The sequence below is a fragment of the Aeromonas sp. FDAARGOS 1417 genome (assembly GCF_019046985.1).
GTDB lineage: Bacteria > Pseudomonadota > Gammaproteobacteria > Enterobacterales > Aeromonadaceae > Aeromonas > Aeromonas veronii.
In genome coordinates, this window is sequence record NZ_CP077221.1 from 4,084,023 (window position 1) to 4,545,395 (window position 461,373).

Annotated in this window: 406 protein-coding genes, 4 tRNA genes, 8 pseudogenes, 1 riboswitch and 1 other annotated feature (2 of these 420 running past the window's edge); of the genes and pseudogenes, 226 read left to right on the forward strand and 192 right to left on the reverse strand. The window is 58.8% G+C overall.

What is annotated here, in order from left to right; translation table 11 throughout:
* From I6L47_RS19050 to I6L47_RS19065, 4 genes are all read left to right on the forward strand, one after another.
* Positions 1-285: the 3' portion of a prepilin-type N-terminal cleavage/methylation domain-containing protein gene (locus I6L47_RS19050; RefSeq protein WP_216948107.1), read on the forward strand. 108 nt of this gene lie to the left of the window's left edge; 285 of the gene's 393 nt are visible here — the last part of the coding sequence; the start codon falls outside the window, past its left edge; its stop codon occupies positions 283-285.
* Positions 279-839 (forward strand): PilW family protein, encoded by a 561-nt coding sequence (locus I6L47_RS19055; RefSeq protein ID WP_216948108.1) that lies wholly within the window; start codon positions 279-281, stop codon positions 837-839. The genes I6L47_RS19050 and I6L47_RS19055 overlap by 7 nt, the downstream gene beginning before the upstream one ends.
* Entirely contained in the window at positions 836-2,467 is a 1,632-nt protein-coding gene (locus tag I6L47_RS19060; protein ID WP_216948109.1) for a hypothetical protein, read from the forward strand. Before I6L47_RS19055 ends, I6L47_RS19060 begins: the two co-directional genes overlap by 4 nt.
* A gap of 94 nt (positions 2,468-2,561) precedes the next feature.
* Entirely contained in the window at positions 2,562-2,963 is a 402-nt protein-coding gene (locus I6L47_RS19065) for a VOC family protein (protein WP_160881887.1), read from the forward strand.
* Positions 2,964-3,064: 101 nt separating this feature from the next.
* Here I6L47_RS19065 and I6L47_RS19070 read toward each other — a convergent pair whose 3' ends face one another.
* The 4 genes from I6L47_RS19070 to I6L47_RS19085 all read right to left on the reverse strand — a co-directional run bounded on the left by I6L47_RS19070 (position 3,065) and on the right by I6L47_RS19085 (position 6,653).
* On the reverse strand, positions 3,065-4,543 hold the full coding sequence (locus tag I6L47_RS19070) for a carboxypeptidase M32 (RefSeq protein ID WP_216948110.1): 1,479 nt from the start codon (positions 4,541-4,543) through the stop codon (positions 3,065-3,067).
* 138 nt (positions 4,544-4,681) lie between these two features.
* Positions 4,682-5,263, reverse strand: a complete 582-nt coding sequence (smrA, locus tag I6L47_RS19075) for a DNA endonuclease SmrA (protein WP_216948111.1) — start codon at positions 5,261-5,263, stop codon at positions 4,682-4,684.
* 186 nt (positions 5,264-5,449) lie between these two features.
* The gene (locus I6L47_RS19080) at positions 5,450-5,629 is read right to left on the reverse strand and encodes a DUF3149 domain-containing protein (protein WP_005338733.1); all 180 of its coding nucleotides are present in this window, start codon (positions 5,627-5,629) and stop codon (positions 5,450-5,452) included.
* A 121-nt stretch (positions 5,630-5,750) separates the two neighbouring features.
* Entirely contained in the window at positions 5,751-6,653 is a 903-nt protein-coding gene (locus tag I6L47_RS19085; RefSeq protein ID WP_216948112.1) for a TraB/GumN family protein, read from the reverse strand.
* Positions 6,654-6,741: 88 nt separating this feature from the next.
* Between I6L47_RS19085 and I6L47_RS19090 the strand changes: the two genes are divergently transcribed.
* Positions 6,742-7,074, forward strand: coding sequence for a DUF1904 family protein (locus I6L47_RS19090; RefSeq protein ID WP_129504603.1), 333 nt, complete (start codon positions 6,742-6,744; stop codon positions 7,072-7,074).
* A gap of 92 nt (positions 7,075-7,166) precedes the next feature.
* On the opposite strand, the gene I6L47_RS19095 is transcribed toward I6L47_RS19090, so the two are convergent.
* The 6 genes from I6L47_RS19095 to I6L47_RS19120 all read right to left on the reverse strand — a co-directional run bounded on the left by I6L47_RS19095 (position 7,167) and on the right by I6L47_RS19120 (position 14,486).
* Positions 7,167-7,994 carry an SDR family oxidoreductase gene (locus I6L47_RS19095; protein WP_005338730.1) on the reverse strand — a complete coding sequence of 276 codons (828 nt, stop codon included), beginning with the start codon at positions 7,992-7,994 and terminating at the stop codon, positions 7,167-7,169.
* A 141-nt stretch (positions 7,995-8,135) separates the two neighbouring features.
* Positions 8,136-9,584 (reverse strand): OprD family outer membrane porin, encoded by a 1,449-nt coding sequence (locus I6L47_RS19100; protein WP_005338723.1) that lies wholly within the window; start codon positions 9,582-9,584, stop codon positions 8,136-8,138.
* 502 nt (positions 9,585-10,086) lie between these two features.
* The gene (locus I6L47_RS19105; protein WP_216948113.1) at positions 10,087-12,024 is read right to left on the reverse strand and encodes a methyl-accepting chemotaxis protein; all 1,938 of its coding nucleotides are present in this window, start codon (positions 12,022-12,024) and stop codon (positions 10,087-10,089) included.
* 105 nt (positions 12,025-12,129) lie between these two features.
* Positions 12,130-13,014, reverse strand: coding sequence for a DMT family transporter (locus tag I6L47_RS19110; protein ID WP_216948114.1), 885 nt, complete (start codon positions 13,012-13,014; stop codon positions 12,130-12,132).
* Positions 13,015-13,204: 190 nt separating this feature from the next.
* Positions 13,205-13,281: transfer RNA gene (locus I6L47_RS19115), tRNA-Arg, on the reverse strand.
* A 50-nt stretch (positions 13,282-13,331) separates the two neighbouring features.
* The gene (locus I6L47_RS19120) at positions 13,332-14,486 is read right to left on the reverse strand and encodes a flagellar assembly protein FlgT (RefSeq protein WP_019446850.1); all 1,155 of its coding nucleotides are present in this window, start codon (positions 14,484-14,486) and stop codon (positions 13,332-13,334) included.
* Positions 14,487-14,692: 206 nt separating this feature from the next.
* Here I6L47_RS19120 and I6L47_RS19125 point away from each other — a divergent pair, with 206 nt between their 5' ends.
* Entirely contained in the window at positions 14,693-15,313 is a 621-nt protein-coding gene (locus I6L47_RS19125; RefSeq protein ID WP_005338718.1) for a FlgO family outer membrane protein, read from the forward strand.
* 10 nt (positions 15,314-15,323) lie between these two features.
* Positions 15,324-15,749: an LPP20 family lipoprotein gene (locus I6L47_RS19130; RefSeq protein ID WP_033135929.1), complete on the forward strand. Its 426-nt coding sequence runs from the start codon at positions 15,324-15,326 to the stop codon at positions 15,747-15,749.
* Between the two features lie 77 nt (positions 15,750-15,826).
* On the opposite strand, the gene pheA is transcribed toward I6L47_RS19130, so the two are convergent.
* The gene (gene pheA, locus I6L47_RS19135; RefSeq protein WP_005338715.1) at positions 15,827-16,999 is read right to left on the reverse strand and encodes a prephenate dehydratase; all 1,173 of its coding nucleotides are present in this window, start codon (positions 16,997-16,999) and stop codon (positions 15,827-15,829) included.
* A 38-nt stretch (positions 17,000-17,037) separates the two neighbouring features.
* Positions 17,038-17,159 (reverse strand) — a sequence feature (Phe leader region).
* A gap of 170 nt (positions 17,160-17,329) precedes the next feature.
* On the opposite strand from pheA, the gene I6L47_RS19140 reads away from it, so the two are divergent.
* The 17 genes from I6L47_RS19140 to I6L47_RS19220 all read left to right on the forward strand — a co-directional run bounded on the left by I6L47_RS19140 (position 17,330) and on the right by I6L47_RS19220 (position 30,369).
* A complete protein-coding gene (locus I6L47_RS19140; RefSeq protein WP_216948115.1) occupies positions 17,330-17,941 on the forward strand; it encodes an HAD family phosphatase in 612 nt (203 codons plus the stop codon).
* Between the two features lie 18 nt (positions 17,942-17,959).
* Positions 17,960-18,238 carry a DUF6482 family protein gene (locus I6L47_RS19145; protein WP_005338699.1) on the forward strand — a complete coding sequence of 93 codons (279 nt, stop codon included), beginning with the start codon at positions 17,960-17,962 and terminating at the stop codon, positions 18,236-18,238.
* A gap of 79 nt (positions 18,239-18,317) precedes the next feature.
* A complete protein-coding gene (locus tag I6L47_RS19150; RefSeq protein WP_042080710.1) occupies positions 18,318-19,154 on the forward strand; it encodes a hypothetical protein in 837 nt (278 codons plus the stop codon).
* A gap of 106 nt (positions 19,155-19,260) precedes the next feature.
* Positions 19,261-19,833, forward strand: coding sequence for a DUF3157 family protein (locus I6L47_RS19155; protein ID WP_216948116.1), 573 nt, complete (start codon positions 19,261-19,263; stop codon positions 19,831-19,833).
* Positions 19,834-20,022: 189 nt separating this feature from the next.
* Entirely contained in the window at positions 20,023-20,664 is a 642-nt protein-coding gene (locus I6L47_RS19160) for an autotransporter (protein WP_042080712.1), read from the forward strand.
* Positions 20,665-20,844: 180 nt separating this feature from the next.
* Complete coding sequence (locus I6L47_RS19165; protein ID WP_005338692.1) at positions 20,845-21,792, forward strand: DUF523 and DUF1722 domain-containing protein; 948 nt, start codon at positions 20,845-20,847, stop codon at positions 21,790-21,792.
* Positions 21,793-21,861: 69 nt separating this feature from the next.
* On the forward strand, positions 21,862-22,749 hold the full coding sequence (locus I6L47_RS19170; RefSeq protein ID WP_216948117.1) for a MerR family transcriptional regulator: 888 nt from the start codon (positions 21,862-21,864) through the stop codon (positions 22,747-22,749).
* Entirely contained in the window at positions 22,746-24,167 is a 1,422-nt protein-coding gene (gene phrB, locus I6L47_RS19175) for a deoxyribodipyrimidine photo-lyase (protein WP_216948118.1), read from the forward strand. Before I6L47_RS19170 ends, phrB begins: the two co-directional genes overlap by 4 nt.
* A 1-nt stretch (position 24,168) precedes the next feature.
* The gene (locus I6L47_RS19180) at positions 24,169-24,597 is read left to right on the forward strand and encodes a nuclear transport factor 2 family protein (protein WP_201943172.1); all 429 of its coding nucleotides are present in this window, start codon (positions 24,169-24,171) and stop codon (positions 24,595-24,597) included.
* Positions 24,594-25,328, forward strand: a complete 735-nt coding sequence (locus I6L47_RS19185) for an SDR family NAD(P)-dependent oxidoreductase (RefSeq protein WP_216948119.1) — start codon at positions 24,594-24,596, stop codon at positions 25,326-25,328. Before I6L47_RS19180 ends, I6L47_RS19185 begins: the two co-directional genes overlap by 4 nt.
* The gene (locus I6L47_RS19190) at positions 25,325-26,584 is read left to right on the forward strand and encodes an NAD(P)/FAD-dependent oxidoreductase (protein ID WP_216948120.1); all 1,260 of its coding nucleotides are present in this window, start codon (positions 25,325-25,327) and stop codon (positions 26,582-26,584) included. The genes I6L47_RS19185 and I6L47_RS19190 overlap by 4 nt, the downstream gene beginning before the upstream one ends.
* The gene (locus I6L47_RS19195; protein WP_216948121.1) at positions 26,581-27,363 is read left to right on the forward strand and encodes a DUF1365 domain-containing protein; all 783 of its coding nucleotides are present in this window, start codon (positions 26,581-26,583) and stop codon (positions 27,361-27,363) included. Before I6L47_RS19190 ends, I6L47_RS19195 begins: the two co-directional genes overlap by 4 nt.
* Positions 27,363-28,619 (forward strand): cyclopropane-fatty-acyl-phospholipid synthase family protein, encoded by a 1,257-nt coding sequence (locus I6L47_RS19200; RefSeq protein WP_216948122.1) that lies wholly within the window; start codon positions 27,363-27,365, stop codon positions 28,617-28,619. Before I6L47_RS19195 ends, I6L47_RS19200 begins: the two co-directional genes overlap by 1 nt.
* A gap of 2 nt (positions 28,620-28,621) precedes the next feature.
* Entirely contained in the window at positions 28,622-29,098 is a 477-nt protein-coding gene (locus I6L47_RS19205; protein WP_021230328.1) for a DUF2878 domain-containing protein, read from the forward strand.
* The gene (locus I6L47_RS19210; RefSeq protein ID WP_005338671.1) at positions 29,095-29,316 is read left to right on the forward strand and encodes a TIGR02450 family Trp-rich protein; all 222 of its coding nucleotides are present in this window, start codon (positions 29,095-29,097) and stop codon (positions 29,314-29,316) included. The genes I6L47_RS19205 and I6L47_RS19210 overlap by 4 nt, the downstream gene beginning before the upstream one ends.
* On the forward strand, positions 29,273-29,815 hold the full coding sequence (locus I6L47_RS19215; protein ID WP_216948123.1) for a chalcone isomerase family protein: 543 nt from the start codon (positions 29,273-29,275) through the stop codon (positions 29,813-29,815). The genes I6L47_RS19210 and I6L47_RS19215 overlap by 44 nt, the downstream gene beginning before the upstream one ends.
* Before the next feature lie 14 nt (positions 29,816-29,829).
* A complete protein-coding gene (locus tag I6L47_RS19220; RefSeq protein WP_216948124.1) occupies positions 29,830-30,369 on the forward strand; it encodes a DUF3833 domain-containing protein in 540 nt (179 codons plus the stop codon).
* A 73-nt stretch (positions 30,370-30,442) separates the two neighbouring features.
* Here the strand turns inward: I6L47_RS19220 and nqrM are convergent, their stop codons facing one another.
* The 9 genes from nqrM to I6L47_RS19265 all read right to left on the reverse strand — a co-directional run bounded on the left by nqrM (position 30,443) and on the right by I6L47_RS19265 (position 38,302).
* The gene (gene nqrM / locus I6L47_RS19225; protein WP_005338668.1) at positions 30,443-30,667 is read right to left on the reverse strand and encodes a (Na+)-NQR maturation NqrM; all 225 of its coding nucleotides are present in this window, start codon (positions 30,665-30,667) and stop codon (positions 30,443-30,445) included.
* A 9-nt stretch (positions 30,668-30,676) separates the two neighbouring features.
* The gene (locus tag I6L47_RS19230; protein ID WP_005338666.1) at positions 30,677-31,714 is read right to left on the reverse strand and encodes an FAD:protein FMN transferase ApbE; all 1,038 of its coding nucleotides are present in this window, start codon (positions 31,712-31,714) and stop codon (positions 30,677-30,679) included.
* A 3-nt stretch (positions 31,715-31,717) separates the two neighbouring features.
* A complete protein-coding gene (gene nqrF / locus I6L47_RS19235) occupies positions 31,718-32,941 on the reverse strand; it encodes an NADH:ubiquinone reductase (Na(+)-transporting) subunit F (protein ID WP_005338656.1) in 1,224 nt (407 codons plus the stop codon).
* A 32-nt stretch (positions 32,942-32,973) separates the two neighbouring features.
* Positions 32,974-33,570: an NADH:ubiquinone reductase (Na(+)-transporting) subunit E gene (gene nqrE, locus I6L47_RS19240; protein ID WP_005338645.1), complete on the reverse strand. Its 597-nt coding sequence runs from the start codon at positions 33,568-33,570 to the stop codon at positions 32,974-32,976.
* A 3-nt stretch (positions 33,571-33,573) separates the two neighbouring features.
* Positions 33,574-34,206 (reverse strand): NADH:ubiquinone reductase (Na(+)-transporting) subunit D, encoded by a 633-nt coding sequence (locus tag I6L47_RS19245; protein ID WP_005338644.1) that lies wholly within the window; start codon positions 34,204-34,206, stop codon positions 33,574-33,576.
* Positions 34,199-34,987, reverse strand: a complete 789-nt coding sequence (locus tag I6L47_RS19250) for a Na(+)-translocating NADH-quinone reductase subunit C (RefSeq protein ID WP_005338643.1) — start codon at positions 34,985-34,987, stop codon at positions 34,199-34,201. The genes I6L47_RS19245 and I6L47_RS19250 overlap by 8 nt, the downstream gene beginning before the upstream one ends.
* Positions 34,977-36,206 (reverse strand): NADH:ubiquinone reductase (Na(+)-transporting) subunit B, encoded by a 1,230-nt coding sequence (locus I6L47_RS19255; protein ID WP_005338642.1) that lies wholly within the window; start codon positions 36,204-36,206, stop codon positions 34,977-34,979. Before I6L47_RS19255 ends, I6L47_RS19250 begins: the two co-directional genes overlap by 11 nt.
* Positions 36,207-36,209: 3 nt before the next feature.
* Positions 36,210-37,553, reverse strand: a complete 1,344-nt coding sequence (locus tag I6L47_RS19260) for a Na(+)-translocating NADH-quinone reductase subunit A (protein ID WP_005349684.1) — start codon at positions 37,551-37,553, stop codon at positions 36,210-36,212.
* Between the two features lie 434 nt (positions 37,554-37,987).
* Positions 37,988-38,302 (reverse strand): BolA family transcriptional regulator, encoded by a 315-nt coding sequence (locus tag I6L47_RS19265; RefSeq protein ID WP_042053239.1) that lies wholly within the window; start codon positions 38,300-38,302, stop codon positions 37,988-37,990.
* Positions 38,303-38,506: 204 nt separating this feature from the next.
* On the opposite strand from I6L47_RS19265, the gene I6L47_RS19270 reads away from it, so the two are divergent.
* From I6L47_RS19270 to I6L47_RS19290, 5 genes are all read left to right on the forward strand, one after another.
* Positions 38,507-39,640, forward strand: coding sequence for a methyltransferase (locus I6L47_RS19270; RefSeq protein WP_216948125.1), 1,134 nt, complete (start codon positions 38,507-38,509; stop codon positions 39,638-39,640).
* A 17-nt stretch (positions 39,641-39,657) separates the two neighbouring features.
* Complete coding sequence (locus I6L47_RS19275; protein WP_005349692.1) at positions 39,658-40,242, forward strand: YajG family lipoprotein; 585 nt, start codon at positions 39,658-39,660, stop codon at positions 40,240-40,242.
* Between the two features lie 2 nt (positions 40,243-40,244).
* Complete coding sequence (locus I6L47_RS19280; RefSeq protein ID WP_216949389.1) at positions 40,245-40,832, forward strand: peptidylprolyl isomerase; 588 nt, start codon at positions 40,245-40,247, stop codon at positions 40,830-40,832.
* A 173-nt stretch (positions 40,833-41,005) separates the two neighbouring features.
* Positions 41,006-42,385 carry an MFS transporter gene (locus I6L47_RS19285; protein ID WP_216948126.1) on the forward strand — a complete coding sequence of 460 codons (1,380 nt, stop codon included), beginning with the start codon at positions 41,006-41,008 and terminating at the stop codon, positions 42,383-42,385.
* Between the two features lie 156 nt (positions 42,386-42,541).
* A complete protein-coding gene (locus I6L47_RS19290; protein WP_005338635.1) occupies positions 42,542-43,363 on the forward strand; it encodes an outer membrane protein OmpK in 822 nt (273 codons plus the stop codon).
* A gap of 107 nt (positions 43,364-43,470) precedes the next feature.
* Here I6L47_RS19290 and I6L47_RS19295 read toward each other — a convergent pair whose 3' ends face one another.
* Positions 43,471-43,953 (reverse strand): YajQ family cyclic di-GMP-binding protein, encoded by a 483-nt coding sequence (locus I6L47_RS19295; protein WP_005338634.1) that lies wholly within the window; start codon positions 43,951-43,953, stop codon positions 43,471-43,473.
* 200 nt (positions 43,954-44,153) lie between these two features.
* Here I6L47_RS19295 and I6L47_RS19300 point away from each other — a divergent pair, with 200 nt between their 5' ends.
* Both I6L47_RS19300 and I6L47_RS19305 read left to right on the forward strand, forming a co-directional pair.
* Positions 44,154-45,107 (forward strand): ketopantoate reductase family protein, encoded by a 954-nt coding sequence (locus I6L47_RS19300; protein ID WP_216948127.1) that lies wholly within the window; start codon positions 44,154-44,156, stop codon positions 45,105-45,107.
* A 37-nt stretch (positions 45,108-45,144) separates the two neighbouring features.
* Positions 45,145-45,705 (forward strand): DJ-1 family glyoxalase III, encoded by a 561-nt coding sequence (locus I6L47_RS19305; protein WP_139732941.1) that lies wholly within the window; start codon positions 45,145-45,147, stop codon positions 45,703-45,705.
* A gap of 111 nt (positions 45,706-45,816) precedes the next feature.
* Here I6L47_RS19305 and I6L47_RS19310 read toward each other — a convergent pair whose 3' ends face one another.
* Entirely contained in the window at positions 45,817-46,023 is a 207-nt protein-coding gene (locus I6L47_RS19310) for a hypothetical protein (protein ID WP_005338629.1), read from the reverse strand.
* A gap of 131 nt (positions 46,024-46,154) precedes the next feature.
* Between I6L47_RS19310 and dinB the strand changes: the two genes are divergently transcribed.
* The 6 genes from dinB (at position 46,155) to rlmM (ending at position 52,770) form a co-directional block, all read left to right on the forward strand.
* Positions 46,155-47,210 (forward strand): DNA polymerase IV, encoded by a 1,056-nt coding sequence (dinB, locus tag I6L47_RS19315; protein WP_216949390.1) that lies wholly within the window; start codon positions 46,155-46,157, stop codon positions 47,208-47,210.
* Positions 47,211-47,276: 66 nt separating this feature from the next.
* Entirely contained in the window at positions 47,277-49,418 is a 2,142-nt protein-coding gene (locus I6L47_RS19320; RefSeq protein WP_064338581.1) for a methyl-accepting chemotaxis protein, read from the forward strand.
* Positions 49,419-49,702: 284 nt separating this feature from the next.
* Entirely contained in the window at positions 49,703-50,623 is a 921-nt protein-coding gene (locus tag I6L47_RS19325) for a transcriptional regulator GcvA (RefSeq protein ID WP_005338622.1), read from the forward strand.
* Positions 50,616-51,245, forward strand: a complete 630-nt coding sequence (locus tag I6L47_RS19330) for an alpha/beta family hydrolase (RefSeq protein ID WP_216948128.1) — start codon at positions 50,616-50,618, stop codon at positions 51,243-51,245. The genes I6L47_RS19325 and I6L47_RS19330 overlap by 8 nt, the downstream gene beginning before the upstream one ends.
* 51 nt (positions 51,246-51,296) lie before the next feature.
* Entirely contained in the window at positions 51,297-51,683 is a 387-nt protein-coding gene (locus I6L47_RS19335) for a DUF423 domain-containing protein (RefSeq protein WP_058052208.1), read from the forward strand.
* Positions 51,676-52,770 (forward strand): 23S rRNA (cytidine(2498)-2'-O)-methyltransferase RlmM, encoded by a 1,095-nt coding sequence (gene rlmM / locus I6L47_RS19340; protein ID WP_124930037.1) that lies wholly within the window; start codon positions 51,676-51,678, stop codon positions 52,768-52,770. The genes I6L47_RS19335 and rlmM overlap by 8 nt, the downstream gene beginning before the upstream one ends.
* Positions 52,771-52,852: 82 nt before the next feature.
* Here rlmM and I6L47_RS19345 read toward each other — a convergent pair whose 3' ends face one another.
* The 7 genes from I6L47_RS19345 to queF form a co-directional block, all read right to left on the reverse strand.
* Positions 52,853-53,311, reverse strand: a complete 459-nt coding sequence (locus I6L47_RS19345) for a hypothetical protein (protein ID WP_005349721.1) — start codon at positions 53,309-53,311, stop codon at positions 52,853-52,855.
* Between the two features lie 117 nt (positions 53,312-53,428).
* Entirely contained in the window at positions 53,429-54,436 is a 1,008-nt protein-coding gene (locus I6L47_RS19350) for an isocitrate dehydrogenase (RefSeq protein WP_005349723.1), read from the reverse strand.
* Positions 54,437-54,595: 159 nt separating this feature from the next.
* The gene (gene xni, locus I6L47_RS19355) at positions 54,596-55,396 is read right to left on the reverse strand and encodes a flap endonuclease Xni (protein ID WP_216948129.1); all 801 of its coding nucleotides are present in this window, start codon (positions 55,394-55,396) and stop codon (positions 54,596-54,598) included.
* Positions 55,397-55,531: 135 nt separating this feature from the next.
* On the reverse strand, positions 55,532-56,887 hold the full coding sequence (ppnN, locus tag I6L47_RS19360) for a nucleotide 5'-monophosphate nucleosidase PpnN (RefSeq protein WP_005338611.1): 1,356 nt from the start codon (positions 56,885-56,887) through the stop codon (positions 55,532-55,534).
* A gap of 148 nt (positions 56,888-57,035) precedes the next feature.
* Positions 57,036-58,652, reverse strand: coding sequence for a diguanylate cyclase (locus I6L47_RS19365; protein WP_040068492.1), 1,617 nt, complete (start codon positions 58,650-58,652; stop codon positions 57,036-57,038).
* 83 nt (positions 58,653-58,735) lie between these two features.
* Entirely contained in the window at positions 58,736-61,018 is a 2,283-nt protein-coding gene (locus I6L47_RS19370; protein ID WP_005338609.1) for a hypothetical protein, read from the reverse strand.
* A gap of 210 nt (positions 61,019-61,228) precedes the next feature.
* The gene (queF, locus tag I6L47_RS19375; protein WP_216948130.1) at positions 61,229-62,077 is read right to left on the reverse strand and encodes an NADPH-dependent 7-cyano-7-deazaguanine reductase QueF; all 849 of its coding nucleotides are present in this window, start codon (positions 62,075-62,077) and stop codon (positions 61,229-61,231) included.
* 204 nt (positions 62,078-62,281) lie between these two features.
* Here queF and syd point away from each other — a divergent pair, with 204 nt between their 5' ends.
* Positions 62,282-62,830, forward strand: a complete 549-nt coding sequence (gene syd / locus I6L47_RS19380; protein ID WP_103251878.1) for a SecY-interacting protein — start codon at positions 62,282-62,284, stop codon at positions 62,828-62,830.
* A gap of 104 nt (positions 62,831-62,934) precedes the next feature.
* On the opposite strand, the gene I6L47_RS19385 is transcribed toward syd, so the two are convergent.
* The 5 genes from I6L47_RS19385 to I6L47_RS19405 all read right to left on the reverse strand — a co-directional run bounded on the left by I6L47_RS19385 (position 62,935) and on the right by I6L47_RS19405 (position 65,867).
* The gene (locus I6L47_RS19385) at positions 62,935-63,720 is read right to left on the reverse strand and encodes a Zn-ribbon-containing protein (RefSeq protein WP_216948131.1); all 786 of its coding nucleotides are present in this window, start codon (positions 63,718-63,720) and stop codon (positions 62,935-62,937) included.
* 3 nt (positions 63,721-63,723) lie between these two features.
* Positions 63,724-64,020 carry a DNA-binding protein gene (locus I6L47_RS19390; protein ID WP_120414968.1) on the reverse strand — a complete coding sequence of 99 codons (297 nt, stop codon included), beginning with the start codon at positions 64,018-64,020 and terminating at the stop codon, positions 63,724-63,726.
* Positions 64,021-64,104: 84 nt separating this feature from the next.
* A complete protein-coding gene (locus I6L47_RS19395) occupies positions 64,105-64,341 on the reverse strand; it encodes a DUF2789 family protein (RefSeq protein ID WP_005338602.1) in 237 nt (78 codons plus the stop codon).
* A gap of 74 nt (positions 64,342-64,415) precedes the next feature.
* A complete protein-coding gene (locus I6L47_RS19400) occupies positions 64,416-64,715 on the reverse strand; it encodes a DUF3301 domain-containing protein (RefSeq protein WP_216948132.1) in 300 nt (99 codons plus the stop codon).
* Positions 64,716-64,826: 111 nt separating this feature from the next.
* Positions 64,827-65,867 (reverse strand): DUF3549 family protein, encoded by a 1,041-nt coding sequence (locus I6L47_RS19405; protein ID WP_216948133.1) that lies wholly within the window; start codon positions 65,865-65,867, stop codon positions 64,827-64,829.
* A 276-nt stretch (positions 65,868-66,143) separates the two neighbouring features.
* On the opposite strand from I6L47_RS19405, the gene I6L47_RS19410 reads away from it, so the two are divergent.
* The 6 genes from I6L47_RS19410 (at position 66,144) to ptsG (ending at position 72,553) form a co-directional block, all read left to right on the forward strand.
* A complete protein-coding gene (locus I6L47_RS19410; RefSeq protein ID WP_005338596.1) occupies positions 66,144-66,479 on the forward strand; it encodes a YqcC family protein in 336 nt (111 codons plus the stop codon).
* Positions 66,476-67,249 carry a tRNA pseudouridine(65) synthase TruC gene (gene truC / locus I6L47_RS19415; RefSeq protein WP_019445213.1) on the forward strand — a complete coding sequence of 258 codons (774 nt, stop codon included), beginning with the start codon at positions 66,476-66,478 and terminating at the stop codon, positions 67,247-67,249. Before I6L47_RS19410 ends, truC begins: the two co-directional genes overlap by 4 nt.
* Positions 67,250-67,339: 90 nt before the next feature.
* Complete coding sequence (locus tag I6L47_RS19420; RefSeq protein ID WP_194496545.1) at positions 67,340-67,780, forward strand: flavodoxin; 441 nt, start codon at positions 67,340-67,342, stop codon at positions 67,778-67,780.
* A 542-nt stretch (positions 67,781-68,322) separates the two neighbouring features.
* Positions 68,323-69,636, forward strand: a complete 1,314-nt coding sequence (locus I6L47_RS19425) for a maltoporin (protein WP_005349751.1) — start codon at positions 68,323-68,325, stop codon at positions 69,634-69,636.
* Positions 69,637-69,727: 91 nt separating this feature from the next.
* Positions 69,728-70,699 carry a MalM family protein gene (locus I6L47_RS19430; protein WP_042055101.1) on the forward strand — a complete coding sequence of 324 codons (972 nt, stop codon included), beginning with the start codon at positions 69,728-69,730 and terminating at the stop codon, positions 70,697-70,699.
* A gap of 423 nt (positions 70,700-71,122) precedes the next feature.
* On the forward strand, positions 71,123-72,553 hold the full coding sequence (gene ptsG / locus I6L47_RS19435) for a PTS glucose transporter subunit IIBC (RefSeq protein ID WP_005338586.1): 1,431 nt from the start codon (positions 71,123-71,125) through the stop codon (positions 72,551-72,553).
* A gap of 262 nt (positions 72,554-72,815) precedes the next feature.
* Here ptsG and I6L47_RS19440 read toward each other — a convergent pair whose 3' ends face one another.
* The 4 genes from I6L47_RS19440 to map form a co-directional block, all read right to left on the reverse strand.
* Entirely contained in the window at positions 72,816-73,199 is a 384-nt protein-coding gene (locus I6L47_RS19440) for a DUF3461 family protein (protein ID WP_005338583.1), read from the reverse strand.
* Between the two features lie 127 nt (positions 73,200-73,326).
* On the reverse strand, positions 73,327-74,154 hold the full coding sequence (gene dapD / locus I6L47_RS19445) for a 2,3,4,5-tetrahydropyridine-2,6-dicarboxylate N-succinyltransferase (RefSeq protein WP_005338581.1): 828 nt from the start codon (positions 74,152-74,154) through the stop codon (positions 73,327-73,329).
* Positions 74,155-74,328: 174 nt separating this feature from the next.
* Positions 74,329-76,965: a bifunctional uridylyltransferase/uridylyl-removing protein GlnD gene (gene glnD / locus I6L47_RS19450; protein ID WP_216948134.1), complete on the reverse strand. Its 2,637-nt coding sequence runs from the start codon at positions 76,963-76,965 to the stop codon at positions 74,329-74,331.
* A gap of 86 nt (positions 76,966-77,051) precedes the next feature.
* Positions 77,052-77,840, reverse strand: coding sequence for a type I methionyl aminopeptidase (map, locus tag I6L47_RS19455; RefSeq protein ID WP_005338579.1), 789 nt, complete (start codon positions 77,838-77,840; stop codon positions 77,052-77,054).
* Positions 77,841-78,211: 371 nt separating this feature from the next.
* On the opposite strand from map, the gene rpsB reads away from it, so the two are divergent.
* The 17 genes from rpsB to accA all read left to right on the forward strand — a co-directional run bounded on the left by rpsB (position 78,212) and on the right by accA (position 97,534).
* On the forward strand, positions 78,212-78,940 hold the full coding sequence (rpsB, locus tag I6L47_RS19460; protein WP_005303470.1) for a 30S ribosomal protein S2: 729 nt from the start codon (positions 78,212-78,214) through the stop codon (positions 78,938-78,940).
* A gap of 104 nt (positions 78,941-79,044) precedes the next feature.
* Positions 79,045-79,926, forward strand: a complete 882-nt coding sequence (gene tsf, locus I6L47_RS19465) for a translation elongation factor Ts (protein WP_005338578.1) — start codon at positions 79,045-79,047, stop codon at positions 79,924-79,926.
* Positions 79,927-79,998: 72 nt separating this feature from the next.
* Positions 79,999-80,733 (forward strand): UMP kinase, encoded by a 735-nt coding sequence (gene pyrH, locus I6L47_RS19470; RefSeq protein WP_005338577.1) that lies wholly within the window; start codon positions 79,999-80,001, stop codon positions 80,731-80,733.
* Between the two features lie 101 nt (positions 80,734-80,834).
* A complete protein-coding gene (gene frr / locus I6L47_RS19475; RefSeq protein WP_005338576.1) occupies positions 80,835-81,392 on the forward strand; it encodes a ribosome recycling factor in 558 nt (185 codons plus the stop codon).
* Between the two features lie 72 nt (positions 81,393-81,464).
* Positions 81,465-82,241 (forward strand): polyprenyl diphosphate synthase, encoded by a 777-nt coding sequence (uppS, locus tag I6L47_RS19480; protein ID WP_005338574.1) that lies wholly within the window; start codon positions 81,465-81,467, stop codon positions 82,239-82,241.
* A 57-nt stretch (positions 82,242-82,298) separates the two neighbouring features.
* Positions 82,299-83,126 (forward strand): phosphatidate cytidylyltransferase, encoded by an 828-nt coding sequence (locus I6L47_RS19485; RefSeq protein WP_005338571.1) that lies wholly within the window; start codon positions 82,299-82,301, stop codon positions 83,124-83,126.
* Complete coding sequence (gene ispC, locus I6L47_RS19490; protein WP_216948135.1) at positions 83,126-84,322, forward strand: 1-deoxy-D-xylulose-5-phosphate reductoisomerase; 1,197 nt, start codon at positions 83,126-83,128, stop codon at positions 84,320-84,322. Before I6L47_RS19485 ends, ispC begins: the two co-directional genes overlap by 1 nt.
* Positions 84,322-85,674, forward strand: a complete 1,353-nt coding sequence (rseP, locus tag I6L47_RS19495; RefSeq protein WP_005338567.1) for a sigma E protease regulator RseP — start codon at positions 84,322-84,324, stop codon at positions 85,672-85,674. Before ispC ends, rseP begins: the two co-directional genes overlap by 1 nt.
* Positions 85,675-85,708: 34 nt before the next feature.
* Positions 85,709-88,240, forward strand: a complete 2,532-nt coding sequence (bamA, locus tag I6L47_RS19500; protein WP_216948136.1) for an outer membrane protein assembly factor BamA — start codon at positions 85,709-85,711, stop codon at positions 88,238-88,240.
* Between the two features lie 149 nt (positions 88,241-88,389).
* Complete coding sequence (locus I6L47_RS19505) at positions 88,390-88,902, forward strand: OmpH family outer membrane protein (protein WP_005338563.1); 513 nt, start codon at positions 88,390-88,392, stop codon at positions 88,900-88,902.
* Positions 88,903-88,905: 3 nt separating this feature from the next.
* Entirely contained in the window at positions 88,906-89,925 is a 1,020-nt protein-coding gene (lpxD, locus tag I6L47_RS19510) for a UDP-3-O-(3-hydroxymyristoyl)glucosamine N-acyltransferase (protein ID WP_005338561.1), read from the forward strand.
* A 63-nt stretch (positions 89,926-89,988) separates the two neighbouring features.
* Entirely contained in the window at positions 89,989-90,411 is a 423-nt protein-coding gene (gene fabZ, locus I6L47_RS19515; protein WP_013724020.1) for a 3-hydroxyacyl-ACP dehydratase FabZ, read from the forward strand.
* A 5-nt stretch (positions 90,412-90,416) separates the two neighbouring features.
* A complete protein-coding gene (lpxA, locus tag I6L47_RS19520; RefSeq protein WP_005338557.1) occupies positions 90,417-91,208 on the forward strand; it encodes an acyl-ACP--UDP-N-acetylglucosamine O-acyltransferase in 792 nt (263 codons plus the stop codon).
* Complete coding sequence (gene lpxB / locus I6L47_RS19525; RefSeq protein WP_040098041.1) at positions 91,201-92,340, forward strand: lipid-A-disaccharide synthase; 1,140 nt, start codon at positions 91,201-91,203, stop codon at positions 92,338-92,340. The genes lpxA and lpxB overlap by 8 nt, the downstream gene beginning before the upstream one ends.
* A gap of 119 nt (positions 92,341-92,459) precedes the next feature.
* Positions 92,460-93,050 carry a ribonuclease HII gene (gene rnhB / locus I6L47_RS19530; protein WP_043818967.1) on the forward strand — a complete coding sequence of 197 codons (591 nt, stop codon included), beginning with the start codon at positions 92,460-92,462 and terminating at the stop codon, positions 93,048-93,050.
* A 38-nt stretch (positions 93,051-93,088) separates the two neighbouring features.
* Positions 93,089-96,568, forward strand: a complete 3,480-nt coding sequence (dnaE, locus tag I6L47_RS19535; RefSeq protein ID WP_216948137.1) for a DNA polymerase III subunit alpha — start codon at positions 93,089-93,091, stop codon at positions 96,566-96,568.
* 15 nt (positions 96,569-96,583) lie between these two features.
* Positions 96,584-97,534, forward strand: a complete 951-nt coding sequence (gene accA, locus I6L47_RS19540; RefSeq protein ID WP_005338549.1) for an acetyl-CoA carboxylase carboxyl transferase subunit alpha — start codon at positions 96,584-96,586, stop codon at positions 97,532-97,534.
* A 286-nt stretch (positions 97,535-97,820) separates the two neighbouring features.
* Here the strand turns inward: accA and I6L47_RS19545 are convergent, their stop codons facing one another.
* On the reverse strand, positions 97,821-98,003 hold the full coding sequence (locus tag I6L47_RS19545; protein ID WP_216948138.1) for a DUF3545 family protein: 183 nt from the start codon (positions 98,001-98,003) through the stop codon (positions 97,821-97,823).
* 160 nt (positions 98,004-98,163) lie between these two features.
* Positions 98,164-99,114, reverse strand: coding sequence for a transaldolase (gene tal / locus I6L47_RS19550; protein ID WP_005358707.1), 951 nt, complete (start codon positions 99,112-99,114; stop codon positions 98,164-98,166).
* Between the two features lie 701 nt (positions 99,115-99,815).
* On the opposite strand from tal, the gene I6L47_RS19555 reads away from it, so the two are divergent.
* A complete protein-coding gene (locus tag I6L47_RS19555) occupies positions 99,816-101,246 on the forward strand; it encodes a sodium:alanine symporter family protein (protein ID WP_115521372.1) in 1,431 nt (476 codons plus the stop codon).
* Positions 101,247-101,308: 62 nt separating this feature from the next.
* Here I6L47_RS19555 and I6L47_RS19560 read toward each other — a convergent pair whose 3' ends face one another.
* Genes I6L47_RS19560 through I6L47_RS19570 form a run of 3 tightly spaced genes read right to left on the reverse strand, consistent with a single transcriptional unit; the run spans position 101,309 to position 105,226 of the window.
* Positions 101,309-103,324 carry a DUF3488 and transglutaminase-like domain-containing protein gene (locus tag I6L47_RS19560; protein ID WP_216948139.1) on the reverse strand — a complete coding sequence of 672 codons (2,016 nt, stop codon included), beginning with the start codon at positions 103,322-103,324 and terminating at the stop codon, positions 101,309-101,311.
* Positions 103,311-104,306: a DUF58 domain-containing protein gene (locus I6L47_RS19565; protein WP_216948140.1), complete on the reverse strand. Its 996-nt coding sequence runs from the start codon at positions 104,304-104,306 to the stop codon at positions 103,311-103,313. Before I6L47_RS19565 ends, I6L47_RS19560 begins: the two co-directional genes overlap by 14 nt.
* Positions 104,306-105,226 (reverse strand): MoxR family ATPase, encoded by a 921-nt coding sequence (locus I6L47_RS19570; RefSeq protein WP_216949391.1) that lies wholly within the window; start codon positions 105,224-105,226, stop codon positions 104,306-104,308. Before I6L47_RS19570 ends, I6L47_RS19565 begins: the two co-directional genes overlap by 1 nt.
* A gap of 376 nt (positions 105,227-105,602) precedes the next feature.
* On the opposite strand from I6L47_RS19570, the gene I6L47_RS19575 reads away from it, so the two are divergent.
* The 3 genes from I6L47_RS19575 (at position 105,603) to dtpB (ending at position 109,972) form a co-directional block, all read left to right on the forward strand.
* On the forward strand, positions 105,603-106,775 hold the full coding sequence (locus tag I6L47_RS19575) for an MFS transporter (RefSeq protein WP_216948141.1): 1,173 nt from the start codon (positions 105,603-105,605) through the stop codon (positions 106,773-106,775).
* Between the two features lie 18 nt (positions 106,776-106,793).
* Positions 106,794-107,756: an HTH-type transcriptional regulator YidZ gene (gene yidZ / locus I6L47_RS19580; protein WP_216948142.1), complete on the forward strand. Its 963-nt coding sequence runs from the start codon at positions 106,794-106,796 to the stop codon at positions 107,754-107,756.
* Between the two features lie 710 nt (positions 107,757-108,466).
* Positions 108,467-109,972 (forward strand): dipeptide/tripeptide permease DtpB, encoded by a 1,506-nt coding sequence (dtpB, locus tag I6L47_RS19585; protein WP_216948143.1) that lies wholly within the window; start codon positions 108,467-108,469, stop codon positions 109,970-109,972.
* Between the two features lie 60 nt (positions 109,973-110,032).
* On the opposite strand, the gene ruvX is transcribed toward dtpB, so the two are convergent.
* The 7 genes from ruvX to metK form a co-directional block, all read right to left on the reverse strand.
* Positions 110,033-110,455: a Holliday junction resolvase RuvX gene (gene ruvX / locus I6L47_RS19590; protein WP_005343821.1), complete on the reverse strand. Its 423-nt coding sequence runs from the start codon at positions 110,453-110,455 to the stop codon at positions 110,033-110,035.
* A gap of 43 nt (positions 110,456-110,498) precedes the next feature.
* Entirely contained in the window at positions 110,499-111,053 is a 555-nt protein-coding gene (locus I6L47_RS19595; protein ID WP_005349793.1) for a YqgE/AlgH family protein, read from the reverse strand.
* 200 nt (positions 111,054-111,253) lie between these two features.
* Entirely contained in the window at positions 111,254-112,204 is a 951-nt protein-coding gene (gene gshB / locus I6L47_RS19600) for a glutathione synthase (protein ID WP_216948144.1), read from the reverse strand.
* A 93-nt stretch (positions 112,205-112,297) separates the two neighbouring features.
* Positions 112,298-113,029 carry a 16S rRNA (uracil(1498)-N(3))-methyltransferase gene (gene rsmE / locus I6L47_RS19605; protein ID WP_216948145.1) on the reverse strand — a complete coding sequence of 244 codons (732 nt, stop codon included), beginning with the start codon at positions 113,027-113,029 and terminating at the stop codon, positions 112,298-112,300.
* Between the two features lie 126 nt (positions 113,030-113,155).
* Positions 113,156-113,860: an endonuclease gene (locus tag I6L47_RS19610; RefSeq protein ID WP_216948146.1), complete on the reverse strand. Its 705-nt coding sequence runs from the start codon at positions 113,858-113,860 to the stop codon at positions 113,156-113,158.
* 74 nt (positions 113,861-113,934) lie between these two features.
* Positions 113,935-114,462: a SprT family zinc-dependent metalloprotease gene (locus I6L47_RS19615; protein WP_216948147.1), complete on the reverse strand. Its 528-nt coding sequence runs from the start codon at positions 114,460-114,462 to the stop codon at positions 113,935-113,937.
* Positions 114,463-114,530: 68 nt separating this feature from the next.
* The gene (gene metK, locus I6L47_RS19620; protein ID WP_005338519.1) at positions 114,531-115,682 is read right to left on the reverse strand and encodes a methionine adenosyltransferase; all 1,152 of its coding nucleotides are present in this window, start codon (positions 115,680-115,682) and stop codon (positions 114,531-114,533) included.
* Positions 115,683-116,031: 349 nt separating this feature from the next.
* On the opposite strand from metK, the gene tkt reads away from it, so the two are divergent.
* Both tkt and I6L47_RS19630 read left to right on the forward strand, forming a co-directional pair.
* A complete protein-coding gene (tkt, locus tag I6L47_RS19625; RefSeq protein ID WP_216948148.1) occupies positions 116,032-118,023 on the forward strand; it encodes a transketolase in 1,992 nt (663 codons plus the stop codon).
* Positions 118,024-118,158: 135 nt separating this feature from the next.
* The gene (locus I6L47_RS19630; RefSeq protein WP_181269114.1) at positions 118,159-118,692 is read left to right on the forward strand and encodes a transcriptional regulator; all 534 of its coding nucleotides are present in this window, start codon (positions 118,159-118,161) and stop codon (positions 118,690-118,692) included.
* Positions 118,693-118,871: 179 nt separating this feature from the next.
* Here I6L47_RS19630 and I6L47_RS19635 read toward each other — a convergent pair whose 3' ends face one another.
* Entirely contained in the window at positions 118,872-119,900 is a 1,029-nt protein-coding gene (locus I6L47_RS19635; RefSeq protein WP_216948149.1) for an NAD(P)H-quinone oxidoreductase, read from the reverse strand.
* Positions 119,901-120,034: 134 nt separating this feature from the next.
* Between I6L47_RS19635 and I6L47_RS19640 the strand changes: the two genes are divergently transcribed.
* From I6L47_RS19640 to I6L47_RS19650, 4 genes are all read left to right on the forward strand, one after another.
* A complete protein-coding gene (locus I6L47_RS19640; protein WP_144714732.1) occupies positions 120,035-120,907 on the forward strand; it encodes a LysR family transcriptional regulator in 873 nt (290 codons plus the stop codon).
* A gap of 145 nt (positions 120,908-121,052) precedes the next feature.
* On the forward strand, positions 121,053-121,538 hold the full coding sequence (locus tag I6L47_RS22560; RefSeq protein WP_254204774.1) for a hypothetical protein: 486 nt from the start codon (positions 121,053-121,055) through the stop codon (positions 121,536-121,538).
* Positions 121,538-121,915, forward strand: coding sequence for a hypothetical protein (locus I6L47_RS22565; protein WP_254204775.1), 378 nt, complete (start codon positions 121,538-121,540; stop codon positions 121,913-121,915). The genes I6L47_RS22560 and I6L47_RS22565 overlap by 1 nt, the downstream gene beginning before the upstream one ends.
* Positions 121,912-122,634 carry a PA1136 family autoinducer-binding transcriptional regulator gene (locus tag I6L47_RS19650; RefSeq protein ID WP_216948150.1) on the forward strand — a complete coding sequence of 241 codons (723 nt, stop codon included), beginning with the start codon at positions 121,912-121,914 and terminating at the stop codon, positions 122,632-122,634. The genes I6L47_RS22565 and I6L47_RS19650 overlap by 4 nt, the downstream gene beginning before the upstream one ends.
* 72 nt (positions 122,635-122,706) lie before the next feature.
* Here the strand turns inward: I6L47_RS19650 and I6L47_RS19655 are convergent, their stop codons facing one another.
* On the reverse strand, positions 122,707-123,972 hold the full coding sequence (locus I6L47_RS19655; RefSeq protein ID WP_216948151.1) for a RidA family protein: 1,266 nt from the start codon (positions 123,970-123,972) through the stop codon (positions 122,707-122,709).
* A gap of 1,168 nt (positions 123,973-125,140) precedes the next feature.
* Between I6L47_RS19655 and I6L47_RS19660 the strand changes: the two genes are divergently transcribed.
* Positions 125,141-126,013 carry a hypothetical protein gene (locus I6L47_RS19660; RefSeq protein ID WP_005338512.1) on the forward strand — a complete coding sequence of 291 codons (873 nt, stop codon included), beginning with the start codon at positions 125,141-125,143 and terminating at the stop codon, positions 126,011-126,013.
* Positions 126,014-126,035: 22 nt separating this feature from the next.
* On the opposite strand, the gene I6L47_RS19665 is transcribed toward I6L47_RS19660, so the two are convergent.
* Both I6L47_RS19665 and I6L47_RS19670 read right to left on the reverse strand, forming a co-directional pair.
* Complete coding sequence (locus tag I6L47_RS19665; protein WP_216948152.1) at positions 126,036-127,157, reverse strand: anhydro-N-acetylmuramic acid kinase; 1,122 nt, start codon at positions 127,155-127,157, stop codon at positions 126,036-126,038.
* A 313-nt stretch (positions 127,158-127,470) separates the two neighbouring features.
* Positions 127,471-128,796, reverse strand: coding sequence for a peptidoglycan DD-metalloendopeptidase family protein (locus tag I6L47_RS19670; protein WP_216948153.1), 1,326 nt, complete (start codon positions 128,794-128,796; stop codon positions 127,471-127,473).
* Positions 128,797-128,905: 109 nt separating this feature from the next.
* Between I6L47_RS19670 and tyrS the strand changes: the two genes are divergently transcribed.
* Positions 128,906-130,105: a tyrosine--tRNA ligase gene (tyrS, locus tag I6L47_RS19675; protein ID WP_005347884.1), complete on the forward strand. Its 1,200-nt coding sequence runs from the start codon at positions 128,906-128,908 to the stop codon at positions 130,103-130,105.
* 42 nt (positions 130,106-130,147) lie between these two features.
* On the opposite strand, the gene I6L47_RS19680 is transcribed toward tyrS, so the two are convergent.
* Positions 130,148-131,083 (reverse strand): LysR family transcriptional regulator, encoded by a 936-nt coding sequence (locus tag I6L47_RS19680; RefSeq protein WP_194496529.1) that lies wholly within the window; start codon positions 131,081-131,083, stop codon positions 130,148-130,150.
* A gap of 108 nt (positions 131,084-131,191) precedes the next feature.
* On the opposite strand from I6L47_RS19680, the gene budA reads away from it, so the two are divergent.
* On the forward strand, positions 131,192-131,986 hold the full coding sequence (budA, locus tag I6L47_RS19685; protein ID WP_005338506.1) for an acetolactate decarboxylase: 795 nt from the start codon (positions 131,192-131,194) through the stop codon (positions 131,984-131,986).
* 18 nt (positions 131,987-132,004) lie between these two features.
* Entirely contained in the window at positions 132,005-133,675 is a 1,671-nt protein-coding gene (gene alsS / locus I6L47_RS19690) for an acetolactate synthase AlsS (protein WP_042081073.1), read from the forward strand.
* A gap of 114 nt (positions 133,676-133,789) precedes the next feature.
* Here alsS and I6L47_RS19695 read toward each other — a convergent pair whose 3' ends face one another.
* Together I6L47_RS19695 and I6L47_RS19700 are read right to left on the reverse strand one after the other, a co-directional pair.
* Positions 133,790-135,202, reverse strand: a complete 1,413-nt coding sequence (locus tag I6L47_RS19695; RefSeq protein WP_216948154.1) for an MATE family efflux transporter — start codon at positions 135,200-135,202, stop codon at positions 133,790-133,792.
* A gap of 73 nt (positions 135,203-135,275) precedes the next feature.
* Entirely contained in the window at positions 135,276-136,214 is a 939-nt protein-coding gene (locus tag I6L47_RS19700) for a LysR family transcriptional regulator (protein ID WP_216949392.1), read from the reverse strand.
* 498 nt (positions 136,215-136,712) lie between these two features.
* Here I6L47_RS19700 and I6L47_RS19705 point away from each other — a divergent pair, with 498 nt between their 5' ends.
* The gene (locus I6L47_RS19705) at positions 136,713-138,005 is read left to right on the forward strand and encodes an HAAAP family serine/threonine permease (protein ID WP_005338498.1); all 1,293 of its coding nucleotides are present in this window, start codon (positions 136,713-136,715) and stop codon (positions 138,003-138,005) included.
* 91 nt (positions 138,006-138,096) lie between these two features.
* Here the strand turns inward: I6L47_RS19705 and I6L47_RS19710 are convergent, their stop codons facing one another.
* Together I6L47_RS19710 and I6L47_RS19715 are read right to left on the reverse strand one after the other, a co-directional pair.
* Positions 138,097-138,816, reverse strand: a complete 720-nt coding sequence (locus I6L47_RS19710) for an ABC transporter substrate-binding protein (RefSeq protein ID WP_216948155.1) — start codon at positions 138,814-138,816, stop codon at positions 138,097-138,099.
* Between the two features lie 91 nt (positions 138,817-138,907).
* Positions 138,908-139,930 (reverse strand): MBL fold metallo-hydrolase, encoded by a 1,023-nt coding sequence (locus I6L47_RS19715; protein WP_136501484.1) that lies wholly within the window; start codon positions 139,928-139,930, stop codon positions 138,908-138,910.
* A gap of 154 nt (positions 139,931-140,084) precedes the next feature.
* Between I6L47_RS19715 and I6L47_RS19720 the strand changes: the two genes are divergently transcribed.
* The 6 genes from I6L47_RS19720 to pdxY all read left to right on the forward strand — a co-directional run bounded on the left by I6L47_RS19720 (position 140,085) and on the right by pdxY (position 149,556).
* A complete protein-coding gene (locus tag I6L47_RS19720) occupies positions 140,085-140,984 on the forward strand; it encodes a LysR family transcriptional regulator (protein ID WP_216948156.1) in 900 nt (299 codons plus the stop codon).
* A 101-nt stretch (positions 140,985-141,085) separates the two neighbouring features.
* Entirely contained in the window at positions 141,086-142,366 is a 1,281-nt protein-coding gene (yjeH, locus tag I6L47_RS19725; RefSeq protein ID WP_216948157.1) for an L-methionine/branched-chain amino acid transporter, read from the forward strand.
* Between the two features lie 392 nt (positions 142,367-142,758).
* Positions 142,759-144,306: a lysine decarboxylation/transport transcriptional activator CadC gene (gene cadC, locus I6L47_RS19730; RefSeq protein WP_216948158.1), complete on the forward strand. Its 1,548-nt coding sequence runs from the start codon at positions 142,759-142,761 to the stop codon at positions 144,304-144,306.
* 751 nt (positions 144,307-145,057) lie between these two features.
* Positions 145,058-146,392 carry a cadaverine/lysine antiporter gene (gene cadB / locus I6L47_RS19735; RefSeq protein WP_216948159.1) on the forward strand — a complete coding sequence of 445 codons (1,335 nt, stop codon included), beginning with the start codon at positions 145,058-145,060 and terminating at the stop codon, positions 146,390-146,392.
* 77 nt (positions 146,393-146,469) lie between these two features.
* Positions 146,470-148,602, forward strand: a complete 2,133-nt coding sequence (locus I6L47_RS19740; protein ID WP_042079860.1) for a lysine decarboxylase CadA — start codon at positions 146,470-146,472, stop codon at positions 148,600-148,602.
* Positions 148,603-148,695: 93 nt separating this feature from the next.
* Entirely contained in the window at positions 148,696-149,556 is an 861-nt protein-coding gene (pdxY, locus tag I6L47_RS19745) for a pyridoxal kinase PdxY (protein ID WP_216948160.1), read from the forward strand.
* 76 nt (positions 149,557-149,632) lie between these two features.
* Here the strand turns inward: pdxY and I6L47_RS19750 are convergent, their stop codons facing one another.
* Positions 149,633-150,070 carry a PliI family lysozyme inhibitor of I-type lysozyme gene (locus I6L47_RS19750; protein WP_040066645.1) on the reverse strand — a complete coding sequence of 146 codons (438 nt, stop codon included), beginning with the start codon at positions 150,068-150,070 and terminating at the stop codon, positions 149,633-149,635.
* 58 nt (positions 150,071-150,128) lie between these two features.
* Positions 150,129-152,162, reverse strand: coding sequence for a M13 family metallopeptidase (locus tag I6L47_RS19755; protein WP_216948161.1), 2,034 nt, complete (start codon positions 152,160-152,162; stop codon positions 150,129-150,131).
* A gap of 180 nt (positions 152,163-152,342) precedes the next feature.
* Between I6L47_RS19755 and tilS the strand changes: the two genes are divergently transcribed.
* A complete protein-coding gene (gene tilS / locus I6L47_RS19760; protein ID WP_216948162.1) occupies positions 152,343-153,707 on the forward strand; it encodes a tRNA lysidine(34) synthetase TilS in 1,365 nt (454 codons plus the stop codon).
* Between the two features lie 84 nt (positions 153,708-153,791).
* Here the strand turns inward: tilS and I6L47_RS19765 are convergent, their stop codons facing one another.
* Positions 153,792-154,694 carry a GGDEF domain-containing protein gene (locus tag I6L47_RS19765; protein ID WP_216948163.1) on the reverse strand — a complete coding sequence of 301 codons (903 nt, stop codon included), beginning with the start codon at positions 154,692-154,694 and terminating at the stop codon, positions 153,792-153,794.
* A 118-nt stretch (positions 154,695-154,812) separates the two neighbouring features.
* Between I6L47_RS19765 and I6L47_RS19770 the strand changes: the two genes are divergently transcribed.
* Positions 154,813-156,765: a monovalent cation:proton antiporter family protein gene (locus tag I6L47_RS19770; RefSeq protein ID WP_216948164.1), complete on the forward strand. Its 1,953-nt coding sequence runs from the start codon at positions 154,813-154,815 to the stop codon at positions 156,763-156,765.
* A 28-nt stretch (positions 156,766-156,793) separates the two neighbouring features.
* On the opposite strand, the gene I6L47_RS19775 is transcribed toward I6L47_RS19770, so the two are convergent.
* The 4 genes from I6L47_RS19775 to I6L47_RS19790 form a co-directional block, all read right to left on the reverse strand.
* Positions 156,794-157,939, reverse strand: a complete 1,146-nt coding sequence (locus tag I6L47_RS19775) for a patatin-like phospholipase family protein (RefSeq protein ID WP_005347843.1) — start codon at positions 157,937-157,939, stop codon at positions 156,794-156,796.
* A 112-nt stretch (positions 157,940-158,051) separates the two neighbouring features.
* Positions 158,052-158,930, reverse strand: coding sequence for an alpha/beta hydrolase (locus I6L47_RS19780; RefSeq protein ID WP_216948165.1), 879 nt, complete (start codon positions 158,928-158,930; stop codon positions 158,052-158,054).
* A gap of 81 nt (positions 158,931-159,011) precedes the next feature.
* Positions 159,012-159,608 (reverse strand): TetR/AcrR family transcriptional regulator, encoded by a 597-nt coding sequence (locus I6L47_RS19785; RefSeq protein WP_139493617.1) that lies wholly within the window; start codon positions 159,606-159,608, stop codon positions 159,012-159,014.
* Positions 159,609-159,721: 113 nt separating this feature from the next.
* Entirely contained in the window at positions 159,722-160,366 is a 645-nt protein-coding gene (locus I6L47_RS19790) for a response regulator transcription factor (protein WP_005338467.1), read from the reverse strand.
* Between the two features lie 170 nt (positions 160,367-160,536).
* Here I6L47_RS19790 and I6L47_RS19795 point away from each other — a divergent pair, with 170 nt between their 5' ends.
* A complete protein-coding gene (locus tag I6L47_RS19795) occupies positions 160,537-161,163 on the forward strand; it encodes a glutathione S-transferase (RefSeq protein WP_040066653.1) in 627 nt (208 codons plus the stop codon).
* Positions 161,164-161,238: 75 nt separating this feature from the next.
* Here the strand turns inward: I6L47_RS19795 and I6L47_RS19800 are convergent, their stop codons facing one another.
* The 5 genes from I6L47_RS19800 to I6L47_RS19820 all read right to left on the reverse strand — a co-directional run bounded on the left by I6L47_RS19800 (position 161,239) and on the right by I6L47_RS19820 (position 166,737).
* A complete protein-coding gene (locus I6L47_RS19800; RefSeq protein WP_216948166.1) occupies positions 161,239-163,350 on the reverse strand; it encodes an alpha-amylase in 2,112 nt (703 codons plus the stop codon).
* A gap of 232 nt (positions 163,351-163,582) precedes the next feature.
* Positions 163,583-164,749 carry a hypothetical protein gene (locus I6L47_RS19805; protein WP_042079851.1) on the reverse strand — a complete coding sequence of 389 codons (1,167 nt, stop codon included), beginning with the start codon at positions 164,747-164,749 and terminating at the stop codon, positions 163,583-163,585.
* The gene (locus tag I6L47_RS19810) at positions 164,749-165,120 is read right to left on the reverse strand and encodes a GtrA family protein (RefSeq protein WP_005338463.1); all 372 of its coding nucleotides are present in this window, start codon (positions 165,118-165,120) and stop codon (positions 164,749-164,751) included. Before I6L47_RS19810 ends, I6L47_RS19805 begins: the two co-directional genes overlap by 1 nt.
* A complete protein-coding gene (locus tag I6L47_RS19815) occupies positions 165,117-166,136 on the reverse strand; it encodes a glycosyltransferase family 2 protein (RefSeq protein WP_005338462.1) in 1,020 nt (339 codons plus the stop codon). Before I6L47_RS19815 ends, I6L47_RS19810 begins: the two co-directional genes overlap by 4 nt.
* A 55-nt stretch (positions 166,137-166,191) precedes the next feature.
* The gene (locus I6L47_RS19820; RefSeq protein WP_216948167.1) at positions 166,192-166,737 is read right to left on the reverse strand and encodes a hypothetical protein; all 546 of its coding nucleotides are present in this window, start codon (positions 166,735-166,737) and stop codon (positions 166,192-166,194) included.
* A 316-nt stretch (positions 166,738-167,053) separates the two neighbouring features.
* Between I6L47_RS19820 and I6L47_RS19825 the strand changes: the two genes are divergently transcribed.
* The 4 genes from I6L47_RS19825 (at position 167,054) to I6L47_RS19840 (ending at position 170,403) form a co-directional block, all read left to right on the forward strand.
* Complete coding sequence (locus tag I6L47_RS19825; protein WP_216948168.1) at positions 167,054-167,818, forward strand: ABC transporter substrate-binding protein; 765 nt, start codon at positions 167,054-167,056, stop codon at positions 167,816-167,818.
* 92 nt (positions 167,819-167,910) lie between these two features.
* On the forward strand, positions 167,911-169,395 hold the full coding sequence (locus I6L47_RS19830) for a murein L,D-transpeptidase (protein WP_005358830.1): 1,485 nt from the start codon (positions 167,911-167,913) through the stop codon (positions 169,393-169,395).
* 163 nt (positions 169,396-169,558) lie between these two features.
* Positions 169,559-170,104 (forward strand): DUF882 domain-containing protein, encoded by a 546-nt coding sequence (locus I6L47_RS19835; RefSeq protein ID WP_216949393.1) that lies wholly within the window; start codon positions 169,559-169,561, stop codon positions 170,102-170,104.
* A gap of 47 nt (positions 170,105-170,151) precedes the next feature.
* Positions 170,152-170,403 carry a hypothetical protein gene (locus I6L47_RS19840; RefSeq protein ID WP_005338457.1) on the forward strand — a complete coding sequence of 84 codons (252 nt, stop codon included), beginning with the start codon at positions 170,152-170,154 and terminating at the stop codon, positions 170,401-170,403.
* A gap of 85 nt (positions 170,404-170,488) precedes the next feature.
* On the opposite strand, the gene I6L47_RS19845 is transcribed toward I6L47_RS19840, so the two are convergent.
* A complete protein-coding gene (locus I6L47_RS19845) occupies positions 170,489-171,103 on the reverse strand; it encodes a trimeric intracellular cation channel family protein (protein WP_005338456.1) in 615 nt (204 codons plus the stop codon).
* A 189-nt stretch (positions 171,104-171,292) separates the two neighbouring features.
* Between I6L47_RS19845 and I6L47_RS19850 the strand changes: the two genes are divergently transcribed.
* Positions 171,293-172,512 (forward strand): IS3 family transposase gene (locus I6L47_RS19850; protein WP_216948169.1). Its coding sequence is split into 2 segments (ribosomal slippage): positions 171,293-171,641 and positions 171,641-172,512, totalling 1,221 coding nucleotides; the frame shifts between segments, so codons are not numbered across the junction.
* Between the two features lie 62 nt (positions 172,513-172,574).
* Here I6L47_RS19850 and cysZ read toward each other — a convergent pair.
* Positions 172,575-173,339, reverse strand: a complete 765-nt coding sequence (gene cysZ / locus I6L47_RS19855) for a sulfate transporter CysZ (protein ID WP_005338455.1) — start codon at positions 173,337-173,339, stop codon at positions 172,575-172,577.
* Between the two features lie 213 nt (positions 173,340-173,552).
* Here cysZ and I6L47_RS19860 point away from each other — a divergent pair, with 213 nt between their 5' ends.
* The 3 genes from I6L47_RS19860 (at position 173,553) to ligA (ending at position 180,218) form a co-directional block, all read left to right on the forward strand.
* Positions 173,553-176,927, forward strand: coding sequence for an AAA family ATPase (locus I6L47_RS19860; protein WP_216948170.1), 3,375 nt, complete (start codon positions 173,553-173,555; stop codon positions 176,925-176,927).
* 15 nt (positions 176,928-176,942) lie between these two features.
* A complete protein-coding gene (gene zipA, locus I6L47_RS19865; RefSeq protein WP_040066671.1) occupies positions 176,943-178,112 on the forward strand; it encodes a cell division protein ZipA in 1,170 nt (389 codons plus the stop codon).
* Positions 178,113-178,211: 99 nt separating this feature from the next.
* Positions 178,212-180,218 carry an NAD-dependent DNA ligase LigA gene (ligA, locus tag I6L47_RS19870; RefSeq protein ID WP_216948171.1) on the forward strand — a complete coding sequence of 669 codons (2,007 nt, stop codon included), beginning with the start codon at positions 178,212-178,214 and terminating at the stop codon, positions 180,216-180,218.
* An 81-nt stretch (positions 180,219-180,299) separates the two neighbouring features.
* On the opposite strand, the gene I6L47_RS19875 is transcribed toward ligA, so the two are convergent.
* Positions 180,300-181,274 (reverse strand): ABC transporter substrate-binding protein, encoded by a 975-nt coding sequence (locus I6L47_RS19875; RefSeq protein WP_005338444.1) that lies wholly within the window; start codon positions 181,272-181,274, stop codon positions 180,300-180,302.
* 445 nt (positions 181,275-181,719) lie between these two features.
* Between I6L47_RS19875 and nrdD the strand changes: the two genes are divergently transcribed.
* The 4 genes from nrdD (at position 181,720) to I6L47_RS19895 (ending at position 185,251) form a co-directional block, all read left to right on the forward strand.
* Positions 181,720-183,837, forward strand: coding sequence for an anaerobic ribonucleoside-triphosphate reductase (gene nrdD, locus I6L47_RS19880; protein WP_021229151.1), 2,118 nt, complete (start codon positions 181,720-181,722; stop codon positions 183,835-183,837).
* Positions 183,838-183,937: 100 nt separating this feature from the next.
* Positions 183,938-184,447, forward strand: a complete 510-nt coding sequence (gene nrdG, locus I6L47_RS19885; protein ID WP_216948172.1) for an anaerobic ribonucleoside-triphosphate reductase-activating protein — start codon at positions 183,938-183,940, stop codon at positions 184,445-184,447.
* Positions 184,448-184,511: 64 nt separating this feature from the next.
* The gene (locus tag I6L47_RS19890) at positions 184,512-184,682 is read left to right on the forward strand and encodes a YqaE/Pmp3 family membrane protein (RefSeq protein WP_005338440.1); all 171 of its coding nucleotides are present in this window, start codon (positions 184,512-184,514) and stop codon (positions 184,680-184,682) included.
* A 176-nt stretch (positions 184,683-184,858) separates the two neighbouring features.
* Positions 184,859-185,251, forward strand: a complete 393-nt coding sequence (locus I6L47_RS19895) for a TonB family protein (RefSeq protein ID WP_216948173.1) — start codon at positions 184,859-184,861, stop codon at positions 185,249-185,251.
* Between the two features lie 57 nt (positions 185,252-185,308).
* On the opposite strand, the gene I6L47_RS19900 is transcribed toward I6L47_RS19895, so the two are convergent.
* From I6L47_RS19900 to I6L47_RS19920, 5 genes are all read right to left on the reverse strand, one after another.
* Complete coding sequence (locus I6L47_RS19900) at positions 185,309-185,665, reverse strand: MliC family protein (RefSeq protein ID WP_042058536.1); 357 nt, start codon at positions 185,663-185,665, stop codon at positions 185,309-185,311.
* Positions 185,666-185,808: 143 nt separating this feature from the next.
* A complete protein-coding gene (locus tag I6L47_RS19905; protein WP_254204776.1) occupies positions 185,809-186,537 on the reverse strand; it encodes an ABC transporter substrate-binding protein in 729 nt (242 codons plus the stop codon).
* 210 nt (positions 186,538-186,747) lie between these two features.
* Positions 186,748-187,845 (reverse strand): DUF2955 domain-containing protein, encoded by a 1,098-nt coding sequence (locus I6L47_RS19910; protein WP_204797096.1) that lies wholly within the window; start codon positions 187,843-187,845, stop codon positions 186,748-186,750.
* Positions 187,835-188,890, reverse strand: coding sequence for an HlyD family secretion protein (locus I6L47_RS19915; protein WP_216948175.1), 1,056 nt, complete (start codon positions 188,888-188,890; stop codon positions 187,835-187,837). Before I6L47_RS19915 ends, I6L47_RS19910 begins: the two co-directional genes overlap by 11 nt.
* Entirely contained in the window at positions 188,887-189,402 is a 516-nt protein-coding gene (locus I6L47_RS19920) for a MarR family transcriptional regulator (RefSeq protein WP_216948176.1), read from the reverse strand. Before I6L47_RS19920 ends, I6L47_RS19915 begins: the two co-directional genes overlap by 4 nt.
* A 298-nt stretch (positions 189,403-189,700) precedes the next feature.
* Between I6L47_RS19920 and I6L47_RS19925 the strand changes: the two genes are divergently transcribed.
* The 5 genes and pseudogenes from I6L47_RS19925 (at position 189,701) to I6L47_RS19945 (ending at position 195,564) form a co-directional block, all read left to right on the forward strand.
* Complete coding sequence (locus tag I6L47_RS19925) at positions 189,701-189,871, forward strand: hypothetical protein (protein ID WP_162838752.1); 171 nt, start codon at positions 189,701-189,703, stop codon at positions 189,869-189,871.
* Positions 189,872-190,388: 517 nt separating this feature from the next.
* A pseudogene (locus tag I6L47_RS19930) lies at positions 190,389-191,705 on the forward strand (2-hydroxycarboxylate transporter family protein).
* Positions 191,706-191,728: 23 nt separating this feature from the next.
* A complete protein-coding gene (locus tag I6L47_RS19935) occupies positions 191,729-193,279 on the forward strand; it encodes an NAD-dependent malic enzyme (RefSeq protein WP_216948177.1) in 1,551 nt (516 codons plus the stop codon).
* Positions 193,280-193,296: 17 nt separating this feature from the next.
* On the forward strand, positions 193,297-194,865 hold the full coding sequence (locus I6L47_RS19940; protein ID WP_216948178.1) for a sensor histidine kinase: 1,569 nt from the start codon (positions 193,297-193,299) through the stop codon (positions 194,863-194,865).
* A gap of 3 nt (positions 194,866-194,868) precedes the next feature.
* Positions 194,869-195,564: a response regulator gene (locus I6L47_RS19945; RefSeq protein WP_139410036.1), complete on the forward strand. Its 696-nt coding sequence runs from the start codon at positions 194,869-194,871 to the stop codon at positions 195,562-195,564.
* 76 nt (positions 195,565-195,640) lie between these two features.
* Here I6L47_RS19945 and I6L47_RS19950 read toward each other — a convergent pair whose 3' ends face one another.
* On the reverse strand, positions 195,641-196,540 hold the full coding sequence (locus I6L47_RS19950; protein WP_042055263.1) for a DMT family transporter: 900 nt from the start codon (positions 196,538-196,540) through the stop codon (positions 195,641-195,643).
* 233 nt (positions 196,541-196,773) lie between these two features.
* Here I6L47_RS19950 and I6L47_RS19955 point away from each other — a divergent pair, with 233 nt between their 5' ends.
* The 12 genes from I6L47_RS19955 (at position 196,774) to I6L47_RS20010 (ending at position 207,251) form a co-directional block, all read left to right on the forward strand.
* The gene (locus I6L47_RS19955; protein WP_216948179.1) at positions 196,774-197,577 is read left to right on the forward strand and encodes a helix-turn-helix transcriptional regulator; all 804 of its coding nucleotides are present in this window, start codon (positions 196,774-196,776) and stop codon (positions 197,575-197,577) included.
* A gap of 148 nt (positions 197,578-197,725) precedes the next feature.
* On the forward strand, positions 197,726-199,006 hold the full coding sequence (locus I6L47_RS19960; protein WP_216948180.1) for a GGDEF domain-containing protein: 1,281 nt from the start codon (positions 197,726-197,728) through the stop codon (positions 199,004-199,006).
* A 63-nt stretch (positions 199,007-199,069) separates the two neighbouring features.
* Positions 199,070-199,480 (forward strand): VOC family protein, encoded by a 411-nt coding sequence (locus I6L47_RS19965; RefSeq protein WP_216948181.1) that lies wholly within the window; start codon positions 199,070-199,072, stop codon positions 199,478-199,480.
* Positions 199,481-199,581: 101 nt separating this feature from the next.
* A complete protein-coding gene (phoB, locus tag I6L47_RS19970) occupies positions 199,582-200,271 on the forward strand; it encodes a phosphate regulon transcriptional regulator PhoB (RefSeq protein ID WP_005338414.1) in 690 nt (229 codons plus the stop codon).
* 8 nt (positions 200,272-200,279) lie between these two features.
* Complete coding sequence (gene phoR, locus I6L47_RS19975) at positions 200,280-201,575, forward strand: phosphate regulon sensor histidine kinase PhoR (RefSeq protein ID WP_021229135.1); 1,296 nt, start codon at positions 200,280-200,282, stop codon at positions 201,573-201,575.
* A gap of 178 nt (positions 201,576-201,753) precedes the next feature.
* Positions 201,754-202,728, forward strand: coding sequence for a PstS family phosphate ABC transporter substrate-binding protein (locus I6L47_RS19980; RefSeq protein WP_005338411.1), 975 nt, complete (start codon positions 201,754-201,756; stop codon positions 202,726-202,728).
* Between the two features lie 181 nt (positions 202,729-202,909).
* Positions 202,910-203,716 (forward strand): M48 family metallopeptidase, encoded by an 807-nt coding sequence (locus I6L47_RS19985; protein ID WP_005358873.1) that lies wholly within the window; start codon positions 202,910-202,912, stop codon positions 203,714-203,716.
* Entirely contained in the window at positions 203,704-204,210 is a 507-nt protein-coding gene (locus I6L47_RS19990; RefSeq protein ID WP_005338408.1) for a GNAT family N-acetyltransferase, read from the forward strand. The genes I6L47_RS19985 and I6L47_RS19990 overlap by 13 nt, the downstream gene beginning before the upstream one ends.
* A 106-nt stretch (positions 204,211-204,316) precedes the next feature.
* A complete protein-coding gene (locus I6L47_RS19995; protein ID WP_213390069.1) occupies positions 204,317-205,219 on the forward strand; it encodes an ROK family protein in 903 nt (300 codons plus the stop codon).
* Positions 205,220-205,260: 41 nt separating this feature from the next.
* Positions 205,261-205,986 carry a copper homeostasis protein CutC gene (locus tag I6L47_RS20000; protein ID WP_216948182.1) on the forward strand — a complete coding sequence of 242 codons (726 nt, stop codon included), beginning with the start codon at positions 205,261-205,263 and terminating at the stop codon, positions 205,984-205,986.
* Between the two features lie 150 nt (positions 205,987-206,136).
* The gene (locus I6L47_RS20005) at positions 206,137-206,748 is read left to right on the forward strand and encodes an FKBP-type peptidyl-prolyl cis-trans isomerase (protein WP_005338405.1); all 612 of its coding nucleotides are present in this window, start codon (positions 206,137-206,139) and stop codon (positions 206,746-206,748) included.
* A 188-nt stretch (positions 206,749-206,936) separates the two neighbouring features.
* Positions 206,937-207,251 carry a DUF2845 domain-containing protein gene (locus I6L47_RS20010; protein ID WP_005338404.1) on the forward strand — a complete coding sequence of 105 codons (315 nt, stop codon included), beginning with the start codon at positions 206,937-206,939 and terminating at the stop codon, positions 207,249-207,251.
* A 52-nt stretch (positions 207,252-207,303) separates the two neighbouring features.
* On the opposite strand, the gene I6L47_RS20015 is transcribed toward I6L47_RS20010, so the two are convergent.
* Complete coding sequence (locus I6L47_RS20015) at positions 207,304-207,522, reverse strand: DUF1107 family protein (protein WP_005338403.1); 219 nt, start codon at positions 207,520-207,522, stop codon at positions 207,304-207,306.
* Between the two features lie 203 nt (positions 207,523-207,725).
* Between I6L47_RS20015 and yfcD the strand changes: the two genes are divergently transcribed.
* Positions 207,726-208,208: an NUDIX hydrolase YfcD gene (gene yfcD / locus I6L47_RS20020; RefSeq protein ID WP_216948183.1), complete on the forward strand. Its 483-nt coding sequence runs from the start codon at positions 207,726-207,728 to the stop codon at positions 208,206-208,208.
* Positions 208,209-208,291: 83 nt separating this feature from the next.
* Here yfcD and I6L47_RS20025 read toward each other — a convergent pair whose 3' ends face one another.
* Positions 208,292-209,218, reverse strand: a complete 927-nt coding sequence (locus tag I6L47_RS20025; protein ID WP_139399529.1) for a phenylacetate--CoA ligase family protein — start codon at positions 209,216-209,218, stop codon at positions 208,292-208,294.
* A gap of 155 nt (positions 209,219-209,373) precedes the next feature.
* Between I6L47_RS20025 and I6L47_RS20030 the strand changes: the two genes are divergently transcribed.
* Together I6L47_RS20030 and I6L47_RS20035 are read left to right on the forward strand one after the other, a co-directional pair.
* Positions 209,374-209,847 (forward strand): peroxiredoxin, encoded by a 474-nt coding sequence (locus tag I6L47_RS20030; RefSeq protein WP_216948184.1) that lies wholly within the window; start codon positions 209,374-209,376, stop codon positions 209,845-209,847.
* Between the two features lie 126 nt (positions 209,848-209,973).
* Positions 209,974-210,942, forward strand: coding sequence for a calcium/sodium antiporter (locus tag I6L47_RS20035; protein WP_005343920.1), 969 nt, complete (start codon positions 209,974-209,976; stop codon positions 210,940-210,942).
* Between the two features lie 88 nt (positions 210,943-211,030).
* On the opposite strand, the gene I6L47_RS20040 is transcribed toward I6L47_RS20035, so the two are convergent.
* Positions 211,031-212,182: a type III PLP-dependent enzyme gene (locus I6L47_RS20040; RefSeq protein WP_216948185.1), complete on the reverse strand. Its 1,152-nt coding sequence runs from the start codon at positions 212,180-212,182 to the stop codon at positions 211,031-211,033.
* 507 nt (positions 212,183-212,689) lie between these two features.
* Positions 212,690-212,805: riboswitch (glycine riboswitch) on the forward strand.
* Between the two features lie 107 nt (positions 212,806-212,912).
* On the opposite strand from I6L47_RS20040, the gene I6L47_RS20045 reads away from it, so the two are divergent.
* The gene (locus I6L47_RS20045) at positions 212,913-214,289 is read left to right on the forward strand and encodes a sodium:alanine symporter family protein (RefSeq protein ID WP_005338391.1); all 1,377 of its coding nucleotides are present in this window, start codon (positions 212,913-212,915) and stop codon (positions 214,287-214,289) included.
* A 114-nt stretch (positions 214,290-214,403) separates the two neighbouring features.
* On the opposite strand, the gene I6L47_RS20050 is transcribed toward I6L47_RS20045, so the two are convergent.
* Positions 214,404-215,120, reverse strand: coding sequence for a protein ligase (locus I6L47_RS20050; protein WP_216948186.1), 717 nt, complete (start codon positions 215,118-215,120; stop codon positions 214,404-214,406).
* A 100-nt stretch (positions 215,121-215,220) separates the two neighbouring features.
* On the reverse strand, positions 215,221-216,618 hold the full coding sequence (locus I6L47_RS20055) for a nucleobase:cation symporter-2 family protein (RefSeq protein WP_058056701.1): 1,398 nt from the start codon (positions 216,616-216,618) through the stop codon (positions 215,221-215,223).
* A 246-nt stretch (positions 216,619-216,864) separates the two neighbouring features.
* Here I6L47_RS20055 and I6L47_RS20060 point away from each other — a divergent pair, with 246 nt between their 5' ends.
* Positions 216,865-217,986, forward strand: a complete 1,122-nt coding sequence (locus I6L47_RS20060) for a GGDEF domain-containing protein (protein ID WP_216948187.1) — start codon at positions 216,865-216,867, stop codon at positions 217,984-217,986.
* 33 nt (positions 217,987-218,019) lie between these two features.
* Here the strand turns inward: I6L47_RS20060 and I6L47_RS20065 are convergent, their stop codons facing one another.
* Positions 218,020-218,268: a YciN family protein gene (locus I6L47_RS20065; RefSeq protein WP_005338382.1), complete on the reverse strand. Its 249-nt coding sequence runs from the start codon at positions 218,266-218,268 to the stop codon at positions 218,020-218,022.
* A 123-nt stretch (positions 218,269-218,391) separates the two neighbouring features.
* Positions 218,392-219,771, reverse strand: coding sequence for an MATE family efflux transporter (locus I6L47_RS20070; protein ID WP_216948188.1), 1,380 nt, complete (start codon positions 219,769-219,771; stop codon positions 218,392-218,394).
* 120 nt (positions 219,772-219,891) lie between these two features.
* Here I6L47_RS20070 and I6L47_RS20075 point away from each other — a divergent pair, with 120 nt between their 5' ends.
* Positions 219,892-220,749, forward strand: coding sequence for an AraC family transcriptional regulator (locus I6L47_RS20075; protein WP_040066718.1), 858 nt, complete (start codon positions 219,892-219,894; stop codon positions 220,747-220,749).
* Between the two features lie 69 nt (positions 220,750-220,818).
* Positions 220,819-222,513, forward strand: coding sequence for an NAD-dependent malic enzyme (locus tag I6L47_RS20080; RefSeq protein ID WP_021229121.1), 1,695 nt, complete (start codon positions 220,819-220,821; stop codon positions 222,511-222,513).
* 85 nt (positions 222,514-222,598) lie between these two features.
* Here the strand turns inward: I6L47_RS20080 and I6L47_RS20085 are convergent, their stop codons facing one another.
* The 4 genes from I6L47_RS20085 to I6L47_RS20100 all read right to left on the reverse strand — a co-directional run bounded on the left by I6L47_RS20085 (position 222,599) and on the right by I6L47_RS20100 (position 227,098).
* Positions 222,599-223,636 carry an OmpA family protein gene (locus tag I6L47_RS20085; protein WP_123173541.1) on the reverse strand — a complete coding sequence of 346 codons (1,038 nt, stop codon included), beginning with the start codon at positions 223,634-223,636 and terminating at the stop codon, positions 222,599-222,601.
* A 232-nt stretch (positions 223,637-223,868) separates the two neighbouring features.
* On the reverse strand, positions 223,869-224,867 hold the full coding sequence (gene ompA, locus I6L47_RS20090; protein ID WP_216948189.1) for a porin OmpA: 999 nt from the start codon (positions 224,865-224,867) through the stop codon (positions 223,869-223,871).
* Between the two features lie 306 nt (positions 224,868-225,173).
* On the reverse strand, positions 225,174-226,193 hold the full coding sequence (gene ompA, locus I6L47_RS20095; RefSeq protein ID WP_013723997.1) for a porin OmpA: 1,020 nt from the start codon (positions 226,191-226,193) through the stop codon (positions 225,174-225,176).
* Between the two features lie 308 nt (positions 226,194-226,501).
* Entirely contained in the window at positions 226,502-227,098 is a 597-nt protein-coding gene (locus I6L47_RS20100; RefSeq protein ID WP_042052636.1) for a hypothetical protein, read from the reverse strand.
* A gap of 258 nt (positions 227,099-227,356) precedes the next feature.
* Between I6L47_RS20100 and I6L47_RS20105 the strand changes: the two genes are divergently transcribed.
* Together I6L47_RS20105 and I6L47_RS20110 are read left to right on the forward strand one after the other, a co-directional pair.
* Positions 227,357-227,623 carry a DNA-binding transcriptional regulator gene (locus I6L47_RS20105; RefSeq protein ID WP_005338367.1) on the forward strand — a complete coding sequence of 89 codons (267 nt, stop codon included), beginning with the start codon at positions 227,357-227,359 and terminating at the stop codon, positions 227,621-227,623.
* 199 nt (positions 227,624-227,822) lie between these two features.
* The gene (locus I6L47_RS20110; protein WP_005338365.1) at positions 227,823-229,163 is read left to right on the forward strand and encodes an APC family permease; all 1,341 of its coding nucleotides are present in this window, start codon (positions 227,823-227,825) and stop codon (positions 229,161-229,163) included.
* 71 nt (positions 229,164-229,234) lie between these two features.
* On the opposite strand, the gene I6L47_RS20115 is transcribed toward I6L47_RS20110, so the two are convergent.
* Together I6L47_RS20115 and I6L47_RS20120 are read right to left on the reverse strand one after the other, a co-directional pair.
* Positions 229,235-230,110, reverse strand: coding sequence for a patatin-like phospholipase family protein (locus I6L47_RS20115; RefSeq protein ID WP_005338362.1), 876 nt, complete (start codon positions 230,108-230,110; stop codon positions 229,235-229,237).
* 45 nt (positions 230,111-230,155) lie between these two features.
* Positions 230,156-231,694 (reverse strand): sensor domain-containing diguanylate cyclase, encoded by a 1,539-nt coding sequence (locus tag I6L47_RS20120; RefSeq protein ID WP_216948190.1) that lies wholly within the window; start codon positions 231,692-231,694, stop codon positions 230,156-230,158.
* Between the two features lie 197 nt (positions 231,695-231,891).
* Here I6L47_RS20120 and I6L47_RS20125 point away from each other — a divergent pair, with 197 nt between their 5' ends.
* The 3 genes from I6L47_RS20125 to I6L47_RS20135 all read left to right on the forward strand — a co-directional run bounded on the left by I6L47_RS20125 (position 231,892) and on the right by I6L47_RS20135 (position 238,583).
* The gene (locus tag I6L47_RS20125) at positions 231,892-232,941 is read left to right on the forward strand and encodes an efflux RND transporter periplasmic adaptor subunit (protein ID WP_216948191.1); all 1,050 of its coding nucleotides are present in this window, start codon (positions 231,892-231,894) and stop codon (positions 232,939-232,941) included.
* A complete protein-coding gene (locus I6L47_RS20130) occupies positions 232,941-236,057 on the forward strand; it encodes an efflux RND transporter permease subunit (protein WP_150390426.1) in 3,117 nt (1,038 codons plus the stop codon). The genes I6L47_RS20125 and I6L47_RS20130 overlap by 1 nt, the downstream gene beginning before the upstream one ends.
* Positions 236,058-236,231: 174 nt before the next feature.
* A complete protein-coding gene (locus I6L47_RS20135; RefSeq protein ID WP_216948192.1) occupies positions 236,232-238,583 on the forward strand; it encodes a YgiQ family radical SAM protein in 2,352 nt (783 codons plus the stop codon).
* An 84-nt stretch (positions 238,584-238,667) separates the two neighbouring features.
* Here I6L47_RS20135 and I6L47_RS20140 read toward each other — a convergent pair whose 3' ends face one another.
* The 4 genes from I6L47_RS20140 to I6L47_RS20155 form a co-directional block, all read right to left on the reverse strand.
* Positions 238,668-240,179, reverse strand: coding sequence for a hypothetical protein (locus I6L47_RS20140; protein WP_216948193.1), 1,512 nt, complete (start codon positions 240,177-240,179; stop codon positions 238,668-238,670).
* Positions 240,180-240,565: 386 nt separating this feature from the next.
* Complete coding sequence (locus tag I6L47_RS20145) at positions 240,566-242,065, reverse strand: histidine-type phosphatase (protein WP_216948194.1); 1,500 nt, start codon at positions 242,063-242,065, stop codon at positions 240,566-240,568.
* Positions 242,066-242,353: 288 nt separating this feature from the next.
* Positions 242,354-242,932 (reverse strand): hypothetical protein, encoded by a 579-nt coding sequence (locus I6L47_RS20150; protein ID WP_254204779.1) that lies wholly within the window; start codon positions 242,930-242,932, stop codon positions 242,354-242,356.
* 421 nt (positions 242,933-243,353) lie between these two features.
* On the reverse strand, positions 243,354-243,962 hold the full coding sequence (locus I6L47_RS20155; RefSeq protein ID WP_005347588.1) for a short chain dehydrogenase: 609 nt from the start codon (positions 243,960-243,962) through the stop codon (positions 243,354-243,356).
* Positions 243,963-244,067: 105 nt separating this feature from the next.
* Here I6L47_RS20155 and I6L47_RS20160 point away from each other — a divergent pair, with 105 nt between their 5' ends.
* Positions 244,068-244,949, forward strand: a complete 882-nt coding sequence (locus I6L47_RS20160) for a LysR family transcriptional regulator (RefSeq protein ID WP_069526313.1) — start codon at positions 244,068-244,070, stop codon at positions 244,947-244,949.
* A gap of 128 nt (positions 244,950-245,077) precedes the next feature.
* Entirely contained in the window at positions 245,078-245,992 is a 915-nt protein-coding gene (locus I6L47_RS20165) for a Gfo/Idh/MocA family protein (RefSeq protein ID WP_216948196.1), read from the forward strand.
* 113 nt (positions 245,993-246,105) lie between these two features.
* Here the strand turns inward: I6L47_RS20165 and I6L47_RS20170 are convergent, their stop codons facing one another.
* The 3 genes from I6L47_RS20170 to I6L47_RS20180 all read right to left on the reverse strand — a co-directional run bounded on the left by I6L47_RS20170 (position 246,106) and on the right by I6L47_RS20180 (position 249,552).
* Entirely contained in the window at positions 246,106-246,456 is a 351-nt protein-coding gene (locus I6L47_RS20170; RefSeq protein ID WP_019446869.1) for a TusE/DsrC/DsvC family sulfur relay protein, read from the reverse strand.
* A gap of 24 nt (positions 246,457-246,480) precedes the next feature.
* Positions 246,481-248,646, reverse strand: a complete 2,166-nt coding sequence (yccS, locus tag I6L47_RS20175) for a YccS family putative transporter (RefSeq protein WP_216948197.1) — start codon at positions 248,644-248,646, stop codon at positions 246,481-246,483.
* Between the two features lie 249 nt (positions 248,647-248,895).
* Complete coding sequence (locus tag I6L47_RS20180) at positions 248,896-249,552, reverse strand: Bax inhibitor-1/YccA family protein (protein ID WP_005338308.1); 657 nt, start codon at positions 249,550-249,552, stop codon at positions 248,896-248,898.
* Positions 249,553-249,760: 208 nt separating this feature from the next.
* Between I6L47_RS20180 and I6L47_RS20185 the strand changes: the two genes are divergently transcribed.
* Positions 249,761-249,848, forward strand: a tRNA-Ser gene (locus I6L47_RS20185).
* Positions 249,849-249,932: 84 nt separating this feature from the next.
* On the opposite strand, the gene chbG is transcribed toward I6L47_RS20185, so the two are convergent.
* The 25 genes and pseudogenes from chbG to I6L47_RS20310 form a co-directional block, all read right to left on the reverse strand.
* Positions 249,933-250,697, reverse strand: a complete 765-nt coding sequence (gene chbG, locus I6L47_RS20190; protein ID WP_216948198.1) for a chitin disaccharide deacetylase — start codon at positions 250,695-250,697, stop codon at positions 249,933-249,935.
* 53 nt (positions 250,698-250,750) lie between these two features.
* The gene (locus I6L47_RS20195; protein ID WP_216948199.1) at positions 250,751-252,097 is read right to left on the reverse strand and encodes a 6-phospho-beta-glucosidase; all 1,347 of its coding nucleotides are present in this window, start codon (positions 252,095-252,097) and stop codon (positions 250,751-250,753) included.
* 145 nt (positions 252,098-252,242) lie between these two features.
* Positions 252,243-253,070: a transcriptional regulator ChbR gene (gene chbR / locus I6L47_RS20200; protein WP_108540997.1), complete on the reverse strand. Its 828-nt coding sequence runs from the start codon at positions 253,068-253,070 to the stop codon at positions 252,243-252,245.
* Between the two features lie 54 nt (positions 253,071-253,124).
* Complete coding sequence (chbA, locus tag I6L47_RS20205; RefSeq protein ID WP_005350025.1) at positions 253,125-253,478, reverse strand: PTS N,N'-diacetylchitobiose transporter subunit IIA; 354 nt, start codon at positions 253,476-253,478, stop codon at positions 253,125-253,127.
* Between the two features lie 36 nt (positions 253,479-253,514).
* Entirely contained in the window at positions 253,515-254,897 is a 1,383-nt protein-coding gene (locus I6L47_RS20210) for a glycoside hydrolase family 1 protein (RefSeq protein ID WP_216948200.1), read from the reverse strand.
* Positions 254,898-254,965: 68 nt separating this feature from the next.
* Entirely contained in the window at positions 254,966-256,327 is a 1,362-nt protein-coding gene (gene chbC, locus I6L47_RS20215; protein ID WP_216948201.1) for a PTS N,N'-diacetylchitobiose transporter subunit IIC, read from the reverse strand.
* A gap of 10 nt (positions 256,328-256,337) precedes the next feature.
* A complete protein-coding gene (locus I6L47_RS20220) occupies positions 256,338-256,658 on the reverse strand; it encodes a PTS sugar transporter subunit IIB (protein WP_005350034.1) in 321 nt (106 codons plus the stop codon).
* 631 nt (positions 256,659-257,289) lie between these two features.
* Positions 257,290-258,057 carry a GspN family type II secretion system protein ExeN gene (gene exeN / locus I6L47_RS20225; RefSeq protein ID WP_216948202.1) on the reverse strand — a complete coding sequence of 256 codons (768 nt, stop codon included), beginning with the start codon at positions 258,055-258,057 and terminating at the stop codon, positions 257,290-257,292.
* Entirely contained in the window at positions 258,054-258,545 is a 492-nt protein-coding gene (gene exeM, locus I6L47_RS20230; protein ID WP_216948203.1) for a GspM family type II secretion system protein ExeM, read from the reverse strand. The genes exeN and exeM overlap by 4 nt, the downstream gene beginning before the upstream one ends.
* A complete protein-coding gene (gene exeL / locus I6L47_RS20235; protein WP_216948204.1) occupies positions 258,542-259,726 on the reverse strand; it encodes a GspL family type II secretion system protein ExeL in 1,185 nt (394 codons plus the stop codon). Before exeL ends, exeM begins: the two co-directional genes overlap by 4 nt.
* 122 nt (positions 259,727-259,848) lie before the next feature.
* A complete protein-coding gene (exeK, locus tag I6L47_RS20240; RefSeq protein ID WP_216948205.1) occupies positions 259,849-260,850 on the reverse strand; it encodes a GspK family T2SS minor pseudopilin variant ExeK in 1,002 nt (333 codons plus the stop codon).
* Positions 260,851-260,956: 106 nt separating this feature from the next.
* Positions 260,957-261,604, reverse strand: a pseudogene (gene gspJ / locus I6L47_RS20245) (type II secretion system minor pseudopilin GspJ); the annotation flags it as partial.
* On the reverse strand, positions 261,601-261,960 hold the full coding sequence (gene exeI, locus I6L47_RS20250; RefSeq protein ID WP_058057786.1) for a GspI family T2SS minor pseudopilin variant ExeI: 360 nt from the start codon (positions 261,958-261,960) through the stop codon (positions 261,601-261,603). The pseudogene gspJ and the gene exeI, both read right to left, overlap by 4 nt.
* Entirely contained in the window at positions 261,957-262,529 is a 573-nt protein-coding gene (exeH, locus tag I6L47_RS20255; protein ID WP_123173527.1) for a GspH family T2SS minor pseudopilin variant ExeH, read from the reverse strand. Before exeH ends, exeI begins: the two co-directional genes overlap by 4 nt.
* 38 nt (positions 262,530-262,567) lie before the next feature.
* Complete coding sequence (exeG, locus tag I6L47_RS20260; RefSeq protein WP_005338297.1) at positions 262,568-262,999, reverse strand: GspG family T2SS major pseudopilin variant ExeG; 432 nt, start codon at positions 262,997-262,999, stop codon at positions 262,568-262,570.
* Between the two features lie 97 nt (positions 263,000-263,096).
* Positions 263,097-264,317 (reverse strand): GspF family T2SS innner membrane protein variant ExeF, encoded by a 1,221-nt coding sequence (exeF, locus tag I6L47_RS20265; RefSeq protein WP_005338296.1) that lies wholly within the window; start codon positions 264,315-264,317, stop codon positions 263,097-263,099.
* Between the two features lies 1 nt (position 264,318).
* A complete protein-coding gene (exeE, locus tag I6L47_RS20270) occupies positions 264,319-265,824 on the reverse strand; it encodes a GspE family T2SS ATPase variant ExeE (RefSeq protein WP_040065841.1) in 1,506 nt (501 codons plus the stop codon).
* Positions 265,824-267,863: a GspD family T2SS secretin variant ExeD gene (gene exeD / locus I6L47_RS20275; protein ID WP_216948207.1), complete on the reverse strand. Its 2,040-nt coding sequence runs from the start codon at positions 267,861-267,863 to the stop codon at positions 265,824-265,826. Before exeD ends, exeE begins: the two co-directional genes overlap by 1 nt.
* Positions 267,864-267,884: 21 nt before the next feature.
* Complete coding sequence (gene exeC, locus I6L47_RS20280) at positions 267,885-268,724, reverse strand: GspC family type II secretion system variant ExeC (protein WP_302056606.1); 840 nt, start codon at positions 268,722-268,724, stop codon at positions 267,885-267,887.
* A 221-nt stretch (positions 268,725-268,945) separates the two neighbouring features.
* On the reverse strand, positions 268,946-269,641 hold the full coding sequence (exeB, locus tag I6L47_RS20285) for a GspB family T2SS assembly factor variant ExeB (RefSeq protein ID WP_216948209.1): 696 nt from the start codon (positions 269,639-269,641) through the stop codon (positions 268,946-268,948).
* Positions 269,641-271,209 carry an ExeA family protein gene (locus tag I6L47_RS20290; RefSeq protein WP_216948210.1) on the reverse strand — a complete coding sequence of 523 codons (1,569 nt, stop codon included), beginning with the start codon at positions 271,207-271,209 and terminating at the stop codon, positions 269,641-269,643. The genes exeB and I6L47_RS20290 overlap by 1 nt, the downstream gene beginning before the upstream one ends.
* A gap of 327 nt (positions 271,210-271,536) precedes the next feature.
* Positions 271,537-272,982 (reverse strand): HD domain-containing phosphohydrolase, encoded by a 1,446-nt coding sequence (locus I6L47_RS20295; RefSeq protein WP_139472650.1) that lies wholly within the window; start codon positions 272,980-272,982, stop codon positions 271,537-271,539.
* Between the two features lie 49 nt (positions 272,983-273,031).
* A complete protein-coding gene (locus I6L47_RS20300; RefSeq protein ID WP_216948211.1) occupies positions 273,032-274,153 on the reverse strand; it encodes a beta-ketoacyl-ACP synthase III in 1,122 nt (373 codons plus the stop codon).
* 54 nt (positions 274,154-274,207) lie between these two features.
* Positions 274,208-275,371, reverse strand: coding sequence for a VWA domain-containing protein (locus tag I6L47_RS20305; protein ID WP_216948212.1), 1,164 nt, complete (start codon positions 275,369-275,371; stop codon positions 274,208-274,210).
* A gap of 3 nt (positions 275,372-275,374) precedes the next feature.
* Complete coding sequence (locus I6L47_RS20310) at positions 275,375-276,217, reverse strand: MoxR family ATPase (protein WP_216948213.1); 843 nt, start codon at positions 276,215-276,217, stop codon at positions 275,375-275,377.
* 159 nt (positions 276,218-276,376) lie between these two features.
* Between I6L47_RS20310 and cysK the strand changes: the two genes are divergently transcribed.
* From cysK to crr, 4 genes are all read left to right on the forward strand, one after another.
* Positions 276,377-277,345 (forward strand): cysteine synthase A, encoded by a 969-nt coding sequence (cysK, locus tag I6L47_RS20315; RefSeq protein ID WP_047440293.1) that lies wholly within the window; start codon positions 276,377-276,379, stop codon positions 277,343-277,345.
* Between the two features lie 440 nt (positions 277,346-277,785).
* Positions 277,786-278,043, forward strand: coding sequence for an HPr family phosphocarrier protein (locus I6L47_RS20320; RefSeq protein ID WP_005338266.1), 258 nt, complete (start codon positions 277,786-277,788; stop codon positions 278,041-278,043).
* Between the two features lie 46 nt (positions 278,044-278,089).
* Positions 278,090-279,817 carry a phosphoenolpyruvate-protein phosphotransferase PtsI gene (gene ptsI, locus I6L47_RS20325; protein ID WP_216948214.1) on the forward strand — a complete coding sequence of 576 codons (1,728 nt, stop codon included), beginning with the start codon at positions 278,090-278,092 and terminating at the stop codon, positions 279,815-279,817.
* Between the two features lie 42 nt (positions 279,818-279,859).
* Complete coding sequence (gene crr, locus I6L47_RS20330; RefSeq protein ID WP_005338264.1) at positions 279,860-280,369, forward strand: PTS glucose transporter subunit IIA; 510 nt, start codon at positions 279,860-279,862, stop codon at positions 280,367-280,369.
* A 98-nt stretch (positions 280,370-280,467) separates the two neighbouring features.
* Here crr and I6L47_RS20335 read toward each other — a convergent pair whose 3' ends face one another.
* The 5 genes from I6L47_RS20335 to pykF form a co-directional block, all read right to left on the reverse strand.
* Positions 280,468-281,400, reverse strand: coding sequence for a GGDEF domain-containing protein (locus tag I6L47_RS20335; protein WP_139429278.1), 933 nt, complete (start codon positions 281,398-281,400; stop codon positions 280,468-280,470).
* Between the two features lie 339 nt (positions 281,401-281,739).
* Positions 281,740-283,770 (reverse strand): M13 family metallopeptidase, encoded by a 2,031-nt coding sequence (locus I6L47_RS20340; protein WP_216948215.1) that lies wholly within the window; start codon positions 283,768-283,770, stop codon positions 281,740-281,742.
* Positions 283,771-283,824: 54 nt separating this feature from the next.
* Positions 283,825-284,229, reverse strand: coding sequence for a hypothetical protein (locus I6L47_RS20345; protein WP_042052664.1), 405 nt, complete (start codon positions 284,227-284,229; stop codon positions 283,825-283,827).
* A gap of 409 nt (positions 284,230-284,638) precedes the next feature.
* Positions 284,639-287,968, reverse strand: a complete 3,330-nt coding sequence (mscK, locus tag I6L47_RS20350) for a mechanosensitive channel MscK (protein ID WP_005359039.1) — start codon at positions 287,966-287,968, stop codon at positions 284,639-284,641.
* A 150-nt stretch (positions 287,969-288,118) separates the two neighbouring features.
* The gene (pykF, locus tag I6L47_RS20355) at positions 288,119-289,531 is read right to left on the reverse strand and encodes a pyruvate kinase PykF (protein ID WP_031227651.1); all 1,413 of its coding nucleotides are present in this window, start codon (positions 289,529-289,531) and stop codon (positions 288,119-288,121) included.
* A 308-nt stretch (positions 289,532-289,839) separates the two neighbouring features.
* Here pykF and I6L47_RS20360 point away from each other — a divergent pair, with 308 nt between their 5' ends.
* Both I6L47_RS20360 and I6L47_RS20365 read left to right on the forward strand, forming a co-directional pair.
* The gene (locus I6L47_RS20360; RefSeq protein ID WP_216948216.1) at positions 289,840-290,082 is read left to right on the forward strand and encodes a hypothetical protein; all 243 of its coding nucleotides are present in this window, start codon (positions 289,840-289,842) and stop codon (positions 290,080-290,082) included.
* Positions 290,083-290,247: 165 nt separating this feature from the next.
* Positions 290,248-291,012, forward strand: a complete 765-nt coding sequence (locus tag I6L47_RS20365) for a class III extradiol ring-cleavage dioxygenase (RefSeq protein ID WP_047440603.1) — start codon at positions 290,248-290,250, stop codon at positions 291,010-291,012.
* 93 nt (positions 291,013-291,105) lie between these two features.
* Here the strand turns inward: I6L47_RS20365 and I6L47_RS20370 are convergent, their stop codons facing one another.
* The 3 genes from I6L47_RS20370 to I6L47_RS20380 form a co-directional block, all read right to left on the reverse strand.
* A complete protein-coding gene (locus I6L47_RS20370; RefSeq protein WP_216948217.1) occupies positions 291,106-294,858 on the reverse strand; it encodes an AAA family ATPase in 3,753 nt (1,250 codons plus the stop codon).
* Positions 294,855-296,081 (reverse strand): exonuclease SbcCD subunit D C-terminal domain-containing protein, encoded by a 1,227-nt coding sequence (locus I6L47_RS20375; protein WP_216948218.1) that lies wholly within the window; start codon positions 296,079-296,081, stop codon positions 294,855-294,857. Before I6L47_RS20375 ends, I6L47_RS20370 begins: the two co-directional genes overlap by 4 nt.
* A gap of 103 nt (positions 296,082-296,184) precedes the next feature.
* Positions 296,185-296,613: a GNAT family N-acetyltransferase gene (locus tag I6L47_RS20380; RefSeq protein WP_005338252.1), complete on the reverse strand. Its 429-nt coding sequence runs from the start codon at positions 296,611-296,613 to the stop codon at positions 296,185-296,187.
* Between the two features lie 177 nt (positions 296,614-296,790).
* Between I6L47_RS20380 and rdgC the strand changes: the two genes are divergently transcribed.
* Together rdgC and ggt are read left to right on the forward strand one after the other, a co-directional pair.
* Entirely contained in the window at positions 296,791-297,702 is a 912-nt protein-coding gene (gene rdgC, locus I6L47_RS20385; protein ID WP_005347467.1) for a recombination-associated protein RdgC, read from the forward strand.
* Between the two features lie 177 nt (positions 297,703-297,879).
* Positions 297,880-299,661, forward strand: a complete 1,782-nt coding sequence (gene ggt / locus I6L47_RS20390) for a gamma-glutamyltransferase (RefSeq protein ID WP_216948219.1) — start codon at positions 297,880-297,882, stop codon at positions 299,659-299,661.
* A 144-nt stretch (positions 299,662-299,805) separates the two neighbouring features.
* Here ggt and I6L47_RS20395 read toward each other — a convergent pair whose 3' ends face one another.
* The 7 genes from I6L47_RS20395 to I6L47_RS20425 form a co-directional block, all read right to left on the reverse strand.
* Positions 299,806-300,276: an FKBP-type peptidyl-prolyl cis-trans isomerase gene (locus tag I6L47_RS20395; protein ID WP_005338245.1), complete on the reverse strand. Its 471-nt coding sequence runs from the start codon at positions 300,274-300,276 to the stop codon at positions 299,806-299,808.
* Between the two features lie 174 nt (positions 300,277-300,450).
* Positions 300,451-301,599 carry a Na/Pi cotransporter family protein gene (locus I6L47_RS20400; protein ID WP_216948220.1) on the reverse strand — a complete coding sequence of 383 codons (1,149 nt, stop codon included), beginning with the start codon at positions 301,597-301,599 and terminating at the stop codon, positions 300,451-300,453.
* Positions 301,600-301,905: 306 nt separating this feature from the next.
* A complete protein-coding gene (locus I6L47_RS20405; protein ID WP_021230506.1) occupies positions 301,906-303,252 on the reverse strand; it encodes an APC family permease in 1,347 nt (448 codons plus the stop codon).
* Entirely contained in the window at positions 303,252-303,518 is a 267-nt protein-coding gene (locus tag I6L47_RS20410) for a hypothetical protein (RefSeq protein WP_021230505.1), read from the reverse strand. Before I6L47_RS20410 ends, I6L47_RS20405 begins: the two co-directional genes overlap by 1 nt.
* Positions 303,519-304,055: 537 nt before the next feature.
* On the reverse strand, positions 304,056-305,405 hold the full coding sequence (locus I6L47_RS20415) for an APC family permease (RefSeq protein WP_005359067.1): 1,350 nt from the start codon (positions 305,403-305,405) through the stop codon (positions 304,056-304,058).
* Between the two features lie 366 nt (positions 305,406-305,771).
* Entirely contained in the window at positions 305,772-307,061 is a 1,290-nt protein-coding gene (gene gabT, locus I6L47_RS20420) for a 4-aminobutyrate--2-oxoglutarate transaminase (protein ID WP_216948221.1), read from the reverse strand.
* 124 nt (positions 307,062-307,185) lie between these two features.
* The gene (locus I6L47_RS20425) at positions 307,186-308,649 is read right to left on the reverse strand and encodes an NAD-dependent succinate-semialdehyde dehydrogenase (RefSeq protein ID WP_216948222.1); all 1,464 of its coding nucleotides are present in this window, start codon (positions 308,647-308,649) and stop codon (positions 307,186-307,188) included.
* 416 nt (positions 308,650-309,065) lie between these two features.
* On the opposite strand from I6L47_RS20425, the gene puuR reads away from it, so the two are divergent.
* Together puuR and I6L47_RS20435 are read left to right on the forward strand one after the other, a co-directional pair.
* Positions 309,066-309,668, forward strand: a complete 603-nt coding sequence (gene puuR, locus I6L47_RS20430; protein WP_076494434.1) for an HTH-type transcriptional regulator PuuR — start codon at positions 309,066-309,068, stop codon at positions 309,666-309,668.
* 45 nt (positions 309,669-309,713) lie between these two features.
* Positions 309,714-310,991: an FAD-binding oxidoreductase gene (locus I6L47_RS20435; RefSeq protein ID WP_124929916.1), complete on the forward strand. Its 1,278-nt coding sequence runs from the start codon at positions 309,714-309,716 to the stop codon at positions 310,989-310,991.
* Positions 310,992-311,119: 128 nt separating this feature from the next.
* Here I6L47_RS20435 and I6L47_RS20440 read toward each other — a convergent pair whose 3' ends face one another.
* From I6L47_RS20440 to I6L47_RS20465, 6 genes are all read right to left on the reverse strand, one after another.
* Positions 311,120-311,368, reverse strand: a complete 249-nt coding sequence (locus I6L47_RS20440) for a DUF3297 family protein (protein WP_005338226.1) — start codon at positions 311,366-311,368, stop codon at positions 311,120-311,122.
* 193 nt (positions 311,369-311,561) lie between these two features.
* A complete protein-coding gene (locus I6L47_RS20445; RefSeq protein ID WP_139741757.1) occupies positions 311,562-311,987 on the reverse strand; it encodes a hypothetical protein in 426 nt (141 codons plus the stop codon).
* An 84-nt stretch (positions 311,988-312,071) separates the two neighbouring features.
* On the reverse strand, positions 312,072-312,506 hold the full coding sequence (locus I6L47_RS20450) for an N-acetyltransferase (RefSeq protein WP_216948223.1): 435 nt from the start codon (positions 312,504-312,506) through the stop codon (positions 312,072-312,074).
* 85 nt (positions 312,507-312,591) lie between these two features.
* On the reverse strand, positions 312,592-313,080 hold the full coding sequence (locus tag I6L47_RS20455; protein WP_040065876.1) for a TIGR00645 family protein: 489 nt from the start codon (positions 313,078-313,080) through the stop codon (positions 312,592-312,594).
* Between the two features lie 183 nt (positions 313,081-313,263).
* Positions 313,264-314,649, reverse strand: a complete 1,386-nt coding sequence (locus I6L47_RS20460; RefSeq protein WP_005338217.1) for an ATP-binding protein — start codon at positions 314,647-314,649, stop codon at positions 313,264-313,266.
* Complete coding sequence (locus tag I6L47_RS20465; protein ID WP_040066247.1) at positions 314,649-315,323, reverse strand: response regulator transcription factor; 675 nt, start codon at positions 315,321-315,323, stop codon at positions 314,649-314,651. The genes I6L47_RS20460 and I6L47_RS20465 overlap by 1 nt, the downstream gene beginning before the upstream one ends.
* Positions 315,324-315,522: 199 nt before the next feature.
* Between I6L47_RS20465 and I6L47_RS20470 the strand changes: the two genes are divergently transcribed.
* A complete protein-coding gene (locus tag I6L47_RS20470) occupies positions 315,523-316,197 on the forward strand; it encodes a polymer-forming cytoskeletal protein (protein WP_216948224.1) in 675 nt (224 codons plus the stop codon).
* Positions 316,198-316,284: 87 nt separating this feature from the next.
* Here the strand turns inward: I6L47_RS20470 and I6L47_RS20475 are convergent, their stop codons facing one another.
* Both I6L47_RS20475 and tsaA read right to left on the reverse strand, forming a co-directional pair.
* The gene (locus I6L47_RS20475) at positions 316,285-316,833 is read right to left on the reverse strand and encodes a cytochrome b (RefSeq protein ID WP_042052684.1); all 549 of its coding nucleotides are present in this window, start codon (positions 316,831-316,833) and stop codon (positions 316,285-316,287) included.
* 287 nt (positions 316,834-317,120) lie between these two features.
* Complete coding sequence (tsaA, locus tag I6L47_RS20480; protein WP_216948225.1) at positions 317,121-317,825, reverse strand: tRNA (N6-threonylcarbamoyladenosine(37)-N6)-methyltransferase TrmO; 705 nt, start codon at positions 317,823-317,825, stop codon at positions 317,121-317,123.
* A gap of 219 nt (positions 317,826-318,044) precedes the next feature.
* Between tsaA and I6L47_RS20485 the strand changes: the two genes are divergently transcribed.
* Positions 318,045-319,043: an NAD-dependent epimerase/dehydratase family protein gene (locus I6L47_RS20485; protein ID WP_216948226.1), complete on the forward strand. Its 999-nt coding sequence runs from the start codon at positions 318,045-318,047 to the stop codon at positions 319,041-319,043.
* Positions 319,044-319,202: 159 nt separating this feature from the next.
* Here the strand turns inward: I6L47_RS20485 and I6L47_RS20490 are convergent, their stop codons facing one another.
* The 4 genes from I6L47_RS20490 to cydD form a co-directional block, all read right to left on the reverse strand.
* Entirely contained in the window at positions 319,203-319,589 is a 387-nt protein-coding gene (locus tag I6L47_RS20490) for a DUF488 domain-containing protein (RefSeq protein WP_216948227.1), read from the reverse strand.
* Positions 319,590-319,598: 9 nt separating this feature from the next.
* A complete protein-coding gene (gene rcsF / locus I6L47_RS20495; RefSeq protein WP_013723982.1) occupies positions 319,599-319,970 on the reverse strand; it encodes an Rcs stress response system protein RcsF in 372 nt (123 codons plus the stop codon).
* Between the two features lie 163 nt (positions 319,971-320,133).
* Positions 320,134-321,864 carry a cysteine/glutathione ABC transporter ATP-binding protein/permease CydC gene (gene cydC / locus I6L47_RS20500; protein ID WP_216948228.1) on the reverse strand — a complete coding sequence of 577 codons (1,731 nt, stop codon included), beginning with the start codon at positions 321,862-321,864 and terminating at the stop codon, positions 320,134-320,136.
* Positions 321,857-323,626 carry a cysteine/glutathione ABC transporter permease/ATP-binding protein CydD gene (gene cydD / locus I6L47_RS20505; RefSeq protein WP_100654215.1) on the reverse strand — a complete coding sequence of 590 codons (1,770 nt, stop codon included), beginning with the start codon at positions 323,624-323,626 and terminating at the stop codon, positions 321,857-321,859. Before cydD ends, cydC begins: the two co-directional genes overlap by 8 nt.
* A gap of 201 nt (positions 323,627-323,827) precedes the next feature.
* Here cydD and I6L47_RS20510 point away from each other — a divergent pair.
* Together I6L47_RS20510 and I6L47_RS20515 are read left to right on the forward strand one after the other, a co-directional pair.
* Positions 323,828-323,901, forward strand: a tRNA-Gly gene (locus I6L47_RS20510).
* 15 nt (positions 323,902-323,916) lie between these two features.
* Positions 323,917-323,991: transfer RNA gene (locus tag I6L47_RS20515), tRNA-Gly, on the forward strand.
* A gap of 162 nt (positions 323,992-324,153) precedes the next feature.
* Here I6L47_RS20515 and arcA read toward each other — a convergent pair.
* Positions 324,154-324,873 (reverse strand): two-component system response regulator ArcA, encoded by a 720-nt coding sequence (gene arcA / locus I6L47_RS20520; RefSeq protein ID WP_005338193.1) that lies wholly within the window; start codon positions 324,871-324,873, stop codon positions 324,154-324,156.
* 396 nt (positions 324,874-325,269) lie between these two features.
* On the opposite strand from arcA, the gene I6L47_RS20525 reads away from it, so the two are divergent.
* Together I6L47_RS20525 and I6L47_RS20530 are read left to right on the forward strand one after the other, a co-directional pair.
* On the forward strand, positions 325,270-325,677 hold the full coding sequence (locus I6L47_RS20525; RefSeq protein WP_216948229.1) for a DUF3293 domain-containing protein: 408 nt from the start codon (positions 325,270-325,272) through the stop codon (positions 325,675-325,677).
* 42 nt (positions 325,678-325,719) lie between these two features.
* Positions 325,720-326,199, forward strand: a complete 480-nt coding sequence (locus tag I6L47_RS20530) for a putative 4-hydroxy-4-methyl-2-oxoglutarate aldolase (protein WP_043818759.1) — start codon at positions 325,720-325,722, stop codon at positions 326,197-326,199.
* 1 nt (position 326,200) lies between these two features.
* Here I6L47_RS20530 and I6L47_RS20535 read toward each other — a convergent pair whose 3' ends face one another.
* On the reverse strand, positions 326,201-326,680 hold the full coding sequence (locus I6L47_RS20535; RefSeq protein WP_005359117.1) for a hypothetical protein: 480 nt from the start codon (positions 326,678-326,680) through the stop codon (positions 326,201-326,203).
* 157 nt (positions 326,681-326,837) lie between these two features.
* Between I6L47_RS20535 and I6L47_RS20540 the strand changes: the two genes are divergently transcribed.
* The 7 genes from I6L47_RS20540 to I6L47_RS20570 all read left to right on the forward strand — a co-directional run bounded on the left by I6L47_RS20540 (position 326,838) and on the right by I6L47_RS20570 (position 333,253).
* The gene (locus I6L47_RS20540) at positions 326,838-327,236 is read left to right on the forward strand and encodes an META domain-containing protein (protein ID WP_005359119.1); all 399 of its coding nucleotides are present in this window, start codon (positions 326,838-326,840) and stop codon (positions 327,234-327,236) included.
* 256 nt (positions 327,237-327,492) lie between these two features.
* Complete coding sequence (locus tag I6L47_RS20545; RefSeq protein WP_005338181.1) at positions 327,493-327,861, forward strand: helix-turn-helix transcriptional regulator; 369 nt, start codon at positions 327,493-327,495, stop codon at positions 327,859-327,861.
* A 4-nt stretch (positions 327,862-327,865) separates the two neighbouring features.
* Positions 327,866-328,234, forward strand: coding sequence for an arsenite efflux transporter metallochaperone ArsD (gene arsD, locus I6L47_RS20550; RefSeq protein WP_005347398.1), 369 nt, complete (start codon positions 327,866-327,868; stop codon positions 328,232-328,234).
* Between the two features lie 27 nt (positions 328,235-328,261).
* A complete protein-coding gene (arsA, locus tag I6L47_RS20555; RefSeq protein ID WP_216948230.1) occupies positions 328,262-330,025 on the forward strand; it encodes an arsenical pump-driving ATPase in 1,764 nt (587 codons plus the stop codon).
* A gap of 109 nt (positions 330,026-330,134) precedes the next feature.
* Positions 330,135-331,199, forward strand: a complete 1,065-nt coding sequence (gene arsB, locus I6L47_RS20560; RefSeq protein ID WP_216948231.1) for an ACR3 family arsenite efflux transporter — start codon at positions 330,135-330,137, stop codon at positions 331,197-331,199.
* Between the two features lie 61 nt (positions 331,200-331,260).
* A complete protein-coding gene (gene arsC, locus I6L47_RS20565) occupies positions 331,261-331,686 on the forward strand; it encodes a glutaredoxin-dependent arsenate reductase (protein ID WP_216948232.1) in 426 nt (141 codons plus the stop codon).
* A gap of 358 nt (positions 331,687-332,044) precedes the next feature.
* A complete protein-coding gene (locus I6L47_RS20570; protein ID WP_021230483.1) occupies positions 332,045-333,253 on the forward strand; it encodes a NupC/NupG family nucleoside CNT transporter in 1,209 nt (402 codons plus the stop codon).
* A 77-nt stretch (positions 333,254-333,330) separates the two neighbouring features.
* On the opposite strand, the gene I6L47_RS20575 is transcribed toward I6L47_RS20570, so the two are convergent.
* Entirely contained in the window at positions 333,331-335,430 is a 2,100-nt protein-coding gene (locus I6L47_RS20575; protein WP_075115664.1) for a hypothetical protein, read from the reverse strand.
* Positions 335,431-335,873: 443 nt separating this feature from the next.
* Here I6L47_RS20575 and I6L47_RS20580 point away from each other — a divergent pair, with 443 nt between their 5' ends.
* The gene (locus I6L47_RS20580) at positions 335,874-336,023 is read left to right on the forward strand and encodes a hypothetical protein (RefSeq protein WP_005338159.1); all 150 of its coding nucleotides are present in this window, start codon (positions 335,874-335,876) and stop codon (positions 336,021-336,023) included.
* Between the two features lie 183 nt (positions 336,024-336,206).
* On the opposite strand, the gene I6L47_RS20585 is transcribed toward I6L47_RS20580, so the two are convergent.
* Positions 336,207-336,983 carry a BPL-N domain-containing protein gene (locus tag I6L47_RS20585; protein WP_216948233.1) on the reverse strand — a complete coding sequence of 259 codons (777 nt, stop codon included), beginning with the start codon at positions 336,981-336,983 and terminating at the stop codon, positions 336,207-336,209.
* A gap of 216 nt (positions 336,984-337,199) precedes the next feature.
* On the opposite strand from I6L47_RS20585, the gene I6L47_RS20590 reads away from it, so the two are divergent.
* Entirely contained in the window at positions 337,200-337,733 is a 534-nt protein-coding gene (locus I6L47_RS20590) for a metal-dependent hydrolase (protein ID WP_216948234.1), read from the forward strand.
* Between the two features lie 203 nt (positions 337,734-337,936).
* Here I6L47_RS20590 and I6L47_RS20595 read toward each other — a convergent pair whose 3' ends face one another.
* The 8 genes from I6L47_RS20595 to I6L47_RS20635 form a co-directional block, all read right to left on the reverse strand.
* Positions 337,937-338,695 (reverse strand): hypothetical protein, encoded by a 759-nt coding sequence (locus tag I6L47_RS20595; RefSeq protein ID WP_216948235.1) that lies wholly within the window; start codon positions 338,693-338,695, stop codon positions 337,937-337,939.
* Between the two features lie 263 nt (positions 338,696-338,958).
* A complete protein-coding gene (locus tag I6L47_RS20600) occupies positions 338,959-339,609 on the reverse strand; it encodes a hypothetical protein (protein WP_235675034.1) in 651 nt (216 codons plus the stop codon).
* A gap of 992 nt (positions 339,610-340,601) precedes the next feature.
* Positions 340,602-341,408 (reverse strand): tryptophan synthase subunit alpha, encoded by an 807-nt coding sequence (gene trpA / locus I6L47_RS20610; RefSeq protein WP_043851420.1) that lies wholly within the window; start codon positions 341,406-341,408, stop codon positions 340,602-340,604.
* Complete coding sequence (gene trpB, locus I6L47_RS20615; protein ID WP_005347359.1) at positions 341,405-342,598, reverse strand: tryptophan synthase subunit beta; 1,194 nt, start codon at positions 342,596-342,598, stop codon at positions 341,405-341,407. Before trpB ends, trpA begins: the two co-directional genes overlap by 4 nt.
* A 47-nt stretch (positions 342,599-342,645) precedes the next feature.
* Positions 342,646-344,154, reverse strand: a complete 1,509-nt coding sequence (gene trpCF / locus I6L47_RS20620) for a bifunctional indole-3-glycerol-phosphate synthase TrpC/phosphoribosylanthranilate isomerase TrpF (protein ID WP_216949394.1) — start codon at positions 344,152-344,154, stop codon at positions 342,646-342,648.
* On the reverse strand, positions 344,154-345,182 hold the full coding sequence (gene trpD, locus I6L47_RS20625; RefSeq protein ID WP_216948236.1) for an anthranilate phosphoribosyltransferase: 1,029 nt from the start codon (positions 345,180-345,182) through the stop codon (positions 344,154-344,156). Before trpD ends, trpCF begins: the two co-directional genes overlap by 1 nt.
* Positions 345,183-345,192: 10 nt before the next feature.
* Positions 345,193-345,810: an aminodeoxychorismate/anthranilate synthase component II gene (locus I6L47_RS20630; RefSeq protein ID WP_013723977.1), complete on the reverse strand. Its 618-nt coding sequence runs from the start codon at positions 345,808-345,810 to the stop codon at positions 345,193-345,195.
* A complete protein-coding gene (locus I6L47_RS20635) occupies positions 345,807-347,438 on the reverse strand; it encodes an anthranilate synthase component 1 (RefSeq protein ID WP_216948237.1) in 1,632 nt (543 codons plus the stop codon). The genes I6L47_RS20630 and I6L47_RS20635 overlap by 4 nt, the downstream gene beginning before the upstream one ends.
* A gap of 436 nt (positions 347,439-347,874) precedes the next feature.
* Between I6L47_RS20635 and I6L47_RS20640 the strand changes: the two genes are divergently transcribed.
* The 6 genes from I6L47_RS20640 (at position 347,875) to tesB (ending at position 353,057) form a co-directional block, all read left to right on the forward strand.
* Positions 347,875-348,756, forward strand: coding sequence for a PHP domain-containing protein (locus I6L47_RS20640; RefSeq protein ID WP_216948238.1), 882 nt, complete (start codon positions 347,875-347,877; stop codon positions 348,754-348,756).
* A gap of 106 nt (positions 348,757-348,862) precedes the next feature.
* Complete coding sequence (locus tag I6L47_RS20645; RefSeq protein WP_005338129.1) at positions 348,863-349,483, forward strand: L-threonylcarbamoyladenylate synthase; 621 nt, start codon at positions 348,863-348,865, stop codon at positions 349,481-349,483.
* On the forward strand, positions 349,476-350,345 hold the full coding sequence (locus tag I6L47_RS20650) for a ScpA family protein (RefSeq protein ID WP_213386846.1): 870 nt from the start codon (positions 349,476-349,478) through the stop codon (positions 350,343-350,345). The genes I6L47_RS20645 and I6L47_RS20650 overlap by 8 nt, the downstream gene beginning before the upstream one ends.
* Positions 350,329-350,901, forward strand: a complete 573-nt coding sequence (gene scpB, locus I6L47_RS20655; protein WP_216948239.1) for an SMC-Scp complex subunit ScpB — start codon at positions 350,329-350,331, stop codon at positions 350,899-350,901. The genes I6L47_RS20650 and scpB overlap by 17 nt, the downstream gene beginning before the upstream one ends.
* Positions 350,902-351,035: 134 nt before the next feature.
* Complete coding sequence (rluB, locus tag I6L47_RS20660; protein ID WP_005347347.1) at positions 351,036-351,959, forward strand: 23S rRNA pseudouridine(2605) synthase RluB; 924 nt, start codon at positions 351,036-351,038, stop codon at positions 351,957-351,959.
* A 231-nt stretch (positions 351,960-352,190) separates the two neighbouring features.
* Positions 352,191-353,057 (forward strand): acyl-CoA thioesterase II, encoded by an 867-nt coding sequence (tesB, locus tag I6L47_RS20665; RefSeq protein WP_005338122.1) that lies wholly within the window; start codon positions 352,191-352,193, stop codon positions 353,055-353,057.
* Between the two features lie 91 nt (positions 353,058-353,148).
* Here the strand turns inward: tesB and aceK are convergent, their stop codons facing one another.
* Complete coding sequence (gene aceK, locus I6L47_RS20670; RefSeq protein ID WP_216948240.1) at positions 353,149-354,876, reverse strand: bifunctional isocitrate dehydrogenase kinase/phosphatase; 1,728 nt, start codon at positions 354,874-354,876, stop codon at positions 353,149-353,151.
* A gap of 206 nt (positions 354,877-355,082) precedes the next feature.
* Between aceK and I6L47_RS20675 the strand changes: the two genes are divergently transcribed.
* The 4 genes from I6L47_RS20675 (at position 355,083) to thrC (ending at position 360,779) form a co-directional block, all read left to right on the forward strand.
* On the forward strand, positions 355,083-355,787 hold the full coding sequence (locus I6L47_RS20675) for a tRNA/rRNA methyltransferase (protein ID WP_216948241.1): 705 nt from the start codon (positions 355,083-355,085) through the stop codon (positions 355,785-355,787).
* 263 nt (positions 355,788-356,050) lie between these two features.
* The gene (gene thrA, locus I6L47_RS20680) at positions 356,051-358,510 is read left to right on the forward strand and encodes a bifunctional aspartate kinase/homoserine dehydrogenase I (protein ID WP_216948242.1); all 2,460 of its coding nucleotides are present in this window, start codon (positions 356,051-356,053) and stop codon (positions 358,508-358,510) included.
* Between the two features lie 2 nt (positions 358,511-358,512).
* The gene (thrB, locus tag I6L47_RS20685; protein ID WP_216948243.1) at positions 358,513-359,508 is read left to right on the forward strand and encodes a homoserine kinase; all 996 of its coding nucleotides are present in this window, start codon (positions 358,513-358,515) and stop codon (positions 359,506-359,508) included.
* Entirely contained in the window at positions 359,505-360,779 is a 1,275-nt protein-coding gene (gene thrC, locus I6L47_RS20690; RefSeq protein WP_216948244.1) for a threonine synthase, read from the forward strand. The genes thrB and thrC overlap by 4 nt, the downstream gene beginning before the upstream one ends.
* Before the next feature lie 142 nt (positions 360,780-360,921).
* Here the strand turns inward: thrC and I6L47_RS20695 are convergent, their stop codons facing one another.
* Both I6L47_RS20695 and I6L47_RS20700 read right to left on the reverse strand, forming a co-directional pair.
* Positions 360,922-362,415, reverse strand: coding sequence for an SIR2 family protein (locus I6L47_RS20695; protein ID WP_216948245.1), 1,494 nt, complete (start codon positions 362,413-362,415; stop codon positions 360,922-360,924).
* A gap of 323 nt (positions 362,416-362,738) precedes the next feature.
* On the reverse strand, positions 362,739-363,254 hold the full coding sequence (locus tag I6L47_RS20700; protein ID WP_216948246.1) for a transposase: 516 nt from the start codon (positions 363,252-363,254) through the stop codon (positions 362,739-362,741).
* Between the two features lie 590 nt (positions 363,255-363,844).
* On the opposite strand from I6L47_RS20700, the gene I6L47_RS20705 reads away from it, so the two are divergent.
* Both I6L47_RS20705 and I6L47_RS20710 read left to right on the forward strand, forming a co-directional pair.
* Positions 363,845-364,222 (forward strand): hypothetical protein, encoded by a 378-nt coding sequence (locus I6L47_RS20705; protein WP_005350251.1) that lies wholly within the window; start codon positions 363,845-363,847, stop codon positions 364,220-364,222.
* Positions 364,223-364,446: 224 nt separating this feature from the next.
* Positions 364,447-365,028: a DUF1349 domain-containing protein gene (locus tag I6L47_RS20710; protein ID WP_216948247.1), complete on the forward strand. Its 582-nt coding sequence runs from the start codon at positions 364,447-364,449 to the stop codon at positions 365,026-365,028.
* A gap of 80 nt (positions 365,029-365,108) precedes the next feature.
* Here the strand turns inward: I6L47_RS20710 and rimO are convergent, their stop codons facing one another.
* A complete protein-coding gene (rimO, locus tag I6L47_RS20715; RefSeq protein WP_005338111.1) occupies positions 365,109-366,437 on the reverse strand; it encodes a 30S ribosomal protein S12 methylthiotransferase RimO in 1,329 nt (442 codons plus the stop codon).
* A 292-nt stretch (positions 366,438-366,729) separates the two neighbouring features.
* Between rimO and I6L47_RS20720 the strand changes: the two genes are divergently transcribed.
* Entirely contained in the window at positions 366,730-367,854 is a 1,125-nt protein-coding gene (locus I6L47_RS20720) for an HD-GYP domain-containing protein (protein ID WP_021231198.1), read from the forward strand.
* 165 nt (positions 367,855-368,019) lie between these two features.
* Here I6L47_RS20720 and I6L47_RS20725 read toward each other — a convergent pair whose 3' ends face one another.
* The 6 genes from I6L47_RS20725 to I6L47_RS20750 all read right to left on the reverse strand — a co-directional run bounded on the left by I6L47_RS20725 (position 368,020) and on the right by I6L47_RS20750 (position 372,047).
* Positions 368,020-368,205, reverse strand: a complete 186-nt coding sequence (locus I6L47_RS20725; RefSeq protein ID WP_128836170.1) for a hypothetical protein — start codon at positions 368,203-368,205, stop codon at positions 368,020-368,022.
* A 42-nt stretch (positions 368,206-368,247) separates the two neighbouring features.
* The gene (locus I6L47_RS20730) at positions 368,248-368,829 is read right to left on the reverse strand and encodes a NifB/NifX family molybdenum-iron cluster-binding protein (RefSeq protein ID WP_216948248.1); all 582 of its coding nucleotides are present in this window, start codon (positions 368,827-368,829) and stop codon (positions 368,248-368,250) included.
* On the reverse strand, positions 368,826-369,140 hold the full coding sequence (locus tag I6L47_RS20735; RefSeq protein WP_005338107.1) for a DUF134 domain-containing protein: 315 nt from the start codon (positions 369,138-369,140) through the stop codon (positions 368,826-368,828). Before I6L47_RS20735 ends, I6L47_RS20730 begins: the two co-directional genes overlap by 4 nt.
* A gap of 225 nt (positions 369,141-369,365) precedes the next feature.
* Positions 369,366-370,547 carry a dicarboxylate/amino acid:cation symporter gene (locus tag I6L47_RS20740; RefSeq protein ID WP_021231196.1) on the reverse strand — a complete coding sequence of 394 codons (1,182 nt, stop codon included), beginning with the start codon at positions 370,545-370,547 and terminating at the stop codon, positions 369,366-369,368.
* Between the two features lie 192 nt (positions 370,548-370,739).
* Positions 370,740-371,303, reverse strand: a complete 564-nt coding sequence (locus I6L47_RS20745) for a hypothetical protein (RefSeq protein WP_216948249.1) — start codon at positions 371,301-371,303, stop codon at positions 370,740-370,742.
* Positions 371,304-371,408: 105 nt separating this feature from the next.
* A complete protein-coding gene (locus I6L47_RS20750; protein WP_040065945.1) occupies positions 371,409-372,047 on the reverse strand; it encodes a TetR family transcriptional regulator in 639 nt (212 codons plus the stop codon).
* Between the two features lie 140 nt (positions 372,048-372,187).
* Between I6L47_RS20750 and I6L47_RS20755 the strand changes: the two genes are divergently transcribed.
* The 4 genes and pseudogenes from I6L47_RS20755 to I6L47_RS20770 all read left to right on the forward strand — a co-directional run.
* The gene (locus tag I6L47_RS20755; RefSeq protein WP_216948250.1) at positions 372,188-373,381 is read left to right on the forward strand and encodes an efflux RND transporter periplasmic adaptor subunit; all 1,194 of its coding nucleotides are present in this window, start codon (positions 372,188-372,190) and stop codon (positions 373,379-373,381) included.
* Between the two features lie 17 nt (positions 373,382-373,398).
* Positions 373,399-376,548 (forward strand): efflux RND transporter permease subunit, encoded by a 3,150-nt coding sequence (locus tag I6L47_RS20760; protein ID WP_043818675.1) that lies wholly within the window; start codon positions 373,399-373,401, stop codon positions 376,546-376,548.
* A gap of 540 nt (positions 376,549-377,088) precedes the next feature.
* Positions 377,089-377,887 (forward strand): annotated as a pseudogene (locus tag I6L47_RS20765) (IS5 family transposase).
* Positions 377,888-378,036: 149 nt separating this feature from the next.
* A pseudogene (locus I6L47_RS20770) lies at positions 378,037-378,144 on the forward strand (dTDP-glucose 4,6-dehydratase); the annotation flags it as partial.
* A 76-nt stretch (positions 378,145-378,220) separates the two neighbouring features.
* On the opposite strand, the pseudogene I6L47_RS20775 reads toward I6L47_RS20770, so the two are convergent.
* A pseudogene (locus tag I6L47_RS20775) lies at positions 378,221-378,388 on the reverse strand (IS30 family transposase); the annotation flags it as partial.
* 59 nt (positions 378,389-378,447) lie between these two features.
* Between I6L47_RS20775 and I6L47_RS20780 the strand changes: the two are divergent.
* Positions 378,448-378,834, forward strand: a pseudogene (locus I6L47_RS20780) (transposase); the annotation flags it as partial.
* Between the two features lie 22 nt (positions 378,835-378,856).
* Here I6L47_RS20780 and I6L47_RS20785 read toward each other — a convergent pair.
* Positions 378,857-379,844, reverse strand: a pseudogene (locus I6L47_RS20785) (IS630 family transposase).
* On the opposite strand from I6L47_RS20785, the pseudogene I6L47_RS20790 reads away from it, so the two are divergent.
* The 19 genes and pseudogenes from I6L47_RS20790 to I6L47_RS20880 form a co-directional block, all read left to right on the forward strand.
* A pseudogene (locus tag I6L47_RS20790) lies at positions 379,825-379,992 on the forward strand (IS1595 family transposase); the annotation flags it as partial. The pseudogenes I6L47_RS20785 and I6L47_RS20790 sit on opposite strands and share 20 nt — an antisense overlap.
* Positions 379,993-380,144: 152 nt before the next feature.
* Positions 380,145-381,374 carry an oligosaccharide flippase family protein gene (locus tag I6L47_RS20795; RefSeq protein ID WP_216948251.1) on the forward strand — a complete coding sequence of 410 codons (1,230 nt, stop codon included), beginning with the start codon at positions 380,145-380,147 and terminating at the stop codon, positions 381,372-381,374.
* Between the two features lie 3 nt (positions 381,375-381,377).
* Entirely contained in the window at positions 381,378-382,361 is a 984-nt protein-coding gene (locus I6L47_RS20800; protein ID WP_216948252.1) for a glycosyltransferase family 2 protein, read from the forward strand.
* Positions 382,362-382,513: 152 nt separating this feature from the next.
* Complete coding sequence (locus I6L47_RS20805) at positions 382,514-383,554, forward strand: hypothetical protein (RefSeq protein ID WP_254204780.1); 1,041 nt, start codon at positions 382,514-382,516, stop codon at positions 383,552-383,554.
* Entirely contained in the window at positions 383,554-384,591 is a 1,038-nt protein-coding gene (locus I6L47_RS20810; RefSeq protein WP_216948253.1) for a polysaccharide biosynthesis protein, read from the forward strand. Before I6L47_RS20805 ends, I6L47_RS20810 begins: the two co-directional genes overlap by 1 nt.
* Positions 384,592-385,713 carry an NAD-dependent epimerase/dehydratase family protein gene (locus I6L47_RS20815; RefSeq protein ID WP_216948254.1) on the forward strand — a complete coding sequence of 374 codons (1,122 nt, stop codon included), beginning with the start codon at positions 384,592-384,594 and terminating at the stop codon, positions 385,711-385,713.
* Between the two features lie 11 nt (positions 385,714-385,724).
* Complete coding sequence (gene wecB, locus I6L47_RS20820; protein ID WP_234784116.1) at positions 385,725-386,861, forward strand: non-hydrolyzing UDP-N-acetylglucosamine 2-epimerase; 1,137 nt, start codon at positions 385,725-385,727, stop codon at positions 386,859-386,861.
* Between the two features lie 60 nt (positions 386,862-386,921).
* Entirely contained in the window at positions 386,922-388,130 is a 1,209-nt protein-coding gene (locus I6L47_RS20825; RefSeq protein WP_216948255.1) for a glycosyltransferase family 4 protein, read from the forward strand.
* The gene (locus tag I6L47_RS20830) at positions 388,127-388,723 is read left to right on the forward strand and encodes a sugar transferase (protein WP_064338394.1); all 597 of its coding nucleotides are present in this window, start codon (positions 388,127-388,129) and stop codon (positions 388,721-388,723) included. Before I6L47_RS20825 ends, I6L47_RS20830 begins: the two co-directional genes overlap by 4 nt.
* A complete protein-coding gene (locus tag I6L47_RS20835) occupies positions 388,713-389,357 on the forward strand; it encodes an acetyltransferase (RefSeq protein WP_254204782.1) in 645 nt (214 codons plus the stop codon). The genes I6L47_RS20830 and I6L47_RS20835 overlap by 11 nt, the downstream gene beginning before the upstream one ends.
* Positions 389,358-389,385: 28 nt before the next feature.
* Positions 389,386-390,561 carry a DegT/DnrJ/EryC1/StrS aminotransferase family protein gene (locus tag I6L47_RS20840; RefSeq protein ID WP_064338392.1) on the forward strand — a complete coding sequence of 392 codons (1,176 nt, stop codon included), beginning with the start codon at positions 389,386-389,388 and terminating at the stop codon, positions 390,559-390,561.
* 60 nt (positions 390,562-390,621) lie between these two features.
* Positions 390,622-392,583, forward strand: coding sequence for a nucleoside-diphosphate sugar epimerase/dehydratase (locus I6L47_RS20845; protein ID WP_216948256.1), 1,962 nt, complete (start codon positions 390,622-390,624; stop codon positions 392,581-392,583).
* Positions 392,584-392,786: 203 nt separating this feature from the next.
* Positions 392,787-393,893: a dTDP-glucose 4,6-dehydratase gene (rfbB, locus tag I6L47_RS20850; protein WP_216949396.1), complete on the forward strand. Its 1,107-nt coding sequence runs from the start codon at positions 392,787-392,789 to the stop codon at positions 393,891-393,893.
* A complete protein-coding gene (gene rfbD / locus I6L47_RS20855) occupies positions 393,893-394,789 on the forward strand; it encodes a dTDP-4-dehydrorhamnose reductase (RefSeq protein ID WP_216948257.1) in 897 nt (298 codons plus the stop codon). Before rfbB ends, rfbD begins: the two co-directional genes overlap by 1 nt.
* Entirely contained in the window at positions 394,786-395,673 is an 888-nt protein-coding gene (rfbA, locus tag I6L47_RS20860) for a glucose-1-phosphate thymidylyltransferase RfbA (RefSeq protein WP_216948258.1), read from the forward strand. The genes rfbD and rfbA overlap by 4 nt, the downstream gene beginning before the upstream one ends.
* A gap of 104 nt (positions 395,674-395,777) precedes the next feature.
* Entirely contained in the window at positions 395,778-396,317 is a 540-nt protein-coding gene (gene rfbC, locus I6L47_RS20865; RefSeq protein WP_216948259.1) for a dTDP-4-dehydrorhamnose 3,5-epimerase, read from the forward strand.
* A gap of 49 nt (positions 396,318-396,366) precedes the next feature.
* Positions 396,367-397,449 carry an LPS O-antigen chain length determinant protein WzzB gene (locus I6L47_RS20870; protein ID WP_216948260.1) on the forward strand — a complete coding sequence of 361 codons (1,083 nt, stop codon included), beginning with the start codon at positions 396,367-396,369 and terminating at the stop codon, positions 397,447-397,449.
* On the forward strand, positions 397,421-400,216 hold the full coding sequence (locus I6L47_RS20875) for an SLBB domain-containing protein (protein WP_216948261.1): 2,796 nt from the start codon (positions 397,421-397,423) through the stop codon (positions 400,214-400,216). Before I6L47_RS20870 ends, I6L47_RS20875 begins: the two co-directional genes overlap by 29 nt.
* Before the next feature lie 73 nt (positions 400,217-400,289).
* Complete coding sequence (locus I6L47_RS20880; RefSeq protein WP_216948262.1) at positions 400,290-401,255, forward strand: Wzz/FepE/Etk N-terminal domain-containing protein; 966 nt, start codon at positions 400,290-400,292, stop codon at positions 401,253-401,255.
* A gap of 77 nt (positions 401,256-401,332) precedes the next feature.
* Here I6L47_RS20880 and I6L47_RS20885 read toward each other — a convergent pair whose 3' ends face one another.
* Complete coding sequence (locus I6L47_RS20885; protein WP_216948263.1) at positions 401,333-401,653, reverse strand: hypothetical protein; 321 nt, start codon at positions 401,651-401,653, stop codon at positions 401,333-401,335.
* Between the two features lie 31 nt (positions 401,654-401,684).
* Between I6L47_RS20885 and I6L47_RS20890 the strand changes: the two genes are divergently transcribed.
* The 5 genes from I6L47_RS20890 (at position 401,685) to I6L47_RS20910 (ending at position 408,068) form a co-directional block, all read left to right on the forward strand.
* On the forward strand, positions 401,685-402,356 hold the full coding sequence (locus I6L47_RS20890) for a YjbF family lipoprotein (protein WP_139435986.1): 672 nt from the start codon (positions 401,685-401,687) through the stop codon (positions 402,354-402,356).
* Positions 402,353-403,099: a capsule biosynthesis GfcC family protein gene (locus I6L47_RS20895; protein WP_139435984.1), complete on the forward strand. Its 747-nt coding sequence runs from the start codon at positions 402,353-402,355 to the stop codon at positions 403,097-403,099. Before I6L47_RS20890 ends, I6L47_RS20895 begins: the two co-directional genes overlap by 4 nt.
* On the forward strand, positions 403,099-405,186 hold the full coding sequence (locus I6L47_RS20900; protein ID WP_216948264.1) for a YjbH domain-containing protein: 2,088 nt from the start codon (positions 403,099-403,101) through the stop codon (positions 405,184-405,186). Before I6L47_RS20895 ends, I6L47_RS20900 begins: the two co-directional genes overlap by 1 nt.
* A 122-nt stretch (positions 405,187-405,308) precedes the next feature.
* Positions 405,309-407,048 carry a PglL family O-oligosaccharyltransferase gene (locus I6L47_RS20905; protein WP_216949397.1) on the forward strand — a complete coding sequence of 580 codons (1,740 nt, stop codon included), beginning with the start codon at positions 405,309-405,311 and terminating at the stop codon, positions 407,046-407,048.
* 609 nt (positions 407,049-407,657) lie between these two features.
* Positions 407,658-408,068, forward strand: a complete 411-nt coding sequence (locus I6L47_RS20910; protein ID WP_216948265.1) for an H-NS family nucleoid-associated regulatory protein — start codon at positions 407,658-407,660, stop codon at positions 408,066-408,068.
* A gap of 532 nt (positions 408,069-408,600) precedes the next feature.
* On the opposite strand, the gene I6L47_RS20915 is transcribed toward I6L47_RS20910, so the two are convergent.
* The 6 genes from I6L47_RS20915 to nadK form a co-directional block, all read right to left on the reverse strand.
* On the reverse strand, positions 408,601-409,965 hold the full coding sequence (locus tag I6L47_RS20915; RefSeq protein ID WP_216948266.1) for an efflux transporter outer membrane subunit: 1,365 nt from the start codon (positions 409,963-409,965) through the stop codon (positions 408,601-408,603).
* Positions 409,966-409,967: 2 nt separating this feature from the next.
* A complete protein-coding gene (locus I6L47_RS20920; RefSeq protein ID WP_216948267.1) occupies positions 409,968-411,941 on the reverse strand; it encodes a MacB family efflux pump subunit in 1,974 nt (657 codons plus the stop codon).
* Entirely contained in the window at positions 411,938-413,101 is a 1,164-nt protein-coding gene (macA, locus tag I6L47_RS20925; protein WP_047439138.1) for a macrolide transporter subunit MacA, read from the reverse strand. The genes I6L47_RS20920 and macA overlap by 4 nt, the downstream gene beginning before the upstream one ends.
* A 248-nt stretch (positions 413,102-413,349) precedes the next feature.
* A complete protein-coding gene (locus I6L47_RS20930; protein WP_216948268.1) occupies positions 413,350-414,240 on the reverse strand; it encodes a manganese-dependent inorganic pyrophosphatase in 891 nt (296 codons plus the stop codon).
* A gap of 313 nt (positions 414,241-414,553) precedes the next feature.
* Entirely contained in the window at positions 414,554-416,218 is a 1,665-nt protein-coding gene (recN, locus tag I6L47_RS20935) for a DNA repair protein RecN (protein WP_216948269.1), read from the reverse strand.
* A gap of 250 nt (positions 416,219-416,468) precedes the next feature.
* The gene (gene nadK, locus I6L47_RS20940) at positions 416,469-417,353 is read right to left on the reverse strand and encodes an NAD(+) kinase (protein WP_005338038.1); all 885 of its coding nucleotides are present in this window, start codon (positions 417,351-417,353) and stop codon (positions 416,469-416,471) included.
* 291 nt (positions 417,354-417,644) lie between these two features.
* Between nadK and grpE the strand changes: the two genes are divergently transcribed.
* The 8 genes from grpE to I6L47_RS20980 all read left to right on the forward strand — a co-directional run bounded on the left by grpE (position 417,645) and on the right by I6L47_RS20980 (position 428,433).
* Positions 417,645-418,220 (forward strand): nucleotide exchange factor GrpE, encoded by a 576-nt coding sequence (gene grpE, locus I6L47_RS20945; RefSeq protein WP_005338036.1) that lies wholly within the window; start codon positions 417,645-417,647, stop codon positions 418,218-418,220.
* Between the two features lie 297 nt (positions 418,221-418,517).
* On the forward strand, positions 418,518-420,446 hold the full coding sequence (gene dnaK / locus I6L47_RS20950) for a molecular chaperone DnaK (protein ID WP_076492355.1): 1,929 nt from the start codon (positions 418,518-418,520) through the stop codon (positions 420,444-420,446).
* Positions 420,447-420,547: 101 nt separating this feature from the next.
* Entirely contained in the window at positions 420,548-421,690 is a 1,143-nt protein-coding gene (gene dnaJ, locus I6L47_RS20955) for a molecular chaperone DnaJ (RefSeq protein ID WP_005338032.1), read from the forward strand.
* 264 nt (positions 421,691-421,954) lie between these two features.
* Entirely contained in the window at positions 421,955-423,460 is a 1,506-nt protein-coding gene (locus I6L47_RS20960; protein ID WP_216948270.1) for a carbohydrate porin, read from the forward strand.
* Positions 423,461-423,575: 115 nt separating this feature from the next.
* Entirely contained in the window at positions 423,576-424,532 is a 957-nt protein-coding gene (locus tag I6L47_RS20965; protein WP_216948271.1) for an aminoimidazole riboside kinase, read from the forward strand.
* 83 nt (positions 424,533-424,615) lie between these two features.
* On the forward strand, positions 424,616-425,980 hold the full coding sequence (locus I6L47_RS20970) for a sucrose-specific PTS transporter subunit IIBC (RefSeq protein ID WP_043818633.1): 1,365 nt from the start codon (positions 424,616-424,618) through the stop codon (positions 425,978-425,980).
* Positions 425,980-427,395: a sucrose-6-phosphate hydrolase gene (locus tag I6L47_RS20975; protein WP_160881273.1), complete on the forward strand. Its 1,416-nt coding sequence runs from the start codon at positions 425,980-425,982 to the stop codon at positions 427,393-427,395. The genes I6L47_RS20970 and I6L47_RS20975 overlap by 1 nt, the downstream gene beginning before the upstream one ends.
* A gap of 27 nt (positions 427,396-427,422) precedes the next feature.
* On the forward strand, positions 427,423-428,433 hold the full coding sequence (locus I6L47_RS20980; RefSeq protein ID WP_216948272.1) for a LacI family DNA-binding transcriptional regulator: 1,011 nt from the start codon (positions 427,423-427,425) through the stop codon (positions 428,431-428,433).
* A gap of 91 nt (positions 428,434-428,524) precedes the next feature.
* On the opposite strand, the gene I6L47_RS20985 is transcribed toward I6L47_RS20980, so the two are convergent.
* The 4 genes from I6L47_RS20985 to I6L47_RS21000 all read right to left on the reverse strand — a co-directional run bounded on the left by I6L47_RS20985 (position 428,525) and on the right by I6L47_RS21000 (position 431,767).
* Positions 428,525-429,253, reverse strand: a complete 729-nt coding sequence (locus I6L47_RS20985) for an MgtC/SapB family protein (RefSeq protein ID WP_216948273.1) — start codon at positions 429,251-429,253, stop codon at positions 428,525-428,527.
* Positions 429,254-429,470: 217 nt separating this feature from the next.
* The gene (locus tag I6L47_RS20990) at positions 429,471-429,875 is read right to left on the reverse strand and encodes a hypothetical protein (RefSeq protein ID WP_005359258.1); all 405 of its coding nucleotides are present in this window, start codon (positions 429,873-429,875) and stop codon (positions 429,471-429,473) included.
* A gap of 380 nt (positions 429,876-430,255) precedes the next feature.
* On the reverse strand, positions 430,256-431,527 hold the full coding sequence (locus tag I6L47_RS20995) for an NAD(P)/FAD-dependent oxidoreductase (RefSeq protein WP_005338013.1): 1,272 nt from the start codon (positions 431,525-431,527) through the stop codon (positions 430,256-430,258).
* A gap of 54 nt (positions 431,528-431,581) precedes the next feature.
* Complete coding sequence (locus tag I6L47_RS21000; protein WP_005344304.1) at positions 431,582-431,767, reverse strand: DUF2892 domain-containing protein; 186 nt, start codon at positions 431,765-431,767, stop codon at positions 431,582-431,584.
* An 88-nt stretch (positions 431,768-431,855) separates the two neighbouring features.
* Here I6L47_RS21000 and I6L47_RS21005 point away from each other — a divergent pair, with 88 nt between their 5' ends.
* From I6L47_RS21005 to I6L47_RS21045, 9 genes are read left to right on the forward strand one after another with little or no spacing between them, the layout of a single operon-like run.
* On the forward strand, positions 431,856-432,170 hold the full coding sequence (locus I6L47_RS21005; RefSeq protein WP_005338008.1) for a helix-turn-helix transcriptional regulator: 315 nt from the start codon (positions 431,856-431,858) through the stop codon (positions 432,168-432,170).
* A complete protein-coding gene (locus tag I6L47_RS21010; RefSeq protein ID WP_216948274.1) occupies positions 432,170-432,583 on the forward strand; it encodes a YeeE/YedE family protein in 414 nt (137 codons plus the stop codon). Before I6L47_RS21005 ends, I6L47_RS21010 begins: the two co-directional genes overlap by 1 nt.
* Positions 432,584-432,596: 13 nt before the next feature.
* Complete coding sequence (locus I6L47_RS21015; RefSeq protein WP_216948275.1) at positions 432,597-433,067, forward strand: YeeE/YedE family protein; 471 nt, start codon at positions 432,597-432,599, stop codon at positions 433,065-433,067.
* Positions 433,068-433,108: 41 nt separating this feature from the next.
* Complete coding sequence (locus tag I6L47_RS21020; protein ID WP_216949398.1) at positions 433,109-434,149, forward strand: efflux RND transporter periplasmic adaptor subunit; 1,041 nt, start codon at positions 433,109-433,111, stop codon at positions 434,147-434,149.
* Positions 434,142-437,306, forward strand: a complete 3,165-nt coding sequence (locus I6L47_RS21025) for an efflux RND transporter permease subunit (RefSeq protein WP_216948276.1) — start codon at positions 434,142-434,144, stop codon at positions 437,304-437,306. The genes I6L47_RS21020 and I6L47_RS21025 overlap by 8 nt, the downstream gene beginning before the upstream one ends.
* A gap of 27 nt (positions 437,307-437,333) precedes the next feature.
* Complete coding sequence (locus tag I6L47_RS21030) at positions 437,334-438,473, forward strand: efflux RND transporter periplasmic adaptor subunit (RefSeq protein WP_216948277.1); 1,140 nt, start codon at positions 437,334-437,336, stop codon at positions 438,471-438,473.
* Positions 438,466-439,155, forward strand: a complete 690-nt coding sequence (locus I6L47_RS21035; protein ID WP_216948278.1) for an ABC transporter ATP-binding protein — start codon at positions 438,466-438,468, stop codon at positions 439,153-439,155. Before I6L47_RS21030 ends, I6L47_RS21035 begins: the two co-directional genes overlap by 8 nt.
* Entirely contained in the window at positions 439,156-440,370 is a 1,215-nt protein-coding gene (locus tag I6L47_RS21040; protein WP_216948279.1) for an ABC transporter permease, read from the forward strand.
* Positions 440,370-441,569 (forward strand): ABC transporter permease, encoded by a 1,200-nt coding sequence (locus tag I6L47_RS21045; protein ID WP_201942140.1) that lies wholly within the window; start codon positions 440,370-440,372, stop codon positions 441,567-441,569. Before I6L47_RS21040 ends, I6L47_RS21045 begins: the two co-directional genes overlap by 1 nt.
* Positions 441,570-441,619: 50 nt before the next feature.
* On the opposite strand, the gene I6L47_RS21050 is transcribed toward I6L47_RS21045, so the two are convergent.
* Positions 441,620-444,034 (reverse strand): diguanylate cyclase, encoded by a 2,415-nt coding sequence (locus tag I6L47_RS21050; RefSeq protein ID WP_254204876.1) that lies wholly within the window; start codon positions 444,032-444,034, stop codon positions 441,620-441,622.
* Between the two features lie 478 nt (positions 444,035-444,512).
* Between I6L47_RS21050 and I6L47_RS21055 the strand changes: the two genes are divergently transcribed.
* Positions 444,513-445,529 carry a lipoate--protein ligase A gene (locus I6L47_RS21055; protein WP_216948281.1) on the forward strand — a complete coding sequence of 339 codons (1,017 nt, stop codon included), beginning with the start codon at positions 444,513-444,515 and terminating at the stop codon, positions 445,527-445,529.
* 222 nt (positions 445,530-445,751) lie between these two features.
* Positions 445,752-447,446, forward strand: a complete 1,695-nt coding sequence (locus I6L47_RS21060) for a pyridoxal-dependent decarboxylase (RefSeq protein WP_216948282.1) — start codon at positions 445,752-445,754, stop codon at positions 447,444-447,446.
* 158 nt (positions 447,447-447,604) lie between these two features.
* On the opposite strand, the gene I6L47_RS21065 is transcribed toward I6L47_RS21060, so the two are convergent.
* The 4 genes from I6L47_RS21065 to I6L47_RS21080 form a co-directional block, all read right to left on the reverse strand.
* Positions 447,605-448,234: an NAD(P)H-binding protein gene (locus I6L47_RS21065; protein ID WP_216948283.1), complete on the reverse strand. Its 630-nt coding sequence runs from the start codon at positions 448,232-448,234 to the stop codon at positions 447,605-447,607.
* 184 nt (positions 448,235-448,418) lie between these two features.
* Positions 448,419-448,757: an outer membrane protein assembly factor BamE gene (bamE, locus tag I6L47_RS21070; protein ID WP_005337980.1), complete on the reverse strand. Its 339-nt coding sequence runs from the start codon at positions 448,755-448,757 to the stop codon at positions 448,419-448,421.
* 125 nt (positions 448,758-448,882) lie between these two features.
* Positions 448,883-449,587: a DUF1566 domain-containing protein gene (locus I6L47_RS21075; RefSeq protein WP_216948284.1), complete on the reverse strand. Its 705-nt coding sequence runs from the start codon at positions 449,585-449,587 to the stop codon at positions 448,883-448,885.
* A gap of 1 nt (position 449,588) precedes the next feature.
* Positions 449,589-452,594, reverse strand: coding sequence for a DUF1566 domain-containing protein (locus I6L47_RS21080; RefSeq protein ID WP_216948285.1), 3,006 nt, complete (start codon positions 452,592-452,594; stop codon positions 449,589-449,591).
* Between the two features lie 221 nt (positions 452,595-452,815).
* Between I6L47_RS21080 and I6L47_RS21085 the strand changes: the two genes are divergently transcribed.
* The 11 genes in view from I6L47_RS21085 to I6L47_RS21135 are tightly spaced (at most 19 nt apart) and all read left to right on the forward strand, a layout consistent with a single transcriptional unit that may run on beyond the window.
* On the forward strand, positions 452,816-453,019 hold the full coding sequence (locus I6L47_RS21085) for a Flp family type IVb pilin (protein ID WP_064341479.1): 204 nt from the start codon (positions 452,816-452,818) through the stop codon (positions 453,017-453,019).
* On the forward strand, positions 453,019-453,432 hold the full coding sequence (locus I6L47_RS21090; RefSeq protein ID WP_216948286.1) for a prepilin peptidase: 414 nt from the start codon (positions 453,019-453,021) through the stop codon (positions 453,430-453,432). The genes I6L47_RS21085 and I6L47_RS21090 overlap by 1 nt, the downstream gene beginning before the upstream one ends.
* Positions 453,433-453,441: 9 nt before the next feature.
* A complete protein-coding gene (gene cpaB, locus I6L47_RS21095; RefSeq protein ID WP_216948287.1) occupies positions 453,442-454,332 on the forward strand; it encodes a Flp pilus assembly protein CpaB in 891 nt (296 codons plus the stop codon).
* A 19-nt stretch (positions 454,333-454,351) separates the two neighbouring features.
* Positions 454,352-455,749 carry a type II and III secretion system protein family protein gene (locus tag I6L47_RS21100; RefSeq protein WP_216949399.1) on the forward strand — a complete coding sequence of 466 codons (1,398 nt, stop codon included), beginning with the start codon at positions 454,352-454,354 and terminating at the stop codon, positions 455,747-455,749.
* An 11-nt stretch (positions 455,750-455,760) separates the two neighbouring features.
* Positions 455,761-456,309, forward strand: a complete 549-nt coding sequence (locus I6L47_RS21105; protein WP_216948288.1) for a pilus assembly protein FlpD — start codon at positions 455,761-455,763, stop codon at positions 456,307-456,309.
* 3 nt (positions 456,310-456,312) lie between these two features.
* Positions 456,313-457,446, forward strand: coding sequence for a P-loop NTPase (locus tag I6L47_RS21110; protein ID WP_216948289.1), 1,134 nt, complete (start codon positions 456,313-456,315; stop codon positions 457,444-457,446).
* Positions 457,446-458,759 (forward strand): CpaF family protein, encoded by a 1,314-nt coding sequence (locus I6L47_RS21115; RefSeq protein ID WP_216948290.1) that lies wholly within the window; start codon positions 457,446-457,448, stop codon positions 458,757-458,759. Before I6L47_RS21110 ends, I6L47_RS21115 begins: the two co-directional genes overlap by 1 nt.
* Positions 458,756-459,640, forward strand: a complete 885-nt coding sequence (locus I6L47_RS21120; protein WP_216948291.1) for a type II secretion system F family protein — start codon at positions 458,756-458,758, stop codon at positions 459,638-459,640. The genes I6L47_RS21115 and I6L47_RS21120 overlap by 4 nt, the downstream gene beginning before the upstream one ends.
* 3 nt (positions 459,641-459,643) lie before the next feature.
* On the forward strand, positions 459,644-460,528 hold the full coding sequence (locus I6L47_RS21125; RefSeq protein ID WP_216948292.1) for a type II secretion system F family protein: 885 nt from the start codon (positions 459,644-459,646) through the stop codon (positions 460,526-460,528).
* A 19-nt stretch (positions 460,529-460,547) separates the two neighbouring features.
* Positions 460,548-461,306 (forward strand): lipopolysaccharide assembly protein LapB, encoded by a 759-nt coding sequence (locus tag I6L47_RS21130; protein ID WP_216948293.1) that lies wholly within the window; start codon positions 460,548-460,550, stop codon positions 461,304-461,306.
* On the forward strand, positions 461,303-461,373 hold the 5' portion of the coding sequence (locus I6L47_RS21135; protein ID WP_216948294.1) for a TadE/TadG family type IV pilus assembly protein. 403 nt of this gene lie beyond the right edge of the window; only the first 71 of its 474 coding nucleotides appear in the window; the start codon lies at positions 461,303-461,305; its stop codon lies off the right edge, out of view. The genes I6L47_RS21130 and I6L47_RS21135 overlap by 4 nt, the downstream gene beginning before the upstream one ends.

Sequence of the window (461,373 nt, forward strand, 5' to 3'; positions counted from 1 at the left end):
GTCTCGTTGCAGCAGGCGCATTACAGCTTGCAGAGCACCCTGGCCACGATCGAGGCGAGCAACAGCGTGGAGCAGATCTGGAGCTCGCTGTGTGAGGTGCAGCGCAAGCCCGAGCGGTTCACCCAGTCCGATTTTCTTGCCCGCTTCACCCTGCAGGATGGCCACCGGCTGGTGCTGCCGAACCGTTATAGCGACAACTTTGTGGTCGCTATCGAGTGGCAGGATGAGCGGGTCTCCGGCGCCAAGCGGGCGGAGCTGAACGCAGGATTTCCGCCTTTATGCTGAGCGTCCCCTCACGGCAACGAGGCGTCAGTCTCGTCGAGCTGATGATCTCCATGGTGCTCGGTCTGATGCTGATGCTGGCGATTTTTGCCGGTTACGCCCCGATCAAGAGCACGGTCGAACAGAGCAAGGCGCTGGAGCAGGCGAACGAAGTGCTGCGCTTTGCCACTCTCACCTTTACCAACAGCATCAAGCAGGCGGATCAGCTGATAGCGGTCACCCCTGATCGCCTGACGCTGGCCTTCAAGGTAGAGGGGGGCAGTCAGGTGCTCTCCTGCCTTGGCAACCAGAAAACCGCCGATTTTACCGAGCAGTACCGCTTCACGCCGCCGGTACTCAGTTGCGATGACGGGGATGGCCCGCGCCTGTTGCTGGCACATCTTCAGGATCTTGAATTCGGCCAGCAGGGGGCGCTGGTCAATATCCGCATCTTGCCCGAAGGGCTGCCCAGCTATCTGGCGCCGGGAGTCGAGGTGCAGGTGGCCCGCCGCAAGGCGGTCTGGGCGGCAGCGTTGTCCACATCCGGTGCCAACGCCACAGCAGGGGGAGCGGGATGAACAAGGGATTGCAGGGGCAGCGGGGAGCCGTACTGCTGGTGGTGCTGGTAGTGAGCCTGCTGTCGAGTCTGCTGGTGTTTACCAGCATTCAGGAGAACCAGTTGCAGACTCGCTTGAGCGGCAATTTTCACAAGAAGATCAATGCACAGCTCAGTGCCGAACAGGGGATGAACGAGAGTTATCGAGCCCTGCATCAGGCCCTTGGCGCTGAACCACGGATAGAGTGGGCTCAACTGGTGCAGAAGGTGCCAAGCAAGGGCGAAGGGGCCATGGCGGGCAGCCGCTTCAGCATAGATCAGCTGGATGCCTCCGCTGGGAGCAAGCTGGCGTTGCAGAGCCATGGCCGCTATCTGGAGGGAAATGCCAGCCTTAATGCCCTGTTTGCCCTCAAGCGTGAGCCCGGCAATCTCATCTTTCAGGATTCGGTGGTGGCGTGTGAAGGGTTGAGCCTCTCCGGTAGCGGTTTTATCGACAGCTACGATTCGCGCAAGGGGGCGTACAAGGAGTCTGTTTCCGGGACTCTTAATCAGGGGCAGAACGCCAAGGTGGCGACCGTCAGCGACAAGGCCAATGTGGTGCTCGCCGGGCACTCCCCCATCTGGGGTGATGTGCGGGCGACCGGCTCGGTGACCTTGAACGGCTCTTCACCTGTTGCGGGTAATGTACTTGCTGGCGGCGACATCACCATTTCTCCCTCTGATGGGGTGGTCAGGGTTGAGGGAAGCGTGAACGGGAGTGGAAATTTTGCCTTGCAAGGGGGGCATATTGCCGGAGCTGTTGCAATCAATGGTGATGTCTCTATGGGTCATGGCACAAGCATTGCTGGCGACAAGTTGAACTATGGTGGGAACGGGGCATTCCTTGATGCCAAGCATCAGAAGTATCTGGATCCCCAATACCGCACTCATCCCAAGCTGCCACCTGTGGCCGGGCAGGTGTGTGACCCGCTCAATGTGGCCGCGCTGCCCAAATCGTTCCCTCCTGCAACGCTGCCCATCAATGGCCCGCTGACGCTGGGCGCCACCCAGCAGATGGTGCTGACCACGGATCCCTCCACCGGCTCGGTCACCAGCAGCAACCAGCACAAGCCCGGGCTACCGCTACCCGGCAAGGGGGATCTGTTTGGCAAGGAGCAGACCATTTATCAGCTCGACAGCCTCAATATGGGGGCCGATGCCAGTCTCACCATCAAGGGGGATGTGGTGCTGCTGATCGACAAGGATTTCACCATGACTGGCAGCAACAAGTTGACGGTGAGCGAGGGGAGCAGCCTGACCCTGATCGTCAGCGGCAAGGTCGATCTCGGGGCCGGTGCCGAGGTGACGGCAGCCAAACAGGGGCTGACCGCTGGCGGTACGCCCGCTATCTCCATCTATTCCGCGTATAGCGGCAAGGATGGGGTCAAGCTGTCGGGCAATACGCCGCTCTATGCTGCTCTCTATGCCCCGCTGACCGAGATGAAGATCAGCGGAAGTGGCGGTCTGTACGGGGCGGTGCGGGCAAAACACTTGACCGAGAGCGGTGCAGGCGGGGTGCACTATGACGAGGCGCTGGGCATGGCAGATCTGGGGGACGATCAGGGGCCGCCTCCGACGCTGGCACTGCGGCAGTGGCACTTTGTGCAGTGAGGCTGGCGAGCCGCTAAAAAGGATCGAATGGGGCGCGCAACTGTGAGAAGGTGGAGATCTGTCCACCCAGCCGTTCACTGTTGAGGAGTGCTCCATGCCAGGCCCCGCTCGCGCCGGTGCCCTGATCTATGCCAAGGATCCGGGCCTGCTGACCCACTTTTACCGTACCCTGCTGCAGATGGTGGTCTGCAGTCAGGATGAGCAGCTGGTGGTGCTGGAAAACAGCGATATCCAGCTGCTGATCCACGCCATTCCAGAGCCCTATGCTGAGCAGGTCGTTATCAACCGTCCGCCAGAACTGAGGGAAGAGGGGGCCATCAAGCTGTTCTTCACCGTCTCCAGCCTCGCCTGGGCAGAAGCGAAGGCGGCGGATCTCGGCGGCGGCCTGCTGCCACAGCAGTGGACGGGGCCCGGCTTTGTGGTGCGCAACGCCTTCGACCCTGAGGGCAATATCCTGCAACTGCGCGAGTTGCTGGGTTCCCCGGACCCCCTCTGAACCCTCTCTTTTTACAGCATGGTGGTGGCGTGCTGTGCCATGCACCGCCATAAAAACGGGGCCTGTCATGGCCCCGTCTTGTTTTACCCGTGTAGCACGCATCACTTCAGATAACGCTGTTCCAGATGCTGGCGCAGCCAGTGCGGGTTGAGCGCTTCACCGGTGGCGCGGCGCACCAGCACGTCGGTGCTGTGCAGGCTCCCCTGTGACCAGATGTTGCGTCCGAGCCAGCCGAAGATCTCCGGCAGGCGGCCCGCCGCGATCACCTCACCCATGCTGCCCAGCTCTTTCTCGAGGGCAAAGCGCAGCTGGGCGGCATACATGGCGCCCAGGGTGTAGCTCGGGAAGTAGCCGAACGAGCCGTCGGTCCAGTGAATATCCTGCATGCAGCCATTGCGGTAGTTTCCCTTGGTGGAGAGCCCCAGCCACTGCTGCATCTTGGCATCCCACAGTTCGGGGATGTCGGCCACCTCGATCTTCCCTTCCACCAGATCGCGCTCCAGCTCGTAGCGCAGAATAACGTGGGCTGGATAGGTCACCTCGTCCGCATCGACCCGGATAAAGCCCGGCTCGACCCGGCTGTAGAGCTTGGCCAGATTGTCCGGCGCAAACGCCGCCTGCTCGCCGAAGTGGTGACGAATGCGTGGTGCCAGCAGCGCGAGGAAGGCCGGATGATGCCCCAGCTGCATCTCGCAAAACAGGCTCTGGCTCTCGTGGATCGCCATGGAGCGCGCTTCGGCCACCGGCTGACCCAGCAGATGACGCGGCAGCCCCTGCTCGTAACGAGCGTGACCGGTCTCGTGCACTATGCCCATCAGGCTGGAGACAAACTCCTGCTCGTTATAGCGGGTAGTGATCCGCACGTCGGTCGGCACGCCGCCACAGAAGGGGTGGCTGCTCACATCGAGACGGCCGTGGGCGAAATCAAAGCCGAGCAGTCCCATTACCTCCTGACCGAGCGCCTGCTGGGTCGGTATGGGGAAGGGGCCTTGCGGCAGCAACAGGGCATCGCCCTTCTGCTGTTCACTCACGGTCTGGATAAGAGCCGGCAGCCAGCTGGCGAGATCGCCGAAGATCTGATCGAGCCGCGCGCTGGTCATGCCCGGCTCATAGAGGGCCAGCATGGCGTCGTAGGGGCGCACGCCAAGCGCATCGGCCCGCAGTTGCGCCACTTCACGGGAGAGTTTTACCACCTCCTCGAGATTGGGAGCAAAGCCGGCCCAGTCGTTGTTCTTGCGCTGGCTGCGCCAGGCGTGCTCGCACTTGCTGCCAGCCAGCGACAGCGCTTCGACCAGCTCACCGGGCAGCAGGCTGGCATCTTGCCACTGGCGCTTGATCTCGCCGAGGTTGGCCCGTTGCACCTCATCCAGCGGCTCACTCTCGGCCTTGGCAATCCAGTCACCCAGCTCGGGAGCGGTGCGCTTCTGGTGGATCAGCAGACCGAGTTCGGCCATTGCTTCGGCGCGAGCATCGTTGCCCCCTTCCGGCATCATGGCTGCCTGATCCCAGCCGCAGATGGCGGCGAGGTGGCTAAAGCGGTGGATCTGCTGCTGATGTTGTTCAAGCTTTTGATATGACATGGGATTGTCCTTGTTATCGTCCCTGATGGTATGCCGCCCCGTACCTGGCATGATCGGGGCCGATCGATGCTAACACCGCCGCTGTATAGTTGACCACCATCATGCAGGCGGGCCAAAGGTGTGGTAGTTAGAGGCGGATTAGCCGAGCCGCTTCTGGTGCCGTTCGCGGTTTTCCGCTTTTTTGCGTTCGCTTTTACGCAGCAGCACGTATAGAGCACCGCTGCCGCCGTGGCGACGCTCGGCACTGTGGATCGCCATGACGGCGGGCAGTTGCGGCAACCAGGCGCTCACATAACTTTTCAGCAGGGCACGCGGGGTGCTGCGCTCCCCCTTGCCGTGCAGGATCAGCAGACAGCGGATATCCCGGACTTCACAATCCGCAATGAACTGCACTAGCGTCTGGCGCGCTTCGTTGAGGGTTTTCTGGTGCAAGTCCAGGCTGGCCTGCAGCTCGTATTTGCCGAGCCGCAGCTTCTTGTAGACCCCCTCCTGCACCCCATCGCGCTTGAAGCCGACGATTTCGTGCGGATCGCGCATCTCGATGGCCTCCATGGTGAGTTGGTCGAGGGCGAGTTGCTGCGCGGTGGCAGCCTGACGGCGAGCGAGCTGCGCCTCGGTCGGGGCGGATTTGGCCGCATGGGGATGGATGTTGTCGCTGCGAATGGGCCGCACGTCGGCCACTTCATTCATGAATAGCGAGAGTTCGTCGTTATGAGACACGGCAGGCTCCCCATAAGAAAAAGTGGGGCCATTATAACGGCCGCAACCGGCACAGAAAACGGGGAAAGGGGGAGTGGATAAGGGGCACCCAGCATGGACACTGGTGCATCCTGGCCCGGGAATCACAGTCGCGAACCATAAAACAGCACAGGCGGTCAGTGTGAGCTGCCGCCTGTGGTCAGAGGATTATTTTCCCTCTTTGGGCTGTTGAGAATGGGGTTGCTGTGAATGAGGTGGTTGCGAGTGCATCACCTTGTAGATGAAGTAGGCCGCGTAAGAGCTGATGAGCAAGAAGGTGCCGATAATCACCAGCATCGACATCAATCCCACGCTGTTGCCAAACATCAGGTCCAGCCAAAAGTCCATTTTATTGCTCCTGTCACCCGGTTGATGACAGGCATGATAAATACCTCTTTGCCCCGTCCGGGATGATCCCGATCAACTCCCTTGCAGGTTGTTTAATAACCAGCGCAATCTGTGATCGTTCTCACTGGACTCCTTGCTGCCGAGCCTGCACAGGGCCCGGTGTGGTGAGCGGGGTAATGCGCCACCCCTGCTGCTCCAGCAACGCCAGCAACCCCTGTTCGCCGTAAAGGTGCAGGGCGCCTACCACGATAAAGCTCTCGTTGGACAGGGTGGACCATTTCTTCAGCCAGTTATGGTTGCGCTCGGCCAGCAGGGTCTGCTCCATCCAGCTTTGTAGCGCGGGCGGGGCCATCTCCTCCTTGAGCAGATTGATCAGCGTCGCCTCATCCCCCTGCTGCCACGCCTTCATCACGGCGGCGAAACCTGTCTCCAGCATCGGCAGCTCATCCAGGGTGCTGGCGAGCATCAGGGTCTGGTTGTCACCCACGCTGGCCAGATAACCGAGTTGCTCCAGCAGGGTCTCAAAGCCCACCACCGGTTTGCTCTCTTTGGCGGCCCGGGTGGCAAAGTGCTGGTCTATCCCGAGTTCACTCTTGAAGTCGGAGCGGGCCATGGCGGCCTGGGTCAGGGTAATGGCGGCAAACCAGGGGCGCAGGGTGGCGAGGGTCGCCTCGTCGATGCCATAGCGGGCGCCCGCCATCAGGGTGCGTTGATAGAGCTCGGCAGGCAGATGATCCTTGAGCGGCTTGCCATCCACCAGTCGGGTGAGGGAGCCGGTCTGTTGCCACTGATCCGGCGTGATGCTGTTCATGTCCACCTCCATCACCAGTGCGCGACTCTGCAGCCAGGCACGCTCCACCGGCTCGGGCAGAGGATAGAGGGCTGGCTTGCCCGCATGGATGGAGCCCAGCAGCCAGTGTTGCTGGTTGCCCTTGCTCACCCGATAGAATGCAGGATCGGCAAAGGCGTGCAGCGGTAGCAGCAGGCAGAGCAGGAAGGCAAAGAGGGTGCGATGAAATCTCATGGGGATCCTTAATATGCGCCGGGTGACTTCTCTTGCTGACAATAACTCCTATGATAAGTCCTCATTTCAGATAACCAAGAGGTTTGCCATGCCCCATCTTCGTTTTCGCGCCGTGGCGCTCGAGACCCTGCAACAGGTGAGCGGCCCGCTGCTGGCCGAGCTTTGCGAGCTGACCGGCGGCAAGCCGGAGTTTGTCACCATGGAGCGGATTGATAGCTGCTGGATACGCAACGGCGAGCCAGAGGCGGGATTTCCGTTTGTCGAGTTGCACTGGTTCGAACGGCCGCAGGAGATGCAGGACGCCGCCGCACGCCTTATCACGCGCCATTTGAAACGGGTGCTGGGGGAGCAGACCTATGTGGTGGTGCAGGTGATCCCTCTGGTCAAGAGCGCCTACTACAGCAATGGCGAGCACTATTGAGGAGAGGGACAAACCAGGTTGGCGGGACAGGTGACGCCGCTACCCGGCTAACGCCACCTGGGCGACCGGGTACTTGGTCGCCAATCACGGGATCAGGCTGATTTTGCCAGCAGTTTATCGAGCCAGCGAGTGGGCAATACCCGTCGCAAGAAGGCAAACAGCCGGGTCGGAGTGGTCACCGGATAGCGTGCCTTGGGATGGGCGTGGGTCAGCGCATGGAGCAGCGGCGGGATGCAGGCTTCGCTTGGGAGGGTAAAGCCGCTGGTGGCCCCCTCTTTTTCCAGCCGCGTCAGGGTCTGGCGGTAGGCCGATTGATGACGGCTCTGGGCCGGGTCGATGTGGCGCAAGAAGGCGCTGCGCGCATTGGCACGAAAACGGGTATCGATGGGGCCCGGTTCAATCAGGCTGATATATACCCCGCTACCCGCCAGTTCGAGGCGCAGAGTGTCGCTATAACCTTCCAGTGCAAATTTGCTGGCGTTATAGGCGCCGCGATACTTCATGGCAACCAGCCCCAGTACCGAGCTGTTCTGCACTATCCGACCCTCTTTGGCCTCCAGCATCGGCGGCAGCACCTGACGGATCAGATGGTGCCAGCCAAACAGGTTGGTATTGAACTGCTCCCTGAGCGCTTCGGTAGGCAGATCTTCCAGCGCCCCGGGTTGGCCATAAGCGCCATTGTTGAACAGGCCATAGAGGCGTCCGCCCGCCAGATGGAGCGCCGCACTGGCACCCAGCTCGATGGAGGCAGGGTCCGCCAGATCCAGCTGTACTGCCAGCAATCCCTGTTGCTGCAGACGGGCCACATCTTCCGCCTTGCGCGCCGAGGCGATCACGGTAAAACCGTGCTGCCCGAGCGCCTGTGCGGCGGCGAGGCCAATACCGCTGGAACAACCGGTGATCAGAACAAAACGGGGCATGATGGCGTCCTTGTGACTGCTGACAAAAGCGTGCGGGCTAGTGAGCGGGTAAAATCCTTATCCGGCTCGCATGTTAGCCTGCCAACCGGCAAAAAGAAAACCGGGCCAAGTGGCCCGGTTTGCTGACATCGTATTGCCTGATTACATGAAGGTAAGCGGCATGATGATGTGGAACTTGACGTCGTGCTCGGAGGCGAAGATGTTGGGGTAATCGGTCCAACCGCCGCCCTGGCTGATGTCGTTGTTGTAGTCGGTGTAGTGCAGTTTGAACAGGGTGCCTTTCAGCTTGCCATCCTGCACGGTATAGGTGACATCGAAGTTGGCTGCCCATTCGGTATCTTCACCGTTGGCTGCTTTCTTGCCTTGACCGGTTTCGATATCCCAACCGTAAGCACCGGATACACCGACGGACCAGCCAGGCGCACCAACCAGGTCATCCAGAGAACGGGTCACGCCGAAGAACAGCGCTTTCTCGTTGTTGGCGTTCCAGTCAGAGCGGGAGTCCCACCAAATTTCGTTGGCACCCTGGGAGTTGGCGTAGCCACGGGTCAGACGGGGCAGGTAGTTGCCTTCCGCACCTTCAGCCTTGGTCCACAGACCTTCCAGACGGAAGCCGTACGGGCCCATGCCCCAGGCAGCTGTCAGAGCTTGTTGCCATGCCAGACCGTCATAAGTCTCGATCTGGGAAGCGCCCTTGGTGTAGGTCTCGGTCTCGGAACCGTAGAACTGGTAGCTGGTGGAGAGGCCGCCCAGTACGTCAAACTTGTGAGCCAGTTTGAAGTGGTAGCTGTCCATGTAGCCTTCGGACTGACCGAAAGAACCGGTCACTGCAGTGCCATTTTCGAAGGTGTAACGGGCTGCAATACCGTGGATGTAGTCGATGACGTTTTCATCAGCGAACGGATCCATCCACGCTTTGGCACGGGAGAAGACCTGAGTCTCTTTGTACCAGGGGGCCTTGTACTCGTCAGCGATGGCGTAGGTCAGGTAGAGGCCACCGAAGTTACCTTCAACTTGACCACCACGATAGGTACCCGGCTGATAAGACCAGTTAACACCGATTTGGCCAGGGACATACAGCTGGGTATAACCACCCTTGGCAGTGATGCCGCCGTCCAGGAATTTCAGCTTCATCGCTGCGTTGGAGAGGCTGAAACCACCTTCAGGGGAGCCATCTTTGGCGTTGTTGCCCCAAGAACGGCCAGCGAAGGAGAATTCGTTTTCCTGGTTGACCGGGTGATTTTCGGTAACGGCCAGGTCATAGGCACCGAAGCCGCCCAGATCCAGACCTACGGTGTCCCAGGCATAACCGGAGTTGAAGTTGAGAGCGGCTTGAACGGTGGAATGGCTCAGGTTGGACTGGTATTTGCCTTCTTTCTTGGCTGCAGTCGGGTCACCATCGATGCGCTGACGATCACGCTGGAAGTAGAACAGACCGCCGGTCAGTTTGGAGTCTTTAACGAAGGTTTCATAGGACTGGCCGTATTCCGGGCTCATCATATCCTGAGCTGCCAACGCCATACCGGGGGCGACCAGAGCGGCTACCACAGCGGCACTCAAAGCGGCGCGCTTGAAGATCACTTTTTCCATTTTTATTGCTCCTGATTTTATGGACTTAGCTTTTTTTTCCGGCAGTTGGCATCGGGCCTACCGCTCGGTATTGGCATTGCAATCAAAACCCCGAAGGGCAAAAAATCTTGTCTTGGCTACCTGCAAACCCGGATGTCTTGGCACATCTGTAGTTGGCAGTCCTGATCATCACATGTTGTTTTTTTATGTTCCGATTCTTGGCTATCGGACAACCCCAAGAGTACGTTCGCGGTGCGAAATATCAATGAAAAGTTCCCTCAACGTTTCAAAAGTATGACCGAGTGCAAATAATCATGGGCAAGGTCGTAAACAGCCTCATGGCAGGTATCACGGTGATGAGAGCGTTTTCTTGAGGCTGCGGCCAGCTCCAGTACGGGTTTTCATCCGGTACAGGGGAAGAGGTGTCAGTTAACCTGCCGATAACAGATAATTTTGTGCTACAAAAAAACTTTCCCTCTCATTGAGGGAAAGTGCTCTGGTGAGGATGCGGGGCGAATAGGGTTCAGCCTTGCTGGCCGAGGATGCGGGGGATCTGCTGCGCCTGATGGTGGATATGGGAGGAGACCTGCACCGAGAGCTGACTCACCTGACGGGCATGCTGATGGATACGGGCGATCAGATCGGCAAAACTGGCCAGCTTGTGCTCCTGACTTTTGGCGTTGTCGGCGCCCTGCAGGGCGATCACTGCGGTGTTGCGGGCGATCTCCCTCACCGCCTGGGTTGTCTGGCGCAGTTGTTCCGCCTGCGCCCGCTGGCGGCTTGATTCGCTGGTGATCCGGTTCAGTACAGTGCCAAGTTGTTCGCCGGATTGGGTCAGGCGCCCCAGAATATCGGTGATCTGGTTGAGGGATTGCTGGGTATTGGCCGAGAGATGGCGCACCTCATCGGCGACCACCGCAAAGCCGCGTCCCTGTTCCCCTGCGCGGGCCGCTTCGATGGCGGCGTTGAGGGCCAGCAAGTTGGTTTGCTGAGCGATATGACCGATCACATCGACAATGGCCGTCACATCGGCAACCGAGCGGGTGAGGGCTTGCAGCGCCTCATCGCTCTCGTCAATCGCCAGTCCGGTCTGATGAGTGGCGTGCAGCATGCTCCCCACCAGATCTTCGCTCTGGCTCATCGCCTGTTCGTTATGGTGGGCATGCTGGGCGATGTCGGCGGCGACCTGATGGACCTCTCCGGCCAGCTGGTTCAGCTCATCCATCATCTGGCCGCTCTCGTCGACCACCTGTTCGGTGGTGCGGGTGCTGTGGTGGATCTCGTCAACCTGACTGACCATCCCTTGCAGGCTGAGGGATACCGCTGACAGCTGCCCCTCTTTTTGTTGTTGGTCCAGTTGCAGACGGCCGATCAGCCGATTGTAGCTGGCAACAATATCGGCCAGCTCGTTGTGATCGCGCCCGGTAGGCAACGGCTCGGCCTGCCCCGTCTGATCGAGTTGCAGAAAGGCTCCGCGCAGTCGCAACAAGGGGGTGAGTAGCCAGCGTCGTTGCACCAGCGCAAACAGCAGGGCGACTATCACCAGACAGAGCGCTAGCGTGCCGAGGATGGTGGCCAGCTCCTGATTGACGGCTTGCCGTTCGCGGGCAAGTTGTTCCCCCATCTGTCTGGTCGCTTGCAACATGGCCATGATGTCTTGCTGCACGGTCTGGCGGCCAGCCTGTTGCTGTTGTAGCGCCGTGCGGCTGTTGGCCAGCTCCTGCGGATAGCGGCCCAGCAGCGAACGTAATTCGCTGCGCGGTTGATCTCCCAGCTCCTTGCGTACCGGCTCCCCCAGCGTGAACTCATCGGCGGGAGCCTCTTCATACAGGCCGAGCAGCGGCAAGGCTTGCAGCGCTTGCGCCTGTTTTTGCAGTGCCTCCAGCTCAAAGCGGATCCCTTCGAGCAGCTTTTCATTGCCCTGCTCCATATAGCTTTGGCGCAAATGGGCGAGGCGCGGCAGGCCCGCCAGGATCTCGGCCGCACCGCTGCGATATTGCTGTGCCGCGGCAGATTGTTCTGTGCTGGCACCTTGCTCCCCATAGCGGATCAGCGCCATGGCCTGGCTGCCCAGCTCACTCTCGGCATTTTGTAGCAGCAGCTGGCTGTTGCCCGAGAGCTTGCCTGCGGCCTGATAGTCGTGCGCGATGCGCTGCGCCATCTGTTCGAGTTGCTGTCTGAGCGGGGCAGCCACGGCATCATCTTGAGCGGCCAGCGAGGAGAGCGCTTGCTGGCGGATCTTCTCCGCCGCGGTCAGTTGCTGTGGATCGCCGCTGTTGAGATAGTCACGCAGACTGTTTTGCAGGGTCACTGTCACCAGTTGTTGCAGCGTCTCGTGCTGATGCTGGGCCTGATTGGTATGGGCAAGCTGCTGCCAGCCGTGGTAGAGGGCCAGCGCCTGTCCTCCCGCAACCAGTAACAAAACAAGGGAGGATAGGGTGGCGTAATGGGCGATTTTCACGGGGTAATTCCTGTCAGCACAGACCATGGGGGAGCGTGGCCCGAGCCTAAACAGGGATGATGGCGTTTTTATGACAGCATGGTCAGGTAGCCCTATTTTACCGACTTAACTGGCTGGGGATGCCAGTGCTCTGTTGCGTTGGCCCAGCATACCGAGCAGGGCGCCTCCCATGATAAGTGCACCGGCCAGCAGATGGCGCGAAGTCAGCGTTTCTCCATTGAGCAACACCAGCAGCAAGGTACTCAGCAGCGGTGTCAGGTAGGCAAGGGCACCGATTCGGCGTGGATCGCCGTCTCGCAGTGCCAGATACCAGGTCACAAAGGCCGCCCCCATGGGGCCCAGCGCCAGCCCGATGATCAGCCACCAGTCACTGGTGGGGATCTGCGCGAGCGGCAGGGGCCCCTCCAGCAGACGGGCGAGCAGCAGAGCCAGCAAACCAGCGGGCAGGCAGGCTGCCGCAGTGACCACGGCAGGTGCCGGTGGCAGACGGCGTGACAGCACCGAATAGGCCCCCCAGACGACAGCTGCACCGAGCGCCAACAGGTATCCCGGCAGATAGGTCTGTTGCAGTTGCAGCTCGCCATTGACCATCACCAGCATGGAGCCCGCCAGACCAAAGGCGCCAGCCAGCAGATGACGGGCATGGAGCGGATGGCCGGGCAACAACAGCGGGGTGAACAGAATGATGCAGAGCGGCCAGAGGTAGTTGATGAGGTTTGCCTCCAGCACGGGGGCGTGGCGAAAGCTCATAAAGAGCAGCAGATGGTAGAGCAGCAATGCCGTAACCGTCACCAGCCAGGTAATAGGACGAGCGCGCCACTGGCGCCAGAACGGCAAGGCCCCGACCCCGCAGAAAAACAGCACCAGCCCGACCAGCACCAGTGGTGACACGCTGGTGACCCGTGACGTCAGCGCCGCCAGTGAAGCCCACAGCACAATGGTCAGCAAGGCAAAACCGGTGGATCTATCCCACCAGGAACATCCGGACATCCAACACTCCTTTGCAAGATGAAGCAGGGCTTGGCCCTCAAAGACAAGCCAAAGAGAAGCAGTCTATCAGAGAGCGTGCATGCTCTGAACGCAGAAAGGAGAGGGTCATTACGGTTGGATGGTCGGATTCATTGTCGCCAAAAACGACCAAGGGGCTAGCACCATGAAGATGCTAACCCCTTGTTTTGTATGGCGCTCCCGACTGGAGTCGAACCAGTGGCCTGTCCCTTAGGAGGGGACCGCTCTATCCTGCTGAGCTACGGGAGCTGTGTGGCGGGCATTATACAAGAAGCAACTCCCTTTTAAACCCTTGATTCTTATTCCAATACTGCCAAATCCCCGTTCTGGATGTTAAACGGCGAATATTTGTTCTGGCTGCTGATGATGGCGCCATCGTCGAACACCTGCACCACTTCGAAGAGTCCGTCGGCCGGGTTGCGCATCATGCGCGATTTGCCGTATGGGTCGATGAAGTCGGCGTTGTGCTGGATGCGGAACTGATCGCCGAGTTTGACGCCGTTGCGCCGCCCCAGATTGATGTAGGGGCCGCGTTCGTTCTGGCCGACTACCCGGGCGGTGACCGGGGCGCAGGTGAGTTGGGCTACCAGATCCTGAGCCGCCTGCTGCAACTGGTAGTTGACCTCCTGGCCATAGCTTGACTGCCAGAACTGGCCGCTGCTGCTGCCCACTTGCTCCCGCTTGCCAAAGGTCCAGGTGGCGCGCCCTTCGTAGACCTTGCGGTTGACCAGGCTGCCGTTGATGCCGTCAAACAGGTAGAGCTGCATGCGAAAGTTGCGTACGGGATCCTCATACCAGCTGGTCAGCTGGTTGCCCTGCGGCTCGATGGAGAGATCGTCGATGCTGCCGAGCACCAGATACTGGCTGTCGGTACGCAGGCTGAGCGCCTTGATCTCTTCGAGGGCACTGCGATCCCCCTGTTGCAGATGCAGCGGGTCGATGCGCAGGTTTTCATCCAGCCACTGGCGCACCGCGACCCCTTGCGGCGCGTTGGCGAGGGTTTCGAACAGTCGTCGCGAGAGGTTCTCAGGCATGTCGTCCATGGCGCCATAGCTTGCTTGATCTGGATAGCGCATCCGCAGCCTCACCAGTGTCAAATCCTTGGCGAAGTGCTGGGTCTGGCAGATCTGGCGCTCGGCCTGAATGTCGGCCACTAGCGTGATATACATGCGGCCGTTGCGCACCTCTTCCCGCTTGAGCCGATACTGGCGAATGTCGCCGCCGGAGCGGATCTGGATCTGCTCGGATCGCAGGCTGCCATTTTCCAGACGCTGGACGCTGGAAACGGCCGCGCCGCTGGCCAGCAGCGCCTGACGCAGGGCGTCGCGGGTCGCCTGCTCGCGGGCATAGACCTCATCGCCCCCCAGAATGGCGGCGCTGCCCTGCGCTTCGATAAGCTCGGCGCGGGCGCTCAGGCTGGCCAGCAGCAGGGTCAACAGCAGCGGTAATTTCATAGCAGATACCTTGAGTTGGCGGGCAGCCGAGCCATTTTGAGGAAATGGCATCTGCTGGCCGACATGGATCACAACACGTTCCAAGTGGCAGCGCACGTTGGCGCTGACGATGACCATTAAAAAGCAAGAATCATGCCTCATTCCCGGCTCAAGCTTTGTCCGGCGCGTCCGATAATAAGTCAGGTGCAGATACAGGAAAGGTATCCATGAACAAACTCATCACGGCGTTGGCGCTTGCCCTGGCATTGACCGGGTGTGGCTCCGACCCTATCAATCGGGATCAGGGTGACCCCCGCCAGGCGGCGCAGGGGATGGAACTCAACTGGCTGGTGGCGCGCATGACCGATCAGCTGATGGAGCGCAAATCGCTGACCACCCTGACCGAGCCCATCGCGGTGGCCTCTTTCGTTGATCTCGACACCCTGCAGGATACCAACTGGATGGGGCAGCAGATTGAGGAGAGCTTTATCTACGAGCTCAACCGCCGCGGCGAGGTGGTGGTGGACTTCAAGCTGACCGGCAGTATCAAGGTGACGCCGCAGGGGGACTTCGTGCTGAGCCGCAACTACAAGGAGCTCTCTTCCCGTTTGCCGATCTCCCGCATTCTGGTCGGCACCTTCAGCCGCAATAGCAAGGGGATCCTGGTCAACGCCCGCGTTATCGACATGCGCACCAAGATGGTGGAGACCACGGCCCAGAGCCTGATCCCGCAAAAATATCTGTTCGGTGCCAACAATTCGTTTGGTCGGGCATCGATCAATCGCGGTTATCTGATGCGTGACAGTCAGGCCCGGCCGGGCGGTCATCTGGTCAACCTGACCCCGTGAGGAGCGAGTCATGAAGATTCTGTTTGGTTGCCTGTTGGCACTCTTGCTCGCCGGTTGCAGCTACAACCGGGTGGTGGATTACACCCAGGGTGGCAAGCCCGATGATTTTCCGGTGCTCAAGGCGGTGGGCTATGCGGTGATCGACATCCAGCCTGGCCCCTCCCAGTCGGAGAAGATGCTGCAAGCCATTCGCGCTTCCAAGATGGATGCTTATCGCGAGCTGGCCGAGCAGCTCAATGGTCAGCAGGTGCGCGGCCAGAGCAGCTATCGTGACCTGACCCAGACCTCCAACTCGCTGGATGTGTCGGTCGCCGGTGTGGTGCGTGGTGCCCGGGTGGTTGCCTCCTATCCGCGCGGCAATACCTATGCCACCGAGATGGAGCTCGATACCCGTGCCCTCTACAACATCAACCAGCTGATGGCCGGTCAGTTCTGAGTTGATGGGCTTGCCGTGAAAACCGGCATCAAAACAAAAGGCGAGCAGGGTGCTCGCCTTTTGTCGTCGTGGGCTGGTTAGCTCCCCATCAGCACCGGCGGCACTGCGGTAGGTTTCACATCCTCGCTCGGGTAGCAGCCCAGCACCTTGATATAGCGGGTGATCTTGGTCAGTTCCACCAGTGCGGCCTGCATCGCCGGGGTCTGCAGGTTGGCGGAGACATCGAGGTAGAACATCTCTTCCCACGGGTTGCCCTGCACCGGACGGGACTCCAGCTTAGTCATGTTGATCTCGTGGCTGCGTAGTACCAGCAGCGCCTCGACCAGCGAACCCGGCTTCTGGGAGGTGGACATGATGAGGGTGGTCTTGGCCGGGATCTGCGGTGCCACGTCGATGGGTTTGCGCGCCACCACGATGAAGCGGCTGTAGTTCTCTTTCTGGTTGGCGAGCTGCTCTGCCAGCACGTCCAAGCCATACAGTTCGCCACCGGCGGCGCTGCCGATGGCGGCGGCCTCCGGGCTGGCCAGCTCTTTCACCTTCATCATGGCGCTGGAGGAGGAGTCGCAGATCTCGTGACGCGCCCCTTCCAGCTTGCTCAGATAGTGGGAGCACTGCTGGAACACCTGCGGGTGGGCATAGAAGGTCTTGATGCGGCCAAGCTCGGTCGGTACGGCGGTGAGGATGCAGTGCTCGATGGGGTAGGTGAGCTCGCCGACGATGGAGAGGCTGGTGTGCTGCATCACGTCATAGACTTCGTTGATGGAGCCCGAGCTGGTGTTCTCGATGGGCAGCACACCGAAGGCGGCGCGGCCTGACTCCACGGCGTCCAGCACTTCGCGGAAGTTCTGGCAGTTCACCTCGATCACCTGATCCTTGTAGCGCGCCAGATATTTGCGGGCGGCCAGGCTGGAGTAGGAACCGCGCGGCCCCAGATAGGCGACGCTGGTCATCGGCTCCTGCTGCTCCGGGTTGAGCAGGCTCTGCAGATAGGCCTGCTGGGAGAGCACAGAGTCTTCGATGATGGTGTGATAGATGCGAGTGATGTACTGGGCATCCAACCCAAGCACGCGCCCTTTCTGGATCAGGGCGACCAGCAGCTCCTGCTCCCGCTGGTGGTCACGAATGGGGCGCGGGTTGGCTTGCTTGGCACGGGCGACCTCGATGCTGAGGGTCTTGCGTTTCGCCAGCAGGGCAAGCAGCTCCTGATCCAACCGGGTGATGTCTTGTCTGATCTCGTCGAGCGTTGCCATGATTGTTCCCTATCCAAGTAATCGATTGATATTAATGCAAAAAAAAACCTCCGCTAGGGGAGGCTCGATTCGTCTTTGCTTTCTGTTCACACGACGACAGGCCTTCCCTCAAGCGGGCCGGGTAAACGAGAAAGCAAAGAAGAATGGTGCGTGCATAGGTGTGTCCTTGAAGTAACGTCATAACCATTAAGGGATTTGCCGGTCTGATGCAAGTAAAACTTGCCCGCGGGCGGGGATGGGGGCAGGGTATCCGGTTAAGAAAATGGCGTATGAATGATGTTCTATTGACTCTGTTTTTATGACTGACACCCAGTGGGGGAGGTAAAGACGATGGCGATTATTTTCGATCTGGGACGGGTGGTGGTGAGCTGGGATCCGGTAGGCATAGTGCATTCGGTGCGTGGTCCGCAAGGGGCCGAACAGTTGGCCGAGCAGCTCTTTAACCACCCGGATTGGCTGGAGGTAGACAGAGGCACCATGTCGCTCCACACCATGGCCCGGGAAGCGCAAGCGCGCACTGGCCTCTCGATGGCGGAGAATCTGGCCATTTTACAGGCCGTTCCGGCCTCCCTGCAGCCAGATCCCGCTATGCTAACCCTGATAGCCGAGCTGCACGGGGCGGGGCACACCCTGTATGCCCTCTCCAACATGGGTCATGCCAGCATCGACTGGTTGGAGCAGCATCAGGATTTCTGGCGCTTCTTCAGCGGCAAGGTGGTCTCGGCGCGGGTGCGGATGATGAAGCCGGAGCCGGATATCTACCGCTATCTGCTGGTGTCGTTCGATCTGAAACCGGCAGAGTGCATCTTCATCGATGACAGTCCCGCCAACATCGCGGCCGCCGAGGCCCTCGGTATCAGGGGGATCGTCTTTACCGACGCGGCGAGTTGCCGCCAGCAACTGGGTGAGCTGGGCTGTTTGCCCGCCACCGGCAAGGGGTGATGCCCCTCTAGGAGCACTATGGAGCATGGCCGGTTTCGCAATTGGCTCAGTCACTATCCCGAGGCGACCCTGATCATCGCCTGCAAGGATGGCAGCGGTTATCAGCTCTGTGTTGAGGCAGAAGGGGAGTGCCTCTGCCTGACCGACAGCGAGGGAGGGCGCCTGACCTTCACCTCGCTGGATCAGGCGCAGGGTTTCTTGCGAGCCCATCGGGTACACCAAGCAAGATTACGAATTTATGACGCCCAAAATGAAGATTTAGCAGCAGAATCACAGGAAATAATCATCAAGTTTTAATTTTAACCAGACTCTTTAAGGGTCTATTCAGTTTGTTTGCCGCACAATACTGCACCTGTTCATCATCCGGAGCTGTTTAATGGGTGCCAATGTAGTTGTACTGAATCAGGGATATGATCACTCTTTTCAAGCCAGGGAACAGCTGCTGATTGAGCGACTGGCAAGTTTTGACGAGCTGGTTGTCTCTTTTTCGGGACGGTTGGAATCCTGCTACAGCATCGAGCTGTGCCGCGCTGCCGGTGTGAAAATCCACGCAATTACCCTCGATAATCCGACCCGCAGTCGAAGCGAAGTGGCCCGAGCCCGCCGTTATTGCCAGCGTTATGGCATAGATCACTGGGTCATCAAGAGTGACGAGATCGTCTTTTGCGATCGCCTGCCAAATATTGAAGGGCTGATCGACCCGGTTCGCCGCATTGGTGAGTATGTGCAGACTCGTCCGGAATGGACTCATCTGCCGTTGCTGGTTCCGGCAGCGGTGGAAGAGCGTGATGATTATCTTGCCCAGTTCGGGTCTCTGCCTGCCAACTCAATCTGGTTTTTTGCCGACAACGGATTGATGCGCCGCGATTATCGTTACGGCTTCAACAAGCGTCAGCTCGGTCGTTGGGGCAAGGGGAGCAACGGTTGCCTCAGCAATCGCTTCACCAATCCACGGCAGCTTGAGCAGCGTTATCTGCGAATGGTGGATCAAGCCGAGCAGATGCTGGCCGACATGGGGCTGGACGAGGCACAGGTCTTTTTCCATACCCTGTGCGACTGCTCCACCACCCTGGCCCGGGTGCGTCTGCCCGAGCATCAGCGTGCGCAGGCCTTTGATATGCAATCGGATATTTTGTCCGCCCTCAAGGGGAGCAAGTTCGATCTGGTGACCCTGGATATGGCACAGAAAGAGCGGCACGATCTCGCCATCTAGCCTGCGGGCAAGCGATGCTGGTGCCAGAACGTGAGTGCCGTCATAGGCAAGGGGCGACGGGACTGTTTATACTGTCGCCCTTTCACCCGTTACCGAGCTTCGCCCAATGAAACCCTTCTCCCGTCTGCTGATTGCCCTGTGCCTCTCCCCCGTACTGGCGCAGGCTGCCCCTCTTTCTCAGGTGACGCTGCCCGATGGTCGGCAGGTTCAGCTCAACGACGACTTCACCTGGGAGTATCTGGTGGTCAAACCGGCCGAGCCCGTACAGGGCGTGGCTGCTGATGGGAAGGCTGGGGCCGTGGTGGCCGTCGCTGCTCCGGTGCTGACCGATCAGGCCAAGGCCAATCCGGAACTGCTTGCCCAGATGGCGCGTGACGGTGTGGTGGTCAAGCTGGACAAGATCGCGGGATCTGACCCGCTGGTGCTGACCTTTATGGTGAGCAATACCGGCACCCGCAATGTAGTCGGGGTGCGTGGCATGGTGACCCTGTTCAGTGCTGACGGGGTGCAGCTGAGCCGTCAGGAGGCCCGCTTCTGGGTTGCCGAGAACCGCCTGCCGGAAACCTATCTGCGCAAGGGGCAAGCCCGTCCGTCACTGGCACTCGAGATCCCCCGTCCTGCCGGATTGACCGGTCAGCCGCTGGTGCGGGTTGAAATTGACGAGGTGGTCTTCCGCTGATTTGGCGTTGTTCCGGCCCATGCAAACCGTGTGGGCCGGCAACTTGTTGCCGCTGACACCCCCTGCAATATCTGCTTACATCTGACATGGTTCTGCAACAGCTTGCAGCTCGGCAAGCCGGGAACCTGATCGCACAATGACTCCATACCAGCTCGCTAGCAACGGGCCCAATCACATGGAGTTATCATCATGAAAAAAGCAACTGTCTCTCTTCTGGTTCTGGCCGGGTTTGCCTCTACTTCCGTCATGGCGCAGGATGCCTTCAGCTACGCCAAGGGTTCCGCCACCTGGGCGCACACCAAATCCGACTATCTCAGCGGTACCTTCAGCAATGACAGCAAAGGAACCCGTGATTTTGGCGGTCTGAGCCTGGATCTCTCCAAGAGCTTCGGCTCCAATTTCTATGGTCGCGGCAGCACTGAATACACCTCTCGCAGCAACGGCAACGACAGCATGTCGATCTCCAGCATTGGTGTCGGTGTCTTTACCCCGCTCAGCACAGGTCTGAACCTCTACGGTGAAACCGGTGTGACCGGCTACATGCTGGAGCGTGAACTTGCCAGCGATATCGCTAACAAAGGGTGGGATGCTGTTGCTCGCAAAGATAGCGGCAGCATGTACGGTGAAGTGGGTCTGCGCTACGACATCGGCAATGTCGAGCTCTCCACGGCCTACCGCTACGCCAACATGACCGACGATATGCACGACTTCAAGGTGGGCGGTGCCTACAAGCTCAACCAGAACTGGGCGCTGACTGCCGATTACACCTATCGCAACTGGGATCTGCAAAAAGGTTCCATCTCCAGCCTGGGTGTGAAGTACAGCTTCTAATCCCCCTTCCCGTAGTCCGTAGTGTCTTGATTTTTACCCATGGCGTTTGCCATGGGTTTTTTCTTTTTCCGGTGATCCCTTTTTTCTCCTTGTGTCGTATCAGTCGCAAATAGTTATACAACTTTCATTTTTTTGTATAACTGCTATAACTGAATCAATGCTTATACAAGGAGCGTCATCATGTACAAGATTAAAGTCGGTATCAGTGCCTGCCTGCTGGGACAAGAGGTACGTTTCGATGGGGGCCACAAGCGCTCCAGCTTCTGCGAACGGGATCTTGGCGCTCACTTTGACTATCACCCCGTCTGCCCCGAGATGGCCATTGGTCTAGGGGCGCCTCGCGCCGCCATCCGGCTGGTCAAGCGCAACGGCGAGATCCGTGCCGAGGCGAGCAACGGTAGCTTCGATGTCACCGAAAAGCTGATTGCCTTTAGCGAGCAGAAAGCACGCCAGCTCGACTTTATCTCCGGCTATATCCTCTGTGCCAAATCACCCAGCTGCGGTATGGAGCGGGTCAAGGTCTATGGCGCCAACAACGAGGGGAGCGCCAAGGAGGGGATCGGCCTCTTTGCCAAGGCGTTGATGGAGGCCAACCCCCTGCTTCCGGTGGAAGAGGATGGCCGCCTGTGCGACCCCATCCTGCGCGAGAACTTCGTGCTGCGGGTCTTTGCCTACCACGACTGGCAGCAGCTCTGCGCCCGCGGCATCACCGCCTCTGCGCTGATCCGCTTCCACTCCCGTTACAAGTATCTGGTGCTCTCCCATGCCACCACCCACTACCGCATCCTCGGCAAGCTGCTCGGCAATCTGGGCAAGTCCACCAATTTGCAGGAGGTGGCCGACAACTACATCAAGGGATTGATGACCGCGCTGACCCTGCGGGCCAACCGTCGCAGCCACACCAATGTGCTGATGCACCTGCAGGGCTACTTCAAGCGGGTGCTGACCCCGGCCCAGAAGCAGGAGCTTGCCGATACCATCGACAAGTACCGCACCGGCATCTTCCCCTTGCTGGTGCCGCTCACCCTGATCCGTCACTACCTGCGCGAGTACCCCAACCCCTATCTCGCCGAGCAGGTTTATCTCAATCCGCACCCCGATACGCTGAAATTGCGTTACGGGCTCTGAATCCGTTCTGTTGCCCCGGCGCAGGCCTCGCGCTGAGGCACTTCACCCTTCTGTTTGATGGACGTTGTCATGTCTGATTTATCGCAAGAAGTTGCTCCTCTCGCTGATGAGGGGATCTACCCCATTCGCGAGGTCTCCCGTCTCACCGGCGTCAACGCCGTGACCCTGCGTGCCTGGCAGCGCCGCTACGGTCTGGTGCAACCGGCCCGCACCGAAAAGGGCCACCGCCTCTACAGCGAGCAGGATATCCTCCAAATCGGCGAGATCCTGAGCTGGTTGGAGCGGGGAGTGAATATCGGGCAGGTGAAGGGGCTCTTGAGTGAACCCCATTCCGAGCCGGTGAGCGATCACTGGCAGCAGACCCTGGAGCAGTTCACTCAGGCACTGCTCGCCTTCAACCAGCGCAAGGCGGAGGCTGAGCTTAACGATCTGCTGGCGAGCTACCCGTTCGAGCTGGTGCGCAGCCGGGTACTGCAACCGCTGGTGGAGCGGCTACTGGGGCTGTGGCGCGAGCGGCCCGATGGCGAGCTGCTGCAACAGGTGTGGCTGGGCTGGCTCCATACCCGCTTCGCCCGCCACCTGATCGAGCAGGAGAAGGGCGTGCCGATCACGCTGGCGAGCTGGGGACAGGTTGGCCCCCTCGATCTGGTGTGGGCCGCCTACGAGCTGATCGGTCAGGGCTATGAGGTGCAACTGCTGGGGGCGGTCGAGCCGCGCCATGCCAGCCTGCTGGAGGGGCGTGCCGTTACCCCCTGGCTGGTGCTGCTGGGTGCCGGGCTCGGCAAGCAGGAGCTGGCCGCCGGGTGGCCCGCAGGTACGCGCCTGTTTGGCGAGCTGGGGCGCCTCTACGACGATGAGTGGCTTAAAGCCCATGGCTGGCAGGCGAGCCTTGCCGAGCTGATGGCGGATGCCCCAGATGCTGCTGGCACCAGCGGACGCGGGAGGAAAAAGTCATGAAACTGGTCTGGTTTCGCAACGATCTGCGCCTTGCCGACAACCCTGCGCTGCGGCATGCCTGCGCCGGTGATGAGCCGGTGGCCGCGCTCTTTATCATCTCTCCTACCCAGTGGCGGCAGCACAAAATGGCCCCCATCCGTCAGCGCTTTATGTTGGCGCAGGTAGATGAATTGGGCCGCGAGCTGGCGGCCCTTGGCATCCCGCTCCATCTGCTGCGAGTGGAGACTTTTGCCGAGGCGCCCGCTGCGCTGGCAGACCTCTGCCGCGAGTTGGAGGTGACCCAGCTCTATGCCAATCAGGCTATCGAGATCGATGAGCAGCGTCGCGACCATGCCGTCAGCGCCGCGCTGGCAGAGCTGGCGGTGAGCTGTCACTGGTTCAACGGCTGTTGCGTATTGCCGCCGGGGCGGGTGCTGACCGGCTCGGGTGAGATGTTCAAGGTGTTCACCCCCTTCAGCCGAGCCTGGCTCAAGGCACTCGATGAGGAGGGGTTTGTCATTCATCGGGCGCCGACACCGCGTGGCGAGTCGTTGCCGTGGCAGCCGCTGGCCGAACGTGCGTGGGTTGATGAAGCTCTCGGCGAGCTGACGGTTGATCCGCGTTGGCCAGTGGGGGAGGCGGAAGCTCTGCGTCGTTTGAACATTTTTCTGGAGCAGGCAGTGCTCGACTATGGCGAGACCCGGGATTTTCCTGCCATCGCTGGCACGTCCGTGCTCTCCCCCTATCTGGCGGCGGGCATCATCAGCCCCCGTCAGTGCGTGGCGGCGCTCCAGCAGCGGCTTGGCTATCGGCCCCAGTCCAAGGCCCAGCCCGGCTTTGTCTGGCTCAATGAGCTCATTTGGCGTGAGTTCTATCGCCACCTGCTGGTGCTGATCCCGACCCTCTCCATGAATCGCCCCTTCAAACCAGAGACGGCAGCCTTGCCGTGGAGCTGGGACCCGGATGCCTTCGCCGCCTGGTGCGAGGGCCGTACCGGCTACCCCATCGTCGATGCGGCGATGCGCTGCCTCAACACCACCGGTTGGATGCACAACCGGTTGCGGATGATCGTGGCGAGCTTTCTCACCAAGGATCTCCATATCCACTGGCGGCTCGGGGAGGATTACTTCATGAGTAGGCTCATCGATGGAGATCTGGCGGCCAACAACGGCGGCTGGCAGTGGGCGGCGGGCACCGGCGCCGACGCGGCGCCCTATTTTCGGGTATTCAACCCCACCACTCAGGGGCAACGATTTGATCCACAAGGGGAGTTTATCCGTACCTGGGTAACTGAACTTGCCGATATTCCCGCCGCTTATGTGCATCAGCCCCACGACTGGCTGCGACTCAAGGGGCGACAGGATTATCCGGCACCCATGGTGGATCACGCCGTTGCCCGGGTGAGAGCCATCGAGATGTTTCGCTCTCTGGAGAAATAGGATGAACGAGCCGCTGGCCCGCTTTATTGGCCTCTATCAGCAACTGGACAAACAGCAGTTGCACCGCTTGCCCGAGGTCTATGCCGAACAGGTGGTCTTTACCGATCCGGCTCACCGCATTGAGGGGCTGGCGGCCCTTGGCGACTATTTTACCGCCCTCTATCAGCGCCTCGCCTACTGCCGTTTCGTCATCACCAGTCAGCAGCAACAAGGGCGGCAGGCCTGGCTCGGCTGGACCATGACCTTCTCTCACCCCAGATTGCGTGGTGGTGAGCCGGTGACGGTGGAGGGGGCCACCCGCCTCGAATTCGACGAGGCGGGCAAGGTGTGCCAGCACCGGGACTATTTTGACCTGGGCGCCATGCTCTACGAGCAGTTGCCGCTGCTCGGGCCCGTGGTGCGCACTATCAAGATGAGGCTTGGCGCATGAGCGGCCGGGTGCTTATTACAGGCGCGACTTCCGGCATCGGTCGCCAGTTGGCGCTGGATTACCGGCGGGCAGGCTGGCAGGTGTGGGGCTGTGGCCGCGATGGTGAACGGCTGCAGGCGCTGGGGCTGCACGGCGTCACGCCGCTGCAGTTCGATGCCCGGGATCTGGCCGCAATGAGCGGGGTGGCTGCTACGCTGCCATTCCTCGATCTGCTGATCCTCAACGCAGGCAACTGCGAGTACATGGATGTCGGCGATGGGTTTGACAGCGAGCTGTTTGCCCGAGTCATCGACACCAATCTGACCGCTACCGGCCATGCGCTGGCCGCCTTCTTGCCGCTGCTGGGGGCGGGATCACGGCTTGCCATCGTCAGCTCGTCTGTGAGCTGGCTGCCGCTGCCGCGAGCCGAGGCCTATGGTGCCTCCAAGGCGGCCCTCGACTATCTAGCGGATACCTTGCGCCTCGATTTGGCCCGCAAAGGGATCGGGGTGACCCTGATCCGCCCCGGCTTTGTCCAGACGCCGCTCACCGCTAAAAATGATTTTCCCATGCCCTGTCTGGTGACGGTGGAGCAGGCCTCCCGTGCCATCATGGACGGGCTGACCGCTGGTCGTCACCAGATCCACTTTCCCCGCCGTTTCATCTGGTTGCTGCGCCTGCTTGGTGCGCTGCCGGTGGTGCTCTGGCTGCGCCTTGGCCGCGCACTCGTATCGAAAGGAAGCCATTCATGAAGAAAAAGATCGCCATCGTCGGTTCAGGGATCTCGGGGCTCACCGCCGGTTTTCTGCTCCACAAACTCCATGACATAACCCTGTTTGAGGCGGCGCCGACCCTGGGTGGCCATACTGCGACCGTCGATGTGAATCAGGCTGGCCGCAGCTATGCCATCGACACCGGTTTTATCGTCTTCAATGATCGCACCTACCCCCACTTCTTGAAGTTGCTGGCACGGATCGGCATGGCGCGGCAACCGGCCGAGATGAGCTTCTCGGTGAAGAGCCCGGAGGGGCTGGAGTATAACGGCCACAACCTCGACACCCTGTTTGCCCAGCGCAGCAATCTGTTGAGCCCCCGTTTCTACGGCTTTGTCGCCGAGATTTTGCGGTTCAACCGGGAGGCACGGGCCTGGCTGGCGGATGGTCAACATCAGGGTGCTGGCCCCGAGCTGACCTTGGGGGATTTTTTGCTGGCGGGGGAGTTTAGCGACTACTTCGCCCGCCACTACATCTTGCCGATGGGAGCGGCGATCTGGTCATCGACCCTAGCCGATATGCGCGCCTTCCCCCTTGGCTTCTTCCTGCGCTTTTTTGCCAACCATGGCCTGCTGGATGTGGCCAATCGCCCCCAGTGGTACGTGATCCCGGGTGGCTCGCGGGAATATATCGGCCCCCTTACCGCGGGTTGGCAGTCGCAGATCCGCCTCGCCTGTCCGGTGCAGAGCGTACGGCGGGACGCGGACGGTGTGGTGATCCAGAGTAGTTACGGTGAGGAGCGGTTTGACGAGGTGATCTTCGCCTGCCACAGCGATCAGGCGCTGGCGCTGCTGGTGGATCCCGGCGAGCGGGAGCAGGCCATCCTCGGCGACATGCCCTATCAGGCCAACGATGTCTGGCTCCATACCGATGCGCGCTGCCTGCCTACCCGTCGCAAGGCATGGGCCAGCTGGAACTATCAACTCGATGGCGACGACGAGGCACGGCCGCTGGTGAGCTACAACATGAACATCCTGCAGGGGGTGAACTCGCCGGAGCCCTTCTGCGTCAGCCTCAACCCCAAGGGCAAGGTGGATGAGAGCAAGGTGCTGCGCCGCTTCGTCTACCACCATCCGGTGTTCAATCAGGCCTCTATTGCCGCCCAGCAGCGGCGCGCGGAGATCTGCGGCCAGCAGCACACCCACTTCTGCGGCGCCTACTGGTACAACGGCTTCCACGAGGATGGGGTGCGCAGCGCGCTGGATGTCGCCAGGCGCTTCGGAGCCGAGCTATGAACGGCGCCACCGTGGCCACCGAACATGAGCGTACAGACGAACTGGCTGGCGTCACCAGCGCCATCTGGCAGGGCTCTGTGCGCCACCGTCGTTTCGCACCGCGGCCCCACGCCTTCTCCTACAGCCTCTTTATGCTGGGACTGGATCTCGACGAGCTGCCGCAGCTCGATCAGGGACGCTGGTTCGGTGTGGAGCGCTCGGGGCTGCTCTCGTTTCACCGCCATGACTATCTCAAGGGGAGTGAGGGGAGCCTCAAGCAGGCGGTGTGGCAGAAGGTGAGCGAACTGGGTGGCGATGCCGAGCCCGAGGGGCGGGTACTGCTGCTCGGCAACGTGCGCTGTCTGGGCTTCTACTTCAGCCCGGTCAACTTCTACTTCTGCTACCGGCAGGGCGAGGCGCGCTATCTGCTGGCTGAGGTGTCGAACACTCCCTGGAACGAGCGTCACTACTACCTGCTGGATCTGGCGGCGCTGGCGCCCCATGACAAGGATTTTCACGTATCCCCCTTTATGGGGCTCGCGATGCGTTATCACTGGCGGATCAGGCCGCCCGCACGGGAGACACTGATCCACATCGAGAGTCATCCCGTATCCGGTGAAGCCAAGCTGTTTGACGCAACCCTGGCGCTCACTCGCGAACCCTTTTCGCGCAAGGGGCTGGTGGCCCTGCTGGCCCGCTGGCCCTGGATGACCATGAAGGTGCTGCTCGGGATCTACTGGCAGGCCCTGCGTCTATTTATCAAACGAACCCCGATTTTTACCCATCCGGAGAGCCGCTAATGGAACTTGCTCAATCAACCCTCTCTGCCTCTTTCATCGACAAGGGGGCAAGACAACTGCTGCTCAATCTGCTGGGTCGCCTCGAACATGGCCAACTGCTGCTGCGGGATGGCGGTGAGCGCCACAGTTTTGGCGTCGCGGGCACCGATCTGCATGCCGAACTGGTGGTGCAGGATCCGGCCTTCTATCGTCGCCTGCTGCTGGGGGGCAGTATTGCCGCCGGAGAAACCTGGGTGGAGGGGCTCTGGACCAGCCCGGATCCGGTGGCATTGGTGCGGTTGCTGGCCCGCAACCTGACCCTGCTCGACTCCCTCGAGCGGCGCTTAGGCTGGCTCAGTTTCCCCTTCAACAAGGTGCGCCACTGGCTTAATCGCAATACCCTGACCGGCTCGCGTTCCAACATCGCCGCCCACTACGATCTCGGCAATACCCTCTATCAGGGTTTTCTCGACAGCCATATGCAGTACTCGAGCGCCATCTATCCGAACGCCGAGGCCACTCTGGAAGAGGGACAGCAGGCCAAGCTGCGCACCATCTGCGAGCGGCTGGCGCTGGGGCCTGACGATCATCTGCTGGAGATCGGCACCGGCTGGGGTGGCCTCGCCGTCTATGCCGCCCGCCACTATGGCTGCCGGGTGACGACCACTACCATCTCCCGGGCCCAGCATGATTATGCCAAGGAGTGGATTGCGCGGGAGGGGCTGGGGGATCGTATCACCTTGCTGCTGGAGGATTACCGCAAGCTGGAGGGCACCTATGACAAGCTGGTCTCCATCGAGATGATCGAGGCGGTGGGGCACGCCTTCCTGCCCGACTATTTCCGCCAGCTCTCGCGGCTGCTCAAACCCGGTGGCAGTCTGCTCATTCAGGCTATCACCATCGCCGATCAGCGCCACGCCCAGTATCTGCGCGGGGTCGATTTTATCCAGCGCTACATCTTCCCCGGTGGCTGCCTGCCCAGCGTCTCCCAGATGGCGGGGTTGCTGGCGCGGGAGACTGACATGCAGCTGGTGCGGTTGCACGATCACGGTCATCACTATGCCCGCACCCTGGCTCACTGGTGCGAGCGGTTTCTGGCGCTGGCTCCCGAGCTGCCCAAGCTCGGTTACAGCCAGGATTTCATCCGGCTGTGGCACTTCTACTTTGCCTATTGCGAGGGGGGATTCTGGGAGCGCACCATCAGTCTGGTGCAACTGGAGGCTGCCAAGCCCGGGCCTGCAGGCTGGTCGGGTGATGTGCCAGTAAGCGGTCACTGACCATGTGGCAGTGGGCTCACCTGCTGGGGTTCAACCTCTACTGGTTGCTGGCGGTGAAGTGGCAGCAGCCGGGCCCGCTGCTGGCAATGTTGCTGCTGCACTTTCTCTTCTCACCAAGCCGCCAGCGTGACTGGCGGCTGCTTCCCATCGCGGTCGCCGGCTGTCTGCTGGATGTCCTGCTCTGGCAGCTCGGCTTGTTCCGTTTCCCGTCCGGTTTTCCCCTCTGGCTGGTGCTGCTCTGGCTCGGTTTTGCCCTGACGCTGGCCCACGGTATGCGCTGGCTGCTGCGCTTGCCTCGCTGGCAGCAGGCGCTGTTTGGCGTATTTGGCGGTGCCTCCTCCTATGTGGCGGGGGCCGCCATGGGGGCAGTAAACTTACCCTGGGGCATCTGGATCAGCACGGCGCTGCTGGCAGTGATCTGGATGTGGTGGTTACCCGTACTCCTGTGGGTAATGGTCAAGCTGGAGGGTGAGTCATGACAAACACCTTTTCGACCGACTCGTTGCTTTTTTCCAAATGGACCAAAGAGAGCCAGCATGAGCTGACAGATCGCTTCTATCTGGTGGTTGCCTGCCAGCGGGATGCGCAGGGGCAGCTGGTGCAGGTGGTGATGCAGGATATCAACACCCTGCAGGAACAGGAGATGGACTGGCATGAACTGGAAGACCCCAACCACTGGCATATGGGGTGGAATTAACCCGCTACTGCTGGCGTTTGCGCTCTTGGCTGCAACCGCAGTGCAGGCTTCTGCCGCTCCCTGGCAGCAGTTGCGCCCGGTCGGGCAGGGGGAGATGAACTGGCTCTGGTTCAAGCTCTACGATGCCACCCTCTATAGTGCGAGCGGGCGCTATCAGCCCGGTCACTATCCGCAGGCCCTGACCCTCACCTATGCCAGAGCCATCGAGCGGGAAGATCTGCTGAGCGCCACTGCCGCCGAGTGGCAGCGACTCGGTCTTGGCTCCGACGCCGAACGTCAGCGCTGGCTCGGCCAGCTCGCTGCACTCTGGCCCGATGTGCAGGCAGGCGACAAGCTCACCTTCTATGTCGACAAGGGCGGGGCAGGCCACTTCTGGTGGCAGGAGAAGTCCCTCGGGACTCTGGCCGATCCGCAATTCTCGGCCGCTTTTCTCGCCATTTGGCTGGCTGACAACAGCCGCGATCCCACCCTGACCCGCCGCCTGCGTGGCCAACCCTGAACATGGAGTTTCCAATGTTTTTCTATCGTGCATACCGCTGGTTGCTGTTGCTCCCCTTTTTGCTGCTGAGTGGCTGTGGTGCCAGTCTCGATGACTATCGGGGGCAGGGGCCAAACTGGGATCTCGCCCGTTTTTTCAATGGCAAACTGGTGGCTCACGGCCTGGTGACCGACCGCAGCGGCGAAGTGACCAGTCGCTTTCGGGTCGAGATGGTGGGTCGTTGGAAAGATGGCAAGGGAGAGCTGTTCGAGCAGTTCTACTTTGACGATGGCCGCCAGCAGACCCGTACCTGGTATCTGAGCAAGGGCGAAGATGGTCACTGGCGCGGTACTGCTTCCGATGTGGTGGGGGAGGCGGTGGGTAAAAGCGAAGGGTTCGCCCTCAACTGGCGTTATCAGCTCGATCTGGCGCTACCGGATGGCGAGGTTGTGCGGGTTAGCTTCGATGACTGGATGTACCTGCTGGACGAAGAACGGCTGATCAATCGTGCCGAGATCAGCAAGTTCGGTATCCATCTGGGTGAGGTGATCCTCTATATCGAACGTCAGCCCTGACCGTTAATGCAAGATAACGGCCAGTAAAAAGCGCGCCGATTGCGCGCTTTTGTTTACCGAAAAACCAGAGTCATCAGATGATGCGGTTCTCTTCCAGCATCTTGCGACGGGCCTCTTCCTTGGCCATCTTCTTCTTGCGGTTGTCACAGGGTTCCGGGCAATCGCACTCTTTCTCGATGCCGACACTACCCAGACCGCCACAGGAGCCGGAGATGGTCTTCTTCTGGAAGATGTAACCGATAGCCATGGCGGCTATCACCAGCATGAATACCCCGAAGGTGATCAGAAAAATCTGCATCTCTACCTCTTACTTCTTGACCAGATAGGGCTTGAAGGCATCGGAGTAAGCCTCTTCAAAGCCGTTGTCCGTCTTGGTGATCACGAAGATCGCCAGGCCGCGCTCGTTGGCATAGGCCAGGCTTTTCTCGGTCCCCATCACCATAAACACGGTGGCCAACCCGTCTGCGGTCATGCAGGAGGGGTGGATCACGGTGACCGACACCAGACGGTGCTGGATCGGCTTGCCGCTGCGCGGATCTATGGTGTGGGAGAAGCGCTGACCATCCAGTTCATAGTAGTTGCGGTAATCGCCGGAGGTGGCCACCCCGTTGTCACCGGGCACGATCACCTCTTGCACCGTGCCGGTGCCTGCGGTGGGCTTCTCGATGGCCACGCGCCAGGGGTGACCCTTGCCGTTGACGCCATTGATCCGCAGCTCGCCGCCAATCTCCACCAGATAGTTGCGCGCACCCAGTGACTCCAGATACTCGGCTACCTTGTCCACACCAAAGCCCTTGGCGATGGCGGAGAGATCGACGTAGAGGTCCGGAATATCTTTTTGCAGGGTATCGGCATCCACCGAGGTGATGACGTGCAGGTTGCCCAGACCGGTCTTCTGGCGAGTCTGGGTGATCAGCTCGTCGGAGGGGACCTTGGTCGGCTTCTTGTCCGGGCCAAAGCCCCACAGATTGACCAAGGGGCCAACGGTGACGTCCAGCGCCCCCTGGCTCTCACGGCCAATGTGAATGGCCTCTGTGACGACCCGTGCAGTATCGCGGGAGACCACTACCGGTTTGTTGTCACGGCTCTGGTTGAAGCGCGACAGTTCGGAATCGGGGCGATAGGTCGACATCTGGTCGTTGACCCGCTCCAGCAACACATCCACCTCAGCTTGAAGCTTGGCCGGATCGCTGATGGCGCTGTCCGCCACCTTGATGGAGTAGTAAGTGCCCATGGTGCTGCCGGTGATGTGGATCTCCGGCTTGGATTGGACCGTCTCCTGACCGCACCCAGTCAAGAAAAAGGCTAGCCCGAAGGCTAGCCAGGTCTTTACAACACTGTGCATGGATTAACCACCAAAGTCATCCAACAGGATGTTTTCGTCTTCAACGCCCAAGTCTTTGAGCATGTTGATGACGGCAGCGTTCATCACCGGAGGTCCACACATGTAGAACTCGCAATCTTCCGGTGCTTCGTGGTTCTTGAGATAGTTCTCGTAGAGCACGTTGTGGATGAAGCCGGTGTAGCCGTCCCAGTTGTCTTCCGGTTGCGGATCAGACAGGGCGACGTTCCAGGTGAAGTTCTCGTTCTCGGCGGCGAGCATGTCAAAGTCTTCGACATAGAACATTTCGCGCTTGGAACGGGCACCGTACCAGAAGCTCATCTTGCGCTTGGACTTCAGGCGACGCAGCTGGTCAAAGATATGGGAACGCATTGGCGCCATACCTGCACCACCACCGATGAATACCATTTCGGCATCGGTGTCTTTGGCGAAGAACTCACCGAATGGACCGGAGATAGTCACCTTGTCGCCAGCCTTCAGGCTGAAGATGTAGGAGGACATCTGTCCCGGAGGGGCAGTCCAGTTGCTGGGTGGCGGGGTCGCGATACGCACGTTCAGCATGATGATGCCGAACTCTTCCGGATAGTTGGCCATGGAGTAGGCCCGGATGATTGGCTCATCGACCTTGGACTCCAGCTCAAAAATCTTGAAGCGATCCCAGTCCCCGCGATACTCCTCGGGAATATCGAAGTTCTTGTAGTGCACGTGGTGAGCCGGGGCTTCAATCTGGATATAACCACCGGCGCGGAACGGTACGCTCTCGCCGTCGGGGATCTGCAGCTTGAGCTCCTTGATGAAGGTGGCCTTGTTATCGTTGGAGATAACAGTACATTCCCACTTCTTCACCCCGAAGATCTCTTCCGGCAGTTCGATATCCATGTCGGAGCGAACAGTAACCTGACAGGCCAGACGCTCGCCATGACGGGCTTCGCCCTTGCTGATGTGATCCAGTTCGGTCGGCAGAATGTCGCCGCCACCGGATTTCACCCGTACCTTGCACTGGCCGCAGGAGCCACCGCCGCCACAGGCGGAGGAGACGAAGATACCGCTGCCAGCCAGCACGCCGAGCAGCTTGCCACCGGCCGGGCTGGTCACAGCCTTGGCCGGGTCACCATTGATGCTGATTGTCACGTCGCCCGCGGTCACCAGCTTGGACTTGGCGAACAGAATGACTGCCACCAGTGCCAGCAGGATCACGGTAAACATGACCACACCCAAAATAATTTCCATCTATCGTTCCTTTCTGATTGCAGGAAAGCCGATTACAGGGAGATACCAGAGAAGGACATGAAGCCCAGCGCCATCAGACCGGCGGTGATGAAGGTGATGCCCAGACCGCGCAGGCCTTCCGGAACATCGGAGTACTTCATCTTCTCGCGGATACCTGCCAGCGCAACGATCGCCAGCATCCAGCCTGCCCCTGAACCCACACCGTAGACCACAGACTCCATGAAGTTGTAGTCACGCTGCACCATGAAGGAGACGCCACCGAAGATGGCGCAGTTCACGGTGATGAGCGGCAGGAAGATACCCAGCGCGTTGTAGAGTGCCGGGAAGTACTTGTCCAGCGCCATCTCCAGGATCTGTACCAGTGCTGCAATCACACCGATGAAGGTGATGAAGCTCAGGAAGCTCAGATCCAGACCGGATACCAGAGCGCCATCTTTAAGCACGTAGTTGTAGATCAGGTTGTTGGCAGGAACCGCGATGGTCTGCACCACAATAACGGCAATACCCAGACCCATGGAGGTCTTTACCTTCTTGGACACCGCCAAGAAGGTACACATCCCCAGGAAGAAGGAGAGTGCCAGGTTTTCGATGAAGATCGATTTAATCAACAGACTCAGATAGTGTTCCATACCTTAATCCTTCGCCTCCACCTGCTTGGGATCCTTGGTGCGTACGCCCCAAATGATCAGACCAATGATGAAGAATGCACTCGGCGGCAGCAGCAGCAGGCCGTTGGGCACATACCAGCCACCGTTGTTCACCAGCGGCAGCAGCTCGATGCCGAACCAGGTGCCGGAGCCCAGCAGTTCACGCACGGTCGCGACACTCAGCAGAATGGCGCCATAGCCCAGACCGTTGCCGATACCATCCAGGAAGGAGGGCAGCGGGGCACTCTTCATGGCGTACGCTTCGGCGCGGCCCATTACGATACAGTTGGTGATGATCAGACCCACGAAGACCGACAGTTGCTTAGAGATGTCATAGGCGTAGGCCTTGAGCACCTGGTCAACCACGATAACCAGTGAGGCGATGATCGCCATCTGTACGATGATCCGGACGCTGTTCGGGATCTGGTTGCGGATCAGGGAGATGAACAGGTTTGAGAAGGCGGTGACCGCCATGACCGCGAGGGTCATTACAAACGCAGTTTTCATCTGGCTGGTAACCGCCAGTGCAGAACAGACACCCAGCACCTGCAAGGCGATGGGGTTGTTGCCCAGCACAGGCGTCAACAGCAACTTCTTCATTTCGCTCTTGTCAGCCATTGTTGATTTCTCCTGCACGAACCTTGGCCAGGAAAGGACCGAAGCCCTTGGGACCCATCCAGAAGTCGAAGGTATGCTGTACGCCGTTACCGGTCAGGGTGGCACCGGAGAGACCATCGATCTCGTGCTCGGAGCCCGCCGGAGCATGGCCTTTGATGACGCGCAGCGCCGGCATGCCATTCTGGTCGAACAGTTTCTTGTCCTTGAACAGCGCCTGCCAGGCCGGGTTTTCGATCTCGCCACCCAGACCCGGTGTTTCACCGTGGTCATAGTAGGTGATGCCCTTGATGGTCTGGCCATCAGCGGCAACGGCGACGAAGGCATACATGGTCGACCACAGACCCTGACCGTAGATGGGTAGGATGATGCTGTCGATCTTGCCTTCGGCATCCTTGGCGAAGAATACCGGGATCTGCTTGGAGATCTGACGCAGGCTGGCCTTGTCGTCAGCTGCGGCAAGACGGATGCTGCGGGCCGGATCTTTGGCTGCCTGCTTGGTGTCGAAGTTGTCGGCATCGCCGTCAACAAAGTCACCGGTCGCCAGATCCACCAGACGCGCTTCGATCTTCTCGCCATACAGTTTGGCCAAGTCGCGCTTGGCCACTTCGCTCACATCCACACCGGCTACGGCGAGAATGTTGCTCTGCTTGTCCAGCGCCTTGTTTTCCTGCTGGGTAGAACGCAGGCCCACAGCGGCAACGGATACCACGATGGAACAGGCCAGACAGAGGCCGGTGACCACGCTGACGGTGCCGAGGGTTGAATCTTTATTAAACGCCACGAGCAATCCTCCGCTTGATGTTTGCCTGAGCGACGAAGTGGTCAAACAGGGGAGCAAACAGGTTCGCAAACAGAATGGCCAGCATCATGCCTTCCGGGAACGCAGGGTTGACCACGCGAACCAGCACGACCATTACGCCGATCAGGGCGCCATACCACCACTTGCCTTTGTTGGTAAAGGCTGCGGAGACAGGGTCGGTCGCCATGAAGGCCATACCGAAGGCGAAGCCACCCAGTACCAGATGCCAGTGCCACGGCATGTTGAACATGGGGTTGGTATCGGAACCGATGACGTTGAACAGCAGGGAGGTGGCGATCATACCGATCATCACGCCGGCGATGATGCGCCAGGAGGCGATGCGCATGTAGACGATCATGGCGGCACCCAGCAAGATCATCAGGGTAGAGACTTCACCGATGGAACCCGGCAGGTTACCCAGGAAAGCGTCCATCCAGCTGATAGCCTGGCCGGTTGCACCGTTGATCAGCGCCATCTGGCCGCCTTGGGCCCACTGGCTCAGGGCAGTCGCGCCGGAGAAGCCGTCAACGGCAACCCATACGGCGTCACCGGAGATCTGGCCCGGGTAGGCGAAGAACAGGAACGCACGACCAGCCAGCGCCGGGTTCAGGAAGTTCTTGCCGGTACCACCGAACACCTCTTTGGCCATCACCACACCGAAGGTGATACCCAGCGCAGCTTGCCACAGTGGCAGCTCGGGCGGCACGATCAGGGCAAACAGGATTGAGGTTACGAAGAAGCCTTCGTTGATCTCGTGTTTGCGCACCATGGCGAACAGCACTTCCCAGAAACCACCGACAAAGAAGACGGTGATGTAGATCGGGAAGAAGTGGGTGGCGCCAATCAGCATCTTGCTGCCGATACCGGCAACAGCCGGATCGAGGGAGGCGCCCAGCATGGTAGCCAGGGCATATTGCCAGCTGCTGGCACCAGCAGCCGAGCCCATGTGGGCAATGGCGGCAATCGCCTGGTTACCAACGTTGTACATGCCCCAGAACATGGCCGGGAACACGGCCAGCCACACCATGATCATCATGCGCTTCAGATCGAGCGCATCACGAACGTGGGAGGCGTTGCGGGTAACGCTACCCGGGGTGTAGAACAGGGTGTACGCCGCTTCGAACAGGGCATAGTACTTGGCGTACTTTCCACCCGGTTCGAAGTGGTGTTCCATATTTTCAAGAAGTTGCTTGAAACTCATCGCTTAACCTTCCAGTTCAATCTTGGTCAGGCACTCACGCAAGATCGGGCCGTACTCTGTCTTGCCAGGGCAGACAAAGGTACAGAGCGCCAAATCTTCCTCGTCCAGCTCCAGGCAGCCCAGTGCTTGCGCACCGTCGGTATCGCCGGAGACCATGTCCCGCAGCAGCAGGGTCGGCAGGATGTCGAGTGGCATCACCCGCTCATAGTTACCAATAGGCACCATGGAACGGTCACTACCGTTGGTAGTGGTGGTGAAGTTGATCAGCTTGCCCTTCATCAGATGAGAGAGGGTGGTACGGGTGATAGAGAACTTGTTGGCGCTGGGGTTGATCCAGCCCAGGAACTCTTTCTCGCGACCTTCACCCAGCACGCAAACCTGATTGTGGTAGCGGCCCAGGTAGTCGTGAACACCTTCGGCTTTGGCACCACTCAGGATAGAACCGGAGATGATACGGTTTTCGTCGGCACGCAGCTCATTATTGGTGAGCTGGCTGATGCAGGCGCCCAGACGGGTACGCAGCAGACGCGGCTTGAGCACGTTCGGGCCAGCCAGTGCGATCACCTTGTCAGTGAAGATCTGACCGGTGGTGAACAGCTTGCCGAATGCGATCACATCCTGATAGTTGATGTGCCACTGCACCTTGGTGCTGCTGACCGGATCCAGGAAGTGGATATGGGTACCCGGAAGACCGGCAGGGTGCGGACCAACGAAGATCTCTTCCTTGACCTGAGCCAGCGGAGAGTGGGGCAGACTGCCTTCGCCTTTACAGACGTAGACGGCGCCGTCGGTCAGGCGGGTCAATACGGCCAGACCATCGAGGAAGGCCTGCGGCTGTTCCTTGATAATCAGCTCGGCATCGGCTGCCAGCGGGTTGGTGTCCATTGCAGTCACAAAGATGGCGCGCGGGGCAGACGCTACCGCGGGGACTTTGCTGAACGGACGGGTACGCAACGCAGTCCACTGACCTGATGCGACCAGGATCTCTTGCACCTTGCTGCGCTCGAGCTTGGCCAGCTCGGCAGAGGCAAAATGCTCAAACGTCACCTGTTCATCGGAACCGTCGAGGTCGATGACCACAGACTGGAGAACACGTTTGGCACCACGGTTGATCTCTGAAACCACACCGGTGGCAGGAGCTGTGAATTTAACGCCCGGATTCTTCTTGTCTTCAAAAAGATCCTGACCTTTGATGACGCGATCACCTACTTTGACGAACATAGTAGGTCGCATCCCCACAAACTCCTCGCCCAGTGTCGCAACACGGGTGATGGCGGGGCCATCGTAGATTACTTGCTCTGGCGCACCCAGCACGGGGATGTCCAGTCCTCTTTTGATTGTAATCATACTTACTTGCACTACCGTTACGGGAGAGGTTGGTTAGCGCCGAGAAATACATCACGACGGGTGGTTGAATGAGTCGATGTTGTGGTTGTGCCAGGTGGGCAGGCTCAACAATTATTCAACATGCAGGCTCACTCAAAAGCGCTTGAGTTTACCACTTAAGGTGCATTTTCTGCCATGCCAAATGGGCAAAATCCCCGTGCCATCACAAAATTAACCTGCAATGAATAAGCCCCCGACACCTTGTAAGTAGTGGTTTTAAAGGTTTTTTTATTTCGATACCTCGATGGGGGTATTTGCCGTTGTCTCCACTATCAGCAAAAAGCCTTAATGCCGAAATATACCCCCTTGGATGTAGCCTTTTCGGGGCCAATGGGGGAAATATGTTTAATTTTTGTTGGCAGGTTATCGAGGGAAATCCTGTGGTACAACCGGTTTCAGGAGAGTGACGGTTTGCCAACGCAACTCGGGGTGCGCGGGGCGTGGCCTTTTTCCTGCCACTCGGTCTCTGTGTAGGTATGCAGTGCCAGTGCATGAACGGCACCGGCCAGCTCGTCGGCCAGCACCGAATTGACCTGACGATGACGGGCCAGCAGCCGCTGCCCTGCAAATTGCTCGCTGACGATCACCACCTTGAAGTGGCTCTCAGATCCCGGTTCCACACGGTGCATGTGGCTCTCGTTGATCACCTCCAGCACGGTGGGGGAGAGGGCGGCGGTCAGCTTGGCTTCAATCAGTTGTTGGATGGTCATCGGATCGGCTTCCAGAGTGAATGTCGGGCCATTCTATCGGCAGTCGCGGGATGGAATAAGCCCCCGTAAGGGGGAAATCACCCGTCAGTTGCCCCCTTGATGCGCATCGAACTGGTGAAATTCCTGCTCCTCGCTAGAATAGCGCCACTTTGCGTCGCCCCTGGCGCCTGTATACACGAATCAAGCCGAGGTTGGACTCTTCCTATGCAAACCCTTCTCGACACTCCCCATTGCCAGCTCACGCTCTACCGCTATCCGCGCCAGAGTCAGGAGACCCTGCAAGCCTGGGATGCGGCTGACGAATACCTGATCAATACCCTGGCGGAGTCTCCCCTCGAGCAGGCGGGCCCCGTCATCATCATGAATGATGGTTTTGGCGCGCTGGCCGCCTATCTGCATCCGCACTCCCCCTGCTGCGTCACCGACTCTTACATCAGTGAGCGGGCGACCCTGGCCAATCTGGCCGAAAACGGACTGGATGCAGGCGGTATCCGCTTGCAGGATGCGCTGGCGCCGCTGCCCGATGCCCCTGCGCTGGTGGTGATCAAGGTCTCCAAATATCAGGCACTGCTGGAGCAGCAACTGCTGGCATTGCGTGCGGTGGTGACACCGGCAACCCGCGTTATCGCTGCCGGCAAGGCGAAGGATATTCATACCTCCACCCTCAAGTTGTTTGAGAAGTATCTGGGGCCTACCCGTACCTCGCTGGCCTGGAAGAAGGCGCGCCTCATTCACTGCGAGCCGCAGGCAGAACGTCCCGCGCTGGCCAACCCCTTCCCGACTGTCTGGCCGCTGGAGGGGAGTGGCATGCTCATCCACAACCATGCCAACGTCTTCTCGCGCACCAGTCTCGATATCGGAGCCCGCTTTATGCTGGACAACCTGCCCATCCACAGTGCCCGCAAGGTGATCGATCTGGGCTGTGGCAACGGGGTGCTGGGTCTGTCGCTGCTCGCCAAAGACAGCGAGGTGGAGGTGACCTTTATCGATGAATCCTATATGGCAGTCGCCTCGGCACAGCTCAACGTCGAGCACAATCTGCCCGATGCACTGCCGCGCGCCCGCTTTATGGTCAATAACTGTCTCGACGGGGTGGCGGTCGGCTCGGCGGATCGGATCCTCTGCAACCCTCCTTTCCATCAGCTACAGGCGATCACCGATCATATCGCCTGGCAGATGTTCAGTGATGCGCATCGGGTGTTGCCTCAGGGGGGGGAACTCTGGATAGTAGGCAACCGTCATTTGGACTATCACAACAAACTCAAGCGCTTGTTTGCCAACGCACAAGTCGTTGCGTCGAACAGCAAATTCGTTATTTTGAAAGCCATCAAACGCTAAAGCCAAAGGAAACCATGATGAAAAAGTCACTCTTGCTGCTGGCCGCCCTGATGCTGGGCGGGTGTGCCACTCATTGGCCGGAGACGGCGCTGCTCAATCCGCAGGTGATCCCCGCCAACCAGCAATACTACTCTGGCAATCGCATCACCATGGAAGGGGTAGACAAGCGTGAAGCTGCTTATGTCTTCTCTATCAAACATAAAGAGAAAGCGCCCGTGCTGGTCAACAGCGAACGTCCGCTCAACCTGCTGATGGCCGAGCGGCTGGCCGAAGGGCTGCGTAGCCAGGGTCTGGAAGTGGGTAACAGTGGCACCACCAACCTGACGCTGGTGATCTCCAACGCCGCAGTCAATGTGGAAGAGAAGACCTTTACCTATGTCACCAAATCCCGCGTCAGCCTGCAGGTGATCGCCGATTTCCAGGGCAACCGTCTGACCAAGCAGTTCAACATGTCTTCCAGCAAGGAGAGCCCGAGCGAGCCAAGCATGGCCGATCTGGAGTCTACACTGAACCTGCAATTGGGTAGCGTGCTGCAGCAGATCATGGCGGATGATGCGCTGCGCGGTTACCTGAAAGGTCAACCGAACGGTGCAGGGGTCTGATGATGAAAAAACTCTGGTTGCTGGCCATGCTGATCGCCCCGCTGGCGTTCGCAGGCCCGAAAGTCAGAATGGAGACCAACCACGGCAATATCGTGGTGGAGCTGGCGTCCAAGCAGGCGCCCCAGACGGCGAAGAACTTCCTGCGCTACGTGGCTGATGGCAGCTATGACGGCAGCATCTTCCACCGGGTGATCCAGGATTTCGTGGTGCAGGGTGGGGGCTACAACCAGCAGTTCCAGCAGTTGCCGACTTATGAGCCTGTGGTCAACGAGTCGCGTGGCGGTCTGCCCAACAAGCGTGGCTCCATCGCTATGGCTCGCACCCAGGCGGTCGACAGCGCTACTCGCCAGTTCTACTTCAATCTGGTCGACAACAATAACCTCAACGCCGGTGGCTCTGCGGGTTATACCGTGTTCGGTCAGGTGGTTCAGGGGATGGAGGTGCTGGACAAGCTTGCTCAGGTACAGACCGGTTACAGCCCCATTCTGCGTGCCAACGATGTGCCGACCAGTCCCATCATTCTGAAGAAGGTGGTCTTGCTGGCAGAAACTCCGGCAGACAAGAAAGTCGACAAGAAAGCGGGCAAGTAACTCTCGCCGGACGCGGTTCGTCACCTCGCCCTCGTCAGGCCACAATACAAGGCTCATTCCGTTCGGGATGGGCCTTTTCTCTATCAGGGCCTCTTTTGCCTATCTCTTTGCTCACCTTGGCTATCTGCCATCAACCTGCCAAAATGACGCACTTTTCCAAAGTCGTCAGGTAGTTGAACATGATCCGCAAACCAAGCTGGAGAGAGTCCCTCGCCGTTTATCTCGAATTTCGGGTGTTTATTCTCTTTGCCATGGGTTTTTCATCGGGTCTGCCGTTGCTACTGGTGTTCGGTACCCTCTCATTCTGGTTGCGCGAGGCCGATGTCAGCCTGACCGATATCGGCTATATGAGCTGGGTGGCGCTTGCCTATGGCTTTAAATGGTTGTGGTCGCCGCTGGTGGATCGCATGCCTCTGCCGTTGCTTTCCACGCTGCTGGGGCGTCGCCGTAGCTGGATGTTCTTCTCCCAGCTGTTGATTGCCGCCGCGCTGGTCGGCATGGCGTTCTGCGATCCCAAGACCGAGCTGGCCCAGCTGGCGATGTTTGCCCTGCTGGTGGCCTTTGCCTCGGCCACGCAGGATATCGTCATCGATGCCTATCGCATCGAATCCGCCCCCGAGCGGCTGCAGGCGGCGATGGCTGCCTCCTACATGACTGGCTACCGACTGGCGATGATCATGGCGGGCGCAGGAGCGCTGGCGCTGGCAGCCTGGTTTGGCAGCAACAGCGGCTATGACTATCGTGGCTGGCAGATTACCTATCTGGTGATGGCGGGTCTGATGTCACTCGGGGTTATCACCACGCTGTTTTGCCACGAGCCGGATATCGATCTGGCCGAGCAGGGCAAACAACAGGCCGAACGCAAGGCGCAGCTCCTGGAAAAAGGGTGGCCTGCGCTGTTGGCGAGTGCGGGGGCCTGGGGCTATGAGGCGGTCTGGTGTCCGTTTGCCGACTTCTTTCGTCGCTATGGCAGCTCGGCGCTGCTGATCCTGGCTCTGATCGCCTGCTATCGGGTTGCCGATGTGGTGATGGGGGTGATGTCCAACAGCTTCTATGTGGATATGCAGTTCAGCAAAACTGAGGTTGCCACCATTACCAAAGTGTTTGGTGTCATCATGACGCTAGTGGGGGCGGCGCTGGGGGGCGTGCTGGTGATGCGCTTCGGTACGCTGCGCATCCTGTTCTTGGGGGCGCTGCTCACTGCCAGCACCAACCTGCTGTTTGCCCTGCTCAACCAGGTTGGTCACAACCTGGAACTGCTGACGCTGATCATCTCGCTGGATAACCTCAGTGCCGGTATCGCTACTGCGGCCTTCGTGACCTATCTCTCCAGCCTGACCAATGTGGCATTTTCGGCCACTCAGTACGCCCTGTTCAGCTCGGTAATGTTGCTTCTACCCAAGTTGCTGGCCGGTTTTTCCGGGCAGGTTGTGGAGCATATTGGCTACAGTGCCTTCTTTGTCGGAACCAGTTTATTGGGCTTGCCCGTGTTGTTGTTGATTGTGCTTGTCGCCAGAAAAGGGAGTGAGTTGCTCTCAACGGCTGACAAATAGCAAGCGTTTGCGTAGAATCGGGGGTGATTAGATTCACACTTCCGGATAAAGTTCCCGAGAAGTTGTTTCACCCCCAATTTTATTTGATTAGAATCCCTCTCGCTCCTTGTGGGCAGGCTACGGAAAACCTCAACTAACGCACAAGAGACCAATAAAATGGCCAAATTTACCAAGACTCTGATCGCTGCCGGTCTGCTGGCTGCTGCCGCTACCCCGGCCTTCGCTGCTGACTACAGCGGTGATATCCACAAGAATGATTTCAAATGGATGCAGTTCAACGTAATGCATACCATTGACCAGCGTCCTTACATGGGCAGCGACTACAACGACACCTACCTGGAAATGGAGTTCGGTGGTCGTTCCGGTATGTTTGATCTGTATGGCTATGTCGATGTGTTCGATATTTTCCAAAGCAGCCATAGCGACAAACACAATGGCCAGAACATCTTCATGAAGTTCGCCCCGCGTCTTTCTCTGGATGCCCTGACTGGTAAAGATCTCTCCTTCGGCCCGGTACAAGAGCTCTACATCGCTACCCTGAACAACGTTGATGACTCCATGATGGAGAACATGATCGGTCTGGGTGCTGATGTACAGGTGCCTTGGTTCGGTAAAGTTGGCATGAACCTGTATGCTCGCCATGCAACCGAAAGTGGCTTCAAGGCCGAAGAGGGTGACTGGAACGGTTATCAGTTCTCCATGAACTGGTTCAAGCCTTTCTATACCTTCTCCAACGGCAGCTTCGTCTCCTATCAGGGCTACTTGGATTATCTGTTTGATAAAGATATCCATGGCGACAACAACCAGAGTGCTAACGGTTTGGGTACTTTCCACGGTATCTACTGGCACTCCGACCGTTACGCAGTTGGTTACGGTCTGAAGTACTTCAACGAAATCTACGGTATCAACAATGGTGCCTTTGGTGGTCTGAACACTACCGGTTTCGGCCACTACTTCTCTGTTACCTACAAGTTCTAATAAAACTTGGGGTACAAAAAACCGGAGCATCTGCTCCGGTTTTTTTATGGCCGCGATTTAGATAGCGTGGCGCGAGTCATCAAGTGCGCCACGGCTGAGTGGATAAATCAGTCGCGGAAGTTCTGGAACTGCATCGGTTGACCCAGTTCGGCGCCACGGACCAGTGCCATGGTCTCTTGCAGATCGTCACGCTTCTTGCCGGTGACACGTACTTCATCACCCTGGATGGCGACCTGTACCTTGATTTTGGAGTCCTTGATCAGCTTGACCAGCTTCTTGGCGATCTCTTTCTCGATCCCCTGTTTGAACTTGACGGTCAGGTGGAAACGCTTGCCGGAGTGAACGGAGTCACCTACTTCCATGGAGCTGTTTTCGATGTTGCGCTTGAGCAGGGCACCGCGCAGGATTTCGACCATCTGCTTGAGCTGGAAATCGGCATCGGCTTCCAGCTTTACCTCTTCCTTGTTCAACTCGAAGCTGGCTTCTACCCCACGAAAATCGAAACGGGTGGCCAGTTCACGATTGGCGTTGTCGACTGCGTTCAACACCTCGTTCATTTTGACTTCAGAGACAATATCGAATGACGGCATAGCCGGAGCTCCTCATGTTGCGTTATCGGGGGGCAAATCTACCAGAAAACGGGCAAATTTGCTGATTTTGATGGGGTTGCTCTGCTAGAATCCCCTGCGCACAGGACGGGTGGACCCGTTAGTGTCCACCAGCGACATCTTCACTTATCCCCGGTAACAGGTTGAGAGGATTGCAACCCTTACCCTGACAGAGTCACACCATGCCAAGCGGATTAAAAAATTCCCGACAGCCCGTTATTCCACCCGTTACTCCGAAGTGGTCACTGTTGGGTTGTGGCGCCCTCGGCGGCGTTTTTGCCTCCCTGTTGACCCTGAGTGGTCAATCCACCCGTGTCTTGTTGCGCGAACATCATAAGTCCACGCTCCATCCGGGGATCGATTTCACCTCGCTGGAGGGGCATGTTCAGCTGCTCAATATCGAGCGCGGGTTTGTCAGCAAACCCGGCAAGATCCAGCGTCTGCTGGTGATGACCAAGGCCAGTCAGGTGATTGCCGCACTGACGCCGCTGGTGGGTAAGCTCGATGCCGGCGTGCCAATCGTGCTGCTGCACAACGGGATGGGCATTGCCGAGCAGGTGGTCGAGATGTTCCCGCACAATCCGGTGATTGCCGGTGTCACCAGCCATGGCGCCATGCAGTGCGGCCATTTTGTCTTCCGTCATACTGGCAAGGGGGAAACCTGGCTTGGCCCGATCAACGATGCCGCCAAGGCCCATGCCGCGCTCGCGGACGAGCTGGCGTTGGCACTGGGGCAGGCTGGCTGGGATGAGCAGGTATTGACGCGCCAGTGGCAAAAGCTGGCCATCAACTGTGCCATCAATCCCCTGACGGCCCTCTACAAGCTGAAAAATGGCGAGCTGGCTGGCCCCCGTTTTGCCGATGCCCTGCAGCAGATCTGCGTGGAGGTGGCGGATGTGATGTGCGCCGAAGGAGTTGCGACCACGGCAGAGGAGTTGCAACGCCGGGTGATGACAGTGGTGGAACTGACCGCTGACAATTACTCCTCCATGCATCAGGATATGGAGCTGGGACGCGAGACCGAGATTGATGCCATCACCGGCTTCCTGTTGGCCAAGGCTGCCCTGCATGGCATTGCCGTACCGGTCAATCAGGGTCTCTATCAGGCGATCAAAGAGAAGAGTCAGGCCGTCTGACCTTTTACATGGCAGAGCAAGCAGCAAGGAGGCGAACGTGAGTGTACTGGTGCTGGTGGCTCCCGGGTCGGAAGAGATAGAGACGGTCGCGATTGTCGATACCCTGGTGCGCGCCAGCATCGAGGTGGTGCTGGCCTCTTGTTGCCCAGCCGGATCCCGGCAGGTGAAGGCATCGCGCGGGGTACAGCTGGTGGCCGATTGTCATATCGACGAGCTGACCCGTCGGGATTTTGAAGCCATCGTGGTACCCGGCGGCTTGCCCGGCAGCGAAGTGATCCGCGATACCCCGCTGGCCATCGATCTGCTCAAAGAGCAGGCCGCTCTTGGCCGCTGGCGCGCTGCCATCTGCGCCGCCCCTGTGGTGGTGTTGCAACATCACGCGCTGCTGGATGGTGCCATCGTCACCTGTCATCCCGGCTTTCAGTCCAGACTGCCGACATCGCAGCTGTCACATGAGCGGGTCGTCAGGGATGAGGCTCATCGCCTTATCACCAGTCAGGGGCCGGGCAGTGCCATCGAGTTTGCGCTTGAACTGGTCCGGGTGCTGCGTGGGGATGAGGTGGCGGCCACTGTCGCTGGCCCTATGGTGCTGCCTTGAGCGCACTCTGCTGCAGAATCCAGCTGGCCATGCTTTGAAAAACGGGCCCCGGTCATCTTGATCGGGGCCCGTTTGTTATCTGCTGTTGTTGGTCACGCCATCTTGTTCGGCTCAGTAGTCGTACTGTGAGCACTGTTTTTTGTTGTACTCAGTTTTCCAGCGTGCCAATTCTTGCTCTGTGCCGAGCTTGTCTCCTTTCTTGATAGCCTGTTCCAGTATCTCAATCCGGTCGTACAGCCAGCGGCACTCTGCCGTCGGGTTGTTCTTGCCGATGCCGGTCAACGGCAGCAAACAGAGTCCCAGCCAAAGATATTTCATCCCGAACGCTCCTTGTCATTGTGGTAGTAAAGGTCTCCTTGGAGTCTACTATTTTAGCCGCAACAAGAGAGATAGAGCTGCGGTTATCCTTGGGGTAAGATGATGTCATGTCTGTTTATTTATACAGTGGTATGCGCAAAATCATCCATATCGACATGGACTGCTTTTTTGCCGCGGTGGAGATGCGGGACAATCCGGCGTTGCGGGAGGTGCCGCTCGCCATCGGTGGGGCCTCCGAGCGGCGCGGCGTCATCTCGACCTGCAACTATGTGGCGCGCCGGTTCGGGGTGCGCTCCGCCATGCCGAGCGCACTGGCGAAAAAACTCTGCCCGCCGCTGGTACTGATCCCGGGGCGAATGGCGGTGTACAAGGATATCTCCCGTCAGCTCAGGGCCATTTTCCTGCGCTATACCGATCAGGTTGAACCGCTGTCACTGGACGAGGCTTACCTAGACGTGACCCACAGCCGCTGCTGTGGCGGCAGCGCCACCCTGATGGCGCAAGAGATCCGGCAAGCCATCGTCACCGAACTGGGATTGACCGCCTCGGCCGGAGTGGCCCCCAACAAGTTTCTCGCCAAGCTCGCCTCGGAGCAGCGCAAGCCTGATGGTCTGTTTGTCATTCGTCCCGACGAAGTGGCCGAATTTGTCTGCCAGTTGCCCCTCGGCAAACTGCCTGGGGTGGGGCGCAAGACCGCCGAGCGGCTGGAGGCCCAGGGGCTCTACACCTGTGAGGATGCGCGGGCCTTGTCGGCACAAGAGCTGTGTAGTCGTTTTGGCAAGCTGGGGGAGATGCTGACGACCCGGATCTGGGGGCTGGATGAACAGCCGGTGCAGGCACACCGGATCCGCAAAACCATCGGGGTGGAGACCACCTTGGCGAGCGATGTTTGTGACGAAGCCGCCTGCCTGACGGTATTGCAGCAACTGCTGCCGGAGCTGGAGCGGCGATTTCAGCTGGCGTGCCCTGCCGAGCAGGTGATGGGGCAGGGGATTAAACTCAAGTTTGCCGACTTCCACCAGACCACAGTCTATCGCAGTCAGGGTGGCTATCAGCCAGCCTTGTTCGTTCCCCTGCTCAAAGAGGGGCTACAGCGGGCACAAGGGCGTTCGGTTCGCCTGCTGGGCTTGGTGGTGGGTTTGCCACAAGAGGGTGAAGTTAATCAACTCTCGTTGGATTTGCTGTGAGAGAGTTAAGTTTTTGTTTATAAAGTCGATAATCTATTCATATCTGTATGACGTAGGAATATTGGCATGAGCGCTCTTTCTGTCCAGGGTCGGATTACCCTGATCGCCGGTTGCTGTTTGTTGGTGACAGCCGCCGCTCTGGTTGCCTCTTCGATTTACAACGCGAACAAGATGCAACAGCAGGTGCGGCAAGCCACCATGCACGAGGCGCAGCAGTCTGCCGAGAACTGGATGAAGGCGATGGGCTCGGAGCAGGCGGCCAAGGTGACCAGCTATCTCGATGAGGCCTATTTCCGCGCCAGTTTGCTGGCGGAGAGCGTGTTGTTCCAGCGCAAGAATGCGGCCGAGAACTTTGTCCATTCGGAGGCGCTGCGCAGCGCCGTCAATCAGCAACTGCACGATGCCGTTGCCTCATCGACCAATCTGCTTGGTGTCTATGCGGTGTTCGAGCCTGACCAGCTGGATGGGGAAGACAGCAACTATCAGGGCTCAACGGCGCTGGGTTCCAACGACAAGGGGCGTTTTTCCAGTTACTGGGCCTATGACAACGGCAAGATAGAGCCGGAAGTACAGAATGAGGATGTACTGGCCGATGAGAGCCCGACCGAGGCTGGTGGCATCGAAAACGAGTGGTATCGCTGCAGTATTCGCACCCGTGCCCTCTGCCTGCTGGAGCCCTATCTGGACGATGTGGGTGATAAACAGATATTGATGACCTCGGTGACGGTCCCGCTGCTGGAGCAGGAGACCTTGCTGGGGATGGTCGGGGTCGATATCTCGCTGGCCACCTTGCAGAGTCTGGTCAGTACCATGGACAAGGAGCTCTATGACGGCAAGGGCAGAATCTTGCTGGTCAGCCACGAGGGGCGCGTGGCGGGAGCCGATGAGTTCGATGTGACCATGGGGCGCGGGTTGGATCAGAAGTATCAGGGGCTGGCCAGCGAGCTGAAAGGCTGGCTCAGTCAGGGGCAGGAGCTGACTCGCTGGAGCAGCGACGGCGCCCTGTTGCAGACCTTTGTCCCGGTATCCATGCGTGGCACCGACCGTAAATGGGGCATCTACATTGAATTGCCACGGGCCGTAGTGCTGGCCTCGGCCCAGCAACTGCAAGATGAGCTGGCCAGTGAGGCCAATCGCAGCGTGGTCTCGCAACTGTCAATCGGGGTGCTGATCTCGCTGGTGGCCCTGAGTTTTATCTGGTTGATGGCGCGCCAGATTGTGGCGCCCATCCGCGCCGTGGTTGCCCGCCTCAAGGATATCGCCAGCGGCGAGGGGGATTTGACCCAGCGTATCGAGATCCAGCGGCAAGACGAGATCGGCGAGCTGGCCAAGTGGTTCAACAGCTTCCTCAACAAGTTGCAATCCACCATCAGTCAGGTGATTGATACCGTCTCCGGTACGCGTAACAGTGCCGAGCGAGCCGCGCAGGTGGCCGAGCGCACCAGCAGCGGCATGCAGGCCCAGTATCAGGAGATCGATCTGGTGGCGACAGCATTTGAAGAGCTGAGCGCCACGGCGTTGCAGGTCTCCGGTAATGCCGGCTCGGCGGTGGCTGCCGCCAACACCACTGACGCCGCAGCGCAAGAGGGCAAATATGTCGTTGCCGACACCCAGGAGGCGATGCGCAAGCTGATGACCATCATCAACGATGCCCAGCCGGTGGTGGAGCGACTCTCCGCCAACAGCGACAACATCAATGACATTCTTATCGTGATCCAGGGAATTGCCGAGCAGACCAACTTGCTGGCGCTGAATGCGGCTATTGAAGCGGCGCGGGCCGGTGAGCAGGGCCGTGGCTTTGCCGTGGTGGCCGATGAGGTGCGCAATCTGGCTGGTCGCACCCAGAATGCCATCGTCGAGATCCAGACTCTGATCAGCCAACTGCAATCCGGTACCGGCGCCGTGGTCAAGGCGATCCGCGATGGTCATGGTCAGGCTGACGAGACGCTCGCCAAGGTGGATCTCTCGGTGCAGGTGCTGGAGCAGATTATCCAGTCGGTCTCCACCATCCATCAGATGAACGAGCAGATTGCCCGGGCGGCACAGGAGCAGAGCCGGGTGGCGGACGAGATCAACCGTAACGTCAGCAACATTCGCGATGTGAGCCACACCATTCGGGCCGAGGCGGCGACATCCGCCGAAAATGGTCGCGAGCTCTCTGCGCTGGCGGATAAACAGCAGCAGCTGGTGGGGCAGTTCAAGGTATAGAAGGGATGAAAAAAGGCGCCATCCAGCTGGAGGCGCCAAACACATTCAGATGACAGACTGGGTCAAACCGGTGAGATTTGAGCCCCTCTTCCCGCAGAGGAAGAAACACAACACCACAATCGCAGTCGAAAGACTCACTAAAAACACATGTAAACCAACACGTAGTAGAAAATGTGAGCCATATGACGACTGATTGCTGGGCGAATTATGTTTATTCACTGGTCGACCCGCAACCGACAAATTATAATGCGCCCCATTAGAAAAACTCATCGTCGGCTGGTGTCATGTCTCGTCGTTTACCCCCGCTCAATGCCCTCAAGGCCTTTGAAGCAGCGGCTCGTCACTTAAGCTTTACCCGCGCAGCAGAAGAGTTGTTTGTGACTCAGGCTGCCATCAGTCACCAGATCAAGGCATTGGAGGAGTATCTTGGCATCAAGCTGTTCCGCCGCAAAAATCGCTCCTTGTTGCTGACCGAAGAGGGGCAGGGTTATTTCCTGGATATCAAGGACATCTTTGCCTCCATCTCTGAGGCGACCGACAAGCTGCTGGCCCGCAGTGCCAAGGGGGCGTTGACTGTCAGTTTGCAGCCGAGTTTCGCCATCCAGTGGCTGGTGCCGCGGTTGGTCAAGTTCAGCGAGCGCCATCCCGATATCGACGTGCGGATCAAGGCGGTCGACCTGGATGAAGGCTCCCTCACCGACGATGTTGATGTGGCTATCTACTACGGGCGCGGCAACTGGCCGGGTCTGCGCTCGGACAAGCTGCATACCGAATACCTGATCCCGGTCTGCTCCCCCTTGCTGCTGACTGGCCCGAAGCCACTGCGCACTCCGCAGGATCTGACCTTGCACACCCTGTTGCACGACACTTCCCGCCGCGACTGGAAGGCGTGGTTCCGCCAGCTCGACATCGATGCGCCCAACGTCAATCAGGGCCCCATCTTCAGCCACTCCACCATGGTGATCCAGGCGGCGATCCACGGTCAGGGAGTGGCTCTTGGTCACAGCGTGCTGGCTCAGCCCGAGATTGAGGCTGGCCGCCTCATCTGTCCGTTCGAGCAGGTGCTGGTGAGCAAAAATGCCTTCTATCTGGTTTGTCAGGAACAGCAGTCCGATCAGGGCAAGATCGTAGCCTTCCGCGACTGGATGCTGGAGCTGGTGGAGCAGGAAGAGGCGCGTCGCAGGGCAAGGCTCGCCGATGCCTGATGTGATCCGCGAGGGGGCAGTTGATGCCCCCGTTCGCATTTTGCTGGCCCACGGGGCAGGCGCGGGGATGGACCATGTTTTTCTTGCCGAGTTGTCACGCCTGCTGGCTGGCCCCGACATCGAAGTGGTGCGTTTCAACTTTCCCTACATGACAAAGCGTGCACAGGATGGCAAGCACCGCCCGCCGGACAGAGCACCTGTGCTGCTAGCCCATTGGCGCGACATGATCCGCGAGTTTGCCCATCCACGACTGTTTCTGGCGGGCAAGTCGATGGGCGGGCGGATGGCGGCGGAACTGTATCGTGAAGGCAAGGGTGAGATGAATGCTGCAGGATTGCTCATTCTCGGGTATCCTTTCCACCCTCCGGCCAAGCCCGACAGTTGGCGAGGCGAGGTACTCAAGCATATTGCAGTGCCAACTCTGCTGTTGCAGGGGGCGCGCGACACCTTCGGTAGTCGCGCCGAACTGGCCGATTTCCCCTTCTCACCCGCCGTATCGGTCCATTGGTTGACCGATGGTGATCATGGTTTCAAACCGCGTAAAGCCAGTGGCGTGAGTGAGCAGGATAATATGCAGCATGCAGCGGCGGCCATCAGCCATTTTGTGGCCCGGCATGGATAGCACGAGAGGGTTGGCTTTATTGCCAGCCTCGATGAGAGAGGGAGAGTGAGGATGCAGATCCATCGACATTGGCTGATACTGGCCGGTCTCTTCGGGTTGACGGCCACCATGCTGGGGGCTTATGGCGCCCATGGATTGGCGGCGACCGGCATTACACCCGAGCGTCTGGCGGCATTCAATACCGCCGTGCAATATCAGTTTTTTCACGCATTGGCCCTGCTGGTTCTGGGCTGGTGTGGTGTGCGCAGCAAGGTGATCCACCTGGCTGGCACCGCTTTTGTGCTGGGGATCATCGGATTCTCCGGCAGTATCTACGCCATGGTGCTGCTTGGCAGCAAGGGGCTGGGGTTGATTACCCCGGCCGGTGGCCTCTGTTTTATGTTGGGATGGGCGGCTTTGATTTGGGCCGGCTGTCGTCTTGGAGGAAAAAATGAATAATCTGCTGCTTTATTGCCGCCCCGGTTTTGAGAAAGAGGCGGCTGCAGAGATCACCGAGCGTGCCGGTAACATGCAGTGCTACGGTTTCGCCCGGGTCAAGGACGACAGCGGTTATGTGATCTTCGAACTGTATGACGAGGAGCAGGCGGACCTGCTGGCTCGCAAGCTGCCATTCCGGGAGCTCATCTTCATCCGCCAGATGCTGGTGGTCACCCATGAGCTGAAGGAGCTGGATATCGCGGACAGGATCTCCCCCATCCTTGAGGCGGTGAGTGACTACACCATTTGCGGTGATCTGCGGGTCGAAACCGCGGACACCAACGAAGCGAAAGAGCTGTCGGCCTTCTGCCGCAAGTTCACCGTGCCGCTGCGTCAGGCGCTGCGCAGCAACGAGATCCTGACCAAGAAGGAGACGCCAAACCGTCCGGTGTTCCACGCCTTCTTCATGGCCAATGATCATGTCTTGCTGGGCTACTCCTATTCGTTCAACAACTCCGGATTCCACATGGGGATCCCGCGCCTGCGCTTCCCGGCCGATGCGCCGAGCCGCTCCAGCCTCAAGCTGGAGGAGGCGTTTTACGTGTTCGTGCCGCGGGAAGAGTGGGATGTGCGTCTCTGCTCAGGCATGAAGGCGGTGGATCTGGGCGCCTGCCCGGGTGGCTGGACCTATCAGCTGGTGCGTCGTGGCATGATGGTGACGGCGGTCGACAACGGCATGATGGCCCAATCCCTGATGGATACCGGTCAGGTCAAGCATATCCGGGATGACGGTTTCGTCTGGCGTCCGAGCAAGAAGAACACCTACTGGCTGGTGTGCGACATGGTCGATAAACCGGCTCGGGTCGTTCACATGATTGCGGACTGGTTCCGTGAGGGTGACTGCCAGGAGGCGATGTTCAACCTCAAGCTGCCGATGAAAAAGCGTTATGCTGAATCGGTACACAATATCGAAGTGCTGCGCGAGATGCTCAAGGAGATCGACAACGCGTTCGTGATCCAGGCCAAGCAGCTCTATCACGATCGAGAAGAGATCACCGTACATGTTTACAACAAGTACTGGGTCTCCAAACTCGAGCCCAAGGCGTGATGTAGCCGTTCAGCCCGTACGATAAATACCAAGGCCGACAGGGAAACCTGTCGGCCTTTTGCTATTCGGCTGCCGGAAAATATCAGAAACGGTAATCGAGGCGCAGGGAGGATTCGTCGTCGGTCACCTTGATCTCTATCTGCAGCGGGATGGTTTTGTCGACCGGATTGAATTGCATCTTTATCCCGTCTCCTCTCAGCCTGAGGGCGGTGTTCATTCCGCCAGCCTTGAACTTGACCTTGGGTCTGAAGCGTTCAACCGACAGACTGACGCTCTTTTCCGGGGTCAGATTGAGCTGCGGGTAGGAGGTGATCTTTTGATTACCAAAGTTGTCGGTGGAGACTTCAATACCAAACGACAGGGGTTTGGGCGCTTTTAGCAGGTCGTTGGTATTCAGGCTCGAGCGCCATACCTCGGTGGCAGTCCGTTTTTCCTGCTGTGGCAGTTTGGCGGTTTGGGTCTGTTGATCCTGCTCGAAAGCACTGGCAGTACCACACACTAGCATCAGGCCCGACACCAGATAGCACCCGTATCCCTTCATGAAAAACACTCCCTGTTCTTTTTCTCTATTGAACATAGTTGCTGTTTAGGGAGTGGAAAAGGATTCGGAAATATAAAAAAGGGAGCAGAAGCTCCCTTTTAAAATCAATGAATTAACTCACAGGCGATCGATGATAGCTTGGGTGAATTCGCTGGTGGAAGCCGTTCCACCCAGATCGCGAGTGACCCGATCACCGGATTCGATGGTGGCTCGTACTGCTTCGCGTATCCGCTCTGCTTTATCCTGCATGCCGAGGTACTCCAGCATCTGGATGGAGGCGAGGATCACCGAGGTCGGGTTGGCAATGTTCTTGCCTGCAATGTCGGGGGCAGAGCCGTGGACCGCTTCGAAGATGGCCGCGCCATCGCCGATGTTGGCGCCGGGCGCCATGCCAAGGCCGCCAACCAGACCGGCGCAAAGATCCGAGAGGATGTCGCCGAACAGGTTGGTGGTGACCATGACATCGAAACGCTCCGGGTACATCACCAGGTTCATGCAGGCGGCATCGACGATCATCTCTTCGCTCTGGATATCCGGGTAGTGGCTGGCGATTTCACGGGCTACTTCGAGGAACAGGCCGGAGGTCGACTTGAGGATGTTCGCCTTGTGGATGATGGTGACCTTCTTGCGCCCTTCCTGACGAGCCAGCTCGAAGGCGAACTTGACGATGCGCTCGGCCCCTTCGCGGGTGATGATGCTCATCGCCTCGGCACTCTTGTTGTCATCACTGCGCTTCTGACCTGCACCCGAGTACATCCCTTCGGTGTTTTCACGCACTGTGATGATGTCGATGTTGTCGTAACGGCTTCTGGTGCCCTTGAAGGAGATGACCGGACGCACGTTGGCGTAGAGGTTGAACTTCTTGCGCAGGGAGACGTTGATGGAGGTAAAACCGCCGCCGACCGGCGTGGTCAATGGCCCTTTCAGGCTCACCTTGTTCTTCTCAATCAGATCCAGGGTAGCCTGGGGCAGCAGCTCGCCATGCTTCTCGAGGGCAACCAGACCCGCATCAGCGTATTCGTACTCAAAGTCACAGCCCGCATGGGTCAGGATCTGGATGGCTGATTCAATGATGCTGGGGCCGATGCCGTCGCCGGGGATCACGGTAATTTTTCTTTTGGACATGAGAGGGTTCCACTTCCAGGGTATAGGGGAGGATGGGGCTGCTTTATAGCATTTACTCAGCAAACCAACCACATTCCTTTACATTCTACTCACTTTTATCAACAGCGAGGGTGAGTCTCGTCATGGTTCACGCCCTTGCCTGCATTTTTGTTCGGCACTTTAGTCTGGCTGGGGCGGGTAGCGAATGTCCCGCAGGTTGAATCCCAGCGGAATATCCTGCTGCAAGCGTACCAGCCGCTGGGCCAGCAGGGCTTCATCCTGATGTTGGCGCAGCTTGAGCAGTGGCTTGGCGGCGTCCTCTTGCTGACAGGCTTCGAGCATGGCTGCCAGATTGCCATATTTCTGCAACAGCTGGGTGGCGGTCTTGGGGCCGATCCCCGGAACCCCCTTGATATTGGAACCGCTGATACCGGTCAGGGCCCAGAAGTCGACCAGCTGAGCAGGGGCTACCCCATATTGCTGCTGGACGAAGGCCGCATCCAGCCAGCGCTTGTTGAAGTAGTCGCGCACCCGGATCTGCTGGCAGATCAGTTGGCAGAAGCCCTTGTCGGTGGAGATGATGGTCGCCTGATGGCCATGGCTGGCGATGCCGCTGGCGAGGGTGGCGATAAGGTCATCCGCTTCATCGGTCTCGGAGAGCAGGGCATCGACCCCGCACTCCCAAAAGGCATCCTGCAGGGTCGCCAGCCCTTCACGCAGTTCGGGGGGCATGGGAGTTCGCCCCTCCTTGTAGGCCGGATAGACCTCCTTGCGCCAGCTATGCACCTCGCCATCAAACACGGCAATGACATGGGTCGGCTCGCTATTGGCCAGCAGCTTGCGGCAGGTATTGATAAGGTTGGCGCGGGTTGCAACCAGCGCCTGGGCAGGGGTCAGTGCCTGCTGGGCCTGTACCGCGTGCAGACGGCGAATGAGGTTGAGGGCATCGATGATGAGCAGGTGTGGCCGGATAGTTGACATGGGGCACTCTTGGCGGTCGGGACGCCCCATTGTAACAAACCGCTCGCCTTATGGGGGATTGATGGCGGTCGGGAAGGCATAGCGCCAATAAAGAGGGGCGCCGATGCGCCCCTCTGTCGATGATGTATCTGTACCCTAGCGGACGATTTCGTAGCAGGGCACATACTGGCTGCCCGGCAGCTTCATCCGCTGCTGCTTGACGAAACTCTCCAGCAGCTTGTCCATCAGGTGCATCAGCTCCTTGTCACCGTGCAGCTTGAAGGGGCCTTTCTTCTCGATGGCGCGAATGCCCCCTTCCTTGACGTTGCCGGCGACGATGCCGGAGAAGGCACGACGCAGGTTGGCGGCCAGCAACTGGGGCGGCTGGTTGCGGTGCAGATCCAGACTGGCCATGCTAGCGTGATCCGGTTCGAAGGGGAGCTGGAACTCCGGCTCAATCTTGAGGGACCAGTTGAAGGAGTAGGCATCGCCGACCGATTTGCGGTATTCGCGGATTTTCGGCATCGCTTCTTTCATCACCCGGGCCACTTCCGGCGCATCGCCGACAATGATCCGGTAGAGCTTGGTCGCCGGTTCACCGAGGGTCGCCTTGATGAAATCGTCGATGGCACGGAAGTAGTCGGCACTCTCTTTCGGGCCGGTCAGGATGATGGGCATCGGCTGCCGCTCGTTGGCCGGATGCATCATGATGCCGAGCAGATAGAGCAGCTCTTCGGCGGTGCCGACCCCGCCCGGGAAGATAATGATGCCGTGGCCGAGGCGTACGAAGGCTTCCAGCCGTTTCTCGATATCCGGCAGGATCACCAGCTCGTTGACGATGGGGTTGGGTGGTTCGGCCGCGATAATGGAGGGTTCGGTGAGGCCGATGTAGCGCCCGTTGCGCACCCGCTGTTTGGCATGGCCGACGGCGGCCCCCTTCATCGGGCCCTCCATGGCGCCAGGGCCACAGCCGGTACAGATGTTCAGCTCACGCAAGCCCAGTTCGCTGCCCACGGCGCGGGTGTACTGGTATTCGATCTCGTTGATGGAGTGGCCACCCCAGCAGACGATCAGGTTGGGATCGGCGCCGGGCAGGATCACCTTGGCGTTGCGCAGAATGGCGAACACCACGTTGGAGATATGAGTGGAGTTGGTCAGATTGACCTGGCGGTTGGACTCGAGCTGATTGGAGACATAGAGAATGTCGCGCAGCACCGAGAAGAGGTGCTCCTGAATGCCGCGAATGATCTCGCCATCGACAAAGGCGTGCTCGGGGGCATTGAACAGTTCCAGCTTGACCCCGCGCTCGCGCCGGATCACATGAATATCGAACGATTTGAAGCGCTCCAGGATCTCCTTGGAGCTGTCGGTATGGCTACCGGAATTGAGCACTGCCAGCGAGCAGTTGCGAAACAGTTGATAGATATCGCTGGAGGCAGTCTGCTTGAGGCGATCCACCTCAAGCTGTGACAGCAAATCCATGCTGCCGACGGGATTGATGTGCGTAATCATAGGTTCCCCTTTACTCACTTGTTATCGTTGTGTTTTTCCCTGGGGAGAAAAGGGGACGCTATGTTGCATCCCCTGAGATCGATAGTAGTGGTAACAGAGGGTGGAGGGAAATAGGGCGACGACTGTTCGCTGTTTTTTTAGCCGCTTGTCAGGCCAGTGTCACTTGATCCCGACCGGTGTGCTTGGAGTGGTAGAGCGCCTTGTCCGCCCGCTCGAACACATCTGACGGGTTGTCCCCATCCTTGAACAGGGTTGCACCGATGGAGATGGTGATCTCCACCTTGGCATCGCGAAAACGGAACGGGATGCTCTTGATGGTCTGGCGCAGGGTCTCCAGCGGCTTCTGGAACTTGTCCGGGTTGATATTGGGCAGCAACACCACGAACTCTTCTCCACCAAAACGGGCGATGAAGTCGGTGTCACGCAGCGCACTCTGCAGCGCCTTGGCGACCACTTTCAACGCCTTGTCACCCGCCATATGGCCGTAGTTGTCATTGATGTTCTTGAAATGATCGATGTCGATGATCGCCATGCAGAGCGGAGTGCGGTAACGAAGCCAACGTTTGTACTCCTGCTCCAGCCGTTCATCGAGGGCGGCCCGGTTGTGTACCTGGGTCAGGCTGTCGAGGAACAGCTTGTGCTTTTGAATGGTCAGCCGCTTCTTGTACTCGGCGGTCTCCTCCTTCATCAAGCGCAGCTTGGACTCCATGGTGGAGAGGCGGGTGAGCAGGTGACGCTCTCGCGCCGCTGTGCTGTCACGCTCTTGCAGCAGCAGGTTGATGGCGCCCATATGGCCGGAGATGGCGCGCTTGAGCGCATCGATGGAGTTATGGCTGGCTAGGGAGTGATCGATCGCCTGCAACTCGTTGACCAGCGCCTCGCGGGTCTCGCGGGTTTCATTTTGCAGCGCACGCCCCTCATCGAGGGATTCGGTAAACCCGACATGTACCGCGGACAGGCTCTCGTTGAGGGAGCTGAGGAAGGCGCGGGAGGCTTTACGCTCCTCACGGGTGCCTTCGATGATGAGCTCGATCACCTGCAGGCAGGTTTCCGCCAGCAGGGCAGGGTTGATCCCGATCAGCAGTTGGCGGCGAATATCGCTCAGGCTTTCGCCGATGGCGCCGGCAAAGTCGAGTTCGGTGATAAGCCGCTGCAGCTCATCGGCGATACGGGCGTGATCCTTGAGATCAAACGGGTCGACATCGGGCTGGCCATCGTTGCTGGCAGTATCGCTTTCTTGTTGAGTTGCACCTGAAGGTGCCAACAGGGGTTGGCTTGGCAGCAGCTGGATCTTGATCGCCTGCTGGTAGAACTCCAGCAGCTTGATCACCTTTTTCTGGTGATCGGCAATGCCGTAACCGGCGGGACTTGCCAGAAATTCCTTGAGGGACTTGCGGGTCTCTTCCGGGAAGCCCTTGATGTTTTTCAGCTGTTTGGAACCAAGTTCGATGGCGGTCTGGGTCAGGGTGATCGACTCTTCCAGCGCATTGCTGTGCTGCTGCAGCAGTTTTTCAATGGCCAGCAGATCCTCGTCTAGCGCGGTAAATGCGGGGTTGTTATCCAGTTTCTGCTTGAGCTTGGCGAAGCGATTGTCCAGCTCGCGGTCGAAGCCACGGCAGGAGAGCATCAACTTGTTGATAAACTGAATACCGCGAGCACGCTCTGCATCGGAAAACGACAGCACGCCGTCGAGTTCCAGCTGTTTCTGCTGAAGGGATTCCCTGAGTCTTGCCAATTGTCCTGCTACGGCAGCGATGTCATTCATTATCAGGTCGCCCTGTTGTCATTATTGTTTTTGGTGTTGGATAGCAACAGTGGTCGAACTTGGTTTCGATCCTCGCCTGTTATCTACATTATTTCCTGGTGGTTATCGGCTGCCGGCTTCCTTGCAAGGCTGGGCCAATTAACCCATTGCTTTTCATGAGAAGAATTGACTTTTACCAGTCCCTTGTCAATTGCCATCAGGCCGCATTGCCACACATCTCCATTAAAAAATGCCGCTTGTTGGCAATCGATCGCCGCCAGCTCCAACCAGGCGTTTTGCTGGCATTTTTCACTGAGCTGAATGGCTCCCGACAGGGCGAGATAGCAGAGGTCAAACAGGCCATTGTGATCGAGCGCGGTCGCCGCTTTCGGCAGGAAGGGGTGACTGACAATCCCGAGGCTGATCTGGCGATCCAGCGGATAGTTGCAAGGGAAGGCGGCGATGGCGGTCAGCAGGTCTCCCGCCAGTTGATGCAGGTTGGTGACGTGGCGCTGTGGCACCACATAGAGCATGTGTCCTTCACGCAAGTCATAGATACGGCCATCTTGCGGGGTCAGGGTGTCCATATAGGCACCGAAGGCCTGCTCGATTTCTCTGCTGGCCTGATAGCCGTGGCGCTCCAGCGTGTTGACCAGGAAAGGCACCCGGAACAGCAGATAGTGCAGCTTGTCATCGAACTCGCTGGAGGGCTGTTCACTGAGGTACCAGCGATCCGATTTCAGCTGGCGCTTTGCCATCTCCCGCGGCCAGCGGTTCATCAGCCGCTGCCAGTTGGCCAGCCCCGAGCGTGGCTCGATCAGCAGGGCCTCATTGGTCCGTTTCAGTTGCAGGCGGGCAGTACGCAGCTTGAGCCAGAGGGTGAAGAAGAGGTAGATAAAGAGCGCCAGCAGCAGGCTGGTGGTGATGCTCGACCAGAGATAGCGCTCCTGCTGATGTTGGCTGTTGTTAAGCCGCTGCTCCAGCTCCTTGATATGTTGTACCCGCTCGACCTGGACATAGTTGTCGCGGATCGCCGCCTGCTCCATGGCTTGCTCCTGCTGGCGCACCTCTTCGCCAAGACGGTGGAAGCGCTTGTAGCTGTCGAGAGCCTGACGCAGATACCCCTTCTGCTCATAGGCCAGCGACAACAGGCGGAATACCTCGTACTGACGGCGGGTATCGCCGAGCTGATTGGCCAGCGCGCGGGCGTTCTCCAACTGCAGGATGGCGATGGCGGCCTCCTGCTTCTTCAGATAGAGCTCGCCGAGCAGCAGCAGGGTATCGATCAGCGGCTCTTTGGCATCGCTCAGCTCATGGGACTGACGGGCCGCATTGAGGTAGTTGCTGGCCAGCGAGAGGTTGCCGCTTTGCAGGTAGGTTTTGCCGATTTCGTATTTGAGCAGGGAGGCTTGCGGTCTGTTGCTCCCCTCATCGAGCAGATCCAGCGCATTGAAGAAGTAGACCAGCGCCATATTGAGGTCGCCCTGCTCGCGGTTGAGTCGCGCCAGCACCATGAGGGAGTCGCACAGCAGGGAGGGGTTGCCGATGGAGTGGAAGTAGTTGGCCGCCTCATTGGCATACTGCAGCGCTTTCTGGGGCTCCTGCTCCTGCTGGTAGAGTTTCACTATCTGGTTCGACAGCAGGCCGAGAAAGAGCGGGTCATTGAGGCTTTTGGCCTGTTGCTGGGCATCGATATATTCCCCCAGCGCCAGCTGTGGCTGCTGCAGCGCGCGATAAAGGTCGCCGCTGATGGCGCTGACCCAGGCACTGGCGAGGGGATTGGGGGTCTTGGCGGCCCAGATCCGCGCATCTGCCAAGTGGGCCTTGGCATCATCGAAGTGCTGGTTCTCGATGTCGTAGCTGGTGCGTTGCAGACGGCCATAAATCTGGAGCTGGCTCTGCTTGAGCGTGGGGACGGCCAGCTGTTCGTCCAGTTGATCCATCAGGGCGCGGCTGGTGCTCTGGTTATCCGGTTTGAGGGCCTGACTGCGGATTTTGAGATAGAGGCCGTGGGCCTTGAGTTCCGGTTGCCGCTCTTTGTCTGCCAGCGCCATCGCCTTGTCGAGCGCTTGCTGGGTGGCCTGATATTGGCCCAGTTGCAGCAGACACTCCCCTTTGAGCAAGTGGGCGCCTATGGTCTGGGCCGCCGTGCTGTAGCTCAGGATGGGTTCGCGATAACCGAACTCCTGGCGATTGCTGATGATTTGCTGGGGATTATTGGCTGCGCGCGTCAGGAAGGCGGTGGTGATCTGGACGCATCTGGCAGGATCGGTCAGTACCATCGATTGCGCTTGTTGCAGATCGATAGAGAGTTGCTCCTTGTCCAGATCCAGATTCGGAGCTGACAGGGAGGACATCATCATGGCCAGAAAAAACAGTTGATTCATTGGATTAAGGACGGCGCAGAGGTGTTGGCATGTTATCCAAGCCCCCCCCTGCGAGTCCAGCGTTTACTGTGGTTTGCTGGTGGCCGGCAAGTGGGTTTCGTCTGGATTTTATTATCCAGCACCCTTATCCCTGCTGCGTAAAGCATCGATTGAAACCTTTTTGCCAGTCATGGAGGGCAGTACGACTGCCCTCTCTGTCGCAACTCGACTTTATTGGCGGATCAGACGCAAGTTGGCGGGCACGGCTTCGAAATCGGAGCGGAACGGGTTGATGTCGAGGCCGCCGCGGCGGGTATAGCGGGCATAGACGGTCAACTGTTCAGGCTGGCAATAGTGCTTGAGGTCGATAAAGATCCGCTCGATGCACTGCTCGTGGAACTCGTTGTGCTGGCGAAACGAGATGAGATAGCGCAGCAGCTTCTCCCGATCGAGTTTCGGCCCCTTGTAGCGGATCACCACAGAGCCCCAGTCCGGTTGGCTGGTGACCAGACAGTTGGATTTGAGCAGGTGGCTGTGCAGGGTCTCCTCGACCAGCTTGCTACCGGCTGCCCCTTGCAGCAGGGACGCATCAAACTCGTAATTGTCTACCTCGATATCCTGCTCATCGATGCACTCGCCAGGCAGCAGGGCAATCTGGTGCGGCGCCTTGTCGAGGGGGAACAGGGTCACCTTGACAGCCTCGCCCGCACAGGCACTCAGATCCTTGGTCAGCATGGCGGCGACTGCCTCTATAGAGTCGCAACGGGTCTGGTTGAAGGAGTTGAGGTAGAGCTTGAAGGATTTGGATTCGATCAGGTTCGCACTGGTGGCCGGGATGGTCACTTCACCCACCGCCACCATCGGCTTGCCCTTGGCATTGAGCCAGGAGAGCTCATAGAGGGTCCAGACATCGCAACCGCTAAAGGGCAGGTCATCGCCCAGTTGGAGATCATCCCGGTTCAGGCTACGTGGAACCGGCTGCAGCAGGGAGGGGGTGTACTGGCTGATGTAATCGGATTGCTGGCCCAGACTCAGGCCGGTCAGGGCGCTGGCCCCGGCGTATCTATCTTGTTTGCTCACAGGGTTGCTCACGTAATGTGCTCATGATGAGTGGAATGAAACGGGCCATTGCAGGGCCGGATGGTTGCAGCCGTTTGGCTTGGGCGTCGGCCTCTCTGTATCCTGGGTTCTGTTTCTCGGGTCGCAAGGTCGGCTGGCAACCTTGTCTGTTACCGGGTTTGGTGGTGCAATAGCGGACTTTGCCAGCAATTGTGGGGATTTTCGATGTCGGATCAAGTTTTGTCTGCCCTAGAGCACTTTTTTGCCCGCTGGCAACGGGATGGCGAGGCCAGACGAGGCCTGCCCCTGTGCGAGTGGGAGGCGGACTGGCGTTCCCCCTGCCAGCTTGGTGAGCCCGCCGATGGTCGGGTGGCTTGGCGTCCTCACCATCGCTCCGAGCCCGCCGACTTTACAGCCATGGCCGATGCCCTTGAGCTGACAATTCATCCCAGTGCCATTGCCCTATTTGGCCACTGGTTCAGTCGCCCTATCCCCTGCCTTTTCAAGGGGCTGCGCCTTGAACTGATCTTGCCGTGGAACGACGCGGATCTCGACCTGCTCAGGGAGAACCTCATCGGCCACCTGCTGATGCTGCGCAAGCTAAAACGAACCCCCTCCATCTTTATTGCCACCACCCGCAACGAGATGACGCTCATCTCGCTGGATAACGAGAGTGGTCAGGTTTGGCTGGAGTGGCTCGATTCCGGCCGCCGTCTGCCGTTGGCTCCCTCCTTGCCGGCGTTTCTTGAACGGTTGGAGACGTTGCCGCAATAGCGTCTGTCCGAGCCACCATCGCTTGGCGGAACAGATATCGAAACAAAAAGCGCCTTGTCATGCGGCAAGGCTCTTTTTTATGGCATTGCGTACAGGGAACGCGCTTAATCCTTGAAATCCCAGGAGAGGTTGGAGACCAGACGGCAGCTGTCGCACTTGAAGTCGAAGATCTCGTGCAGTGGCGCTGCCAGCGCCCACTCACCGCCACAGCTGGGGCAGGGGCGCGCCTTCTCCTCGGCCGCGTTCAACCCGCCCACCCGATAGAGGTAGTAGTAGGTGGGGATGCCGCTCAGCACTTCCAGCCGCTTGGCCAGATCGGTGCCGCGCCGGTAGAGGCGGCTGCCCACTTCGCCGATTTCGTGTAGCGCCGCATGTTCGGCGATGGAGCCGTTCATCTGCAACTGATCGCACGCCTCCCAATCCTCCTGCCACTTGATGATCTGCTTCTGATCGCCGTTGGCGACTGCGGGCAGTTGGTAGAGCGGAATGGGGGCGAAGTGGTCGCCACAGCGCAGCGGCGAGCAGGTATGCAAAAAGCTGGTGTAGAGCAGCATCCAGCTCGGCCGCTCGCCCTGCGTGCCGCAAGGATCTGTGCTGTCGGAGAGCAGATCCGCCCCCTGCAGCTGGAGTTTGGGCGCCAGCAGTCCGGCCTGATTGAGCTGCTGTTCGGCCAGCTTGACCTGATCGCTCTGGTTGTCCGGATGCAAACTATCCTGCTCCGGGCAGACTACCCGACTGACGAAATAGCCGTCGTGCATGCTGGTGGGGAATTCCCGCCCGAGGATCTGGCCCTGATAACGCAGCATGTCGAGGTAGTTGACGATGGCCCGCTCGGCGTCGCCAAGGGAGGTATCGCGGTAACACTCAAAGCAGAGTTCGACGATATACATGGTTCAGCCTTGCCCCTGCTGGAGGAGCAGGTCGGTCAGGCGATCCACCTTCTGTTCGATGCGTGCGAGCTGTTCGGCGAGTTGCTGCAGGGTGAGCTCCGGTGCTGGTTGGGGCACTGCCTCTGGCAGGATCTCGCTCTCGGCGGTCGCGATGGGCTGCTGCTTCCACTGGCTCAGCACTTTCAGCAGCTCTGCCATCGGCACGGGCTGGGTAAGGCGGGCCTTGATCATGGCGGTGGTGGGTGTCAGGCCCTTGGCGGCCAGCTCGTTGGCAATTCGGATGATCTCGTGGGCGGACATAAGCATGCTCTGGGTGAGAAGGAGGGATCGATATCGGGGCGGGATCTTAACCAAAGCTGGCAGGGGAGGAAAGGGGCGGGCGGCTTAGCGGGGCTGGCGCAACATCACATCGAGCTGGTCGATCGCCTCGCACCAGTCGGAGTCGTTCCACAGGGCATCGCGCAGAAAGCTGGCTTGGGCGGCGTTCCAGAAACCGGCCTCCGGCAGCAGGGTCTCATTGTCGAGGTGATGGTCGTGCACAAAGCGGTGCAGGCTCAGCTCGTCGTTAGCCATCCCGAGCTGGGCAAACAGGGCTGGCAGATCGTGGACAAGGGGTTCCATCTCGTCTCTCCCTTTGTTTAATCCCTGAGATTATAGACAGGCACAGCCATCGGGCGCAGAGACGAGATTGGAGATCAGGCTGAGGGGATGCGATGGGGTGGCAGATCAACGCCTACAATGTGCAGCCCCTGCATCTTGAGGGTGCCCTGATAGTGGCTCTCGCCATCGCTGGAGAATTCAAACTGATAGTGGGTCAGCAGCCGCAGGGGATTGTGTGCCAGCTCCCGCCGATGGCGGGCCAGCGACAGCAGTTGCAGATCATGGTGCTGGCAGTAGCGGCGCATGTATTGCCAGGCCACTTCTGCCTGTTGGCGTTGCAGCCAGAACAGGCCGCCAATCGCAATCAGCAACAAAATTCCGAGCATCTCTCCCATAGGCGGGCTTCCTTATCGTGATGTCGATAACCGGGAGCCCTGCTCGGTACTCCCGATCTCCTTGTCTATTTCCCGCCGTGTTGCCTCGTGGCGTGAGGGGGAGGCGAGGGATCAGGCCGAGGCAAACAGACGGCCGATGGCCTTGCCCAGCGCATCGCTGCGCTCGGGGTCGCGCAGTCTGGCCAGCATATCATTGCGCAGGGCCGGTAAAGTGACCAACTCGGCAAAAACCTGATTGAAGAACTGGGTCGGTTGCAGTGCCAGCTGTTCCAGATAGTGGCTGAGCAGATTGGCATCTTTCAGATCGGGCCAGAGCCGGCCCGCAATGGCGAGCAGCAGCGCCGGGCTTGGCTGGGTTTGCAGCAGGGTCAGCAGCTTGTTGGTGCGCAAGGTGCTGCCGGGGCAGGAGGCCATGGCGCGGCAGAGGTAGGCTAGGGTCTCCGGGTTGGGGGCGGCGCACTCCTGCTCCTTGCCGATCCGCTCGAGCAGGGCGCCTTGTACTGCTGGCGGCAGCGGGGCGTTTTCAAGGCTCTGGCAGAGGGCATAGAGCGGCTCTTGCGGCAGTTTGGGCAGTGCCTTACAGATCAGCGCCAGATTGCGCTCATCATGCAGTCGCTCGGCCAGATCGGCAAAGCCCTGCAGCCCCAGCGTCTGCCAACCGGTGTCGTTGGGGGCGGCCAGATAGTGGCAGAGGGCATCGTAATAGGCAGAAGGGGCCTGCTCCAGCTGGCGCGCCAGCTTGGCGTGCAGACTGGCCATTTTTGCCTCCGCCGGGCGGAAGGTGTAGGGGTTGTCGGCCAAGCGCTGGGCTTTTTCCTCGTCCAGATCGCCGGTGAGCTTGTAGCCCAGGGTCTCCACCACCTGATCCATGAACAGCTTGGGGCCATTTGACATCAGCAGGCCGCGCTCATCGAGGGCAAACTTGAGGAACCAGAGGTAGTGGCGAGACTCGCTCGGCTGGAAGAAGTGCACACCCAGCCAGGCGTGCTGCTGCAGCGGCCAGGGGTAGGGCTCCTGCTGCTGTTCGATGCGGACAAAGGTATCGCTTGCCAGTGGCCGCACCTGGCGGCCCATGTCAAACAGCTGGAACTGGGTGCCAGCCTGAGTCAGAAATTCGGTCAAGGTATTGATGGCAGTAGGCGTCACAGACATGGTGAGATCCGGCTAATGGTGATGCGGGCCGATTATAAGGCCCTTACCGAGGATAGCCAGTGGCAGCAGACGCGCGTTGCGGCAGATATCAACATGGCAGCCATGCGGGGGGAGGTGTATAGTATCGCCCTTTTTTAAAGTCGGCAGGCCGCGCTGGCTGCCGTGTATGTCGACGAGCAGGCTTAATCGCCGGTGCTGCGCGACCGAATGTATCGGCATCCTGGCTGACCCTGTCGGGTCAGCGGATCAATCTGTGGTTATGAGGAAGAGAGCGAGATGAATCAATATTTGCTGGTAGCTGGCCTGTTGGGGGAACTCACCGCCGAGTTGCAGCGCCTTGAGCGCTGGCAAGCTGACCATCCCGGTGACGAAGCCCTGGCAAGCACCCTGCCTTTTTGTGTCGATACCCTGAGCTTTGATCAGTGGCTGCAGTTCGTGCTGATCCCGCGCATGGAGCAGTTGGTGATGTTGCAGGCTCCGCTGCCCACCAGCGTCTCCCTCTATCCCATGGCCAGCGAAGTCTACAAAGAAGATCTGGCCGAAGCAGAAGCGCTGCTGCGCCTGATCGCCCGCTTCGATCTGCTGCTTTCCGGCAAAGTGATCGAACAATGATGCCAGCGCAAACCCGAGAAGAGAGTGACCTGAAGCTGACCCTGCTCTATCAGGATGAGTGGCTGGTGGCGGTCAACAAGCCGTCCGGTCTGCTGGTGCACCGCAGCTGGCTCGACAAGGGCGAGACCCGTTTTGCCATGCAGATGACCCGGGATCTCATCGGTGGTCGCCATGTCTATCCGGTGCATCGCCTCGACCGACCCACCTCCGGTGTACTGCTGTTTGCGCTCGATCCGGTGATTGCCCGCGCACTGACCGAAGCCTTTACCCAACGTCAGGTGCACAAGGAGTATCTGGCATTGGTGCGTGGCTGGGCGCCCGAGCAGGGGGTGATCGACTATCCCCTCAAGGAGCAGCTGGACAAGATTGCCGATGCCATGAGCAACCCGGATCGCCCGGCGCAGGATGCCGTCACCACCTTCCGTCGCCTGCATCAGGTCGAGCTGCCCCACGCGGTCTCCAAGAAGCACCCCACCAGTCGTTACAGCCTGGTCAGATTGTTCCCGAAGACCGGCCGCAAGCATCAGCTGCGCCGCCATATGGATCACCTGTTCCATCCTATTGTGGGCGACACCACCCACGGGGATGGTCGTCACAACCGTTTCTTTCGCGAGCACTTCGGCTGCGAACGGCTGCTGCTGGTGGCCCGCACCCTGAGCTTTACCCATCCGGTGCTCAAGGTGCCGATGCGGATCCAGGCGCCACTCGGTCAGGATGTGCTGCGCCTGTTTGCTGAGCTGGGCTGGCCCGCCAGCGAGAGCGACTACTAAGCGCCTGGTCCTCAGCCTTGAACCGGTGGCATCTGACGCCAGCTTGCTGATAGAGTTGCTCAAAAGAGTGACTCAAGCAGGGAGAGGAGAATGGCGCAGATCGATATCGTGGTAGGAACTGTCTATGGCGCAGCCATGCTGGTGGCCGAGACCTTGGCAGATGAGCTGGAACGCAAGGGGCATCACTGTTCTCTGCACGAAGAAGCACGGCTGGCGGACATTGACCCCGGCCGTTTTTTATTGCTGGTCAGTGCCACTACAGGACAGGGGGACATTCCTCCCAATCTGCAGCCCTTTGCCAGCGAGCTGGCTGACAAGGCGCCCTGGCTCAAGGGGCTGCGGTATGCCCTGATTGCCATGGGCGACAGCAGCTATGACCATTTTTGTGGCGCGGGCCGTCGGCTGGACGGATTGCTGCAAGAGCTGGGCGCCACGCGAGTGATTCCCCCGCTGGAGCTGGATGCTACCGTGCACGATGAACCCGAACAGGTGGCACTCACCTGGCTGAAAAAGTGGGATATTCAGCCCTGAATATTCTCTGAAATAGAGCCATATCAATCCCCTGACCCTTAACCGGCAGGGGATTGTTATTTGCACAAATGTCATCTCACTCAGCAAGCATATTTCCCACTCTTATTGTCGATAGTGGCGGAGGGATATTTTCCCCTTTTGGCATTCCATCGGCGTAATGGTTTCAAGCGCACCGCAGACCCGTTCTCCAAATAAAAGTTCAATCTTGAAAGCGATCTCAGTCATGTTTTTGTCATTCGAACGTAAAATAATGACTTTGGTTCAGTCGCGAATTAATTACTGGTAACGCTTTCAGGTTTGTTGTAATTGCTTGTTTTGTTATTTTATTGGTTGACTATCGCTTTGCTGGTCGGTTTTTTGCTGACTGGTGTTGTGGCGATCGTTTGCCGAGCGATTTGTCGCCATTTTGTGAGTCGCTTCATATTTGTCGTGAAATACGCTCCCTATAATCAACCTCGGTTATCACCAACAGGATTACATGGTGATAAGAAGTTGAATATTCAGGATCACACTCCTCACTGCGGGAAATAAGGAATATGACAATGAAAATGAAGTGGCTCCCGATTGCAGCAGCTGTTACTGCCGCCCTGGCTTCCCAAGCCGCCTTTGCCGTAGATTTCCACGGTTACTTCCGTTCCGGTGTCGGTGTTTCCGGCGACGGCGACATGGTTAAATACAACGTCAATAAAGTTGGCCGTCTGGGTAACGAAAATGATACCTACGGTGAAGTGCAACTGGGTCAGGAAGTATTCAACAAAGATGGCAAGACTTTCTATGTTGATTCCATGTTTGCCATGGCTTCCAACGGTTCAAACGACTGGGAAGGTACCGGTACTGTTTGTAACTTCGATGCCAAGCAGTGCAATGGTGATTCTGACTTCGCTCTGCGTCAGTTCAACGTACAAGCCAAAGGCTTGCTGAATTTTGCTCCTGAAGCAACCCTGTGGGCTGGTAAGCGTTACTATCAACGCCATGACATCCACATCTCCGACTTCTACTACTGGAACATCTCCGGTGCTGGTGCTGGTATCGAAGGCATCCAGGCTGGTCCGGGTAAAGTCTCTTTCGCATGGGTACGTAACGACCGTAGCGCAAAAGACGTGTTCGGCGAGTACACCAATACCGGTACCAGTGCAGCTCCAAACTACGTGAAGAACGAAGATCTGAACGTCAATACTCTGGATCTGCGTTATGCCGGCATCCCGCTGTGGACCGATGCCTCTCTGGAACTGGGCGTGGATTACGCTCTGGTAAATGAGACCAACGATCAGAAAGCACTGAAGAAAGACCCGCAAGATGGCGTCATGCTGACTGCTGAACTGACCGCAGGCATCCTCGGTGGTTTCAACAAAACCGTGCTGCAATACGGTACCGAAGGTTACTCCAAGACCATGGCTTTCTACGGTGATGGTTCCTGGTACGGCGCTGAAGCCAAAGACGGTGCCGATGGTTTCCGTATCATCAACTGGGGCGTTGTTCCGATGGGCAACTCCTGGGAGATGGGTCATCAGTTGGTCTACGGTGTAGGCAACGAAATGTGGGATGGCAACGACAAGTACGAAACCATGTCCGCTGTTATCCGCCCGATGTACAAGTGGGATGACTTCAACAAGACCATCTTTGAAGGCGGCTACTTCAAGGACAACAACAAGTCTACCAATGGTAGCGAAGACAAAGATGCTGGCTACAAGCTGACCCTGGCACAAGCCTGGTCTGCCGGTTCCAGCTTCTGGGCCCGTCCGGAAATCCGTGTGTTCGCCTCCTATCTGGCTAACGACGAAGACAAGAAAGTCTTCGAAGGCAATACCTCCAAAGACACCTACCAATTTGGTGTTCAAGCAGAAGCTTGGTGGTAAGCAAAAGTTTAAGTTAAGTTAGTGACTGCCCCCTTATGGGGGCAGTTTTGTTTCGCCGGATCACGGCCACCGGATTATGGAGATAAGAAAAATGAAACGGGTAAAGATGTCTATTGCAGCCGTAATCACTGCGCTATTAACCGGTTGTGCCGGAAACATGGTTGTTCCTCTGCAAGAACATGGCTCGATCTTGAGCGATGCAGATCAAGCCAAGCAAGCGTTGGCCAAAGCCTCAAGCTGCTGTGTGGCGTTTAAAGATTTCAGTTATGCCCCCTTGCCTGAAGGTGAGACCTTGCTGGCCATTGATGGCAAGCAACCCACTTTTCAGTTTGATGAGGGGATGAGTTACTTTGCTGCCTATCGCTTGCCGACCAACACCGGCAATCTGGCGATCAGCCTGGCATCACAGGTGAGTAAAACCGTGATGGTGCCCAAGGTCATTATGCTGGATGCCGAGTTCAAGGTGACTCGGGTCCTAGGTGAGTCAGTATTCAGCTATCAGCCTGCTCACTTGCTCGATAACGACCGTATTGAAGGGCGTGTTTTTGTTGACCGCAGCATGCCTGGCAACCCGGCCAGCGAAACATACATGATCGTTTATGCGCCCGCGGATAAGCTCTCTGGCAGCACAACAATCCTGCATCCATCAAAAGCGTTTGCTCGCGCTAATGGTACCGTTGAGCCTGATATCAAGGATCCGGTGATCCCGCACTCCCCGTGGGGTTTGGTGCAGATCAAAGTCAAAGATATGGCCCGTGGAAGTGGCCTTGAAGCGGTATTCAAACCCGAATATGCCGACAAGGTGGCCATGAGCCAGGGTCAGCAGGTTGCCGCGATAGCGACTACCGCAGCCGTTACCACAACTGCAACAGCTGCGGTCGCAGCCAAACCTGCTCCTGCCATGTTGAGTGAAACTGAAACCTTCTATCAGAGTCAGATCGAAAAAGCGGTCAAGGCGGGGGATATCGACAAGGCGATGAAGCTGGTGAACGAGGCCGAGCGGGCTGGTTCAACCAAAGCAAAAAGCGTGTTTATTGATGCGGTCAAGCGGTCGCAAAAATAGAATAATACGACCATTTACTGGTCAGATATATTTATTGAGGCCTCCCTTGTTGGAGGCCTTTTTAATCGGTAGACTGTAATAAATAAAAATCACACCGTTACATTGAGTTACAATGGGTTTCCATTTGATATAAATGGCATCATTAAAATACAAAGTGAAACTGTTATTTATATGTCTTTGTAATAGAGTGATAATGCGGATTATTAACTTATATTAGATGCGTTTTTTAGCCGCTAAACAAGTTGTGATCTTCCCTCCAAATTCAATATTCCCCCGCCTTCGAAAGCAGCAATTTATGACCCGCTGGGTTATATTCTGATGGTCAAAATAAACAAGCCCGACTCGAAGATATCTGAATGAATCAGTGCTTATTTCATCCAGATAGATCGTTCAGGGACGACAATCCATTCAGGAGCGCACACAATGTTCAAAAATGCTTTCTCTAATCTGCAAAAGGTTGGTAAGGCGCTGATGCTGCCAGTATCAGTCTTGCCAGTCGCAGGTATTCTGCTGGGGGTGGGTGCTGCCCACTTCAGCTGGATGCCGGAAATTGTCTCCCAATTGATGGAGCAAGCCGGTGGTTCTGTATTTGGCCAGATGGCCCTGCTGTTCGCAGTGGGTGTTGCTCTGGGCTTTACCAATAACGACGGTGTATCCGGTCTGTCAGCCATCGTTGGCTACGGCATCATGGTCGCAACCCTGAAGGTCATGGCACCTGTGATGGGTGTTGAAACCATTGAAACCGGCGTGCTGGGTGGTATCCTGGCCGGTGGTATCGCTGCCTGGGCGTTCAACCGTTTCTACAAAATCCAGCTGCCAGAGTACCTGGGCTTCTTCGCGGGCAAACGTGCCGTACCCATCATCACCGGTTTCCTCTCCATCGGTCTGGGTGTGATCCTGTCCGTGATTTGGCCGCCAGTGGGTGGCGCCATCGGTGCCTTCTCTGACTGGGCTGCCAACCAGAACCCGGTACTGGCCTTCGGTATCTACGGCGTGGTTGAGCGCTCCCTGATCCCGTTCGGTCTGCACCACATCTGGAACGTACCGTTCTTCTATCAGGCTGGTACCTGCGTCAACGGTGCCGGTGAAACTGTTCACGGTATCATGACCTGCTTCCTGACTGCTGATGACGCGTCCCGCGCTGCCGGTAACGGCTTCGGTCAGCTGGCTGGTGGCTATCTGTTCAAAATGTTCGGTCTGCCTGCTGCTGCGTTCGCCATCGCTCACGCTGCCAAGCCGGAAAACCGTGCCAAGATCGTTGGTATCATGGCCTCTGCAGCCCTGACCTCTTTCCTGACCGGTATCACCGAGCCGATTGAATTCTCCTTCCTGTTCATCGCTCCGGTTCTGTACGCAATTCACGCTGTACTGGCTGGCCTGGCTTATGTGCTGACCAACTCTCTGGGTATCGTACACGGTCACACCTTCTCCAACGGCTTCATCGACTTCGTGGTGCAATCACCGCGTGCCGACAACATGCTGCTGCTGGTTGGTCTGGGTCTGGTTTACGCGGCCATCTACTACGTGGTATTCAGCTTCGTTATCCGTGCCATGAACCTGAAAACCCCAGGTCGTGAAGACGAGACTGCTGAAGAGGCCGTTGGCCAAGGCAAAGACGAGATGTCTGCTGCTCTGGTTGCCGCCTTCGGTGGTAAAGAGAACATCGCTTCTCTGGATGCCTGCATCACCCGTCTGCGTGTTGGCGTGAAAGATGTTGCCAAAGTTGACCAGGCTGGGCTGAAGAAACTGGGTGCTGCCGGTGTGGTAGTGGCTGGTTCCGGCGTTCAAGCCATCTTCGGTACCAAGTCCGACAACCTGAAAACCGACATGGACATCTGGATGAAGAGCAACTAATCCTGTTGCCTGAATACCAGAGTTATTGAAGAGGGAGGCGAAAGCCTCCCTCTTGCTATTTCTGGTTATGGATCGTGCGAGTCACAGCAGGAGTCTCGTTGCCCAAGATGCGATATGTAACGGGATACCTTCTGTCGGCGTTGTGCCTCGCTCGCCTTATCGCACACCATCACCAGATCAACCTTATAGCCAGATAAAGTCATCCAGTAATCAGCCAATAAAAAGAGCGCCATCTGGGCGCTCTTTCGTCGAGTCGAGGGGATTAGAGTTTCTCCAGATCCCGTTCGATTTCGCTGATCTTGTTCTGTACCACTTTTTCCAGATGGCGCAGGTCGCGCAGGATCTTCTGCTTGATGTCCGGGTCGGCTTGCTGATGGACGCCCTGGGTCAGGTTGTCCAGCTCGTCCACCACATATTTGAGGTTGGCATTGATCTCGGTGACATCCTTGTACTCATGGGTACCGGAGTCGACCAGCATGGTCTTGCGCTGGCGGGGATACTTGAATTTGACACTCTTGGCGAAGAACTCGCCCTTCTGCTTCTTGAAGTAGATCTTGAGGATGTCGTGGTTGGCCTCCTGGCGCAGGGTATAGCTGTCGACGGAGGCGGGATCCTGGATCCCCAGGCTCTTCAGATTCTCGTACATCAGGCTTCCTCGGTTTGAAACGATCCTGTCCCATCCATCTTAACCGATGCCTCATGGCTTGCCTGTGACAAGGGCGCCAAAATCAAAAGGGCGCCATAAGGCGCCCTTCTCATCACAGCAATACTGATTACTCGTCGATGGAGCGCAGCAGGGCGTTGATGCCGACTTTGGCACGGGTCTTGGCATCGACCTTCTTGACGATCACCGCCGCGTAGAGGCTGTACTTGCCGCATTTGGAGGGCAGGGAGCCGGAGACGACTACGGAGCCAGCCGGTACGCGGCCGTAGTGGATTTCGCCGGTTTCGCGGTCATAGATGCGGGTGGACTGACCGATAAAGACGCCCATGGAGATGACGGAACCTTCCTCGACGATGACCCCTTCAACCACTTCGGAGCGGGCACCGATAAAGCAGTTGTCTTCGATGATGGTCGGGTTGGCCTGCAGCGGTTCCAGTACGCCACCGATGCCGACGCCGCCGGAGAGGTGGACGTTCTTACCGATCTGGGCGCAAGAGCCGACAGTGGCCCAGGTATCGACCATGGTACCTTCGTCAACGAAGGCGCCGATGTTGACGTAGGAGGGCATCAGCACGGTATTGGGGGCGATAAAAGAGCCTTTGCGGGCTGTTGCCGGCGGCACCACGCGCACACCCGCTTCCTTGAACTGCTCGGCAGTGTAGTTGGAGAACTTGAGGGGAACCTTGTCGTAGTACTGGGCATCGTCGCCCTTGATGATGCCGTTGTCGTTGATGCGGAAGTAGAGCAGTACCGCTTTCTTCAACCACTGATGGACAACCCACTCACCGGCGATCTTCTCGGCAACCCGCGCCTTGCCGGAGTCCAGCAGGTCGATGGCTTGCAGGATGGCGGACTTGGTGGCGCTATCCACGGAGCCCGGAGTAATGGTGTCGCGGCGCTCGAAGGCCGCTTCAATGATCTGTTGCAACTCGGTCATGACAGGTTTCCTTTAAAAAATTCTGTTTGTTGTATCACACTTTTCCGACCCTTTTTAAGGGGTTGACCGGAATTCTTCCGGCCAGCGGCCATTTCTTCATCCGGTGTGTGCCAACCAGTTGTTTGGCATGGCAAAAAACGCCCGAAAACCAGCCTCTTTCGAATCACTCTTCGCTTAATCCAGCACCGACTGCTGGGGGTTGAGTTGGTGTACCAGTCGCTCTTCCAGCTGTTTTTGCTGCTCGGCGGTCAAGGGCTCGCCATCGAGGCTGGTCAGGCTGAAAAAGTCCTCGACCCTCTCACCGAAAGTGGCAATTTTGGCGGCGTGCAGCGACAGCCCGCACTGCTGGAAAACGGCACCGATCCGGGCCAGCAGGCCGGGGGTATCGAGGGCAGTCAGCTCCATCAGGGTGTGACGGCTCTCCCCTTTATGTGGCAGAAAGACTACCCGGGTCGGCACGCTGAACTGGCGGTGGCGCCGTGACAACGGCTTGTTGCGCAGCACCAGCTTGCCCGGCTCCTGCAGCGCCTTCTCCAGCGCCTTCTTGATGGTGGCAGTGCGGTTGGGGCTGATGGGTTCGCCGCTCGGCTCCAGTACCACGAAGGTATCGAGCACATAGTTGCTGCGCGAGTTCATGATCTGGGCATCGTGGATGTTGAGGTTCTTCTGATCCAGCGCCGAGGCCACGGTGGCAAACAGATTCGGGGTATCGCGGCAGTAGATAAACACCTCGCTGCCTCCGCGGGTCGGGTGTTTGCCGATGATCACCAGCGGTGCCGGATTGTCGCCATGCTCGATGATGTGGCGGCAGTGCCAGGCGATCTGTTCCGGGCTGTGGCGCAGGAAGTAGTCGGCCTTGAAATCGGCCCAGAGCTGATTGATCGCCTCTTCCGATACATCCCGTTGCGCCAGCAGTTGCTTGGCCTGACGCTGGTTTTCGCGAATGCGCAGCCGCATGTCGGGCGGGTTCTCCAGCCCCTGGCGCAGCGCCTTCTGGGTCGCGAAGTAGAGCTCCCGCAGCAGAGTGCCCTTCCAGTCGTTCCACAGGGTATCGTTGGTGGCGCAGATATCGGCCACGGTGAGGCAGTAGAGCAGGTCGAGATGCTGCTCGTCGCGCACCTTCTGGGCAAAATCGGTGACTACGTCGGGATCGTAGATATCGCGGCGCTGGGCGGTAACCGACATCAGCAGATGGTGGCGCACCAGCCAGGCGACCAGTCGGCTCTCGTAGCGGTCCAGACCGTGCAGCTGGCAGAACTCCAGCGCATCGACGGCGCCCAGTTCCGAGTGATCGCCACGCCGTCCCTTGGCGATATCGTGGAACAGGGCGGCGATGCTGAGCAGCTCCGGTTTGCGCAGCCGGGTGAAGACCTCGTGGCAGAGCGGGTGGCTCTGGCGACTGGCCGGATTGGGGAACTGGTGGATGTTCTTGAGCAGCCGGTGGGTGTGCTCATCCACCGTGTAGGCGTGGAACATGTCGAACTGCATCTGGCCGACGATGAGGTTCCACTGCGGCAGATAGGCGGCGAGGATGCCGTACTTGTGCATCAGGGTGAGCGGCAGGCCGATGCCGTTGGGGTGGCGCAGCAACGCCATAAAGAGACGACGGCAGTCGGGCAAGTCCTGCAGCCAGCAGTTGAGTTTGCGCCGTGCCTCGCGCAGTTGGCGCAAGGTGGCCGAGTGGATGCCCGCAATCTCGGGGTGTTGGGCCATCTGATAGAAGAGGCGCAGGATGGCGGCCGGTTCACGGCTAAACAACTCCGCATCTACCGCATCGATGAGGCGGCCACGGAGCTGGAACTCGTCGGAGAGGCGGCGCACATCCATGGCGGTGTTGCCGAGGATGGCTTCGTCAAACAGCTGCAGCAGCATCTCGTTGAGCTCGGAGACCCGCCGTACCGTCTGATAGAAGCGCTTCATCATCTGCTCGACCGGAGTGTTGCCTTCCCCCTCGAACCCCAACATCTGGGCCACGGTGCGCTGGCGATCGAACAGCAGGCGGTTATCTCCCTTGTTGATGGCCATGTGCAGGGCGAAGCGCACCTTCCAGAGAAAATTCTGGCAGTCGAGCAGCTCGCGGTACTCGGCGCGATTGAGAAAGCCGTGGCTGGTCATCTCGAACAAGGTGGTGGCGCCAAAGTGGCGGCGGGCGACCCAGGCGAGGGTTTGAATATCCCGCAGGCCACCCGGATTGCTCTTGAGATCGGGCTCCAGCTTGTAGGCGGTACCGAGAAACTGCTGATGGCGCTCCGCCTGCTCTTGCCGTTTGGCGCGAAAGAAGGCTTCGCTCGGCCAGAAGTGCTGGGGGCCGGTGGCCTCTTTCAGTTGCCGGAAGCCCTCCTGGCGACCGGTGATGTAGCGGGCCTCAATGAGGTTGGTGGCGACAGTGATATCGGCGCGCCCCTGCTCAAGGCACTCCCCCACGTTGCGCACCGCCTGACCCACCTCAAGCTTGAGGTCCCACAGCAAGGTGATGAACTCGCCGATGCGCAGTCCCAACACCTCGTCCAGTTCGTCGCCGTCATAGAGGATCAGCAGGTCGATATCGGAGTGGGGGTGCAGCTCGCCACGGCCATAACCGCCTACCGCGATCAGGGTCAGATCGCTCTTGTCAAAGCCGAACTTCTGCCACAACCGGCAGAGCAACTGATCCATGTACTCGGAGCGGGTGGCGACCAGCTCGATGATGTTGTCGCCGGCATCAAAACGGGCGTGCAGCCAGCCGAGAAAGCGGCTCAGGTACTCTTTGCAGTTGTCGCGAGTGAGCTGGTCATCGGGTAACAAATGGGGGGAAAGCAGGCTGGCGTCCATGGCATCTCACACGCAAGTGGCAGGCAAACGGCTGAAACAGAAGTAAAAACCCCGGCGCTTTGGAAGTTCAGGGCCGGGGTTCGATGTTAGCTGTGTTTGATGAAGCGGTCGATAGTGTCATCGGGGCGCAGGGTGAGCACCTCGCAGCCATCCTCGGTCACCAGCAGGGTGTGTTCCCACTGGGCGGAGTCGCCGCCATCCTTGGTGGTCACGGTCCAGCCATCCTTCGGATTGACCTTGCAGTGATACTTCTTGCTGTTGACCATCGGCTCGATGGTGAAGCACATGCCTGCTTTCAGCTCCAGCTTGCCGCTGTTGCGGTAGTGGAGGATCTGCGGCTCTTCGTGGAACTCGGCACCGATGCCATGACCGCAGTAGTCACGCACCACGGAGAAACCAGCCTTCTCGACGATGGGCTGAATGACGGCACCAATCTCGGTAATGCAGGCACCCGGACGCACCTTCTTGATGGCGGCGTAGAGGCTCTCTTGCGCAACTTTGCAGAGCTGGCGGCGCAGCGGGGTGGTCTCGCCCACGATGAACATGGCAGAAGTATCGCCGTGGTAGCCATCCTTGATGACGGTGATGTCGAGGTTGATGATGTCGCCATCACGCAGCTTTTTGTGGTTCGGGATACCGTGGCAGATCACATCGTTTACCGAGGTGCAGATGGATTTGGGGAAGCCGTGGTAGTTGAGCGGAGCTGGAACTGCCTGTTGTACGTCGACAATATAGTCGTGGCAGAGGGTGTTCAGTTCGTCAGTGGTGACGCCAGCTTTGACATGGGGCGCAATCATGACCAGCACATCGGCGGCCAATTGGCCGGCAACGCGCATCTTTTCAATCTCTTCCGGTGTCTTGATTTTAATGGACATGGGATCTCTCTTGCGGCCTGCCGCTGGGCCTGCGAGGGCAGACAGGACAGGTAATGAAAAATAGATGCGTTTGCAATCAGGGCAAAATTTTATCCGCAACCCCTGCGTACTTCCAGTGTGATTGTCATCACAACGTCAAATCGGCGTCGCAGCATCCTCTGGCGGGATCCATATTTACACCTGTTTAGGGTGTCGGCCGGTGGTGTCCTGAACAAAGTTATGGTATAAAGCGCGCCGGAATGGGGAACTTGCGTCCCGATTTCATCACCCTTACTTAAACAACACACACACATCGACACATATGCCGGGGTGCCTTAACGGGTCGGTTATATGGGATGTGTGGAGGCCTAACCCCAATACAGAGGTATAAAATGGCTAAAGTTTCTATGCGCGACATGCTGCAAGCCGGCGTTCACTTCGGTCACCAGACTCGTTACTGGAACCCGAAAATGAAATCCTACATCTTCGGTGCCCGCAGCAAAGTTCACATCATCAACTTGGAAAAAACCGTTCCGATGTTTGACGATGCCATGAACTTCATAAGCTCCGTAGCTGCCAAGAAAGGCAAGGTACTGTTCGTTGGTACCAAGCGTGCCGCGTCTGAAGCCGTAAAAGAAGCCGCTGAGCGTTGCGACCAGTTCTATGTAAACCACCGCTGGCTGGGCGGTATGCTGACCAACTGGAAAACCGTTCGTCAGTCTATCAAGCGCCTGAAAGATCTGGAAACCCAGAGCCAGGACGGTACCTTCGACAAGCTGACCAAGAAAGAGGCGCTGATGCGTACTCGCGAAATGGAAAAGCTGGAGAAGAGCCTGGGTGGTATCAAGAACATGGGCGGCCTGCCTGACGTTCTGTTCGTTGTCGATGCCGACCACGAGCATATCGCTATCAAAGAAGCCAATAACCTGGGTATCCCGGTAGTTTCCATCGTTGATACCAACTCCAACCCGGACGGCGTTGACTATGTCATCCCGGGTAACGACGACGCTATCCGTGCCGTACAGCTGTACCTGAATGCTGCTGCTGACACCGTACTGGAAGCTCGCGCTCAGGACATCGTTGTTCAAGCTGAACAAGATGGCTTCGTTGAAGCTGAGTAATTGATAAGGACTGTAAAGCCCTTATTAACCAAGCTGATGTAATTGGTTAGCAGGGGCCCTTGTGGCCCCTGTTTCTTGTCAATTCAAGACCGAGGATACTGGACATGGCTAACGTTACTGCCGCCCTGGTAAAAGAACTGCGCGAGCGCACTGCCGCTGGCATGATGGATTGCAAAAAAGCACTGGAAGAAGCTGCTGGTGATATCGAGCTGGCAATTGAGAACATGCGCAAATCCGGTCAGGCCAAAGCCGCCAAGAAAGCTGGCCGTATCGCCGCTGAAGGCGTTATCTTTGCTCGCACCGAAGGCAACGTTGCCGTCATGATCGAGCTGAACAGCGAAACCGACTTCGTCGCCAAAGATGCCAGCTTCATGGCAATGGGCCAGAAGATCGCTGACATCGCTGCGACCCAGAAAATTGCTGACGTTGACGCGCTGAAAGCCGCTGACTTCGGTAACGGCGAATCCGTCGAGCTGACCATCACCAACCTGATCGCCAAGATCGGTGAGAACATGAACCTGCGTCGCGTGATGCTGGTTGAAGGTGACAACCTGGGTACCTACGTTCACGGTTCCCGCATTGGTGTTATCACCAAGCTGACCGGTGGTTCTGCCGAGCTGGCCAAAGATCTGGCCATGCACGTTGCTGCCAACAGCCCACAATTCGTCAAGCCTGAAGACGTGTCTGCTGAAGTCGTTGCCAAAGAGCGCGAAATCCAGATCGACATCGCCATCAACTCCGGCAAGCCGAAAGAGATCGCCGAGAAGATGGTTGAAGGCCGCATGAAGAAGTTCACCGGTGAGGTTTCCCTGACTGGTCAACCGTTCGTGAAAGATCCTTCCATGACCGTTGCCGAACTGCTGAAGAAAGAAGGCGCTGACGTTGTCTCCTTCACCCGTTTCGAAGTGGGCGAAGGCATCGAGAAGCAAGAGACCGATTTCGCTGCTGAAGTTGCAGCCCAAATCGCGGCCGCTCAAAAGGCCTAATCGAACCGGTTTTTCCGTTTTCCCCAGACCGCGACTTATGTCGCGGTCTTTATATGACCAGGAATCAGTGACATGAGTACCAATCCCAAACCTGCATACAGACGTGTTCTTCTGAAGTTGAGTGGTGAAGCCCTGCAAGGATCCGAGGGTTTCGGCATTGATCCGGCGGTGCTGGAGCGGATGGCCCAAGAGATCAAAGAACTGGTTGAGTTGGGTGTTCAGGTCGGTCTGGTCATCGGTGGCGGCAACCTGTTCCGTGGTGCCGGTCTTGCCAAAGCGGGCATGAACCGCGTGGTGGGCGACCACATGGGTATGCTGGCAACCGTGATGAACGGTCTGGCCATGCGTGATGCCCTGCATCGTGCTTATGTGAATGCCCGTCTGATGTCTGCCATCTCCCTGCAGGGTGTCTGTGACTCCTACAGCTGGGCCGAGGCAATCAGCCAGCTGCGTGCTGGCAAAGTCGTTATCTTCTCTGCCGGTACCGGCAACCCCTTCTTCACTACCGATTCTGCGGCTTGCCTGCGCGGGATCGAGATCGAAGCTGACGTGGTGCTCAAAGCCACCAAGGTTGATGGTGTATACAACGAAGATCCGGTCAAGAATCCGGATGCCGTGCTGTATCATGAACTGAGTTATGATGAAGTTCTTGAAAAAGAGCTCAAGGTGATGGATCTTGCTGCCTTTACCCTGGCACGTGACCATGATCTGCCGATCCGCGTGTTCAACATGAACAAACCGGGTGCCCTGCGCCGGGTTGTCATGGGTGAACCGGAAGGCACTCTGATCCACCACGTTGGTAAATAAGATAAAAGTGAGCCACCTGGCGCTCTTATCCTATCCATCACGTCAGTAAATAAGATAGACACGGGCCGTGTAGCGGCTCGTTCGCCAAAAGGAAAACCACTGTGATCAACGAGATTAAAAACGACGCCAAGGACCGTATGGGCAAGAGCGTAGAAGCGCTCAAGACTCAAATGTCCAAGATCCGTACCGGCCGCGCTCACCCGAGCCTGCTCGACGGCATCCAGGTTGAGTATTACGGTGCTGCCACTCCGCTGAAACAGTTGGCCAACGTCGTGGCAGAAGATGCTCGCACCCTCTCCATCTCCATTTTTGACCGTTCCATGATCCAGGCGGTAGAGAAGGCGATCCTGACCTCCGATCTGGGCCTGAACCCGTCCAGCAATGGCCAGACCCTGCGTGTGCCGCTGCCGCCGCTGACCGAAGAACGTCGTCGTGACCTGACCAAGATCGTCCGTGCCGAAGCGGAAAACGCTCGTGTTGCCGTGCGCAACATCCGTCGTGACGCCAACGCCGACCTGAAAGCGTTGCTGAAGGACAAAGAGATCTCCGAAGACGACGACCGTCGCGCCCAGGAAGAGATCCAGAAACTGACCGACTCCTACATCAAGCTGGTCGATGAGGCCCTTGCCGTAAAGGAGAAGGAGCTAATGGAAATCTAACCGTCTGAAAGGTATATTACGAGCGCCGTGTAGTGCCCCTGCACGGCGCTTTTGTCTTTGTGGGAGAATTACATGTCGCTTTTGGCTGCGTTGGGTGATTGTGCCAACTCGTCTTTACCCCGTCACGTCGCCATCATCATGGATGGTAACGGTCGCTGGGCCCAGAACCGAGGCAAGATGCGGGTTTATGGCCACAAGGCGGGCGTCAAGTCAGTGCGCGAGGCCGTTACCTTTGCTGCGCGTGCCAAGATCGAGGCATTGACCCTGTTTGCATTCTCCAGCGAGAACTGGCGCCGCCCGGAAGGGGAGGTCAGTGCCTTGATGGAACTGTTCATCACAGTGCTGGGTCGTGAGGTGCAGAAACTGCACAACAACGGGATCCGGCTCAAGGTGATTGGCGATACTGCTCGCTTTAGTGAGCGGTTGCAGGCCAAAATCGCCAAGGCGGAAGCCTTGACCGCCAATAACAAGGGGTTGACCCTGAACATTGCGGCCAACTATGGCGGCCAGTGGGATATCGCCCAAGCGGCCCGCAAGCTGGCTAAAGCAGTGGCGGCCGGTGAACTGGCCGCTGACGACATTGATGAATCCATGTTGACCCGCGAGGTTTGCATGGCCGATCTGCCACCCGTGGACCTGTTGATCCGCACCGGTGGCGATCATCGCATCAGCAACTTTGTGTTATGGCAGCTCGCCTATGCCGAGCTCTATTTTACCCCGGTATTGTGGCCCGACTTCAACGAGGCCGAGTTCAGTGAGGCGGTCGCCTCTTTCGTTGCCCGCGAGCGTCGCTTCGGTTGCACGGGTGAACAGATACGGGAATTGATCGCCGAGCAGCAGACCGGCTAAACCCCGCTCCCAAGAGAGAGGTTTCTTTTGCTAAAACAACGAATTATTACTGCTTTGATGTTGATCCCCCTGGTGTTGGGGGCGCTCTTCTTTCTGCCATTGAAATTTTTTGCCCTGTTGGCTGCGCTGGTGTTTTTGTTGGCCAGTCGCGAATGGAGTGGGTTTGTCTCTGCTGCTCCGCAGCAATGGTTACCCATCGTATTTTGTCTGTTGCTCGGTGCCAGCCTCTTTTGGCTGCCAGTGGAGCAACTCTGGACGCCCCACCTGCACCCCCTCGTGATGGGCGTGCTCTGGACCGCGGTAAGCTGGTGGCTGCTGGGTCTGCTGCTGGTGCTGCGCTATCCCCAAAGCGCCAAGCTGTGGAAAGAGTCTATCTGGCTCAAGTCGCTGTTTGGTCTGGTGACTCTGGTTCCCTTCTTCTGGTCGCTGGTCGCCATCCGTGGTTACAACTTTTACCATGACCCCATGATGGGGGCCTGGATCCTGTTGTTTGTGATGGGACTGGTCTGGGCGGCAGATTCTGGCGCGTATTTTTTCGGCAAGGCGTTCGGTAAGCACAAGCTGGCACCGGCTGTGAGTCCGGGCAAAACCATCGAAGGGATGTGCGGCGGCCTCTTTACCGCCAGCCTGCTGGCCATCGGCGTTACCTGGTCGATGGGGTTTGTTCCTGCCAAGATGATCACCGTGCTGTTTTGCTCTCTGCTGGCGGTGCTAGCCTCCGTACTCGGCGATCTGACCGAAAGCATGTTCAAGCGCGAAGCGGGCATCAAGGATTCCGGCACCCTGCTGCCGGGTCATGGCGGTATTCTCGACCGGATCGACAGCCTGACCGCCGCTCTGCCGGTGTTTCTGCTCAGTTATCTGCTACTCAGTCAGGAGTTTTGATGCACAAGTCACTGGTTATTCTGGGGGCCTCCGGCTCCATTGGTCAGAGTACCTTGAAAGTGCTGCGCCATAACCCGGGCAGTTGGCAAGTGTTGGCGTTGACCGCCGCCCGCAACGTGGATGCCATGTTGCGGGACTGCCTCGAATTCTCCCCCCGTTTTGCCGTGATGGTCGATGAGGATGCCGCCCGTGAACTGGCTGCCCGTCTGAAAGCGCACGGTAGTGCGACCCAGGTCATGTCTGGTGCAGCAGCCCTCTGCGATGTGGCCGCTCACCCCGACACCCATAGCGTGATGGCCGCCATCGTCGGTGCGGCCGGTCTGGCCCCGACCATGGCTGCGGTACGTGCCGGCAAGCGTATTTTGCTGGCCAACAAGGAGGCGCTGGTGATGTCCGGTGCTTTCTTCATGGAAGCCGTGCGCGAACATGGCGCCGAGCTGCTGCCCATCGACAGCGAACACAATGCTATCTTCCAGTGTCTGCCGACCGCCGTGCAGCGCCAGCCCGGTTTTTGCGATCTGGCGGCGGCGGGGATCAGCAAGATTTTGCTGACCGGTTCTGGCGGCCCGTTCCGTTACACCGAGATCAGCGAGCTGGCGAAGGTGACGCCGGCGCAGGCCATCGCTCATCCCAACTGGTCGATGGGGGCCAAGATTTCGGTCGACTCCGCCACCATGATCAACAAGGGGCTGGAGTACATTGAGGCGCGCTGGCTGTTCAATGCGGCGCCCGAGCAGATCCAGGTGGTGATCCACCCGCAGTCGGTGATCCACTCCATGGTGCAGTACAAGGATGGCTCCGTGCTGGCTCAGCTTGGCAATCCGGATATGTGTACCCCCATCGCCCATGCGCTGGCTTATCCCAATCGCATCCCCTCCAGTGTGGAACCTTTGGATTTCTTCAGTGTCGGAGAGTTCAGCTTTATCCGGCCTGATTATGATCGCTACCCCTGTCTGGCGCTGGCCATCAATGCCTGCCAGAAGGGACAAGCGGCGACCACTGCGCTCAATGCAGCCAACGAGGAGGCGGTTGCCGCCTTCCTGGCCGGGCGCATCGGTTTTATGGATATTGCCCGGATCAACGAGGCCGTGATGCTGGCGCTGGAGAGCTGCGCCATCGGCTCGCTCGATGATCTGTTTGCCCTGGACGGTGCGGCAAGAGCCCGTGCTCACACTTTGATTGAGGAGCTTGGCTGATGGGCGGTGTGTTGTGGAATATCGGTGCCTTTGTTGTTGCGCTGGGCCTGCTGGTCGCGGTGCACGAGTTTGGTCACTTCTGGGTGGCCCGTCGTTGTGGCGTCAAGGTTGAGCGCTTCTCCATCGGTTTTGGCAAGGCGATCTGGCGCCGGATGGGTAAAGATGGCACCGAATATGTGCTGGCGCTGATCCCCCTCGGTGGTTACGTCAAGATGCTCGATGGCCGGGTCGATGAACTCAAGCCCGGTGACGAGCAGTATGCCTTCAACCACAAGAGTGTCTGGGCGCGGATGGCGATTGTCGCCGCAGGTCCCATGGCCAACTTCGTGTTTGCCCTGTTTGCCCTCTGGCTGATGTTTATCATCGGGGTGCCGAGCGTCAAGCCGGTGATCGGTGAAGTGCGTCCGGCCTCCATCGTGGCCGAGGCGGGTGTGCTGCCGGGGATGGAGATTGTCGGGGTCGGCGATGAGCAGACCGGTGACTGGGAGAGCGTCACTTACGCCCTTATCAGCCATCTGGGTGATGATGCTGTGACTCTCAAGGTGCAGGCACCCAATACCAGCTATGCCACCGATAAAACCTTGTCGCTGACCGGCTGGACCTTCGATCCGGATAAAGAGTCGCCCATCGGCAGCTTGGGGATCGTCCCCCTGAGTGGCAAAGTGCTGCCCGTCGTGGCTGCCGTGGTGGCCAAGAGTGCCAGTGAAAAGGCGGGGCTGCAGGTCGGTGACCGTATCAAACAGGTCGGCGATCAGCCTATTACCGCGTGGGCCCAGTTTGTCGAACTGGTGCAGCAGGCACCGGGTGAACCCCTGCAAGTGGTGGTTGAGCGCAACAACAGTGATCTCAACGTGACTCTGACCCCAGATAGCCGCAAGGTGCAGGGCAAGCTGGTAGGATTCGTCGGTCTCTCGCCGCAACTGGTTCCATTACCGGATGAATATCGAATTCTGTTACAGTATGGGCCTTTGCAGGCGCTGTGGCATGGCGCGGACAAGACCTGGAGCCTGATCACGCTCACCTTTGACATGATTGGCAAGTTGATCGGTGGCATCGTGTCGCTGGACAACCTGAGCGGCCCTATCTCCATTGCCAAGGGCGCCGGCAGCAGTGCCGACTATGGTCTGGTCTATTTCTTGAGTTTTCTGGCGCTGATCAGCGTCAACCTGGGGATTATCAATCTGTTCCCCCTGCCGGTGCTCGACGGTGGCCATCTGGTCTATTTCCTGATCGAAGCGGTCACCGGCAAGCCGGTATCAGAGAAAATACAGGAAGTGGGTTTCAGGATCGGCGCCGCCATTCTGATGTTATTGATGGGCATTGCGCTGTTTAACGATTTCGCTCGCCTCTGAGGCCAGAGCATCAACAAGGACACATAAGAACAAAATGGCTGTTAAAAAAGCATTGGTGTTGAGTTGCCTGCTGGGTGCCAGTTTCCTGGCCCAGGCGGCCCCTGCCTCTTTTGTGGTGCAAGATATCCAGGTCGAAGGTCTGCAACGGGTGACCCTGGGTGCCGCACTGTTGAACCTGCCGATCCGGGTCGGTGATACCGTCGATTCCGTGGCTCTGGCCAGCGCCATCAAAAAGCTCTATGCCTCGGGTAACTTCGAGGATGTGAAGGTTTACCGTGACGGCCAGGTGCTGCAAGTGATGGTCAAGGAGCGTCCGACCATCTCCAGCATCGAGTTTGCCGGCAACAAGGATATCAAAGAGGAGCAACTGACCCAGAGTCTGGAGTCCTCCGGTATCCGTGTGGGTGATCCGCTGGATCGCACCGTACTCACTTCCCTCGAGAAGGGACTGGAAGATTTCTACTATGGCGTGGGTAAATACTCCGCCAAGGTCAAGGCCATCGTCACCCCGTTGCCGCGCAACCGGGTCGACCTCAAGTTCACCTTCGTGGAAGGGGAAGCGGCCAAGATCCAGCAGATCAACATCGTCGGTAACAGCGTCTTCCCTGAAGAGAAGCTGATTGCCCAGCTCTCCCTGCGCGACGAAGTGCCCTGGTGGAACTTCACCGCCGATCAGCGCTATCAGAAGCAGAAACTGGCCGGTGATATCGAGACCCTGCGCTCCTACTACATGGACCGCGGCTATATCCGCTTCCAGCAGGAGTCTACCCAGGTCTCCATGACCCCCGACAAGAAGGGCGTCTATGTCACCCTCAACATCAAGGAAGGGGATCAGTACAAGGTCTCCGGTGTCCAGCTCAAGGGTGACCTGATCGACCGCGGTGGCGAGATGAAGGGGTTGATCCCGATCGCTGCCGGCAGCACCTACTCTGCCAGTCAGGTGACTCATACCGAAGAGGTGCTATCCAAGTTCCTCGGCCGTTACGGTTATGCCTATCCGAAAGTGGTCACCTTCCCACAGATCAATGACAAGACCAAAGAAGTCGAGCTGATCGTCAACGTTGAGCCTGGCCCCCGCGTCTATGTGCGCAACATCAACTTCAGCGGTAACGCCACCACCGAAGATCAGGTGCTGCGTCGCGAGATGCGCCAGATGGAGGGCACCTGGCTCTCCTCCGACAACATCGAGCAGTCCAAGAGCCGTCTCAACCGCCTTGGCTACTTCGAGAGCGTCGAAGTGGACACCAAGCGGGTGCCGGGCAACGATGACCTGGTTGACCTCGACTTCAAGGTCAAGGAGCAGCCAGCAGGCTCCATCAACGCCGGTATCGGTTACGGTACCGAATCTGGTCTGAGCCTGCAGGCGGGGATCTCCCAGGACAACTTTATGGGTACCGGTAAAAAGGTCTCCATCAACGCCAGCACCAACGACTACTCCAAGAACGTTGATCTGAGCTACAACGACCCCTACTTCACCGTGGATGGTGTCAGCCTGGGTGGTCGGGTCTACTACAACCAGTTCCGCGCCGATGATGCCGATATCGTCGATTACGAGAACGAAACCATCGGTTTCCGTCTCTCCAGCGGCTTCCCGGTCAACGAGTTCAACCGTCTCGACTTCAGTACCGGTATCGAGAGCACCAAGCTGAGCCGTCCGTCATTCAATGCCCAGAACTATCAGGAGTGTCTGAAGGACAATCCGGATACTGATGGCAATACCTATTGCTGGGATCAGTGGAATGATAACCGCCAGTCGGTACAGATGGATCAGTTCTGGAATGCTTACTCACAGGATGGTTCCAACCTCGATTTCGTGACCGTTGATGTCACCGCTGGCTGGACCCGCTCTACCCTGAACAAGGGGATGTTCCCGACTTCTGGCGATCGTCAGCGTATCAACGCCAAGGTGACCGTACCGGGCATGGAGCTGCAGTACTACAAGCTCTCTGCCGAAGATGCCCACTACTTCCCGCTCGATGCGGATCACAGTTGGGTAATGATCGGCAAGGGTCGTGTCTCCTACGGTAACGGCTATGGCGATGACTCCATGCTGCCGTTCTTCGAGAACTACTATGCCGGTGGTTTCGATACGGTGCGTGGTTTCAAGAGCAATACCATTGGTCCCAAGGCGATCTACAAGACCTACAACAAGCCGGGTGCTGGCAGTTGCACGGGGTCTCAGCCGTGTGAAACTGGCTACTATGAAGGTTCCGACACCTCGGTGGGCGGTAACGCTCTGGCCGTCGCCTCACTGGAGCTTGTCTTCCCGACCCCGTTCGTTTCCGAGACCTATCGTCCGCAGATCCGTTCTACCGCCTTTATCGATGCCGGAACTGTCTGGAGCACCGATTTCGCCAATGGTGCCTACCCTTGTGCCGCTGGGGCAGATTGCAACTACTTGAGCCAGGACTACTCCAGCCCGGGCAATATCCGGGTCTCTGCCGGTGTCTCCCTGCAGTGGCTCTCGCCGATGGGTCCGCTGGTGTTCGCCCTGGCCAAGCCGATCAAGAAATATGAAGGGGATCGTACCGAGTTCTTCTCCTTCAACATCGGTCGTACTTTCTAAGCAGAGTTTCACCCCCACCCATGCGGTGGGGGTCTTCAATGATGGGACGCGCAGTATGCGTGCCTCACCAGGTAACAAGACGGTCCTAACGCCGCTTGCATAATCGGGTAAATCAGGTAGCCCTCGCCATGAGGGAACAAGGAGTAAGTGTGAATAAAGCGTTGAAAGTAGCTGGTTTGAGCTTTGCACTGATGGCTGCCGGCATGGGTTCTGCCTTCGCTGAGACCAAGATCGCCGTGGTGGATATGGGCGAAGTCTTCCAAAAGCTGCCCCAGCGTGAAGCCGTTGCAGCCAAGCTGAAAGGTGAATTCGAGCCGCGCATGCGTGAGCTGCAGAAGCTGGAACAGGAAGGCCAGAAGCTGGTCGAGAAGTTCCGCAAGGATGAAGCCTTCATGAGCGCCGAGCAGAAGAAGCAGAACCAGGAGAAGCTGGCCAAGCTGCAGATGGAGTTCAACCAGAAGCGTCAAGCCTTTGAGCAGGACAACGGCCGCCGTCAGTCCGAAGAGCGCAACAAGATCCTGACCAAGGTGCAGGCAGCCATCGATTCCATCGCCAAGAGCAATGGTTACGATCTGGTGCTGGAGCGCAATGCCGCCCCGTATGCCGCCAGCAAGCTGGACATCTCCGGCCAGGTTATTTCTCAGGTAAGCAAGAGCAACTAATTGATGGCATTCACTCTCGCACAGCTGGCCCAGCAACTGGGGGCCCAGGTCCATGGCGACGGAACCCTGGAAATCCGCAAGGTAGCGACACTGGAAAAGGCCGGGGAGGGGGATATCACCTTCCTGTCCAACAAAAAGTACCGGCACTATCTGGAGCAGAGCAAGGCGACCGCCGTGCTCATTACAGAAGCGGATCTGCCATTTTGTCCCACCAATGCCCTGGTGCTCAAAGACCCCTATGTGGGCTTTGCCCGGGTAGCCCAACTGCTGGACACCACCCCGCAGCCGGCCACGGATATTCATCCGAGCGCCGTTATCGCGGCTGACGTGCAACTGGGCGAGAGAGTGGCTATCGGCGCCAATGCAGTGATCGAATCCGGCGTCGTGCTGGGTGACGATGTACGCATTGGCCCGGGCTGTTTTGTTGGCAAAAATACCCGGCTGGGAGCGCGCTCCCGGCTGTGGGCCAACGTTACCCTCTATCACAATGTGACCATGGGCACCGACTGTCTGGTTCAATCCGGCACAGTGATCGGCGCCGATGGTTTCGGTTATGCCAACGAGCGTGGCGAGTGGATCAAGATCCCCCAGCTCGGCGGTGTGACCATTGGCAACCGGGTCGAGATCGGTGCCTGTACCACCATTGACCGCGGTGCGCTGGAAGATACCCGCATCGCTGACAACGTCATCATCGACAACCAGTGCCAGATCGCCCACAACGTGGAGATCGGTTACGGCACCGCCGTGGCGGGCTCTACCGTGATGGCTGGTAGTCTCAAGGTCGGCAAATACTGTATCATTGGCGGCGCTTCCGTCTTTAACGGGCATATGGAGATCTGCGACCAGGCCACCGTTACCGGTATGGCCATGGTGATGCGACCCATTACCGAGCCCGGTGTCTACTCTTCCGGCATCCCTCTGCAAACCAATAAAGAGTGGCGCAAGACCGCCGCCCGGGTAATGCGTATCGAAGAGATGCACAAGCGGTTAAGCAAGCTTGAGAAGAAGCTGGATCAAGAATAATCACGATTGGTATAGGGTACTGTTTTGACTACTGAAAAGAAGAGCCTGGGTATCCAGGAAATCATGGATCTGCTGCCCCACCGTTATCCGTTTCTGATGGTGGATCGTGTAGACGACTACGAGATCAGCGATGAGCGCAAAACCCTGCGTGCCATCAAGAACGTCTCGTTCAACGAGCCGATCTTCCAGGGGCACTTCCCGGCCAAGCCGGTGTTCCCGGGCGTACTGATCCTGGAAGCGATGGCACAGGCCACCGGTATCCTGGCCTTTACCATGGTGGGCAAGCCGTCTCCCAACGAACTCTATTATTTTGCCTCAATCGACAACGCTCGCTTCAAGCGCCCGGTCGGCCCCGGTGACCAACTGGTGCTGGACGTGGAGTTCCTGAAAGAGCGTCGCGGTATTGCCAAGTTCACCGGTGTCGCCACCGTCGACGGTGAAGTGGTCTGTACCGCCGAGCTGATGTGCGCCAAACGCGAGGTTTAACACACGTGATCGACCAGACTGCCATCATTCACGATACTGCCATCGTCCATGAGTCTGCCGTGATCGGTAAAGGGGTTGAAATCGGCCCCTTTTCTGTCATCGGCGCCGAGGTGGAAATCGGTGACAACACCTGGGTAGGTTCCCATGTGGTGATCAAGGGCCCGACCAAGATTGGTCGCGGCAACAAGATCTTCCAGCACACCTCCATCGGTGAGGATTGCCAGGACAAGAAGTACGCCGGTGAGCGCACCTTCCTCGAGATTGGCGACAACAACGTCATTCGCGAGAACTGCACCTTCCACCGTGGCACCATTCAGGATCAGAGCCTGACCAAGGTGGGCAGCGGCAACCTGTTCATGGTCAACGTTCACGTTGCCCACGACTGCATCATCGGTGACAACTGCATCTTCGCCAACAACGCGACCCTGGCGGGCCACGTGGTGATCGGTGACTTCGTGATCTTTGGTGGCCTCTCCGCCATTCATCAGTTTGGTCGCGTCGGCTCCCACGCCTTCGTCGGTGGCTGCGCCGCCCTGAACAAGGACGTGCCGCCTTACGTGATGGCCGCCGGCAACTACGCCAAGCCGTTCGGGGTCAACTCCGAAGGTCTGCGTCGCCGCGGTTTCAGCGCCGAGGCCATCTCTGCCGTCAAGCGTGCCTACAAAGAGATCTTCCGCTCCGGCAAGACCATCGAAGAGGTGCTGCCTGTGCTGATTGAGATGGCGCAAGCCGAACCGGCCGTCCAGCTCTATGTGGACTTCCTCAAAGATAACGAGCGCGGGATCATCCGTGCCTGATCCGGTTCGTATCGGTATCGTCGCCGGAGAGGTCTCCGGCGACATTCTGGCTGCCGGTCTGGTGCGCGAGCTGCAAGCCCGCTACCCGGATGCGCAGTTTGAAGGGATCGCCGGGCCGCGGATGCAGGCCCTCGGCGTCAAGGCGCTGTTCGAGATGGAAGAGCTCTCCGTCATGGGGATCACCGAGGTGCTGGGCCGTCTGCCGCGCATCCTCAAGGTCCGTCGCGAACTGTTGCGCCACTTTATTGCCAATCCGCCCGATATCTTCATCGGCGTGGATGCACCGGATTTCAATATCGGAGTGGAGCTGAAACTGCGCCGCGCCGGTATCAAGACGGTTCACTATGTCAGCCCCTCGGTGTGGGCCTGGCGCCAGAACCGCATTCACAAGATCAAGGCCGCTACCGACATGGTGCTCGCCTTCCTGCCGTTCGAGAAAGCCTTCTACGACCGCTTCGACGCCCCTTGCCGTTTTGTCGGTCACACCATGGCGGACGATATTCCGTTGGTGCCGGATCAGGCTGCCGTGCGTCGCAATCTCGGTATCGATGCCAATCGCCGCTGGCTGGCGGTGCTACCGGGCAGCCGCACCGCAGAAGTGGGCTTTATGTCCCCCCTGTTTCTCGAAGCGTGCAAACACCTGACGGTGCGCTATCCGGATCTCGGCTTCATCGTGCCGCTGGTCAACCAGAAACGGCGCGAGCAGTTTATGGCCATCAAGGCCGAGGTAGCGCCGGGTCTCGACATGGTGCTGCTGGAAGGGCAGGGCCGCGAGGCGATGATCGCCGCCGACGTAGTGATGCTGGCCTCCGGTACCGCGGCGCTCGAAGCCATGCTGGTGAAAAAGCCGATGGTGGTGGGTTACAAGCTCAAGCCCTTCAGCTATTGGCTGGCCCAGCGACTGGTAAAGACCGAATTTGTCTCTCTGCCCAACCTGCTCGCCGGTCGCATGCTGGTGCCGGAACTCATCCAGCACGAGTGCACCCCGGAGAATCTGGTGGAAGAGGTGAGCAAGTACTTCGAGCACGACAACAGTGCGCTGGTCAACACCTTCACCGAGCTGCACCAGCTGATCCGCTGCAATGCCGACTCGCAGGCCGCCGATGCGGTGGCGGATCTGCTCGGCAGATAACGCTATTTCGGACCGTCGATTGCGCCGCGCAGCCCGTTAATCCGTTTTCCGAGCGGTGATGCCGCGCCAGTCGACCCCTGTCAGGCCCCACGGGGCCTGTTTTGATTCAAGGCTACAAGATGATGATCGATATTCCTGACGACAAGCTGGTTGCCGGTGTGGACGAAGTGGGCCGTGGCCCCCTGGTGGGTGACGTGGTCACCGCTGCGGTCATTCTCGATCCCGCCAATCCGATCGCGGGGCTCAACGACTCCAAGAAGCTCTCCGAGAAGAAGCGCCTCGCTCTGTTTGACGAGATCAAAGAGAAGGCGCTCGCCTGGGCCATCGGTCGCGCCACTCCGGAGGAGATCGACGAGCTCAATATCCTGCATGCCACCATGCTGGCGATGCAGCGAGCCGTGGCGGGACTGAAGGTCACCCCTGAGCTGGTCTTTATCGATGGCAACCGCTGCCCTGCATTGCCGATGGAAGCGCGTGCCGTGGTCAAGGGCGATAGCCTGGTGGCCGCCATCAGTGCCGCCTCGATCCTCGCCAAGGTGACCCGCGATGCGGAGATGACCGAGTTGGACAGTCGTCATCCCGAATATGGTTTTGCCCGTCACAAGGGTTATCCGACTGCGGAGCACCTCGCCATTCTGGCCGAGCGTGGCCCGTTGCCCGAATATCGCAAGAGCTTCAAACCGGTGCGCCGCGCACTGGGGATCGAGTAGACCATGCCATTTAGTTTGAGCAGCGAGAGGAGATGACGATGGCTGACCCCCGTTTTATCCACCTGCGAGTCCACTCCGACTTCTCCATGGTCGATGGCCTGCAGAAGATCAACCCCATTGTCGGGGCGGCGGCGGCCAACAACATGCCGGCGCTGGCGCTGACCGATCAGATGAACATGTGCGGTCTGGTGCGCTTCTATGGCGCAGCCCACGGCAAGGGGATCAAACCCATCGTCGGTGCCGACTTCTGGGTGCAGAGCGATGAGCTCGGCGACGAGCAGTTCCGTCTCACCCTGCTAGCCATGGATAACGACGGCTACCAGAACATCACCCTGCTTATTTCCCGCGGTTACCAGCGCGGCCACGTGCAAGGGCGGCCGGTTATCGACAAGAGCTGGCTCGCCGAGCATGCCAGGGGGGTGATCGTCCTCTCCGGCGGCCGCGAGGGGGATGTGGGCAAGTTCCTGCTCAAGGGCAACCGGCAGATGACCGAGCAGTGTGTCGCCTTCTATCAGACCCACTTCCCCGATGTCTACTACCTCGAGCTGCTGCGTACCGGTCGACCCGACGAAGAGGTCTATCTGCACATGGCGGTGGCCATCGCCACCGAGTTCGAGCTGCCTGTGGTCGCCACCAACGAGGTGGTGTTCCTCAACGCCGATGACTTCGACGCCCACGAGATCCGGGTTGCCATCCACGATGGCTATACCCTGATGGACAAACGCCGCCCCCGTCGCTACAGCCCCCAGCAGTACCTGCGCAGTCAGGAGGAGATGGCGGAGCTGTTTGCCGACATTCCCGAAGCGCTGGAAAACACGGTGGAGATCGCCAAACGCTGCAACGTGACGGTGCGTCTCGGCGAGTACTTCCTGCCCAACTTCCCGACTGGCGACATGACTACCGAAGATTTTCTGGTGGCCAAGTCGAAAGAGGGTCTGGAGGAGCGTCTCGAGTTCCTGTTCCCGGATCCGCAAGTGCGGGCCGAGCGCCGTCCCGAGTATGACGAGCGTCTCGACATCGAGCTGAAAGTGATCAACCAGATGGGCTTCCCGGGTTACTTCCTCATCGTGATGGAGTTTATCCAGTGGTCCAAGGACAACGGCATTCCCGTTGGCCCGGGCCGGGGCTCGGGGGCTGGTTCTCTGGTGGCCTACGCCCTCAAGATCACTGACCTCGACCCGCTGGAATTTGACCTGCTGTTCGAACGTTTCCTGAACCCCGAGCGGGTATCCATGCCCGACTTCGACGTCGACTTCTGCATGGACCGACGCGATGAGGTGATCGAGCACGTCTCCGACATGTACGGCCGGGACGCGGTCTCCCAGATCATCACCTTCGGTAGCATGGCGGCCAAGGCGGTGGTGCGGGACGTAGGCCGGGTGCTGGGCCATGCTTACGGCTTTGTGGATCGCATCTCCAAGCTGATCCCGCCGGATCCGGGCATGACGCTTGCCAAGGCATTCGAGGCCGAGCCCAAGCTGCCCGAGCTCTACGAGCAGGATGAGGAGGTCAAAGACCTCATCGACATGGCTCGCCGTCTCGAAGGGGTGGTGCGCAACGCCGGTAAACACGCCGGTGGCGTGGTGATCGCACCCACCAAGATCACCGACTTTGCGCCGCTCTATTGCGATGATGAGGGCCATCACCCGGTCACCCAGTTCGACAAGAACGACGTGGAATACGCCGGTCTGGTGAAGTTCGACTTCCTGGGTCTGCGCACCCTCACCATCATCGACTGGGCGCTCGGCATGATAAACCCGCGTCTTGCCAAAGAGGGCAAGCCGCCGGTGGACATCGCCGCCATCCCCATCGATGACAAGAAGTCGTTTGACCTGCTGCAGCGCTACGAGACCACGGCGGTATTCCAGCTCGAATCCCGCGGCATGAAGGATCTCATCAAGCGGCTGCGCCCCGACTGCTTCGAAGACATGATCGCTCTGGTGGCCCTGTTCCGACCGGGCCCGCTCCAGTCAGGCATGGTGGATAACTTCATCGACCGCAAACACGGCAATGAAGCGATCTCCTACCCGGACGAGAAGTGGCAGCACGAGAGCCTGAAACCGATTCTGGAACCGACCTACGGCATCATCCTCTATCAGGAGCAGGTGATGCAGATCGCCCAGACCCTGGCGGGTTATACCCTGGGTGGCGCGGATATGCTTCGCCGGGCGATGGGTAAGAAAAAGCCCGAGGAGATGGCCAAGCAGCGGGCCGGTTTCGAGGAGGGCGCCGTCAAGAATGGCGTCGACGGCGAACTGGCGATGAAGATCTTCGATCTGGTGGAGAAGTTTGCGGGCTACGGCTTTAACAAATCCCACTCCGCCGCCTATGCGCTGGTCTCCTACCAGACCCTCTGGCTCAAGACCCACTTCCCGGCCGAGTTTATGGCGGCGGTGATGACCGCCGATATGGACAACACCGACAAGATCGTGACCCTGGTGGATGAGTGCCAGCGGATGGGGCTGACCGTGATCCCGCCGGATGTGAACACCGGCCGCTATCGCTTCTCGGTCAACGAAGATGGTCATATCGTCTACGGGATCGGGGCGGTGAAAGGGGTCGGTGAAGGCCCCATCGATGCGATCTTGAGCGCCCGGGATCAGGACGGCCCGTTCCGCGATCTGTTCGACTTCTGTAACCGGGTCGACATCAAGAAGCTCAACAAGCGGGTGATGGAGAAGCTGATCCTCTCCGGCGCCATGGATCGGCTCGGCCCCCACCGCGCCGCCCTGATGGCAACGCTGGAGGAGGCGATGCGTGCCGCCGAGCAGCACGCCAAGGCGCAGGCAGTGGGGCAGGTCGACATGTTCGGCGTGCTCACCGAAGAGATTGACGACGTCAAGAAGGCGTTTGCCAACGTGCCGCACTGGCCTGACAAGGTATGGCTGGAAGGGGAGCGCGAGACCCTCGGACTCTATCTCACCGGCCACCCCATCAACCAGTACAGCAGCGAATTGCGTCGTTATACCTCGGGTCGCCTGTGCGATCTGCATCCCACCTCCCGCGATACCGTGACCACTGCTGCGGGGCTGGTGATCGCGGCCCGCAGCATGGTGACCAAGCGTGGCAACAAGATGGGGATCTTCACCCTGGACGACCGTTCCGGTCGCCTCGATGTGACCCTGTTCAGTGAAGCGCTGGAAAAATATGAAGAATTGATGCAAAAAGACCGCATTTTGGTGGTTTCTGGACAGGTCAGCTTTGATGACTTCTCCGGTGGCCTTAAAATGTCGGCTCGAGAATTACTGGATATCAACGATGCGAGGGAGCGTTTTGCCAGAGCAATCCGCATCTCCCTCGATGAACAGCGGATTGATGATCGCTTTTTCCCGCGTTTGTGCGAGATTTTGGAGCCCGCCCGTGCCGGAGTCTGTCCGGTTCAGGTAAACTATCGTCGCCCCGGCTCCCGGGTGCGATTGACGCTCGGTACCGAGTGGCGGGTGACGCCCACCGATCAACTGATAGATGACTTGCGAGTCCTGCTTGGACGAGAGCGGGTTGAATTGGTTTTTGATTAGAGGTTCTAAGGCCCTATGAGTCTTTTTCTGGATTTTGAACAGCCGATTGCCGAGTTGCAGGCGCAGATTGATGAACTCAAACATGTGAGTGAAGGCAATCACGCCGTGGATCTGAAAGACGAGATCCGCCGGCTGGAGAAGAAAAACGAAGAGCTGACCAAGAAGATCTTCGGTGATCTGGGTGCCTGGCAGGTATCCCAGATGGCGCGTCATCCCCAGCGCCCCTACACCTTTGACTATATCGAGCATATCTTCACCGATTTCGACGAGTTGGCTGGCGATCGCGCCTATGCCGATGACAAGGCTATCGTCGGCGGCATCGCCCGTCTCGACGGTGAGCCGGTGATGGTGATTGGTCACCAGAAGGGTCGCGAGACCAAAGAGAAAATCAAGCGCAACTTCGGCATGCCGCGTCCGGAAGGGTACCGCAAGGCCCTGCGTCTGATGGAGATGGCCGAGCGCTTCAAGATGCCGATCATCACCTTTATCGACACCCCGGGTGCTTACCCTGGCGTCGGTGCCGAAGAGCGTGGCCAGTCCGAGGCGATTGCCCGCAACCTGAAAGTGATGGCCGGTCTGACCGTGCCGGTGGTCTGCACCGTGATCGGTGAGGGTGGCTCCGGTGGTGCGTTGGCAATCGGGGTGGGTGACCGCGTCAACATGCTGCAGTACTCCACCTACTCCGTCATCTCGCCGGAAGGGTGTGCCTCCATCCTGTGGAAGAGCGCTGACAAGGCTTCTGTGGCTGCCGAAGCGATGGGGATCACTGCCCAGCGTCTGAAAGAGCTCAAGTTGATCGACCACGTGATCGACGAGCCCCTCGGCGGTGCCCACCGCGATGTGGAGAAGATGGCCAAAAACCTCAAGGCCCGCATCAAGCAGGATCTGGACGCACTGCGTCCGCTCGATACCGAGCAACTGCTGGAGCAGCGTTACCAGCGTCTGCTGGGCTACGGCTACTGCTAAGCGCAGCCGTCAATCCCGAGTATTCAGGCCCCCGTCAGCGACGGGGGCTTTTTATTGCTGATGACTTGTCTTGCGGTGATTGCCCCAACGCGCCCTGAAACGGCGCAGTTCAGTCTTCGTGAGTGAGGTGAATGGTTGGTATGCCATGCCGTTGGTGATGGCTGTCAGTAGCCTACAGCATCCTTTGGCATCGCTGGCGATGGCATGACAAGCCGCTTGATCATCCGATTGCGGCATAAAAAAGCGCCCCGGCTGTGCGGAGCGCTTTTACAGGTGTCTGGCGGTATTACAGTTCAATCTCGTCTGTAAGACCTTCATAGGCGATATCGATGGATTGCAGCTCCTTCTGCAGGCGATGTTTGTCTTTCAACGCCTCGATTTCACGCCATTTACGTTTTTTTCCCGTTGTCCCGCGGCTACGCGAACCGAGTTCAACCATCTCGTCATAATCGAAGTTGAACATTTCCATGGCTCCCTCCTTGGTTTTTATCGTTTTCACCACCCGTATAACATAACGAATCTGAAATTAAAACGTTTTCGTGACGACTCTATGACAGCGCTAAAAAAGCCCATGAAAAAAAACCGGGCCCCTTGTTAGGGGCCCGGTTTTTATCAGAAAAAAGAACCGATTACAGGCGGCTTGCCAGCATGGTTTCCAGCTTGCCCTGGTCGATGGCAAACATGCGGATGCCTTCGCCCAGCTTCTCGTGAGCCATGGCATCCTGGTTCAGTTCCCAGCGGAATTCGGCTTCGGTCATCGGGGTCGGTTTGGCCTTGCGCTCACCGGTGTAGTCCAGTTTGCGTACCACGGCGCCTTCGGTCTTGCTCAGCTCTTCCAGCAGGGCCGGGCCAATGGTCAGGCGGTCGCAACCGGCCAGTTCCAGGATCTCGCCGGTATTGCGGAAGCTGGCACCCATCACCACGGTCGGGTAGTCGTGCTGCTTGTAGTAGTTGTAGATGGAGGTGACGGAGACCACGCCCGGATCTTCGCTGGCGGTGTAGTCACGGTTGTGCTTGACCTTGTACCAGTCGAGGATGCGGCCTACGAACGGGGAGATCAGGAAGGCACCGGCTTCGGCACAGGCACGGGCCTGGGCGAAGGAGAACAGCAGGGTCAGGTTGCACTGGATACCCTCTTTCTCCAGTACCTCGGCGGCACGGATCCCTTCCCAGGTGGAGGCCAGCTTGATCAGAATGCGGTCGTTGCTGATGCCGGCTTCGTTGTAGAGACGGATCAGCTTGCGGGCCTTGGCGATGCTGGCTTCGGTATCGAAGGAGAGGCGGGCATCCACTTCGGTAGAGATGCGGCCCGGAACGATCTTCAGCACTTCCAGACCGATGTTGACGGCCAGCTTGTCGCCCGCGTCGATGATTTGCTGTGCCTTGTCCTGGCTCTGGGCTTTGGCCCAGTTGATAGCGTCTTCGATCAGCGGAGCGTACTCGGGGATCTCGGAGGCCTTCAGAACCAGAGAGGGGTTGGTGGTGGCATCGATGGGCTGATAGCGTTTGATGGCTTCGATATCACCGGTGTCGGCAACAACAGTGGTCAGGGCTTTCAGCTGGGTTAATTTATCGGCCATAGCGAATATCATCTCTTAATGAGGGAGTAATCCCTGGGTTGCGGGCTTGAGACGGTGGTTCTGAAATAAAATTACAGGATCTTGGTGCCTCAGGCTCAGAAAAGCGCGATGGGGGCGGCCCATCGTCATTGCCTGCCTAATTAATACTGATGTGCTGCATCCTGCAATAGGGGCGCTTGGTTGTTAAACATTCAGGCTGTTGAGTTATCCCGTTTTATGGCTTGAAACTATATGATTAGTAAGGTTTTTTACATTTCCTCCCGACCTCGCTCCGGTTTGCTTTCAGTTGAACTTTTTTAGCCAATATCCATATTTGTGTCGTCGATCACATAAATTATCTCGCTACGTACTTGAAATTTAATTACAGCGAAAACGTTTGGCGAAATATCTCCGTTTGAAAGCCATTTCATGCAAGCGTTTGCGTTTTCGGATAGCTCATCAGGGATATATCAAAATGGTTCTCTTATGGGGCTTAATGGTGGCCTGTCTGATTGAATTATTGAGTTTGTTGAAAGTTTGCGATTTAAATGGAGCTTTATGGGCTTTTACCGTTCGTTTTTTGTGTCTCGCGTGACCGGGATCACTATTCCGGGCTCTCCCGCTGTGCTAGATTCCGCCCCTTTAGCGAAACGCTAATTAAACGACAGACAGAAAACGGTCAGCGCAGACTGGCCATGGATGTGAATAACAACGAGAGAATTATGGACACCTTGATTGCGATGCTAAACGACCTGATGTGGGGAGCCGTGCTCATCTACCTGCTCATCGGGGTCGGTATCTTTTTCACCTTCCGCCTGGGTTTTATCCAGATCCGTCACTTTGGCCACATGTTTTCCGTGCTGAAAAACAGCCGTAAATCGGACAACGCGGGCATCTCCTCCTTCCAGGCCCTCTGTACCAGCCTTGCCGCCCGTGTCGGCACCGGCAACCTGGCCGGTGTGGCTGTCGCCATCTATCTGGGTGGCCCCGGCGCCATCTTCTGGATGTGGCTGATTGCCTTTATCGGCATGGCGACCGCCTTCGTCGAAAGCACCCTGGCCCAGCTCTACAAGGTCAAGGATGAGGATGGCAACTACCGTGGTGGCCCGGCCTACTACATGGAGAAAGGCCTTGGCATGCGCTGGATGGGGGTGGTCTTCTCGCTCTGCCTGATCCTGGCATTTGGTCTGGTGTTCAACGCGGTGCAGGCCAACTCCATCAGTCTGGCGATGAAGGTGGCGTTTGGCATTCCTGACTGGGTCAGCGGTCTGGCGCTGGTGGCGCTCTCCGGCCTGATTATCTTCGGCGGCATTCGTGGCATTGCCCGTTTTGCCGAGCTGGTGGTGCCCTTTATGGCGCTGGCCTACATCCTGCTGGCGCTGGTGATCGTGGCGATGAACATCACCGAGTTGCCCCATGTCTTCATGCTGATCATCAAGTCCGCCTTCGGGATTGAGCAGGCAGGCTCGGGTGCGCTGGGTTATGCCATCTCCCAGGCGATGATCAACGGTATCAAGCGCGGTCTCTTCTCCAACGAAGCGGGCATGGGCTCTGCGCCCAACGCTGCGGCCACTGCCACTCCCTATCCGCCGCACCCGGCCTCCCAGGGTTATGTGCAGATGCTGGGGGTCTTTATGGACACTATCGTCATCTGCAGCTGTACCGCCGCCATCATCCTGATGTCCGGTCAGTTTGAGCCGGGATCCGGCGTGACCGGTGTCGAGCTGACCCAGCGGGCGCTCTCCTCCCAGATTGGCAGCGGTGGCAACATTTTCATTGCTGCGGCCATCTTCTTCTTCGCCTTCACCTCTATCGTGGCGAACTACTCCTATGCCGAGACCAATCTGGTGTTCCTCGAGCACAACCACAAGGGTGGCCTGATGCTGTTCCGGGTGTTCGTACTGGGGATGGTGATGTTCGGTGCCGTGGGTGAGTTGCCGATCGTGTGGGCGATGGCGGATGTCTCCATGGGACTGATGGCCATCGTCAACCTGGTGGCGATCCTGCTGCTCTCCAGCGTTGCCATCAAGCTGGCGAAGGATTACAACGACCAGCTCCGGCTGGGCAAGGTACCCACCTTCGATGCCAACAAATACCCCGAGATCCGCTCCCAGCTGGAAGAGGGGATCTGGGACAATCCGGCCAAAAAGTAACAAGCGGTGAATCAAACCTCTTGATTAAAACCTGAAGGGGGAGCCGGTGGCTCCCCCTTCTTTTATGGTGCACTCGTTGGCTGTTGATCCCAGCGCCGAACGAGTTGCCTGATACGCCGTCGCAACTGTTGCCAGCAGCGCCCTTGTTGCCGTTCGCTGAGGGGGGCATAACGCCAGAGTCGATAGAGCCGGGCGGCCTGCAACAAGGGGTGGGCAAGGTCGGGACGCAGCCGCGCCAGCCGCTCGCACCATGCCCCCATGCTCTCGGCGGGCTGGGGTGGGCAGCCACTGCGTTTGCCCCGTTTGAGCAGGGGCTGCCAGATACGCCGCTCTGGCGGCAGGCGGGCGGGCAACAGCAGGGGCAGGCTCACCAGCAGGGCGACCAGCATCAGGCTGGCGAGGATCAACCAGGGAGTGTGTCCCGCCAGTGCGGGCCAGCGCAGGCCGATTTGTTGCCAGAGCTGACCCGCATCGTAACCAATCACCCAGCGACTCCACTGGTAGTCGATATTGTTGCCCCACCAGCGCAGTTGATTGAGCAGGGCCCAGTTGCGATAACGCTGCAAAGCGAGGGGGTCGGCAGCGGTAAACTCGTCGCTCAGCGCCTCCCTCACGCCGCCTTCAATACGCTCCGGCGCCACTGCCGCAGTGGGGTCGATTAGCCGCCATGATCCCTCTTCATCGAGATACTCTACCCAGGCGTGAGCATCGAACTGGTGTACCGCCAGATAGTTGCCTCTGGGATTCCACTCGCCGCCGAGATAACCGGTGACCAGCCGTGCCGGAATGTTGGCAGCGCGCAGTACGAAAGCGGTCGCCATGGCGTAGTGGCCGCAAAAGCCCTGCCTGGTATCGAACAGGAACTCATCCACCCCGTCACTGCCAAGCCGTGGTGGGGTCAGAGTGTAGTAATAGGATTGGCTGCGAAACTGCGCGAGCAGGGCGGCGACCAGCGCTGCGCGATCCGGATAGCGCACAGCCAGCCCTTGGCCGTGAGCTCGCGCTCTCGGGTTGCCTCCGGCTGGCAGTTGCAGGTTGCGCTGGGCGGCTTGGCTGTCGTCCTCTGGCTGCGCTTCGCCACGGCCAATGCGATAGCGGATCGCCACCTCGCCGCTCCCCTGCCGATAGAGGGTGTCGAGAGGGGTAAGCACCACCGGGCCCGCCAGCAGACGCGGTTCACTCAGGGCAAAGGCCCAGCGGTGGCGCTGGGGCTCGGCGATCACCTCGTAGCTCCCGGCGGGTAACGGACTATCTGCCAGTTGAGTGTTGGCCTGTGAAGAGGATGCCAGAAGGGTGAGCCCGGTCTGCACCGGCACTGTCTGCTGCCATGCTTTGACCTCGGGGCTCAGCAACCAGCGCTGACCATCGAAAACTTCTTGGCGCATCACCGGAAAGTAGCGCTCGCGGGCCGGGGGTGGGCCATCGGCAAAAGTGACCCGAAACGCCAGTTCCGAGGAGTTGACCAGTTCGCTGATATCGCCGGGGGCCAACTCTTCCGAGAGCCCTGACAGGGCGCGGCTGGTGGTGGGCATCTGCCAGAGGGGCGGGAGCCTCGGCAGCAGCAGAAACAGGGTGATGAGCAGGGGAATCGCCAGCAGCAGAGCGCCGCCCGCGCTGCGCCAAGGCCGTTTCTGTTCGGGGGCGACGGCGGCCACCAGCGCGGTTACTGCCAGCCAGAGCGCTACTGTCATTCCGGCCGTCCAGCCGATGCTCTGTCGCTGCACCAGCGACAGAGCGATGAGGAAGAAGGCGAGCAGCAGCACCTGCTCGATATCCCGCTCGCGCCGTACCTCGATCATCTTGAGGCTATAGCCGAGCCATAGCAGATTGATCAGGGCGGGCAGGGTGCCCAAGCCACGCCACTGTAGTCCCAGCAACAGCACAGTAGTGATGGCCAGCAGCGCCAACCCGCGGGCAGGCAGGGGCGGCCAGCCGCGCCACAGCATCATGGCCCGGATGCCGAGGGTAGCGGTGCTTACCGCCACCACCCAGAGCTGCAACTGGGGCCAGATCGCAGCGACCAGCAGCAGCTGTTGCAGAGCGATGAGTTGCAACAGGCGGCGGTTATCGAGCAGCATCGGGCGTGCTCTTCGGTGGTGTTGCATCGAATCGGGCCAGTGCCAGCAGGCAGCGCTGCACAAAGGCGGCACCACTATCGGGCCCCAGCGTCTGACCTGCCAGCGTGAGGGTAAAGGGGATGCCCCGCTTGCCGTAATCGGCGCACCACCAGGCCAGCACTGCCAGCCGCTGCTCCAGATCCCCGCCCGCGACCCGCTGCAAGGTGAGGCGAGTGTCATCCTGCTGCGGTTCATGAAACTGCTTGGTCAGCAGGCCGCGCCCTTGGGCAAGTTGCTTCCAGGCGACCCGGCTCAGTGGTTCACCAGCCTGATGTGTCCGCAGAGAGTCAAAGTCACCGAGAGTGGCCGGAGCGGGCTGGCCCTGATGCCCCTCGCTTTCGGTCGCATGTTCCCCTCTTAGCGCCCTGAATGCCGGTTTGGGGGAAAGCCAGCCCTCCAGTTGCAAGTCCAGCAGGGACCAGCAGCGAAACAGGCCGAGAGGGTAGCGGCTCTCGACCCGCAATCGGCCAAGGGGCAGTAGCCCGCGGCGTGAGCCCGATACTGGCAGGATAACTGTGCTGGGCAGAGCGTCGGCCTGTGCCAGCCAGAGGGTGCCTTCGTTGAGGCTAAAGTGAAGTGCCTGCACCGGGCGCGGGCTCTGCACCAAGATACGGATAGGCAGCTGGCTACCCGCTTCCCCCAGCACCAGCGTGCCCCCCAGCAGCTCCAGCCCCAGGAGGTTGCGGTGGGTGAGCCACATGGCGGCCATAAACAGGCTGCCGAGGCAGTAGGCCACCAGCAGTACCAGATTGTTCTGGTAGTTGGTGCCGAGCAGATAGATGGCGAGCAGTACCAGCAGATAGAGCAGTCCCATGCGGGTGGGCAGGATAAAGAGGCTGTGGGTACCCAGCGTGATCTGGCGGGCCGGGGGAATGCGGCGATCGAGCCAGCGCCGTTGCCAGCGCGCACGCCACTGCTGCCAGCGGGTGAGCAAGGTGCTCATCAGGGATTGTCCGGATCGACCCTGGCCAGCAGCCGCTGGCTCAGGGGGCAGGCTTCGCCGTGCTGCACGCCAAAGCTGCCCCGCAGCCGGTGTTCGGCCACATAGGGGAAGACTGTCTGCACATCCTCCACCGTGACGAAGCGCCGTCCCGCCACCAGCGCCCAGGACCGGCTCACCGCCAGCAAGGTCTGGGCTGCCCGGGGGGAGAGGGGTTGTGGCAGCTCGCCCGTGAAGCGGCTCTGGTGCACCAGCGCCAGCAGGTAGTCGAGGGTGGCATCTGAAACATGGATGGCATCCCCTTCTGCCTGTAGGGCAGCCAGCCCGGCGCCATCCAGCATGGCGGGTAATTGGCCGCTCGGCTGGTGGCCCCGCAGCAGCTGGCGCTCCGCCTCTCGCGGCGGAAAGCCCAGCGAGAGCCGCACCGCGAAGCGATCGAGTTGGGACTCCGGCAGCGGATAGGTACCCGCCTGATCCGCCGGATTCTGGGTGGCGATGACGAAAAATGGATCAGGGAGTGGATGAGTGTGGCCCTCGATGCTCACCTTGCCCTCGGCCATCGCCTCCAGCAGGGCGCTCTGCACCTTGGGGCTGGCGCGGTTGATCTCGTCCGCCAGCAGCACCTGTGTGAAGATGGGGCCGGGGTGAAAGCGAAATATTTGCTGTTGGGGGTCGAAGATCTGCAACCCCAGCAGGTCGGCGGGGAGCAGATCGGCGGTGAACTGCATCCGCCTGCATTCAAGCCCCAGCACCTGCGCCAGCGCGTGGGCCAGGGTGGTCTTGCCCATGCCGGGCAGATCCTCGATCAGTAGATGACCGCGCGCCAGCAGTGTCACCAGCGCGATTTTCAGTTGTAGCGGCTTGCCCAGAATGACTCGCTCCAGTGCCGCCAGCAGCCCGGCAATCTGCTCTTCTTTTTTCATACCCGTCATACACATTCCCTGTATTGCGTCGCACCTACAGCTTATACGCCCGCAAGGGCGAAGGCGGATAACAGACGGGCGGTAAAAGTGCTGCGCAGGGATGGCTATGAGCGGGAGGTGACCCGGTTTATTACGGCCTCTGGTCGATTAAATATGGCCGCCCAGGCACGTAGCTCAATACAATATTTCCTGATTGGAATGTACCGATCGCCATCTCTTCACTAGGTGAGGGCGCTGGGCGCCCATATAGTTGCCCCCATTGCGGCCCTGTCCGCTGCCATGTTCATTACGTTCGTTACCACCTTGGCCCTGCCTACTCTTCGCCTGTTGCTGCCATCTGGCAGGCATCGGCACGCCAATCTGTTATGGAGCATCCATGCTTGTATTCCTGTTGTGCGCCTTTCTGATGATCATCCTCTATCCGGTCGGGATCGATCTCTATCTGGTCGCTGTGCCCCAGATTGCCGATGCACTGCAGGCGAGCGAGGCGCAGATCCACACCGCCTTCTCCATCTATCTGTTTGGCATGGCGGCCGCCGTGCTGCTGGGCGGGATGATTGCCGATCGCTTCGGGCGGCGCTGGGTGGTGCTCGGGGGGGCGCTGATTTTTGTCCTCGCCTCGCTGGTGGCAGGCAATGCGGAGGGGATTGGCCAGTTCTATTTCGGCCGTTTCTGGCAGGGAGTCGGGGCGGGGGCGCTCTATATCATGACCTTTACTGTGCTGCGCGATGTGCTGTGTCAGGAGCGGCTGGCGATGGCACTTTCAATGATTAACGGGGTCATCTGCGTGATCCCGGTGCTGGCGCCGGTGCTCGGTTACCTCATCCTGTCCCATTTTGATTGGCGCGGGATCTTCGTGGCGATGGCGCTGGTGGCGGTCGTCAGCGGTCTGGTGAACTTGTTGCTGCTCAAGGAGACCCGCCCGGCTCGGCAACCGGGCAGTGGCGCGGCGCTGCCTTTTGCCCTGCTGCGCTCCCCGCACTTTATGTTGTTTTCCCTGCTGACCAGTGCCAGCGTGACCTCTATTTTGGTCTATGTCAGCGTCTCGCCGCTGATCCTGATGAAGGAGTTTGGCTTCACCACCGAGCAGTACTCCATAGTGATGATGGTGATGGCCGGGGTGAGCATGTCTACTTCTTTCCTGACCCCCCTGCTGTTGCGCTGGCTGGGCAAACAGAAGGTGCTGGCGGTGTCTCATCTCTGCTATCTGCTGGCAGCGTGCTCATTGCTCGGCAGCTGGCAGGCGGGGGGCGATATCCATCTGCTGCTGCCGGGGTTTGCGCTGGTCTGTGTCGGCTTCTCCTGTGGGTTCGGGGTGGCGATGGGAGAGGCGCTCGATGGTTGTCAGCACAATGTGGCGTTCGCCAGCGCCGTGCTCTGCATCATGCAGATCAGCCTCTCCGGCCTCTATATCTGGCTGCTGGGTCAACTTGGCTTTACTCCGTCCGAGATGCTGATCTGCGCTCTGCTGCTGGCACTGCTCAGTTACCTGGCTGTCAAAGGGCTGTTACCATGGCTCGCGCTTCGTGAAGCGCGGTCGCAGGGCTGATGGAAGATGAGAGGGGATATGCGCAATCTGGGTGAACTCGATTTGAACCTGCTGGTGGTATTCAAGTACCTGATGCAGGAGCGCAGTGTGGCAGGGGCGGCGAAAAAGCTCTGTGTCACTCCGTCGGCGGTGAGCAAGTCTTTGGCCAAATTGCGGGAGTGGTTTGACGATCCCCTGTTTGTACGGGTACGGCAGGGGTTGCAGCCCACCAACCTCTCCCTGACCCTGGAGGAGGAGCTGAAGGTCTGGTTCCAGCTCACTGACAGCATCACCTCGCTCAATAGCGAGGCGATCCCCGATGGTGCCCGCTTCACCCTGGTGATGGAGTCCCCCTTCTACATCAGCTTCCTGAGCGATCTGCCCATGACCATCTACCAGAAGTACCCCAACTCGGTGGTCAGGATGCTGGGGTGGGATCACCACTCCCTCAACGACATCGTCAATGGCGATGCAGATCTCGGCTTTTGTGCCCGCGAGACCCATGGCCGCTCTCTGGCCAAGGTCAACCGCTTGCCTTATTACATCGATCATGAGGTGCTGTTCACCGATCGCCCGGTGGTTTTTCTGCGCAAGGATCACCCCTTGCTCGAGCAGAAGTGGTCGCTGGAGAACTTTCTGGCCTGCCCCCAGATCAGCATGGTGTGGGAAGCGAACGATACCTGGGCTCTCGACAGTCTGCTGGAGGACGAGGGGCTGAAGCGGGAGGTGCCCATCATGGTCTCCAGCTTCGAGCAGGCGCTGCATATTGCCTCCCAGTCGAGCCACGAGCTGATCGCGGTGGCCCCTTCCTACTGCGGTGGTTATGCCAGTCGGCATCACGGCAATCTGATCGCCATGCCGCTGCCGCTCCCCGAGAAGCTCTACGCCCAGCTGGAGATCGCCTTCATCTTGCTGTGGCACAAGCGGCACAATCAGGATGCCAAGGTGATGTGGCTGCGCAGCGAGATCCGGCGACTCTACAACGACGAATCGCCACGCTAATGTGGCCGTGACTGTGCCCATCGATCAGCCGGAGCCATCAGCTTCGGCTTTTTGTTGTCGCATCGCCCTGATGAGTGGGCTTTGGCACGACTTAAGTGCCGAGCTCCGGTTCAAGCTGTGTGCCATTCAACTCTCTTTATGCACATATTGACCTTGGTTGCACGTCTCGAGTGAAGCTCTTTTCACGAAAAGAATTCATGTGGTTTCATTAGAAAACTTCACCTATGGTCACTTTTAAAGTGTGATCGACCATTAAGTTCCTGTATTTGCAGTGATATAGCATGACTCCCCTTGAAATGACGGGGTTAGATAGCGCCTGCGTAGGGTGACTGCCAGTAGAGCGCGGCGTGAGCCAGCCCCACAGGTCGTCTGTGGCCGTGCCATGCCCCGGCTATCTGGCCACCAGCCATGAGTGACGGAGCAGAGGGGAATAAGCATCAAGGTTGATAAACCGGCTTGAGTAAAGGGATGCAGCAAAGGTAGAACCCGGAGCCGGTAACTGTACTGGGAGACGCCACTCACCATCCCCGATAACCCGTAATTGAAACCGGCTAGATGAAAAACACCTTTCATCGAACGGGGCCCGTGCACCCGAAAATAGCCAGATTGGCAGGCTGACTGCACTCCCCGTTATAGCAATGGCGGGCAAAAAATAGTGCGGTAGCTACCACCAGATTAATAAAAATAAATCTCAGCAAAGGCAGGTTGATATGCGTCCAGCAACAGCACCGACCGGGTTGTTACAACAGCCCAAACCCTTCTTTATGATATTTTTCGTCGAACTCTGGGAGCGCTTCGGTTATTACGGCGTGCAGGGGATATTGGCGGTCTTCTTTGTGCAACAACTGGGATTTTCCCAAGAGCAATCCTTTATTACCTTCGGTGCCTTCTCGGCGCTGGTATATGGCCTGATCTCGGTCGGCGGCTATGTCGGCGACCATGTGCTCGGCACCAAGCGCACCATGGTGCTCGGGGCTATCGTGTTAGTGGTTGGTTATTTTATGACCGGTCTGTCGATCTACAATCCCGACCTGATTTTCTATGCGCTGGGCACCATCGCGGTCGGTAACTGCCTGTTCAAGGCCAATCCGGCCAGCCTGCTTTCAAAATGCTACCAGCCAAAAGATCCGCGGCTGGACGGGGCTTTTACCCTGTTTTATATGTCGATCAATATCGGCTCCCTTATTTCCCTCTCGCTCGCTCCGGTGATTGCCGATCACTACGGTTATACCGTGACCTATAACCTGTGCGGGGTGGGGCTGATTATTGCGCTGCTCACCTTCTTTGCCTGCCGCAATATGGTCAAGGATATTGGCTCAGCGCCGGATCACCTGCCACTTAATTACAGCAAGCTGCTGCTGGTTATATTGGGCTCGGTAGCCATGGTCTTCTTTTGCGCCTGGCTGATGCACCACGTGGTGATCGCCAACATGGTGCTGATGACGGTGACCATCGCCGTGGTGATTGTCTTCTTTCGCGAGGCGTTCAGGCTCGACACAGTGGGCCGCAACAAGATGTATGTTGCCTTCGTGCTGATGCTGGAGGCGGTGCTCTTCTATGTGCTGTATGCCCAGATGCCGACGTCTCTGAACTTCTTTGCCATCAACAACATGCACCACGAGATGCTGGGCATGAGCGTCAACCCCATCAGCTTCCAGGCGCTCAACCCCTTCTGGGTGGTGGTGGGCAGTCCGGTACTCGCGATGATCTATACCCGGATGGGCAGCAAGGGGCGGGATCTCACCATGCCGCTCAAGTTCACCCTCGGGATGTTCTTCTGCTCGCTGGGCTTTCTGACGGCGGCGGCATCCGGCTGGTGGTTTGCCGATGAGCAGGGGCTGACCTCCCCCTGGTTTATGGTGCTTATCTACCTGTTCCAGAGTCTGGGCGAGCTGATGATCAGTGCCCTGGGACTGGCGATGGTCGCCGCGCTGGTGCCACAACGGCTGATGGGCTTCATTCTCGGAATGTGGTTCCTGACTCAGGCGATGGCGTCCCTGCTGGGTGGCTATGTGGCGACCTTTACCGCCGTGCCGCAAGGGATGACGGATCCGCTGCAAACTTTGCCGATTTACACCGGCGTGTTTGGCAAGATCGGGATGGCGACCCTGCTGATTGCGGTGGTGATGGGGCTGATGGTGCCCTGGCTCAACCGGATGATGAATGCGACGCCGACAGAGGCCGAAGGGCTGGTCGCGGGTCAGTCACAGGTGTAATGAGGGGAGGATAGTGCGAGACAAGGCAAGGGCTGCGACCCTTGCCTTGCTGTTGATGGCTTAGTTGTACTGCTCTTCCATCCAGGCTTCGACGATCAGCTGCGCCGAGACCCCGTCTACGCTGCCTTTTTCCAGCGCGCGATAGCCGCCTCGCTCAAACAGCCGGGCGCGGGCATCTGTGGTGGTGAGCCGCTCATCCTTGAACTCCACCGGCTTGCCGAAACGGCCATGCAGCCGGTTGCCGAATTTGCGGGCCCGTACTGTTATCTCCTGATCTGTGCCATCCATGTTCAGCGGCAGACCGACCACCAGCAGGTCCGGTTGCCACTCCTTGAGCAGCTTCTCAATCTCGTCCCAGTTGGGGATGCCGTCGTTGGCCTTGAGGGCGCGCAGAGGCTGGGCAGTGCCAGTCAGCTCCTGACCGATGGCGACGCCAATGCTCTTGGTGCCATAGTCAAAGCCCATGATGCTGCGTGATGACATAACTGATAAATCCTCGAAATAGAGAGCGGAGCGGGCCAGCCGATCAGCTGTGGCCGATGTCGCTGGAGAGGTGAACCGGGTTCACCCCTATGCTGGCGGCGGCTTGCTGCCAACGTTTGTGAATGGGGGTCTTGAACACCAGAGCCGGATTGGGGGGGATCACCAGCCAGGCGCCATCCACCAGCTCCTGTTCCAGTTGACCTGCGCTCCAGCCGGCATAACCAAGGGCCACCAGCCAATGGGCAGGAGCCTCGCTTGTACCCAGGGTTTCCAGAATATCCTTGGAGGTGGTCACCATCATCTCATCCCCCACCTGCAGGGTCGAATTGAAACCGGGGCGGAAGCTGTGCAGCACGAAGCCGCGATCGGCGTGAACCGGTCCCCCTTGCAGCACCGGCTGCTTGAGCTCCGGGTTGTTGGGCGGGTTGAGCTGGAGCTGGGTCAGCATGGTTTCCAGCGACATCTCCACCGGAATGTTGACGACCAAGCCCATAGCGCCCTCTTCGTTGTGCTCGCACAGATAGACCAGCGAGCGCTCGAAATAGGGATCCGTCAGGCTTGGCATGGCAAGCAGGAAGTGATTTTGCAGTGTTTGCATAGAGGCCAAATAGTGCAAAGGTATTTGAGGTCAATTATGGCAGTTGATCCCCATGGGAAAAACCGCTTTTTGGGCAGGGCGAGATCCCGCCCCTTTCCGGATTGCCTTGAAACAGAGAGGGTGGCGCTGGCCACCCTCTCTGTTTCCGGGCTTGTCAGGGGCGGGTTACTCCTGAACAGGCCGATTAGCCTGCCTGGCGATCACTGAGCCAGCCGACGCTCGATGGCATCCATCAACATGCCGGTGATGTGCACGTCGAAGGCGGCCTCGATCTCGCGAATGCAGGTCGGGCTGGTGACGTTAATCTCGGTCAGGCGATCGCCGATGATGTCGAGGCCGACGAAGATGAGCCCCTTCTCTTTCAGGGTCGGGCCCACCGCACGGGCGATGGCCCAGTCGGCTTCGCTCAGGGGGCGCGCTTCACCACGGCCACCGGCCGCCAGATTGCCACGGGTCTCCCCCTGCGCCGGGACACGGGCGAGGCAGTAGGGAACCGGTTCGCCATCCACTACCAGTACCCGCTTGTCGCCATCCTTGATGGCGGGCAGATAGGTTTGCGCCATGCAGTATTGGCTGCCGTGGGCAGTCAGGGTCTCGATAATCACGCCGACGTTGGCATCATCCTCTTTCATGCGGAAGATGGAGGCGCCGCCCATGCCGTCCAGGGGCTTCAAGATCACGTCTTTGTGCTTGGCGTGGAAGGCGCGCAGCTTGTCGGCGCGGCGGGTCACCAGCGTGGTCGGGGTGTGTTCGGCAAACCAGGCGGTGTAGAGCTTCTCGTTGGCGTCACGCAGGCTCTGCGGCTTGTTGACGATGAGGCAGCCCTCATCCTCGGCCCGCTCCAGCATGTAGGTGGCGTAGATAAATTCGGTATCGAACGGCGGATCCTTGCGCATCAGGATCACATCGAGGTTGGAGAGGGGCTGATCCACCACCTCGCCCAGTGTGTACCAGTCGGCATAGTCATATTTGACGGTGAGCGGGCGCATGGTGCCAAAGGCACGACCGGCTTCCATGTAGAGATCCTTCATCTCCAGATAGAAGAGCTCATAGCCGCGCTTTTGCGCCTCTTCGAGCATGGCAAAGCTGGAATCTTTCTTGATGTTGATGGCCGAGATGGGGTCCATCACGATGCCGAGTTTAATGGTCATCCGCTGTTCCTTTTTAATGGCTCGATAGGGTTGTAGGGTCGATTAGCGCAGCGTAATCGGCCGCGTGAGGCTGCGTTGATGCAGCCTATGGTATCAAGCGAGATCGCCAAAGCGGCACTGCAGCGCAGTGATCGCCGTCAGGGCGGCGGTTTCGGTGCGCAGCACCCGCGGCCCCAGCAGCATCTCTTTGAAATCTTCCTGCACGGTACGGGCGATCTCGTCGCTCGACAATCCCCCTTCCGGGCCAATCAGCAGGCGCACGCCATGCTCGGGAACGGGCAGGGTGTTGATGCTGTACTCGGCGCGCGGGTGCAGGTTGAGCTTGAGCTCCTTGGTCTCTTCCGCCAGCCAGGCATCCAGCTCCATCGGCATGCGCACCTCTGGCACCACGTTGCGGCCGCACTGTTCGCAGGCGCTGATCACCACCTTCTGCCACTGTTCGCGCTTCTTCTCCAGCCGATCGGTCGGCAGCTTGACGCCGCAGCGCTCGGAGAAGAGTGGGGTGATGCAGGTGACGCCCAGCTCCACCGATTTCTGGATGGTGAAGTCCATCTTGTCGCCACGGCTGATCACCTGACCGAGGTGGATGGCCAGCGGTGACTCCACCGATTGGACGTCGCAGCGGTCGATGGTCACTTCCACCGACTTTTTGCCAACGATGGCGATGGTGGCGGGATATTGATTGCCATCGCCGTTGAACAGCTCGAGCTGCTGGCCCGGCTGCATGCGCAGTACCCGGCCGATATGGTTGGCGCCGTCTTCCGACAGGGCGATGGTCTGGCCAACTTGCAGGGTGGCCGGTTCATAGATACGTGGAATGCGCATGGCTGCTTGTCAGTCTCTTGCTTGGAAACCCTTCATATCCTGCTGCGAGGCGGCAAGCAAGGCTCACGCGGCAATAGGGAAGGGCTTCATGATAGGAGGGGTGATCCCCTCCCTGGTCAAATGGGGTTATTGGCACTGCTTTTCAATAAAGGGATTGGTATTGCCCTGCAGCTTGCCGATACGGCGATTGCGCTCGCACTCCCAGCCCTCTGCCGGGTACTGGCGATCCCAGGCTTCAAACAGTTTACGCTGTTGCGCTGCCAGACGCAGCCCATACTGCTGGCCCATGTAGAGGTAGGCACGGGCAATCTGGCCCCGCACCGGCCCCTTGGGCGGTTGCACCCGACGATCCTTGAAATCCACCAGCATCTGGCACTGGCCGTACTGATCCGGCTTGCCGTTCCAGTCGGAGAAGCGGTAGTTGGCCCGATCGCCGTTCACCTCGCCGATGGCGGGGAAGAGGTTGTGCATATCCCCCTCCATCTTGTTGAACTCGGGGCTCGCTTTTTCGCAGTTCTTGCGACCGCCATCCTGCCAGCATTGCAGCTGGTGGCCGAACTCCCAGGCCGGGACCACGTGTTCCCACTCGATGCGGGCGGCGCGCTTGGCCTGCTTGCGCGGCTCATAGCCGCAACTGGCGAGATCCGGGCTCATTTTCTTGCCCTGATAGTCGATGTCGCAGCCGCAGTAGAAGGTGGTGACCGCAGGCTGGCTGCGATAGAGCTTCACCAGATCCTGCTTGGCTTCGCGAAAGGTCTGGGCGTGCAGGGGGGCGCTGAGCAGCGGTAAACCGGCCAGCAGGGTCAGAGCGATTGAGGAGATGAAACGCATGGGATTCCTTGCAAAACGGGGTGATTGACGAACGATGGCGGGCACCCTACCACAGGGGCGCGACACAAGCTGGCTTACTGCTCTGGCTCCGGCCGTTCCCGTTCCAGCGGTTGCTTGCAGCGGCGGCAGTGATAGCGGGCCTCGCCACGCACCACCTTGTTGTGACGGCGAATAGAGAGCTGATGCTGTTGGCAGTGACAGCGATAGGGCACAGTGCGCTGGGCCAATACCGCCAGATCGAAGCTGTGGGTGGTTCTGGGCTCAAGGCCGAACACCTCCCGCATCACCGACTGCCACTGCTTGCCGTGAGGCAAGACCCGGTTTTTGCCGCGACCTTCCCCCCACAGTGCATAGACCAGCAGATGAGCCACCTCGTGGGGCACCACCTCATCCAGAAACGCCTGTTGGTTGGCCTGATAGAGGGCGGGATTGAAGCGCAGCTCCCAGGTTTGCAGCCGCGCCGATCCCGCCGCCCGGCCCCGCATATTGCAGTAGATCCGCGGGCGGGGGAAGGTGCGGCCAAGGCGCGCCTCGGCCTGCACAAAGCAGGCTTCTACGCGTTGTTGCAGCAGGGCGACAAGCTGGGCAGGAGTGGCAGACATCAACATCTCGTCAGATAGCGGATAAGCAAAAGGGGAGCCAGGCTCCCCTTTTATCACAACAGCGAGCCTTACAGGCCAGCGGCAGAACGCAGCAGTTCGGCCTTGTCGGTCTGCTCCCACGGGAACTCGTCGCGACCGAAGTGACCGTAGGCAGCGGTAGCCTGGTAGATCGGGCGCTTCAGATCCAGCATTTCGATCAGACCATACGGGCGCAGTTCGAAGTGCTCGCGCACCAGCTTGACCAGCAGCTCCTCGGCGACCTTGGCAGTACCGAAGGTTTCGACGCTGATGGAGGTCGGCTCGGCCACGCCGATGGCGTAGGAGATCTGGATTTCACAGCGATCGGCCAGACCGGCGGCAACGATGTTTTTGGCAACGTAACGGGCGGCGTAGGCAGCGGAGCGGTCAACCTTGGACGGATCCTTACCGGAGAAGGCGCCACCACCGTGACGGGCCATGCCGCCGTAAGTGTCGACGATGATCTTGCGACCGGTCAGACCGCAGTCACCCATCGGGCCGCCGATAACGAAACGGCCGGTCGGGTTGATGAAGTATTTGGTGTCCTTGTTGACCCACTCGGCCGGCAGTACCGGCTTGATGATCTCTTCGCGTACCGCCTCAACCAGATCCTTGTGGCTGATGGATTCGGCGTGCTGGGTAGACAGCACAACAGCATCCACACCGATGATCTTGCCTGCGTCGTCGTAGGCGAAGGTCAGCTGGCTCTTGGCATCCGGACGCAGCCACGGCAGGGTGCCGTTCTTGCGCACTTCAGCCTGACGCTTCACCAGCAGGTGAGAGTAGGTGATGGGGGCCGGCATCAGTACGTCGGTTTCGTTGGTGGCGTAGCCGAACATCAGGCCCTGGTCGCCAGCGCCCTGCTCCAGCGGATCGCTGCGGTCAACACCCTGGTTGATGTCCGGGGACTGCTTGCCGATGGCGTTCAGCACGGCGCAGGAGTCAGCATCGAAGCCCATGTCGGAGTGGGTGTAGCCGATTTCACGTACGGTATCACGTACGATCTCTTCGATATCAACCCAGGCAGAGGTGGTTACTTCACCGGCCACCATGACCATACCGGTCTTGACCAGGGTCTCGCAGGCAACGCGTGCCTTGGTATCTTGCTTGAGGATGGCGTCCAGTACCGCATCGGAGATCTGGTCCGCAATCTTGTCGGGATGGCCTTCGGAGACCGACTCGGAAGTAAACAGCTTTGCCATGATAAGAGTCTCAGCTTGTCTGGGTTATCGCCACGGCAATAACCGGATGAATGGGATGGTGTAGAGGTATCTACATCTGGACGTCTATTTTAATTAGCGCCCCCCCCGATTGCCAGCACTATTTTGTCGCGCAGTGTCCAATGGGTCACAAGCGGTGCTCTCCTATCCCGAAAGGGATGGAAGTCAAACGTTTTTCTCTGGTTGCTTTGGTCAATAGAGGGCAAGAAAAGCGATTGTCCTCCCAAAGCCACTTTATTCATCCAGATAATATTTGCACGCCGCGCGCCCTGCTGGGACAATAACGCGCCTTAATCTTGGCCATCAAATGAAGCAATCGCAGGAGATTCAGATGCCTTCTCGTAAAGAGCTTGCCAATGCCATTCGTGCATTGAGTATGGATGCCGTTCAAAAAGCCAACTCCGGTCACCCGGGCGCCCCCATGGGAATGGCGGATATCGCCGAAGTGCTGTGGCGTAGCCACCTCAGACATAACCCGAACAACCCCAAGTGGGCCGACCGCGACCGTTTCATCCTCTCCAACGGCCACGGCTCCATGCTGCTGTACTCCCTGCTGCACCTCTCCGGTTATGACCTCTCCATCGACGATCTGAAAAACTTCCGCCAACTGCACTCTCGCACCCCGGGTCACCCGGAGTACGGTTACGCGCCGGGCGTTGAAACCACCACTGGCCCGCTGGGTCAGGGCATCACCAACGCCGTGGGTATGGCAATCGCCGAGAAGGCCATGGCTGACCAGTTCAACCAGCCGGGTCACGACATCGTTGACCACTACACCTACGCCTTCATGGGCGACGGCTGCCTGATGGAAGGTATCTCCCACGAGGCTTGCTCTCTGGCCGGTACCCTGCAACTGGGCAAACTGATCGCGTTCTGGGATGACAACGGCATCTCCATCGACGGTCACGTAGAAGGCTGGTTCACCGACGACACCGTCAAGCGCTTCGAAGCCTACGGCTGGCACGTTATCCCGGCTGTTGATGGCCACAACCCGGAAGCGATCAACGCTGCCATCGAAGCCGCCAAGGCCGAGACCGGCAAGCCGACCCTGATCTGCTGCCGCACCATCATCGGTTACGGCTCCCCGAACAAATCCGGTTCTCACGACTGCCACGGTTCACCGCTGGGCAACGACGAGATCGCCGCTGCTCGCGCGTTCCTGAAGTGGGACCACGCCCCGTTCGTTATCCCGGCCGACATCGCTGCCGAGTGGAACGGTCAGGAGAAGGGCGCCAAACTGGAAGCCGACTGGGCTGCCAAGTTCGCTGCCTATGAAGCCGCTCACCCGACTCTGGCTGCCGAATTCAAGCGCCGTACCGCTGGCGAACTGCCGGCCAACTGGGCTGCTGAATCCGCCAAGATCATCGAAACCCTGCAAGCCAACCCGGCCAAGATCGCAACCCGTAAAGCGTCCCAAAACGCACTGGAAGCGTTCGGCAAGCTGCTGCCGGAATTCATGGGTGGCTCCGCTGACCTGGCGCCGTCCAACCTGACCATGTGGTCCGGTTCCAAGTCCCTGACCAACGACGACGCCTCCGGCAACTACATCCACTACGGTGTCCGCGAGTTCGGCATGTCCGCCATTATGAACGGTATCGCCTTGCACGGTGGTTTCATTCCCTACGGCGCTACCTTCCTGATGTTCATGGAGTATGCCCGCAACGCCCTGCGCATGGCCGCCCTGATGAAGCAGCGTTCCATCTTTGTTTACACCCACGACTCCATCGGTCTGGGTGAAGATGGCCCGACTCACCAGCCGGTTGAGCAGATCGCTTCCCTGCGTCTGACTCCGAACATGAGCACCTGGCGTCCGTGTGACCAGGTTGAATCCGCCATCGCTTGGAAACACGCCATCGAGCGTACCGACGGCCCGACCTCTCTGATCTTCTCTCGTCAGAACCTGGCCCAGATGGACCGTACTGCCCAGCAGTTGGCCGACACCGCCAAGGGTGGCTACGTGCTGAAGGATTGCGCCGGTACTCCGGAGCTGATCCTGATCGCCACCGGTTCCGAAGTGGAACTGGCTGTTGCCGCCTATGAGCAGCTGACTGCCAAGGGCCGTGCCGTGCGCGTGGTCTCTCTGCCGTCTACCGACGTGTTCGACGCTCAATCTGCCGAGTACAAAGAGTCCGTCCTGCCGTCCTCCGTCACCAAGCGTGTGGCCATCGAAGCCGGCATCGCTGACTACTGGTACAAGTACGTCGGTTTCGGCGGCAAGATCATCGGTATGACCACCTTTGGTGAGTCCGCACCGGCCGAGCTGCTGTTCAAGGAATTCGGCTTTACCGTGGAAAACGTGGTTGCGACCGCTGAGTCCCTGTAATAGCTGAATATTGGGCCTGACAGGCCCAATAACTTGAATAAGAAACGCCTCCCATTGCAAGATGGGGGGCGTTTTATTTAGCTATTAATGTTAAAAATGTTTATCTGATTCAAGAGTTAATACCAGGGGCGTTTTATGCAGGCAGAAACAGAAATCATTGAACTATCTGAATTTCTGTTGGAGTTCAATAAAGAGAGTGACCGAGGGGCTGTGCTTAATGCAGCCGCAGTGTTAGATGACTGGCTAAAAAATATTCTTGAGTCATTTTTTGTTAAAAACAAATCAGGTAGTGAACTTGTGAGTGGTTTCAATGCACCACTTGGAACGTTTGCCGCTAAGGTAACTGCTGCTCATGCGCTCGGTCTTATTGAAGAAAGTGAGTATCATGAGATAACTATAATCCGTAAGATTAGAAATGAGTTCGGTCATAGTTGGAGGGGGGTTGATTTTTGTTCTGGTAAGGTACTAAATCTTGTGAGCCAGTTACCTTGGTGTGGCCCAGATGAGCTGGAATCAAATTCAACACCAAGAATGCGCTTTAATTTTTCTATAGCAATATTACTGTCAGATTTAATGTGGCGTTCAAGATTGGTTGAAAAAGAACGTAGAAAGATTAAGTCGTGGTCAAATAAGTCAAGAAAGTCTGTAGGTTCGATTAGCGAAGCGTAATCGGACGTTCGCGTTCTTTAAGACGATGCCATAAAAATAATATCCCTTCCTGTTACCAAAAAAGAGACCGGTATATGGCCGGTCTCTTTCTTATTTCAACAAACCTTACGCCTGCGGCGGGGTACTGTCCGCATTGGATATCACCGCATCCACCTCGACCAAGTCTGCTATGGGCCTTATCAATCTGACGATAACGGCGCCATGGTTAATACCAGCTTGCCGATATGACGGCCTGAATCCAGCAAATGGTGAGCGGCAGCGGCCTCATCCAGCGGGAAGGTCTGGTAAACCTGCGGTTTGATCTCGCCGTGTTCGATAAATGGCCAGACATGAGTTTGCAGTTGGGCAATCAGTTCGGCTTTTTCCTGAGGAGTACGCGAGCGCAGGGTAGAGCCGATATGGGTCAGCCGCTTTTGCAGCATGGGAAACAGATCCAGATTGGGGGCGGCGCCCGCAATAATGCCGATCTGGACTATGCGGCCATTGATGGCGGCCGCCGCATAGTTGCGCGCGACATACTCTCCGCCAATGATATCGAGAATGATGTCGGCGCCATGGCCATCGGTGGCTGCATGCACTGCCTCGACAAAATCCTCCTCCTTGTAGAGCACGGCCACATCCGCGCCCAGCTTGATGCTGGCGGCCTGCTGCTCGGGGGAGCCGACCGTGGTGATGATTTTGGCGGCGCCAAATGCCTTGGCCAGCATGGTGGCGGTCGTGCCGATGCCGGAGGCACCGCCATGGATCAAGATAATGTCCCCTTTTTTGAACTGACCCCGTTCAAACATATTTGACCAGACCGTCATAAAGGTTTCCGGCAGCGCCGCCGCTTCAACAAAGCTCAATCCGGGCGGCAGGGGCAGGACATTGCTCTGGTGGGCGACGCTGTACTCGGCATAGCCGCCACCCGAAATCAGCGCGGCGACCTTGTCGCCAATCTTGAGATGGGTCACCTGCTCCCCCTTGGCGACCACGACCCCGGCGACCTCCAGCCCGGGAATATCCGATGCCCCTGCCGGAGGCGGGTAGAGCCCTTTGCGCTGCATCACATCCGGCCCATTGATGCCGGACGCATAGTGCCGGATCAAGACCTCATCGGGTTTGGGCGCCGGTGTGGCGCGGGTGGTCAGTTGCAAGACATCGGGGCCACCTGGCTGGGTAATTTCTACTGCGCTCATGGTGGCGGGAATGGAATAGGCGTTATGCATCAGCGGCTCCTGTAACGAGGTGATATGAGGTTCCCCGGATGGGATGAGCACCAAGATAGTGGAGATTGCTGATGAATAAACGCAGTATTATCCCTCACCTGTAATGCAAAAATGCATTTCAATCGGGAGTCGTGATGAACTGGGATGATGCGAAAATTTTTCTGGCGTTGCATCGGGAAGGGAGCCTGAGGGGCGCCGCCCGTGTGGTCGGGGTCGATCAGGCCACCATTGGCAGACGGATTGCCGCACTGGAGCATCGTCTGGCGGCCACGCTGTTTCTCCGTACATCCAAGGGGTATGTGCTGACTAATGTCGGAGAGATAGTGCTGGCCAGCGCCCAGCAGATGGAGCTGGCTGCTATTGATTTCGTGCGGGCGGCGCAAGGGGTCGACAACCGCCTTGTCGGGGAGGTCAGTGTGGCGACCACAGACACCCTGGGGATGGATTTTTTGATACCGGCCCTGACCGAGCTGCATCAGCGTTATCCCGATATCAGGGTCATCCTCAATACCTCGACCCAGGTGGTCAATCTGTCCCTGCGGGAAGCGGATATCGCGATCCGGACGGTGAAGCCGGACAATCCCGACCTGATTATTCGCAAGCTGGCCTCCTGGCCGGTCGGGTTGTATGCCTCCGCCGACTATCTGGATCGTCATGGCATTCCCGAAGCGGGCACCGGTTTTGCGGGCCATTCGCTGGTGGTGTATGAGCCCCATTGGCAGAGCGCTCGCTCGCCAATGATGCTCGAAGAGGCGGCCGAGGGGGCCACGGTCGCCGCGGGGGTCAATACCAGCCTGATGCTGCGTCAGGCCCTGCTGATGGGGCTGGGGCTTGGCGAGGTGGCGGTTCCGCTCGCAGAGCAAGCCGGGTTGGTGCGGGTCTGGCCCGAGCGGCAATTAGAGCAATCCTACGATGTCTGGCTGGTGACCCATCAGGATGTGCAGCATGCCGCGCGGGTCAGAGCGGTCATGGATGCCATCGTCAGGGCATTTGCCGCGATGGCCTAAGTCTGGCGGGGATTCTGTTCAGGTTTTGTCGCAGCGTGGTCACACCTCTTGCCATAGTCATAGCGGTTGAGGGAAAACCCTCATTTACTTGGTCTCTGACAGTCAATACTGTGAGACCGAGTCCACCACTACTGGAGCCTGACCCATGACCGATATGCTTGTTGACGATAAACAACCGACCCCGGATCCGGCAGAGCAGAATGCCTTCTTCCCATCGCCCTACTCCCTGAGCCAGTTCACCTCGCGCAAATCTGACCTTGCCGGGGCCGACTATCCCGCTCCCTATCGGGAGGGGCGCTGGAAGATCCTGCTGATCGGTGCCGATGAGCGTTATCTGCCCACCGACAACGGCACCCTGTTTTCCACCGGTAACCATCCGGTCGAAACCCTGCTGCCCATGTATCACCTCGACAAGGCGGGCTTTGCCTTTGATGTGGCCACCCTCTCCGGCAATCCGGTCAAGTTCGAGTGGTGGGCCATGCCCGGTGAAGATGAAGAGGTGCTGGGGCTCTTTGCCAAATATCAGTCGCAGTTCCGCCAACCGGCCAAGCTGGCCGATCTGCTGAAAGAGGCGCTGGCGCCGACTCGGACTATATCGGCGTCTTTATTCCCGGCGGACACGGCGCCCTGATGGGGCTGCCGGAGAGTGCCGAGGTGAAAGCGCTGCTGGAGTGGGCGATGGCTAACGATCGCTTCATCATCTCCCTCTGTCACGGGCCGGCGGCGCTGCTGGCGGTGGCCAATCCAGAGACTTTCGCCGGCTACAAGATCTGCGCCTTCCCCGATGAGCTGGATGCCCAGACCCCGGCAATTGGCTATATGCCGGGCCACCTCACCTGGAAGTTTGGCGAGAAGCTCAAAGAGATTGGCTTTGAGATCGTCAACAACGGCATCTCGGGAGAGGTGTGCCGGGATCGCAATCTGCTGACCGGTGACAGCCCGCTGGCGGGCAATAACCTCGGCAAGCTGGCCGCCACCACCTTGCTGGAGGCGGTTGCCAAGCGATGAAGTTGTCGTCCTCGCCAGCCAGTGCGCTGCAGGTTGCGGTGGCGCTGGAAGGGTGTCAGCGGCTGGAGGAGATCCAGCAACTGGTGCGCGCCTTTGCCATCCCGCTGGGGTATCACCGCTTTGCGCTCTTCTCCATCAGCGCCAGCGAGGAGGGGGTGGTCGAGCACCTCTACTGGCTGGAGGGTGAGTGGCTGGAGAGCGGCGAGGCGGTCGACCTGCATGCTTATATGCGCGAGTGCCCGATGGCGATGCATATCAGGGAGCGAGACCAGCCCTTCTTCTGGAGCAAAACGGTTGGTGCCGTTGGCGAGCAGTACCGTATCGTTCGCCATCCTGAGGGGCCGGGCCGACATGGCTTGCAGGTACCCGTCTATGGGCCGTTGGGACTGGAAGGGGCGATGAGCTTTGGCGGCGATCAGATCGATGCCTGTGCCCACACTCGGGTTGGCCTTGCGCTGATCGCGGTGGCGGCTTTTCATGCTGCCCGTCGGTTGATGGAGATGCCGGTAGCGGGTCACGAGCGTGGCCTCACTGGGCGCGAGCGCGAAGTGCTGGAGTGGGTCTCCCGGGGTTGGCGCCATGCCGATATCGCCACCACCCTGAAACTCTCGGTGCGCACGGTCGAGAACCATCTGCGCAGTGCCCGCCGTCGACTCGGTGTAGCCACCACGGCAGAGGCGGTCAGAGTGGCGATCAGGAACCGCGATATCGAGGGCTGAGGGGCCATCCCTTTGTCTAGCATGTAAAAAGAGACCGGCCATCAGCCGGTCTCTTTTTTATTTCCCGCAACATTACACCTGCGGCGGGGTGCTTTCCGCATTGGACATTACCGCATCAATTTGCACCAGGACGCCAGCGGGCAGCTCGCTCACGCCAATCACGGTGCGGGCAGGCAGATAACCCGGGAAGTATTTGGTGTAGACGGCGTTGACCGCATCCAGATCCGCGATATTGGCGAGCTGGATATTGACCTTGACGATATCGTCCATTACATGGCCGATGCTCTCCACAATTGCCTTGATATTGCTCAGGCACTGGGCGGTCTGCTCCTTGATGCAGCCAGCCAGGATCTTGCCGGTTGCGGGGTCAATCGGCAGTTGGGCAGAGAGATGGTTGTAGTGGGAGAAGGCGACGGTCTGGGTGTGCAAGGGGCTGCGCGGTGCCTTGTCGGTATTGCGGGCACGGATCACCAGATTGTGACGGTCTTCCACCAGTTGTGGCGGGGTGCCGTCACCGTGGGAGATGACAGCATCCATCTGCACCCGTGCCCCCATGGGCAGGGCGGCGGCACTGACCACAGAGCGGGCGGGCAGATAGGCGACGGCGCGGGCGATGGCGGAGTCGGGGAAGAAGGTGGTGTAGACCTCGTTGACGGCCTCCAGATCGGCCAGATCGGTCAGATAGACGGTGACCTTGACGATATCGTCAAACGGCACGTCGATGCTCTCCAGCACCGCCTTGATATTGCGCAGGCACTGGCCCGCCTGCTCCTTGATGCCACCGGCAACCAGCTGGCCAGAGGCTGCATCGACCGGCAGCTGGGCGCCGATATTGTTGTAGTGGGAGAAGGCCACGGTATGGGTGGAGAGCGGATTGTGCGGCGCCTTGTCGCTATTGCGGGCCAGTTTAACCAGCGGGCAAGGATCTTGTGGGAAGGTACCTTCGCCGTTGGAGATGATGGCATCGATCTGCACCAGTGCGCCCAGCGGCAGGGCGGCGACGGCGAGGGTGGTGCGGGTCGGCAGATAGCCCGGGAAGAATTCGCGATAGACGGCGTTGACCGCCTCCAGATCGGCCATCTCTTTGAGGAAGATGGTCGCTTTGACCATATCGTCCATCACATGGCCGATGCTCTCGATGATCGCCTTGAGGTTGCTCAGGCACTGTCTGGCCTGCGCGGTGACATCGCCGCTCACCATCTTGCCGGTGGCGGGATCGACCGGCAGCTGGGCCGAGATATTGTTGTAATGAGAAAACGCCACCGTTTGGGTGCAGGGGTCCAGATCCTGGGGTGCATGGGGGGTATTTCTTGCCGACTTGATGATGGTGCCACTCATAGATATGCCTCTTTTTAATATTTGTTGTTCATTCAGGTACAGGTTTACCCCATCTTGTTGTGCGCCACGGCCATTGCGCCAGCGGCGGCATCCCCGGTTATTATTTGTGATCCACTCAATTACTGAGAGGAATAAGGGAGAAGAGGACAGGGTAGATATTTCAGACGCTGCGATTCTATGAGTGGCTATCAGGGGTTGCAAACCGCTGATTGCATTTCTATGAGATGGCTCAATGGGCGCAAATTTAATCATATTGCTATTCAATTCACCCTAAATCGCAGCCAATTCGTGCGCAAATGGTGCCGAACCGGCGGACAGCCTTGCCCTGACTGGGTTTGCTCTTTCCCTCTTCGGGATATTGGCATGTGAATAAAGGGTTAATATTATGCGCCGATGTGCAAATAATGCATATTATGGTGCATGGATATCTGTTTTCAGCTCTTTTAAGGGGCTATGAAAATTCCCGTTAATATGCATATCCACCTTATTAAAGATACCTCTGGAATATAATTCACGGCTTTTGCATTCCTCTCTGTTAATGATTATTCCGGCATGCTCGGTGACGCCTTGCTGGCAGCCGGGATCTGTTATTAGCGCCATAAAAATCTATGCCATGAATTTGCACGGCGGATCTGCTCCTGCTGCACAGGAGTGGGGGGCATGGCGTTGGCGTTGGCGTGACGGTGTGCGGGAGCTGTGGTGCTGGATGAGAGGTGGCGTTGGATGAGGGGCTGTGGTGGCAATCCGCTTCTCTTCACTCCTGTTGCATCACCCGATGGGTGGGGTTGCCCCGCGTCGTCGCTTTTTCCACTTTTTGCGAGTTTGTCCGATCTCCCTCTTATCTGTGGCTGGTTGTGATGATTGGGATGGTTTTCAGGGCTCGGGAACAGCTCAGGTGATTTCGCAGGAATAAAGTTCAATGTTCTGTTTTTAAAGGGAAATTCGTAAAAAAATGGATTTATCGACCGCTTTTTATGGTTTCTTGATGAAACTGTTAATTAGTGGCGTGATTGCGAGTCAGGTCGCTTTTTTCACTCGCTATTAATCGTATGATTAATAAGGTAATCAAGGAGCCCTGACGGAGAGCATCGATGCACCGGCAGGCCATTGCCCAGGATTGGCAAACGAGATCGCGTCGCGATCATCATTACCTGACTGTGGAGGATTTATGCTGGGTTTCGTTCTGGGCGATATGTATTGTCAAACATCTGGGCAGCGGTTACCTCCTCGCCTGGGAAAGAGCTTTCCCATTCCTGCCGATTACCGACTGCGCGGCCGGGTATCCGCCGCCATCATGACCATCGAGAGCCTGCTCGATACCCCTTATCCGCAAAAGCAGTTTCGTGATCTGGTCTTTGGCGCCTTTATCGAGCGCCAGCGTCGGCTGTTTGGCGAACATGTGATTGTGGCCCGCATGGAAGGGGAGGAGGGGCTGGAGCTGTCGATTGATCTCTCGTTTGTCAGCACCGCCGTACCTGTGGGCCTCTTGGCTATCTCTGAAGAGCTGGCCCTCGCTACGGCGCCGCGTCCCAAGAAGAGCCATCCCCACTACGAGGCGCTGTGCAAGGCGATCGACTGCATGGTGATGCTGATGTTTTATGGCAAGGTGATCCGCCAGCGTAATACGGTGTTGGAAAATATCGGCCATCAGTTTGGTTATCAGCCCGCGGCGACCCTGACGGCGCGTGTTGGCAAGGGTGGGGAGGATGATTACGACGCCTTCATGGTCAATATCATGACCTGTATTGCTCACTCCAATTCGCTCAAGGAGGCGCTGGAGAACGCCAGCCGGATGGGAATTCAGGAGCCCGCTTTCTTCTGCATCGTCGGGGCGATTGCCAGCACCCTGTGGGGCGTGCCCAGACAGTGGGCGTATCAGGCTTCACAGCTGATCCATCGCTCCCACCATCACTACATCCAGAATCTGCTTCGCTGTGAAACCCGTGCCGGGCGGCGCCATATCAATCTGGAGCCGCCAAAGCCCCCGCTGTTTGCACCGATCCGGCAACAGGTTGTGCGTCTGTTCAAGGGGGCACACTGATCCGCCGCCCCCTTGTCATCACTCAGGCGGGATAAAGTGCCCCCAGCACAGCCGAACGGCTGGCGCCGGTGACGGCGGGCAGGTTGCCCGGCTTGCGGTGAACAAAGCACATGGCCAGCCAGGCAAAGGCAGCGCCTTCCACCCAGTCGGGGGCAAGGCCCAGCTCGGCGGTGCTGGCGATGCGCCATGCAGGCAGCAGGCTGGCCAGCTCCTTCAGCAAGGGGGCGTTATGGGCTCCGCCGCCGCAGACAAACAGCTCGGCTTTCGGCTGGCTGGCACCGACTGATTCGGGCCGGGCGGGCAGTTGGCGGGCGATGCTGTGGCAGGTGAGCGCCTGCAGGGTGCGCTGCACATCCACGGGGGCGTATGAAGTGTCTGCCAGCTCCCCATCGAGCCAATCGAGGGTAAACATCTCCCGTCCGGTGCTCTTGGGGGCGGGTGCGGCGAAGTAGGGGTGAGCCAGCAGTTTTTCCAGCAGGGCCGGGATGGGCTTGCCGCTGGCGGCCCATTTGCCACCGGCGTCATAGCTGCCGCCGTGGGGCTGATGGCGGCGATACCAGCCATCGAGCAGGGTGTTGGCCGGGCCGGTATCAAAACCATATACCCCGCCTGGATTGCCCGGCAGCACCGAGATATTGGCGATGCCGCCGAGGTTCAGTACCACTCGCAGGGCGCCGGGCTTGGCAAACAGCGCCTGATGGAAGGCGGGCACCAGCGGCGCCCCCTGACCGCCGAGGGCCATATCCATGGTGCGAAAATCGGCGATAACGTCGATGCCGGTCAAGGCGGCCAGCAGGGCGGCGTTGCCGATCTGCAGGGTAAAGCCAAGCTGGGGGCGATGGCGGATGGTCTGGCCGTGGCTGCCGATGGCGCGAATATCTTTGGGCTCAAGCTTCGCCTTGGCCAGCAGCGCGTGGGTGGCGGCGGCAAACTCTCGCGCCACCAGATTATCGGCCACCCCCATGCGGTCGATTTCGTTGTCGCTCGGGGTGCAGAGTGCATGCAGCGTGCGGGCGGTCTCTTGCGGCCAGGGGTGACAAAGCGCCGCTTCGACCCGCAGTTCATCCCCGGCGATCATCACCAGCACGGCATCAATGCCGTCCATGCTGGTTCCCGACATCAGACCGATATAGCGCTCAGCCATGGTGTCTCCTTACATTGCTGTTCGAAAATACGGTGTGCAGAGAGAGTGAAGAGGGGAACGGCTTTCATCCCATGCCACATGGCGTGATCTTTGACAACAGACCGATATAACGCTCAACCATGTTGCATCCTCAATGCGGACCGGAAAAAGAGTGAGAGAGACAGGATAGATAAGCCCTTGCTTCCGTGCCACATGCCGCTCCCGGTGTTCCATCTCATCTTATGTCCGAAAGTGGACTCATTTCAATCTGGTTCCCTGGCGCGGGTTCAATAAAAGGGGCTGGCAGGGCCTTCACCCTGCCAGCCCTGATGGCTTAGTTGCCGCGACTATCCCGCTTGTTCTGGGCCAACTGCAGCTCGGGGTTGTCGAGCTTGGCCAGTTGCGGCATCGCCAGCTTTTTGAAGTTGGCCAGCTCGCGTCCGCTCAGGGTCTCTGCCTGCGGCAGGGTGAGGGTGCGCGGGTTCTTGTGAATGCCGCCCACCACGAATTCGTAGTGCAGGTGCGGGCCGGTGACGCGGCCGGTGCCACCCAGAGTGCCGATGGTCTGCCCCTGCTTCACCCGCTGCCCCTTGTTGACGGTGCGCTTGGAGAGGTGCAGGTACTTGGTCACATAGTTGCCGGCATGCTTGATAAAGACGTAGTTGCCGTTGAACTGGTTGTAACCGGCGGCCACTACGCTGCCGGAGCCCGCCGCCATGATGGGGGTGCCCACCGGCGCCACATAGTCGATGCCGTTATGGGGGCGGATCTTGCCGGTCACAGGATGGAGGCGGCGCGGGTTGAAGTTGGAGCTGATGTATTTGAAGTTAACCGGCGCGCGCAGGAAGCTCTTGCGCATCGCTTTGCCTTCCGGGGTGTAGTAGTTGCCATCTTCATTGAGCACGGCGCGGTAGGCAGTGCCCTGGTTGACGAACTCCGCCGCCAGAATATCGCCGGAGGCGACCCGCTCGTCGTCGCGGAACTTGTCTTCATAGACCACCCGGAAGCTGTCGCCCGGTTGCAAATCCTGGGCAAAGTCGATATCCCAGCCGAAGATTGCGGCCAAGTCCATGATCTGATCTTCGGTCATTCCCGCATCCACCGCGGCGCCCCAGAAGCTGGAGCGGATCTCGCCTTTACTCACCTGTTCGCGGGTGTCGAGGGCGATCTTGACGTTGCGGGCGACAAAGGTCTCCTCCTTGCGGCTCACCTTGAGCGCCTGCTCCAGACTGTGGGGGTAATAGAGGCTGTGCAGCTCGCCGTTCTCGGTGAGCTTGAAGGTGAGCTCCTGCCCAGGTTGCAGCATCCGCAGGGGATCGCTGCCCTCGAGCTGATCGATCAGGTGCAGATCCGTGGTGCTCAGGCCAATGCGCTGGAAGATCACCCCCATGTTGTCGCCACGGCGCACCTTCACCTGCTTGGTGATATAGCGCGGCTTGGGCGGGGTGACAGGCTGGGCCGCTTCTGCCTTCAACTCGTCGTTCAGCGGGTTGTCGTTCGCCGGTTCCCGCAGGGCAATCTCGTTGCCGTTTTCATCGACCCGTGTTGCCACTGCCTGTTCGCTTGGCCAGGCAGCCAGCATCATGATCATGATGCTCAAGATCAGCACCATCTTGCGGTGCCAGTGGGGGAGTGCGTTGAAGGCGTGCCAAATAACCATGAGAAGCAGATGAAGTCGGGCAGAATGGACGGATTTTACAGCCTTTCCAATTGGCCCGCCATTCCAGTAATATGTTTGGCCCTGTGGAATCGTGATGGAGAGTCAAAAAATGTCCCAGCTCGAGGTGGCGCTAGCCGAGATCAAGCGCGGAGCGGAAGAAATTCTGGTTGAAGAAGAACTTGTCGCCAAGTTGAAGGAAGGGCGCCCGCTGCGCATCAAGTTGGGCATGGACCCGACCGCCCCCGACATTCACCTGGGTCATACCGTGATCCTCAACAAGCTGAAGACCTTCCAGGATCTGGGCCATGAAGTGATCCTGCTGATCGGTGACTTCACTGCCATGGTGGGTGACCCCTCCGGCAAGAACGCTACCCGTCCGCCGCTCTCCGAAGAGGCTATCAAGCATAACGCCCTCACCTATGCCGAGCAGGCGTTCAAGATCCTCGACCCCGCCAAGACCCGCATCGAGTACAACTCGACCTGGCTAAGCGAGCTGGGTGCGACCGGCATGATCAAGCTGGCGGCCAAGCAGACCGTGGCCCGCATGATGGAGCGTGACGACTTCAAAAAGCGCTACACCGGCGGCCAATCCATCGCGATTCACGAATTCCTCTATCCGCTGCTGCAAGGCTATGACTCGGTCGCGCTGAAGGCGGACGTTGAGCTGGGCGGTACCGACCAGAAGTTCAACCTGCTGATGGGCCGCGAGCTGCAAAAAGATGCCGGCATGGCGACCCAGTGCGTGCTGATGATGCCGCTGCTGGTGGGTCTGGATGGCGTCAAGAAGATGTCCAAGTCCGCAGGCAACTACATCGGCGTCCACGACGCCCCGGGTGAGATGTTCGGCAAGATCATGTCCATCACCGACGATCTGATGTGGAACTACTACGAGCTGCTCTCCTTCCGTCCGCTGGCTGAAATTGAAGAGTTCAAGGCAGGTATCGCGGCCGGTACCCTCAACCCGCGCGATGTGAAGATCTGGCTGGCCAAAGAGATCATCGCCCGTTATCACGACGAAGCGGCGGCCGAAGCGGCCCACGAAGATTTCACCCAGCGTTTCTCCAAGAACGCCATTCCGGACGAGATGCCGGAAATCGAGCTGGCACTGGAAGGTGAAGGTCTGGCCATCGCTAACCTGCTGAAAGAGGCCGATCTGGTGGCCACCACCTCCGAAGCGCTGCGGATGATCAAGCAGGGCGCGGTCAAGGTGGATGGCGAGAAGCTGGAAGATGGCAAGGCACTCATCGGTGCTGGTACCGCCGTCTATCAGGTCGGCAAGCGCAAGTTTGCCCGGGTGACTGTCAAATAAGCAGTACTGTTAAGTAAACCGTAGCGCCATGCGAGCCGGTCATCAGGCCGGCTCACCCTTGGTTAACAGGGCCTCCTTCGGGAGGCCTTGTCGTATCTGGGCGGCACGGATCTGGGCGATAAAGTGCCGCAGCACGGCACTGCTTGGGTGTGGCCGTGTCGCCAGACTGATGCTGGTCATCATGCCGTTGCCCTCAATGGGGTGATAACTGACCCCGAGCGGACGCAACGCCGCCACCGAGCTGGGCACCAGAGTCACGCCAAAGCCCGCCTGCACCATGCCGACGGTGGAGATCACCTGTGGGCATTCGGGCCCCAGTATCGGCTCGAACCCCGCCTCCCGACAGAGGCCCACGATGCCGTCATAGAGCCCGGGCCCGATGGCGTGGGGAAACAGAATAAAACTCTCGTCCTTCAGGCTGGCCAGTGGCAAGGGGCCCGGCTTGGCCTTGGGATGGCTGGTCGGCAGGGCGATCAGCAGCGGCTCCTGCTCGATAAGGTGATGGGCAAAGCCCTCGCTACCCCGGCAGGGGAGCCGCAAGATGGCGGCATCCAGCCGATCGTTGCGCAGCGCCTCCACCAGTGCCGGCATGGTGCCCTCCTGCGGGCTGAGGGCCACCTCGGGGTAGCGCTCCCGATAGTCGTGCAGCAGGGTCAGCACCGCGGGGTGGAGCACGGTGGAACCGGCAAAGCCGATCCGCAGTGCCCCCTGCTCGCCCCGGGCAATCCGCTTTACCTTCAGTTTTGCCGCATCGGCCAGCGCCAGGATCTGCGCCGCATCCCGATAGAGGCTCTCGCCCGCCTCGGTCAGCTCGACACTGCGGGTCAAACGGCGCAGTAGCGGGGTGCCCAGGGTCTCTTCCAGCTTGCGGATCTGCTGGCTCAGCGGCGGCTGGGCCATGTTGAGTGATTCGGCTGCGCGGGTGAAATTCTGCTTTTCAACAACGGCCATGAAGTAGCGGAGCGTACGAAGTTCCATATCGATTGAGTCTCAAAGTCATGGGATCAGCGTATTGGTGTTGAAATGTGAACCAAGTCACCATTGGATCCGAACGCTAACAGGATTCACGGTGGAGGTGAAACCCGAATGGAACATATTGCAACATCTGACAGTGCCGGGTGCAGCTGTGCCCTCGAAGTGAGCCAGCAGTTTTCCCGCTGGCGCAGGCAGCATGACGGTGGCGAGATCTACCAGAGTTCCCTGATGAGCGCCCTGCTGGCGGGGGTCTACGAAGGGGAGACCACCATGAGCGAGCTGCTGCGCCACGGCGACTTTGGCCTCGGCACCTTCAATCACCTCGATGGCGAGCTGATCGCCTTCGAGCGCCAGATCCACCAGTTGCGCTCCGATGGCTCGGCCCGGCCCGCCCGCGCCGATCAGAAGACACCCTTCGCGGTGATGACCCATTTTCGTCCCTGTCTGGAGCGTCGCTTCGATCACCCCCTGAGCCGTGACGAGATCCACCAGTGGGTGGATCGGCTGGTGGGCTCCGACAACGTCTTCGTCGCCCTGCGCCTCGACGGCCAGTTTGAGACGGCCAAGGTACGAACCGTGCCGCGTCAGGAGCCCCCTTATCGCCCCATGCTGGAAGCCATCGAACAGCAGCCGCTGTTCCGTTTTGCCGCGGTGGCGGGAACCCTGGTGGGCTTTCGCTGCCCGCCGTTCGTGCAGGGGGTCAATGTGGCGGGCTTTCACGAGCACATGATCACCGCCGATCGCAAGGGGGGCGGTCATCTGCTCGACTACACCATGGCCCACGGCACCCTGCGACTTTCAGTGGTGCGTCACCTCAATCTGGCCCTGCCATCGGATCCCGCTTTCCGGCAGGCCGACCTCAACCCTGCCGATCTCGATCGCGCCATCCAGGCCGCCGAAGGCTGATAGACAAGGAGCAATATCATGGAAAACAGACAGTGGAAGTGCGGTGCCGAGCTGGTGGTTCGTCATCTGGAGGCGCAAGGGGTCAAGCAGGTGTTCGGGATCCCCGGCGCCAAGATTGACCGGGTGTTCGATGCGCTGGAGGACTCCCCCATCGAGACCATAGTGGTGCGCCACGAGGCGAACGCCGCCTTTATGGCGGCCGCCGTGGGGCGCCTCACCGGCAAGGCGGGGGTGGCGCTGGTCACTTCGGGCCCAGGTTGCTCCAACCTTATTACCGGGCTGGCGACGGCCACCTCGGAAGGGGACCCCATGGTGGCGCTGGGCGGTGCGGTGCGCCGTGCCGACGGCCTCAAACTCACTCATCAGAGCATGGATACGGTCAACCTCTGCCGTCCGGTCACCAAGTTCAGTGCTCAGGTCAACAGCGGGGCGGCAATTTCGGAAGTGATGGCCAACGCCTTTCGCGCTGCCGAACTGGGGCGGCCGGGGGCGGCGTTTGTCAGCCTGCCGATGGACATCATCAACAAGCCGGTGCAGGGCAATGTACTGGTGCCCCGTGAAGTGCCGGAGCCGGGCTGCGCCGACGAACAGAATATGGAGCAGGCATTGACCCTGCTGCGCAACGCCGAGAATCCGGTGGTGCTGCTCGGTCTGATGGCGAGCCGGCCGGAAAATGCCGAAGCGGTACGCGCCTTCCTCGACAAGGCGCGGCTGCCGGTGACCGGCACCTATCAGGCCGCCGGGGTGGTGGACAGCTGCCACTTCGATGACTTTGCCGGGCGGGTGGGGCTCTTTAACAACCAGCCGGGGGATCAGCTGCTGGCGGGGGCCGATCTGGTGATCTGCATCGGCTACAGCCCCATCGAGTACGACCCCGTGCTGTGGAATGGCGACCGGGAGCGGCGCATCCTCCATATCGACGTGCTGCCTGCCGATATCGACAGCAGCTACTGCCCGACCGCCGAGCTGGTGGGGTCGATCCGCGCCAACCTGTTGCAGCTGACCCGCATCATGGGCAATCCGAAAATCCGTCCCCCCGAGGTGGATCGGCTGCTGCAAGGTGTTCGCCAGCAGCGGCTGCGACTGGCGATGCGGGCCGACGATCTGCACGGCAATCCGGTTCACCCCTTGCGTATCGTGCGCGAGCTGCAGGATCTGGTGCGCGACGACATGACCCTCTGCGTCGACATGGGCAGCTTCCATATCTGGATTGCCCGCTACCTCTACAGCTTCCGCGCTCGTCAGGTGTTGATCTCCAATGGTCAGCAGACCATGGGGGTGGCACTGCCGTGGGCCATCGGCGCGGCGCTGGTACGGCCGGGTGAGAAGGTGATCTCGGTATCGGGGGATGGCAGCTTTATGCAGTCGAGCATGGAGCTGGAGACGGCGGTGCGCCTCAAAAGCAATATCGTTCACATCATCTGGGTCGATAACGGCTACAACATGGTTGCGATGCAGGAGCAGCAGAAGTATTGCCGCACCTCCGGCGTCTCTTTTGGCCCCATCGATTTCAAACGCTATGCCGAATCGTTCGGGGCGGCCGGGTTTGCGGTGCGTTCGGCCGACGAGCTGCGTGCCACCCTGCGGGCCGCGCTGGCGGTGGAGGGGCCTGCGGTGGTGGCCATTCCGGTGGATTACTCCGACAACCCGGGGCTGATGGCCCAGCTCAGGCCAGAAGTATTGGCATAGTGTGGGCAGCGGTGTTGGCCTGGCTTGTTGTGTAAGCGCAAGCAGACCCGCCCATATAGCAAAAACCGGCATCAATGGATGCCGGTTTTTTATTGTTTTGCGGGATGGGTGGCCTTAACGGGCCAGCTGGACAGCGGTGCGTGCGCGGGCCGGTTGTGGGCGCTGTTTGGCTTTTGGCGCGCAGGCCATCTTCAGGCGCAGCCACTCGCGCCACAGCAGCCAGCAGAGCGGCAGGGTGAGCAGCAGCACGGTCGCGGGCTGGGCCATCAGCACGCCATCACGACCCCACAGTTGCGGCAGCAGGAAGATGAGCGGCAGCAGCAACACGGTTTTGGCGATGGAGATGACCAGCGCCTGACGGGTACGCGCCATGGATTGCAGCAGCACGATGCCGAACATGATGATCCCCTCCAGCGGAATGGCGCCAAGGTTGAGGGTCAGGCTGCTGATGGCAGCGGCCAGCAGTTCGGGATCCTTGTCGCCGGTATAGAGCATGGCGACCTGTCCCGGCAGCAGTTGGATGGTGAGCCACACCAGCATGCCGTAGATAAAAGTGAACTTGAGCCCCATCTCCATCAGGTACTTGAGGTTGCGATGGTGCTTGGCCCCCGCCGCCTTGCTGATGAGCGGCTGAATGCCGAAGGCGAGCCCCTGCAGAATGACGATAAAGACCGCTTCGGTGTAACCGGCCACGGTAAAACCCGCCAGATCCTTCACATTGCCGTACACCATCAGCTGGCTGTTGTGCAGCATCAGCAGCAGGCCGAGGTTGAACTGGGCAATCAGGCTCGGCAGACCGGTAAAGAGCAGGTGCGGCATGGCGGGGAGGTTGGGCACCAGATCCCGCCAGCTGAGGCGCAGCCGCGCCCAGGGGGTGAAGAAGTAGCCTAGGCCGATCAAGCTCACCGCACCCTCTGCCATCAGGGTGGCTTGCGCGGTACCGATCAGTCCCAGCCCCAGCCGACCCACCATGATGTAGTTGAGGATGATATTGAGCACGGCGCCGCTGCTCACCAACACCATGGCCAGTTTCGGGCGGCCATCGTTGCGCAGCAGATAGGGGACCGCCAGATTGCTGGCCAGCAACAGAGTGCCGCCGCCAATCCAGGTGAGGTAGTCACTCGCCTGTTTCCAGGTCTCGCTGCCCTGTTCAATCCCCAGTCCCAGCAGGATATCGGTGTGGGTGTAATAGAGAAGCACCGGCGCAACGCCCCCGAGTCCGGCCAGCAGCCAGAGGGCGTTGACCAGCGCCTGACGGGCCAGCTTGTCGTTTTTCGCCCCTTGCTGGAAGGAGATGGCGGTGGCCGCCCCCATGCTGATCATGGCGGCCAGGCCGATCAGCACCATGATGACCGGATAGACCAGGTTGATCCCGGCGAGGCCAGCGGCACCGACATAGTGGCCGACGAAGATGCCGTCGATGAGGTAGTAGGCCCCCGAGACCAGCATGGCAAGAATGGAGGGGAGGGCGTAAGCCCAGAAGCGACGGGTCATGGCCCGTTGCCGCAGTGTTAAATAGGCAGACATATCTGTTCTCTCGGGGAGTTCGATTATCGAACAGCTAGTCTAGATTAATACTTATTTGGTGATAATCAGGGTTTCACTTGATGAATTGCTGAGTATTACTCACTAATCCGGGGTTTTGGTAGTGGGCTTTGAGCATGTCGATCAGGATGCGCAGGCCGCTGCCCAGTTGATGCCGACTGGGATAGAAGAGGTAAAAGCCGGCAAAGGTAGGGCACCAGGGCTCCAGCACGGTGAGCAGTTTCCCCTCCGCGACCTTCTGGCTCACCTCCTCTTCCAGACAGTAGGCCAGTCCCAACCCCGCCTCGGCGGCGCCCAGATAGAGGGCCGGGGTGCTGGTGGTGAGCGGCCCGGTCACTTCAATCTCCAGCATGGTGCCATCGGCGGCAAAGGCCCAGCGATAGTGATGGTGCGGGGTGAGGCGATAGCCGATGCAGGCGTGGCGGCTCAGCTCGCTCGGGTGCTCGGGCGCGCCGTGCTCCGCCAGATAGGCCGGGGAGCCCACCACCAGATAACGCTGGGGCGGGCCGAGGGGGATGCCGATCATCTCCTTGGGCAGCAGATCGCCATAAAAGAGCGCGGCATCGTAACCATCTTCAATCAGCCGAGGCATCAGCTCCTGCTCCACCACCTCCACCTGCATCCGCGGATAACGGGCCAGATAGTCGATCAGCACAGGTGCCAGCAGGCTGTCGATGGCGCCGCGGGGGGCGCAGAGCTTGAGCCTTCCCACCGGTTCATCGCTGTTGCGGGCCAGCTCGCAAAGCGCCTCTCCCAGGGTATTGAGGGTGGGGAGCAGCTGCTTGAGCAGCCGCTGGCCCGCTTCGGTCGGCACCACGGCGCGGGTACTGCGGTTGAGCAGCCGCACCCCCAGACGGGCTTCCAGCCCCTTCAGGCTATGACTGAGGGCGGAGGCGGAGACCCCGAGTTCGAGGGCGGCCTTGCTGAAACTGCGGTGACGGGCGACGGCGGCAAACACCGCCAGTTCGGCGAGATCGGTACGGGTAATGGTCATCATCAATCAACAAAAAGGCGTGAGTCACAAGGGTACGCCAAGGCCGTGCTGCACACAATCCGCGCTAAACTGGTGGCTTGTTGCAAATATGTAGCTGCTCGCAGGCCATTGATTCCAGTGAAACTAAGTTGAATTGTTAAAAAAAACTCACAATAAGGCGCTTTGAGTGTGATCTTGGTCGTCTGAAAGGCGACCAAAATCAAACTTTGGTTGATTAATTCAAAAAAACGCTGTGATTAATAAGGGCATTTAATTAAAGTCAGCCCATCAAGAGTGGCGCACGTTAATCGGTTGTTAAGTGAGACGGGCGCCGACCCTCAGGGTCAAAATCTCGCACTGTTGTTTGTTGCAATCCTGTTGTCACAAGGAGTGATGGCCAGGTTGCCGGGGGGCGAGAGGTTAATATCAAGGACGGACAGCAGGCGTTCCAGGGAGATGGAACCGGGCCAAGGCCCGACCAAACAAGAATCCCATTTTCCTAGATGACAGGAACAACGTATGTCTGACATGAATATTGCAGCTGATGGTCGTTTAGCCAGCAACACCTCCCGCGGCGTCAACAAGGCCGATGTGGTCTGGATGCTGGGTCTGTACGGTACCGCGATCGGTGCCGGTGTGCTCTTCCTGCCAATCAACGCCGGTGTAGGTGGCCTGTGGCCGCTGGTTGCCATGTTGATCCTGGCGCTGCCGCTGACTTTCTTTGCTCACCGTGGTCTGACCCGCTTCGTGCTGTCCGGCTCTACCCGTGATGGCGACATCACTGAAGTAGTAGAAGAGCACTTCGGCAAGACCGCAGGCAAATTCATCACCCTGCTCTACTTCTTTGCCATCTACCCGATCGTGCTGATGTATTCAGTCGCCATCACCAACACCGTCGAGAGCGTGATTGTTCACCAGCTGGGCATGTCTGCACCTCCCCGTGCCGTTCTGTCACTGGCTCTGATCCTCGGTCTGATGGCGGTTGTTCGTCTGGGCGGCCAGGTTATCGTTAAAGCGATGAGCGTGCTGGTATTCCCGTTCGTGCTCACCCTGATGGGTCTGGCGTTCTACCTGATCCCGCACTGGAACGGTGCCATCATCACTGAAGCTCCGGCCCTGTCCGACGCCTTCAACGGTGACTTCATCAAGACCCTGTGGCTGGCTATCCCGGTAATGGTGTTCTCCTTCAACCACTCCCCGATCATCTCCTCCTTCGCGGTGGACAACAAAGGTCGTTACGGTGAAGGTGCCGAGAAGAAGTGCAGCAACATCCTGCTGGGCGCCCACGTCATGATGGTGATGACCGTTATGTTCTTCGTATTCAGCTGCGTACTGAGCCTCTCCCCGGCTGACCTGGCTGCTGCCAAAGAACAGAACATCTCCATCCTGTCCTACCTGGCCAACCACTTCGATAACCCGGTTATCGGTACTGTGGCTCCGCTGATCGCCATGGTTGCCATCAGCAAATCCTTCCTGGGTCACTACCTGGGTGCGCAAGAAGGCATGAACGGCCTGATGGCCAAGGCGCTGCGCGAGAAGGGCAAGAACGTTGACACCAAGCAACTGAACAAAGTCACTGCCGTGTTCATGATCCTGACCACCTGGGCCATCGCTACCATCAACCCGAGCATCCTCGGCATGATTGAAGACCTGGGCGGCCCGATCATCGCAATGCTGCTGTTCCTGATGCCGATGTACGCCATCACCAAGGTTCCGGCCATGCGCAAATACGCTGGCAACATCAGCAACGGCTTCGTGACCATCATCGGCCTGATCGCCATGTCCGGTATCATCTACAAGCTGATTGCCTGATAACTCCGGTTACCAAGTTGAATGAAGAAGCCGCCTCGCAAGAGGCGGCTTTTTTTATGGCTGTTTGGGGCGGCGAGCGGATGCGGTATCGCTACTTCATCAGCTTCTTCACCTCATCGCTGGCCAGCGCCTTGTTGAATTTGTCCCGCGCCTCTTTCCCCTTGGCGGAGTTGGTAAAGCAGACGTGGAGGGACTTGTCCTCGAGGATCTTGCCGTTGAAGCCGAGGTTGGCGGCAACGTCCTTGAGTTGGGGATCGCTCTCCAGCAGATAGGTCATCACATTCTGGTCGATGACCGCCAGATCGAGCCGACCGTTGCCCAGTTTCAGCAGGTTTTGGCTGTCCGAGCTGGTGGCGTCGGCCGAGAGCGCCTTGCTGGCCACCTTTTCGTCAAACTCGGTGGTATTCACATAGCCGGTGACGACACCAATTTTCTTGCCCTTGAGGTCATCAAGGGTCTGCCAGGTGACCGGCTGATCGGCTCGCTGGGCAAAGCCGAGGGGGCCGTTACCTATGGGGTCGGAGAAGAGGCAACTGCTCTTGGGGTCGAGATACTCGGGGAAATAACCCAGTACCTCGGAGTTGTTGGTCGCCTCGTCCACGGCCCGTTGCCAGGGATAGAACTTGATGGTCAGCGGGTCGCCAGCCAGGGCAAAGGCTGCGGTCACCACCTGACTGCTCTTGCCCTGTTCAGGGAGGCTGGCGCTGGTGTAAGGGGGCCATTCAAGGCTGGTCAACACCGCCGCCTGAGCGGCCGACATGCCGAACAAGGGAAGAGTGGCCAGGGCGAGGTGCTTCCATTTCAGGCTCATAGAGATAACTCCTTGTGGTCAAACACCCCTTAAAGATAGCCCCCGGTGTCGATTGCGGATGCTGACCATGGCTGACCGGCATCCGTGCCATCTATTTGTTGTCGATATTCTCCGACTGCCAGAGGGCATAGCCCTTGCCGGAGGCAGTGGTGGGCAGATCAATCTGCATCAGGTCGTTGCCGATGACGAAGGGGCCGGTGTAGCGGGCGCGCAGATCCTGCGCCAGATCTTTGACCCTGATCTTGCCGTTGAGGCCGATATGGCTGAACACGGTCAGCGCCGGTTTGGCTTCGTTCATTACCCGGGCCGCCTGCTCGGGGGAGGCGAGGTGACCGGCGATCGCCTTGTAGCCGGGGTTGGCCTTCATCTGCTCGGCAGAGGTCATGGAGACGCAGTGCACCAGCAGGTCGGCCCCTTTGGCCTGCTTCACCACTTCGGGGCTGTAGCGGGTATCGCCGGAGAGCACCACGCTGTGGCCGTGGTAGTCGATGCGATAGCCGAATGACGGCTTGATGTTGACCCCGTGGTCGTTGTCAAAGGCAGTCACCTTGACCCCGTCATGGTTGTAGACCACCCCGGCGGTGACCTCGTGGCTGTTGATCTCCACCCCGTCCAGCGGCGTTCCCTCATCCTTGACCCGGGTGGCGATGTCGGTGGCGTAGGCCTGCTGCAAGCCACGGGCGAGAGCTGTGGTGCCTTTGGGGCCGTAGAGTTCCATCGGCGCGTGGCGCTGGCCATAGGCCGGTTGCAGCCAGCCGGTCAACCAGAGATCCGCCAGCCCGTTGGTGTGGTCTGAGTGAAAGTGGGTGAGGAAGAAGGCGTTGACCCGGCCGATGGGGATATGCAGCTGCCACAGGCGAGTTGCGGAGTTGCGGCCAAAATCGAACACCAGCTTCTGGTTGCCCGCTTCGACCAAGGTGCTGTAGCCGCCCCGGCTGATCTGGGGCACCGGAGTGCCGGTACCGAGCAGGCTGACCCGAAAGATATCGGGCCGGGCCTGAGTTGCTGAGGCAGGGGCATGATCGTGGTTGCTGATAAAGCTGCTCTCGGCGGCCTGACTGGCACCGCTGGCCAGCAGACCGACCAGTAATGCGGCCAGATAGGTACTTTTCATGGGAATTTATCCTGTGGGGGAGGGATGGCATCACTGTATTGGTAACTAAAAGTTGAATAAATTGGCTAAAATCCATTTCTTACTAAACTTTTGGTTGTGAATAGAGCCCTTGTCGCGGGCCAAACGGCCTTGAAACGGGCAAAAAGGAGGGGTTGTGGACCGATTGACCAGCATGCGTATCTTCACCCGGGTGGTGGATCTCGGCTCCTACAGCTCGGTGGCGAGCGAGCAGGGGATCAGCGCCCAGATGGTGGGCAAGCATGTGCTGGGGCTGGAGCAGTGGCTGGGGGGCAAGCTGTTTCACAAGACCACCCGCCAGCAGACTCTTACCGAGCTGGGCCAGCTGTTTTTGGCTCGCTGCCAGCGGGTGCTGGAGGAGCTGGCACTGACCGAGTCGCTCACCCAGAATCTGCTGGCCGAGCCGGCCGGCCGGCTGCGCATCGCCGCCCCCCTCAGTTTTGGCCACCATCGGCTGGTGCCGCTGCTGCCCGCTTTTCTCGACCGCTACCCCAAGCTGGATCTGGATCTGCAGCTCACTCCGCGCTGGGTCGATCTGGTGGAGGAGGGGTTCGACGCCGCCATCCGCACCCTGCGCCCGCAGGATGAGACGCTGATCGCCCGTCCGTTGCTGACCCAGCACTACCGCCTCTGCGCGGCCCCCGACTACCTCAATCGCCACGGCGTGCCCCGTCATCCGGCCGATCTCGCTCGCCACCAGTGTCTGCATGGCAACTGGGGCGAGCACGAGCGCTGGCAATTTGTCGGTGAGGGTGGCCAGAGCGAGGAGGTACGGGTCGCCTCGCGCCTGCGCATTAATCACTGGCCAGCCTTGTTGACGGCTGCGCTCTCGGGGGCAGGTATCACCTTGCAGCCCGCCGAACAGGTGCGTGAGCATATCGCTTCGGGGCGTTTGCTGCCGCTGCTTGGCCGCTATCAGAGCCCGGCCAAGACCCTCTACTTCATCTATCCGGCGGCGCGACGGCAGGTGCTCAAGATCACCCTGCTGGGGGATTTTCTGGCCGAGTCCCTGCAAGCTGAGCCCGAGCCTGAATAAAAGGCTGCATATTCTCGCCACCGCGCTTAACCATCGTGCTTAACAAAGGGGCGGAGCAGGCCTAACATGGCGGGATGTTTTTCTAGTCGGGACAAAAGGATATGTCTGGGTTGAAAAAGGATCTCGGGCTCTGGCAGGGGATGGGGCTGCTCGCCACCTCGCTGCTCGGCACCGGGATCTTCGTGGTACCGGCGACCGCCGCCTCGCTGGCGGGTGGGGCCTCGCTCTGGGCCTGGTTGCTGCTGATTGCGCTGGTGCTGCCCATCGCCTTTACCTTTGCTCGCCTCGGCCGTCGCTATCCCCATGCGGGCGGCGCGCCGCACCTGATTGGCCTCGCCTTTGGCAACGGCGCCGAGCGCTTCTCCGCCTTCCTCTTTCTGGCTGTGCTGCCGGTGGGGCTGCCTGCCGCCCTGATGATTGCCGCCGGCTTCTGGCATGCCCTGTTCGAGATGGGGGAGTGGACCCTCTGGGCCATCCAGCTGCTCACCCTGCTCGGGGTCTTTCTGCTGGGGCTGCGCGGGGCGCGCTCCTCCGGCAACCTGCAACTACTGATTGCGCTCGCCATTTTGGGGCTCACCCTGCTGATCTGGTTCAAGGGGGAGGTGAGCTGGCGCGATGCGGCCCGGCCGCTGCCGAGCGCGGATGAGTGGCCCCCTATGGCCACCGCGCTGGCGGTGATGTTCTGGTGTTTTGTCGGGCTGGAAGCCTTCGCCCACATGGGGGAGGAGTTCAAACGGCCGGAGCGGGATTACCCCATCGCTCTGCTCGGCGGGGTACTGCTGGCGGGGCTCATCTACTGGGTGCACTCGCTGGTGGTGCTCAAATATGGCCTCTACGGCGATGAGGCGAAAAACGCCACCGCCATCCCCTCCCTGCTGGCGCTGCTGTTCGGCCCCACCGCCAAGTGGCTGGTGGCGGTGCTCGGCTACCTCTCCTGCTTTGCCAGCATCAACATCTACATTCAGGGCTTTGCCCGGCTGATCTGGAGCATGGCGCGGGAAGGCAAGTTGCCCCCCTCGCTGGCCGTGCTCACCGCGCGCGGCGCGCCGCTGCGGGCGCTCACTCTGGTGCTCGCCATCTGTCTGCTCTGCATCACCCTCATCATCTGGCTGCGACTGCCGCTCGATGAGCTGATCCGCTACGCCAACGGCAACTTCGTGCTGGTCTACCTGCTCTGCATGGCGGCGGGCTGGCGCCTGCTCGGCGGGGTGGGCAAGGGGCTGGCGGGGATAAGCGTGCTGCTCTGCGCTCTGGTGCTGGTGGCGCTCGCCACTCAGGTGCTCTATGCGGTGGTGCTCAGTCTTGGCTACGGCGGCTTCTCGTTGTGGCGGCGTCATCTGCGCCGTAGTCGTCAGCAGGATGCGCTCCCGGTAGCGAAGTAACGTCTCCCCGATGGTCGAAGAAATGAGAAAGCCCTGATGTTCAGGGCTTTTTGATTCCGGCATATGGGATGTTCATATGAATACTAGTTGGCACGCTATTTGCCGAAAAGTGCGGTGTCGGATCAACTCAACGGCGATTTATAGCCAAAAAAAGTGGGATCCAGCTCCCGTTTTGCTTAAAGTGATCCCTTCCGATCCCGGTGGTCGGAATGCCCGCAAGGATGCCCTTCAGACGTAAACAGGATGGCCTGGCCAGACTGACTCTCAGAGATGTGATTGCTTCGGTTCTCTTTTTATCTGTCACCTGTGGTGATAGCGCCTTGTTCCGTTCAGTCAGCCCGGGTTTTGCGTCTCTCTCATCGTGCATTGTCACCATCTGCAGCGAGTGAATCATGAGCGAATCGGTTTTTGAGATCCACGACTGGACCCTGAGCGTTGACGACAACATGTTGTGTCGCCCCGACCGCGAGGTCTACCTTGAACCCAGACTGGTCAATCTGTTGCGGTTTCTGGCCCACAATGCCGGCACCGTGTTTGGTCGCGATGCCCTGATCAACGAGGTGTGGGATGGCGCCGAGGTGACCGATCAGGTGGTGACCCAGTCCATCTTCGAACTGCGCAAGATCCTCAAAGATGGTCGCACCGATGCGACCGACTATATCGTCACCGTGCCCAAGCGCGGCTACAAGCTGGTGGCACCAGTGCGGCCGCTACAGGTGGTTTCAGTGGTGATGGCGGACGAGCAGCCCGCGGTCAATACCGCTCTCTCAGACAACCCGACGCTCTCCGATCTGAGCCCGCCAGCGACTGAGCAGGATGATGATGCACAGCCCAATGTTGCCCCTTTTCCCGCCGGGCCCCTGACCCGCGCCATCTCCACCCATGCCAAGGATGCCCGTAGCCGCTGGAAGATGGTGAGTTTCGATATCTTCGTTGCCATCGTGCTGATCGCCATTGTCAGCATGCTCAGCTACCAGCACACCAGCCCCCAGGTGCATGTCATGCTGGATCCCAATCTGCTGGTGTTCCGCTTTCACTCCGGCATGGATGACAACAACGAGAACGTGCGCCTCGCCGACGGCATTACCCGCGCCCTGATGGGGGAGGTGGCGGTGGCCACGCCGCTGCGGGTGCAGTACGGCGCCACCACTCTGATGGGGGGCATCATGCCCGGCAAGGAGCTGAGTGTGCGGGTCACCCGCCAGCCCCGTGGCACCTATCTCGATCTGGAGTATCGCAATATCAACACCAACCGGGTGCTGTTCAGCCATCAGTACCAGCTCAGTCGCCACAGTGTGCACGGCGTGTTGCAGGCCAGCAGCCAGGATCTGCTGCGTGCCCTCGACCAGCCCGATGCCGAGCCGGGGATAGGCTGGCCGACCGATGATGCCTCCCTGATGGCGATGATGGAGGCGCAGTACTACATCAACAGCCGGGATCCGGTCGCCCTCAAGCGTGGGATTGATCTGCTGGAGCAGGCGCTGATTGCCCATCCGGATCAGCCGCTGCTGTTGGCGGAGCGCTATCTGGCAGGCGAGGCGCTGGCCACCCTGGCGGGCAAATCCGAGAGCGAGCGGCTGCAGGGGATTGGCACTCATCTCGCCAGCGTGGTGCAAAACAGCGGTGCTCTCCCTGCTCGGGTGTGGGAGGCGTTGACCCTGCAGGCGATCCTCAACGGCCAGCAACAGCAGGCCAACTATCTGCTGGAGAAGGCGGCGAGTCGCGGCCGCTCGGTGCTCTACTACATACTGCAGGGCAAGCTGGCGGAGCTGGATGGTCGCCCCGAGGCGGCGGGGGATGCCTACAGTCAGGCCTTCCTGATGGAGGCGACCGAGCAGACCTATCTGCTCTGCCAGCAGCTCGGTTTCTACAGCAATATGGAGAGCCTCACTCCGGCTCTGTTCAATGCGCTGGGCCAGAGCAAGGTGAAGCTCTTCTAACACCGCAGTGTTGGTTTTCCCCCGGTCGGTGCGGTTGCCGACCTCATCCACAGGCTGCCTTCGGGCGGCCTGTGCTGTTTCTGCTTGTTTCAATCCTGCTTGTTTGCCACCGGGGATAGTCGCTCTGGTGCGGCCCGATTTATCCCCCCGCAGTTCCCCACTATCTGCCTTTGTCTTGCACGCGGCATTCGCTGCACTCGCGTTTGTTCGGCTTCACGCCGCGCACGCAGCTTGTGACATCTGCTCATTGTCGGTTGCGGGATAAGCTGTCTGTCTCGACCCATTTCTCATTGTTTACCGGTTATCGCCGTTGCGCTTTACCTCTGAGTTTGGATTGTGATGAGCCGAGCTGAGGGGCGAACAGGAGGTGAGTGGCCACTCAGGGTGATGGTCAGCTGGGCGTTCGGATGGTTACAAGGGGAGGGGGCGCAATGGGCGCTGCTTTATCCCGGGTTTATCTGACCAAAAATATCAAGACGGCGAGATAAGGGGGTTATCAAGGGGCAAAAACGGGTTGGCCGGATATCAAGGTTTTATCAAGAGGGCTGTGTGATGTGATGTCAATTGACTGTTTTTAAATGGTTTTTATCAAAAGTGACGAGGCGGCGAAAAAAGTTGCCTCATATTTTTATCCGTTAGCTGGTCTTTATGTTTTCCGGGGATGAGAGGCCTAGTCTGTGCCCATTCTTTGGCGGGGCGTTCCGCCAAATGTGTATGTGACGACCCGACCTTTTATAGAACCGGAGATCTTATGTCCCTCGATACGAGCAAGAAGATTGGCCTTATCGCCTGTACAGGTGTGGTGGCCGGCAACATGATGGGGAGCGGTATCGCACTGCTGCCTTCGGCACTGGCCACCATCGGCTCCATCTCTGTCTTTAGCTGGGCAATCTGTCTGGTAGGCGCCATGGGCCTCGCCTTTGTCTTCGCCCGCCTTGCTACCAAGAACCCGCAAGAGGGTGGCCCCATTGCTTACGCTGGCGAGATCTCTCCGGTGTTCGGTTTCCAGACCGGTGTGCTTTATTACCACGCCAACTGGATCGGTAACCTGGCCATCGCCATTACCGGCGTCTCCTACCTCTCGGTCTTCTTCCCCATTCTCAACAGTCCCATTCCGGCCGCCGCAGCCACCATCGCTGCCGTCTGGATCTTCACCTTCGTCAACCTGCTTGGCGGTAGCTGGGTGAGCCGACTCTGTACTCTGGGTCTGGTGCTGATCCTGCTGCCGGTTGTCGGTACTGCGGTGATGGGTTGGGGTCATTTTGATGCCACCGTCTACAGCCAGAACTGGAACACCACCAGCGGCAGCGACCTGCATGCGGTCATCAGCGCCGTGCTGATCTGCCTCTGGTCTTTCGTCGGTGTTGAATCCGCCGCGGTCTCTTCCGGCATGGTGAAGAATCCCAAGCGTACCGTACCGCTCGCCACCATGCTGGGTACCGGTATCGCGGGTGTTATCTACATCCTCTCTACCCAGGTGATCAGCGGCATGTTCCCGGCCGGTGAAGTGGCTGCTTCCGGCGCCCCGTTTGCCATGGCCTCTTCCGCCATCTTCGGTAGCTGGTCTGCACCGTTCGTCTCTGCCTTCACCGCCCTGGCCTGCTTCACCTCGCTCGGTTCCTGGATGATGCTGGTAGGCGAGGCGGGCAAGCGTGCCGCCAACGACGGCAACTTCCCGAAAATCTACGGCGAAGTGGACAAGAACGGCGTGGCCAAGAAGGGTCTGATCCTGGGTTCCCTCAAGATGACTGCCCTGATGGTTGGCCTGACCGCCTTCACTTCCCAGTCCGCTCACGCTGCTGATCTCTTCAATGTGCTGACCACAGATGCGGTGCTGCTGACCATGCTGCCCTACTTCTACTCCAGCATTAACCTGATCCGTTTTGAAGGCATGACCTCCCGCAGCATCGGCGCCATGATCTTCTCCGGTGTGGCCTGTGTCTTCTGTCTGGTAGCCCTGATGGGTGCCAAGGGTTCCAACCTCACCGCTACCTTCGTGGTGTCGCTCATCATCCTGATGTTCTACGCCAAAAAACAGGGTCTGCGTCAGCACGACGCCCTGCTGAAAGAACAACCCAGCAACTAATTCCCCCTTTTATCTTCCGAGCGCTCTTCACTCACCATCCCTGATGGAGAGCGCCCCTTTACGTGTGGAGCATTACGATGAATATCATTGCCATCCTCAACCACCTGGGCGTTTTCTTTAAAGAAGAACCCATTCGCCAGCTGCAAGCCTCCCTCGAGCGCAAGGGTTTCGAGGTTGTTTATCCGGTCGACGTCGCCGACCTGCTGAAACTGATCGAGAAGAACCCCCGCGTTTGCGGCGCCATTTTCGACTGGGACAAATACTCTCTGGGTCTGTGCAAGGAGATCCACGATCGCAACGAGAAGCTGCCGATCTTCGCCTTTGCCAACGACCAGTCCACTCTGGATATTCACCTGACCGACCTGCGTCTGAACGTGCACTTCTTCGAGTACCGTCTCGGCATGGCTGACGACATCGCCCTCAAGATGGGTCAGGCCACTCAGGAGTATCAGGACGCCATCCTGCCGCCGTTCACCAAGGCACTGTTCAAGTACGTGGAAGAGGGTAAATACACCTTCTGTACTCCGGGTCACATGGGCGGTACCGCCTTCCAGATGAGCCCGGCCGGCAGCATCTTCTATGACTTCTATGGCCCGAACGCGTTCAAGGCCGACGTCTCCATCTCCATGCCGGAGCTGGGCTCCCTGCTGGATCACTCCGGTCCGCACAAGGAAGCCGAAGAGTACATCGCCCGTACCTTCAACGCCGATCGCTCCTATATCGTCACCAACGGCACCTCCACTGCCAACAAGATCGTCGGCATGTTCTCCGCGCCGGCCGGCAGCACAGTGCTGGTTGACCGCAACTGCCACAAGTCGCTCACTCACCTGATGATGATGAACGACGTGACGCCGATCTACTTCCGTCCGACCCGCAACGCCTACGGCATTCTGGGTGGTATCCCGCAGAGCGAATTCAGCCGCGACACCATCGCTGCCAAGGTTGCCGCGACACCGGGTGCCCAGGCTCCCCGTTACGCCGTCGTCACCAACTCCACCTATGATGGCCTGCTCTACAACACCGGCTTCATCAAGGAGAGTCTGGATACCCCTTACATCCACTTCGACAGTGCCTGGGTACCTTACACCAACTTCAGCCCGATCTACGAAGGCAAGTGCGGCATGAGTGGCGAAGCCATGCCGGGCAAGGTGTTCTATGAAACCCAGTCCACCCACAAGCTGCTGGCGGCCTTCTCCCAGGCCTCGATGATCCACATCAAGGGTGACGTGGAGGAAGAGACCTTCAACGAAGCCTTCATGATGCACACCTCCACCTCGCCGCAGTACGGCATCGTGGCATCGACCGAGATCTCCGCTGCCATGATGCGTGGCAACACCGGCAAGCGTCTGATCAAGGACTCCATCGATCGCGCCATCTCCTTCCGCAAAGAGATCAAGCGTCTGCGTGATCAGAGCGAAGGCTGGTTCTTCGACGTATGGCAGCCGGACAACATCGACACCGTCGAGTGCTGGAAGCTGGATCCGAAAGATGACTGGCACGGCTTTAAGGACATCGATGACAACCACATGTACCTGGATCCGATCAAGGTCACCCTGCTGACCCCGGGTATGGGTCGTGATGGCCAGCTGCTGGAGAAGGGCATCCCTGCTTCACTGGTCTCCAAGTTCCTGGACGAGCGCGGCATCGTGGTCGAGAAGACCGGCCCTTACAACATGCTGTTCCTCTTCTCCATCGGTATCGATCAGTCCAAGGCGATGCAGCTGCTGCGCGCCCTGACCGAGTTCAAGCGTGGTTACGATCTGAACCTGACCATCAAGAACATCCTGCCGAGCCTCTATCGTGAAGATCCGAGCTTCTACGAAGGGATGCGCATTCAGGAGTTGGCCCAGAGCATCCACGATCTGACCTGCAAATACCGTCTGCCGGAGCTGATGTTCAAGGCGTTCGATGTGCTGCCGGAGATGAAGATGACCCCGCACGCTGCATGGCAGCAAGAGCTGGCGGGCAATCTGGAAGAGGTGCCGTTGCGTGACATGGTTGACCGCATCAGCGCCAACATGATCCTGCCGTACCCGCCGGGAGTTCCGTTGGTACTGCCGGGCGAGATGGTGACCCAGGATTCTCTGCCGGTGCTCGAGTTCCTCGAGATGCTGTGCGAGATCGGTGCCCACTACCCGGGCTTCGAGACCGACATCCACGGCCTCTATCGTCAGGCCGATGGCAGCTACACCGTCAAGGTGCTGCGTTAATCGACAGTGACAACAGTCGAAAGTGACAACAACGGGCCGCAAGGCCCGTTTTTCCCTCCGGAATTCCTGTTCTTATTGCGTGAGTCGCCAACCATGAAGCGAGTGCTCTCCATTCAATCCCATGTGGTCTTTGGCTGTGCCGGCAACAGCGCCGCCGTTTTTCCCATGCGTCGCCTCGGGATCGAGGTGTGGCCGATGAACACTGTGCAGTTCTCCAACCACACCCAATACCGCGAAGGCTGGCAGGGGATGGTGATGCCCGGCGGTCATATCCGTCAGCTGGTAAACGGCCTGGCGGAGATCGGCGTGCTGGCCGAGTGCGATGCGATCTTGAGCGGCTACCTCGGCTCGGCCGAACAGGGGGAGGAGATCCTGGCGGCGGTGGCCCGGCTCAAGGCGCTCAATCCGGCCGCCATCTATTTTTGCGACCCCGTGATGGGTCACCCCGACAAGGGGTGCATAGTGGCACCCGGCGTCGCCGATTTTCTGAAAACCAGGGCACTGGCCTGCGCCGATATGTTGGCTCCCAATCTGCTGGAGCTGGAACAGCTCACCGGCCGCGATATCCGCAATGTGCCGGAGGCCATCGAAGCGTGCCAGCAGCTGCGCGCGCAAGGGGTCAAGCTGGTGATGGTCAAGCATCTGGGCAAGGCAGGTTTTGCCATGGACCGCTTCGAGATGCTGCTGGTGTGCGAGGAGGGAACCTTTCATCTCTCCCGCCCGCTCTACCCTTTTGCTCGCCACCCCATCGGGGTGGGGGATCTGCTGAGCGCCACCATGCTGGCCAATCTGCTGGCCGGTTGTACCCCGGTAGCGGCGTTCGAGCTTACCAACGCCAGCGTTGATGCCGTGCTGTCCCGGACCTGGCTGGCGGGGGCTTACGAGCTGCAACTGGTAGCGGCCCAGCACGAGATGGCGCTGCCGCAGGTCTCCATCCGGGCGACCCGCCTCTGAGCTGGTTACGCCAACAGCAGAAACAACAAAGCCCTGATCATCAGGGCTTTTTACATTTCAGATTCGGGGAGATGACTTAGTCTTGCGGGCTTTTGAGCGCCTTGACCACATCCTCTTTGGGCTCCAGCTCCTTGACCTGATTGAAGATCTCCAGCTCCCCTTGCGGGCTGACGGTGTAGGCATCGGCATCCTGATAGCTGCCGCTGCCAGCGCTCTCGATGATGACCACCAGCTCGGGCTGTTTGTCGCCATTCAAATCGACCAGTTTCAGCTCCCGGATAAAGCCGTTGCGGGCCATCACCTTGCCATCCTGAAACTCATCCAGTGGAAATTGGGCGTTCTGGCCCGAATAGAGCCGCACGTCATAGCTGCCGATGGAGGCGGGTTCACCGGCCCCCTGCGCCACCCGGATCACCTGCCCGGAGGGGAGGGTCAGTTGCTTGCTAAATCCCTCTTCGGCCTGTGCCGCCAGCGGCAGGGTCAGCAGCCCTGCCATCATCAATGCTCTGTTCATCTTGCAACCTCTTGCTGTCTCTTGAGTGCGGGCTCCCGGGGAGCCCGCCGTGATGCTGTTACCAGATCTTCACCCGCTTCTGGGGCGGCAGATAGAGTTTGTCCCCCGGCTGGATGTTGAATGCCTCATAGAAGGCGGGAATATTCGGCACCACACCGTTAACCCGGTACTCGGGGGGCGAGTGGGGGTCGGAGCGCAGCAGCATCTGCATCAGCTCGGGGCGATACATCCCCTTCCACACCTGCGCCCAGCCGAGGAAGAAGCGCTGTTCGCCGGTGAAGCCATCCAGCACCGGCGCCTCCTTGCCATCCAGTGACAGCTCGTAGGCCTTGTGGGCGATGGTGAGACCGCCCAGATCGCCGATGTTTTCCCCCAGGGTAAACTGGCCGTTGACGAACTGGCCGTTGATGGGCTCGAAGCGGTTGTACTGGGCCACCAGACGGCTGGTGCGGAAGCGGAACTCCTTGAGATCTTGCGGCGTCCACCAGTCGCGCATCATGCCGTCGCCGTCGGATTTGGCCCCCTGATCATCAAAACCGTGGCCCATCTCGTGGCCAATGACCCCGCCGATGGCGCCGTAGTTGACCGCATCATCCGCCGTCATGTCGAAGAAGGGGGGCTGCAAAATGGCCGCCGGGAAGACGATCTCGTTGTTGCTCGGGTTGTAGTAGGCGTTCACCGTTTGCGGCGACATGTGCCACTCGTCCCGGTCGACCGGCTTGCCGAGGCGCGCCAGACTGTCTGCGTATTCAAAGGCTTGCGAGCGTTGCAGGTTGCCCACCAGATCATCCGGTTTGATGGCGATGGCGCTGTAATCCTTCCACTTGTCGGGGTAGCCGATCTTGGGGCGGAACTTGGCCAGTTTCTCGAGTGCCTGCGCCTTGGTCTCGGGCGACATCCAGTCGAGCTCCTTGATGCTCTGGCCGTAGGCGGTGCGCAGGTTCTCCACCAGCTGCTCCATCCGCTCCTTGGCTGCTGGCGGGAAGTAGCGGGCCACATAGAGCTGGCCGACCGCTTCACCCAGATGATCGTTCAGCACCCCGAGCGCCCGCTCCCAGCTGGCGCGCTGCTTGGGCGTGCCGCTCAATGTGGTGCCGTAGAAGGCGAAGTTGGCGCGGTCGGTCTCGCTGTCGAGATAGGGGGCGTAGTCGGTCAGCAGTTGCCACTTGAGGTAGGCCTGCCAGTCGGCGATGGGGGTCTGGGCCATCACTTGATCCAGCGCGCTCAGATAGGTCGGCTGGCCGATGATGAGATCCGGCTGGCCAGCAATGCCCGCGGCATTGAGATAAGCCTGCCAGTCGAGGTGGGGGGCGAGCCGTGCCAGTTCGCTGGCGGGGCGCTTGTTGTAGTTCTTCTCCCGATCCCGCAGCGCGACGTTGTCCCACTGGATGGTGGCGAGCCGGGTTTCGAGGGCCAGAATCCGTTTGGCCTTGCCGCTCGGGTCAGATTCCCCGAGGCGGCTCAGCATGGCGGCGATATGCTGCTGGTACTTCTGGCGCAGGGCCTGGCTGTCGGGATCCTGCTTGAGGTAGTAGTCCCGATCCGGCAGCCCCAGTCCACCTTGATAGAGGTAGACCGCATAGCGGTCGGGGGACTTGGCATCGGCGTCGATCCAGATGCCAAACGGCGCGCCGCCGCCCATGCGGCCCGACTGGGCAAAGGCACGGGCCAGCGCGGCCTGATCACCGATCCGATCGATGTCGGCCAGCGCCGGTGCCAGCGGGGTGAGCCCCTTGGCGTCACGGCTAGCCTGATCCAGATAGCTGGCGTAGAGATCGCGGATCTGCTGGGTCGGCGTGCCGGTGGCGGCCTCCTGCTTGGCCAACCCCTCGACCAGCACCCGCACATCGGCGAGGGATTTGTCCCGCAGCATGTAGAAGGCGCCATCGGCGGGGCGATCGTCGGGGATCTTGGCGGTGGCGAGCCACTTGCCATTGACGTAACGGAAGAAGTCATCGCCGGGTTTGACCTGGGTGTCCATATTGGCCAGCGCCAGCCCGGAGTGTTTGGGGGAGTCTTGCGGTGCCTGACTACAGCCAGCCAGCAGGGCCAGTCCAATCAGGCCGGCCAGTAAGCTTTTCTTATTGTTCATCTTGTTTGATTCCAATTCCGATTGTTTGCTTCCCTGCCCATCTTCCTTGCTCCAACCGGTTGTGCGACCGCCTTGCGGCCAGCCTGGTGGAGAGGGCGGGCGAGCCTCACTCTAGCAGCAGGGTTGCAGCTTGATAAGCCCGACTCTGCTAAGATCGGCCGGTCCGTTTTGGGGAAGCCTATGATTTCTCATCTTTATTCTCGCTTTTGTCTGACTATGCCAGCACCAGAAGGTTCCACCGGTCTGCTGGTGGCCTTCAGTGGCGGCCTCGACTCCACCCTGCTGCTGGTACTGGCGGCGCAGTATGCCCGCGAGCACAGCCTGCCACTTCGCGCCCTGCACGTGCATCACGGCCTCAGCCCCCATGCCGATGAGTGGGTCGCTCATTGTGAAGCCGTGTGTCAGCAATTGGCGGTGGAGCTGCTGGTCGAGCGAGTGACTCTGGCCCGCGGCAATGGCGAGAGTCTGGAGGCGCAGGCCCGCACCGCCCGTTACCAGCGGCTGACCGCCCGGATGCGGGAGGGGGAGTGGCTGCTCACCGCCCACCATCAGGACGATCAGCTGGAGACCCTGCTGCTGGCCCTCAAGCGCGGCGCCGGTCTGCGTGGCCTGGCGGGGATCCTGCCAAGCCAGCCCTTTGCTGGCGGCCTGTTGCTGCGGCCGCTGCTCGATATGAGTCGCGCCGAGCTGGCCGAGGCGGCGGCGAGCCTCCCCTTTGGCTGGGTAGAGGATGAGAGCAATCAGGACGTGAGCTATGACCGCAACTTTTTGCGCCAGATGCTTATCCCCCAGCTCAAGGCGCGCTGGCCCGCCATGGCCCAGACCGCTGCGCGCAGCATGGCCCTGTGCGCCGAGCAGGAGGCACTGCTGGACGAGCTGGCCGAGAGCGACTGGCAGCTGGCGGGCGAGGGGGAGGCGCTCCATATCGGCCCGCTGCACGCCCTTTCATCCACCCGGCGCAACAACCTGCTGCGCTACTGGATCCGCCGTCAGGGGGGCGAGATGCCATCCCGTGAGCAGCTTGCCCGGCTGTGGCAGGAGGTAGCGCTGGCGCGCGGCGATGCCAATCCCCAGCTCAACTGGGGGCGCCAGAGCTGCCGCCGTTTTCAGGAGCGGCTCTATCTGGTGAGCCCTGACCTGCAACCCTGTCATCAGGTGTTGCCGCTGACCGTGGGTGAGCCGCTGACCCTGCCGGACGGTTTGGGCGAGCTGGTGGTGAGTATGGCGGAGAGCGGCGAGGGGCTGCTGCGTTCCCCCCGAGCGGACGAGCCCCTCTCGGTGCGTTTTCAGGTAGCGCCCGGGATCCCCCTCAAACCGGTGGGGCGAAGCGGCAGTCGGCGGATGAAGAAGCTGCTGCAGGAGTATGGCGTGCCTTCTTGGCAGCGGGGGCGCATCCCCATCCTCTACTATGGCGAGCAGGCGGCGGCGGCGGTGGGGCTCTTTGTCTGCGACGGCTTTATGGCTGAGGGAACAGGTCTGGTCTGTCACTGGCAGGGGGAGCGATGCAGCTCCGGTTCTGCCCGAGCAGGATCTTGCCTGAGGTGATCTCGGTGTGAGGGGGGATTAGCCCCAAAAAAAGAAGCTCCGGTCACATGGCGCGCATGTGCCGGAGCAAAGAAGAGTTCGGGATTATTCGTTAGGGCTGGCCTTGCCGGCTTTTTTGCGGGCGTAGAGGTGACTGTCGGCCGCCTCGTAGAGGCTCGGCACATCGATCCCGGATTGCCAGCTGGCGGCGCCAAGGCTGCATCCGACCGAGAAGGTGCTGAGCTCCTTGTTGGTCATCAACATATGCTGCAGTCGCAGCCAGACCGGGCGCCACGCCTCGGGTTCTGCCGGTTGCAGCAGCAGGGCAAATTCATCTCCCCCGAGCCGGAAGGCTTGATCGGTGCTGCGGATGCACCCCTTGAGCAGCTGGGCGAAGCGGCTCAGCACCAGATCCCCCACCGGATGACCCCAGGTATCATTGATCTGCTTGAAGCGATCGAGATCCAGCAGCACCAGCACCAGACCGTGGGGCTCGCGGCTGTGCTGCTCGATGGCGCGGCCGATGGCCTCGTCAAAGTAGGAGCGGTTGCCAAGGCCGGTCAGGTGATCGAGCCGGACCAGCTGATCCAGTTTTTCCAGCCGCAGATAGAGGGGCAGCAGCAGGCAGAGCAGCTGATGGTATTGCATCAGTACCCGTTGCTGGCTGCCGCTCAGCGGATGTTCCAGCTCGTAGTGAAGCTGGCCGAGCAGCTGGCCGTGCTGGCCGCGCAGCTCGAACGGATAGTTGTGCAGGTTGAGGGTGGCCAGCGGCGGGTGCTGGATCAGCACATGGGGCTGGCCACAATCGAGGTAGAGACCGTGGATCCTGACAATTCTTGCCGCACGATCGGCAAAAGTTGTCAGCAGACCGCCGAGATCGCTCTGCCCCAACAACTGCTCGAGCAACTGGTTGCGTTCAACGCTGGGCAACGGCGTGAGCCGCTCCATCTGGCGAACCCACTGCTCGATGCCATGGCTAAAGCCATTAAGTGACGACGTATTTTCCATGGTCTTCCACCTGTAACACCTGACTACTGTCTCCTCCCTGCAATTGGCATGCCCAATATATCTTTCCTGCCCGCCAGATCGGCTGACTAAGCTTAAGTCGATAAAAGGAGAGGAAAATTTGTACACCGACCTGTTGATCCTGCTGTTCGCCGCCGTCCTGCTGGTGGCAACTTTCCGGCGCCTCGGCTTGCCGGTCATCCTCGCCTACCTGATTGCCGGCGTCTTGCTCGGCCCCCACGGGCTGGCGGTGATCACCGGCCAGTCGATCATGCAGACCATTGCCGAGCTCGGGATCGTCTTTCTGATGTTCTCGCTGGGGCTGGAGTTCTCCCTGCCGAAATTGCTGGCGATGCGCCGGTTGGTGCTGGGGGTCGGGATGTTGCAGGTGCTGCTCACGTCACTGCTCTTCTTCGCCATCGGCTGGTGGTGGGGGCTGGGTCTGGCCCAGTCGCTGGTGGTAGCGGGAACGTTGGCACTCTCCTCGACGGCGGTAGTGATCAAGCAGCTCGGCGAGCAGAAGCAGCTCCATACCCGCCGCGCCCAACTGGGGGTGAGCGTGCTGCTGTTTCAGGATCTGGCGGTGGTACCCCTGCTGGTGATGATCCCGATCCTCGCCCAGCCGGAAGTGCAGGGGAGCGCCCTGGCCGCCGAGATCGCCTGGGCCACCCTCAAGGGGCTGTTTGCTCTCTTCACTCTGCTGGCGGTGGGCAAGTGGTTGCTGCCGCTGCTGTTTCACGAGGTGGCGCGGGCCCGCTCCGACGAGCTTTTTGTGCTGAGCGCCCTGCTGGTGGCGCTGCTGGCCGCCTACATGACCCATTCGCTCGGGCTGTCGATGGCGCTGGGGGCGTTTCTGGCGGGGATGATGCTGGGGGAGTCCCACTACCGTCATCAGCTTGAGGTAGACATCAAGCCCTTTCGCGATGTGCTGATGGGGCTCTTCTTTATCACCATCGGCATGGCCATGGAGTGGGAGCTGGTGGCGCGGGCTTGGTGGCAGGTACTGATCTGCGTGGTGTTGCTGGTGCTGTGCAAATCCCTGCTGGTGCTGCTGGCCGGGCGGCTGATGGGGGAGCGAAAGCGCGACAGCATGGCCGCCGGCATCATGCTCAGTCAGGTGGGGGAGTTCGGCTTCGTGTTGCTGGCGCTGGCGCTGCACCACGGCTTGCTGGGTCAGCAGCTGGTCTCCCTGCTCATCGGCATCGGCATCATCTCCATCGCCATGACCCCCTGGCTGGTGACCCAGGCCCATTCGCTGGCCCGCAGCCTCACCGATCCGGCGCTGCTGACTCGCTCCGAGGTGGCACAGTCGGGCCTGAGCAAAAACCAGCATGTCATCATCGCCGGCTTTGGCCGGGCGGGGCAGACCTGTGCCCGCTTTCTCAAGATCGAGGAGATCCCCTTTCTGGCCCTAGACCTCGACCCGGAGCGGGTAAGCGAGGCCAAGCTGGCGGGGGAGCAGGTGGCCTTCGGCGACGCCAGCCGCCGCGATATTCTGCTGGCCGCCGGGTTGTTGCGGGCACGGCTGGTGATCATCACCTTTGATGATCGCAAGCGGGTGGAGGCGATGCTGGCACTGATCCGCGAACTGGCGGGGGATCTCAAGGTGCTGGTGCGTACCCGGGATGACAGCTTTCTGGAGCAGTATAAGCAGGCGGGGGCTTTCGAGGTGATCCCCGAATCCCAGGAGGGTGCCCTGATGCTGGTCTCCCACCTGCTGCTCAATTGCGATATCCCCATCGGTCGGGTGATCCGCCGGATGGAGCTGGAGCGCAGCAGCCAGTATCGCTTCCTGCACGGCTTCTACTGGGGGGATCAGAGTGCCAGCAATCTGGAGGCAGATCAGCTGCTTGAACGCCTCCATCCGCTGTTGCTGCACGATCAGGCGTGGGCGGTAGGCCGTGAAGTGCGCGAGTTGCCGCTTGATGAGGTGCGGATCAAGGAGGTGCAGCGCGGCGATCTGAGTCTGGAGCCCAGACCCGAGCTGGTGCTGGCGGCTGGCGATCGGCTGATCCTGTTTGGTACCGTGGTGGCGATGGAACAGGCTGAGCAGCGTTTGCTGGAGGGACGCTGAGTTCCCTCGGACTCATCGGCCGCGCCCTTTATTCCCGCTCTTTTGGTAGCCCTTCGATATCGAGGAAGGCGACGACCCGCTCCCGCTCTCTCAGGGTGTCCTGATAGCCCAGCTTGATCAGCTGCTGACAATAACCCGGATAGAACATCAAAAAGCTGGCCAGACTGCTGGTCTCATCCCCCTTCACGCCCAGCACCCGCAACAGGCGGCGCAACTTTAGCGGCAGTTTGCGCAGGTAGGCCAGTGCGATGGTGTCGAGATCCTGACTCGGTTTCAGCACGCAGGTCTCCACCCGCTTCAGCTTGAGGCGATTGCGCTCCCGCTCCGGGATCAGATCCAGAGTCTGGTTGATGCGCCACAGCCGCTCCAGATCGGAGTTGAGAGTGTCGGTAAAGACCGTATCGAGCAGATGGCTGGCGATATTGGAGCTGGTGAGATGACCGTGGTGATGGGTCGGCGCCGAGTGGGCTGGCGGATCCAGGGTGATCAGTAGGATCCGCTCCGCCCCCAGATGGATGGCGGGGCTGAGCGGGCTCAGCTGGTGGATGGATCCGTCGCCGTAGAACTTCTCGCCGATCCGGGTGGCTGGAAAGACGAAGGGGAGCGCCGAGGAGGCGAGCAGGTGCTCAGATGTAAGCACGGTGCGCACCCCGCGCCGTCTGGCCCGCTCCCACGGATGGTGGTCGGCCCGCCCCTGAAAGAAGGTGGTGGAGAGACCGTCGTCGTAATCCGATGCCGTGATGGCCAGCGCCTCCAGACTGCCGTAGAGGATGTTGTCATCGATGCGGTGATAGTCGATGAGCTGATCCAGCAGGCGGTGCAGTGGCGCGTTGTCAAAGAGGTGAAAGGCGTGGTTGGTGTGGGGGTTGATCAGCCCTGCCGACCCTTCGTACATCAGCCGCCACAGCAGTCGGCCGGGGTGAAAATCGAAGATGTGGTGAGTCTCGAAACGGCGCCAGACCCACTCCAGCTTGCGCACCCCCAGATGGAAGCAGGAGGCGTAGCAGGCCAGTGCGGTGACATTGATGGCCCCCGCCGAGGTGCCACACAGGATGGGAAAAGGGATGCCGAGATTGCGCGGGTAGAGCTCCGCAATCGCCTTGAGGGCGCCGACCTGATAGGCGGCGCGGGCACCGCCACCGGTGAGCAACAACGCTGTATTGGGTCTGGCCATATGCTGGCGCCTTATCGTGTTCTGACAAGAATGTTCCCACTGACAAGTTAACTATAAGGCGCTGTATCAAATATAAAAACGGGAGCTCGCCCGTTTTTTTCATGGCCCCATGTCAAAGGGCGCGGTGAGGATTTTCCGGCCGCGCCAGCTGATCGAAGGCGGCGAATACCGGGGCACTGGCAAGAATGCGACCGTGGCCCAGACCCCGGGTGCTTACCAGCCGGGTATGACCATCCTGACTGGCCCGCAAGGAATCGCCGTGCGGGGCAAATCTGTCCTCCTCGTCGTGCACGATTATTGCCGCACCGCTGCGACTGGCGAGGCGACCCAGCGGGTCGACCGTGCTCAAGGGGTGCTGGTACTCTTGCTCAATCTCCTTGACCACCGCATCGAACAACCGGATGGAGTAGCCGGAGCGCGCCACCATGCCGTAGAGCTGGGGCACATAGTCGAGCACCGGCGAAATCAACAGCAGCGGCAGGGTATCGATACCCGGCTGACGGCTGGAGAGGGTGACGGCGCCCCCCATGCTATGGGCGATGACCCCGTGCAGCTGACCTACTTCGTTGGCCAGCTTGGTTGCCAGCTCGTCGAAGGCGCGTACGAAGCGGGGCAGGTGGCCTGTGTTGCCTGCACTCTGGCCGTGGGCCGGATGATCGTAGGCAATGGCGGTGAAACCCTGCGCGGCGATATGGCTCATCAGCGGATAGAACTGGCTAGCGCTGCCTGACCAGCCGTGCATCAGCAGCCACAGCGGCCCCTGACCGAGCCGATAGCTCATCAATACCCCTTCGCTGGTATGGACGGCCTGCTTCACCAGACCGGCAGGTTCGTGGCCACCCCGCTGGTTGCGCTGGGGGGTGAGCAGTAACTTGCTGGCGGTGCGCTTGGCATGGGTGGGGGCGAGTCTGTGGTGTAACCGGGTGCCGATCCCCAGCAGCCATTTGCTCGGGCTGAAGCGGCGGGTGTTGAAGTAGATCTTGCTGCTCATGGTCATCCTGTGGTTTTTATGTGCGAACGGTCGTGCTTTTTGTCGGTTTTTAAAAATTAGTGTTGAACGGATGCCAAAACATCAGCGCCAGCTGCTCAGCAGAGCGTCCACCTCGGGCCAGAAGTGGCGGGCCGGATCCTGACACAGTTCGAGATCGTTGAACACCTGATCCGCCAGATAGAGGCCATAGAGGCGATAAACGGCGCGCCAGGGATCCATCTCCTGTCGCCACTCGCCTGCGGCCTGACCCTGCACCACCTGACGGGCCAGATAGTCGAGCCAGAAGCGCACCAGTTGCCGGGCGGCTTGCTGCACCTGGCTCTTTTGCTCATGGCCATCCTGCGCCGAGGTCCAGGCATCGAGGAACATGCAGCGTCCGGCAAAGCAGTGGTTCCATGCCTGCCAGGCGCGCAGCAGAGCGATCAGCTTGTCGTGCTGGCTCTGGTGCTCCTGCTGGCGTACCGGCTGGATCACCCGCAGCCGGAACACCTCGGCGGCGTACTCCAGCACGGCGATCTGCAGATTGTCGCGGGATTGAAAGTGGGCAAACAGGCCGCTTTTGGACATCTCGCAGGCGCTGGCCAGCGAGCCGATGGTCAGACTCTCCAGCCCTTGCTGGCTCGCCTGCTCGAAGGCAGTCTGCAAAATGTTTTCCCGGGTCAGGCGCCCCTTGCTCATCACTCTCTCCTCGTTGGCGCTGGCAGCATAAAGTACGATCGTGCTAATTGTCGAGCAACAAATAGCCAGCATGGCTGGCTATGTCGTCTCCCGCGTGTCACGGCGCGCGGGTTTCAGCTCTCCTTGATATCGAGCTGTTGCAGGGCGATGACCGCCTGAGTGCGGTTCTTGACCCCCAGTTTTCTGAAGATGGCGGTGATATGGGCCTTGATGGTGGCCTCGGAGACATTGAGCTCCCAGGCGATCTGTTTGTTGAGGCTGCCATCGCGCAGCATGATCAGCACCTTGTACTGCTGGGGGGTGAGGCTGGCTAGCTTGCTGGCGAAATCGGGGCCGTCTTCCGATTCAGGATGTAGCGAGATGCCTTCCGGCACCCAGTTATCCCCCCCGATCACCGTATTGAGGGCGTTGACCAGCTCCTTCATCGGCACTGACTTGGGAATAAAGCCGAGCGCCCCGAGCCGCAACACCTGCTGGATGATGGCCGCATCTTCCGAGGCGGAGACCACCACGATGGGCAGGTCGGGATACTGGCCGCGCAGGTGGGCCAGCCCCTCGAAGCCGTTGGCCCCCGGCATCTTGAGATCGAGCAGCAACAGGTCGACCTCGGGGTGCTCGCCGAGCAGGCTGGTCAGGCTGTCGATGGAGTCCGCTTCCAGCAATTGGGCGTCGTTGATGGCCATGTGCACCGCTTGGTAGAGGGCGCCCCGAAACAGGGGGTGGTCATCTGCGATGACGATGGTAAATTGGCTGTCCATATTTCGGTTAATGGCTCACATTGTTGCTAACTGATTGTTTTGAAAAATCAAACTAGCATCGCTCACCAAGAGGGTCAAACCCGCCGGTGCGCAAATGTGAAGCGACCATCGGATGTTTTGCCATCAGGGCAGATCGGCCGGTCGCAGGCAACTCATGCAGGAGGCAACAGATGGGATCCTTGGTATTGGCGGTGGGCACCGGCTCCACCTGGGCGATGCGGGCGGCACTGGTGCTCGCCATGAGCGGGCTGACGTGGCAGGAGCAGGTGTTCGATCTGGAGGATGCCAAGTCGCTGGCCCGGCTCAAGCGGCTGGCACCGGCCGGTCTGGTGCCCTGGCTCGAACACGATGGCGTGCGGGTTCACGACTCGCTGGCCATCGCCGAATATGTTCACGAGCTCTGTCCCGACCGCCAGCTCTATCCCGTTTCGCTGGCCGAGCGGGCACTGGCTCGCAGCCTCTGCGCCGAGTTGCACGCGGGATTTCGGCAGATCCGTTCTCTGCTCCCCTTCTTTCTTGGGGCGCCAACCCGTATCGATCCCCCGGTGGAGGCGGTCGGTGAGCTGGCCCGTTTGCAGGAGATCTGGTCGCAGGCGCGGGGCCCCTTCTACTTTGGCGAGGCGGGCATTGTCGATGCCTTCTATGCGGTGATGGCCTATCGGCTGGCCAGCTACGGCATCCTGTTGCCCGGTCAGGCCGGAGCCTATCAGCAGGCGCTGCTCTCTTGGCCTCTGTGGCAGGAGACCCTGCTCAAGGCGCGGTTGCAGTGGCCGGTAGCGGCGCGCCAGTCACAGTGAGCCTTGGCAGATAGATAAACGAGAGAGGGGGGCCAGTGGCTCCCCTCTCTGCTGCTGGTATATATGGCCCAAGAGTTACTTCTGCCGGCCGGCAAAGACCACCACTACCTTGTCATCCCCCTTCTCCCGTACGAAGGCGTAGGGTGCATCCGAGAGTTTCTGGTGGCTGCCTGCCGCAATGGCCGGATGGGCGGCGCGGAACTGGCCCAGTTGCTGCCAGTGCTTGACCAGCTCAGCCTTGTCTCCGCTGGCCAGCTCCTGCCAGTTCATATCCGAGCGCAACGCCTGATCGAACACCCCGCCATCTTTGGCCAGCCCGCGGCCGGACTCGTCGCCGTAGTAGAGCTGGATGCCGCCCGGCAGCAGCATAAAGCTGTTGGCGACCCGGCGCTGTAGCGGCACATCCTGATAGTCGCCAAAGAACAGCTTGGTGTCGTGGGAGCTGATGTAGCTCAACACGTTGAACTCGGGATCCTGATTGATGCGGCTGGCGTAGCTGGCATAGGTGGGCTCGGCGCTGGCCATGCACTGGGCCTGTGACAGTGCGAACTCGCGCTGATAGTCGAAGTTGATCAGGGAATCGAAGCCGTTCTGATACCAGAAATCCTTGGCAACCCCGTGATCCCACACCTCACCCACCATGTAGAAGGGCAGATCGTCGAGGGCCTTGCCCGGGTTGTTAGTCTTCCACTCCTTGAGCGCAGCGGTGCCCGCCTGCTTGAGCTTGGCCCACACCTCGGGCTCCAGATGCTTGACGGTGTCGGCGCGGAAGCCGTCGATGCCAAAGCGACGCACCCAGTCGGTGTGCCAGGCGATGAGATAGTCGCTCACGGTAGCGTCGGGCAGCGCCTTGGCGAGGGTATCCTTTTTCGCCGCCAGCAATGGCGGCAGCCCTACCGGTTTGGCCGATTCGGTCAGAAAGTCCGGCAGCCCCGCTACCGAGCCGGTGACATCGTCGGTGCCGGGCTGCGGGTAGCCGGGCAGACCGGCGCGCACCCAGTCACCGCTCCACCATTTGTTCCACGCGGGTGATTGATAGTCGATGAACTGGTTGTAGCCATGCCAGTTGAGGCCGCCGCTCGGTCGCCACTGGTTCCAGACGGTCGGTAGTTTGCCGCTGTTCTGGGTCAGTTCGGTGAGCCCCAGATCTTGCAGATCGGCGAGGGTGGCGTAACCGGCGTGGTTCATCACCACGTCGAGGATGATCCGCATGCCGCGCTTGTGGGCCTCGTCCACCAGGGTTTTCAGACTCTCTTCATCGCCGTAGTTGGGGTCAATCTTGGTGAAGTCGAGCGCCCAGTAGCCGTGGTAGGCGTAGAAGGGGAAATTGCCCTGCTCGCCGCCACCAATGAAGCCGTGAACCTGCTCCACCATGGGGGTGATCCAGATGGCGTTCATGCCGAGGCTCTTGATGTAGTCGAGCTTCTCGGTCAGCCCCTTGAAGTCACCGCCATGCCAAGTGGCTACCTCATCCTGACCATCCTTCTGGCGGCCGAAGCTGTGGTCGTTGGCGGGGTCGCCGTTGTTGAAGCGGTCGGTCAGCAGGAAATAGACGCTCGCCTGATCCCAGTTGAACGGTGCTGGCTTGGCTGCCTTGACAGACTCGAGCAGCAGCAGGCCTCCGCTCTCTTTGCTCGGGGTCAGGGTCAGTTTGCCCTGTTTGACCACCGCCTCCTGTTTTGAGTAGGCATCCCTCAGTCGGGTACCGTCGGGCCAAGCCCCTTTCAGGGATACAGTGACCGGGCCGCCATCCCAGCTGATGCAGGGCTCTTGTGGTGGCTGGCGCTTGAACTCGCTCTTCTTGGTCGCCCGCAGCACCTTGAGGCTGGGGGTATCCGGGTTGAAGGTGAACTGATACTCCCCGGCCAGCATCACCCGCAGGGTAAAGCTCTGATCCTTGCTGCATTTGTCCATCGGCTGGGCGCTGCCGAAGGGGAGCGGCTTGCTCTCGCTCGGGCCAAAGCTGGTGCCGCAACTGTTGCCTGCGTCGCTGATGCGGATCTGGTGGCTCCCCTTGGCAAGGGTGTGGGTCAGCTCCACCGTGCCCTTGTCCAGTGCGATCGGAGTCGCCACCGGCTGACCATCCACATAGAGGTGAACCTCGGGGGCGGCCATCGCCTGTTGGGTGAACAGAGGGGCGGCCAGCAGGGCAAGCCAGAGAGGGGATAAGTGATGAGCACGACGCATAAGCTATTCCTTGAGCAGGGCAGTTCGGACAAGGGCCCATTCTAGGAGCAGCAAAGCGCGCCTTGGATCGGCAAAATGCCGATTTGTGACTTCAGTTCAAATGGTTACGTTTTCAAGCCGAGGAAAGTGTGACGGGGAGGAGAGGAGAGGGACGCTCTGTCGATAAAAATAGCGGCCATAAAAAATGCCGGTCAGGTGACCGGCATTTGGTGTATCAGGCATTGTCGTCACATCAGACGGTGAAGAACTTGAAGTTGACGAAGGCCACCGCGATGAAGGAGGCCACCATGCCGCTGATGCAGAGCACCGCCGGGCGGATGGCTGGCCAGCGATGGGTCAGCAGAATGATGGCCAGCAGGGTCGGGTAGAGCCCGAACATGTAGCGTGGCATGGCGTTGAGGCCGGTCATCAGCGGGATGGTGCAGCAGATGAACATCAGGGTCGCTTCCGCCCAGCGCTTCTGGCTGAACAGGTAACCGTTCAGGCACCAGCCGAAGATCACCATGATGGAGAGATAAGCCTTGCGGCCGCCCAGCTCGAAACCGCTCAGCCACCAGTCCAGCGGGCTGTCCATGTAGCGACCCCAAGCCACCTGAATGTGCTTGAAAGCAAAGGCATCACCGGTCAGGTGATAGAGGTAGACCATGTAGGCAAACAGGCCAAACGGGATCATCCAGAGGGTGAACACCACCTTGAAGGCGCGCTCGGTGAAGCGGAAAAATTCCCGCCAGCCGTAGGCTTGCAGCGCCAGGATCAGTACCGGGAAGACCATCATCACCCCCAGGTTGCGGGTGGCGGAGATACAGACCCCCAGCACGGCCACCATCAGCCACTGCTCCCGATAGGCGAACAGGAACATCCCCAGCATCAGCGCCATAAAGGTCGACTCGGTATAACCGGAGACGAAGTAGGCGGAGAAGGGGGAGAAGGCGAGCAGCCAGACGCCGAAGCGGGCGGTATCGTCCCCCAGCTTGAGCTGACGCAACACCAGCAGCATCAGCGGCAGGCTGGCGAAGAAGGAGATATTGGTAACAATGATGAGGCCGATCAGGCTCTCGACATTGAACAGGTTGGAGATGGCACCGGAGACCATCGGATAGAGAGGCATAAAGGCCCAGTTGGCCGCATTGCCCTTGCTCAGCCAGCGCGGGTAGAGGTCGTAGCCGTTCTCGATGATGCGCTGGAACCAGACGCAGTCGAACTGGCAATAGGCCTGCAGCGGGCCGATGTCGGGGGAGCCATAGAGCTGGACACCGAAGTAGCCCATGCCATACAGCGCCACCCGGCTCAGCATGAAGGCGGCGATGATCATCAGCCAGTCACGACCGCTGATGCGCAGTGACGGGCGATAGGGGAGTGCAGCCCCGGTTAGCGGGACAGTATTGGTCATATCATTCATCAGGCAAAAACCCAGACGCGAGAGAGAACGTAAGTGAGGACAGTAACGGTCAGGGTGGCGATGACCACCGGCAGCAGACCAGAGAGCCCTGCAAACAGCAGGCCGCTCAGGATCAGGTTACGCACCGCCAGCGAGAAGAGGGCGACCAGCAGAAACTTGCTGGCGGCTCCCTGCTTCTGGAAGGTGATGTAGCGGTGACCAAAGAAGGAGAACCAGAACGCGATGGCAAAAGCCAGCGTGGTAACCAGGTGCTCCGAGATGGTGGGCCAGGTATGAAACAGTGCGATGGAGGTGCCAAGGTCGACGAGGGTAGCCCCCCCGCCGACAAAACCGAAACGTACCAGCCGCCAGAATTCCTCGCGGGAGATCATTGAGGCGCTTGCTCCTGCTGCTCTTGCGGGTTGCTGTCAGCGCTCTGTGGTTTGGCCGCATCCTGCTTGGCATACTGGCCATAGACCCCTTCAATGAGGTAGACCGGGCGCTGTTTCACTTCCACAAACATGCGGCCGATGTATTCGCCGATGATGCCGAGCGACAACAGCTGGATACCGCCGAGGAACAGCACTACGGACATCAGTGAGGCATAACCGGGTACGTCGATGCCGAAGAAGACCACCTGGGTCACGATCTTGAGGATGTAGAGGAAGGCGACGAAGGAGACGCCGACACCCACATAGCTCCAGACCCGCAGCGGCCAGCTGGAGAAGCTGAGCAGACCGTCGAGGGCGAAGTTCCACAGTTTCCAGTAGTTGAATTTGGTTTCACCGGCGTGACGGGCCGGGCGCTCGTAGGGGACGCCAACGGCACGGAAACCGGCCCAGGCAAACAGACCCTTCATGAAACGGTTGCGCTCTGGCAGCAGCTTGATCGCCTCGACCACGCGACGGTCGATCAGGCGGAAGTCACCTGCGTTCTCCGGCAGCTTGGTGCTGGTGGAGAGGGCGTTGAAGAAACGGTAGAAGCCACCGGCAGTCAGGCGCTTCATCGGGGTATCGGCGCTGCGATCGACGCGGATGCCGTAGACGGTGTCATAGTCACCGGTCTGCCACAGTTTGACGAACTCCAGGATCAGGGCAGGCGGGTCTTGCAGATCCACGTCCATCGGCACGATGGCATCCCCTTTGGCCTGATGCAGACCGGCGGTCAAGGCCGCTTCTTTACCGAAGTTGCGTGCCAGGTTGACCAGGGTTACGCGCGGATCGCGGGCGATGGCCTGCTCGACCACTTCACGGGTGCGGTCACGGCTGCCATCGTTGACGAATACAATTTCAAGCTGGTCTTTCAGCGGGGCCAGTTCGTTGTCTATCGCGTTGATGAAGGCATCGATGCTCTCTTCCTCGTTGTAAACGGGAACGACCAGAGAGAGTCGAAAATCTGGATGCGACATAAGAACGTCCTTATTTGGGATAGTTGTTTTTATAAAATGGTATTCGGGGCAAGGATCACTGGGCTACGGTCAAACGTACCGACTGCACATTGATAGGAGTTGGTGCCGAGAGCGCCAGAAAATTGGGGCGCTTGGGATCTGCCGTGAGCGATTCACCGGGCAGACTGAGGCGGATTTCGTTGATGCCCGCTTTGGCCAGTTTCACCGTGGTGGTGAAGTCGTGACCCAGCGCTACTTTCAACAGGGCGCCGGCTTCCGGGCTATTGATGCGGGCCTGCACGGTAAGCTGATCAGGATTGGCCGCCTGCTTGGGCAGCACAAAGTAGAGACCGCCCTGACCGCTGAGCAAGGTACCTTCGTCGCTCGGCTTCTTGGCCCAGCCTTCGCTGGAGAGGAAGCGGCTCGGTTTGGTCAGATTGAGCTCGTTACCCGGCTGATAGGTCATGCTGGAGTTGTGTTCCCAGAAGCGGGTCTTGCCTTCCAGATAATAGAGTTTGTAGGCCAGGCTCACGTTGGGGTGAGCAGCCAGATAGAGGGTGTAAAGATAAAAACCGCTTAACGCCAGAATGGCAGTCAAAAAACCGAACTTTTTGTACGTCATATCACTCTCTATGCCTGACAGAATGGGTAGGCCGATGTCGCGCATATGCTAATCCAATTGCAAAAAAAGCATAGTGGATCACAAAAAAATATTTGGTCACATATTAACCCCTTTTTACCCCTGTTCCAAACGTTGCTGTTTCCCGGTTAAACAGGTCTGGCGGGGCGTAGGTTGCCAGTAGTGCTCCGGCAGGGCAATTGGCAAATAGAAGCGCTTTGCTGCGTCATTTTCTAGCGGATGCGATAGTCATCTGGCCTCTATCGCCATTTTGCAGGGGGCGATTTATGATGACTCACCTATTCGTCAAGGATGACATATGAAGTGGCTCTTTTGCTGTCTGTTGCTTGGATTATGGGCGCCAATGGCATTGGCCAAGGCCCTGTGTCCCGAGCCCATTCAGGTCGGTTACGATAACTGGCCCCCCTACCATTATTACGAAGCCGACTCACCGCAAGAGGTGCGCGGTTATGCCGCCGAGGTGCTGACGGCTGTGCTCACTTCCATGCACTGCAAGGTCAACTATGTGGAGCTGCCCTGGAAGCGGGTACTGCACGAAATGGAATATGGTGAGATAGACATGGCGATGGAGGCGAATATCAATGATGAGCGCGCCCGTTATGCCTGGTTTTCCGACGCCTACAACCCGGGGCGCACCTTGCTGTGGATCCGCAAGGGCAGCCACTATCCCGAGCAGGATCTGGCGAGCTGGCTGGCCAGTGGTTACTCCCTCGGTGTCACCAAAGAGTACTTCTATGGCGATGAAGTGATGTCGCTGCTCGCTCGCTATGCCAAACAGGTGAGTGCGGTGAGCGACCAGCAAAATTATGAGAAGCTGGCCCGCGGGCGGATCGACGGTTTTCTCGGTGACATGCTAGCTACCCCCAGCGCCCTTAACAAGGAGGGGATGAGCGGTCTGTTCACCAGTCACCCCATGGTGGTATCTGAATCGCCAAGCTTCTTTATGTTGGGCAAGCGCAGCTTTTCGCCGCAGTTCTTGCAACAATTCAATCAGGCGTTGGCGCGGTTCAAGGAGACAGATGCGTATGACATTATCTGGCAGCGTTATGCCCCCGGGCGCTAGCAAAGTATTGGCCGTTCACGCATCATGAGCGGCCTGAGCATCGGGTCTGCTTGTCAGGCCTGACAGAGTGAACAAACCGTTTTGAGGTACCCATGGGGATGAAGTATTGGCTGGCCCTTGCCAATCTGGTATGGCTGGGATGTTTGCCCGCTGGCGCGGTACATGCGACCGAAGCACAAGTTGTGGTGGCGGCCAGTGAAACCGGACACGACTGGTATCAGGGCAGTCAGGCCGAACAGGCCCGTGTCGAGCTGGAGCAGCAGTTGCAAGAGGCTGTGCTTGCCCAGCTGCATCCCGATTTTTTCACGCTGTGGAAGCGTCTGCAGGCCACCCCAGCAGACAAGCGTGGTGCCATCTATGACGACATTTTTACCAAGCTGAGCCGTTTCCAGCACGCCTGGCGGGGGATGGATCTGGTCTCTCGCGAGCAGATGAAGACTCTCAAGCTCGATTTGAACCGCCCTGTGGTGACCCAGCCCAGCGATGATGACCTGCTCACCCAGGTGAAATCCCTGCGCCCTCAGGTGGCGGAATACGAGGCGGTGCGGGCCAAAGTGCACAAACTGCTGGCAATGCCGATGGCCAGCAAGTGGCCGACCCTCGATATGCCGACCCTGCGTGCCGGAGAGAGCTCCGCCGAGCTCGGCCAAATCCGCGCCATGCTCAACGAGCTGGGCGACAGCGCCCCGAGCCATGGTGATCAGATTTACGATGGTGATACCGAGCAGGCCATCAAGCAGTTCCAGCGTCGTCACGGTCTCACCGCAGACGGCATCATCGGCCGTCAGACCCGCTCCTGGCTCAATACCGGCCCGCAAGTGCGCGCCAGCCTGCTGTTGCGCAACCTGTGGCGTCGCGATCTGGTGGATCAACTCGCCGGTGGCCGCTACGTGCTGGTCAATATTCCTGACTACCGTCTGAGCGTGGTGGAGTCCGGCAACGAGGTGTTTACCAGCCGGGTTATCGTCGGCAAGGAGCAGCGGGCCACGCCCATTCTGGCCAGCGAAATTCGCTCCATCGTGCTCAACCCCTCCTGGCATGTGCCGCGCTCGATCCTGAGCAAGGACATCCTGCCCAAGCTGGGTCGCGATCCCGCCTATTTGAGTCGCGAGCAGTTCGAGGTGATCGACAGCGAGGGCAATCCGGTCCAGTTTACCGAAGAGGGGTGGCATCAGGCGCTGGCCGCCGGTTTCCCCTATCGCCTGCGGCAAAAGCCGGGTGATCACAATGCCCTGGGGCGCTACAAGTTCTACCTGCCCAACAATGACGCCATCTATCTGCACTCCACCCCGCGCAAGGCGTTGTTCGAACAGGGGGCGCGCGCCTTCAGTTCGGGCTGCATCCGGGTGGAACATGCGGACGATCTGGCCGAGCTGTTGTTGGCGGACTCCCGCTATCAGCCGGACAAGGTGGCCAATATCCTCAAGGAGAGCCAGACCAAATGGTTGCCGCTCACCACGCCTATCCCGGTCTTTACCGTCTACTGGAGCAGCTGGATCGACGAAAATGGTCGCCAGCAATTGCGTAACGACATCTACGGATTTGATCGGGTCAGCTTCCAGAGCCGCCTGCTGTGATCCCTGCCACAGAGTGAAAAGCCCGGCCTGTGCCGGGCTTTTCTATGGGCTATTGAGGTTTGACAGGGCCCCCGCTGGAGGGTAGTTTCAAGCGCCTGTATCACATTCAATCAGTGATCTTATTCAACTATTTTCGCTTGAATCTGCGATGGACGAACCCCTTATGCTGGAACAAGAGATAAGTCGACGTCGCCTGTTGCTGGGAGCCGGTTGCCTGCTGGGCAGCTCGCTGATCTCCTTCCCTGCACTGGCCAGCCGCAGTACCACCGGGCGTGAACTCAGTTTTTTCAATCTAAATACCGGCGAGCGGGTGCGCGCCAGCTATTGGGAGAACGGCCACTATCTGAGCGACGGATTGGCCGAGCTCAATCACATCTTCCGCGATTATCGGCGCAACGAAGTGTTCAATATCGACAAGAAGTTGTTTGATCAGCTGTTCCTGTTGCAGCACAAGCTGGGTCGGCGCAGCGAAATCCAGCTGATCTCCGGCTATCGCGCCCCGGCGACCAATCGTCAGAAGCGCCACAAGAGCCGCGGCGTGGCCAAGCACAGCTACCACACCCTGGGGCAGGCGGTGGATGTGCGGATCCCCGGCGTACAGCTGGTCCATCTGCGCAAAGCGGCGCTCCAGCTCAAGGTGGGTGGGGTTGGTTACTATCCCCGTGATAACTTCGTTCACCTCGATACCGGCCCGGTGCGCAGCTGGTAAAGGGGTTGGCAAACTGCCAAGCTCTTCCCACCAGAGAGGAGATAGCGATGAAAAAGATAGTGATTGGCGGCCTGATCGCCCTGTTATTGACCGGTTGCAGCAAGCTCAATCGTGAAAATTACGACCAGTTGAAGATGGGGATGAGTTACGCCGAGGCCAGCACCATTCTGGGCAAGGCGGAGCGCTGTGATGATGCGCTGGGCACCACCAGCTGCCTCTGGGGCGGGGAAGGGAAGAACATCAAGATCCGCTTTATCGCCGACAAGGCGACCTTCTTCAGCTCGGAAGGGATTAACTGAGTCGCAGAGCGTCCATGAAAAAAGCGCCACTCGGGCGCTTTTTTGTTGCTCGTAATCCGACCCGCTTCGCCAAAAGCTGGCGTACTCAGTGGGTCGCGTACTGGTAGTTGAAGGTGGGCAGACCCCACTTGAAGCGTACCGCCAGCAGCCGCAGTACAAAGCCGATTCCGATGGAACCGAACGCGGCCCAGTTGGTCGGCAAGCCCTGATCCAGCGCCAGACAGTAGAGGGCTGCGGTGATCAGCGAAATGGCTGCATAGAGCTCGCGACGAAATACCAGTGGAATCCGTTGGCAGAGCAGATCCCGCAGCACCCCGCCAAAGACTCCGGTCACCACCGCCATGATGCAGGCAATACCGGCGCCGTGGCCCATATCCAGCGCCCGGGCCGCACCGAAGATGGAGAAGACCACCAGTCCCAGGGCATCGAGGGCCATGAACAGCTTGCCGAGATAGCGCATCAGGGGGGCGGAGACCACACCCGCCATCGCGGCTGCCGCAACCAGCAGCACATATTCCGGATGTTCAATCCAGAGCAGCGGATAGTGGCCGAGCAGCACATCGCGAATGGTGCCACCACCGATGGCCGTCGCCGAGGCGATGATCACCACACCAAACAGATCCATCCGTCGCCGACCCGCGGCCAGCGCGCCGGTCATCCCTTCGGCCACCAGGCCCACCAAGAAGAGTGCATGTAACATGAGATATCCCAGGGAACGAGAAAGGCCAGAATCCTACCAACTCGTGTCATATGGGACAAGCTATCGAATGCATGCATTAATTTAATTCATGCTAAATGCGAAAAAGGCACCGTTTCGGGTGCCTTTTTCTAATCAATGTGCCGTCCTGAATATGGTTTACACCTTTCCCCCCAATAAATGGAGAACTCGATGGGACAAGGTGTGAAACGGACACAGCGCGATTACTCGCTGACTTTTAAACTGGCACTGGTCGAGCAGATTGAAAAAGGCGAGCTCACCTACAAACAGGCTCAGGTGCGTTATGGCATTCAGGGCCGTTCCACCGTTCTGGTATGGTTGCGTAAACATGGTCGGCAAGATTGGAGCCAGGGGGCTTCTGTACGTGCCGGCAGGAGCATCACCATGCCTGACCACGACAACCAGACGCCAGAACAGCGCATCAAGGAACTTGAGCAGCAGCTGGCGCTGATGAGCCAGAAGGCCCAGTTCTTCGAGGCCGTCGTCGATGTACTGAAGAATGACTACGGCGTCTCCATCGTAAAAAAGCGACCCGGCAAGTCCTCTCGCAGCGGCAAGTCGAGAGGCTGACCATTGTCAGGGCTTGCCTGTTTCTGGGGATAAGCCGGCAGGCTTACTACAAGCGCAATCGGGTCGCTGACGAGCGCCATGCACAGGGATTGCAGGTGGTGCGCTTCGTGCGTCAGGTTCGACTGCGACAACCTCGGGTGGGCACTCGCAAGCTGCATTATCTGCTGCAGGGTCAGGATGATGGCGGGCTCAAGGTCGGGCGTGACAGGCTGTTTCAGATATTGGCCGAGCACCGCTTGCTGGTGCTGCCCAGACGGGCGTATCACAAGACCACCCACAGTTTTCACCGTTTCTACCGTCATCCCAACTTGCTCAAGGCGGGGCCAGAGCAGGTCACACCGGTGGCCCCGGAGCAGGTCTGGGTCGCTGACATCACCTATCTGCCAGCCAGGAGCGGACCGCTGTACCTGAGCCTGGTGACGGATGCCTACTCACGCAAGATAGTAGGCCACCACGTACACGAAGGGATGCACGCCGAATCGGTGGCGATGGCGTTCAAGAAAGCACTGAAGCAACGACGTGGCGGCGGGGAGCTAATCCATCACTCGGACCGCGGCGTGCAGTATTGCTCGGGGCTGTATCAGTCATTACATGAACGGTACGGGGTGAAATGCTCGATGACGGATGGGTATGACTGTTACCAGAATGCGTTGGCGGAGCGGGTGAACGGGATTTTGAAAGGAGAGTTATTGTTGCAAAGCCCGCAGGATTTGACGCAAGCGCGGGAAATGGTGCGTGAAGCGGTGGATATTTACAACGCAGAGCGGCCGCATCATGCGTTGAAATACAGAACCCCCGATGCGGTACATAGGGGGTTCTGAGTAGAGAAATGCTAGTTGAAAATGTGTAAACCTATTTCAGGACTAGACACAATGTTCAAGGGTTAGCGCCCCAACTGCTCCTGCCGGTAGTGATCGACCCACATGGCGGTGGCGCCACAGATGGCGACCGGCATCACGAAGAGGTTCACCACCGGAATGGCGGAGAAGAGGGTCACCAAAGCGCCGAAGCTGAGGCATTTGCCACGGCGTTGCTTCAAGGCATCGCGCATGGTGATGAAGTCGATCTTGTGGTTGTCGAACGGATAATCCACATACTGGATCGCCATCATCCAGGCGCTGAACAGGAACCAGAGCACCGGCGCCAGGGTCTGGCCCACCACCGGGATCAGAAACAGGATCAGGCAGCCGATAGCCTTGGGCAGGTAATACTTCAGCTTGGTCCATTCGCGGCCGAAGGTGCGTGGCACATCCTTGACGATATCCAGCATGCCGCTGTCATTGGCAGGCTGGCCGGTGAGGATCTGCTCCACCTTCTCCGCCAGCAGGCCGTTGAAGGGAGCGGCTACCCAGTTGGCAACCGAGCTGAAGATAAAGGAGAAGACCACCAGTATGGTGATGAGGGCGATGGGCCACAGCAGATAGTCCAGCCAGTCGAGCCAGGCGGGGATCTGCTGATGGAGCCATGCGAACAGGCCGTCCAGTTGCAGCAAAAGGGCATAGAAGGCCCCGGCAAACAGCACGAAGTTGACCAGCAGGGGGATCAGCACAAAGGTGCGGATGCCCGGTTGGCGAATAAGGGAAAACCCGCGCAGGAAATAGTCTGCACCGCTGATTGAATCTTTGACCATATGGGGTGATTGGCTCATGTGAGCTCCATCTATGCATGGGAGAACTGCCAGCATATTACAAACAAGCCTTTGATTTGGTAAAGTCGCCGACTATTCCTTATTTCGTGCCGTGGCGACCAAAAATCGGGCATGAATGGGGATGATGCCTGCATATTACAAACAAAGCCGGGTCTGGATTTGGTAAAGTCACCTGCCCGCATCCTCTTTATTTAGCCACTGATACAGGTCGCCATGCGTCTGAAACTGATCAAACTCGCCGGCTTCAAGTCGTTCGTCGAGCCGACCCGCATAGAACTGTCGGCAGACATGACCGCCGTGGTGGGCCCTAACGGCTGTGGCAAATCCAACGTCATCGACGCAGTGCGCTGGGTGCTGGGGGAGAGTTCCGCCCGTCATCTGCGCGGTGAGAACATGACCGATGTCATCTTCAACGGCTCTATCAATCGCAGTGCGCACGGGCGCGCCTCGGTCGAGCTGGTGTTCGACAATCCCCACAACCGGGTGCCCGGCGAGTTCGGTCGCTTTACCGAGATCTCGGTGCGCCGCGAAGTGCTGCGCGATGGCTCCAACCACTATCAGATCAACGGTCAAAAGTGCCGCCGCAAGGATGTGACCGACCTCTTCCTCGGCACAGGTCTTGGCCCCCGCAGCTACGCCATCATCGAGCAGGGCACCGTCAGCCGACTGGTGGAGTCACGTCCGGCCGATCTCAAACTCTTTATGGAGGAGGCTGCCGGGGTTTCTCGCTACAAGGAGCGGCGCCGCGAGACCGAGCAGCGCATTCGTCACACCCAGGAGAACCTGGAGCGCCTCGGCGATATTCGCGGCGAGCTGGGCTCGCGCCTTGACCACCTCAAAGCCCAGGCCGAAACGGCCGAGCGCTACAAACAGCTCAAGAGTCGTTCGCGCGCAGCTCGCGCCGAGCTGATTGGCTCCGAGTTGTGGGCGCTGGAGACGCGCCTTGGCGAGGCTAAAACAGAGCTGGCGCAGGCCGAGCAGGCGCTGGCGGCGCTCGATGCCAAGCGCACCGCCGATGAGGGGCGCCACGTCACCCTGTCGGTCGCCAGACAAGAGGCGCAAGCCGAACAGGCGAGCCGCCAGCAACAGATTTTTCTCGGCGGGCAGGCCATCGCCCGTCTCGAGCAACAGCAACTGCACCAGAGTGAACTGGGGCGCGACTGGCAGGCCCGTGCAGAGGCACTCGGTGAGCGGATTGCTACCCGCAAGGCGCAGCTTGCCAGCCAGCAGGATCAACTGACCGAAGGGGTATTGCGCGCCGAGCAGCAGAGCGCCCGGCTGGAGCAGTGTGAGCAGTTGCTTACCGAGCAGCAGGAGGCCCGCCAGCACGCCAGCGAGCAGCTGGAGCAGGCCCGCCTGCGCCAGCTGCAGTGGCAGCAACAGTTGGCCGGGTTGCAGGGGCAGCTCAACCAGACCCGTACCCGGTTGGGTGGTTTGCAGGAGCTGCAGGCCAAGACCCGGCTGGCCCGCCTCAAACTGGAAGATGAACGCGCGGGACCCCTCGGCACAGAGGCCGACGATCTGCAACCGGCCCTCGATGTCCTGAGTGGTGAGCTGGAGCTGAAGAGGGCTGCCAATGGCGAGCTGACCGAGCAGCTGGCGCAGGCGGTCGACGCCCATGAACAACTCAAGCAGCAGCATGGCCAGCAATTGAGCCTGCAGCGGGAGTTGGAGGCGCGGCTGGCGACCCTGGATCAGATCCTCGGCGAACAGATGGAGGGGGCGACTCTGGCCGACCGGTTGCAGGTGGCCCCCGAGTGGGCACAGGCACTCGACAAGGTGCTGGGTCGCTGGCTCACCGCAACGCCAGCGGACGAGTGCAATCTGGCGCAAGAGGGGCTCTGGATTGGCCCGGCGCAACCGGCGGTTGCCGGTACGCTGGCGGCGCAACTGGGCGGCGAGCACATTCCCGCCTTCCTCAATGCCATCTGGTTGGTGGAGAGCCGGGAGGCCGCATTGGCCCGCCAGCCAAGCCTAGCGGCAGGTGAGTCGGTACTGACTCCTGCTGGCGACTGGCTGGGGCCAAACTGGGCTGATCTGGGACAGGGTGCGGCGCTCGGCACCATGGCGCTGCTCGGTGAGCGTGAGCGGTTGCATACCGAGCAGGAGAGGGTTGCCGAGGGGCTGGCACAGCTGAGTGAGCAACTTGTTGCAGCCGATGCCCGGCGCGCCCAGCTTGCCAGCGCGCAGGAGTTGTCGCAGCGAACCTTGCGCGAGCAAGAGCAGAAATGGCAACAACTGCGCGAAGCCTGGAGCCTGCAACAGGGTCAGCGGCAGGAGCGGTTGCAGCGGCTCGGTCAGCTCGACGAAGAGCTGATCCGGCTCGATCAGGAGCAGGCCGAAGAGGCAGAGCGACTGGCCAGCGCCCGTGAACAACTGGAACTCGATGAGGCGCGCCTTGCCGAGTTGCAGGAGCAGGGGGAGCCGCTGACACAAGGGTTACAGGTTGCTCAGGCGCTGTTGACCCGCTGCGAGCGGGCGGTCGACGAGGCCCGTGTGCGCCGCGAGCAGCAACAAGCGGCCTGCCAGCGTTTGCAACTGGAGTTGGGCAATCTGAGCCAACTCATTACCCTGGGCGAAGAGGAGTTGGCGAGGCTCGGGCTGGAGCTGGCCGGGCTGAAAGGGCCGGATAGCGAAGCAGTGCCGGATCTGGCGCCCCTGCTGGCTGAGCAGCGCAATCTGGAGGCGCAGCAGCTCGCCTGTCATCAACGGCTTGCGGAGCTGGAGCGCCAGTTGGGTGAGCTGGAACAGGCCAGAAGTGCCGATCACAAGCAGCTGGTGACGTTGCAGGAGAAGCTGGCAACCCTGCGTCTTGAGCGTGAACGCAACCTCACCCGTCGACAGGGGTTGCACGAGCAGTTCGAAGAGCTGGGGGTTCGACTGGTGGATCTCGATCAGGCGGTGCTGATCGCCGCAGATCGCGGCAAGCTGCGGCAGGAGATCCAGACTCTGGAGGCGCAAGTGGAAGCGCTTGGCGCCATCAACCTGGCGGCGCTGGAGGAGTATGAAGAGGCGAAAACCCGGTCAACCTATCTCGAAAATCAGTGTCAGGATCTCGAGCAAGCACTGGAAACCTTGAGCCAAGCCATTAAAAGAATTGATAAAGAGACACAAATACGGTTCCGGGACACTTTCGATAAGGTCAACGAAGATTTAAAATCCCTGTTTCCAAAAGTGTTCGGTGGGGGCAGTGCCTGGCTTGAGCTTACCTCCGATGATCTTTTGGAGGCCGGAGTGAGCATCATGGCGAGACCTCCGGGTAAGAAGAATGCTACCATTGCCCTGCTTTCCGGGGGGGAGAAGGCGTTAACCGCGCTTGCGCTGGTTTTTGCCATCTTCAGACTCAACCCAGCACCTTTTTGTCTGCTGGATGAGGTGGATGCACCGCTCGATGAAGTGAACGTCGGTCGCTTCTGTTCTCTTGTCAAAGAGATGTCGAGCACAGTACAGTTCGTTTACATCAGTCATAATAAGGTCTCCATGGAGATGGCTGAGCAGCTGGTTGGCGTCACGATGCAAGAGCCCGGGGTTTCTCGCATTGTGTCGGTCGATATCGGTGAAGCCGTCGCTTTGGCTGAGCAAAACTAGAAAGAGAAGCAGCTAATGCAGGAATTGCGTTACATCTTGGTTGCCCTGGGCGGTATTGCTATTGCGGCATTGCTCATTCACGGGTTGTGGAGCAACAAAAAGAATCGTCAGGCACCGATCAAAGAGAAACCGATTGGACGGATGGACTCCAAGTCGCGGGATCGTGATAACGATGCCTTCGACAGCGATGGCATCGGCCAGGTACGTGTGGTCAGTGGTGGCCGTCGTGCCGAGCCCAAGCTGCGCAGTGAAGAGAGCCGCCAGCCGGAACTCGGTCGTCGCCCTGCCGTCCCCGCCTTTGATGATGAAGATGACGAGGACGATCTGCCGCCGCCCGTAGTGCGCAAGCCTGCTGCCCGCCCGGTTCCGCCGCCTCCTGTCTATGAAGAGGAGGAAGCGTTCGATGAACCGCTGCCCGAGGAGATCGACGAGGCGCCCGCCGCGCCGGTGCGCAAACCTGCTCAGGTCAATCGTCGTACCCCGGTCTACCGTTCCCGTCCCCAGCGCGAGCCCATGATGCAGTCGCTGGATGACGAGCCGCTGGTCGAGCCCGCTTACGCGACCGCCCCGACTTTTGGTGCCCGTGCAGAGACAGTCCGTACCGCTGACACCGTTCGTGCCGAACCGGTGCGTGCACCCGAGCCGGAATATCAGCCGCAGCCCCGTCATGTGGCTCCCGAGCCTGTTTATGAAGAGCCGGCCTATGTGGCACCTGCTCCTGTGGTGGAAGAGCCGCGCATGGCCCCCCAGCCGGTCGAGAAGATCTGGCAGGATGTCTATGTCATCAACCTGATGGGCCGTCCGGGTCACGACTTGCAAGGTGCGACCCTGCTCTCATCCCTGATGGCGCTGGGCTTCAAGTTTGGCGAGATGGATATTTTCCACCGTCACGAAGATCCCAACGGTAAGGGTGAAGTGCTCTTCTCCATGATCAACATGGTCAAGCCGGGTACTTTCAATCCCTATCGGATGGAGCAGTTCACCACGCCGGGTGTCTCCCTGTTCATGCAACTGCCGTTGCGCAGCAATGCCGCGTTTGCCTTCGAGGATATGCTGCAAGCTGCCGATCAGCTGGCCAGCGATCTCGATGCCATGCTGACAGATATGGATCGCAGCCCGCTGAGCGACGAGACCATTGCCCGTTACCGTCACGAGCTGGCTGCCTACGAGGCCAGTCGCGACTAATACGCCATGCGGGTCGAGTGAAGAAAAAGTGCGGTACCCAGGTACCGCATTTTTGTTTCTACCCCGACCGTATGTTCAATCACACTTCGAGACTTTTTCATGAGCGACACTCTCTCCCGCCACCGTCAATTGTGTGAACTGCTTACCGAATATGGTCATCAGTACTATGTGCTGGATAACCCCACAGTGCCGGATGCCGAATACGATCGCCTGATGCGCGAGTTGATTGCGCTGGAGGCCGACCATCCCGAGCTGAAAACCCCGGCTTCCCCGAGCGTGCGGGTCGGCGGTCAGCCGCTGACCGCCTTCAAACAGGTGCGCCACGAAATCCCTATGCTGAGTCTGGACAACGTCTTTAGCAGCGAAGAGCTGCAGGCGTTCGAACAGCGCATGAGCGATCGCCTCAAGCGTGACGTGCGTTTCACCTTCTGCTGCGAGCCCAAGCTCGATGGCTTGGCGGTGAGCCTGCTCTATGTAAATGGTCAGCTGGTGCAGGCGGCCACCCGGGGCGATGGCGCCACTGGTGAGGAGATCACCGAGAACGTGCGTACCATCAAGGCCATTCCGCTCGCATTGCGTGGCTCTGGCTGGCCCGATCGGCTGGAGGTGCGTGGCGAAGTCTTTATGCCCAAAGCAGGTTTTGAGGCGATGAACGCCAAGGCGCTGGCCGCGGGCGAGAAGGTATTCGTCAACCCGCGCAATGCCGCTGCTGGCAGCCTGCGTCAGCTCGATTCACGCATCACCGCCAGCCGTCCCCTGAGCTTTTACGCCTATGGCGTGGGGGTGGGGGGCGAGCAACTGGGCGACTCCCACTTTGGTCGCCTTCATCAGCTCAAGGAGTGGGGGCTGCCGCTCAGTCCCGAGGTGAAGCTCAAAGAGGGAGCTGCCGGTTGTCAGGCGTTCCACGACGACATTCTGGCCCGCCGTGGCGAGCTCCCTTACGAGATCGACGGTGTGGTCTACAAGGTGGATGCCATCCCCTTGCAGGAAGAGCTGGGCTTTGTGGCCCGCGCCCCGCGCTGGGCGACCGCCCACAAGTTCCCGGCGCAGGAAGAGATGACAGAGCTTGAGAACGTCGAGTTTCAGGTCGGCCGCACCGGCGCCGTGACCCCGGTGGCCAAGCTCAAGCCGGTGTTTGTCGGCGGCGTGACCGTTTCCAACGCCACCTTGCATAATGCCGATGAGATCGAGCGCCTTGGCGTGATGATTGGCGATACCGTGATCGTGCGCCGGGCGGGGGATGTGATCCCGCAGATCGTGGCCGTGGTGGAGGCACAGCGCCCTGTTGATGCGCGCGAAATTCTATTCCCGACCGAGTGTCCGGTCTGTGGCTCTGCGGTCGAGCGGCTGGAAGGGGAAGCGGTTGCCCGCTGCTCCGGTGGCCTGTTCTGCGAGGCGCAGCGCAAGGAGGCGATCAAGCACTTCGCCGCCCGTCGCGCCATGGATGTGGACGGCCTTGGCGACAAGATTGTCGAGCAGCTGGTAGACAAGGGGCTGGTGAAAACTCCCGCCGATCTGTTCAGCCTCAATGCCATCCAGCTGGCCGGTCTTGAGCGGATGGGGCAAAAATCGGCCCTCAATCTGGTAGCCGCCATCGATGCGGCCCGCAACACCACCCTGCCGCGCTTCCTGTTTGCTCTGGGGATCCGCGAAGTAGGGGAGGCGACTGCGCTCAATCTTGCCAACCACTTCCTCACCCTGGATGCCCTGCGCGCTGCCTCGGTGGAGCAACTGCTCGAAGTGGCCGATGTGGGCGATGTGGTGGCCAAGCATGTCTACTACTTCCTGCGTCAGCCCCACAACGTGGAGGTGCTGGAAGCCTTGCTGGCTGCCGGCATCCACTGGCCGGCCATCGAGAAGAGAGAGGCCGCGGAGCAACCCTTTGCCGGCAAGACCTTCGTGCTGACCGGCACCCTGACCACCTTGTCGCGCAACGACGCCAAGGCGGCGCTGCAGGCGCTGGGAGCCAAGGTGGCGGGTTCGGTATCTGCCAAGACCGATGTGCTGGTCGCGGGGGAAGCGGCCGGTTCCAAGCTGACCAAGGCGCAGGAGCTCGGCATTACCATCTGGACCGAAGAGGAGCTGCAACAGGCGTTGCAGGGCTGATAGCTCTCACCAAGCCTGCTAACCGCAGCACCCGATAAAAGAGAACCCGGCATGGCCGGGTTCTCTTTTTTGTTTCGGCGGTCACTCACGCCAGAGGATCTTGTGGCGCCATTTGTCGGGCACGGTGAGCTGCCAGCGGGCCAGCTCGCTCTTGCTGAAGACATATTCGCCGCGCAGGGCCGCGCGCGGGGAGATGGTACGGGGCAGGGTGCCCGCCAGTATGGTGTTGATGAGGCTGGCTGCCTGTATCCCCTGATCGTGGCCGTCCAGCACCAGCCCGCCGATGGCCATCCCCTTGCCGACGGTAAATTCCCAGAAACAGAAGAGCGGCACCGGCGTGTTGGCGCTGGTCCACTCCAGCACAGTCTTTTCGCTCACATGCTTGCCATTGTCATCGACCAGCGTGTGGTAGAGGCCGAGGAAGATTGCCTGATAGCCGTTCTTCTTGGCGTTGAGCACCGCCTCCTGCCAGAGGCTGTAATCCCCCATCAGCTGGCTGTTGATCCGGGTCTGACCGACCCGCAGCTCGGTCTGGGTCTTGAATTCATCCTCAATGGCAGTGAGGGCCACATTGCTGGAATCAAACAATACCAGCGCCTTGTCGAGCCCCCCCATCATCTGGCTTATTTCGCTGATGTTGCGTTTGAGCAGGGGGCGCTCCAGCACGCCGGTGATCTTGGGGTGGCCGACAAAGCCTTTGAGGCGCGGGTTCTCGTTCATGCCAAGAAATACCACTGGAGTGCCCAGCGAGGCGATCTCGTTGGCCAGATAGTTGATGGCGTTGTCATCCCCCAGTACTACCAGATCCGGTTTGCTCTTCAGATAAAAGGCGATGGCTTGCTGGGCTATTTCGTCGAACTTCTCCCGTGGATGGCGTTTGGTGTCCATATAGAAGTGAGTGATCTTGTGCTCCCCCTGCAAGCCATCGAGCAGCCCTTTGTTGTAGCTTTGGTCCCACAGGTATTCGGGATGGTAGCTGCTGATCACCAGAATGTTGGCGGCCCAGAGCGGCAGAGAGAGGGTGGATAGCAGTAGCAATAGCAGGGAGGTGCGCATGGGTTGTCCCTTGTCGAGGGGGAGAGAGTTCTTGTTCAGTATGGGCGGTTTTGGTTGACGCTGTCATCTCGAAACCTGTGCGGCGGGGGGCGATTTTTTTTCGGGTGGGCGGATCGGACGCCAGCCCGCACCCTGCTTGAGGTTGGATTTGAATGGGGCTCTTTTAGGTTGGTCGTGAACTGTCCCGCTCGCTGAAAAACCTGTTCTGGATCAAGAAATGAGGCTGCACTTTGGTGCCTAATAGACACCACATATAGGGATGCATTCGTTTTTAATCCCTATATGTTGTGTTATTAAGCTGTGTATAAGCTGTTCCCCTCCTATCTTCAGCCCAGGCTTGTCAAGCCTCGGCTGAATTTATTTGCGTCCAGGACGAGATGCCGGGAGGGGGGCCCAACAAGGGTGAGCCAGAGGCAAATGCCTGGCCTTTTAACGGGGAAAATTCATGAAACCGGTTGTGATCAAACGTGACGGATGTCGCGCACCATTCAATGCCCAGCTGATTGCAGAGGCGGTCAGCCGTGCGGCGGAAGCGGTCAATCAGGCCAATCCGGCACTCGCCTCCCGCATTGCCAATGCGGTGAGTCAGGAGCTGGAAGGGCGTGGTGAAGTTGATATCCACGAGATCCAGAACCGGGTCGAAAACCACCTGATGGCTTCCGACGACAAGGCCATCGCCCGTGCCTATATCGAATATCGCCACGACAGGGATCAGGCTCGCGAGGCGCGCGGCCGTCTGGCGCAGGAGATCCGCGGTCTGGTCGAGCAGACCAACGCCGCCCTGCTCAACGAGAATGCCAACAAAGACTCCAAGGTGATCCCGACCCAGCGCGACTTGCTGGCCGGTATCGTCGCCAAGCACTATGCCACCAGCCACATGCTGCCCCGTGATGTGGTTCAGGCTCATGAGAGCGGTGATCTGCACTTCCACGATCTCGATTACTCGCCTTTCTTCCCGATGTTCAACTGCATGTTGATCGATCTGAAAGGGATGCTGACCCACGGCTTCAAAATGGGCAATGCGGAGATCGATACCCCGAAATCCATCAGCACCGCCACTGCCGTGACCGCCCAGATCATCGCCCAGGTGGCGAGCCACATCTATGGTGGCACCACCATCAACCGCATCGACGAAGTGCTGGCTCCCTATGTGACCATCAGCTGGCAGAAACACCGTGAAGTGGCCGAAGAGTGGGGCATTGCCGACGTAGAAGCCTACGCCATGGCCCGCACCGAGAAAGAGTGCTACGACGCCTTCCAGTCGTTGGAATATGAAGTCAACACCCTGCACACCGCCAACGGTCAGACGCCCTTCGTCACCTTCGGCTTTGGCTTGGGAGACAGCTGGGAGTCGCGGATGATCCAGCGCGCCATCCTCAGCAATCGCATCGCAGGCCTTGGCAAGAACAAGAAGACCGCCGTGTTCCCGAAACTGGTGTTCGCCATCAAGGATGGCCTCAACCACAAGCAGGGCGATCCCAACTACGACATCAAGCAGCTGGCGCTGGAGTGTGCCTCCAAGCGAATGTATCCGGACATCCTCAACTACGACCAGGTCGTGAAAGTGACCGGCTCCTTCAAGACCCCCATGGGCTGCCGCTCCTTCCTCGGTGCCTACGAGGAGAATGGCGAGCAGATCCACGAAGGTCGCAACAACCTGGGGGTGGTGAGCCTCAACCTGCCGCGCATCGCCCTGAAATCCCGTGACGAAGCGGACTTCTGGGATCGTCTCGATGCCTCCCTGCGGGTCGCCAAGAAGGCGCTGATGTACCGCATCACCCGTCTGGACGGGGTGAAAGCACGGGTTGCTCCGATCCTCTATATGGAAGGGGCTTGCGGCGTACGCCTCAAGGCGGACGACAACGTCAGCGAGATCTTCAAGAACGGCCGTGCCTCCATTTCCCTCGGTTATATCGGGGTTCACGAGACCATCAACGCCCTGTTTGGTGACAAGGTGCACCTGTTTGACAGCGCCGAGCTGCAACAGAAGGCCATCGCCATCATCGCCCGTCTCAGGGCAGCCATTGACGAGTGGAAAGAGGAGACTGGCTACGGCTTCAGCCTCTACTCCACCCCGAGCGAGAACCTCTGCACCCGTTTCTGCCGCATCGACGCCAAGGAGTTTGGCGTGGTATCCGGCGTGACCGACAAGGGGTACTACACCAACAGCTTCCACCTCGATGTGGAGAAGCAGGTCAATCCGTACGACAAGCTGGACTTCGAGGCGCCCTATCCGCCCATCGCCAGCGGTGGCTTCATCTGCTACGGCGAGTACCCCAACATCCAGCACAACCTGGAAGCGCTCGAAAACGTCTGGGATTACAGCTATGACAAGGTGCCCTACTACGGTACCAACACCCCCATCGACGAGTGCTACGACTGCGGCTTTACCGGCGAGTTCGAATGTACCTCCAAGGGCTTTACCTGCCCGCGCTGCGGTAACCATGACCCGGCCAAGGTGTCGGTGACCCGCCGTGTCTGCGGCTACCTCGGCAGCCCGGATGCGCGCCCCTTCAATGCGGGCAAGCAGGAAGAGGTGAAGCGCCGCGTCAAACATATGTAAGCGCACAGGCGATGAAGAGCTGGTCCCTGACTCAAGGGGCCATTTTCATTGGAAGGCGGCAACCATGCCGCCTTCCCGTGAACGAGGCAGGAAACAAGCGATGCACTACCACCAATACTACCCGGTCGATGTGATTAACGGCCCCGGCACCCGTGCCACCCTGTTTGTCTCCGGTTGTGAGCATCAGTGCCCGGGTTGCTACAACCAGAGCACTTGGCGGCTCGATGGCGGCAAGCCGTTCGATGAGACGATGAGCGATCGCATCATTAGCGACCTCAACGACAGCCGCATCAAACGGCGAGGTCTGTCGCTCTCCGGCGGCGATCCGCTCCACCCGGCCAACGTGCCCCACGTGCTGGCGCTGGTGAAACGGGTGCGCGCCGAGTGTCCGGGCAAGGATATCTGGTGCTGGACCGGCTATCTGCTCGGCGAACTGTCAGAAGCCCAGCGCGAGCTGGTGGCCATGTTGGATGTGCTGGTGGATGGCAAGTATGAAAAGGAGTTGGCAGACCCCGGCCTGCTCTGGCGTGGCAGCAGCAATCAGCAGATCCACGACCTCAACGCCTGGCATGATGCGGGTGAGCTCATTCCCTGTCTGGTTTGCAGTTGAAGCCCGGGATGTTTATGGTTAGCCCATTCCAATCCTGACGACATTCATGAAGAGGAGAGCCGAGATGAACAATCTGCTCAAGATCCTGCTGGCCATTTTCCTGCCCCCGGTGTGCGCGTTTATCCAGGTGGGCTTTAGCCTGCACTTTTTAATCAACATAGTGCTGACCCTGATGGGCGGTCTGCCGGGCATGGTCCATGCGCTCTGGCTGGTGGTGAGCGACAAGCGCGGCTGATGCCAGCGGCTGGTTAGTGAGCTCATTGACTATAAAAGGGCCAACCTCTCGGGGTTGGCCCTTTTGTTCATGTTCATACGAATACTTTTTCGTTAGGATGGGTGACTGACCAAGCGGGCCGCGTTGAGCGCCCTGCAGTCCGGCAACAAGCACCGGCAGAGAACAAGGAGCGTTACATGAAGTGGAAAGTCGCAGTATGGTCAGGTCTGGCAGTGACACTGTTGCTGGGGTGCTCATCCCGTCAGGAGGTAGCGCACGAGCGCGCTCCGATCGCTATCCCTCTCGAGCAGTTGTCCAGCTACTGGGTTCAGGAGAAGCAGTGGTCATGGCTTGGCAATGACGAGCCCGCCCTGCCGGCCAAACCGGTCAAGGGGTATGTGGAAGTGCGCTATCAAATCGACGCCAGCGGCACGCCGGTCAAGCCGGAAGTGGTGGCGGCTGAGCCCCCCGGCGAACTGGAACAGAGCGCGCTGGCGACCCTCTCGCGGATCCGCTACAGCCCGGCAGAGGGCAACTCGGATGCCATTCCGGTCGAGGTGACCAACCGCTTCGAGATCGAGATCAACTGATCCCCCACCACTCTGATGCCAGAGTAAAGAGAGACCCCGGCCAGGCCGGGGTCACGTTTATTGCTGTTTGCAGTCGTTGTAGGCGGTCTGCCACTCGCCATCTTGATCCCGAAGCTCGACAAAGCCCTCATCCCCCTTGTTCCACCAAACGGCCTCATGTTCGTCCGTATAGCGGGCGCCGGAGGCCGAAATGGCTTGGGGCAGGGTGTAATCCTTGCCGTCCGGCAGTGACAGCTTGATAAAGCTGAGGCTTTCGTCGGAGAGGGAGAAGTAGCGCACCTGCACCTTCTTGCCCTGCTCACACTGGTAACTGACCGGTTCGCCACCAGTGACTGAGAGGGTATTGCCCTGATTGCAGCCAGCGAGCAGGCCGAGGGCCAGCGCACCAGCGGCCATCATATGTACCTTATTCATGATTACAGCTCCATTGGTGTCATACGGGCGTGAGCCTAACAGGTTGCTGTTATTGTGCAATCCGCACGGCCATTCGGTGCGTCGCTCGCTGTCCGGTATACCGCGCGAGTATGAGGGGGGCGCAATCAGGAAGGCATCGTCAATCAGTAGAGGCCAAGTCTGGTTTCAAACTGGCGGATCAGCGTCTCATAGATGCCGTTGTTCTTGATCTTCTGCAGCCCCTGTTCGAACTGTTTGGCCAGTGCTTCCCCTTGCGGTTGGTGGCGGGAGAAGGCGAGCCAGAAGCCATCAGTGGAGAGCTTGCCAACCTTGACCACCTTGCCGGTCAGCTGCTTCTGCTGGATCTTGAGGTAGCCCGGCATGCCGTTCATCAGGATGTAGTCGACCCGGCCACGTACCAGCATCTCGAGGATCTGGGCATCGGATTTGGCCTGAAAGCGGGTGATCCTGGGGTTCTCCATAAAATCGGTGGGGTAGGTGTAGCCGAGGGTGATGCCCACCCGCTTGCCCTCCAGCGAGGTGAGCTTGAGATCCCGTTGCGGCTCGCTGGCAAGGGCGAAGATGGCAAGATCCTCTTCGAACATGGGGGTATCGTGCCAATGGTACTGGTAGCGGTTCTCTTCGGTGATGGTGGCGTTGAAGCACCCCGCAAGTTTGCCGCTTTTCGCATCGTGCATGCAGCGGGCGAAGGGGAGGGTGCGAAAGACAATCTCGATCCCTTCGGCGGCGAACACCGCCTTGACCAGCTCAGGCGCCAGTCCGTGGGGCTGGTCATCCTCATTGTCCTTGTTGCGCTCGCAGTAGGGGGCCCAGTCATCTTCGGCACCAATGACAAGCGAGGTGGCCCCGAGCGGGCTGGTAGCCAACAGCATCAGACAAACCAGCCATTTTTTTAACAACGGAACCATAAGTGTGCACCTCATCGACAGCAGCCTTACAAGCATAGCCACACTTCTGCGCTGACTTGTAGTGGCAGGAGTATTGGTGAGGGAGGTAAACGAGGGCGAGAAAAAAAGCCCCGGCAGGCGACGGGGCGAAAGAGAGCTCATCCATGGGCTGACAACAGTGCTTACAACAGGAAATCAATAACCGAAGCGGGTCGCCTCGAAGCGATTGAGCAACCGGTGGACGAGGTAGCAGGCCAGCAGGGTGACCACGATGGCAAACAGGATGCTGCTCACCCGGTAGAGGGCGCTGAACACCAGATCGTTGCCCGGGGTGAGGTACTGGCCAAACAGGATGCCGAGGGTAGTGAGGGCGCCAAAGCCGACCCCCGAGCCGCCTGCCTCCTTGACGTGGGCATGGCTGAACAGCATGGCGCCGAGCCACAACAGTGGAGCGACCAGCAGCAGTTGCCCTGACCAGTCATAGAGCAGCAGCTGGCCGAGCAGGCCGAAGGTGACCCCCAGCAAGGTACCCATCGCCCGTTTACGGGCATAACTCAGCGCACCGTTCCAGTGCATGGGGAACAGCACCAGCAAGGTCGTGGCCTGGGCAGACATGGAGTCGCGCAGGTCAAACACCTGAAATACCAGAAACGACAGGGTGGCCACAGTGGCACCCAGCAGGGCTTCATGACGCATCCGGTGCGGTGCCTTGGGGGCCGAGGCTGGCTTGGGTCTGGCCTCCACATCCGGGATCAGCATGGTCATCAGGTAGGCGATCAGCACCGACAGCACGCTCGCCCAGATATTGTTGAGGATCAGGTCGTTGAGGTCGGTCTGCGGATAGCTGGCAAAGTGCAGCATGATGCTGAGGCTCAGCACCCCGTTGGCCCCGAACAGAAACAGGCTGCCCCGCGACATGGCGGCGAAGCGGTAGAGAAACAGCAGGAAGGCGATAGGGGTCATCAGCGCCGGATGGCTGCCAAACAGTCCCCCCAGCAGCCCGACCTCCACCCCACAGACCACCGCCGCCGCGATCAGCTGGCGTGCGGCATGGCCATTCATCACCGGCACCATCCCCAGCAGCAGCACCGGTGTGACCGTATAGAAGACCCCGTAATTCCAGCCAAACAGCTTGCAGAGCAGAAAGCCCGTGGTGCAGCCAAAGGCGATGCGCAGGCACTGGCGTAGCTCGTTGCCGGTGAGGGGCCGATACCAGAGGTGAGTGGCAGCACCACCGACGGGGTGGGCTGGGGCAGTATTGGCCGACGGGTGAGTGGCGTGGTTAGTAGACATAATGGAGCAGGCTGAGCAGGTGGATCTGGCCCCGTGCCAGCATGGCGGTCAGGGCATTGTCCGGCAGCAGTTGCACCGTGGCCCGCGCCCCGGCTGGCAGATGGTCGGGGAGCTGCTCCAGCTCGAGGTGCAGCCGCATCCGCTGGGCATCCCGTACCCAGCGATCCGACTCCACCGGTGCGGCCAGTCGCCCGTTGGCATCAAATTGACCGGCACTCACTCCGGCATCCAGACTGCTTACCCGGGCAGGATAGAGCTGACCCGGCTCGCCATCGAAGGCGACCAGTGCGCGGGTTTGCTCGCCGACATGGCGCAGGCTCTTCTCCCGAAAATCGGCTATGACATCGACCTGTTCCGACACCAGCGCCAGCAGCGGGCTGCCGGCGCTGGCGATACTGCCCGGCTTGAGCTGCAGGTTGGTGATGGTGCCATCCTGATCCGCGTGGACCCGGCTGTAAGAGAGGGCCAGCTGCACTTGCGCCAGCTTGTTGCGGGCCTGGCGCAGCAACAGATTGTCCTCACCGGTCACGCCACGACTGGCCTTGATCTGGGCCAGTTTGGCCTGACTGGCGCGCAGGTTGGCCTGGGCGCTGCGCAGGGCGCTGTCAGCCTCATCTTTTTGTTGCAGCGAAACCATGTGACGTTGGTAGAGCGCATCGATCCGCTCAGCCTCGCGCCACTTCTGGCTGGCCAGGGTCTCCTTGGCGTTGATCTCGGCAACGGCGGCGGTCAGGGCGGCATCCAGTTCACTGTTCTGCTGCTCTGCCTGCGCCAGCGCAAGGCGGGCCTGCTCCACTGCCAGTTCAAAAGGGGCCGGGTCCAGCCTGAACAGCAGCTCTCCTTTCTTGACCTGCTGGTTGTTGTGAACGGCGACCTCGATCACCTTGCCACTGACCTGAGGGGCCAGCTTGGTGACCACACGGGTCGCCATCGCCTGAGGGGTGAGGGGCATCAGCAGGTCGGCTATCAGAAAATAGGCAAACAGGGTGGCAAAGCCCGCCATGGACCATTTGATCCAGCGGGTAAATTGTTGATCCGGGGTCATCTTATTCTCTCTCTGTCGGTCTCGGGAGGGCTTGTATCGCCTCCGGCTTGTCGGTCGTGGTGTTGTTCAATTTTGCTGAGGGCGTTGGCCGAGATCCGCTGCACAGTGGCTTCAAACAGTTGCAGGGTCTGCTCGTCGATGCCCCCCAGCAGCTCCCGGCGGATATTCATGATGCGGTCGGCGATCTGATCGAGCAGGGTCTGGCCAGCCGGGGTCACGCAGACGATGCGGGCCCGCTTGTCCTGACTGCAGCAGTGGCGCTCAATCAGTCCCTGCTCTTCCAGCTGGCCCAGGGTGCGCATCAGGGATGGCAGTTCTATTTCGAGGGCTTCGGCCAGGGTCTTCTGGCTGACATGGCTCCCCATGCGGGAGAGTTTCCACAGCGCGGTCCAGCGGGGATGGGTGAGGCCAAGGGGAGCCAGCTCCAGGTCGGCGGCAGTACGCCATAGCCGGTGCATCCGCGCTATCTGCTCGGCGAGCGACAGCTCGCGCAACCTTTCCAGATCCGTCATCTTCTCATCCTCAATGTACTTAGCATGCTAACTATCATACTTGTTTAGCAGGCTAAGTAAATAGTGTGATGCTGATCATGTTTCTGGTCGGATCTTTCGTTGGTGAGGGCGAGCAGCATTCGAGCCCCTGATATTATTCTCGGGGCTGATCCACTCGAGGCTCTCTTTCCGCTTCGGATATTTCGCCGTGAATGGAGGATATCCGGCGATTATTTTCATGAAATTTTCAGCTTCAGCTCGCAGCTCTTTTTTTATCCGCTAATATTGATGAGGTTATAAAACAAGGGGGAAACGGGTTGTGGATGGATATGACAGTGGATGTGTGTATCTGGCAATTGAAGCGCTGTTGAGTGATGGGGAATATGGTGCAGAGTCACACCATGGCGTGAATCGGGAAGGCGCTATCAGAAGTACCGATATCAGTCATGATTTTGACCCCGCCAATATTCCATTGCTGTTGGCAGAATAGACCTGACCGTGTGTGATCCTTGTGAGTTCAAGCCAGTGCTCTGGTATTCGCTGGCTTGACTCATCACTATTTTAATCTCCCCTTTTTGCATCTTTCTCCTCACCATTTTTCATCGTGCGTGCTTCCTGCACGCTGACTTAAACCCTGATGTGGCATGCCGTGGCACTCGCGTCATGGTGATGACGTTGCCCGCTGACTATCACTCACAGGAGCTGTGGCGATAAATGGTCGCAGAGCTTGTCATCTGGCTCTGTTATTTCCCTGAAGGGGGGAGATCATCGCATCGTTATTACTGCTAATCACCCAAATATCCGCCATTATGGTCGCTCGTTTTATCACCCTATTTCCTGACTTGGTCGGGTATCGGATGTCTGGTGTTCTATTGTGCTGCGCATGTTGGAGGCACCATGATGTTTAAGTTTTTAATGTTTTTATATGGCTTTGCAGTCTGGCTAACCGACAGGGGAGAGGGGGACCAATAAAGTAGCGGCCACAATCACACGCAGAGTACATAACAATGAAAAACCTCTCACCCCTACAAACCACACAAGAAAAGGCCGCCTTTATGGGCGGCCAACAAATTGCCGGTATGCCGCTCTTTATATTTCTGGGGCTGGCGACCTGCGTTCTCTTTTCCGGCTGGAACGGCTAGCTGCCGCTGGGCATGGTCGGTGCGCTGGCACTGATGTTTGTGCTGGGCACCCTGCTGACCGAGCTGGGGGAGCGGATCATGCCGATCCGCGAATACCTGGGGGGTGGCACCATCCTCGCCATCTTTGGCGGCGCCGCCCTGTTCGAATATCAGCTGCTGCCGGTGCAGGCAGGGCAGGTCATCACCAACTTCATGAAGGAGGGAGGGTTTCTCAACTTCTTTATCGCCAGCTTGGTGACTGGCTCCGTGTTCGGTATGAGCGGCGCTTTACTGAAAAATGCCGCCATGCGCTACCTGCCGGTCATTCTTGGCGGCGTGGCGCTGGCACTGCTGAGTGTGGGGCTGGTCGGCTCCCTGATGGGGTATGGCTTCAAGAATGCGGTGCTGCTGATCGGCCTGCCCATCATGGGCGGTGGCATGGGGGCTGGCGCGGTGCCTCTGGTGGAGATCCTCTCCGGCCCGATGCAGATGTCCAGTGCGGATCTATTGTCGCGCATGGTGCCGGCGGTGGTGATCGCCAATACCCTGGCCATTCTGGTGGGCTCCCTGCTGGCGCGCCTTGGTCGCCGTTACCCCTCCCTGACCGGCAACGGCAAGCTGATGGTCAAGGAAAGTAGCCAGAGCATTGCCGACGAGCAGGCCGAAGCGCCGACCCTGCAGAGTCTTGGCATGGGCCTTTTCATCAGCTCCAGCATGTTTGTGCTGGGTTCCCTGCTTGGCAACTTTGTCCCCATGCACCCCTTCGCCCTGATGATTTTGGCCGTCGCCTTTATCAAGGTGAGCGGCCTGCTGCCGCGCCGTTATGAGCAGGCGGCGGCCGACTGGTATCAGTTTGTGGTGAGCAACCTCACTCCCTCCCTGCTGGTGGGGATCGGCGTCGCCTACACCAGTATTCCGGAACTGATCAGCGCCTTCTCCGTCAGCTACTTCGTGCTGGTCATGGTCACCGTGATTGGTGGGGCCCTCGGCGCGGCGCTGGTTGGCCGGATGATCGGTTTCTATCCCATCGAGGCGGCCATCACCGGCGGGCTCTGCATGGCCAACATGGGCGGCACCGGCGACGTAGCCGTGCTCTCGGCGGCCCAGCGGATGAAGCTGATGCCCTTTGCCCAGATATCCTCCCGTCTTGGCGGCGCCGTGATGCTGATCCTGGCTACTGCTCTTATCTCCCTGCTCGCCTGATACCGGATTGAGGAACAAACAAAATGAACGACATCATGATGGGCACCAGCCTGCCCTATGCAGAACGCAAGCGTCAGGGGGTGCGGGGTCGCATGCCCCACAAGGAGGAGTCCCTCTCCCAACAGCGGCGCCGGATCTACCGACTGGTCAGCGCCATGCAGAGTCCGTTTGACCAGCATCTGCTGCTGCGTCAGCTGCAGGAGGACAACCCGGTGCTGTTCTACGATCTGGTGCGCCACCACCTGCCAGAGCTGCTGCCGATCATCTACACCCCAGTGGTGGGGGAGGCGTGTCAGCGCCACAGCGATCTCTATCTGCGCAGCCACGGCCTCTACCTCTCCTGGCATGACAGGGACGATCTCGACGACATCCTCGAGTCAGTGGACCAGGAGGTGGATGTGATCGTCATCTCCGATGGCGAGCGGGTGCTGGGGCTCGGCGATCTCGGTATCGGCGGCATGGGGATCTGTATCGGCAAGCTGGCGCTCTACTCCGCTGCTGGCGGCATCAATCCGGCGCGCACTTTGTCGCTCTGTGTCGATGTGGGAACCAACAACCCCGAGCTGCTGGAGGATGACTCCTACCTCGGCTGGCAATCCCCGCGCATCGATGGCGAGAGCTATTACCACTTCATGGACAAGGTGGTGGCCGCCATTCGCAAGCGCTGGCCGCAGGTGGTGCTGCAGTTTGAAGACTTTGCTGGCAAGCATGCCGCCAACTTGCTGACCCGTTATCGGGACGAGCTCTGCATGTTCAACGACGATATTCAGGGCACGGCGGCGGTCGCCTCCGCTTGCGTGCTGGCCGGGTTGCAACAGGCGGGGACCACCCTCAGTGATGCCCCGGTGCTGATCGTCGGGGCGGGCTCTGCCGGTTGCGGCATCGCCGCCATGCTGGCCCAGCTGGCGGGGAGTCACGACGGCATCTGGCTGTTTGATCAGGACGGGGTGGTCTGCTGCGATCGCCCTGCGTTGACCCGTGCCCAACAGCCATTTGCCCGTGCTGTGGAGGAGGGGAGCAGTTCGCTGCTGGAGACCATCCGTCAGGTGCGCCCGGCTGTGCTGATCGGGGTCAGCGGTCAGGGTGGCCTCTTTACTGGCGAGGTGCTAAAGGCGATGGGGGAGGTGTGCGAGCAGCCGGTGATCCTGCCGCTCTCCAACCCGACTCGCAGCGCCGAAGCAACACCCGAGCAGGTGTGGGCTGCCACAGATGGCCGCGCTTTGCTGGCCACCGGCAGCCCCTTTGCGCCGGTGACGGTGGCGGGGGAGTGGCGGGTGGTCTCCCAGTGCAACAACGTCTATGTCTTCCCGGGGATTGGTCTCGGGGCCTGCGCCGTCAAGGCGCGCCGCATCAGCGATGGCATGTTGCTCGCCGCGGTGCGGGCAGTCGGCGCCTATCCGCTGGTGGCGGGTCGGCTGCTACCCCCCATCGAGCAGGTGGGAGAGGTGGCCCGCGCCGTCGCCAGAGCGGTGGCGCTCTGCGCCCGCGAGGAAGGATTGGCCGATTTTGTCGGCGATCCGGCACCTTTGATTGACCAGACCTGGTGGCATCCGCACTATTGGGCAGCGTCCTGACGTTTTAAGGTATGTGCATGAAACTTCGCCACCAGTTGGTCACCCTCTCTCTCGGGCTCTCCCTGCTGCTGATCCTCATTCTGGGCAGCCTGCTGGCCCTCTTTATCCGTCATCTGCTGGAGAGCAACCTGCAGGATAAGGGGAGCGATCTAGCACGGGTCATGGCGGCGGACACCCGGGTGGTCGAGGCCCTGCGTCAGGGCAGTGATCCTACCCTGCGCGACTATGTGGAGGCGGTCTGCAACCGCACCGACGCCACCTATATGGTGGTGACCGACGAGCATGGTCGCCGCCTCAGCCACCCCAACCCCGATCTGGTGGGTCAGAAGTTCCGCGGCGAGGATATTTGGCCCGCGCTGCAGGAGCGGCGCAGCTACTGCTCCAAGGATCGGGGCACCATGGGGCCAGCGATCCGCTGCTTTTCCCCGGTGGTGGGAGGGGATGGGCGCGTCATGGGGGCCGTGGTGGTGGGCTACCTGATGCAGCAGGTGGAGGGCATCTATATGGAGCGGGTGGCCCTGCTAATCAGCGCCATTGTGGCGGTGCTGGGATGCGGCCTGCTGCTGGCACTCTGGGTGCAATACCTGCTGCGTAAGACCCTGCTCGATCTGGAGCCGGAGGCGATCGTGCGCCGCTTCACCCTGCAGGATCTGGTGCTGGAACACATCACCGAAGGGGTGATTGCCCTCGATGGCCGCGGCAACATCAACATGATCAACAGTACCGCCAGCTATCAGCTGCGGCTGCCGGTCACCGGGCGCCACGCCCTGCAGGGGCAGTCGCTGGCGGAACTGGTGCCGCCCCTTGCCCCCTGTCTGGAGCAGGAGGGGGGCGAGGTGAGCTTCACCATTCAGGGAGAGTCCTTTGTCGGTCGCTGGCAGGCGGTGCAGGGCAAGGCGCCGGGGCGGCTGCTGATCTTCAGCCGTCCGGAGGTGGCTGCCAGTCTGGGGGTACAGGTGACCCATCTGCGCCAGTATGCCGAGATGCTGCGGATGCAGAGCCACGAGTTTGCCAACAAGCTGAGCAGCCTCTCCGGCCTGTTGCAGCTGGGCCATGTGGATCAGGCGGTGGAGCTGATCCAGCAGGAGAACGAAGCGTGCCAGACCATGCTGCAGGAGCTGCTGCGGCTGATCGATAACAAGCCGGTGGCGGGGCTTATTCTCGGCAAGTTCAGCCGGGCCCGCGAGCTCGGGGTGACCCTGGAGCTCGATCCCGATTCGGCGCTGGCGGAGTATCCGGCCTCGGTCTCGGCCGATCTCATTACCCTCATTGGCAACCTGCTGGATAACGGCTTGCAGGCGGCCTGGCGCAACCGCCAGCAGCGGCCGCCCAGGGTGCTGCTCTCCCTGTGCGATGTGGGGCGGCGACTGGTGATCGAGGTGGAGGATAGCGGCGAGGGGGTCGACGAGGAGCTGGCCGATCACCTGTTCGATTACGGAGTGAGTCGCCAGAGCGGCGATCACGGGGTGGGTCTGTTCCTGGTCAAGGAGACCGTGGGTCGGCACGAGGGTGTGATAGAATGGCGCCGAACTGTCGAGCAGACCACCCTGTTTGGTATCTACTTGAATAAAAACAAATTAATGTGAGCCATGGACCCAATAATCACGCTTGTTATTGAAGATGACGATCGGATCGGTGCCATCTTGTCAGAACTGGTGGCGGCGACACCCGGTTTCTCCCTGCTGGGGCGGGCCGGCACCCTGGCCCAGGCCGATGCCATGATGGCCGGTGTGGTGCCCCAACTGCTGCTGGTGGATGTCTCCCTGCCCGATGGCTCCGGCCTTGAGTGGGTGAGCCGCCTGCGCAGCCACAACCGCGAAGCCTATGTCATCATGGTGACCGCCTCGCGGGATGTGGAGACCATCCAGCAGGCCCTCAACCTGGGTGTTCATGACTACGTCATCAAACCATTGCGGCTGTTTCGCATCCAGCAGAGTCTGGACGAGATCCTGCAACTGCACAGTCGCCTCTGCGAGCGGGGTCGGCTGGAGCAGGAAGATCTCGACAAGCTGCTGGGCAAGGGGGGGCGCACTCAGGTCAAGGAGATGCGCGTCACCCCCAAGGGGATCGACAGCATCACCCTGCGTCAGGTGCTGGATCTGCTGGCGGGCGAGCCGGAGAACGTCTTCTCCACCGACACGGTGGCGCTGCGACTCTCCCTCAGCCGCACCACGGCGCGCCGCTATCTGGAGTATCTGGAGTCGGAAGATCGGGTGGATGTAGATCTCAACTACGGTCAGCGGGGGCGGCCGGAGCGGCGCTACCGCTGGCGCCGGGCCGGTTGAGATGCGCACTGGTGTATATTGCAGAAACAACAAGGGAGCCATGGGCTCCCTTGTTGTTTCCGGACGATGTATGTTCTCAGGCGGCTTCCCGTTCGGCTACCGGCGCACGCCCCTTCAGCTGGGAGGCCATCACCCCGCCCAGGATCAGCCCGCCACCCAGCAGGTGATAGCCGTGGATTGGCTCGCCCAGGCCGACGACAGCGATCAGCGCCGTACAGAGCGGCATCAGGTTCATAAAGACCGAGGTGCGCTCTGCCCCCATGCAGGCGAGGCCGCGCATCCAGCAGTAAGCCGCCAGCAGGGAGGAGGCGAGCCCGGCGAAGAGCACCAGTCCCCACCCTTCGGCCGGCACCGCCATCGAGTCGGCACTGAGAGCGAGCGGTACCAGCAGCAGTACCGCCAGCAAGATCTGCATGTAGAGGTTTAGCCAAGGGCCAAACGGCAGTTGCCAGCGGCGGATCAAGAGGCCGTAAAGGGCGTAGCTGGCGGAGCCCAGCAACATCATGCCATCCCCCGGGTTGATGCCGTTGTGGAGCAGGGCCAGTGGTTCGCCCTTGCCAAGCAGCCAGAGCACCCCGAACAGGGAGATACTCATGCCGAGCAGTGCCTGTTTGCCGGGACGCTGGCCGAAGAAGAGCGCCCCTTGCAGCAGGGTGAGCAGTGGAATGAGGGAGCCGATCACCCCCATATTGGTGGCCGAAGTGCTGTGAGCAGCGTAGTAAGCGAGGCACTGGTAGAGCACCATACCGAGCGCCGCCAGCACCAGCAGCTTGCCGAGCCAGGGGCGAACCTCGCTACGGCGGCGCCACAGCTGCGGCAGGCAGAAGGGGGTCAGCGCCAGAGCGGCGATCACCCAGCGATAGAAGGAGATAGCCGCGGGGTCGAGCACACTGGCGGCCGCCTTGGACACCACGGTATTGGTAGCCCAGATCAGCACCGCCATCAGCGGAAAGAGAAGAGGGGAAAAGATTCGCATCAGAGGCTCCTTATTAACAAGGGGCCAAGTCTACCCTTGTCTTTATATTATCAAGTAGCGTAAAACAGACAGATGACCCAGCAGAAAAGACAACTCTTTCTGATGCACCTTATTCCGGCCCACACGGACTGCGTTTGCCCGCAACTGATGGCTGCTTTTGGCCTGTGCCGGAGACCGAGCCAACAGGGCGTTGTATCAAGCCTGCTCCTCTCTCTCGCTGACAAGGGGCGCTGATGGCCACTCACCACTTTCAGCCGGTAGATGTCGTTCTGCCCGCTCCCAATCCGCTCTTTTTCAGTTACCAGCAGATGCTGGCCGACAGCGCGACCGTGCTGCACTCCCACCCCTGGGGCCAGCTCAACATGATCAGTCTGGGGATCATGGAGATAGAGCTGGGGGATCAGCGACTGGTGGCCCCTGCCGACTACCTGATCTGGGTACCGGCGGATCTCGACCACACCTCCTACAACGAACAGACCCTCGACTACACCTCCATCTACGTCAGTCACGAGCTGGCGGCCAAGCTGCCGCCAGAGCCCAGATTGCTGCTGCTCACCCCGCTTATTCGCGCCCTGCTGAGCGACTTTTGCGAACGGCGGGTAAGCCATATGGCGGATGAGTGGGATCAGCGCCAAGCCGAGCTACTGGTGGAGCGACTGGCGCGCACCCGCTGTCAGGAGAGCTACCTGCCGATGAGTCAGGACAAGCTGTTGGCTCTCATGCTGGCGGCGTTGCACAGCGATCCTGCCGATCCCCGTACTCTGGCCCAGTGGGCCGGACAACTGCACACCACAGAGCGCACCCTGGCGCGGCGTTGCCTGCGGGAGCTGGGGATGAGTTTCGGTCAGTGGCGGGCACGGTTGCGGCTGCTCAAGGCGCTGGCCTGGCTTAAGGGCGACATGCCCATTCAGGAGATCAGCTGGCGGCTCGGTTACGGTTCCACCTCGGCCTTTATCGCCATGTTCAACCGGGAGCTGGGCTGCTCCCCCCAGCGTTATCGCCAGCAGTCGGCAATGCGGGTTGGCACTGCGCTTTAAAAACGTGACAGAGAGCAGTGAACTCCTTGATAAGTGGCATGTTTTTTGTGATTCACGGGGTTATCATAGTGGCTTGTTATCGCGTGCTATCCGGTGCCACCGCCTGTTCCAGTTGCACGGGTATTCCTATTTACGCGATGGGGTCAGCATGATCGCTTCCAGTTCCCGTTTTGCCGAGTTGCTGTTCTGGTATTTGCTGGCGCTGACTGGCTGCTCCATCCTGCTGTTCGAGTTTGGTCCCGAACGGGTGCTTGATATCAAGGAGTGGCCGCTCTCGGTAAGCGTGTTGAAGGCGGAGGATGCTGCACCGGGAGCGGTGAGTTACCGTCCCTCGGCCGATGGTAATCCCGGCGTGGAGTGTGTACTGACCGCGAGCCCCGACAGCTATCCCAGCTGTGGTCTGGTTCTCACCCTGACCGCGCGCGAAAAGGGTATCAATCTTGCCCGATTTAATACTCTCCATATCCGCTTGAGCGTGACGGGTGGCAAGGAGCAGGATTGGCGTTTCTACCTGCGCAACTACAATCCGCTTTTCGACAAGATGGATGACCCGTTGCAATCCAAATTCAACGAAATCATCTTTCGTCCTGCCGATTACGGCAAGGACCACGAGGTGCCTCTCGATGTGTTTACCCCGGCAACCTGGTGGATCAAGCGCTACAAGGTGCCGTTACAGTTACAGGGGCCTGATCTGAGCCGGGTCTACGCCATCGAGATTGCTGCGGGGTCATATATGTCGCCGGGTGAGTATGGCGTGGTGATCGAGGAGCTGCAGTTTCACGGCAACTGGCTTGAGCCTACCCTTTTCTACCGGTTGATCCTGTTTGTCTGGTTTATCTATGGCTGTGCAGTCTTTCTGGTTAACCACCTAGCCATGAAGCAGCGTTTGTTGCATGCCCATCAGGCCAAGCTTGAGGTGGAGGTGCTGAACCGTACCCTGAGCGAAGAGAATCGCCGCACCCGTGAGGAGGCCTGTTATGATCCACTGACCGGTGCTTTCAACCGGCTTGGTGGTGAGCGACTGCTGGCCGATATCGCTGATCTGTCGTTTTCCTTCATCTATATCGACGTTGACCACTTCAAACAGATCAACGACATCCACGGTCACCCGGTGGGTGATGAGGTGCTCAAGCATCTGGTCAGCGAGATCCTGCGCCATTGTGATGCGCTCTGCCATCTGGTGCGCTGGGGCGGTGAGGAGTTCGTGCTGGTCTGCCTTCACTACGATGAGCTGCGGGCCTGTGCGCTGGCCGAGAGGTTGCGCGCTACCCTGGAGGCTGATATCCATTGGCCGTCCGGATTGCGGGTGACCGCCTCGTTCGGGGTGGCTGAGCGTGCGGGTGAGTCGCCAGAGCAGGTGCTCAAACGTGCCGACGATGCGCTCTATCAGGCCAAGACGCAGGGTCGCAACCGGGTTGCGAGCCACTGACTGCGATGCGTCGAGATGCCGTGTGCTTTATTCCAATATCGCTTTCAACATGAGCAAGCAGTTATGACACAACACATAGGGGCGCTGACCCTGCTGGTGGCTGATTACGATCGGGCCATTCGCTTTTTTACCGAGGGACTTGGCTTTGTGCTCCTGGAAGACACCCGGCTCGACGAGCCGGGCAAACCGGGCAAGCGCTGGGTGCGGGTTGCCCCCAAAGGCGCCTCCGGTTCTGCACTGCTGCTGGCACAAGCGGCCAATGCGCAGCAGCAGGCCGCCATCGGCCAGCAGGACGGTGGCCGGGTATTTCTGTTTCTCGAGACCACTGATTTCTGGGGGGATTACCAGCGCATGCAGGCGTACGGTGTTCATTTTTGTGAACAGCCTCGCGATGAACCATATGGCACTGTGGTGGTGTTTGAGGATATCAGCGGCAACCGGTGGGACTTGTTGCAACGTACTGCTGCCAACTGAATCTGAAAACGTTTATCATCCCGCCTGTCATAAAGTCATAAAAGTGTCACAGAAAATTCTAATAATTGGCGCACCCATCTTCACAGAGGAGAGAGAAGGGAATGGCTAAGCGAATTCTGGTGGTCGAGGACGAAGCACCGATCCGCGAAATGCTCTGCTTCGTGTTGGAGCAGAAGGGATATGAGACGATTGAAGCGGAAGATTACGCCGATGGACTGGCGAAGGTGCGCGAACCCTACCCCGAACTCATCGTGCTCGACTGGATGATGCCGGGCGGCAGTGGCATCCAGTTTATCAAGCAGCTCAAGCAGGATGAGGTGACGCGCCAGATCCCGGTGGTGATGCTCACCGCTCGCGGTGAAGAGGAGGACAAGGTGCGTGGTCTGGAGGCCGGAGCCGACGACTACATCACCAAGCCGTTCTCGCCCAAGGAGCTGACCGCTCGCCTCCATGCGGTGATGCGCCGCGTGTCGCCCACCTCGGTGGATGAGGTGATCGAGGTACAGGGGCTGAAACTCGATCCTGTCTCCCACCGGGTCAGTGCCGAAGAGAAGGCGCTCGACATGGGGCCGACCGAATTCAAGCTGCTTCACTTCTTCATGACTCACCCCGAGCGGGTCTACAGCCGTGAACAGCTGCTCAACAATGTCTGGGGTACCAATGTGTACGTCGAGGACAGAACCGTGGATGTGCATATTCGTCGCCTGCGCAAGGCGATTGAAGAGACAGGGCACGACAGATTGATCCAGACGGTGCGTGGAGCCGGATACCGCTTCTCAACCCGTCTCTAGAGGCAGTTATGTTGCAACCTTACGCCTGGCGGCGACAGTTGTGGCGAATGGCGTTTTTTTACGCCCCTTTCGCATTGGTTGGCTGGTTGATTGATCATCTTGCCCTCTGCCTGTTGGTGGCGGCCGTGTTGCATCTGGGCTGGCACTATCGCTTCCAGAAGCGGCTCTCTGACTGGCTGTGGCACGACCGCAGCCTGGTGCCCCCCAGCGGCAATGGCAGCTGGGAGTACATCTTTAACGGTATCTACAAGCTGCAGCAGCGTCACCGCGCCCGTCGCCGCGAGCTGGCGGGGCTGATCCGCCGCTTCCGGGAGGGGGCCGAGGCGCTGCCCGATGCCGCTGTGGTATTTCGCACCGATGGCAGCATCCTCTGGTGCAACCGGCTGGCGGAGCAACTGCTCGGTTTTCGCTGGCCGGAGGATGCCGGCCAGCACATCGGTAACCTCATTCGCAATCCGGCCTTTAACGCCTATCTGGGCAAGGGGGCATATGACGAGCCCCTCGAGATGCACTCCCCGGTCAACGAGGAGAAGTTTCTCGAGTTTCGCATCATGCCCTACGCCTCGGATCAGGCGATGCTGGTGGTACGGGATGTCACCCGCTTGCGCAGTCTCGAGAAGACCCGCAAGCACTTCGTCTCCAACGTCTCTCACGAGCTGCGCACCCCGCTGACCGTGCTCAAAGGCTATCTGGAGATGACCGAGGAGCCGCCCCCGCCCGCCATGTGGGCCAAGGCGCATCGGGTGATGATGGAGCAGACTATCCGGATGGATAATCTGGTCAATCAGCTGCTCACCCTCTCCCGTATCGAGGCGGCCCCGACCGTGGATCTCTCCCACCTGGTGGACATGCCTGCCATGCTGGGGCTGCTGGAGCAGGAGGCGCGGGCGCTCTCGGGCGAACGGGCCCACCAGATCGAATTTGTGGTGCAGCCGAATCTGTTGGTGCGCGGGGATCAGGAGCAGCTGCGCAGTGCTGTCTCCAACCTGGTCTATAACGCCATCCACTACACCCCGGCGGGGCGAAAAATTACCGTGGAGTGGCGCAAGCAGGGGGCGATGGCGCTGTTTGCCGTGAGCGATGAAGGGGAGGGGATTGCTCCCGAGCATCTGGCGCGGCTGACCGAGCGGTTCTATCGGGTCGACAAGGCACGCTCGCGCCACACCGGTGGCTCAGGCTTGGGCCTTGCCATCGTCAAGCATGCCCTCAGTCATCACGACTGCCAGCTCGATATCGAGAGCCGGGTCGGCCTTGGCAGCCGCTTCAGCTTTCTTATCCCGAGCCGCATGGTGGTGATTAAATAGTCTTTTATGGCAATGAGTTAGCTGCAAAAAGAGGGCCTTTGAACGGGCCCTCTTTTCATTTGTTCAAATCTGCCGCCATGTCATTAAAGTGTCACATTAAATCCATAAATTTGTCACTGCCAGGTCAGATACTGGCGCCGTCTTAAGAACGGACCTTCTGTAACTTTGGAGAGATTGGATGAAACTCAACAAACTGGCTGGTGTAATCGGATTCACCGCAGCAACCCTGTTTTCTGTCAGCGCCCTGGCTGCCGGTGTGGATAAAGACCTGCCGGATTACACACCGACCAGCGGCATTTCGGGCAACCTGTCCTCTGTCGGCTCTGACACCCTGGCCAACATGATGACCTTGTGGGCCGAAGAATTTAAGCGTTTGTACCCCAACGTCAACGTGCAGATCCAGGCCGCCGGTTCTTCTACCGCGCCGACTGCCCTGACCGAAGGTGTTGCCCAGTTCGGTCCGATGAGCCGTGCCATGAAGGCCGGTGAAGAGGAAGCATTCGAGAAGCGTTACGGCTACAAGCCAACTGCCATCCGCGTTGCAGTCGATGCCCTGGCGGTGTTCGTCAACAAGGACAACCCCATCAAGGGGCTGACCATGCCGCAGATAGACGCCATCTTCTCCAGCACCCTGAAGTGCGGCGAAGCCAAGGCTGCCACCAAGTGGTCTGATCTGGGTCTGGACGGCAACTGGTCCAGCAAGGATCTGCAACTGTTCGGTCGCAACTCCGTATCCGGTACCTACGGTTACTTCAAGGAGCACGCCCTGTGTAACGGCGACTTCAAGAGCGGCGTGAACGAGCAGCCGGGTTCTGCCTCCGTGGTGCAGTCTGTCTCTGCCTCCCTGAACGGCATCGGCTACTCCGGTATCGGTTATGTCACCTCCGGCGTGCGTGCAGTACCGCTCTCCAAAGATGGCAAGACCTTCATCGAAGCGACCTCCGATAACGCCATCACCGGCAAGTATCCGCTGTCACGCTTCCTGTACGTTTACGTGAACAAGCATCCGAACAAGCCGCTCTCCCCGATGGAGCAAGAGTTCGTCAAGATGATGCTCTCCAAAGCAGGCCAGAACATCGTTGCCAAAGATGGCTACGTGCCGGTGCCGGCCAAGGTGGTACAGGCTGACCTGAAAAAGCTGGGTATCATGTAACTGGCTGCAGTCAGCATGCCCTGATAAAACGAGCCCCAAGCGGGCTCGTTTTGTTTTTGGCGACTGTCAGTTTTGTTAATAGCGCTGGATGGATATTTTTCCGCCAGCCGGGGGCTGGCTCCCTTGCTTAGCAGGGCGGCATTTCCGAGAATAGGGCAACGTTATGGCAAAGGATCCCTTCATGATTGCGTCCCTCACCAAGTTTGGCCTGGTAGCCCTCTGTAGTTCCCTGCTGGTCGCCTGCGCCCAGTCGCCGACTGGCCGCAGCCAGATGCTGCTCTACTCTCCCCAGCAGATGAACCAGCTGGGCGCCGACTCCTTCGAGCAAATGAAGAAGCAGGAGAAGGTGAGCAAGGATGCCAAACTCAACGCCTATGTCTCCTGTGTCGCCAAGGCGGTGACCGCCCAGGTGCCGGCCAGCTATGGCATCACCAACTGGGAAGTGGTGGTGTTTGACTCCAAACAGGTCAACGCCTTCGCCCTGCCCGGCGGCAAGATCGGGGTCTACAGCGGCCTGCTCAAGGTGGCCAAGAATCAGGATCAGCTGGCGACCGTCATCGGCCACGAGCTGACTCACGTATTGGCCCAACACTCCAACGAACGACTCTCGCGCAGCCAGCTGGCGGGGATCGGTCTGGCGGCTGCGGACATTGCCATGGGCACCAGCGAGTATCGCGGCGCCACCATGGCCGCCCTTGGCCTCGGGGTCGAGGTGGGGGTGATGTTGCCCTATGGCCGTACTCAGGAGAGCGAAGCGGATCGGCTGGGGCTTGAGCTGATGGCGCGCGCCGGGTTCAATCCGGCCGAGGCAATCCCCCTGTGGCAAAACATGAGTGCCGCCGCCGGTGGCAACACGCCGCCGCAACTGCTCTCCACCCACCCGAGCAACGAGAACCGGATCGCCGAGTTGCAGGCGCAACAGGCGCAAGTGCTGCCGCTCTATGAGCAGGCCCGCGCCAATGGTCTGGTGCCCCAATGCAAGGCATAAGCCTGCGCATGGCGCGCAGCGATGATGCCGCCGCCATGACGGTGATGCAGCGAGCCAGCTGGCTCGCTGCCTATGGCCAGGTGCTCGGTGCTGACCTGCTGGAGCAGCTGGACGTCACCGCCCATCTGCAGATCTGGCAGAGCCGTCTGGCCGAGCCGGGCCCAAGGCCCATGCTGCTTTGTCTCGATGAGGTGGTGATTGGCCTGCTCTACTGGCAACCACAACAGGAAGCGGGGCAGAGCCATGCCCTGATCCGCGCTTTTTACCTCCATCCCGACCACTGGCGACAAGGCTATGGCAAACGGTTGTGGCAGGCGGTGGCGATGCAGATGCGCCGCGCCGGTTGTCATAGCGTCAAATTGTGGCTGCTCGATGGCAACCACATCGGCGAGGGGTTCTACCTGCGCCGCGGCTTCGTCTTTGATGGTGAGGAGCGCACCCTGATAAGCCTCGGGCAGCCCTGCCTGCAGCGACAAATGAGCCGTTTGCTCTGATCACTCTCCCGTTTTTCGCCTTCGGTCACTTTATTTTTTTTGCGAATTAATACAATGTCCCCCTAGACAGAGTTGGATAAACACGGGCTGACAAGGGAGTGCTGGCATGTATTACGGCTTTGATATCGGTGGCACCAAGATCGCCTTTGCGGTCTATGACGGTGCATTGAACCTCTGCCACGAGGAGCGCATGAGCACCCCGGGCAACGATTACGAGGGGTTGCAGCAGTTGATCCGCTCCCAGGTCGAGCAGGCGGATGCCCGCTTCGGCGCACGGGGCTCGGTCGGCATCGGTTTCCCCGGTGTCATCAACAGCCAGGATCACAGCATTGTGGCGGCCAATCTGCCCTCCATCAATGGTCGCCATCTGGGCGCCGATCTGGCCGAACTGCTGGAGCGGCCGGTCAAGGTGGATAACGACGCCAACTGCTTCCTCTGGTCCGAAGTGCATCAGGGTGCCGCCGACGGCGCTGGCAGTGCGCTTGGTGTCACCATCGGTACCGGCATCGGCGGCGCTGTTTATCTGGCGGGCAAGCTTATTCAGGGGCGCAACTGGCTGGCTGGCGAGATTGGTCACTACCCCTTGCCCGCGACCATGCTGATGAAGTACCCCGAGTTGCCCCGTCCCCGTTGCGGCTGCGGCCGTCTGGTCTGTTTTGAAACCTATGCCTCCGGCACCGGTCTGGAGCGTCTCTATCACCATTTCCATGGCCAGCGCGCCACGGGTCACCAGATTGTGGGACGCTTCGAGGCCCATGAACCCCATGCGGTCGAGACGGTCGACTGCTGGCTGGAGATCATGGCCGCCGGGCTTGCCACCGCCATTTCGGTGATTGATCCCGAAGTGGTGGTGTTGGGGGGCGGCCTGAGCGGCCTGCCCGCCCTCTATGAACAGCTGCCGCTGCGTCTGCCCGGTCACTTGCTGCCCGGGGTCGCCCTGCCCGAGATCCGTCAGGCCCGCTTCGGCGGCGCCGGCGGTGTACGCGGCGCAGCCTTGCTCAATCTATGAGATCAGATGTGGGGTCTGATCTCCCCGAAAAAGGAGTCCTCATGACCCGTCTTGAAATCTGTATCGACAACCTGGAATCCCTCTTCACCGCCCAGCAATCCGGGGCGGATCGCATCGAGCTCTGCTCTGCGCTGGGTCTGGGTGGCCTGACCCCCTCCTACGGTTTTATGCAGCTGGCATCCCGCCACGCCACAGTGCCGGTTTATGCCATGATCCGCCCGCGCGCCGGGGATTTTTGTTTCAACGACGGCGAGTTCGAGATGATGCTGCAAGATATCGCGGCGGCCCGCGCTGCGGGGCTGCAAGGGGTGGTGGTCGGTTTGCTGGATGAGGAGGGGCGGGTGCCTGCCGCCAAGCTCAAACAGCTGGTGGATGCAGCAGGCCCGTTGGGGGTCACCTTTCATCGCGCCATCGACCTCTCCTCTGACTGGCGTCTCGATCTGGAGACCATAGTCGCTGCCGGTTGCGAGCGCATTTTAAGCTCGGGCCATGCGCCGACCGCGTTGGCGGGGCTGGAAACCCTGCAGGAGATGCAACAAGCGCTGGCGGGACGTGCCAGCCTGATGCCGGGGGCCGGGGTCAATGCCGACAACGTGCGTACCATCATCGAGTTCACCGGGGTGAGCGAAGTGCATATGTCCGGCATGGGCTGGCGCGGCGGCATGGTGCCCCATGGCGTCAATATGGGCACCTCGGATGATGGCCGGGTCAATATCACCGATGGTTCGAAGGTGGCCGCGGTCAGAGCCTTGCTGGATCGCGGTTAAGCAGATCGCCGCCGTTGGGCGGCGTTCATCCGCATCTTGTGTGAAGTTCCTCCCACTGACGGGGAAATCAGGGGCGCCCCCGGCAGCACCCCGGCCAAAAGTCTGATATTATCCCGCCTCTTTACTACATGGATCTGGAGCAACATCTCAATGTCCCAATACGACTCTATCGAACAGAAGGCCAGCTATGGCATCGGCCGCAACATGGGTGATCAGCTGGCGCAGCAAGCCTTCGCCGGTCTGGATATCCCGGCCCTGCAACAAGGTCTGGCAGATGCCCTGAATGGTCTGGAGTTCGCGGTCAGCCGTGACGATATCAATGATGCCTTCCAGGTGATCACTGCGCGTATGCAAGAAGAGCAGGAAGCCGCCGCCAAGGCCGCCGCTGCTGACGGCGAAGCCTTCCTGGCTGATAACGCCAAGCGCGCTGAAGTGAAGGTGACCGACTCCGGTCTGCAGTACGAAGTGCTGGTAGAAGGCAACGGTGCCGTTCCGGTAGCCGGTCAGTCCGTGCGTGTGCACTACCACGGTACCTTCACCCACGGTGGCGTATTCGACAGCTCCGTCGCTCGCGGCCAGCCGGCTGAATTCCCGGTGACCGGCGTGATTGCTGGCTGGGTTGAAGCGCTGCAGCTGATGCCGGTTGGTTCCAAGTGGAAGCTCTACATCCCCCACGATCTGGCCTACGGTGCCCGTGGCGCGGGCTCCATCCCGCCTTACTCTGCACTGGTATTTGAAGTCGAGCTGCTGGACATCCTGTGATCCTGCTGGCTTGATGCAAACGGCGACCCTCGGGTCGCCGTTTGTTTTTGGGTTATGTGATAGACAGCATTTGTCGCGACCAGCGGGCTGGAAAGGAGAAAAGGGCGGCTCTTTTGCGCTTTTTACTGGTTTTTTCAGAAACGGGAACAGGCATACTGCGACTCATTAGAGAGGATAAGGAAAACCCGATGAGCAAGAAGATGAAGAAAGTAGCGGGGCTTGCTCTGTTGCTGCTGAGCATTCCGGCCAGTGCTGATGCCATGCGCTGCAAGAACGCCCTGATCACCGAGGGAGACACCACCGCCGAGATGCTGCTCAAGTGCGGTGAGCCGATGTTGCGCGAAGAGCTCAATCGCAACGAGGAGAACCAGTTTGGCAACATGGTGCAGGTCAAATATGGTGAACGCTGGACCTACAACTTCGGCAAGAACGAGTTCATGCGCTTTGTGACGGTGCGCAACGGCATCATTACCGATATCGAAAACGGCCCGCGCGGCCAGTAGCCGGCGGGCAAAGCATGGATGCACAACAGACAGTAGGGCAAGACCCTTTGACTCACATGTCCGGCAAGGGGTCGCGGTGACCAAGTTGTCTGACAGCCAGATTGATCTGGCGAGCCAGTCTTAGCCGCTGGCGGCAGGTCAGGCCATGGAGGCTGATCCTGCCCGCGTTGAATTCAAATGTCCCCAGCGACTCGATGGCAAAATAGCCTCGATGAAAGCTCTTGATGTAGCGAGCGATCTGCCGTGGGGATAACTGCTTGAATACCTTCATCACACGGTTCCCTGATTGCCTGGACAGGGCACACTATGGTGTCGGTCGATGACACTGATATGACGGTTTATCAAGATTTGCATGAATCCTTATTTTGCCAGTGAGTTCGGCAAATTGACGGCATCATCGAAAAAGTTGTGCCATGGCAAACCACCGCACCGATATACTGCGGGCTTGAATGGAACAAATAAAAGGGCCTGTGCGTGGAATGGGTTGATGTGGTGGACGAGGATAACCGGGTGATTGGCGTGGCCGAGCGAGCCAAGGTGCGGCGAGAGAATCTCTGCCATCGTGCCAGCTATATTCTGGTGCTCGACGACGCGGATCGGATCCTGGTGCAGCGACGCACCCTCAGCAAGGATTTCTGCCCCGGCATGCTGGATGCTTGCGCCGGTGGCGTGGTCACCACCGGTGAGGAGATGGAGCGCTCCGCCCGGCGCGAGCTGGCCGAAGAGCTGGGGATTATGGATGTTCCACTGCAGGGCTTTGGCAGCTTTTATGCGGAAGGGGAGGGCTATCGGGTCTGGGGTGGCCTCTTCAGTTGCCGTTATCAGGGGCCGCTGCAGTTGCAGGCCGAAGAGGTGAGCGCGGTGCACTGGATGAGCCTGGCCGAGATTGCCGAGCGCGCCAGCGAATTTACCCCCGACTCCCTGCTTGCCATTGCCATCTGGCAGGCAAGGCGCTGACCAACTTCATATATTCTCTTCTCCAGAGACAAGACGGGCAGCCTGATGGCTGCCCGTCTGCCTTTGTGCATTTAGTTGGTCTGCTACACCAGCTTGAGGCGTCGGTTGGTGCGCCCGCAAGCGCTCGGCTTGGCGAGCCAGTGCCCTTGCCAGTCGGTGGCGAGGCGCAGCAATGGATACTCCAGATCGAGTCGGGTTACCACCAGCTGGCCGGTCTCGTCGCCGCTCACGGGATTGCCGCTGGCGGGATCGATGATCTCGACGATGCAGCTCTCATTGACGATAAAGCCCTGACCGGGCTGACTCTCGTAGGCCACCACCCCTACATCCTGCCACACCAGACAGTTGAGGGCCGCAATGCCGTGAATGGCGCGCAGTGGTGCCGTTTCGGGATGGGTTGCTTCGCACAATAGGGCGTGGCGCAGCGAGTCGCTCGGGATCTCTGCTGCCTCGGCCGCTTCCAGCAGGTCGAGCAGGGTCACCAGCGGGCCGACATAACCGGTGGGTTGATAGCGCAGCAGTGCCTCCAGCTGGCGCTGGGTATCGTGGGGGCCGCAGGGCACCACGGGGGCGCCCAGCTGGCGGGCGCCGTTATCGAAAATAAAGGCGGTGGGGCCAGCATGATAGTCGTGGCCGTTGAGCATCACTTCCCCCGCCTTGAAGCCGGCGGCAAACAGCGCCCGGGCGGCGCCCCACCAGTCTGCCCCGGCATATTCGGGGATGGCCAGCTGGCCCGGACAGGAGAATACCCGCAGCGCCTGACTGGCCGGACGGCCGGTGAGACCGGCAAAGGGGGGATGAGCTTGCTGAGCGGCAAAGAGCTCTTTGCTGTCGAGCAGTGGCAGGGTGGCCAGCTCTGCCAGATCCTCGAGGCGGCACTGGCGATAGGCGCTGGAGTAACCGGCGCAATATTGACTGACATGGGTAAGCTGATGATTGAGCTGGTCCAGTTGCTGCTGTTCGCGCATGGCGGGGGGACGAATTTCCAGACCATCGTAATAGTGTTGCATGGGGCCTCCTGGCGCCGTGAAACCAGCTCAAGAGTAGTCTGCCCAAGGGGAAAATGCCTGCCGCTATCCATGGTCAGGATCAGAGCCGCTGTTAGGCGGCATCGTCACTCTGGGATAAACTGGCGACTTCCCATCACGACTCAGGACGAGAAATCATGATTGCTGTAGGACACCCCCTGCCTGCGGGCGAATTTACCTTTATCACCGCCGAGGGCAAGCAGCTGCGGGATAGCCAGACGCTGTTCGCCGGTAAAAAAGTGGTGCTGTTTGCGGTACCCGGCGCCTTTACTCCCACCTGCTCCAATGCTCATCTGCCCGGTTATGTGGTGCTGGCCGAGCAGTTTATGGCCAAAGGGGTGGATGCCATCTGTTGCCTCTCGGTCAACGATGCTTTCGTGATGCGGGCCTGGCAGACGGCCCAGAATGCCGAGGCGATCACCATGCTGGCGGATGGCGATGGCAGCTGGACCCGGGCGCTGGGCCTGGCCAAGGATACCGGCGCCTTTGGCGGCATCCGCGCCCAGCGCTTTGCGTTGATCGCCAACGATGGTGTTGTAGAGCAGCTGTTTTTGGAGGCGCCGGGCAAGTTTGAGGTCTCCGATGCCGCGAGCCTGCTGGCTGCACTGTGAAATGTTAATCACGGTTTGATTTCCCCTTGAAATGGGAGGTGGCACAGCTACACTGGCGCCACTTTCCCATGGTGCCTGCCCGTTTGGGCTGGCGCTTCGTTGCAGATAACAAGAGATGAAGATCCTATGACCCTGGCTTTTGTTGCCCTGATTGCCGGACTGGCGCTGCTGGTCTGGAGTGCAGACAAGTTTGTCGATGGCGCTGCCGCCACCGCCCGTTATGCGGGGATGCCGCCGCTGCTGATCGGCATGGTGATCATCGGTTTCGGCACTTCGGCCCCCGAGATGGTGGTCTCGGCACTGGCGGCGTCCCAGGGCAATCCCGGGTTGGCGCTCGGCAACGCCTATGGCTCCAACATCACCAATATCGCGCTGATCCTGGGTCTGACGGCACTGATCAGTCCTATCGCGGTGGCCTCTCAGGTTGTGCGCAAGGAGATCCCGATCCTGCTCGGCATTACCCTGCTCTCCGGCGCCCTGCTGATCGATGGTCATCTGGGGCGGATGGATGCGGTCATTCTGGGGGCCGTCTTCGTTGCCCTGATGGGCTGGTCCATCTGGGCTGGCATGAATGGCAAGGGAGATGCGCTGGATACCGAGACCGCCGAGGATATCGAGAGCGAGGGGATGTCCCTCAAGAGTGCCATCTTCTGGCTGGTGGTCGGGCTGGTGCTGCTGATCGGTGCTTCCCGTCTGCTGGTCTGGGGGGCGGTGACCATCGCTCAGGCGCTCGGTATCAGCGATCTGGTGATTGGTCTCACCATAGTCGCGGTGGGAACCTCCCTGCCGGAGCTGGCCTCGTCGCTGATCGCCATTCGCAAGAACGAGCATGATCTGGCCCTTGGCAACGTGCTCGGCTCCAACCTGTTCAACACCCTGGCGGTGGTGGGGATCGCGGCGGGCATCCACCCGCTCGATGTGGCGCCGGAGGTGCTCACCCGTGACTGGAGCATCATGATGGGGTTGACCCTGCTGCTGCTGGTGATGTGTCTGGGCCGCAAGGGACAAGGCCGTATCAACCGGTTGGAGGGAGGCGTGCTGCTCACCTGCTTCGTCGCCTACACCGGCTGGCTGCTGACCAGTCAGTTTATCTGATAGGGGTTGGTGAAATAAGAGAGGGGGAAGCTCAAGCTTCCCCCTCTTGTTTTTGCCCAGTGAACCTGTTGGCGAGCGAGCGGTGTGCTCAGGCTACTGCCACCAGCTTCTGCCCCTTCTGGCTGCTGTCCAGAATGAGGATGCTGGCCTTGGGGAAGAAGTTGAAGGTGGAGGCGGAGGCCCAGGTGTAGGCGCCCATCACCTTGCCAACCACCAACTCGCCGATAGCCAGATCCGGCAGCATGATGCCATCGCGGATCACATCCACGCTGTCGCAGGTGGGGCCGGAGAGCACCGAGTTGTGCTGCTCGCCACAGGCATAAGGCGTGCTCACCGGATAGGTAACATGGTCATAGAGCTGGCCGTTGTAGCTGCCGTAGAGACCGTCATCCAGGTAGTACCAGATCTTGTCGCCGCGGTGGGCCTTGCCCATCACGCTGGATACCGAAGTCATGGCCGGCGCGCTGATAAAGCGGCCCGGTTCGGCAATCTTCTGCACGGTAGCGGGCAACTTGGCCAGCGCTTCGCGGATCGGCGCGCAGAAGCCGTCGATATCGAACTCGCCCCCCTCATAATCCACCGGGAAGCCGCCGCCGATATCCAGCACCCAGGGCTTGAGCCCGAGCGCCCAGGCCTGCTCCATGATCTCGCGGCAGGCGTCGATGGCCTGCACATGGCGACGGGCATGAGGCACTTGCGAGCCGACGTGGAACGACAGTCCCATCACCTTGATCCCCTTGGCGTGGGCCAGTTGCAGCAGCGGCAGCGCCTGCTCCGGAGTGCAGCCGAACTTCTTGGAGAGATCGACCTTGGTCTCGGGGTTCGGGAAGCTGACCCGCAGCAGCAGTTTCACTTCGTCCTTGTAGGGAATGAACTTTTCCAGCTCCAGCGGGTTATCATAGACAAACACGGTGCAGCCGAACTCCAGCGCGTAACGGATATCGCTGTCGCGCTTGATGGGATGGGTATGAATGCAACGTCCCGGGCGAACCCCCTGACTGCGCACCAGATCTACTTCGCCATTGGTGGCCAGATCGAAACAGGCCCCCTCTTCCTTCAAGACAGAGACCACCGCCTCATGGGGCAGGGGTTTGAGTGCATAGTGCAATCGTACATCGGGCAGGGCGGCGGCCAGGGCCCGATACTGTTTGCGGACGGCTGCCTTGTCGAGCAGCAGCAGGGGGGAGCCGAATTGTTCAACCAGCTGACGGTAATCTTGTGCTACCAGGGTCTCGTTCATTCTCTTTTGGTCATCCTTAGGGGGCGTGATATGCCCAAGCCATATGCGATTGAACCGGCGACGGCCGGGTCAGGCGAGCGGTCCGGTGGGACCAACCGAACACAGTGCATAAATTGATGGCAAAGTGCTTGGTTATGCAGCGGATTATCGGCTTATTGATTCTGTGTGCAAGCATTTTGATTGGATATGTCGGCAAGATTTTCTTGGCGAAACGAGAGGGATCACTGTTCTCTATCCGCCATTTTTCCCGTTTGGGCCACATTTGATCCGTGAGCGCCTAACTTGTTGATAGTTAACTAACATTTAACATTCTTGCTGCGGTTCTGGCGGTCACTAAAAAAATATAAATGGGGGCGGCCAAGTGCGAGACAGCTCACATTTTTTGGATTAACATGCCGACTTCCTAATCCAAACTAGTTCGGATGAAGGTAGCAGGAGAGTGATGGGCAACCATCCACCGAAGAAGTGAATCTTTCAGGTACCGGGCAACCGGTGTGGACTGCTACTGGACGATACTCTGGAGAGACCCGTTAAATCGGGCGCCGAAGGAGCAAGGCACCATGACTACCCGCAAGGGCAGGCTGGCGCCGGAAACTCTCAGGCAAAAGGACAGAGGGGATGGGATGGTTGTACCTGGGCTTGGCCCGCATCCGATCGCCTCTGGCCGATCGCGACACCTATGGGAAGATCATCCTTCTCCTCCTTAATTTCTGTTTCTTAAGGAGGATGCATGTCATCAATTCAATCGGCGTTAACCGCCATCGATAGCTTTATCTGGGGGCCGCCCCTGCTGATCCTGCTGGTCGGGACCGGTATCTATCTCACCCTGCGTCTGGGTCTGCTTCAGGTGGTGCGCTTGCCGCTCGCTCTGCGGCTGGTCTTTGGCCGCGATCAGGGGCAGGGCAAGCAGGGAGATGTCTCCAGCTTCGGCGCCTTGTGCACCGCTCTCTCTGCCACCATTGGCACCGGTAACATCGTCGGGGTGGCTACCGCCATCAAGCTCGGCGGCCCCGGTGCCCTGTTCTGGATGTGGATGGCGGCACTGTTCGGCATGGCTACCAAGTATGCCGAGTGCCTGCTGGCGGTCAAATACCGCGAGCAGGATGCCAACGGCCAGATGGCGGGTGGCCCCATGTACTATCTGGAGAAGGGGCTCGGCTCCAAGCCGCTGGCCAAGCTGTTTGCCCTGTTCGGCATCGGCGTGGCTTTCTTCGGGATCGGTACCTTCCCGCAGGTCAATGCCATCTCCGACGCCATGAGCCTCTCCTTCTCGGTGCCCCGTGAAGCGACCGCCGTGGTGCTGACCCTGATCGTGGCGCTGGTGACTCTGGGGGGGATCAAGTCGATATCCAGCGTATCGAGCAAGGTGGTGCCCTTCATGGCCATCTTCTACATCGTCGCCTGTCTGGGCGTGTTGGTGAACAACGCCAGCGCCCTGCCCGATGCCGTCATGCTGGTTATCGAGAGTGCCTTCACCGGCCATGCGGCGACCGGCGGCTTCGTCGGTGCCAGCATCATGCTGGCCATTCAGTCCGGGGTGGCGCGCGGGGTCTTTTCCAACGAGTCAGGTCTGGGCTCTGCACCCATCGCGGCGGCGGCAGCCAAGACCGATTCGTGTGTGGAGCAGGGGCTGGTCTCCATGACAGGTACCTTCATCGACACCATCATCATCTGCACCATGACCGGCCTGACTCTGGTGGTCACTGGGGTGTGGAGCGGCGATGCAAGCGGCGCCGCCATGACCAGTCTGGCCTTTGCCCAGGGGCTGGATGCCCATGTCGGCCAGTATCTGGTGAGCATTGGCCTGCTGTTCTTCGCCTTTACCACCATCCTTGGCTGGAACTACTACGGCGAGCGCTGCACCGAGTACCTGTTCGGGGTGAAGGCAATCAAGCCCTATCGTCTGGTCTATCTGGCGCTGGTTGCGAGCGGTGCTTTCCTCCATCTGGACATGATTTGGCTGCTGGCCGATATCGTTAACGGCCTGATGGCGGTGCCCAACCTCATCGGCCTGATTGGCCTGCGCCATGTGGTGATCGCCGAGACCCGCGCCTACTTTAGCCGGGATCTGGATAGCGAAGCTGAACCGGAGCCGCAGACGGCCTGAGCGCCTCGGCCCGTTTCACGCTCCCCTTGAAAAGAACAAGCCACGACTCCGGTCGTGGCTTTTTTGTGCGCTGTGTCTATGGATGGGTACTTTCCCTCTCCCTTCGGGATAAGGTCAGGATGAGGGGGATATCCCCTCGCTCAACAGGCTATCCAGACGTGCTCGCACTTTCTCTACCAGTGCCTGATCGCTACCGTGCCAATCGATGCAGCTTGCCAGCGTGGTGGAGGTTCCCGTCATAAAGCGCAGCTCGCCGCCCGCCAGCTCGTAGAAGCGGCTCGCCATCCTGGTTCCCTCATCCACATCACCCGCCACCAGCAGCATGGCTTGTGCCAGCACGGCGCCCTGGTGATCCTGCCCCGGCGCCAGCCAGCGCTGGGCGGTACCGGTGATCTTGCGTCCCCCGATCACCAGATTGTACTGACCATCGCAAAAGGAGCCGGGCACGAAGTCATAGCTTCCCTCCAGGCCGTACTCCGCCAACAGGGTCAGCAGTGGCGCCCCCAGCAGCCGGTAGTAGTGGGCGAGATCTGTGGTGGTGCGGGGCAGCAGCAGGGATAGGTTGAGGATCCCCGCCCCGTGGGGCACGGCGGTGCCGCCGCTGTCGCGCACATGCACTGGCCAGCCTTCAGCTGCAAGTTGCTGGCAGGCGGCTTCGTAACGGGGGAGGCGGGTATCCTTGCGGGTGACAATCAGACATTGGGGCGCCTGCCACAGGTGAGCGCGGGGCTGGCCGTCATGGGCACAGTCGCGCAGCCAGCGCTGCTCTTGCGCCAGTATCTGTGCGGGTGAAGCGGTATCGGGAAGGGGGGAGAGCAGGCGATAGGGCATGGCGGCATCCTCAAAAAAGGCTGCTCAGCACACTACCCGTGGCGACTGGCAAGGTAAAGCCCCGCAAGTGCGGGGCTGTTTGCTATCGGTAGGCTGTGTTTCAGGAGTGGCGCGCTTCGCGCTTGGGCAGCAGCAGGTTGAGCACGATGGCGGTAATGCCACCGGTGGCGACGCCGTAGGAGAGCACGCTCTTGGCCAGCTCCGGCAGGTGTTGCAGCACTTCCGGCACCTGGGCGACTCCCAGCCCCATGGCCAGCGACACCGCAAGGATCATCAGGGCGCGGCGATCCAGCTCCTCGCGCGCAATGATGCGCACGCCAGCGGCGGCGATGGTGCCGAACATGACGATGGTGGCACCGCCCAGCACGGGCTCGGGGATCTGCTGTACCAGGCTGGCGACCGCCGGGAACAGGCCAAGCAGCGCCAGCATGGCGGCGATAAAGAGCCCGACATGGCGGCTGGCCACCCCGGTCAGCTGAATAACGCCGTTATTCTGGGCGAAGGTGGACATGGGGAAGGTGGAGAAAACCGCAGCCAGCATGGAGTTGGCACCATCAGCCAGCACGCCGCCTTTGATCCGCTCCATATAGACAGGCCCTTCCAGTGGCTCGCCGGAGATATCCGAGGTGGCGGTCATGTCGCCGATCGCTTCGAGCGCCGTCACCACGAAGATGATGGCGAGCGGCACGAACAGCTGCCAGTCAAAGCCGAGACCGTAGTGGAGCGGAATGGGCACCATCACCAGCGGGCCGTCGAAGGTGGGGGTGCTCACTTTGCCCAACAGCAGGGCCACGGCATAGCCCGCCAGCATGGCGATCATGATGGCGGAGAGGCGCAACCAGGGGTTGCGACTGCGTTGCAGCAACACGATAAGGCCGAGCACCAGCAGGGAGAGGAAGAGGTTGGTGTGACTGGCGAAGCTGCCATCAGAGAGGGCTGCATAGCCGCCGCCCATGCTGATCAGGCCCACTTTGATCAGGGTCAGGCCGATCAGCAGCACCACTATGCCGGTGACCAGCGGGGTGATGATCCGTTTCACCAGATGGAGGAAGCGGCTCATCACCACGATAGTGAGTGCGGCAACCATCATGGTGCCGAACAATGTGCCCAACAGATCCTCGGTGGGCATAGCGGCCTGTTTGAGGGCGAGACCGGAGGCGATGATGGGGCCGAGGAAGTTGAAGCTGGTGCCCTGTACCGAGAGCAGGCCGGAACCGATGGGGCCGAAGCGGCGGGTTTGAATGAAGGAGGCGATGCCGGACATGACCAGCGACATGGAGACGATATAACGGGTGTCGGCGGCAGGGAGGCCGAGGGCATTGGCGATAATCAGGGGCGGGGTAATGATGGCGACAAACATGGCGAGCATATGCTGCAGGGCGGCGAACAGCGTCTGGGGCAGAGGCGGGACATCCTCTATGCCATAGACCAGTTCGCTATGGGCTCGCCTGGGTGGATGTGCCTCTCGATTGGCGCGTGTGACAGCAGCCTGTTCCATAAGTACCTCGAATTGTGTGGGGAGGGGGAGAAAATTGGGCGCTATTGTAGTGATTGAAATGAGGCTGACCAGCGCTAATTATGCAAAAAAAGGTTTATTTTTTGATGGGTTGAAACGTTTGCGCGCTGCGATTATCATCTGTCGGTTTGTGTGACCGACCTCTCCTTTTTATTCTCCCCGCTAATGACAATTTTACCACTTTGTAGGTGTAGAATGAGCCCTCAGTATTCATCGTGGAGACTCTGGATGCTCAAGTTGTCAGAGTTCTGGAGTGCGAGGGTTCACTCCGAAGACTTTACTCATACTCGCATGGGCTTTATGACGGTGCGTTTGCGCCTGCTGACCTGCTTGCTGATGCTCGGATTGCCCGCCTGGGCCGTGGTGGATTGGTTGACCTTGCCCGCCGTTCATTTCGAGCAGCTGTTCCAGGCCAGGATCTTCTGCACCCTGGCGCTCTCGCCACTTATTCCGCTCTCGTACCTCATCCACTTCAAGCGGGAACGGATGAAGCTGGCCCTTGGCTACCTGATGGCCGTAATGATGCTCTTCTCCCTCTTTTGCCTGAACAGCTTTGGCGCCGGACAGGAGTTGCAGGCGGGCTATGCGGCCTTTCCCTATCTGCTGATCACCCTGTTTGCCATCTTCCCCATCCCCCTCTCCCTCGGCTTGCAACTGGCAGGTGTGGTGCTGGTGACCATGCTGCTGGGTCACTGGCTGCTGGTGGGTCAGAGCATCTGGAGTCAGGCCACCCTGAATCAGGTGTGGGTGCTCGGCATGTTTACCATGGCCAGTTGCTGGGTGCAGTGCGGTCAACTCAACATGCTGCTGCGGCTCTATCGGGAATCGACCACCGATGAGCTGACCGGCATGATGAACCGCCGCCTGCTGATGAAGCAGCTGGAGCAGGCCAGAATCCGGCTGCAACTCAAGAAGAAGCCCTTCGCGGTGATGCTGCTGGATCTCGATCGCTTCAAGCGGATCAACGATATCTACGGCCATCTGGCGGGGGATGCGGTGCTCAAGGAGGTGGCTACCACCTTGGGGGAGCAGCTGGAGCCTGACATGGTGCTGGGGCGTTATGGCGGCGAAGAGTTTGCCATCCTGATGCACAACTGCGCCGATCCGGCGCTGGCGAGTAAAATGGCCGAGCGGCTGCGCATTGCTGTCGAGGCGCGGCTTGTGAAGAGTCCCACCTCGGACGAATTGCTGGAAGTGACGGTGAGTATCGGGATTGCCATGGCTCGTTCCGATGACACCATCGATATTCTGATCAACCGTGCCGACGAGTGTCTCTATCAGGCCAAGATGGCGGGACGCAACTGCGTGGTGGTCGAGGGGCAAAACCGCGCAAAAACAGATGCCGCCTGAGGGCGGCATCCTGTTGGCAATGAGCTGGCGAGATCAGGCCAGCTTGTACTTGCCGGAGAGCTGCTGGGCCAGCAGCTTGAACATGTTGAAGACCGCCATGGTCTTGCCGGTCGGGGTGCCATCTTCGGCCAGGAAATACTCCCCCTTGAACACCAGAATATCCCCCTTCTGCTCCACCGAATCGGCGCGCATACCGTGGATGAAGTCTTCATGCTCTTTGATGATCTTGTTGGCCATCTCAAGCAGGGCCGTCTCGGTGATCAGCTCTTTCTGTGGTTGCATGCTCGTCTCCTTAAACGACTACTGGACAGGGAAACCGTGGATCCCTGCCTCTGATTGAAGAGGCGCCCAGCATACTGCAAACAGGGTTTTTCTGTCATTGATATGACCCCGATTTGTGGCTGTTTATCCGATCACCAGATTCTTCAACCAGCAGCGTTGGCGAATACGGCGCTGCACCAGCAACACCTTGCTGAGCTCCTCCAGCAAGACCACCGCCACCACCCAGGAGAGGGGCCAGCCGAGCAGTGTGACCGCCACCCAGGCGAGCGGGATGCCGATGCACCACATGCCGACGATGTCGATAAAGATGCTGTAGTTCACATCACCGCCAGAGCGCAGCACTCCGATGATCCCCACCATGTTGAACACCTTGAGCAGCATCCCGAGGCACATGATGCCGAGCACCTGTCCCGCTTCCGTCATCAGCTCGGGGGGCAGGTTGCCGACCCACTGCAGCAGGTTGGCTTGCAGCAGCCAGACGATGATCCCCACCAGTAGCGCGCCAATCGGTGCCAGCAGCAGGAACAGCTGGGAGTGCTGCCAGGCGACCTCGTACTCCTCGGCCCCGAGCCGGTGGCCGAGCAGGGTGGAGCAGGCCACCGCCAGTCCGAAGAAGAGGGAGATAAGGATGCTCTCCAGGGTGCCGAGGGTGGTCATGATGGCCAGCGAATCGGTGCCAAGATGGGCGTAGAGAAAGCCGTAAATCAGCATGCCGAAGGCCCAGAGGCCGTCATGGAACAGCAGCGGCAGGGCGATCAGGGTAAAGCGCACCACCTCCTTGCGCTTGAAGGCGGCCAGCCAGTCTGGTGCGCGCGGGATCAGGCGCGCCTCATAACGCTTTACGTAGAGCAGCAGCAGGGCTGTCTGCAGCAGCCGGGAAATGGTGGTGCCCCAGGCCGAACCGGCCACCCCCATTGCCTCGAAGCCGAAGTGACCGAAGATGAGGACGTAGTTGAGGATGACGTTGGCGATGATGGCGATAATGCCGATGCGGGTCGGCGCGGCGGCATTGCCGACCGAGCGCAGGGCTGACTCCAGCGGTACCACGATGGCGGTACAGAGGATGGTGGCGCCGGTGATCATCAAGAATTGATCCGCCAGTGCCCGCAGCGCCGGATCCTGACTGGCAAAACCGAGTACGCTGCCCGGTGATAACACATAGATGAAGGCAAAGGGCAGGGTGACCAGCAGGGCGCCCACTATGGCCAGCGCCAGGGAGCGGCGCACTCCGGCCATCTCCCCGCGCCCGAAGTATTGTGCTGCCAATACCGAGACCCCGCCCGCGAGGCCCGCTATCACCAGCAGATTGAAAAAGAAGACCCGGTTACCCAAGCCGACCGCCGCCACAGCCGTGGTGCCAAGCTGGCTCACCATCATGATATCGATGAGGCCGAGCAGGGAGAACATCATGGATTGCAGCGAGACAGGCAGAGCCAGCCGCCACAATCGGGTCATGAACTCGCGATCGGTGGTTTGTTTTAAAATCGCTTGCCAATAATTCATAGTTGTTAACCGGGTATGAGAAAAGCAAGGTTTGTCAGGGGTATGATAGGGGCTGACGAGGCTCTTCTTACTGTGAGTAGCTCTCGATTTTCTTGTGTAAAACTATCCTGTTGAGGTGTTATGCCATTTGCCAGCGAGTGTCTGGAGATAGCGCCAGCCTGTGAAGAGCAGATGTTGGGACGTGAAGGGCTGCCCCTGCTTGGCGAGGCTGGGATCTTCCTGACCGGCCTCTCCCGGGTGCGGGATCACTACCTGATCCGCCGCAATCGCCCCGAGTTTCACATTCTGATGGTGAGTCACGATGAGGGGGGGGCGCTGCTCACCGACGAGGGGGAGCAAGCCATTCCGGCCGGGTCACTGATTTTCCTGCCCGCCGCCGTGCCCGGTGGTCTCAAGCTGATTGGCGAAAGCTGGCAGATTAGCTGGATTTTGCTCGATGACGTGCCGCGCTGGCAGCATCTGCACCGCCTTGGTCACCGTATCTGGCAAGGGGATGGCGGCGATCAGCTCTACCATCTGCTCAGCCTGATGCAGGGGGAAGGGGTTCGCTCCCCGCTGCAACCCCAACTGCTCAGCCTGTTGCTGGCGCTGCTGGAGCGCACCCTGCAAGGGGAGGTACGCGGTACCCCTGAACTTAGATTGCAGGCACTGTTTCGCCGGGTGGAGGCGCGCCTGGACGAACCCTGGAGTGTCGCCCTGCTGGCCCGGCAGATGGCCTGCTCCGTTCCCCATCTGCATCGGCTTTGTCAGCAAGCGTTCGGTATGGGGCCGATGGCGAGGGTGACCGAGCTCAGAATGAACAAGGCGCGCCAGCTGCTGCTCTATACCAACTGGCCACTTGGCGAGCTGGCGGCCCGGGTCGGTTACAGCGATGGGGCCAACTTTGCCAACCGCTTTCGTCGTCTGACTGGTCAGACCCCTGGCGCCTTTCGTCGACTGGGTCGCAAACCTTTTGCAACGGATGTGCAAACTCTTTGAAATTAATGAGACAAGCCCCTAGGATCGGCGGGTCCCTGCGTCTAGCTAACCGTTTAGGTACCAAGATCCATGTTTGAAGATAATAACCAGAAACGTCCTCTCTACATTCCCTACGCCGGTCCCGCCCTGCTGGAGACCCCTTTGCTCAACAAGGGCAGCGCCTTCACCAGCGAAGAGCGCAGCAACTTCAACCTCGAAGGTCTGTTGCCCCAGAATATCGAGACCATCGAAGAGCAGGCCGAGCGCGCCTATCGCCAGTTCATGGCGTTTGGCAACGACATGGACAAGCACATCTACCTGCGCAACATCCAGGATACCAACGAGACGCTCTTCTACCGTCTGCTGCACAACCACCTGACCGAGATGCTGCCCATCATCTACACCCCGACGGTGGGCAAGGCGTGCGAGGAGTTCTCCAACATCTATCGCCGCGCCCGTGGCCTGTTTATCTCCTATCCGGACAAGGACAGAATCGATGACATGCTGCAAAACGCCACCAAGCAGAACGTCAAGGTGATAGTGGTGACCGATGGCGAGCGGATCCTGGGTCTGGGTGACCAGGGTATCGGCGGCATGGGCATTCCCATCGGCAAGCTCTCCCTCTACACCGCCTGTGGTGGCATCTCGCCCGCCTACTGCCTGCCGGTGGTGCTGGATGTGGGCACCAACAACCAGCAACTGCTCAATGACCCCTTCTATATGGGGTGGCGCAATCCGCGTATCTCGGGGGATGAGTACGCCGAGTTTGTCGATGCCTTCATTCAGGCGGTCAAGCGCCGCTGGCCCGACATCCTGCTGCAGTTCGAGGATTTCGCCCAGAACAACGCCATGCCACTGCTCAACCGCTACAAGAACGAGCTCTGCTGCTTCAACGACGACATTCAGGGTACTGCAGCGGTGACGCTGGGCAGCCTCATCGCCGCCTGCAAGGCCTCTGGCGCCAAGCTCTCCGAGAAGCGGGTTGCCTTCCTCGGCGCGGGCAGCGCCGGTTGCGGTATTGCCGAGCAGATCGTGGCGCAGATGAAGGCCGAAGGGCTGACCGATGCCCAGGCCCGCAGCCGTGTCTTTATGGTGGACCGCTTTGGTCTTATCACCGACAAGATCCCCAACCAGCTCGACTTCCAGCGCCGTCTCTCCCAACCGGTGGAGCGCATCGCCGACTGGCCGGTGGGTGACAACATCTCCCTGCTGGAGGTGATGGAGCACGGTCGCCCGGACATCCTGATCGGGGTCTCTGGTCAGCCGGGGCTGTTTACCGAAGAGGTGGTCAAGACCATGCACAAGCACTGCGCCCGTCCCATCATCTTCCCGCTCTCCAACCCCACCTCCCGGGTCGAGGCGACGCCGGCTGACCTTATCCGCTGGACCGACGGTCAGGCGCTGGTGGCCACCGGCAGTCCGTTTGCACCGGTGGAGCACAAGGGCAAGCGCTACGTCATCGCCCAGTGCAACAACTCATTCATCTTCCCGGGGATCGGCCTTGGCGTCATCGCCTCCGGCGCCACCCGGGTGACCGACGCCATGCTGATGTCGGCCAGCCGCGCGCTGGCGGAGTGTTCGCCGCTGGTGAAAGGGGAGGAGGGATCTCTGCTGCCGGATCTGGCGGATATCCATCAGGTCTCCCGCTACATCGCCAAGATGGTGGCCAAGACCGCCATGCTGCAGGGCAAGGCGGTGCAGACCCCGGACGAGGTGATCGATCAGGCTATCGAGGCAAACTTCTGGCATCCGGAATATCGCCGCTACCGCCGCACCTCGTTCTGATTTCTGCGAAAAGACGCAAAGCAAAAGGGATGCCTCGGCATCCCTTTTTACTGCACGTCTGACATGGTTATCGCCTCAAGATCAACTACTCGCTGCCGCCCTGTACGCCGGTGACGCGCACCTCGACCCGGCGATCCGGCCCAAGGCAGTCGATGAGCGCCGCTTTCGCCTTGATGGCATCACACTGGTTGCCGGTGACCGGATTGCTCGCGCCATTTCCCTGGATGCTCACCTTGTCGGCAGGCAATCCCTTGCTGATCAGAAAGTCGGCAACGGTTTGGGCCCGAGCTTCTGACAACCGCTGATTGTTGGCATCCGAGCCGATACGGTCGGTATATCCCATCACCACCGCACTGCCATCCTTGGGCTGAACATCGACGATCTGCTGGTAGAGATCGTCCAGCGCACTCATTCCCTCCTGCTTGAGATCGGCCTTGCCAAAGGCGAACAACACATCGGAACTGAGGTTGAAGGTCTGATCCACCACCTCCGGTTCGGCCGGTGGCGGGGGGACCACGACCGGGGCGGGCGTGGGGGCCGCTTCTTTGGGTTGGCTGCGGTTCGGGTGGATCACCAGCTCCAGCGTGGCGGTGCTGATGTCGCTGACCCAGCGCTGGGTGCCGCTGTTGGCTTTGCCGTTATCCGGATCATCGCCAACGCGCACTATGTAGCGATAGCGTGCCTGCAGATCGACCCAGTCATGGAGCCGGGCCGTCACTCCCAGACCCGCCAGCGGCGCCAGGTTGTCGTCCCCGCCATTGACCGACTCGACGTGATAGATATAGCCACCGCCCTCGGCAAAGAGCGAGAACATCTCGCTGAGCGGCAGGCGGCCAATGACTGACAGCGTGGCTCCCTTGCTGTTGAAGTCATGGCCGCTGATATCCCAGTCACCGGTGGAGAGATAGCCAATCTCGGCCCCCAGGTTTTCCGTGAAGTTGTAGCCGCCAAACAGGGAGAGCGCAGTCGCATCCTTGCCGACATCCTGACTGAAATCATTCAAATTGTGGGCAATGGCCCAGCCACCGCCAACCCCGGCATACCAGTCGTGAACCGGTTCCGCTTGTGCGCCTGTGCTCGCCAATGCCAGTGCAATCCACACAGGTTTTACTCTTATGTTCATCGCGTATCCTCGTCGATGTATGGTGTAGTAGGGTTGCCTGCTGGTCAAACCCCACACTTATGTATAGGTGACGGGCTGTTTTTAACCACCAAAGAGGTATGGGGAGCGACACGCCGTGAACTAGGGCGCGAGACGGGAAGAGGAAGGGGGCAATAGAGGGTTGCAAGGTGGGTGAAATATGCGGCAAGAAAAAGGAGGCCAGGTGGCCTCCTTGTTATGTCGGACTGGAGGATTACTGTTGTACTTGCTGCACGCCGGTGACGCGTACTTCTACACGGCGATCCGGTGCCAGGCAGGAGATCAGCTGAGCCTTGCCCTTGACGCTGTTGCACTGGGTACCGGTGACCGGATTGGCTTCACCGCGACCTTCGATGGCAACTTTGCCAGCCGGCAGACCTTTGCCAACCAGGAAGTCGGCTACGGTACGGGCACGCGCTTCGGATAGTTTCAGGTTGTAGGCATCAGAACCGATACGGTCGGTGTAACCGACGACCACGGCGCTGCCATCTTTCGGCTGAACATCAACGATCTGCTGATACAGGGTGTTCAGCGCTGCGACACCTTCTGGCTTGAGGGTGGATTTGCCAAAGGCAAACAGCACGTCAGAGCTCAGGGCAAAGTTCTTGTCGACCAGTACCGGCTCGGGAACCGGCTCAGGCGCAGGGGCGGCAACCGGGGCAACATAAGAGGTGCGATTCGGGTGCATCACCAGCTCCAGGGTCGCGATGCTCATGTCGCTCTCCCAGGTTTTCTGCTCGTCACCCAGATTCCACAGATAGCGGTAGCGTGCTTGCACATCGATAAGGTCGGAGAGCTTGGCAGTCAGGCCCAGACCCGCCAGCGGCGCAGTGCCGTTGTCGCTGTTGCCATTGCCGTTGACGTGATTGAAGTAGGCACCGCCTTCAGCAAACACCGAGAATATGTCGCCCAGCGGCAGGCGGGCGATACCGGAGAGGGTGGCACCCTGGGTTTTGAAATCGGCACCGTCAACGCCCGCTTTACCGGCGTAGAGGTAGCCCAGTTCAGCTGCGTAGTAGTCGTTGAAGTTGTAACCGCCGAACAGGCTCAGCGCAGTGGCATCTTTGTCAGTGTCTTTGCCAAAATCATCCAGACCGTGGGCATAAGCCCAACCTGCACCAACACCGGTGTACCAGTCATCGGCAGCCTGAGCTGCGGTACCTGCGGCGGCAAGCGCCAGTGCAATCAGGGTAGGAGCCATTTTGAGTTTCATCGGTTTATCCTCGTTGTGTTAGCCCATGTCGGGCAATGCACTTGTTTTTATTGCTGCGAAAAATCGCCAGCAAAGTGGATAGCGAAGGCTTTGGACTCTCATGATGCAGTGGCGTCATGGACAACAGACCGGACAAGAAGCGCTTTTTAGTGCTTATCCAATACCTTACAGGCGCAACTACTTTATGCTTTCGAGACGGGGCAGGCAAGGGCAGGGAGGCGGGACTGAGGGATGCAAGCGAGAACGAGACAAACAAAAAGGGATGCCGCAGCATCCCTTTTTTCGCACTATCTGAACGAGGTCAGATTATTGCTGAACTTCTTGTACGCCAGATACGCGAACTTCTACGCGACGATCCGGAGCCAGGCAGGAGATCAGCTGAGCTTTAGCAGTTACGCCGTTGCACTTGGTGCCGGTAACCGGGTTAGCTTCGCCACGACCTTCGATGGCAACTTTGCTGGCAGCCATACCTTTGCTCACCAGGAAGTTGGCAACGGTACGGGCACGGGCTTCAGACAGCTTCTGGTTGTAAGCGTCGGAACCGATACGGTCGGTGTAACCAACAACAACAGCGTTGCCATCTTTCGGCTGGAACTCAACGATTTGCTGATACAGACCGTTCAGGGCTGCAACGCCTTCCGGCTTCAGGGTATCTTTGCCGAAGGCAAACAGCACGTCTGAGTTCAGGGCGAAGTTCTTCTCTACCACTTGCGGAGCAGGAGCCGGCGCTTCTTCAACTACCGGAGCAGCTACCGGAGCTACGTAGGAAGTACGGAACGGGTGGTATACCGCTTCCAGAGTAGCGATGCTCTGGTTGGCTTTGTAACGCTCACCGTTGGCGTGCAGGTCAGCGACGTCCCACATGTAGCGGTAGCGAGCTTGCAGATCCAGCGCGTCATTTACCTTGTAAGTCACACCAGCACCGGCCAGCGGGGAAACTTTAGTGTCGCTGGTACCCAGACCATCGGTGTGACCCCAGTAGGCGCCGCCTTCAGCGAACAGGGAGAAGTCGTTGCCAACCGGCATACGGGCGATACCGGACAGGGTGGCACCCTGGCTCTCGTAACGGTTGCCGTCGGTGTTGCCACGACCGGTGTACTGGTAGCCCAGTTCGGTACCGAAGTTTTCGGTGAAGTTGTAACCCATGAAGGCGTTGGCAGCTGCCGCGTCTTCCTGGCCTACATTGGTGCTTTCCAGCTTGTTCAGGCCGTTGAAGTGAGTAGCACCGACACCGGCACCGAAGTAGATGTCGTCAGCGGCGTGAGCAGCGGTAGCACCCAGAGCAGCCATGGCGATGGCGATCATGGAAGGAGCCATTTTCATCATAAAAAAATCCTCGTTGAGATCGCACGTTATTCACGTGCTTCACACTTTGTAATTTATGTAAGCTGCAGGCTCCGCCGTACGGCTGGCGTCGAGTCTGGCAGATGACCCGGTATAACCGGGTTGCACACTCTCCTGGTGTGTCGAGTGCGCTGGCATGGCACGCAATGCGTGAGAAACCACTGCCAGGCAACTGATGTCATTCCGATGACGAGGCGCACTCTATGCCGATTTTAAAACATGATCAAGCTCACAAATGAGCCTTGTGGCAAATTGTGTCGTGCCCTTAACTGGCTGTTTATTTTGATTAATTAGTGATCCAGATAGGCCCTGTGCAGTTTCTTCTCCAGCTTCATATAAGCCTGAACCCAGTCGCTATGCGGGCTGGCCGGATTCGCTCTGGCGGCAAAGACCGCAAGGTAATCTGCCTGGGTTGCGCTCTGCAGCAGGGGGGTAAATGTCATCAAAAAATGTCGGGCCAGATAGGGGTCAAGGGGCCAGATGTTGAGGATGGCGCGAGCCACAGGCTGAACCGCAGCTGAACAGATGAAGTGGCGGTGTCCCGCCTCCAGCCAGTCGGCCATCTCGCACATGCCCGATTCGGGCACCAGACCACCATCACCCGGGGTGGTTGCCAGAGCAATTGCCTGACCATTTACCGTGACGAGCTGCTCATTGTTATGCAGGGTGCCGTCATGGCTGCGCAAGGCCAGGTCCGGGCATGCCTGTTCAAGAAACAGGCTGCAGCTCTCCGGCAGGGCGGCCAGCAGTTCGCTGGCGTGGCTGGACATCAAGGCCGGAAGCCAGAATGCTTCGGCGCGATATTGTTCACCTTGCAGGCGCTGTTGTGCCAGTTCTTCTGTGCTGGATACGGGGTGCAGGCGAGAGATAATGCCGGGAAACGCCATACTTATTCCTCTTAATGGGTATCCGGCGGATTATACGAGTTATTGGGGGGGCCACAATAAAGGTTTCTTTTCGAGACTGTTTACCTGAGGCGGCTGAGCGATTACCATCCCCCCTTGAAGGCAAGGGTTGTCGCCGAAAGGCGCTCATAAGATAGAGGCTCGACCATAACGAGTCCGAACAAAACTGATACACTTGACTACGAGTCGTCGCGAAAAATAAAAGGCGGAGTAAATCCGCCAAACGGAGTATGGAACATTATGAATTCAAATATCGTCACTGTTGGCAAGAAGATCCGTCAGATCCGTGAAGCGGTCGGTTTGAGCCGTCCGAAGTTTGCAGATTTGCTGGGTGTTCCTCCCACCACGCTGAAAAACTACGAGCTGGGTTACCGTGAAGTTGGGGGCGCCTTCCTGGTTGCCCTGGCGCACCACCCGGATCTGCACAAGTTCACCCTCTGGCTGCTGGCAGACAAGAAAGTCGCCGAAATCGGCCAGATTGGCCCGGATGACCTCGCCAAGGCGTGATCATCGATGTGAATAGAAATGCCGCCTTCGGGCGGTATTTTTTTTGGGTTGCCGATCGATATTTTGATCTAACACGCTTTGAATTATCCATGCAGGCCAACGAGAATAAGCGGCCCCGAAAAGTGGGCCCCTGGTGGTATCTGGCCACCCGAACACTATTACATTCAGGATGATATGAGCAATCGTATGGAGTATGGGTATGAGCAGTAATGAGTTGGATAAACGCTATGGCCTGATGACTGCCATTGCGATGGTGGTCGGCGTGGTGATCGGCTCCGGTGTCTTCTTCAAGGCCGATGATGTACTGCGTCTGACTGGCGGTAATCTGGCCATTGCGCTGCTGGCATGGGCGCTGGGGGCATTTTCGATGATCTTCGGCGCGCTGGTGTTTGCCGAGTTTGCCCAGCGGATCGAAAAGTCCAACGGTATCGTCGATTATGCCGAAGCGGCATACGGCAAAATGTTTGGTTATCTGGTGGGGTGGTTCAAAGGCGTACTCTATTACGCCCCTCTTTCCGCCATCCTTGCCTGGGTCGCCGCTCTGTACACCATGATCTTGCTCGGTAGTGATAATCCGACCAACTCTGGTGCGACCTGGATACTGGCGGCTGTCTATATGACGGTCACCTATCTGATCAACTTCTATACCCCGGTCCTGGCGGGCAAGCTGCAAGTGGGCTCTACCCTGATCAAGTTGATCCCGCTGATCCTGGTTGCCATTGTGGGCACCATTTCAGGCTTGCTCAATGGTGTCACCGTGACCAACTTTGTGCAGGCAATGGATGGGATAGGAAGCACCGGAGGCACTCTGGCCACGGCCGTGGTTGCCACCGCCTTCGCTTATGAGGGGTGGATTGCCGCTGTGACCATCAACAGCGAAATTCGCGATTCCAAGAAGAATCTGCCCAGAGCGCTGGTGATTGGCACCCTGATAGTCTTTGTGGTCTATGTCACCTATTTTCTGGGGATCGCCAGCGTCTTGCCGACGGACGAGATAGTGGCGCAAGGGGATAACGCGGTAAATCTCGCGACAACCAGCCTGTTTGGCGGGACTGCCTCGACCATTTTGACCGTGTTCGTGATTATCTCCTGCCTCGGAACACTCAATGGTCTGGTGTTGGCGACCATGCGCATTCCCTACTCGTTGGCGATCCGCAATCAGGGGCCAGCCCCCAAGTGGATGAGCCGTATCGAACCGCATCACCACATGCCAATCAACTCGGCCCTCGCGGCAGCCTTGTTGTCGGTGATCTACTCAGTGTTGTGGTACTGCAGCATCAACGAGACATTCGGTCGTTACATCGCTCTGGACGAGATGCCGATCGTGCTGATTTATGGCCTCTATCTGTTCCTCTATGTCTGGTACATGCGTACCTTTACCGAGTTGGGCTGGATAAAGCGGTTTGTGATCCCGACCTGTGCCACCCTGGGTGCGCTCATCATTCTGTATGGCGGTATCACCAATCCCAGTCTGGGACTCTATCTGCTGGTCTCTGTGGGGGTGATTCTGCTCGGGTTGCTCTTCTACCGTAAGGAGTAACCGGGTAAGTGAGTTGAAAAAAAAGCGCCGAATGGCGCTTTTTTCATGTGTAAACCGCAGCATGTCGACAACTAACTGCCCAGCAACCCGAGGCGGCCCAGTTCATCCTTGAGCTGATCGAGATTGCGCTCGACGCAGGCTTCCCCCTCGTTGATGGCATCGCTGGCACGATGAAAATCCATGATGGAGAAGCTGCCAAGGCGCGGGCAGAGCTGGATCTCCGGCGGATCACCGGCCATCCGGGCGCGGGTGATCCGCTCCTGCATGATGTTGATGGAGCCACTCATCACGCTCCACAGACCCGGGGTGGCTGGCGCGGATTCACCGCGATTGAGCCACTGGCTGAGCAGACCGCCGCTGCCGGGTTGATCCGGCTCGTCGGTCCAGGGCTGGTGCATGTCGGTGTTGAGGTTCACCGCAATCACCACCTCGGCCCCCATGGCGCGGGCCAGCGAAATGGGCACCGGATTGACTACTGCGCCATCGACCAGCCAGCGGTCGTTGATCCGGGTCGGGGTGAGGATCCCCGGCATGCCGCAGGAGGCGCGCACCGACTGGCGCAGCGGGCCCTGTTGCAGCCAGATCTCGCGGCCGGTATCGAGCTCGGTGGCGATGCAGGCGAAGGGGATGGGCAGATTCTCGAGATCGGGATCCCCCAGATGGCTGGCGGCAAGGCCAAATACCTTTTCGCCGCGAAACAGCCCGCCGGAGAGGGCCGGGTCGAGCAGGCTGACCACCTGCAGGCGGGTAAAGCCGCGCACCCAGGTTTCCAGCCGATCCAGTTCTCCGGCGGCATAGGCGGCACCGACAAAGCTGCCGATGGAGCAGCCAGCGATCAAATCCGGTTTGATGCCGAGACGTTCAAGGGCGCGGATGACGCCGATATGGGCCCATCCTCTGGCGGCGCCGCTCCCGAGAGCGAGCCCTACGCGGGGTTTACGTGGCACGACAGTCCTCCAAAAAGGGGTTGAGAGGTCAGCTTACTCCGAGAGTCAGGAGGCGTCACCCTGCCATCTTTCGCTGCGGTTGCGACCGTTGGCCTTGGCCTGATAGAGCGCCACATCGGCGCGGCGCACCGCCTCGTGCAGGGGAAGGTTCTCCTGGTGGGGCAGATAGCCGAGGCTGATGGTGACCTCCAGCCCGGGTTCGATGGCGGTCCAGTCGTGATCCGCCACCGCTTTTCTCAGCCGCTCCGCCAGCTCGCCGAGCTGCGTTGCACCAGCGCGGCCAATCAGCAGCAGAAACTCCTCGCCACCCCAGCGGATCAGGTGGTCTGTGGGTCTAAGCTGCTGCTGGCAGATCTGCACCAGCCGGATCAGTACGATATCGCCGACGGCATGGCCGAAGTTGTCATTGACCCGTTTGAAGTGATCCGCATCGAACATCAGGATCCCCGCTTGCAACCGGGACAGCTCTCCCGCCTGCTCCAGCAGCACCAGATAGTGGCGGTTGAAGGCGCCGGTGAGGGCATCGTGGCAGGAGAGGTAATTGAGCCGCTGGTTGAGGCGGTGGGATCTCAGGTTGGAGAGGGCGGCCAGCAGCATAAAGAGGATGGCGAGCAGGGTCGGCGTGGACTGGCAGAGCATGGCCCACACCAGTGGCAGCAGGGTGACGTTGTGCACCAGTCGCAGCGGGGTATCGGGGATTGCCATGGTCAGTTGCAATGCCCCTTGCCGCCACTGGTATTCGTCGGTCGGCTCGGGGTCTTGCGGCACCACGGGTTGGCGCGCGCTGCTGGCCAGCACCTGATGGTACTGATTGAGCAGCAGATACTCCCCCAGCGCCGGTGCCAGCTGATTGAGCTGCGATTGCAAGCGTGAGAGCAGGATGTCCATGCTGATCATCCCTACCAGCGAGCCGTCCTTGTAGAGAGGCTGGGACATGGTGACCATGGTGCCCAGTCCGGCAAAATCTTCGTAGGGGCGGGAGAGAATGGTGTCCCGGCTTGGGTTGGGTGACATCAGCGCATCCTGCCAGTAGTGCTTGTCATAGATGCTGCGGGCAAAGCGAAACTGGCTGGAGGGGATCCAGGGATAGAGGTAGATAAAGTTGTCCACGCCAGTGAAGTAGGCCCAGGCGATCTCGCTGCCCAGGCGCTGGCTGGCGGTGGCCAGCAAGGGAGAGAGGCTCAGGGCCAAATGAAGTTGCGCCTCCCGCGCACTGCCGGGGGGCGGCAGCGGGCCGTCACCGGTGAGGTTGCCCGCCAGTCCGGCCGGTAAATCCCCAGGGAGCTTGTCGAGGGCCAGCCCCTCTGGCAGTACCTCGATATGGCGATAGAGCTGGCGGGTGAGCACCGACTGGGGGTCGCTGCGCAGTCGCTCTTCGGCCTGCCCGCGCATCGCCTCCAGAAACACTTCGGTCTGTTTGAACCGATCCCGCAGGTAGATGGCGCTATTGAGGGTATCGCTCTGGTAGAGGCGTTCTATCTGTTTCAGGCTTTGCCGCAAGGTCAGACCAATCAGCAGGATGACCACGGCAAACAGGAGCCAGGTCAGGCGTGTGAGAAAGCGGTGGTCAGACATTTTGGGCATAGGCAGTCAGTCGGGTTGCGAAGGAAATTGTCGTTAGTGTATGCGATGTGGCGTGAAAACAAACGGCGCGACCTGAAACAGAGTGAGCTTATCCCGCTCTTGTTACGTTTTGTCACATTTATACATAGTCACGGCATAGTCTGGGGCTAAAATGGCCCCAATCTGGATTTACCCTCTCACTCTTCATGGACTGTTCGATGAAAATGCGTATCTGGCTCGGCTTGGGCCTTCTTCTAATCGTGGTTGCCGGCGTCTGGGCGCTGCGTCACAGCGAACCCGCCGCCAAAGCACCGACCAGACAGGTCAATATCCGCACTCAAACCGTCAAACAGAGTCTGGCCGAGCCGACCCTCAAGCTGGTGGGCAAGCTGGCGGCCAATCGTTCCGTCATCATCAGCCCCGAAGTGACCGGTCGCATCGTCAAGATTGCGGTGCAATCTGGCCAGAGTGTGGCGAAGGGGGAGACCCTGATCGCGCTCGATGCGGGCAAGCAGCAGGCTGAGCTGGCCGAGCAGAGCGCCAGTCTGCGCGACGAGAACCGCAAGCTGAGTGATATGCGCAAGCTGGTGGCCCGTGGCGCCGTGACCCAATCCGAGCTGGAGGGGCAGGAGGCCACCGTGGCCCAGGTGCAGGCACGCCTCGATGCCGCCCGCTACGAGCTCTCCCTGCGTACCCTGCAGGCGCCCTTTGCTGGCACCGTGAGCCTGATTGATCTGAGCGAAGGGGCGCTGGTCAACAGCGGCGATACCCTGCTGCATCTGGATGAACTGGACAAACTGCGCCTCGATCTGGCGGTGCCGGAGCGTTACCTCTCCCTGCTGCGCCCGGGCATGGCGGTCACCGCCACCAGTACTGCCTGGCCGGATCAGCAATTCAACGGCACTCTGACCACCCTAGATAGCCGCGTCTCCAACGATACCCAGAACATCAAGGCGCGGGTGATGATCCCCAATGGCAACGGTCAGTTGCGTCCGGGCATGCAGCTCAATGTGGAGCTGGCGCTGCCTGCCCAGCAGCTCACCCTGATCCCCGCCCAGTCGGTGGAGTACGCTGGTGAGCAGCGCTTTGTTTACCGTCTCGAGGCCGATGGCCGGGTCAAGCGGGTGCCTGTGGTGCTCGGTGAGACCGAAGGGGAGACCGTCTGGGTCACCGAGGGGCTGAAGGTCGGCGATCGCATCGTGGTCGAGGGGCTGGTCAACCTGCGTGATGGGGTGCAGGTGCGTGATCTGGCCGAGGTGAACGGCTGATGTGGCTCTCCGATATCTCAGTTCGCCGCCCGCTGGTGGCGGTGGTGCTCAGCGCCCTGCTCACCGTGTTTGGTCTGGTCGCTTTCAGCAAGTTGACGGTGCGGGAGATGCCCGATGTACAGATCCCCTCGGTCTCCATCACCACCACCTATGAGGGGGCGGCTCCCGCGGTGATGGAGAGTCAGGTCACCAAGCCCATCGAGGATCAGCTCTCCGGTATCAGCGGCATCAAGAACATCAACTCCATGACTCGCAAGGGGCGCTCGATGATCACCGTCGAGTTCAAGCTCGGCTGGAACATGGTGGAGGGGATCTCCGATGTGCGCGATGCCCTATCCCGCGCGCGGCCCCGGCTGCCCGATGATGTGGACGAGCCGCTGGTGACCAAGGACAGCGGCAACGGCGATGTGGCGATCTGGCTCAATTTCAGCAGCAGCCAGATGGATCGCACCGCCATGACCGACTACGCCAACCGGGTGCTGGTCGACCCCCTGAGCTTGGTGGACGGCGTGAGCGAAGTGGCGCTCTCCGGCGATCTCACCCAGGTGATGTATGTGCGGCTGCGTCCTGCAGACATGGCGGCCCGTGGCATCACGGTGAGCGATGTGGAAGAGGCCCTCAAGCGGGAGAACATCGAACTGCCGGGGGGGGAGATCCGCAACAACTCCATGACCATGGCGGTGCAGATCGCCCGTCTCTATCACACTGCGGAAGATTTCCAGCAGCTGCAAGTCACCACAGCCGCCAACGGCCAGAGCGTCTATCTGGCCGATATCGCTGACGTGGAGGTGGGAGCCAAGAACGAAGACAGCGCCTATCAGCGCAACGGCAAAGAGAGCCTGGGTATCGGCATCGTCGCCCAGTCCACCGCCAACCCGCTGGCAGTGGCGCAGGGGATCGAGAAGAAACTCGGCGAGATGCAGCGCTTCCTGCCGGAGGGGGCCAAGCTCGAGGTGGATTACGACTCCACCATCTTTATCAAGCAGGCCATCGACGAGGTGTACGAGACCCTGGCCATCTGCGCCGTGCTGGTGGTGGCGGTGCTCTATCTGTTCCTCGGGCAGGGGCGCACCACGCTCATTCCGGCCATTACCGTGCCGGTGTCGCTCATCTCTGCCTTTATTGGCGCCTGGTATTTCGGCTTTTCCATCAACCTCATCACCCTGCTGGCCCTTATTCTCGCCATCGGTCTGGTGGTGGATGACGCCATCGTGGTGGTGGAGAACATCCACCACCATCTGCAGCGGGGGGAACCGCCTCTGCTGGCCGCCTGGCACGGCACCCGCGAGGTGGGCTTTGCGGTCATCGCCACCACCGCCGTGCTGGTGATGGTGTTTGTCCCCATCGCCTTTATGGATGGTATGGTGGGGCGGCTCTTTACCGAGTTTGCCATCCTGCTCTCGCTCGCGGTGCTCTGCTCCTCGCTGGTGGCGCTGACCCTGACCCCGGCCATGGGCTCCTGGCTGATGCGCCCGCTGGATAAACCGAACCGGCTCACCGCCGGGCTCGATCGCGGGCTCGGCTGGCTGGAGGGGCACTATCGCCACCTGCTGGCGTGGGTGCTGCGTCGCTCCCGCTGGACGCCGCTGGTGCTGCTGCTCTGTCTGGGCGGTATCGGTGCCCTGTTTACCCAGCTGCCGACCAGCCTTACCCCGACCGAGGATCGCGGCGTCATCTATGTCTTCGTCAAGGGGGCAGAGGGGACCAGCATCGAGCGGATGAAGCGCAACATGCAGCAGGTGGAGTCCGCCATCATGCCGATGCTGGGCAAAGGGGTGGTGCAGGCGCTGAGCTTCAGCACCCCCGCCTTTGGCCGTGGCGGCGATCAGACCGGTATGGTGATCATCCAGCTCACCGACTGGGCCGAGCGCGACGTCACCGCCACCGAGTTCTCCCGCTCGCTCGGGGCCAAGCTCTCCGGCATTCCCGATGTGATGATCCGCACCTTCCAGCCCGGTTTCCGCGGCGGCTCCACCGCGCCGGTGCAGTTCGTGCTGCAGGGTAACGACTATGCCGAGCTCTACCAGCAAGGGTTGGCGCTGCAACAGGCGGCGCAGGGCAGCGGCCTGATGCTGAGCCCGGATCTCGACTATGCCGAGAAGACCCCCGAGCTGCAGGTGACCATCAATCGCGACAGCGCCAGCCAGCTCGGCATTCCGGTCTCCACCGTGGCCAACAGCTTGCAGACCTTGCTGGGCGGGGCGAGCAAGACCACCTATGTGGACAGGGGCGAGGAGTATGACGTCTACCTGCGCGGCAACCAGACCGAGTTCAACGGCATCTCGGATCTCGGTCGTATCTACCTGAAGGCAGCCAATGGCGAAATGGTCAGTCTCTCGACCCTGGCGACCGTCAAGCAGGTGGCGACTGCCAACCGCCTCAACCACTACCAGCGGCAAAAGGCGATCACCCTGACCGCCGATGTGCACCCCGACCACACCCTGGGTGAGGCCCTCGATTTCCTCGATGGTTGGGCCAACGCCAACCTGCCCACCGGCATGACGGTGGATTACGCCGGTGATTCCAAGGATTACCGCGACAATCAGGGGGAGATGGTGCTGGTCTTTGGCCTCGCCCTGCTGGTGGTCTATCTGGTGCTGGTGGCCCAGTTCGAGAGCACCCTGACCCCGGCGGTGGTGATGGTGACGGTGCCACTCGGCATCTTCGGCGGCCTGCTTGGCCTCTGGCTGACGGGGCAGGAGATGAGCATCTACAGCCAGATCGGCATGATCATGCTGATCGGCATGGTGACCAAAAACGGTATCCTCATCGTCGAGTTCATCAACCAGCTGCGCCAGCGCGGTGAAGGGTTCGAGGAGGCGATCATCGCAGGCTCGGTGCGCCGCTTGCGCCCGATCCTGATGACTTCGCTGACCGCCATTATCGGCGCGGTGCCGCTGATGCTCTCCATGGGGGCGGGTTACGAGAGCCGGATGGCGGTGGGAACCGTGGTCTTCTTCGGACTGTCGCTGGCCACCCTGGTCACCCTGCTGGTGGTGCCCGCCATCTACCATCTGATCGCCCGCCACGCCGGCATGACAGGGGCGCGGGATCAACAGGTAGACGAAGCGCTGGCCGCCAAGGGGGCAGGGGAGTCACAGCCTCCGGCGCTCTGACCAGCATCCAAGCGGGGGCCAGTTATCAGCCTTCCTCATCACAAGGGCGCCTGCGGGCGCCCTTGCTATTGCGGGCGGCGGCCTATTCCGCGGGATCTATAGGGACAAAAAGCCATCGCTCCCCTTGGCCGCAACCGGTATAATGCGCGACCCGAATTTTTCCAGGTGTTCAAAATGCAGCCGGTACCCAACCTTTTCTCCTATCCCCGCTATTGGGCCGAGTGCTACGGCACGGCGCCCTTCCTGCCCATGTCCCGCAAAGAGATGGACAAGCTCGGTTGGGACAGCTGCGACGTCATTCTGGTGACGGGGGATGCCTACGTGGATCACCCGAGCTTCGGCATGGCGGTCATCGGCCGCATGCTGGAAGCGCAGGGCTTTCGGGTCGGCATCATCGCCCAGCCGGACTGGTCATCGAAGGATGACTTTATGCGTCTGGGTAAACCGAACCTCTTCTTCGGGGTGACCGCGGGCAACATGGACTCCATGATCAACCGCTACACCTCCGATAAAAAGCTGCGCCACGACGACGCCTACACCCCGGGGGATGTGGGCGGCAAGCGGCCGGATCGTGCGACTCTGGTCTATACCCAGCGCTGCAAGGAGGCGTTCAAAGAGGTGCCCGTCGTTATCGGCGGCATCGAGGCATCCCTGCGCCGCATCGCCCACTACGACTACTGGTCCGAGACCATCCGTCGCTCCATCCTGCTCGATGCCAAGGCCGATATCCTGATTTACGGCAACGCCGAGCGGCCGCTGGTGGAAGTGGCTCACCGCATCGCAGCGGGGGAGACCATCGACACCATGCAGGATATTCGCGGCACCGCCGTCATCCGCAAGGAGCCGCTGCCGGGCTGGAAAGGGGTGGATTCGAGCAAGCTCGACCAGATTGGCCGCATCGATCCCATCATGAACCCCTATATGGAAGGGGCCCCATGCTCGGATGATGCCACCGACGCGGCCCCTGCCGCGCAGGAAGCCCAGCCTGTGCTGGTGCAGCCGGCCAAACCCAAGCCGTGGGAAAAAACCTATGTGAAGCTGCCGGCGTTCGAGCGGGTGAAAGAGGACAAGGTGCTCTACGCCCACGCCTCGCGCATTCTGCACCACGAGACCAACCCCGGCTGCGCCCGCGCTCTGTCGCAAGCTCACGGCGATCGCATCGTCTGGGTCAACCCGCCCGCCTTCCCGCTGGAAACCGAGGAGATGGACGGCGTCTTCGGCCTGCCCTACCAGCGGGTGCCGCACCCGGCCTATGGCAACGAGAAGATCCCCGCCTTCGAGATGATCAAGACCTCGGTCAACATCATGCGCGGCTGCTTTGGCGGCTGCTCCTTCTGCTCCATCACCGAGCACGAAGGGCGCATCATCCAGAGCCGCTCGGAAGAGTCGATCCTCAAAGAAATCGAAGATATCCGCGACAAGGTGCCGGGCTTTACCGGGGTCATCTCGGATCTCGGCGGCCCCACCGCCAACATGTACAAGCTGCGCTGCAAGAGCCCCAAGGCCGAGCAGACCTGTCGTCGCGCCTCCTGTGTCTGGCCCACCATCTGCCCGCACATGGACACCGACCACAGCCCGACCATCAACCTCTATCGCAAGGCGCGCGACCTCAAGGGGATCAAGAAGATCCTGATTGCCTCCGGCGTGCGTTACGACATCGCGGTCGAAGATCCCCGCTATATCAAGGAGTTGGCCAAGTACCACGTCGGCGGCTACCTCAAGATCGCACCGGAACACACCGAGGAGGGGCCGCTCTCCAAGATGATGAAGCCGGGCATGGGCAGCTACTACCAGTTCAAGGAGCTGTTCGACAAATACTCCAAAGAGGCGGGCAAGCAGCAGTACCTGATCCCCTACTTTATCTCCGCCCACCCGGGCACCACGGATGAAGACATGATCAATCTGGCGCTCTGGGTCAAAGAGAACCGCTTCAAGCTCGATCAGGTGCAGAACTTCTACCCGTCGCCGCTCGCCAACGCCACCACCATGTATTACACGGAGAAAAACCCGTTGAACAAGGTGAGCCGCACCGGTGGCGATGTGTTTGTTGCCAAGGGCGAGCGCCGTCGCCGTCTGCACAAGGCGCTGCTGCGCTATCACGACCCCGCTGGCTGGCCGATGATCCGCGAAGCCCTGCTCGCCATGGGCAAGGGCCACCTGATTGGCAATGGCCCGGGGTGTCTGGTGCCGCCGGAAGGTCGCAACGAGCGCGCCGCCAGCGGCAAGGGCATGAAACCGGCCCTGACCCGTCATAGCAACATCAATCACCAGCGCGGTAATGGCGCGGGCAGCAAGGCCACTGGCGGCAAGCCGGTGGGTTCCCAACTGCAGAAAGGGGCGGCTAACGGCAAACCGACCGCACAGGGTGAAGGCAAGAGTGCTGGTAAGGGCAAACCTGCCGGAAAACCTGCCCATAAGGGCAAAGCGCCAACCCGTGCAGGCTCTGCCAAGCCGGGAGCCAAACCCGCCGCTCAAGGCGGCAAACCTGCGACAAAAGGGAATAGTGCCAAGAGACCTGCGCGGTAATATTTCCTGATTGGAAAGCGATAGAAATAAAAAGGCGACCAGATGGTCGCCTTTATATTTCTATAGAAGTTAACGTGTAAATTATTAAAACAATGCTGCTTTTATATCTCTAACAATATTATCACCTGTGCGTTTATCGCTTGGCGTTTTTGCACATGTGACCTGATATCGAGCATCATTAATAAATTTAATCTGGTTGTGGTTACCATCTTCGATTATTTCAAGATTCATTTTATTTAATTCTGAGCGAATCTTAGGAGTGACACCATTATAATTGTTGAATATTTGCTTGCATATATTTATATAACTGGCTTTTGTACCATCGACTTCATTGTGTTTTAGAATGTCTTGGATGATATGCTTTTTTCTAGTGTTTTTAGTTTCATTATCTAAAAATGTTTTAAATATCTCAATGGACAGATCTGAAAATTCGCCAGAGTAAAACTCTTTTTCCTCACCACAAACAAGTAAAGGTGTGCCTTTTTTGGATGTTAATTTCTGTATCTCATCAAAGCGAATTTTTAATACTTGTAGTTCCATGATGGTTTTTTCAAGCTCAGTCTGATTTTCAATTTGTTCTAAAATCTGTGATTCTATTTCTTTCTGATGTTGTTCTTTCAATTGTTCAAACAAAGCTTCTTGTTCTTCAAGTTGTATGAATGCTTCTTCTGCAAGTTGCTGGAATTCATTATTCTCTAATTGCAAGTGTAATTTATCTTTAAGTATGCTGCGTTGATCTCTCTGCCTTTTAGCCCTTACATCACTAGGACTAAAGTGACGTTTTTTGTTGAAGCCATTTGTCGTGTGTGTAATGAAAGATAGGATGGATTGCAAAACATGAAAGCCTGAGTCAATTAGCTCAATAATAGTAGTTTGAGATAGAAGCTTGGTGTGGCAAAAGCCTCTTCCATAAGAAGGGTAAATGATATTTACCGCACCATCCCAAGCTGAGTAGCGCCTTGTTAAAATATTTTCAAAATCCCATGTGTTTATATCGTCATGGGAGTGGATAACTTGAGCCAATCCAAGTAATTGCTCTTGCAGTTTTATAGGGTTAATTAGTGGTTTGTTGGTTTTTTTTAGATTGCTAACAATTACAAGTGGATGTTTTCTGGATTCTCTTTCTATTTCGTAACTAAGAGCTTTGAATGATTCAATTGTGTTGGTGTAATTAAAAACTCTTAGTCCAATTGTTTCATCATGGAGTTGAGCGTTTTGTTGTAAAAAGTTTACTAGTCTTGGTCTTGTAGTTGATGGTATTTCTTTCACCAAGGTACTAATATCACTTGTTTCCAGTAGTATTGATACGGTCGTAGCATCTTTTTCCTGCTTTATTCCTATTTCAGTAATCCATTGCCTGCCTTTTACGGTTTTATCTGGATGACTAAATAATATCGCATATAATTTAGGTTCTCTGTCGACAGCGATATAAGTTCTAACTTTTGCACGTTCGATAGTAAATTCTTCTCCACTCTTGAGCTCATCAATAGTGAAGTGACGTTTTGTTACATGTTTTAGCCATCCAGCAATACTTTGGAATGCTATGTCGGAAATATGTTCACCCACTAACTTAAATTGATTTACATAAATTAACATTTGTTTTCCTATATTATTTAAAAAAATCTTCCATTTTTTTAATGAATCATCAAGCTGAAACTTAAACTAAATATGAGATATGTTCTTTCTGGGCACAGCATCAATTCACCTAATTCAGTGCTACTGTCCATTGATTAAGACTCCAGTTCCGTTACCTATCAAAGTTTAATTGGCGCCATATGGACATATTAAACTGGCGGAGGCTGGGCGGGCGAGCATTTAATTGAGCTTTAGGTCAAAAGAGAGCTGTTTTTTGAGCTTGATCAGCAAATAGAACTGTAAGGCGGCTTTATAGCCATATCCCGCTTTGGCAAACAGGGAAGGGGAGTTAATAGGGGCGACCTGCTGGTCGCCCCTGGTGATTGCCATATCCGGTGCGCGAAGGGTTAGCCGTTATAGCTGTAGCAGCGCTTGAGCTCCTCGAAGTCGTAGTAGTGGCTGCCGCTTTGGTAGGGTTGGCAGCCTGTTTTAAAGGCGATCTCCTTTTCGTTGTAGAGCATCTTGACCAGCACCTGCCGCTGCCCGTTCTGGTAGATATCCCACTGAATATTGGCGGTATAGGGGGAGACCCAGCCGCCGCGCCACTCGTTGTTCTGCTGGCTGAACAGCTGATCCGGGCTGGCCCCCTGACGGCTCCCTTCCAGCTTCATCAGGGCGGCGAGGGGGATAATGGCTTCGGCGTGGGCAAAGCGCAGGGTGGCCCGTCGGCTCTGCTCGCCCTCCACCACCTGACGCTGCACCTCGCCAAACAGGCCGTCGAGCAGCGGCTGGGCAATGGCGTAGGGGGCGCTCTGGTTGGCAAAGCTCGGCCCCTTTTCGTAGAAATCTTCCGCATCGGAGAGGTAGGAGAACCAGGCTGACTCCTGTGGGGTGAGGAACTGCTCCAGCGCCCAGGGTTCGCTGCCCTGAGCCTGCGCTTCGCGGATCATGCCGGGGCCGATGATAAAGAGGTTGTAGAGCATCAGGGCGGCATCCACTTCGTCGCGCACATAGGTCATGCCGCCATCTTCCGGGTTGATGGCGACAAACTCGACGCCGCCCGCCAGATAGTCGACAAAGCCCTTGCTGTAGATACGCTCCAGCATGCTGCGGGCCATCTCTTTGGTCTTGCTCAGGTTTTTAAGCTGATCCAGCGCCCTGGCCAGCTCGGGGGCCGGAGCGATTGCGGCATCCTCGTCACCGATAAAGCGCTGGTAGCTCTCATAGGCGGGCAGGTAGCGGGCGTAATCCCCCTCGGGCGTGGTCTTGTGGAAGTAGAGCTCGAACTTGTTGACCAGCTTTTTGTCGATCTTCGAGGGGTCATCCTGCGTGAGGTAGCACTGCGCCGAGTCGCTGACATAGTTCACGTCGCGCTTGAGGCTCTCCATAAAGTAAAAGGCGCTTTCGTTGGCCCTGTCCTTGCCCGAGGTGACCACCTTGATGCAGTGGGGCTCGCTGCTGTTGAGCAGGGTCGGCAGCCGCGCCGCCAGTCGGGTGGCGAGATTGGCGTGCTCCTCCTTGCCCAGCGCCGAGAGCAGGCCATAGCCCAGTTTCTGGTTGGCGGCCGTCACCAGATCGACCTTGCCTCCCAGCCCCTGCCCGAGAGTGGTGAGCGCCCCCTGGCGCTGCGCCTCTTCCCAGACCTGCTTGGTCAGCACGTCATATTTCGGGCTGGAGAGGGAGCGCGAGCCGTGGCGCGCCACCATCTCGGTAAAGACCGGGCTGAACCCCTGAGGTGCTGGCTCGTAGCTCTCCGCCTGCTGCTGCGGGCTGTAGACCGCTTTGGTGCTGTATTGATAGGCAGTTTTGCCCTGGCTGTCGGCAGACGATTCGTTCTCTGACTGGCAGCCGCCAAGCAAGACCAGCGAGACGGCCAAAGCTACATAAGAAGAGCACGGGAAAGTCATGATGTTCCTTATCTATCCATATGAAAAATAAGTGAAAAACTCTATGGCTTGAAAATGACCGCGGGATGTCAGCCAGATGACAGGCTGATGACTTCTGATAAAGCAGTAAGCAAGGGGAGGGGAGAGAGGATGGCTATAGGGAGGGCAATAGAGGCTCAACCAACCACTGCGCCGGTCACGGCAGAGTGGTCAGTGAGCGCGTTTGGGATGGGGGCTTATTGTCTTACCTCCAGCCCCGTCATCTTGATCCAAGGGGGGGGTAATTAAAGGTTGCCAATTAAGGGTTGCTCAATACCACGCCAATAAGGCATCGAACATGCGGGTATGGGTCACTTGCAGGTTTGCCCCCTTGGCAGAAATGGCTGCGCTATAGAGCTGGACGCCGGGTTCGTTATGACTCTGCACCAGATAGTTTTTATGGCGACAGGTTCCATAGAGAGAGAGGCTTTTTCTCGCGCAGTGGCCAAGAAACAGCACCCCACCAAGGCCGATCATCAGGCCACATATATCCAGCTGATTGATATCCATCAGATTGACGGCGTACAGGGCAAATTGTGCCTCGGCTTGCTGCGCGAGTTCATAGAGTGACACGGCAAACATGGCGCCGCTGAGCAGCAGTTTGAGGCGGGTCAGGCTGGTGAGTTTGGTCTGCATCACGTCCGGCGAGATAAAATAGAGATTCTCCAGATGCCGTCTCTGCTCCTTGATAAGGATCCCGCGCACATTGACATCAACCTCAACCTGGGTCGATTCGCGATAGACCAGCCCCTGTTTTTCCCACTCGTCCGCCAGCATGGCAACCAGCACCGGATAGACGACAATGGCCAGGCCGCAATAAATCGGCAGCGCATGATATCCGCTGGACATCAGCCCAACTGACAATATTGCGAATATATAGGGCGACAAGGCTTTGAGTGCAATTGATGATTTCATCGTTATACATCCATAAATAACGCGTTTTATAAGCGCCGATAGCGCACAGGCAATAGTGGCCGCGCCAATAAGCTGCGGCCAAATAGGGCGTTGGTCAGCGGTAATCCATTCCGGCAAATGGCCTGAAATAGTCCCTTTGCTCGGCAACAGGGACAAGAGCGCCATAGTAAGCCAAACGAGGCCACTCTGACAGTGACCCGGATGACATAAATCTGTGTGCCGCCGTCGAAATGAAATCATATTTTGTCGCTACTCCGGTTCCTCTATGCAAAAAGCCCCGAGAGCAGAGCTTTCGGGGAAGAGGAAAAACATCGACAAGGAATTACAAAGGCATTGGGGTCACACCTGAACCGGATCAGGCATCGACATAGAGCACCTGGCCGCTAATAAAGCCATCGACGGAGCGCTCAAACGCCTTGCCGACCAGAGCTCCCGGCACCGGCTGGAAGCCAGGCATCATCTCGCCATATACGTCCCACGCCTCTTCCAGTACGGTCGGGTTGACCACATTGATGCGAATGCCACGGGGCAGCTCGTGGGCCACGCACTGGACAAAGGTATCGATGGCGCCGCTGGTGGTGGCATCGGCAATGGCCAGCGGGATCGGCTTGATATTGAGGATGCCGGAGATCAGGGTGAAGGAGCCCCCCTGATTGATGTAGTTGAGGCCGATATTGACCAGATTGATCTGCCCCATTAGCTTGCTCTGGATGGTGGTTTGCCACTGCTCGTCGCTCATCTCGCCAAAGGGGGCGTATTCGCAAAATCCTGCGGTATTGACCACCGCATCGAAGGAGCCCACGTTTTGGTAGAGTCGCTCGATGGATTCTCTGCTGGTGATATCCACCTGAAAATCACATCCCTCACCGGAGCGGCTGGCGGTGATCACCTTGTGCTTGCCCAGACCACTGAGGGCGGCTTGCCCCATTTTCCCCTGAGCACCAATCAGAATGACAGTTTTCATCGTTAACCTCGCTTTGCTGGAAGAGCTGCAAGGTTAGAGAGCCACTGATACAATGTAAATCATGGGTGATTTGTATGTGATACAACTGAAATTGGTGAGGTGAGGGTGGAAAAGATCGATATCAGGCAGATGCGGGTGCTAGTGCTGCTGGTGAGATACAAGAGTGTGTCGCGGGTGGCCGAGCTGCTGGAGATCTCCCAACAGGGGGTGAGCAGCCATTTGAAAAAGCTGCGCGATCTCTTTCCCGCCGAGCTCTTTATCCGCCAGAGCGCCGGGTTGCAGCCCACCGATTACGCCTGCGATCTGGCCGCCAGGTTCGAGCAGATCCTGGCCGATATCGACGGGGTCTTTGTGACTGCCCCCTTTGATCCCGCCAGCAGCGAGCGCACCTTCAGGGTGATGGCGAACGAATATGCCCAGCTCGCCATTATCCCAAGGCTGGCGAGCGCCCTGCGCACTCAAGCGCCCTCCATCCGGCTCGATGTGGTGGACTTTCAGGCCGAGCTGCATCTGGAGGCGCTGGCCAGCGGAGAGGTCGATCTGGTGATTGGCTTTGATGCCTATCTCGACCCGGGGTTGCTGCGCGCCACCCTGCGCCGGGATCACTACTGCTGCGTGCTGCGCCGCGACTCCCGATATCTTCCGGACAACGCCCCGCAGGATCTGGCGGCCATCCCCTTTGTGCAGTTCGCCAACAGCGTCGGCAATTTCGAAGGGCAGATGAGCCCGCAGCAGGTTGCCAGCGCGGCGGTGGCGACGCTCCCCTGTTACACCTCGCTGCAAGCCTTTATGTCGGTCAATGACGTAGCGGCCTGCATCCCGTCGGCCATCGCCGCCCTTGGGGATTTTCGTGTGCTGGAGCTGGCCGGGGCGCCGCAGCCGTTCGAGGTGGTGGTCGGCAGACACCGCAAAAGCCAGGGCAATCTCGCCATCGAGTGGCTGGCTGATGTAATCAAGTCGGTCAGCGATCTTGCCATGCCCGGATAACGCCGCCGTTTGCACAGAGCGGCCGCCACCAGCCAGCGCGCTAACGGCAGGCTGGATCTGCGGGAGAAATCCTGCGATGGTGCGGGCAGTTATCCGCTTGTCCCGTTATCGAGTGAAAAGGAGTTGAGATGCGCATTGCCATGATTGGTCTGGGGGATATCGCCCAGAAAGCCTATCTGCCGCTGCTGGCGAGCGACGAGCGGGTCACCCCGCTGCTCTGCACCCGCAATCCAGCAGTGCTGGAAAAGCTGGCCCGCCAGTATCGGGTCGCTGAGTGCTTTACCGATGTGGCGGCCATGCTGGCCAGTCGCCCCGACGCCGTGATGATCCATGCCGCCACCGCCGTTCACCGCCAGCTGGCCGAGCAGTGCTTGCACGCAGGGATCCCCACCTTTGTCGACAAGCCCCTGTGCGACAATCTGGCCGAAGCAGAGGCGCTGGCCAACCTCGCCATCGCGCAGGATTGCGCCCTCTTTACCGGCTTTAACCGCCGCTATCTGCCCGCCATGGCCGAGGCGCGGGCCCAGCCGCTCACCGAGCTTAACTGGCAAAAGCACCGCTTCGCCCTGCCGGGCAAGGCGCGGGATTTTATGTTCGACGACTTTATCCATGTGCTCGACAGCCTCTGCTTCTATGGCGGCGTGCCACAGGGGGACTTCCATGCGGTCTTGCGACCAGATATGAAGGACAACAGCCTGTTGGCCGGGGTCAGCGTCAGCTGGCAGAGCGGCGATCGCGCCATCAGCGGCAGCATGAACCGTAGCGCCGGGATCACCGAGGAGCGCATCGATGCCTACGGCGACAACCTCTCACTGCACCTTGAGAACTGCACCCGCGGCATCATCGCCCGCGACAAGCAGGCGCAGATGCTTAGCCCCAGCGACTGGCAGCCGGTGCTGGCCCAGCGCGGCTTTGCTGCCATGCTGGAGCACTGGTATCAGCAGATTGAAATCGGCAAAGCGGATAGCGAGCTGATCGCCTCCTATCTGCACGGTCACCGGCTGGCGGAGCAGCTGGTGGCGCTGGTTGACCAGCGGGAATAAGGCTGGCTGGAAGCCTGAGGGATATGAATGCGAGGTGCGCGAAGATAGTGCACCAAAAACAACGGGGGGCCGCAGTTGCGGCCCCCCGTTGTTATGGGATGAGATGCATGGGATCAGATGCACTTCACCGGTTTGGGCAGGCCGCCAATCTTGGTTGCCTGCTTGGCTGGGCCTTCCGGGAACAGCTTGTAGAGGTAGCGGCTGTTGCCCTTTTCGGGGCCGTACTGCTTCTCCATCGCCTTGACCAGCGCGCGGATGGCGGGGGAGGTGTTGAACTCCAGATAGAAGGCGCGCACAAAGCGCACCACTTCCCAGTGCGGCTCCTCAAGCGTGATCCCCTCCTGCGCGGCCAGTACCAGCGCCAGCTCCTCGCTCCAGTCGTTGCTGTTGAGCAGGTAGCCCTTGGCATCGGTCTCGATGAGTTGGCCGTTGAATTCCAGCTGATGTTTTTCGGACGCAGACATGGGGGCTCCTCGCTAATGGGGCTATCAGGATTGGGCGGGCATGGTAGCGCCTTGATCCCCGGTGAGCAACCGGCTCTCGTTGGCCAGATGCAGCAGCTGATCCGCCAGCTCGCTGATCAGGTTGAGCTGCTGGGTCAGCATCAGCTGCTCCTCACTGCTGTCTGGACTGCTGTCCGTGCAAAGAATGGGGCACTGACCACCGATGGAGCTGGAGGGGTTGCCCGCCAGATGACCGGCGGCCTGCTCCAGGGTGTGGCAGATGTGGTGGCGCACCTCATCCAGCCCGCTGATGGCCTCCAGTTTGTCGCGATGGGCCCCCAGCGCCGAGATGTAGGAGAGCAGGGCGTGGTTGCGCCAGGTGAGGGTAAAGCAGAGATCGAGGAAGCGGCGGCGCTTTTGCGGCTCCACCAGCATGCTCTGCCAGGCGGTAGCCAGCTCGCTGTCCGCCAGATGGGCGCTCTTGCGCGCCACCCGATAGTCGATGGACTCATCGCGCTGCTGCTTGAGGCTCGCCAGCACCGCCGAGAGATAGCGGGCGTTGGCCGAGAGCGAATTGGCGATAAGTGTTGGCAGCCGCTTGTATTGCCAGTCCGGCCAGAGCCAGGCCACCAGCCCGTAGGAGATGAGGCAGCCGAGCAGGGTATCGAGCAGCCGTGGCCCCAGAATGGCAAAGCCGATGCCATCGAGCAGGTTGAACGCCATCAGCACGTAGAGGGTGATAAAGCAGACCGCGGCGCTGTAGTTGTTGCGCACCTGGGTAAAGAAGAGGAAGGCTGCCAGCCCCATCACCACCAGCTGAACGTGCAGCTCGGGGAACAGCCAGAGCACCGGAATGCCCACCAGAATACCGGCGAAGGTGCCGAGCATCCGCTGCACCAGTCGGCGGCGGGTGGCGCTGTAGCTGGGCTGGCAGACAAACAGCACGGTCAGCAAAATCCAGTAGCCCTTCTCCAGATCAAAGGCTTGCAGTATGCCGTAGCCGATCACCAGCCCGAGTGACAAACGCAGCGCATGGCGAAACACCATGGAGTGCAAGGTGAGGTGCTGCTTGAGCTGGGCCAGCAGCGGCAGGCGGGGCGGGCGCGCCAGCGCGGGCAGCTCCTGCTCCGGCTGCTCGGGGTTTTGCAGCACTTCGGCGCTGCCGAGCAGCTGGTTGATGCTGGCCAGATTGCGGCGCAGGAACTTCATCGGCGTCAGCAGGGTTTTCGGGTAGTGCTGCTTGAGATTGGTGAACTCCAGCTGATCGCCGAGGGCCTCCAGGGTCCAGTGGATGCGCTTGTTATGGGCGTAGGGCTTGTGGACCAGAATGGCGTAACCGAGCCGCTGGCACGCCTCCGAGAGTTGCAGGAACACCTCCTGAAATCCTTCCAGCACTATGCCCTGCTTGAGCTCCGCTTCCAGTCGGCTGTAGGGATAGTGGCTGGAGGTGGCGCGCTCGTGGATTTCCAGCGCCAGCAGGTAGAGGCGCAGCAGGCTGGCCAGCTCGGGGCTTGCCGGATGGCGCCGGCTCAGGCGGGCATTGAGGGCCGATTTGGTGAGGGTCAGCGCGCTCACCAGATTGATGTTGAGCTGGGCCAGATTGTGGCGAATGGCCTGGGCGCCGTGCTCGTCCGCCGGGAAGAAGCGGGACTTTTCCAGCAGGTAGCGGCCAAGGGCGAAGTAGCTCTGGGCCAGCTGCTCGTGCAGGGTCTTGTAGGGCAGCAGCCAGAGCCAGATAAACGAGACCAGTCCGTACCAGAGGGCGCCAGCACCGAGGGCCAGCGGCTGGTAGAAGAGATCCGGCGCCTTGGCGGCCCCCAGCATGGTGTAGATGGCGATCAGCAGCGAGCCGAAGCTGATGGTGGCATAGCGGGCACCGAGCGCCCCCACCATCACGAAGATAAAGGTGGAGCTGGCCAGCCCAATGGCAAACAGCCAGGGGGTGGGGTAGAGATACTGGACACACAGGGACGCAAACATGAAGCAGATGAGCGTCATGGCGAGGTTTTTAAGCCGTCCCCACAGGCTGTCGTCGGTTTCGGCGATGGCACCCGCCACTACCCCGAGGGAGAGCAGCACGGTGAGCTGGATATTGCCGGTGGCCAGGGTGAAGGCGAGCAGACCGAGAATGGCCAGCAGCACCTTGAGAGCGAAGTAGATGTGACTATCGGTCAGCAGTCGGCGTAACAAACCGGAGAATTCCATGGGCATGCTAGGCACCACCCTTGAGCGAAGCAAAATCGATGTGACTATCAATCAGCAGTCGGCGCAGCAGGCCAGAGAGATCCATCGGCATGAGACAGGTGAAACCCTTGATCGAAACGAGAGCGAGATAGTAACCCGCCAAGCGCGAAGTGGCCCTGATCCAAATCAGGGCCACTTCGCTTCATATCCTTGATTTACAACTTATCCTGACAAAAATCGACGCCAATAAAAACCCCGCCGAAGCGGGGTTTCTGGTTAGTTGCGGTTGCCGCCAAGCAGGCTCAGCAAGCTCAGGAAGATGTTGTAGATGGAGACATACAGGGTAACGGTGGCAGAGATGTAGTTGGTCTCGCCGCCGCGCACGATCTGCTGGGTAGTCAGCAGGATGGCACCGGAGGAGAAGAGCATGAACATGGCGGACAGGGCCAGGCTCAGGGCGCTCATCTGCAGGAAGATGTTGGCAATCATGGCCACCAGCAGTACCCAGAAACCGACGAACAGCATGCCGCCGATAAAAGAGAGGTCACGCTTGGTGGTCAGGGCATAGGCTGACAGACCGAAGAAGGTGAGCGCGGTGCCGCCAAGGGCGGTCATCACGATCTCGCCACCACCATTGTTCATGTACATGTTGATGATGGGGCCCAGGCTATAGCCCAGCAGACCGGTCAGGGCGAAGGTGAAGACCAGACCCATGCCGTTGTTGCGATTCTTCTCGGTCAGGAACATCAGACCGTAGACGCCGATCAGGAACACGGCCCAGTGCAGCGGCGGCATGTTCATCACGGTAGCGACCCCCGCCACCACGGCAGAGAAGCCCAGAGTGAGGGAGAGCAGCATATAGGTGTTACGCAGCACCTTGTTGGTATCGCGTACGGCACTTTGGGTGCCAGTGTAGATAGAACGGGTATCCATCTTGGGTGTCCTCTTGATGTCCGGGTGAGACGACGAGCAGCCGCCTCGTGATCGCTGTTTGTTACTGCATGTTTACGCATTGTATGTAGAACAAATAGGGATGACGAGGAACAATTTCAAGCCACCTGCCATTTTGCTCCCGCACACTATCCCACAGGAAATATGTATTGCATATGAACAAGGGCTTAGCGTAGTATGCACGCCGTTCGGAGGGGTGGCAGAGCGGCTGAATGCACCGGTCTTGAAAACCGGCGATGGGCGACCATCCGTGGGTTCAAATCCCACCTCCTCCGCCATATTCAAAGAGAAAGCCCAAGCGGTCACCCGCTTGGGCTTTTTTGTATCTGCGGTTTTTATCGGTCCACCTGATGGCGTGCTGGCTATTGCCACTCCCGATAGCTGGCGAGGCGGTAACCGCGCTCGGCGATAAGGGCGGGCAGGGATGGGTCGGTCAGGATCGCCAGTTCGTTGAGGCGGGGCTGGCAGTAGGAGCTGCCTTGCATCTCCAGATCGATAAAGGAGGGGTGGCACATGATCTCGAGCGAATGGGCCCCCTGTTCACTGGCCTCATCGAGCAGTTGTAGCAGGCTGGCTTGGGTCAGCTGCGCGCCGTAGAAACGGTCGTCGAACCGATCGCAGCTCTGCGGGTGGTTGACGGTCAGTCCGTGGCGGGCTATTTCGCCCCGGTCGATGCGAAGGAGCAGGTCATGCGCCTTGGCGAAGGCTTCCACCAGCGGGTAGATAGTCGGCAACATATGAACATGGTGGTGGCTGTCGATATGGGTCGGCCGTTGGCCGAAGATCTCGACAAAGCGCTGATACTGACTCGCCAGCTCGCCGGATATCTCGGCCAGATCCAGCTCTCCGGCTTCGCTCTTGTGCCAGATCCCCTTGTTGAGTTCACCCTGCTCGTTGACCAGCGAGGTGAGCGGCGTGAGCGGTTTGCCCCAGCTAAGCATAAAGTGCAGCCCGACTGGCAATTCGGGGAAGCGTTTGGCCAGCCAGGCGGCATGCTCGATGGCGGTGGTGGTGACAATCGCGGTGGTGGAGCTGACGACTCCGTGCTCGAACGCCTCTATGATGCCGTAGTTCTGGGCGCGGCAGAGGCCGAAGTCGTCGGCGTTGATGATCAATCTCTTGCTCATGAGGGTTCCCTTGCGGTTAAGCGCCCCGCCGGTTCGGGCGGGGCGTGCTGGCCTCAGGCGAGGGCGTCGATGGCGGCGGCGAAGTTGGGCAGGTGTTCGCGGTGGGCCAGCAACAGCTCGCGGGCGACGATGCGGGCATCGTTGTCGGAGTGGATCAGCGGGTTGAGGTTCATCGCCAGCAGCAGGTCATCGAAGTTGCCACTGATGGCGGCTTTGGCGGCGGCGATCTCGAAGCTTTTGATGAGGTGCACCAGCCCGTTCACCTTGTCGTCAAAGCGGGTGAGGCGTGGATGGGGAATGGCGCCATCACGCCCGATCAGGCAGCTCATCTCCACCGTCCAGTCGGCCGGGATATTGGTGACATGGCCCTGATGGGACACGATGACGTAGTGCTCGCTCTGCTTGTCGTTGTAAATGGCGCTGATCACCTCGCAGGCCGCATCGGAGTAGTAGGCACCGCCACGCAGCTCCAGCTCCTTGGGCTTTTCGCACAGCTCGGGGTTCTGGTAGAGCTCGAACAGCTTCTTCTCGACCTGTTGCACCACTTGAGCCCGGGCGCCGCCCTTGTAGAACTCGCCCATCTCGATCCCCAGCATCTCTTTCTCCTTGAAGTAGTAACGCAGGTAGGAGCAGGGAAGCAGGCGAAGACCGCGGATAAAACCGGGGTCGAACGGCAAGTCGAAGATGTTCTTGACCGAGCTGGCGCGGGTCAGGCTGCCATCGGCGACCCCTTCCAGCAGCTCGTCAAAGCGTGATTCGCCGTTGACCAGCACATCGCCGATAAAGACCAGATGATTGAGGCCGAACAGATCCATGGAGAGGTGATCCTGCTCGGTCAGCTTGAGGGCATCGCGTACAAACATCTGCATGCCGACCGGAATATTGCACACCCCGATAAAACGGCGGAAGTTGGTATGACGGCGCACTGCTTCGGTCACCATGCCAGCCGGATTGGTGAAGTTAATCAGCCAGGCATCCGGGCAAAGCGCTTCCACGTCGCGGATGATGTCGAAGATGACCGGTATGGTTCGCAGCCCCTTGAACAGGCCGCCTGCGCCGTTGGTCTCCTGCCCCAGCATGCCGTGACTGAGCGGGATGCGCTCATCCTTCTCCCGCGCCTGCAGCTGGCCGACGCGAAGCTGGGTAGTGACGAAGTGGGCACCCACCAGTGCCTCGCGGCGATCCAGGGTTTTGTGCAGGGTCATGGGGATGCCTGCCTGGCGGATCATCCGTTGGCAGAGGTCGAAGATGATGTTCAGTTTCTCTTCGCCAGCGGGAATATCTACCAGCCACAGCTCGCTGATGGGCAGCTCGGCATAGCGCTTGATGAAACCATCGACCAGCTCGGGGGTGTAGCTGCTGCCGCCGCCAATGGTCACTACCTTGATCTTCTCGCTCATAAATCCCTCTTCATCGATCTTTCTAGGTTTGATGGTGGCCGCTCTGTCTTCATGGTGAGAGGGGCCGCAGCCGCCTGTGGCAGGGGCTGGTCACAATGGATTGGTTCTCTTGAACCGGGTTGTTTAGGTCAGCAACTCGCTGGTCTCAGGCTGAACTTTCGAATTTCGGATAGAGATATTTGCGGTAACTGCCCGGGGTAAACGAGGTGAGCTTCTTGAAGTTTTTGATAAAGAGGCTGACGTCGTTGTAGCCGGTCTCGAAGGCGATATCGGCCACCGAGTTGTTGGTCACCTCCAGCTGCATCTTGGCGTAGTTGATCCGGATCTCGTTGATGATCTGCATCGGCGTCTTGTTGTAGTAACGCCGGGTGGCCCTGGTCAGATACTCCTGGCTCTTGCCACAGAGGGAGACCATGTTGGCCAGCGCATCCTCGGCAAAGAGGGGGCGATCGTGCATCCGCTCCACGGTTTCGTGGAGCCATAGCGGAAGATCATCGCTGGCGGAGGTGTCCTTGTAGTGACGCAGCCGGTTCATCACCGCGTAGGTCACCACTTCGAGAAATTCGGTCAGCGCCTCTTCCCTAAACCCCGGTGAAACCAGCACCGACTCGATGTAGCTGAGGAACTCGCTCTTGAGCGCATAGGCCTGTGAGGCGACGAAGTGTTCCGGCAGCAGGTATTTGAAGTGCTCGTCAAAATAGGTACGGGTGATCCCGACGTTGAAGATGCGGGTGGTGCCGAACTCGTAGAAGCTTTGATGGCGGGAGCCGAGTGGGATAAACACCACGTCCCCCCGTTCCAGCAGCACCCGCTTGCCGTTGACCTCCTGATAGTAACGACCGGTCAGTACCAGGGTGAACTCGTAGTAGTCGTGCTGGTGCAAACCGGTTCCGCTCACCTGTTTGTTGTAGATGAACATGTGGAACGGTTTGTTGTTAAACAGTTCGGTTTCCCGGATTGTTTTAACGCTCATGAGTCGCTTCCTGATCTGCGGGCCGATGACGGGGCCTCTCGCCCCGTCCGGAGGTTATTGGTTCTGCAGCTTTTCGTGCAGCTCGATCAACTCGCTGATCAGCTCACGGGCCAGCATGGAGGTCATCAGGTGATCCTGGGCATGGACCAGCACCAGGGTGACCGGGATCTTGCCTTCCCCCTGATCGTCCTCGATCAGCTGGGTCTGCACCAGATGGGCGGCATTGAGCGCCTCGCGGGATTGGGCCATCAGCTGGTGAGCGGCGGCCAGATCCCCCTCCTTGGCCTTTTTCAGCGCGGTGTAGGCGAGACTGCGGGCCTGCCCGGAGTTGATGATAAGCCCCATTACCACCTCTTCCAGATCGTTGCTGGTGGTGGCCTCTTCAGTGATGTTGTCCAGATCGAACATGTGTCGTTCCTTACGTAAATGCGTTAATTGAAACCGTTAATTAAAACCATGGTTGCGCGCTACCTCGGCAAACCAGTAGCCGCTCTTCTTGATGGTGCGCTGCTGGCTCTCCAGATCGAGGCGGACGAAGCCGTAACGGTTCTTGTAGGCGTTGAGCCACGACCAGTTGTCGATAAAGGTCCACAGGTGATAGCCGCGACAGGCGCTGCCCTCTTCCAGTGCGCGATGCAGCCACTGGAGGTGCTCGCGAATGAACTGGATGCGGTAGTCATCCTCCACCCGTCCCTCGGGACCGATAAAGCGCTCTTCCCCTTCGACCCCCATGCCGTTTTCCGAGATGTAGCAGGGCAGGTTGCCGTAGTTGACTCGCAGGTCGGTGAGGATGTCGTAGATCCCTTTTTCGTAAATCTCCCAGCCGCGGTGGGGGTTCATCTTGCGGCCCGGCATCTCGTAGTAGTCGAACAGATCTTCCGGCGTGCGCGGTACACCCTGCCACGCCACCTCTTTGGCCTTGACCCGGCGCGGCTGGTAGTAGTTGATGCCGAGGATATCCACCTTGCCGGCGGCGAGCAGCGCCTTGTCACTCTCTTCGATCTGCGGCAGCAAGTCGTACTGCTCTAGCAGCGCGACCAGCTCGGGGTCGTAGCTCCCCTTCAGGGCCGGATCGAGGAAGCTCTTGTTGAGCAGCAGATCCGCGATGCGGGAGGCGGCGAGATCTGCCGGATCCTGCGAGCGGGGATAGGTCGGGCTCAGGTTGAGGATGATGCCGATCTCGCCATCATGCTGGCAGGCGCGATAGGCCTGCACGGCACCGGCATGGGCCAGCGCGGTGTGGTAGGCGACGGTGGCCGCCCTACCAAAATCGACCACGCAGGGGTAGTGGTAGTGGCCAAGGTAGCCGCACTCGACCGGCACAATCGGCTCGTTGAAGGTGAACCAGTGCTTGATGCGACCGCCAAACAGGTCGAAGCAGCGGGTGGCGTAGTGCACATAGGCGGCCACCACTTCCCGGCTCTCCCAGCCGCCACGCTCCTGCATGCACATCGGCATGTCGAAGTGGTAGAGGTTGATAAGCGGGGTGATCCCCTCGGCCAGCAGCCGGTCAAAGACGGCGTTGTAGAAGCTGACCGCCTCCTGGTTGATTTCGCCCACCCCGTCCGGGATCAGCCGTGACCAGGAGATGGAGGTGCGAAAACTGTTGTGCCCCAGCTGCTTGAGCAGCTTGATGTCGCTCGCGAAGTTGTCATAGAAGGTGGAAGTGTCGGTCGGGCCGACCCCGTTGTGGAAACGCTGCGGTTCGATGGAGAACCAGTAGTCAAAGATATTGGCGGATTTGCCGCCGCGGTTGGCGGCGCCTTCCATCTGCGGGGCCGAGCTGGCGCTGCCCCACCAGAAGTTATCCGGAAAACGATACTGCATGGGTTACTTCTCCAGGCTGTTAGGGGAGGAGTTTTGCTCCTCCCTTGCTGTCATTGGAATGGCTGTTATCAGAACTTCAGAGCCAGAGCGATATCCTCTTCGCTCTCCTCTTCTTCATCGATGACGTTCTGCGCTTTGTTGGCAATCAGCACGAAGGGGATATACATCATGGTCGCGACACCCAGGTTGAATATCGCCAGACAGAAGGCGGCCACGCTGCCGTTGGTGTTGAAGAAGGCTCCCAGGCCGGTCGGCATGGTCCATGGCGCTATGTTGGTGATGGGTGGGATGATCCCGGCGTAGTAGGCCGCCATGGTGATCCCCATCAGTACCGGGTGCACCAGGATGAAGGGCACCAGCAGGATGGGGTTCATGATGACCGGCAAGCCGAACAGGATGGGCTCGTTGATCTGGAACATGCCGGAGGGCAGACCCAGCTTGGCGACCTGACGGTAGTCATCGCGACGGGAGACCATAAAGATGGCGATGATGAGGCCCAGCGTGGCACCGGTGCCGCCGAGGAAGACGAAGGAGTCGGTGATCGGCTTGGCCCAGAAGTGGAACTGCTTGCCTGCCTCCAGAGCAGCTTCGACCGAGCCGTACTGGTTGTAGAGGGCGACGTTTTCCAGGGCGAAGGGGAAAAGTACGCCTGACTCCAGCGCAGTGAGCGCCAGCATGCCGTGTACGCCGAAGAACCAGAGGAAGGAGGAGAAGATCACATAGACCCAGCCCACCAGACCCCCCATATTGGCCAGCGGGGTGGAGATACTGTCCATGATCAGCTGGTGGAAGTTGGTGCCGGCATTGTTCAGCAGGTAGGAGATCACCCCCATAATGGAGAGGATGATAAAGCCCGGGATCAACGCCGAGAAGGAGCGGGAGACAGAAGTTGGAACGCTGTCTGGCAGGGTGATGACCCAGTTGCGACGGACGATAAAAGCGAACATTTCGGCCACGGCGATACCGATCAGCATGCCGGAGATGATGTTGGATCCGCCCAGCCAGTTGGCGCCGACCGCATAGGCTTCGCCCACGCTGAACGGCGTGACGGTCATAAAGGCTGCAACCGACAGCAAACCGGAGGCCAGGGGGTCGGTCTTGCGCTCTTCTGCCAGTGCCAGACCAATAAAGAAGGGGGCCATCAGGGACATGATGCCCAGGGTGCCGTTATAGACGTTGCCGCCGATGCTCTTGAGGCCATCAAGGGTGGCGATGGTGGCGGGATCGATCCGCACGCCGATGGAGTAGAAGAAGGAGCCTTCGCCAAAGCTCAGAAAGACGTTGTTGATGAGAACGAACATGGCCCCGACCAGCGTCAGGGGCATCAGCTTGATAAAACCGTTCTTGATGGCGTTGACATGAGGTTGTTTGCCCAGCTTGACGGCTATGGGCAGTATGACCTTCTCCAACGATGCGATGATGTTGCTCACAGGGATCTCCTTACTGCGCGAGGCTCTTCTTGATAGAGGCTACCGCCGCCTTCAGTACGCCGAGGCCATCGACCTTGCCGTAGAGCAGGGTGTCGATCACCTCGACCGGCTTGCCCGGCAGTTGCTGCTGGATCTCCGGCAGCATGTAGGCGATTTGCGGGCCCAGCAGCACCAAATCGGCATCCTGTCCCTTCTCGCCAGCCAGGGTCTCCGGATAGGCATCGATCAGCACCGGCACATCATATTTTTCTGCCTGCGCCTTCATCTTTGAAACCAGCAGTGAAGTGGACATCCCGGCAGAGCAAAACAGGTAGATACGCTTCTTTTCCATAACCCTTCCCTCAACGCTTGAAAACCAAATGAACAGATCGGTCGAGATGGTTGCCTGTTGTGTTATCTAGACACATCAATCATCTCAAATTGACTTCATTGTATCGGCCTCTGGGTTCCATCTGGTATTTCGATGTTTTTATCAATAGTCCCTGGTTGACCTGTTGTTTTGCCGTTGCTCACATTTCTGATGGGTTGGCACAAAGGAAATAAGATTGAATGGGGCGTGAAGAGGATGGTTTTATTTTTTAATCGTTATTTTTCAGTTAGTTATTTTTATGCTTTTGTGGGCGGCTGTAATGTGGCTGGAAAAGATCAATAACGGGTGACAGCTCACATTTATCAAATGATGCAATCTTATTGATATTTAATTTGGCTATGGCGAGTTGCCACTTTTTGAGCAAGGTGTGTGCTCATTGACCATTTGCGGCAAGTGGATTGACGAGTGAGGCTGGTTGTTGCTGCGCAGAGCGGGTTGAAAGAGAGGGGGATCAGACACTCTTGCAGGGGATGTGGCGGTACGTCAGAGTTAAATGAGTAAGGGCTGAGGGGGTCAGTGCAGTGAGAGGAGAAGGCACAAAGGGATAAACAAGCTGACCCCGGAGTGGCTCCGGGGTCAGCGGGATAGGGGCTTAGATCCGCCCCTGATAGCGCAGGGGGAAGCGGCCCTGACTGTCGGGCTGGCCGAGGAAGGGGAGCCCTTGCTGCATCTGCGGTGGCAGTGCCGGGCCCGGCTTCAGGGTGCCCTGGAACAGGTATTGGCCATTGGGTTGCAGCTCGAGGCGACCGCTGGTCTGCACCGCATCCGAGCCCTGCTTGAGTTCGGCCACCAGTTTGGAGTCGAGGCAGGTGAGTTTCAGCTCGGGGTCAGCCAGATCCAGCTTGCCCGCAGGGGTATCGGCGCTGGCGTTGTACCAGTCGAGGTTGCCGTAGAGGTTGTCACACCAGGGGTTGCCCTGGGCAAATTGCTCCACTTTGAGCTGCAGCTGGCCGCTGACGGTGAGCGGGATTGGCAGGCGCATCGGCACCCGGCTCAGCAACCAGGGGGCGGGGGCGTTGAGGGTCAGATCCCGGCCGAAGGCGGCGCCATTCCAGCCGACAACGCCCTGACCATTGAGCCCGTTGCGATCGCCAAAGCGTATGGCCACTTCGGGGGCGAAGCGCAGCAGCGACCAGCCGTTGAGATCCCAGCGCAGCTGGTTCACCGATTCGCTGGCATATTGCAGTCGGGCAATCTGGCCGTTCCAGAGGGTGCCGCTCACCCCTTCCAGTTTCAGCAGGTTGGCAACATTGGCAGGCAGCGGCAGATGGCGAGCCACCAGTGCCGCGGGCAGGGTGGCCAGCAGGAATACCAGATAGGCGGCCAGAAACAGGCTGGCAATCAGGATGCGTTTTTTCATTGTGGACGACTCAACTGCAAACGTCTGACCTTGACCAGACCCGGGGCCAGATCCTCGCGGGCGATCTCGATGATTTGAACCTGAATACCGTGCTGCTCCACCAGAGTGGAGAGCCAGAGCAGCAAGTCATCGAACTGGACCGTGTCGATCCACACTTGCAGCTCCTGCGCCTGGGGTTGCAGCCGGGCAATCTTGATCTTGTGGTTGAAGGCGGTGCGGTTGACCACCCCTTCAAGGGTGCCGCTGGTATCGATCTGGCGACCCGAGCCACCCTGCATGGCCAGCACCTCTTCACCCTTCTCCTTGAGCCAGGTGAGGGTCTGCTGCTGGTTCTGCACCTGCCGCTCCCGCTCCGCGATGCGGTTGGCGATGGGCTGCCAGACGCTCCAGTAGAAGAGACCAACCAGCAGCAGAACGCCGCCTACGACCACCAGCCGCTGTTCCCGTGCTGTGATTCCGTGCCACCAGCTCTGCAATTTTTCCATCATGATGATTTACCCTTGAGCACCAGTGCGCCCTCTACCTTGCCCTCGGTGCTGCGCACCTCGCCTTGCTGTACCTCGAATTGCTTGCCAGCCAGCTCGCGGAACCGCTCGATCTCGGCAAAGCCGGGAGCGGTCACCTGCAGCCTCAGCTCGCGGCGACTGGCATCAAAGCGCATCACCTGTGGTTTCAGACCGGGTACTTCGGCAAAGGTGGGGGCCAGCTCGGTGAGCATCAGCAGCACGCCGTTTTGCGGGGCTTGTCCCATCTGTTGCAGATGCTGGTTCATCTGGCTGCGCACGTTCACTATGCGGCTCTCACCCGGGAAGATGCGGGTATAGACGGCACGGATCTCCGCTTTCAGCGCCTTGTCCTGCTCGGTGAGCTGATAGAGCTGCACCCCGCGCTGGCCGAGGGCTACCAGCAGCAACAGACCCGCGGTGATGGCTACCTTGCGCCACTGCAACCAGTAGCGGGCATATTCGGTCTGGGGGCGGTAGGGGCCGGTCAGCAGGTTGGCCCGGCAGGTGAGTGCCCCTTTGGCTAGCAGCAGCATGGGCAGCTCGGGCTCCGCCGCCTGCCAGTTGGCGGCGGCAATGGCGGGCACCGGGGTGTGGCTGTGGATGGTGACCGGCTCGGCTTCGGTTGCCAGCAAGATAGCCAGCAGCGGTTCGTCGGCGACGATCCCCTGACAGGGGCTCTGGCGCACCAGCCACTCGTTGCCGAGTTGCAGCGCAGACCAGCCATCAGCGGCCTGTGGCAGCGCCAGCACATCTGGCAGCAGTTGCAGGCTCTTGAGGCCAGCGGCATCGAGCCAGCCGAGCCACTCGGCCATCTTCTGCCGATCCACCGCCATCAGATCCACCTGCTGGCCCTCGTGGGCCAGCACCACCAGATGGAGCTCGTCCACGTCGGAGGCGATCTGCTCTTCCAGCAGATAGGGGAGGGCCGCCGCCGACTGGCGGTTGTAGCGACCCGGCAGGGTGACGCGCCGGAAGAGCAGATCGCTGCCCGGCACTAGGGTGACTACGGGGCGGCCACCGGCCCGTTCCAGCAGCTCGCCTAGGGCATCGGCCGAGGGCAGGGTGCCGGAGGCGATGATCTCCTGCTCCTGACCGGACCAGACCAGCCAGGCCACGGGTTGTTGTTTATTGGTCCCCAGTCGGATGACCAGACTTTCGCTCACGCATCTCTCTCCTGCGATACCGGTTTGCAAAGGGCGTTGTGCGCCCTGGCAACCGGTGCGCAGCCCGCAGGCTGCATCCAACATCTCTCGTACCCGCGGGCGATGGCCTGCAGGTGCGCTGTTTATTCGGCGCCGCTACTGAGGCGGCGCAGCATCACCAGTTTATTGTCCTTGCCCCGCTGGAACAGGGTTTCGAGCCAGGCCCGGTTGTCGCCGACCTCGGCCACGACTCGGGCTTCGAAGAAGTCGCTCTTGACCACCAGCGCCTCTTTCAGTCCTTTCACCGAATCGACCGGAGCGAGCATGTCCGTCATCAGCTTGCTCTCTTTCCACCCCTTCTGTGGCCGCTCGTTCAGCACCCGCTTGGCGTCATCCAGCCCGATAGTGCCCAGATAGAGGGCAACCAGCAGCTCGGGGCGCTGGGGGGCAAGGGTATTGATATTGATCTTCAACTTGTCGTTGGGCAGGGTGCAGACGTAGGGGGTCAGCTTGGCATAGACCCTGGCCGTCACCCCGCGCACCGCCCTCAGCTCATCCTTGCCCAACATCCACTGGTTGGCGGTGAGGTAGGGTGGCTTGAGCCCCTCGTAATAGGCGTCCTCTGCGCCAAGGCTGGAGACCAGCACCGTATCCTTGTCGGTCCAGTCACGGATGGCATCGGTGAGCTGGGCCGCCTCGTAATCATCCATCGCCAGCTGTTTGAGCAGTTCGCGAAACACCTGCACCGGATAGGGTTGCTGCGCCAGCTCCTCGCCGCTCCCCGCCTTGGAGGCCACGCTCAGGCTGTTGAGGTTGAAGCAGGATTGCAGGTCGGTCACCTCGCCCTTGAGCTGGCCATCGTCCACCGGAAACACCGTGTTCTTGCGGGCCCAGTTCTGGCTGAGGTTGACCACCTCGGGGTTGTCCTTGAAATCCTGCGTCAGCACCTTGCTTACCAGCGCCTCTGCCGAGAGGGCATACCACCATGCCTGTTTGCCGGTGGTGATGTTGGCGGTGCGGCGAAGCTCAAGCTGCAGGCGGCCGCTCATATTGCTGGCGATGATCACCATCACCGAGAGGATCAGCAGCACCACCAGCAGCGCCATGCCGCGCTGGCGGCCGGGGGCGGCGAGATTAGCCCGCATTGGCGCCCCCTCCGTTCTGGCTGTCACCATTACCGCCATTGGTATTGCCGTTGCCGCCGTTGTTCCCGTTGTTGTTGTTGCCACCTTGGTCGGGGTTGCTGCTCTGGCTATTCTCTTCGGCGCGCTGGCCACCGGCACCAATCAGGAATTGACGGCGAATGGTGCCGTAATCTTCCAGATCCAGCTCCACTGCCAGCCCGTGGGGCAGCACGCTGCGCTGGGTCCACTCCTCTTTCCAGTTGCCCTTGTCGAAGAAGTAGAGGCGAAACGCCGTGACTCCCGCCAGCACCGGCTGGATGCGCGGCTCGGTGCCGATCACCGGATCCGGATAGAGATAGCTCAGGCGCTCCAGCTTCTGATCCTTGAGGCGCCAGCCGACCCGCTGCAGATGGGAGCGGGGCAGCATGCCGTCCGGGTTGAGCCAGCCGCTGCGCATAAAAGCCATGCCCCAGTCATCGCTTTGCTGGCCGAACCGGGAGGCGGCCAGCAGCACCTTGTTGTTCTCCCCTTCGATGCGACCGCTGCGCGGCACCATCTGGGTGATGTCTCGCTCCAGCAGGGTGAAGGCGAGTTGCAGTTCGTTGAGGCGAGCCTCCTTGCGCTTGGCCACCTCGTCGCTGGTGAGCACCCCCTGCAGCACCTGATAGGCACCCATGCTGAGAGTGGCGAAGATGGCGATCGCCACCAGCATTTCGAGCAGGGTGAAACCGGCGTGACGGACGGGGCGAGGCGTGCGGGCAACGTGTTGGGTCATCGGCTGATATAGGTCCGCATCATGGCGACCGGGTTCTCGGCCTTGGCCTCGGTGCGCACTTCCATATCGAGTGCCCGGAAGTTGTTGTCTGCGGTGGCGACACCGCGATAGCGCCAGTACCAAGTCTGCCCGGCCATCTGCTCATCCCCTTCCACCCAGCTGTCGCCGGGCCACTTGTTTTCGAGCTTCTGTTGCACCAGCTGGTTCTCCACTACCCAGGTGGCGAGTGTCTTCTGCTCCAGATAGTTGAGGGCCGAGAGGTGCTCGCTGGCGGTTTTCATTACCGCCAGACCCGCGATGGCAAAGACGGCCAGTGCGACCATGACTTCGAGTAGTGTCATGCCCCGGGCGTTCATTCGCTCACCTCTTCATCTTCATCGCCGGTGAACAGGGTGAGGCGGCCGAACTCGTCCCCCTTGACGATGCGGGTGTAGCGGGCATCGTCATCCTGCTGGGTGAAGGTGAGCACGAACGGGCTCAACTCGCCGCCCGGGAAGATGAGCAGCTGTGGCGTGCGCTCCTTCTCGTCGCGCTTCTGTTCGGTTTTCTCGTCGGAGTCCGGCTGCCAGCCAAAGCCTTCCAGCTCCAGTGCCAGCGTCATGTTCTCGGCCAGTTGCACCGGCCCAAGTTGCTTGTCGCCAGTCAGGGCCAGCCACTTGCGATCCTTGGCCTGACGCTGCATAAACTGCCAGCCGTTATCCTCGATACGAATGCCCACCAGCCGACCATCCATCACCGCATACTCCTGCGCCAGCTGCAGGGTCGCCATCAGGCGGCGCGCCTGCTTGTCCAGCTCCCGATCTCCTCTGGCGCCACCCATGCTGAGGGTGACGGCAGTGGCCACCAGTCCCATCAGCATGGCGACCAGCAACACTTCCAGCAGGGTAAAGCCGGATTGGCGATGAAAGGAGAGAGATCGCTTCATGCAGTCAGCTCACAAGGAGTGCGGTGGCGACATATCACTTATTGGAAATCCTTCAGGTTCCAGTTGCCGATGTCGTCATCGGTACCGGCTTCGCCATCCAGACCCATGGAGAAGATGTCGATCTTGCCGAACTGGCCCGGGCTCAGCAGCTGGTACGGGTTGCCCCAGGGATCTTGCGGCAGGCGCTTGATGTAGCCGCCATCTCGGTAGCTGCGCGGCGCCGGATCGATGGAGGGCTTGGTCACCAGCGCGTCCAGACCCTGTTCGGTGGTCGGGTAGCGGTTGTTGTCCAGCTTGTACATGTCGAGGGCATTTTCCAGCGCCACGATATCGGAGACCGCTTTCTGCTGGTCAGCTTTCTCCTTGTTGCCCATCAGGTTGGGCACCACCAGACTGGCCAGAATGCCGAGGATCACGATGACCACCATGACTTCCAGCAAGGTAAAACCGGATTGACGACGTTTGTTCATGAGTTGCTCCGTAACAAATGAGATGGGATGGCCCATCAGAGAGTGATCACTGGGTGGGTTCGACGGGCCGCCAGCGGCGCCACCGAACACCGGAAACTTACATATTCACCATATTGTTGAGCTCGAGGATCGGCTGCAGGATCGACATCACGATAAACAGCACTACCCCGGCCATGGAGACCACCAGCATGGGTTCGAACACCCCGAGGGCGATATTGACCTGGGATTCAAACTCCCGATCCTGGTTGTCTGCCGCCCGCTCCAGCATGCTGTCGAGCTCGCCGCTCTGCTCACCGGAGGCGATCATGTGCAGCATCATGGGCGGGAAAATCTTGGTCTCGGTCAGCGACTTGCGCAGACTGGTCCCCTCGCGCACCCGTTCGGCGGCCTCGAGAATGCGCATTCTGGCAAAGTCGTTGGAGAGTACTTCGCCGGAGATCTTCATCCCCTCCAGCAGCGGTACCGCACTGGCGTTGAGGATGCTTAGAGTTCGGGCGAAGCGGGCGGTGTTGAGACCGCGGCTGACCCGGCCAATCACCGGCAGGCCGAGCAGCACCTGATGCCAGCGTCGGCGGCGCTTTTCATCGGTGAGCCACCAGCGCCAGACAAAGCTGCCGAGGAAGATCAGCAGCAGAAACCAGAGGCCGTAGGCCTGCATCAGCTCGCTGGTGCCGATGAGAAAACGGGTGGTGCCCGGCAGCTGCTGACCCATGTGTTCAAACTGGGCCACCACCTTGGGTACCACGGCGGTGAGCAGGATCGAGATAACCCCGATGGCGACACAGGTGAGCACTATGGGGTAGATCATCGCCTGCAGCAGCTTGGTGCGCATATGCTGGCGCTGCTCGGTGTAGTCGGCGAGGCGGTTGAGCACTTTTTCCAGATGGCCCGATTTTTCACCGGCCGCCACCATGGAGCGAAACAGCTGGTCGAACACATGAGGAAAAGCCCCCAGTGAGTCGGCCAGCGAATACCCCTCCACCACCTTGCTGCGCACGGTCGCCACCAGAGAGCGCAGGTGGGCCTTTTCGCACTGCTCGGCCACCGCCTTGAGCGCCTCTTCGATGGTGAGACCGGCGCCCACCAGGGTCGCCAGCTGGCGAGTGATGAGGGCCAGCTCGGCTGTGCTGGCACCACGACGAAACAGGGCGAAGCGGGTCGCTTCCCGTTTCGCCTTCTCGGTAGTCTCGTTCACCTCAAGGGGGGTGAGCCCCTGTTCGCGCAGCAGCTGGCGCACCTGACGGGCCGAGTCGCCCTCCATCACACCGCTCTTGCTGCGCCCCTTGTTGTCGAGGGCCTTGTATTCGAATGCCGCCATCTCAATCTTCCCGGGTCACGCGCAGCACCTCTTCGAGGCTGGTTTGCCCCTTGAGGACCTTGTCGATGCCGTCACGGCGGATGCTGGGGGTGTGGCCGCGGATCAGCCGCTCGATGGCGAGCTCGCCGCTGGCACTGTGAATGGCTTCACGCACCGCTTCGTCGATCACCACCAGCTCGTGGATGCCGGTCCGGCCACGGTAGCCGGTGTGGTTGCACAGCTCGCACCCGACCGGACGCCACACCTGCTGATCGGGGGCCAGCTCGATGCCCATGGCGAGGCGCTCCTGCTCGGTGATGGGACGCGGGGCGCGGCAATCGGGGCAGAGGGTGCGCACCAGTCGCTGGGCCAGCACCGCCAGCAAGGACGAGGAGAGCAGGAAGGGCTCGATCCCCATGTCCCGCATCCGGGTGATGGCGCCGATGGCGGTGTTGGTGTGCAGGGTCGACATCACCAGGTGGCCGGTCAGCGACGCCTGCACCGCAATCTGGGCGGTTTCCAGATCTCGAATTTCCCCCACCATCACCACATCCGGATCCTGACGCAAGATGGCGCGCAGGCCGCGGGCGAAGGTCATGTCCACCTTGGTGTTGACCTGGGTCTGGCCCACCCCTTCGAGGTCATATTCGATAGGGTCTTCCACCGTCAGAATGTTGCGATCCCGCGAGTTGATTTCTGACAGCGCCGCATAGAGGGTGGTGGATTTACCGGAACCGGTCGGGCCGGTGACCAGAATAATGCCGTGGGGCTTGCGAATAAGCTCGCTGATGATGGTGCGGTTGGCCGCGGTCATCCCCAGCTGCTTGAGCTCGAGGCGCACGTTGTTCTTGTCGAGCAGACGCAGTACCACTCGCTCGCCGTAGCTGGACGGCATGGTGGAGACCCGCACGTCGACGGCGCGACCGCCGATACGCAACGAGATTCGGCCATCCTGTGGTACCCGCTTCTCGGCGATATCCATCCGCGACATCACCTTGATCCGCGAGACCAGCAGTGAGGCCAGCTTGCGATGGGGGCGCAGGATCTCCCGCAGCACCCCGTCGATGCGAAAACGAATGACCAGTGCCCGCTCGAAGGTCTCGATATGGATATCGGAAGCCTCCTCCTTGATCGCCTCGCTCAACATGGCGTTGATGAGGCGAATGATGGGAGCGTCGTCATCGGCATCCAGCAGATCTTCGCTCTGCGGCAGCTCTTCGGCCAAGGCGAAGAAGTCCATCTCGTTGCCGAGATCTTCCATCAGCTGGCGCGCTTCGGAGGAGTCGCGCTGGTAGTGGGCCATCAGCAGCTCTTCGAAGGCCTCGTTGTCGAGTTGCTCAACCGCGAAGCTGCAACCCGCGACCCGCCGCACCTCCAGCAGGGCCTGCGGGGTGACGCCAGGGCGGCACTGCAGCACGGGGGCGCCGTCCCGCTCAATCAGGATCACCCCGAAGTTGCGGGCAAAGACAAAGGGGAGCTCGGGCAGTGGCGCAGGCCCAGCGCTTCCATCCAGATGGTAGGCACTCATCAGGGCTTACTCTGCACAAACGGGGTGGTGGTCTCGACAGTGCTTTGCTGTCTGCTCCGCATCTCGTTGATCTGCTTCTGGATCTCTTTTTGCAGCTCGGGCGACACCATCACATCCTGGCCATAGGCAGGCAATACCTGACGGGCGGGGGAGGTGAGATACCCCTCCTGCGAGGCGGCATTGAGCTGCTCGGCGCGGAACAGGCTGTATTTGTTGCTGGAGACACCGGTATAGACGTCCGCATCACGCAAGATAGTTGGCCGGATAAAGACCATCAGGTTGCGCTTGGAGGTGGTGTTGGAGGTGGAGCGGAACAGATAGCCCAGCACCGGGATATCGCCAAGCAAGGGCACCTTGGAGACCTGCTCCTTGGTCTGTTCGTCCATCAAACCGCCCAGCACCACGGTTTCGCCGCTTTTGACCAGCACCGCATTCTTGACGGTACGGGTATCGAAGGTGGGGCCAAGGTTGGCAGTACCGGTCGCCTGGGTCTGGGCGACGCTGGAGACCTCCTGCTCGATATTGAGCAGCACCGAATCCCCCTCGTTGATCTGCGGGGTCACCACCAGCTTGGTGCCCACCGTCTTGCGCTCGATGGTGTTGAACACCTGATCGCTGGTGGTGGAGCTTTGCGAACCGCTCTGGACCGGGACCTCCTGACCGACGTTGAAAGAGGCTTCCTTGTTGTCCATGGTGACGATACTCGGGGTGGAGAGAATATCGTTCTTGGTATTGGAGGCCAGCGCCGTGGCCAGCATGGCCCAGTCGCCGTGATAGAAACCGGCGGCCATGCCGTTGAACTCTTTCAGCAGACCGGCAGCGGTGTCAGTCTTGCCATTCTGGTAATCCTTGCCCGCCGCAATGGCGCTGCCGAGGGGCAGACCGGAGTTGGTGAACTGGGTGCCACCGCCATTGGCATTGCCCCACTGGACGCCAAGGCTGAGGCCGTCGCCATCCTGCATCTCAACGATGATCGCCTCCACCAGCACCTGGGCGCGGCGGATATCGAGCTTGGCCACCACCTGCTCCAGTTCGGACATCACGTCCGGCTGGGCGGTGATGACCAGCGCATTGGTGGTCTCGTCGGCTGAGATGGCCAGCTTGCCACCGCCGATGCTGGCGCCACCTGTGGTTGCGCCGCCGCCCTTTTTGTCGGCCTCGATGCTGGAGCTGACCCCCTTGAGCACCTCGACCATGTCTTTGGCCTTGCCATATTTGAGGTAGAAGACCCGAGTGTTGCCCTGGCTCTGCAGGTCGCGGTCGAGCTGGCGCACCATCTGGATGATGCGGGCGCGCGCTTTCGGCTCACCACTCACCACCACAGAGTTGGTGCGCTCGTCGGCCACCACCTTGGGGGAGAGCAGCAGGGAGGCGGTGCCCCCCTGGGGGTTGCCATCCTTGTTGAGGTTGGTCACCAGCCGCACCATTTCACCTGCCGAGGCGAACTTGAGCTTGATGATGTCTACATCCTGATCGCCTGCGCGGTCGACCCGGTTCACCACCTCCACCAAGCGGTTGACCACGGCGGCGCGGCCGGTGATCAGCAGCACGTTGGAGGGCTCGTAGTGCACCACGTTGCCACCGCCGGCGTTGTCGTTGAGCTGGCGCAGCAGCGGCGCCAGTTCGCGGACTGAGACGTTGCGCACCGGCACTACCCGGGTCACCATCTCGTCGCCGGAGCCCGGGTTGCTGCCATCCACCACCGGAATGGCGGAGGTCTTGGCATCCCGCGAGCGCAGCACCTTGAGCACCCCGTTGTCCATCGGTACCACGGCAAAGCCGTAGACGTCGAGCACGCTCAGGAAGAACTGGTAGTACTGATCCTCATTGAGCAGGTCGTAGCTGCGTACGTTGATCTTGCCGCGCACCGAGGGCTCTATGATGATGGTTTTATTGAGGTTCTTGCCCACCGTATTGATGAACTCTTCAATCTCGGTGTTCTTGAAACTGGCAGAGTATTCGGTGGCCCAGGCTGAGCCCGCCATCATCAGTGCCGCTGCGATAGTGGCCAGACGCCAGCTTTTCCCTTTAGTGGTCATTATTGGTACGACTCCAAATCATTATTCTGACAAGCGCACAAAGATGTCGAACTGTTCGCCCTGTCGCTCGACGGTCACTGTCATTTCCGTGGCGCCAGCCATCTGCTGCATCGCCTGCATGGCTTGCATGTTGTCCCGTAAATCCAGCCCGTTGATGCTGATGGCCAGGTCATTAGCCTGCAGCCCGCTCTGGTTGAAAAACTCAGGATTGCTGCCCGGGTTGAGGCGATAGCCGGTCATGCGGCCATCCACCTGAACCGGTGAAATATTGAGGTAATCGGTGATCTTGCCCGGATCGGCCATCAGCTCGCTGCGCAGGGAGCCAAGGGGGGCGGCGTTGGTCTGCGGCAGCGGCTTGCCATACTCCTCGCCATCCAGCATCAGGGTCTCGTCGCGGCCATCGCGCTCGATGATCACCCGATCCGGATAGACCTGCCGGATCCGCGCCTGGGTGCCGTCAATCATGTCACCGACCCCGTAGGAGTTCTGGATGCCGGACATGGCGATGATGGCGATGGATTTGGCGGGATCCGAGCTCGCCAACACTCCGTTGAGCTGGGCATTGAGCTGGGTACGCGGCGCATTGGCGGCCACGGCGGCTTTGGCTTGCGCCTTGGGGATCGCCTTGCCAAACAGCGCCAGTCGGCTTACCTCGCCCAGTTCAAGGCGCGGGTTGCTCTGGCCGCTGACCGCCACGGCGGAGGGTTGCCACGGTTGGCTGGTTTGCGGGCTTGCCAGGGTGAGCAGACGCCAGGTGAGGGCTGCGCTCTGCTGGGCCAGCATGATCAGCAGCGCCAGAAAGGCCACCTGGGTGACTCTGGTCATGGGAAGCCGCCGGCACTGGGCCAGCAGTATGGTCAAGATGTCATCCCTGAATCGTAGCGTCATATTAATCAACAAATTCCAGGCTCTGGGGCGGCTGCGTATTGTGTACGGCGGAGTGCTGTGACACAACGGGTCCGGGCGCGCCAAACCGTAAAAATGGATATTTCATCACACCGTAAACCTTTGAATGCTCACAAAAGTGGCACTCAGGTGAGGTGCATCCTGCTTGCCAGCGAACATCAGGGTACGGTGCGTACTCATCCTCGCCAATCCTGCAGCGCCTTGAGGGTCACGCTCTGTCCGGCGACCTGCAGCACTATGTATTGCTGGTCGATGGTGGCGAGCACGACTCCCGGGGCGATTTCGCTCCCTTCCCGGTATTCCCGGCCATTGAGCACCACGGCCCGCTTGGCGGGGTTGGAGGAGAACACATGAGAGCCGTAGCTCAATTGCGGCACCTGCTGGCGCACCGACTGGGGGGCCGAGCCCAGCGCCATCAACTGGGCCGGTTGCACGTTGTTCTGGCCGGTGGCGTGTGGCGTCTCCTGCAATGGCGTTTCATTGAGGGCTTTCATCAGCTGCTCGGCCAGACTCAGCGCGGGGGTATTCCCCTGACTGGTCCCCTCGTTTTTGGCCACTGCTCTGGGTTGGGCCACCGGCTCCGGCAGGGGCGGGGGCAGCGGACGAGTCACCATCGCCTTGGGTTCGACCCGCACGAAGGGCGGGGTGATCACCTCTTTCACCTCCACCTTCTCCTCGATGGGGCGCAGGTGGATCAGATGCCAGCCATAGTTGGCGCCCGCCCCCAGCAACAGGGCAAGGGGAGCCAGCAGCCAGCCGATGCGGCGTGGGCTGCGCTCCTCTTCCCGAGGCATGGGCAAGCCCATGGCCGGAATATGGGCGGAGAGTTGCGGTTGCTGCGCACGGTGCAGCGCCTTGAGCAGGGTAGACATCAGGAGGCCTCCTCCAGTCTGGGCATGGGTTCACCGGAGAGGGCGTTGAGACGCAGCAGGGTGTTGCTGCCCGCGATGCCATCAGGGGTGAGCCCCTGATCCCGCTGGAACTGCTGCAGCTTGTTCTTGAGCTCGCCATCGAAACGGCGCACCTTGCGCTCGGGTTGTTGCAGCGCACGGCTGAGGGCGTTGTCGAGCCACTGGATCTGGGTCTGACCGGCATTGCTGGCGATCAGGCTGACGCCCCCTTTCGGCATGCGCCAGAGCAGGGTGTAGCTGCCGCCCCAGTTGTCGCTGAGCCACTGGCGATCCACCTGCCAGCTCTGGTCGCCGATCATCAGGCTGGCCTTGTTCGGCCCCAGATTGACCAGGGTCGCATAGTAGAGGCCGCCAGTCTGGTCAGTGAGCGTGATCATGGCGGGATACTGCAGGGCGCGCAGCTCGTCGAGGCTTGCCTCTCCCTCCTGACAGCGCAGACCGGCACGGGGCGCGTTGTCACAGGTTGCGTCGAACGGTTCCGGTTCATAACCCCAGACCCGATAGAGATTCTGCATGGCGCTGTCGGGGTCGATGGCCTGATTGATCGCCTCGGTCAGCTGCTCCTGCTGCTCGGCGGTCTCGTCGATGGTGACCGGCACCTCGACCTTGACTACCGGACGGGTGGGGAACACGCCGAAAAATTGCCAACCCCACCAGCCTGCGGCCACCAGCAGGGCGCCAGCCAGCGTCACCATCAGACCGGAGGCCCAGCTTCCTTCGTCCCGAACGCCATTGACCTCGAAGGCGGCCTGGCTGATATCGCTGTGGACAATCTTGTAGCTGCCACGGGCGAAAGCGGCGATCAGGGCGCGGTCGCAGATGAGGTTGATGAAACGGGGGATGCCGCCACTCAGACGATGGAGCGTCTTGATGGCGCGCGGGGTAAAGATGGGTTGTACGCAGCCTGCAACTTGCAGCCGGAAGCGGACGTAGGCATCCACATCGCTGTGAGAGAGCGGCAGCAGGTGATAGCGGGCGGTAATGCGCTGGGCCAGCTGACGCAGCAGGGGTTGGCGCAGCATCTGTTGCAGCTCGGGCTGACCGATCAGCACCACTTGCAGCAGTTTTCGTTCGTCGGTTTCGAGGTTGGTGAGCAGACGCAGCTGCTCCAGTACGCCGGGTAGCAGGTGCTGCGCCTCATCCACCAGTACCACGCTGCGCTTGCCTGCCGCCAGGTTGGCCAGCAGGTGATCGCGAATAAGGTCGAACAGCCGCTTGATCCCGGCATCTTCGGGATAGGGGAGTTGAAACTCGTCGCAGATGGCGGCCAGCAGATCCCGTTCGGTCAGAGAGGGATTGAGGATATAGGCGATCTCGGTCTCGGCGGGCAGCTGTTGCAGCAGGCAGCGGGAGACGGTGGTTTTGCCGGTGCCCACTTCGCCGGTCAGCAGCACAAAGCCGCCGCCATCCTGCAATCCATAGTTGAGATGAGCAAGGGCTTCGCCGTGGCGCTCGCTCATATAGAGGTACTTGGGATTGGGCGAGATGGAAAACGGGTGTTCCGAGAGGCCGAAGAACTGTGTGTACATGAGGGTATTCTTTTGTAGCCGGCGACAGATGAAAAATGTCTCCGGATGATAGCAAACCTCGCTTTCATTGGAAGCCATCATTGGCGCCGAAGGGCAAATTGCGGCCTTTTCCTGCCATCTTGTGATCCCGGTTGCGTCATTGGCACGAATCCGGATCACAAAATGACAAAAAACAGCTGTAAATAAAGGGAAATATCAATATAGGCGCGGCCTGGCAAATACCGTCAGCATGGCGCTGAACCGGCAATGGCCGGACCTGTTTGTGTACAATTTATGACGCCGGTTGCCCTGTCAGCCATCAGGGCAAGCTGGTCGGGATGTACTTGCTCAGTGGTGATCCTGAAACTGCGCGGCAATCTCCCTGAACTGCGCCTCACAGGCGAGAAACGCCGCGACGATGCCGGGATCAAAATGGCTGCCGCTCCCCTTCACGATGATCTCCTTCGCTTCCTCATGGCTGAAAGCAGGTTTGTAGACCCGTTTCGAGATGAGGGCATCGTAGACATCCGCTACCGCCATCAAACGCCCGGAGAGGGGAATGTCCTCACCCGCCAGCCCAGCCGGATAGCCGCTGCCATCCCACTTTTCGTGGTGGGTGAGGGAGATCTCCCGGGCCAGCCGCAAGAAGGAGTTGGAGCCTAGCTGCGCCTCGGCACTCGCCAGCGCATCGGCGCCGATCTGCGGGTGGCGCTTCATGATGGCGAACTCCTCGTCGGTCAGCTTGCCCGGTTTGAGCAGGATGGCATCGGGAATGCCCACCTTGCCCACATCGTGCAGCGGGGCCGACTTGAACAGCAGATCGATGGTGGCGTCATCGAGCGGATAGCGATCCCAATCACTGCGACTGAGGTATTGCGCCAGCGCCTTCACATAATGCTGGGTGCGGATGATATGGGCGCCGGTCTCGTTGTCCCTGGTCTCCGCCAGCGAGGCGAGGCCAAGGATGGCCACGTCACGGGTCAGGTTGAGCTCGTCGCTGCGGGATTTCAGCTCACCGATCATCTGATTGGTGCTGGCGGCGATAAGGCCAAACTCGTCATCCCGGGTGACCGGCACCCGGGCGTCGAAGTCACCACACTGTACTCTGGCCATGGTGCTGGTCTGCTGGCGCAGGGATAGGCCGAGATTGCGACCATAACCGTGAATAATGAGGGCGAGATAACAGAAGGTCACCGTCATTACGAAGGCGATCTCCCACAGGATGTAGTGCTGGGCATCGACCCTCGGCAGGCTGCGCTCCACCGTCACCAGCCACTCCAGATCCTTGTTGAACAGCAAGAAGAAGACGCCTCCCAGCAGGGTGAGGGTCGCCAGAGTAAAGAGGGTGAACTTGCGTGGCAGCGGCATGGCCAGCGGGTGGCTTAGTGCCAGGCTCTGCTCGGCTTGCCGTGCTCTGGCCCGATGCAAGTCTCGCTCCAGAGTCAGGTCGGCCGCTACCAGAAAGCCGAGGGTGGTCATCCCCAGCAGCACCTTGAGGTGACTCTCCAGCGGGAAGTTGTGGGCCAGGGCGTTGTAGCTCGAGAGCAGCAGTGCCCCCAGCAGGTAGAAACCCACCTCCAGTCCAAACCCATCCAGCCCGTTGCGCGGCAGGGGCCGCCTTGAGAGCAGCCAATTGCGTACGGCGAACATGATGGCGAACGTCACCAGGGTCGGCCCCAGCAACTGGGGCAGGGTGAGACTCTCGAGAAACGGGCAAACCTGCCAGCCATAGAGACAAAATAGTGACAGGGTTACCCCGTAGTGCAGGGCGCAGCGCCCCGTGATCCTCTGCATATTCCCACCCATGTTGCTGGTTATTGTTATGTCGGCGGGAGGCCCGCCATTACAGGCGCCGCAGCAGCAGGCTACCGATGGAGTAGCCAGCACCAAAGGAGCACAGTACGCCGCGAGCACCCGCAGGAAGGTCGCGATTGTACAGATGAAACGCGATGATGGAACCCGCCGAGCTGGTATTACCATAGCTATCAAGAATGACCGGCGCCTCCTGCTGGCTGGCATCGTGACCGAGCAGCTTGCGGCCGATGAACTGGTTCATGGTGAGGTTGGCCTGATGGAGCCAGAGCCGGTTCAGGCTCTCGGCAGGCCAGCCCTGCTCATCGAGCTGGTTGGCTATCTGGTCGCACACCAGCGGCAACACCTCCTTGAACACCTTGCGCCCCTGCTGGCGAAACAGCTTGTCGTCGCCGTAGCGTGTGCGCGGGCTCAGCCGGTTCAGAAAGCCGAAGTTGTTGCGGATGTTGTTGGAGTATTGGGTCACCAGCTTGCTGGCCACCAGTTGCCACGGATTGGCCATCTTGCAATCGGCCTCCCGCTCCAGCAGCACAGCGGTGCAGGCATCGCCGAAGATAAAGTGACTGTCTCTGTCCCGGAAATTGAGGTGCCCCGAGCAGATCTCCGGATTGACTACCAGTGCCAGTTTGGCGGTGCCTGCCGCCAGCATGTCGGCGGCTGTCTTGATGCCGAAGGTGGCAGACGAGCAGGCCACGTTCATATCAAAGGCCATGCCGCTCGCCCCCAGATAGTGCTGCAGCTCGATGGCCAGAGCCGGGTAGGGGCGCGGCATGTTGGAGGCTGCCACGATCACCAGATCGATCTCGCCGGGCTCGCGGCCGGCGGCGATCAGTGCCTGCTCGGCGGCGGCCACCGCCATCTCCACCATGATGGAGGGCATCTCATCGGGCCGCTCCGCCAGCAGCGGCTGCATGATGTCGGGGTTGAGTACCCCTTCGCGGCTCACCAGATAACGGCTCTTGATGCCGGAGGCCTTCTCGATGAACTCGCAGCTGGAGTGCTGCTTGGCAGGGAGCTGGCCGGCGTCGATGGCGGAGGCGTTCTCCTCGTTATAGAGATCCACATACTGGTTGAAGGCGGCCACCAGCTCTTCATTGCTGACGGCAAAGGGTGGGGTATAGAGGCCTGAGCCACTGATCACGATAGAGGTCATCTTTGCTCCTCGCCGGGTGCGTTCCCGGCTTGTCGGTTTATAGGGTAGAGAGGGTTACAGCTGGTCGATCGCCGCAGCGAGACCCGCCAGGGTCAGCGGATGCATCCGTCCGCCAACCACGTCATTCATCAGTTTGATGGAGGGATGCCAGAGCCACTCCCGCCGTGGGGTGGGATTGATCCACACCAGTTTGGGAAAGTGCTGCTGCAAGCGGGTAAGCCACACCTGACCCGACTCCTCGTTCCACTGCTCGACGCTGCCGCCTGGCCAGGTGATCTCGTAGGGGCCCATGGTGGCATCCCCCACCAGGATCACCCGGTAGTCGCTGCCGTAGGTGCGCAGCAGCCGCAGGGTATCGAACCGCTCCTCAAAGCGGCGGGCGTTATCCTTCCAGACGAAGTCGTAGAGGCAGTTGTGAAAATAGAAGTACTCCAGATGCTTGAACTCGTGGCGCAACGCAGAGAAGAGACGCTGCACCTCGGCCACGTGGGCATCCATGGAGCCTCCCACATCGAAGAAAACCAACAGCTTCACCCCGTTGTGGCGCTCGGGCCGCAGCTTCACATCGAGCCAGCCCTGGCGGGCTGAACTTTTTATGGTGTCGTCGAGATCCAGCTCGTCGGGATTGCCTTTGCGCACCCAGCGTCTGAGCTTGCGCAGCGCGAGCTGAATGGCGCGCTGGCCGAGCGGCGAGTCATCGCTGAAGTTGCGATAGTGACGGGCCTCCCACACCTTGGCCGCCTTGCCATGCTGCCCCTCTCCACCCATGCGAACGCCCTCGGGGTGAAAACCGCCATGGCCAAACGGGCTGCTGCCACCGGTTCCCACCCACTTGTTGCCACCGGCGTGGCGCTCTTTCTGCTCGCGTAATCGCTGGTTAAGGGTCTCCAGCAGCTTGTCAAGTCCGCCGAGGGATTTGAGTAACGCCTTCTCCTCTGGGCTCAACAGCCGTTCGAACTCCTTGCGCAGCCACTCCTCGGGAAGGTTTTCCGGCAGCAGGGGGATGGCTTCCAGCCCCTCGTAGTATTCGGCGAAGGCGCGATCGAAGCGATCGTAGTGGGCCTCGTCTTTTACCAGCAGGCAGCGGGAGAGCTGGTAGAACTCGTCCATATCGACAGCGACCAGTCGGGCCGCCAGTGCGGCGTGCAAGTCCAGCAGCTCGCGCAGGCTGCAGGGGAGCTTGTGGCGGCGCAGGTGGGTAAAAAAGTCGATCAGCATGGGTCAGCTGCCGCGTCGGGCCAAAAAGGCGAGCTTCTCGAAGAGATGCAGATCCTGCTCGGTCTTGAGCAGGGCGCCATATAGCGCGGGCACCAGCTTGCCGGGCTCGCGGGCGCGCATCGCCTCGGGGGCGATATCGTCGGCCAAGAGCAGGCGGATCCAGTCCAGCAGCTCCGAGGTGGAGGGCTTCTTGCGCAGCCCCTCTACCTCGCGCAGCTCGAAGAAGAGCTCCATCGCCTCGCCAAGCAGACTCTCCTTGAGGTCGGGGTAGTGGAGTTTGACGATGGCCTGCATCTCGGCCTTGTCGGGGAAGCGGATGTAGTGGAAGAAACAGCGGCGCAGGAAGGCATCCGGCAGCTCTTTCTCGTTGTTGGAGGTGATGATGACCACCGGCCGCTGGCGCGCCTTGACTCGCTCGCCGGTCTCGTAGACGTCGAACTCCATCCGATCCAGCTCCAGCAGCAGATCGTTGGGGAATTCGATGTCGGCCTTGTCGATCTCGTCGATCAGCAGCACCGGTCGCTGCTCGGCGCTGAAGGCCTGCCACAGTTTGCCCTGACGAATGTAGTGGCTGATATCGGCCACTCTGGGGTCGCCGAGCTGGGAGTCGCGCAGCCGGGCCACCGCATCATATTCGTACAGTCCCTGCTGGGCTTTGGTGGTGGACTTGATATGCCAGGCAATGAGATCGGTGCCGAGATGGTCGGCGACCGCTTCGGCCAGCACCGTCTTGCCGGTGCCGGGTTCACCTTTTATGAGCAGCGGTTTTTCGAGGGTGATGGCGGCATTGACCGCCATCCTCAATGCATCGGAGGTGAGATAATCGCTGCTTCCTGAAAATCCCATAACGTCGGTTCCTTTGACGATTGGCGCCCGGAGTCAGGGGCCAGAGAGAATAAGCTCTATATGTTGTAATACCATATGGTTATAACGAATAGTCACTTCTCATTCAGAAACCACAGGGTAATCTTGTTTCATCGTCGTAACAAACACAGGGATAGCACCATGAGCAAAATTTTTGAGGACAACAGCCAGACTATCGGTCACACCCCGCTGGTTCGTCTCAACCGTGTTACCAAAGGCCGCGTGCTGGCCAAGATCGAGAGCCGTAACCCCAGCTTCAGCGTCAAGTGCCGGATCGGTGCCAACCTGATCTGGGATGCCGAGAAGCGCGGCATCCTGACCAAGGGTAAGGAGATCATCGAGCCTACCAGCGGCAACACGGGTATTGCTCTGGCTTTTGTCGCGGCAGCTCGCGGCTATCCCATTACCCTGACCATGCCCGCCACCATGAGCCTGGAGCGCCGCAAGCTGCTCAAGGCGCTCGGTGCCAATCTGGTGCTGACCGAAGGGCCCCTCGGCATGAAGGGGGCCATTGCCAAGGCCAACGAGATCCTCGAATCCGAGCCGGGCAAGTATGTGTTGCTGCAACAGTTTGAAAACCCGGCCAACCCGGAGATCCACGAAAAGACCACCGGCCCCGAGATTTGGGATGCCACTGACGGCGAAGTGGATGTGTTCGTGGCCGGAGTAGGTACCGGCGGCACCATTACCGGTGTCTCCCGCTACCTGAAGAAGACCCAGGGCAAGGCGGTGGTCTCTGTCGCGGTCGAACCGGCCGAGTCGCCTGTCATCAGCCAGAAGCTGGCCGGGGAAGAGATCAAACCGGGCCCCCACAAGATCCAGGGGATCGGCGCCGGCTTTATCCCGGGCAACCTGGACCTCTCCCTCATCGACCGGGTGGAGAAGGTGACCAGCGATGAAGCCATCGAGATGGCTCGCCGCCTGATGGAGGAGGAGGGGATCCTGGCCGGTATCAGCTCCGGTGCTGCGGTGGTGGCTGCCAGCCGTCTGGCCGAGCTGCCGGAATTTGCGGGAAAAACCATAGTGGTCATCCTGCCGAGTGCGGCGGAGCGTTACCTCTCCAGCGCCCTGTTTGCCGGGGTGTTCAGCGAGCAGGAACTGCAGCAGTAACTGATCGGAATCTTTCAAAACAGCGGCGCTCCCAGGAGCGCCGCTTCTTTATGGGCTAGACTCAACCCCTGTTAGTGTCACTTGATCCTTATTTTTTGGGGTAAAATAACAAGTTCCGGAGTGAGAAAAAAAGCAGACATTCCGCTCTAAATCTCATATCCTGTGCGGCGTCACGCGGTGTTTGCTGGCTGGGTATCACAAAGTAACAAAGTGTTATTTTTCGTTATAAAATAATTTCAGGCCAGTCCTGATGCGGCTTGTAGCCCAATAACTGAAAATTGCCAACCAGCACGCCGATTACTGCACAGAAACTTGACCTGGATTAAACCATTGCGGGTCTGCTTTCGTTACTTTACAACATATCCATACTGACACGGTGGGTCAGGTTGCTTCAAAAACGACCAATCCACCAAAAAATATCAATAATATGGGGTGAAACCATGTACGAGAAGTCTGTTGTTATTACTGCTGAAAACGGCCTGCACACCCGTCCGGCAGCTCAGTTCGTGAAAGAAGCCAAAGAATTCCAAAGCGAGATCACTGTGGTCTCCGGTGGCAAGTCCGCCAGCGCCAAGAGCCTGTTCAAGCTGCAGACCCTGGGCCTGACCAAGGGTACCAACGTAACTATCCAGGCTGATGGCCCGGATGCTCAGCAAGCTGTTGAGAAGCTGGTTGCCCTGATGGACGAGCTGGAGTAATCCAGCTTTAGATTCCTCCCCCACAGTCGTTTTAATAGGAAGGATTATGATATCTGGCATTCTTGCGTCCCCCGGTATCGCATTCGGTAAGGCGCTTCTTCTTAAAGAAGATGAAATCGTTATCAATCAGGGCAAAATCTCTGCTGACCAGATTGATGCCGAGATCAACCGTTTCCTCGAAGCTCGTACCAAGTCAGCTACCCAGCTGGAAGCCATCAAAGAGATGGCCGGTCGCACCTTCGGTGAGGAAAAAGAGGCCATCTTCGAAGGCCACATCATGCTGCTCGAAGATGAGGAGCTGGAAGGGGATATCAAATCCTTCATCAAAGAGAACAAGGCTTCCGCTGACAAAGCCATCTATGAGGTGATCGAACAGTACGCCAAGATGATGGCCGAGCTGGATGACCCTTATCTGCGCGAACGCGCTACCGACTTCCGTGACATCGGTACCCGTCTGGTCAAGAACGTACTGGGCATCGCCGTTGTCAACCTGAGCACCATCGACGAAGAGGTGATCCTGGTCGCCAAAGACCTGACCCCGTCTGAAACCGCTCAGATCAACCTGAAATATGTGCTGGGTTTCGTTACCGACATCGGTGGCCGTACCTCTCACACCTCCATCATGGCCCGCTCCCTGGAGCTGCCGGCCGTGGTAGGCACCAACGACATCACCGAGCAAGTCAAGAACGGTGACATGCTGGTGCTGGATGCGATCAACAACCAGATCATCATCAATCCGACCGCTGAACAGCTGACCGAAGCCAAGAAGTTCCAGGCTCAGTTCCAGGCCGAGAAAGATGAACTGGCCAAGCTGAAAGATCTGCCCGCCATCACGCTGGATGGTCACCAGGTCGAAGTGTGCGCCAACATCGGTACCGTCAAGGATACCGAAGGTGCCATCCGCAATGGCGCCGAAGGCGTGGGTCTGTACCGTACCGAGTTCCTGTTCATGGACCGTGACGCGCTGCCGACCGAAGAAGAGCAGTTCAAAGCCTACAAAGAAGTGGCCGAAGCGATGCCGGATCAGCCGATCATCGTGCGTACCATGGACATTGGCGGCGACAAAGAGCTGCCGTACATGAATTTCCCGAAAGAGATGAACCCCTTCCTGGGCTGGCGTGCCGTGCGTATTTTCTTCGACCGCGAAGACATTATGCACGCTCAGCTGCGGGCCATTCTGCGCGCCTCTGCCTTCGGCAAACTGCGCATCATGTTCCCGATGATCATCTCTGTCGAAGAGTTCCGTAGCCTGAAAGCTACCGTAGAGACGCTGAAAGCCGAACTGCGTGCCGAAGGCAAAGCCTTTGATGAATCCATCGAAGTGGGTATCATGATCGAGACCCCGGCCGCTGCCGTGATGGCTCATCATCTGGCCAAGGAAGTGGATTTCTTCAGTATCGGTACCAACGACCTGACCCAGTACACCCTGGCTGTCGATCGTGGTAACGAGATGATCTCCGCCATGTACAACCCGCTGTCACCCTCCGTCCTGACCCTGATCAAGATGGTTATCGATGCGTCCCACGCCGAAGGCAAGTGGACCGGTATGTGTGGTGAACTGGCTGGTGACGAGCGCGCTACCCTGCTGCTGCTGGGTATGGGTCTGGATGAGTTCTCCATGAGCGCCATCTCTGTACCGCGTATCAAGAAGCTTATCCGCAACACCAACTTCGAAGATGTGAAGGCAATGGCTGATCAAGCACTGAGCTTTGCCACCGCCGCTGAAATCGAAGCATGCGTAGATAACTTTATTAAGCAGAAAGCAGTCTGCTAAGATCGGCTGCAAACAGCGACAAATCATCTCTAGGAGCTTTATATGGGTCTGTTTGATAAACTGAAGAAACTGGTTTCCGACGATAGCTCTGACACCGGCGGCATCGAAATCTTTGCTCCGCTGTCTGGCGAGATCGTGCCGATCGAAGATGTGCCTGACGTTGTCTTCGCCGAGAAGATCGTTGGTGACGGTATCGCCATCAAGCCGGCTGGCAACAAGATGGTTGCTCCGTGCGATGGTACCATCGGCAAGATTTTCGAGACCAACCACGCGTTCTCTCTGGAATCCGACTCTGGTATCGAGCTGTTCGTTCACTTCGGTATCGACACCGTTGAACTGAAAGGCGAAGGCTTCAAGCGTATCGCCCAGGAAGGTCAACAGGTCAAGCGCGGCGACACCATCATCGAGTTCGATCTGGCCGTTCTGGAAGCGAAAGCCAAGTCTACCCTGACTCCGGTTGTCATCTCCAACATGGACGAGATCAAAGAGCTGATCAAAATGACTGGTGCCGTGACTGTGGGCGAGACCCCGGTTATCCGTATCAAGAAGTAATGCCCGGCTGGCTCACGCCAGTTGCGCAGTAAAAAACCGAAGCCTTGTGCTTCGGTTTTTTTATGGCCGCGAGTCGGCTTTCCGTTCTGGTTACCACTCTATTCCGTTGAGATGACAACCCGGTTACGGCCCTGATCCTTGGCCTGATAAAGGGCCCGGTCTGCCATCATCAGCAGATAGTCGATGCTCTCCTGCCCCTTCATGCTGGCACACCCCAGACTGATGGTGAGGGAGAGCTGCTTCCCCTGCCATGGCAAGCGGGTGGTACTGACATGCTGGCGCAGCTGTTCGGCGCGCCGTGCTGCCTGTTCAATATCGCAACCAGGCAGGATCAGCAGAAACTCCTCTCCGCCCCAACGGGCCAGACTCTCCCCCGGCAACAGCTGGCTCGCCATGGCGTGGGCGACGGCGCAGAGCGCGGCATCGCCAGCAGGGTGGCCGTAGCGGTCATTGACCTGTTTGAAATGGTCGATATCTCCCAACACCACCGAGAGGGGCTCACCTTGCAACCAAAGGGCCTGCAGCTGTTGCTGGGCGCCACGCCGGTTGGTCAGTTCGGTGAGCGGATCGGTGCAGGAGAGGCGGCTCACCTCTTCCACCATGCACTGCAGGTCGTGGATATCGCGAAAGGTGACGATATGGCCATCCGGGATGGCATCGGCACCCAGCTGGGCAGTGACGATAAACCAGCGCGACTGACCGCTCTTGCAGCGGATCAGCGCAGGCATTTCGGCGACCTCCAGCCCTTGCGACAAGCTCTGTTCCACCTGGGAGTGCCAGGAGTCGATGATGGTGCGGCGATACCCTTCATCCGGGTAGGCGACCTGAAACCAGGAAGCCATGTCCGGCAGATCGTCAAGGTTGTAGCCCAGCTGCTCAATAAAGGCTTTATTCAGGAAGCGGTGGCGCCGCTGCGGGATCATGTCGGGTGAGCAGCCATCGTGACGGGCAATGGATTCGGACACCAGAATAGGCAGCGGGATCACATCGAAGGAGCGAAACAGGATCTGTTGCAGTTCTCGGTCATTCATAGGAAAAGCAGCTCCACGATGCATCTTTTACATGCTTTACCATAGGTCAGACCTGTTTGGTGGTAAACCGATTTATAGCGGTTCCGCCGCCGGTTTTTCAGCCAATGGCAAAGGCGAGAAAATGGCAGAGTTGTGTGCCGTGACCGTATCGGGTGAAAGCAGGGCAGGCTGAGGAGAAGCAGCGGGGCAAAAGGGTCAAAAAAACCCACATGGTCAGGCACATGTGGGTCGGGAAAAACCAGACAGGGTAAAACAGACACTCCCTGTGTCGGTCATCTTCAGCTCAGGTGGAGGTGCTCCATCTGCTGGAGCTTTTCGGGCCAGGGCCCCTGCTGGTGGTCACCAAATCTTCACACGCTCGGAAGGTGGCAGATAGAGCTTGTCTCCCGGCTTGATAGCAAAGGCACTATAGAAGGCCGGCATATTAGCGACGACGCCGTTGACCCGGTACTCCAGCGGCGAGTGGGGATCTGTCTTGAGCAGAACGGCAGCGAGCTCGGGCCGGTACTTCCCTTTCCACACCTGCGCCCAGCCGATAAAGAAACGCTGATCGGCAGTGAAGCCATCGAGCACCGCTGGCTGGCGGCTGCCCAGGGCGAGCCGGTACGCCTTGTGGGCGATGGTCAGGCCGCCGAGATCGCCGATGTTCTCGCCAAGGGTCAGCTGGCCATTGACATGCTCCCCCTTGATGGGCTCGAAACGGTCGTACTGTTTCGCCAGTTTTTGCGCTCTGGCGGTGAACTCCTTGAGGTCTGCCGGAGCCCACCAGTTGTGCAAGGCACCGTTGCCATCGAATTTGGCCCCCTGATCGTCGAAACCATGGCTCAGCTCGTGACCGATGACCGCGCCGATGGCGCCATAGTTGACCGCATCATCCGCCTTCAGATCGAAGTAGGGCGGTTGAAGTATGGCTGCCGGGAAGACGATCTCGTTGTTGTTCGGGTTGTAGTAGGCATTCACCGTCTGCGGATTGTCGAACCACTCCTCCCGATCCACCGGTTGATGGAGGCGGGCAAGGTGCTCGTTGTAACGCACCGTGGCCGCGCGCTGGGCATTGCCGACCAGATCATCGGGACGGATCTCGATTGCGCTGTAATCCTGCCACTGGTCGGGATAGCCGATCTTGACCCGAACCTTCTCCAGTTTCGCCAGCGCCTGCTGTTGGGTCGGGGCAGACATCCAGTCGAGCCCACCGATCTCCTGGCGATAGGCGGCGATCAGATTGCGTACCATGGTCGCCATCTGTGCCTTGGCTTCGGCCGGGAAGTAGCGCTCCACGTAGAGTTTGCCCACCGCCTGACCCAGATAGTCGTCCAGCACCTCCATGGCCTGCTTCCAGGGCTCCCGCTGACGGGGGATGCCGCTCAGGGTCGTGCCGTAGAAAGCGAAGTGCAGGGCATTGCTCTGGCTGTCGAGATAGGGCGCATAAGTGCGTAGCAGATGGAACAGGCAGTAGGATTGCCACTGCGCGATGCTGGTCTCCTGCATCACGGCGGTCAGCTTCTCCAGATAGTCCGGCTCACTGACGATGATCTCCGTTTCCCCGGCGATACCGGCCTCTGCCAGGTAGCGTTGCCAATCCAGGGTGGGCAGCAACTGACCGAGGCGGGCGATGGGCAGTTTGTTGTAGGTGAGGTTGTCATCCCGCAGCTTGACTCTGTCCCACTGCAGGCTGGCGAGGCGGGTCTCCAGCGCCAGAATGTGATGAGCCTGTTCGCTTGCCCCCTCAACGCCGGCATGGTTGAGCAGGGCGCGAATGAACTGCTCGTAGCTGGCCCGCAGTGCCTTGCTGGCGGCATCTTCTTTCAGGTAGTAGTCCCGATCCGGCAGACCGAGACCGGATTGCTGCAGGTAGATCCCGTAGCTGTCAGGCTGCTTCTTGTCGGCCATGAACCCGATACCAAAGGGAGCGCCGCCCCCCAGCTTGTTAACACGGGCAAAGTAGGTGGCCAGCGAGGCGCCATCATGGATGGCCATGATCTCGTCGCGCAGTGGCTGAATGGGGGTCAGCCCTTTGGCATCCCGTCCGGCCTGATCCAGATAGCTGGCGTAGAGGTCGGCGATCTGCTGGTGAGGGGTTCCGGCTTGTTGCGGGCGTTTGAGCAGCTCCTCCAGCAACACCTTGCGATCCTCCAGCGACTTGTCCGCCAACAGATTGCCGATGGTCTGCCCCGGCATGTCATCCGGTATTTGGGTCTGGGCCAGCCAGTTGCCGTTGACGTGGCGAAACAGATCGTCCGCCGCGCGCACGCTGTTATCCATGCTGGCCAGATCCACCCCGGAGTGGCCGCTGGCGGCACCGGCGCATGGGGCTAGGCCAAGCAGGGCCAGCGCAATGAGGCTGGCGATCATGCTGCGTTGCTGTTTCATCGTGTGTGTCCTGTATGGAGCGTCGGTGGTGAATTGGCTGTAACCGGTGGTCAATCAGCTGCGAACGACCGAGAGGAAACGACCGTCGTGATTGAAGGTGCAGGTAAAGTCGACCGCATCATCGTCGGTCTCGTACTGGCCATAGACCTTGTATCTGTGGCCGCTCTCTTCTGCCGACTCGGTGGTGATATCGCGGGGGGAGACATGGAATTTGCTGGCTGCTTCCCCCGAGCAGTAACGGGGCATCTTGCTGGTGGCCATATGCTGGTCATCGCTATCGTCATGCTGGCCATCATGCTCGTGTTTGTTATCGCTGTGCTTTTTCCCGGCGTAATAGCCAGCGGCGCCGATGGCACCCAGCGCAGCTGCACCTATCAGGACTTTCTTGGTATCCATATTCTGGCAGCCGCTCAATGCCAGACAGGCGGCCAACCCCATTACCATCAAGGAGTGTTTCATCTCTCGGATCCTTTCAATTATCAAATGAGCAAGTCGATGTCAGCCGGGTGGTGGTCACAGGGCCCGGCGCTGGAATGGCGCCACTTTGCAATGGTCAGGATGAAGAGGACACTCAAATAAAATTAAAAAAAGTTATAAAAGTCCGGGAGCCCGAGCGAGCGCGGTATGGGGTAAGCGGTGAGGGGAGAAGAGCATAGGTTTGATCCACGCAGTCAGTTTCTTGGTGACTTAAGTTATTGTTTTTATGCTTTTATTTCTCTTTATATTTTATCAAGTGCGATGGCCGCACTGTTGCGTGGCTTTCACTGATGCTGGCAATGGATAACTGTCTCTATCGCCATAGACAGGGCATAAAAAAGCCGCTCATCTGGGTGAGCGGCTGTTGCTATCAGATCAGTGCAGTTCGCTATCAGGCTGGCTGCTTGCCATCTTCCGCGGGTGGCGGCAGAGCGGCGGAGTTGGACTCCACCTTCTGCTCTTCGCCCTGCATGTTCTTGATGTAGACATCCATCTGGTTGAAGGCGATCTCGATACCGTTCTCGCGGAACAGCTGGTCGATCTTGCGGTTCAACTCGTCCACCGCCGGGTTGCGATCCCCCAGTTCGCTCACGAAGAAGCGCAGCTCGTGATCCAGGGTGCTGGCGCCAAAGGTGAGGAAGTAGACGATGGGAGCCGGGTCTTTCAGTACCCGACTGTTTTCGTCGGCCGCCTGTTTGAGCAGGGTGCGGGTCAGTTCCAGATCCGAGCCATACGCCACGCCCACTCGCACGATCACCCGGGTGACGGTGTCACTCAGCGACCAGTTGATAAGCCGTTCTGTCATCAGCTGCTGGTTGGGGATGATCACCTCTTTGCGGTCGAAGTCGGTCAGGGTGGTGGCGCGAATGCGGATCCGCGAGACGGTACCGGAGAAGGAGCCGATGGTGACGGTGTCACCGATCCGCACCGGACGCTCGAACAGGATGATGATGCCGGAGACGAAGTTGGAGAGGATCTCCTTCATGCCGAAACCGATACCGACTGACAGACCACCCGCTACCCACTGCAGCTTGTCCCACTGCACGCCCATCATGGAGAGAGCGGTGAGGGAGCCAAAGCCGATCAGCACGTAGTTGAGCATGGTGGTGATGGCGTAGGCGGTTCCCTGAGCCAGGTTGAGCTTGGAGAGCACCAGCACCTCCAGCAAGCCTGGCAGGTTGCGCGCCAGTGACCAGGCACCGCCGAGCAGCAGGAAGCCGATCAGCACGTCACTCAGGCTGATGGGGAACAGCACGGCGTTGGCGCCGGTGCCTTCACTGCGGTGCCACAGCACCATGCTGTCGAGGTAAGAGAATACCGCCACCAGATCGGACCAGAGCCAGTAGAAGGCGACGCCAAAGATCAGCATCAGCACGGTACGGGTCAGACGCAGGGACTGCTGGCTGACATCCTCCAGATCCATGGGCTGCTCTTCAATGGACTCGCCACCTTCCGCATCTTCCGAAGATTTGTGCTCACGCTTGGCCACCGCACGGCGGTAGGCCAGACGACGGGCAGCCAGCTCCAGACCACGCAGGGCGGTGCGGTAGACCAGGCTCCAGATGATGATGAGGTAGAAGGATTCGATCAGGCGACCGGTCAGCTTCAGTGCGGTGTAGTAGTAACCGAGCACGGCCAGCACGATCAGTGCCACCGGCGCCAGCGCCAGGGCAATGGCGATCAGCGACTTCTGCATGCTCGCCTCGCCCTTGATGCGGGCGCGGGAGATGGGGAACACCAGATAGGCGGCCAGCCCCAGCAGGGTCAGGGTCATGGCCTGGCCGATCACGTCGTTGCCCAGGGTGGAGGGTTCAACCACCGCCTTGGTTGCGAGCATGATGAGCGGCAGCAGTGGCAACCAGATGTAGCGCATGCTGTTGCGCTTGGCCTGCAGCTCCGCTTTCGGGATCCGGAAGTGGGTTTCGGCGATGCCGCCCGGGCGCATCACCGCCAGATAGACGCTGAACACCAGATAACCGAGGGCGAGGTTCAGGGTGATCTGGAACATCAGCTTGGGACTGAGCAGACCGCAGTAGGTGAGCAGCAGACCGCCAGCCAGAATGAACATGCTGCCCGGCAGGCGTTGCAGCACGGTATAGAGCAGGGCGCGTGGGGTGTGCCACTGGCTGTCCTGACGGAAACGGCCAAGGTCCTTGGTGATCTTCTTCTCGCGCTCAACCAGTGCCGGACGTTTCCAGACCAGCAGGCCGCCGATCAGCAGCAGCGGGAAGGCGAGCAGGGAGATCCCCAGCAGCTCTTCGCGCCAGCGTTTCCAGTCCGGTTTCAATACCCAGTCGGAGGCCTGTTTGTAGGCCTGGGCGGGCCAGCTGATAAACCACTTGCTGTCGATAGGCTTGTTGCTGCTTACCCAGAAGATGTGTTGCTGCAGGGTAAATTCGATAGAGGCATAGACCCGCGCCAGCTGCTGCTGGGTCAGCTGCAGGCTGATGGCGTTGGTGAGCTGGCTGTCGAGTTGGCGGTTGAGCTGATCGAGCAGATTGATACGGGTGTCGAGCAGCTTGGCAAGGCTCTCCTTGTCCTCCTCGCTCACCGGATCCTTGCTGCCGGCGATCAGATTGTCCAGATAGAGGTTCTTCTGGAACAGCTGGTCACGCTGCTGGCTCAGTTCAAACTGGGCCAGATGGAGATCGGCGATCTGCTCTTCCAGGTTTTTGACGGCGATGGTGGGCGCCGCTTCCAGCTGCTGGTAGAGCTGATAGAGGATGCGTGACAGCAGCAGATTGCCCTTGAGCATCTGCACCTGTTCATTGAGGTTGCGCTCGGTCTGGATGCCGCGCTCCAGCCAGCTCTTGGCTTGCAGGTTTTTTTGTACCAGCGAGTTGAGGCTGGTAGTGGCACCGATCAGCTGCTGGCTGAGCTGGTGATTGAGCTCCTGCTCTTTTTGCACCAGCGGGCTGTCTTCGGTCGCCACCAGTTCACCGGTCTGCTCGGCGGTTTTTTCGGTGTCGCCGAGGCGCTTGGCGCTGCTCTGATCCTGCAACAGCTGCAGTTTCTGCTCTTCGCTGGCGAGACGGGCACTCTGGTAGTCGCGCTGCTTGATCGCCAGATCCTGCATGCTGGTACGGTTATCCAGCTCCTTTTGCAGGTGGGCCAGTTGCAGGTCGAGCAGGGCCAGCTCGGCACCGAGCTTCATCTTCTCGGCGCTGGAGACGCTTTCACCGGCGTTGAGGCGGGTACGGATCTCCTGACTGCGCTGGTAGGCGCGGCTCATGCTGGCCTGGGCCCGCTCCGGCAGGGTCTGCAAGCTGGTGAGCTGGCTGCCGATGGCGCCGAGGGCCTCCTGGGCCGCCTGCATGTTGGCCAGCACTTCCGGCTGACGGCTGTCGAGCTCTGCCAGACTCATGCTGGCGTATTCGCTCTTGATCTGCTCGGCACTCTTGCCCTTGGTCAGGGCATCGAGCTTGGCGCTGATCTCTCTGAGCTCGGTGGGCAGGTTGCGGATCCGCTGGGCCTGGGTCTTGGCCTTCGCCTCTTCCTTGTCGATGCTGTCGAGCAGTCCGAGGGTTTCGGTCAGCAACTTCTGATCCGCTTGCTGACTGACGGTCAGGGTCTCTGATTTACCCAGACCATCCAGCGCTCGCTGAACTGCGTTGCGAGAGGGGACATCTTGCGCCATGGCTTGCGGCACGCAGAGGCTGGCGAGGAGACAGAGCAGCGGCAACAGGGTGGCCGAGACTCTTTTAAAACGTATTGAGGGCATATAACTTCCGGGTTATTACGCGATATTCGGGAGATTTCCCGCATAGATTAAATTCGCGTGGATTCTAACACCGGGCTTGTCAGGTAAGCAGGGGGGAGGGACAAAAAAAACGGCGCCCGCAGGCGCCGTTTTCAACTCGTTCAGCTCTGATTAAAGAACGTGAACAGAAGCGGTGTTGGTTGTGCCGCTCGGTACCAGAGCACCGGAGACCATCACAACCACGTCACCTTTCAGACCCATGCCGATTTCCAGCGCGGCTTCTTTACCGATGCGATAGAAATCGTCGGTAGAGGCGATGCTGTCAACCACGTGAGCAACCACACCCTTGGTCAGAACCAGCTGGGCAGCAGTTTTCTTGTTGGTGGTGATAGCCAGGATCCAGGCTTTCGGGAAGTACTTGCGAATGGCCTTGGCAGACTTGCCGCCTTCGGTAGCGACCACGATCAGCGGGGCGTCCAGCTTCTCGGAGGTCTCTACGGCGCCTTTACATACGGCTTCGGTGATGCGCAGCTTGTTGCTGTCGTTGGCAGCAGACAGGTTGGACGGCATCACGGCATCGGTACGCTCGCAGATGGTGGCCATGATGGTCACGGCTTCCAGCGGGTACTTACCCTTGGCGGATTCACCGGACAGCATGACTGCGTCGGTACCGTCCAGGATGGCGTTGGCCACGTCACCAGCTTCGGCGCGGGTCGGACGCGGGTTCTTGATCATGGAGTCCAGCATCTGGGTGGCAGTGATAACCACTTTGCGGGCTTTGTTGCACTTGGCGATGATCATCTTCTGGGCGAAGATAACTTCTTCAACCGGGATCTCTACACCCATGTCGCCACGAGCAACCATGATGCCGTCGGAAACAGCCAGGATCTCGTCGAAGTTGTCCAGACCTTCCTGGTTTTCAATCTTGGAGATGATCTGGATGTTCTCGCCACCGTGGGCTTTCAGGTGCTCACGGATTTCCAGAACGTCTTCTTTCTTGCGGATGAAAGAAGCAGCAACGAAATCAACGCCTTGCTCGCAACCGAAGATCAGGTCGCGCTTGTCTTTCTCGGCCAGGGCCGGCAGCTTGATGGAGACGCCCGGCAGGTTAACGCCTTTGTTCTCGCCCAGGTCACCGTTGTTCAGCACTTTACAGATAACTTCGCGCTCGGTGATTTCGATAACGTCCAGACCGATCAGGCCGTCATCAACCAGGATGCGGTTGCCGACGCGCAGATCGTTGGCGAAACCTGCATAGGTCACGGCCACTTTGTCTTTGTTGCCAACCACGGTCTGGTCGGTGGTGAAGGTGAAAGTCTGGCCAGCGACCAGCGCGACGTCGTTGCCGCCTTCCAGCTTCATGGTACGGATTTCCGGACCCTTGGTGTCCAGCAGGATAGCTGCGTGCTTGCCGGTCTCGGCCATTACAGCGCGAAGGTTGCTGATGCGGCTGCCGTGCTCGGCGTAGTCACCGTGGGAGAAGTTCAGGCGCATGACGTTCATGCCGGCGTCCAGCATTTTGGCCAGCATTTCTTTGGATTCGGTCTTCGGACCGATGGTGCAGACAATTTTGGTCTTTTTCATGTCAATCTTCATGGTTAAGGAATTTCCGCCGAGCAATATACACCAGTTTTTGGAATCTTTTTATGATCCAGAAACAACGTTTTGACCAGATAACGTTTTCTTTTCAGGGATAACGTTTTCCTGTGAGTCACATTTTAGAGCATACGGCCACAGGTTCGGGCTGAAGGGATACAAATGTTGCCATCTGTGGTTGTTTGGCCGGGTTGAGGTTCAGATGTTGTAAAATGACCACCCGTCCGCTGTCACCGTCTTGTCACCGGCTTGCGCAAAAATGTTAGTTCATTGGCGCACGGGTGAAGGAGGTCGGGATGAAAAACAGCCATGAAACCGGATGGGCTCTGCTCTTGCTGGGCGCCGCCCTGCTGCTGGTTCAGACACTGCCAGCCCGCTACTGGCCTGATAATACCGGTCTGCTGGCGATCTTCTCCCATCCGGTGAAAGGGGAGGTGGCCGCCGAGGGATTGGCGTGGCGAGAGTGGCAGGATCACAGTGCCGCGACCCGGATGGCGCTTCGTGCAGCCCGACCGCAGCCGGAAGCGCCGCAGCCTTGATATCTATTGCTGCTTACCTGTCGTGAAAGCGTGAATTATCAACCATTAGTTGATAGTTCTTATCTATCTTGCTGGATTGTCCACCTTTCATGGCGGGGGGATAATCAATTCCAACAGCGATATCCCCTCCGGTATCGCCCCAGATACTTTGTTGGAGTCCGCTTTATGTCCCTCGCCCCCGTCTGGTTTATCTCTCACGGCGCACCGGATCTGGTGCTGCGTGAGCAACCCGCCACCCGCTTTCTGCGAACCCTGCGTCTGGGTGAGCTCAAGGGGCTGGTGGTCATCTCCGCCCACTGGTTCAGCCGCGAGCTGCAGATCAACGTCGAGCCCAAACCGGCCTTGATGTACGACTTTTACGGCTTTCCCGAGCCCCTCTACCGGATGCGCTGGCCTGCCAGCAGCCCCGAGTTGCTGCAACAAGGGGTGAGCGACCAGCTGGCACTGGCCGGACTGACCGCCACCCCGGTGCGGCGCGAGCTGGATCACGGGGTCTGGTCGCCGCTCTCCCTGATCGACCCAAACAGCGAGATCCCGCTGGTGCAGATCTCCATTCCCGCGAGCTTCACCCCGGCCCAATTGTGGCAGTTGGGAGAGGTATTGGGGGCGCTGCGCAGTCAGGGGATTGGCATCCTCGCCTCTGGCGCCATCACCCACAACCTGCGGGCGCTGGCACCGGAAGGCTCGCCAGTGCCGGAGTGGGCCAGCCAGTTTGTCGACTGGCTGGAGCAGAAGATGGCCGATGAGGATCGTCTGGCGCTGCTCGACTATCGCCGGCAGGCCCCCGGAGCGGTGGAGTCCCATCCCCACGATGACCACCTGCGCCCGCTCTTTGTGGCGTTGGGGGCGGCCGATGGTGTGGCGCCCACCCGGCTGCACGAAAGCTGGGATGGTGGCAGCCTCTATATGGGCGCCTACCGCTTCGGCTGATAGCCTCTCAACAAGACCCCGCCAATTGGCGGGGTCTTGTTATTTCCGGCGTAGTGATTTAGCCGATGGTACTGGTGATTGAGCTGATGCTACTCAGGGGACCACTACCCGGCTCTCGCCGCCGCCGAGGGCTTCGACCCTGATCTGCACGCCAATCCGCTCCACCAGCGTCTGGACGTGGGAGATGACCCCGATCTGGCGACCGGCGGCTTGGAGGGAGTCGAGGCTGGCGAGCGCCAGATCCAGACTGTCCGGATCGAGGGTGCCAAACCCTTCGTCAATAAACAGCGACTCGACCAGGGTCTGCCGTGACGAGAGGCTGGAGAGGGCCAGCGCCAGCGCCAGTGACACCAGAAAACTCTCGCCACCGGAGAGGGAGTCCACCGAGCGCACCTCGTCCCCCATGTCGAGATCCACCACTTGCAGCGCCAGATCGGTGCCGGGTACTCGCTCCAGCCGGTAGCGCGGCGACAGCTCGGCGAGCTGGGCGTTGGCCTCCAGCAGCAGACGCTCGAGGGTAAGGCTCTGGGCGAAGGTGCGGAACTTGGCGCCGTTAGCCTGCCCAATCAGATCGCACAGCTGCTGCCAGTGGTCGGCCACCGCCTGCTGGGCGGCCAGCTCCTGTTGCAGGCTGCCGGCCTTGAGAGCGGCGGCTTCGGCCTGTGCCAGCTTGCTCTTGCACTCGAACAGCTGCTCTTCAAGGGCACGACAACGGGCATCGAGAGCCGTCAGCTGCTCGCTCAGCTCTGCATCCGGCAGGGCAGCCAGCTCGGGGTGATGCTCGCGATAGCGATCCAGCTTGCTCTCCTCCAGTGCCAGCGCCCGTTGCCGCTCGGCAAGGCGGGTTCGCGCCTCACCAAGGGCATCTTCCAATCCTTGCAGGGCCGTGCGGCGAGCCTTGAGCTCATCGGGAGTGATGGCCAGCAGGCGGTGCAGGTCGTACTCGGCGATGCCGAGGGTACTGGCGTGGGCAGCCCAGCGCCCCAGCACCTCCCGCTTGCGGCGGCTGCTGGTCTGCTTTTCCCGCTCCACATGGGTGAGGCGGGTCTTGAGTTCGGTCTGCCGCTCCCGCAGAGCGCGGGCGCCGCTTTGCATCAGATCCAGTTCGCTGGCGAGTTGTTGCAGCCGCTGTTGCCAGCGGCTCTCGACCAGCGGGATCTCCTCACCACCGAGACAACCGCTGCGGCTGGTGAGCAGCCCCTGCCGCTGCTGCTCGTGCTCCTTGTAGTCCCGCTCGAGTTTGTGCAGCAGCTCGCGCTGGGTCTGCAGGCGCGCCTCCTGCGCACTTAGTGCCGGGGTTAGGCTGGCGATCTCGCTGGCCAGCCGCTCCCACTCGCTCTGGCCGTGCAGCCAGGCTTCGCAGGCTCGCTGCCACTCGTGCCACTGCTGGCTGCCGAGCCACTGGCGCCACGGTTGGCCGCCCATCTGCTCGTCGAGGCGGTGGGCGCCTTGCTCAAGGCGCTGGCGCAGGGTCGCCTCCTGCTCGCCCATCCCCTTCACTTCCCCTTCCAGCGCGATGCGCTGGCGATCGGCCTCCTGCCACTGCTGGTCAAACTGCTGGTGCTGGGCAGCCAGTTGGCTCAGTTGCTGACGCACCCCTTGCAGCTGTTGTTGACCAAGCTGGGCCTGACGCAGCTGCTGCTGGCTCTGGGCCAACCCCTGCTCCAGCGCCTGGCCACGGCCAAGCAGTGTGCTCATCAGCTCGTTCCACTCAATGGGGCTCTGGCGCAGCGGCAGCGGATGACCCAGCAGGGTATCGCCCCCCAGCTGTTGCCAGCGCTGGGTCAGCTGCTCGGCGCGGGCTTCCAGCTCCGGCAGATGTTGCTGACGCACCGCCAGCTGGCGGGCCAGCTCCTGACGCTCGCTCTCGCACTGAATGTACTGATGGTTGAGCCGCTCCCACTCCAGCTCCAGACTGCGGGCCCGTTCCGCCAGCTGACCCAGGATCCCCGCCACCTGGGGCTGGCTCTGGCTGTAGGGGTGCTCCCCGGAACCGCACAGCGGGCAAGGTTCGCCATCGCTCAGGATATGGCGATACTGCTCGAAGCTGGCGATGGCGCGGGACTGCTCCAGCGCGTGGCGCGCCTCATCCCGCTGCAGGGCGAGCCGCTCGCGGGCGGGGACCAGCTCTTCGCCAAGGGTGGCGAGCTTGCCCAGCGCCTGCTCCAGCTGGGCAATCTCCTGCTGCAAGCGGCCATGTTGTTCGCCGTGGTTGCGGCCATAATCGGCCAGCTCCAGCAGCTGGCGCAGCTGGCCCAGCTGTTCGGTTTGCTGCTGCCACTTCTCCTGCGCCTTGGCGAGGCGGCTCTCCCACTGCTGCTCCTGCAACTCGTTCTGTTGCTGTTGCAGCCGAGCTTGTTCATGTTGCCAGTAGTCGCGCTCCTGCTGGCCTTGCTCCAGCTGGCGCTGCAACTGTTGCAGGGCGCGCAGCTTGTGATCCCGCAGGGTGAGCAGTTGCTGCAGCTTGTCGGCATCCTCGGCCCAATCCTGCATGGCGGTGAGCAGGGGCTGCCACTGGCGGGCCACCGGTGCCAGCTCCTTGTGCTCTTCGAGCCAAAGGCCCCACTGCTGGTGCTGCTGCTTGAGCAGCTCCACCTGTCTGCTCTGCTCGCGCCAGCCCTGCTCCAGCGTGAGTTGCACTTCTCGCTCCTGTGCCCCCTCCTGCTGGATCTTCTGCAACTGCTGCACTTTTTCCCGGATGCGGGTGTCCAGCTCCTGCGCCCGCTTGAGTTCGGGTTGCAGGGAGCCCCATTCCCGCTCGGCGGCGATCTTCTCCGCCAGCAGCTGCTGTTCGGTCAGCGCGCTCTGCTGGGTCTGCTCCTCGAGTTTGGCCAGCTCTGGTACCAGCTCGGCGATCACTTTCTCCTGCTGCTGTACCTCAAGGGTGAGGCGGGCCAGCTCGTCGTGATCGGCGCGGGCCACCTGGGCCTGTTCGGCACGGGCAAATTCCTCGCGCTCGGGGGCCGCGGCGCCGTGGGCCTGCAGGGCGGCATCGAGCGCCGCCTGCCCCTCGGCGCAGCCCTGCAACTGGGCTGCGATGCGGCTGTTGAGGTCGCGCAAGTCCTGCATCAGCTGCTGCTGTTGCTGCTCGTGCTTGAGGGTGGTGGAGAGGCTCACCTGCTGGCTCACCCACTGTTCGCGGGTGGCTTCGTCCATCAACGCCACGTCGCCGAGGCGCTGGGCAATAGTGGCCAGCTTTTGCTGCTCTTCCCGCGCCCGTTCATAGGTCTGGATGGAGATGGCGGAGTAGAGTTCGGTGCCGGTCATCCGTTCGAGCAGAGCGGATCGCTCGTTGGCGTCCGATTTGAGGAAGGCGGCAAACTCCCCTTGCGGCAGGATCACCGCGCGGCGGAACTGCTCCCAGGAGAGACCCACCAGCTCGTCGATGCGATCCTGCAGCTCCCGTTTGCTGCCGGAGAAAACCTGCCCTGACTCCACATCGGTCAGGGTGCGCTCCTGCGCCTGAAAGCGCCCCTCCGAGCGGTTGCGTGCCCGGCGCACCGCCCAGCGGGCCAGCCAGATGCGGCCATCGCAGCCACGAAACTGCACCTCGGCAAAACCGCTGGCGTGGCCGCGGCTGAGGATGCCGCGCACGTCGTTGGCCTTGAGCTTCTCCTCGTCATCCATGCGGCCCACTTCGGCCACGTTCTTGCGATTGGCGATAAAGCGCGGCATCTCGTCGTATAAGGCCAGACAAATGGCGTCGAGCAATGTGCTCTTGCCCGCGCCGGTATTGCCGGTGATGGCAAACAGACCCGCAGCGCCGAGCGCCCCCCTGGTAAAGTCGATGGTGAAGGGGCCGGTCAGACTGGCCAGATTCTCACCTGACAGAGACAAGATTTTCATTGGTTTGACTCCTTCACCTGCTCCAGGATCTTTTCAAACGAGGCAACCAGCCCAGCCTCGGGCTCCCCTTCAAACTGGCGCTGATAGCAGAGGCGAAACACCTCGGTGGGGGAGAGTTCATCGAGCCTGCGCCGCTCGCGACCATCGGCCAGCCCTTCGCCGGAGCCTTGATATTGGGTGCTGATGCGGGCCAGCCGCACCGGTTTGTCTGCGATGGCGGCGAGAATCCGCTCGCGGATTCGGGCCTCGGGCTTGGGCAGCAGCAGCCGCACTTCGAGGAAGGGTTGTGCCTCTTGTGGACAATCAGGCAGTTCGAGCGATGCGATGGCGTTCAGCGCGTCGTCGAGGGTACTCTGGGGCAGGCGGATCATCTCCACCGCGCGGGGCACCGGGATCCGCTCCAATCCGGTCAGTTTGCCTTCTGCAAACGTCACCTCCAGCACCTGATGGTTGTAGTTGGCTTCGGCAAGCGAAAGCGGCAGCGGCGAGCCGCTGTAGTGCACCCCCTCGGCCGGGCTCTGGGCCAGATGGAGGTGGCCGAGCGCCGTGTAATCAGCCGCGGCGAAGAGATCAGCAGGCAGGGCGTGCTGGTTGCCGCCAAGCACCCGCCGCTCCGACAGCTCTGAGAGCTGGCCCGCCGCCAGATAGGCGTGGCCCATGGCGATCAGTGGCAGCGCCTCCCCGCAGCGAGCGCGCCCTTCTGCCAGCACCTCGGCGTAGACCTGTCGAACCCCTTCAATCAGCCTGTCTTGTCCTTCTTCCAACGACTCTACCCGCAGATCGCTGCTGCGCAGGAACGGCACGGCGGCGCACCAGGCGGCAATCTTGCCCTCCCGGTCTTGCAGCGGCACCAGCAGACGGTTGGTGTCGAGTTTGCCATCGCCATCGCGGCTGATGCTGCCCACCAGATGCAGGTCAAAGGCCCGCAGCAGCTCGTGGGGGGCATCGAGCTTGGAGGGGGAGTCGTGGTTGCCGCCGATCAGCACCATGTTGAGGCGGGGCATCTCGGCGCGCAGTCTGGCCAGAAAGCGGTAGAGCTGTTGCCAGGCGCTGGCGGGGGGATTGGCGGTATCAAACAGATCGCCCGCCACCAGCAGGGCGTCGATCTCGCGCGCCTTGAGGGTGTCGCTCAGCCAGTCGAGAAAGGCATCGTGTTCAAAACGGCGGTCATGACCATGGAGTTGATGGCCAAGGTGCCAATCGGCGGTATGGAGGATTTTCATTGGAAAGCAGCCCGGTTGCAGGGACGGTGCCTGTGGCACCCGATGGAGACAAGATGAGGATGCCCCGTGCTTTTTTCAAGTAAAACAGGGGGCTGGCATCGATTCAGGCAGGTTCGCAGCACATCCGGTATTGGGGGTGGCCGGTAAGGGGATCGGACTCCTCGGCCTCAATGACGAAGCCGTGGCGGCGGTAGAAGCGCACCGCCTGATCATTCTCGACAAAGACCCGGGCGTGGAGCGACGCCCCCTGACGCTTGGCCTCCTGCAGCAGGGCGTGGCCGACGCCGCGGCCCTGACGGTCGGGGCGCACGAAGAGGGCGGCGAGATAGTTGTCCACCAGCGCCATGAAACCGAGCAGATCGCCGCGTTCCTCGAACACCCAGATGGCGGCGCGATCGAGATAGCGGGTACGTAGATCCTCCTGGGCCTGCCACCAGCAGGAGGCATCGACGAAATCGTGGGCCTGCAGGGAGGCCAGCAACCAGATTTCGACGATCTCTTCCATGTCTTCCGGGCGACTAGGCCGCAACATACCTTCATCCTTATTAACAATTTACTTTCGCAGTCTAGGAGAACTTGATGAACAAACTGGTGACATAAATGAGACCCTGTGAGGTCGATCGCCCTTTATTTAGCGAGAATGATTGGCTGATCACAAAGCGCCTCTCTAGTACAATGCCCGCCGGACAATCTAGAGACCGAGGACGCCATGTGGTTTAAAAACCTGCAGATTTATCGCTTTACCCGCCCCTTTGACCTGACCGTGGATCAGCTGGAAACCCAGCTGGAAGCCTGTGCCTTCACCCCTTGCGGCAGTCAGGACATCTCCCGTTTCGGGTGGGTCAAGCCCCTTGGCAAATTCGGCTCAACCCTGACTCACTCTGCCTCCGGCCACATCCTCATCTGCGCCCGCAAAGAGGAGAAGATGCTGCCCGGTACCGTGGTCAAGGAGATGCTGGCCGAGAAGGTAGAAGCGATCGAGTTCGAACAGGGACGCGCCCTCAAGAAGAAAGAGAAGGAGGCGCTGAAAGAGGAGATCCTCCACACCCTGCTGCCCCGTGCCTTTAGTCGTACCAGCCAGACCTTCGCCTGGATCAATCCGGCCGACAATTTGATGGTGGTGGACGCAGGTTCTGCCAAGAAGGCGGATGATCTGCTGGCACTGTTGCGCAAATCCATCGGCTCCCTGCCGGTGGTGCCGGTGGCCCTCAAGAACCCGCCGGAGATCACCATGACCGAGTGGTTGAACGAGGGCAACCTGCCTGCCTCCTTCACGCTGGAAGATGAAGCCGAGCTGCGCAGTGCCATGGAGCACGGCGGCATCATCCGCTGCAAGCAGCAGGATCTGATGACGGATGAAATCAAGAACCACCTGGCCAACGACAAGCTGGTGACCAAGCTGGCCCTCAACTGGGGCGAGACCGTCAGCTTCGTGCTGGGGGATGATCTCTCCATCAAGCGTCTGAAATTCAGCGAAGAGCTGCGCGAGCAGAACGACGACGTCACCAGCGAAGATCCGGCCGCCCGTCTGGATGCAGACTTCGCGCTGGTCACCGCCGAGCTGTCCCAGTTTATCCCGGCGCTGTTTGCCGCCCTGGGTGGCGAAGAGCAGTCCATCTAAGCGAACTGGCTCTACCTGATTGAAAAAAACCGCCTTCGGGCGGTTTTTTTATGTCTGTTACGTATAGCCATTATTGATAGATGAGTAAGATATTGATCTTGTTCAATAACTTGAGCTATCAGCGCCAATCGTGACATAGTCCTTCTTTATGGTCATAAAACAGACAAGGAGAGTGTCATGTTGCGCAAACCTCTGGGGCTGGCTGTCGCCCTTGCCCTGCTGGCCGGTTGTGCCAGTGACAACGGCTTTCACTACACCCCGCCAGCCCAGACCCTGATTGCGCCGGAGGCGGCCAGTGGCTGGACCGACAAACAGGGCTGGCAGGGCCATGACTTCATGGTGGCGGCCGCCAACCCGCTGGCGGTGGATGCTGGCTACCAGATCATCAAGGCCGGTGGCAGTGCCGTCGATGCCGCCATTGCGGTGCAGCTGGTGCTGACGCTGGTGGAGCCGCAATCCTCCGGGATCGGTGGCGGGACGCTGCTGCTGGTGTGGGATGGCCGCAAGGTGAGTGCAGTGGATGGCCGCGAGACGGCGCCGGCTGCCGCCACCGACCAGCTGTTTATGCAAGATGGCAAGCCGCTGGCGTTTTATGACGGGGTGGTCGGGGGCCGCTCGGTCGGCGTTCCCGGCACCTTGCGCGCCCTGGCGCTGGCCCATCAGCGTTATGGCAAGCTGCCCTGGGCTGCGCTGTTCGAGCCCGCCATCACGCTGGCAGAGCAAGGATTTGTGATAAGTCCACGGCTGGCCACATTGCTGGCCAAGGATCCCTATCTGGTACGGGATCCGCAGGCGCGTGCCTACTTCTATCAGGCGGATGGCAGCCCCAAAACGGCAGGCACCCGGCTGACCAACCCGGCGCTGGCCAGGGTGCTGCGCACTCTGGCCACAGAGGGGGCGGATGCCTTCTATCGGGGGCCGCTGGCGGATGCCATGGTGGCCAAGGTACGCCAACATCCCACCAATCCCGGGGTACTGGCGGCCACCGATCTGGCCAGCTATCAGGCCAAAGTGCGTGATGGCCTCTGCTTTGACTATCGCCAGAGCAAGATCTGCGGCTTTCCCACTCCCTCGTCCGGCACCTTGGCGCTCGGCCAGATCTTCGGCATGCTGGAGAGCCGCGATATGGCGGCCCTCAAGCCGATCACCACGAAGGAGGGGGGACTGGCTGCCTCCAGCGAGGCTATCCACCTCTACAGCGAAGCGGCGCGTCTGGCCTTCGCCGATCGCAACCAGTACGTCGCCGACAGCGATTTTGTCAGCGTGCCAGTGAAGGGGCTGCTGGACAAGGGCTATCTGGCCGAGCGCGGCAAGCTTGTCGGTCAGCACTCCATGGGGATTGCCAAGCCCGGCACGCCGCCACTGGCGCTGGCACGCGGCAAGGATGCGACTCCGGAACTCCCCTCCACCAGCCATGTCTCGATCGTCGACAAGGCGGGGATGGCCATCTCCATGACCAGCTCTATCGAGGATGGTTTCGGGTCGCGTCAGATGGTCAACGGCTACCTGCTCAACAACCAGCTCACCGATTTCTCCTTCACCTCGGTGGATGCCGCCGGTCTGCCGGTGGCAAACCGGGTGGAGCCGGGCAAGCGGCCCCGATCCTCCATGTCACCCCTGCTGGTGTTTGACAAGCCAAGCGGCGAGCTGACCATGACGCTGGGCTCTCCGGGGGGCTCCGCCATCATCAACTACGTGGGCAAGACCCTGCTCGGCACCCAGGATTGGGGCCTGAACCTGCAACAGGCTATCAACCTGCCCAACTTTGGCAGCCGCAACGGCCCCACCGAGCTGGAAGCGGGACGCACCCCCATGTCGGTAGTCGAGGGATTGAAGGCGAGGGGACACGAGGTGGTATTGAACGAGCAGACCTCCGGCCTGCAGGGGGTTGAGCGCAACGCTGGTGGCTGGTTTGGCGCAGCGGATCCGCGCCGGGAAGGGATCGCCAAGGGGGAGTGAGGTTCCCATAGCAACAAGGCCAGCATGATGCTGGCCTTGTTGTTGATGGAGCGTGACGGAGCGCTTACTGGATACCCAGCAGCTCCACGTCGAAGATCAGGACTGGCGCTCAGTGGGATATTGCCACTGGAGCGTCCTGCGCGGTTACTGGATACCCAACAGTTCCACGTCGAAGATCAGGACGGATCCCGGCGGGATTTTGCCTGCGGCACGGTCGCCGTAGGCGAGGTTGGCGGGGATGTAGAAACGGGTCTTCTCACCTTCCACCATCAGCTGTACCCCTTCGGTCCAGCCAGCGATCACCTGATTGAGGCCAAATTCGATGGGCTCGCCACGGGCGACCGAGCTGTCAAAGACGGTGCCGTCCAGCAGCTTGCCCTCGTAGTGCACCTTCACCTTGCTGGTGGCGGTGGGGTGAACGGTGCCTGTGCCCGGGGTCAGCACTTCGTACTGCAGGCCGGAGGCGGTGGTGGTCACCAGCGGTTTGTCCTTGTTGCTGGCGAGGAACTCGGCGCCAATCCGCACGTTGTCGGCCGCCAGCTTCTTGTTGTTGCTGCTGGAGTAGAAGTAGTAGGCCACACCGGCGATGAGCAGCGCGATCAGTATGAATTTCATCGGTTTTTCCTGTTCCATGAAATGTAAAAAGTGCAATGAGGGCGCCATCTTATCGCGCACAGCCCCTGATGGCGAGCCACAGGGCGGGAGGATGTGAGAGGGCAGGCAAAGCTCGGAGACGCAGACGCAAAAAGGGGCGAGTCGGTGACTCGCCCCTTGTCATGGCGGCGGTGCTTACTTGGCGGCCACCATCATCAGGGCGGGCAGGGCGAAGAAGAGACCCGTCACATAACCCAGAGCCAGCAGCTTGTTCTCGCTGCCGACCCGGGCCAGCCCCTCGGCGGCGCGTACCGGCAGGTCACGCAGGAAGGGGATGCCATAGATGATGACCACGGCAAAGAGGTTGAACAGCACGTGGACCAGCGCGATGGTCAGAGCCAGCTGGGCACCGGCTCCGCTGATGGCGGTGGCAGCCAGCAGGGCGGTAATGGTGGTACCGATATTGGCCCCCAGAGTGAAGGGGTAGAGCTGACGGGTGCTGAACACGCCGCCGCCGGCCAGCGGGATCATCAGGCTGGTGGTGGTGGAGGAGGACTGCACCATGATGGTCACCAGCGCACCGGAGGTGATGCCGGTCAGCGGGCCACGGCCCAGTGCCTTGTGCAGCACCTCTTTAGCACGGCCAACCAGTACCTGTTGCAGCACTTTGCCCAGATACGTGACGCAAGCGAGGATCAGCAGGATACCGATGATGATGGTGGCGATGGCGGCACCTTTGCCCGGCAGGAAGGCAACCGTGCTGTCAATCAGCTGCTGGGCCGGTGCGGTCAGCGGCTTCATGAAATCCATGCCCTTCATCGACATGTTGGCGGAGCCTACCAGCAGGTTGGCCAGCCACTCGGCGCTGTGTTGCAGCAGACCGAACATCAGCTCCAGCGGCAGGAAGATGAACACCGCCAGCAGGTTGAAAAAGTCGTGCACGGTGGCGGCGGCGAAGGCGCGGCGGAACTCGGCGCGATCCCGCACATGGCCCATGGAGACGATGGTGTTGGTGATGGTGGTGCCGAGGTTGGCACCCATGACCATGGGGATGGCCATGCTGATGGGCAGGCCGCCAGCCACCAGACCGACGATCACCGAGGTGACGGTGCTGGAGGATTGCACCAGCGCGGTAGCGAGAATACCCAGCAGCAGGGCGACAAAGGGGTTGTTGGCAAAGGCGAAGAGCTGGGCTGCGCCCTCGGCGCCGCCGGAGAAATCTTTGAAGCCGTGGGAGATGGCGCCCACGGCAACCAGGATCAGGTAGACCAGTACGATGACACTCATCCAGTTGAACAGGGCGCGGGTCGCGGGCGGCTGTGACAAGGAGTGATGGTGTTGCATAAAGCCTCTTGAGACGGTCGTTCCGTCTTGGGTTGTTGATGACCCGCGCATTTAATCAGTGGTTAATGACAGAAATATGACAAGGTGACACTTTTATGATGGTTTTATGACTTGCTTTGGTGGTTTGCTCGCTAATAGATGATGGGGATGGCGAGAAATATGGCTGGTGACGCCATCCGCCCTGTCTGTTCCTTGCCGACCAAGCAAGTGCGGGAGAGTGGCAATAGTCGAGCCCCATATTCAGCCCGTCAAATAGCAAAAGGGGAGCCATAGCTCCCCTTCTGTCTATCCATTATCCGCAAAGGATCAGGCGTCAGCCGCCTCTTCGTACTGACGGAACGGGATGCGGAACACCGCCAGACGCAGGAACAGATAGGTTGCGCCGAGGCCAGCCCAGATCAGGCCCAGCTCCAGCGAGCTCTGCTCCAGGTTGATCCACAGAGCACCGATGGTGGCGGCGCCGAGCAGCGGCATCAACAGGTAGATGACGTGATCCTTGAGGGTCTTGTTGCGCTTCTCGCGCACCCAGAACTGACCGATCACCGACAGGTTGACGAAGCTGAACGCCACCAGTGCGCCGAAGTTGACCAGCGCCAGTGCGGTATCCAGATCAAACGACACGGCGGAGAGGGCCAGACCGCCCACCATCAGCACGTTGATGGCCGGAGTGCGGTATTTCGGGTGGATGTAGCCAAACACCCGCTCCGGGATCATGCGGTCACGACCCATCACGTAGAGGATGCGCGACACACCGGCGTGAGCCGCCATGCCGGAGGCCAGTACCGCGACCGTGGTGCAGACCAGAACCACGGACTGGAAGAAGGTGCCGCCAACGTAGAGGGCGATCTCCGGCAGTACCGCGTCCGGATGCTGGAAGCGGGCGAGGCTCGGGAAGTAGAGCTGCAGGCAGTAAGAGACCACCACGAAGATGATGCCGCCGATAAGGGCCGTCAGCACGATCGCCTTGGGGATCACCTTGCCAGCGTTCGGAGTCTCTTCGGAGAGGGAGCTCAGACCGTCAAAGCCCAGGAACGAGAAGCAGAGGATGGTCGCACCGGTAAAGAGCGGTACCAGCTGTGCTGACTCGAAGTGGAACGGACGGCTGCTCATCAGGGTGCCAGCCCCTTCGCCGTGGTAGATCCCCCACGCCATCAGGCCGATAAAGAGGGTGATGATGGCCAGCTGGATCACCACGATGAGGCCATTGAAGTTGGCCACCAGATTGATGCCGCGCAGGTTCAGGAAGGTCATCACGGTCACCAGACCGAAGATGAACACCCAGGGCTCGACGCCCGGGAACATGGCGGTCAGGTAGATCTTGGCCAGCAGAATGTTGATCATCGGCATGAACATGTAGTCGAGCAGGGAGGACCAGCCGACCATGAAACCGACGTAGGGGTTAAACACCTTCTGGGCATAGGTATAGGCAGAGCCCGCAGAGGGGAACTTGCGTACCAGATGTCCGTAGCTGAAAGCGGTGAGCAGGATGCCACCCAGAGCCAGCAGATAGGCGGTGGCGACCCGGCCATCGGTGATGTCACCGACGATGGCGAAGGTGTCGAAGACAGCCATGGGGGTCAGATAGGCCAGACCCATCACAATCACTTGTGTCAGGGTAAGGGTCTTGAGCAGCTTGGCGTTTTGCGATGCCATTACGCTTTCTCCTCAATCAGTGCCGCAGCACGTGCTTGCAACGAGCGCAGGGATACGATGGATTCGCAAGCCTGTACATCAAGGGCGCCGGGGAGGCGCATACCGGGCTGTACCGGCAGGAAAGCATTAAAACGCCCCATTGTTATCCTCTCAACGTCGGGAGATTGTTTGGCAATCTCGAATATCACTTCCGGAAACGTTCCGGCCTCTTGTGGTGGGTTTGTACTGCACTTCAAAAATACAAAAACCGATGTCGCAGTGAACATCGGTCCTTTATTGGCGGCGTATTGTGCATTCGGTCAGCCCCCTTGACAAGCAAAAAAGGGCGGATTAACGCATTTTTTTGCATACGTACGGGGCAGGTAAGTGGTCACTCGCCCCCTGCAGCCGTCCCCGAGCCGCTCCCCCTTTTTCGGGGGGGAACAGAACCCTGTCATGGCGTATGAAAAATCGGCAAATCGGGGCTGCAGGGTGCATAGCGCCTCAACATTGATCCTGATCATATTTGCCGGCGTTCCCCCGGGCTCGAGTCCAGCGAGCTTATCGGCTGGCGGGGGATGGGAGGGGGTGAAGTGGAAAAAGAGTGGCTGCATATCCATTCACATTAATGACTGAGGATAGGGGGCGACGCGGCTCGGGCCATGGCCCGGCGAGCGGTCCGGCTGGGTAGTTATTTGAAATCAGTCACACTTCCTGCAGAAACCGCATTTCTGGCAACCCGTGCTGCTGGCCACCAGAACACCGCAAAAACAACAAGGAGCCCGCAGGCTCCTTGTTCGCTATCGAGGGGAGGGGGCCAGCGGTTACTGGGCGATCTCCACCTTGTCGGCAGTATGCAGCGGGATGCGGAACACGGTGAGGCGCAGGAACAGGTAGATGGCCCCCAGCGCCGCCCAGATCAGACCCAGCTCGAAGGAGGAGGGCTCGAGGTTGAGCCACAGTACTCCGATGCAGGCGGCGCCACAGAGCGGCAGCAGCAGGTACATCAGGTGATCCTTGAGACACTTGTTGCGGCCCAGCTTCACATAGAAGTGGGCAATCACCGCCAGGTTGACGAAGGTGAAGGCCACCAGGGCGCCGAAGTTGATCAGCGCCAGCGCCATCTCCAGATCCAGCGACACCGCAGAGAGGGCCAGCAGGCCGACCAGCAGCACGTTGAACGCCGGCGTCTGCCACTTCGGATGGATGTAGCCGAAGAAGCGGGCGGGCAGGGCGCGATCACGACCCATCACGTAGAGCAGGCGCGATACACCGGCGTGGGAAGCGAGCCCCGAGGCCAGCACCGCCACAGTAGTGCAGACCAGCACCACCGCCTGGAACAGCTTGCCGCCGACATAGAGGGCGATCTCCGGCAGTACCGCATCCGGATGCTGGAAGCGGGAGATGTCCGGGAAGTAGAGCTGCAGGAAGTAGGAGGTGGTGACAAACAGCACACCGCCAATCAGCGCCGTCAACACGATGGCGCGGGGGATCACCCGATCCGCGTCCGGGGTCTCTTCCGACAGGGTACTGATGGCGTCAAAGCCGAGGAATGACAGACAGAGGATGGAGGCCCCCATCAGCAGCGGTGACACCTGGATCTGCTCGGAGAAGAAGGGACGGCTGCTGGCCACGGTCCCCAACCCTTCACCGTTGTGAACGCCCCAGGCGATCAGGCCGATGAAGATGGCGATGATGCTGAACTGCATCACCACGATCAGGCTGTTGAAGTTGGCCACCAGCTTGATGCCGCGCAGGTTGAGGGCGGTCATCACCGCCGCCAGACCGAAGATATAGGTCCAGGGCTCCACGTTCGGGAAGAGGGCTTCCAGATAGATCTTGGCCAGCAGCATGTTGATCATCGGCATGAACATGTAGTCGAGCAGGGAGGTCCAGCCCACCATAAAGCCGACATAGGGGTGAAACACCTTCTGGGCATAGGTATAGGCGGAGCCGGCTGACGGGAACTTGCGCACCAGATGGCCGTAGCTCAGGGCGGTGAACAGCATGCCGATGAGGGCAAACAGGTAGGCGGTCGGTACATGGCCTTCGGTGATTTCGGTAACGATGCCGAAGGTGTCGAACACCGCCATGGGGGTGAGGTACGCCAGTCCCATAACCACGACCTGCCACAGTTTGAGGGTCTTTTTCAGACCAACCTGCTGGGCCGCCATTATGCATGTTCCTCATGCAGTGCCAGAGTGGCACGGTCCATCAACGAAACCGGGAGAGAGGCCCGGGAATCAAGGGCGCCAGGGCGGCGCACACCGGCCATGACCGGTTGGAAAGCATTGAGATGCCCCATGTTGTTCCTCACTAGACTTGGTGTCGGGAGACTGCTGCCAATCTCGCTATCTTTTCCGGGGGTGATCCGGCCTCGTTTATGGGTGTGTTCACTGTCTAAAAAAGAACCGATGCCATTGTTTTACATCGGTTCTTTCAGTGGCGGCGCATTGTGCATTTGCAGGGCCCCCTTGACAAGAAAAAAAGGGGGCAAAATTGCATTTATTTGCACAGGTAAGTGGTCACTTTCCTGCTGGTCAGGCCAGCACGGCCTCCAGTGATTTTTCAAGGAGTTGCAACCCCTCGTCAATCACTGCCGCAGGGGCTGTCAGGGGGGCGAGAAAACGGATGACATTTGCGCGCACCCCGCATGAGAGCAGGACCAGACCCCGTTTGCCCGCCTCGGCCACCAGACGTTTGGTGAGGTCGGGATCGGGCTGGCTGGCATCACGGCGTTTCACCAGCTCCATGGCCACCATGGCACCGGGGCCGCGAATTTGACCTATGCAGTCAAAACGCTCGGCTATGCGTTCCAGCCCCGCCTTGATCTGCCCCCCCTGATCCAGCGCTTTCTGGTTGAGTTTTTCCTCGTCGATCACCTGCAAGACCGCCAGCGCGGCGGCGCAGGCGATGGGGGAACCGGCATAGGTACCACCCAGGCCCCCCGGCTTGGCCGAGTTCATGATCTCCGCCTTGCCCACGACCGCCGAGAGAGGGAAGCCCCCCGCCAGACTCTTGGCCAACGTCATTATGTCCGGCTCGATGCCGGCATACTCGGTGGCGAAGGTCTTGCCGGTGCGGCAAAAACCACTCTGGATCTCGTCGCAGATCAGCAGAATGCCGTGCTGGTCGCAGACGCTGCGCAGCTTCTGCATAAAGCTCGCGGAGGCAGGATAGAAGCCCCCTTCTCCCTGTACCGGCTCGATGATGATGGCGGCCACGCCACTCGGTTCGATGTCGGCGCTGAAGCAGAGATCGAGGGCGTGCAGGGCATCCTCTTCACTTACCCCGAGATAATCGGCGGGGAAGGGGATGTGGTAGACCTCACCCGGGAAGGGGCCAAAGCCGGTCTTGTAGGGGACCACCTTGCCGGTGAGCGCCATCCCCATCATGGTGCGGCCGTGAAAGCCCCCCTTGAAGGCGATGGTACCGCTGCGACCGGTATGGGAGCGGGCGATCTTGATGGCGTTCTCGACTGCCTCGGCACCGGTGGAGAGAAACAGGGTGCGTTTCGGGGTCGGGCCGGGCACCAGGGCGTTGAGCTTTTCGGCAAGCTCGATATAGCCCGGGTAAGGGGTGACCTGAAAGCAGGTGTGGCTGAATTTTTCCAGCTGCTCGCGCACCGCCGCCACCACCTTCGGGTGGTTGTGGCCGGTGTTGAGCACGGCGATGCCGGAGGCAAAGTCGATGTAGCGGTTGCCCTCCACATCCCACAACTCGGCATTTTGCGCTCGGTTGATAAAGACCGGCAGCAGGGTGCCAACGCCGTTGACCACGGCCGCTTCTCGGCGCGCTTGCCACGCTTTGTTTGATTCTGACTGACTCATCTTTCCTCCCTGAGGGGCCGCAGCCCCCGATATTCCCTGAAAATGTGGCAGGCGTTTTGGCGCCCATCACCGCCGAACAGCCCATCGGGCCAGTTCGGCGGCGCCTTGTCTCTCTGTTGCTGCCCTAGCGAATGGCGCCAAAGCAGAGGTATTTGGTCTCCAGATACTCCTCCAGCCCCTCGGCGGCCCCTTCCCGGCCCAACCCCGACTCCTTGATCCCGCCAAAGGGGGCCAGCTCGGTTGAGATGATCCCCTCGTTGATGCCGACCATGCCGTACTCCAGCTGCTCGGCGACGCGCCACACCCGGGCGATATCGCGGCCATAGAAGTAGGCGGCCAGGCCATAAGGGGTGTCGTTGGCAATGGCGATGGCCTCGGCTTCGCTCTCGAAGCACACCAGCGGTGCCACCGGTCCGAAGATCTCCTCCTGCAGGATGGGGTTGGTTTTATCCACCTTGCCCAAAATGGTGGGGCGGTAGAAGAGGGGGCCAGCGGGGTGAGCTTCGCCCCCCAGCAGCACTTCGGCACCGGCGGCGACCGATTGCTGCACCAGCTCGGCCACCTTGCTGGCGGCAGCCGGGTTGATGAGCGGGCCGATCTGGGTGCCTTCCGCCATGCCATCTCCCACCTTGAAGGTGGCAACGGCGGCAGTCAGCTTCTCGGCGAAGGCGTCATAGACGCTGGCCTGTACCAGAATCCGGTTGGCGCAAACGCAGGTCTGCCCGGCGTTGCGGTATTTGGAGGCGAGCGCCCCGGCAACGGCGGCGTCGAGATCGGCGTCGTCAAAGACGATAAAGGGAGCATTGCCGCCCAGCTCCAGCGACAGCTTCTTCATGGTGTCGGCGCACTGGCGCATCAGCAGCTTGCCTATGCGGGTAGAGCCGGTGAAGGAGAGCTTGCGCACCACCGGATTGCTGCACAGCTCGTTGCCCACCGCGCTCGGCTGGTGGCTGGTGACGATATTGATGACACCGGCGGGGATGCCCGCCTGCTCGGCAAGCAGCGCCAGCGCCAGCGCGCAGAGCGGCGTTTCTGCGGCGGGCTTGATGACGATGGTGCAACCGGCGGCCAGCGCCGGGCCTGCTTTGCGGGTGATCATGGCAATGGGGAAGTTCCACGGGGTGATGGCGGCGACGACCCCGACCGGCTGCTTGATGGTGGCCAACCGGCGATCGCCGCTAAAGCCCGGGATGGTGCGGCCATAGGCGCGCTTGCCCTCTTCGGCGAACCACTGGATAAAGCTGGCGCCATAGGCCACTTCCCCCTTGGCTTCCGCCAGCGGCTTGCCCTGCTCGCAGGTCATGATGCGGGCCAGTTCATCGCTGTGGGCGGTGATGGCGGCAAACCAGGCGTAGAGCTTGTTGCTGCGCTCCTTGGCGGTCAGCGCAGCCCAGGCGGGTTGCGCCGCGTGGGCGGCCGCGATGGCGCGGCGGGTATCCTCGGCATCCATGTCGGGCACCTGGGTAATGACGGCACCGCTGGCGGGGTTGGTGACCTCGAAGGTGCGGCCGCTGGCGGCCTCGCACCACTGTCCATCTATATAGGCGCGGGATGTGATCAAGCTGGAGTGGGATGTTGTTCCTGACATGAGAAGCCTCGAGTGTGGGTCAGAGCAGCTGGTTGCCGGAGTGAGCCGGCCCTTCCTGCGCCGCTGCCGTATAAAATAATAAGCACAGGAAGACCATAATTTGAGCTGAAATGTTTTTCAAGTGTTAAATATATTTGAATTGCTGGGGGGCGCCATGCTAGAAAATGGGCTGTGTAGCGCGCTTTCTCCGGTTCGCTTGCAGGCTGCAAGTGGGCAGACGACCGGGAGATGGTAAATCAGGTGTGCAAAATAATGAACGGTTGTGCTGTGTAACATAGTGAACGGCAAGGGAAAGCTGGTTGGCTATTTTAACCAGCAGGGTAAGCAGGCAGCGCCTGATCCGATGCGATCACGCGCAAGCAGGAGAGTCTGATGATGCAAGGATGCAGAGATAGCGCAGCAAGAGGAGGCTTGCGGTGAGTGGGCCACAGAGCCGGGAGGGCGTGGCTCGACCGTTGAGTGTGGCTGACGCCGGGGCGCGCACCATGGGGGAACGGTTGGCGGCGGTGCGCCATCAGCTGGGGCTCTCCCAGCGGCGGGCGGCCGAGCTGAGCGGTCTGACCCACGGTGCCATCTGCATGATCGAGCAGGACAAGGTGAGCCCCTCGGTCGCCTCCCTGCAAAAGCTGCTCACCATCTACGGCCTGCCGCTGTCGCGCTTCTTCGCCGAGGAGGAGAGCCGCACTCCGGAGGTGGTGATCAAGGCGGATCAGCTGATCGAGCTGGGCAGTCAGGGGGTCTCCCTCAAGCTGGTGCACAACGGCAACAACCGCCGCCAGCTCGGCTTTATGCTGGAGACCTATCCCCCCGGCACCGACACCGGCGGTCAGGTTACCCATCAGGGGGAGGAGGTCGGCACCGTGCTGGAGGGGTCGGTGATCCTGACGGTGGCGGGCCAGAGTTATCAGCTGGAGGCGGGCGACAGCTATGTGATCGACACCGGCGAGCCCCACAGCTTCAGCAATCCGTCGGGGGAGACCTGTCGCATCGTCAGCGCCCACACCCCGGCTAGCTTTTAATCCTGACAGTAGTTTGGCAACCGAACCGGTAAGGAAACAGGGATCATGACCGAACATGTAAACAGTTACTACGCAGCCAGCGCCAATAAACACGCGCCCTATCCGACACTGACCGAGCAGCTGGAGTGCGATGTCTGCGTCATCGGGGCGGGTTATACCGGCCTCTCCAGCGCGTTGCATCTGGTAGAGAAGGGCTACAAGGTGGTGGTGCTGGAGGCCGCACGAGTCGGCTTTGGCGCCAGCGGCCGCAACGGTGGCCAGATCGTCAACTCCTACAGCCGCGACATCGACACCATAGAAGCGAACTGCCCGCCGGATCAGGCCAGGCTGCTCGGTTCCATGTTGTTTGAGGGGGGACAGATCATCCGCGAGCGGATCAAGCGCTACAACATCCAGTGCGATCTGCAGGAGGGGGGCGTCTTTGCCGCCGAGACCGAGAAGCAGCTGCACGAGCTCAAATCCCAATACGCCCGCTGGCAGAAGTGGGGCAACGACCAGCTGGAGCTGCTCGATGCCAAAGGCGTGCGCGAGGTGGTCGCGAGCGATCGCTATGTCGGCGCCCTGCTCGACAAGAGCGGCGGCCATATTCACCCCCTCAATCTGGCGTTGGGGGAGGCGGAAGCGATCCGTATGCAGGGGGGGCAGATCTTCGAACAATCCGCCGTCACCAGTATCACCCCGGGGCAGCCAGCCTTGGTCAAGACCGCCAAGGGGGCGGTGAAGGCGCGCTTTGTGGTGGTGGCGGGCAACGCCTACCTCGGTAATCTGGTGCCGGAACTGGCCAGCAAGAGCATGCCCTGTGGTACCCAAGTGATCGCCACCGAAGTGCTGGGGGAGGAGCGGGCCCGGTCACTCTTGCCGCAAAACTACTGTCTGGAGGATTGCAACTACCTGCTCGACTACTACCGCACCTCCGGCGATCACCGGCTGCTCTATGGCGGTGGCGTGGTCTATGGCGCGCGGGATCCGGCGGATATCGAGCGGCTGATCATCCCCAAGATGCTGAAAACCTTCCCGCAATTGGCCGACGTCAAAGTGGAGTACACCTGGACCGGCAACTTCCTGCTCACCCTGTCGCGGCTGCCGCAGTTTGGTCGCATCGGCCCCAACATCTACTACATGCAGGGTTACAGCGGCCACGGCGTCACCTGCACCCATCTGGCGGGCAAGCTGCTCTCCGAGGTGCTGAGCGGTCAGGCCGAGCGCTTCGATGCCTTTGCCAAACTGCCGCACTACCCCTTCCCGGGTGGCCGCCTGTTCCGCATCCCCTTCACCGCCGCGGGCGCCGCCTGGTACACCCTGCGCGACCGCTTGGGGGTATAAAGGGCTGCCCAGAGAGAAATGTGGGCAGGTGGCTGCCGCTTAGATAACGCTGACGCCAGCACCAATACCGGAAACAACAAGGCCACCGCGAGGGTGGCCTTGTTGTTTATCAAGCAGCAGCGCGCTGATTAGCTGTAGAAGGCTTCAACGGTGCCCTTGAGCTTGATCAGGATGGGCTGACCACGGCGATCCAGCGCCTTGGGGGAGGGGATCTTCACCCAACCTTCGCTGATGCAGTACTCCTCGACATCGGTGCGCTCTTTGCCGTTCAGGCGAATACCGATCGGGTGCTCGAAGCAGGCGGCCACATAGTGAGGGCTGCGGGGATTGCAGGAGAGGTGATCCGGCAGAGCCGGTTTGGTGCTGGTATCGCTCATCGATATAACCCGAAATGAATAAAAAGTGGGTCATTGTAGAGAATGCCGCCATGGCATTCAAGGCGGCCACAAAACAGGCAGGTTTTATCTGCCATTATTTTGGGGATTCTATTCTGCCAGGTTGTTCTAAACGACATTTCATCGGTAAACAAGAGAATACAATGAGGGATAGATGTTAGAATGCATGAGTAGACTAATTTTTATCGCTAGACGTATCTTCCTGTGACCTTCTGACATAAGGACCAAGACAGGCTTCATACTTCTCTTCCAAACACATTAAGAGTTCATTGCCTGATGCAGAAAATTTAAGATAAAAAACGTAATCGTTAAGGTCTGGCATAGGCATATCTAAACAGTCATGCCCACCATTATCTTTTAAAATATGCTCTTCCATCTTATAAAACCCAGCAGATGATGGCTTTTCATAAACAATATATTTTGATTCTAGCTGCTGATCAGCCGCATGACTAAATAGAACACCACCATTTCGAAAATCACGAACTTCAAAACAGTTTGAATCAGGCATTTTAAATTCCCATACGCCAATTATTTTATGTTGATTGGCATAGCTGTTAGCGCTGAAAGCCATTGATGCTAGAAAAAACATTTTATTTATCATGTTACTTTCCTTGAGGCGTAAATATGTTAATGAAACTGGTTAATTAAATTAAAGCAGTGGGCGAAGGCGCATCTTTTGATGATGTTATTTGTGAGTCTTCTGCCAATGCATCACCAGCTCGGGGTGGCCGCTATGCTCGCACAACTGCTGCTCACCCTCTTTGAAACCGTTGCGGGAATAGAAGCGCCGCGCCTGCTCATTTTCGGCGTAGACCGTCAACTTGAGTCGATCATATTGGGCTTTGAGGTGTTCGAGCAGTTGGCGACCCAGCCCGTGTGATTGGTGATCAGGGGAAATAAACAGCGCGGCAACAGACCCCTGATACCAGGAGATAAAGCCCAGTAGCTGTCCATCCTCCTCATAGACCCAGCTCTTGCTGGCGGGCAGATAGATGTCCCGCATCGCTGCCCGTTGCGCATGCCAAAAGGTGGCGGGAATAAAGTCGTGGGCTTGCACCGATGCCTGATACCAGAGCTCGACGGCGGCATCCAGATCGGTGGCAGATAATGGGCGGATCATATTGGCCTCGACTGTGAAGAGTGGTCGCACGATATGCCCGCTCCATGTCGTGTTATCGGGCATATCGTTTATCGCAGGCTGATTCCTATTTGCGGGTCAGCTTGTCGAGGTAGCCCATGGCGAAGGCCGAGAGGACAAAGGTGATGTGGATCAGCAGGTACCACTTGATCTTGTCGTTGGGGAGATTTTCGGCATTCATAAACACCTTGAGCAGGTGAATAGAGGAGATGGCGACAATGGAGGCGGCGACCTTGTTTTTCAGGGAGCCGGCATCGAGCTTGCCGAGCCACACCAGTTTGTCGCTCTCATCCCCGACATCGAGGCGCGAGACGAAGTTCTCATAGCCGGAAAACATCACCATCACGATAAGTCCCCCCACCAGCGTGATATCGATCAGCGACAGTGTGACCAGCACCAGATCCACCTCTTTCATCTCCAGTATGTTGGGCAGGATATGGAGGATCTCCTGAAAGAATTTCACTCCCAGTGCCAGCAGTATGAGGCTGAGCCCAAGATAAATGGGGGCCATGATCCAGCGGGATGCGTACATCAATCTTTCAAACATGTTTTCCATAGTGCGATTACAGGTCCATCAAATGGTTAACAAACGAGTCGGCCATAGCTTAACCGAGATGCCTCACATCTCAAGCATCTCGATAGCATATTGCTGAATTGGGTGGTGTCAGGCAGGAGTTTTTAACCCTGGGTAGGGCAGTGCAGCGGGTGGCAGAGGGCCCGTGGTCGGGCCTATCCGGTGTCAGGGAAGATCCAAGGTAAAGCGGGCGCCGCCGAGGGGGGATTCATCGACCCGGATCTGGCCGCCATAGCTGTGGACGATTTCGGTCACCACCGCCAGACCTATGCCCTGACCGGGTGAACTGTCTGCCCGCACGCCGCGCTGGAAGATCTGCTCCGATTTGGCCGGGTCGATACCCGGGCCATCATCTTCCACTTCGATACGCAGCCGCTCGAGATGGCGACGCACCGTCACCTTCACTTCGCTGATGGCAAACTTGCAGGCATTGTCGAGCAGGTTACCCATCAGCTCCATCAGGTCGCCCTGCTCGCCGTGGAAGAGGGCGTCATCGTCGAACTTGAAGTGGGTTTGCAGCTTCTTGTGGCGATAGACCTTGGTCAGGCTGGCCAGCAGTTTTTCAATCAGCGGCACCGGCTCGGTGCCCTTGCTGGCAAGGCGCTGGCGGCCGGTCACGGCCCGTCGGAGCTGATACTGGATCATCTGATCCATGGTGAGGATCTGCTCGTTGATGTTGTCGTGGATCTCCCGCCCCAGCTTCACTTCGCGGGTGGTGATCTGGATCAGCGCCAGCCGGGTTTTCAGGCTGTGGGCGAGATCGTTGAGTGCGTGCTGGTAGCGCTGGGTCTGCTGCCGTTCGTTCTCCAGCAACTGGTTGATGGAGTCGGTCAGCGGGGCCAGCTCCCGCTCAAAATCGCTCGAGAGGTCATCGCGCTTGCCGGCCCGGATATCGTCGATCTGACGGGCGATGGTGCGCAGGGAGCTGAGGCTCCAGAAGGTGGTGAGCAGCAGCAGCCCGGCCAGCAGCATATAGGCGAGCAGTGCCTGTTTGGCGGTCTGGTAGAGGTAGGTGCGGGACTCTTCGTGGTAGCGTTTGGCCGAGTCGATCATCACCACGTAGTAGGCGGTGGTGCCGCTGCCGGGATTGCGGATAAACCGCAGGCTGTAGACGAAGTAGCTCTCGCCGTTCTTGATGGTGTGCTTCTTGAAGAAGTAGTCGAGATCCATCCCCCCCAGATACTTCATCAGATCGCCGCAGATGGTCTGTTTGGCCTTGATCACCTCCGGCATATGGAGGCTCGACCAGACCAGATCGCCATCGGCGCGGCAGATCAGGGTATCGAGGTTGCGATCCCCCGCACCACGGGATATCCGCCCCAGCTCGACGTTCGATCCCTTGTCATCCGGTTCGGTGGAGGAAAACAACTTGGCCAGGTTCTCCTGCATCCGGGCGCTAGCCTTCTGGGTCTGCTCCTCGACGTGGCCAAGATAGAGGGCGTAGACGGCAAACCCCATGATCAGCGCGATGACCAGCAGCGAGCTGAGCAGCAGTTTGATGTGCAGTGAGCTGCGGATCATCTTGATGGGGCGCGGCAGATGAAACTGCATCAGTTACAGGAGAGGTTGAAGATGTAACCCTGACGCCGGATGGTGGAGATGGGTTGAATCGTCCCTTCCGGATCCAGCTTCTTGCGCAGGCGGCTCACCATCACCTCGATGGTGTTGGGGTCCCCTTCTCCGTCGCCGTAGAGCTGGTCGAGCAGTTGCTGCTTGGAGACTACCTGACGGGCGTTGCGCATCAGGTACTCCAGAATGAGGTATTCAAAGCTGGTGAGCACCGCCACTTCACCGGCGATGGTCAGCTCCTTGCGGGAGAGATCCAGCTCGTAATCACCGGCTTTCACCTTGGGCGAGATAAAACCGGCGCTGCGGCGCACCAGCGCATTGAGTCGGGCCAGCAGCTCATCTTTCTGGAACGGTTTGACCAGATAGTCATCAGCACCTGCTTCCAGTCCTTCGACCTTGTCCTGCCAGTTGCCACGGGCGGTCAGCACAATGATGGGGAAGGGGATCTGCCGTTCACGCAGTTGCCGGATCAGTTGCAGGCCGTCCATATCGGGCAGACCGAGGTCGATGATGGCCACATCAATGGGATAGTCGGCGGCGTAGTGCAGTGCAATCCCGGCCTGGTCGGTGCTGTAGACCTGATTGTCGGCTTCGGTCAGCAGAGAGGAGAGGTGGTGATTGAGCAGCTTGTCGTCTTCGACCAACAGAATTTTCATGATGTGAGCGGTCATAGGGATCCAGGCTGTCAATTAGAAAGTGTATGTCGCTTCGAGTCAATTCGAATCCTAATGCATCCCGGCTGTATCGGGACTGAATCAGCGGGACTTCAGAGTTCGCGCCAACTGGTCGTTTAACCATGGTCCGGGTTGTCGATGGCCTGCTGGTCGGCAGCCATGCTGCGAAAGGTTTGATGTGATGAGAGAGATGGCCGGGAGGCTGCTGGCGCGACTGCAACAGCGTGAGCGCAGCGACCTCCTCTATATTGTCTGGCTCTGCTGGGGGGCAGCCTTGCTGCTCTATGTGCTGGGGTCGCCCTGTTTTCTGTGGCCAGTGGCGCCGATGCCGCTGGTTCTGCTTGTGTGGTTGGTGGAGAGAGTACGGATGTTTGGAAGAAACAAAGGTGGTGCGGCTACTGCGTCAGCCACCGTGATTGCAGCCGGTGCCCGCTTCAAGGGCGAGTTGCAGGTGGAGGGGGATCTGGAGGTGCGCGGTCAGGTCAATGGCACCATCCAGCTCAGCGGTGGTGTGCTGCGCATCATGCAGGGCGGTAGCGTTGAGGGGGAGGTGAGTGCGCCTCACGTGATCATCAATGGTCTGCTGGAGGGGACGTGCACCTCCGCCGAGGTGGAGATCCTGGAGAGCGGCAAGATGCAGGGGATCTTCAAGGGGGGCAGTCTCTCCATCTGCAAGGGCGGCAACTTTGTTGGCCAGTCCCAGCCCACCGTGGCCGGCAAGGCCGATCCTGTGTTGCAAGCCTTGTCTGAAAACAGTTCGTCCGGGAGCAAGCAGCCGGAGAGCAAGAACAATGTGAAAAAGCTGCCGCACGAGCCGAAAGGCAAGTCGACCGAGGAGCTGGCCAAGCAGGCGTGATGCCGTTTGCCAGCGGTGCAGATGACCGTTGTTCAGGAAAACAGAGAGGGGGCCACGATGGCCCCCTCTGCGTTTCTCTGTCACCCGTTAGCTGCGGCGCGGCGGCAGCATATTGGTGAGGGTGTTGTCTTTGAGAATATGGTGGTGATAGAGGGCGGCCAGCGTGTGCAGGCCGATCAGGGCGTAACCGATATTGCCCAGCGTCTCGTGCACCTCCTTGATCAGCCCCTTGAGATCCGGACTGGGGGAAAGCAGGGCAGGCAGCTCAAGCCCGAAGAAGGGGATGGGCTTGCCCGCGGCGCTCAGCAGCAGCCAGCCAAACAGCGGGGTGAGAATAAGAAAACCGTAGAGGGCGAGGTGGGCCAGTTTTGCCAGTTTGTGCATGATCGGGGAGAGCTCGGGCACGATACGGGGCGTCGGGCTCATCCAGCGCAGGGCCAGTCTGACAAACACCAGGGCGAAGATAAGCAGCCCCAGCATAAAGTGCCACTCCTTCATCAGATCCCGGCCAGGGTCCCCTTTGGGGAAGATATCGCGAAATTCGATCAGGGCGTAGACGGCGATCATGGCCCACAGGGTCAGCCAGTGCAGCCCGATATTCAGGGTGCCATAACGTTGTTCACTGTTCATCAGCATAAGTTTATTCCTTCGAAGTGCTGTCACATCCGTGTGGCATCCCCGCACTCAAACGTGTCGGGACGCGGCCTGCTCCTTTGGCGGCAACAGGCTGGCTGCCATGCTTGCCATCAACCGGCAGCCTGCGGCTGGCCTCAGTCAGAGAGGAGATGCCCTCTGCTGTCTGCATGGTATCACTGGCAACCGGGTGGATAGTCTGATCAATGCCACACAATTTACAGGCTCATTAAGCCCCTTGTGACGTGAAGAAGGCGTGAAATAGCATCAGTGATGTCGGCCCGCCAGGTTCAGGCGGGCTCGATGGTCAGCACCACGCAATCCGGCTCGCTGATGCGAAAACGGACGTTGCAGTCAAACAGCCGCACCCCGTACTCCTTCTCATCGGGCTTGCCCTTCTTGTAGGCGGGGCGGGGATCTTGTGCCAGCACTTCGTTTACCAGCTGGCGCAGCTCGGGGTGGGCCTTGAGCCAGGGTTGTAACTGCTGCTCGGCCTCGGCACTGAAGCTCACCGCCAGCGGCGGGGTGGGCGCGTCGGGGGCAAAGCCACCACGGGCATCAGGCAGGCTGTCGGCATAGGGAATATAAGGCTTGATATCGACGATGGGGGTGCCATCGAGCAGATCCACCGCCCCCAGCTCCAGCCACAGCTTGCCCCGTTCGCGACCAACCCCGTGCAGCTCGACCACCGAGAGCCCAAGCGGATTGGGGCGGAAGGTGGAGCGAGTGGCAAAGACGCCGACCCGCTCGTTGCCGCCAAGGCGCGGCGGGCGCACCGTCGGGTGCCAGCCCTGCGCCATGGTCTGATGAAAGACGAAGCTGAGCCACAGATGGGAGAACTGCTCGATGCCGCGCAGCACATCCGGCTGATCGTAAGGGGGGAGCAACTCGAGGCGGGCGCGGGCCGATTTGACCAGACCGGGCTGGCGGGGGATGGCGAACTTCTCCTTGTAGGGAGAGCGGATGATCCCGAGGGTGTCGATTTCGAACTTCATGGCGGATCCTGACTGAAAACCCCGGCAATTTAGCACAGGCGGCCCCAAAACGCAGGCTTGGCCTTATTACGCCAATTTCTACGGCGCTGCCGTGATCCCGGTCCCATCCCGGCCAGTCGGGGGCTGTGCCCGCACGCCAAGTTGCGTAGGGTGGAGGCAACTGGCGTGTCAGGATGAAATGTGCGCACTCGCGCCGAAGGGAGAGGGAGAGGGAGAGGGATGAAACTGCTGATTATCGGTGGCACCGGCTTTTTGGGGCGCCACCTCACCGCGCTGGCGCTGGATTGGGGCCATGAAGTGACTCTGTTCAACCGCGGCCTGCACCAGCATCCAGACTGGCGCGATCTGGTGCAGCTCACCGGCGACAGGGACAACAGCCTGAGCGCACTGCAAGGGGCCGGGTTGCAGTGGGATCTCGTCATCGATACCTGCTGCTATCGCCCCGAGCAGGCGGCGAGCCTCTCGGCGGCCTTGCTCGGGTGCTGCGCGCGGCTGATCTTTATCTCCACCATCAGCGTCTATCGCGATTTCTCACTGCCCGGGATGGATGAGTCGGCGCCGCTGCATGCTATCCCCGAAGGGGAAATGCCCACTGACTATGGCCCGCTCAAGGTGTTGTGCGAGCAGGAGTATCGCGCCCGCTGGGGCGAGCGGCTTTGCATCCTGCGCCCGGGCGTGTTGTGTGGCCCCCATGATCCTACCGGACGGATGGCCTGGTGGATTAAGCGGGTGCAGCAGGGCGGGCCCTGGTTGCTGCCGGGCAGTGGCGAGGATCGCTTGCAGTATCTCGATGTGCGCGACTGCGCCGAGTTTGTGTTGCGCGCGGCCGAGCAGCAGTTGGGGGGCATCTTCAACCTGCTCAAACCCGGCATTACCCTCTGCGACTGGCTGGAGCGGCTGAGCGCTAGGTTGCAGCCAGCTCGCCCCATCCAGCCCGAGTGGTTGCCCTGGTCGACCCTGATGGCGGCCGGAATCGAGCCCTGGCAGAGCTATCCCACCCTGCTGCCCTGTGCGCAGGCGGAATTTGCCGGTTATGGCTCTATAAGCGCCGAGGCTGCCATCGTCCACGGGTTGAACTTCCGGTGGCTGGAAGAGACCGCCGCCGACCTTGCCCACTGGCTGGCCATCGAGCCTGCCGCCGGGGGGGCGCAACATGCCATGACTCAGGCCGAGGAGACTTCGCTGCGACAGCAGTTGCTGGAGCCCAGTCTGCAATAGGAGAGGGAGCATCGAGCCGCTGCTACCGAGCGTGGCGCGGCAGGTGTGAATACAACGAGAGAGGGCATCCCGCGGGATGCCCTCTCTGTCTATTCGTACCTGATGGCTACCGAAGATCGGCTGACTCCATTTCCTATCGTATCGCTGTCGCTCGCCGAGTTAGCGGATGGCGGCCCCCGCGGCTACCAGCAGCTCTTTCAAAATGGTGCGATGGCAGCGGGACTCCTGCTCGCAGTAGCAACCCACCGACAGATTGGTTGTGTGGGAGAGGGCGGCCAGCAGCGCCAGATCGTGCCTGGCGGCAGGTTGCGCCATCTCGGCCTTGTACTGTTTGCCAAACGCTGCCCACTGGGCGGGCGTCTCGGCTGCCTGCCCCAACTTCATGGTCTCGCTGCTGGGCGCCAGGTTGGGGAACCAGACATCGTACCAATGCTGGCTGGCAAATTCGCTCTTGGGTACGCCGCGGGGTGGGCGGCGCACCGTGCCGATCCGCAGCCCCTCATCGGGCTGGCGCGGGCTGCCAAGGCGAACGATAGCGAGGGCCATGACAGCGAGTTATTTCTCTTCGGCCACTTTCAGCGCCTGCCCGTAGCAGATCACCTGTTTCAGGCAGCCCGGGGTGTCGCTGAACTCGGCGCATTTGTCGATGGTGACGCCGTTGCCACCCATGTCGGCTGCGCGGCGGCGGGCCAGGGTGCGCGCTTCACCGGCGTTGGGCACCGGCTGGTTGGCATCGGCCTGGCAGGATTCACCCTCGATGGTGCCGAGGTAGAGGTAGTTGAGGTCAGCCAGCTCATCCTGTTCATAGATGCGCACGCTACCGGGTTTGAAGTATTCGTCGAAGTTTTCTTTATCCAGATTGCTGTTGAAGGCGTAGTTGGCACAGCCGGAGGCAATCAGGGGCATCATCAGGATCAGGCGTTTCATCGTCTCGTATCTTGTGTCGGTGATGAGGACAGTAGAAATGCGCAGGCGCTCCATGTCGGCATCTTGTTGAATAATGAGGGGGACATTATAGGGGCCAGCCGCCTGCGGCGACCAGCCCCGTTTTGCGCCCGGTTGTCAGGGTGTGACCCCCATCAGCCTGATATCAAACCGGAGCCAGCCGCTGATAGAGGCTGCGGTAGTAATCATCCGCCAGCAGCTCGTTGTGAGGGGCGCAGAGGCGGATCTGCCCCTCTTCCATCAGGGCAATCCGGTCCATCTGCTCCATCCCCAGCAAGCGGTGGGAGATGAGCAGCAAGGTGCGATCTGCCCCAAGCTTGAACAGCAGATCCATGATCTCCCGCTCGGTCTGGCTATCGAGCCCTTCGGTCGGTTCGTCCAGCAGCCAGAGCGGCGCATCGTGCAGCAGGGCGCGGGCGATGCCGATACGGCGACGCTCGCCACCGGAGAGGGGGCGGCCGCCGTCACCGAGCCAGGCGTCGAGGCCCGCCTCATCTTCCAGCAGATTGGCCAGTCCGACCTGAGTCAGTACCGCAATCAGCTGCTCGTCAGTGGCGGTCGGGGCGGCCAGTTTGAGGTTGCCCCGCAAGGTATCGGCAAACAGATGCACCCGCTGGCTCACCACTGAGATGGAGGCGCGCAGCGCCCCTTCGCTATAGTCGGTGAGCGGCTTGCCACCCAGCAGGATCTTGCCAGCCTGCGGGCTCCACTCACGGGTCAGCAGCCCCATCAGGGTCGATTTGCCGCAGCCGGTCTGGCCCAGCAGCGCCAGCTTTTCACCGGCGTGCAGTTGCAGGGTGCAGCCACGCAGCACCGGCTGGGGGTTGCCGGGGTAGCCAAAATAGAGGTCATTGATCTGCAGCGCACCAACGGTGGCATGGGTCTGTTCGTCGCCCCACACGGGGGCTTTGGCCTCTTGCAGGATCTCGTTCAGGCGGCGTGCTGAGGTAAGGCTGGTGGAGAGGTGCTGGAAAGCACCCGCCAGTGGCATCAGTGCCTCGAAGCTTGCCAGGGTGGCAAAGACCATCAATGCGGTAATGGGGTCGGGCGCCGCACCCGCAACCCCATGACCGGCCAGCCAGAGCATCAGGGTCAGGGTCCAGCCGCTCAGCAGTTGTACCGAGAAGTTGGCCAGCCCGCTCACCTTGGCCATCCGGGCCTGCGCGACGAGCAGCGCCTGTTCGGCTTGTTGCAGCTCAACCAGCGCCTTGGGGGCGGCGGCAAACATCTGCAGCTCGGCTTGACCATCCAGATAGTCCACCATCCGGGTGCGCAAGGTCGATTTTTCCGCAATCAGCGCCTGACCGGGGCGACGGCCGAGGAAGTAGAACACCAGCGGCAGGGCAATCATGCCAAACAGCAGAATGGCACCCAGGGTGAGGGCGAGACGGCTGTCGAAAAACGACAGGAAGAAGACCAGTCCGGCGGTGCTGAGCAGGGCCGCGCCTATGGGGGTGATCAGCCGCAGATAGACGTGGTCCATCGCATCGATGTCTGCCACCAGTCGGTTGAGCAGATCCGCCTGACGGAAACCGGCCAGGGTACCGGTGGAGAGCGGCGAGAGTTTCTGCCAGAACCAGACCCGCAGTCGGGTCAGTACCCGGAAGGTGGCGTCGTGGCTCACCACCCGCTCACCCCAGCGACCGGCGGTGCGAACGATGGAGAAGAAGCGCACCCCGCCCGCAGGGGTCATGTAGTTAAAGGCATGGGTCGTCGCAACGGTCATCCCCGCCACGGCGGCGGCGGAGAGGAACCAGCCGGAGAGGGAGAGCAGCCCCATGCCGGCGGCCAGGGTCACCAGCGCCAGCAGCAAACCAATGGTGAGGCTGAGCCAGTGTTGGCGATAGAGGCGCAGAAACGGCAACAGATCACTCATCGAGAGAACCTCCGGAACGTTGGGAGAGCAGGCGGGCAAAAAGCCCCTGCCCAGAACTAAGTTGCTGGAAGCTGCCTTGCTCCACCAGCTGGCCGCGGGCCAGCACCATTATCTTGTCCATCTTGGTAAGCTGGTCGAGGCGGTGGGTGATCATCAGCAGGGTCTGGCCAGCCATCACCTGCTCAAGGGTGGTCATGATGGCGCGTTCGGAGTGGCGATCCAGACTGGCGGTCGGTTCGTCGAGCACCATCAGCTGGGTTGATTTGAGCAGGGTTCGCGCCAGTGCGAGGCGCTGGGCCTGACCAACCGAGAGGCCGCCTGCCTGATCGCCGACCGGATAGTCGAGCCCCTTCTCCATGGCAAATTCCCACGCCTGAGCCCGCTTCAGGGCATCTTCCAGCTCGGCATCGCTGGCCGTTGGTTTGGCCAGCAGCAGGTTGTCACGTAAGGAGGCGTGGAACAGCTGCGGGTTTTGCGAGAGCCAGCCTAACTGCAGGCGCCACTGGCTCATGTCGAGGGTGGCAAGCTCCTGCCCGTTGACCTTGAGCTCGCCACGATAGGGGGCAAAGCCGAGCAGGGCGTTGACCAGCGAGCTCTTGCCTGCGCCGCTGACGCCGATGAGGGCGGTACGCGTACCGGCTTCCAAAGTGAAGTCGATGGGGCCGACCAGCACCTTGCCTTCGGCGCTCAGCACTTCAAGGGCTTTAGCTTCTACCTTGACCGGGCTGTCGGCATGGAACGGCGCTGTGCCTGCGGCCGGCTCGCTCACCTCGGCTTCGAGGAATTCAAGCAACTGCTCGGCAGCGCCGATAGCCTGCGCCTTGGCGTGGTAGTGGGCACCCAGTTCCCGCAGCGGGGCGTAGAACTCGGGGGCGAGAAACAGCACGAACAGGCCGGTAAAGAGGGTGACCTTGACCCCATAGCTACCAAAGTTCAGATGGTCGATATAAGAGAAGCCGAAGTAGACAGCGACCAGCGCCACTGAAATGGCGGCGAAGAACTCCAGCACTGCGGTGCTCAAAAACGCCAGGCGCAGCACCTCCATGGTGCGCTCGCGAAAATCTTCCGAGGCGTCGCGAATGGCTTCACCTTCAGCCTGGGTACGCATAAAGAGTTGCAGCGTGCGCAGCCCCTTCAGGCGATCGAGGAAGTGGCCGGAGAGACGGGCCAGCGCCTGAAAATTGCGGCGGTTGGCATCGGCGGCGCCCACACCCACCAGGATCATAAAGATGGGGATGAGGGGCGCAGTGCCCAGCAGGATCAGACCTGCCGCCCAGTTGACCGGGAATACAGCCACCAGAATCACCACCGGAATAAAGACGGCGATGGCCATCTGCGGCAGATAGCGGGAGAAGAAATCCTGCATATTTTCAATCTGTTCCAGCAACAGGCTGGCCCAGCTACCGGCCGGACGGCGCTGGATATAGGCAGGGCCGAGGCGACTCAAGCGAGTGAGCACCAGCTGGCGGATGGTCTGGCGCACCGCGCTGCCCGCCTTGAAACTGGCCACTTCCCGGCCGTAGGCCAGCGCCGCTTTGCCAAGCGTCACCAACAGCAGGGTAATAAAGAGCGTGATGGATTGCTCAGGCGTGGAGCCTTCGATGATAAAGCCGTGCAACAGGGTCGCTAGCAGCCAGGCTTGCGCCACCATCAGAATGCCTTGGCCAAGGCCAAAAGCGATGGATATCGTGATCCAGCGGCGACCGTGACTCGATTGCTTGCGCAACCAGCCATAGAGACGTTTTTGCGTTTTTTTATCCATTACCACCATCCTCGCGTCGAGTGGCGCAAGACTATCCTTGCCGTTTGGCCTTGGCAACCTTGTAAATTATCTGTGTTGAAAATGTTTGATTGAAAAAGCAACCGTCTGTTCAATCCTTGTCCGAACAGATTGATTTATTGAAAAAAGTGGCAAAGGCGCCATTGCGCTCGGCGGCAAAATGCATATAGTAGGAGCCCTGACGCGGGTGTAGTTCAATGGTAGAACGGTAGCTTCCCAAGCTGCATACGTGGGTTCGATTCCCATCACCCGCTCCAAATTTCAGATGCCAGGCGGGCATCGTATAATGGCTATTACCTCAGCCTTCCAAGCTGATGATGCGGGTTCGATTCCCGCTGCCCGCTCCAGCTTCAAAACAAAAAGCCCACTCCTGCGAGTGGGCTTTTTGTTTTTCATCTGCCTTGTGCGCCGTTCGACGTCACGCTCACTGTTTCTCAGCTTTTAAGGCAAGCCGCAGAGACAGAAAAGGCGCCCGAGGCGCCTTTTCAGATCAACAGCGTCGCGGGAGCTTATTCCTGCTCCAGCTCACCACAGAAACGGTAGCCTTCGCCGTGGATGGTGGCGATGATCTCCGGAGTATCGTTAACGCTTTCGAAGTGCTTGCGAATGCGACGGATGGTCACATCGACGGTACGGTCGTGGGGCTTGAGCTCACGGCCGGTCATCTTCTTCAGCAGCTCGGCACGGGTCTGGATCTGGCCCGGGTTTTCGCAGAAGTGCAGCATGGCGCGGAACTCGGAGCGCGGCAGCTTGAACATGTCGCCAGTCGGGCTGACCAGTGCGCGGCTGTTGATATCCAGCGCCCAGCCGTTGAACAGGTAGCGCTCAACCAGCTTCTTCTCTTCGCCACCGGCAGCCACGTTCATGGTGCGGCTCAGCAGATTGCGGGCACGGATGGTCAGCTCACGCGGGTTGAACGGCTTGGTGATGTAATCATCGGCGCCGATCTCCAGACCCAGGATCTTGTCCACTTCGTTGTCACGACCGGTCAGGAACATCAGGGCAATGTTGTCGTTCTCACGCAGCTCACGGGCCAGCAGCAGGCCGTTCTTGCCCGGCAGGTTGATGTCCATGATCACCAGATTGATGGTGTGGGAAGTGAGGGCCTGGTGCATTTCGTCGCCGTTGTTGGCTTCGAGCACGATGTAGCCTTCGGCTTCAAAAATGCTTTTCAGGGTATTGCGTGTGACCAGCTCGTCTTCGACGATCAGAATGTGTGGTGTTTGCATGAGTATTCCCAGATTCTTATCAGTTAATTATCTTAAATTTAACACTCTTTGGCGTTTCAAACCGATTTCCTGACTGATCCTGAAAATTTATTACGTCATCCTGGGTATGAGAGTCAGGTCGGAATATCGCGAATTAGGCATCAGTACCGGCAAGTATCCCTGTGCCACTTATAGGTTCCCGACAAGTCTGGTCGAGCAGAGCCTGGAAAGGTCGTCCATTACGAAAGTGGCCGCATTTTATCAGTTAACAGGAGCATAACAACACTCTTTGCCGTCAGATAGCAACTTTTTAACTCTGATTTGATATAGGTCAAACCCTGGTACAGCTGCATCATACTTGGCCTGAACCGGGTTTTCGCCCCTACAAAATGTAATGGAATGTAACATGTGATTGACATGAATTTGTGGGAAAACTACAAGAAAATCTGCTTTATCGCGCCATTTGAGCCACCAGACTGGTCTGCTTTTGCCATCATCACAGCCTGGAATCCGGCCAGCCAGTGGGTCACAGAGCGACGCAATATGCGGCGGGAACGGGTGCTGTGGCGCCATCTGACAGTGGATTTGCAGGTGCCCGTGGTGGGGCCGTTTTGGGGATCTGACCCGGACGAACGCTGGCAGGAGTCATCGCTGGCGGTGGCGCTATCCCTGCCACAAGCCCGTCAGCTGGCAGCGCGTTTTGGCCAGAATGCTCTCTACTGGGTGGAGGATGGCCAGCTCTGGCTGATACCAGTATTGACGGATAAATCAGCAGTTTGTCTGGGCAATATTGAATCCTTCTGGATTGCCAGAAACCTTGCCTGATGAAAGAATGAACACCTTCATGCATCTGAAAGGAATCAAATCATGCTGGATCTCCTGCCTGACCTCTGCGATCAACATGGCGACTTGTTGCAAGTGGCCGACCCGGTGTTTCAGGATTTTGGCGGCAAGGCCATCTTCTATGGTCGCGCCGTAACGCTCTCCTGTTATGAAGACAACAGTCTGGTGCGGGATCTGGTGACCCGCCCCGGTCACGGCAAAGTGATGGTGATCGACGGCGGCGGCTCGCTGCGCCGTGCGCTGCTTGGCGATCAACTGGCGGTCAAGGCGGTGGAGCAGGGGTGGGAGGGGATCCTGATCCACGGCGCGGCGCGGGATGTGGGCACCCTGGCGACATTGGCGCTCGGGGTCAAGGCGCTGGCAGCCTGTCCTGTCAAGACCGAGAAGCGAGGATTGGGAGAGCTGGGGGCCGTGGTCAGCTTTGCCGGTGTGACCATCCACGAAGGGGATTACGTCTATGCGGATCGCAACGGCGTGGTGGTGAGTGCCACGCCGCTGATCTGATTCAGAAGTTGAAACCGACCCCCAGGCTCAGCGCCTGATCGGCTGTGATGGCGCTGACCCCGTAGTTGGCGGTGAGGGAGAGTCTCGGTGTCAGCAGCAGGTTGGAGTTGAGCTCCAGCAGGGTGCTGGCCTTGTTGAGATCAAGATGCTTGATCTGGCTGCCGATATTGAATGCCGGAGAGAGTTGGTAGCGTATCCCCGAACTCATATTGAAACCGGATGTGCGATTCTGATCCGCTACCGCCGGGCCCGCTTCCATAAAGAGGGTCACATCATCCACCACCGGATACTGATAGCCGCTATTGACCAGCCAGAGATCAAAACTGTCGCTGTGATGGCTATGGCCATTGAGCAGCACACCCGAGTAACTTTTGACATAGAGAGACGGGTTGGATTGCGGCTGAACCACTGCCCAGTCGGCGGCCTGTGCGGCCATGCTGGCGCAGGTTGCAAGCAGTGTGATGATGAGCGATTTGACCATTCGTTTCCCCTCCCTGGGTCCGGAACTGAGCCTAAGCATGGCACATGCCAGCTGGTAGTAAAGTGAAGGGAGATCACAATAAAATCCTTTGGCATGGGCGCCAGCCATGATAAACAGGCTGCCGTATTGATGGCTCTAATCATTAAGAGGTGAATCCATGAACAAGAAACTGACTCTGCTGGCCGCGCTGGCACTGGGAGGCTGCGCAATGGCAACAGGTTCCAGCATGGCTCAACTGCAAGCATCCAGCTGGCAGCTGCAAGGGGCTACCGGCGATACCTTCACCCTGCAAGTGGTTGACGGCAAGGTGGCGGGCAAGGGCGGCTGCAACCGCTATTTTGGCGGTATCACCAAGCAGGGTGACGGTGTCTTGACGCTGGGCGCCATGGGCTCCACTCGCATGATGTGCATCGGCGACGCCATGAATAAAGAGACCGAGTTCCTGCAAAAGCTGGAGAAGGTGGCAACCTACTCCATCAACGGCAACCAGTTGACTCTGAGTGATGCCAACAAGGCGGCCCTGCTCACCTTCAACGCTGTGCCAGCTGCCAAATAAGGCACGCATTCGTCTGATTGCCCCGACAGCGCTGACTGTGCTGCCGGTCAAACGCTCTGATACGCCCTCCCTCTGGAGGGCGTCTGTTTATCTGCGACGAACCCTGTGTGCTCGTCCGCAACGGTTGTTCACTCGTCGATTCTCCAGTCAGCCCGGTTTGATACCAGAACCTCGTATCTTTGCTTCGGTATGTATCTTGATCATTTCAATAATTCTTGTATAGTTGAAATGAAAGGTCGCACCAAGGGGAATGAAGATGAACAAAGAGATGGCCACCAAGGTCTTTGAATCACTGGCATCCGGCATCCGGCTCGATGTATGGCGGCTGCTGGTGAAGGCCGGGCTGGAGGGGCGGGTCGCCGGTGAACTGGCCAGCGAGCTCGATATTGCCCCCAATACCCTCTCGTTTCACCTCAAGGCGATGCTCAACACCGGTCTGCTGTCGGTGGAGCAGGAGGGGCGCTTTCTACGCTACCGCGCCAATATTCCCCTGATGCTGGATGTGATCGCCTACCTTACCGAGGAGTGCTGCGCCGGTCATCCCGAGGCGTGCGGCGTGATGCGTGCCGAGTCAGCCTGCTCCCCCCATGTTCTGCCTGCGCAGCCCTGCTGCAACAAGGAGTAATACCATGTCCTCCATTCAGATTTTTGATCCCGCCCTCTGCTGCTCCAGCGGTGTCTGCGGTACCGAGGTTGATCAGGCACTGGTCACCTTCGCAGCCGACCTTGCCTGGGCCAAGGAGCAGGGAGTTGCCATCGAGCGTTTCAATCTGGCCCAGCAGCCGATGCAATTTGCCGAGACACCTGCCGTCAGCGCTTTTCTGACCCACGCCGGGGAGGAGGGGTTGCCGCTGGTGCTGGTGGAGGGACAGGTGGTGTTGACCGGCCGTTATCCGAGCCGCAGCGAGCTGGCCCGTTATGCCGGGCTGCCTGCGCCGCAAGCGGCCATCAAGGGGATCGTCAAAGGCGGCTGCTGCTCTGGCAGCGGTTGCTGCTAAGGCGCGACGCACCATTCGGGAGAGGCTATGTATCATTTTCTGACCAATCCACCGCCGTTTCTCTTTTTCACCGGCAAGGGCGGGGTGGGCAAGACCTCGCTGGCCTGCGCCAGTGCGGTGGCGCTGTGTGATATTGGCAAGCGGGTGCTGCTGGTGAGCACAGACCCTGCCTCCAACGTGGGGCAGGTGTTTGCCACCGAGATCGGCAATCGCGTCACCGCCATCGCCGCTGTGCCCGGTTTGTCGGCGCTGGAGATAGATCCCCCCGCGGCGGCCAAAGCTTATCGGGAGCGGATTGTCGGGCCGGTGCGCGGCAAGTTGCCCGAGAGCGTGGTGCGCAGCATCGAGGAGCAGCTCTCCGGCGCCTGCACCACCGAGATCGCCGCCTTTGACGAATTCACCGCCTTGCTGACCGACCAAACGCTGCTGGCGGAGTATGACCATATCGTCTTTGATACGGCCCCAACCGGCCACACCATCCGGCTGCTGCAACTGCCGGGCGCCTGGAGCGAATTTCTGGAACAGGGCAAGGGGGATGCCTCCTGCCTCGGCCCGCTGGCGGGGCTGGAGAAACAGCGCAGCCAGTATGCCGAGGCGGTCGCCGCCCTGGCTGATGCTGCCAGCACCCGCTTGGTGCTGGTGGCGCGCGCCCAGCAATCCACTCTGCGGGAAGTGGCTCGCACCCACGAAGAGCTGGCCGCCATCGGCTTGTTGAATCAGCAGTTGGTGATCAATGGCCTCTTCCCCGAAGGCGCCCTTGCCGGAGATCCGCTGGCAATGGCGCTCTGGCAGCGTGAGCAACAGGCTCTCGCCCAGATGCCGCAAGGGATAAAGGGGCTGGCGCAGGATCATATCCCGCTGCTGGCCACCAATCTGGTAGGGCTCGACAGTTTGCGGCTGTTGCTGCAATCAGAGGGAACAGCCGCTCAATTATCGACCGCACAGTCCACTGTCAAGCAAGCCCAGCCCGAGTTGAGTTCGCTGGTAGACAAGCTGGCCGCCGATGGCCACGGCCTTATCATGCTGATGGGCAAGGGCGGGGTGGGCAAGACCACGCTGGCGGCCGCCGTGGCGGTGGAGCTGGCCAGCCGCGGCTTGCCGGTACACCTCACCACCTCGGATCCCGCCGCGCACTTGAGCGAGACGCTGGCAGCTAGTTTGCCCCATCTGGAGGTGAGCCGCATCGACCCCCACGCCGAGACCGAGCGTTACCGCGCCCAGGTGCTGGCCACCAAGGGGGCGGCGCTGGACGAGCAGGGGCGGGCACTGCTGGAGGAGGATTTGCGCTCCCCCTGTACCGAGGAGATTGCCGTGTTTCAGGCCTTCTCGCGCATCATTCGCGAGGCGGGCAAGCGTTTCGTGGTGATGGATACTGCCCCCACTGGCCACACCCTGCTGCTGCTCGACGCCACTGGCGCCTACCACAGGGAGATCGCTCGCCAGATGGGAAACAAGGGGCTGCACTTCACCACCCCCATGATGCAGTTGCAGGATCCCAAGCAGACCAAGGTACTGATTGTGACGTTGCCCGAGCCGACGCCGGTACAGGAGGCGGCCAATCTGCAGGCCGATCTGCGCCGGGCCGGCATCGAGCCCTGGGGCTGGCTCATCAACCACAGCTTGCAGCAAGCCGCGGTCAGCTCACCGCTGCTGCAACTGCGGGCCGAGCGCCAGTTGCCCCATATCGAAGCGGTCGAGCAGCAACATGCCAGCCGCTACGCCGTGGTGCCGCTGCTCGCCGAGGAGCCGGTGGGGCCCGATGCCCTGCGCCATCTCTGCCAGCACCATTGAGTCGCCGCCCCGGTCTGCTGCCGGGGCGGCTTGAATATGCCGTTACTTGTTATAAACCCGTGTTTTGAACCAATAGAAGATGCGGGATTGCGCCGCATCGGGAGCTGTGATGTCTGCAACATGTGATGCCAAGGCCGTGCCTGCCATCGGCTTTTTTGAACGTTATCTGACCGCCTGGGTCGCCCTCTGCATTCTGGTGGGGATTGGGCTCGGGCAGGGGTTGCCGGATCTCTTCAAGGCGATCGGCGCCATGGAGGTGGCCAAGGTCAACCTGCCGGTGGGGCTGCTGATCTGGGTGATGATCATCCCCATGCTGCTCAAGATCGATTTTGGCGCCCTGCATCAGGTGAAGGGGCACATGAAGGGCATTGGGGTCACCCTCTTTATCAACTGGCTGGTCAAACCCTTCTCCATGGCCTTCCTCGGCTGGCTCTTTATCCGCGTGCTGTTTGCCGACTGGCTGCCGGCAGATCAACTCGACAGCTATGTGGCGGGGCTGATCCTGCTGGCGGCGGCCCCCTGCACCGCCATGGTGTTTGTCTGGAGTCGCCTCACCAACGGCGATCCCTACTTCACCCTGTCGCAGGTGGCGGTGAACGACCTCATCATGGTGTTTGCCTTCGCGCCGCTGGTGGCGCTGCTGCTCGGGGTCTCCAGCATCATAGTGCCGTGGGATACCCTGCTCACCTCTGTGGTGCTCTATATCGTCATCCCGGTGATCATCGCCCAACTGCTGCGCAAGGCTTTGCTGAAAAAGGGTGAGACCCATTTTGACGGCGTCATGACCCGCATCCAGCCCTGGTCGGTGGCGGCCCTGCTGCTCACTCTGGTGCTGCTGTTCGCCTTTCAGGGCAACGCCATCATCGAGCAGCCGCTGGTTATCGCCCTGTTGGCGGTGCCGATCCTGATCCAGGTGCTGTTCAACTCGGGATTGGCTTACTGGCTCAACCGCAAGGTGGGGGAGAAGCACTCGGTTGCCTGTCCTTCCGCCCTGATCGGCGCCTCCAACTTCTTTGAACTGGCGGTAGCTGCCGCCATCAGCCTGTTCGGCTTTCACTCCGGCGCGGCGCTCGCCACCGTGGTCGGGGTGCTGATCGAGGTGCCGGTCATGCTGCTGGTGGTGCGGGTGGTTAACGCCAGCAAACCCTGGTACGAAGCTGGGCTGAGCCGCTAACTGATGGCCGCGAACTGATGCTATCCATTTTCTATTCACTTGATTAATGAGAGACACGCAAATGAGTGCAATCACCATCTATCACAACCCGGAATGTGGTACCTCCCGCAACACCCTGGAGCTGATCCGCAACAGCGGCGTGGAGCCCACTGTCATCCACTATCTGGAGACGCCCCCCTCCCGCGACCAGCTGGTGGCGCTGATCGCTGCCATGGGTATGCCGGTGCGGGATCTGCTGCGCAAGAACGTGCCCCCCTACGAGGCGCTCGGGCTGGCGGAAGAGCGTTTCAGCGATGATGAACTGATCGATGCCATGCTGGCCCACCCCATCCTCATCAACCGCCCTATCGTGGTCACGCCGCTTGGCACCAAGCTGTGCCGTCCGTCGGAAGTGGTGCTCGATATATTGCCCGATCAGCAAAAAGGGGCCTTCGCCAAGGAGGATGGCGAGCAGGTGGTGGATGCGAGTGGCAAGCGCCTCAAGTAATCATCTGAGTACTCAAGTACGGATTGAAACAGGGCCAGCATCACGCTGGCCCTGTTTCGTTCTGTGAACAAGTTGAAAAAGTTACTCCGGCCAATCGTTTTACCGCTTTTTCTGTGATGATGATCACTGTACCATCGCCGCCCGACCTGCCACCCGGCCGCATCTCCCCCTGCGACGGCGCTGGCGTCACCCGATACATGCTGTCACCCGGAACGTGAATGACCCCAGGATGGGACCCGCCACTAACCTGTAGGTTTGTGGTCTGCGTGTCGCGTGGGTCGGCACTTCTCTCGCCGGATCGCCCGCGACGCCTGTCTGCAGACTTGCCATATGAAACTCCTCTCTTCATAGGTGCAAGATGACACTGTTATTGAGTCTGGTCGGTATGCTGGCCCTGATGTTTATCGCCTGGCTGGCGAGTGAAAACCGCCGAGCCATCCGCTGGCGAACCGTGCTGGGTGCGCTCGCCCTGCAAACCGGTTTTGCTGCGCTGGTGCTCTATTTCCCCCCCGGACAAATCATGCTCGGTGCCATGAGCAATGGCGTCTCCGCCCTGCTCGGCTTTGCCGACAGCGGCATCCGTTTCGTGTTTGGCGATCTGGCCAGCAACGGCTTTATCTTCGCCGTGCGGGTGCTGCCGCTGGTGATCTTTATCAGCGCGCTGATCGCCGTGCTCTATCACTTCGGCATCATGCAGTGGGTGATCAGGGTACTGGGCGGCGCCATTCACCGTCTGCTCGGCACCAGCCGCGCCGAATCCCTGGTGGCCACCGGCAACATCTTCCTGTCGCAAGGGGAGTCGCCGCTGCTTATTCGTCCCTTCCTTGCCGGTATGACCCGCTCCGAACTCTTTGCGGTGATGACCTGCGGCATGGCCTCGGTGGCGGGTTCGGTGCTGGGCGGTTACGCCGGTCTGGGGGTGGATCTTAAATACCTGATTGCCGCCTCCTTTATGGCGGCGCCGGGTGGCCTGCTGATGGCCAAACTGCTGGTGCCGGAGCAGCAGCAGGTGAGCGATCAGACCGAGATCACCCTCGACAAGAGCGACTACAGCAACGCCATCGATGCACTGGCGGGCGGCGCCATGGGCGGCATGAAGATCGCCGTAGCCATCGGTACTATCCTGCTGGCCTTTGTCAGCGTCATCACCATGATCAACGCCGGTCTCACCACTGTCGGCGAGTGGTTCGGCTGGGCCGATCTCTCCCTGCAGCAGCTGCTTGGCTATCTGTTTGCCCCGGTGGCCTGGCTGATTGGCGTACCCGCCAGCGAGATGATGGCGGCAGGCTCCCTGATTGGTCAGAAGGTGATCATGAACGAGTTCGTCGCCTATCTGGACTTTGCCAATATCAAGGCGGATCTGAGCGCCCACACCCAGATCATCATCACCTTTGCGCTGTGCGGTTTTGCCAATCTGGGCTCCATTGCGGTGCAGCTTGGCTCCATCGGCACCATGGCGCCGGAGCGCCGTCACGATGTGGCCAATATGGGCTTCAAGGCGGTGCTGGCGGCGACCCTCGCCAACCTGATGAGCGCCACCCTGGCCGGGATCTTTGTCTCCCTCTGATGAGATAAAACGAGGCTGCGCCAGTAAAAAAGCGCCCGCCCCATGTGGGGCGGGCGCTTTGCTTTATGGGCAGGGTGCTAGCGAGCGTTCGCTTCCCCCAACCTTGGGTTGAGGGAGAGGATCCGGGTCTTGCTGACCCGGTGGCGATAGATCTCCCGCAGATAGAGCAGCGCCTTTTTCACCGATTCACGGCTGAGGCGAATATCGTTGATGGAGACGAACTTCTCCTTCTCGCGGATAAGCTCCCGATATTTCTTCTCATACATGGGCTTGATGGCGTACCAGTTGGTATCGAGGATCTTGGCCGGGTTCTCGAACTCGTTGAGCATGCTGTCGAGCAGCGCATCGTTCCACTCCTCATTGCAGATCATCTCGATCACCGCCTTGTCCAGATGCTCATCGAAGCGATAGTGATCCTTGGCAAAGCAGCGCTTGATAAAGGCCACGATCAGGGTCAGGAAGTCATCGCTCAGGCAGGGGCTCTTGACGATCAGGGTGGTGAGGGAGATGTTGGCCGACGCCCCGATGACCAGCGCATATCGCTTGAGGGTGGTATTGGGGAAGAGCCCGTTGAGGTGAGACTTGAGCCGGTTGAGATCCATATAGGAGAGCTTGTACTCCTTGGGCAGGGAGATGATCGACACCACGGAGGAGCAGTTCTTGAAGAAGTGCAGTTCGTTTAGATGGGCCGGGTCATGGCCACTTTTCACATAGTCGTCCAGATACTCCCGATAGTTGCCCGCCTCGATGGGCAGCAGACTGATCCCCTCGATGGCCTGGGTCATCTTGTTGAAGTGGGGCAGCTCGATGGAACGGGTGAAGAGATCGTCCACATTGAGCCCGTCCTCCTTGTCAAACAGGCCGCCGGGGGGCGAGATGGACTCGGCATATGCCACCGCCACCGGCCCCGCCAGACTCATAAAGAGGTCGTTGGCATCGAGCCGAATGGTCTCGCTGATGTCGATGCCCGCCCGGCGAAAGTAGTTCTCGTCGTAGTCGGTGGTGACGGCCTGGGCGGTGAGGATGTTGAAGATCTGCTGGGAGATGTATTGATTGGCGTACTTCTCCATGGTGTTGACATCAACATGCTGGATCTCGCCATCGTCGCTCTCTTCGGCGTAGCGCATGATGTCGTTGGAGATCAGCATCATGGCATTCCAGGGCCTGATCCGCTTGAGCATGCTGGCATCGCACGCCTGCTCGTTGTCGAAGTGATAGGAGAAGTCCCACTCCTCGGCCAGATACTTGCACAGCAAACGCCCCGCGTTGATGTGCAGGGCTTCCGAGATCTCGATCCCCCGATCACAGATATTGGGCAGGATGCAGATACCGCTGGTGAAGATGGGATCGAACATGAAGTGCTCCCCGAGGGAGAGGTGCTCCTCCTCTTCTGACGGGGGTGAAAAGGTCTTGCTCATGTAGGAGTACTGCTGGGCCAGCCCGAACTCGGAGGCCATGCCGGAGCCGGTGCCGCCCCCGGCACTGAAGATGTAGAAATAGAGGCGGGACTGGTTGGCCTTGATGCCGCAGGAGTCGACCAGATAGGTATGAATGGCCTGCCACTCGGAGTTGGCGAAGTAGTGGGGGCTCTTGTTGAGGATGATCTTGGCCAGATACTGACCAAGGATGGGGGCGTTACCCGCGCCTCCCGCGTGGATCTCCGACAAGTCCATCACCCGCATCTTGGCGTAATCACGCAAGGAGCCACCTTCGCCGCTGCGATTGGAGTGACGGATGCGGCCATCGATGTCCTTGTCCAGATCCCCCAGCATCACCATGGGCTCGATCAGAAAGACCGGCCGGGCCCCGTTGTTTGGCAGCCGCAGATTGCGCCGGATCCAGCTTACCGGACCAAACTCCTTCTCCCGCTTGCGTTGCTCTTCACTGTTGAACTCATTGAGATAAAAGCTGCGGGCGTTGTAGACCAGCGAGGCGACATCCTGCGCGATGTTGGAGCCGCAGCGCCCCAGCCCCACCAGACAGACGGACGGAAAGTTGTGGGGCACGGCGGCGCCCGTTTCGCTCTCTCCGATGGCGGCAGGAAACACCGCATGGCGCAGCTGTTCCAGATTGGCAAGAATGCGGGCCAGATCCCCTTCTGTGTAGTAGAGGTAACGGTTGCCTGCGTCCTGCTCATCATCCGTGCTGATAGGTAGCAGATCGATATGCTCGGTCATGAAAAAAGATCCCTCTTGGCGGCGAATGTATATAAATCAGCAGCTTTGGACTGCCCGCTAACTCTAGATGATAAAAAGCGGGGGCGCGGTGAGCGGAGGGCGAGAGTTGTGACTGTGTGATCATGGGCACAGCAACATCCCGGAAATCTGCTGGTACCCCCCACTGGACGGATGGGGCAACGGCGCCCCATTCCCCTGAAAAGGGGGATGACTGCACTCAATCATGTGTTGGCCGCGTGCCGGATCATCCCGCTCTGAGCGGTCTGTTTCCCTTGCGCTGGCATGGTGGAATAAACACGAAAAAGAATTTTTAGATTGGTTTTGGTACTTCCAATCGATTATTTGATTGGGCAGTAACGGCATTAGCGGTGTCAGATTAGGGGAGCAGGTTGGCCAACGCGCCGTCAGCCAGTCTTTACGCGGTCACACAAGGAGACACTCTGATGGAAACACTTGACCAGAAAATCGACACCATGCGAGAAGCATTTATGCAGCAAGAGCGCAAACAGGCCCACGACAAGTGGCAAGCCAGGGTCGAAGAGCTGCTACAGATACGGGGTGAGGAGAGACAACCGGAGGAGCAGGAAGAGTAGTGCTCGTTCCCGGGCGAAAGTTGAGGTAGCGAACCCTTTGTATCGGCTACCCGTTATCTACCACCGATAAAAAAACCACCGACCTTTTGCAGGTCGGTGGTTTTTTTTATGGATTGCGGCCGATTGGATGGCCTGACTTCCGGGCCGAGCAATGGGGTCACATCTAGGGGCGTAGGGGCGCGACTACTTCGAATGGGTGACGGGCTCTTCGGAGAGCAACTCGTTAACGAGTCCTGCAGCCAGATGAATATTCGACTCCATCTTGTCGCCATCCACCGCATTCTCTTTCCACGATTCGGGGGCTTCGGGGTGTGGCCCGGAAACGGCCACCTTGCCTTTGCCGTATGAGCTGATCAACGCGGCAATCTGATGGTTTTGAAAGTGGGCGATGACCTTGAACTGCTCTGGGCTTGGCACCAGCGTAAATTGCGGGCCGGCCTGGTAATACATCTGGCGCTCTTCACCAAGCCAGCTGATAGGGAAGATCCTGGCGCTAAAGTCGCCGTCATAATCATCGGATGTGGCAGGAACAAGGCCCAGCGCCGGCACAAAGCCCTCCTCCTCAGACCAGCCAGTGGATGCCACAAAGGCCCCCCCACAGATCCCGAGGTAGCGGCCACCGTTTTGCAGATAGGTTTTTAACGCCGAACGCGCTTGCGGGGTAAACCCATTGAGGAGCGGCTCAACATCGTCCTCAGTACCGCCAACGATAAACACCCTGGCATTATCGAGCTCTGCAGGCAGCGCCTCGATATTGGAGAGATACCTGACCGGCAAGCCCACCTGCCTGACCACATCCGCAATCGCCTTGGTGCTATCCCCATCAGAAACCGGCCCGTTATAGATCAGCGCGTACGGCTCTTGCTGCGGCTGCGCAGAGGCGGCCTCTGCCATGCATCCAGTCACTAACCAAAGGCTGATAACGCTCGCAATCCGCACGACGCTTTTTGATACATTCATCGCTGCCACTATCCCTGTGATGTGAACCGAAGAGACTACTTATCACGATCCCGCTCTGTATGTCAGCCGCTGTTAAATGAACATTTCAAGTTAACGCGCCAACGCTGATTGGCGCTGCGTTTAGCTAACAGCGAACCAATACAGTGGGCACACTTCACCTTCACTTCACCGAGCGGGGGTAGGGTAGGCTCACGTTTTCAGTTGGAGCTTCACTCTATGCCCACCATAGTCACCCACGCCGCCGTACCTCTCTGCCTTGGACTGGGGCTTGGCAGCCGGATTATCCCGCCGCGCCTGCTGCTGGCGGGGGTCGCCATCGCCATGCTGCCCGATGCCGATGTGCTCGCCTTTAAACTGGGGGTCGCCTACGGCCATGTCTTTGGTCACCGCGGCTTTACACACTCACTGCTGTTCGCCTTTGTCCTGCCCACACTGGCCATGCTGTTTCACCGCCAATTTCGGGCCCGTGTCGCCACCGTCTGGTCGTTTCTGCTGGTCTCTCTGCTCTCCCACAGCCTGCTCGATTCCCTCACCACCGGCGGCAAGGGGGTTGGCTGGCTCTGGCCGTGGCGTGACGAGCGCTTCTTCGCCCCCTGGCAGGTGATCCGGGTCGCCCCCTTCAAGCTGGAGGCCTATCTCACCGCCCGAGGTGAAGCGGTGATTCTCTCCGAGCTCTACTGGGTATGGCTGCCGGGGGTTGTAGTGATGCTGGTATTGATGGGATGGCGGGTGTGGAAAAAGGAGAGGTAGTGGTGGGGGGGAAATTGTTATTGGATAAATTGTGGCTGAGTAACAAATCAGACTTTGGACACCCATCTCTGTGATTCTGGCTATGTGACGTCTTGCTCAGAAAGGTGGTGTCCTGATTTCCCTCGGGAAATAAATTATCGTTTCCACGGGTACTTTGGTAGGCACGCCCCGCCATCAGTGCATATTGTATGTTACTATCAATTTTATTTTTCTCCAAAAATCTGATTGCAAGGGCAATGTTTAGCATCGTACCCTTCTCGCTTGCAATAATTTAAACAAGCGTCAATATCTGGTTGGCGTTTAAATGAATCATCACTACTCCAATTCCCCTTTCCATCGTGGAACATGACTGAGCAATCACCTGTATAAACTGGTTTTCTCAGAATGTCATTCAATTCAGGTTGATTGATATCTCTATTCATTTCCTTCATTACCACTGGATTGATTGGGGATTCATCCAGTAGAACTTTCTCATTAGACTTGGTGGTTATCACTAAATTTATACTATCTAATTCGATGGGAAGTTCTTCCAGCGAAATACGTTGCCATACTTTACTATGGAATTTAAAAATAACATAAGGGGGATTAGGCCTACCCCATTTATTGTAAGAAAGGCATGATGTGGTTGTTGATATAATATATGGCACTCCATTTAATATATGAAGGGCAAGTGGAGTGAAATTTGCTCTCTTGATATCATTCCCATACTCATTCTTCCATGAAATATATTCATTAGTATTAGGTATGGTAAATGAAACTGCTTGCTCCTTTATGGGAGGAGATTGCCCTAGTTCACGACGACCACCATAACTCTGTGATCTATCTACCATGATCTTGCTACCATCGTGCAGCACGACCTCTTCCTGCCAACTCACAATGTCAGAGGAAGTGCAAGATAGGATGATGCTAAATAAAATAGCGAGTGGCATCATCCAACGCCAAAAAAATTTTTTAACATTCATTTTCGTCCCCGACACACATCAGAGTCGTTGCTTTAACGCTCTTTATTTTGTGTTGAATGAGCATATTCGTAATCAATCTCACCACATGATCAACCGCGTGTTGCGGGAGCTGTTTAGGCCCCCCCTTTTTTGTGTGCTGACTATACAGCGTCTTGCTCAGAGAGGTGGTGTCCTGATTTCCCTCGGGAAATAAATTATCGTTTCCACGGGTACTTTGGTAGGCACGCCCCGCCATCAGTGCATATTGTATGTTACTATCAATTTTATTTTTCTCCAAAAATCTGATTACAAGGGCAATGTTTAATATCGTACCCTGTTCGTTCGCATACTTTTAAACAAGCATCAATATCTGGCTGGCGTTTAAATGAATCATCACTCTTCCACCGCCCCTTTCCATTGTGGATCATGACTGGGCAATAACCTGTATAAACTGGTTTTCTCAGAATGCCATTCAATTCAGGTTGATTGATATCTCTATTTATTTCCTTCATTACCACTGGATTGATTGGGGATTCATCCAGTAGAACTTTCTCATTAAATTTGGTGGTTATCACTAAATTTATACTATCTAATTCGATGGGAAGTTCTTCCAGCGAAATACGTTGCCATACTTTACTATGGAATTTAAAAATAACATAAGGGGGATTAGGCCTACCCCATTTATTGTAAGAAAGGCATGATGTGGTTGTTGATATAATATATGGCACCCCATTTAATATATGAAGGGCAAGTGGAGTGAAATTTGCTCTCTTGATATCATCCCCATACTCACTCTTCCATGAAATATATTCATTAGTATTAGGCATGACGAATGAAATCGTTTGCTCCTTTATGGGAGGCGATTGTCCTAGTTCGCGGCGGCCACCATAACTCTGGGATCTATCAACCATGATCTTGCTACCATCGTGCAGCACGACCTCTTCCTGCCAACTCACAATGTCAGAGGCAGTGCAAGATAGGATGATAATAAATAAAATAGCGAGTGGTATCATCCTACGCCAAAATTTTTTAAAATTCATTTTCGTCCCCGACATACATCAGAGTAGTTGCTTTAACGCTCTTTATTTTGTGTTGAATGAGCATCTTCGCAATCAATCTCACCACATGATCAACCGCGTGTTGCGGGAGCTATTTAGGCCCCCCCCCCCTTTTTGTGTGCTGACTATACAGCGTCTTGCTCAGAAAGGTGGGTGTCCTGATTTCCCCAGAAATATGAGGTACGCAATACCGATGCCGCCGCACACCACCTTAATCACTAAAATCAACGTATAGTAAAAATGCCACGCGTTGCGAATCACTCTTAAACATCGCGTATGTTGGGCTAAGAATCGTAGGTTGGTGCTGAACGAAGTGAAGCCAAAAATTTACCGCGAATATATCTGTAAATCTGTTTTACCGATCTGCCACATCCTTGTTTATCCCGATCCGGTTGGCGCAATAATGCTCGCCAGTTGGGCTTTGCTACACGCTGCGCCAACTTACAAAAAACCACGCTACCGCCCCTGAGTGACAGCCCCCAGTTCGCTGCTATTAACTCGCGAGATAGCAACAATCGCTTTCATGGTGTTCCCGAAAGGTTGATTGTCGTTTGGCTATCTTAAGGGGGAGTCTGGCGGGTTGAGAAGAGAGGGTTCGTGGGAATCTGTGCTGGATCAACAAATTAGTCATTGCACTCAGTACTGGGTGATCATTTGCTTTGCTAGTGAATGCGAAGATGCCCTCACCCCAGCCCTCTCCCGTAGGGAGAGGGGGCAAGACGCCCAGAGCTGCAAGCTGGGAGACGCGATAAAAGAAAGGGAGCCGGTCAGGCTCCCTTTGATGCGGTGATGCAACGATGGCTGCTATGCGTAATGTAGATACGCAGCCGGATCACTCACGGCTAATGGCATTTGACCCATGCCGCCCCTTATCGATTGGTCGCGGCCTTCATCCCTTCCACAAACTCTTTCAGACGAGTGAGCATATGTTCCGGGTTCTGGTGGTGGGTCTCGATGATCTTCACCACGGCGGAGCCGGAGATGGCACCGGCGGCGCCAGCGGCGATGGCCTCACGCACCTGAGCCGGTTCGCTGATGCCAAAGCCGAGCAGGGCGGGCGGGGCGTTGAACTCGCGCAGGGTATTGATGAGACCCTCTACCGGCATGCCGGCCTTGGTCTCGGCACCGGTGACACCGGCGCGGCTCACCAGATAGGTGTAACCATTGCCGAGCTCCGCCACCTGTTTCAGGGTCTCGGCGTCGCCATTGGGCGGGGCGATAAAGATGCTGTCGATGCCGAACTTGTCGGCGGCCGCCTTGTAGGGGGCGCACATCTGCACCGGCACGTCGGCGACCAGCACGGAGTCCACGCCCGCCTGCTGGCACTTCTCGTAGAAGCCATCAATCTTGCGCACATAGACCAGGTTGGCGTAGACCAAGAGGCCAATGGGCAGCTGCGGGTACTTGGCGCGGATGCGGCCAAGCAGCTCGAAGCAGTCGTCCGGGGTGGTGTGGCTGGCAAAGGCCCGCAGGGCGGCGCCCTGAATGGTGGGGCCATCCGCGACCGGATCGGAGAAGGGAATGCCGAGCTCGAGGGCATCGGCGCCCCCTTCGACCAGCGCATCGACGATGGCCAGCGAGAGTTCAGGAGTGGGGTCACCCAGCATCACGAACGGCACAAAGGCGCCCTGATTGGCCGCGTCCAGACGGGAGAAGAGTTGTGCGTAACGGTTCATGACAAGGTTCCTTCTTTCTCGAAAATGTCAGCGACGGTGAAGATATCTTTGTCGCCACGGCCGGAGAGGTTGACGATGAGCACCTGCTCTTTTTCCGGTTCACTGCGGGCCATCTTGAGGGCGTGGGCCAGCGCGTGGGAGGACTCCAGCGCCGGGATAATCCCTTCGGATTTGGCCAGCTCCTGGAAGGCGTCCAGCGCCTCCTTGTCGGTCACCGAGGGGTACTCGGCGCGGCCGATGGCGGCCAGATGGGCGTGCTGCGGGCCGACGGAGGGGAAGTCCAGCCCTGCCGAGACGGAGTAGGACTCCTGAATCTGGCCCTGATTGTCCTGCATCAGGTAGGAGTGCATGCCAAAGAAGACCCCCTTGCTACCGTGACCCAGCGGCGCACCGTGCTCGCCGCTCTCGATGCCGTGACCACCCGGCTCGACGCCGATGAGGCGCACTGACGGCTCATCGATAAAGTCGGCAAACATGCCGATGGCGTTCGACCCGCCGCCGACGCAGGCGATCACCGCATCGGGCAGCCGCTCCTCCTTCTCGAAGCACTGGGCCTTGGCCTCTTCGCCGATCATCTTCTGGAACTCCCGCACGATAGTGGGGAAGGGGTGCGGGCCCGCGGCGGTGCCGAGCAGGTAGTGGGCCGACTCGTAGTTGGCGGCCCAGTCGCGCAGCGCCTCGTTGCAGGCATCTTTCAGGGTGCTGGAGCCGGAGTGCACCGGAATGACGGTGGCACCCATCAGCTTCATGCGAAATACGTTGGGCTTCTGGCGCTCGCAATCCTTGGCACCCATATAGACCCGGCACTTGAGGCCTAGCAGAGCGCAGGCCAGCGCAGTGGCGACGCCGTGCTGACCAGCACCGGTCTCGGCGATGATCTCGCTCTTGCCCATCCGCTTGGCCAGCAGGGCTTGACCCAGTACCTGGTTGGTCTTGTGGGCGCCGCCGTGCAGCAGATCTTCACGCTTCAGATAGAGGCGGGTCTTGGTGCCCTTGGTCAGATTGCGGGTCAGGGTGAGGGGGGTCGGGCGACCGGCATACTCGGTCAGCAGGGACTGAAACTCGGCGATAAAGGCGGGATCATCCTTGGCATCGACGAAGGCTTTCTCCAGCTGGAGCAGGGCGGGGATAAGGATTTGGGGTACATACATACCGCCAAATTCACCGAAAAACGGGTTGAGCAGGGTCATGGCTTCTTCCTTGTATTAGCTAAATCGAAACATCAAAAAGGGTTGCGTTACAGGTTGCGCAGTGCGCCGAAGGCGGCTGCAATCTTGTGCGTATCCTTCTGGCCCGGGGCACTCTCCACCCCGGAGTTGAAATCAAGGCCGAGGCAGCCCACTTGCGCCGCCTGCAGGGCGTTGTCGGGGTTAAGGCCCCCCGCCAGCATCAGTTTGCTCTTGTCGAGCGTGGCCAGCATGGCCCAGTCGAACGCCTGACCGGTGCCACCGCTCTGGCTGCCTACTTTGGTATCGAGAAGTAGGCGATCGGCCGGGTAGTCGAGGTCGGGTAGCGGCTCGCCGCTTTCCTTGCCAAGAGCGATGCCTATGGCTTTCCAGATCTGGCAGCCAGTTGGCAGCAGCGCGCGCAGTTCTTCGATATAGGCGGCATCTTCATCGCCGTGCAGCTGGACTGCGGCTAGCCCCAGCGCATCCACCGTCTTGGCGATGGTGGCGGGCTGGGCGTTGCGAAATACCCCCACATAGGCGAGCGGCGCACCCGCCATCACGGCGCGGGCGGCGGGGATGTCTACATAGCGTGGGCTTTTCGCCACAAAGATAAGCCCCCCGAATACCGCACCCGCCTGATGGGCAGCGGCGGCATCCTCGGCGCGGGTGAGACCGCACACCTTGTTCTGACCCAGCACCAGCTTGCGCACAGCCGCCTCCAAATCCGACTCGGCCATCAATGACGAGCCCACCAGAAAGCCCTTGGCATGGTGGCGCAGATCCGCCACCTGAGCGCGGTGATTGATGCCGGACTCGCTGATCACCACCCGATCGCTCGGAATATCTTTAGCCAGCTGTTTGGTGCGGGCGAGATCGACGCTCAAGTCGCGCAGATCCCGGTTGTTGATGCCAATCACCGGCGCCCCCAGCGCGATGGCGCGGGTCAGCTCCTCCTCGTTGCTCACCTCTGTGAGTACGCCAAGACCCAGCTCCTTGGCCACCGCGAACAGGGCGCGATAGCCCTCGTCGGTGAGCACCGAGAGCATCAAGAGGATGGCGTCCGCCTCATAATGGCGGGCCAGATAGACCTGATAGGGGTCAATCATGAAATCTTTGCAGAGCACCGGCTGCGATACGCGGCTGCGCACCCGCGGCAAAAAGGCAAAATCCCCCTGAAAGAACTTCTCGTCGGTCAGCACCGAGATGGCGGTGGCGTATTTGCCATAGATGTCGGCGATGGCCTCCGGGCTGAAATCGTCGCGGATCAAGCCCTTGGAGGGAGAGGCCTTCTTGCACTCCAGAATAAAGCGGGTGGAGCCCGCCTTGAGCGCCCCGACGAAATCCCGATCGCTGGGGGTCAGCGCGCTCTGGAAGCTCTCCAGCGGCTGGGCCAGCTTGCGGGCGGCAACCCACTCCTGCTTGGCCGCCACGATCTTGCCGAGAATGGTCTGGCTGATGGAGGCCATGTTCAGAAAAGCATGGGGGGCAATAAGGTCTGACATCTCGTTATCCTTGCGAAACTGGCTCTTGCCCTGCGGGCGTTCTGAATGACTGCTGTGCGACATGGTGGCTGACATCATGCCTCCTGATGGCCCGCTTCCTGATGGCTCAGAGTAGCCAGCCGAGCGGCCAGATCCGCAGCCTTGCCGCTCGCCAGCACCGCCAGCACCTGGGCCGCCGCGCTCTTGAGGTCTGTCGCCTTGCCCGCCATCAGCAGCAGCGGCGCCACGTTGGCGGCGATGGCGGCGTTGTGGGCCGGGGTGCCACGTCCTTCCAGAATGCCGGCGGTGATGGCGCGGTTCTCTTCAGGCTCACCACCCTGAATGGCGCTGACCGGATAGGTCTCGAGGCCAAAGTCAGCCGGGGTGATCAGAAACTCGCGGATCTCGCCGTCACGGATCTGGGCCACCTGGGTCGGGCCGTGGATGGCAATCTCGTCGAGCCCGGCGCCGTGAACCACCATACCGGTTTTCAGCCCCAGTGCCAGCAGGGTTTCTGCGATGGGGCGCACCAGCTCGGGGGCATAGACCCCCATCAGCTGATAGGTGGGGCGAGCGGGGTTGATAAGCGGCCCCAGCACATTGAACAGGGTGCGGGTCTTGAGGGCTTGGCGCACCGGCATGGCGTGGCGCACCCCGGCGTGGTACTGGGGGGCGAACAAAAAGCAGATGCCAAGCTCGTCCAGACAGCGGCGCGCCTGCGCCGGGCTCATGTCGAGCTTGATGCCCATTTTATCGAGCAGATCGCTCGAACCCGACTTGCTCGAGACCGAGCGGTTGCCGTGCTTGGCCACTTTCAGGCCGCAGGTGGCGGCGACCAGCGCCGAGGTGGTGGAGACGTTGATGGTGTTGAGGCCATCGCCACCGGTGCCGACGATGTCGCAAAACTCATAGTCCGGACGCGGGAAGTCGCGCGCTTCTGCCAAGAGGGCCTCGGCGGCGCCGGCGATCTCCTCCGGGGTCTCCCCCTTGATCTTGAGGGCGGTCAGCAGGCTTGCGAGCACGATGGGATCCACTTCGCCACGTACCACCTGGCCGAAGGCGTCACGGGTACTTTCACGGCTCAGAGACTGACCCTGATAGAGGGTGTTGAGATGTTGATGCATGTTGGTCTCCTTACCGCACACTGCTTTCTGGACGGGTGATATGGGCGAGCGCCTGAGTCAGCAGACGGGCCCCTTCCGAGGTCATGATGGATTCCGGGTGGAACTGGAAGCCCAGAACCCGCTCATCCTGCTGCTCGATGGCCATGGGCATCCCCTGATAGTGGGCAATCACCGTCAGCTCTTCCGGTACATAGGTGGCGACCAGCGAGTGGTAGCGGGCCACCGGCAGCGGGCTCGGCAGACCGGCGAAGGCGCCGTGGCCGTTGTGCTCAATCAGAGAACGCTTGCCGTGGACGATTTCGCCTGCCGCGCCGACGGTGCCGCCGTAGGCTTCGCACAGGGCCTGATGGCCGAGGCAGATGCCGAGGATGGGCACCTGACCGCGGGCCAGCTTGATTAGGTCGATGAGGCAGCCCGCCTCGTGGGGGGCGCCCGGGCCCGGCGAGAGCACCAGTACGGCATCCCCTTCACAGGCGGCGATCTCGCTCATGATGCGGCTGGCCGGCAGGCTGTTGCGGTAGATCCGCACCGGATAACCGAGGGAGCGGAACTGATCCACCAGGTTGTAGGTAAAGGAGTCGAAGTTATCGAGCAGGAAAATGTTAGTGGCTGTTGATCCGGTACTCATTGGCTCACGTCCTTATGTTGCTCCTGCTGGGCGCTCAGGGCTTGCAGGGAGGTGCCATGGCTGGCAGCGATGGCGGCCAGCACGGCGGCCGCCTTGGCGCGGGTTTCGTCCGCTTCGGCTTGGGGTTTGGAGTCATAGACCACCCCGGCACCGGCCTGTATGTGGGCCACGCCATCTTTGACAAAGGCGGAGCGGATGACGATGCAGGTATCCATCTCGCCGGCGCCGTTGATGTAGCCGACCGCGCCGCCGTAGCTGCCGCGGCGCTTGCCTTCCACCATGCGAATAAGCTCGCTGGCGCGGATCTTGGGGGCGCCGGTGAGAGTGCCCATGTTCATGCAGGCCTGATAGGCGTGCAGGGCGTCAAGGTCCGAACGCAAGGTGCCAACCACCTTGGAGACCAGATGCATCACGTGGCTGTAGCGATCCACTTTTAGCAGCTCCTTGACGTAGCGGGTGCCGGGCTCCGAGATGCGGGCGATGTCGTTGCGGCCCAGATCCACCAGCATCAGGTGCTCGGCCACCTCTTTCTCGTCCTGACGCAGCTCCAGCTCGATGCGGCCATCCAGATCCCGGTTGATGCTGCCATCCGGGTTGAAGCCGCGGCGGCGGGTACCGGCGATGGGGTACATCTCCACGTCGCGGCTGGCGGCGCAGAATTTCACCGCGCTCTCCGGCGAGGCGCCAAACAGGGTGAAGCCCTCATCCTGTACGTAGAACATGTAGGGGCTGGGATTGGTCTGCTTGAGGCGGCGATAGGCGGCCAGGGGGTTCGGGCAGGGCAGGGAGAAGCAGCGGGATGGCACCACCTGGAAGATGTCGCCACGGCGGATAAAGCCCTTGAGCTTCTCCACCTCGGCGCAAAACTGTTTGTCGCTCTTGTCCACGCTCATGCCACCGGTCAAGGGCTGGGTGGTCAGCTCGGCGCTTAGAGGTTGCTGGCAAATCTGTTTGAAGTCGGTGAGCCGTTCGGTCAGGCGGGTGTATCTGTCTTCCACCTGGCTTTCGTCGCTATCGCCGCCAAAGATGCAGGCCAGCAGTTGAGTAGTGCGTTCGATATGGTCGATGGTGATCAGGGTTTCGGCCACATAGAAGCAGTAGTCGGGGCAGCTGTTGCTCCCCTCCGGTACTTCGGGCAGATCTTCAAATGAGGCGATGAGGTCATAGGCGAAGCTGCCCGCCATAAACAGTGCCTCTTTACCCAACTGGCAATCGAGCTCTCGCTGCAGGGTGCGCAGCACGTCCAGCACGCTGCTCCCCTTGAGGCGGGAATCTTCGTCCAGCTCCCGATCGGAGGCCGGGAAGTCGAGCTGCAATTCGCCATCTACCAGCGAGCGGGCCACCACCACGGGCAGCCGTTCGGCCAGCAGGCTTTGCAACTGGGCGCCGTTGTCGTTCAGGCTGCGAACCCGCACGGTGCGGCCACGGCACTCGATGCGCAGGCAGGCATCGACCAGCAGCAGGCTCTGTTTGCCTGCCTTGGAGTCGATCTCCACCGATTCCAGCAGCAGGTTGTTGGGGCGGCCCTGACAGAGGCGGGTATAGAGCGCCAGAGGGTCGGCCACATAGGGGGCGTTGAGCTTGAGGGTATCGAATTCACCCAGAGGAAGGCGATGTGTGGCTGTCATAGTGCGTTCCCTTGCGTGTGATGCGTGTTACCGATGTTCATGACGTTGAATTCCTTGAAAATTTAATTGGTCCGGGGTGGCTGGTTCAGGGGCGCCATCGCCAGGTCAGCTTGCTTGTCTGAATTCTCGGTTTCATCACAGGTCCATTTGCCGGATAATAAAAAAGCCCGCTGGGGTCAGCGGGCTTTTTCTTTGGGTTCTTAATTTGCTGTCAGATTACAGGTACAGCAACGACCACACGCCCGCATGTCAGGGAGTGTGCCACCACCAGATGGTCAGGATGGAAGTCGTTTGCATGATAAAGTCCTGTAAAAAGATGTTTGCAATGAAGTGCCTACAGAAAACGATAAAGCCGCGGCCAAGTCAAGTCGCTTTTTAGCCTTCTTTCACCGATTTGCCATGAATGGTGACCTGACCACGAGAGCGGAATAACCTGATGAGATTCGATCTTCACTGCCATACCACTGCCTCCGACGGGGTGCTGAGCCCAGCCGAACTGGTGCGCCGCGCTGCCGAAAAACAGGTCGAAGTGTTAGCAGTTACTGACCACGACACCCTCGCCGGGCTTGATGAGGTGCGCCGCACCATCGAAGCCGAGCAACTGCCGCTGCGATTGGTGAGCGGGGTCGAGATCTCCACCGGCTGGGAGCATCACGAAATTCATATCGTGGCGCTGGGGGTGGATGAAAAAAATCCGCAGCTGACCGACTTTCTGGCCGGTCAGCTGGCCCGCCGCGAAGCTCGCGCGCTGGAAATCGGGCGTCGTCTGGAGAAGTGCCTCATCCCCGGCACCTATGAAGAGGCCAAACAGCTAGCCGGTGACGCCGCCGTGACCCGCGCCCACTTTGCCCGGGTGCTGGTGGCACGCGGGGTAGCCGACAACATGCAGAAGGTATTCAAAAAGTACCTGAGCCGTGGCAATAAAGGGTATGCCCCGGCCGAGTGGCCCGAGATGAGTGAAGCCATCAACGCCATTCACGCCGCCGGTGGGCTGGCGGTGCTGGCCCACCCCAGCCGTTACGATCTCACCGCCAAGTGGATCAAGCGGCTGCTGGTGGCCTTCAAGGCGGCCGGTGGCGATGCCATGGAGGTCTCGCTGCCCCAGCAGAGCCCGCAGGAGCGGGCCAATCTGGGCCAGTGGGCCAAGGATCACGACCTCTATATCTCGGTGGGATCGGATTTTCACTTCCCCTCCAACTGGACCGAGCTGGGCCGCCACCTCTGGCTGCCCAAAGAGGGGATGCCCGTCTGGCTTGCCTATCCCGGTCACTTTGGGCTCACCACCGAGCAACATGCCGAGCTGCTGGCGAGTCGGTAACGGCGCCAGCGAAGCGGCCACAAACAGGTTAAGGTAGTGTCATGGGTCTTTGACCCGTGACCATACGAGCGGGCAGGTATTGCTGCCCCCATTGCGAGAACAAGCTATGAGTCAGCATTTTTACGTACATCCGGAAAATCCCCAGGCCCGTCTGATCGGTCAGGCGGTACAGATCATCCAGAACGGCGGCGTCATCGTCTATCCGACCGACTCCGGTTATGCGCTGGGTTGCCAGATGGGTGACAAAGGGGCGCTGGAGCGCATCTGCCGCATCCGTCGCCTCGACGCCAACCACGACTTCACCCTGGTGTGCCGCGATCTCTCCGAGATCTCCACCTACGCCAAGGTTGACAACAGCGCGTTTCGCCTGATCAAGAACAACACCCCGGGCGCCTACACCTTCATCTTCAAGGCGACCAAAGAGGTGCCGCGCCGTCTGATGAACGAGAAGAAGAAGAGCATCGGCATCCGGGTACCGGACAACAAGATTGCCCAGGCACTGCTGGAAGCCCTCGGCGAGCCGCTGCTCTCCACCACATTGATCCTGCCGGACTCCGAGATGGCCGAGTTCGACCCGGAAGAGATCTTCGACAAGCTGGGCAAGCAGATCGATCTGGTGGTCAACGGCGGCTATCTGGGCGAGCAGCCCACCACCGTGGTCGATTTCTCTGACGACGAGCCGGTATTGCGTCGTCGCGGCGCCGGAGATCCAACCCCGTTTGAGTGATGTCGCTGAACCGGTGACAGTCCCCGCTGCCGAGACGGGGACTGGCGCCGCACTACCCATCGCGAAAGTCCTGGGGCAGCCCTATCACGAGCTGCCCCAGGATCTGTTCATCCCGCCCGATGCGCTGGAGGTGTTCCTCGATACCTTCGAGGGGCCGCTCGATCTGCTGCTCTATCTGATCCGGCGCCAGCAGCTCGATATCCTCAACCTGCCGATCCTGCAGATCACCGCCCAGTACATGGAGTACGTGGAGCTGATGCAGGGGCTCAACCTTGAGCTGGCGGCCGAATATCTGCTGATGGCGGCCTGGCTCGCGGAGATAAAATCCCGCCTGCTGCTGCCCAAGGCGCCGGAGCTGGAGGATGAAGATGAGGGGGAAGACCCTCGGGTGACCCTTATTCGCCGCCTGCAGGAGTACGAGCGTTACAAGGTAGGGGCGGAGAGGGTCAATGAGCTGCCACGGGTGGAGCGGGAGATTTATATCGCCGCTGCCTTGCCCCCCGATTTTGGCGCCCTCAAGCCACTGGCGCCCGATGTTTCGCTGGTTGAGCTCGCCCTTTACATGCAAAGTGTGGTAAAACGCGCGACTCATTTCGAACATCACCAGATCCGCCGCGAACAGATCCCGACCCGGGTGCGCATGGCGGAGATCCTTGCCATGCTCACGTTGGGGCAGACCCTGCGCCTTGAGCAGGTGCTGCGCGCCGAAGAGGGGCGCATGGGGGTACTGGTGACGTTTCTGGCCCTGCTGGAGCTGTGCAAGGAGCAACTGATCTGGATCCTGCAGGCAGAACCCCTTGGCCCAATCCATTTCGCATTGGCCGAGCAGAGCGAGGAGGGCAACCGTGGCGCTGCCCACTGAACGACTCAAGACCCTGATCGAAGCTGCGCTGTTTGTGGCCGGTCGCCCGCTCAATGTCAGCGAACTGAAAAGCAGCGTGCTGGCCGATTATCCGGTGACCAGTCGCTATGTTCAGCTGCTGTTGGCCGAGATCAGGCAAGATTACAGCTCGCGAGGCGTCGAACTCAAAGAGGTCGCCTCCGGCTGGCGCTTTCAGGCGCGTCAGGAGTATGCCGAAGAGCTCTCGCGGCTCTGGAGCGAGCGGGCGCCGCGTTATTCCCGCGCCGTGATGGAGACGTTGACCCTGATCGCTTATCGCCAACCCATCACCCGGGCCGAGATCGAAGCGATCCGCGGGGTGGCGGTGTCGAGCCAGATAGTGAATACCCTGAAAGAGCGTGGCTGGGTGCGCAGCATCGGCCACAAAGAGGTGGCCGGTCGCCCCGAACTGCTCGCCACTACCAGAGAGTTTCTGGATTACTTTAATCTGCAGAGTCTGGAGCAGCTCCCCGAGCTGGATCCGGAGCTGCAACCCCTGTTGCCCTCTGCGGTGGACGGGGAGAACGATACCCGGTGAATGGCGCCCAAGCGTGCCGATGTCACCGAGATATACATTTTTCAACTGCGGCGAACGCTCCAACCGGCGTTTGTTACAGTTAACCCCGTTGCCCCTATTACCTGTGGGCAGCGATCAACAATCAGGTAACCCCGATGAGTGAAAAACTGCAAAAAGTGTTGGCCCGCGCGGGTCACGGCTCCCGTCGTGAGATGGAGGCCCTGATCACCGCAGGTCGGGTCAGTGTGGATGGCAAGGTCGCCACACTGGGGGATCGCGTCGAAGTGAACGCCGTGATCCGGGTGGATGGTCACCAGGTCAAGACCCGTGCCGCAGAGGAAGTGATCTGCCGCGTACTGGCTTACCACAAGCCGGAAGGGGAGATGTGTACCCGTCACGATCCGGAAGGTCGTCCCACCGTGTTTGATCGTCTGCCCAAGATGGAAGGTGCCCGCTGGATCGCGGTCGGCCGCCTCGACGTCAATACTTCCGGTCTGTTGCTGTTCACCACCGACGGTGAGCTGGCCAACCGTCTGATGCACCCGAGCCACGAAGTGGAGCGGGAATACGCGGTACGTGTCTTTGGCGAAATCACCGAAGCCATGCTGCAGCGTCTGCGCAAGGGCGTGCAGCTGGAAGATGGCACCGCCAAGTTCAACAAGATCAAACCGGCTGGCGGTGAGGGTCTGAACCAGTGGTTCAACGTCACCCTGACCGAAGGTCGCAACCGTGAAGTGCGCCGCCTGTGGGAATCCCAGGAAGTGCAGGTGAGCCGCCTGATGCGGATCCGCTACGGCGACGTCAAGCTGGACCGCGGTATCCCGCGCGGCGGCTGGCAAGAGCTGAAACTGCCGGAAGTGAACTACCTGCGCGGTCTGGTCAACCTGCCGCCGGAGACCGAATCCAAGGTCGATCTGCAGCAAGATGGCAAAACCAGCCGCCACAAGCAGGCCGCCCAGATCCGTCGCGCCGTGCAGCGTCACAAAGAGATGCAGGGCAAAGAGCCGCGCGCTCGCGCCACCACCGCCCGTCGCAAGCCGCAAGCCTCTACCCGCAACTCCGGTACCGGCAGCAAGTAAGCCGACAACCCGTTGCGAACTGTGTGCCGTCAAAGAGCGCGCAGTCGGCCAAGCAAAGGCCCGCACCAACAGGTGCGGGCCTTTTTGTATCAACCCCCCTGGCTGGTAAAAGGGGGGTTGGTGAGACGTTGAGGGGCATTTCTGTCGTCTGCTTGCCCGCAGACTCGCCGCTGCGGTTGCTCTGCTCCGGTGAGCTTGTTAGCCTGTGCGGCTCTGATAGAGGAGTGAACGATGAGCAAGGTACTTGATGAGCTGCTGGCGTTGCTGGCGCTGGAAAAAATCGAGGAGGGACTGTTTCGGGGCCAGAGCCAGGATCTCGGTCTGCGGGCCGTGTTTGGCGGACAGGTAATGGGGCAGGCCTTGTCTGCCGCCAAGCAGACGGTCGAGACTGGCCGTCAGGTTCACAGTTTTCACTCCTACTTCCTGCGTCCGGGGGATGTGACCCGTCCCATCGTCTATGACGTGGAGAATATCCGTGACGGCCAGACCGTCTCCACCCGTCGGGTCAAGGCGATTCAGGGCGGCAAGCCCATCTTCTATCTCAACGCCTCGTTTCAGGTGCCGGCCGACGGTTTCGAGCATCAGGCGCAGATGCCCACCGGCATCACCCCGCCGGAGGAGCTCAAGAGTGAGCTGGAGCTGGTGCGCCCCTACGAGAACCTGATCCCGGCTTCCCTGCGGGACAAGATCCTCTGCGAGCAGCCCATCGAGATGCGCCCGGTGACCCTGGTCGACCCTATTCGGCCGACGGTGCAGGATCCGGTGCGTCACGTCTGGTTCAAGGCCAACGGTCAGATGCCGGACGATCTGCGGGTGCATAAATACCTGCTGGCCTACGCCTCCGACTTCAACTTCCTGCTCACCTCGCTGCAGCCCCACGGGGTGTCGTACTGGGAGCCGGATATGCAGGTGGCCACCATCGATCACTCCATGTGGTTCCACCGGGATTTTCGCTTCGACGACTGGCTGCTCTACGTGGTAGACAGCCCGAGCGCCAGCAGCGGCCGCGGTTTGGTGCGCGGTCAGTTCTTCACCCGCGACGGGGTGCTGGTGGCGAGCACCATGCAGGAGGGGGTGATCCGCCGTCGCGGCAGTTAAGGCGCAAAGCGGAGTGCAAAACGGGGTGGCTTGGGCCACCCCGTTTTCGTTGCTGTGATGTGCGCGGACTCTTTGTGCGGGCTCTGCGGGATCAGCCGCCGCGCTGGTACTTGAAGCGTTTCTTGCGCCGGTAGGGATAGACATCGTCAAACAGCCCCACCTTGATGTTGCTCTGCAGCATCTTCCAGTAGTTGGCGTCGAACATCTCCTTGTGCAGTTGCAGCATGATCTCCCGCACCTGCGGCTTTTGCAGCAGGAAGGTGGCGAACTCCTCGGGGAAGATGTCGTTGGGAGCCACCGAGTACCAGGGCTCGGCGCTCCACTCATCCTCGGGGTAGCGGGGCGGCGGGATCTGGCGGAAGTTGCACTCCGTCATGTAGCAGATCTCGTCGTAGTCGTAGAAGACCACCCGGCCGTGGCGGGTGACGCCGAAGTTCTTGAACAGCATGTCCCCCGGGAAGATGTTGGCCGCCGCCAGCTGCTTGATGGCGTTGCCGTACTCCTCCAGCGCGAGGCGGGTCTGCTGTTCGTCCGCCTTGTCCAGATAGAGGTTGAGGGGGATCATCTTGCGCTCGGTGTAGAGGTGCTTGATCACCAGCTTGTCGTCGCTGATGGTGAGCGCAGAAGGTGCCACCGTCTTGAGTTCGGCAAGGAGCTCGGGCGAGATGCGATCCTGCGGAAACTCGAAGTTGGTGAACTCCTGGGTATCGGCCATCCGGCCAACCCTATCGTGCTGTTTTACCAGCCGGTATTTCGCTTTCACCTGCTCGTGGCTCACATCCTTGGGGGGAGTGAACTCGTCTTTTATCACCTTGAACACCACATCGTAGGAGGGGAGGGTAAACACGCTCATCACCATCCCCTTGATGCCGGGGGCGATGATGAACTGATCCCGACTCTGTGCCAGATGGTGGCGGTAGTGGCGATAGAGCTCGGTCTTGCCGTGCTTCTGGCAGCCGATGGCGTTGTAGATCTCGTAATCGGGCTTGTGGGGCATGATTTGACGCAGGAAGGCGACAAACAGCGCCGGTTCGCGGGCATAGACCATAAAGTAGGCGCGGGCAAAGCCAAAGACGATGGAGGCGAGATCCGGCTCGAAGATCACCGTGTCCACATAGATGCTGTGGCCGGTGCTGAGCAGGGGCAGGATAAAGGGGAACACCTGATCCCGGGCCCGGATCAGCCCCACCAGATAGGCCCCCTTGTTGCGGTAGAACACCTCTTTGAGCAGCTCGATGGCAAACGGCTCGTCATGGAGGATTTGCGGGCCGTTCTCCGCAAGATGGCGGTGGATGTCGACAATATCTCGCTGCTTGTCCTCGTAGGGGAGGGTGAAGCTGTAATCCCCCAAAAGCTGGCTCAGGGTCTGCGGCAGGTGGGCGAGATCGGTGCGATAGATGCGCAGCAGGGCGCTGAGATCGGGTTTTTCGCCACGGCTGACAAAGGGGTGGATATAGAGGTTCTCGTCGCGGATATTGCGATGGCGGAAGATCCGGCGATAGACGGAGTTGAAGAAGGACTCCGCCACCTCGAAGTTGTCACAACGGGGCAGCAGATCGCTGAAGGCGCTTTTGACCCGCTTGAGCAGCTCCTGAGTGGCGTGGTGCTCCCCCATCATCTGGCGGATGGAGCTGGCGGTGGCCCCCACATGGTGGTCATAGAGGCGAATTCGCTCGCGCCCGGCGAGCTGCACCCCCAGCCAGTCACTGTTCTCGAAGCGGCTCTTGCTGCCCTGGGTTATCTCGAGAAACCGGCTGTAAAACGACTCGAACCGTTGCAAGATAGTCTCGGCGACGGCCTGTTCCAATGGCTGCTGCATCTCTCTCTTCCTTGTGATCTGTCGGGCCGATAGCGCGAAGGATTGGGTGTAATTTGTTCACACGTCAGGCCACTATCGCAACATTCAAACGTCTGTTCAAGTGGCAATTTTCGGGGATAAACGGTAGATTGCGCCACTGTTTTGCTGATGGTTTAGCGACTGTTTGCTGTCTGTTTGAGAGGCCGTCCGGCCTGTGAGGAAACCCGATGAAGCTCTATTTTGTCCTGGTGGCACCTGCCCGTCCTGCGAATGTGGGGGCTGCTGCCCGCGCCATGAAAACCATGGGATTCGATGCCATGCGACTGGTCGCGAGCCGGGTACACGAAGAGGAGGAGGCGAGCTGGGTGGCCCACGGCGCCCAGGAGATCCTGACTCAGGCCGAGGCGTTCGATACCCTGCCCGAGGCGCTGGCGGACATGGATCTGGTGATCGCCACCACCGCCCGTGAGCGCGGTCGCTACCAGCACTACCTCACCCCGGGGGAGATCCGCGAGCAGATCCGCAGCAAGCCTTCACTCAACAAGGTCGCCATCGTCTTTGGCTGCGAGGAGTCGGGGCTCTCCAACGAGCAGCTGGCCGAGGTCGACCTCATCAGCTATTTGCCCCTCAAGGTGAGCTACCCCTCCCTTAATCTGGGGCAGGCGATCATGCTCTACGCCTACGAGATGAGTCAGCTGATGGATGAGCTGAACGCCGACGGTGTCGCTGCGGTAGCAGAAAATTTTGATAACGCCGGGCAGGTTCGGGTGCTCAAAAGCAAAACAGCAGAATTGCTGGGTGAACTCGGAGTTTCGCAGGATGAAAAACTGCATCAATGGGTGATGGACCGGGTGCCCATGCTGCCGCAGCGGGATTTGAACATGCTCCACCTGCTCTGCAAAGACCTTGCGCGCCGATTTGGGCGTGAGTAGCGAAGAGGTTTAAGTTGACAGCCCGGCGCCCGCCGCGGTATTGCTAAAAGCCAGCTTCGTCAACGAGTGTTCGTCATGCAGTTATTCACCAACGTCATCACCACCACCATTATTACCGGTACCACCACAGGTGGCACTGGGGCCGGTTGATGCGCTGACGAACAAGCACAGAAATCAGAAAAGGCCCGTACCCACCCAGTACGGGCCTTTTTGTTGGATTGGTTTTTAGATTGAATTTCATAGATTTACAGGGAGAGAAAGCGATGAGAGTGTTGAAATTTGGCGGGTCTTCACTGGCCGATGCAGAACGTTTTTTACGGGTGGCCGATATCGCGGTCAACACCCACGGCCAATCTCAGGTAGCCCTGGTGCTCTCTGCACCTGCCAAGGTGACCAATCATCTGGTGGCGCTGGTGGAACAGACCAGTCGCGGCATGGATGCCAGTTCCACCCTGTTTGAAGTCAACGGCATCTTCTCCCGCCTGCTGGCCGGGTTGAAGGCGGCCTATCCGGCGCTCGATGACAAGGCGCTGCTGGCCCGTCTCACCGCCGAGCTGGATCAGGTGGAGCGGCTGATGCAGGGCATCCGTCTGCTGGGCCTCTGCCCGGACAACGTGCAGGCGCGCATTCTGAGCCGTGGCGAGAACCTCTCCATCGCCTTTATGCACGAACTGCTGCGGGTGCGCGGTCTGGATCTGGAGCTGATCGTGCCGGAAGAGTTGCTGGTCACCGACGGCGGCTATCTGGAAGCCCACGTCGATATCGAAGCCTCCCGCCTGCGCTTTGCCGCCAAGGGGCTGCGTAGCGATTGCCTCTACCTGATGCCGGGCTTTACCGGTGGCAGCGACAAGGGCGAGACCGTGCTGCTGGGTCGCAACGGCTCCGACTACTCGGCCGCCGTGCTGGCGGCATGTGTCGATGCCGAGTGCTGCGAGATCTGGACTGACGTCGAAGGCTGCTACAGCTGCGACCCCCGTCTGGTGCCGGATGCCTACCTGCTGAAAACCCTCTCCTACAAGGAGGCGATGGAGCTCTCCTACTTCGGCGCCAAGGTGCTGCACCCGAAAACCATCGCGCCGGTGGCCCAGTTCCATATTCCCTGCCTCATCAAGAACAGCTTCAACCCGCAAGGGCCGGGCACCCTGATCGGCCCCGAGAGCGGTGACGATGACCTGAAAGTGAAGGCCATCTCCGACTTGTCCGGCATGTGCATGTTCAACGTCTCCGGTCCCGGCATGAAGGGGATGGTCGGCATGGCCGGTCGCATCTTCTCCGCCGTCTCCCGCGCCGGGGTCAGTATCGTGCTGATCACCCAGTCATCCTCCGAGTACAGCGTCAGCTTCTGTATCCACAGCTACGACAGTGAGAAGACCCGCAAGGTGCTGGAGCGCGAGTTCGAGCTCGAATTCAAAAACCAGCTGCTGGAGCCGCTGGATATCATCAGCGATCTGGCGATCATCTCCCTCATCGGTGACGGCATGCGCACCAGCAAGGGGATGGCAGCCCGCTTCTTTACCTCGCTGGCGCAAGCCTCAATCAATATCGTCGCCATTGCGCAGGGGTCGAGCGAGCGCTCCATCTCGGCGGTGGTGCGGGATCGCAAGGTGGCGGAAGCCATCAAGGCGTGCCACCAGAACTTCTTTGGCAGCCAGCAGTTTATCGATCTCTTTGTGGTCGGGGTCGGCGGCGTCGGTGCCGCGTTGGTGGATCAGATCGCCCGCCAGCAACCGGTACTGGCCGAGCAGGGCACTGGCCTGCGGGTGGTCGGCATCGCCAACAGTCGCCAGATGGCGGTCAACAAGGATGGCCTGAACCTCGCCAACTGGCGCGAACAGCTGGTGGAAGCCCGTGACAGCTTCTCGCTGGAAGGGGTGAAAAAGCTGGTGGAAGATAGCCACATCATCAACCCGGTGATCGTCGACTGCACCTCCTCCGAGGCAGTAGCCGTCCAGTATGCCGACTTCCTCGCCGCCGGTTTCCATGTGGTCACCCCGAACAAGAAGGCCAACACCGGTTCGCTTGATTACTACAAGGCGCTGCGCCGCACTGCCCGCCAGACTCGCCGCAAGTTCCTGTATGAAACCAACGTCGGCGCTGGCCTGCCGGTTATCGAGAACCTGCAGAACCTCATCAAGGCCGGTGACAAGCTGCGTGCCTTCGATGGCATTCTCTCCGGTTCCCTCTCCTTTATCTTCGGCAAGCTGGATGAAGGGATGGCCTTCTCCGAGGCAACCCAAATCGCCCGTAGCAACGGCTTTACCGAGCCGGATCCCCGCGACGATCTCAACGGCATGGATGTGGCGCGCAAGCTGCTCATTCTGGCTCGTGAGGCTGGCATGGCGCTGGAGCTCTCCGATGTCGAGGTAGAGCAGGCGCTGCCACTCGGCTTTGATGTGAGCGGCGATGTAGAAGCCTTTATGGCCCGTCTGCCCGAAGCGGACGGCTGGTTCCGCGACCAGTTCGCGGCAGCGCAGCGTGAAGGCAAGGTACTGCGCTATGTGGGCTCCATCGAAGGTGGCAAGTGCAAGGTCGCCATCAAGGCGGTCGGTGGCGACGAGCCGCTGTTCAAGGTCAAAGACGGGGAGAACGCGCTCGCCTTCTTCTCCACCTACTACCAGCCGATCCCGCTGGTGCTGCGCGGCTATGGCGCCGGTACCGAAGTGACCGCGGCGGGCGTCTTTGCCGACGTGCTGCGCACCCAGAACTGGAAGCAGGAGTTGTAAGCATGAGTTCAGACATGTACCCCTCTTATATGACTGAAGGCGGCAGCGTCGTCGCCTACGCCCCCGCCTCCAGCGCCAACCTGAGCGTGGGATTCGATGTACTGGGGGCGGCGCTCGCCCCCGTCGATGGCTCTCTGCTCGGCGATCGGGTGCAGGTAAAAGCGGCTGACGTGCCTTTTGCGCTGTCCTCTGTGGGCCGCTACGCCCACAAGCTGCCGGACGATCCGAAAAAGAATATTCTCCATGACTGCTGGGTCGCCTATGGCGAGGCGCTGGAGAAGCGCGGCCTTAAACTCAAGCCGCTCGAAATGGTGCTGGAGAAGAACCTGCCGGTGGGCTCGGGTCTGGGTTCCAGCGCCTGCAGCGTGGTGGCGGCCCTTGAGGGGCTCAACGCCTTTCACGGCGCGCCGCTCGATGAGCACGACATGCTGCTGCTGATGGGGGAGATGGAAGGCAAGATCTCCGGCTCCGTTCACTACGACAACGTGGCGCCCTGTTATCTGGGCGGCATGCAGCTGGTGCTGGAAGAGCACGGCGTTATCAGTCAGGGTATTCCGGTGTTCGATCAGTGGTACTGGGTGGTCTGCTACCCGGGCACAGTGGTCTCCACCGCCGCCGCCCGCGCCATTCTGCCTGCTCAATATCGCCGTCAGGATTGCCTCACCTATGGCCGTCGTCTGGCTGCCTTTGTCCACGCCAGCTACACCGGGCAGGAGGGGCTGGCGGCGAGCGTACTGAAAGATGTGATTGCCGAGCCCTACCGCGCGGCGCTGATCGAAGGCTTTGCCGAGGTGCGGGCGCAGGCGGCCCAGAACGGGGCGCTGGCCACCGGCATCTCTGGCTCCGGTCCCACCGTGTTTGTGGTGATGAAGGATCTGGCGCAGGCCGAGCGGATGAAGGATTGGATGGAAGCACATTTCGTGCAGAACGAAGATGGATTTGCCCGGGTCTGCAAACTGGACATGGCCGGGGCACGGGTAACAGGAAGCGAGCTATGAATCTCTACAACATCAAGGACAACAGCGAACAGGTGAGCTTCGCGCAGGCGGTGCGTCAGGGCTTGGGTCGCGAACAGGGGCTCTTCTTCCCCGAACAACTCGAACCGCTCGCCGATGTGGATGCCCTGCTGGACTTGCCGCTGGCCGAACGCTCAGCCCGCATCCTGAGCCACCTGCTGGGGGACGAAGTGCCCGCCGCCAAGGTCAGCGAGCTAATCAATGCCGCCTTCACCTTCCCGGCGCCGCTGGTGAAACTCAAAGACGGCACCTATGCCCTTGAGCTGTTCCACGGCCCGACCCTGGCATTCAAGGATTTCGGCGGCCGCTTTATGGCCCAGTGCCTCGCGGCGTTTCGCACCAACGACAAGATTACTATCCTCACCGCCACCTCCGGCGACACCGGTGCCGCCGTGGCCCACGCCTTCTTCGGGCTGGAGGGGATCGAGGTGGTGATCCTCTATCCCAAGGGCAAGATAAGCCCCTTGCAGGAGAAGCTCTTCTGCACCCTCGGCGGCAATATCCGCACCATCGCCATCGATGGCGACTTCGATGCCTGTCAGGCGCTGGTAAAACAGGCCTTTGACGACGAGGCGCTGAAAAAGGCCATTGGCCTCAACTCCGCCAACTCCATCAATATCAGCCGCCTGCTGGCGCAGGTTTGCTACTACTTTGAAGCGGTGGCCCAGCTGCCCAAAGCCTCCCGCGCCAAGGCGGTGATCAGCGTGCCATCCGGCAACTTTGGCAACCTCACTGCGGGCCTCATCGCCAAGGCGCTGGGGCTGCCGGTGAAGCGCTTTATCGCCGCCACCAACGCCAACGACACCGTGCCGCGCTACCTGAAAACCGGTCAGTGGGAGCCGCACCAGACAGTGGCCACCCTGTCGAATGCCATGGATGTCAGCCGCCCCAACAACTGGCCACGAGTAGAAGAGCTCTGCCGTCGCAAAGGCTGGGCGTTGGAGACCCTGGGGTCAGGTATGCGTGACGACGCCCAGACTCGCGCCGCCCTGAAACGGCTGCACCAGCTGGATTATCTGTGCGAACCCCACGGGGCCATTGCCTGGGATCTGCTGGGCGAACAGCTGGCCGAGGATGAGGTGGGGGTGTTCCTTTGCACTGCTCATCCCGCCAAGTTTAAAGAGTCGGTGGACGAGATCCTCAATCTCGATGTACCGCTACCCGGCCCGCTGGCCAAACACGCCGAGCTGCCGCTGCTCTCCGTTAATTTGCCCGCGGAGTTTGCCCGGTTAAGGGCGTTTTTGGTGGGTTAAATAATGAAATGTCAGTAAAAAGTAATGTGAACCCGTTAAAAGAATTTAAGTTCTAACTCAAAGTGCTGTACAGACATAGTAAGTGAGGGAGGTGTATACCTCCCTCACTTAATTTTTGTGTATTTTTGGAGTTTTAAGATGTTTATTGATAGTGCTTGTAGTCATAAACACATAACAGTTTTTTGTATTCTGTAGAATTCTTTTCTGCATAACCTTTTAAATATTGCTCTACACTATCTAGTGGTAATTGGTTATGCCACACTGCCCAACAAATAGCATTTCCTTTATAAGTGTGAGATATATTTGCATCTTCAATGATATCTCTGATTTCGTGGTGAGCATTTTTACAGCGATCGTTCATTTCGGAGATTAATGCTTCAATTTTAGTTTTTTGCTGTAATTTTAATCTGTCTTCTTCTGTTATCTCTGTGCATATTCGACTAAATCCATAAATCGGGAAGTACTGGTTGCTTGCTATACGTTGCTTGTTTATGAGTTTAAGTAACTGGGCGTTAGATTCATCGATTATTTTAAAATAATTAGACATCATTTCAGATGTACTATGGAATGTGTATTGAATAGTTTTTACGGAACCTATAACAACTATTTTGTCACTGTTATTGAGTGTGTCCATATCTTCAGTAAAGTTAACTTTTATCTGCCCTCCTGAGTAAATGTCCTTAACGACAGATTGAACCTTTCTGATATCCATAGCTGAAACAGGCAATGATAGCTCAGATAATGCTTCATATATTGCGGTGAAATTATCTGTTTTTATTTTGTTGATTCTTATTGTGGCAAACCCTTGTAAGTCGATATCATGCTCCGTAATTTCTGTATTATCTGAACCAGCATCATACTCAACCAGTAGAAAATTACTTCTTATTCTTTCTGCAATATCTGAGTTTGGTTCAACATATGTAAATATTGTTTTCAAAATATCTTTTATGTTTTCATCACCAACATTGTATCCAAGGAATATTATTGGGTTATGAATAAATAACGATAGTAACTGAGCTCTAATTAAATCATACTTAGCTTTAAAGTTTGAGTAATCATCTTCTGTGATTATTATTTTTGATGGATCTGACACGCAACCATGAATTTTATATACTGAGCCATATGGGTTACTAAGAAGAATGTCATTCCCAAGTAATGGATTAAACTCAAAAATATTTTGTATTAGCTCATCATAATTAGTTGTTATCACAGAACCGATGTTTTTCCTAGCTCTTTTTAAAGCAGTCAGCTCGTCTTGTAGGTCATCACGAAGGTTCATTTCGGACAAAAGCATTGATATATAGATCTTGAATCTACTTAAGCTATTTCCTTTTCTCATTTCCTCAAAAAAGCAATCATTCACATTTTTGAATTTCCCATCTCGGTCTTCAATTAAAGACCTATTAAATAGGTCCTCTAATTTCGAGGCAACTAATTCATACTTGTACACACCATCGACTATACATCCTGACTTTATATCATAATATTTTTCATCATTACCAGTTAGCTCGGTGGCAATTTTGAGTAGCAGAGCATCCCACGTATATGAATTTCTTAGGTATCTAAGGCTAACACCAGTACCTACAAATAATACGGGGTGATTATGAAAGCTACTCATAAATTCTTTGATGTTCACAGTTCAACCTTTTAAGTTAATAATGCTTTTAAGCTTGCCCCACTTATTGGGGAGATGAATAATGCAGGTTTATGTTATTTTGAAATCTATTTTAAAGCGAATTGCACAGCTACGAATGTGGACTAAATATTGTATCGCATACGTTTGGTTAATCCTCGTAGGTTGGCGCTGAACGAAGTGAAGCCCAACGTTTACCGTGAAAGCGAAATTTTAATTTTGTTATCGATTTTATATGGTCAAAATTTATCTTTTTGGGGAGTCAGATATCACGTTTGTTGGGCTTCGCTGCGCTCAGCGCCAACCTACAACACATTCCGAGCCGATTATTCCCGACCCGAGTCACTATTAATGGCCCAATCTGACCCTATCCATCCTGCGGCGATATGGCGATGAATGGAGGAGTAAGGCCAATCGACAGGTTTGGCACAATAACCATGTTTGACCGGATTGAAATGGATGTAATCGACATGGGCTTGCAGATCCTTGTCATCCCGGATCAGATGCTCCCAATAACGGCGTTGCCAGATACCGCGTTCCCGTTTTCTGACTCGACTCTCCCGTATCCGCTCTGTTTTGGCGAGATTTCGTGAAAAGCCTGCCTTGATCAGAGACCAGCGCATGGGATAGTCACTGTCATCCGGTGGTAGTTGCCAGATGGCATGGAGATGATCCGGCATCACCACCATGGCAATGATCTCGAAGGGGTGTTGTTGTTTGACGTTGCGGATCACTTCACGCAGCAGGTCGATATGACGTACCAGCAGACCCTGTTTTCGGTCAGCCAGGTTGACGGTGAAGAACCAACATGCCCCACTGGTTGTTGCTCGGCGATAGCGCATGGTTCTCCTTTCCGGAAATATCCAGTCTGTTCGATTGCACCGAATGGGCACCAACTGACCGAGGGCACGCGTGTTGGGCTTCGCTGCGCTCAGCGCCAACCTACGCAATGCATAAATCACTGTGCAAAACCCACGCTACCGCCCGTGGATTACAGCTTCCAATATGCTCCATTAACCAGCGAGGGTAGCAACCCATCACTGATGAATAGGCACCGGATGGCTATGTTAAGCCAATCGAATCTGGCCACACCAGTCAAAAAATGACGTAAGTGTCAGTAATGACTGATTTTTTGCGCTGGCTCAATAAAAGGGTGTGGCCGGAGACAGGATTCCCATGACCCTTGATTCTATTGGGGTTGGCGGGAAAGTAGGGGGCAGGCTTGCCGCTGAGGAAGGGTTGGCTGGGGGCAATCCCGCTCTGCCAATCGGCGCTATAGTGCGGGCGATGGTTGCCCTGTGCTCCCTCTCCCAAGCTGGCGAGGCGGGGGATCTGCTGCAACAATCAGCTGTTGCCATCACAGCCATTTGCAACACATCGTCATGCAAATATGACCATGCAAACACATCACCAGATAGAGAGGAGATCTCCCATGAAGCGTACCATCCTGTTCGGCCTGCTCTGCGGCAGCGTGCTGCTGGCCAATCCGGTCTTTGCCAACGACGCGGCCCAGTTGCAGTGCGAGGCGCAGGCCGCGGCCAAAAAGCTTAACGGCGCCGCCAAAACCAGCTTTGTCGGCAAGTGTGTGAAAGATGCCGCTGGCGCTGCGAGCGGCGAGTGCGAGAAGGCGGCCGCCGACAAGAAGCTGGCCGGAGCGGCCAAGAACAGCTTTATCCAGAAGTGCGTGAAGACGGGCGCGGCGGTGGATCCGGCGGCCAAGTGCGAGAAGGCGGCGGCCGACAAGAAGCTGGCTGGCGCGGCCAAGAACAGCTTTGTCCAGAAGTGCGTGAAGGATAGCGCCGCCAAGTAAGGCATTTTCTCATCCGGTGTGTTTGCGGGGGGCCATCAGGCCCCCCGCGCTTTTTTGGCGCACTGATGGCGCAACGCACAAACCTTGTATCGGGGCGGCAATAGCGACACTATTGACTCCTTTTATGGGTTCCGCAGAGGCGCAGCCATGACCTGCCGTGACCGGACGAGGCGTTGGCGAGCTGCATTTATGCGGGATTACGCGCGATAAGGGAGCAGAGCAGGATGATGGAAGGGACGCAGTGGCGCTGGCTCAATGAACCGGCCCAGTGGCACAGGACAGACGACGGTTTGCAGGTGGTGACAGACCAGCAGACCGATTTTTGGCGCAGCACCTGGTATGGCTTCGAGCGCCACAGTGGCCATCTTTATGGCTGCGAGGTGGCGGGGGAGTTTACCTTTCAGGTCTGCGTCGAGGGGGAGTTCACCACCCTCTACGATCAGGCGGGGCTGATGCTGTTGCAAGACAACGAGCACTGGCTGAAAGCGGGCATCGAGTACAACGATGCCCAGCCGATGATCGGCAGCGTGCTGACCAATCCGCGATCTGACTGGGCCACCGGCATCTTCACCGGCAATCCGCGTCGCTTCTGGCTGCGGCTGACCCGGCTGGCCGATTGCCTGCGTTTGCAATACTCCACCGATGGCAAGGTATGGCCGCTGCTGCGCCTCGCCCCGATCCCGCCAAGCGAACGCTGCTTTATCGGGGTGATGTGCTGCACGCCGGAGCGGCAGGGGCTGGCGGTGCGCTTCTCTGACTTGCGCCTCACGCCGCCTCTTGGCAAGGCGCTCCATGATTTGAGCTAGGCCAGCGGTTTTGCCTGCGTCATTCAAGCAATAAAAAAGCGCCTGCAGGCGCTTTTTTCATTTGGCTGGTAAGGCCTCAATTAGCTGATCAGGCTGGCCCACAGGTCATATTCGTCGGATTCGTCGATCCGCACTTTGACCATGTCCCCCGGCTTGAGGCCGGTTTCACCGTTGAGGTAGACCAGACCGTCGATCTCCGGCGCATCGGCAAAGGAGCGGCCAGTGGCGCCCTCTTCGTCCACTTCGTCGATGATAACGGTCATCTCCTGACCCACTTTGCGGGCCAGCTTGCGGATGGAGACCTGCTGTTGCAGCTCCATAAAGCGCTGGAAGCGCTCTTCCTGAACCTCTTCCGGTACCGGATCCGGCAGCTCGTTGGCCAGTGCCCCTTCGACCGGGCTGTATTTGAAGCAGCCGACGCGATCCAGCTCTGCCTTGTCGATAAAGTCCAGCAGCATCTGGAAATCTTCCTCGGTCTCGCCCGGGAAGCCGACGATAAAGGTGGAGCGCAGGGTGATCTGCGGGCAGATCTCGCGCCACTTCTGGATCCGCTCCAGGGTGCGCTCGACGGTACCCGGGCGCTTCATCAGTTTGAGGATGCGCGGGCTGGCGTGCTGCAGCGGAATATCGAGGTAGGGCAGTACCTTGCCATCGCGCATCAGCGGGATGACGTCATCCACGTGCGGGTAGGGGTAGACGTAGTGCAGACGCACCCAGATGTCGAGCTTGGCCAGCTCTTCGCACAGGGCAACCATGCTGGTCTTGACCGGCATGCCGTCGTAGAAACCGGTGCGGTGTTTGACATCGACACCGTAAGCGGAGGTGTCCTGGGAGATCACCAGCAGCTCCTTCACGCCCGCCTCTTTCAGACGCTTGGCTTCTGCCAGTACGTCGCCGATGGGGCGGCTCACCAGATCCCCGCGCATGGAGGGGATGATGCAGAAGGTGCAGCGGTGGTTGCACCCTTCTGAAATCTTCAGATAGGCGTAGTGACGCGGGGTCAGCTTGACGCCGTGGGCCGGTACCAGACTGGTGAAGGGGTTGTGCTGCGGCTTCTCCACATATTTGTGGACGTGACCCAGCACCTCTTCATAGGCGTGGGGGCCGGTGATCTCGAGCACCTTTGGGTGGATCTCGCGGATCTGGTTCTCTTTGGCGCCAAGGCAGCCGGTGACGATCACCTTGCCGTTCTCGGCCAGCGCTTCGCCGATCGCTTCCAGCGACTCTTGCACCGCGCTGTCGATAAAGCCGCAGGTGTTGACGACGACCAGCTCGGCATCGTCATAGCTGGGCACCACATCGTACCCTTCGGTACGCAGCTGGGTCAGGATGCGTTCTGAATCGACCAGGTTTTTGGGGCAACCCAAGGAGACGAATCCTACTTTGGGGGCCTGTTTTGTGTTGGACATCGCTCAATCACTCTTAGGTGGCTCTTCTTTAAGGGCGCGGATTTTACCGGAATGGTTAACCAAAAACTATACAGCCAGCATGGCAGAACCGAACAATATCTCCGACCAGGCAAGATTGGGCCGCACCAGCAGCCGGTGATGGCATGCCCTTGGTAGGGCTATTGCCTCTGCCGTGCGGGCTTGTTGTGGGGATACTGCTTTGTTGATTTTTCTGTCAATTTTGACGCTGTGGCGGGGAGAGCGTCAAAGGGAGTCACTATACTTCCATCACGGGGTCCCGTTGGAGAAGGCGATGGAAAGTTCATTTGGCGAAAAAATGCAGAGCGTACATGCCACGCTCAGGCAGCGCTTTGACAAGCTGAGTCGGGTGGCCATCGCGATTTATGACCCGCATACCGATCAGCTCAAGACCTTTGCCCACAGCACCGAGGGGCCCTCGCCGCTGGTGCAGTATGAGGTGAAGCTGAGCGATGTTCCCTCCCTGAGTTATCTGGCGGAGCACAAGCAGCCCCGGGTGCTCGGCAATCTCGATGCCCTGCGTGGCTCTGCGTCGGAGCACAGCCGCAAGGTGCTGGAGGCGGGTTATGCCTCCAGCTATACCGAGCCGCTGCTGTTCAACAGCAAGCTGTTTGGTTTTCTGTTTTGTGATGCTATGGAGCCGGGATACTTCGAGGAGCCGATCCGCAGCGAGCTGTCGGCCTATGCCCAGGCGCTGTCGGCCATCATTGCGGTTGAGTTTTTCTCCATCCAGACCCTTGGCGGTGCGCTGACCACGGCGCGGGAGTTCAGCCGCTATCGGGATGAGGAGACCGCCAACCATCTGCACCGGATGTCGGCCTACTCCCGGCTGATTGCCAAGACGCTGGCCCCGACTTGCGGGCTGAGCGATGAGGAGGTGGAGTTTATCTACCTCTTCTCCGAGCTGCACGACATCGGCAAGATCGCGGTGCCGGATGCCATTTTGCTCAAGCCGGGCAAGCTGACCCCGGAAGAGTTCGAGATCATGAAGATCCACCCAGGCAAAGGGCGGGAGATGATCAGTCTGATGATCAACGAGTTTGGTCTCGATGGCATTCACCACACCGACATGCTGACCAACATCATCGCCAGCCATCACGAGCGTTTCGACGGCACCGGCTATCCGCTGGGGCTGGCGGGGGAGGCGATCCCGCTGGCGGCCCGCATCGTGACGGTGGCCGATGTGTTTGATGCCCTGACCAGCGAGCGCCCCTACAAGAAGGCATGGCCGTTCGAGACGGCGTTTGCCTATCTGGAGGAGCATGCTGGCAGCCAGTTTGATCCCGCCTGTGTCGCCGCAGCCCTGCACAACAAGGCCGAGTTTTATGCCATCTATCAGCAGTATCAGGATCCGGCCTGCTCTGCGAGCGTGGCGGCCAGCGGCGCCGAGCCGGGTTGAGCGTGTGTGATGAGCTTAAGGGGCAATACGGCGGATCAAGCATGACGAGGAATAAATATAGAGAGGGGGCACCAACAGGTGCCCCCTCTCTTTTATACGTCTTTCTATTAAATGCGCCTTTAGTTTGCCGACCTTCTATCTGCGGCTATGGCGTTTGCGCTCAGGTTACTGTTTGGGCGTCGGCTCGCTGATTTGATAGAGGTGATCCGCGCAAGCGCTGGAGCAGCCACAGGGGCGCACTTCTTTATCTTCCCGCTTCTGGGCAAGCTGGTATTGGCGCCACCAGATGATGGTGCCCATGGCCAGGATCAGCACGAACGAGGCGAGCAGGCTCAACAACCAGATGGACATGATCTCTTCTCCTTGATGGTGATGACATGCACGGCGATGGCATCAGTGATGATGGCAGCAACCGCCCTGTTGGCCTGCGCCCTCACTGCCTTGACAACAAGTATGGCCTTGCCGTGGGCTATCTGCCTGATTGCCACCACTGGCGCAACAGTGACCTGAGCTGCTGTTACAACCACCGTGACAATTCGCATGGCTGTGGCCTGCGCCGAGGGGCTGGATGGCACGGATAGTCGCCTTGCTCTGATGACGGCGAGACGGACGCCCCTGACTGGCCTCGGTTAGAGGTTGCAGATTGGCGGGGGCCAGCAGCGCGGGCAGCGGCAGGCGGGCAGAGCGGCACTGCAGCACCCGGATATTGACCGCCAGCAGGCGCCCCAGCATTCGCTCGCCGATATTGCGCACCACCACCTGACCCACTTGATGATGGGCGAGGGCGTCGAGCAGCGCTTGCTTGCCGTGGCAGCCTTCGGCTGCGGCCGGATTAGGCAAGGTGGCGATGACGTTCCCTTCGGGGTTAAGAATTTGCAGCTGCTCGGCACGGGTAAAGTGGCCAGCCAACAACCCCTGACTCAGCATCAAGGCGCAGTTGCTGGGGTTGGTGGTCATGGTTGTGACAGCATTCATGTCGGCTCTTCTCCACTGGTTGGGTGGTCGGGCTCGGCGGGTTGCATCATCAATGCCTTGCCCAGACTCAGACACTCCACCACTTTATAGCGCCCTTTTTTCAGGATATTGGCCAGGGTCTGGCGGGAGACCCCCATCACCAGGGCGGCCTCCTGCTGCTGCATTCCTTGAAGGTCGACGAGGCGCAGTGCTTCGAACTCATCAGGGGCCAGCGTGACCTGTTCCAGCTGATGCATGGGGCGGCCGTTGGGTTTGAAGCAGCTGTTGGCGGGGCGGCCACAGATCTGGCGGGCAATCTTGGGTCTTGGCATGGTGGCTCCTAATTGGCATAAGCCATTTATACGCTCATATGTAGCATATGCCAATAATTTTGTCGGGTGTAGAGAGCTGCGCCAGTGCTGTTTACGGCAGAGGGGGGGTAAAGAGGGGGAGGAGGAATACGTACAAAAGCAGTGAAGGTGGCAGAAACGACGCAGGCCCGAACAGAGGTTCGGGCCTGCGGTTTTGCAGAGGATGGTCGGGCTATCCCGGCGAGCTTACGCCTGTTCGGCCTCGGCCACTGGAGCTGCGCTCTCGCTACCGTTGGCGAAGCGATCCGCCCACAGGGCAATCACGCCGTCACCGGTGACGTTGCAGGCGGTGCCGAAGCTGTCTTGCGCCAGATAGAGTGCGATCATCAGGGCGATGGAGGCTTCACCAAAGCCGAGCATGGAGGTGAGCAGACCCAGCGCCGACATCACGCCACCACCCGGGGCGCCCGGGGCGGCGATCATGATCACCCCCAGCATCATGATGAAGGGGAGCATGGTCTCGATACCCGGAATGGCCAGATGCTCGGAGAGGAACATCACCGCGGTGGCACAGGTGACCAGGGTAATGGTGGAGCCACAGAGGTGAATGGTGGCACACAGCGGCACGGTGAAGTTGGCGATACCGTCGCTCACGCCGTTGTTCTTGCTCGATTGCAGAGCGACCGGAATGGTGGCGGCGCTCGACATGGTCCCCAGCGCGGTGAAGTAGGCGGGCAGCATGTTCTTGATGAGCTGGGTCGGTGAGCGGCCAAGGGCCAGACCGGTGCCCACGAACAGCACGGAGAGCCAGATCCAGTGCATCAGGATCGCCATCACCAGCACCACGCCGAAAGTTTTCAGGGTAGCGAATACGGTGCCTTCTACCGTCATCTCGACAAAGACGCCCGCGATATAGAACGGCAGCAGCGGGATGATCACCTTGGCCAGCAGGCGGTCGATGATGTCACGACCCTGATCGGCGACCCGGCGCAGATCGGTGGCCTGGGTGGCGCTGATGCCAATGCCGAACACGAAGGCGGCGGCCAGTGCCGACATCACGCCAAACAGCGGCGGGATCTCCAGATTGACGTAGGAGGCGAGTTTGATAGCCGTGGCCGTGGTGGGCTCGGCAGCGGTGGTGAACTGAGGGATCAGGTGGCTCGCCACGGTAAAGGCGAACAGCCCCGCCAGAATGGTGGAGCAGTAGGAGAGGGCCACGGTTTTGCCCAGCAGCTTGCCGGAGTTTTTCGGCAGGCTGGCGATGCCGCTCATGATAAAGAACAGAATGATGAGCGGAATGGTGAAGGTGATCAGCTGACCTATCACTGTCTTGGCCGTAAACAGCACGCGCGCCACCCACTCAGGGGCGTAGAGACCGAGCAAGAGACCGGCAAGGATGCCAGCAATGAGTTTCAGGACAAGTTTCATAAGGAAATCCGGAGTTGGTTGTATTGTCTGTTTTGTTATTAAAATTTGATATTAATCACACTTTTTAACACGTAAGCCGTGTTATGTCTGCCTTTTCTGCGTTAACGCCGAGTTAAATATTGTCGAAGGTCAAGATCGCCGACTAGCTGTCGGCTTGGCGTTGAACTGGAAAATTCGTGATGAATTAGCCCGTTAGGTGGCCTGATGATCGCCGCGCAGCAACATGACGTACTGGTTGGCATATTGACTTGCGGAGTCTGAGGTGCTGGCTGATACGGCTTCCATCGGCGCCAGTTGCAGCGCTACCCCGGATGAGGTGACGATTTGCTGAAGATGCGGGATCTGCTGGTCGTGACTCATTTCGCCGCTTGGCTGTAGGGGGAAACAGAGCGGTGCGCCCGTTTTGAGCAGGGTCGCCAGCTGTTGCAACAGGGGGACAAGAGTGGCTTCGTCGCTATCAAGTGGGCGGCTTAGCCAGATGCCATCGTAAGGGAGCACCGAGTGCATCTTCGCCAGCGAGCAGACCCGCACTGCTTGCCCGGATTGCTGTGAGGCGACTTTGGCGTCAGCCAGAACCGCTTCACAGGCGGTGACCACATACCCTTCTGCACGCAGCCAGCACATATCCTCCCCCGTACAGCACTGACCATTGAGCAGGTGAGCACCGTGTTTAAGGCGTGCCACAAAGGCAGCTCGAACGTGGGCGTGCTGGTCGTTAAATGGCCAGGAAGCGGGGATGGCGTCAGAGTGTGGCACAGGGGTTACCTCAAGCAGGGGGCGCACAGGGTAACAAATCGGGGCCTGACTGCCAAAGCGCGCGGTCAGGCCCCGATTTGGATGTGATGACGTTGCCGGAGCCGGTTAGCGGCCGCAGGCAGGCCCGTGGGGTTGGGCCAGCATGGTGAACATGCTCTCTATCAGGAAGGCGGATTCGCCCTGCAGGTCTATCCGCCCCGGAAAGTGGAGCCAGTTGATGATGTAGCCATCCAAGGTGCAGTGGAGCAGGGTGGCGGCGCGCTGCAGGTTGAGGTTGGCGGGCAGTTGGCCCCGCCGTACCGCATTGGCCAGGGTGGTCTCCAGGTCTCGGAAGAAGTTGGCGGACTGGCTGCGGATATGTTCGCGCAGTGAGATGGCTTCCCCCTCCAGCGATTCGAGATTGAACAGTATGGTGAACATCTGCCGCTGGGCCGGATTGTGAATGAAGCTGTGGAGTACCCCTTCGAAGAAGAGGCGCAGTTGCCCCAGCGGATCCGGCTCATCTGGATTGAGGCAGGCATCGAGCTGGTGGGCAAGGGGGCTGCAGAGCTCCTGCCAGAGCGAAATGAAGAGTTCATCCTTGTTCTTGAAGTGCCAATAGATGGCCCCGCGGGTCAGGTCTGCCGCCCTGGCGATGTCGGTCAGGCTGGTCTTGGCCAGGCCCTGAGAGCAGAACAGATCCAGCGCCGTGCTCATGATGTGGCAGCGGGTTTGCTGCGCCTCTTCTTTGGTTCGTCTGGCCATCGAAATTTGTGCCTCATGCAAGCAAAAAGTCACTTACATACATTTATGAATGTATGTATATTGCCTCATCTTTCGACTATTTACCAACAGGGCCCATGCGGCCCTGATTGTTCATTGACTGGCAAAGGCTCAGGTGTTTCATGCATAAACATATTCTTGCTCGTTCAGTTGGTCTTGCCTTGCTGGCTACAGGCTTGCTGGCAGGTTGTGGTGACAAGGGGGGCGCACCCCAGGGACAGGGCGACATGCCCCCCGCGGCGGTCAACGTGGTGACCCTGCAGAGCGGTCCGCTGATGTTGACCACCGAGTTGACCGGCCGCAGCGCCCCGTTGCGGGTGGCCGAAGTGCGTCCGCAGGTGAGCGGCATCATCCTCAAGCGCCTCTTTACCGAGGGAAGCGATGTGAAGGCGGGCGATCTGCTCTATCAGATCGATCCGGCTGTCTATCAAGCGTCAGTTGCCAGTGCCAAGGCCAATCTGGCCAAGGCCGAGGCCAACGAGCAGAGTGCCCGCCTCAAGGCGCAGCGCTATCAGGAGCTGCTCAAGGTCAAATCCATCAGCCGTCAGGACTATGACGATGCCGACGCCAGCTGGAAGCAGGCCAAAGCGGAGATCATGGCGAGCAAGGCGGCTTTGCGCACTGCCGAGATCAATCTCGGTTACACCCGCATCACAGCACCCATCAGCGGCCGCATCGGTAAATCCGCGGTGACAGAGGGGGCGCTGGTGACCGCCCAGCAGGCTGACAGCCTGACCGCCATTCAGCAGCTCGATCCCATGTATGTGGATGTGCGTCAGTCCACCGCCGATCTGCTGCGCCTCAAGCGACTGGTCGCCGAGGGCAAGCTGACCCAGGACGAGCAGAAGGGGGCCAAGGTGACCTTCCAGCTGGAAGATGGCTCCACTTATGGCGAAGAGGGCTCGCTGCAGTTCTCCGATGTGACCGTGGATGAGACCTCCGGCATGGTGACCCTGCGGGTGATTGTGCCCAACCCTCATCAGCTGCTGCTGCCCGGCATGTTTATGCGCGCCACCCTGCAAGAGGGGGAGCGGGCGCAAGGGCTGCTGGTGCCGCAAACTGCCGTGACTCGCACCCCCAACGGCGGCGCCACCGTGATGGTGGTAACCGCTGACAACAAGGTGGAGCTGCGCAACGTGCAGCTGAGCCGTGTCGTCGGCAGCAACTGGGTGGTGGAGTCAGGGCTCACCTCCGGCGAGCGGGTGATCGTGGCTGGCTTGCAGAAAGTACGACCGGGCGCCGTGGTCAATCCCGCCGAGCAGGGTGCTGATGCAGCGTCTGCTCAAGCTGCGTCCAACACCCCGGTCAACAAGTAGGATGGAGTAGTCGCTTCATGGCTCGATTTTTTATAGACAGACCCATTTTTGCCTGGGTGATCGCGCTGGTGATCATGCTGGCGGGTAGCCTGGCCATCATCAAATTGCCGGTCGCCCAGTATCCGAGCATTGCGCCGCCCGCGGTCGGTATTTCTGCCAGCTATCCGGGCGCATCCGCCAAAACGGTGGAAGACTCGGTAACCCAGATCATCGAACAGAACATGACCGGGCTGGATCACCTGCTCTACATGTCCTCCCAGTCTGACTCCGCGGGGCGGGTGTCGGTGACCCTAACTTTCCAGCCGGGGACCGATCCCGATATTGCCCAAGTGCAGGTGCAGAACAAGCTGCAGCAAGCGATGTCGCTGCTGCCGCAAGAGGTGCAGCAGCAGGGGATCCGGGTACAGAAGACCTCCAGCAGCTTCCTGATGGTCGCGGCGTTCATCTCCAGCGATGGCTCGATGAACAACGACGATCTGGCGGACTATGTGGTCTCCAACATCAAGGAGCCCCTGAGCCGTCTGGACGGGGTAGGGGATATCACCTTGTTCGGTAGCCAGTATTCCATGCGGGTGTGGCTCGATCCCAACAAACTCAACCGAGTTCAGATGACCCCGGGGGATGTGCAGGCAGCCATCAAGGCGCAGAACGCCCAGGTGGCCTTCGGCAAGCTGGGCGGCACCCCGTCGGTAGAAGATCAGCAGTTCACCGCCACCATCATGGGGCAGACCCGTCTCTCTACCGTGGAGCAGTTCAACGACATCCTGCTGCGGGTGAATCAGGATGGCTCCAAGGTACGGCTGAAAGATGTGGCCCGGGTCGAGCTGGCGGGCGAAAGCTATGACGCCGATGCGCTCTACAACGGCCAGTCTACCGCCGCGGTTGCCATCAAGCTGGCGACCGGTGCCAACGCGTTGGATACCGCCGAGAAGGTGCGTGCCAAGCTCAATGAGCTGTCGGATTACTTCCCGGCCAACATGGAGATCGTCTACCCCTACGACACCACGCCGTTTGTGAAGATCTCCATCGAGGAGGTGGTGCAGACCCTGATCGAGGCGATCTTCCTGGTGTTCTGCGTCATGTATCTGTTCCTGCAGAACTTCCGCGCCACCCTGATCCCGACCATTGCGGTGCCTGTGGTGCTGCTCGGTACCTTCGGGGTGATGGCGGCGTTTGGCTTCTCCATCAATACCCTCACCATGTTCGGTATGGTGCTGGCCATCGGCCTGCTGGTGGATGACGCCATCGTGGTGGTGGAGAACGTGGAGCGGCTGATGAGTGAGGAGGATCTCTCCCCGCTGGAAGCGACCCGCAAGTCGATGACCCAGATCACCGGCGCACTGGTGGGGATCGCCCTGGTGCTCTCCGCCGTGTTCGTGCCGATGGCCTTCTTCGGCGGCTCGACCGGCGCCATCTATCGCCAGTTCTCGCTGACCATCGTCTCGGCCATGGTGCTGTCGGTGCTGGTGGCGTTGATCCTGACCCCGGCGCTTTGTGCCACCCTGCTCAAGCCGATGAAACATGGCGAGTTTGGTGCCAAGCGCGGCTTCTTTGGCTGGTTCAACCGCGCCTTTGATGCGGGTACCAACCGCTATCAGAGCGGCGTGCGCAAGGTGATCAAACAGGGCGTGCGCTACAGCCTGATCTACGGTGCCATGCTGGCGGTACTGGCAGTGCTCTTTATGCGGATGCCCACCTCCTTCCTGCCGGAAGAGGATCAGGGAGTCATCATGTCCATGGTGCAACTGCCGGTGGGGGCCACCAAGCAGCGTACCGAGGTGGTGCTGGCGGACATGCGCGACTACTTCCTGAAAAACGAGAAGGATAACGTTGACTCCGTACTGACCGTATCCGGCTTCAGCTTCGCCGGTAGTGGCCAGAACGCGGGTATGGCCTTTATCAAGCTCAAGGACTGGAGCGAGCGCAAGAGCCCGGATCGCAGCGCCAATGCCATTATCGGCCGCGCCATGGGCTATCTCTTCAGCATCAAGGAGGCGCAAGTGTTCGCCTTCAACCTGCCTCCGATCCCGGAGCTGGGGACGGCGACCGGTTTTGACTTCTTCCTGCAGGATCGCGGCGGTATCGGTCACGACAAGCTGATGGCGGCGCGTAACCAGCTGCTTGGCATGGCGGCGCAGGATCCCACTCTGGTGCGGGTGCGTCCGAACGGGATGGAAGATACGCCGCAGCTCGATATCAAGATCGATTACGAGAAGGCGCTGGCGCAGGGGCTATCCATCGCGGATATCAACAACACCCTGGCCACTGCCTGGGGCTCGTCCTACGTCAATGACTTCGTCGACCGTGGCCGGATCAAGAAGGTCTACATGCAGGCGGATGCCCCCTTCCGGATGAACCCGGAAGACCTGAAACTCTGGTATGTGCGCAACAGTGCCGGTCAGATGGTGCCCTTCTCCGCCTTTGCCAGCACCGAGTGGAGCTTCGGCTCGCCGCGTCTGGAGCGTTACAACGGCGTGCCGGCGATGGAGATCGTCGGTGAGGCGGCGCCTGGCAAGAGTACCGGTGATGCGATGGCCGCCATCGAGCAGATGGTGAAACAGCTGCCGGAAGGGGTGGGCATCGAGTGGACCGGGCTCTCCTTCCAGGAGCGTCAGGCCGGTTCACAGGCACCTGCGCTCTACGCCATCTCCTTGCTGGTGGTGTTCCTCTGTCTGGCGGCCCTCTACGAGAGCTGGAGCATTCCGTTCTCGGTGATGCTGGTGGTGCCGCTCGGGGTACTGGGGGCAATTGTGGCTGCTACCCTGCGCGGGCTGGAGAACGACGTCTACTTCCAGGTTGGCCTGCTCACCACCATAGGCCTGTCGGCTAAGAACGCGATTTTGATCGTGGAATTTGCCAAAGAGCTCTACGACAAAGGGATGGGCTTGGGTGAGGCGGTGGTGGAGGCGGCACGCCTGCGCCTGCGTCCGATCCTGATGACCTCGCTCGCCTTTATCCTCGGGGTGCTGCCGCTGGTGATCAGCTCCGGCGCGGGCGCCAGCAGCCGTAACGCCATCGGTACCGGCGTGATGGGGGGGATGATCAGCGCCACCGTGCTGGCCATCTTCTTCGTACCGCTCTTCTTCGTGTTGGTGATGCGTTACTTCACTAGCCACAAGAGTAAAGAGTCGCGCATGGCTGCAGCAGTTGAGTCAAAAGGTGACTGATGGCACGCCGGTGAGGCAGATCTGAGCTGCAAGCAATAAACAGCCCGCTTAGTTTGGTCTTGTTGACCACCAAACAGGGCAACCCTATGGGTTGCCCTACTTTGTATGGGCTTGCCGAGAGGTTCGTTTTACAGATTGTTGAAATAAGTAGCAGGGCGCTCGAGCTGGCTGTAATCGGTCTCGTGTTCAGCTTCAAATTGACCCCCAACGAGATAGTTTTTGCTGTTCATATGGGGGGAATACGAGATAGAATCCATCATCAAATCGGGTCTGTGTGGTGTGCAATATCACTATAAATCTGTGATCGCGTCTAGCGATGCATAGCGCCAAAAATACAATTAAATGCTGGAGGACATGATGACCAACAGCTTGAGCAATGTGGTTAAAATCAGCGAACTGGGGGCTGCAACTCAGTGCGGTAGCCATGCCCCTTGTCGATTTAAGCTCAAATAATCAGCGCCCTGCCCATCCGGTGATATGTATTAGAGCTGCTAACAAAACCAAGTTGATTCGAACGATGCCAATCCCCACATAGCCGGCATGACACGAAAAATCATCAGTAACCAGCTATGGAAGTCCTCGCAGCCACTTCTGCCACCTCAACAGCCTTCGACATGGGGTGGCCGTCCACGCCTCGATGACTATGCCGTTCTCAACGGTCTTCTGTTTGTCCTTACTATCGGGATCCCGTGGGAGGACTTACCCCAGTCTCTGGGTTTTGGCGGCGGAATGACGTGCTGGCGTCGCCTACGCGATTGGCAAGCTCAAGGTATCTGGCAGCGACTTCACGTGGCGCTGCTGACCAAGCTACATCAAGCTGGCCACATCGACTGGAGTAGAGCAAGCCTCGATGGTGCGAGCGTAGCCAGTCACCGGGGGGCTAGGAAACAGGACGTAACCCGACAGGCAGAGGCAAGCTTTGCAGTAAACGACACATAGTGGTGGAACGTCAGGGCATACCGCTCGCAGTGCTTGTCTCAGGCGCCAATCGCCATGACTCGATAATGTTTGAGCCCTTGTTGGATGCACTTCTGGCGTTAGTAGGCAAGAGAGGGCGACCACGATGTCGACCTGACAAGCTACACACAGAGAAAGGGTATGATTTTCACCGTTGCCGAGATTATCTGAGGTGACGGGGTATCAAGGTTCGTATTGCCCGGCGAGGCATCGATAGCAATGCGCGATTGGGTTGTCATTGCTGGGTTGTAAAACGCACTCATGGCTAGCTAGCTTTGGGAAGCTACGAATTCGTTTCGAGCGACAGCTGGATATCCATCTCGCCTTGTTGACGCTGGCGTGTGCGGTTATTTGCCTGCGTTTTGTTGAACGGTTTTGTTAGCGGCTCTTAGATTGAAAATATCTATGCACCTCTTTGAGTTCCTGCATCGTATTTCCCCCGAGCAACAACATTGTTCTCAAAAGAACCTCACCTCTGTTTTAAGAGCATATTTTCTATGAAAATTTTAGTGCACCGGTGGTGCAGGCTTTATCGGCTCTGCTGTGGTGCGCCATATCATCCGTGAGACCCAGGAGTCTGTTATCAATCTCGCTAAACTCACCTATGCCGGCAATCTGGAATCCCTGGCAGATGTCTCGTAAAGCAATCGTTATACCTTCGAACAAGTCGATATTTGCAACCGTGCCGAGCTGGATCGGGGGGGGGGGCTTGCACCAACCGGGTGAGCTCATCCACTATCGCTGGCCGTTCATCAATCGACACCGGATTGGGAATGACGCTGTGCTTACTGTTCCGGCCCTTGCGATAACCTTTATGGCCTTGGCGCAGGTGCCGGTATAGCGAGCCGCCATTGGCCTTGTTTCGCGCCACATAACGGACCCATGATTAGCTGTCACCACGAACTATACTGACCTTACGCACAGTTATCGAGGTGCGAGATCATGGCCAAAAGCAAAGTCCAATTCCAGCAAGGCTACAGCCTGTTTGAGTTTTTCAGGGACTCTGGCACAGAGGCTCAGTGCGAAAACGGGCTGTTCACTTGGCGTTATCCTTACAGCTTTGTCTGCCCTGAATGTGCCAACAAGACCTGTTGTCGCCTGAAAAAGCGGGCACATGTATGGCAATGCAATCACTGCCGTCATCTGTCATTGACTGGAAGCACAATTTTTGCAAACACCAAACTTCCACTGACCAAGTAGTTTCTGGCAATGCACCTGTTGTCACAAACCAAAACAGGCTTGTCAGCGATGGAGTTAAAGCGCCAGCTGGGCGTCAAATATGACACTGCGTGGATTCTCAAGCGCAAGCTGCTGCAAGCGATGAAAGAGCTAAGTAACTGATCTAATAGTGCTACACCTTCGCTGTGCCATAGCCATTCCCTGGGAAAGGAGACACGGTATCCATGAGGTGTTTCACTCGGGCCAGCTGGCTGGCCATTCCTCTGCATTGATGATTGCGCGTGACGTTGTGCCACAGCCGTTTTATGTGATTAACCCAAGGACTGTAAACTGGCTGGAATACTAGGCTGAACTTGGGGTTCTTCTTCAACCATCGCTCGGTCTGTTTGCTTTTGTGAATGATGTAGTGATCAAGGATCTGCGTGATGGTTTTTTCTCGTCGGTAGTGGTGACGCAGCTTTTCCAGCATGGTGATAAACAGCAATGAGTTTTTCTTTATCCCGCGGACGTAAATGTTGCCTGCATGGAGACGCCAGCCAGGTAATGTTTGGCGTTCTGTCCCGGTGTGACAACCCGCTTTGCTGCGCTCTGAACATCCAGTCGGCCCCTAATTTGGGATTGAGGTCTATATCGACTTCATCTTCATAAAACACCGGATTATCGGCGTCACAGTGGGCCAGCGCAGCGTCGATATTCGCCATTTTCTCCTGATAGGCTTGGTCTTTTATCCGCAAGGTTGGCACGGGCCTGCGCCAGACAATGCCCATACGAGGTAACCATCGGCGGAGCGTGGAGGCTGCCATATTGAGGCCTGTTAACCGATTGATTTTGATGGCCAATAGCTCAGTACACCAGCGGCTGAGCTGATAACCAAAATCTTGCGGAGAAAACTGCATGAGCAGCACCAGTAAGGTGACAATCTTGGCGACAGGTAAGACTGGGGCACGGCGAGCCGGTAAGGCTTCTAACGCACCCACACCTTCATCCCGATACCACCGAAGCCAACGGCCGATGGTCGAGCGAGCCGCGCCGGTAAGGTGATGAACATCAGTGATCGTGCGGCCTTCATGTAACAGCAAGATGGCCATCAAGCGACGAGCATGTCCTTTATCACGGGTGGCATGGATGATTTTGTGAATGCTACGGCGCAGTTGCCACACGCTCGGAGCGAATCCTTTACCAAGGCATCTTACGGAATATTGCTTCCGGTTTAATCATCGTTTTGACCTCAAGAGTATGCTGGTTGAATTGGGGCGTGCAGTCGTGGCAAGCCCTCCGATGCCATGTCGGCTCTTGAAGTTAGCTTAGGATCATGGGTAATCAGGAAGGCATATGATGGATTACTACCTCTGGTTTAACCATCGTTTTGACTACCAAGAGAGTGGTAATAAATAAGTGCCATATAATCTTCTAAGATGAGTCATAACATTGATAATTAGATTGTTTTTTAAGGTTGGCCAGTGAAAAATACAAAAAAAAACATTATTTATTTAGCGGTAAGTCAAGGGACTAATTATTTGTTGCCTCTGCTGATTTATCCTGTTTTAATAAAAACGGTTGGTGTTAGTGATTTTGGTAAGGTTAGCCTTGCAATTGTTGTAATGCAGTTGTCTTTTTTGGTTATAGAGTTTGGCTTTGGTTACAGTGCGACCAGAATTGTTGCATTGAATGAAAATAGACATCAGTTTCTTACAAAATATTTATTTGATATTATCTTGGCAAGGTTAATGTTGTTTTTGTTATCTACTATAATGTTGCTATTTTCTTTTTATATTGATGCTATTTATGAAATAAAAGAACTTGTACTCATTGTGATAGCTGCGGGATTTTTTAATATTATAAACCCGAATTGGTTTTTGTTGGGTTTAGGAATGTTGAAGGTCATGGCAGTTAACTCTATCTTGTCAAGAGGAATAAGTATTCTCGCAGCTTACTTATTAATAGATAAACAGAGTAGCTTGATTTTCATTACATTAATATTGATTTTTCCGTATGTTTTTTATTCTATGGCGTCAGTGTTTTTTTTGTTTAAAAAAGGTTATGTAGTATGTTATAAGCCTAAGTTGTGTGAAATAATTGATGTTATGCGTGATGGTGCATATTTCTTTTTTTCGACATTAGCTACAAGTGCTTATACGATGCTGACCCCAATAATTCTAGTTACGGTTAGCGGTACAATGGCTTTAGGTGTATTCAATTCAGCTAACCTTGTAAAGCAGGGAGTGGCCGGATTGGTTGCACCTGTAATTCAGGCTGTCTATCCAAAAGTAAATGTTGCTTATAATAAAGATAAACTGAATGCACGAAAATTTGTCTATAAATTTCTTAAGGTTATTTCTGGAGCTTTGTTACTATGCTCGTTGCCATTCATGCTTTACTCGCCATTTATTGCATCAATGTTGTTTGGTAACTATAGTGAGGATATTGTTGAAACACTCCAGTTGATGTCATTTTTACCAATTCTAATTGCGATTAATTCAATCATTGGGCTTTTAATTTTGGTTCCTGAAGGGGAAAATAAAAAATACTTTAAAGTAATAATTTCTGGTGGGTGCTGTTGTTTACTGTTTATTTATCCACTTTGCTATAGCTATGGGGCGGTTGGTGCTGCAATGAGTTTAATTATAGCGGAGTTGGTAGTTTTGTTGGGGATGATGAGTTACCTTATGAAAACTAATAGGAGCGATTAAGTTATGTTGTCGGTAATTATTCCTGTGTGGAAAAGATATGTTGAACTGGAATTGATTTTGAAAAGGTTGAATGAACAAGCGCAGAAATTTAATATTACATTGGAAGTGGTATTATGTGATAGTTATAGCGGTTGTGAGATGGATGACTTAGTTGCGAGAAGTATTATCAGTTTTCATTCTTTACATATTATTCATGCACAAACAAAAAATATTTTATCAACCAAAAGAAATGTTGGCGTATCCAAGTCATCAGGCGAGTATTTGGTTTTTTTAGATGATGATTGCATTCCTAATGGAGATTTTCTTTGCTCTATTTTTAATATAATAGATAGTTTTGATACCGATACTGTTTATTGTGGTGAGGTAAGATTTGAAAATGAACTCGTTAACGATAGTAATTACTACCGCTATAGGGATTCAAAGCATCCCGTGTATAGTGAAGAGTCGCTTATATTTTTTAATGAGTGGACTGCGGTAGCTATGAATTGTTTGATTTCACGAGAAACACTGTGTAAATACAATGTTTGTTTTAACGATAGCTTCATTGGTTATGGGTGTGAGGATCATGAGTTTTTCCATGCTTTAATTCTTAAAGGTGTGAAAGTAAAGTTTTCAAAACAAAAAATATACCACCATGAATATGGTGGTGATATTTCAAAGTATTCTGGAAAGATGTTTTCTACCGCAAGAGATGGGATGTTCACTTTATTGAAAGCTTCACCTGAAATGTTAATCGAAAATAAAAAATTAAGAGTTATAGAAAAGATTGCTAGTAATAATACTGCGGTATATAAATTTTTTAGAAACGTTATTTTTAATAAAAAATTATGTGATTTTATATCTGACGTTTTAATTAAGAAAGATAAAGAAAAAATGTATTACATTCCATTCTTGTATAAATACGTGTTGGTTTGCCATTATATTTATGGTGTTTCAGAACGGAATGCCGTTGATAGAAAAAAGGTAGTTGATAACTGGTATGTATAATCTATTAACCTTTCAATAGTGGTGGGATTATTTTGACGTCACTAATAGTTGGTTTTTTGACTTTTTTTACCGTGTTTTTTCGTCTCTCACTTTTTCATCCATATATATATATTGCTTTGGTGCCTGCTAGTTGTGGTTTGTTTACATTCATAATGAAGAAAACACGAAATCAACAACCTATTTTTATGGGGGGAGGCAAAAAAATAGTATTTATGATTTTAATAGTTATGTTTTTATGTTGTTTGTTGTTTGATCTTTTTCAGGATGCATTAACTATAAATAGTTTATTTAGTGTGAGGATGATGATGTTAGTCATCCTATCATTATTTCCGGCATATTTTTTGGTAGATAGGTTAAGGGGGGATGAAAGTAACTTAAAGAAAATAATAACATTATCTATTTGGATGCAGATAGTGTTGTTTTTTATAATGTATTTTAGTTCTGAGGCTAAATACACTATATATACCACTTTTGGTATGGGTGACTCTGTTAACTTAACTGAGCAAAATATCGTAACGCGTGGATTTGGTTTGTCATCTGAAATTAACTTTATGACGCCATTTCTAATGGTCTTTATAACTTTTTTTATTTTAAAAAATAAATATTTGTTATTGTTCATGGTTAGCGTTACGCAAATTGTAAACTCTAACATGACCGCCATTGCAATATTATTGGCAGCATTTTTTTCTAAAATAAACATCCCTGCTAAGCTGCTTTTTTCTATACTGCTCGTGGTTGTTTTATTTGTTTTTGGCCCTATTTACTCCCCTCGTTTTTATGATGAGTTCGTAATTTCTGGTGGCATGCGCACTGTTGATGCACTAATCAAAAATCATTTTTTCGCAGTGGATGATATCAATTGGTTTACATTGCTATTTGGTTTTCAGCAAAATATTTCATCTTCTATACCTGATTTAGATATCTACTCAGATGTAGGGTGGGTGATTATGTTTAATTATGGGGGGGGGGTTTTTATTACGCTCTTTATATTGCTATTACTATCGCTTTCAATAAGTGCTTTTGGTAAAACTAAACTTGCTGCTATATGGTTTTTAGTAGGACTTGTTTTTAATACAAAAGGACTGTTGTTAGGTGTGAATGGATATATGTTTATAACTTTCATTTATATATTCTTACGTAATTATAAAAATTCAAATGAATTTGTTAAACAAGTTAGGTATCGGAGCATCTGATGTTCAAAAATAAAATTTTGTTGATTACCGGCGGTACCGGTTCTTTCGGTAATGCAGTGTTGACGCGTTTTCTTGATACAAATATTGCAGAAATTCGTATTTTTAGTCGCGATGAGAAAAAACAAGATGATATGCGTAAAAAATATAATAATTCTAAATTGAAATTTTATATTGGCGATGTACGTGATTATCGAAGTATTCTTAATGCCTCTCGTGGAGTCGATTATATCTATCACGCTGCCGCGTTAAAACAAGTACCTTCCTGTGAGTTTTACCCAATGGAAGCGGTGAAGACCAACGTATTGGGTACTGAAAATGTGCTGGAAGCGGCGATTCAAAACGAAGTAAAGCGTATTGTGTGTTTAAGCACAGACAAAGCGGTGTATCCTATCAATGCCATGGGGATTTCCAAGGCAATGATGGAAAAGGTGATCGTAGCTAAATCACGTAACGTTGATCCGGCTAAGACAGTGATCAGCACTACCCGTTATGGTAACGTGATGGCTTCCCGTGGCTCGGTGATCCCTTTGTTCTTGCGCCAAATCATCAGCGGTGATCCGCTGACAGTCACCGATCCACATATGACTCGCTTTATGATGACATTAAATGATGCGGTTGATCTGGTATTGCACGCATTTGAGCATGGCACCAACGGCGATATCTTTGTGCAAAAAGCACCGGCGGCCACTATCGACGTGTTGGTCAAAGCGTTGTTGCAAATAACCAAAAAGCCTGATCATCATGTCAATGTGATTGGTACCCGCCATGGCGAAAAACTTTATGAGGCCTTGTGTAGTCGTGAAGAGATGTTTGTAGCTGAAGATCAGGGCGGCTATTACCGTATTCCATCGGACAATCGCGATTTGAACTACTCCAAGTACAACGAAGAGGGCGAAAAGGATTTGTCGGTCGTTGAAGATTACAACTCCCACAATACCGAGCGTTTAGATGTTGCTGGTATGGTCAAGTTGCTGCATAAACTCGACTTTATTAGGGATATTGAGGCTGGTAGCCTGATCGTGCCAGAAGGGGTATAAATGAAAATTCTTGTCACCGGCGCCAACGGATTTATTGGCAAAAACCTGCGGGTATTTTTAGCCGAACGAGGTTTTACGGATGTGACATGTTTTGAGCAAGACCATTCTTATACTGATTTAGTTGATATGGTTGCCAAAACTGAATTTGTATTTCATTTGGCTGGTGTGAACAGGCCTAAAGATGAAATTGAATTTTCCCAAGGAAATACCGATTTAACCCAACGTCTGGTTTCCTTGTTAAGTGCGACTGGCCGCCACATTCCGCTGGTATTAACGTCATCCATCCAGGCTGAGCGCGACAATGCCTATGGCAAAAGCAAGGCGGCGGCAGAGCAAGTCGCCCTTGATTATATGCGTCAAACGGGTAGCCCTGCGTATGTGTATCGCTTGGCCAATGTGTTTGGTAAATGGTGTCGCCCAAATTATAACTCGGCCGTTGCTACTTTTTGCCACAATACCGTGCATGATTTACCCATCACTATTCATGATGCCAATGCGCCTTTGGCGTTGGTCTATATTGATGATGTGTGCGCCAGTTTTATCGATTTGCTAAGTGGTAAACAATCAAGCGATTATCAACAAGGTGGTTATAAAGAAGTTGATCCGGTTTATCACACCACAGTAGGGGCTGTGGCTGAGGCTTTGCAGAAATTTAAACAAAGCCGGATTAACTTGATCACTGAAGAGGTAGGTTCTGGGCTAATGCGCGCCCTTTATGCTACCTATCTAAGTTATTTTTCACCCAGTAACTTTGCCTATACTGTACCGGGTTATACCGACCCACGTGGTAGCTTTGTTGAAATGTTAAAAACCCCATCAGCAGGGCAATTTTCTTTTTTCACTGCCCACCCAGGGGTGACCCGTGGCGGCCATTATCATCACACTAAAAATGAAAAGTTTTTAGTGATTAAAGGGATTGCGAAATATCGTTTTAAGCAGATCATTACAGGTGAGGAATATTTAATCACCGTTGATGCTGGTGAGTATAAAATCATCGAAACCGTACCAGGTTGGACACACGATATCACGAATATTGGTGAAGAAGATTTAATTGTAATGTTGTGGGCAAACGAGGTTTTTGACCGTAGCAAGCCTGACACTATAGTCTGCCCATTAGCATGAGCCTGTTTACTATGATGAAAAACAAAATGAAAGTAATGACAGTCGTGGGCACACGCCCAGAAATTATCCGTTTATCGCGAGTGTTAGCCGCGTTAGATGAACATTGTGAGCATATTTTAGTACACACTGGCCAAAATTATGATTTTGAACTGAACCAAGTATTCTTTGATGATCTTGGCGTGCGTAAACCTGATTATTTTTTAAGTGCAGCAGGTCGCACTGGGGCTGAAACGATCGGCAATGTGATCATTGGTGTGGATAAAGTATTGGCTGAGGTTAACCCTGATGCCATGCTGGTGCTCGGTGATACCAATAGTTGTATGGCGGTGATCCCGGCTAAGCGCCGTAAAATTCCAACCTTCCATATGGAAGCAGGTAACCGCTGCTTTGATATGCGAGTACCGGAGGAGATTAACCGCCGTATTGTGGATCACACCGCTGATATTAATTTGACCTACAGCAGTATTGCTCGTGACTATTTGCTGGCAGAGGGAATTCCAGCAGATCGGGTTATTAAAACCGGCAGCCCGATGTTTGAAGTGCTCAACAACTATATGCCTCAGATTGATGGCTCAGATGTATTAAGCCGCTTGCAACTCGAAGCAGGCAAATTCTTTGTGATTAGCGCCCATCGTGAAGAGAACGTCGATTCACCTAAAAATCTGATAAAATTGGGTCAGATTTTGAATGGCTTGGCTGAAAAATATGGCTATCCAGTGATTGTTTCTACCCATCCGCGAACCCGTAAGCGTATCGAGGAGCAAGGGCTTGAGTTTAACCACTTGGTGCAGTTATTAAAACCATTAGGTTTTCACGACTATAACAAACTGCAGAAATCCGCCAAGGCGGTTTTATCAGACAGCGGTACTATCAGCGAAGAGTCATCGATCATGAACTTCCCGGCACTGAATATTCGGGAAGCCCATGAGCGGCCAGAAGCGTTTGAAGAGGCTTCGGTCATGATGGTAGGGCTAGAAGTCGACCGGGTATTTCAAGCACTGCACGTATTGGATTCGCAACCGGCCGGGAATGAGCGTTTATTGCGACCTGTTGCAGACTACAGCATGCCGAATGTGTCCGACAAGATTGTACGTATTGTGCACAGTTACCGCGATTATGTTATGCGCGTGGTGTGGAAGCAGTATTAATAAAAACAGTGCAAGAAAAAGCGATTTTTTCTTGCACTTATGATAACGGTTGGTGTTGATTTGAAAATTCTAATTGTTACGCAGTGGTTTGATCCTGAACCAACTTTCAAGGGCCTGCTTTTTGCTAAAACGTTGGTTGATAATGGGCACCAAGTGGAGGTTATCACAGGTTTCCCTAATTATCCTGGTGGCAAAGTCTATGATGGCTATAAGATAAACGCCTATCAAAAAGAGCTAATCGATGGCGTTGTAGTTCATCGTGTACCGCTATACCCAAGCCATGATGGTTCTGCATTTAAACGAATTTTTAATTATATTTCTTTTGCTGCAAGTTCTCTGCTATGTGGTTTGTTTAAGGTAAGCAAACCTGATGTTATTTATAGCTACCATCCCCCACTCACGACCTCGCTTGCGGCGCTTTTTATTGGCATGTTTAGACGAGTGCCCTTTATTACTGATATTCAGGATTTGTGGCCGGATACTCTAGCGGCAACAGGGATGCTTACAAATTCGAAGGCTCTGGCAATTGTCGATAAGGTTTGTCACTTTGTGTATCGTCGAGCTGCGAAAATTGTGGTGCTATCACCAGGTTTTAAAAAACGATTGGTAGCCAAAGGTATTCCTGATTCAAAAATTGAAATAATTTATAATTGGTGTGATGAAAGTGCATTGATACATTCCCGTGCAACACCGTTATCACTCCCTGCCAATGATAAATTAAATATTGTATTTGCGGGGAATTTGGGTTTTGCACAAGGGTTACCTGCCATCGTCGAGGCCGCGCATTTACTTAGTCAGCGTAATGTTAGTGCTAATATCGTGTTGATTGGTGATGGAGTTGCAAAAGCTGCAGCACAGCAACAAGTTGCGGAGTTGCAACTGGATAATATCTTTTTTTTACCAAGAGTTACCATGCAAGAGGTGGGTACTTTATTAAAAGCAGCGGATGCATTGTTAGTGCATTTAACGGATGATGAGCTTTTTTCCATTACCATTCCTTCGCGCACTCAAGCTTATTTAGCTGTTGGTAAGCCAATTGTGATGGGTGTTGATGGCGATGCTGCAAAATTGATAGAAAATGCCCAGGCTGGGGTATGCTGTAAAGCCAATTCAGCTCAGTCATTAGCCAACGCGGTTGAGCAATTGGTTGCACTTAATGCTGATGAACGTCAGCAAATGGCAAGTAATGCCCATGATTTTTATCATAAACACCTGTCGTTAGCGCATGGCGTTAAAAAATTCGTTGCGGTATTTGAGGAGGTAAAATGAAGCGTTTATTTGATATAGTTGCCTCCTTTTGTGCACTATTATTGTTTTCTCCCATCATCGCCTTAGTTGCATGGAAAATTCGCAAGAATCTTGGCTCGCCTGTATTGTTTCGACAAACTCGGCCTGGCTTAAATGGTAAACCGTTTGAGATGGTTAAGTTTCGAACCATGAAAGATGCAACGGATGTGCATGGTAACATGTTGCCGGATGCTGAGCGAATGACACCGTTTGGCAATAAATTGCGTAGCAGCAGTTTGGATGAGTTGCCTGAGCTGTGGAATGTATTAAAAGGTGACATGTCTTTGGTTGGGCCAAGACCCCTGTTGATGCAATACTTGCCACTTTACAGCAAAGAACAAGCGCGCCGCCATGGGGTACGCCCCGGTGTCACCGGTTGGGCTCAGATCAATGGCCGTAATGCAATTAGTTGGGAAGATAAGTTCAAACTGGATGTGTGGTATGTGGATAATCACTCATTTTGGTTGGATTTTAAAATTCTTCTATTAACTATCAGAAAGGTCTTCATTAAAGATGGGATCAGTGCAGAGGGCCATGTCACAATAGAACCTTTTAGGGGTAGCCATGAAAAGTAAGGCTCTTCGCATGAAGAAATGTGCCATCTTGGGAGCGAGCGGTCACGGCAAGGTGATTGCTGAGCTGGCGGAACTAAATGGTTTTAAAGAGATTATTTTTTTTGATGATCGCTTTCCTGAATTAATGCAACTTGCTCATTGGCAAGTTAAAGGCAGTTCTGCTGATTTACTGGTGTTAGTGCAAGAGTTTGATTTAGTGGTGGTAGCGATTGGTCACAATTCAACTAGGTTGAAAAAGTTACGGTTATTGCAACAGAGTGGTGCAAAGCTTGACCCACTGGTGCACCCCCATGCCACTGTGAGTAGTTATGCCCAGTTGAGTGAAGGCTCAGTGGTGATGGCTAATGCAGTGATCAATGCGTTTGCCGCTGTGGGGGTTGGTGGCATAATTAATACCAGTGCAACAGTTGATCATGATTGCGTGTTAGCTGATGGTGTTCATATTAGTCCCGGAGCTCATTTAGCTGGTGGGGTTTGTGTTGGTGAACAAAGTTGGATTGGCATTGGTGCACAAATCAAGCAATTGATCCGTATCGGCAATAAAGTGATAGTTGGTGCGGGCGCCACTGTCATTCGTGATATTCCGGATTTTCAAACCGTGGTGGGCACGCCTGCTGTGGTAATTTCTCATTAACTTATATTTAAGTTGTAAGGAAGATATCGTGCTAAATACTGCTTTTTCCCCTTGGCCTTCTTTTACCAAAGAAGAGGCCGATGCTGTTAGTCAGGTCATTTTATCCAATAAGGTGAATTATTGGACTGGCAATGAATGCCGTGAGTTTGAAAAAGAATTTGCTAAGTGGGCCGATAGTGATTATGCGATTGGGCTTGCCAATGGCACCCTAGCTTTAGATGTTGCCCTTAAGGCATTGGGCGTCGGGGCTGGGGATGATGTTATCGTTACCCCGCGCACATTTTTAGCCTCGGCTTCCGCAATTGTGACTGCCGGTGCCAATCCTGTTTTTGCTGATGTTGATCTCAATAGTCAAAACATTACTGCTGAGTCAATTGCAAAGGTGCTTACCCCAAATACTAAGGCTGTAATTGTCGTACATCTGGCGGGGATGCCTGCTGATATGGATCCGATAATGAAACTGGCTGCAGAGCATGGCTTTTATGTGATTGAAGATTGTGCTCAAGCGCACGGTGCTAAATATAAAGGGCGCAGTGTCGGCTCGATTGGTCATGTGGGAGCTTGGAGCTTCTGTCAGGATAAAATAATGACCACCGGCGGTGAGGGGGGCATGGTGACGACTAGTGATAAGGATCTGTGGCAAGCGATGTGGTCTTATAAAGATCACGGCAAAAGTTACGAGTCAGTTTATCACAAACAACATGCGCCGGGTTTTCGTTGGGTGCACGACAGTTTTGGTACTAACTGGCGTATGATGGAGATGCAGGCTGTACTTGGCCGTATTCAACTTAAGAGAATGGCGGATTGGACAGCCAAACGTATTGCCAATGCTGCTCAGTTAGATGCCGTTGCTGCCGATTATCCTGTTTTACGTTTGGTTCATGTGCCTGATGATGTTGTGCATGCAGAATACAAGCACTATTTCTTTGTTCAACCTGAGTTATTGGCTGAAGGCTGGAGCCGCGATCGAATTATTGACGAAATGGTGGTGCGTGGAGTGCCCTGCTATCAAGGCAGCTGTTCAGAGGTGTACTTGGAAAAAGCCTTTGACAATACCCCATGGAGACCACAACAACGTTTGCCACATGCCAAGTTATTGGGAGAGATTAGTTTAATGATGCTGGTGCACCCAACCTTGAGCGCTGATGAAATGTCGCGTAGTTGCCAAGTGTTGGCTGAAGTGTTGGCATTAGCAAGTCGCTGATATTTTTATTGGCGATGCGGCCAGATCATGACATCGCCATTTACATAGCACGGTGAATTTATGTTGACGACTTTTATTGGTATGCCACGTCCATATAAACGGATTATTAGTGTCTTCGTTGACTTAACGTTGTTAACGTTGGCTTTTTGGGGGGGGTATTGGGTTCGCCTTGATGCCAATATTCCATTGCAGAGTGTGCTGCACTGGCAAATGCTGGCGTTGTTGCTGCCGATCACCATCGTAATTTTTATGCGGTTGGGGCTGTATCGCGCGGTATTACGCTATGTCGGTTTCAAGGTGTTGTGGACGGTGTCACTCGGCGTGGTCCTCTCCACCATGTCTTTGGTAATGCTAGCGTTTTTTATGGAAGTTCCACTTCCTAGAACCGTATCAGTGATCTATTTTGCTTTTTCAGTGTTGTTGGTTGGTGGTGTCCGGCTATTTTTCCGGGCGTTGGTACAGCGCAATGGCCAACAAAGGGTGGCTGTGCTTATATATGGTGCTGGCTCTTCCGGGCGGCAGTTGCAGTTGGCGTTGAATCAAGGGCAGGAGTACCTCCCGGTGGCGTTTGTCGATGATGATCCTGCTTTGGTTAAAACCGTGATCCAAGGAGTGAATGTTTACAGCACTGATAATATCGAGGCATTGATCGAGCGTTTTGATATAAAAAAAATATTGCTGGCTATGCCGAGTGCTTCGCGAAGTGTCAGGCAAGCGGTGATCAATCGATTGGAGCAGTGCCCATGTGAGGTTCTCTCTATCCCTGGTATGGCTGATCTGGTTGAGGGGAATGCTCATATCGATGAGCTTAAAGAAGTCAGTATTGAAGATTTGTTGGGGCGTGATGCGGTTGCCCCAATCCCTGAACTGATCAATGCCAATATATCTGGCAAACGGGTGATGGTGACGGGGGCGGGCGGTTCCATCGGTTCTGAATTGTGTCGTCAGATTATCCGTTGTAAACCCGCGCAACTGGTGTTGTTTGAGTTGTCTGAATATGGTTTGTATGCCATCGATAAAGAACTGCAAGAAATTATCCGGCAAGAAGGGCTACAGGTTGAGATAGTGCCATTGCTGGGATCGGTGCAGCGACAACACCGCTTGCAAGCAGTGATGAGTACCTTCCAGATCCAGACGGTTTACCATGCTGCGGCTTACAAGCATGTCCCTTTGGTTGAATACAACGTGGTTGAGGGGGTGCGCAATAATGTTTTTGGCACCCTTTATTGTGCACAGGCGGCTATCAGGGCCAAGGTTGAAACCTTTGTGTTGATTTCGACTGATAAGGCGGTGCGTCCCACTAATACCATGGGTACCACCAAGCGATTGGCTGAACTGGTGTTGCAATCGTTGGCTGCTGCGCAGCAGCAAACCCGTTTTTGCATGGTGCGTTTCGGTAACGTTCTGGGGTCATCTGGGTCTGTTGTGCCGCTATTTCGTAAGCAGATCCGTGATGGTGGCCCTTTGACTTTGACCCACCCCGACATCATTCGTTATTTCATGACCATTCCTGAAGCGTCGCAGCTGGTGATCCAGGCGGGGGCCATGGGGCAGGGTGGTGATGTATTTGTGTTGGACATGGGGGAGCCGGTCAAGATCATTGATTTGGCGCACCGGATGATCCGTTTGAGTGGCCTGAAGCTCAAGAGCGACAAATATCCCACAGGTGATATCGAGGTGAAGATCACCGGCTTGCGTCCCGGTGAGAAGCTGTTTGAAGAGCTGCTAATTGGTGAGCAGGTTGAGGGCACTGCCCATCCACGGATCATGAAAGCCTCAGAGTTGATGTTGCCATGGCCACAGCTGCGGTCGTTTTTGGCTGAGCTCGATAGCGCGTGTTTCCGCTTTGATCATGAGCAGATCCGTAGTCTGCTGTTAAGTATGCCGACCGGTTTTAATCCTACTGACGGGATCTGCGATCTGGTATGGCAGGCAAAAAACACTTTGCCGCATGAACCGTGCCTGAGTGTGGTCGAGGACATTGATTTTCTTAATTCAGAGAGTCATCAGCCGATGCATTAAACGGCGTGTTTTATTTAATGCACACTGTTTGCATGAATGACGGAGCAGATAGATGGACAGAGGGACAGTATGTTGAGCATCAATAGCCTGTTTGTGTCGAAGCAACTCTCTGTCCTCATTAGGTGCAATGCTCTGTCAGAGTGTAGCCTTCAAGCATGTCTTGTCAGTCGGCTTTATATCGCAAAAATGCTCGCTTAAATATGTTGAAAATTCTCGTGACCGGCGGTGCCGGCTTTATCGGCTCTGCCGTAGTGCGCCATATCATCCGTGATACCCAGGATGCCGTTATCAATCTCGATAAGCTCACCTATGCCGGCAATCTGGAGTCTTTGGCCAATGTCTCGTCAAGTGATCGCTATGAGTTTGAGCAGGTGGATATCTGCAACCGTGCCGAGCTGGATCGGGTGTTTGCCCTGCACCAGCCGGATGCCGTGATGCACTTGGCTGCTGAAAGCCATGTTGACCGCTCTATTACAGGCCCGGCTGACTTTATCGAGACTAATATCGTCGGCACCTATATATTGCTGGAAGCGGCCCGCGCCTACTGGAATGGTCTGGATGATGCGCGCAAGGCGGCCTTCCGCTTCCACCATATCTCTACCGACGAGGTGTATGGCGACCTGCCTCATCCCGATGAAGTCGCCGCCGGTGAGGAATTGCCGCTCTTTACCGAAACTACCCCCTACGCCCCCAGCAGTCCCTATTCTGCTTCCAAAGCCTCTAGTGACCATCTGGTGCGCGCCTGGCGCCGCACTTACGGTTTGCCGACCATCGTCACTAACTGCTCCAACAACTACGGCCCGTACCACTTCCCCGAGAAGTTGGTCCCGTTGGTGATCCTCAACGCGCTGGATGGCAAGCCGCTGCCTGTCTATGGCAAGGGCGACCAAATCCGTGACTGGCTCTATGTAGAAGATCATGCGCGCGCGCTCTACAAGGTGGTGACCACGGGCGTGGTCGGGGAGACCTACAACATCGGCGGTCATAACGAGAAGCAGAATCTGGAGGTGGTCCACACCATCTGCGATCTGTTGGACGAGATGGTTCCGAAAGCGGGCTCTTATCGCGATCAAATCACCTATGTGGCGGATCGCCCTGGCCACGATCGCCGTTATGCCATCGATGCGACCAAGATGAGCGCAGAGCTGGATTGGCAACCGCAAGAGACCTTTGAATCCGGTATTCGCAAAACCGTGCAGTGGTATCTGGATAACCAGCAGTGGGTCAACAACGTCAAGAGCGGTGCCTACCAGTCCTGGATTGAGCAGCACTATTCTGCGATTGAACAGAACGATGGGGAGCGTGCCTGATGCATATTCTGCTGTTTGGCAAAAACGGCCAGGTAGGCTGGGAGCTGCAACGCGCACTGGCGCCGCTCGGGCGCATCACTGCCGTTGATTTTGACTCCACCGACTATTGCGGTGATTTCAGCAACCCGGCAGGGGTGGCCGACACGGTACGTCTGGTCAAGCCTGACGTAATTGTCAACGCCGCAGCCCACACTGCAGTCGACAAGGCCGAAAGCGAGCGGGAGTTTGCCGAGCTGCTCAATGCCACCAGCGTGGCGGCGATTGCCAAAGAAGCGGAAGCATTGGGAGCCTGGCTGGTGCACTACTCCACCGACTATGTGTTCGATGGCTGCGGTGAGCGCCCTTGGGTGGAAACCGATGCGACCGCCCCGCTCAACGTCTACGGCGAAACCAAGCTGGCAGGGGAACAAGGCGCCGCGTTTTGCTCCCGTCACCTGATCTTCCGCACCAGCTGGGTCTACGCCGCCCGCGGCGCCAACTTTGCCAAGACCATGCTGCACTTTGGCAAAGAGCGTAGCGAGATGTCAGTGATCAATGACCAGTTCGGCGCTCCGACCGGCGCCGAGTTGCTGGCCGATTGCACCGCCCATGCTATCCGGGTGGCGCAGTGCAAACCTGAGGTCGCCGGGCTGTACCATCTGATTGCCTCCGGTACTACCACCTGGTTTGACTACGCCCAGCTGGTGTTTGCCAAAGCCAGAGAGGCTGGCGTTGAACTGGCGGTGACACAAATGAATGCAGTGCCGACCAGCGCCTTCCCGACACCGGCTAAACGCCCCCATAACTCCCGCCTTGATACCAGCAAATTCCAGCGCACCTTCGATCTGGTGCTACCGGAGTGGACCGTCGGTGTGGAGCGGATGTTGTTGGAAATATTCAGCAAGGATCAGCAATGAGTAAACGTAAAGGCATCATTCTGGCTGGTGGCTCAGGTTCCCGTCTCTATCCAGTGACTATGGCGGTGAGCAAGCAGCTGCTGCCCATTTATGACAAGCCGATGATCTACTATCCGCTCAGCACACTGATGCTGGCGGGGATTCGAGATATTTTGATCATCAGCACCCCGCAAGATACCCACCGCTTTGAACAGTTGCTGGGTGATGGCACTCAATGGGGGCTGAACTTGCAATACAAGGTCCAGCCAAGCCCGGACGGGTTGGCACAAGCTTTTATTCTGGGTGAGGAGTTCATCGGTTCAAACTCCTGTGCACTGGTGCTGGGCGACAACGTTTTTTATGGCCACGACCTGCAACATCAGTTGGAGGCCGCTGTGGCCAAAGAGAGCGGTGCCACCATATTTTCCTACCATGTGCACGATCCTGAACGTTATGGGGTGGTCGAATGTGACAGCCAAGGAACAGCTATTTCACTGGAAGAAAAGCCTAAGGTGCCCAAGAGCAACTATGCAGTCACAGGCCTCTATTTCTATGACAACAAAGTGGTGGCGCTTGCCAAGAGCCTGAAGCCATCACCGCGTGGTGAGCTGGAAATAACGGATCTCAGCAATCACTACCTTGCAATAGGGCAATTGACGGTCGCCATGATGGGGCGCGGCTATGCTTGGCTAGATACGGGCACCCATGAAAGCCTGATTGAAGCGAGTAACTTTATTCAGACTATCGAAAAGCGTCAGGGATTAAAAATTGCGTGTTTAGAGGAGATTGCTTTTCGCAAGGGATTTATCGATGCTGACCAACTGCGAGCGCTGGCCAACCCGCTGGCGAAAACTGGATATGGTCAATACCTGTTACGGTTGCTCGCTATGCAGCCTGATGTGTGATATTAGGGGAATTTGCGAGCAGAAGGTGAAGCTGTCAAGCTACTTTCCTCGCGATCAAAAAGTCAGCAAGCAGTCACCTGATTCTTTTTCGCATGGATTTATCAATGCAATATAATGCAACATCGCTGGCGGGGGTTATGATCCTTACGCCCACTACTTTTTCTGATCATCGTGGCCAATTTCGCGAGTGTTTTCGTCAAGCCGAGTTTGAACAGCATTGTGGCAATTATTCGCTGGTGCAAGATAACCTAAGTCGTTCGGTCGGGGGCACGTTACGCGGCTTGCATTACCAGCGCAGCCGACCACAGGGTAAACTGGTGCAGGTTATCAGCGGGACCATTTTTGATGTGGTGGTTGATATTCGGCCAACATCGCCCACCTACGGGAAATGGTTGGGTTGTCTATTAAATGCAGAACTAGGTAAGCTGATCTGGATCCCTCCCGGTTTTGCGCACGGTTTTTATGTAGTCAGTGACAGTGCTGATGTTTTTTACCGATGCAGCGATTATTATCATCCCGGTGATGAAGCCGCTATTCGATGGGATAGCCCTAGCCTAGCGATAAAATGGCCATTATCTGAGCAGTTGCCCTTATTGTTATCGGATAAGGATCGTCACGCCCCCTGTCTTGTTGGCGCACCTTAATTGTGTCCCTGTCGTAAGATTTTTAACATTAATAATGAAGAGAGAAACGATGAGAGAAAAAACGCCAGCCATTCCTAGCCAGTGGGCGCAAGCACCCGCATCAGACGAGATCGATCTGCGAGAGCTGTTGCTGGTACTGTGGCGTCAAAAAGTATTGATATTGTTGGTAACCGGTGCGTTTGCTGTTGCGGGTATTTTTTACGCCATGACTGCGCGTCAGGTATGGACCAGTCAGGCTCTTATTTCTGAACCGTCAGTGTCCCAAGTGGCGGCCTTACAGCTAGCTGTAGATAAATTACAAGCAATCATGTCAGGTTCGTCTTTGACGACTCCTGATTTTTCATCGCTTGAGCGACCCGCTATTTACCAGAGCTTCATCTCAGCTTTTAATAGTATGAATAATAAGAGGGCTTTTTTGACGCAAGAAGGTGTCTATGCAGCAGAAATAGAGAAATTTGATATCTCTGATAAACGCGAAGGACGTGCGATAATGAGCAAGTTAGCTGAGTCTGTATCAGCCAAGATTCAGGATAAAACCAGTCAAGATATGACGTTAAGTTTTTCTGCTGAAACGCCTGAACTTGCTCTTCAGCGACTGGAGAAATATATAAAATTTGTTCAACAGCAGCAACTCAAAAGCAAAAATTCAGAGTTACAATCCATATGGCAAAACAGAATAAAAACGCTGACTGCACAATATGACAGTGCCAAAGCTGATACTTTACTGAAAAGGCAGGAGGAGCTTCAGCGGGTTGGATATAGTTTGCGTATCAGTAAGGCTGCAGGTGTAGATCAGCCTCTTGAACGGATTGATAGCCAAGAGGTTTTCAATATCCAATTAGGGACGAAAGGCCTAGCTGAAAAATTTAAAATATTGAATGAAATTAAAGATCCTGAGCTGCTTAACCCTGAATTAGGAAAAATTCGTCTGCAATTAAGTAGTCTAAAAGCATTGAAACTTAAAAATGCTGATTTTCAGTCTTTTAATATGATCGATTCACCGGAGGAACCGTTTACCCGTGATAAGCCCAAGCGCCCACTAATTGTTGTACTGGCTACCCTGCTGGGGGGCATGTTAGGCGTTGCGATTGTACTGGTACGGCATGCCTTTCATCGATCAGAAGGATCATAATGCTTTTGTTTGTGCTTTGTGCATAGCGTTTAATGCTATTCACTTGGATATGAATTCGTTAGTTCTTCGTGCTACCATGCAGCCGTTTTTGCTCATGGTTATCATGGTGTTTTTTTTATGGGTATTGGGTGGAATAACTAAAATGAAACAAAAGGGATTGCTTCTCTCACTGGCTTTGATGGGCTTGCCAGTGATGGCAGCACCACAAATCACGCCTGAGATGATGGCAAAATTTAAACAATTATCTCCTGCCCAGCAGCAGGCACTGGCGGCTCAGTATGGTATCGACCCATCCCAATTGGGAGGAAGTAACAAGCAAAGCAGTGTTACTCCGGTTAATACTGCGCCTGTGGCTGCTCCACGTGAAGTGGATTACAGCCAAGAGTCTCAGCGGCCTTTGGTCGCAGGTGTAGTGCAAGAGGGGGCATTACAACCTTTTGGTTATAGCGTTTTTGCCGGGGAACCTCTGACAGATGCGCCCGTGGTGGATATGCCGGTTGCAGACGATTATGTGATGGGGCCGGGTGACGAGATCCGGGTTCAGCTCTATGGAAAGGAGAATGCGAGTTATACCCTGGCGATTGGTCGTGAGGGATTTATCGATTTCCCTTCCCTTGGTCCTATTGCTGCCAGTGGCCAGACTTTCCAGCAACTACGCAGTGAACTGGAAAACCGGATCAAAGAGCAAAAAATTGGAGTAGAGGCGTTTATCAGTTTTGGCGCTCTGCGCACTATGCAGGTTTTTGTGATGGGTGATGCCTATCGCCCCGGCGCCTACAACGTCAATGGGATGGCTACGGTGACCCAGGCTCTGCAGGCTGCGGGTGGTATCGATACTGTGGGGTCGCTGCGCAAGATCCAGGTCAAGCGTGCAGGGCAAAAAGTGATCGATGTCGACCTCTACAAAATGTTGGTCTGGGGCGATACCAGCCAGGATATCCGTTTGCGTTCCGGTGATACTGTGTTTATCCCTGCTAAAGGTAGTGAAGTGAGTATCGATGGTTTGGTTAAACGTCCTGCTATTTATGAATTGAGTGGTCCCGCAGCCCTGGTTAATGTGCTTGGGTTGGCGGGCGGCATGAAGGCCGCTGCACTCAAAGAGGTTTCGGTGACCCGATATGGCGAAACCGGGATGCGGGTATTTAACCTGAACTTGTCAAATCAGCATGATCGCCAGTTTGTCGTGCGTGATGGTGACAAGGTCATGGTCAAGCCGAGCAGCACCGAATATAGTCAAGCGATTGTGGTAAAAGGTGCCGTAGTTCGTGAAGGTGTTTTCAGCTTCCAGCCGGGAATGCGGATAAGTCGTGTGTTGCAAAGTGCTGACCGCGACCTGACATCGGTCACTGACTTGAATTATGCCCTGGTTGTGCGTGAGGTGGATGCGCAACGTAATATCGAGGTGCTGCAATTCAATCTGGGCCGAGTGTTGCAAATGCCGGGCGGGGAAGACGACATTCGTTTGCTGCCTAGGGATCAGGTGCTTATTTTCAGCAATGATGCAACCGATCGGCTGAAGCAGCTGGCGAGCTCTCAGAGCTCTTCGACAAGTATCGACAATCATGCTAACCAACGCCTTGAGCAGCAAGCCAATGCGGTAGACGACAGTACAGGTGCTGATGTTAGTCGTGCTCAATTGGCTAAAGAAGATAAGATGACTTTGACTAGTGTGTCTAATACGACTAAGACTGAGGCGTTAGTTGGTGCCTCTCGTCAAGCTTTGCTTGCTCCGGTTATTGAGCGTTTGAAAGCACAAGCAGCACAAGGTAAACCGGTACAGATTGCTGAAGTGCGTGGTGAGGTTAAATATCCGGGTGTTTATCCCTTGACGTCTTATAGTCGAACCCATGATTTGATCATGGCTGCTGGCGGGTTTAACGAACAGGCGAATGTGATTGAGTTATCTCGCGTGAGTGAGCGAGGGAATGATATTGCAATTGAAAATCAGCGTCTGGATTTGGCAACTGCAAATCGGGTAATCGGTTCGCCGTTGGTGCAATCAAAAGACAGTTTGAACGTATTGCCTCATCCTCAGTGGCGTGAAGAAGCAACTGTACAGGTGTTTGGCGAGGTGAAGTATCCGGGAACTTATACGGTTCGTCGTGGAGAAAGTTTACATGATTTGATCCTGCGTGTTGGTGGTATAACCCCCTATGCCAATCCGAATGGTGCTGTCTTTGCCCGTGAAGCCCTGCGTAAACAGGAAGCAGAACGAATCGCGTTGCTGCGTGATGAGCTAAAGCAAGAGATCGCGACGATGACACTGCGTCGTCAATCCAGTATCGCTAACTACAACAGCTCGCCTGCAGAGGCGATGACGGTGGTAAATCAGCTGGAAAACAGCAAGGCTGTCGGTCGCATGACCATCGATATGCCGGCGGTTTTGTCTGGAGATAAGCAGGCTGACGTGATGCTGCAAGATGGCGACAAGCTTTATGTGCCTGCGTTACAAAATGTGGTCTCTATTCAGGGGATGGTGCAATTCCCCTCCTCACATGTTTACGACGGTAACCTGAGTGTTAATGATTACTTGAGCCGTGCCGGGGGAACCAAGAAACAGGCTGATACCGACCGTATCTACGTGATCAAAGCAAATGGTAGTGTAATGCTGCCTGGTGATAGCTGGTTTGGTAGTCGCAAAGGCCTGGAGCCAGGGGATACCATCGTGGTACCAGTTGATTCTGATTATCTGGATAACCTGAGTATCATGACCTCTGCAACACAGGTCCTCTATCAACTGGGTGTCGCGTGGAGTGCAATCAAGTAATTGCATCGTTTATTTGGTCACCCATTCAGTCAGGTGGTGAAGGTCACCTGACTCTTCTGAGATCTGGTTTGTTATGGCACAAGTAAAAGAATATCCTCCTTTAACCTTGGCAATGAACGGAGGGAAGGAAGATGAAATCGATTTGCGTGAATTATTCGCGGCGCTTTGGCGTGGTAAGTGGTGGGTAGTCGCCAGTACCTTGGTTGGTGCGGTTATTGCTGTCATTTTTGCACTCTCACTGCCAAATATTTATCGTTCAGAGGCTTTGCTTGCCCCATCTACGGAGCAGCAGGGAGGTGGACTTGCTGCTATGGCTGCCCAATTTGGCGGTCTTGCGAGCTTGGCTGGTGTAAATCTCAGTGGTGGCGGTGGTCAGGACAAGACGGCTATTGCGGTCGAAATTGGGAAATCCCGCCAATTCTTAAGTCACTTTATCCGCCAACATCAGTTGGAAGTGCCGTTGATGGCTGTTACCAAAACAGACAAGGCGACCGGTGAATTGGTGATTGATGAAGATGTCTACGATGTCGCCGGCAAAAAGTGGGTGCGTGAAATGCCTCCTGGCAAGTCCGTGGAACCAACAGATTGGGAGCTGGTTAAGGCATTTCGTGAACTTGCCAGTATTAATCAGGATGCCAAATCAGGGTTGGTGACGGTGGCGGTGGAGTACTACTCCCCCAAGTCTGCGAAGCAATGGGTTGACTGGTTGGTGGCCGATCTCAATGAGACCATGAAGTTGCGGGATCAAACTGATGCGACACGTAACATTGCCTATCTCAAAGCACAGCTTCAGAAAACTCCGGTCGCAGATATGCAGAAGGTGTTCTATGAACTGATCGAGGATCAGACCAAAACCTTGATGTTGACTGAAGTGAATCAAGAGTACGTTTTTAAAACCCTTGATCCTGCCGTGGTTGCTGAGGAAAAAGCAAAACCCAAACGGGCCTTGATCGCAGTATTGGGGACGCTACTTGGCGGAATGCTAGGAGTTATGATTGTACTGGTACGCCATGCAATCGGTCGTACACCTTGTCATTGATGAGAGGGCTCATCTGAGCGACTCACACTGGTCAATTGGTTTGTTTCAAGATATGCTGTTAGTACTTTAAGTCATGTTTAAATAAGGAAATTAGTAATGAAAAAATCAGCGTTGACTCTGGCTGCTTTGTTGGCTCTTTCTTCAAATGCATTTGCAGCTGAAGAAGTTGCAGGTACTGCAGCTGGCTCCACTGGCGTAGCAGGTACTGCAGCTGTTGGTACCACCACTCTGGTTGCTGTTGGTGTCGGTGCCGCCGCACTGGCGGCAGTTGTTGTTTCTAATGCGAATGACGACTCCACCAGTACCAGTACCAGCACTACAACTTCTACCACGAAGTGAGTTCTTCTATTTAGCAATAAGGCTGCCATATTGGCGGCCTTATTTTTATCACTTTGCAAGTATTTTCTCATTCCATTGAGTAACCCATCTATGTTTTCTCTTCGTTTGTTTATGTCTTTGGGGTTATTACTCTTGAGTGGCTGTTCCGCCACCAGCTCAGATACCTATGCAACTATCCGCTATGCCCTTTTGGGAGTGGATGATGTAGAGGTTACAACTGAAACAGTGCGTGAATTGCCTTATGCAAGTGCCTATCTACGAGTGGGTGATAATCCACAGGCATTGGTAGTGCTTGCATTTGCTGATCCTGATGGTTCATTGAGCTGGGTGAGCTCTGATAATAAGCTTTTTGTTACCAAATCAGGTCGACTGCACAAGACGGTGGGTTTGGAAAATGATCTCTATTTCGTGGCATCATCTTGGCCTGATCCATTGCAAAAAATGGTAAATTTAATCGATCTATCTTTGAACCTAGATGCTATGACCTGGCAGTATACTGCAGAATGGGAAAAGGATTATGTGAGTGGATATAATATGCGTGCTAAGTTTATATCTGCTGTTCCAGAAAAGTTGTTAATCCTTGATAAATCACATGATGTCATGTTAATTGATGAGTTGATCAGTGTCGGACATGACCAGAACTCTTGGCATAATTACTATTGGTTTGAGCGTAGTACAGGCAGAGTATTAAAAAGCCAGCAGCAATTGGGGCCGAACTTACCGGTGATTGAAATGACAATATTAAAGCCGTACGCATTATGAAAAGATACCTGACGATCGGTCTCATACCATTTTTTGCTTTGGCTCAAGCTGATGTAGACGTGATTTTTGAACGTCATTCTACAGCAAAGATTGAGTTTCACGATGGAGCCAGACTTTCAGACTTGTTATTTAATGTTCAATTGCCTAAAGATATCTATTGGCGTACCGCACAAATAGCGAATGAAAAGACCATTGCGGAATTTCAGGCGACTAAAGAACAATTGCTAAAGGATCTTAAAGCTCTCCAGGTATTTTGGATGCGAGATGGCGACAAAGGCGCATTGATCCAGTCAACTCAGCAGTTACTACAAGAGCTGGATAGAATTCATATCAGTGGTCGTTTACCAGTACTTTTAGACCCAGCCAAGACTAGAGTTGACCCTGAAGCTAATCCGCTGTTGAAAGGGAACTACACGCTTTTTGTTGCTCCAAGACCTGATTTTATCTACTTCGTAGGATTGATTAATGGTCGTAGTAAACAGCCTTTACAGTCTGGTGCTAGTTTGGCTGACTATTGGCAGGGTTACAGCTTGTTAGCTGGGGCTGAGCCAACTGAAGCATTTCTGATCCAGCCTGATAGTACTATCAGTCGTGTTCCCGTGGCTAACTGGAATCAGCTACATCGAGAACCAATGGCTGGTGCTACACTGTTTGTCGGTTTTAATCCTGACGTTTTGCCTGAGCAGTATAGAGATATCAATATTCGTATTGCTAGCTTGCTTGCTAATCGAGTGCCTGAATAATGTCGCCTAAAATTAATTATATTGCGCTTTTTGTTTCTGGGGTTGTTTCTGGTGCTGTGTGCGCTGCTGAATCAGTTTTTGATCCTTATGGCCCATCACAAGGTGATTTCGGTGGTGTGGGTCTGCTTCAAATGCCTACCGCACGAATGGCTAAAACAGGTGAGTTCAGTGCCAACTATGTTGATAATGACCAATATCGTCGATGGTCTATCTCTGCGCAACCATTTGATTGGTTTGAAGCAACGCTAAGATATACAGATGTAAGAACAAAAAAATACAGTCCCTACGAAGAGTTTAGCGGTGACCAAACCTATAAAGACAAAGGGATGGATTTCAAGTTTCGTCTTTGGCAAGAATCCAACTATCTGCCACAGGTTTCAGTTGGCTTTAGAGATCTAATGGGGACCGGTCTCTTTGACAGTGAATTTGTGACGGCTAGCAAGCGGTATGGACCATTTGATTTTACTATCGGTATCGGCTGGGGAAATATTGCCGAAAGTGGTAATATTAAAAACCCATTTTGTGAGTATAAAGATAGCTGGTGTCAAAGAAATAATAGCTTCTCTGGTAATGGTGGTAAGTTTGAGTTTGATAGCTTGTTTCATGGGCCAGCAGCACTCTTTGGCGGTGTTGAGTATCAAACACCATGGCAGCCACTCAGGTTGAAGCTGGAATATGATGGCAATAATTATAGCAAGGAGTTCGCTGGCCATATTTATCAAGATTCACCTTGGAATGTCGGGGCTGTGTACCGAGTTTTCGAGAATATGGATAGCCATCTAAGCTGGCAGAGAGGAAACACCTTGATGTGGGGGGTGACTTTTCGGACTAACTTTAATGATATGAAACCCGCTCATATTGATCAGCCGAGACCCATTTATCAGCCTGACCAAGTTCCTCCCACCATGACTGATGTTAAGTGGAAGGCACTAACCGCCGATTTGAAAGAGAATGCTGGTTGGCAGGAGACAGAATTTTACACAACCACCAATTCAGTGACGGTTATTGGTAAGCAGAGCAAGTATCGTAATAAGAGTGAGGCGATCAAGAGAACCTCTTTGTTAGCCGCAAATTATCTGCCTAGTACAGTTGATGAGCTGAATGTTGTTGAACGTAAGGCGAACTTCCAGTTGCAAGAGACCCGCATCGATCTCCCATCTGTTCGTCGTGCCAATGTGGTACAGGTGTTGGGAGAAGAACAACATGAAAAATCGACGGTTCAGGCTGCAGGAAAAATTCAGGGAGAATCTATCTACTCATCTGAGCGCAAGTCATTTTCATACTCTTTTGACCCAGACCTAACGCAATCATTTGGTGGTGCTGAGTCTTTCTATATGTATCAGTTAGGCATTAATGCAAATGCTGATTGGCGTATAAATGAAAACAACAGTTTGCAAAGTACGCTGTTTGTTAATCTGGTTAATAACTACGATGAGTTCAATTATAAAGCTCCTCCTCCAGATGGCGCAGCCTTACCACGAGTTCGAACGTGGATTCGTGAGTATGTAGACTCCTCCGATGTATTACTTAACAACTTGCAGTTAACCCATATGCAACCACTTGCTCAAGATTGGTACGGACAAGCTTATGGTGGATATTTGGAGATGATGTATGCCGGGGTCGGGAGTGAGATGCTCTATCGCCCATACGGTAAGACTTGGGCCATTGGTGTTGATGCAAACTGGGTGAAACAGCGAGACTGGAACAATACCCTAAAAATGGCTGATTATGATGTAATGACTGGACATGTTACTGCGTATTGGCAGTTACCATTTGTGAGTAATGTCACTGCTAAAGTCTCCGTAGGTCAGTATCTGGCTGGTGACAAAGGCGCTACATTCGACTTCTCCAAACGGTTTGATTCGGGTGTTGTCTTGGGAGGGTATGCAACATTTACCAATGTCTCTGCAGACGAGTATGGTGAAGGTAGCTTTACCAAAGGAATTTATGTCACGATACCGTTTGATTTGATGCTGCTCAAGCCAACAACTGCGAAAGGAAGTATTGGATGGGTTCCTTTGACACGGGATGGAGGCCAGATGTTGAGCCGCAAGAATGGTCTTTACGGTTTGACAGAGCTGCAGTAATCAAAAGCTGCATAGAGCCGATCTTTTTTCATCAAACAGGGCGAGCAGTTGTAAACTGCTCGCCCTTTTATTACCTACCCAAGATATATGGCAATCTGCAGAAATTATGCTAGGAATGCATGATGATTAAAAACATAAATGGTGTGTTTGGCGTACTCTCGATCGCTTATTGGTTGTTAGGTATGCACTTTTTTATGCACAATCCTGGTGGTGCGGGGCTGTATTTGCCCTTTAACGCATGGGGATGGGTATTTGCCTCGTTGGCTATTGGATTGGGATTGTGGCAGGTGACGTTACGTCAACGTCTGGCCTTTTCTCCATTACAAGCGGGTTTATGGATAGGATCTCTCTTGCTACTGCTCCCGATGTTCTATCCAGGTTTTGCACTCAAGGATTATGCTATTCCCCGATTGCTGGGACTTTTTGCTGGCCTACTGTTTTTGTTTGGACTCTATCAATGGCGTTTTGATAAGGCGCAGCGTGATCGCTTGCTCTATCTCATCCTGATTGCGATCGCGATGGAGGCAGTGCTGGGGCTGGTGCAGTTCTACCTGTTGACGCCAGGTAACTGGATTGGCTATGACACCAAGGCCAATCGCCCTTACGGGATCTTTCAACAGCCAAACGTGATGGCGACGTTTATGGCAACTGGACTTGCCCTTGCTATCTGGCTGGAATTACGCCGAGAGGGTGGTCGATTGCTGATGGCGTTGCGCTATGGCGTCATTCTATCTGCATCATTGTTACTGGTGGTTTTACAATCCCGAGTGGGGCAATTAGGTGGCCTGTTAGCCCTGTTCTTATTGATGCCTCAACTTTATCGACAACGCCTGCTATGGCGGATATTGGGTCTGGTTATCCTGGCTGTGGCCATTGGCCTGTTATCACAATATTGGCTGGCTGGAGCAAAACGCGGATTAGAGATCTATCAGTCCGGTGGTATGCGCTCTATTTACTGGCCTTACGCGGCAAAACTGATTGCACAGGCTCCCTGGAGTGGTTGGGGATACGGCAGTTTTGAATCTGTTTTTCTTCATCACTACATGGCTGATAAAGCACTGAATCCGTCCATGGTGCAGATTGAGTACAATCTCGACCACCCCCACAACGAGTTTCTCTATTGGGCTGTTGAGGGCGGTATTGCACCCATGGTCGGCATAGTGATCATGGGGGGCGCATTATTATGGCGTCTGGCGAGTGTGCGTTGGGTAAATGCCATGGGGCTGTTTGCCCTGGTTACGCCGATATTGCTTCATACCCAGACGGAATACCCGCTCTACCATGCGATCGTGTTGTGGTGGCTTTTGCTGACGCTGATTTATATCATCGATACCGAAATTGAAGAGACCAACCTGGCGAGTCAGGGGGGCTCATCATGGTGGGATATGGAGTGCCGCCCATGGCTGTTACTGCGATTTATGGCGATCGCTATCCCGCTGCTGCTCGTTCCCTTTATGCTCACAGCAATTCACACCGCATGGGTAGTCACCAAATATGAACGGGGTGGGTATAAAGAGCCGACTTTGCTACTTGATATCGTCAATCCCATGGCTTGGTTGACCCGAGTCGAGTTTGATGTGAACTCGGTTCGTCTGATGGTGGGTTTGCAGACAAATAACAAGACCGAACTGGGAGCTTATCTGGAGTGGGGGCAGGCATTCGTACGCCATACACCCCGTGCCAACATATACGCTAATATGGTGATCGCACTTAATGCATTGGGTCGTACGGAGGAAGCCAATGCGATGCGGGCAGAAGCACTTAAGCTCTATCCAACCGAGCCCCTTTTAACTGGGTCTGCTTCACATGCAGTGATTACCGGTGTTGATCAATCAGGCAAGAATATAACCAAAAATAAATAGTGCTATTTGGCTACATAGAAAGCCAGCCCGTTAAAAACGGCTGGCTTTTTTATTGTTTACCTTCTGGACTGCCAGTATCCGAACAGTCTGTTTTCGGACGCACACGTCTGTCAAACGGGCTATGAAAAGCATATTTGAAATGTCATTCGCTGCTCTCAACCAATTGATTAATATGCAATTTTATTGGTGGTGCCGAATGAGCTGATAGTCAATTGGGAATATCCCCCTCATCATCAGGTTAAGGGACCGGTTCTAGACGCGTTCATTGCTAAACAGATAGGCATAGTCTTGTCACATGATGTTGAACGTATGGTAGAAATGTTCGCTCAGGCTTATAAAGCAGGTTACCGAGTTAGTTTTGTTGGATGCTGAACTGGAAATTAATGAGTCTTGAAATACCGATGTTTCTTGAACACAAGATGGTAATCACCTCTCTACCCAGAAGATCTGCATTCCAGCCAGTTTGTTATTGATAGTGGCAAGCATTCGATCTTGATGGTGAAATTTAAGAAAAAAAGAACGTTAATATAGAAAAACTGTATGTTCTCGCGAATTGTCCATGCTATTCTGAAACGGTATCCCTGTAACCGACTTTTTTGTGAGGAAATAATGAACGAGTTTCTGAAAGTTCTGCTGAACATTCGCAGTTTGCGTGCGGCTATTCGTGAGCTGCCGTTTGAGCAACTGCTGGAAGCTAAAGAGAAGTTTGACCTGGTTTACCAAGAGCGTGCCGATTCTGTTGAACAGGAGCGTGCTGAACAGGAAGAGCGTCAGCGCAAGCTGAATGAATTCACCGAAATGCTGCAGCAGGCTGGTATTGATCCTCGCGAGCTGCTGGCGAGTGCCTCTGCTCCGGCTGCTGCGACTGGCGCAGCCAAGAGCAAGCGTGCTCCGCGTCCGGCTAAATACAAGTACGAAGAAGATGGCCAGGAAAAAACCTGGACCGGTCAAGGCCGTATGCCGAAAGCCATTGCTGCTCAAGTAGCACTGGGTAAAGACCTGAACGATTTCCTGATCTAATTCGTCAGGTTCAGAGATTGAATAATGCCGCCTTTGAGCGGCATTATTTTTGCCGTTTTACTCGTGGTTATCCAATCTGCCCCTTCGCCCCATTGTTATCTGCATCCTCGCTTGTATCCTTTTTACCGTCGTTTCACTTCACTGTTACTTTGCTCAATATCACTCATTGTTTGCGATTAATTTTGTCGTGCAGGATTAACTGCGTGATATCGCTATTTGTATGCGTCGTGCAGATATGCGCTTCGGATATGTCTCTCACGATTCACGGGAAGCCGCTCGGCAAGAGCCCCGAGCTCTCTGCTGATGGAATATCCGGTAACCGTTATCTCCGATCAGGGTGCGTGAGGTAGAGAGAGCCGCAAGGTATGGCCGGGATATTCAGGGTCGCCGATGCATGTAATTGGATGTGCTGCCGTAACTGCCCCTGATGATGAGCAATGGCGTTCGTCTGCCGTGTGGGCGAGGGAGTTCGGTGCGGTCGATGGTGATGGCATTCCCCACTCTACAGGCAGAGTGGGGAATAGCCGAGGCGTTATCGGGGGGCCACGCTATCGCTGCCACCCAGGGCGCGATAGATTTTGGCAGTGGTGGTGAGCTGCTCTTTTTGCTGGGCCAGCAGGCTCTGCTGGGCATCCCACAGCCGGTTCTGCTCATCAAGCCAGGCTTGTACACCGGTTGCTCCCGCCTGGAAGCGAGCCTTGGCCAGTCGTTCGGCCTCCTGGGCATAACTCAGTTGTTCCTGCAGATAATCGAGTCGCTGCTGGCCATAGTGGCGTGCGGCCAGATTGTCTTCCACCTCCACCAGTGCGGTGTAGAGCTGTTTGCGAAACTCGGTTTCAGCAATCTGGTAATCCAGCTCTGAGCTTTCGATGGCGAGCTGGGTGCGGTTGTATTCAAGGAAGGGGAGGGCAAGGCTGGCTCCCAGCGTGCCGACCGGATTTTGCAGCACCTGCGCCAATCTATCGGATGCGGTGCTGGCACTGCCGGTCAGGGTCAGGCTGGGGTAGAAGCTGGTGCGGATCTCATCCCCTTTAGCCAGCGTCTTGCGCAGCCGCAATTCGGCCGCTTTGACATCGGGGCGGCGGGCCAGCACATCGGCCGGAATACCCACCGCAAGTTCAGGAATGGTCTGCTTTGCAAGGGAAGCAGGTGCATACTCCAGCGGCCCGCTGCTGCGGCCCAGCAACAGACGCAGGGCATTGCGAGCCTGCTCCTGCTGCGCCTTGAGGGAGGCCAGCTCAGCCTGTTTGCCTGCCAGTTGTTGGCGTGCTTGCGCCAGATCGAGCCGGGTGATGGCGCCAGCCCGGTATTTGGTCTGGGTCAGTTGCTCGGTTCGGGTCAGGTTGGCCAGCTGCTGTTCTCCGAGTGCGATGGCAGAGCCGAGATAGCCGAGCTGCCAATACTGCTCCAGAGTATTGCCGATCAGCAGCAGTCGGGTGCTGGCGAGATCCTGCTCGCTTGCTGCCGCTTCCCAGCTTGCCTGATCTCGCACCGAGGCAAGCTTGCCCCACAAATCTACTTCGTAACTGAGGCTCAGCGAGGGACCCAGACTGTTGGTGCCTTTGCCGGTTTTCAGATCCTTGTTGCCACTGGCTGCGAGAGTGCCATTGACCGAGGGGGTGAGGTTGGTATCGGCCTGCTCGGCGCCCAGTCTGGCGCTTTTGAGCTTGAGGGCCGCCACATGCATGTCCGGGTTGGCGGTCAGTACCGCCTCGACCAGTTTGTCGAGTTGGGGATCATGAAATTCCTGCCACCATTGGCCTGCCTGCGCAGCCAGTTGGGCGCCCTCTGCTTGTTGCCATGTGGGGGCGATCGCCAGTTCGGGTCTTTGATAGGTGCTGTGCTGACTGCAGCCGCTGAGGGCCATGCAGAGAGCCAGCCAGGAGAGTTTGTGCATTGTTATTCCCTCGCCAGTGCGACAACAGGGTCGAGCCGCGCCGCATTGCGTGCCGGCAGGTAACCAAACAGGATCCCGATGAGTGACGAGCAGCCAAAGGCCATCAGGATGGAGAAGAGCGAGAACTGCATCTTGATGGAGTCCACCAGCAGTGAAAAGAGCGCACCAATGCCTAGCGAGAGGCCGACGCCGAAGATCCCCCCCAGCAGGCTCACCATCACAGCCTCAATCAGGAATTGCTGCAGAATATCCGACTGGCGGGCACCCACGGCCATGCGAATACCGATCTCGCGGGTGCGTTCGACCACCGACACCAGCATGATGTTCATCACGCCCACCCCGCCGACGATCAGCGAGATCACAGCGATGGCCGAGACCATCAGGGTCATGGTGGCGGTGGTTTTCTCCACCGATTTGATGATGCTGTCGCTGCTGAAGGTGAAGAAATCCTTCACCCCGTGGCGCTTGGTGATCAGCTCGATCACCGCCTGCTCGGCCAGTGCCGGTTGTACCCCGTCTTTGACCCGGATGGTGATCTGGCTGAAGTGGTGCTGCGAGATGAGACGACTCATCACCGCGCTGTAGGGCAGCCAGATATTGACCGACTGGCTGGTGGGGCCGAAGCCGGTCTCCTGCGAAACCACACCGACAATCCGCACCGGCAAGGTGCCGACCAGTACCACCTTGCCGACCGGCTCCTCCTTGCCAAGCAGGCTGGTGATGCTCTTCTTGTCCACCACGGCAACAGCGGCACGCTGCTGGATATCATGCCACTCCAGTAAGCGACCACTGACCAGCGTCATCCCCTTCACCTTGAAATAGTCGTTACCAACCCCGGTCACGTTACCGCTGTTGGTCTTGTTGCGATAGCGCAACTGGCCGGAGCTGCCGATCTCGGGGCTGGCGCCCGCAAGATAGGGTTGCCCCAACAGGGCATCGAGATCCCCCTTGTTGAGGGTCTGGATGCTGGCCATCTTCTCATCGCCCCATCCTTTACCCGGGAAGATTTCGATGGTGTTGGTGCCCATCGCATTGATCTGGTCGATCACCTTAGCGCGCGCCCCCTGACCAAGAGCGACCACGCTCACCACTGCGGCGATACCGATGATGATGCCGAGCATGGTGAGGAAGGTGCGCATCCGGTGGGCGAGCATGGCATGGATCGCCATCCGTCCCGCTTCCCGATAACGATCCCAGTCGTGACCCATGGCGCCTTTAGTGGGAGCTATTTTTTGAGCGGCTACAGCGGTGGCTGGGGCCAACACGGCCGTTTGGCTGGGGCCGCTATCTTGTTCAATCCGACCATCTTTGAGAGTGATGATACGGTCGGCATGGCTGGCCACGTTCATATCGTGGGTGACCAGAATGATGGTGTGGCCCTGAGCGTGCAGCTCCTTGAGGATCGCCATCACCTCCTTGCCGCTCTGGCTATCCAGTGCGCCGGTCGGTTCATCGGCGAGGATCACTTCGCCGCCATTGGCCAGCGCCCGGGCGATACTGACCCGCTGCTGCTGACCGCCGGAGAGCTGGCCCGGGGTATGGTGACTGCGATCGGCCAGCCCCAGTCTACTCAGCAGCTGACGCGCGCGCGCCTGGCGATCCGGGCGGCTGGTACCGGCATAGACAGCTGGGATCTCCACGTTGGCGGCGGCATCGAGATGGGGCAGCAGGTGGTAGCGCTGAAAGATAAAGCCGAAGTGGTGGCAGCGCAGCCGGGCCAGCGCCAACGCATCCATGGTGGCGGTGTCCTGACCGCGAAACAGATACTGGCCGCTGCTCGGGCTATCGAGACAACCCAGCAGGTTCATCAGGGTCGACTTACCGGAGCCGGACGCGCCGACAATGGCGATCATCTCTCCTGCCGTGATAGTGAGATCAAGAGGGTGGAGCACGGTGACTTCGCTGTCGCCGCTCTGGTAGCGTCGCTCGACCCCTTTCAGCTGGATCAACGGCAGCTGGTTCAGGGGCTCACTCATAGCATCACCGCCATCTCATCATTGTCGGCGGGGGCTCCGTGATTGAGCTGCACCTCCTCCTTCTCACTCAGCCCGCTGATCACCTCAATGCGGATCTCGTCCTTCATACCGGTCTTGATATGACGGGTTTCGGTTGTCTCATCGTCCTTGATCACGGTGACTTCATACTCGTTGTCACCCAGCGACTTGCCGAGGGCGGTTTGCGGCACAGTGAGCACCTGCTTGCGCTCGCCGAGCACTATGGTCACCTGGGTGGTCATTGCCACTCGCAGGGTATGATCGGGATTGGGCACATCGAACAGGGCGTAGTAGTAAACGGCCGCATTGTTGGTGGTGGTGCCTGTGGTGGCCTGATCATTGATGTTGGTAGGCGCTAACTCCACGGCGCGAAGCGTACCCTGATAGCGGGTATCCGGATCGCCAATGAGGGTGAAGTAGACTGGCATGCCGGCTTTGACCTTGGTGACATCGGCTTCGGAGATCTGCGCCTTGACCGTCATAGTCTCGAGGTTGGCCAGCTTGAGCACGGTCGGCACCGTCTGGCTGGCAGCCAGGGTCTGGCCCTGACGGGTCACAATGCTGATGACGGTGCCATCCATCGGCGCCAGGATCTTGGTGTAGCCCAACTCGGTCTTGGCCCGATCAACCTTGATCAGGGCGTTGTCGATATTGGCCTGGCTGTTTTGCAGTTCGGCGCGGGTGACCGCCAGCAGTGCCTCGGCACTCTCCAGATCGGCCCGTGAGCTCGCCTCCTGCTTGAACATCTGCTGCTGGCGCCGCCAGGCGAGCTCGTTCTGTTTGAGTTGTGCCTGCTTGATCTTGAGCTGGGCGCGGTTGCTGGCAAGTTCCGCCTCGGCCGTCTTGAGGTTGTTCTGGGCAATCAGGGGATCGATCTCGGCCAGCAGGTCTCCCTGCTTGACCTGATCACCGGCCTCGACGGCCAGCTTAGTAACCTGACCGGAGACCTGGGCCCCCACATCCACCTGCTCTACGGCCTGCAGCACACCACTGGCCAGCACGGTCTGGGCAATATCCTCGCGGGTCACCTGAGCGGTCAGCATCGCCTTGGGTGGTTGACTGGGCCAGAGCAGCCAGCCGAGGAGCACCACGGCGATCAGCATGGTGATGGCCAGTGTTCTCTGCTTGGGGGTTATGTTCATCGATCACCTGAATGGAAACGGAAAAGGTTGTGCGCGGCGATTATCCTGCAGCAAAGCCCTGATAAATAACAGCCGCAAATATGTAAGCAAAGTTATGGCGTTAACTGTCAATAAGCCGAGAAAGGAGTAAGCGAGAGGCCGCAGTCGTGAGCAACATGATCAGCAAGAGGGGGGAGTACGGCTGGCGGTGGCGATGAAAAAGCCCTGCGCAGAGGCAGGGCTTTGGAATAGGTGATGGCGAGGGAAGATCAGGCCTTGGCCAGCAGATCCATCACCCAGGGCAGCCCCTGCTTCTTGCGGCTGACAAAGCCCGGGTGGTAGCTGGACTCTGCCGGTACTTTGGCGTGCTCGGTAAAGTAGATACGGCTGGCAGCCGCAGTCAGGTCAGTCACCATCAACACGAAGAAGTCGAGCCCTTCGCTCGCCACGCGCTGGGCCATCTCCTGCTGCAGGGCTGGCAGGTGCTCGGCCAGCTGCTGTTCGCTGCCCACTTCGATCTGGCTCATGATGAAGCTGCAACCTTCCGCCTGGAACGCTTTCTCATCCTGCTGCAGCAGTTGAGCCGGAGTCAGGCCGCTCAGGTCGGTTTTCGCCATCAGCAACTGTTGGCCGAATTCGGCCAGCGATACTTCTGCCAGCGGTGCCAGACGCTCACAAGCGATCTTGTCCTGCTCGGTGGTGGTCGGTGAGGTGAGACAGAGGGTGTCGCTCATGATGGCACCCAGCATCAGGCGAGCCTGGCTGCGGGTCACGGTATCTTGCTGGCTCAGCAGATCGAAGGCGATGGTGCAGGTACAGCCGACGGCCCGGATCCAGGCATCCAGCGGGGACTGAGTGACCAGAGTGCCGAGACGGTGGTGATCCACCAGACCTAATACATTGGCTTGTGCCAGTGTGGCAGGGCCCTGTTCCAGATCACTGAAATCCACCAGCCAGACATCTTCACCGGTCAGATCTTTGGTCAGCAACTCGGGTTCGCTGACGCCAGCCTGCTCCAGAATAAAACGGGTTTCAGTGCGCAGGTCACCCAGACGCCATGGGGTGGCCTGACGGCCCTGGCCATTGAGCCAGTCGGTGATAACCAGCGCACTGCAGATACTGTCGCTATCAGGATTCTTGTGACCAAAAACGTGGATCATAGACAAAGCCTCACAATTGGATACCCATAAAGGGGGGCAACACTATGCGAAATCCGCCACATGAAGGCAACCGGATCCACGCCCATGTTGCTGCCAGCTTCGCCTAACTCGCCATTTTATTGATCTGGGTCGGTAATCCTGACGCGAGTTCGGTTCTCACAGTTGGCTGTTGGCTGTTGGCTGTTGGCTGTTGGCTGTTGGCTGTTGGCTATTGCGGACTGCGCAGGCAATGGCGCCCGCTTGTGCCTGCGCAGTCAGCATATTTGGTCAGCGCTATCAGTCGCCATCCTGCAAATCGGCGTTTTGGCCTGATTCAACGGCGCAGCAGCTCGCGAGCATTGGCCAATGTGTTGTCGGTGATCTGGTCGCCACCGAGCAGCCGTGCCAGCTCGTTGAGACGGGCTGTCTCATCAAGGGCACTCATTTGGGTTTCGGTGGTTTTGCCATCGGTATGCTTGCTCACCACCATATGCTGGTGGCCGTTGCCCGCCACCTGCGGCAAGTGAGTGACCACCATCACCTGAGTGGACTCCCCGAGCTGGCGCAGCAGGCGACCAACCACGGCGGCAGTCGGGCCGCTGATCCCCACATCCACCTCATCGAAAATCAGGGTCGGGGTGGAGACCTTGCGAGCGCTGATCACCACGATGGCGAGGCTGATACGCGACAGTTCGCCACCCGATGCAACCTTGCCAAGCGGCTGGATCGGTTGGCCCGGATTGGTGGTGACCATGAACTCCACCCGATCTATACCTAGCGGAGAGAGGCTGCTCTGGGCATCGGGTCGTACCTCGATGGCAAAACGGCCATCGGGCATCGCCAGTTCGTGCATGCTGCTGGTTACCTTGGCGCCCAGCTCCTCGGCATAACGCTGACGGCTCTGACTCAGGGCTTCGGCGGCCTGGACAAAAGCCTGACGGGCCTCGGCCAGCTCATCTTCCATCCCCTCTAACCGCTCTTCATCGGAGTTGAGGCGAGCAAGATCAGAGGCCAGCTCCTGATGGTACTGAGCCAGATCTGCCGGTTTGACGTGGTGCTTGCGGGCCAGATTGATCGCCTTGGAGAGGCGAGCTTCCAGCTCGTTGAACCGCTCGGGATCCAGCTCCAGCCGATCGAGGTAGCTGCGAAGTTCGCTGTGGCTCTCCTGCACCCCGATCAGCGCTTCATTCAGCATCTCCAGTACCGGGTTGAGGCGGCTGTCCATGCTGACCAGTCCCTCGGCCCGATCGACGGCCGATTGCAGCAGCCCTGCGATAGTGGTCTCTTCGTTGTCATAGAGCAGGTCGAGGCAAGCCCCGCACTCCTGCATCAGCTCTGTGCCGTTGGCCAGACGCTGGTGCTCCTCCTCTATCTCTTCAAACTCCCCCGGCTGCAGGGCAAATTCGTCCAGCTCCTGCACCTGATACTCGATCAGTTGGCGACGGGCCTCCCGCTGTTGCTGCTCGGCCTTGAGCCGGTTCAGCTCGTTTTGCAGTTGGCGCCACTGCTGATAGTGCTGGCGTACCTCGTCGAGCAGCAGATGGTGACCGGCATAACCGTCGAGCAGGGCGAGCTGGTAGTCGGGTTTGAGCAGCATCTGGTGGGCATGCTGACCATGCACGTTGACCAGCAGCTGGCCCAGATTCTTGAGCTGGGTGAGGGGGACAGGCACGCCGTTGATATAGCTGCGTGAGCGCCCCTCGGCGGAGATGACTCGCCGCACGATACATTCACCTTCGTTTTCCAGCTCGTTGGTAGCGAGCCAGGCGCGAGCGGCCGGGTTGTTGTCCAGCAGGAAGCGGGCGCTGACCTCGCTTTTATCGCTATCGGGTCGCACCATGCCCGCTTCGGCCCGTTCTCCGAGACAGAGACCGAGAGCATCGATGGCGATGGATTTACCGGCGCCGGTCTCACCTGTGATGCAGGTCATGCCCGGTTGCAGATCGAGTTCGAGAAACTTGACGATGGCGAAGTTGTTGACGGTCAGCTGGGTCAGCATGGTCTCATCCTGTATAGGTCAACATTACTGTGTATGTATCCAGTATATACTGGTCTTATATACAGTAAAGAGGGCGCCGCCATTTTTAACACAGGAAAGTCGCACCAGTGCGCCATGGCTATGAGAATGCGGTACTGACTATTGGGACGCGGTACGGATATGAGAGTGCAGGGGACGTTGCCACGACAGAAAAGAGAAGGGCGCCAATTCAGGCGCCCGTTGTGTCAATGCCGTTGTCGGTCAGCGCCGATTAAAACAGCTTGCTGCCCCAGCCGAGCTTGTTGCGCAGCACGTGGAAGTAGCTGTAGTCGAGGGGATGCACCAGATGAAGCTGGTGGTGGCTCTTCTTGATGAGGATCTCGTCCCCCGGGTGGACAGCCAGGGTCACCTGACCGTCACAGCTCACCTGCATGGCATCGTCCTGATTATCCGGCGAGACCAGCAGCCGCACTTCGCTGTCGGCATCGAGTACGATGGGGCGACTGCTGAGGGTATGCGGGAACATCGGCACCAGCGTGATGGCGTTGAGCTTGGGGGTGAGGATGGCGCCACCTGCCGACAGGGAGTAGGCGGTGGAGCCGGTCGGAGTGGCCACAATGATGCCGTCCGAGCGCTGGCTATACATAAAGCTGCCATCGATATAGACCTCGAACTCGATCATATGAGCGATCTTGCCCGGGTGCAGTACTGCTTCATTCACCGCCAGATTGCTCGACTTGCGCTCGCCGTGGCGATAGACCGAAGCCTCCAGCAGGAAGCGGTGTTCGCTCTTGTAGTGACCGGAGAGCACCTGCTCCAGCGGCAGCAGATAATCCTGCGGCGAGAGATCGGTCAGAAAGCCGAGGTTGCCCCGGTTCACCCCGATCACCGCCACATCGAAGCGCGACAGCACTCGCGCCGCCCCCAGCATGTTGCCGTCACCGCCGACCACGATGGCGAGATCGGCCTGCTGGCCCAGCTGCACCAGATCCATCACGTTTTCATCGAGGATGCTCAGGGTCTGGGCGACCCGGCTCTCCACCAGAACCCGAAAGCCGCGGGCGGTCAGGTATTGATGCAGGCCGGTCAGCGTCTGGTTGGCCCCCTCATGGTGGGGTTTGCCAATCAGGGCGATGGTTTTGAACGGAGAATCCATAGTCAGTCAGATCTGGGATGGGTATTGCGGGCCAGTATACAGTGCTTTGCTCCGCTTGTGACGCTCTCCCGTGTGACGGGGGTGGCTATCCCCTTGAGGCTACTGGTTAAACGGTGAGCGGTAACCCGGATAAACCGACGGTTGCGGCCATTCAGCAACCCAGATTGCCCTTTACCCCTTGAAAGCCGGGGATGCATCCCCATAATAGCGCCAACATAGTCGGTCTGTTGTCGTCCGGTCGCTCAACCAGACGTCAGGGCCCTCATAAGTAACCCCGGAATTGGAGATGTCATGAACCACGAAGAGCAAAAGGTTGAAGCGATGGAGCAAGTGGAAGCCCAGCCAGTCGAGCCGACCGATGTAGACAGTGAAGTGACAGCCGAGCAGGCCCGTATTGCCGAACTGGAAGCGCAGCTGGAAACCGCCATCCAAAAAGCAGCGGAAGAGCGTGAACGCGCCCTGCGTACCGCCGCCGAGATGGAGAACCTGCGTCGTCGTACCGAGCTGGATGTGGAGAAGGCGCACAAATTCGCTCTGGAGAAGTTCGCCAATGAACTGCTGCCGGTGCTGGACAACCTTGAGCGAGCCATCGAACTGGCCGACAAGGAGAACGAAGCCCTCAAGCCGATGATCGAAGGTGTCGAGCTGACCCTGAAATCCATGCAGAGCGGCGTGGCCAAGTTTGGTCTGGTGGCGCTCGACCCGATCAACCAGCCGTTTGACCCCAACGCCCATCAGGCGATGAGCATGGTACCGAGTGCCGATGTGGCCCCGAACACCGTCATTGCAGTGATGCAGAAGGGCTATGACCTCAACGGTCGGGTGATCCGTCCGGCCATGGTGATGATCGCCAAAGCGGTCGACTGATTGGCTGTGGGTGCCCGAGCCCGCCCCGTGGCGGGCTTTTTGTTTCGCAGTGCAGCACCTGTTCATCTTGCCCGGTTTACGGCTCAACGTGACCGCGCAACCATGACAAAGGGTGTGGTTTTTTAGGGTTGGGGCTTGAAGCTGCGTCTGGCGACCCCATATAGGTAGCAAGGCCGCGGCGGCACAAAAAATTTGATGCCGGGAGCTTGAAAGCCAGATTGGCAGCCCCCACCTAGCCGTTAACGCATTAAGGCGAGTTCCTCGCCAGTTTATTCAAAGTATTTGGAGATTCGTCAAATGGGTAAAATCATCGGTATTGACCTGGGTACTACCAACTCCTGCGTCGCTATTCTGGATGGCGACACTGCTCGCGTGATCGAGAACGCAGAAGGCGATCGTACTACTCCGTCCATCATTGCCTATGCCGATGATGGCGAGATCCTGGTTGGTCAGCCGGCCAAGCGTCAGGCCATCACCAACCCGAAAAACACCCTGTTCGCCATCAAGCGTCTGATCGGGCGTCGTTTTGAAGATGAAGAAGTGCAGCGTGACCTGAAAATCATGCCGTACGCCATCGCCAAAGCTGACAACGGCGACGCCTGGGTTGAAGTGAAGGGCAAGAAAATGGCACCGCCGCAGATCTCTGCCGAAGTGCTTAAAAAGATGAAGAAGACCGCCGAAGACTATCTGGGCGAGCCGGTAACCGAAGCCGTTATCACTGTTCCGGCCTACTTCAACGACGCCCAGCGTCAGGCTACCAAGGATGCCGGTCGCATCGCCGGTCTGGATGTAAAGCGCATCATCAACGAACCGACTGCTGCTGCATTCGCTTACGGCGTGAACAAGGTCAAGGGCGAGCGCAAGGTTGCCGTATATGACCTGGGTGGCGGTACTTTCGATATCTCCATCATCGAGATCGACGAAGTTGAAGGCGAAACCACCTTCGAAGTACTGGCGACCAACGGTAACACCCACCTGGGTGGTGAAGACTTCGACAACCGCGTCATCAACTATCTGGTAGACGAGTTCAAGCGTGAGCAGGGCATCGACCTGCGTAACGACCAGCTGGCTCTGCAGCGTCTGAAAGATGCCGCTGAGAAAGCCAAGATCGAGCTATCTTCTGCCCAGCAGACCGACGTCAACCTGCCGTACATCACTGCAGATGCCACCGGTCCGAAGCACATGAACATCAAGGTGACCCGCGCCAAGCTGGAATCCCTGGTGGAAGACATGGTGAAGGACTCTCTGGAGCCGGTTCGTGTCGCCCTGAAAGACTCCGGTCTGGCAGTTGGCGAGATCGACGACGTGATCCTGGTTGGTGGTCAGACCCGTATGCCGCTGGTTCAGAAGACCGTTGCCGAGTTCTTTGGCAAAGAGCCGCGTAAAGACGTCAACCCGGACGAAGCCGTGGCCATGGGTGCTGCCATCCAGGGCGCCGTACTGTCCGGTGACAAGACCGACGTGCTGCTGCTGGACGTTACCCCGCTCTCCCTGGGTATCGAAACCATGGGTAGCGTGATGACTGCGCTGATCGAGAAGAACACCACTATCCCGACCAAGAAGTCCCAGGTGTTCTCCACTGCCGAAGACAACCAGTCTGCCGTGACCATTCACGTGCTGCAGGGTGAGCGCAAGCGCGCCAGCGACAACAAGTCTCTGGGCCAGTTCAACCTGGAAGGCATCCGTCCGGCACCGCGCGGTCTGCCGCAGATCGAAGTGACCTTCGACATCGATGCCAACGGTATCCTGCACGTCTCTGCGAAAGACAAAGAGACCAACAAAGAGCAGAAGATCACCATCCAGGCCTCCTCTGGTCTGTCTGATGACGAGATCGAGCGCATGGTACGCGAAGCCGAAGCCAACGCGGCCGAGGACAAGAAGTTTGAAGAGCTGGTACAGGCTCGCAACCAGGCTGATGGTCTGGTCCACTCCGTACGCAAGCAGATCACCGAAGCCGGTGAAGCCCTGCCTGCCGACGACAAGACCAAGATCGAAACCGCTCTGAGCGAGCTGGAAGCGGCCATCAAGGGTGACGACAAGGCTGCTATCGAAGCCAAACAGCAGGCTCTGCTGGAAGCGTCCCAGAAGCTGATGGAAATTGCCCAGCAGCAGGCTCAGGCCCAGGGTGCAGCCGGTGCTGATGCCGGTCAGTCCTCCTCTTCTGCCAAGGCTGACGACGACGTAGTCGACGCCGAGTTCGAAGAAGTGAAAGACGACAAGAAGTAAGCCCTACCCAGATGGGCGGAGTCCGCTTCGCCCATCGGCTTGGTCAATGAATTCACGGGCGTTGGGTAACCAACGCCCGTCTGCGTAACCACAGGATGAGTATGTCGAAGCGCGATTTCTACGAAGTACTGGGTGTGGCGAAAGATGCTGACGATCGCGAGATCAAGAAGGCGTACAAGCGCCTGGCCATGAAGTATCACCCTGATCGTAACCAGGGTGATGCCGCATCCGAAGAGAAGTTCAAAGAGGTCAAGGAAGCCTACGAGGTCCTGACCGATGCCAACCTGCGTGCCCGTTACGACCAGTACGGCCATGCCGGTGTCGACCCGAGCCAGGGTGGCGGTGGCCACGGTGGCTTTGGCGGCGGTGCCGACTTCGCCGACATGTTTGGTGACGTATTCGGTGACATCTTCGGCGGTGGCCGTGGTGGTGCCCGTCGTGGCCCGGCCCGTGGCTCCGACCTGCGTTACACCATGGAGCTGACGCTGGAAGAGGCGGTACGCGGGGTCTCCAAGGAGATCAAGGTGCCGACTCTGGTTCACTGCGAAGTCTGTAACGGCTCCGGTGCCCACACCGGCAGCAGTGCCCAGACCTGCCCGACCTGCCACGGCTCCGGCCAGGTGCAGATGCGTCAGGGCTTCTTCGCGGTGCAGCAGGCATGTCCGCACTGTCACGGTCGCGGCAAGATCATCAAGGATCCGTGCCGCAAGTGCCACGGTGAAGGTCGCTACCAGCGCACCAAGACCCTGTCGGTAAAAATTCCGGCGGGCGTCGATACCGGCGATCGCATCCGTCTCTCCGGCGAAGGGGAAGCGGGGGAAGCAGGGGCACCGGCAGGGGATCTCTACGTACAGGTGCACGTCAAAGAGCACGAGATCTTCGTGCGTGACGGCAACAACCTCTACTGCGAAGTGCCCATCAGCTTCACCGCAGCTGCCCTGGGTGGCGAGATTGAAGTGCCGACCCTGGATGGCCGCGTCAAGCTCAAGGTCACTCCGGAGACCCAGACCGGCAAGATGTTCCGCATGCGCGGCAAGGGCGTGAAGTCCGTGCGCTCCGGCCAGGTAGGGGATCTGATGTGCAAGGTGGTGATCGAGACGCCGGTCAACCTCACCGAGCAGCAGAAAGAGCTGCTGCGCCAGCTGGACGAATCCTTCAGCGGCGCCGCAGCCAAGACCCACAAGCCGAAATCGGAAGGCTTCTTCGAAGGGGTGAAACGCTTCTTCGACGATCTGACCAGCTGATTTCAGCCACCCGAATAAACAGAGCCGGCCTTGTGCCGGCTCTTTTTTTGCCCGCCGTTTAGCCAGGATCCGCCCTATTGAGTGGATCCTGATGAGGGATCCTCCTCACAACTCCCGCCAATTCATGCTGTACAAATGTTATCCCGCTCACACTGTTGCTGAAACGGTTTAGTTGCTGTATTGAGTTGGCTAAAGCGGTTTAGCTATGCTCAGTCTGTCGATAACAACAGCGCCCGTCCGGGCCACAGATGACAGGTGAGGAAGATGATGATGTTCAAGAGCAAGTTGGCGCTGGCGGTAGCGCTGGGATTGGGGATGAGCAGCCCGCTGTGGGCGGCGCAGGCGAGTGTTGCAGGTGAGAGTGTCGAGGCCAGACTGGCGGCGCTGGAGGCGCGGGTACAGGCGGCTGAAGCGAGAGCCGAGGCAGCAGAGAGCCGTGCCAGTCAGGCGGAAATGAAGGCGAGTGCGGCCAGCGAGCAGGCGCAGGTGGCCAACAACCGCAGCCAGAAGGTGGATGAGAAGACCGCCGGTGCCCAGGGCTTCGAGTTTCACGGCTATGCCCGCTCGGGCCTGTTGGTCAACAGCATTGGCAACGGTGGGCGCGGCGGCCCCTACATCACGCCAGCCGGTTCGGTGGGTGGGGCCGTCGGTCGCCTTGGCAACGAGGATGACACCTACATGGAGGCCAACCTGCTGAAAACCCAGACCTTTGAGGATGGCAGCTGGGCCCGCTACAAGCTGATGCTGGCGGACGGGGTAGAGACCAGCAACGACTGGACCGCCAGCGATTCGAGCCTCAATACCCGTCAGGTGTTTGCCGAGATCGGCAATCTGGCGAGCTTCGACGGCCCCTTCAAGAATGCGGTGCTCTGGGCGGGCAAGCGCTTTGACCGCGACAACTTTGACATCCACTGGCTCGATTCCGATGTGGTGTTCCTGGCCGGTACCGGCGGCGGCGTCTACGACGTGCAGCTGGCCGACAGCTGGAAGGCCAACTTCTCTCTCTATGGCCGGGATTACGGCGACATCAGCGCCAGCGGTCTCTCCGATATCGAGAGCTACATCCTCACCATGAACAACCGCGTCGGTAACTGGCAGTGGATGGTGAACGGTCTCTCGGCCAAGGACAATGACGCCCGCATCAATGACAAGGGGGCGGGCAGCGAGGCGGCGGACAAGGGGGCACACACCCTGCTGGCCTACCATGGCGAGAGCTTCTTTGGCATCAACCCCGGTTTTGCCAAGGCAGCGGTGCTGTACGGTCATGGGTTGGGGGCCGAGGTCAAGGGGCTGGGCTCTGACAGCGAGCTGTTGCCGGACGCCGATGCGGTGCGGGTCGCCGTGTTTGGCGCCACCGATCTCAACTCGCGCTGGCGTTTTGCCCCGGCCCTGCTGGCCGAGCAGAGTCAGGATCGCTACGTGAAAGGAGACGAGTACCGCTGGCTTACCTTCAATACCCGGGTGGCGCAGGTGCTGAGCCAGAACGTCGAGTTGGTCTACGAGGCGGCCTGGCAATACATGGATCTCGATCCCAAGGGCTACAAGGGACGCCAGGCGGTGAACGGCAACTTCACCAAGCTCACCTTCGCTCCCACCTTCAAGGCGCAGACCGCCGGTTTCTTTGAACGTCCCGAGCTGCGGGTGTTCGCCAGTTGGATGGACTGGTCCTCCGAGCTCGACAACTACGCCAGCGACGATGCCATGGGCCAGAGCAACTTCACCGCCGGTGGCGAGTGGAACTTTGGCGTGCAGATGGAAACCTGGTTCTAGTTCGTTATCCCGATCACAAAAATGGCAACCGGTGCCGAGATCTGTTGGTTGGCTAAAACGGTTTAGCTGATAATGCCTGCCAACAGAACAGAGTTCGGCTTTGACCGTGGATCCGATGCAGCAGTGGAGTAGCAAGGTGACGAATCGTGTGTGGGTAATGGGGGATGCGGTGGTGGACTTGATCCCGGAAGGGGCGTTGCACTACCTCAAGTGTCCGGGTGGCGCACCTGCAAATGTGGCGGTTGGGGTGGCACGGCTGGGTGGTGATGCGGCCTTTATCGGCCGGGTCGGCGCCGATCCGTTCGGCCGCTTTATGGCCGACACCCTGAGCGGGGAGGGGGTGGATATCGGTGCGCTACGGCTCGATCCTGACCATCGCACCTCTACCGTGCTGGTGGCACTGGATGATGAGGGGGAGCGCAGCTTCACCTTTATGGTGCGCCCCAGTGCCGACCAGTTCCTCACCCCAAATGAGTTGCCCCGCTTCGATGCCGGTCAGTGGTTGCTCACCTGCTCCATCGCGCTCGCCAACGAGCCGGTATGCACCAGCTGCCTGCAGGCCATGGCGGACATCAAGGCGGCAGGCGGGCGGGTCTGCTTCGACCCCAACCTGCGCCCCGAGGTGTGGGGCAACCCCGCCGAGATGCTGCCGCTGGTGCGTCAGGCCATTGCGCAGGCGGATGTGGTCAAGCTCTCCATTGAGGAGCTGCAACTGCTGAGCGGCGAGGATGAACTGGTCGCCGGGCTCGCCACTCTCTCTGGCCCGGCGCTGGTGCTGGTGACCCGGGGCGCGGCCGGTGTGGTGGCTCGCCTTGATGGCGAGTTGCTGGAGTGGGTGGGGCAGAAAGTGACGCCCATCGACACCACGGGGGCGGGGGATGCCTTCGTCGCCGGTCTGCTGGCGGCGCTGGCCGGGCGCTCGTCGCTGCCGACGCTGGCCGAGTTGCCCGCCATTCTGGCTCAGGCTCACGGCTGCGGGGCGCTCGCCACCACCGCCAAGGGGGCCATGACGGCGCTGCCGACCCGCTCCGAACTGAATGCCTTTTTGCGATCAGGCGCAAGCGGCTGTTGAGCTGAGGCTAGAAGCCCGGCTCGACAGCCCCTACTCTCATGTGACAAGGGCCCGCCAGCGTGGCGGGTCATAAGAGGAAGAATATGAATATCAGTGCGATAGCCAAGGATCTGGTGCCCCTGCTCGGGGGCAAGGAGAACATCGTCAGCGCTGCCCACTGTGCCACCCGGCTGCGGCTGGTGCTGGCCGATGACAGCAAGGTGAACAAGGCCGCCATCGACAAGCTGGAGGGGGTCAAGGGGTGCTTTAGCAACGCGGGCCAAATTCAGGTGATCTTCGGCACCGGTCTGGTCAACAAGGTCTATGCAGAGTTTGTGGCGCTGACCGGTACCGGCACCGCCAGCAAGGCGGAGCTGACCGACATGGCGGCGGCCAAGCTCAACGTGGCCCAGCGGCTGGCGCGAACCCTCTCCAACATCTTCGTGCCGATCATTCCGGCCATCGTCGCCTCAGGTCTGCTGATGGGGCTGCTCGGCATGGTGCGCACCTACGGCTGGGCCAATGCCGACAGCGCTCTGTTTGTGATGCTCGACATGTTCAGCTCGGCGGCATTTATCATATTGCCCATTCTGATCGGCTTTACGGCAGCACGTGAGTTTGGCGGTAATCCGTACCTCGGGGCGACCCTTGGCGGCATCCTCACCCACCCAGCGCTAACCAACGCCTGGGGCGTGGCCGGTGGTTTCAAGACCATGGACTTTTTCGGGCTCGATGTCGCGATGATCGGCTATCAGGGCACCGTCTTCCCGGTGCTCTTGGCGGTCTGGTTTATGTCCCATCTGGAGAAACAGCTGCGCAAGCGCATTCCGGATGCGCTGGATCTGATCCTCACGCCGTTCCTCACCGTCATCATCACCGGTTTCGTGGCTCTGCTCTTTATCGGCCCGGCGGGTCGGGTATTGGGGGATGGTATCTCGTTCGGTCTGAGCGCCCTCTATGAGCAGGCTGGCTGGTTGGCGGGGCTGGTGTTTGGCGGCACTTACTCGCTTATCGTCATCACCGGCATCCACCACAGCTTCCACGCCATCGAGGCGGGGTTGCTGGCCAATCCGCAAATTGGCGTCAACTTCCTGCTGCCCATCTGGGCCATGGCCAACGTGGCACAGGGCGGGGCTTGCCTCGCGGTCTACTTCAAGACCCGCGATGTGAAGATCAAGGCCATTACCGTGCCGGCGGCCATGTCCTGCCTGCTGGGCATCACGGAAGCGGCTATCTTTGGTGTCAACCTGCGCTATATCAAACCCTTCCTCGCCGGTCTGTTTGGCGGGGCCTGCGGCGGCGCCTACGTGGTGGCGGCCAAGGTGGGGATGACGGCGGTGGGGCTGACCGGTATTCCCGGCATGGCCATCGTCCAGCCCATGAGCCTTATTCATTACATCATTGGGCTGGTGATCGCCTTTGGCGCCGCCTTCGCCGCATCCTACCTGCTCAAGTACAAGGTGGAGTGATGAAGGAAAGCGATCTTCTCAACCAGATTGTCCGGTCGTTGCTGGCCGGACAGCTCAAGGCGGCGGCCGATCCCCATCGGCCCCGCTGGCATCTGGCAGCCCCGGTGGGGCTGCTTAACGATCCCAACGGCTTTATCGAGCACGACGGGCGCTACCACCTCTTCTACCAGTGGAACCCGCTTGGCTGCGAGCACCGCAACAAGGGCTGGGGCCATGTCACCTCCACCGATCTGTTGCACTGGCAGCACGAACCGGTGGCGCTGTTGCCCACCGAAGCCTATGAGAGCCACGGCTGCTATTCGGGCTCGGCGGTGAGCGACGAGCAGGGGCGTTTGACCCTCATTTACACCGGCAATGTCAAATACCCGGATGGCGGCCGCACCGCTTATCAGTGTCTGGCCCGCGCCGACGGTGAGGGAGGCTTCGAGAAGCTGGGGCCTGTGCTGGATCTGCCCGAAGGCTACAGCGGCCATGTGCGCGACCCCAAGGTGTGGCACGACGGCCAGCAGTGGCTGATGGTGCTGGGAGCCCGCACCCTGGATGACAAGGGGGAAGTGCTGCTCTATCGCGGCGACACTCTGCAAAGCTGGCAGCGGGTGGGCCCCATCGCCGGTAGCGGGCGAGGGGGGCTGGGTGAGTTTGGCTATATGTGGGAGTGTCCGGATCTCTTCCCGCTAGGGGAGCGCCATGTGCTGATCAGCTGCCCTCAGGGGATTGCACCGGCAGGCGAGGATTATCGCAACCTCTACCAGTGCGGCTGGCTGGCGGGCTGTTTCGATGGCGAGCGCTTCGAGCACGGGGCTTTCCACGAGCTGGACCGGGGCTTCGAGTTCTATGCACCGCAAACTACCCGAGACAGTCAGGGGCGCCGCCTCCTGTTAGGTTGGCTGGGGCTGCCGGAGGAGAACGAGATGAGCCAACCTACGGTCGCTCACGGCTGGCTCCACCAGATGAGCTGCCCGCGGGAGCTGTTCTGGCAGGATGAGTGGCTCTGCCAGCGGCCGGTGGCGGAGCTTGCGGCGCTCAAGGGAGAACTGACCAGCTTCGAGGGGACGCTTGGCGAATTTCCGGGGCTGGCCATCGACTCGGCCTGGCTCGATCTGGACCTGTGTGGTGAGGGGAGCCTCTGGTTCGGTGCCGTGGCCGAGCTGGTGTGGCAGCCGGGGCGCCTCACCTTGCGGCGCCAGAACTGGCAGAGCGGAGCGTGGGAGACCCGCAGCAGCCCATGGGCTGGCGGGTGGATCACCGTCCTGTGCGATCGCTCCAGTCTGGAGTGTTTCATCGATGAGGGGCGACACAGCCTGTCTGCGCGCTACTTCCCCGGGGACAAGCCGCAACTTTCATCAGGTAACGGCGATGATGGCTGCAAAATTTGCCTCAATCACTGGCCGCTGTCGGCATGCCTAGTACAATAGCCCGGTTCTAGTCAGCCGGGAGGCCAGGTGGAGAAGAAGAAACGGATCACGATTGCCCAGATCGCCGAACTGGCGGGGGTGTCCAAGGCGACCGCCAGTCTGGTGCTCAACGGGAAGAGTGCGGAGTACCGGATCGCCGACGATACCCGCAAGCGCATTCAGGCGGTGGCGGAGGAGTGTCACTACCTGCCGAGCTTTCATGCCCGCTCCCTGCGCGAGACCCGCAGCTACACCTGGGGGCTGGTGATCCCCGATCTCACCAACTTCGGTTTTGCCCGCATCGCCCGCGCCCTCGAGGCCCACTGCCGGGAGGCGGGCATCCAGTTGCTGATCGCCTGCTCCGAAGATGATCCCGCCCTCGAGCAGCGGGTGGTGGACAATCTCATCAGCCGCCAGGTGGATGGGCTGATTGTCGCCTCCAGCGGCCACAGCGATGACATCTATGCCCGTATTCACGACCGCCTGCCGGTGGTGCAGCTCGACCGCCATATTGGCGAGTCGCGCCTGCCCATGGTGATCTCCGATGCCTGCAAGGCCACCGCCGAGCTGGTGCGGGACATGGCCAGCGAGTGCGGCGAGGAGATCTACTACTTCGGCGGCCTGCTGGATCTCTCCCCCAGTCGTCACCGGCTGGCGGGTTATGAGCTGGGGCTCCATCGCGCCGGTTTTGAAGCCGATGTAGCCCGGGTGCGTCATCGCGACTACCAGCCGAGCTCCGGTTATCAGCTGATGGCCGAGCTGGTGGCCGAGCTGGGGGCGCCCCCCAAGGGGCTCTTTACCGCCTCCTTTACCCTGCTGGAAGGAGTACTGCGCTACCTTAACGAGGCGGGGTTGATGGAGACAGGCATGCGCCTGTGTACCTTCGACGATCACGACCTGCTCGACTGCATTCCCATGCGCATCGACTCGGTGGCACAGGATTGTCCGGCGCTGGCCCTCGCCGCTTTCGAGCTGATGCAGCAACTGATTGCGGGCAATCCCCCGGCGCAGACTGCCCAGGTGATCACCCCCAGGGTGCGCTGGCGCAGTCGCCGCTAGCCACTCTTCGCCCATCCCATATGAGAAAGCCCCGCCATTGCTGGCGGGGCTTTTTGCTGCGGGCGGATGGCTCGTTCCTCTGACCGGCAGCTCAATCGGTGGTACTGGTGCGCCAGAACACCTGCTTGATATGGGGGTGGATGGCCAGCTTTTGCATCAGGGCATCCAGCTCGTCGCCATCGATGGAGGTAGCCAGCAACACCGCAGAGATCTCCAGATCCCCCTCGCCAAACGGCTCGATGTCGAGTTCGCTCAAGGGGTAGTTGGCCTGCTCCAGCATCTCTTCCAGCCAGTGCAGCACCTCTTTTTGATGTTCGCGCTGGGTCAGGGCCGTCACCTTGTAGGTCACTTCGGTGTCGGTATTGTCCACCGGGCGACGGTTGATCTGATTGACCAGCGGTCTCAGCAGGGTGTTGGCGGCCAGCACGAACAGGGCACCCAGAATTGCCTCCATGGCCAGCCCGGCGCCACAGGCGGCGCCGACAGCAGCGACACCCCAGAGGGTGGCTGCGGTGTTGATGCCGCGGATATTGCCCGATTCGCGCATGATGACGCCGGCACCGAGAAAGCCGATGCCGGAGACAATATAGGCCACCACATGGACCACGTTGTAGTTGCCGCCGTGCAGGTCATAGATTCGCTGGGCCAGACTGACGAACAGGGCGGCTCCCACGGCGACCAGCACGTTGGTGCGCAGGCCAGCGGTACGTTGGCGGTACTGGCGCTCCAGCCCGACCAGACTGCCGAGCACAAAGGCGATCAGCAGGCTGGCCAGGGTGTCGAGCAGGGAGATCATGTCAATTTGTTGCCACATCTTCATGGCGTACTCCTTCTGATAAGTGCTGGCTTGGCGCAATCCATGATGAGACGCCCTATGGCGGATGGATCAGGGGTGATTGCGCGGATGGCCAGCAGAAAAACAAAAACGCGGCGTCCCGAGGCGCGAGCATCATCGGATGCCCTGACGCTCGGAGAGGATGCAACAAGGGGGGCCAGCGTGGCTGGCCTCTTTCACAGTGGTTAACGCAGGTGTGCGGTCAGTTGAGCTCGGGATCGCAGTCGATGCGCGGGCGCAGTTGCCAGCGCACCGGATGTGCTACTCCGACCTGATGAACAAACTGCACCAGATAGCGTCGCTGGGGCGGGGTGCACTGCAGGTTGAGCACCAGCTCTCGCCCGCCGCCGCGACCCGGCTTCATCGATTGCATCGGTTGCAGCCCGGCCGGTTGCAACGTGTGGTTCACCATATCCAGCACCTGCTCCATATCGGCGCGATCCTCACAGCGGATCTGCAGCCGGTAGTGGTGCTGACGCTGTTTGCCGCCCAGCCAGCGTGGCAGCATGCCACGGCCGAGCCGGCTCAACAGGGGGTGAGCCCGGGTAGCAACAGAACCTGTTGCGACCGCGCGATCCGCAGCCGGTTTGATTGAGATAAAACGCATAGCAGCCTCCTTGTGGGAAGCAGAAACTATGCAGGCATGGCGACCGTGGCGATTGGCCTCTGGTTGCCAGACGTCAAGTGTAAAAAGGGAGAAGAGGGGAGTGGATTTCCGCTTCTCGCAGGGTTGCGAGTGGCGGCAGAGAAAGACCTGCGGCTAGCTCGCGACCTTGGTACCGACGATGAGGGTCGGTCTACAACTGTCACTTGATGAGTTGCCCACTGATGGTCTCCGCTATTGATAAGAGGCTCGAATGATAGCCGAGGCGGCAGGCAGGGTAAACCCCGCGCTGCCCGCAGCAACATCTTGAAACATAATCGAAAGCCCCGTTTTGCCGCGCAGGGCCGCCAAAAGCAGACCCGGCGAGGGCCGAGTCTGCGGGGTCATTCGGTCTTGTCGATACCGAGGTATTTGAGCATCAGTTTCTCGTAGATGGGCTCGGTATCCCCCACCTGCATCTTGTGCAGAAAGTACTTCTCGAAGGCGATCTTGGCCAGATGGACCCACTTTCCTTTCTTGAACCAGGCGACGTTGCGCGGCGGGATCTGCGGCATGGCGACGAAAGCGGCACCTGTGTCCCCCATGTCTGCCAGACAGATGGCATTCCATACTGCCTTGGTCACCGGCGGCTGGCCGCTGAGCTCCGCCTTGATGTTGTGGCTCAGAGTGCGCACCATCGCCTCAATCATATAGCCGGTCTTGGGCACCCCGGTTGGTACCGGCGTCTTGTGCGGCGGTGCAATGGCGATGCAGACCCCGGCGGCGTAAATCTGCGGGAAGGCGGGGTTGCGCTGGTGCTCGTCGACGATGACAAAGCCGCGGGGATTGACCAGCCCCTCGATGCCCCGCAGCGGCGCAATGCCGACAAAGGCGGGCAGCATCATGGCGTGTTTGTAGGGCAGGGTGTGGGTGCGCTTGATGTTGCCCTCATCGTCCAGCTCCTCCACCGTCATCTGGCCATCTTGCGCCGCCACGGTGCGGGCATTGCAGATCCACTGCACGTCGCGCATCCGCAATTCGCTCTCCAGCATCCCCTTGGAATCGCCCACACCGTTTAGACCAAGGTGGCCGATGTAGGGCTCGCTGGTGACAAAGGTCATGGGCACATTCTTTCTCACCTTCTTGTCGCGCAGGTGGCGATCGAGGATGAACGCGTACTCGTAGGCGGGACCGAAGCAGGAGGCGCCCGGCATGGCACCGACAATCACAGGGCCGGGCTCATCGACCAGTGCGCTGACACTGTGGCGGCACTCTTCGGCGTGGGAGAGGGTACAGACGCTGGTGGTGCCACCGGATTCGGGGCCAGCCCCCGTCACCTCGTCAAAGGCGAGGGCCGGGCCGGTGCAGATCGCCAGAAAGTCGTAACGCAGGGTCTGGCCATCGGAGAGGGTGAGCTGCTGCGCCGCCGGTTGCAGCTCGGTCAGGGCGGCATGGATAAAGCGGATCCCCTTTTTCTTCACATGGGGTTCGATGGGGATCGAGGTCTCCTTGCGCTCCCGCCACTGGACGGCAATCCAGGGGTTGGAGGGGGTAAATTCAAAGTCCGGCTTGTCATTGATGAGGATCACCTCATGCTGCTTGCCCAGTTCGGCCTTGAGTTCGTAGGCGGCAGACATGCCCCCCAGACCCGCGCCGATGACGATTACCGTTGCCATGTTCAGCCTCCTGCGTTTATTACACGCTCATGTGAGCCGGGTCATCCGACCCGTTTATTTAAAACCTATCCGTTTGAGGATCATCGCTGCCGGGCAGAAACCGGTGAATGCGCTCTGGATCAGGTTGACCCCGACAAAGGCACTCAACCAGACAAAGCCCGGATGAACCCAGGTGGTAAGGATAAGCGAGAGCAGCAACATGCAACCCGCGACGATTCTGACTCCGTTATCTACTGTCATGGTCTTTCTCCTCATCTACTTTAGATATTGCTAATTTAGTGTTGTTTTATACAATAGAACAAATATCAGCAATTGCTAATTTACTCTTATGAGCCAATTCGACGAGATGAACAGACATGCGACAGCCGCCGCCTCCCTGCTCAAGGCGTTGGCTCATCCCGAACGCCTGATGGTGCTCTGCCAGCTGGTGGAGGGGGAGAAGGGGGTCGGGGAGCTGCTGGCCCATAGCCAACTCGGGCAGTCGGCCTTCTCCCAGCAACTTTCGGTATTGAAGCGCTACGGCCTGATCCGTTCGCGCAAGGTCTCCCAGCAGATCTACTACTCGCTGGTGAGCGAGGCGGCGGCCGATGTACTGGGAGCGTTGCAAACCCATTTTTGTCACTCGGAAAATAAGGAATCTTGATGATGGAAAGCCAATGGCTGCTCTCTTTGGGCGGTGGCATGCTGGCGGGGCTGTCGGCCCTGATCCTGATGTTGTTCAACGGCCGGGTAGCCGGGATCAGCGGCATTTTGGGCGGTGCGCTGCAACACCGTGCACCGTGGCGGGTGCTGTTTCTGCTGGGGCTGGGGGCGGGCGCCTGGTTGGCGCTGACTCTGGGTTGGGCCACCATGCCCGCATTCACCACCTTGCCCGGCTGGCCTGTAGTGCTGCTGGCCGGTCTGCTGGTCGGCATCGGTACCCGTCTTGGCAATGGCTGCACCAGCGGCCACGGCATCTGTGGCATGGGGCGGCTCTCCCTGCGCTCCATCGTCGCCACCCTGACCTTTATGGCGGCTGGCTTTATCACCGTCTTCGTCACTCATCATCTGCTGTAAGGGGCTGATTGCCATGAAGTTGCTGACAAGTTTGTTTGCGGGTGTGTTGTTCGGACTGGGGATGGCCATCTCCGGCATGATGGATCCCGCCCGGGTCACCGGTTTTCTCGATCTGGCCGGGGCCTGGGATCCCAGCCTCGCCTTTGTGATGGGGGGCGCCCTGCTGGTCTTTATGCCGGGTTACTTTCTGCTGGTGAAACCCCGTCGCCAGAGTGTGCTGGGGGAGCCCATCGCTGCCGTACCGGCCCCTCGGCTGGATCGCCGGCTGATCGGCGGGGCGGCGCTGTTTGGCATCGGCTGGGGATTGGTGGGTATCTGCCCGGGGCCTGCTCTGAGTCTCATTTCCAGCGGGCAGCCCATGATAATGTTGTTTATAGCGGCCATGGTGGCCGGGATCTTGCTGTTTGACAGAGGGCTGGCCAAGGTGCTGACCAAGGCGCCAGTTCCGGGAGTGGATAAGGTGCGCCAGTCCCATACCGCCTGATCCCGTGAAGTGACAGATTACGCCAGGGAAGGAGAGTAATGATGGAAAAGATCCGGTTGCTGGGGATCACCTTGTTGGTGATGACATCGCAGGCCATGACATCCCCCCGGGCCTTTGCCGCGGACGGGGAGCCAGAGCCCTTGTTGACAGTGGCGCCACAGGCGGTGACCGACTGGCTGACGCTGGATGGCACCGTCAGTGCCATCAATCAGGGGACGGTGGCGGCCCAGACCAGCGGCCGGGTCTCCCGCATGCTGGTGGATGTGAACGATCAGGTGCAGGCGGGGCAACCACTGCTGGAGATCAGCGGCAAGGAGCAGTTTGCCGCCGTCACTGGTGCCGAGGCGCGGCTGGCGCGGGCGCAGGCCCAGCAAGTGGAAGCCGAGCGCCAGCTCGCCCGCTTTCAGGCGCTGATTGCCAAGGGGGTGATCACCCGCGCCCAGCTCGATAATGCCCAGGCGACTGATCGCGCCGCCCGCGCTGAGGTGAACGCTGCCGATGCGGCTCTCACTCAGGCCCGTGAGGCCTACGGTTATACCCGCATTCTGGCCCCTTACGCCGGAGTTGTGACCAAACGGCTGGTAGAGCTGGGGGAGACTGTCGCCCCCGGTACCCCGCTGCTCTCCGGCTTCTCTCTAGACACACTGCGGGTGGAGGTGGAGTTGCCCCAATCCGCCCTGACGCTTGCTCGTGAGCCTGCGGATGTGCAGGTGCTGCTGCCGGATGGCAAGTCTGTTACCCCGGTCAAACTGACCCGCTTTAACTATGCCGACAGTCAGAGCCACGCCTTCAGGTTGCGCCTCGACTTGCCGCTGCAAACCGCCGGGGTATTGCCCGGCATGTGGCTCAAGGTGCAGCTCAAGCAGGGTGAGCGTCAGGTGTTGCAGGTGCCGGTACGCGCTCTGCTGCGGCAAGGGGAGTTCAACGGCGTCTATCTGCAGCAGCCTGCTGGCTGGGCCCTGACGCCGGTGCGGGTCGGCCATTGCTTTGAAGGGCAGTGCGAGATCCTGGCCGGGCTGCAAGCCGGTGACAAGCTGGCCCCCGATGCCTGGGCGCAGCAGCAGGAGGTGGCCCATGAGTAGCGAGCTGAACGGCAACAAGGAGAGGCTGGGGCCTGCTGGTCGGCTGGCTGCGCTGTTTCAGGGCTCGGCCATCACCCCGCTGCTGGCGCTGGTGGGGCTGTTGCTCGGTCTGTTTGCAGTGCTGGTGACCCCCAAGGAGGAGGAGCCGCAGATCGATGTCACCTTCGCCGATGTCTATATTCCCTTCCCGGGAGCCACTCCGGCTGAAGTGGCCTCTCTCGTTACCACCCCAGCCGAGCAGGTGGTCTCTCAGATAAAGGGTATTGATACCCTTTACTCTTTTTCCCAACCCGATGGCGCCCTGCTGGTGGTGGTGTTCAATGTGGGTGTTAGCCGCGAGCAGGCCATCGTCGATCTCAACAACCAGCTCGACTCCAACCGCGACTGGTTGCCACAGGGGATCGGAGTCGGTCAGCCACTGGTGAAACCCCGGGGGATCGATGATGTCCCCATCGTCAGTTTGACCTTATGGAGCAAAGAGGGGAGCAAGCAACTGGGGGCACCCGAACTGACCCGGGTCGCCCATGAGCTGGAGACCGAACTCAAGCGCATTCCCGGTACCCGCGATATTTACACGCTGGGCAGCCAGAGCGCCGTGCTGCGGGTGATGCCGGATCCGGCGGCCCTCAGCGCCCACGGCATCAGCTGGGGCGAGCTGAGCCAGCGACTGGCGGCCGCCAATCAGGTGGGCCCGATACAGGCCATCGAGCAAGAAAACCGGGAGATCAAGGTACAGGTGGGGCAGTTCCTGCAAAGTGAGCAGGAGGCTAGAGAGCTGGTGGTGGGGCTGCACGACGGCAAGCCGGTCTATCTGGGGGAGGTGGCCAGGGTCTCTCTGGGTCAGGAGACCCCGACCAAGCGCAGCTGGATGGGGATGGGGCAGGCCAGTTATCCGGCGGTGACCCTGGCCATCGGCAAGCAGCCGGGCCAGAACGCGGTCGATGTGGCCAAGCGGGTGGAGGCGCGGGTCGAGAGTTTGCAGAACCGGCTCATCCCTGCCGGGGTCGAGGTGACGGTGACCCGGGACTACGGCGTCACCGCCGAGACCAAATCCAACACCCTGATCGGCAAGCTCATTTTTGCCACCACAGCGGTGGTGCTGCTGGTGCTGGTGAGCATGGGTTGGCGAGAGGCGCTGGTGGTGGGCGTTGCCATCGTCATCACCCTGGCACTGACCCTGTTTGCCAGCTGGGCGTGGGGCTTTACCCTCAACCGGGTGTCGCTGTTTGCGCTGATCTTCTCCATCGGCATTCTGGTGGATGACGCCATAGTCGTGGTGGAGAACATCCACCGCCATCGCGGTTTGGGCAAGGGGGTGCTCAAGGAGCTTATTCCGGGGGCGGTGGACGAGGTGGGGGGGCCGACCATACTGGCGACCCTGACCGTCATCGCGGCCCTGCTGCCGATGGCCTTTGTCAGCGGGCTGATGGGCCCTTACATGAGCCCCATCCCCATCAATGCCAGCATGGGGATGCTCATCTCCCTGCTGGTGGCCTTTATCTTCTCCCCCTGGCTGGCGAGCCATTTGCTCAAGGATGAGGTGCACGGTGCCCACGGCGAGGCCAAGGCTGGCCTCTTTCACCGGCTGATGACCCCTTTCCTGATTGGTGATGGCGCCAAGCGCGCCAGACGCAAGCTCTGGCTGGCGGTGTTGCTGCTGGTCGGGGCGGCTACCGCCATGCCGGTGGTGCAGTGGGTGGTGCTCAAGATGCTCCCCTTTGACAACAAATCTGAATTTCAGCTGGTGCTCGATATGCCGGAGGGGGCGACCCTGGAGCAGACCGAGCGCACCCTGCTGGCGGTTGGGCGGGAGCTTGCCAAGGTGGAGGAGGTGAAGGATTACCAGATCTACGCCGGCACCGCCGCCCCCATCAATTTCAACGGGCTGGTGCGCCACTACTTTATCCGCAGCGGCGCCAACGTGGGGGATATTCAGGTCAATCTGGTGGACAAGCATGAGCGGGATCGCAGTAGCCACCAGATTGCCCAGTCGGTTCGGGAGCCGCTGCAGGCCATCGCCAGTGCGGCAGGGGGCAACCTGAAAGTCGTTGAGGTGCCGCCCGGCCCGCCGGTCTGGTCTCCCATAGTCGCGGAAGTGTATGGCCCGACGCCTGCCGCCCGTGAAGCGGCGGCGCGCGCCGTACAGGCCCGTTTTGTAGCCACGGCGGATCTGGTTGATGTGGATATCTATCTGACCGACCCGCAGCCCAAGTGGCGGCTGGTAGTGGATCGCAGCAAGGCGGCCCTGCTCGGGGTCGATCTCGGCGACCTGGTGAGCACCCTCAATGGTGGGGTGGGTTATCAGGATGCCAGCTGGCTGCAGGGGCTCGGTGCCAAGTATCCGGTGCCGATCCGCATCGAACTGGCTCCCGGTGACAAACGGGATCTGGCGGGCGTACTGGCCCTCAAGGTGCGCAGCCAGAGCGGCCAGTTGGTGCGGGTCTCCGAGCTGGTGAGTCGCCGTGATGAGGTGGCCCCCAGCTATATCATGCACAAGAACATGCAGCCCATGGTGATGGTGGTAGCCGACATGGGTGGCCATACCGACAGCCCGCTCTACGGCATGTTTGCCGCCGGTGCCGATATCGACCTGCCCCAATATTACGTGCAGCAGCCCGACAAGCTGGGGGAGGTGGCGCTGTTGTGGGACGGTGAGTGGAAGATCACCTACGAGACCTTCCGCGACATGGGTATCGCCTACGGGGTGGGGATGATCCTCATCTATCTGCTGGTGGTGGCCCAGTTCCGCTCCTATCTGGTGCCGCTCATCATCATGGCTCCCATTCCGCTCACCATCATAGGGGTGATGCCGGGCCACGCCCTGCTGGGAGCCCAGTTTACCGCCACCTCGATGATCGGGATGATCGCCCTGGCCGGGATCATCGTACGCAACAGCATCCTGCTGGTGGACTTTATCGAGCAGCAGCGCAGCGCCGGAGTGGCGTTCGAGCAGGCGGTGATCGAAGCGGCGCAGGTACGGGCCAAACCCATCATGCTGACGGCACTGGCGGCGATGATCGGGGCTCTGTTTATCCTCGATGATCCCATCTTCAACGGACTGGCCATCAGCCTGATTTTCGGGATCCTGGTCTCCACTTTGCTCACCCTGGTGGTGATACCCTTGCTCTATTATGCCCTGCTCTCCCGACGCTCATGACGGGAGTCACTAGCGAAAGGATGCGCGATGAAGAGAGGTTGGTTGTGGTGGGGAAGTGGCGCTGTGGTAGCGGTGGCTGCTCTGGCATGGTGGTGGCGACCGCAGCCGACGCCGATTAGGCTGGCAGAGGTCGGGCGGGGGGATGTGCTGGTCACTGTGGTCAACACCCGGGCTGGCACCATTAAGTCGTGTCAGCGGGCCGGGCTCAGTCTGCCCGGTGGCGGCGTGGTGGAGCAGATCGCCGTCAAGGCCGGGGAGCGGGTAGCCCGGGGAGATCTGCTGCTGACCCTCTGGAGCGACGATATTCACGCCGATCTTGCCCGTGCCCGTGCCCAGCAGGCGCTCGGCAAGACCCAGCGCGAGGAGCGTTGCAGCGAGGCGGCCTACTACGAGCGGGAGGCCAACAGGCTGGCCACCTTGCTGGCCAAAAACCTCACCTCCCGCACCCTCGCCGAGCAGGCCCAGAATCTGGCCGATACCCGCCGCTATGTCTGTCAGGCATCCCGTCAGCAGGAGCGGGTCGACGAGGCGCAGGTCGCCCAGGTGGAGGCTCGCTTGAGCGAGCGCCGTCTGCTGGCGCCGTTTGCCGGTGTGGTGGCGGAGGTCAACAGCAAGCTGGGCGAATACATGACCCCCTCACCGCCCGGAGTAGCCATGCCCCCGGTTATCGATCTCATCGACGATCGCTGTCTGTATGTCTCTGCCCCCATCGATGAGGTGGATGCTGCCCGCCTCAAGGTGGGTCAGTCTGCCCGGGTACTGCTCGACGCCATGCCCGGGCGCGATTTTGCCTCTACCGTCACCCGTATCGCCCCCTATGTGAAGGAGCTGGAGAAGCAGGCCCGCACCGTGGAGGTGGAGGCTGCGCTCACTGCCCTGCCCACAGATGTCCCCCTGCTTATTGGCTACAGCGCCGACCTTGAAGTCGAGGTGACCCGCGCTACCGATGTGCTGCGGGTAGCGGCCAGCAGCCGGGCCGACGATGGCAGCGTGCTGCGGCTGGAAGGGGATAAGCTGGTGCGGGTGGTACCCCGTTGGGGTGTGGAGAACTGGAACTGGATTGAAGTCGCCGAGGGGCTCGCCGCCGGTGATCGGCTGGCAGCTCAGCCCGGACAGATTGTCGGGGAGGGCCCTTTCAGCGACGCCACGGAACAGACGGATGAGTGATCTCATTCGCCTTGATGCAGTCAGCCGTCGCTTCACTCTGGGGGGGAGCGAAGTGGCTGCCCTCGATCGCGTCTCTCTGCGGGTTGCCGAGGGGGAGTATCTGGCGGTGATGGGCCCCTCTGGCTCCGGCAAATCGACTCTGCTCAATGTGCTGGGGCTGCTGGATCGGCCCGATGAGGGGCGCTACTGGCTGGGAGGGGAGGATACCGCCACCCTGTCAGAGCCGGCGCTGGCCCAGCTGCGCGGCCATCGCATCGGTTTCGTGTTCCAGTCGTTTCACCTCATCTCCCGCCTCACCGCCCGTGAAAACGTCGAGTTGCCGCTGATGCTGTGCGGGATCGCCCCCGCCGAGCGCCATCGCCGCAGCCAGCAGTTGCTGGGGGAGCTGGGGCTGGAGAACCGGGCCGGACACCGCCCTGCCGAACTATCCGGCGGTCAGCGTCAGCGGGTAGCCATCGCCCGGGCCATGGCAATGGCGCCGCGGCTGATCCTGGCCGACGAGCCCACCGGCAATCTCGACTCCCGCTCCGGGGAGGAGGTGATTACCCTGCTGGAGGAGCTCAACCGGGAGCAGGGGATCACGCTGGTGGTGGTAACCCATGATCCGCGCCTCGGTGAGCGGGCGGGCAGGCGGATCCTGATGAACGATGGCCGCATCAACATTGATAGCGGCGGTGGCTGAATGCGGCGCCCCGATGTGATCCGCTTTGCCGCCGTGGCTCTGCTGCGCCAGCGCTCACGGGCGCTGGTCTTGATCCTGGCGGTGAGTCTGAGCGTCACCTCGGTGCTGCTGCTCACCGCGCTGGGTGAGGGGGCGAGGCGTTATGTGGCCGACCAGTTCAGCTCCCTTGGCAAGGATCTGCTGGTGATGTTCCCGGGCCGCAAGGAGACCACCGGCGGGCTGCCGCCGGTCACCGGCAACAGTCTGCGGCAGATCACTCTCGATGATATGCACTATCTTGGCCAGCACCAGCCAAACGTGCGACTGGTGCCGCTGGTGATGGGCTTTGCCGAGGCCAAACAGGGGGCACGGCTGCGCCAGACCATGCTGCTTGGCAGCAGCAACGGGCTGCGCGATACCCACGGGCTGGAACTGCTCTCCGGTCGCTGGCTACCGGGGGATGCCGCAGAGGATCGGCCGGTCGTCCTGCTCGGGGCCGTGGTGGCCCGGGAGCTGTTCGGTCAGGCCGATCCGGTCGGCCAGTGGCTGCGTTTTGACAATCGCCGCTTTCGGGTGGTGGGGGTCTTCACCAGCCAGAGCAGCAATCTGGGGATGGACATGGCGGAAGCCGCGCTGATCCCGGTCGGCAGCGCCATGCGGCTGTTCAATACCGAGGGGCTGTTTCGGCTGCTGATCCAGCCGCTGGCGGGGCAAGCGGTGCCCCCGCTGGTCAAGCGACTGGAGCAGCTGATGCAGGCGCGCCACGGGGTGCTCGATGTGACCGTGGTGCGCCGTGACGCCATGCTGGCCACCTTCTCCACCATTCTCTCGACCCTTACTCTGGCAGTTGCCGGTATTGGCGCAATCAGCCTGCTGGTCTCCGGCATCATGATGATGAATCTGGCGCTGATCAGCACCCGCCAGCGCACCGGCGAGATCGGCCTGCTCAAGGCGCTGGGGGCCGACAGTCGTCAGATCCGCCAGCTGTTTTTGTGGGAGGCGTTGCTGCTGAGCGGCAGTGGCGCGCTGTTTGGCACTGTGTTGGGCTATGCCCTGGTTGCCCTCGCCGGAGTGATTTGGCCCGGATTTCCGGCGGCAGTCCCTCTGCTCGCTACTTTCTGCACCATACCTGCGGCCCTGCTGACCGGGCTGTTTTTTAGCTGGCTGCCCGCCTCCCGGGCGGCACGGCAAGATCCGGTCAGCAGCCTGCGCAGCGGGCAGTGGAGCGGTGGCTGATGCGCGCCGCGGATCTGCTGTTCTGGCTCTGGCGCGCCTTGCTGGCGGGGCGCAGTCGCAGTCTGCTGTCGGCGCTGGGCATTGCCATCGGGATCGCCTCGGTGACCCTGCTCACCGGCATCGGCGAGGGGCTCAGGCTCTATCTGCTCGACAGCTTCTCCCAATTTGGCACCCGGCTGATCGCCGTGACCCCAGGCAAGACCGAAACTGCCGGCGGCCCGCCCGGCATCCTCTCCAGCAGCCGTCCCCTGCTGCTGGAGGACGCCGATGCCCTCGCCAGATTGGCAGGGGTAGAGGCTGCGCTCCCTGTAGTGCAGGGGCAAGGGGAGGTGCGCAGCCGCGGGCTCACCCGCAGCACCGCCATTCTGGGCACCGGCCCGGCGGCGCTCTCCGGCTGGCGACTCACCCTGGTGCAGGGGCGTTTTCTGCCCGCGGACGACAGTGCCATGCCCCGCGCCTATGCGGTGCTGGGGGCCAAGGTGGCGGCGGAGCTGTTTCCCGGCGGCGATGGGCCGGGCAGTCTGCTGCGGGCTGGTGATCGCCGTTTTCGGGTGGCCGGGGTGCTGGCGCCCAAGGGGCAATTTCTCGGCTTTGATCTGGACGACATGATCTATCTGCCCGCCGCTCACGCCCAGGCGCTGTTCAACAAGGAGGGGCTGCAGGAGATCGACGTCATCTATCGCGCCGGGCAGACGGAGGCCGACATCACAGCCCAGATCCGGCGGGTGCTGATTGCCCGCCACGGCGCTGAGGATTTCACCCTCACCTCCCAGCAGGACATGCTGACCAGCCTCGACAAGATACTCTCCATCATCAAGCTGGCGGTTGGCGGGCTCGGCATTATCTCGCTGCTGATCGGGGCGGTCGGCATCTTCAGCATCATGAGCATCGCCCAGCAGGAGCGGATCCCCGAGGTGGGTTTGCTGATGGCGCTGGGTTGCCCACGGCGGCGCATTCTATTGTTGTTCCTGCTCGAAGCCGTGGTGCTGGCGCTGCTGGGCGGGGCCATGGGGCTGGCCCTGCTCGGCGGGCTCAAGCTACTGCTCACCCTGCTGGCGGCCGGCTTGCCGCTCACCCTCCATCCTCTCTATCTGCTGCTGGCGCTCGGTTGCAGCGCCCTGGTGGGCCTGCTGGCCGGGGTCGCTCCTGCGCTGCGGGCAGTGCGTCTCGACCCAGTTGTTGCCCTGCGCGGTGACTAGAGCGCCCCTTTCGCAAGAGGCGCGTTATGCTCGGGTCTGAACAGGGGGGACTAGGTGACCCCCTCTGCAACCGGCACGCTGCGCTCAGATCTGAACAGGGGGAAGTAGCGGCGATCCGCCTGACTCATGTGGCCGACCACCAGCTCCTGAATGATGAAGTTGAGCAGCTCATCGTTGCCCAGTGTCCCCGCTTTGGCGGCGTGCAGCAGTTGGCTTGCTTTGTTGAGCAGGCGCTGGTGATCCTGACGGTGGCTGACGAGTTCCCGATAGTCGATCTCCGCCAGCATCTGCTCTTCAAAGGCGAAGTGATGGCGGGCCATGTCGAACAGGCTCTCCAGACTCTCCAGAAACGGGGCCGGATCCTCGTGCTGATCTTTCATCCGCTCCAGCAGCCGGTTGGTCAATACGAAGAGCTGGCGATGCTCGGCATCGATGCGCGGGTGACCGCACTCGTGGCCGGGTTGCCACAGCAGCGCGCCCTGCTCGGGATCAAGGCCTTCGGTATAGAGGCAGACCCGGCCGCGGCCGCGATTCTTCGCCTGATACATGGCCTGATCGGCGTGGTGCATCAGCGTCTTGGCATCCTCCCCGTGCTCGGGATAGAGCGCCAGCCCGATACTGCTGGAGATAAGCAGCTCCTGCCCCTCCAGCTGGAACGGATGGCGCAGCTGCTGGTGCAGCTTGTCGGCCACCGCCAGCACTTCGTCGCCACTATCCGGCAGCAAGATAACGAACTCGTCGCCCCCCAGCCGTGCCACCAGATCCTGTTTGCGCACGCAGTGGCTCATCCGCTCGGCCACCATATTGAGCAGAATATCCCCGGTCTCATGGCCGAAGGTGTCGTTGATCGGCTTGAAGTGATCGAGATCGATAAACATCAGCGCCAGCGGACGGGGCGTCTCCTGCTCCATCAGCTCCTTGAGCCGTTGCTGCAGCAAGCGGCGATTGGGCAGCCCGGTGAGGGGGTCGTAGAAGGCGAGGCGGCGCATCATCTCCTCTCGCGCTGCCCGCTCGGTGATATCCCGGGTGACCCCGAGGATCGCCTCCGGCTGGGCATTGTGGTTGCCATGGAGGGTGGTGATGGTTTCGGTGGCTACCAGATGGCCATCCTTGTGGCGCAGCTGGGTGCGAATGACCCGGCGAGTCTGGTCATGTTCCCCCCGCTGCCAGGCCTCCAGGGTGGCGGAGATCTCCTCGCGCAGCAGTTGCCTTGAGGCATCGGGCAGCAGCTGTTTGAGGGGCAGGGCAAACAGCTCTGGGGCTTCGTAGCCGCTCAGAGGAGTGATGGCCGGGCTGACATAGCGAAAGCGCAAGCTGGCTGCATCCATGGTCCAGATTACATCGGCGCTGTTCTCCGCCACGAAGCGATAGTGCTGCTCGCTCTGGGCCAGTTCACGGGTCAGCCGCTGGCGATCCCGCGCCTCCTGGCGCAGGCGCAGATAGAGGTGCAAGAAGATGCCGAGCAGGGTCATCAGGGTAAAGGTGATGAGCATGGCCACCGCCACGCTCTTGTCGAGCAGTTGCCGTTGCTGGCGCAGCCGCTCCTGCGCCGGGTCGTAGATAAAGCGGTCGAGGTTGGGCAATACCGTGAGCATGCCCGCCTCCAGATAGGTTTTGGCGATCTGCAGCCAGCGCTCCTGCTGCATGTAGCCAGGTTCGATCAGATCCGGCTGCATCAGCTCTCTGGTTTCGCGAGCCTCGAACTCCAGCTGTTCACGGCCAGCCCCGGTCGGGTACTGTTCCATGATGAGGTTGATCATCTCTTCGGGGTGGTCCATCGCATAGCGCCACCCCTTGAGGCTGGCCTGCTGGAAGGCGTAGACCCGATCCTGTCGGGTGATCAGCTCCCGCTCGGAGGTAAACAGGTTGTCGCCGTAGAAGTCGAAGTCGATGGTGCGCGGACTGAAGACCCGATAGGGGATCCCTTTTTGTTGCAGATAGAAGGGCTCGGTAGTGCTGTAGGCGCTGATGGCATCCACCTTGCCCGCCAGCAGTGCCTCTATCCCCTGTTTGTAGGGGAGGGTGACCCAGTCGCGGCTGCGGGTATGGTGGGAAAGGTAGGTCAGCAGCTCGTTGGAGCCAGGCTCCAGCATCAGTCGCTTGTTGGCCAGATCGGCCGGGTTGCGAATATCTGGCCTATCCAGGGTGAGCAGAACCAGCGGCGAGTGCTGCAGCAGGGCGGCGAGCACCACCACCGGGCGACCGGCAGCCCGATCCAGCAGCAGGTCACTGCCGCTGATGCCAAACTGGGCCTTTCCCGAGATCACCTCGCTGACCACATCGGTGCGGGAGTCCGCTTCGCGCAGGGTGACATGCAGACCGGCCTCCCGATAAAACCCTTTGGCGATGGCCGCGTAGTAACCGGCAAACTGGAACTGGTGTTGCCACGGCAACTGGACGATGACCTGCTCGCCGGCTCGCACGGGGGAAGAGGTCAGGGTCGCGATGACCATACCGACCAGCATTGGCATAAACCAGCTGAGGGGCTGGCGGGGGGCTGCGTTCTCCGTCATACAACGTTTCTCTCGGGAGCGGTGTCTAGGCTAGATTCAAGCAATTTTGTGTCACCTGCAAGGGGAGAAAAGGCGTTTGCAATAGGGTATAGGGGGGTTGGAAAGTCATTTTTGTGTCGTTCATCACACGGGATGGATACATGCCGTTTTTTTGCAAGTTATGTGACCAATAAGAGAGTCATATGGCCTATCGAAGTGGTCGCATTCTAGCCACTTTTTCCCGTTTTTATTGCTGTCATTGTGGCTTGACTGCATTTTTTTCGTGGTTGCACGTCAAGCTGTGTCGTTATATCAATAGATACTTTTATGGGGCAGTCAGGTGTGACACAAATGTATCGCGGCTGCTGCGCACCGGTTAATGTGCGACAGCTCAGTGATGGTACCCCGTCAGTGTTATCATGCTGCCCCCAGTTCCGGATAAGGTCTTTTTATGTCCCGCTTGCGTCTGCTTGTCTCCGACTCTCACGATCCCCTGTTCAATCTGGCCGTTGAGGAGTGCATCTTCCGCCAGATGGACCCCGGCCAGCGGGTGCTGTTCCTCTGGCGCAACGCCAATACCGTGGTGATCGGCCGAGCCCAGAACCCGTGGAAGGAGTGCAATACCCGCCGCATGGAAGAGGACGGGGTGACCCTGGCGCGTCGCAGCAGCGGTGGCGGCGCCGTGTTCCACGACCTTGGCAACAGCTGCTTCACCTTCATGGCGGGCAAGCCGGAGTATGACAAGAGCGTCTCCACCGCCATCGTGCTGGACGGGCTCAAACGATTGGGGATCGAGGCCTTTGCCTCCGGTCGCAACGATCTGCTGGTGGCGACCCCGGACGGGGAGCGCAAGGTATCGGGGTCGGCCTATCGGGAGACTCTGGATCGCGGGTTTCACCACGGCACCCTGCTGCTGGATGCCGATCTCGGCCGCCTTGCCAACTACCTCAACCCCGACCCCAAGAAGCTGGCGGCCAAGGGGATCACCTCGGTGCGCAGCCGGGTGGCCAATCTGTGCGAACTGCTGCCGGGGATCGACCATCAACAGGTGAGCAAGGCGCTGCAGGAGGCCTTTTTCCACCATTACGGCGCGCGAGTTGAGCCCGAGCATATCTCCCCCGAGCAGATGCCGGATCTGCCGGGCTTTGCCGAGACCTTCGCCCGTCAGCGCAGTTGGGAGTGGAACTATGGTCATGCCCCGGCGTTCAGCCATCTGCTGGAGGAGCGGTTCAGCTGGGGCGGGGTGGAGTTGCACTTTGATGTGGAGAAGGGGGTCATCACCCGGGCACAGCTCTTTAGCGATACTCTGGAGCCGGCCCCGTTTGATCTGCTGGTGGCCGAACTGGCGGGTTGCGGCTATCGACCGGACGCTGTCGCCGCGCGTCTGCAGCCCTGGTTGGCGGCCTTCCCGCAGCAGCAGAGCGAGCTGGCGGAGTTTGCCCGGTGGCTGTTGGCCTCCCTGCGTTGAGGGGGCGCTGTGCTGATGGCGGTCTGGTAGTAAGGACTCTGTCAGCCTGGATGGGAGCAAGATCACGAAATATAAAGAGGCGCCTCAAAGGCGCCTTTTTGCCAGCCCTTGTGATGACTGATACATGACAAAAAGTAGGGTAGACCATTAGATATTGTCACTGTCGGCCCCGCTGCCTCAGGGGTATAACGGCCGCACATTTGCTGTACTAATGGTATAAAAATGAGTGACTTAGTTTATCTGCAAGACGAAAGCGTCAATGCCGTCCACCCCGATTTTTCAGCCCGTTTCGCCACAGTCAAAGCCAACTTTTTCTCGCGCAATCCCGATCTCTGGCCCGTTTTTCGCGAACCCGGATTTGCCACCCTCAACGAATTTCGGGCCCGTAGTCTGGCGCCGGATGCCCGTTTGAATGCCTGGCCTGATGGCCGCGCCCGCCTGGCCGATCTCTGCGAGACCATGCCGGTGCCCGCCACCATGCGTACCCCGGGCGAGCCCATGGCCGAGCTGCTGTTTGCCGCCGCGCTGTCGAAGGATTGGGAGAACCCCTCCAGCGTCGAGAACGTCATCACCATGTCGGCAGATCCCGCCATCTACGGCGCCCAGCTGGGCATTCTGGCCAACCCCAATCTGGTTTACTCCGAATATGCCGGAGTGGCCGAGGAGCTGGAGAAGAAGGTGGTGCGCCAGATTGCGCTGCTGGCAGGCTATGACCCCGAGCGGGCCACCGGCATCTTCACCCAGGGGGGGACCTTCTGTAACCTCTACGGCTACCTGCTCGGCATTCGCAAAACCTTGCCGGAGGCCAAGCACAAGGGGCTCGGTCACTATCAGGATTACCGCATCATCAACTCCCAGGGGGGGCATTACTCCAACATCACCAACCTCTCCCTGCTCGGGGTCGACATCGAGAACAAGACCATCCGCATTCAGGTCGGCGAGAACAACGACATCGATCTCGACCACCTCGAGCGCACCCTGACCGCCTGTTTTGCCCTCAAACACGTGGTGCCCACCATCATGCTCACCATGGGCACCACCGACACCTTCGGTGTGGATCAGGTGAAACCCGTGTTCGAGCTGCGCAATCGCCTCTGCGAGCAGTTCGAGGTGGCGGTCAAGCCCCATATCCACGTCGATGCCGCCATCGGCTGGTCGATGATCTTCTTCCTGGGTTACGACTTTGCCGCCAACCCGCTCGCCATCAACAGCGCGACTCTGGCGGGGATCGAGCGCAACGTGGCGCGCTTTGCCGAGCTCAAATATGCCGACTCCTTCACCGTCGACTTCCAGAAGTGGGGCTATGTGCCCTACACCTCCAGTCTGGTGATGATCAAGGAGCAGGATGACCTCAAGGCGATGGAGAATGACCCGGAGAACTTCTCCTACTTCGAGCGGGACATTCAGGGCCAGACCCACCTGCAATCCACCATCGAGTGCTCCCGCGGCGCGAGCGGTCTGTTCGGTGCCTATGCGGCGCTCAACTACATGGGGGTCGAGGGATATCGCACCGTGCTGGCCCACTGCCTGCAAAATGCCAACTACTTCCGCTATCGCCTGAGCCAGCTTGGCAACGTCAAGCTGGTGGCGCAGGAGAATCAGGGGCCGAGCGTCGGCTTCAAGATCTACAACCCCGAGTGGGTGAGCGATCCGGAAGCCGAGTTCGCCTTCGAGCTGGCCCGCTCAAGCGACCCTGCCTACAAGGCGCGACTGCAGCGCAATACCGACTATCACCGCAGCCTGTTCAAGGGGCGCGGCAAGGTGGGGCTCTACACCAACTGGGTGGAGGCGGTGGCCCATTCCGACTATGACGCACGGGGCAAATACTCCTACATCGCAGGGGAGAAGGCGGTCTTTATGAATCCTGCCTGCACCCGCGAGCAGATCGACGCCTTTATCGACCATATTCGCGGTTGATGGATGTTGCCCTGACAGCCGAGCGCGGCCTGTGATGGCAAGAGGCGGTCAGGGTACCTCGCCAACAGACAAACAAAGGGCAAGCCAATTGGCTTGCTCTTTTGTTTTTGCGGCTCTGTTTTTGCAGCACAGTACGTAAGTAGTGGGGAAGGCCGGGTTCAGAGTGCCAGCAGTTGCTCGTTTTCGACAATCTCGCTCCCGGCGGGTTGCCGGGAGAGGGTAATCATGGCGTGGGCCACCTGACGGGCCTCGATGGCGCGCCAGCGGGCGAGCTTGCCCACCAGCAGCGGCCGAAACAGCGGATAGATGGTCTGAAAGATCTGCTCGGAGAGGCGCGGTGGCTGGCGATCTCCGAGCAGCATAGCGGGCCGTACGATGGCGAGCCGTGGCCAGGATTGGTCCAGAAGGGCCTGCTCCATCTCCCCCTTGGTTCGCGGATAGAGAGCCGGGGAACTTGTGTTGGCTCCCATGCTCGAGACCACGATGAGCCGTTGACAACCGTGGCGACGGGCCAGCTCGGCAAAGGCGACCACATAGTCGAGATCGACCCGGCGAAACGCCTCGGCAGAGCCCGCCTCCTTGCGGGTGGTACCGAGGGCACAGAAGGCAATATCCACCGGGCGGGAGAGGGTGACGCTGGCCAGATCATCAAAATTGACCGGCAGCCAGTGGTGCGCCTCCTTGCCCGGCTTGCGACAGAGCAGGGTCAGTTCATGTTCGGCAGGCAGTTGCTGCACCAGTTCGCGACCGATCAGGCCGCTGGCTCCGGCAATCAGGATCCGGCTCATGGGGATTCTCCCTGTGTCGTTCGATAATGTTGATGCCATGGTGGCTGTTCATCAGCATCAGGCAATTTGCGGGCAGCTGCAATGGTAGGAGATGACACGACATCCCCTGACAGGATAACGGGCAAGATAGATAGTGCGGAGGCTGGATAAAACAAAACCGGCGCGAGGCCGGTTTTGCGGGATATCAGAGCGGGGTATTGAAAGCTGCTGGCAGCGGGAAGTCACCCGTCACTGTGGTCAGCCTGTCATTGGCAAAGGTGACGGTGAGTTCTTTGCGTTCCTTGTCGCCGTGGCCTGGCTGGAATTCATAGAGGTAATACCAAGTGTTGGGGTCAAAGCCGTCGCGCAGCATGGGGGTCCCCAGCACATAGCTGACCTGCTCGCGGGTCATCCCCTGGCGCAGTTTGTCGACCTGTTTTTGTTCCACATAGTTGCCCTGGGGAATATCGATACGATAGACCAGGCTGCAACCGGAGAGGGTGAGGGCGGTCAAAGCCGCGGCAATCAGGTGTTTCATCCGCATATCGAGTTCAGATCATCCATTCAAGTCTTTTTACGCTGACCGAATCATACCTACTCCCTTGGCGGAAGTAAAAAGCCAAGGCAAAAATTGCCAAAGGGAGTTACCTCCCTTTGGCCAGCACGGCGTCATTCACTGTGGCTAGGGATTGGCCTGACGAGCCTAAGCATAGGTGCGCTGTAACCGCCTTCATTAAACACTTCATGTGATGGTTCGAACTGAAGGTAGTTGTATCCATCTCCGGAGGAACTGTCTGAAATAAACTGGAGCATGGTTAAGGCATTGCTTTGCTCGGTGAGCTTGTTGCAAGCCTGTGTCTGCTCTTCGGTCGGCTTAATATACTTATGGGTCACCGGATCATATCTGGCTTCACACGCACGCTGTTTGAGGGTTTCAGTATCTGCGGCCAGCTGAGGGTCTGGAAAGCCCACTGCGCTGTAGGTACCAGGTTGGCACTGAGGGTTGTAGAGGGTAAACAGCTCCTTGATGTCTGGGGCCCGCCAAGGGTGTGCAGGGGTGTTCAGCCGGTCGTTGGCCTGCATGATGATGGTCATCAAGGGGTTGTCACTCGGGTTTGCTCTGCTGTTGATCACCTCAGGCATGCCTTCACAGCCAGAGCCATTATCACTGACTTGTTGGCCGTAGGGGCAGTAGAGCCACTGCAGACCGGTGGCTCTGTCGTTGACCACCTGCAGCTTGCCTTCGGCCGTGTCGATCAGTTCGCTAACGAAACGGGTATCATCGTCCTGATAGCCAGGCAGACATACACGGGCCAGGCTTGCTACTGGCAACAGGGCGGCAGTTAGTAACAGAGGGAAGAGAGAGTGGTGCATTTTATTCTCCTGTGACCTTGAAGCCATCGCTCACCAGCATGACGTGGTGGGGTTGATACTGGCGGGCAATGCTGCCACGTAGCTGGGTAGTTGGGCGAACCTGGTAAGCATCTGGTCCGCCGTCATCTTTCTCCCAGGTGCCGATGGGGCGACTGACCGGCATCACATCCGAGGTCCAGAAGCCGTAGAAGATCGTCTCTACCGCGTTCCACTGACCATAAGTGACAGATAGTCCTGAATTGAATGGGAAGTAGCGGGTGTCGAGGGCAATGGGGTTATCCCGGGTCAGGGTCATGATGCCGTAGAATTCCTGCTGGCTGGGGGCGCGCCAGTTGGAGAGGCCGCATAGCTTGCTCTGGTTGACTTGGCTTATCTGGCGTTTCAGGTTGCAGCGGCTGCGGTCACTAGCCAGAGCACCACTTTGCGGGTCATAGCAGCTGCCGTTGAAGGCGTTGTTGCTCTGGATATCGTCATAGGCAAACAGGCTTTTGTCATCGTGCAGGGAAGATTCGCCATCCTTGTGTTGTACCTTGGTCTCCCACACCAGCCCACTCAGGGCGTCGGCCACGCAGGCAAACGGCATCTGTTTGTAGGAGAGATCCTGGCGTGGCAGGGGATCTCCCCGGTTGTCCAGCTTGATGTAGCGAGCGCCGAGCACTCCATCCAGATTGCTGTTGACCGCTTGTCCACTCAAGGGATCGCAGCGGCTATCCAAGTCCCGGCCACGCTTGCCATCATCTAGCCCCATGCTGTGGGTGATACGGGTATCGGCCACATGCAACTGCCCGGCTCGGTAGGTCAGTGGGGCACTGATGGTGCCACCCTCGCTCATCACTCTTATCTGGTAGTCCTGATAGTGAGGGAGACCCTTGAGGGTGATGCGAGTCAGCTGGCTGATGTCTTGCTGTTCGGCGTTTTCAATATGTTCAAACGGGGTTTTCCCCCAGCCAATTCGATACTGACTCACTCCCTCCTGGGGTTGCCAGCCGATGGTGACCCAGTGGCTACCATCCTGATCACGGCCCTGGCCCAGAATAGCCAGGCCGATCACTTGATCTGACAACACCTCGCGCTGACAGACAGGGGATATGGGGCTGTTGGGGTAGGGGGTGAGCCAGCTACCAGCTGTGCTGGTTCCGGGATAGAGAAGAGCATCGCTTTCCGAGTTGCGGATCAGACCGGTCGCCGCCTTGATGATGTGGGAGATGTTCTTGTCTGGATTGGCATTCAACAGGGGGCCCAGCCCGCTATTGTCGGCGATGGTGGTTTCCAGTTTGAACAGGTCCGGTATCTGATTGTTGCGGGACACGGTTGAATATTCATTGGCCATGTTGATCTCCAGCCAGCTCAGCAGTTGCTGGCGAAAATCAGTGCCCTCGATCAGGTTGACAGGTTGCTGCCAGAGCTCCCCCTCGGTCTGCAGGGCAACCATGGCTGCCAGTAGCTCAACCTGATGCCTCGGTAGTGCCTTGAGTTTTTGATCCAGCTCCGCCAGGGTCCAGGCTTGCCAGTCCAGGAAAGAGCCCATGCCGGCACTGAGGGTGGTTTTGAGCAGCAGAGCCCACTGCGCCGTGGTGGTATAGCCCACATTGAGGCGTGGGTATTCGTTGGCACCGAGCATGCCATCGCGATTTTCATCGCGCTTGACCAGCTCGCAGAAAGAGCCGAGCACCGAGCGCAGTTCCACCTCACTCTTGGCATCCTGTACCACCAGGGTCAGGGTGTCTTCCATCAGGTCATCACTGGTCTCGCGGCTGCCCGGTTTGCAACTGGCGAAGCTGTTGTTGAGGTCAGCGAGCGTGAGCGTGATGCTGTACTGGTTGCCCTGCTTGATGAGAAGAGACTCTTGCATCTGACCACTCTGGGCCATTACCGCAAGCCGTTGTGGGCGAATGGGGCGTTCGGGTTTGAAATAGTGGGCATTGAGCCCATCGTGGTTGGGTTTGGCGCCGATCTCTACCGATACCGATGCTTCGCTCAGACGAGAGGGGAATTGTCCCAGCAAGGTCAGTTTGCGCTGTGGGTAGAAGGTGGTGAGCAGCTGGTAGGTCGCTGTGCGGGAATCCAGTTTCTCCATGGCAGCGAGGGCATCGTTCAGCCGGGCTTCGGCGTCGTCAGGTAATGTTGTGCCTTGGCTGGCGGCCAGTGTCGCCAGGTGTTCAAACAGGGTGGATGTCGGGTTGGACTGTTGCTGGCTAACCAGTGCAGTTGCCAACTCACCGAGCTGCTGAGCCGGGTTCGGCATATCGCCGTTCAGGGTCAACTGCAGCAAGGCGGTGAGATCTCGGGCAAAACGGTGATTGAGATGAGGGTCACTGAAGAGCTGGCCAGAGACATCCTGTTTTCCCTCCTGCTTTTGCAGCGCCGCGATGATGCTCTGATATGCCAGCGGCATGGGGGAGAGGTGCAGGCGAGGACTCTCTTGCTCGGTGATGATGCCATCCCCGTTTTGATCCTGTTTGAGCAGTTGTGTCAGCGTAGGCAATTCACTGCTGAGGGATAGCGCGCTGTTCTGACGGTGGCTGGCGACGAGGCGCAGCGCCTTGTCTTGTGGCCATTGGCTCAATTTCAGTTTGAAGCCGAAACTGCCATCAGCCTGAGCGCTCTGGGTGACGCAGACCTTGTCGGCACAGAGCTGAATATCAAATTGTCCACCCTGTTCGTGAGTCAGCGGCAGTGCGCCGGCCAGATCCAGCGAAGTGGGTGGGGCGGGCTGTGTCGTCTCCGTTGTTGGTTGGCCCGATTGGTCTGGTGCAGTTGTTCCCGAGTCGCTACCTGAGCTCCCTCCGCTGCTACTGCTGGTGCTTCCTCCGCTGGCAGTACCTCCAGCTGTGCCCGGGTTGTTGCCACTTCCGCTATCCGGTGTGGTGGGTTGCTGGTTGCTACCGCTTCCTCCGCTGTTGCTTGCGTTATTTCCCGCCTGCTCGGGGCTGCCCAGCTCTGCCTTGCATGCCAGCAATGTGGCGCAGCAAAGGAGCAATAGCAGTGGTTTCGTTGTCCTGAACACGTTCGACTCCGTTATTGTTGTTTAGATTATTAATCTGCCAAGTCCGGTTTTTAGCGCGTAAATGAAACCCATTGCAGATGCTTTTGCTGTTAACTTAGTTAGATTTGCAAATTCACTCTGCGAATTATTTCATTTGGTGATAATGATATTGATTCTCGTTTGCGATCTCAATATCATCTTGTCGTTGTTTAATTTCAGGCATAAAAAAACAGGGACAAAAAATGACGATGCGAGTTTGGGATTACCTTCGTGACTACATGAAGGATGAAAGAGGTGCCACAGCCATTGAGTACGGCATCCTGGCTGCAGGATTGGCGGCCGGGATCCTGGCCATATTTGGCTCGGACGGGATCTTCATCACGGCGTTGAAGGAGAAGTTCACCGCCATTGTTGCCGGGTTGAATATGGACGCGGCTGGCAAGTGATGGCGTGGGGGCAATGGCTCGCCATACTGATGGCCTGCTGGTGTCTGGTCAGTGATTTGTTCGAACGGCGGATCCCCAATCTGGCGGTGCTGGTACTGGCCCTCTGGGTTGGCTGGTTGTTGCCGTTCAATCCGCTGTCACTGGTGTTGGCCATACTGACCTTGCTGTTGGGGCTGGTTGCCTATCACCAAGGTTGGTGTGGCGCCGGGGACAGTAAGTTGCTGGCGGTCTGCCTCTATGGGGCAGGCGAGCAATGGCCCGAATTATTGCTGTTGATGGCGTTCTCCGGTGGCCTGCTCAGCCTGGTGTGTTTGATCCATAGCCGCCTGCGCCCTTCACCCAATCCAACTACTGTGCCTTATGGGGTTGCCATCCTCTGGGCGACAGCTCTGACCACACCTCTATTTATGTAGTCACACCTTATGAAGAAACTCTTTTTGCTTATCGCTGCACTGCTGGTGCTGGCGGCGATGCTGGCTACCTTGTGGCCAGCTGAACCTGCGCCGCAGAGCGGTGCATCCCCACGGGATCCGCCAGCAGAATCGTTGGCGCCGGATCGGGTGGCCCAAGTGCTGGTTGCCGCCCATCGGGTGCAGGCCGGCTCTTTCATCCATCCCGAAGATCTGCGCTGGCAAGCCCTTCCCGAAGCCGAAGAGAGGAACCTGCCGGGTCTCTTTCTGTTTGGTTTTACCGATACCAAGGCCCTCAAAGGGAGTCTGGTGACCCGCACGCTGGAGGCGGGCCAGATAGTCTCTGCCGATGATCTGGTTCGTCCCGAGCAGAGTCACTATCTCTCCGCCATGATGGCGCCGGGCATGCGAGCGGTAACGCTGGCGTTGGGGAGGGAGGCGGCCAGCCACGGCCTGATCCGGCCCGGTAACCGGGTGGATGTGATCCTCACCAGCAAGCATGCGCGTCAGCACAATGCCCAAGGGGCAGAGGTAACCAGCAATCAGTCGGCCGAGATCATTCTGACCGATATCAAACTGCTGGCCATCGACGCCCAGGTGACCGATATCGCCGCGCTCAACGGCAATCCTGCGGCACAGGATAACTTCGACCAGGTCGCCGTGACCTTCGAGTTGCCCCCCCGGGCGGCAGCACGCTTGTTGCTGGCACATCGCTTGGGAGAGCTGGCTCTGGTACTGCGTTCGGCACAGACCGCACCGGCGGGCAACCCTGCGATGGCGCTGCCAGAGGGGAGTCTGATATGGGCTGAACAGGTCGCTCGCGGCCAGAACCCGAGAGCCATTCCAGGTCATGGGGTCAAGATCAGTTATGGCGACGGCAAAGACCGAACCCGCCAACCCTAATCAACACAGAAAGGAAATGATGTTGCGAACATTTGCCATATTGCTCGCCATGCTGCCGCTCTGGGCCGCAGCCGCCGAGAGCCTGACGCTCACTCCCGAGCAATCTACCCTGCTCAATTTTGATGAACCTGTGCTGGATGCATTTGTGGCCAATTCGGAGTTGGTCAGAGTGCACAGCCCCTCTGATCAGCAGTTGCTGATCTATGGCCGCAAGGTGGGCAACACCGATCTGGTGGTGACAGCCCTCGATGGCCGAACCCTGGGTCACTATCGGGTAACCGTCGTCGCTGATCTCGCACCGCTTGAACAGCTGGCCCGTCAGCATTTCCCCCAGAGTCGACTCACCTTTAGCGAGTCGGGCGGTGCCATCGTAGTGGCAGGAGAGGTGACCAGCCCGCTGCAGGCGCACGAAATCCTCAGCATGGTGGAAGGCTTTGCCAAGGGACTGCAACCGCAATCCGTTGCCCAGAGTACGGTGACGGCCCCTGCGCCTCCGGCGGGTAACCAGGATGAAGGTGCCGCTGTCGCCGGTGGGGGCAGCGGTCAGTACGCCAATGTCATCAACCAGCTGCGACTGGCCGGATCGGATCAAATCAACATATCGGTGCGCATCGTCGAGATGCAGCGTACTACCAGTGAACAGCTGGGGCTGCGCTGGAGCGCGATGGGGGAGTATCTGCAGTTGGGTGTCTCGCCGGGTAACCGTTTCCCGAAGCCGCTGGCGCGAGGCAGCTGGAGCGGCAAGAAAGATGTGGTCTACATCAACGCCATCATCGATGCGCTGGTGGAAAACAGCCTGGTCAATGTACTGGCCGAGCCCAACCTGACGGCCAAATCGGGAGAGGCGGCGACCTTTATGTCCGGCGGTGAGTTCCCCTTTCCGGTTGGCAACGGGGATAACGGGCCCGAGATTGAGTTCAAGAAGTTCGGCATCTCGCTGGAGCTGACGCCGACCTTGCTCGACAACAACCGCATCAGCCTGACGGTCTCCCCGGAAGTATCGACCCTGAGCCGGGAGAACAGCGTCACCATTGCCGGGGTCGTGGTACCGGGCATCGAGACGCGTCGTACCACCACCACCATCGAACTGGCTGACGGTCAGAGCTTTGCGCTGGCAGGTCTGGTGCGCAGCCATCGCAACCAGAATAACGAAGCGCTGCCCTTCCTGGGAGAGATCCCCGGGCTGGCCCCCTTCTTTGGCAGCAACAGCTTCAAAAATCAGGAGAGCGAGCTGGTGATCATCGCCACCGCCCGTCTGGTGCAGCCCACCAGCGATCCCCTCTCCCTGTCGACGCCGCTGGATCACTACCGGGCACCGAGTCGCTTCGAGCGACTGTTCTTCACCGACATGGGGTCAACCCAATTGCCGGCGGCGCAGACAACCCGCCTGTTCGGCAACTATGGCTACAGCTACTGAGGAGGATGACCATGTTGAAAGAGACGCTGTTGCTGGCCATGACGTTGCCGTTACTGGCTTGTACCACCCCACCTCCGGCTGCCCCTCTCAAGGATCAGTTGCAATTCCGGGTTGCCCCGCAGCAGTTGCAACAGCAGTTGCAATGGCAACTGGCCCCCTTGGCCAATCGGCTGGAGGCGGGCACCGTCACGCTGCAGATCAGCGGGCCGCAGCCAGCAAGCCGTGCGCCAACGCCGGAGGCGCTGCGCCAGCAACTGGCTCAGTGGCTGGCGCTCGATACCCGGCTCATCTTCACCCCGACCGGGCAAGGTGATTATCAGGTGCTACTCGATGCCACCTTACAGCCGGATAGCTGCCGTTATGCCAGAGGCGGGGCGTCAGCCCCTGCCAGCGCCTGTCTGGTGCTGCGCAATCAATATCGTGCCCAAAGCCATGGCGAGCACTGGGCTCGTGGTGCCCGTTATGACGGCAGTGGTAGCGCCCTCGATGCCGGCGCGGTACAGCGCCTCTATCAGGGCAAGGCCAAGTCGGCCAAGAAACAGCAGACGACCGGGGAGTAAGTCATGAGTGAACAAGCCAAACGGCTGGTGGCCGTGACGCGCCAGCCCGCCTTGAGTGCCGGGGTAGAGCGGGTGATGGCCGGATTGAGCGATGTGGAGCACCTGCAACTGACGGGTTCTCTGGTGGAGGCCAGAGCGCACTGTCTGGCTCACGGGGCACCCGATATCCTGCTGGTGGAAGTGGAAAATCAGCAGACGCTGGCGGCTGATCTGGCGGCGCTTGCCGAATGTTGTCCACCCCAGATGCGGCTGGTGCTGCTGGGGGAGCGGGGAGATGTTGCCCTGTTTCGCTGGTTGGTCTCGGTGGGGGTGGATGATTACTACCCGGCGCCGCTGGATCCTGATGCGCTTCGTGCAGGTCTGTTGCGTCTGCTGGGGGTGCCGCTGGTGACCTCCTTGCGCAAAGGGAGAGTGATCTGTGTCGTGGGGGCCGCGGGTGGCGTGGGCACCAGTACCGTTTGCGCCAATCTGGCACTGGAGCTGGCAGAGCAGCATCACCGTCAGGTGGCCCTGCTGGATCTCAATCTTTATCACAGCCGTCACCCTATTTTGCTGGGCAGCGACTATGCCCCGCCCGGCGAGCAGTGGTGGCAGGCGACTGATCGGTTAGATGGCACCCTGCTGGCCCACACCGCTCATCAACTCGGGCCACGGTTGTTCCTTTTCTATGACGAGGGTGCTGAGCTGGTGCTCGGCGCCGAGCAGCTGGTGGCCGCGGTCAATGTGATGGCGGAGCACTACAGCACCCTCATTATCGATGTGCCGGACCTGCGCAGCCATGGGTTACGCGCCTTGCTGCAAGAGGCAGATGTGGTGATCTGGTTGCACGATTTCAGTCTGGGGGCATTGCGACTGTTGGGGAACTTGCCCAAAGGGGGGCAGGCTCAACGTCACCTGCTGGTAGGCAACCATTGCCGCGGCAAGGAGGGGCGAGTGCCCGCCACGGAGCTGGAACGGGTCTGTGGTCAACCTCATGCCGCCGTATTGCCTTATGACCACGGCGCCTTTGTGCGAGCCGAGCGGGCCGGCATGGCGCTTATCAAACAAAAAAGCAAACTGGCCCGAGCAATCAAGTGGCTGGCAGCCGAGCTGGTTGGCACTCAACCAGCGGGACGCCGCCGGGGAGGATTGCGCTGATGTTTGGACAAGCCAGCAATCGGCAGCCGCCGGTACAAGGGGCGCTGCTGACCATGTCTGAGGCCGCGCGCGAGGCGTTTTACGAGCTGGTGGAGCCCTCGGTGGCCGCCACCTTGCCCCGTGATGCATTGCTGGAGCGGGTCGCCAATGCCCTCGATCAGCTCTCGAGCCGCCGCATGCTCCCTTACAACCGTCAGGAGTTGCTCCTGCTGGGGCGGCAACTGGTGGACGAGATGGTGGGGGTCGGGCCGCTGCAACCCCTGCTCGACGATCCCGAGGTGTCGGACATTCTGGTCAATGGTCCGGACAAGGTCTATGTGGAGCGGCACGGCAAGCTGGTGTTATCAGGGGTGCGCTTTCGCGACCGTCAACATGTGTTCAATGTGGCGCAGCGGATCGTCAATGCGGTGGGACGGCGGGTGGATGAGTCCACCCCCATGGTGGATGCCCGTCTGGCCGATGGCAGCCGGGTCAACGTCATTGCACCGCCGATCGCCCTGTGCGGCACTTCCATCTCCATTCGTAAATTCCCGAGTAGCCGCCTGACGTTTGCTCACCTGGTGGAGAAAGGGGCCTTGTCGGACGCCATGGCCCGCTTTCTCGGTCTGGCTGCTCGCAGTCGTTTCAACGTGTTGATCTCGGGGGGGACGGGGTCGGGCAAGACCACCCTGCTCAACGCCTTGAGCAAGCACATCAACGACGACGAGCGGATCATCACCATTGAGGATGCCGCCGAGCTCTCTCTTGAACAGCCGCACTGGGTACCGCTGGAGACGCGCAACGAGAGTGCCGAAGGCAAGGGGGAGGTGAGTGTGCGGGCGCTGGTGCGAAATGCGCTGCGGATGCGGCCGGACCGGATCATCTTGGGGGAAGTGCGCGGCGCCGAGGCGTTCGACATGCTGCAGGCGATGAACACAGGACATGACGGTTCACTCTGCACCCTGCACGCCAACACACCGGAAGATGCGCTGCTGCGCCTGACCAACATGTTGCAGATGGGGGCGGAGCGCCTCTCCGAGCAGATCATTCAGGCCCAGATCGCCAGCGCGGTGGATCTGGTGGTGCAACTGGAGCGGATGCGCGATGGTCAGCGCCGCATCACTGCCATCAGTGAAATCACGGCGCTGGAGGGGGGCCAGATCAGGATGCAACCGTTGTTTCGTTTCGTGCTGGAGTCCGAGCTGCATGGCAAGTTGCAGGGGCGCTTCATGGCCCATCCGCTCTCGTCCGGGGTACAAGAAAAGGCTCGTCAGGCGGGCTTGCTAGCCGAGTTGCAGGCGTGCATGGATGAAGATGGGGAGGAGGGCGCATGAGTATGCTGTTATCCGTCTGCCTTGGCTGGGGGGTGGCTTGTCTGCTGCTCTGGCAGTGGCAGAGTCGGCGTGAAGCCTGGTTGCAACAGAGCCAGCGTTATGGCGGGCAACCGGAGTCCCGGGAGGTGGCGCGTCCCTTGCCCCAGTGGTATCAGCAGATGGTGACCATGGTGGGGCAGGAACAACTGACACGCTGGTGCTGGCAGGGGCCGGCAGGCGCCGCACTTGCCTGCATCTTGCTGGTCGCCAATGGCATGCCGCTTTGGCTGGCGTTGTTGCTGGCGGTTGGCGGGGCACTGCTGCTTGGTCTGCTGCTCTATCAACAGCTGCAACAGCGAGCGCTGGAGCAGTTTCGCACTGGCCTGCCCGAGGTGATTGACGGGATGATCCGGGCGCTGCGGGTGGGGGCGCCGCTGGCCGATATTTTCCAGCAAGTGGCACGGCAGCAGCGCGGCTTGATGTCACGGCTGTTTGCCCAGATGCACGACGAGTTGCAGGTGGGGCAACCGGTGGCGCAGGTGATGCGACAGGCGGCAAGCAGGGTCACGGTGGCCGAGTTCCAGTTTCTGACCATAGTGCTCAGCCTGCAGCAAGAGACCGGTGGTCGCCTCTCCGACGTGCTGGCACAACTGGTCGAAACCCTGCGTGCGCGTCAGACCCTGGCGGCCAGCATCCAGACCATCACCGCCGAGAGTCGCAACTCTGCCAAGGTATTGGCCGCTCTGCCTGTCATCATCCTGCTGGTGCTGTTCAGTACCGGGCGGGAGCACTTTACCTATCTGATGACCACGGCCAGCGGCCAGTGGGTGATGGGGTATGTCTCAATCAGCGTGGCGGTGGGGCTCTGGCTTATCCGCCGGCTCACGCGTCTGCAGGGGTAGGTCATGGCTGTTACCCAACTATTCGCATTGGCACTGCTGTCGCTTGCGCTTGCCGCAGTGACGGGCTGGTACGGTTACCGGCAACAACAACAGTGGCAACAACAGTGTCGCCGTTATGCCACTCTTGCTGCGGCAAAGGTGCCGGGGCGTGAGTGGCTGGCGTGGTGCGGCCGCTGTTATCCGGTGGGCGGCCGCGAGCAGGCACGCTTGCAGCAGTTACTGGCGCAAGCCGGGATCTTTGCCAGCCAGGGTTTTGACCGGTTACGGGGGGCCAAGCTGCTGGGGGGGCTGGGGTTGGCCATCATGGTGCTGACATGGCGCCTGCTGGTTGCCCCCGCCGATGGATTCACCCTGATGTGGGTACTGATGGCCTATGTGGTAGGGGCCGGTTTGCCGGAGCGCTGGCTGCAGTGGCGGGCCCGCAAGGTCAAGGCGGCTCAGCAGAAGGTGGTGCCTGATGCCATCGACCTGCTGGTGATCAGTGTCGAGGCGGGGCTTGCGCTGGATCGGGCGTTGCTGCGAGTGGGTCACTATCTGGAGGCGTTGGAGCCGGGGCTTGCCAGGCAATTCTTGCGTACTCATGCCGAGATCCAGATGCGCGGCGATCAGGCCAGCTGTCTGGCACGGCTTGCCTGGCGGACCGGCTTGCCCGAGCTGGATCGTCTCGCCAACACCTTGCAGATGGCTCAGCAGTACGGGTCGCCATTGGCCGAGACCATGCGCACCATTAGTCAGGAGGCGCGCCAGATGCGGAGACTGGCACTGGAGGAGCAGGCTGGCTCCCTGCCGGGCAAGATCACCCTCATCCAGATGGCGCTCATCATGTTGCCCATGCTGGTGCTGATCATTGCCCCCACCCTCAATTTGTTGATCAACAGCCTGCGTTGAGCAGGTGATGGAATCGGATATGAAATCAAGCTATTACCTCATTTTTATCTCGCTGCTTCTGCTGGCGGGATGCAGCAGCCATGGTGATGCATCGGCGCAGAGTCAAAGCAATGGCATGGCGGTGGCCAAGGCCGCTTTTGATTCTGCCCAGTATGAGAAGGCTGAACGCCTCTATCTGGCGCTCTTGAGCAGTGATGCCTCGCTGGAAGAGGCGCAGCTGATGCTGGCGCGAACCCGTTATCAGCAAGATAAAAAGCAGGCCGCGCGCGATGGCCTGCAACAGCTGCTAGACCGCGCTGGTCAGCAGGCCCCCGAGGCAGCCAATTATCTGGGCAAGTTTCTGCTCGATGATGGTCGTACGGAGGAGGCCGCAACCGCTTATCGTCAAGGACTCGCTTTGCCGGAGCTGACACCGTTGGCACGGGCCCGGCTCAGCAATGGGCTGGGGGTTGCCAGTCTGCGGCAGGGGGCGTTTGCCAAAGGGCGTGCGCTGTTTGAGGCGGCGGTAGCCGCTGCTCCGGATGAGCCTGACTATCGCGGCAATCTGGGATTGGGCTGGCTGATGGAGGGGAACCGGGTCGCAGCCCGTCAGGCCTTCGAGCCGCTGCTGCATTATCAGAGCCTGCCACCCCAGGTGGAGATGAACTACGCCCTGCTGCTGCTGGCCGAGGGCAATGAACCTCAGGCTCGCCTCATCCTGTCGCGCTTTCTCAGTGCCAGCCAGCTGGAACACGATATCCGGCTGCTCAAGGCGCAACTCAGAGGGCAGTCTGTGTGAATCATCAGCGTGGCGTGGCCAGCATCGAACTGGTGATCATCTTGCCACTGCTGCTGGCGTTGTTGTT

Coding starts and splice junctions, on each gene's coding strand:
- I6L47_RS19055 (WP_216948108.1), top strand. CDS start 279: ATGCTGAGCGTCCCCTCACGGCAACGAGGCGTCAGTCTCGTCGAGCTG.
- I6L47_RS19060 (WP_216948109.1), top strand. CDS start 836: ATGAACAAGGGATTGCAGGGGCAGCGGGGAGCCGTACTGCTGGTGGTG.
- I6L47_RS19065 (WP_160881887.1), top strand. CDS start 2,562: ATGCCAGGCCCCGCTCGCGCCGGTGCCCTGATCTATGCCAAGGATCCG.
- I6L47_RS19070 (WP_216948110.1), bottom strand. CDS start 4,543: ATGTCATATCAAAAGCTTGAACAACATCAGCAGCAGATCCACCGCTTT.
- I6L47_RS19080 (WP_005338733.1), bottom strand. CDS start 5,629: ATGGACTTTTGGCTGGACCTGATGTTTGGCAACAGCGTGGGATTGATG.
- I6L47_RS19085 (WP_216948112.1), bottom strand. CDS start 6,653: ATGAGATTTCATCGCACCCTCTTTGCCTTCCTGCTCTGCCTGCTGCTA.
- I6L47_RS19090 (WP_129504603.1), top strand. CDS start 6,742: ATGCCCCATCTTCGTTTTCGCGCCGTGGCGCTCGAGACCCTGCAACAG.
- I6L47_RS19095 (WP_005338730.1), bottom strand. CDS start 7,994: ATGCCCCGTTTTGTTCTGATCACCGGTTGTTCCAGCGGTATTGGCCTC.
- I6L47_RS19100 (WP_005338723.1), bottom strand. CDS start 9,584: ATGGAAAAAGTGATCTTCAAGCGCGCCGCTTTGAGTGCCGCTGTGGTA.
- I6L47_RS19110 (WP_216948114.1), bottom strand. CDS start 13,014: ATGTCCGGATGTTCCTGGTGGGATAGATCCACCGGTTTTGCCTTGCTG.
- I6L47_RS19120 (WP_019446850.1), bottom strand. CDS start 14,486: ATGAAATTACCGCTGCTGTTGACCCTGCTGCTGGCCAGCCTGAGCGCC.
- I6L47_RS19125 (WP_005338718.1), top strand. CDS start 14,693: ATGAACAAACTCATCACGGCGTTGGCGCTTGCCCTGGCATTGACCGGG.
- I6L47_RS19130 (WP_033135929.1), top strand. CDS start 15,324: ATGAAGATTCTGTTTGGTTGCCTGTTGGCACTCTTGCTCGCCGGTTGC.
- pheA (WP_005338715.1), bottom strand. CDS start 16,999: ATGGCAACGCTCGACGAGATCAGACAAGACATCACCCGGTTGGATCAG.
- I6L47_RS19140 (WP_216948115.1), top strand. CDS start 17,330: ATGGCGATTATTTTCGATCTGGGACGGGTGGTGGTGAGCTGGGATCCG.
- I6L47_RS19145 (WP_005338699.1), top strand. CDS start 17,960: ATGGAGCATGGCCGGTTTCGCAATTGGCTCAGTCACTATCCCGAGGCG.
- I6L47_RS19150 (WP_042080710.1), top strand. CDS start 18,318: ATGGGTGCCAATGTAGTTGTACTGAATCAGGGATATGATCACTCTTTT.
- I6L47_RS19155 (WP_216948116.1), top strand. CDS start 19,261: ATGAAACCCTTCTCCCGTCTGCTGATTGCCCTGTGCCTCTCCCCCGTA.
- I6L47_RS19160 (WP_042080712.1), top strand. CDS start 20,023: ATGAAAAAAGCAACTGTCTCTCTTCTGGTTCTGGCCGGGTTTGCCTCT.
- I6L47_RS19165 (WP_005338692.1), top strand. CDS start 20,845: ATGTACAAGATTAAAGTCGGTATCAGTGCCTGCCTGCTGGGACAAGAG.
- I6L47_RS19170 (WP_216948117.1), top strand. CDS start 21,862: ATGTCTGATTTATCGCAAGAAGTTGCTCCTCTCGCTGATGAGGGGATC.
- phrB (WP_216948118.1), top strand. CDS start 22,746: ATGAAACTGGTCTGGTTTCGCAACGATCTGCGCCTTGCCGACAACCCT.
- I6L47_RS19180 (WP_201943172.1), top strand. CDS start 24,169: ATGAACGAGCCGCTGGCCCGCTTTATTGGCCTCTATCAGCAACTGGAC.
- I6L47_RS19185 (WP_216948119.1), top strand. CDS start 24,594: ATGAGCGGCCGGGTGCTTATTACAGGCGCGACTTCCGGCATCGGTCGC.
- I6L47_RS19190 (WP_216948120.1), top strand. CDS start 25,325: ATGAAGAAAAAGATCGCCATCGTCGGTTCAGGGATCTCGGGGCTCACC.
- I6L47_RS19195 (WP_216948121.1), top strand. CDS start 26,581: ATGAACGGCGCCACCGTGGCCACCGAACATGAGCGTACAGACGAACTG.
- I6L47_RS19200 (WP_216948122.1), top strand. CDS start 27,363: ATGGAACTTGCTCAATCAACCCTCTCTGCCTCTTTCATCGACAAGGGG.
- I6L47_RS19205 (WP_021230328.1), top strand. CDS start 28,622: ATGTGGCAGTGGGCTCACCTGCTGGGGTTCAACCTCTACTGGTTGCTG.
- I6L47_RS19210 (WP_005338671.1), top strand. CDS start 29,095: ATGACAAACACCTTTTCGACCGACTCGTTGCTTTTTTCCAAATGGACC.
- I6L47_RS19215 (WP_216948123.1), top strand. CDS start 29,273: ATGAACTGGAAGACCCCAACCACTGGCATATGGGGTGGAATTAACCCG.
- I6L47_RS19220 (WP_216948124.1), top strand. CDS start 29,830: ATGTTTTTCTATCGTGCATACCGCTGGTTGCTGTTGCTCCCCTTTTTG.
- nqrM (WP_005338668.1), bottom strand. CDS start 30,667: ATGCAGATTTTTCTGATCACCTTCGGGGTATTCATGCTGGTGATAGCC.
- I6L47_RS19230 (WP_005338666.1), bottom strand. CDS start 31,714: ATGCACAGTGTTGTAAAGACCTGGCTAGCCTTCGGGCTAGCCTTTTTC.
- nqrF (WP_005338656.1), bottom strand. CDS start 32,941: ATGGAAATTATTTTGGGTGTGGTCATGTTTACCGTGATCCTGCTGGCA.
- nqrE (WP_005338645.1), bottom strand. CDS start 33,570: ATGGAACACTATCTGAGTCTGTTGATTAAATCGATCTTCATCGAAAAC.
- I6L47_RS19245 (WP_005338644.1), bottom strand. CDS start 34,206: ATGGCTGACAAGAGCGAAATGAAGAAGTTGCTGTTGACGCCTGTGCTG.
- I6L47_RS19255 (WP_005338642.1), bottom strand. CDS start 36,206: ATGAGTTTCAAGCAACTTCTTGAAAATATGGAACACCACTTCGAACCG.
- I6L47_RS19260 (WP_005349684.1), bottom strand. CDS start 37,553: ATGATTACAATCAAAAGAGGACTGGACATCCCCGTGCTGGGTGCGCCA.
- I6L47_RS19265 (WP_042053239.1), bottom strand. CDS start 38,302: ATGACCATCCAACAACTGATTGAAGCCAAGCTGACCGCCGCCCTCTCC.
- I6L47_RS19270 (WP_216948125.1), top strand. CDS start 38,507: ATGCAAACCCTTCTCGACACTCCCCATTGCCAGCTCACGCTCTACCGC.
- I6L47_RS19275 (WP_005349692.1), top strand. CDS start 39,658: ATGAAAAAGTCACTCTTGCTGCTGGCCGCCCTGATGCTGGGCGGGTGT.
- I6L47_RS19280 (WP_216949389.1), top strand. CDS start 40,245: ATGAAAAAACTCTGGTTGCTGGCCATGCTGATCGCCCCGCTGGCGTTC.
- I6L47_RS19290 (WP_005338635.1), top strand. CDS start 42,542: ATGGCCAAATTTACCAAGACTCTGATCGCTGCCGGTCTGCTGGCTGCT.
- I6L47_RS19295 (WP_005338634.1), bottom strand. CDS start 43,953: ATGCCGTCATTCGATATTGTCTCTGAAGTCAAAATGAACGAGGTGTTG.
- I6L47_RS19300 (WP_216948127.1), top strand. CDS start 44,154: ATGCCAAGCGGATTAAAAAATTCCCGACAGCCCGTTATTCCACCCGTT.
- I6L47_RS19310 (WP_005338629.1), bottom strand. CDS start 46,023: ATGAAATATCTTTGGCTGGGACTCTGTTTGCTGCCGTTGACCGGCATC.
- dinB (WP_216949390.1), top strand. CDS start 46,155: ATGCGCAAAATCATCCATATCGACATGGACTGCTTTTTTGCCGCGGTG.
- I6L47_RS19320 (WP_064338581.1), top strand. CDS start 47,277: ATGAGCGCTCTTTCTGTCCAGGGTCGGATTACCCTGATCGCCGGTTGC.
- I6L47_RS19325 (WP_005338622.1), top strand. CDS start 49,703: ATGTCTCGTCGTTTACCCCCGCTCAATGCCCTCAAGGCCTTTGAAGCA.
- I6L47_RS19330 (WP_216948128.1), top strand. CDS start 50,616: ATGCCTGATGTGATCCGCGAGGGGGCAGTTGATGCCCCCGTTCGCATT.
- I6L47_RS19335 (WP_058052208.1), top strand. CDS start 51,297: ATGCAGATCCATCGACATTGGCTGATACTGGCCGGTCTCTTCGGGTTG.
- rlmM (WP_124930037.1), top strand. CDS start 51,676: ATGAATAATCTGCTGCTTTATTGCCGCCCCGGTTTTGAGAAAGAGGCG.
- I6L47_RS19345 (WP_005349721.1), bottom strand. CDS start 53,311: ATGAAGGGATACGGGTGCTATCTGGTGTCGGGCCTGATGCTAGTGTGT.
- I6L47_RS19350 (WP_005349723.1), bottom strand. CDS start 54,436: ATGTCCAAAAGAAAAATTACCGTGATCCCCGGCGACGGCATCGGCCCC.
- xni (WP_216948129.1), bottom strand. CDS start 55,396: ATGTCAACTATCCGGCCACACCTGCTCATCATCGATGCCCTCAACCTC.
- ppnN (WP_005338611.1), bottom strand. CDS start 56,887: ATGATTACGCACATCAATCCCGTCGGCAGCATGGATTTGCTGTCACAG.
- I6L47_RS19365 (WP_040068492.1), bottom strand. CDS start 58,652: ATGAATGACATCGCTGCCGTAGCAGGACAATTGGCAAGACTCAGGGAA.
- I6L47_RS19370 (WP_005338609.1), bottom strand. CDS start 61,018: ATGAATCAACTGTTTTTTCTGGCCATGATGATGTCCTCCCTGTCAGCT.
- syd (WP_103251878.1), top strand. CDS start 62,282: ATGTCGGATCAAGTTTTGTCTGCCCTAGAGCACTTTTTTGCCCGCTGG.
- I6L47_RS19385 (WP_216948131.1), bottom strand. CDS start 63,720: ATGTATATCGTCGAACTCTGCTTTGAGTGTTACCGCGATACCTCCCTT.
- I6L47_RS19390 (WP_120414968.1), bottom strand. CDS start 64,020: ATGTCCGCCCACGAGATCATCCGAATTGCCAACGAGCTGGCCGCCAAG.
- I6L47_RS19395 (WP_005338602.1), bottom strand. CDS start 64,341: ATGGAACCCCTTGTCCACGATCTGCCAGCCCTGTTTGCCCAGCTCGGG.
- I6L47_RS19400 (WP_216948132.1), bottom strand. CDS start 64,715: ATGGGAGAGATGCTCGGAATTTTGTTGCTGATTGCGATTGGCGGCCTG.
- I6L47_RS19405 (WP_216948133.1), bottom strand. CDS start 65,867: ATGTCTGTGACGCCTACTGCCATCAATACCTTGACCGAATTTCTGACT.
- I6L47_RS19410 (WP_005338596.1), top strand. CDS start 66,144: ATGAATCAATATTTGCTGGTAGCTGGCCTGTTGGGGGAACTCACCGCC.
- truC (WP_019445213.1), top strand. CDS start 66,476: ATGATGCCAGCGCAAACCCGAGAAGAGAGTGACCTGAAGCTGACCCTG.
- I6L47_RS19420 (WP_194496545.1), top strand. CDS start 67,340: ATGGCGCAGATCGATATCGTGGTAGGAACTGTCTATGGCGCAGCCATG.
- I6L47_RS19425 (WP_005349751.1), top strand. CDS start 68,323: ATGAAAATGAAGTGGCTCCCGATTGCAGCAGCTGTTACTGCCGCCCTG.
- I6L47_RS19430 (WP_042055101.1), top strand. CDS start 69,728: ATGAAACGGGTAAAGATGTCTATTGCAGCCGTAATCACTGCGCTATTA.
- ptsG (WP_005338586.1), top strand. CDS start 71,123: ATGTTCAAAAATGCTTTCTCTAATCTGCAAAAGGTTGGTAAGGCGCTG.
- I6L47_RS19440 (WP_005338583.1), bottom strand. CDS start 73,199: ATGTACGAGAATCTGAAGAGCCTGGGGATCCAGGATCCCGCCTCCGTC.
- dapD (WP_005338581.1), bottom strand. CDS start 74,154: ATGACCGAGTTGCAACAGATCATTGAAGCGGCCTTCGAGCGCCGCGAC.
- glnD (WP_216948134.1), bottom strand. CDS start 76,965: ATGGACGCCAGCCTGCTTTCCCCCCATTTGTTACCCGATGACCAGCTC.
- map (WP_005338579.1), bottom strand. CDS start 77,840: ATGTCCATTAAAATCAAGACACCGGAAGAGATTGAAAAGATGCGCGTT.
- rpsB (WP_005303470.1), top strand. CDS start 78,212: ATGGCTAAAGTTTCTATGCGCGACATGCTGCAAGCCGGCGTTCACTTC.
- tsf (WP_005338578.1), top strand. CDS start 79,045: ATGGCTAACGTTACTGCCGCCCTGGTAAAAGAACTGCGCGAGCGCACT.
- pyrH (WP_005338577.1), top strand. CDS start 79,999: ATGAGTACCAATCCCAAACCTGCATACAGACGTGTTCTTCTGAAGTTG.
- uppS (WP_005338574.1), top strand. CDS start 81,465: ATGTCGCTTTTGGCTGCGTTGGGTGATTGTGCCAACTCGTCTTTACCC.
- I6L47_RS19485 (WP_005338571.1), top strand. CDS start 82,299: ATGTTGATCCCCCTGGTGTTGGGGGCGCTCTTCTTTCTGCCATTGAAA.
- ispC (WP_216948135.1), top strand. CDS start 83,126: ATGCACAAGTCACTGGTTATTCTGGGGGCCTCCGGCTCCATTGGTCAG.
- rseP (WP_005338567.1), top strand. CDS start 84,322: ATGGGCGGTGTGTTGTGGAATATCGGTGCCTTTGTTGTTGCGCTGGGC.
- bamA (WP_216948136.1), top strand. CDS start 85,709: ATGGCTGTTAAAAAAGCATTGGTGTTGAGTTGCCTGCTGGGTGCCAGT.
- lpxD (WP_005338561.1), top strand. CDS start 88,906: ATGGCATTCACTCTCGCACAGCTGGCCCAGCAACTGGGGGCCCAGGTC.
- fabZ (WP_013724020.1), top strand. CDS start 89,989: ATGGATCTGCTGCCCCACCGTTATCCGTTTCTGATGGTGGATCGTGTA.
- rnhB (WP_043818967.1), top strand. CDS start 92,460: ATGATGATCGATATTCCTGACGACAAGCTGGTTGCCGGTGTGGACGAA.
- dnaE (WP_216948137.1), top strand. CDS start 93,089: ATGGCTGACCCCCGTTTTATCCACCTGCGAGTCCACTCCGACTTCTCC.
- accA (WP_005338549.1), top strand. CDS start 96,584: ATGAGTCTTTTTCTGGATTTTGAACAGCCGATTGCCGAGTTGCAGGCG.
- I6L47_RS19545 (WP_216948138.1), bottom strand. CDS start 98,003: ATGGAAATGTTCAACTTCGATTATGACGAGATGGTTGAACTCGGTTCG.
- tal (WP_005358707.1), bottom strand. CDS start 99,114: ATGGCCGATAAATTAACCCAGCTGAAAGCCCTGACCACTGTTGTTGCC.
- I6L47_RS19555 (WP_115521372.1), top strand. CDS start 99,816: ATGGACACCTTGATTGCGATGCTAAACGACCTGATGTGGGGAGCCGTG.
- I6L47_RS19560 (WP_216948139.1), bottom strand. CDS start 103,324: ATGCTGCTCGATAACCGCCGCCTGTTGCAACTCATCGCTCTGCAACAG.
- I6L47_RS19565 (WP_216948140.1), bottom strand. CDS start 104,306: ATGAGCACCTTGCTCACCCGCTGGCAGCAGTGGCGTGCGCGCTGGCAA.
- I6L47_RS19570 (WP_216949391.1), bottom strand. CDS start 105,226: ATGAAAAAAGAAGAGCAGATTGCCGGGCTGCTGGCGGCACTGGAGCGA.
- I6L47_RS19575 (WP_216948141.1), top strand. CDS start 105,603: ATGCTTGTATTCCTGTTGTGCGCCTTTCTGATGATCATCCTCTATCCG.
- yidZ (WP_216948142.1), top strand. CDS start 106,794: ATGCGCAATCTGGGTGAACTCGATTTGAACCTGCTGGTGGTATTCAAG.
- dtpB (WP_216948143.1), top strand. CDS start 108,467: ATGCGTCCAGCAACAGCACCGACCGGGTTGTTACAACAGCCCAAACCC.
- ruvX (WP_005343821.1), bottom strand. CDS start 110,455: ATGTCATCACGCAGCATCATGGGCTTTGACTATGGCACCAAGAGCATT.
- I6L47_RS19595 (WP_005349793.1), bottom strand. CDS start 111,053: ATGCAAACACTGCAAAATCACTTCCTGCTTGCCATGCCAAGCCTGACG.
- gshB (WP_216948144.1), bottom strand. CDS start 112,204: ATGACCATTAAACTCGGCATCGTGATGGACCCCATCTCGGCCATCAAC.
- rsmE (WP_216948145.1), bottom strand. CDS start 113,029: ATGCGCATTCCACGTATCTATGAACCGGCCACCCTGCAAGTTGGCCAG.
- I6L47_RS19610 (WP_216948146.1), bottom strand. CDS start 113,860: ATGCGTTTCATCTCCTCAATCGCTCTGACCCTGCTGGCCGGTTTACCG.
- I6L47_RS19615 (WP_216948147.1), bottom strand. CDS start 114,462: ATGTCTGCCACTCCTGCCCAGCTTGTCGCCCTGCTGCAACAACGCGTA.
- metK (WP_005338519.1), bottom strand. CDS start 115,682: ATGGCAAAGCTGTTTACTTCCGAGTCGGTCTCCGAAGGCCATCCCGAC.
- tkt (WP_216948148.1), top strand. CDS start 116,032: ATGCCTTCTCGTAAAGAGCTTGCCAATGCCATTCGTGCATTGAGTATG.
- I6L47_RS19630 (WP_181269114.1), top strand. CDS start 118,159: ATGCAGGCAGAAACAGAAATCATTGAACTATCTGAATTTCTGTTGGAG.
- I6L47_RS19635 (WP_216948149.1), bottom strand. CDS start 119,900: ATGCATAACGCCTATTCCATTCCCGCCACCATGAGCGCAGTAGAAATT.
- I6L47_RS19640 (WP_144714732.1), top strand. CDS start 120,035: ATGAACTGGGATGATGCGAAAATTTTTCTGGCGTTGCATCGGGAAGGG.
- I6L47_RS22560 (WP_254204774.1), top strand. CDS start 121,053: ATGACCGATATGCTTGTTGACGATAAACAACCGACCCCGGATCCGGCA.
- I6L47_RS22565 (WP_254204775.1), top strand. CDS start 121,538: ATGGGGCTGCCGGAGAGTGCCGAGGTGAAAGCGCTGCTGGAGTGGGCG.
- I6L47_RS19650 (WP_216948150.1), top strand. CDS start 121,912: ATGAAGTTGTCGTCCTCGCCAGCCAGTGCGCTGCAGGTTGCGGTGGCG.
- I6L47_RS19655 (WP_216948151.1), bottom strand. CDS start 123,972: ATGAGTGGCACCATCATCAAGTCGGCAAGAAATACCCCCCATGCACCC.
- I6L47_RS19660 (WP_005338512.1), top strand. CDS start 125,141: ATGCTGGGTTTCGTTCTGGGCGATATGTATTGTCAAACATCTGGGCAG.
- I6L47_RS19665 (WP_216948152.1), bottom strand. CDS start 127,157: ATGGCTGAGCGCTATATCGGTCTGATGTCGGGAACCAGCATGGACGGC.
- I6L47_RS19670 (WP_216948153.1), bottom strand. CDS start 128,796: ATGGTTATTTGGCACGCCTTCAACGCACTCCCCCACTGGCACCGCAAG.
- tyrS (WP_005347884.1), top strand. CDS start 128,906: ATGTCCCAGCTCGAGGTGGCGCTAGCCGAGATCAAGCGCGGAGCGGAA.
- I6L47_RS19680 (WP_194496529.1), bottom strand. CDS start 131,083: ATGGAACTTCGTACGCTCCGCTACTTCATGGCCGTTGTTGAAAAGCAG.
- budA (WP_005338506.1), top strand. CDS start 131,192: ATGGAACATATTGCAACATCTGACAGTGCCGGGTGCAGCTGTGCCCTC.
- alsS (WP_042081073.1), top strand. CDS start 132,005: ATGGAAAACAGACAGTGGAAGTGCGGTGCCGAGCTGGTGGTTCGTCAT.
- I6L47_RS19695 (WP_216948154.1), bottom strand. CDS start 135,202: ATGTCTGCCTATTTAACACTGCGGCAACGGGCCATGACCCGTCGCTTC.
- I6L47_RS19700 (WP_216949392.1), bottom strand. CDS start 136,214: ATGACCATTACCCGTACCGATCTCGCCGAACTGGCGGTGTTTGCCGCC.
- I6L47_RS19705 (WP_005338498.1), top strand. CDS start 136,713: ATGTCTGACATGAATATTGCAGCTGATGGTCGTTTAGCCAGCAACACC.
- I6L47_RS19710 (WP_216948155.1), bottom strand. CDS start 138,816: ATGAGCCTGAAATGGAAGCACCTCGCCCTGGCCACTCTTCCCTTGTTC.
- I6L47_RS19715 (WP_136501484.1), bottom strand. CDS start 139,930: ATGAAAAGTACCTATCTGGCCGCATTACTGGTCGGTCTGCTGGCCAGC.
- yjeH (WP_216948157.1), top strand. CDS start 141,086: ATGTCTGGGTTGAAAAAGGATCTCGGGCTCTGGCAGGGGATGGGGCTG.
- cadC (WP_216948158.1), top strand. CDS start 142,759: ATGAGCGAATCGGTTTTTGAGATCCACGACTGGACCCTGAGCGTTGAC.
- cadB (WP_216948159.1), top strand. CDS start 145,058: ATGTCCCTCGATACGAGCAAGAAGATTGGCCTTATCGCCTGTACAGGT.
- I6L47_RS19740 (WP_042079860.1), top strand. CDS start 146,470: ATGAATATCATTGCCATCCTCAACCACCTGGGCGTTTTCTTTAAAGAA.
- pdxY (WP_216948160.1), top strand. CDS start 148,696: ATGAAGCGAGTGCTCTCCATTCAATCCCATGTGGTCTTTGGCTGTGCC.
- I6L47_RS19750 (WP_040066645.1), bottom strand. CDS start 150,070: ATGAACAGAGCATTGATGATGGCAGGGCTGCTGACCCTGCCGCTGGCG.
- I6L47_RS19755 (WP_216948161.1), bottom strand. CDS start 152,162: ATGAACAATAAGAAAAGCTTACTGGCCGGCCTGATTGGACTGGCCCTG.
- tilS (WP_216948162.1), top strand. CDS start 152,343: ATGATTTCTCATCTTTATTCTCGCTTTTGTCTGACTATGCCAGCACCA.
- I6L47_RS19765 (WP_216948163.1), bottom strand. CDS start 154,694: ATGGAAAATACGTCGTCACTTAATGGCTTTAGCCATGGCATCGAGCAG.
- I6L47_RS19775 (WP_005347843.1), bottom strand. CDS start 157,939: ATGGCCAGACCCAATACAGCGTTGTTGCTCACCGGTGGCGGTGCCCGC.
- I6L47_RS19780 (WP_216948165.1), bottom strand. CDS start 158,930: ATGAGCAGCAAGATCTACTTCAACACCCGCCGCTTCAGCCCGAGCAAA.
- I6L47_RS19785 (WP_139493617.1), bottom strand. CDS start 159,608: ATGAGCAAGGGGCGCCTGACCCGGGAAAACATTTTGCAGACTGCCTTC.
- I6L47_RS19790 (WP_005338467.1), bottom strand. CDS start 160,366: ATGGACAGCCAATTTACCATCGTCATCGCAGATGACCACCCCCTGTTT.
- I6L47_RS19795 (WP_040066653.1), top strand. CDS start 160,537: ATGGGATCCTTGGTATTGGCGGTGGGCACCGGCTCCACCTGGGCGATG.
- I6L47_RS19800 (WP_216948166.1), bottom strand. CDS start 163,350: ATGCGTCGTGCTCATCACTTATCCCCTCTCTGGCTTGCCCTGCTGGCC.
- I6L47_RS19805 (WP_042079851.1), bottom strand. CDS start 164,749: ATGAATGATATGACCAATACTGTCCCGCTAACCGGGGCTGCACTCCCC.
- I6L47_RS19810 (WP_005338463.1), bottom strand. CDS start 165,120: ATGATCTCCCGCGAGGAATTCTGGCGGCTGGTACGTTTCGGTTTTGTC.
- I6L47_RS19815 (WP_005338462.1), bottom strand. CDS start 166,136: ATGTCGCATCCAGATTTTCGACTCTCTCTGGTCGTTCCCGTTTACAAC.
- I6L47_RS19820 (WP_216948167.1), bottom strand. CDS start 166,737: ATGACGTACAAAAAGTTCGGTTTTTTGACTGCCATTCTGGCGTTAAGC.
- I6L47_RS19825 (WP_216948168.1), top strand. CDS start 167,054: ATGAAGTGGCTCTTTTGCTGTCTGTTGCTTGGATTATGGGCGCCAATG.
- I6L47_RS19830 (WP_005358830.1), top strand. CDS start 167,911: ATGGGGATGAAGTATTGGCTGGCCCTTGCCAATCTGGTATGGCTGGGA.
- I6L47_RS19835 (WP_216949393.1), top strand. CDS start 169,559: ATGCTGGAACAAGAGATAAGTCGACGTCGCCTGTTGCTGGGAGCCGGT.
- I6L47_RS19840 (WP_005338457.1), top strand. CDS start 170,152: ATGAAAAAGATAGTGATTGGCGGCCTGATCGCCCTGTTATTGACCGGT.
- I6L47_RS19845 (WP_005338456.1), bottom strand. CDS start 171,103: ATGTTACATGCACTCTTCTTGGTGGGCCTGGTGGCCGAAGGGATGACC.
- cysZ (WP_005338455.1), bottom strand. CDS start 173,339: ATGAGCCAATCACCCCATATGGTCAAAGATTCAATCAGCGGTGCAGAC.
- I6L47_RS19860 (WP_216948170.1), top strand. CDS start 173,553: ATGCGTCTGAAACTGATCAAACTCGCCGGCTTCAAGTCGTTCGTCGAG.
- zipA (WP_040066671.1), top strand. CDS start 176,943: ATGCAGGAATTGCGTTACATCTTGGTTGCCCTGGGCGGTATTGCTATT.
- ligA (WP_216948171.1), top strand. CDS start 178,212: ATGAGCGACACTCTCTCCCGCCACCGTCAATTGTGTGAACTGCTTACC.
- I6L47_RS19875 (WP_005338444.1), bottom strand. CDS start 181,274: ATGCGCACCTCCCTGCTATTGCTACTGCTATCCACCCTCTCTCTGCCG.
- nrdD (WP_021229151.1), top strand. CDS start 181,720: ATGAAACCGGTTGTGATCAAACGTGACGGATGTCGCGCACCATTCAAT.
- nrdG (WP_216948172.1), top strand. CDS start 183,938: ATGCACTACCACCAATACTACCCGGTCGATGTGATTAACGGCCCCGGC.
- I6L47_RS19890 (WP_005338440.1), top strand. CDS start 184,512: ATGAACAATCTGCTCAAGATCCTGCTGGCCATTTTCCTGCCCCCGGTG.
- I6L47_RS19895 (WP_216948173.1), top strand. CDS start 184,859: ATGAAGTGGAAAGTCGCAGTATGGTCAGGTCTGGCAGTGACACTGTTG.
- I6L47_RS19900 (WP_042058536.1), bottom strand. CDS start 185,665: ATGAATAAGGTACATATGATGGCCGCTGGTGCGCTGGCCCTCGGCCTG.
- I6L47_RS19905 (WP_254204776.1), bottom strand. CDS start 186,537: ATGCTGTTGGCTACCAGCCCGCTCGGGGCCACCTCGCTTGTCATTGGT.
- I6L47_RS19910 (WP_204797096.1), bottom strand. CDS start 187,845: ATGTCTACTAACCACGCCACTCACCCGTCGGCCAATACTGCCCCAGCC.
- I6L47_RS19915 (WP_216948175.1), bottom strand. CDS start 188,890: ATGACCCCGGATCAACAATTTACCCGCTGGATCAAATGGTCCATGGCG.
- I6L47_RS19920 (WP_216948176.1), bottom strand. CDS start 189,402: ATGACGGATCTGGAAAGGTTGCGCGAGCTGTCGCTCGCCGAGCAGATA.
- I6L47_RS19935 (WP_216948177.1), top strand. CDS start 191,729: ATGAACGACATCATGATGGGCACCAGCCTGCCCTATGCAGAACGCAAG.
- I6L47_RS19940 (WP_216948178.1), top strand. CDS start 193,297: ATGAAACTTCGCCACCAGTTGGTCACCCTCTCTCTCGGGCTCTCCCTG.
- I6L47_RS19945 (WP_139410036.1), top strand. CDS start 194,869: ATGGACCCAATAATCACGCTTGTTATTGAAGATGACGATCGGATCGGT.
- I6L47_RS19950 (WP_042055263.1), bottom strand. CDS start 196,540: ATGCGAATCTTTTCCCCTCTTCTCTTTCCGCTGATGGCGGTGCTGATC.
- I6L47_RS19955 (WP_216948179.1), top strand. CDS start 196,774: ATGGCCACTCACCACTTTCAGCCGGTAGATGTCGTTCTGCCCGCTCCC.
- I6L47_RS19960 (WP_216948180.1), top strand. CDS start 197,726: ATGATCGCTTCCAGTTCCCGTTTTGCCGAGTTGCTGTTCTGGTATTTG.
- I6L47_RS19965 (WP_216948181.1), top strand. CDS start 199,070: ATGACACAACACATAGGGGCGCTGACCCTGCTGGTGGCTGATTACGAT.
- phoB (WP_005338414.1), top strand. CDS start 199,582: ATGGCTAAGCGAATTCTGGTGGTCGAGGACGAAGCACCGATCCGCGAA.
- phoR (WP_021229135.1), top strand. CDS start 200,280: ATGTTGCAACCTTACGCCTGGCGGCGACAGTTGTGGCGAATGGCGTTT.
- I6L47_RS19980 (WP_005338411.1), top strand. CDS start 201,754: ATGAAACTCAACAAACTGGCTGGTGTAATCGGATTCACCGCAGCAACC.
- I6L47_RS19985 (WP_005358873.1), top strand. CDS start 202,910: ATGATTGCGTCCCTCACCAAGTTTGGCCTGGTAGCCCTCTGTAGTTCC.
- I6L47_RS19990 (WP_005338408.1), top strand. CDS start 203,704: ATGCAAGGCATAAGCCTGCGCATGGCGCGCAGCGATGATGCCGCCGCC.
- I6L47_RS19995 (WP_213390069.1), top strand. CDS start 204,317: ATGTATTACGGCTTTGATATCGGTGGCACCAAGATCGCCTTTGCGGTC.
- I6L47_RS20000 (WP_216948182.1), top strand. CDS start 205,261: ATGACCCGTCTTGAAATCTGTATCGACAACCTGGAATCCCTCTTCACC.
- I6L47_RS20005 (WP_005338405.1), top strand. CDS start 206,137: ATGTCCCAATACGACTCTATCGAACAGAAGGCCAGCTATGGCATCGGC.
- I6L47_RS20010 (WP_005338404.1), top strand. CDS start 206,937: ATGAGCAAGAAGATGAAGAAAGTAGCGGGGCTTGCTCTGTTGCTGCTG.
- I6L47_RS20015 (WP_005338403.1), bottom strand. CDS start 207,522: ATGAAGGTATTCAAGCAGTTATCCCCACGGCAGATCGCTCGCTACATC.
- I6L47_RS20025 (WP_139399529.1), bottom strand. CDS start 209,218: ATGCAACACTATTACGATGGTCTGGAAATTCGTCCCCCCGCCATGCGC.
- I6L47_RS20030 (WP_216948184.1), top strand. CDS start 209,374: ATGATTGCTGTAGGACACCCCCTGCCTGCGGGCGAATTTACCTTTATC.
- I6L47_RS20035 (WP_005343920.1), top strand. CDS start 209,974: ATGACCCTGGCTTTTGTTGCCCTGATTGCCGGACTGGCGCTGCTGGTC.
- I6L47_RS20040 (WP_216948185.1), bottom strand. CDS start 212,182: ATGAACGAGACCCTGGTAGCACAAGATTACCGTCAGCTGGTTGAACAA.
- I6L47_RS20045 (WP_005338391.1), top strand. CDS start 212,913: ATGTCATCAATTCAATCGGCGTTAACCGCCATCGATAGCTTTATCTGG.
- I6L47_RS20050 (WP_216948186.1), bottom strand. CDS start 215,120: ATGCCCTATCGCCTGCTCTCCCCCCTTCCCGATACCGCTTCACCCGCA.
- I6L47_RS20055 (WP_058056701.1), bottom strand. CDS start 216,618: ATGGAACAGGCTGCTGTCACACGCGCCAATCGAGAGGCACATCCACCC.
- I6L47_RS20060 (WP_216948187.1), top strand. CDS start 216,865: ATGCTCAAGTTGTCAGAGTTCTGGAGTGCGAGGGTTCACTCCGAAGAC.
- I6L47_RS20065 (WP_005338382.1), bottom strand. CDS start 218,268: ATGCAACCACAGAAAGAGCTGATCACCGAGACGGCCCTGCTTGAGATG.
- I6L47_RS20070 (WP_216948188.1), bottom strand. CDS start 219,771: ATGAATTATTGGCAAGCGATTTTAAAACAAACCACCGATCGCGAGTTC.
- I6L47_RS20075 (WP_040066718.1), top strand. CDS start 219,892: ATGCCATTTGCCAGCGAGTGTCTGGAGATAGCGCCAGCCTGTGAAGAG.
- I6L47_RS20080 (WP_021229121.1), top strand. CDS start 220,819: ATGTTTGAAGATAATAACCAGAAACGTCCTCTCTACATTCCCTACGCC.
- I6L47_RS20085 (WP_123173541.1), bottom strand. CDS start 223,636: ATGAACATAAGAGTAAAACCTGTGTGGATTGCACTGGCATTGGCGAGC.
- ompA (WP_216948189.1), bottom strand. CDS start 224,867: ATGAAACTCAAAATGGCTCCTACCCTGATTGCACTGGCGCTTGCCGCC.
- ompA (WP_013723997.1), bottom strand. CDS start 226,193: ATGATGAAAATGGCTCCTTCCATGATCGCCATCGCCATGGCTGCTCTG.
- I6L47_RS20100 (WP_042052636.1), bottom strand. CDS start 227,098: ATGGCGTTTCCCGGCATTATCTCTCGCCTGCACCCCGTATCCAGCACA.
- I6L47_RS20105 (WP_005338367.1), top strand. CDS start 227,357: ATGAATTCAAATATCGTCACTGTTGGCAAGAAGATCCGTCAGATCCGT.
- I6L47_RS20110 (WP_005338365.1), top strand. CDS start 227,823: ATGAGCAGTAATGAGTTGGATAAACGCTATGGCCTGATGACTGCCATT.
- I6L47_RS20120 (WP_216948190.1), bottom strand. CDS start 231,694: ATGCCCAAAATGTCTGACCACCGCTTTCTCACACGCCTGACCTGGCTC.
- I6L47_RS20125 (WP_216948191.1), top strand. CDS start 231,892: ATGAAAATGCGTATCTGGCTCGGCTTGGGCCTTCTTCTAATCGTGGTT.
- I6L47_RS20130 (WP_150390426.1), top strand. CDS start 232,941: ATGTGGCTCTCCGATATCTCAGTTCGCCGCCCGCTGGTGGCGGTGGTG.
- I6L47_RS20135 (WP_216948192.1), top strand. CDS start 236,232: ATGCAGCCGGTACCCAACCTTTTCTCCTATCCCCGCTATTGGGCCGAG.
- I6L47_RS20140 (WP_216948193.1), bottom strand. CDS start 240,179: ATGTTAATTTATGTAAATCAATTTAAGTTAGTGGGTGAACATATTTCC.
- I6L47_RS20145 (WP_216948194.1), bottom strand. CDS start 242,065: ATGACTTTCCCGTGCTCTTCTTATGTAGCTTTGGCCGTCTCGCTGGTC.
- I6L47_RS20150 (WP_254204779.1), bottom strand. CDS start 242,932: ATGTCCAGCGGATATCATGCGCTGCCGATTTATTGCGGCCTGGCCATT.
- I6L47_RS20155 (WP_005347588.1), bottom strand. CDS start 243,962: ATGAAAACTGTCATTCTGATTGGTGCTCAGGGGAAAATGGGGCAAGCC.
- I6L47_RS20165 (WP_216948196.1), top strand. CDS start 245,078: ATGCGCATTGCCATGATTGGTCTGGGGGATATCGCCCAGAAAGCCTAT.
- I6L47_RS20170 (WP_019446869.1), bottom strand. CDS start 246,456: ATGTCTGCGTCCGAAAAACATCAGCTGGAATTCAACGGCCAACTCATC.
- yccS (WP_216948197.1), bottom strand. CDS start 248,646: ATGCCCATGGAATTCTCCGGTTTGTTACGCCGACTGCTGACCGATAGT.
- I6L47_RS20180 (WP_005338308.1), bottom strand. CDS start 249,552: ATGGATACCCGTTCTATCTACACTGGCACCCAAAGTGCCGTACGCGAT.
- chbG (WP_216948198.1), bottom strand. CDS start 250,697: ATGAGCAAGAGATTGATCATCAACGCCGACGACTTCGGCCTCTGCCGC.
- I6L47_RS20195 (WP_216948199.1), bottom strand. CDS start 252,097: ATGAGCGAGAAGATCAAGGTAGTGACCATTGGCGGCGGCAGCAGCTAC.
- chbR (WP_108540997.1), bottom strand. CDS start 253,070: ATGAGCGTTAAAACAATCCGGGAAACCGAACTGTTTAACAACAAACCG.
- chbA (WP_005350025.1), bottom strand. CDS start 253,478: ATGTTCGATCTGGACAACATCACTGAAGAGGCCACCACCAGCAACGAT.
- I6L47_RS20210 (WP_216948200.1), bottom strand. CDS start 254,897: ATGCAGTATCGTTTTCCGGATAACTTCTGGTGGGGCAGCGCCAGCTCG.
- I6L47_RS20220 (WP_005350034.1), bottom strand. CDS start 256,658: ATGGAAAAGAAGCGTATCTACCTGTTTTGCTCTGCCGGGATGTCCACT.
- exeN (WP_216948202.1), bottom strand. CDS start 258,057: ATGAAAAAACGCATCCTGATTGCCAGCCTGTTTCTGGCCGCCTATCTG.
- exeM (WP_216948203.1), bottom strand. CDS start 258,545: ATGATGGAAAAATTGCAGAGCTGGTGGCACGGAATCACAGCACGGGAA.
- exeK (WP_216948205.1), bottom strand. CDS start 260,850: ATGCGGGCTAATCTCGCCGCCCCCGGCCGCCAGCGCGGCATGGCGCTG.
- exeI (WP_058057786.1), bottom strand. CDS start 261,960: ATGAACGCCCGGGGCATGACACTACTCGAAGTCATGGTCGCACTGGCC.
- exeH (WP_123173527.1), bottom strand. CDS start 262,529: ATGAAGCGATCTCTCTCCTTTCATCGCCAATCCGGCTTTACCCTGCTG.
- exeG (WP_005338297.1), bottom strand. CDS start 262,999: ATGAACAAACGTCGTCAATCCGGTTTTACCTTGCTGGAAGTCATGGTG.
- exeF (WP_005338296.1), bottom strand. CDS start 264,317: ATGGCGGCATTCGAATACAAGGCCCTCGACAACAAGGGGCGCAGCAAG.
- exeE (WP_040065841.1), bottom strand. CDS start 265,824: ATGAGTGCCTACCATCTGGATGGAAGCGCTGGGCCTGCGCCACTGCCC.
- exeD (WP_216948207.1), bottom strand. CDS start 267,863: ATGACCACTAAAGGGAAAAGCTGGCGTCTGGCCACTATCGCAGCGGCA.
- exeB (WP_216948209.1), bottom strand. CDS start 269,641: ATGTCTACCCTGCTCAAGGCGCTGCACCGTGCGCAGCAACCGCAACTC.
- I6L47_RS20290 (WP_216948210.1), bottom strand. CDS start 271,209: ATGTACACACAGTTCTTCGGCCTCTCGGAACACCCGTTTTCCATCTCG.
- I6L47_RS20295 (WP_139472650.1), bottom strand. CDS start 272,982: ATGCAGAGGATCACGGGGCGCTGCGCCCTGCACTACGGGGTAACCCTG.
- I6L47_RS20300 (WP_216948211.1), bottom strand. CDS start 274,153: ATGACCTCTATCGTGATCAGTGGCTCAGGCCTCTATACCCCACCCTTT.
- I6L47_RS20305 (WP_216948212.1), bottom strand. CDS start 275,371: ATGCTGATCGACTTTTTTACCCACCTGCGCCGCCACAAGCTCCCCTGC.
- I6L47_RS20310 (WP_216948213.1), bottom strand. CDS start 276,217: ATGGGATTTTCAGGAAGCAGCGATTATCTCACCTCCGATGCATTGAGG.
- cysK (WP_047440293.1), top strand. CDS start 276,377: ATGAGCAAAATTTTTGAGGACAACAGCCAGACTATCGGTCACACCCCG.
- I6L47_RS20320 (WP_005338266.1), top strand. CDS start 277,786: ATGTACGAGAAGTCTGTTGTTATTACTGCTGAAAACGGCCTGCACACC.
- ptsI (WP_216948214.1), top strand. CDS start 278,090: ATGATATCTGGCATTCTTGCGTCCCCCGGTATCGCATTCGGTAAGGCG.
- crr (WP_005338264.1), top strand. CDS start 279,860: ATGGGTCTGTTTGATAAACTGAAGAAACTGGTTTCCGACGATAGCTCT.
- I6L47_RS20335 (WP_139429278.1), bottom strand. CDS start 281,400: ATGAATGACCGAGAACTGCAACAGATCCTGTTTCGCTCCTTCGATGTG.
- I6L47_RS20340 (WP_216948215.1), bottom strand. CDS start 283,770: ATGAAACAGCAACGCAGCATGATCGCCAGCCTCATTGCGCTGGCCCTG.
- I6L47_RS20345 (WP_042052664.1), bottom strand. CDS start 284,229: ATGAAACACTCCTTGATGGTAATGGGGTTGGCCGCCTGTCTGGCATTG.
- mscK (WP_005359039.1), bottom strand. CDS start 287,968: ATGCCCTCAATACGTTTTAAAAGAGTCTCGGCCACCCTGTTGCCGCTG.
- pykF (WP_031227651.1), bottom strand. CDS start 289,531: ATGAAAAAGACCAAAATTGTCTGCACCATCGGTCCGAAGACCGAATCC.
- I6L47_RS20360 (WP_216948216.1), top strand. CDS start 289,840: ATGAAAAACAGCCATGAAACCGGATGGGCTCTGCTCTTGCTGGGCGCC.
- I6L47_RS20365 (WP_047440603.1), top strand. CDS start 290,248: ATGTCCCTCGCCCCCGTCTGGTTTATCTCTCACGGCGCACCGGATCTG.
- I6L47_RS20370 (WP_216948217.1), bottom strand. CDS start 294,858: ATGAAAATCTTGTCTCTGTCAGGTGAGAATCTGGCCAGTCTGACCGGC.
- I6L47_RS20375 (WP_216948218.1), bottom strand. CDS start 296,081: ATGAAAATCCTCCATACCGCCGATTGGCACCTTGGCCATCAACTCCAT.
- I6L47_RS20380 (WP_005338252.1), bottom strand. CDS start 296,613: ATGTTGCGGCCTAGTCGCCCGGAAGACATGGAAGAGATCGTCGAAATC.
- rdgC (WP_005347467.1), top strand. CDS start 296,791: ATGTGGTTTAAAAACCTGCAGATTTATCGCTTTACCCGCCCCTTTGAC.
- ggt (WP_216948219.1), top strand. CDS start 297,880: ATGTTGCGCAAACCTCTGGGGCTGGCTGTCGCCCTTGCCCTGCTGGCC.
- I6L47_RS20395 (WP_005338245.1), bottom strand. CDS start 300,276: ATGAAATTCATACTGATCGCGCTGCTCATCGCCGGTGTGGCCTACTAC.
- I6L47_RS20400 (WP_216948220.1), bottom strand. CDS start 301,599: ATGCAACACCATCACTCCTTGTCACAGCCGCCCGCGACCCGCGCCCTG.
- I6L47_RS20405 (WP_021230506.1), bottom strand. CDS start 303,252: ATGGCATCGCAAAACGCCAAGCTGCTCAAGACCCTTACCCTGACACAA.
- I6L47_RS20410 (WP_021230505.1), bottom strand. CDS start 303,518: ATGTTCACTGCGACATCGGTTTTTGTATTTTTGAAGTGCAGTACAAAC.
- I6L47_RS20415 (WP_005359067.1), bottom strand. CDS start 305,405: ATGGCGGCCCAGCAGGTTGGTCTGAAAAAGACCCTCAAACTGTGGCAG.
- gabT (WP_216948221.1), bottom strand. CDS start 307,061: ATGAGTCAGTCAGAATCAAACAAAGCGTGGCAAGCGCGCCGAGAAGCG.
- I6L47_RS20425 (WP_216948222.1), bottom strand. CDS start 308,649: ATGTCAGGAACAACATCCCACTCCAGCTTGATCACATCCCGCGCCTAT.
- I6L47_RS20435 (WP_124929916.1), top strand. CDS start 309,714: ATGACCGAACATGTAAACAGTTACTACGCAGCCAGCGCCAATAAACAC.
- I6L47_RS20440 (WP_005338226.1), bottom strand. CDS start 311,368: ATGAGCGATACCAGCACCAAACCGGCTCTGCCGGATCACCTCTCCTGC.
- I6L47_RS20445 (WP_139741757.1), bottom strand. CDS start 311,987: ATGATAAATAAAATGTTTTTTCTAGCATCAATGGCTTTCAGCGCTAAC.
- I6L47_RS20450 (WP_216948223.1), bottom strand. CDS start 312,506: ATGATCCGCCCATTATCTGCCACCGATCTGGATGCCGCCGTCGAGCTC.
- I6L47_RS20455 (WP_040065876.1), bottom strand. CDS start 313,080: ATGGAAAACATGTTTGAAAGATTGATGTACGCATCCCGCTGGATCATG.
- I6L47_RS20460 (WP_005338217.1), bottom strand. CDS start 314,649: ATGCAGTTTCATCTGCCGCGCCCCATCAAGATGATCCGCAGCTCACTG.
- I6L47_RS20465 (WP_040066247.1), bottom strand. CDS start 315,323: ATGAAAATTCTGTTGGTCGAAGACGACAAGCTGCTCAATCACCACCTC.
- I6L47_RS20470 (WP_216948224.1), top strand. CDS start 315,523: ATGAGAGAGATGGCCGGGAGGCTGCTGGCGCGACTGCAACAGCGTGAG.
- I6L47_RS20475 (WP_042052684.1), bottom strand. CDS start 316,833: ATGCTGATGAACAGTGAACAACGTTATGGCACCCTGAATATCGGGCTG.
- tsaA (WP_216948225.1), bottom strand. CDS start 317,825: ATGAAGTTCGAAATCGACACCCTCGGGATCATCCGCTCTCCCTACAAG.
- I6L47_RS20485 (WP_216948226.1), top strand. CDS start 318,045: ATGAAACTGCTGATTATCGGTGGCACCGGCTTTTTGGGGCGCCACCTC.
- I6L47_RS20490 (WP_216948227.1), bottom strand. CDS start 319,589: ATGGCCCTCGCTATCGTTCGCCTTGGCAGCCCGCGCCAGCCCGATGAG.
- rcsF (WP_013723982.1), bottom strand. CDS start 319,970: ATGAAACGCCTGATCCTGATGATGCCCCTGATTGCCTCCGGCTGTGCC.
- cydC (WP_216948228.1), bottom strand. CDS start 321,864: ATGAGTGATCTGTTGCCGTTTCTGCGCCTCTATCGCCAACACTGGCTC.
- cydD (WP_100654215.1), bottom strand. CDS start 323,626: ATGGATAAAAAAACGCAAAAACGTCTCTATGGCTGGTTGCGCAAGCAA.
- arcA (WP_005338193.1), bottom strand. CDS start 324,873: ATGCAAACACCACACATTCTGATCGTCGAAGACGAGCTGGTCACACGC.
- I6L47_RS20525 (WP_216948229.1), top strand. CDS start 325,270: ATGAATTTGTGGGAAAACTACAAGAAAATCTGCTTTATCGCGCCATTT.
- I6L47_RS20530 (WP_043818759.1), top strand. CDS start 325,720: ATGCTGGATCTCCTGCCTGACCTCTGCGATCAACATGGCGACTTGTTG.
- I6L47_RS20535 (WP_005359117.1), bottom strand. CDS start 326,680: ATGGTCAAATCGCTCATCATCACACTGCTTGCAACCTGCGCCAGCATG.
- I6L47_RS20540 (WP_005359119.1), top strand. CDS start 326,838: ATGAACAAGAAACTGACTCTGCTGGCCGCGCTGGCACTGGGAGGCTGC.
- I6L47_RS20545 (WP_005338181.1), top strand. CDS start 327,493: ATGAACAAAGAGATGGCCACCAAGGTCTTTGAATCACTGGCATCCGGC.
- arsD (WP_005347398.1), top strand. CDS start 327,866: ATGTCCTCCATTCAGATTTTTGATCCCGCCCTCTGCTGCTCCAGCGGT.
- arsA (WP_216948230.1), top strand. CDS start 328,262: ATGTATCATTTTCTGACCAATCCACCGCCGTTTCTCTTTTTCACCGGC.
- arsB (WP_216948231.1), top strand. CDS start 330,135: ATGTCTGCAACATGTGATGCCAAGGCCGTGCCTGCCATCGGCTTTTTT.
- arsC (WP_216948232.1), top strand. CDS start 331,261: ATGAGTGCAATCACCATCTATCACAACCCGGAATGTGGTACCTCCCGC.
- I6L47_RS20570 (WP_021230483.1), top strand. CDS start 332,045: ATGACACTGTTATTGAGTCTGGTCGGTATGCTGGCCCTGATGTTTATC.
- I6L47_RS20575 (WP_075115664.1), bottom strand. CDS start 335,430: ATGACCGAGCATATCGATCTGCTACCTATCAGCACGGATGATGAGCAG.
- I6L47_RS20580 (WP_005338159.1), top strand. CDS start 335,874: ATGGAAACACTTGACCAGAAAATCGACACCATGCGAGAAGCATTTATG.
- I6L47_RS20585 (WP_216948233.1), bottom strand. CDS start 336,983: ATGAATGTATCAAAAAGCGTCGTGCGGATTGCGAGCGTTATCAGCCTT.
- I6L47_RS20590 (WP_216948234.1), top strand. CDS start 337,200: ATGCCCACCATAGTCACCCACGCCGCCGTACCTCTCTGCCTTGGACTG.
- I6L47_RS20595 (WP_216948235.1), bottom strand. CDS start 338,695: ATGAATGTTAAAAAATTTTTTTGGCGTTGGATGATGCCACTCGCTATT.
- trpA (WP_043851420.1), bottom strand. CDS start 341,408: ATGAACCGTTACGCACAACTCTTCTCCCGTCTGGACGCGGCCAATCAG.
- trpB (WP_005347359.1), bottom strand. CDS start 342,598: ATGACCCTGCTCAACCCGTTTTTCGGTGAATTTGGCGGTATGTATGTA.
- trpCF (WP_216949394.1), bottom strand. CDS start 344,154: ATGTCAGCCACCATGTCGCACAGCAGTCATTCAGAACGCCCGCAGGGC.
- trpD (WP_216948236.1), bottom strand. CDS start 345,182: ATGCATCAACATCTCAACACCCTCTATCAGGGTCAGTCTCTGAGCCGT.
- I6L47_RS20630 (WP_013723977.1), bottom strand. CDS start 345,810: ATGAGTACCGGATCAACAGCCACTAACATTTTCCTGCTCGATAACTTC.
- I6L47_RS20635 (WP_216948237.1), bottom strand. CDS start 347,438: ATGACAGCCACACATCGCCTTCCTCTGGGTGAATTCGATACCCTCAAG.
- I6L47_RS20640 (WP_216948238.1), top strand. CDS start 347,875: ATGAGATTCGATCTTCACTGCCATACCACTGCCTCCGACGGGGTGCTG.
- I6L47_RS20645 (WP_005338129.1), top strand. CDS start 348,863: ATGAGTCAGCATTTTTACGTACATCCGGAAAATCCCCAGGCCCGTCTG.
- rluB (WP_005347347.1), top strand. CDS start 351,036: ATGAGTGAAAAACTGCAAAAAGTGTTGGCCCGCGCGGGTCACGGCTCC.
- tesB (WP_005338122.1), top strand. CDS start 352,191: ATGAGCAAGGTACTTGATGAGCTGCTGGCGTTGCTGGCGCTGGAAAAA.
- aceK (WP_216948240.1), bottom strand. CDS start 354,876: ATGCAGCAGCCATTGGAACAGGCCGTCGCCGAGACTATCTTGCAACGG.
- I6L47_RS20675 (WP_216948241.1), top strand. CDS start 355,083: ATGAAGCTCTATTTTGTCCTGGTGGCACCTGCCCGTCCTGCGAATGTG.
- thrA (WP_216948242.1), top strand. CDS start 356,051: ATGAGAGTGTTGAAATTTGGCGGGTCTTCACTGGCCGATGCAGAACGT.
- thrB (WP_216948243.1), top strand. CDS start 358,513: ATGAGTTCAGACATGTACCCCTCTTATATGACTGAAGGCGGCAGCGTC.
- thrC (WP_216948244.1), top strand. CDS start 359,505: ATGAATCTCTACAACATCAAGGACAACAGCGAACAGGTGAGCTTCGCG.
- I6L47_RS20700 (WP_216948246.1), bottom strand. CDS start 363,254: ATGCGCTATCGCCGAGCAACAACCAGTGGGGCATGTTGGTTCTTCACC.
- I6L47_RS20705 (WP_005350251.1), top strand. CDS start 363,845: ATGAAGCGTACCATCCTGTTCGGCCTGCTCTGCGGCAGCGTGCTGCTG.
- I6L47_RS20710 (WP_216948247.1), top strand. CDS start 364,447: ATGATGGAAGGGACGCAGTGGCGCTGGCTCAATGAACCGGCCCAGTGG.
- rimO (WP_005338111.1), bottom strand. CDS start 366,437: ATGTCCAACACAAAACAGGCCCCCAAAGTAGGATTCGTCTCCTTGGGT.
- I6L47_RS20720 (WP_021231198.1), top strand. CDS start 366,730: ATGGAAAGTTCATTTGGCGAAAAAATGCAGAGCGTACATGCCACGCTC.
- I6L47_RS20725 (WP_128836170.1), bottom strand. CDS start 368,205: ATGTCCATCTGGTTGTTGAGCCTGCTCGCCTCGTTCGTGCTGATCCTG.
- I6L47_RS20730 (WP_216948248.1), bottom strand. CDS start 368,829: ATGAATGCTGTCACAACCATGACCACCAACCCCAGCAACTGCGCCTTG.
- I6L47_RS20735 (WP_005338107.1), bottom strand. CDS start 369,140: ATGCCAAGACCCAAGATTGCCCGCCAGATCTGTGGCCGCCCCGCCAAC.
- I6L47_RS20740 (WP_021231196.1), bottom strand. CDS start 370,547: ATGAAACTTGTCCTGAAACTCATTGCTGGCATCCTTGCCGGTCTCTTG.
- I6L47_RS20750 (WP_040065945.1), bottom strand. CDS start 372,047: ATGGCCAGACGAACCAAAGAAGAGGCGCAGCAAACCCGCTGCCACATC.
- I6L47_RS20755 (WP_216948250.1), top strand. CDS start 372,188: ATGCATAAACATATTCTTGCTCGTTCAGTTGGTCTTGCCTTGCTGGCT.
- I6L47_RS20760 (WP_043818675.1), top strand. CDS start 373,399: ATGGCTCGATTTTTTATAGACAGACCCATTTTTGCCTGGGTGATCGCG.
- I6L47_RS20800 (WP_216948252.1), top strand. CDS start 381,378: ATGTTGTCGGTAATTATTCCTGTGTGGAAAAGATATGTTGAACTGGAA.
- I6L47_RS20805 (WP_254204780.1), top strand. CDS start 382,514: ATGAAGAAAACACGAAATCAACAACCTATTTTTATGGGGGGAGGCAAA.
- I6L47_RS20810 (WP_216948253.1), top strand. CDS start 383,554: ATGTTCAAAAATAAAATTTTGTTGATTACCGGCGGTACCGGTTCTTTC.
- I6L47_RS20815 (WP_216948254.1), top strand. CDS start 384,592: ATGAAAATTCTTGTCACCGGCGCCAACGGATTTATTGGCAAAAACCTG.
- wecB (WP_234784116.1), top strand. CDS start 385,725: ATGATGAAAAACAAAATGAAAGTAATGACAGTCGTGGGCACACGCCCA.
- I6L47_RS20830 (WP_064338394.1), top strand. CDS start 388,127: ATGAAGCGTTTATTTGATATAGTTGCCTCCTTTTGTGCACTATTATTG.
- I6L47_RS20835 (WP_254204782.1), top strand. CDS start 388,713: ATGAAAAGTAAGGCTCTTCGCATGAAGAAATGTGCCATCTTGGGAGCG.
- I6L47_RS20845 (WP_216948256.1), top strand. CDS start 390,622: ATGTTGACGACTTTTATTGGTATGCCACGTCCATATAAACGGATTATT.
- rfbD (WP_216948257.1), top strand. CDS start 393,893: ATGCATATTCTGCTGTTTGGCAAAAACGGCCAGGTAGGCTGGGAGCTG.
- rfbA (WP_216948258.1), top strand. CDS start 394,786: ATGAGTAAACGTAAAGGCATCATTCTGGCTGGTGGCTCAGGTTCCCGT.
- rfbC (WP_216948259.1), top strand. CDS start 395,778: ATGCAATATAATGCAACATCGCTGGCGGGGGTTATGATCCTTACGCCC.
- I6L47_RS20870 (WP_216948260.1), top strand. CDS start 396,367: ATGAGAGAAAAAACGCCAGCCATTCCTAGCCAGTGGGCGCAAGCACCC.
- I6L47_RS20875 (WP_216948261.1), top strand. CDS start 397,421: ATGCCTTTCATCGATCAGAAGGATCATAATGCTTTTGTTTGTGCTTTG.
- I6L47_RS20880 (WP_216948262.1), top strand. CDS start 400,290: ATGGCACAAGTAAAAGAATATCCTCCTTTAACCTTGGCAATGAACGGA.
- I6L47_RS20890 (WP_139435986.1), top strand. CDS start 401,685: ATGTTTTCTCTTCGTTTGTTTATGTCTTTGGGGTTATTACTCTTGAGT.
- I6L47_RS20895 (WP_139435984.1), top strand. CDS start 402,353: ATGAAAAGATACCTGACGATCGGTCTCATACCATTTTTTGCTTTGGCT.
- I6L47_RS20900 (WP_216948264.1), top strand. CDS start 403,099: ATGTCGCCTAAAATTAATTATATTGCGCTTTTTGTTTCTGGGGTTGTT.
- I6L47_RS20905 (WP_216949397.1), top strand. CDS start 405,309: ATGATTAAAAACATAAATGGTGTGTTTGGCGTACTCTCGATCGCTTAT.
- I6L47_RS20910 (WP_216948265.1), top strand. CDS start 407,658: ATGAACGAGTTTCTGAAAGTTCTGCTGAACATTCGCAGTTTGCGTGCG.
- I6L47_RS20915 (WP_216948266.1), bottom strand. CDS start 409,965: ATGCACAAACTCTCCTGGCTGGCTCTCTGCATGGCCCTCAGCGGCTGC.
- I6L47_RS20920 (WP_216948267.1), bottom strand. CDS start 411,941: ATGAGTGAGCCCCTGAACCAGCTGCCGTTGATCCAGCTGAAAGGGGTC.
- macA (WP_047439138.1), bottom strand. CDS start 413,101: ATGAACATAACCCCCAAGCAGAGAACACTGGCCATCACCATGCTGATC.
- I6L47_RS20930 (WP_216948268.1), bottom strand. CDS start 414,240: ATGATCCACGTTTTTGGTCACAAGAATCCTGATAGCGACAGTATCTGC.
- recN (WP_216948269.1), bottom strand. CDS start 416,218: ATGCTGACCCAGCTGACCGTCAACAACTTCGCCATCGTCAAGTTTCTC.
- nadK (WP_005338038.1), bottom strand. CDS start 417,353: ATGGATTCTCCGTTCAAAACCATCGCCCTGATTGGCAAACCCCACCAT.
- grpE (WP_005338036.1), top strand. CDS start 417,645: ATGAACCACGAAGAGCAAAAGGTTGAAGCGATGGAGCAAGTGGAAGCC.
- dnaK (WP_076492355.1), top strand. CDS start 418,518: ATGGGTAAAATCATCGGTATTGACCTGGGTACTACCAACTCCTGCGTC.
- dnaJ (WP_005338032.1), top strand. CDS start 420,548: ATGTCGAAGCGCGATTTCTACGAAGTACTGGGTGTGGCGAAAGATGCT.
- I6L47_RS20960 (WP_216948270.1), top strand. CDS start 421,955: ATGATGATGTTCAAGAGCAAGTTGGCGCTGGCGGTAGCGCTGGGATTG.
- I6L47_RS20965 (WP_216948271.1), top strand. CDS start 423,576: ATGCAGCAGTGGAGTAGCAAGGTGACGAATCGTGTGTGGGTAATGGGG.
- I6L47_RS20970 (WP_043818633.1), top strand. CDS start 424,616: ATGAATATCAGTGCGATAGCCAAGGATCTGGTGCCCCTGCTCGGGGGC.
- I6L47_RS20975 (WP_160881273.1), top strand. CDS start 425,980: ATGAAGGAAAGCGATCTTCTCAACCAGATTGTCCGGTCGTTGCTGGCC.
- I6L47_RS20985 (WP_216948273.1), bottom strand. CDS start 429,253: ATGAAGATGTGGCAACAAATTGACATGATCTCCCTGCTCGACACCCTG.
- I6L47_RS20990 (WP_005359258.1), bottom strand. CDS start 429,875: ATGCGTTTTATCTCAATCAAACCGGCTGCGGATCGCGCGGTCGCAACA.
- I6L47_RS20995 (WP_005338013.1), bottom strand. CDS start 431,527: ATGGCAACGGTAATCGTCATCGGCGCGGGTCTGGGGGGCATGTCTGCC.
- I6L47_RS21000 (WP_005344304.1), bottom strand. CDS start 431,767: ATGACAGTAGATAACGGAGTCAGAATCGTCGCGGGTTGCATGTTGCTG.
- I6L47_RS21005 (WP_005338008.1), top strand. CDS start 431,856: ATGAGCCAATTCGACGAGATGAACAGACATGCGACAGCCGCCGCCTCC.
- I6L47_RS21010 (WP_216948274.1), top strand. CDS start 432,170: ATGATGGAAAGCCAATGGCTGCTCTCTTTGGGCGGTGGCATGCTGGCG.
- I6L47_RS21015 (WP_216948275.1), top strand. CDS start 432,597: ATGAAGTTGCTGACAAGTTTGTTTGCGGGTGTGTTGTTCGGACTGGGG.
- I6L47_RS21020 (WP_216949398.1), top strand. CDS start 433,109: ATGGAAAAGATCCGGTTGCTGGGGATCACCTTGTTGGTGATGACATCG.
- I6L47_RS21025 (WP_216948276.1), top strand. CDS start 434,142: ATGAGTAGCGAGCTGAACGGCAACAAGGAGAGGCTGGGGCCTGCTGGT.
- I6L47_RS21030 (WP_216948277.1), top strand. CDS start 437,334: ATGAAGAGAGGTTGGTTGTGGTGGGGAAGTGGCGCTGTGGTAGCGGTG.
- I6L47_RS21035 (WP_216948278.1), top strand. CDS start 438,466: ATGAGTGATCTCATTCGCCTTGATGCAGTCAGCCGTCGCTTCACTCTG.
- I6L47_RS21040 (WP_216948279.1), top strand. CDS start 439,156: ATGCGGCGCCCCGATGTGATCCGCTTTGCCGCCGTGGCTCTGCTGCGC.
- I6L47_RS21045 (WP_201942140.1), top strand. CDS start 440,370: ATGCGCGCCGCGGATCTGCTGTTCTGGCTCTGGCGCGCCTTGCTGGCG.
- I6L47_RS21050 (WP_254204876.1), bottom strand. CDS start 444,034: ATGCTGGTCGGTATGGTCATCGCGACCCTGACCTCTTCCCCCGTGCGA.
- I6L47_RS21055 (WP_216948281.1), top strand. CDS start 444,513: ATGTCCCGCTTGCGTCTGCTTGTCTCCGACTCTCACGATCCCCTGTTC.
- I6L47_RS21060 (WP_216948282.1), top strand. CDS start 445,752: ATGAGTGACTTAGTTTATCTGCAAGACGAAAGCGTCAATGCCGTCCAC.
- I6L47_RS21065 (WP_216948283.1), bottom strand. CDS start 448,234: ATGAGCCGGATCCTGATTGCCGGAGCCAGCGGCCTGATCGGTCGCGAA.
- bamE (WP_005337980.1), bottom strand. CDS start 448,757: ATGCGGATGAAACACCTGATTGCCGCGGCTTTGACCGCCCTCACCCTC.
- I6L47_RS21075 (WP_216948284.1), bottom strand. CDS start 449,587: ATGCACCACTCTCTCTTCCCTCTGTTACTAACTGCCGCCCTGTTGCCA.
- I6L47_RS21085 (WP_064341479.1), top strand. CDS start 452,816: ATGACGATGCGAGTTTGGGATTACCTTCGTGACTACATGAAGGATGAA.
- I6L47_RS21090 (WP_216948286.1), top strand. CDS start 453,019: ATGGCGTGGGGGCAATGGCTCGCCATACTGATGGCCTGCTGGTGTCTG.
- cpaB (WP_216948287.1), top strand. CDS start 453,442: ATGAAGAAACTCTTTTTGCTTATCGCTGCACTGCTGGTGCTGGCGGCG.
- I6L47_RS21100 (WP_216949399.1), top strand. CDS start 454,352: ATGTTGCGAACATTTGCCATATTGCTCGCCATGCTGCCGCTCTGGGCC.
- I6L47_RS21105 (WP_216948288.1), top strand. CDS start 455,761: ATGTTGAAAGAGACGCTGTTGCTGGCCATGACGTTGCCGTTACTGGCT.
- I6L47_RS21110 (WP_216948289.1), top strand. CDS start 456,313: ATGAGTGAACAAGCCAAACGGCTGGTGGCCGTGACGCGCCAGCCCGCC.
- I6L47_RS21115 (WP_216948290.1), top strand. CDS start 457,446: ATGTTTGGACAAGCCAGCAATCGGCAGCCGCCGGTACAAGGGGCGCTG.
- I6L47_RS21120 (WP_216948291.1), top strand. CDS start 458,756: ATGAGTATGCTGTTATCCGTCTGCCTTGGCTGGGGGGTGGCTTGTCTG.
- I6L47_RS21125 (WP_216948292.1), top strand. CDS start 459,644: ATGGCTGTTACCCAACTATTCGCATTGGCACTGCTGTCGCTTGCGCTT.
- I6L47_RS21130 (WP_216948293.1), top strand. CDS start 460,548: ATGAAATCAAGCTATTACCTCATTTTTATCTCGCTGCTTCTGCTGGCG.